The organism is Dyadobacter sp. CY327 (assembly GCF_021390415.1).
GTDB classification, from domain to species: Bacteria; Bacteroidota; Bacteroidia; order Cytophagales; family Spirosomataceae; genus Dyadobacter; species Dyadobacter chenhuakuii.
Genome location: NZ_JAJUXJ010000008.1, coordinates 115,344 through 505,019, shown reverse-complemented (window position 1 = coordinate 505,019; position 389,676 = coordinate 115,344). Strand labels below are relative to the sequence as shown.

336 protein-coding genes, 7 tRNA genes, 1 rRNA gene and 1 riboswitch are annotated in these 389,676 nt (G+C 45.1%); of the genes, 202 read left to right on the top strand and 142 right to left on the bottom strand.

The window, feature by feature from the left end; genetic code table 11:
* Positions 1-8: 8 nt before the first annotated feature.
* A 5S ribosomal RNA gene (gene rrf, locus LZG74_RS25105) occupies positions 9-120 on the top strand.
* A gap of 210 nt (positions 121-330) precedes the next feature.
* Here rrf and LZG74_RS25100 read toward each other — a convergent pair.
* From LZG74_RS25100 to hpt, 3 genes are all read right to left on the bottom strand, one after another.
* Positions 331-414, bottom strand: a tRNA-Leu gene (locus tag LZG74_RS25100).
* A 73-nt stretch (positions 415-487) separates the two neighbouring features.
* Positions 488-1,888, bottom strand: a complete 1,401-nt coding sequence (locus LZG74_RS25095; RefSeq protein WP_233799199.1) for an MBL fold metallo-hydrolase RNA specificity domain-containing protein — start codon at positions 1,886-1,888, stop codon at positions 488-490.
* A 14-nt stretch (positions 1,889-1,902) separates the two neighbouring features.
* Positions 1,903-2,430: a hypoxanthine phosphoribosyltransferase gene (gene hpt / locus LZG74_RS25090; RefSeq protein WP_233799198.1), complete on the bottom strand. Its 528-nt coding sequence runs from the start codon at positions 2,428-2,430 to the stop codon at positions 1,903-1,905.
* A 174-nt stretch (positions 2,431-2,604) separates the two neighbouring features.
* On the opposite strand from hpt, the gene LZG74_RS25085 reads away from it, so the two are divergent.
* Entirely contained in the window at positions 2,605-3,831 is a 1,227-nt protein-coding gene (locus LZG74_RS25085; RefSeq protein ID WP_233799197.1) for a lipopolysaccharide assembly protein LapB, read from the top strand.
* Between the two features lie 66 nt (positions 3,832-3,897).
* Here LZG74_RS25085 and LZG74_RS25080 read toward each other — a convergent pair whose 3' ends face one another.
* From LZG74_RS25080 to LZG74_RS25060, 5 genes are all read right to left on the bottom strand, one after another.
* Positions 3,898-5,268: a dipeptidase gene (locus LZG74_RS25080; RefSeq protein WP_233799196.1), complete on the bottom strand. Its 1,371-nt coding sequence runs from the start codon at positions 5,266-5,268 to the stop codon at positions 3,898-3,900.
* Between the two features lie 104 nt (positions 5,269-5,372).
* Positions 5,373-6,029: a glycerol-3-phosphate 1-O-acyltransferase PlsY gene (gene plsY / locus LZG74_RS25075; RefSeq protein ID WP_233799195.1), complete on the bottom strand. Its 657-nt coding sequence runs from the start codon at positions 6,027-6,029 to the stop codon at positions 5,373-5,375.
* Between the two features lie 153 nt (positions 6,030-6,182).
* Positions 6,183-10,865, bottom strand: coding sequence for a hypothetical protein (locus tag LZG74_RS25070; protein WP_233799194.1), 4,683 nt, complete (start codon positions 10,863-10,865; stop codon positions 6,183-6,185).
* 10 nt (positions 10,866-10,875) lie between these two features.
* The gene (gene prmA / locus LZG74_RS25065; RefSeq protein ID WP_233799193.1) at positions 10,876-11,706 is read right to left on the bottom strand and encodes a 50S ribosomal protein L11 methyltransferase; all 831 of its coding nucleotides are present in this window, start codon (positions 11,704-11,706) and stop codon (positions 10,876-10,878) included.
* Between the two features lie 98 nt (positions 11,707-11,804).
* Positions 11,805-13,619 (bottom strand): glycogen synthase, encoded by a 1,815-nt coding sequence (locus tag LZG74_RS25060; protein WP_233799192.1) that lies wholly within the window; start codon positions 13,617-13,619, stop codon positions 11,805-11,807.
* 380 nt (positions 13,620-13,999) lie between these two features.
* Between LZG74_RS25060 and LZG74_RS25055 the strand changes: the two genes are divergently transcribed.
* Together LZG74_RS25055 and LZG74_RS25050 are read left to right on the top strand one after the other, a co-directional pair.
* On the top strand, positions 14,000-15,517 hold the full coding sequence (locus tag LZG74_RS25055; protein ID WP_233799191.1) for a glycoside hydrolase family 10 protein: 1,518 nt from the start codon (positions 14,000-14,002) through the stop codon (positions 15,515-15,517).
* Positions 15,518-15,520: 3 nt separating this feature from the next.
* Complete coding sequence (locus LZG74_RS25050) at positions 15,521-16,738, top strand: NADH-quinone oxidoreductase subunit D (protein ID WP_233799190.1); 1,218 nt, start codon at positions 15,521-15,523, stop codon at positions 16,736-16,738.
* Positions 16,739-16,874: 136 nt separating this feature from the next.
* Here LZG74_RS25050 and LZG74_RS25045 read toward each other — a convergent pair whose 3' ends face one another.
* Positions 16,875-17,885 (bottom strand): aspartate-semialdehyde dehydrogenase, encoded by a 1,011-nt coding sequence (locus LZG74_RS25045; RefSeq protein ID WP_233799189.1) that lies wholly within the window; start codon positions 17,883-17,885, stop codon positions 16,875-16,877.
* Between the two features lie 146 nt (positions 17,886-18,031).
* Positions 18,032-18,616, bottom strand: a complete 585-nt coding sequence (locus LZG74_RS25040) for a 5-formyltetrahydrofolate cyclo-ligase (protein ID WP_233799188.1) — start codon at positions 18,614-18,616, stop codon at positions 18,032-18,034.
* Between the two features lie 156 nt (positions 18,617-18,772).
* Here LZG74_RS25040 and LZG74_RS25035 point away from each other — a divergent pair, with 156 nt between their 5' ends.
* A complete protein-coding gene (locus LZG74_RS25035) occupies positions 18,773-19,984 on the top strand; it encodes an NADP-dependent isocitrate dehydrogenase (protein WP_026631906.1) in 1,212 nt (403 codons plus the stop codon).
* Between the two features lie 114 nt (positions 19,985-20,098).
* A complete protein-coding gene (locus tag LZG74_RS25030; RefSeq protein WP_233799187.1) occupies positions 20,099-21,340 on the top strand; it encodes a hypothetical protein in 1,242 nt (413 codons plus the stop codon).
* Here the strand turns inward: LZG74_RS25030 and LZG74_RS25025 are convergent.
* Positions 21,337-21,801 (bottom strand): type II toxin-antitoxin system VapC family toxin, encoded by a 465-nt coding sequence (locus LZG74_RS25025; RefSeq protein WP_233799186.1) that lies wholly within the window; start codon positions 21,799-21,801, stop codon positions 21,337-21,339. The two genes, LZG74_RS25030 and LZG74_RS25025, sit on opposite strands and share 4 nt — an antisense overlap.
* On the bottom strand, positions 21,791-22,009 hold the full coding sequence (locus LZG74_RS25020) for a hypothetical protein (protein ID WP_233799185.1): 219 nt from the start codon (positions 22,007-22,009) through the stop codon (positions 21,791-21,793). Before LZG74_RS25020 ends, LZG74_RS25025 begins: the two co-directional genes overlap by 11 nt.
* Positions 22,010-22,207: 198 nt before the next feature.
* On the opposite strand from LZG74_RS25020, the gene LZG74_RS25015 reads away from it, so the two are divergent.
* The gene (locus LZG74_RS25015; RefSeq protein WP_233799184.1) at positions 22,208-23,437 is read left to right on the top strand and encodes a pyridoxal phosphate-dependent aminotransferase; all 1,230 of its coding nucleotides are present in this window, start codon (positions 22,208-22,210) and stop codon (positions 23,435-23,437) included.
* 96 nt (positions 23,438-23,533) lie between these two features.
* On the top strand, positions 23,534-24,601 hold the full coding sequence (locus LZG74_RS25010) for a ferredoxin--NADP reductase (RefSeq protein ID WP_233799183.1): 1,068 nt from the start codon (positions 23,534-23,536) through the stop codon (positions 24,599-24,601).
* A 66-nt stretch (positions 24,602-24,667) separates the two neighbouring features.
* Here LZG74_RS25010 and LZG74_RS25005 read toward each other — a convergent pair whose 3' ends face one another.
* From LZG74_RS25005 to LZG74_RS24980, 6 genes are all read right to left on the bottom strand, one after another.
* The gene (locus LZG74_RS25005; RefSeq protein ID WP_233799182.1) at positions 24,668-26,599 is read right to left on the bottom strand and encodes a M56 family metallopeptidase; all 1,932 of its coding nucleotides are present in this window, start codon (positions 26,597-26,599) and stop codon (positions 24,668-24,670) included.
* 2 nt (positions 26,600-26,601) lie between these two features.
* On the bottom strand, positions 26,602-26,976 hold the full coding sequence (locus LZG74_RS25000) for a BlaI/MecI/CopY family transcriptional regulator (protein WP_026631911.1): 375 nt from the start codon (positions 26,974-26,976) through the stop codon (positions 26,602-26,604).
* 253 nt (positions 26,977-27,229) lie between these two features.
* Entirely contained in the window at positions 27,230-28,354 is a 1,125-nt protein-coding gene (gene dnaN, locus LZG74_RS24995) for a DNA polymerase III subunit beta (RefSeq protein WP_233799181.1), read from the bottom strand.
* A 108-nt stretch (positions 28,355-28,462) separates the two neighbouring features.
* A complete protein-coding gene (gene gldG / locus LZG74_RS24990) occupies positions 28,463-30,115 on the bottom strand; it encodes a gliding motility-associated ABC transporter substrate-binding protein GldG (protein ID WP_233799180.1) in 1,653 nt (550 codons plus the stop codon).
* Between the two features lie 109 nt (positions 30,116-30,224).
* The gene (locus LZG74_RS24985) at positions 30,225-31,232 is read right to left on the bottom strand and encodes a phytanoyl-CoA dioxygenase family protein (RefSeq protein ID WP_233799179.1); all 1,008 of its coding nucleotides are present in this window, start codon (positions 31,230-31,232) and stop codon (positions 30,225-30,227) included.
* Between the two features lie 84 nt (positions 31,233-31,316).
* Complete coding sequence (locus LZG74_RS24980) at positions 31,317-32,210, bottom strand: DUF1080 domain-containing protein (RefSeq protein ID WP_233799178.1); 894 nt, start codon at positions 32,208-32,210, stop codon at positions 31,317-31,319.
* Between the two features lie 166 nt (positions 32,211-32,376).
* Here LZG74_RS24980 and LZG74_RS24975 point away from each other — a divergent pair, with 166 nt between their 5' ends.
* Positions 32,377-32,553: a hypothetical protein gene (locus tag LZG74_RS24975; protein ID WP_233799177.1), complete on the top strand. Its 177-nt coding sequence runs from the start codon at positions 32,377-32,379 to the stop codon at positions 32,551-32,553.
* A complete protein-coding gene (locus tag LZG74_RS24970) occupies positions 32,550-32,768 on the top strand; it encodes a hypothetical protein (RefSeq protein WP_233799176.1) in 219 nt (72 codons plus the stop codon). The genes LZG74_RS24975 and LZG74_RS24970 overlap by 4 nt, the downstream gene beginning before the upstream one ends.
* Here LZG74_RS24970 and rnr read toward each other — a convergent pair whose 3' ends face one another.
* Genes rnr through lipB form a run of 4 tightly spaced genes read right to left on the bottom strand, consistent with a single transcriptional unit; the run spans position 32,769 to position 37,106 of the window.
* Positions 32,769-35,150, bottom strand: coding sequence for a ribonuclease R (rnr, locus tag LZG74_RS24965; RefSeq protein WP_233799175.1), 2,382 nt, complete (start codon positions 35,148-35,150; stop codon positions 32,769-32,771). It lies immediately after the preceding gene.
* A gap of 56 nt (positions 35,151-35,206) precedes the next feature.
* A complete protein-coding gene (locus LZG74_RS24960) occupies positions 35,207-35,941 on the bottom strand; it encodes a 3'-5' exonuclease (RefSeq protein WP_233799174.1) in 735 nt (244 codons plus the stop codon).
* Positions 35,942-35,967: 26 nt separating this feature from the next.
* Complete coding sequence (locus LZG74_RS24955; RefSeq protein ID WP_233799173.1) at positions 35,968-36,381, bottom strand: hypothetical protein; 414 nt, start codon at positions 36,379-36,381, stop codon at positions 35,968-35,970.
* Positions 36,382-36,392: 11 nt separating this feature from the next.
* Positions 36,393-37,106, bottom strand: coding sequence for a lipoyl(octanoyl) transferase LipB (gene lipB, locus LZG74_RS24950; protein ID WP_233799172.1), 714 nt, complete (start codon positions 37,104-37,106; stop codon positions 36,393-36,395).
* A gap of 165 nt (positions 37,107-37,271) precedes the next feature.
* Between lipB and LZG74_RS24945 the strand changes: the two genes are divergently transcribed.
* Genes LZG74_RS24945 through LZG74_RS24935 form a run of 3 tightly spaced genes read left to right on the top strand, consistent with a single transcriptional unit; the run spans position 37,272 to position 38,170 of the window.
* The gene (locus LZG74_RS24945) at positions 37,272-37,478 is read left to right on the top strand and encodes a hypothetical protein (protein ID WP_233799171.1); all 207 of its coding nucleotides are present in this window, start codon (positions 37,272-37,274) and stop codon (positions 37,476-37,478) included.
* Positions 37,468-37,794, top strand: coding sequence for a type II toxin-antitoxin system RelE/ParE family toxin (locus tag LZG74_RS24940; RefSeq protein WP_233799170.1), 327 nt, complete (start codon positions 37,468-37,470; stop codon positions 37,792-37,794). Before LZG74_RS24945 ends, LZG74_RS24940 begins: the two co-directional genes overlap by 11 nt.
* 16 nt (positions 37,795-37,810) lie before the next feature.
* The gene (locus tag LZG74_RS24935) at positions 37,811-38,170 is read left to right on the top strand and encodes a YraN family protein (protein ID WP_233799169.1); all 360 of its coding nucleotides are present in this window, start codon (positions 37,811-37,813) and stop codon (positions 38,168-38,170) included.
* Between the two features lie 19 nt (positions 38,171-38,189).
* On the opposite strand, the gene LZG74_RS24930 is transcribed toward LZG74_RS24935, so the two are convergent.
* Positions 38,190-39,059: an AraC family transcriptional regulator gene (locus LZG74_RS24930; protein WP_051350289.1), complete on the bottom strand. Its 870-nt coding sequence runs from the start codon at positions 39,057-39,059 to the stop codon at positions 38,190-38,192.
* A 136-nt stretch (positions 39,060-39,195) separates the two neighbouring features.
* Here LZG74_RS24930 and LZG74_RS24925 point away from each other — a divergent pair, with 136 nt between their 5' ends.
* From LZG74_RS24925 to LZG74_RS24915, 3 genes are all read left to right on the top strand, one after another.
* Positions 39,196-40,014 carry a phytanoyl-CoA dioxygenase family protein gene (locus LZG74_RS24925; protein WP_233799168.1) on the top strand — a complete coding sequence of 273 codons (819 nt, stop codon included), beginning with the start codon at positions 39,196-39,198 and terminating at the stop codon, positions 40,012-40,014.
* Between the two features lie 78 nt (positions 40,015-40,092).
* On the top strand, positions 40,093-40,413 hold the full coding sequence (gene rhaM / locus LZG74_RS24920; protein WP_233799167.1) for an L-rhamnose mutarotase: 321 nt from the start codon (positions 40,093-40,095) through the stop codon (positions 40,411-40,413).
* 64 nt (positions 40,414-40,477) lie between these two features.
* On the top strand, positions 40,478-40,924 hold the full coding sequence (locus LZG74_RS24915) for a barstar family protein (RefSeq protein ID WP_233799166.1): 447 nt from the start codon (positions 40,478-40,480) through the stop codon (positions 40,922-40,924).
* Here LZG74_RS24915 and pnuC read toward each other — a convergent pair.
* A complete protein-coding gene (gene pnuC, locus LZG74_RS24910; protein ID WP_233799165.1) occupies positions 40,906-41,520 on the bottom strand; it encodes a nicotinamide riboside transporter PnuC in 615 nt (204 codons plus the stop codon). The two genes, LZG74_RS24915 and pnuC, sit on opposite strands and share 19 nt — an antisense overlap.
* A 281-nt stretch (positions 41,521-41,801) precedes the next feature.
* On the opposite strand from pnuC, the gene mfd reads away from it, so the two are divergent.
* Positions 41,802-45,155 (top strand): transcription-repair coupling factor, encoded by a 3,354-nt coding sequence (mfd, locus tag LZG74_RS24905; protein WP_233799164.1) that lies wholly within the window; start codon positions 41,802-41,804, stop codon positions 45,153-45,155.
* A 160-nt stretch (positions 45,156-45,315) separates the two neighbouring features.
* Complete coding sequence (locus LZG74_RS24900) at positions 45,316-46,587, top strand: SUMF1/EgtB/PvdO family nonheme iron enzyme (protein ID WP_026631927.1); 1,272 nt, start codon at positions 45,316-45,318, stop codon at positions 46,585-46,587.
* Between the two features lie 53 nt (positions 46,588-46,640).
* On the opposite strand, the gene LZG74_RS24895 is transcribed toward LZG74_RS24900, so the two are convergent.
* Complete coding sequence (locus LZG74_RS24895; protein ID WP_233799163.1) at positions 46,641-47,333, bottom strand: ComF family protein; 693 nt, start codon at positions 47,331-47,333, stop codon at positions 46,641-46,643.
* Between the two features lie 48 nt (positions 47,334-47,381).
* Between LZG74_RS24895 and LZG74_RS24890 the strand changes: the two genes are divergently transcribed.
* On the top strand, positions 47,382-48,743 hold the full coding sequence (locus tag LZG74_RS24890; protein WP_233799162.1) for a dihydroorotase: 1,362 nt from the start codon (positions 47,382-47,384) through the stop codon (positions 48,741-48,743).
* Here the strand turns inward: LZG74_RS24890 and LZG74_RS24885 are convergent.
* The 3 genes from LZG74_RS24885 to LZG74_RS24875 form a co-directional block, all read right to left on the bottom strand.
* On the bottom strand, positions 48,726-49,151 hold the full coding sequence (locus tag LZG74_RS24885) for a (deoxy)nucleoside triphosphate pyrophosphohydrolase (RefSeq protein WP_233799161.1): 426 nt from the start codon (positions 49,149-49,151) through the stop codon (positions 48,726-48,728). The two genes, LZG74_RS24890 and LZG74_RS24885, sit on opposite strands and share 18 nt — an antisense overlap.
* 83 nt (positions 49,152-49,234) lie before the next feature.
* On the bottom strand, positions 49,235-50,260 hold the full coding sequence (gene ruvB, locus LZG74_RS24880) for a Holliday junction branch migration DNA helicase RuvB (protein WP_233799160.1): 1,026 nt from the start codon (positions 50,258-50,260) through the stop codon (positions 49,235-49,237).
* 53 nt (positions 50,261-50,313) lie between these two features.
* Complete coding sequence (locus LZG74_RS24875) at positions 50,314-53,076, bottom strand: PKD domain-containing protein (RefSeq protein ID WP_233799159.1); 2,763 nt, start codon at positions 53,074-53,076, stop codon at positions 50,314-50,316.
* 335 nt (positions 53,077-53,411) lie between these two features.
* Here LZG74_RS24875 and LZG74_RS24870 point away from each other — a divergent pair, with 335 nt between their 5' ends.
* From LZG74_RS24870 to LZG74_RS24860, 3 genes are all read left to right on the top strand, one after another.
* Positions 53,412-54,443: a type IX secretion system membrane protein PorP/SprF gene (locus LZG74_RS24870; protein ID WP_026631933.1), complete on the top strand. Its 1,032-nt coding sequence runs from the start codon at positions 53,412-53,414 to the stop codon at positions 54,441-54,443.
* A 99-nt stretch (positions 54,444-54,542) separates the two neighbouring features.
* Complete coding sequence (locus tag LZG74_RS24865) at positions 54,543-55,334, top strand: NIPSNAP family protein (protein WP_409014526.1); 792 nt, start codon at positions 54,543-54,545, stop codon at positions 55,332-55,334.
* A 12-nt stretch (positions 55,335-55,346) separates the two neighbouring features.
* A complete protein-coding gene (locus tag LZG74_RS24860; RefSeq protein WP_233799157.1) occupies positions 55,347-56,357 on the top strand; it encodes an alcohol dehydrogenase catalytic domain-containing protein in 1,011 nt (336 codons plus the stop codon).
* Positions 56,358-56,359: 2 nt separating this feature from the next.
* Here the strand turns inward: LZG74_RS24860 and murQ are convergent, their stop codons facing one another.
* On the bottom strand, positions 56,360-57,163 hold the full coding sequence (gene murQ, locus LZG74_RS24855; protein WP_233799156.1) for an N-acetylmuramic acid 6-phosphate etherase: 804 nt from the start codon (positions 57,161-57,163) through the stop codon (positions 56,360-56,362).
* Positions 57,164-57,484: 321 nt separating this feature from the next.
* On the opposite strand from murQ, the gene ilvD reads away from it, so the two are divergent.
* From ilvD to LZG74_RS24780, 15 genes are all read left to right on the top strand, one after another.
* Complete coding sequence (gene ilvD, locus LZG74_RS24850) at positions 57,485-59,170, top strand: dihydroxy-acid dehydratase (protein ID WP_233799155.1); 1,686 nt, start codon at positions 57,485-57,487, stop codon at positions 59,168-59,170.
* A 69-nt stretch (positions 59,171-59,239) separates the two neighbouring features.
* Positions 59,240-60,970: a biosynthetic-type acetolactate synthase large subunit gene (ilvB, locus tag LZG74_RS24845; RefSeq protein ID WP_233799154.1), complete on the top strand. Its 1,731-nt coding sequence runs from the start codon at positions 59,240-59,242 to the stop codon at positions 60,968-60,970.
* An 18-nt stretch (positions 60,971-60,988) separates the two neighbouring features.
* Positions 60,989-61,522: an acetolactate synthase small subunit gene (ilvN, locus tag LZG74_RS24840; RefSeq protein WP_026631940.1), complete on the top strand. Its 534-nt coding sequence runs from the start codon at positions 60,989-60,991 to the stop codon at positions 61,520-61,522.
* Positions 61,523-61,583: 61 nt separating this feature from the next.
* Positions 61,584-62,630 carry a ketol-acid reductoisomerase gene (ilvC, locus tag LZG74_RS24835; protein WP_233799153.1) on the top strand — a complete coding sequence of 349 codons (1,047 nt, stop codon included), beginning with the start codon at positions 61,584-61,586 and terminating at the stop codon, positions 62,628-62,630.
* A gap of 99 nt (positions 62,631-62,729) precedes the next feature.
* Positions 62,730-63,986, top strand: a complete 1,257-nt coding sequence (gene ilvA / locus LZG74_RS24830; RefSeq protein ID WP_233799152.1) for a threonine ammonia-lyase — start codon at positions 62,730-62,732, stop codon at positions 63,984-63,986.
* A 1-nt stretch (position 63,987) separates the two neighbouring features.
* Positions 63,988-64,836 (top strand): helix-turn-helix domain-containing protein, encoded by an 849-nt coding sequence (locus tag LZG74_RS24825; RefSeq protein ID WP_233799151.1) that lies wholly within the window; start codon positions 63,988-63,990, stop codon positions 64,834-64,836.
* 51 nt (positions 64,837-64,887) lie between these two features.
* Complete coding sequence (locus LZG74_RS24820) at positions 64,888-65,175, top strand: nucleotidyltransferase family protein (RefSeq protein ID WP_233799150.1); 288 nt, start codon at positions 64,888-64,890, stop codon at positions 65,173-65,175.
* Positions 65,168-65,509, top strand: coding sequence for a DUF86 domain-containing protein (locus LZG74_RS24815; RefSeq protein WP_233799149.1), 342 nt, complete (start codon positions 65,168-65,170; stop codon positions 65,507-65,509). Before LZG74_RS24820 ends, LZG74_RS24815 begins: the two co-directional genes overlap by 8 nt.
* 202 nt (positions 65,510-65,711) lie before the next feature.
* Positions 65,712-67,115, top strand: coding sequence for a 3-isopropylmalate dehydratase large subunit (gene leuC / locus LZG74_RS24810; protein WP_233799148.1), 1,404 nt, complete (start codon positions 65,712-65,714; stop codon positions 67,113-67,115).
* Between the two features lie 18 nt (positions 67,116-67,133).
* Positions 67,134-67,730, top strand: a complete 597-nt coding sequence (gene leuD / locus LZG74_RS24805; RefSeq protein ID WP_233799147.1) for a 3-isopropylmalate dehydratase small subunit — start codon at positions 67,134-67,136, stop codon at positions 67,728-67,730.
* 17 nt (positions 67,731-67,747) lie between these two features.
* Entirely contained in the window at positions 67,748-69,319 is a 1,572-nt protein-coding gene (locus LZG74_RS24800) for an alpha-isopropylmalate synthase regulatory domain-containing protein (protein ID WP_233799146.1), read from the top strand.
* Between the two features lie 24 nt (positions 69,320-69,343).
* Positions 69,344-69,622, top strand: coding sequence for a nucleotidyltransferase family protein (locus LZG74_RS24795; RefSeq protein WP_233799145.1), 279 nt, complete (start codon positions 69,344-69,346; stop codon positions 69,620-69,622).
* A complete protein-coding gene (locus LZG74_RS24790) occupies positions 69,591-69,947 on the top strand; it encodes a DUF86 domain-containing protein (RefSeq protein WP_233799144.1) in 357 nt (118 codons plus the stop codon). Before LZG74_RS24795 ends, LZG74_RS24790 begins: the two co-directional genes overlap by 32 nt.
* A 23-nt stretch (positions 69,948-69,970) precedes the next feature.
* Positions 69,971-71,041, top strand: a complete 1,071-nt coding sequence (gene leuB, locus LZG74_RS24785; protein ID WP_233799143.1) for a 3-isopropylmalate dehydrogenase — start codon at positions 69,971-69,973, stop codon at positions 71,039-71,041.
* A gap of 263 nt (positions 71,042-71,304) precedes the next feature.
* The gene (locus LZG74_RS24780) at positions 71,305-72,462 is read left to right on the top strand and encodes a 2-isopropylmalate synthase (protein WP_233799142.1); all 1,158 of its coding nucleotides are present in this window, start codon (positions 71,305-71,307) and stop codon (positions 72,460-72,462) included.
* Positions 72,463-72,600: 138 nt separating this feature from the next.
* Here the strand turns inward: LZG74_RS24780 and purU are convergent, their stop codons facing one another.
* Positions 72,601-73,410 (bottom strand): formyltetrahydrofolate deformylase, encoded by an 810-nt coding sequence (purU, locus tag LZG74_RS24775; protein ID WP_233799212.1) that lies wholly within the window; start codon positions 73,408-73,410, stop codon positions 72,601-72,603.
* A gap of 140 nt (positions 73,411-73,550) precedes the next feature.
* On the opposite strand from purU, the gene LZG74_RS24770 reads away from it, so the two are divergent.
* Positions 73,551-74,036 (top strand): GAF domain-containing protein, encoded by a 486-nt coding sequence (locus LZG74_RS24770; protein WP_233799141.1) that lies wholly within the window; start codon positions 73,551-73,553, stop codon positions 74,034-74,036.
* A gap of 62 nt (positions 74,037-74,098) precedes the next feature.
* Here the strand turns inward: LZG74_RS24770 and LZG74_RS24765 are convergent, their stop codons facing one another.
* Positions 74,099-74,395, bottom strand: coding sequence for a muconolactone Delta-isomerase family protein (locus tag LZG74_RS24765; RefSeq protein ID WP_026631951.1), 297 nt, complete (start codon positions 74,393-74,395; stop codon positions 74,099-74,101).
* A gap of 283 nt (positions 74,396-74,678) precedes the next feature.
* Here LZG74_RS24765 and LZG74_RS24760 point away from each other — a divergent pair, with 283 nt between their 5' ends.
* From LZG74_RS24760 to LZG74_RS24740, 5 genes are all read left to right on the top strand, one after another.
* Entirely contained in the window at positions 74,679-75,248 is a 570-nt protein-coding gene (locus LZG74_RS24760) for an RNA polymerase sigma factor (RefSeq protein ID WP_026631952.1), read from the top strand.
* On the top strand, positions 75,217-76,776 hold the full coding sequence (locus LZG74_RS24755; RefSeq protein ID WP_233799140.1) for an outer membrane beta-barrel protein: 1,560 nt from the start codon (positions 75,217-75,219) through the stop codon (positions 76,774-76,776). The genes LZG74_RS24760 and LZG74_RS24755 overlap by 32 nt, the downstream gene beginning before the upstream one ends.
* Before the next feature lie 78 nt (positions 76,777-76,854).
* Positions 76,855-78,090, top strand: coding sequence for a serpin family protein (locus LZG74_RS24750; RefSeq protein ID WP_233799139.1), 1,236 nt, complete (start codon positions 76,855-76,857; stop codon positions 78,088-78,090).
* Positions 78,091-78,283: 193 nt separating this feature from the next.
* Positions 78,284-79,573: an LVIVD repeat-containing protein gene (locus LZG74_RS24745; protein ID WP_233799138.1), complete on the top strand. Its 1,290-nt coding sequence runs from the start codon at positions 78,284-78,286 to the stop codon at positions 79,571-79,573.
* Between the two features lie 24 nt (positions 79,574-79,597).
* Complete coding sequence (locus LZG74_RS24740) at positions 79,598-80,185, top strand: hypothetical protein (protein ID WP_233799137.1); 588 nt, start codon at positions 79,598-79,600, stop codon at positions 80,183-80,185.
* On the opposite strand, the gene LZG74_RS24735 is transcribed toward LZG74_RS24740, so the two are convergent.
* Positions 80,182-81,294 (bottom strand): glycosyltransferase family protein, encoded by a 1,113-nt coding sequence (locus LZG74_RS24735; protein WP_233799136.1) that lies wholly within the window; start codon positions 81,292-81,294, stop codon positions 80,182-80,184. The two genes, LZG74_RS24740 and LZG74_RS24735, sit on opposite strands and share 4 nt — an antisense overlap.
* Positions 81,291-82,163: a UDP-2,3-diacylglucosamine diphosphatase gene (locus tag LZG74_RS24730; RefSeq protein ID WP_233799135.1), complete on the bottom strand. Its 873-nt coding sequence runs from the start codon at positions 82,161-82,163 to the stop codon at positions 81,291-81,293. The genes LZG74_RS24735 and LZG74_RS24730 overlap by 4 nt, the downstream gene beginning before the upstream one ends.
* 177 nt (positions 82,164-82,340) lie before the next feature.
* Between LZG74_RS24730 and LZG74_RS24725 the strand changes: the two genes are divergently transcribed.
* The 5 genes from LZG74_RS24725 (at position 82,341) to LZG74_RS24705 (ending at position 87,973) form a co-directional block, all read left to right on the top strand.
* Positions 82,341-83,792, top strand: coding sequence for an energy transducer TonB (locus tag LZG74_RS24725; RefSeq protein WP_233799134.1), 1,452 nt, complete (start codon positions 82,341-82,343; stop codon positions 83,790-83,792).
* A 131-nt stretch (positions 83,793-83,923) separates the two neighbouring features.
* Entirely contained in the window at positions 83,924-84,787 is an 864-nt protein-coding gene (locus LZG74_RS24720) for an SPFH domain-containing protein (RefSeq protein ID WP_026631960.1), read from the top strand.
* Position 84,788: 1 nt separating this feature from the next.
* The gene (locus LZG74_RS24715) at positions 84,789-84,947 is read left to right on the top strand and encodes an Arc family DNA-binding protein (RefSeq protein ID WP_157486768.1); all 159 of its coding nucleotides are present in this window, start codon (positions 84,789-84,791) and stop codon (positions 84,945-84,947) included.
* Positions 84,948-85,024: 77 nt separating this feature from the next.
* Positions 85,025-87,205, top strand: coding sequence for a DPP IV N-terminal domain-containing protein (locus LZG74_RS24710; RefSeq protein ID WP_233799133.1), 2,181 nt, complete (start codon positions 85,025-85,027; stop codon positions 87,203-87,205).
* 30 nt (positions 87,206-87,235) lie between these two features.
* On the top strand, positions 87,236-87,973 hold the full coding sequence (locus tag LZG74_RS24705; RefSeq protein WP_233799132.1) for a hypothetical protein: 738 nt from the start codon (positions 87,236-87,238) through the stop codon (positions 87,971-87,973).
* 109 nt (positions 87,974-88,082) lie between these two features.
* On the opposite strand, the gene LZG74_RS24700 is transcribed toward LZG74_RS24705, so the two are convergent.
* The 5 genes from LZG74_RS24700 to LZG74_RS24680 form a co-directional block, all read right to left on the bottom strand.
* Entirely contained in the window at positions 88,083-89,612 is a 1,530-nt protein-coding gene (locus tag LZG74_RS24700; RefSeq protein WP_233799131.1) for a M28 family peptidase, read from the bottom strand.
* Positions 89,613-89,649: 37 nt separating this feature from the next.
* The gene (locus tag LZG74_RS24695; protein ID WP_233799130.1) at positions 89,650-90,057 is read right to left on the bottom strand and encodes a PIN domain-containing protein; all 408 of its coding nucleotides are present in this window, start codon (positions 90,055-90,057) and stop codon (positions 89,650-89,652) included.
* A gap of 3 nt (positions 90,058-90,060) precedes the next feature.
* Positions 90,061-90,297 carry a hypothetical protein gene (locus LZG74_RS24690; protein WP_233799129.1) on the bottom strand — a complete coding sequence of 79 codons (237 nt, stop codon included), beginning with the start codon at positions 90,295-90,297 and terminating at the stop codon, positions 90,061-90,063.
* Between the two features lie 57 nt (positions 90,298-90,354).
* Complete coding sequence (gene hemB, locus LZG74_RS24685; protein WP_233799128.1) at positions 90,355-91,338, bottom strand: porphobilinogen synthase; 984 nt, start codon at positions 91,336-91,338, stop codon at positions 90,355-90,357.
* 138 nt (positions 91,339-91,476) lie between these two features.
* Positions 91,477-92,163, bottom strand: coding sequence for a response regulator transcription factor (locus LZG74_RS24680; RefSeq protein ID WP_233799127.1), 687 nt, complete (start codon positions 92,161-92,163; stop codon positions 91,477-91,479).
* A 63-nt stretch (positions 92,164-92,226) separates the two neighbouring features.
* Here LZG74_RS24680 and LZG74_RS24675 point away from each other — a divergent pair, with 63 nt between their 5' ends.
* From LZG74_RS24675 to LZG74_RS24665, 3 genes are all read left to right on the top strand, one after another.
* Positions 92,227-93,246, top strand: a complete 1,020-nt coding sequence (locus LZG74_RS24675; RefSeq protein ID WP_233799126.1) for a carboxylesterase — start codon at positions 92,227-92,229, stop codon at positions 93,244-93,246.
* 114 nt (positions 93,247-93,360) lie between these two features.
* The gene (locus tag LZG74_RS24670; RefSeq protein ID WP_026631967.1) at positions 93,361-94,182 is read left to right on the top strand and encodes an enoyl-ACP reductase; all 822 of its coding nucleotides are present in this window, start codon (positions 93,361-93,363) and stop codon (positions 94,180-94,182) included.
* Positions 94,183-94,326: 144 nt separating this feature from the next.
* Entirely contained in the window at positions 94,327-95,142 is an 816-nt protein-coding gene (locus LZG74_RS24665) for a hypothetical protein (protein ID WP_409014524.1), read from the top strand.
* Here the strand turns inward: LZG74_RS24665 and LZG74_RS24660 are convergent.
* The 4 genes from LZG74_RS24660 to LZG74_RS24645 all read right to left on the bottom strand — a co-directional run bounded on the left by LZG74_RS24660 (position 95,106) and on the right by LZG74_RS24645 (position 99,427).
* A complete protein-coding gene (locus tag LZG74_RS24660) occupies positions 95,106-95,795 on the bottom strand; it encodes a Uma2 family endonuclease (protein WP_233799125.1) in 690 nt (229 codons plus the stop codon). The genes LZG74_RS24665 and LZG74_RS24660 overlap by 37 nt on opposite strands.
* A gap of 60 nt (positions 95,796-95,855) precedes the next feature.
* Positions 95,856-97,397: a YifB family Mg chelatase-like AAA ATPase gene (locus LZG74_RS24655; protein WP_233799124.1), complete on the bottom strand. Its 1,542-nt coding sequence runs from the start codon at positions 97,395-97,397 to the stop codon at positions 95,856-95,858.
* 93 nt (positions 97,398-97,490) lie between these two features.
* Positions 97,491-98,339, bottom strand: coding sequence for a TIGR01459 family HAD-type hydrolase (locus LZG74_RS24650; protein ID WP_233799123.1), 849 nt, complete (start codon positions 98,337-98,339; stop codon positions 97,491-97,493).
* Positions 98,340-98,386: 47 nt separating this feature from the next.
* Positions 98,387-99,427, bottom strand: coding sequence for a hypothetical protein (locus tag LZG74_RS24645; RefSeq protein ID WP_233799122.1), 1,041 nt, complete (start codon positions 99,425-99,427; stop codon positions 98,387-98,389).
* 122 nt (positions 99,428-99,549) lie between these two features.
* Here LZG74_RS24645 and LZG74_RS24640 point away from each other — a divergent pair, with 122 nt between their 5' ends.
* On the top strand, positions 99,550-100,551 hold the full coding sequence (locus LZG74_RS24640; RefSeq protein WP_233799121.1) for a 1-acyl-sn-glycerol-3-phosphate acyltransferase: 1,002 nt from the start codon (positions 99,550-99,552) through the stop codon (positions 100,549-100,551).
* Between the two features lie 42 nt (positions 100,552-100,593).
* Here LZG74_RS24640 and LZG74_RS24635 read toward each other — a convergent pair whose 3' ends face one another.
* Entirely contained in the window at positions 100,594-101,649 is a 1,056-nt protein-coding gene (locus LZG74_RS24635) for a VOC family protein (RefSeq protein WP_233799120.1), read from the bottom strand.
* Positions 101,650-101,944: 295 nt separating this feature from the next.
* Between LZG74_RS24635 and aroB the strand changes: the two genes are divergently transcribed.
* Both aroB and LZG74_RS24625 read left to right on the top strand, forming a co-directional pair.
* The gene (aroB, locus tag LZG74_RS24630; RefSeq protein ID WP_233799119.1) at positions 101,945-102,979 is read left to right on the top strand and encodes a 3-dehydroquinate synthase; all 1,035 of its coding nucleotides are present in this window, start codon (positions 101,945-101,947) and stop codon (positions 102,977-102,979) included.
* Between the two features lie 90 nt (positions 102,980-103,069).
* Positions 103,070-103,645 carry a DUF4136 domain-containing protein gene (locus tag LZG74_RS24625; protein ID WP_026631976.1) on the top strand — a complete coding sequence of 192 codons (576 nt, stop codon included), beginning with the start codon at positions 103,070-103,072 and terminating at the stop codon, positions 103,643-103,645.
* A gap of 154 nt (positions 103,646-103,799) precedes the next feature.
* Here LZG74_RS24625 and mraY read toward each other — a convergent pair whose 3' ends face one another.
* From mraY to rsmH, 5 genes are all read right to left on the bottom strand, one after another.
* Positions 103,800-105,014 (bottom strand): phospho-N-acetylmuramoyl-pentapeptide-transferase, encoded by a 1,215-nt coding sequence (mraY, locus tag LZG74_RS24620; protein ID WP_026631977.1) that lies wholly within the window; start codon positions 105,012-105,014, stop codon positions 103,800-103,802.
* An 84-nt stretch (positions 105,015-105,098) separates the two neighbouring features.
* Complete coding sequence (locus tag LZG74_RS24615) at positions 105,099-106,577, bottom strand: UDP-N-acetylmuramoyl-L-alanyl-D-glutamate--2,6-diaminopimelate ligase (RefSeq protein WP_233799118.1); 1,479 nt, start codon at positions 106,575-106,577, stop codon at positions 105,099-105,101.
* Positions 106,578-106,584: 7 nt separating this feature from the next.
* Complete coding sequence (locus tag LZG74_RS24610) at positions 106,585-108,729, bottom strand: penicillin-binding protein (protein WP_233799117.1); 2,145 nt, start codon at positions 108,727-108,729, stop codon at positions 106,585-106,587.
* Between the two features lie 60 nt (positions 108,730-108,789).
* Complete coding sequence (locus LZG74_RS24605) at positions 108,790-109,215, bottom strand: FtsL-like putative cell division protein (protein ID WP_026631980.1); 426 nt, start codon at positions 109,213-109,215, stop codon at positions 108,790-108,792.
* A 25-nt stretch (positions 109,216-109,240) separates the two neighbouring features.
* A complete protein-coding gene (rsmH, locus tag LZG74_RS24600; protein ID WP_233799116.1) occupies positions 109,241-110,158 on the bottom strand; it encodes a 16S rRNA (cytosine(1402)-N(4))-methyltransferase RsmH in 918 nt (305 codons plus the stop codon).
* Positions 110,159-110,297: 139 nt separating this feature from the next.
* Between rsmH and LZG74_RS24595 the strand changes: the two genes are divergently transcribed.
* The 4 genes from LZG74_RS24595 to LZG74_RS24580 all read left to right on the top strand — a co-directional run bounded on the left by LZG74_RS24595 (position 110,298) and on the right by LZG74_RS24580 (position 115,208).
* A complete protein-coding gene (locus LZG74_RS24595; protein WP_233799115.1) occupies positions 110,298-111,545 on the top strand; it encodes a peroxiredoxin in 1,248 nt (415 codons plus the stop codon).
* A 148-nt stretch (positions 111,546-111,693) separates the two neighbouring features.
* Positions 111,694-112,155 (top strand): MarR family winged helix-turn-helix transcriptional regulator, encoded by a 462-nt coding sequence (locus LZG74_RS24590; protein ID WP_233799114.1) that lies wholly within the window; start codon positions 111,694-111,696, stop codon positions 112,153-112,155.
* Between the two features lie 16 nt (positions 112,156-112,171).
* Positions 112,172-114,577 carry a 3-hydroxyacyl-CoA dehydrogenase/enoyl-CoA hydratase family protein gene (locus tag LZG74_RS24585; protein WP_233799113.1) on the top strand — a complete coding sequence of 802 codons (2,406 nt, stop codon included), beginning with the start codon at positions 112,172-112,174 and terminating at the stop codon, positions 114,575-114,577.
* A gap of 181 nt (positions 114,578-114,758) precedes the next feature.
* The gene (locus LZG74_RS24580; RefSeq protein ID WP_233799112.1) at positions 114,759-115,208 is read left to right on the top strand and encodes an Rrf2 family transcriptional regulator; all 450 of its coding nucleotides are present in this window, start codon (positions 114,759-114,761) and stop codon (positions 115,206-115,208) included.
* Here LZG74_RS24580 and LZG74_RS24575 read toward each other — a convergent pair.
* The 6 genes from LZG74_RS24575 to LZG74_RS24550 all read right to left on the bottom strand — a co-directional run bounded on the left by LZG74_RS24575 (position 115,203) and on the right by LZG74_RS24550 (position 122,514).
* Positions 115,203-116,810 carry a hypothetical protein gene (locus LZG74_RS24575; RefSeq protein ID WP_233799111.1) on the bottom strand — a complete coding sequence of 536 codons (1,608 nt, stop codon included), beginning with the start codon at positions 116,808-116,810 and terminating at the stop codon, positions 115,203-115,205. The two genes, LZG74_RS24580 and LZG74_RS24575, sit on opposite strands and share 6 nt — an antisense overlap.
* A gap of 5 nt (positions 116,811-116,815) precedes the next feature.
* Positions 116,816-117,763 (bottom strand): glycosyltransferase, encoded by a 948-nt coding sequence (locus tag LZG74_RS24570; RefSeq protein ID WP_233799110.1) that lies wholly within the window; start codon positions 117,761-117,763, stop codon positions 116,816-116,818.
* Between the two features lie 56 nt (positions 117,764-117,819).
* Positions 117,820-118,893: an NAD-dependent epimerase/dehydratase family protein gene (locus LZG74_RS24565; protein ID WP_026631988.1), complete on the bottom strand. Its 1,074-nt coding sequence runs from the start codon at positions 118,891-118,893 to the stop codon at positions 117,820-117,822.
* Between the two features lie 240 nt (positions 118,894-119,133).
* Entirely contained in the window at positions 119,134-119,385 is a 252-nt protein-coding gene (locus LZG74_RS24560) for a hypothetical protein (protein WP_233799109.1), read from the bottom strand.
* Positions 119,386-119,461: 76 nt separating this feature from the next.
* A complete protein-coding gene (locus tag LZG74_RS24555) occupies positions 119,462-121,192 on the bottom strand; it encodes a M3 family oligoendopeptidase (protein WP_233799108.1) in 1,731 nt (576 codons plus the stop codon).
* A 53-nt stretch (positions 121,193-121,245) separates the two neighbouring features.
* The gene (locus LZG74_RS24550; RefSeq protein ID WP_255699660.1) at positions 121,246-122,514 is read right to left on the bottom strand and encodes a cation:dicarboxylate symporter family transporter; all 1,269 of its coding nucleotides are present in this window, start codon (positions 122,512-122,514) and stop codon (positions 121,246-121,248) included.
* 526 nt (positions 122,515-123,040) lie between these two features.
* Here LZG74_RS24550 and LZG74_RS24545 point away from each other — a divergent pair.
* On the top strand, positions 123,041-125,590 hold the full coding sequence (locus LZG74_RS24545) for an adenosylcobalamin-dependent ribonucleoside-diphosphate reductase (protein ID WP_233799107.1): 2,550 nt from the start codon (positions 123,041-123,043) through the stop codon (positions 125,588-125,590).
* A gap of 230 nt (positions 125,591-125,820) precedes the next feature.
* Here LZG74_RS24545 and purB read toward each other — a convergent pair whose 3' ends face one another.
* Entirely contained in the window at positions 125,821-127,176 is a 1,356-nt protein-coding gene (purB, locus tag LZG74_RS24540; RefSeq protein WP_026631994.1) for an adenylosuccinate lyase, read from the bottom strand.
* A gap of 151 nt (positions 127,177-127,327) precedes the next feature.
* Here purB and LZG74_RS24535 point away from each other — a divergent pair, with 151 nt between their 5' ends.
* Positions 127,328-128,068, top strand: a complete 741-nt coding sequence (locus LZG74_RS24535) for an MIP/aquaporin family protein (RefSeq protein WP_233799106.1) — start codon at positions 127,328-127,330, stop codon at positions 128,066-128,068.
* Here LZG74_RS24535 and LZG74_RS24530 read toward each other — a convergent pair whose 3' ends face one another.
* Both LZG74_RS24530 and LZG74_RS24525 read right to left on the bottom strand, forming a co-directional pair.
* Positions 128,069-133,528: an alpha-2-macroglobulin gene (locus LZG74_RS24530; protein WP_233799105.1), complete on the bottom strand. Its 5,460-nt coding sequence runs from the start codon at positions 133,526-133,528 to the stop codon at positions 128,069-128,071.
* 150 nt (positions 133,529-133,678) lie between these two features.
* Positions 133,679-134,902 carry a 4-hydroxy-3-methylbut-2-enyl diphosphate reductase gene (locus LZG74_RS24525; protein WP_233799104.1) on the bottom strand — a complete coding sequence of 408 codons (1,224 nt, stop codon included), beginning with the start codon at positions 134,900-134,902 and terminating at the stop codon, positions 133,679-133,681.
* Positions 134,903-135,106: 204 nt separating this feature from the next.
* On the opposite strand from LZG74_RS24525, the gene LZG74_RS24520 reads away from it, so the two are divergent.
* The 3 genes from LZG74_RS24520 (at position 135,107) to LZG74_RS24510 (ending at position 137,390) form a co-directional block, all read left to right on the top strand.
* Positions 135,107-135,670, top strand: a complete 564-nt coding sequence (locus tag LZG74_RS24520; RefSeq protein ID WP_233799103.1) for an RNA polymerase sigma factor — start codon at positions 135,107-135,109, stop codon at positions 135,668-135,670.
* A 93-nt stretch (positions 135,671-135,763) separates the two neighbouring features.
* Positions 135,764-136,372: a hypothetical protein gene (locus tag LZG74_RS24515; RefSeq protein WP_233799102.1), complete on the top strand. Its 609-nt coding sequence runs from the start codon at positions 135,764-135,766 to the stop codon at positions 136,370-136,372.
* Complete coding sequence (locus tag LZG74_RS24510; protein ID WP_233799101.1) at positions 136,332-137,390, top strand: hypothetical protein; 1,059 nt, start codon at positions 136,332-136,334, stop codon at positions 137,388-137,390. Before LZG74_RS24515 ends, LZG74_RS24510 begins: the two co-directional genes overlap by 41 nt.
* Before the next feature lie 14 nt (positions 137,391-137,404).
* Here the strand turns inward: LZG74_RS24510 and bshC are convergent, their stop codons facing one another.
* From bshC to LZG74_RS24475, 7 genes are all read right to left on the bottom strand, one after another.
* The gene (bshC, locus tag LZG74_RS24505) at positions 137,405-138,958 is read right to left on the bottom strand and encodes a bacillithiol biosynthesis cysteine-adding enzyme BshC (protein ID WP_233799100.1); all 1,554 of its coding nucleotides are present in this window, start codon (positions 138,956-138,958) and stop codon (positions 137,405-137,407) included.
* Positions 138,959-139,220: 262 nt separating this feature from the next.
* Entirely contained in the window at positions 139,221-141,035 is a 1,815-nt protein-coding gene (locus LZG74_RS24500; RefSeq protein ID WP_233799099.1) for an acyl-CoA dehydrogenase family protein, read from the bottom strand.
* 144 nt (positions 141,036-141,179) lie between these two features.
* Positions 141,180-144,071: a putative Ig domain-containing protein gene (locus LZG74_RS24495; RefSeq protein ID WP_233799098.1), complete on the bottom strand. Its 2,892-nt coding sequence runs from the start codon at positions 144,069-144,071 to the stop codon at positions 141,180-141,182.
* A 1-nt stretch (position 144,072) separates the two neighbouring features.
* On the bottom strand, positions 144,073-145,188 hold the full coding sequence (locus LZG74_RS24490; protein ID WP_233799097.1) for a glycosyltransferase: 1,116 nt from the start codon (positions 145,186-145,188) through the stop codon (positions 144,073-144,075).
* Entirely contained in the window at positions 145,175-146,191 is a 1,017-nt protein-coding gene (locus LZG74_RS24485; RefSeq protein ID WP_233799096.1) for a glycosyltransferase family 2 protein, read from the bottom strand. Before LZG74_RS24485 ends, LZG74_RS24490 begins: the two co-directional genes overlap by 14 nt.
* 102 nt (positions 146,192-146,293) lie before the next feature.
* Complete coding sequence (locus LZG74_RS24480) at positions 146,294-147,472, bottom strand: acetyl-CoA C-acyltransferase (RefSeq protein ID WP_233799095.1); 1,179 nt, start codon at positions 147,470-147,472, stop codon at positions 146,294-146,296.
* A gap of 162 nt (positions 147,473-147,634) precedes the next feature.
* A complete protein-coding gene (locus LZG74_RS24475) occupies positions 147,635-147,868 on the bottom strand; it encodes a PspC domain-containing protein (RefSeq protein ID WP_233799094.1) in 234 nt (77 codons plus the stop codon).
* Positions 147,869-148,163: 295 nt separating this feature from the next.
* Here LZG74_RS24475 and secA point away from each other — a divergent pair, with 295 nt between their 5' ends.
* A complete protein-coding gene (gene secA, locus LZG74_RS24470) occupies positions 148,164-151,511 on the top strand; it encodes a preprotein translocase subunit SecA (RefSeq protein WP_233799093.1) in 3,348 nt (1,115 codons plus the stop codon).
* Positions 151,512-151,645: 134 nt separating this feature from the next.
* Complete coding sequence (locus LZG74_RS24465; RefSeq protein WP_233799092.1) at positions 151,646-152,305, top strand: phosphatidylserine decarboxylase family protein; 660 nt, start codon at positions 151,646-151,648, stop codon at positions 152,303-152,305.
* A 14-nt stretch (positions 152,306-152,319) separates the two neighbouring features.
* Here LZG74_RS24465 and LZG74_RS24460 read toward each other — a convergent pair whose 3' ends face one another.
* On the bottom strand, positions 152,320-152,940 hold the full coding sequence (locus LZG74_RS24460; RefSeq protein ID WP_026632010.1) for a rhomboid family intramembrane serine protease: 621 nt from the start codon (positions 152,938-152,940) through the stop codon (positions 152,320-152,322).
* Between the two features lie 27 nt (positions 152,941-152,967).
* Positions 152,968-153,939, bottom strand: coding sequence for a polyprenyl synthetase family protein (locus LZG74_RS24455; RefSeq protein ID WP_409014529.1), 972 nt, complete (start codon positions 153,937-153,939; stop codon positions 152,968-152,970).
* Between the two features lie 139 nt (positions 153,940-154,078).
* On the opposite strand from LZG74_RS24455, the gene LZG74_RS24450 reads away from it, so the two are divergent.
* A complete protein-coding gene (locus tag LZG74_RS24450) occupies positions 154,079-154,918 on the top strand; it encodes an aminotransferase class IV (RefSeq protein ID WP_233799090.1) in 840 nt (279 codons plus the stop codon).
* A 46-nt stretch (positions 154,919-154,964) separates the two neighbouring features.
* Here LZG74_RS24450 and LZG74_RS24445 read toward each other — a convergent pair whose 3' ends face one another.
* From LZG74_RS24445 to LZG74_RS24435, 3 genes are all read right to left on the bottom strand, one after another.
* Entirely contained in the window at positions 154,965-155,825 is an 861-nt protein-coding gene (locus tag LZG74_RS24445) for a hypothetical protein (protein WP_233799089.1), read from the bottom strand.
* Between the two features lie 127 nt (positions 155,826-155,952).
* Positions 155,953-156,972 (bottom strand): thiamine-phosphate kinase, encoded by a 1,020-nt coding sequence (thiL, locus tag LZG74_RS24440; RefSeq protein ID WP_233799088.1) that lies wholly within the window; start codon positions 156,970-156,972, stop codon positions 155,953-155,955.
* A 102-nt stretch (positions 156,973-157,074) separates the two neighbouring features.
* Complete coding sequence (locus tag LZG74_RS24435) at positions 157,075-157,530, bottom strand: hypothetical protein (RefSeq protein WP_026632015.1); 456 nt, start codon at positions 157,528-157,530, stop codon at positions 157,075-157,077.
* Between the two features lie 137 nt (positions 157,531-157,667).
* On the opposite strand from LZG74_RS24435, the gene LZG74_RS24430 reads away from it, so the two are divergent.
* The 12 genes from LZG74_RS24430 to LZG74_RS24375 all read left to right on the top strand — a co-directional run bounded on the left by LZG74_RS24430 (position 157,668) and on the right by LZG74_RS24375 (position 171,689).
* On the top strand, positions 157,668-157,898 hold the full coding sequence (locus LZG74_RS24430) for a cytochrome b5 domain-containing protein (RefSeq protein ID WP_233799087.1): 231 nt from the start codon (positions 157,668-157,670) through the stop codon (positions 157,896-157,898).
* 54 nt (positions 157,899-157,952) lie between these two features.
* Complete coding sequence (locus LZG74_RS24425; RefSeq protein ID WP_233799086.1) at positions 157,953-158,798, top strand: N-acetylglucosamine kinase; 846 nt, start codon at positions 157,953-157,955, stop codon at positions 158,796-158,798.
* A 41-nt stretch (positions 158,799-158,839) separates the two neighbouring features.
* Positions 158,840-160,084 (top strand): sensor histidine kinase KdpD, encoded by a 1,245-nt coding sequence (locus LZG74_RS24420; protein WP_026632018.1) that lies wholly within the window; start codon positions 158,840-158,842, stop codon positions 160,082-160,084.
* Positions 160,085-160,090: 6 nt separating this feature from the next.
* Positions 160,091-160,777: a response regulator transcription factor gene (locus LZG74_RS24415; RefSeq protein WP_233799085.1), complete on the top strand. Its 687-nt coding sequence runs from the start codon at positions 160,091-160,093 to the stop codon at positions 160,775-160,777.
* Positions 160,778-160,870: 93 nt separating this feature from the next.
* On the top strand, positions 160,871-161,110 hold the full coding sequence (rpmB, locus tag LZG74_RS24410; RefSeq protein ID WP_026632020.1) for a 50S ribosomal protein L28: 240 nt from the start codon (positions 160,871-160,873) through the stop codon (positions 161,108-161,110).
* A gap of 88 nt (positions 161,111-161,198) precedes the next feature.
* Positions 161,199-161,690, top strand: a complete 492-nt coding sequence (gene folK / locus LZG74_RS24405) for a 2-amino-4-hydroxy-6-hydroxymethyldihydropteridine diphosphokinase (RefSeq protein ID WP_233799084.1) — start codon at positions 161,199-161,201, stop codon at positions 161,688-161,690.
* A gap of 221 nt (positions 161,691-161,911) precedes the next feature.
* Positions 161,912-164,278, top strand: coding sequence for a TonB-dependent receptor (locus LZG74_RS24400; protein WP_233799083.1), 2,367 nt, complete (start codon positions 161,912-161,914; stop codon positions 164,276-164,278).
* A gap of 38 nt (positions 164,279-164,316) precedes the next feature.
* Complete coding sequence (locus LZG74_RS24395) at positions 164,317-165,255, top strand: DUF4249 domain-containing protein (RefSeq protein ID WP_233799082.1); 939 nt, start codon at positions 164,317-164,319, stop codon at positions 165,253-165,255.
* Positions 165,256-165,337: 82 nt separating this feature from the next.
* Positions 165,338-166,456, top strand: coding sequence for a P1 family peptidase (locus LZG74_RS24390; RefSeq protein ID WP_233799081.1), 1,119 nt, complete (start codon positions 165,338-165,340; stop codon positions 166,454-166,456).
* A gap of 102 nt (positions 166,457-166,558) precedes the next feature.
* Positions 166,559-166,948 (top strand): hypothetical protein, encoded by a 390-nt coding sequence (locus tag LZG74_RS24385; protein WP_233799080.1) that lies wholly within the window; start codon positions 166,559-166,561, stop codon positions 166,946-166,948.
* A gap of 178 nt (positions 166,949-167,126) precedes the next feature.
* On the top strand, positions 167,127-170,102 hold the full coding sequence (gene secDF, locus LZG74_RS24380) for a protein translocase subunit SecDF (protein WP_233799079.1): 2,976 nt from the start codon (positions 167,127-167,129) through the stop codon (positions 170,100-170,102).
* A gap of 126 nt (positions 170,103-170,228) precedes the next feature.
* On the top strand, positions 170,229-171,689 hold the full coding sequence (locus LZG74_RS24375; protein WP_233799078.1) for an amino acid permease: 1,461 nt from the start codon (positions 170,229-170,231) through the stop codon (positions 171,687-171,689).
* A gap of 78 nt (positions 171,690-171,767) precedes the next feature.
* Here the strand turns inward: LZG74_RS24375 and lhgO are convergent, their stop codons facing one another.
* The 5 genes from lhgO to recQ form a co-directional block, all read right to left on the bottom strand.
* A complete protein-coding gene (gene lhgO / locus LZG74_RS24370) occupies positions 171,768-172,967 on the bottom strand; it encodes an L-2-hydroxyglutarate oxidase (protein ID WP_233799077.1) in 1,200 nt (399 codons plus the stop codon).
* Positions 172,968-173,001: 34 nt separating this feature from the next.
* The gene (locus LZG74_RS24365; RefSeq protein WP_233799076.1) at positions 173,002-174,195 is read right to left on the bottom strand and encodes an anhydro-N-acetylmuramic acid kinase; all 1,194 of its coding nucleotides are present in this window, start codon (positions 174,193-174,195) and stop codon (positions 173,002-173,004) included.
* Positions 174,196-174,268: 73 nt separating this feature from the next.
* Positions 174,269-175,363, bottom strand: coding sequence for a regulatory iron-sulfur-containing complex subunit RicT (locus tag LZG74_RS24360; RefSeq protein ID WP_233799075.1), 1,095 nt, complete (start codon positions 175,361-175,363; stop codon positions 174,269-174,271).
* A 116-nt stretch (positions 175,364-175,479) separates the two neighbouring features.
* The gene (purD, locus tag LZG74_RS24355) at positions 175,480-176,769 is read right to left on the bottom strand and encodes a phosphoribosylamine--glycine ligase (protein WP_233799074.1); all 1,290 of its coding nucleotides are present in this window, start codon (positions 176,767-176,769) and stop codon (positions 175,480-175,482) included.
* A gap of 50 nt (positions 176,770-176,819) precedes the next feature.
* Entirely contained in the window at positions 176,820-179,033 is a 2,214-nt protein-coding gene (gene recQ / locus LZG74_RS24350; protein ID WP_233799073.1) for a DNA helicase RecQ, read from the bottom strand.
* Between the two features lie 92 nt (positions 179,034-179,125).
* On the opposite strand from recQ, the gene LZG74_RS24345 reads away from it, so the two are divergent.
* On the top strand, positions 179,126-180,100 hold the full coding sequence (locus tag LZG74_RS24345) for an SIS domain-containing protein (RefSeq protein WP_233799072.1): 975 nt from the start codon (positions 179,126-179,128) through the stop codon (positions 180,098-180,100).
* Between the two features lie 96 nt (positions 180,101-180,196).
* Here the strand turns inward: LZG74_RS24345 and LZG74_RS24340 are convergent, their stop codons facing one another.
* From LZG74_RS24340 to rpmG, 7 genes are all read right to left on the bottom strand, one after another.
* Positions 180,197-180,673 carry a DUF4293 domain-containing protein gene (locus tag LZG74_RS24340; protein ID WP_233799071.1) on the bottom strand — a complete coding sequence of 159 codons (477 nt, stop codon included), beginning with the start codon at positions 180,671-180,673 and terminating at the stop codon, positions 180,197-180,199.
* A gap of 70 nt (positions 180,674-180,743) precedes the next feature.
* A complete protein-coding gene (rimO, locus tag LZG74_RS24335) occupies positions 180,744-182,054 on the bottom strand; it encodes a 30S ribosomal protein S12 methylthiotransferase RimO (RefSeq protein WP_233799070.1) in 1,311 nt (436 codons plus the stop codon).
* A 47-nt stretch (positions 182,055-182,101) separates the two neighbouring features.
* Positions 182,102-182,443, bottom strand: coding sequence for a type II toxin-antitoxin system RelE/ParE family toxin (locus LZG74_RS24330; RefSeq protein WP_233799069.1), 342 nt, complete (start codon positions 182,441-182,443; stop codon positions 182,102-182,104).
* The gene (locus LZG74_RS24325; protein ID WP_233799068.1) at positions 182,419-182,583 is read right to left on the bottom strand and encodes a hypothetical protein; all 165 of its coding nucleotides are present in this window, start codon (positions 182,581-182,583) and stop codon (positions 182,419-182,421) included. The genes LZG74_RS24330 and LZG74_RS24325 overlap by 25 nt, the downstream gene beginning before the upstream one ends.
* A 26-nt stretch (positions 182,584-182,609) precedes the next feature.
* The gene (gene ftsY, locus LZG74_RS24320) at positions 182,610-183,572 is read right to left on the bottom strand and encodes a signal recognition particle-docking protein FtsY (RefSeq protein ID WP_233799067.1); all 963 of its coding nucleotides are present in this window, start codon (positions 183,570-183,572) and stop codon (positions 182,610-182,612) included.
* A gap of 153 nt (positions 183,573-183,725) precedes the next feature.
* Positions 183,726-183,878 (bottom strand): DUF4295 domain-containing protein, encoded by a 153-nt coding sequence (locus LZG74_RS24315; RefSeq protein ID WP_015813059.1) that lies wholly within the window; start codon positions 183,876-183,878, stop codon positions 183,726-183,728.
* Positions 183,879-183,906: 28 nt separating this feature from the next.
* The gene (gene rpmG / locus LZG74_RS24310) at positions 183,907-184,089 is read right to left on the bottom strand and encodes a 50S ribosomal protein L33 (protein ID WP_026632037.1); all 183 of its coding nucleotides are present in this window, start codon (positions 184,087-184,089) and stop codon (positions 183,907-183,909) included.
* 274 nt (positions 184,090-184,363) lie between these two features.
* Here rpmG and LZG74_RS24305 point away from each other — a divergent pair, with 274 nt between their 5' ends.
* The 3 genes from LZG74_RS24305 to LZG74_RS24295 all read left to right on the top strand — a co-directional run bounded on the left by LZG74_RS24305 (position 184,364) and on the right by LZG74_RS24295 (position 187,726).
* A complete protein-coding gene (locus LZG74_RS24305) occupies positions 184,364-184,957 on the top strand; it encodes a hypothetical protein (protein WP_233799066.1) in 594 nt (197 codons plus the stop codon).
* A gap of 87 nt (positions 184,958-185,044) precedes the next feature.
* Positions 185,045-186,538 (top strand): Asp-tRNA(Asn)/Glu-tRNA(Gln) amidotransferase subunit GatB, encoded by a 1,494-nt coding sequence (gene gatB, locus LZG74_RS24300; protein ID WP_233799065.1) that lies wholly within the window; start codon positions 185,045-185,047, stop codon positions 186,536-186,538.
* Positions 186,539-186,571: 33 nt separating this feature from the next.
* Positions 186,572-187,726, top strand: a complete 1,155-nt coding sequence (locus LZG74_RS24295; RefSeq protein WP_233799064.1) for a peroxiredoxin — start codon at positions 186,572-186,574, stop codon at positions 187,724-187,726.
* Between the two features lie 52 nt (positions 187,727-187,778).
* On the opposite strand, the gene LZG74_RS24290 is transcribed toward LZG74_RS24295, so the two are convergent.
* A complete protein-coding gene (locus LZG74_RS24290) occupies positions 187,779-188,657 on the bottom strand; it encodes an NAD-dependent dehydratase (RefSeq protein ID WP_233799063.1) in 879 nt (292 codons plus the stop codon).
* 14 nt (positions 188,658-188,671) lie between these two features.
* Between LZG74_RS24290 and LZG74_RS24285 the strand changes: the two genes are divergently transcribed.
* Both LZG74_RS24285 and LZG74_RS24280 read left to right on the top strand, forming a co-directional pair.
* Positions 188,672-189,682, top strand: coding sequence for a gliding motility protein (locus LZG74_RS24285; RefSeq protein ID WP_233799062.1), 1,011 nt, complete (start codon positions 188,672-188,674; stop codon positions 189,680-189,682).
* Between the two features lie 47 nt (positions 189,683-189,729).
* Entirely contained in the window at positions 189,730-190,815 is a 1,086-nt protein-coding gene (locus LZG74_RS24280) for a complex I subunit 1 family protein (protein ID WP_233799209.1), read from the top strand.
* Here LZG74_RS24280 and LZG74_RS24275 read toward each other — a convergent pair whose 3' ends face one another.
* The 3 genes from LZG74_RS24275 to LZG74_RS24265 are packed head-to-tail and all read right to left on the bottom strand — an operon-like array spanning position 190,816 to position 193,197.
* The gene (locus LZG74_RS24275; RefSeq protein WP_233799061.1) at positions 190,816-191,268 is read right to left on the bottom strand and encodes a DUF3299 domain-containing protein; all 453 of its coding nucleotides are present in this window, start codon (positions 191,266-191,268) and stop codon (positions 190,816-190,818) included.
* A 57-nt stretch (positions 191,269-191,325) separates the two neighbouring features.
* Positions 191,326-192,543 carry an FtsX-like permease family protein gene (locus LZG74_RS24270; RefSeq protein WP_233799060.1) on the bottom strand — a complete coding sequence of 406 codons (1,218 nt, stop codon included), beginning with the start codon at positions 192,541-192,543 and terminating at the stop codon, positions 191,326-191,328.
* Between the two features lie 27 nt (positions 192,544-192,570).
* Positions 192,571-193,197 (bottom strand): ABC transporter ATP-binding protein, encoded by a 627-nt coding sequence (locus LZG74_RS24265; RefSeq protein ID WP_233799059.1) that lies wholly within the window; start codon positions 193,195-193,197, stop codon positions 192,571-192,573.
* A 164-nt stretch (positions 193,198-193,361) separates the two neighbouring features.
* Between LZG74_RS24265 and LZG74_RS24260 the strand changes: the two genes are divergently transcribed.
* From LZG74_RS24260 to LZG74_RS24245, 4 genes are read left to right on the top strand one after another with little or no spacing between them, the layout of a single operon-like run.
* Positions 193,362-194,372 carry a hypothetical protein gene (locus tag LZG74_RS24260; RefSeq protein WP_233799058.1) on the top strand — a complete coding sequence of 337 codons (1,011 nt, stop codon included), beginning with the start codon at positions 193,362-193,364 and terminating at the stop codon, positions 194,370-194,372.
* A gap of 12 nt (positions 194,373-194,384) precedes the next feature.
* Positions 194,385-195,086, top strand: coding sequence for a DUF6089 family protein (locus tag LZG74_RS24255; RefSeq protein ID WP_233799057.1), 702 nt, complete (start codon positions 194,385-194,387; stop codon positions 195,084-195,086).
* 4 nt (positions 195,087-195,090) lie between these two features.
* A complete protein-coding gene (locus tag LZG74_RS24250) occupies positions 195,091-195,630 on the top strand; it encodes a DUF2911 domain-containing protein (protein ID WP_233799056.1) in 540 nt (179 codons plus the stop codon).
* A gap of 22 nt (positions 195,631-195,652) precedes the next feature.
* Positions 195,653-196,543 carry a trypsin-like peptidase domain-containing protein gene (locus LZG74_RS24245; protein ID WP_233799055.1) on the top strand — a complete coding sequence of 297 codons (891 nt, stop codon included), beginning with the start codon at positions 195,653-195,655 and terminating at the stop codon, positions 196,541-196,543.
* Here LZG74_RS24245 and LZG74_RS24240 read toward each other — a convergent pair.
* On the bottom strand, positions 196,540-197,235 hold the full coding sequence (locus tag LZG74_RS24240; protein ID WP_233799054.1) for a YjjG family noncanonical pyrimidine nucleotidase: 696 nt from the start codon (positions 197,233-197,235) through the stop codon (positions 196,540-196,542). The two genes, LZG74_RS24245 and LZG74_RS24240, sit on opposite strands and share 4 nt — an antisense overlap.
* Positions 197,236-197,616: 381 nt before the next feature.
* Between LZG74_RS24240 and LZG74_RS24235 the strand changes: the two genes are divergently transcribed.
* The 4 genes from LZG74_RS24235 (at position 197,617) to LZG74_RS24220 (ending at position 200,107) form a co-directional block, all read left to right on the top strand.
* Positions 197,617-198,216 carry an RNA polymerase sigma factor gene (locus LZG74_RS24235; protein ID WP_026632052.1) on the top strand — a complete coding sequence of 200 codons (600 nt, stop codon included), beginning with the start codon at positions 197,617-197,619 and terminating at the stop codon, positions 198,214-198,216.
* Positions 198,191-198,439, top strand: coding sequence for a hypothetical protein (locus LZG74_RS24230; protein WP_233799053.1), 249 nt, complete (start codon positions 198,191-198,193; stop codon positions 198,437-198,439). The genes LZG74_RS24235 and LZG74_RS24230 overlap by 26 nt, the downstream gene beginning before the upstream one ends.
* Before the next feature lie 61 nt (positions 198,440-198,500).
* Positions 198,501-199,163, top strand: a complete 663-nt coding sequence (gene nth, locus LZG74_RS24225; protein ID WP_233799052.1) for an endonuclease III — start codon at positions 198,501-198,503, stop codon at positions 199,161-199,163.
* A 77-nt stretch (positions 199,164-199,240) separates the two neighbouring features.
* A complete protein-coding gene (locus LZG74_RS24220) occupies positions 199,241-200,107 on the top strand; it encodes an FKBP-type peptidyl-prolyl cis-trans isomerase (RefSeq protein WP_233799051.1) in 867 nt (288 codons plus the stop codon).
* A 65-nt stretch (positions 200,108-200,172) separates the two neighbouring features.
* Here the strand turns inward: LZG74_RS24220 and LZG74_RS24215 are convergent, their stop codons facing one another.
* From LZG74_RS24215 to LZG74_RS24200, 4 genes are all read right to left on the bottom strand, one after another.
* On the bottom strand, positions 200,173-201,300 hold the full coding sequence (locus LZG74_RS24215) for a DegT/DnrJ/EryC1/StrS aminotransferase family protein (protein ID WP_233799050.1): 1,128 nt from the start codon (positions 201,298-201,300) through the stop codon (positions 200,173-200,175).
* Positions 201,227-201,895, bottom strand: coding sequence for an acetyltransferase (locus LZG74_RS24210; protein ID WP_233799049.1), 669 nt, complete (start codon positions 201,893-201,895; stop codon positions 201,227-201,229). Before LZG74_RS24210 ends, LZG74_RS24215 begins: the two co-directional genes overlap by 74 nt.
* A 98-nt stretch (positions 201,896-201,993) precedes the next feature.
* Positions 201,994-202,668 (bottom strand): sugar transferase, encoded by a 675-nt coding sequence (locus tag LZG74_RS24205; protein ID WP_255699651.1) that lies wholly within the window; start codon positions 202,666-202,668, stop codon positions 201,994-201,996.
* Positions 202,598-205,006, bottom strand: a complete 2,409-nt coding sequence (locus LZG74_RS24200; RefSeq protein WP_233799048.1) for a thiamine pyrophosphate-dependent enzyme — start codon at positions 205,004-205,006, stop codon at positions 202,598-202,600. The genes LZG74_RS24205 and LZG74_RS24200 overlap by 71 nt, the downstream gene beginning before the upstream one ends.
* Before the next feature lie 209 nt (positions 205,007-205,215).
* Between LZG74_RS24200 and LZG74_RS24195 the strand changes: the two genes are divergently transcribed.
* Positions 205,216-205,611, top strand: a complete 396-nt coding sequence (locus LZG74_RS24195) for a DUF1573 domain-containing protein (protein WP_026632059.1) — start codon at positions 205,216-205,218, stop codon at positions 205,609-205,611.
* Positions 205,612-205,718: 107 nt separating this feature from the next.
* On the opposite strand, the gene LZG74_RS24190 is transcribed toward LZG74_RS24195, so the two are convergent.
* Positions 205,719-208,577, bottom strand: coding sequence for a putative LPS assembly protein LptD (locus LZG74_RS24190; RefSeq protein WP_233799047.1), 2,859 nt, complete (start codon positions 208,575-208,577; stop codon positions 205,719-205,721).
* A gap of 117 nt (positions 208,578-208,694) precedes the next feature.
* Here LZG74_RS24190 and LZG74_RS24185 point away from each other — a divergent pair, with 117 nt between their 5' ends.
* The 4 genes from LZG74_RS24185 to LZG74_RS24170 all read left to right on the top strand — a co-directional run bounded on the left by LZG74_RS24185 (position 208,695) and on the right by LZG74_RS24170 (position 213,130).
* A complete protein-coding gene (locus LZG74_RS24185) occupies positions 208,695-209,489 on the top strand; it encodes an N-acetylmuramoyl-L-alanine amidase (protein ID WP_026632835.1) in 795 nt (264 codons plus the stop codon).
* 41 nt (positions 209,490-209,530) lie between these two features.
* Positions 209,531-210,496: an MlaD family protein gene (locus LZG74_RS24180; protein WP_233799046.1), complete on the top strand. Its 966-nt coding sequence runs from the start codon at positions 209,531-209,533 to the stop codon at positions 210,494-210,496.
* A gap of 122 nt (positions 210,497-210,618) precedes the next feature.
* Entirely contained in the window at positions 210,619-212,232 is a 1,614-nt protein-coding gene (locus LZG74_RS24175) for an acyl-CoA carboxylase subunit beta (protein WP_233799208.1), read from the top strand.
* A gap of 19 nt (positions 212,233-212,251) precedes the next feature.
* Positions 212,252-213,130 (top strand): NAD(P)-dependent oxidoreductase, encoded by an 879-nt coding sequence (locus tag LZG74_RS24170; RefSeq protein WP_233799045.1) that lies wholly within the window; start codon positions 212,252-212,254, stop codon positions 213,128-213,130.
* Between the two features lie 43 nt (positions 213,131-213,173).
* Here the strand turns inward: LZG74_RS24170 and LZG74_RS24165 are convergent, their stop codons facing one another.
* The gene (locus LZG74_RS24165; RefSeq protein ID WP_233799044.1) at positions 213,174-213,464 is read right to left on the bottom strand and encodes a hypothetical protein; all 291 of its coding nucleotides are present in this window, start codon (positions 213,462-213,464) and stop codon (positions 213,174-213,176) included.
* Positions 213,465-213,557: 93 nt separating this feature from the next.
* Between LZG74_RS24165 and LZG74_RS24160 the strand changes: the two genes are divergently transcribed.
* Genes LZG74_RS24160 through LZG74_RS24150 form a run of 3 tightly spaced genes read left to right on the top strand, consistent with a single transcriptional unit; the run spans position 213,558 to position 216,057 of the window.
* On the top strand, positions 213,558-215,498 hold the full coding sequence (locus LZG74_RS24160) for an SGNH/GDSL hydrolase family protein (RefSeq protein WP_233799043.1): 1,941 nt from the start codon (positions 213,558-213,560) through the stop codon (positions 215,496-215,498).
* Between the two features lie 51 nt (positions 215,499-215,549).
* Positions 215,550-215,789 (top strand): hypothetical protein, encoded by a 240-nt coding sequence (locus tag LZG74_RS24155; RefSeq protein ID WP_233799042.1) that lies wholly within the window; start codon positions 215,550-215,552, stop codon positions 215,787-215,789.
* Positions 215,773-216,057 carry a type II toxin-antitoxin system RelE/ParE family toxin gene (locus LZG74_RS24150; RefSeq protein WP_233799041.1) on the top strand — a complete coding sequence of 95 codons (285 nt, stop codon included), beginning with the start codon at positions 215,773-215,775 and terminating at the stop codon, positions 216,055-216,057. The genes LZG74_RS24155 and LZG74_RS24150 overlap by 17 nt, the downstream gene beginning before the upstream one ends.
* Position 216,058: 1 nt before the next feature.
* On the opposite strand, the gene LZG74_RS24145 is transcribed toward LZG74_RS24150, so the two are convergent.
* Both LZG74_RS24145 and proC read right to left on the bottom strand, forming a co-directional pair.
* Positions 216,059-216,967, bottom strand: a complete 909-nt coding sequence (locus LZG74_RS24145) for a DUF1338 domain-containing protein (protein ID WP_233799040.1) — start codon at positions 216,965-216,967, stop codon at positions 216,059-216,061.
* 69 nt (positions 216,968-217,036) lie between these two features.
* Entirely contained in the window at positions 217,037-217,840 is an 804-nt protein-coding gene (gene proC / locus LZG74_RS24140) for a pyrroline-5-carboxylate reductase (protein WP_026631723.1), read from the bottom strand.
* 312 nt (positions 217,841-218,152) lie between these two features.
* On the opposite strand from proC, the gene LZG74_RS24135 reads away from it, so the two are divergent.
* The 7 genes from LZG74_RS24135 (at position 218,153) to LZG74_RS24105 (ending at position 227,618) form a co-directional block, all read left to right on the top strand.
* Complete coding sequence (locus tag LZG74_RS24135; RefSeq protein ID WP_233799039.1) at positions 218,153-221,578, top strand: DUF2126 domain-containing protein; 3,426 nt, start codon at positions 218,153-218,155, stop codon at positions 221,576-221,578.
* 30 nt (positions 221,579-221,608) lie between these two features.
* Entirely contained in the window at positions 221,609-224,164 is a 2,556-nt protein-coding gene (locus LZG74_RS24130) for a circularly permuted type 2 ATP-grasp protein (protein WP_233799038.1), read from the top strand.
* A complete protein-coding gene (locus tag LZG74_RS24125; RefSeq protein WP_233799037.1) occupies positions 224,154-225,029 on the top strand; it encodes a transglutaminase family protein in 876 nt (291 codons plus the stop codon). The genes LZG74_RS24130 and LZG74_RS24125 overlap by 11 nt, the downstream gene beginning before the upstream one ends.
* Before the next feature lie 172 nt (positions 225,030-225,201).
* Positions 225,202-226,182, top strand: coding sequence for a pyruvate dehydrogenase complex E1 component subunit beta (locus tag LZG74_RS24120; protein WP_026631727.1), 981 nt, complete (start codon positions 225,202-225,204; stop codon positions 226,180-226,182).
* Between the two features lie 34 nt (positions 226,183-226,216).
* On the top strand, positions 226,217-226,600 hold the full coding sequence (locus tag LZG74_RS24115; protein WP_026631728.1) for a TraR/DksA C4-type zinc finger protein: 384 nt from the start codon (positions 226,217-226,219) through the stop codon (positions 226,598-226,600).
* 129 nt (positions 226,601-226,729) lie between these two features.
* Positions 226,730-226,990 carry a DUF6922 domain-containing protein gene (locus LZG74_RS24110; RefSeq protein WP_233799036.1) on the top strand — a complete coding sequence of 87 codons (261 nt, stop codon included), beginning with the start codon at positions 226,730-226,732 and terminating at the stop codon, positions 226,988-226,990.
* Positions 226,980-227,618, top strand: a complete 639-nt coding sequence (locus tag LZG74_RS24105) for a nucleotidyl transferase AbiEii/AbiGii toxin family protein (RefSeq protein WP_233799035.1) — start codon at positions 226,980-226,982, stop codon at positions 227,616-227,618. Before LZG74_RS24110 ends, LZG74_RS24105 begins: the two co-directional genes overlap by 11 nt.
* A gap of 1 nt (position 227,619) precedes the next feature.
* Here LZG74_RS24105 and LZG74_RS24100 read toward each other — a convergent pair whose 3' ends face one another.
* Positions 227,620-228,843, bottom strand: coding sequence for an exonuclease subunit SbcD (locus tag LZG74_RS24100; protein WP_233799034.1), 1,224 nt, complete (start codon positions 228,841-228,843; stop codon positions 227,620-227,622).
* A 117-nt stretch (positions 228,844-228,960) separates the two neighbouring features.
* On the opposite strand from LZG74_RS24100, the gene LZG74_RS24095 reads away from it, so the two are divergent.
* Positions 228,961-229,713 (top strand): polysaccharide deacetylase family protein, encoded by a 753-nt coding sequence (locus tag LZG74_RS24095; RefSeq protein WP_233799033.1) that lies wholly within the window; start codon positions 228,961-228,963, stop codon positions 229,711-229,713.
* A gap of 2 nt (positions 229,714-229,715) precedes the next feature.
* Here the strand turns inward: LZG74_RS24095 and LZG74_RS24090 are convergent, their stop codons facing one another.
* From LZG74_RS24090 to LZG74_RS24075, 4 genes are all read right to left on the bottom strand, one after another.
* Positions 229,716-230,831: an acyltransferase gene (locus LZG74_RS24090; RefSeq protein ID WP_233799032.1), complete on the bottom strand. Its 1,116-nt coding sequence runs from the start codon at positions 230,829-230,831 to the stop codon at positions 229,716-229,718.
* Positions 230,832-230,861: 30 nt separating this feature from the next.
* The gene (locus LZG74_RS24085; protein ID WP_233799031.1) at positions 230,862-231,383 is read right to left on the bottom strand and encodes an HAD family hydrolase; all 522 of its coding nucleotides are present in this window, start codon (positions 231,381-231,383) and stop codon (positions 230,862-230,864) included.
* Positions 231,384-231,448: 65 nt separating this feature from the next.
* Positions 231,449-232,252, bottom strand: coding sequence for a Rossmann-like and DUF2520 domain-containing protein (locus LZG74_RS24080; RefSeq protein ID WP_233799030.1), 804 nt, complete (start codon positions 232,250-232,252; stop codon positions 231,449-231,451).
* Between the two features lie 51 nt (positions 232,253-232,303).
* The gene (locus tag LZG74_RS24075) at positions 232,304-233,023 is read right to left on the bottom strand and encodes a DUF1080 domain-containing protein (RefSeq protein ID WP_233799029.1); all 720 of its coding nucleotides are present in this window, start codon (positions 233,021-233,023) and stop codon (positions 232,304-232,306) included.
* Between the two features lie 137 nt (positions 233,024-233,160).
* Between LZG74_RS24075 and LZG74_RS24070 the strand changes: the two genes are divergently transcribed.
* From LZG74_RS24070 to ftsZ, 14 genes are all read left to right on the top strand, one after another.
* Positions 233,161-233,865 carry a hypothetical protein gene (locus tag LZG74_RS24070; RefSeq protein WP_233799028.1) on the top strand — a complete coding sequence of 235 codons (705 nt, stop codon included), beginning with the start codon at positions 233,161-233,163 and terminating at the stop codon, positions 233,863-233,865.
* 165 nt (positions 233,866-234,030) lie between these two features.
* A complete protein-coding gene (gene rplM / locus LZG74_RS24065) occupies positions 234,031-234,474 on the top strand; it encodes a 50S ribosomal protein L13 (RefSeq protein WP_026631734.1) in 444 nt (147 codons plus the stop codon).
* Positions 234,475-234,477: 3 nt separating this feature from the next.
* On the top strand, positions 234,478-234,864 hold the full coding sequence (gene rpsI / locus LZG74_RS24060; protein ID WP_026631735.1) for a 30S ribosomal protein S9: 387 nt from the start codon (positions 234,478-234,480) through the stop codon (positions 234,862-234,864).
* An 88-nt stretch (positions 234,865-234,952) separates the two neighbouring features.
* Positions 234,953-235,786: a 30S ribosomal protein S2 gene (gene rpsB, locus LZG74_RS24055; RefSeq protein ID WP_233799027.1), complete on the top strand. Its 834-nt coding sequence runs from the start codon at positions 234,953-234,955 to the stop codon at positions 235,784-235,786.
* A gap of 184 nt (positions 235,787-235,970) precedes the next feature.
* A complete protein-coding gene (gene tsf, locus LZG74_RS24050) occupies positions 235,971-236,807 on the top strand; it encodes a translation elongation factor Ts (protein WP_233799026.1) in 837 nt (278 codons plus the stop codon).
* A 135-nt stretch (positions 236,808-236,942) separates the two neighbouring features.
* Positions 236,943-237,545, top strand: coding sequence for an RNA polymerase sigma factor (locus LZG74_RS24045; protein WP_233799025.1), 603 nt, complete (start codon positions 236,943-236,945; stop codon positions 237,543-237,545).
* A 189-nt stretch (positions 237,546-237,734) separates the two neighbouring features.
* Positions 237,735-238,067, top strand: coding sequence for a large-conductance mechanosensitive channel protein MscL (gene mscL / locus LZG74_RS24040; protein ID WP_233799024.1), 333 nt, complete (start codon positions 237,735-237,737; stop codon positions 238,065-238,067).
* A 117-nt stretch (positions 238,068-238,184) separates the two neighbouring features.
* Complete coding sequence (gene murD / locus LZG74_RS24035) at positions 238,185-239,537, top strand: UDP-N-acetylmuramoyl-L-alanine--D-glutamate ligase (RefSeq protein WP_233799023.1); 1,353 nt, start codon at positions 238,185-238,187, stop codon at positions 239,535-239,537.
* 21 nt (positions 239,538-239,558) lie between these two features.
* A complete protein-coding gene (locus tag LZG74_RS24030) occupies positions 239,559-240,713 on the top strand; it encodes an FtsW/RodA/SpoVE family cell cycle protein (protein WP_233799022.1) in 1,155 nt (384 codons plus the stop codon).
* A gap of 1 nt (position 240,714) precedes the next feature.
* Entirely contained in the window at positions 240,715-241,812 is a 1,098-nt protein-coding gene (gene murG, locus LZG74_RS24025; protein WP_233799021.1) for an undecaprenyldiphospho-muramoylpentapeptide beta-N-acetylglucosaminyltransferase, read from the top strand.
* Positions 241,813-241,845: 33 nt separating this feature from the next.
* Positions 241,846-243,237: a UDP-N-acetylmuramate--L-alanine ligase gene (gene murC / locus LZG74_RS24020; RefSeq protein ID WP_233799020.1), complete on the top strand. Its 1,392-nt coding sequence runs from the start codon at positions 241,846-241,848 to the stop codon at positions 243,235-243,237.
* A 103-nt stretch (positions 243,238-243,340) separates the two neighbouring features.
* Positions 243,341-244,039, top strand: a complete 699-nt coding sequence (locus LZG74_RS24015) for a cell division protein FtsQ/DivIB (protein WP_233799019.1) — start codon at positions 243,341-243,343, stop codon at positions 244,037-244,039.
* A 15-nt stretch (positions 244,040-244,054) separates the two neighbouring features.
* Positions 244,055-245,416 carry a cell division protein FtsA gene (ftsA, locus tag LZG74_RS24010; RefSeq protein ID WP_233799018.1) on the top strand — a complete coding sequence of 454 codons (1,362 nt, stop codon included), beginning with the start codon at positions 244,055-244,057 and terminating at the stop codon, positions 245,414-245,416.
* Positions 245,417-245,450: 34 nt separating this feature from the next.
* The gene (gene ftsZ / locus LZG74_RS24005; RefSeq protein ID WP_233799017.1) at positions 245,451-246,875 is read left to right on the top strand and encodes a cell division protein FtsZ; all 1,425 of its coding nucleotides are present in this window, start codon (positions 245,451-245,453) and stop codon (positions 246,873-246,875) included.
* A 38-nt stretch (positions 246,876-246,913) separates the two neighbouring features.
* Here the strand turns inward: ftsZ and LZG74_RS24000 are convergent, their stop codons facing one another.
* Positions 246,914-247,456 carry an NADPH-dependent FMN reductase gene (locus LZG74_RS24000; protein ID WP_255699640.1) on the bottom strand — a complete coding sequence of 181 codons (543 nt, stop codon included), beginning with the start codon at positions 247,454-247,456 and terminating at the stop codon, positions 246,914-246,916.
* A 238-nt stretch (positions 247,457-247,694) separates the two neighbouring features.
* Here LZG74_RS24000 and accD point away from each other — a divergent pair, with 238 nt between their 5' ends.
* Together accD and LZG74_RS23990 are read left to right on the top strand one after the other, a co-directional pair.
* Complete coding sequence (gene accD, locus LZG74_RS23995; protein WP_233799016.1) at positions 247,695-248,537, top strand: acetyl-CoA carboxylase, carboxyltransferase subunit beta; 843 nt, start codon at positions 247,695-247,697, stop codon at positions 248,535-248,537.
* Position 248,538: 1 nt separating this feature from the next.
* Entirely contained in the window at positions 248,539-249,516 is a 978-nt protein-coding gene (locus tag LZG74_RS23990; protein ID WP_233799015.1) for a radical SAM protein, read from the top strand.
* Positions 249,517-249,518: 2 nt separating this feature from the next.
* Here LZG74_RS23990 and LZG74_RS23985 read toward each other — a convergent pair whose 3' ends face one another.
* Positions 249,519-249,998 carry a nuclear transport factor 2 family protein gene (locus LZG74_RS23985; protein WP_233799014.1) on the bottom strand — a complete coding sequence of 160 codons (480 nt, stop codon included), beginning with the start codon at positions 249,996-249,998 and terminating at the stop codon, positions 249,519-249,521.
* Between the two features lie 60 nt (positions 249,999-250,058).
* Between LZG74_RS23985 and smpB the strand changes: the two genes are divergently transcribed.
* The 21 genes from smpB to LZG74_RS23880 all read left to right on the top strand — a co-directional run bounded on the left by smpB (position 250,059) and on the right by LZG74_RS23880 (position 272,924).
* Positions 250,059-250,517: an SsrA-binding protein SmpB gene (gene smpB / locus LZG74_RS23980; protein ID WP_026631750.1), complete on the top strand. Its 459-nt coding sequence runs from the start codon at positions 250,059-250,061 to the stop codon at positions 250,515-250,517.
* Between the two features lie 144 nt (positions 250,518-250,661).
* Positions 250,662-251,171, top strand: a complete 510-nt coding sequence (locus LZG74_RS23975) for an HNH endonuclease (protein ID WP_026631751.1) — start codon at positions 250,662-250,664, stop codon at positions 251,169-251,171.
* 198 nt (positions 251,172-251,369) lie between these two features.
* Entirely contained in the window at positions 251,370-253,196 is a 1,827-nt protein-coding gene (gene rpsA / locus LZG74_RS23970; protein ID WP_233799013.1) for a 30S ribosomal protein S1, read from the top strand.
* Between the two features lie 81 nt (positions 253,197-253,277).
* Positions 253,278-253,348, top strand: a tRNA-Cys gene (locus tag LZG74_RS23965).
* Between the two features lie 360 nt (positions 253,349-253,708).
* Complete coding sequence (locus tag LZG74_RS23960) at positions 253,709-254,929, top strand: c-type cytochrome (RefSeq protein WP_233799012.1); 1,221 nt, start codon at positions 253,709-253,711, stop codon at positions 254,927-254,929.
* Between the two features lie 46 nt (positions 254,930-254,975).
* Positions 254,976-258,068, top strand: a complete 3,093-nt coding sequence (locus LZG74_RS23955) for a TAT-variant-translocated molybdopterin oxidoreductase (protein ID WP_233799011.1) — start codon at positions 254,976-254,978, stop codon at positions 258,066-258,068.
* A 48-nt stretch (positions 258,069-258,116) separates the two neighbouring features.
* The gene (gene nrfD / locus LZG74_RS23950) at positions 258,117-259,550 is read left to right on the top strand and encodes an NrfD/PsrC family molybdoenzyme membrane anchor subunit (RefSeq protein ID WP_026631755.1); all 1,434 of its coding nucleotides are present in this window, start codon (positions 258,117-258,119) and stop codon (positions 259,548-259,550) included.
* Positions 259,551-259,584: 34 nt separating this feature from the next.
* Positions 259,585-260,115, top strand: a complete 531-nt coding sequence (locus LZG74_RS23945) for a DUF3341 domain-containing protein (protein ID WP_233799010.1) — start codon at positions 259,585-259,587, stop codon at positions 260,113-260,115.
* The gene (locus LZG74_RS23940; RefSeq protein WP_026631757.1) at positions 260,115-260,738 is read left to right on the top strand and encodes a cytochrome c; all 624 of its coding nucleotides are present in this window, start codon (positions 260,115-260,117) and stop codon (positions 260,736-260,738) included. Before LZG74_RS23945 ends, LZG74_RS23940 begins: the two co-directional genes overlap by 1 nt.
* Before the next feature lie 33 nt (positions 260,739-260,771).
* Positions 260,772-262,124 (top strand): quinol:cytochrome C oxidoreductase, encoded by a 1,353-nt coding sequence (locus tag LZG74_RS23935; protein WP_233799009.1) that lies wholly within the window; start codon positions 260,772-260,774, stop codon positions 262,122-262,124.
* A 22-nt stretch (positions 262,125-262,146) separates the two neighbouring features.
* Entirely contained in the window at positions 262,147-263,253 is a 1,107-nt protein-coding gene (locus tag LZG74_RS23930; RefSeq protein WP_233799008.1) for a cytochrome c oxidase subunit II, read from the top strand.
* Positions 263,254-263,281: 28 nt separating this feature from the next.
* Positions 263,282-265,162, top strand: a complete 1,881-nt coding sequence (locus LZG74_RS23925) for a cbb3-type cytochrome c oxidase subunit I (protein WP_233799007.1) — start codon at positions 263,282-263,284, stop codon at positions 265,160-265,162.
* Complete coding sequence (locus LZG74_RS23920) at positions 265,140-266,165, top strand: heme A synthase (RefSeq protein WP_233799006.1); 1,026 nt, start codon at positions 265,140-265,142, stop codon at positions 266,163-266,165. Before LZG74_RS23925 ends, LZG74_RS23920 begins: the two co-directional genes overlap by 23 nt.
* 18 nt (positions 266,166-266,183) lie before the next feature.
* Positions 266,184-267,077, top strand: coding sequence for a heme o synthase (gene cyoE / locus LZG74_RS23915; RefSeq protein ID WP_233799005.1), 894 nt, complete (start codon positions 266,184-266,186; stop codon positions 267,075-267,077).
* A gap of 19 nt (positions 267,078-267,096) precedes the next feature.
* Positions 267,097-267,684, top strand: a complete 588-nt coding sequence (locus tag LZG74_RS23910) for a cytochrome c oxidase subunit 3 (protein ID WP_233799004.1) — start codon at positions 267,097-267,099, stop codon at positions 267,682-267,684.
* Positions 267,685-267,694: 10 nt separating this feature from the next.
* Positions 267,695-268,465 (top strand): cytochrome c oxidase subunit 3, encoded by a 771-nt coding sequence (locus tag LZG74_RS23905; RefSeq protein ID WP_233799003.1) that lies wholly within the window; start codon positions 267,695-267,697, stop codon positions 268,463-268,465.
* 29 nt (positions 268,466-268,494) lie between these two features.
* A complete protein-coding gene (locus LZG74_RS23900; protein ID WP_026631765.1) occupies positions 268,495-268,824 on the top strand; it encodes a cytochrome C oxidase subunit IV family protein in 330 nt (109 codons plus the stop codon).
* 9 nt (positions 268,825-268,833) lie between these two features.
* Positions 268,834-269,457 carry a hypothetical protein gene (locus LZG74_RS23895; RefSeq protein WP_233799002.1) on the top strand — a complete coding sequence of 208 codons (624 nt, stop codon included), beginning with the start codon at positions 268,834-268,836 and terminating at the stop codon, positions 269,455-269,457.
* Between the two features lie 2 nt (positions 269,458-269,459).
* Positions 269,460-269,999, top strand: a complete 540-nt coding sequence (locus LZG74_RS23890; RefSeq protein WP_233799001.1) for a DUF420 domain-containing protein — start codon at positions 269,460-269,462, stop codon at positions 269,997-269,999.
* Positions 269,996-270,277, top strand: a complete 282-nt coding sequence (locus LZG74_RS23885; RefSeq protein ID WP_233799000.1) for a hypothetical protein — start codon at positions 269,996-269,998, stop codon at positions 270,275-270,277. Before LZG74_RS23890 ends, LZG74_RS23885 begins: the two co-directional genes overlap by 4 nt.
* A gap of 130 nt (positions 270,278-270,407) precedes the next feature.
* Positions 270,408-272,924 (top strand): glycosyl hydrolase, encoded by a 2,517-nt coding sequence (locus LZG74_RS23880; protein ID WP_233798999.1) that lies wholly within the window; start codon positions 270,408-270,410, stop codon positions 272,922-272,924.
* A 2-nt stretch (positions 272,925-272,926) separates the two neighbouring features.
* Here the strand turns inward: LZG74_RS23880 and murI are convergent, their stop codons facing one another.
* Positions 272,927-273,736 (bottom strand): glutamate racemase, encoded by an 810-nt coding sequence (gene murI, locus LZG74_RS23875; RefSeq protein ID WP_026631770.1) that lies wholly within the window; start codon positions 273,734-273,736, stop codon positions 272,927-272,929.
* A gap of 161 nt (positions 273,737-273,897) precedes the next feature.
* Here murI and LZG74_RS23870 point away from each other — a divergent pair, with 161 nt between their 5' ends.
* The 21 genes from LZG74_RS23870 (at position 273,898) to LZG74_RS23770 (ending at position 295,077) form a co-directional block, all read left to right on the top strand.
* Positions 273,898-274,488 carry an RNA polymerase sigma factor gene (locus LZG74_RS23870; protein ID WP_233798998.1) on the top strand — a complete coding sequence of 197 codons (591 nt, stop codon included), beginning with the start codon at positions 273,898-273,900 and terminating at the stop codon, positions 274,486-274,488.
* Positions 274,469-275,284, top strand: a complete 816-nt coding sequence (locus tag LZG74_RS23865) for a hypothetical protein (RefSeq protein ID WP_233798997.1) — start codon at positions 274,469-274,471, stop codon at positions 275,282-275,284. The genes LZG74_RS23870 and LZG74_RS23865 overlap by 20 nt, the downstream gene beginning before the upstream one ends.
* 10 nt (positions 275,285-275,294) lie before the next feature.
* Positions 275,295-276,398 (top strand): outer membrane beta-barrel protein, encoded by a 1,104-nt coding sequence (locus LZG74_RS23860; protein WP_233798996.1) that lies wholly within the window; start codon positions 275,295-275,297, stop codon positions 276,396-276,398.
* Between the two features lie 168 nt (positions 276,399-276,566).
* Positions 276,567-276,649: transfer RNA gene (locus tag LZG74_RS23855), tRNA-Tyr, on the top strand.
* Between the two features lie 59 nt (positions 276,650-276,708).
* A tRNA-Gly gene (locus LZG74_RS23850) sits at positions 276,709-276,781 on the top strand.
* 121 nt (positions 276,782-276,902) lie between these two features.
* Positions 276,903-276,974: transfer RNA gene (locus LZG74_RS23845), tRNA-Thr, on the top strand.
* Between the two features lie 164 nt (positions 276,975-277,138).
* Positions 277,139-278,326 (top strand): elongation factor Tu, encoded by a 1,188-nt coding sequence (gene tuf / locus LZG74_RS23840; protein WP_026631774.1) that lies wholly within the window; start codon positions 277,139-277,141, stop codon positions 278,324-278,326.
* Positions 278,327-278,429: 103 nt separating this feature from the next.
* Positions 278,430-278,500 (top strand) — tRNA-Trp (locus LZG74_RS23835).
* A gap of 16 nt (positions 278,501-278,516) precedes the next feature.
* Positions 278,517-278,708 carry a preprotein translocase subunit SecE gene (secE, locus tag LZG74_RS23830; RefSeq protein WP_026631775.1) on the top strand — a complete coding sequence of 64 codons (192 nt, stop codon included), beginning with the start codon at positions 278,517-278,519 and terminating at the stop codon, positions 278,706-278,708.
* Positions 278,709-278,744: 36 nt separating this feature from the next.
* Positions 278,745-279,299, top strand: a complete 555-nt coding sequence (gene nusG / locus LZG74_RS23825) for a transcription termination/antitermination protein NusG (RefSeq protein ID WP_026631776.1) — start codon at positions 278,745-278,747, stop codon at positions 279,297-279,299.
* A gap of 77 nt (positions 279,300-279,376) precedes the next feature.
* The gene (rplK, locus tag LZG74_RS23820; RefSeq protein WP_026631777.1) at positions 279,377-279,826 is read left to right on the top strand and encodes a 50S ribosomal protein L11; all 450 of its coding nucleotides are present in this window, start codon (positions 279,377-279,379) and stop codon (positions 279,824-279,826) included.
* 37 nt (positions 279,827-279,863) lie between these two features.
* Positions 279,864-280,562 (top strand): 50S ribosomal protein L1, encoded by a 699-nt coding sequence (rplA, locus tag LZG74_RS23815; RefSeq protein ID WP_233798995.1) that lies wholly within the window; start codon positions 279,864-279,866, stop codon positions 280,560-280,562.
* 1 nt (position 280,563) lies between these two features.
* A complete protein-coding gene (gene rplJ / locus LZG74_RS23810; protein ID WP_026631779.1) occupies positions 280,564-281,094 on the top strand; it encodes a 50S ribosomal protein L10 in 531 nt (176 codons plus the stop codon).
* 85 nt (positions 281,095-281,179) lie between these two features.
* Complete coding sequence (rplL, locus tag LZG74_RS23805; RefSeq protein ID WP_026631780.1) at positions 281,180-281,566, top strand: 50S ribosomal protein L7/L12; 387 nt, start codon at positions 281,180-281,182, stop codon at positions 281,564-281,566.
* Between the two features lie 322 nt (positions 281,567-281,888).
* Positions 281,889-285,755 (top strand): DNA-directed RNA polymerase subunit beta, encoded by a 3,867-nt coding sequence (gene rpoB / locus LZG74_RS23800; RefSeq protein ID WP_233798994.1) that lies wholly within the window; start codon positions 281,889-281,891, stop codon positions 285,753-285,755.
* An 80-nt stretch (positions 285,756-285,835) separates the two neighbouring features.
* A complete protein-coding gene (rpoC, locus tag LZG74_RS23795; RefSeq protein WP_233798993.1) occupies positions 285,836-290,158 on the top strand; it encodes a DNA-directed RNA polymerase subunit beta' in 4,323 nt (1,440 codons plus the stop codon).
* 136 nt (positions 290,159-290,294) lie between these two features.
* A complete protein-coding gene (locus tag LZG74_RS23790; protein WP_026631783.1) occupies positions 290,295-290,624 on the top strand; it encodes a DUF3467 domain-containing protein in 330 nt (109 codons plus the stop codon).
* A 139-nt stretch (positions 290,625-290,763) separates the two neighbouring features.
* Positions 290,764-291,225 (top strand): (2Fe-2S)-binding protein, encoded by a 462-nt coding sequence (locus LZG74_RS23785; RefSeq protein WP_233798992.1) that lies wholly within the window; start codon positions 290,764-290,766, stop codon positions 291,223-291,225.
* Positions 291,226-291,227: 2 nt separating this feature from the next.
* Positions 291,228-293,372, top strand: coding sequence for a xanthine dehydrogenase family protein molybdopterin-binding subunit (locus tag LZG74_RS23780; RefSeq protein WP_233798991.1), 2,145 nt, complete (start codon positions 291,228-291,230; stop codon positions 293,370-293,372).
* A gap of 8 nt (positions 293,373-293,380) precedes the next feature.
* Positions 293,381-294,346 (top strand): hypothetical protein, encoded by a 966-nt coding sequence (locus LZG74_RS23775; protein WP_233798990.1) that lies wholly within the window; start codon positions 293,381-293,383, stop codon positions 294,344-294,346.
* Between the two features lie 335 nt (positions 294,347-294,681).
* Positions 294,682-295,077 (top strand): hypothetical protein, encoded by a 396-nt coding sequence (locus LZG74_RS23770; protein WP_233798989.1) that lies wholly within the window; start codon positions 294,682-294,684, stop codon positions 295,075-295,077.
* 99 nt (positions 295,078-295,176) lie between these two features.
* Here LZG74_RS23770 and LZG74_RS23765 read toward each other — a convergent pair whose 3' ends face one another.
* Positions 295,177-295,428 (bottom strand): hypothetical protein, encoded by a 252-nt coding sequence (locus LZG74_RS23765; RefSeq protein WP_233798988.1) that lies wholly within the window; start codon positions 295,426-295,428, stop codon positions 295,177-295,179.
* A 255-nt stretch (positions 295,429-295,683) separates the two neighbouring features.
* Between LZG74_RS23765 and LZG74_RS23760 the strand changes: the two genes are divergently transcribed.
* Positions 295,684-295,992, top strand: a complete 309-nt coding sequence (locus LZG74_RS23760; RefSeq protein ID WP_233798987.1) for a hypothetical protein — start codon at positions 295,684-295,686, stop codon at positions 295,990-295,992.
* A gap of 101 nt (positions 295,993-296,093) precedes the next feature.
* On the opposite strand, the gene LZG74_RS23755 is transcribed toward LZG74_RS23760, so the two are convergent.
* Entirely contained in the window at positions 296,094-297,398 is a 1,305-nt protein-coding gene (locus LZG74_RS23755) for a YihY/virulence factor BrkB family protein (protein ID WP_233798986.1), read from the bottom strand.
* Between the two features lie 125 nt (positions 297,399-297,523).
* Here LZG74_RS23755 and LZG74_RS23750 point away from each other — a divergent pair, with 125 nt between their 5' ends.
* Positions 297,524-297,886 (top strand): hypothetical protein, encoded by a 363-nt coding sequence (locus tag LZG74_RS23750; protein ID WP_233798985.1) that lies wholly within the window; start codon positions 297,524-297,526, stop codon positions 297,884-297,886.
* 132 nt (positions 297,887-298,018) lie between these two features.
* Here LZG74_RS23750 and LZG74_RS23745 read toward each other — a convergent pair whose 3' ends face one another.
* Positions 298,019-299,035: a LacI family DNA-binding transcriptional regulator gene (locus tag LZG74_RS23745; protein WP_233798984.1), complete on the bottom strand. Its 1,017-nt coding sequence runs from the start codon at positions 299,033-299,035 to the stop codon at positions 298,019-298,021.
* A 128-nt stretch (positions 299,036-299,163) separates the two neighbouring features.
* On the opposite strand from LZG74_RS23745, the gene LZG74_RS23740 reads away from it, so the two are divergent.
* The 9 genes from LZG74_RS23740 to LZG74_RS23700 all read left to right on the top strand — a co-directional run bounded on the left by LZG74_RS23740 (position 299,164) and on the right by LZG74_RS23700 (position 313,170).
* Positions 299,164-300,579, top strand: a complete 1,416-nt coding sequence (locus LZG74_RS23740) for a Gfo/Idh/MocA family protein (RefSeq protein ID WP_233798983.1) — start codon at positions 299,164-299,166, stop codon at positions 300,577-300,579.
* A gap of 41 nt (positions 300,580-300,620) precedes the next feature.
* On the top strand, positions 300,621-301,370 hold the full coding sequence (locus LZG74_RS23735; RefSeq protein WP_233798982.1) for a glucosamine-6-phosphate deaminase: 750 nt from the start codon (positions 300,621-300,623) through the stop codon (positions 301,368-301,370).
* Between the two features lie 12 nt (positions 301,371-301,382).
* Positions 301,383-302,684 (top strand): alpha/beta hydrolase family protein, encoded by a 1,302-nt coding sequence (locus LZG74_RS23730; protein WP_233798981.1) that lies wholly within the window; start codon positions 301,383-301,385, stop codon positions 302,682-302,684.
* Between the two features lie 116 nt (positions 302,685-302,800).
* Positions 302,801-304,015: a Gfo/Idh/MocA family protein gene (locus tag LZG74_RS23725; protein ID WP_233798980.1), complete on the top strand. Its 1,215-nt coding sequence runs from the start codon at positions 302,801-302,803 to the stop codon at positions 304,013-304,015.
* A 3-nt stretch (positions 304,016-304,018) separates the two neighbouring features.
* A complete protein-coding gene (locus LZG74_RS23720; RefSeq protein WP_233798979.1) occupies positions 304,019-305,056 on the top strand; it encodes an FAD:protein FMN transferase in 1,038 nt (345 codons plus the stop codon).
* A gap of 239 nt (positions 305,057-305,295) precedes the next feature.
* Complete coding sequence (locus tag LZG74_RS23715) at positions 305,296-308,424, top strand: SusC/RagA family TonB-linked outer membrane protein (protein ID WP_233798978.1); 3,129 nt, start codon at positions 305,296-305,298, stop codon at positions 308,422-308,424.
* Positions 308,425-308,442: 18 nt separating this feature from the next.
* Positions 308,443-310,218 (top strand): RagB/SusD family nutrient uptake outer membrane protein, encoded by a 1,776-nt coding sequence (locus tag LZG74_RS23710; protein ID WP_233798977.1) that lies wholly within the window; start codon positions 308,443-308,445, stop codon positions 310,216-310,218.
* Positions 310,219-310,298: 80 nt separating this feature from the next.
* A complete protein-coding gene (locus LZG74_RS23705; RefSeq protein ID WP_233798976.1) occupies positions 310,299-311,477 on the top strand; it encodes a dienelactone hydrolase family protein in 1,179 nt (392 codons plus the stop codon).
* Positions 311,478-311,703: 226 nt separating this feature from the next.
* Positions 311,704-313,170 (top strand): Gfo/Idh/MocA family protein, encoded by a 1,467-nt coding sequence (locus LZG74_RS23700; protein WP_026631804.1) that lies wholly within the window; start codon positions 311,704-311,706, stop codon positions 313,168-313,170.
* A gap of 57 nt (positions 313,171-313,227) precedes the next feature.
* On the opposite strand, the gene LZG74_RS23695 is transcribed toward LZG74_RS23700, so the two are convergent.
* Positions 313,228-313,956, bottom strand: coding sequence for an NrtR DNA-binding winged helix domain-containing protein (locus tag LZG74_RS23695; RefSeq protein ID WP_255699631.1), 729 nt, complete (start codon positions 313,954-313,956; stop codon positions 313,228-313,230).
* Between the two features lie 148 nt (positions 313,957-314,104).
* On the opposite strand from LZG74_RS23695, the gene LZG74_RS23690 reads away from it, so the two are divergent.
* On the top strand, positions 314,105-317,530 hold the full coding sequence (locus LZG74_RS23690; protein WP_409014528.1) for a ThuA domain-containing protein: 3,426 nt from the start codon (positions 314,105-314,107) through the stop codon (positions 317,528-317,530).
* 42 nt (positions 317,531-317,572) lie between these two features.
* The gene (locus tag LZG74_RS23685) at positions 317,573-317,956 is read left to right on the top strand and encodes a hypothetical protein (RefSeq protein WP_233798974.1); all 384 of its coding nucleotides are present in this window, start codon (positions 317,573-317,575) and stop codon (positions 317,954-317,956) included.
* 81 nt (positions 317,957-318,037) lie between these two features.
* Here LZG74_RS23685 and LZG74_RS23680 read toward each other — a convergent pair whose 3' ends face one another.
* From LZG74_RS23680 to LZG74_RS23645, 8 genes are all read right to left on the bottom strand, one after another.
* Positions 318,038-321,391 (bottom strand): C25 family cysteine peptidase, encoded by a 3,354-nt coding sequence (locus tag LZG74_RS23680; protein WP_233798973.1) that lies wholly within the window; start codon positions 321,389-321,391, stop codon positions 318,038-318,040.
* A 193-nt stretch (positions 321,392-321,584) separates the two neighbouring features.
* Positions 321,585-323,033, bottom strand: a complete 1,449-nt coding sequence (locus tag LZG74_RS23675) for a hypothetical protein (protein WP_233798972.1) — start codon at positions 323,031-323,033, stop codon at positions 321,585-321,587.
* Positions 323,034-323,115: 82 nt separating this feature from the next.
* Entirely contained in the window at positions 323,116-323,316 is a 201-nt protein-coding gene (locus LZG74_RS23670) for a hypothetical protein (protein WP_233798971.1), read from the bottom strand.
* 158 nt (positions 323,317-323,474) lie between these two features.
* Positions 323,475-323,548, bottom strand: a tRNA-Pro gene (locus tag LZG74_RS23665).
* Between the two features lie 118 nt (positions 323,549-323,666).
* Entirely contained in the window at positions 323,667-327,098 is a 3,432-nt protein-coding gene (locus LZG74_RS23660; protein WP_233798970.1) for an efflux RND transporter permease subunit, read from the bottom strand.
* Positions 327,099-327,130: 32 nt separating this feature from the next.
* Complete coding sequence (locus LZG74_RS23655) at positions 327,131-328,267, bottom strand: efflux RND transporter periplasmic adaptor subunit (RefSeq protein WP_233798969.1); 1,137 nt, start codon at positions 328,265-328,267, stop codon at positions 327,131-327,133.
* A 50-nt stretch (positions 328,268-328,317) separates the two neighbouring features.
* Positions 328,318-329,679: a TolC family protein gene (locus tag LZG74_RS23650; RefSeq protein WP_233798968.1), complete on the bottom strand. Its 1,362-nt coding sequence runs from the start codon at positions 329,677-329,679 to the stop codon at positions 328,318-328,320.
* Positions 329,669-330,295 carry a TetR/AcrR family transcriptional regulator gene (locus LZG74_RS23645; RefSeq protein WP_233798967.1) on the bottom strand — a complete coding sequence of 209 codons (627 nt, stop codon included), beginning with the start codon at positions 330,293-330,295 and terminating at the stop codon, positions 329,669-329,671. The genes LZG74_RS23650 and LZG74_RS23645 overlap by 11 nt, the downstream gene beginning before the upstream one ends.
* A 344-nt stretch (positions 330,296-330,639) precedes the next feature.
* Between LZG74_RS23645 and LZG74_RS23640 the strand changes: the two genes are divergently transcribed.
* Both LZG74_RS23640 and LZG74_RS26315 read left to right on the top strand, forming a co-directional pair.
* The gene (locus tag LZG74_RS23640) at positions 330,640-332,121 is read left to right on the top strand and encodes a decarboxylase (protein WP_026631817.1); all 1,482 of its coding nucleotides are present in this window, start codon (positions 330,640-330,642) and stop codon (positions 332,119-332,121) included.
* A gap of 112 nt (positions 332,122-332,233) precedes the next feature.
* The gene (locus LZG74_RS26315; RefSeq protein ID WP_255699627.1) at positions 332,234-332,362 is read left to right on the top strand and encodes a hypothetical protein; all 129 of its coding nucleotides are present in this window, start codon (positions 332,234-332,236) and stop codon (positions 332,360-332,362) included.
* Here the strand turns inward: LZG74_RS26315 and LZG74_RS23635 are convergent.
* Genes LZG74_RS23635 through LZG74_RS23625 form a run of 3 tightly spaced genes read right to left on the bottom strand, consistent with a single transcriptional unit; the run spans position 332,359 to position 336,406 of the window.
* Positions 332,359-332,889, bottom strand: coding sequence for an HAD-IIIA family hydrolase (locus LZG74_RS23635; RefSeq protein WP_233798966.1), 531 nt, complete (start codon positions 332,887-332,889; stop codon positions 332,359-332,361). The two genes, LZG74_RS26315 and LZG74_RS23635, sit on opposite strands and share 4 nt — an antisense overlap.
* 12 nt (positions 332,890-332,901) lie before the next feature.
* Positions 332,902-333,927, bottom strand: a complete 1,026-nt coding sequence (gene hemE, locus LZG74_RS23630) for a uroporphyrinogen decarboxylase (protein WP_233798965.1) — start codon at positions 333,925-333,927, stop codon at positions 332,902-332,904.
* 28 nt (positions 333,928-333,955) lie between these two features.
* Positions 333,956-336,406 carry a TonB-dependent receptor gene (locus tag LZG74_RS23625; RefSeq protein WP_233798964.1) on the bottom strand — a complete coding sequence of 817 codons (2,451 nt, stop codon included), beginning with the start codon at positions 336,404-336,406 and terminating at the stop codon, positions 333,956-333,958.
* Between the two features lie 40 nt (positions 336,407-336,446).
* A riboswitch (TPP riboswitch) is annotated at positions 336,447-336,540 on the bottom strand.
* 82 nt (positions 336,541-336,622) lie between these two features.
* On the opposite strand from LZG74_RS23625, the gene rocD reads away from it, so the two are divergent.
* The 5 genes from rocD (at position 336,623) to LZG74_RS23600 (ending at position 344,341) form a co-directional block, all read left to right on the top strand.
* The gene (gene rocD / locus LZG74_RS23620) at positions 336,623-337,876 is read left to right on the top strand and encodes an ornithine--oxo-acid transaminase (RefSeq protein ID WP_304488690.1); all 1,254 of its coding nucleotides are present in this window, start codon (positions 336,623-336,625) and stop codon (positions 337,874-337,876) included.
* Positions 337,877-337,882: 6 nt separating this feature from the next.
* Complete coding sequence (locus LZG74_RS23615) at positions 337,883-339,274, top strand: S41 family peptidase (RefSeq protein WP_233798963.1); 1,392 nt, start codon at positions 337,883-337,885, stop codon at positions 339,272-339,274.
* A gap of 63 nt (positions 339,275-339,337) precedes the next feature.
* Positions 339,338-339,592, top strand: a complete 255-nt coding sequence (locus tag LZG74_RS23610) for a GlsB/YeaQ/YmgE family stress response membrane protein (protein WP_026631826.1) — start codon at positions 339,338-339,340, stop codon at positions 339,590-339,592.
* 132 nt (positions 339,593-339,724) lie between these two features.
* Positions 339,725-341,239 carry a GH3 auxin-responsive promoter family protein gene (locus tag LZG74_RS23605; RefSeq protein ID WP_233798962.1) on the top strand — a complete coding sequence of 505 codons (1,515 nt, stop codon included), beginning with the start codon at positions 339,725-339,727 and terminating at the stop codon, positions 341,237-341,239.
* A gap of 3 nt (positions 341,240-341,242) precedes the next feature.
* Entirely contained in the window at positions 341,243-344,341 is a 3,099-nt protein-coding gene (locus LZG74_RS23600; RefSeq protein ID WP_233798961.1) for an SMC family ATPase, read from the top strand.
* Between the two features lie 211 nt (positions 344,342-344,552).
* Here the strand turns inward: LZG74_RS23600 and LZG74_RS23595 are convergent, their stop codons facing one another.
* Both LZG74_RS23595 and LZG74_RS23590 read right to left on the bottom strand, forming a co-directional pair.
* Positions 344,553-345,662 carry a hypothetical protein gene (locus LZG74_RS23595; RefSeq protein ID WP_233798960.1) on the bottom strand — a complete coding sequence of 370 codons (1,110 nt, stop codon included), beginning with the start codon at positions 345,660-345,662 and terminating at the stop codon, positions 344,553-344,555.
* Between the two features lie 92 nt (positions 345,663-345,754).
* A complete protein-coding gene (locus LZG74_RS23590) occupies positions 345,755-346,300 on the bottom strand; it encodes a hypothetical protein (protein ID WP_233798959.1) in 546 nt (181 codons plus the stop codon).
* A gap of 149 nt (positions 346,301-346,449) precedes the next feature.
* On the opposite strand from LZG74_RS23590, the gene LZG74_RS23585 reads away from it, so the two are divergent.
* From LZG74_RS23585 to LZG74_RS23565, 5 genes are read left to right on the top strand one after another with little or no spacing between them, the layout of a single operon-like run.
* The gene (locus LZG74_RS23585; protein ID WP_233798958.1) at positions 346,450-347,649 is read left to right on the top strand and encodes a hypothetical protein; all 1,200 of its coding nucleotides are present in this window, start codon (positions 346,450-346,452) and stop codon (positions 347,647-347,649) included.
* Positions 347,650-347,683: 34 nt separating this feature from the next.
* Entirely contained in the window at positions 347,684-348,070 is a 387-nt protein-coding gene (locus LZG74_RS23580; RefSeq protein ID WP_233798957.1) for an FdtA/QdtA family cupin domain-containing protein, read from the top strand.
* Positions 348,067-349,164 (top strand): DegT/DnrJ/EryC1/StrS aminotransferase family protein, encoded by a 1,098-nt coding sequence (locus LZG74_RS23575; RefSeq protein ID WP_233798956.1) that lies wholly within the window; start codon positions 348,067-348,069, stop codon positions 349,162-349,164. Before LZG74_RS23580 ends, LZG74_RS23575 begins: the two co-directional genes overlap by 4 nt.
* On the top strand, positions 349,161-350,081 hold the full coding sequence (locus LZG74_RS23570; RefSeq protein WP_233798955.1) for a glycosyltransferase family 2 protein: 921 nt from the start codon (positions 349,161-349,163) through the stop codon (positions 350,079-350,081). The genes LZG74_RS23575 and LZG74_RS23570 overlap by 4 nt, the downstream gene beginning before the upstream one ends.
* On the top strand, positions 350,078-350,848 hold the full coding sequence (locus tag LZG74_RS23565) for a class I SAM-dependent methyltransferase (protein WP_233798954.1): 771 nt from the start codon (positions 350,078-350,080) through the stop codon (positions 350,846-350,848). Before LZG74_RS23570 ends, LZG74_RS23565 begins: the two co-directional genes overlap by 4 nt.
* 11 nt (positions 350,849-350,859) lie before the next feature.
* Here LZG74_RS23565 and LZG74_RS23560 read toward each other — a convergent pair whose 3' ends face one another.
* Positions 350,860-351,738: a PIG-L family deacetylase gene (locus LZG74_RS23560; RefSeq protein WP_233798953.1), complete on the bottom strand. Its 879-nt coding sequence runs from the start codon at positions 351,736-351,738 to the stop codon at positions 350,860-350,862.
* Positions 351,739-351,794: 56 nt separating this feature from the next.
* Between LZG74_RS23560 and LZG74_RS23555 the strand changes: the two genes are divergently transcribed.
* The 3 genes from LZG74_RS23555 (at position 351,795) to LZG74_RS23545 (ending at position 354,309) form a co-directional block, all read left to right on the top strand.
* Positions 351,795-352,589 carry an SDR family NAD(P)-dependent oxidoreductase gene (locus tag LZG74_RS23555; RefSeq protein WP_233798952.1) on the top strand — a complete coding sequence of 265 codons (795 nt, stop codon included), beginning with the start codon at positions 351,795-351,797 and terminating at the stop codon, positions 352,587-352,589.
* Between the two features lie 85 nt (positions 352,590-352,674).
* A complete protein-coding gene (locus LZG74_RS23550; protein WP_233798951.1) occupies positions 352,675-353,253 on the top strand; it encodes a TetR/AcrR family transcriptional regulator in 579 nt (192 codons plus the stop codon).
* Positions 353,254-353,307: 54 nt separating this feature from the next.
* Complete coding sequence (locus tag LZG74_RS23545; RefSeq protein WP_233798950.1) at positions 353,308-354,309, top strand: quinone oxidoreductase; 1,002 nt, start codon at positions 353,308-353,310, stop codon at positions 354,307-354,309.
* 3 nt (positions 354,310-354,312) lie between these two features.
* Here LZG74_RS23545 and LZG74_RS23540 read toward each other — a convergent pair whose 3' ends face one another.
* The 14 genes from LZG74_RS23540 to LZG74_RS23475 form a co-directional block, all read right to left on the bottom strand.
* The gene (locus LZG74_RS23540) at positions 354,313-355,698 is read right to left on the bottom strand and encodes a sodium:solute symporter family protein (protein WP_233798949.1); all 1,386 of its coding nucleotides are present in this window, start codon (positions 355,696-355,698) and stop codon (positions 354,313-354,315) included.
* 10 nt (positions 355,699-355,708) lie between these two features.
* A complete protein-coding gene (locus LZG74_RS23535; RefSeq protein ID WP_233798948.1) occupies positions 355,709-356,680 on the bottom strand; it encodes a hypothetical protein in 972 nt (323 codons plus the stop codon).
* Between the two features lie 32 nt (positions 356,681-356,712).
* Complete coding sequence (locus tag LZG74_RS23530) at positions 356,713-358,122, bottom strand: MBOAT family protein (RefSeq protein ID WP_233798947.1); 1,410 nt, start codon at positions 358,120-358,122, stop codon at positions 356,713-356,715.
* 7 nt (positions 358,123-358,129) lie between these two features.
* Positions 358,130-359,323, bottom strand: a complete 1,194-nt coding sequence (locus tag LZG74_RS23525; RefSeq protein ID WP_233798946.1) for a cytochrome P450 — start codon at positions 359,321-359,323, stop codon at positions 358,130-358,132.
* Between the two features lie 49 nt (positions 359,324-359,372).
* On the bottom strand, positions 359,373-359,621 hold the full coding sequence (locus tag LZG74_RS23520) for an acyl carrier protein (protein ID WP_233798945.1): 249 nt from the start codon (positions 359,619-359,621) through the stop codon (positions 359,373-359,375).
* A 111-nt stretch (positions 359,622-359,732) separates the two neighbouring features.
* Positions 359,733-361,373: a fatty acyl-AMP ligase gene (locus LZG74_RS23515; RefSeq protein ID WP_233798944.1), complete on the bottom strand. Its 1,641-nt coding sequence runs from the start codon at positions 361,371-361,373 to the stop codon at positions 359,733-359,735.
* Positions 361,374-361,451: 78 nt separating this feature from the next.
* Positions 361,452-361,766 (bottom strand): hypothetical protein, encoded by a 315-nt coding sequence (locus LZG74_RS23510; protein WP_233798943.1) that lies wholly within the window; start codon positions 361,764-361,766, stop codon positions 361,452-361,454.
* Positions 361,767-361,984: 218 nt separating this feature from the next.
* Positions 361,985-362,284, bottom strand: a complete 300-nt coding sequence (locus LZG74_RS23505) for a Dabb family protein (protein ID WP_026631846.1) — start codon at positions 362,282-362,284, stop codon at positions 361,985-361,987.
* Positions 362,285-362,312: 28 nt separating this feature from the next.
* Entirely contained in the window at positions 362,313-363,404 is a 1,092-nt protein-coding gene (locus LZG74_RS23500; protein WP_233798942.1) for a cell wall metabolism sensor histidine kinase WalK, read from the bottom strand.
* 201 nt (positions 363,405-363,605) lie between these two features.
* Positions 363,606-364,880 carry a Glu/Leu/Phe/Val dehydrogenase gene (locus tag LZG74_RS23495; protein WP_026631848.1) on the bottom strand — a complete coding sequence of 425 codons (1,275 nt, stop codon included), beginning with the start codon at positions 364,878-364,880 and terminating at the stop codon, positions 363,606-363,608.
* 293 nt (positions 364,881-365,173) lie between these two features.
* Positions 365,174-366,988, bottom strand: coding sequence for a translational GTPase TypA (gene typA / locus LZG74_RS23490; protein ID WP_026631849.1), 1,815 nt, complete (start codon positions 366,986-366,988; stop codon positions 365,174-365,176).
* A 270-nt stretch (positions 366,989-367,258) separates the two neighbouring features.
* Positions 367,259-367,642 (bottom strand): hypothetical protein, encoded by a 384-nt coding sequence (locus tag LZG74_RS23485; protein ID WP_233798941.1) that lies wholly within the window; start codon positions 367,640-367,642, stop codon positions 367,259-367,261.
* A gap of 125 nt (positions 367,643-367,767) precedes the next feature.
* Positions 367,768-368,868, bottom strand: a complete 1,101-nt coding sequence (locus LZG74_RS23480) for a T9SS type A sorting domain-containing protein (protein ID WP_233798940.1) — start codon at positions 368,866-368,868, stop codon at positions 367,768-367,770.
* A 10-nt stretch (positions 368,869-368,878) separates the two neighbouring features.
* Positions 368,879-370,999, bottom strand: coding sequence for a hypothetical protein (locus LZG74_RS23475; RefSeq protein WP_233798939.1), 2,121 nt, complete (start codon positions 370,997-370,999; stop codon positions 368,879-368,881).
* 580 nt (positions 371,000-371,579) lie between these two features.
* Between LZG74_RS23475 and LZG74_RS23470 the strand changes: the two genes are divergently transcribed.
* From LZG74_RS23470 to LZG74_RS23450, 5 genes are all read left to right on the top strand, one after another.
* Positions 371,580-375,143: a histidine kinase gene (locus LZG74_RS23470; protein WP_233798938.1), complete on the top strand. Its 3,564-nt coding sequence runs from the start codon at positions 371,580-371,582 to the stop codon at positions 375,141-375,143.
* A 678-nt stretch (positions 375,144-375,821) separates the two neighbouring features.
* Positions 375,822-376,064: a hypothetical protein gene (locus tag LZG74_RS23465; RefSeq protein ID WP_233798937.1), complete on the top strand. Its 243-nt coding sequence runs from the start codon at positions 375,822-375,824 to the stop codon at positions 376,062-376,064.
* A 43-nt stretch (positions 376,065-376,107) separates the two neighbouring features.
* Positions 376,108-376,329, top strand: a complete 222-nt coding sequence (locus LZG74_RS23460) for a DUF2158 domain-containing protein (RefSeq protein ID WP_233798936.1) — start codon at positions 376,108-376,110, stop codon at positions 376,327-376,329.
* Between the two features lie 218 nt (positions 376,330-376,547).
* Complete coding sequence (locus LZG74_RS23455; RefSeq protein ID WP_233798935.1) at positions 376,548-378,140, top strand: M28 family peptidase; 1,593 nt, start codon at positions 376,548-376,550, stop codon at positions 378,138-378,140.
* Between the two features lie 11 nt (positions 378,141-378,151).
* Positions 378,152-379,012 (top strand): TraB/GumN family protein, encoded by an 861-nt coding sequence (locus tag LZG74_RS23450; protein ID WP_233798934.1) that lies wholly within the window; start codon positions 378,152-378,154, stop codon positions 379,010-379,012.
* A gap of 2 nt (positions 379,013-379,014) precedes the next feature.
* Here the strand turns inward: LZG74_RS23450 and LZG74_RS23445 are convergent, their stop codons facing one another.
* Positions 379,015-380,196 (bottom strand): NADH-quinone oxidoreductase subunit N, encoded by a 1,182-nt coding sequence (locus LZG74_RS23445; RefSeq protein WP_233798933.1) that lies wholly within the window; start codon positions 380,194-380,196, stop codon positions 379,015-379,017.
* Between the two features lie 378 nt (positions 380,197-380,574).
* On the opposite strand from LZG74_RS23445, the gene LZG74_RS23440 reads away from it, so the two are divergent.
* Entirely contained in the window at positions 380,575-381,237 is a 663-nt protein-coding gene (locus LZG74_RS23440; protein ID WP_233798932.1) for a hypothetical protein, read from the top strand.
* An 83-nt stretch (positions 381,238-381,320) separates the two neighbouring features.
* On the opposite strand, the gene LZG74_RS23435 is transcribed toward LZG74_RS23440, so the two are convergent.
* The 5 genes from LZG74_RS23435 to LZG74_RS23415 all read right to left on the bottom strand — a co-directional run bounded on the left by LZG74_RS23435 (position 381,321) and on the right by LZG74_RS23415 (position 385,753).
* A complete protein-coding gene (locus LZG74_RS23435) occupies positions 381,321-381,821 on the bottom strand; it encodes a hypothetical protein (RefSeq protein ID WP_233798931.1) in 501 nt (166 codons plus the stop codon).
* A 38-nt stretch (positions 381,822-381,859) separates the two neighbouring features.
* Positions 381,860-383,182: a signal recognition particle protein gene (gene ffh, locus LZG74_RS23430; protein ID WP_026631861.1), complete on the bottom strand. Its 1,323-nt coding sequence runs from the start codon at positions 383,180-383,182 to the stop codon at positions 381,860-381,862.
* 132 nt (positions 383,183-383,314) lie between these two features.
* On the bottom strand, positions 383,315-383,644 hold the full coding sequence (locus LZG74_RS23425; protein WP_026631862.1) for a DUF6787 family protein: 330 nt from the start codon (positions 383,642-383,644) through the stop codon (positions 383,315-383,317).
* 129 nt (positions 383,645-383,773) lie between these two features.
* Positions 383,774-384,922 carry a cytochrome-c peroxidase gene (locus LZG74_RS23420; RefSeq protein WP_233798930.1) on the bottom strand — a complete coding sequence of 383 codons (1,149 nt, stop codon included), beginning with the start codon at positions 384,920-384,922 and terminating at the stop codon, positions 383,774-383,776.
* Positions 384,923-384,937: 15 nt separating this feature from the next.
* Complete coding sequence (locus LZG74_RS23415) at positions 384,938-385,753, bottom strand: MbnP family protein (RefSeq protein WP_233798929.1); 816 nt, start codon at positions 385,751-385,753, stop codon at positions 384,938-384,940.
* Between the two features lie 270 nt (positions 385,754-386,023).
* Between LZG74_RS23415 and LZG74_RS23410 the strand changes: the two genes are divergently transcribed.
* Positions 386,024-386,707: a MotA/TolQ/ExbB proton channel family protein gene (locus LZG74_RS23410; RefSeq protein WP_026631865.1), complete on the top strand. Its 684-nt coding sequence runs from the start codon at positions 386,024-386,026 to the stop codon at positions 386,705-386,707.
* A gap of 15 nt (positions 386,708-386,722) precedes the next feature.
* Positions 386,723-387,115 (top strand): biopolymer transporter ExbD, encoded by a 393-nt coding sequence (locus LZG74_RS23405; RefSeq protein WP_233798928.1) that lies wholly within the window; start codon positions 386,723-386,725, stop codon positions 387,113-387,115.
* Between the two features lie 4 nt (positions 387,116-387,119).
* On the opposite strand, the gene LZG74_RS23400 is transcribed toward LZG74_RS23405, so the two are convergent.
* Positions 387,120-388,145, bottom strand: a complete 1,026-nt coding sequence (locus tag LZG74_RS23400) for a Gfo/Idh/MocA family protein (RefSeq protein WP_233798927.1) — start codon at positions 388,143-388,145, stop codon at positions 387,120-387,122.
* Positions 388,146-388,267: 122 nt separating this feature from the next.
* A complete protein-coding gene (locus tag LZG74_RS23395; protein ID WP_233798926.1) occupies positions 388,268-389,632 on the bottom strand; it encodes a TonB-dependent receptor plug domain-containing protein in 1,365 nt (454 codons plus the stop codon).
* Positions 389,633-389,676 lie beyond the last annotated feature (44 nt).

Genomic DNA, 389,676 nt, shown 5'->3' with positions numbered 1-389,676 from the left:
AAGACCTTGTTGGTGGCTATTGGCCTGGTGTTCACCTCTTCCCATCCCGAACAGAGAAGTTAAGCCCAGAACCGCCGATGATACTTGGATCAAACCTGGTAAAGTAGGTAGCCGCCACAATACCATTCAAAGACCATCTCATAAGGATGGTCTTTTTTTGTGATTAGGTGACTCTGGAAATGTGACGAAGACTGTCTTAAAAGGATGTTCTTTTTTTGCTTTGAGGTCTAAGAAGTTGAATAGGACATGGCCAAACGGGCCATACGCTTTTTGTCAGACACAAAAAAACCTCAACTCGCTATCATCTAGCTCATTGAGGTCCTAATGTTGTGCCGAAGATGGGACTCGAACCCACACAGGGCAACCCCCACACGCCTCTGAAACGTGCGTGTCTACCAATTTCACCACTTCGGCATAAAAAACTGGTTGGCAAAAATAGTAATGTTTTCTTTTTAACCAGCTGGAAGCGGCTAAAAAATAGAAACTTTTATAGTTTGATGTTCTCGAACTGAGCTGGAATCAAAATGTCTTTAAATCCTGCCGCTTGCAGCTTCAACTTGAAAGCAACCTGTGTTTCATACTCCCCGTGAACCAGAAACACTTTCTTAACCCGCTCCGGTGTCTGGCAAGAAAGGAAGTCAAGCATTTCATTGTAATCGCCATGCCCTGAAAACGACTCCATGGATTTTACCTGGCATTTCACCTCAAATTGCTCGCCAAATATATTCACCTGCTTGTCGCCTCTTTTCAGAGCTCCTGCGAGTGTATTGCCAGATGCGTAGCCAACTAATAGAACGGTGGACCGGGCATCCCCGATGTTGTTTTTGATATGATGCTTAATCCGCCCTGCTTCGGCCATTCCGGATGCCGAAATGATGATGCACGGTTCGTCCTTATCGTTGAGCACAATGGACTCATTGACGTCAGAAATGTATTTCAGATAAGGGAAAGCAAATGCATCGCCGTCTTTCTCAATGTAAGCCAGAATTTCCGGATTGAAGCATTCGTCGTGCTCCTTCATAATCTTTGTGGCACGGATTGCCAGGGGACTGTCGATGTAGACCGGGATCTGCGGCAATTTTCCTGAGCTCGATAATTGGTCTAATGCATATATAAGCTCTTGCGTGCGGTCTATGGCGAATGCGGGAATGATCAGTTTGCCTTTCCTTACGACGCAAGTCTCATGAACGATCTCCAAAAGATGGCCCTGCATGTCTGTTTGCTTCTCGTGTAGGCGGTCGCCGTAGGTTGATTCGCATATAATAAAATCTGCTTGCGGGAAAACGTCCGGTTTACGGAGAATTCTGTCCTCGGGGCGTCCAATGTCACCGGTGAAAGTTACCTGCTTATATGTACCTGCGTCGGGAATGGTCATATGAACCGCGGCGCTGCCCAGCAAATGTGCGGCATCCGTTAATACAACTGCAACTTCTTTATCTTCTCCCAGATAGAATGTCTGACCATACTGCACACTTTTAAACAAGCTTAGTGCATGAACGGCATCTTCGGTGTTATAAAGCTCATCCAGCAACGGGCGGCCTTGTTTTTCCCTTCGCCGATTAATCCGCTCCAAATCTTTTTCCTGAATATGCGCGCTATCCAACAGCATAACCCTGCAAAGGTCTACCGTGGCAGCTGTACAATAAATAGGGCCGGAAAAACCTTGCTTAACCAGCCGCGGAATCAATCCGGAGTGATCAATGTGAGCGTGAGATAAAATCAGGTAATCCACCTCGGATGGCTTGAAGCCGAATTTCTCATTCAGCTCGTCGGTCTGGATGCCCTGAAACAGCCCGCAATCCAGTAATATTTTAGTCCCTTTTTCAGTAGTGATCAGGTGTTTGCTACCAGTTACGGTTCTTGCGGCTCCGAAAAATTGTATGTTCATAATGTAATCTTAAATCAGGCTAAAACGTAAATAGCATCCAGATTGCGGCCCATGCCGTCATAATCCAGCCCATAACCGACCACAAATTTATTATCTATGTTAAAACCCGTATAACGGATGTCGACAGATGTTTTCAGTGCTTCCGGTTTATGCAGTAATGTGGCAATGGCTACGGACGCAGGCGAAAGTTCATTGATCTGCCTTAGTAATTGCGCCATCGTTAGTCCCGTGTCTACAATGTCCTCAATAATGATAATGTCCCGGCCTTCAATACTGTCATTTAGACCTATAATTTCCCGCACAGAGCCGCTGGATTGCGTTTGCGAGTAAGAGGCCAGCCTAATAAATGTAATTTCGCAGGATAGGGGAATTCGTTTGACCAATTCACTTGCAAAAAGGAAAGCGCCATTCAGTACAACAATGAAAAGCGGACAGCGGCCTTCATAATCCGTAGAGATCTCTTTTGCAAGCGCAGTAATGCGTGTTTCAATAGCTTCCGTGGTAATAAGAGGGACGAATTTTTTATCAAGAACATTGATCATATTAAGAGGTGTCGATTTTACCAAAAACCCTTACAGGTGATGGATAACTTGAAAATGGTTTGTCAGAAACTGCGGAACGGTCTGAGGATCAATATTAACTCTTTTTTCAAAAACCCGGCCTGTGGCAAACGTAAAATAAAATTCCCGCGTTAATTAGGGAGATTTACCCCTGATATGAAAAGCCAACTCAAACATATAGCCACATACTGTTTCTTAACTGCATTTTCCATTCAATTTGCCTCTGCTCAATTGTATTCTTCGGCCGAACTGGACAAGAATTACGATATGATCCTGAAAAATCCCAGCGTTCAGATTGAGTCCACAGAGGCGATTAATATGCTTTATAATTACAAATTTGCGGAAGCGGACACTGAATTCCGCTGGCTGAAATATCGCTATCCAAAGCATCCTATGCCACACTTTCTGATGGGACTTGCCGAATGGTGGAAAATCGTGCCGAATACGGAAAATGAATCGCATGACAAGGCTTTTCTGGCACAAATGGATTCGACCATTAACCTGGCGGAAGTGCTTTATGATAAAGAGAAAAACAAAGTAGAGCCTGCATTCTTCCTGGCTGCGGCTTATGCATTCAAAGGACGGTTGTATGCCGAAAGAGAAAGCTGGACAAAAGCGGCTTTTGCCGGCAAGAAGTCTTTGAAATACTTCGAGCAATGCAAAGGAAATGGCGATCTGACGCCGGAATTGCTCTTTGGCGACGGTCTTTACAATTATTATGCGGAATGGGTCCCGAAAGAATATCCGATTTTAAAGCCCATCATGTCGCTTTTTCCAAAAGGCAACAAGAAGCTCGGTGAACAGCAATTGGAAAAAGTCGGAAACAATGCATTTTACACGCGTGTGGAAGCCCGTTACTTTCTCTTGCAGATTTACAGCATGGAGAATGAGTACAGCAAAGCATACGAAATGGCGAAATACATGTGGCAGACCTACCCCAACAATCCGTATTTCGAGCGTTATTTTTGCCGGACTGCATTTGTAACAGGCAAAATGGCCGAAGCCGAAAAGGCTGCGCAGAACATTATCGATAAAATAAGCAGCGGAATGCCGGGTTATGAAGGCGTAAGTGGCCGCAATGCTGCTTATGTGCTCGCTTATTACAACATGACGTATCATAAAAACTATGACGCGGCGTCCAAATTTTATCAGAAAGCAATTGACTATTCCACCCAAACCAACTCAATGAACGCCGGTTACTACGTTTCATCGTTAATTGGATTGGGCAAAATAGCAGAAATTAAAAAAGATTACGACGAAGCGCTGCGCTACTACAAGCTGGCGGCTGACAAAGCTGATAAGAAAACCAGCCAAGACAAAGAAGCCAAGGCGGCCATTGCTAACCTTAAAAAGATGAAGCGCGACCAGCGAAGGAAGCGCTAAGATCTTATCACTATGTCATTACAAAGACTACGATAAAACCTGGCAAGCTAAAAACTTGCCAGGTTTTTATGCCTTAGCAGCTTTTAGCTCTGCATAATGTTTAAAAAATAGCGGAATTGTTTCGATGCCTTTGTAATAATTGAATAGCCCATAGCTCTCGTTAGGAGAATGCAAAGCATCAATATCTAGTCCAAAACCCATGAGAATGCTTTTGCATCCCAGCTCCTGCTCAAATAATGCGACAATAGGAATGCTTCCACCACCGCGGGTTGGAATTGGTTTCTTGCCAAAAGATTCTTCCATTGCCATTTCTGCGGCTTTATATTCCACAGAATCGGTTGGCGTGACATAAGGCAGGCCGCCGTGATGTGGAGAGATCTTTACTTTTACAGATGCTGGCGCGATCGATTCGAAATGTTTGGTAAATAGTGCAAGGATTTCATCGTCCGTTTGGTTAGGCACCAGGCGCATGGAGATTTTTGCATTTGCCTTCGATGGAAGCACTGTTTTCGCACCTTCGCCGATATAGCCGCCCCAAATTCCATTCACATCCAATGTTGGCCGCACGGAAGTTCTTTCAATGGTCGAGTAACCAGCCTCGCCCATAATGTCGTCGATATGGAGATCTTTTTTGTATTCATCCAGATCAAATGGCGCTGCGTTTAATGCTGCCCGTTCTTCGGTGGTGAGCTCTTCTACATTGTCGTAAAAGCCCGGAATGGTAATGTGGCCGTTTTCATCTTTAAGCGACGCAATCATTTCGCAAAGCACATTGATGGGGTTAGCAACGCCGCCGCCGTAAACGCCCGAATGTAAGTCACGATTGGCCCCTACGACCTCCACTTCTACGTAAGTCAGTCCGCGCAGGCCGGTTTCAATGGAAGGCACATCGTTGGCGATAATGCTTGTGTCCGAAATCAGGATGGTGTCGCATTTCAGCATTTCCTTATGTGCGCTGACAAATGATCCAAGATTCGAGGAGCCAATTTCTTCTTCGCCTTCGATCATAATTTTTACATTGCAAGTAAGGTTATCCGTTGCCAGCATGGTTTCCAGTGCCTTAATGTGCATATAAAACTGGCCCTTATCATCGCAGGAACCTCTTGCATAAATGCGCTCATTTTTAATCACCGGCTCAAATGGTGGGGAATTCCAAAGCTCATACGGATCAGCTGGCTGGACGTCATAATGTCCGTAAATAAGCACCGTAGGAAGCGCTGGATCAATGATCTTTTCGCCGTAAACAACCGGATGGCCAGCCGTCTCGTAAATTTCAACACGATCCGCACCTGCTTCCGCAATCCGATCACGCACGAATTCGGCTGCTTTAAGCATGTCTGGCTTAAATTTGGAATCGGCGCTTACAGACGGGATCCTCAGCAGATCCAGAAGCTCATTTACAAATCGGTCGCGGTTTTTATCAATATAATCAAGCATCAGGTCAGAAGTTAGTGGTTCAATGTGCCGCTGAACGGCCGGGCAAGATAAAAAAATAGCCCCTAAGGTCGATCCTTAGAGGCTGTTTTTTGAAATTATATCTGTTAGCGACCGTTGTTCGCTTTTGATTTTGCAAAAAGACTTACCCTGTTTTCATTGCCATTCATAAGCCTTACAATGTTCTTTTTGTGTGTAAAGACAACCAGCACAAACATTGTAAACCCAAAAACGATCAGCAACGGCTCCGGATGGCCAAAAACGCCCAGCCAGGAAAGCACCGGAAACGCAAGCGTCGCCAGAATAGAGCTTAACGAAACATATTGAGAAGCCAGTAATGTCAGAATGAAAATCGCGATGCAAACAGAAGCAAGTTCCGGCTGAATAGCGAGCACCATACCAAGCAATGTAGCAATTCCCTTACCGCCTTTAAATTTGACAAAAACCGGGAAAATATGACCGATGATAGCGATGATCCCAAAAATGATTTTGTACATCAAAAGCTCCGTCTCGCCAATCGCATTCATATAAAACAGCATTGAAGCGAGGCATGTTGCTGTCCAACCTTTCAATACATCAATCAGCATCACAACAGTCCCTGCGCGTTTTCCCAAGATCCGGAAAGTGTTTGTTGCGCCGGCATTTCCGCTGCCATGTTTTCTTACATCAATTCCAAAATATCCTATTCCGTACCAAACTGAACTCGGGATTGATCCCAACAAATAGGCAGCGATAATCGTAGTTATTAATAAGGCAATAATCATATTGTACTATTCGCAGAAAATTTTAAACGTTGAAATGTTTTGTCCAAAAATACGATAGCGAGGGGATTTTACAAGCAAAAAGGATACAAAACTAACATTATACAAGCATTTTTTCAATTTGTAGCATTAACTATTGCCACTTCTACAAAGACATCAAAATCCTTCGGTAGGTTCCACCTTCTTCTTTTTAGCTTCTGCCGGAACCACTTTCTTCTTCGCCGTTTTAGCCGCTAACTTAGCTTTCTTGATCGCTGGCTGGTAAAAATCATCGAAGCGGTTTACAAATGCATCCTTCTCCTCAGAACCGATCGACACCAGCGACATATCCTTCGACTTCACATTTTTCGACTTCGCTGTAATCTGATCATTGAAGTCAACCTGCGACGAAACCACTCCCAACTCACCGAGTTTGTAGTCAAAATAATACCACACGTCCGGAGACGCCTGCAAATACAAACTAAATTCATCCCCATCGACAGACCGCCTGATTTCCAGGACCCCTTCCGTTTGCGCATTAATGTTGTTTCTACCCAAATTCGCCACACCAATCGGCCCCTGCGAATAATATGCCCCATGTGAGGCAGACCAGTTCAAGTTCACATTGGATAAAAGCATAGGCACATCCAGCGCCGGGGAGGCCTCAAAAAGCGGCTTGTAACCTGCCGCAGTGAGTTTGGCATAAGCATCCGTTGCTTTCGGGCCGATTAATGCGGAAAGCTTATTATTCAGTTGCTCAGCATCATCATCAGCGGCCGTGCTGTTTTGCTCTTCCAGGTTAACTTCCACGATTTTGGCTGCTAAGGGCTGCGATATCGGTTCCAGTGCCGGGAGTTTCATTAACAGCATTGTATTAAATGAGAACCGGGCGCTATCAACCTGTGCTTCACCCGTTCCTACGGCTTGCAGCCAGGTCGCGCCGGTCAGTTTCAAAGGGCCGGAGAATGTTGCCAGGCCGGTCTTATCATCAAAACGCAAAGCATTAGCTTCATCGATAAGCCCATCGGCACCCGGAGGCGGCATTACTTTGAATGCTTTTTCATCTTCATCATAATTCAATGCACCCTGAGCAGAATAAATGTCCTCATCACCGTCCGAATCCTTGGGCGAAAGGAACGACATATACATGCCTTTTGCTTCATTATAATGCAAGCCTACCGAAAGTGGAATGTCATGCTCGTTTTTCAGTTCTTTGTCAATTTTGATAGCCACAGTCTCGCCGGGAGCATCTTTGTAGACAATCCACGAGCTCTGAAAATCCTTTCTGAATTTAATAACAGGCTTTACAAACCCATCCAACTGCAAGGAAGGCTCATAGGCAATCAGGTTGATTCCACCTTTATATTGAATGCGGGGCGATAAAAGCAGGTTTTCCGTTTCCTTAATGTCTGCACGCGCAGTTGTGTAGTATTTGACAGCAGCAGGAGCCTGGTTATCAGCACGTTTTTTCTTTCCTTCTTCCGCCGCGCCGATTTCCCTCAATTCAAAATTCTGCATCTTGATATTGAATGTGTCTTTCCGGGCCGTAATGTACTGATATGTGGCGGATCCTTCGAAATGGTTGCGGGAATCTATTCGGATGTCCGCGTCGCGCATTCTGTGCGAGGTGTTTAATGTATCAATTTCAATGCGTGCTTTCTTCAAAGGAGCAATTTTCCCTTTGCTATCCACGCTTACCAACCCACCGTCCGGGATGATCTTCACATCCGCAGTTTGAATAAAAGGAACGCCCTTAATGTTCAATGTTACTTTTTCAACATCATAAATGGCCTCAGAACCATTGAATGTCAGCCCTTCCTGGTCCGGGTCCATCGATGTGTACGAAGAGGTTTCGCCAAATCCTTTCATCAGGATCGTCTTCTTAGCCATATCCCACTTCGCGCTGCCGATCAATGTTTTGTAAGAAGCAGTCGGGATTTCCATTCCCGAAGAGTCTGTGCCGAAGCCTGTTTCGTCTGTCAGGAAGTTGGCGATGCCGGTTTTGAAGTTGAAATCAATGTTCACATTTTTCCCGGTAAGGAGCTTCTTTGTTGATTTTTGATCAACACTATTAATGGCAAATTCGGAGCGATTGGCCAGATAACCATCTTTATTAAACTTAATGTCGGGAGAAGACAGCTCAGAATCAGCTCGTTTCAGCTTTCCGTTTCCATATAACCCCGTCGAGCGCAACAGCAGCCCGCCTTCCAGACTCGTAGTTCCATTATAAAATGAGAAGGATTTACCCTGGGTGTTAATAAACATGCTGTCTGCATTGGGATACCATTTCAATGCGTAATCCTTCAACTGAACGGCAGGGAAATAGCCTTTGCCAATGGTCGCTTCCTTAATGCTAGCCACTTCACCTGATGCCATTAATGAATCGGCGGTGAGCAGAACATTTTTGGCTGTCATCGAGGCCGACATGTATTTCAAAATTGCTTTGGAATGCAGACCCGTGTTGTCCATTGTCAGCGTGTCCGTAAACCTGGCCAGCGCTTTTCCGTCATACAATTTCATGTCCGTCACCGGCGGCTTGTATTCAAAGCCAAGCGAGTTGTCGGGCATGCTTTTCAGGACCGTTTGAATGTTCGGGATAATGCCGTTTGCATTGAATGTTCCTTCAAAAATCACGTCTCGCTCATCCAGACCGCCCATATCGATCTTTGGGATCTTGAAGTTGACTTCTCTCGGGTAAACGACAGTTCCCCGCTCAGGCTGATCGAAATAAACCATCATTCCATCCTCAACCACCAGTCGAGGCGACTTTTTGACGCCTTTTTGCAGCCCTGATTTGTTTTTTGGATCACTCAAATAGAATGTTCCACCCTTTTCATATTTCACGTGACCGCCTACTTCGCCTTTCTGGCCTTTCGCAAATTTGTCACGCGGCGTAAATGTAATGGAGTCCGAAGGCGCCACATTTACAAAAAACTGGTTGTAGTCAAACTTAATGTTCTGCCCTCTGAACTGGTAATTGGAGGCAACCATTTGACCATTTAATGTAAAATTCCTGTTTTTGCCAATGATCAGTTTCTTGTCCTGCGGAACAGCATAAATTTTTAAAGAATCACTCACAACAAAACGCGAAACGCCCATAACCGTTAACATGGTGTCGGGAAGGTAAATCGTCGCGTTCGCCGTTTCGTCATTGGCCGTAAATTGAGAAGTGACCTGGAAGTTGTCATAATCAGCCTTATCCAGGTTTGCCAGCACAAACAGAATTCCCTTTTTGCTTAATGCAAATTCGTCCGTTGCCTTATTATAAACGAAATATTCTTCAAGTGTCAAGCGCTGCAATGTGTTGCGCATGATTTCCGGCTTCTGCTTGAATTTCCTGGCCAGATCGTCTGATAGGAAAGCTTGTTTTTTCTCAGTTTGTGTGTAATTCGCCGCCATAATCAGCGGCTGGAAGCCATATTCCTTGCTAATGTCCTTGAAACGCTCCTTTTTGAAATAATCCAGGGATTCCAGCTTCACAGGCGCAACCTGCTTGCCATTAATTCGAAAGAATTCCACCTTATCATTCGGAAACCGCCACCGCATCGCCTGCGACCAGATATTCATTTTGTGATAAGTGTCTTTATAAGGAAGCGGCGCATAATCCGTCCGTTCCACGCGGCCCAGCTTTACCAACCCTTCGTCATCATTGTATTTGAATGTCACCCCCGGATGAAATAGCGAATCGCTCCCAAGCGGCATCGAATAAGTTGCAAATGAGGCTGCTATGACCGAATCTTTAAGCACGAACTTCTTGCTTTGCGCCGTGAAAGCGAGCTTATCCTTGTATTTTACCTTAATCGTCGAGGGAAGATCGCTGAGGGAGGAGCTGTACATTTCCGTCCCGATCAGCGCGAAACCGCCTTTGTAGTCAATGTTTTTACGCGTTTCCTTCAAGCGGGCGTCGATGCCGTTGGATACAAAACGCGGATAGGGAGCAGGCTGGCCTTTTATTTTCTTAACCCCACGATATTCTAATGTTCCTTTGATCGGCGCAGCTAATTGTGAATCACTGTGCAATGTTACATTTTCCGCGACCAGCTTGGGTTGGGTAATATTGAAGGAATAACTGTCCAGATCGGCGTAAATCGATGAGTCACCGCCTGCCTGCCAGTTGAACTTGCCATTTTTACCTACAAAAATCCCATCTTTCAAAGAAACGCTGCCATTTGCCGGACCGAAAACAACCGAATCGCCAGCAGTAACCATGGCGAATGTTGCATTCTGCAAATCGAGCAGTGCTCCCGAAATAACGGGCAGGGGATTGGATTTGGGTGTGATCACAAAGTTGGAGTCAACAGGCGTGTCCCAGCTGTCATTGGCAGCAGCCACATTGGCCTCGACGTTGGCCGCAACCGCATTCGTGGTGTCGAAACGATATTTATAACTTCCTTCTAAAAGGTAAAGCGAGTTGTAATTAGCAGCGTAGAGTTTCTTGGTTTCATTTACCGTCCTGACCGTTTCCAGCACTTTCTGCAATGTTTTACCATCATATTGCTGCCCCGAGCTGGTTGCCAGATCCAGAAACCCTTCCAGGTTTTCGGGCGATTGCTTCGCAAATGCGTGCGTATTCCGGATCAGCAGGAACATGACCGGCCCGGCTTTTTGCCCTTTGGAAATCTGTGTTTTGACAATGTTGATAAACTTTGTCTGCTGGGAAGTATTCAGCGCCGACATCCACACGCTGTCTAGCTGGGCGGCGGAGCGGATGTATTGCGGGTTGCGGCTGCCGTCCATGAGCTTGCGCAATTGCACCATAAACTGTCCCGGATCATCCGAAAGTTTCAGGTTTTGCGCAGACGCAGTTTGACCTGCTAATGCCAGAATGCAGAAAAGTAAAGCAGTACGAAGTATCCTCATTGGTTTTGTTTCAACTTTTAAATACAACACAGGCCCATTGATTGCGCGTGTTGGAATTGATTTTTGTCAAACCGTTTTCCGATGCACATTGCTCAATGTCAGCCTGATCCGTTTCATAAAATCCGCTGGTAACCAGCCAGCCGCCAGGCTGTAAATGTTTTACGTAAGCAGGGATTTCGCTTAATAGAATGTTCCGGTTAATGTTGGCCAATATCCCGCCAAACATTTGTCCTTCCGGCACTTCTGTGATTGTTCCCTGGAAAACCCCGGCCTCGGCAGCCAGATTATTCATTAAAAAATTCTCTTTTGTATTCTCAACAGCCCATTCGTCGATATCAAACCCCAACAACTGCTCTGCCCCTAGTTTTGAAGCCAGAATGGACAGAATCCCCGTTCCGCAACCCACATCCATAACCGATATTCCCTGATGGGGCAAACGCAGCTGCTCGTTCATGACGAGCCACGTCGTTTCGTGATGTCCGGTGCCAAAAGACATTTTCGGTTGGATCAGCAAATCGTATTTAAATGCAGGGTCCGGCTCGTGAAAGGTGGCCCTCACCCGGATCTGGTCACCAACTTCTATTGGCTCGTAGCTTTTTTCCCACTCCTCATTCCAATTTCTTCTTTCTAACGATTTCCATGTGGCCGCTATTGTCGTTAATTCCAGGTATTTGGCAGTAAGATCCTGCAAGTTTTGCGCATCAAAATCATTTTCCTGAATATAAGCCAAAAGCCCCTCCTCCGTCTCCACAAAAGACTCAAAGCCCACCTCCCCCAACTCCGCCATCAATATTTCAACAAAATCCGCGTCAATTTTAAGGTCAACTTCGATGTAGTTCATTCTATTCCGATTGTATATTGTTTCTAGGTAAACTTACTCACAAAAAAGCCCACTCAAATTTAACATTTGAAATGGGCTTTATTTAATTCTTTATCCTATCAAGGCTTTCTCCGCTTCGCTGCAAGATCATGCGCGGTGTCATAATAAGACCGCAGGTTCATCCAGTCGAATACATCTGAAATGTTTTCTACGCGGTTTCTTTGCATGATGCGGTCGCGGCGTTGCATTCTTACGAATTTGAAGAGAATGTCAGCGAGCTGGTCAGCGGCTTGGGTGAATGTTTGGGATTTTCGGTTGATGACGTAAATGCCGCGGTTTTCATAATCCCGCATGATTTGCATAATGTAATCCCCGAAACCGGAAAGATCGCTTGTTACGGTCGGAACACCTCTAACTACACATTCCAATGGTGTATAACCCCATGGTTCATAGTAACTTGGGAACACGCCTAAGTGACAACCACGAACAAATTGCCCGTAATCAAGTCCGAAAAGTGGGTTTGTTGAGGAAATGAAATCAGGGTGATAGACGATTTTAACCCTATCCCGCTCATTGTTGACAAGATTTGCTGTCTTGCAAAACTCAGTAATGCCATCTTCTTCTTTCAGATCGTGCGTTACAAAGGCAGGTAACTTATCCGTTTTCCAAGTTTGAATCGTTCTTCTGAGCCTTAATCTCCAATATTCATCTACGAAATTATTCAGATCCGGCATTTTATGGTCAGCACCCGAAGCTGCTGCCAGGAAAAGCTTCTCGCCCACTTCTTTCTCGATGGCTGTACAAGTTTCCTGCAACTCATTTAACACCGCCCTCGATTGCAGCACATCCGGATTCACAGAATAGTAAGGCTGTTTGGTCACAATAAACATGACAACCGTCATATCCATATTCGCCTGGACCATCTTCCAGTTCAGGCGGGCCAATGCTTCCAGCGTGAGGTCATAACCCTTGTTACTATATTCGTAACGGCCCGAAGTGAAGAAGTAAAGTGTTTTATCTAAATCAAATGAATAGCTCGGGAAGAAATGTCCCAGAACAAACTCGTGAATGCGTTCTTTATGCTTTAAATGCAGGTTTTGAAATTCATGAACTGCCTGGAAACGTTGCACATTCAGTCCATTAGGCGTCACCAGATCGGGCATGCGGCCCAGGAAAACTTCGCATTCACGGGCAGTAACATCACTTACCGTTGTTAATACATGGGCACTTAATGCTGCCTGCCGTTCAACCGAACATTGCGCCAGGATCCCGTAATTTTTCGCTTCCTGTTCCCAATCGAAAAAGGGCAGCTTGCTGTAAAATCCGCTGACATTCTGCGCAAGATAACGGCCCAGCATGGTGGCATGGGTCGTAAAAGTGGTTGCTATCTTAACATTATCCCTTTTGAGGTCAGGCAATCCGCTGCTGGCCATCCACTCATGGAACTGCGCAAAAATTTCCTCGCGTTTTGCATTCTCTTCGGCATATTCTTTCAGGAAAAGCCTTACGAACTCTCCAAAACACAGGGTTTGATTCACCAGGTGTTCCACATTAATGGTTGGAATCCTGCTGCGTTCCCAAAGGTTGAATTTGATGGTGTCCAGCTCATGCATGATGCTGTCCAGATCAAATAGAATGACGCGCGGCTTGCCCGTTACGAGCCAATAGCCATAAAATACATTGTAACCCATGTCGCGCATACGCTTCACAACGCGGCCTGCCGGAGAATCCTCCAGATCACTGATTATTTCAAATTCGGATGACGCTTTTTTCTCAAAATATGGGCCTAGCAAGAAGTAGTTGTCTTCCCACCTTTCTACCATTGCAGGGACTTTGGTCCGTATTACAGTATAAATTCCTCCAACTTGGTTACAAACCTCCCATGCAACTTCAAACAGGACGTTTTTCTTAGTGGTTTTGACAAATGGTTCCAATACGGGATGTAGGTTTAAACGTTACTAGCTGCATTTGCAAAGCTTGTTGTTTTCTTTATGTCACAAAAATCCTTGTAATTACACAATAAATATGCAGAAAAATTATTCACAATTACAACAATCTATGGTTTGTTTCTTTGTCCTTAAACAAAGTCGAATCTGCGCCTGGACGCCAGAAATATAACAAAGTCAAGAATACACCTTATAGCAATCTTACTTTGAATCAAGCCAAATGAAACCGTCATGACATGAATTTAAGACGGTTCTCGGCTAACTTTGTTCCAAATTACGTTACTTTGATTGGATTAACATTTTGCATTGGTTAGATAGTGAAAAAAATCAAAATAGTTGCGCTTTCCTTTACATTGCTTCTGTTTATAATGGAAAGTTGTATTGCCCAGACTACCGATACTGAAGAAATTTTACCTCCAAAAAGGGAATTCAGGGCAGTATGGATCGCTACTGTTGATAATATAGACTGGCCAAGCAGCAAAAATCTTATACCAGAGCAACAACAACAGGAGTTTTCCACTCTACTTGATTTTCATAAAGGAGTAGGAATGAATGCCGTTTTCGTGCAAGTGCGCGCGGCAGGTGATGCATTTTATGCCAAAAGTCCTGAACCCTGGTCGGAATGGCTTACCGGCCGGCAGGGGAGGCAGCCTTACCCGATGTGGGACCCGTTGGATTATATGGTTACAGAGGCGCATAAGCGCGGCCTTGAATTTCATGCCTGGCTAAATTTAAACCGCTTGGTGCATAAGTCTTCCACCAGCGTTTCGGCCGATAATGTCAGCAAAATACATCCCGAATGGATCCTGAGTTATGATGGATACAAGCTATTCAATTTCGGCATTCCGGAGGTAAGGCAGTTTATCACGGATATGACAGTGAATGTGGCCAAAAATTATGATGTCGATGGCATTCACTTTGATGATTATTTTTATCCCTATGCGGCTCCCGGTCAGGTTATCCAGGATGAGGCAACATTCCAAAAGTACGGCGCAGGATTTGCCACTAAAGCCGATTGGAGAAGACACAACATTGACTTATTGGTAAAACAAATTCATGACGGCCTGGCAACGGTTAAGCCGAAACTTAAATTCGGGATCAGTCCTTTCGGAGTTTGGAGAAATAAAGACCGTGATGCGGAAGGTTCCAAAACTTTTGGTGCATTGGCTTCCTATGACGACCTTTTTGCCGACAGCAGGCGCTGGATCAAGGAAGGCTGGATCGATTACATTGCACCGCAGGTTTATTTCTCGTCTGGATTTTCACGTGTTCCATACAAGAACCTAGTTGATTGGTGGACTGAAAATTCATACGAAAGACATTTATATATTGGAATGGGCGCTTACCGCGTAGGTTATCGGGATAGAGATAAACATTGGTCCAATCCATTGGAAATCCCTAATCAGGTCCGGTACTTGCGGGAAAGCGAGACGGATGGGGCGATTTTTTTCAGTTCCCGTTCGCTGAAAGGCAACAGTCTTGGCTTTGTTGATTCACTCCGCCAGGATTTTTTCCGTTATCCCTCGCTGGTTCCTACAATGCCCTGGAAAGACCGCATTGCCCCATTGTCTCCAAGAAGTCTAAAAGCAACATTGCTGTCCAAAGGACTCGAACTAACCTGGGAACGCCCTGAGCCCGCATCAGACGGGGATTTGGCTTGGTACTATGTCATTTACCGCTTTGGCCCCGAAGAAAAGGCCACGGCGCATGACCCGCGACGCATCATAGGCATGTGTTATGAGGGTGAAAAATATGTAGACATGACGGCCGAGGCGGGAAAAAGATACATATATTATGTTACGGCAGTAGACCGGTTGCATAACGAAGGACGCCCGATCGGGCCGTTAAAAGTGGAAGTCCATGATCAGAAGCTTGTGAGATTTTAGCATATGAGCAATACAATTCAATACGAGTATAAACCCGAGTATTTATCGGTTTCAGGCCCAACAAAATACAACTCCGAAACCCTTCGTAAAGAAGAAATGGTGTTGAATATGGGCCCGCAACATCCTAGTACTCACGGTGTTTTACGATTGGAAGTGGTTACGGACGGGGAAATAATCGTAGATGTGGTCCCACATTTGGGTTACCTGCACCGGTGTTTCGAAAAGCACGCAGAATCACTGCCATTTAACCAGGTTATTCCTTATGTGGATCGCTTGGATTATGTGGCGTCGATGAATTCTGAGCATGCTTATGTGATGGGTGTGGAAAGAATGCTCGGCATTGAAAATGATATTCCAAAACGCATTGAATACATCCGCGTAGTGGTTGCGGAGCTTAACCGGCTGGCTTCCCATTTCGTCGCGCTGGGCACTTATGCCATGGACATTGGCGCTTATACGCCTTTCTTGTGGATGATGCGTGACCGCGAGCAGATCCTCCGCTTGCTGGAATGGACCTGCGGCGCGAGAATGCTTTACAATTACATTTGGATCGGAGGCTTGTTTTACGATTTGCCTGTGGGTTTTGAAGAACGCTGCCTTGAATTTGTAAAATATCTGAAACCCAAGCTGACCGAATTGCAGCAGCTCGTGGTTGATAACAAGATTTTCATCCAGCGCACAGCGAATGTGGGCGTATTGCCCTTGCCGGTTGCCATTAATTACGGCTGCACGGGCCCAATGCTTCGCGGTTCCGGATTGCGTTACGATTTGAGAAAAGTGGACGGCTATTCCGTTTATCCCGAGCTGGATTTTGAAATACCCATCGGCACAGGCGCTATGGGCACAACCGGCGATTGCTGGGACCGGACGTGGGTGCGTGTGATAGAATGCTGGGAATCAGTGAAATTAATAGAGCAAAGCCTCGAACAACTTACGGGAGACTACAAGCGAACCCGCGATTTCGATCCGCAGGCTGTTGTTCCCAAGAAAATCCGCCCCAAGGCAATGGATTTCTACGTCCGTGGCGAAAGTCCGAAAGGCGAGCTAGGCTTCTTTTTCCGCTCCGACGGCCGTTCCGACATTCCGTTTCGTTGTAGGGCGCGTTCTTGCTGTTTTCACAACCTTTCTGTGATCGGAGAAATTACAAAAGGGTCGTTACTAGCGGATCTGGTGGCCGTGATCGGGTCTATTGACGTGGTAATGGGAGAAGTCGATCGATAACATGGTGCTTGGCCCGAAACCCCTGAAGGGGCTTTTGCTCATACCGGTAAACTGCAAAGTCCCCTTCTGGGGATTTAGGGGCAAAAAAGAAGCCGCCTTTCAGCAGCTCCTCATTTTCTCTTATTTTGTTTTAAACTTAAACAGCCTGTGCAACGCCTACCAAATCATGCTTGGCTAAAAACTCCGCAATCTGAACTGTGTTCGTGGCTGCTCCTTTGCGAAGGTTATCTGCTACAATCCACAGGTTCAATGTTTTAGGCTGAGATTCGTCGCGGCGGATGCGGCCTACGAATGTTTCGTCCTTGCCGTGTGCTGTTAATGGCATTGGATAAAGCGCGTTTTTAGGATCATCCTGCAAAATCACGCCTTCCGCCTCGCTCAGGATCTGACGCACTTCATCCAGATCAAATTCGTTCTCAAATTCAATGTTAACCGCCTCAGAGTGACCACCGATCGTTGGGATACGAACCGTTGTTGCAGTTACTGCAATGCTGTCGTCGCCCATGATTTTCTTCGTTTCGTTGGTCATTTTCATCTCTTCCTTTGTGTAGCCGTTATCCAAAAATACGTCGATATGCGGCAATACATTCAGGTCGATCTGGTGCGGATATACTTTTCCGCGGCTGTGATCGCCGGCGCGCTCTGAGAAAAGCTGATCAACGGCCGCCTTACCAGTTCCCGTTACAGATTGGTAAGTGGAAACCACCACGCGTTTGATCTTATATTTTTGGTGCAAAGGATTCAAAACCACCACCATTTGAATGGTTGAGCAGTTTGGGTTTGCAATAATTTTGTCTTCTTTGGTCAATTCGCCAGCATTGATTTCAGGAACCACCAGTTTTTTGGTCGGGTCCATTCTCCATGCCGAGGAATTATCGATAACTGTAATTCCCGCTTCTGCGAATCTTGGCGCAAGCTCTAATGACGTGCTGCCACCAGCCGAAAATATCGCTATTTCAGGTTTGGCTGCAATCGCGTCCTCAAATCCGATCACCTTTATCTGTTTACCCTTGAATGTAACTTCCTTACCAACAGATCTTTCTGATGCAACGGCTAATAATTCCGTCACCGGGAAATTACGCTCTTCGAGCACTTTGAGGATTTCGCCGCCTACCAAACCGGTAGCGCCTACTACTGCGATTTTCATTCTAGCATTAAGATAAAAAGTGGATAGAAATTTGATCCCTTTCGCGTGCCTGAGCAGTTGAAAAGTGCCGCAAATTTACGAGGAAATTTAGAATGAATGTGGATTTTTACATTTTATGCGCTGAATTTCAGCCAGGAAAACGAAAATCAGTTACAAGTCCAGATTTTTTCAGGCGTTATGCAGGCATTCATTGGAATGTCGTAAGGATCAATGTCATCGATTTTAGAAACCGGCTCAAAAAAGGAAAGACCTGTTTTAACAACGTCAGGACGACATTTAGCCAGAAAACGGTCATAATAACCACCGCCATAACCCACCCGGTAACCCCGCTCGTCGAAAGCCAGCAGCGGAATGTAAACGCGATCAATTTCCTCAACATTGAGGCGTATTGAAGTCGCAGGATCCGGCTCCGGAATGCCCCATGGATTGGTGATCAGCTTTGTGTTTTTATCCAAAAGATAATGTTCCATTTCTTTGGTGCCTGGAATGACGTAAGGCGCAACGATCCGGATTTGAGAAGATGAAGCTTGTAATTGATTGACTATCTGCCAGGTATCAATCTCATTTTTAACGATTTGGGGCAAAAAAAGATGAATCGTTTCCGGTCCTTGTAATGTAAGTGCTGCAAACAGATTCTGACAGATCAGATTATTTTTGACCAAAATGTCATCTTCCGTCAGCGACATTCTTTTGGATAGGAAATCTTTACGCAACGCGGCTTTGTCCATCATTTGTTGGTTTTTTTGCACCTGGCAATATCGAAATTTAGCGGAATGCATTCAAAGTTAACCGCCTAACAATGTTCTCCTTTTTTCGCCTTTTTACGCTATTGTTTGTACTTTCACGCTCGCATTTTAAATTCTTTAACCATAGTTTATAAACAAGACATGAGCAAAATTAAAGTTGCAAATCCCGTAGTGGAGCTTGACGGAGACGAAATGACCAGAATTATCTGGAAATTTATTAAGGAAAAACTTATTCTACCATATCTGGATCTGGATATCAAATATTACGATTTGGGCGTGGAATACCGCGACGAAACCAATGACCAGGTGACCATAGATGCAGCCAATGCGATTAAAGAATATGGTGTTGGTATCAAATGCGCAACGATTACACCTGACGAAGACCGCGTTAAGGAGTTCAATTTGAAGCAAATGTGGAAGTCGCCGAACGGAACAATCCGTAACATCCTGGATGGAACGGTTTTCCGCGAGCCGATCGTAATGAGCAATGTGCCTCGTTTGGTAACAAACTGGTCGGCGCCAATTATCGTAGGACGTCACGCGTTTGGAGATCAATATAAAGCAACGGATTTTGTTGTTCCTGGAAAAGGAAAGCTTACCATTAAGTTTGAAGGCGAAGATGGCAATGTGATCGAGCACGAAGTGTATCAGTTCAAAGGCCCGGGCGTTGCGATGGGAATGTACAACATCGACGAGTCGATCCGCGGATTTGCTTATGCTTGTTTCAATGTTGCATTGGACAAAGGATGGCCACTTTACCTTTCTACAAAAAATACAATCCTTAAAAAATATGACGGCCGCTTCAAGGATATTTTCCAGGAAGTTTACGAAAGCGATTATGCAGGAAAAGTGCATTATGAGCACCGTTTGATCGACGACATGGTGGCTTCTGCATTGAAATGGGAAGGTAACTTTGTTTGGGCTTGTAAAAACTACGATGGTGACGTTCAGTCAGATACAGTTGCACAAGGTTTTGGTTCACTTGGTTTGATGACTTCTGTGTTGGTAACACCGGATGGCAAAACAATGGAAGCAGAAGCAGCGCACGGAACGGTAACGCGTCACTATCGCGAGCACCAGAAAGGAAAGCCAACTTCGACAAATCCAATCGCATCGATTTTTGCCTGGACGCGTGGTTTGGCATTCCGTGGAAAGCTTGACGACAACCAGCCATTGATCGATTTCAGCCTTGCCCTTGAAAAAGTGTGTATCGAAACGGTTGAAAGCGGTAAAATGACGAAAGACCTTGCTGTGAACATTCACGGGAATGACGTGAAACACGGCGAGCATTATCTTTATACAGAAGAATTCCTTGATGCAATCGATGAAAATCTGAAAGCAGCATTGGCCTAATTCACTTATAGTTGTTTACAAAAAGCCACTGATTCCTTGCGAATCGGTGGCTTTTTGCTTGGGTATCATTTTGGTATGTATTGTTTTAATATAAATGTTACCCCCATAAATAAATTGAAACGCAATTCTCTACGCATATGGCTGCTATTGTTCTGCCTGTCGCTCACAGGTTTGGAAATGTATGGCCGGCCTATGCAAATTCCTGACGACCAGCCCGTCGCAAAGGCCGACTCTGTTGAAAAAATCGTTCTGCAAAAGGACATTATTGATGTGCTGAAAGGATTGCGGAAAAAGCATCGCCAGGACTCGGTCAAGGTGGATACGGTTTTAAAAACGGGAAAAGTTTTATTCTCGATCGTCCCTGCATTCGGCTACACATTAACTTCGGGCCTGATCGGTTCCATGAATGTCAATTCCGCGTTCTATTCCAGCGATCCGCATAAAACGCGCTTATCAAGTATTACTGCCAATTTTATATACACCCAATACAAGCAAATCACCATTCCGCTGCAAGCCAGCATCTGGACGCGGGACAACGACCTGAACATTCTCACCGATTGGCGTTATTTCAAATATCCGCAGGACACTTACGGACTCGGCCCAAACAGTGAAATAAAAGACGCCTCACAGATTGATTACAGGCACATCAGGCTGCATCAAACAGTTCTGAAAAAGGTCACAGAATCGTTTTATGCCGGTCTCGGATTTTTCTACGATTACCGCTGGAACATCCTGATGGAAGACACCAATGCCGACGTCACTAAATACGGCTTGACGCCAAAATCCATCTCATCAGGCCCGGTTGCCACCTTGGTCTACGATAACCGCACCAATTCCATCAACCCCGAAAAAGGCTTTTACACCAGTATTCAATATCGATCCAGCCTGGAAAAACTAAATAGCACCAGCAATTGGAATTCAGTGGTTGTAGATATCCGAAAATATTTCAACCTCCCGCAAGGCAGCAGAAACACACTGGCTTTCTGGAACTATAACTGGCTAGTAGTAAGCGGAAAAGCGCCCTACCTCGATCTCCCCAGCACCGGCTGGGACCCGGCCACAGCCATGGGGCGTGGCTACATCCAGGGCCGTTTCCGAAGTCCCAAGCTACTTTATTTCGAAACAGAATATCGCATGTCCCTCACCCGCAATGGCCTGCTGGGAGCCGTAGTCTTCGGCAACGCTCAAAGTGTCTCCAACTGGCCCGCCAACAATTTCACAAAAATCGCCCCCGGCGGCGGCGTAGGACTTAGAATCAAAGTCAACAAAAAATCAAGGGCTAACGTGGCGATTGACTATGGGTTCGGCATGAAAGGGTCGCGGGGGTTGTTTGTGAATTTGGGGGAAGTGTTTTAGAATCCTAAATCAGAAATTTCTTGGATCAACTGAATATTTTCTGAAATACAGGCGTCAGCAAAATCTGCATCGAATGTTGCTAATGCTCCAATGTTGTGTAGTTTACAGGATGCAAGAATTAATGCGTCATTTGGCAGGAGATTATAGTCGCGCATCATTTGCAGATAGATCGGGATGATCTCGTTTCCATTTGGCAGGACTTTGAAGATTGAAATAAAACTTTCGGGCTGATCCTTCTTTAGAATATTATCAATATCCCTGCTTTCTTTAACTGATCTTGGAGATTTATTACCTTCGATTGCAAGCAGATAGAAAGTGTATTCGCTCAACACGACCGAGTTTATGACTAATTCTAAATCCGGGATCGCCAATAGATGGAGCAGCAATTCTGTTTTTGATCGTTTTTTGAACTCAACAAGGAGGGAGCTGTCAATAAAAATCTGGGTAGTGTTACTGCTCATGCGGATCAAACATATCTGGATCAAAAGATGACTTTTTGGATTGATCAAGATATTGTTGAGCAGTATCTAGGCGGGAAGCCTGAGAATTGGATTCTTTTTTTTCCAAGGATAAAACGATTACTTCTACCATATCGTCGCCAAAATAGTCAGGAAGCGAAATTTTGATTTCCCTGTTTTGCGGTTTTTCGATAAGTCGTAGTACATTCATCGTAGCCCTGTTTTTTCAAATTTAACAAATCTTCCTTACTAATCCTTCCTACCGAATGCAGATAGTAGCTATTTGTGAACAACTTTCTCACAAATCTTTCTTTTCATTACACAAAACAACTTCTAAAAAACACGTACCTTTGCGGGCAATTTGTTCATACAGATCGCAGTACCTTCTTTAACTAAATTATTTGTTGCAATGTCCGCAGTAGCAGAGCAAACCCAGGTTGCACCCCGGTTATTGGCCGACCGGATCAACGCACTCGAAGAATCTTCGACGCTTGCGATGACGAAAATGGCACGTGAATTGGCCGCACAAGGTCACAAAGTAATCAGTCTGAGCGTTGGAGAGCCCGATTTTAAGACGCCCGCTCACATTTGCGAGGCTGCTAAGAAGGCCATTGATGATGGTTTTCATGGTTATTCTCCCGTTGCAGGTTATCCTGATCTGCGAAGGGCCATTGCTGATAAGTTAAAGCGCGACAATAATATAGATTGGAAACCTGAAAATATCGTGGTTTCAACGGGTGCCAAGCATTCTTTAGCTAATGTGATCCAGGTTTTGATCAACCCAGGCGATGAGGTTGTAATTTTTGCGCCTTATTGGGTAAGTTATTCGGAAATGGTGAAATTAGCTGAGGGCAAATCGGTGATTATCGATGGTGCTTTTGACAATGATTTCAAAGTAACGGCGGCACAATTGGAAGCTGCGATTACACCGCGCACAAGAATTGTAATGTATGCTTCGCCAAACAATCCAACCGGCGCAGTTTACTCAGAAAAAGAATTGAGAGAGATCGCAGCTGTGATTGAAAAACACGAAGACGTTTACGTTCTGGCTGACGAAATCTACGAATATATCAACTTCACGGACGAAGGACATTTCAGCATGGGATCAATTCCTGCTTTGAAAGAACGCGTGATTACGGTGAATGGTGTGGCAAAAGGTTACGCCATGACCGGATGGAGGATTGGCTTTACGGCTGCCGCCAAATGGATCGCGGATGGTGTTGAAAAATTGCAGGGCCAGGTTACTTCAGGAACCAATTCTATCGCTCAAAAAGCGGCAACAGCTGCTTTCAATGGTCCGATGGAGCCTTCAATTGAAATGACAAAAGCTTATGCACGTCGTCGCGACTTAGTTGTTGGCTTGCTGAGAGAAATTCCTGGATTTAAGGTAAATATGCCGCAGGGAGCGTTCTACGCATTCCCGGATGTGAGTTACTATTTCGGAAAATCGGACGGAACGACAACGATCAACAACTCGGACGATTTTTCTAACTGGCTGCTTAACAACTCTTACGTGTCGACCGTGGCAGGTTCGGGATTTGGCGCGCCGGATTGCATTCGTATCTCAACTGCGGCTGCTGACGAAGCGCTTGTAGAAGCGGTGCAACGCATTAAAGATGCCGTAGCGACTTTAAAATAACATAAATTGAAATCATAAAAGCCTCATGGGTGTTACCTGTGAGGCTTTTGTATTCCCGGACCAAGGGGATCGGCCGTTCATCGCAACATTTGAATAATGAGTAAGTATTATTTTTTGAAGGTTAAAGAAATAGAAAAGGAGACGGAAGAGGCTTCGACACTGCATTTCTGGCATCCGCTGAATGAAGTGGTAGCTTACAGACCGGGGCAGTTTTTGACATTGCTTTTGCCGGTTGATGATAAGAAAATTCGGCGTTCCTATTCCATGTCGAGCTCGCCTTATACGGATGTTTCCCTGGCAATCACGATCAAAAGGGTTCCCGGGGGGTATGCTTCTAATCTGCTTTTGGATACGATTAAAGTCGGCGATACATTGGAAGTAATGGAGCCGATGGGCGCATTTTTTCCCAAACAAAGTGACGACCAGACTCGGCAGGTTGTGTTTATAGGGGCCGGAAGCGGTGTGACACCATTATTTTCTATACTGAAATCTGTGTTGATGGTCGAGCCGGAAAGTGAAGTTTTCCTGATTTACGGCAGCCGGAATGAGGAAAGTATTATTTTTAAAGATAAGCTCGATGCATTACAGGCCAAATATGGCGAGCGCTTGAAAGTGGTGCATACATTAAGTCAGCCGTCGGAAAATTGGGAAGGGGAGAAGGGGCGTTTGAATAAAAGTCATTTGCTCAAAATCGTTGAAAAGCTGCCTTCATTGAATAAGGCCGAGGCCGAATTCTTTCTTTGCGGGCCAGAAGATATGATGGAGGAAGCGCATCGGGCATTGGCTATTTTGGCTGTGCCGGAAAACAAAATCCGGAAAGAAAGCTTCATGACCGCCACGGCCGCACAACCTGGGGAAGTGACTTTGGATGAAGAAGACGATACATTGAAAACGCGCGAAATCACATTATTCTATGAAGGCGCGGAATACAAGTTGCCTGTAAAGCCGCATGAAACAGTGCTCGAAGCGGCATTGAATATGGACATTGACCTGCCTTACTCGTGTCAGGCGGGCATGTGCACGGCTTGCTTGGGGAGGTGTACTTCCGGGAAAGTGCATTTGGACGAAGAGGATGCACTTTCCGATGCAGAATTGAATGAAGGATTTATTCTCACTTGCGTAAGTCATCCCATGAGTGATGACGTGATTATTGAAGTAGAGTAAAATTGATATATTCCAAAAAAAGCCGGCTACACATTGTTGTAACCGGCTTTTTTGCATTTTGTTTAATTATTTTTCCGCTGGTGCTGCTGGTGCCGCGGGCGGAGCAGGAGCTTTCGGTGCTTTTGCCTTTGCAGGCGCGGGCGGTGGAGGTGGCACTTGTCCGCTCCGGATAGAAGTGGCCTTTGCGGGTCGCGGAACACGTGCAACCTTTGCTCTTGGGATGGATCTGGCTTCGAAGCGCGCAAGACCAAGTGATTCAACGCCCATTTTCTCACCGATCGATTCCATCTTTTCACGAAGGCCTTCCATTTCTTTTTCAAGATTTCGGATCGGCTCTTCCGCTTTCAATGTTTCTTTTCTCGTAGAAGCGATTTGTGCATTCAGCTCGGAAATAGTTTGCTCTTGTGCTTTGATCTGTTGTTCGAAATCAGCCAGTTGCTTTTCCAGTTCCTGTTCGTTAATCTTGGCATCATTGGAACGGGATTTTTCCAGAAGCGAGGATCTTTTTTCCATCAGATCTTCGCGCAGCTCCATAGCGCCTTCTTTTTTCCAATCGAGCTTTTCCATATTCCTTTCCACACGCTCCACCTCGAACCGGTATTTTTCCATTTCGAGATTAAGCTCCTCAATACGCTGATTATATGGCTCCATTTCTGCCTGCAATGCTTGCAGCTTCCGATGGATCTCGTTCATCTTTTTCTGCGTCGAGTCGTTCATAAAAGGAACGTCTGCCATACCGGCAAAGTCAATCTCAGGGATTTCAAACTCGGGAATTTCAATTGAAGGGATGTCAAAATCTGGGATGCTTATTTCCGCAACATCATCTACGTGAATGTCAATCGGTTCGTTAGCAGCAATTTGGTATACATTACCCTCCTCAACTTTATAAGTGTGTTGATTGTGCTTTTTGGTGACCGGTTTTGTGATCTTTTTTGCCTCTTTTTGCTTGTCACTTTTTTGGGCGACAGCATAAACGGAAACACCAATGGCCAAACTTAATGCAAAAAATATGATAGGGAAATTACCAAGTGTCCTGGCAGGCTTCGGGCTTATGCCCAAAACGCGCTGAATCCGTTGTAAAAGCAATGGTTTTTTAGAAGCGAAGGCCATCGCGAAACCAGGGGTGTGCTGCCATTCGGCTACTTTTACCAATGCGTGCGCCAGCGACATTTTATCCCCGCAAACGCTCAGTGCAATGTCGTCACAGCAATGTTCACGTTCCGCCCGGATCCGGTCCGATAGCCACCATATGGCAGGATGGAAAAAGAAAACAACTTCAACAAAAGATTGCAGCATGTTGATCAAATAATCATTGCGACGGATATGTGCTAGTTCGTGTGCTAAAATCGCCTCCACTTGTGAAGTCGAAAACCCGGAAAGCAAACCGATCGGAATCAACACGACCGGGCTAAGGGCTCCAATGACCATAGGCGTTACAATTTTGGCTGACTCCCGGAATTCAACCGATTGCGTAATGTTCATTTTAGCAATCATCACGCCGAATCGGGCACGCCATTCTTTATCCATGACAATGTTGGCTTTTGTGCGCAATCTTTCTGTAAAGATCCATCCGCCTGCAAAACGCAAGAGCAGAAAAGCAGCGCCGATGAGCCAGCATACAACCAGTTCGTTTAAATGGGCCGATAGCCAAAACTGAATCTTAAACGAAAGTGGAAGTTGTGTATCCATCGCACGGTTCATTGTGGAACTGGCCAAATGGATCATTTCATTGGATTTAGCAGCAACGCCTGCGTCCACTATTGCCGCTGAGGTTGCTTTAAAATAATAATAAATGAATGTGAGTCCGGATACGAAAACCTGAGCGGCTAAAAATCCGACTCCAAAAACGTATTTCAGATTAGCAGATTTCCGGCGAAGCAAATAGAAGCCAGCAACGGCAATCACAGCGATTAATGTGCCTTGCCACAGTGAATGAATCAAAGTCCATCCAAAGGAAGTGACGGCTTGGTCAGAAAGAAGGTTTTGGATTATTTTCATGGCTAACGATTGTTTTCAAGATTGTTTAATAACGCACGTATTTCATCTAGTTCTTCTTTGGAGGTCGAATGGTTTCCCAGTGCCTGCATAACCATCTGCGCGGCTGAGCCCTGAAATGCAGTTTCCACCAATTTGCCCAGCAAGTTTTGCTGTGTCTCCTCTTTTCCAAGCAATGCAACATAAATGTGTGAACGCCCCTGTTCGGTGCGATACAAAAGTCCTTTGTCATGCATGATCTGCATAAGCTTTAATGTAGTTGTGTAACCCACATCTTTGGTCACAGACAAGGCATCGTGAACAGCACGCACGGTGCTGGGGCCTGCTTGCCAGAGGTAATTTAAAATTTCTAGTTCGGAATCTGTTGGCTTGATGTACATGGCAGAAATGTTATACGATAATCTTCGTATCAAATGTCTACGAAAAAAATCGTACATGCAAGCCCTAACTACGATTTTTTTCGTAGTTAATTGTTAAAATAAGTTAAAGAGTTGATTGGTAACGAGATAAAGCAAGAAAATCCAGCTGAGCGCAGCTGGATTTTCTTTAAGAGGGTAAAACCCTAAATCCCTAAAGGGACTTGTTTTACTTAAATAACATCTGTAAGCCCCTTTAAGGGGTTAGGGTAAATTGCTAAACGTAAGTGTTAAGCATTACTGGCATCACCAGCATTAAGATATCTTCATTTTCCTCCTGGTCCACTGGAATGATCAAACCAGCGCGATTTGGAGCAGATAATTCGAATGTAATTGTCTTGCTGGAAAGGTTACCTAAAACCTCGATGAGGAACTTAGCATTGAAGCCAATTTCCATGTCATCGCCATTATATTCGCACATTAAGCGCTCATTTGCTTCGTTGGAATAGTCAAGGTCCTCAGCTGAAATTACGAGGTCGTTCAATGACATTTTCAAGCGAACCTGATGCGTTGTTCTGTTGGAATAGATGGAAATACGTCTTAGCGAACTAAGGATTTCCATCCTGTTGATGGTAAGCGTATTTTGATTGTTCGTTGGAATCGCATTCTCATAATCCGGGAAACGCTCGTCAATCAGGCGGCAGATCATGCGGATATTTCCAAAGCTGAAAAAGGCATTGCTGGAAGTGAATTCAGCTTTAACCGGCAAATCTTCGGATGGCAAGCAAGACTTCAACAAATTCAATGCTTTCCGCTGAATGATCATCGATGTATCTACATCAGATTTGATATCCGTCCGGCGATATCTTACCAGGCGGTGACCGTCCGTTGCCACGAATGTTGCGTTTTCTGTCCCCATTTGAACGAAAACCCCGGTCATAGCAGGCCGAAGATCGTCTGTGCTGGTGGCGAACAATGTATTCGCTATGGCCGCACCTAATGCAGACGAAGAAAAGTCAACGGATTGGCCGCGATTAACAGCCGGTGTCTTAGGGAAATCGATTGGATTTTCGCCTGAGAGCTTGTAGCGACCATTGTCAGAGATGATCTCTGTTCCGAATGTTTCACTATTCACTTGCAATGTGATCGGCTGCTCAGGCAATCCGCGAAGCGTATCCAGCAACAATTTAGCAGGGATCGCAATGGCTCCTTTTTCAGAAGATTCAACCTCGATTTCAGTGATCATCACCGTTTGCAGGTCAGAAGCCGTCACGGTTAATGTATTGCCTTCCAGCGATAAAAGGAAGTTCTCAAGAATAGGCACAATTGGGTTCGTTGAAACGACACCGTTTATAGCAGATAGCTGTTTGAGTAGAACTGATGACGAAACGACAAACTTCATAATTCGTGACGTAAGTGTTTAGATGATAAATTTATAGAAAGACAGGTTTGAAAAAATCTGTCTTGTAGTGAACAAAAGTATAAAAAATTACCGATGAAGCAGCCCTTATCAGGTGAATTTTCGCACACGAAGATAGTAGCGCAACGCTCCAAAAATCCCGATTAGCGCAATAGGCAAGAGTAAATTGAGTGCCTGCCAGAATTTCTTATTTTCCTGGATCTGGATTTTGTCCAATGCCCGAATGTCGATCTGTTTGTTGCGTGCTTTGATCAATCCGTTTGCGTCCGTCATGTAATCAAGCGCATGCATCACGAAGTCCTTGTTTCCGAATGTTTGTTTCGTCACGCGGTCGTAACCGAGCGGAAGCGGAGCATTCCTTTTATAATCATAATCATTTACAATCAAATCACCGTCTGAGCAAATGATCACTTTCGCCGGATTTCCCTTTGATTTAAATTTTGCAGCGCGTGGGTCGCCGGGTAAAATTCTGTTGGCAAACAGAGATGTGAATGACCCTTCCAAAAGGACACCCGCCAGTTTTGTCCCATTATTATAAGTCGCCGGATCCGGATCCTTACGCGCTTCGTTGTAACCTACCAATGCGGGTGCATTTACGACCTGCGTGTAGCCGGAAGTCATTAGTAATGGTGTTTTATTGATTTCAGGAGCGCCGCCAACCGTGTCAATCGAGCTCAAAAATCTTGTGTAAACTGCATTGAGGTTCCTAGTGATCGTATGTGTGCCAAAGTTATTCAGCAAGGGAAAAAAACGCCAGGGCATAGGCCTGATTTCCGGCTTGTCGCCCATATTGCCGACATTCAGCAGAATTTCGGCACAATTTAAGTCCTTCACAAGATTGGTATTAACACGAGCGCCCCATTTGAAAAACAGGTCATTTAGATTCAAATCCTGTGGCTGCGCATAATTCCCATCCAGACTAATGCTGTCGACACGCGCCCCATCAACAAAGAAAAGCGCCTTCCCGCCTCCCATAATGTATTGGTCAAGCTTAAATTTTTCATTATCCGAAAATGCGCTGTCGGGTTTCAACACAAGCAATGCATCGAGTCCCTCATAGGATTCGGGATTGTTCATGTCCAGAAACACATCGTAGCTCTGCTGAATGGTCGCTATCAGGTCGCTCAATCGGGCAGGGGAGATTTTGGTATGACTTACCACCAGCCCGACTTTTTTATCTTCCTGGCTGCCTAAAAGCCGGATAGCAGATGCAATTTCAAATTCTACACCCTCATAGGACTGGTTAAGCTGTTCTTCCGGGGAGCTGGATCTGTTTCCTTTCAGGAGCTGCACCGGGACAGACATCGTATCCGCCTGAACGATTACTCCCGGAAAAATGATCTTTTCCGTTCGTTTGCCATCTTCGTTTGCAAAGACATTGGTTGGGGTTAATCCCCGGTCTACAAGATTCAAATATTGCTTTTGCCTTTGCTCTTCACTGGATGCCTCGGATGGATCCGAATAATTGATGATCAGATGGCCGTTTGCGTAGGTTTTAAATTCCTCTAATGTTTCCCGCGTCGCACTTTCCAGCCTTTCAAAACCGGCGGGCAGATCGCCATTTAGGTAAACATTGACAATAATATCCTTGTCCAGATCACTTAAAAGCTGTTTTGTAGCCTCCGAAATGCTATAACGCTTATCCTCCGTAAGATCCCATCGAAAGAAGAATTGTGAAGCCAACCAGTTTACCCCGGCGAGCAAACCTATAATCAAGACTAACCGGAGTGTTGTGTTTTTCATTCAGGGAGATTGGCAAATGATATAAAACAAAAAATGGACGATGCTGTGTCCAGTATAAACGTCCATTTTTTGCAAAAATATAAAAAACCAAAAATGAATTGGTTATTAATTATTTCAATACATCCTCGGATTGGGGGAAAACAGGGTTGTTATAGATGTAAACGCCATTGAACTCCTGCTTAACAGGCTCCTGGGTCACAAAATTTCTGTGGTAAGGCAATGCCTGTTCGGTTGAATAATGGCAAACGAACGATTTTCTGGTTTGTTCCGGATTGGTGATCATTGAACCTCCATGCGCGAGCGCTGCGTGCCAGATCAGCACATCACCTTTTTTAATGAGCAATGTTTCCTTCGGATACTGATGCTCTGCACAGGTTTTGTCGAGATACTGAGCAAATTCGAGCGGTGATTTGGTTGAATCTTTTTTGAATAAAATACCGCTTCCGAAGTCAAATTTTGGCATCTTATGTGAGCCAATGTAGTAATAAAGCGGGCCTGAATCGATTTTAATGTCTTCCAAGGCGATCCACGCGGCTGCCAGGTGGCTTGGGATTTTTGCTGTTACCCAGGGAAAATCCTGATGCGTGGGCTGCTGGCTTCCATACATAAAGACGAGGCTTTGCATGACCACCACTTTTTGATTAAAAATTGCTTCCAGGAATGAAACAATGGAAGGATGCGTCATCAGTTTTTTCCCCGCTACCGATGAGTTGTGGAAATCATTGATCTTCACATATTTACCCAGTAATGCTTCTTTTGGGAATTCCTTAATGTTCCGTTCCTGATTTGGTTTAAACTCATCCAGATCGATGCGGACTGAGAGGTCATATTTGTCAGGATTCTGCACCAGCTCCTGGAAATCGCCCCAGAATTTATCGATCATTTCTTCCGGGATGACATTCTCGAGAACGGCGTAACCTTTTTGTTCCCAGTTTTCGAGCTTTTCTGCCATGTTATAAGGCACTTTGTAACGAGGTGGATGTTTTGCCAGGAAGTCGGCAATGTTGGCACCAGGCTTGTCAATCCAGGGGAGCGTAGAAGAGTCAAATTCTTTTAAAGGAAAATAATGGTCTTTAAGAGATTCGGCCTTGCGAATGACGCGCTGAACAATGCTCATGTTGTAATGGGTTAAAGAAAATGATGTTACCAAATATAATCAAAACTACTTGGCGTGACGGAGCAAATGCGTCACCGCTGGCTACTACTTATTAAACGTGCAACTGCTATTGTCCGCGTACTGATAATAAGACTTATAGTTAGACGCTTTCGGATCCATACAACCCTTTAAATTGAGCAATTGAATGTTCCTGAAATCAATGGGATGGCTTTCGGCCTGAAGTGCGATGTAACCGCTTCCTAGCGGCGTATTGTCTTTGCGCACCCATTCCGCTTCGCTGCCTACTTTCCCATCTTTAAATGTATGATTTTTACCAACATAACCACCACCAATTTTTGGATTTGTAAACACCAGAACGGTGTCGCCTTCAATCATATGGTAAACGATCGAGTCGCCCAATACAATCGCCTCGGCAGTTACCCACTGGTCTCCATTGTAAGTTTTTGATCTGGAATTGATGCAATGTGCCTCATCCACTTTGCCGTTGATCTCCACAATGGTTCCGGGTGTACAAAGGTTGCCCGTTGTGCGTTCACCTGCATTTAACCCGCCCAAATATTGCATTTCCAGAGAAATAGGGAAGTCCTGATCGAGGCCTAAGCTCGCAGCAGACTGCGAATGAAGCATTATGCCGCTGTTTCTCACATTCCAGGAAGCCCCGCCGGGCACTTGATTGCCGGTAAAGCGATATTGTAGCCGGATTTTATAATGAGAAAAGGGCTTGTTGTAATACATATGCCCGTATTCGGTCGTAAACTTATCGTATTCCTTATAGTTCACCCGGATCATGTTGTCCTCAACAATGAAGGTGTTTTTGTAATTATCATTCACCTTATGCCCCGCAATCTTAATGTCCCAGCCCGTCAGGTCTTTGCCATTGAACAATGATTGCCATTCTTCCTTGTCAGCGGCTTTTTGGGCTTGCGAGGTCAGGGACAGGATCAGTAAGAAAGCTATGGATTTTAATGTTTTGAGCATGCCGGGGATTGTAGTTTGTATTAACCACAAAGTCTACAACCCAGTCAATCTAACATCCATCCGAAAAATTTAACGGCTCCGATTTTCCGGCAGATAATCCGTTTGCCATTCTTTAAAACGTTTGTATATATTGAACGAGAATTTAAACACGCACTAACAAAAGGAAATGTCGCCTTTCGAAAAGAAAAATCTCGAACAAGAGATCATTGATTTGAAAAAATTACTTGATTTTTATGTTGGATTGGGAAGTGAGTTGTCCAGTCTAAAAGGAGCAGAACTCGAAGCACATATTGATAGTATTCTTGATCGCCTACAGGAACTCAAATCTTTATTAGATATATGAAGAACAAAGACTTAATTCCCAAACTACTGCAAACCGCATTCAGCAAATTTGCAACACTTCAAACAGACGAAGAAAAAAACGAATTTTGGGAGGAAATGGCCCGGAACAAAGATCAGTTTGCTCCGGGAACATTAGATGTGGAAGTTAAAAAAGGCTTACTAGCGTTATCTGAACGAGTTGATGAACTTTTGAAAACAACCAAACAAACAGCCTGACTATCTTCCTCTTCTCTTACTTTTAGGCTTTGCCGACGAAGAGGATCGGGTCGATGATTTTGAAGAGCGATCGCTCCGGCCCGAAGATTTCGATTCGCGCGACTCTCTGGGCCGCCTGTCCCTATCACCCGAGCCATTGTTATTTCTAGCTGGCGATGGGATCGTCCCAGCCAGATACAGATCCATGCTTCTCCTGGCAAGGTTCGTGTCTTTGACTTTCACCTTCACCTTGTCGCCAAACGTATAGATCTTCTTGGTACGCTGACCCAGGAGCCGGTAATTTTCCTTGTCCAACTCGTAATAATCATCTCCAAGGTCTGTCATACGGATCAGGCCTTCGGAAGCGGTCTCTGTTATTTCGACGAAAATCCCGAATTCAGTTACGCCGGTAATGATCCCGTCAAACTCGCGGTCTTTGTCCATCATACTCATGTACTCAACCTGCTTGTATTTGATCGAAGCCCTTTCGGCCTCCGCAGCGAGCCTTTCTCTTTCAGACGAATGCTTAGACGCCTCTTCATAGCTTTCACTAGGCACAGAATTGCCACCATCCAGATAATGTTGCAACAGCCTGTGCGCCATCACGTCCGGGTAACGACGAATGGGCGACGTAAAATGGGAATAGCGTTGGAAAGCCAGTCCGAAATGGCCCAGATCATCAATACTATACCTTGCCTTTGCCATGGTTCGCACCGCCAGGGATTCGATCAGGTTTTGCTCCGGTTTGCCTTCTACTTTTGAAAGCATGCTGTTCATGGATTTGGCGATTTTATTTTCCTCCTCCACTTCGAGTTTATAGCCCAGTTTACCAACGAAATTGGCGAAAGTCTGCAAACGGTCGGTGTCCGGTGCTTCATGGACCCGGTACACCATTGTATTTTTATTCTCGCCTTTTGAAAGTGAAAACACATATTCCGCCACCCTTTTGTTGGCAAGAAGCATGAATTCTTCAATCAGCTTGTTGGAATCGTGGCGTTCTTTGGTATAAATGCCCAGGGGTTTTCCTTGCTCGTCCAGCTTGAAACGAACTTCCGTTGTCTCAAAATTAATGGCGCCGTTTTTGAACCGTTCTTTCCTCAGAATTTTGGCCAGCGTATTCAATGTGTTCAGCTCGCGCGGATAATCTCCCTCTCCCGAATCTAAAACAGCTTGCGCTTCTTCATAGGAGAATCGCCTGTCCGAATGTATGACTGTCCTGCCAAACCATTCTTTGAGCACTTTTCCTTTCGGACTTATTTCAAAAATCGCTGAGAACGATAACTTATCCTCGTTAGGGCGAAGTGAGCAAAGATTATTGGAAAGTTTTTCAGGAAGCATCGGAACAGTCCGGTCCACCAGATAAACCGATGTAGCACGGCGGTAAGCTTCTTTTTCCAACTCGGTTCCAGGCAGTACATAATGCGAAACGTCTGCAATGTGCACGCCGACTTCAACATTACCATCATCCAGATAACGCACAGAAAGTGCATCGTCAAAATCTTTCGCGTCAACCGGGTCGATTGTAAACGTCAGCACGTCACGGATATCTTTCCGTTTTGCAATGTCCTTTTTTGAAATCTTATCCGGAATTCGCTGGGCTTCCGCTTCAACTGTTTCAGGAAAATGATAGGGAAGTCCAAACTCAGCAAGAATGGCATGCATTTCGACATCATTGTTACCGGCTTTTCCAAGAACTTCAACGATCTCGCCCTCCGCCTGGCTTCTGCGCGTAGGCCATTGGGTAACTTTTACAATCACCTTATCACCATTCTCCGCGTCCTTAACCTCTTCCGGTTCAATGTAAATAGGGTCAAAAAGTTTTTTGTTATCCGGTTGGACGACAGCATAGCGGGACGTAATTTCTATCACCCCGACAATATCGGTGCCCGATCGTTCCACAATCTCCGCAACGCGGCCTTCCACCCGGGTTTTGCCCGAATCATTGCGGCCGGATCTTGAATTCCGACTGTTTTTTGTCAGTGGCTGAACCGTCACAATGTCGCCATCCCAGGCGCCGTTCAGCATTTCGGATTCAATGTAAATGTCGTCTTCACGGCCCTCAATGATCACAAATGCAAACGACTTGTTAACACGGTCTACGCGGCCGGTCAGCCCTTTTTTAACTTCTTTATTCGGCCCGGCTGTGTAACCGCCGTTTTGGTGCACAAGCCTTCCGGACTCTTCCAGTTCATGTATGATTTCGTTAATAAGCGCCCTGACCTTCTTATCCTGAACGCCAAAATGGTCGTGGATATCAAACGGCCGGAACGTCTGGTCACTGTTCAGATCGAAGAAAGCCGCAATATCAGCCTTCAAATTATCGATGTAGGAAACGATATGATGAGGCGCTTTGGCCTCTTTCTTATCATTGCCTTGTTTATCTTTTATCTTTTTATCTCTCATTTATTCTTAATGTAATGCCTTCACATATGTAAAAGCGGATTGCTGGCTTCGTCCACTCATTCTATCCGAATAATATTCTCCGGCCGGACGGCTTTGAAACAGTGTAATCTCAGATAAAGCTGTGCCAGTACGACAACATCTTCCCTGCAATATCGACAAATTTTGGCCAGATCTTTTTCTTCCCAATAAACCCGCGTTACCTGGTCGCCGCTCATTTCATTTTTACTGCCGGGAATATCGAAAACGGCTGCAAGCAAGTCCAGGGAAGTGTAACTTTTATAATCACCAAATTTCCAAAGGTCCATCGTGTCCTGATGCAGGATTTCCCATGGTTTTTTACCCGAAATCTGTAAAGCTTTTGGAATTTCGATGCAATGGATAAGCATTCGGCGGCACAGGAAGGGGAAGTCGAATTCCTTACCGTTATGTGCGCACAAAATGAGTTGCTCGGGTGGATATTTCTCTATTAACGCTTTGAACTGCAAAAGAATATCTGCCTCATTATCTCCGGAAAAGCTGCTGACTTTAAACGAAATCTCATCGTGATCATTCCAGTAAAATGCACCGAATGCAATGCATACAATCTTTCCGAATTCCGAGTAAATCGCGCCGCGATCATAGAAATATTCCGCATTGGAGAGCGTCTCGTCGCCTTTCCTGAAACTCAGGGTTTTTTTGTCCCAAAGCTTCTGCATCCGTTCGGGGAGCTGGTCATAGGATGCGAAGGCAGAGACCGTTTCAATGTCAAGTAACAAGAAGTTCTTGGCACGCTTTCTAAATTCATCAGTCATAATGTGTGTTTGGTATAAAATTCCCGCTACTCGTGCACTACTCCCTCCAGACCAAGCGGGCTGATCTGGATCAGGTTATCTTCAATAATGCTGTCGGGCACGAAGATAAACTTTTTATCGTATATCTGATTTCCAATGAAATAGCTCACCCAAAATTCGTTGTTAAGATGAAAAACATCGGGCATAATAGGCTCAACAACAGCATGTTCGCCTGCATTTATCAAGGGAAAGAAATGCCTGAGTGTGGAAGTGCGCTGGTCCGCATTTGTACCTGATTCACCGCTGCCGTAACCTTTTGACGTAACAAAAACGTTTGTGATCGGCTGCGCATTCCGGTTGATCACGATTACGTTCCATTCTTCTGCCTGCGCTTCATTGATACTCCTTACAATTGCAACCTGTATGCCCTGAACGGGATGAAATATGATGTCTTTTTTCATTTATTCTCTACTTACAGCTCCATCTGGAACAGTCCTGCTAAATGATTTTTTAATTTATCTGAAACTTCCTGCATATCCAAGTCCCTGCCCAATTCCGCTGCCATGGAAGTAACTGCCTTATCCTGAATGCCGCACGGCACAATGTTACCAAAATAAGAAAGATCCGTATTCACATTCAAAGCAAAACCATGCATCGTAACCCACCGGCTAGATTTTACCCCTAATGCACAGATTTTTCTCGGATTTTTCTGTTCTTCAAAATCAAACCAAACGCCCGTCAAACCATTAATCCGACCGGCAATTAGCCCATAATCAGCCAATGTTAGGATGATAGCCTCCTCCAATGTCCTCATATAGAGGTGGATGTCTGTAAAAAAGTTATCCAGATCAAAAATCGGGTAACCAACGATCTGGCCGGGACCATGATAAGTAATGTCGCCGCCGCGGTTGATTCTGTAATATTTTGCCTGTTTTTCCCCGAGCGCTTCCTCATTCAAAAGCAAATGATCCGCCTTCCCACTTTTCCCAAGCGTATATACGTGCGGATGCTGGCAAAAAAGCAAATAGTTGGGAGTTAAAAGCTGCTCGTCCGTACCGAGATTCCGGTTCGCCGTCTTCACAGAGATCGTCTCCGCAAAAATCTTCTCCTGATAATCCCAAGCCTCCTGATAATCAATCAGCCCCAGATCCTGGAAATGAACATGTTTGTTGATGAGGGTATTCATTTAAAAAATTTTCAAAAAAATTCAGAAGATTTCGTGACTTCGGAAACCATCTCACGTCTAAATGAGGAAAGGCGGTTAAAGCGCACGTTTTCTTCTTTATTATAATAACACTAATTTGCATTATAAATGTTCGAAACAAATCCATTACGGCTCAAATTCAGCAATATGAAAGTCCTGCTTGACATTAAGGATGAGAAAGCCACCTTTGTAATGAGTTTATTGCAAAGGCTTCCGTTTGTTAAAACCAGGCCGTTGTCTCCTTTTCAGAGCAATGTGATAGAAGACATGAAGGAAGCTGTGGAGCAACTGAATCTGGTAAAAGCCGGCAAGATGCCTGCCAGGGATGCAGAAGACCTTTTTAATGAGCTTTAAGGTAAAGACCATTCCCAAATTCGAATCGGAACTTAAAAGGCTTGCAAAGAAATATCCATCGTTAAAATCAGAGTTTTTCGAACTCATCCAATCGCTCAAGCTCAACCCTACTCAAGGAACCTCACTAGGCCGAAGCTGCTTTAAGATCCGATTATCCATTGCGTCCAAAGGAAAGGGAAAATCCGGTGGCGGCAGGGTCATTACTTATTATCAGGTTTCTGAAACCACGGTGTTTCTCATCGCTATTTTTGATAAAAGCGAGCGTGAAAGTATGCCCGACAAAGAGCTGAAAGAATTATTGAAAGAAATCCTTTAAACCACACATTATAGATATGGCAGCACATAATGACCTCGGAAACTGGGGTGAAGATCAGGCAGCGGCGTTTTTGGCGCAGAAGGGATTTGAGATAGTCGAGAAAAATCATCGCAACCGATATTCCGAAATCGACCTCATTGTTACAAAAGACAAGATGCTAATCTTCGTCGAAGTCAAAACGCGCAGCAACATAGGTTTTGGCATGCCCGAAGAATTTGTAAACGTCACCAAAGCCCGCCTGATCATGCGTGCAGCCGAACATTACATTTTCGACAAAGACTGGATGTTCGACATCCGCTTCGACATTGTTTCCATCCTGATTCAACCAGACGGGAAGTCTGACATTTATCACATTGAGGATGCTTTTTGCAAGTGAGGCCGTGTAAATAACCAATTTAAAGCCCCTTCTGAAAGCTTTTTCTATAATTAAGCGGGCTCATTTTCATGCGCCTTTTGAAGAGTTTATAAAAATGGGAGACGTCGCCAAAACCGCTGTCAAAGGAGATTTCCGAAACCGGCCGGTCTGTTGACAGCAACTGTTGCACGGCGAAATTGATGCGGTAATCGATTACTGTGTCCAGAAAAGTTTTGTTGGTAACCCTTTTGAAATATTTACAAAAAGCATTGGGCGACATATTAACAACCGCTGACACCTCATTCAGCACAATATCATTCCGGAAATTATCGATAATATAGCCCAGAGCCGCATTAATGCGATCCTTATTACTATTGATCTGAGTGGCGACAACACCGTCCTGGTCCAGCAGGACGAATTCTTTGGAATCGGCCAGATCTTCGAGAATGTCCAGTAACAGCAGCATTTTCTTCAAGGCATTTTCTTCCTGCGCCAAAACGCTCATTCTGGCGCCTATTTCCTTGGCAGTTTGTCCCGTGAAATGAATGCCGTGTGCGCTGATTTTTAGCAGGTTGCGAATGTTAGATAGTTCTGGCCTGTCAAAGAAGTCGGTTCCCAGGAAACTTTTGTCAAACTGCGCTACGATAGACTTGGCGTGAAAGCCAGGCGTTGAAATGCTTTCCGATTTCCAGGAATGCGGCAGATCCGAGCCCAGTAATACAAGATCTCCGGCGTCAAAATCGGCCATTTGCTTGCCTACATAGCGCTTCCCTTTCCCTTTCAGGATCAATGTAAGTTCAAATTCGGGATGAAAATGATAGGGGACGTTAAACTTTTCGAGATTGAATGAGTTAACCAGAAACGACGCATCCGATCCGGAATTAATCGTCTCAAATAGTGCCTTTATCATTGACTATCTTAATCGTAGTAGAATTGTTGAGGTAAAACTAGATAATATTAGCCACAAAATATCCATTATTAGCCTAGCCACCAACAACAAAAGAGCCGAAATTTGAAATTGATTATTCCTAAACTCTTAAAAAGTTATGACGACCAGAACTGCTCCCGATCTGGCTGATTTTAAGGCAATCTCTGAAACTGAAATCAATGCATTCAGAGAAAATGGTCATGTACTCATCCCTAGCGTGCTGAATGAAGTGGAAGTGTCTCATTACAGGGACGTTATCAACGCTGCTGCCACAAAGTTCAACACCGAAAAGCGAAAGCTGGAAGACAGGGACACGTATGGAAAAGCTTTTTTACAGATTACAAATTTGTGGGAAGTGGACGAAAACGTGAAGAATTATGCATTGGCCAAACGCTTTGGAAAAATTGCCGCGGAACTTTTGGGAGTAGAGAACGTCAGAATTTACCACGACCAGGCTCTTTATAAGGAGCCTGGCGGTGGCTTTACCCCCTGGCACCAGGACCAATATTACTGGCCTGTCGATACCAACAACACCATTACCATGTGGATGCCGCTGATTGATATAGACGTCGATATGGGCATGCTTACATTTGCTTCGGGGTCGCACCGGGCCGGTTTTGTTGAGAATGTGCCCATTTCCGATGAATCGGAGGCTATGCTTGAAAAATTTATTCAGGACAAGGGTTTCAAAATTGCGCGTGCACAAACCATGAAAGCGGGCGATGCGACCTGGCATTACGGCTGGACATTGCATTCCGCTCCGGGAAACAAATCGCCTGATACGATGCGTGAAGTAATGACCATTATTTTCATAGCCGACGGCGCAAAAGTGACGGAACCTAAAAATAAACACCAGGAAGCCGACCGGCAGCGCTGGATGTGCGGCCAGTCGGCTGGCGAAGCCCTTAATTCTCCATTGAATCCCTTGATCCTATAAAAAAATCCGTCAGCACGGCATTAGAAAAGTGTTGGCACCTGGCTTAAACACATTCAGGGTCTAACCAAAATCGCCTTAATGGAGCAGGACAAAATTTCAGCATTCCGGATGCAATTGAAGCCGGGTAATGAGGTAGAATATAAAAAACGTCACGATGAGATCTGGCCTGAGCTGGCGCAACTGCTTAAAGACGCGGGCATTAGGGAATATTACATCTTTCTGGACGAGGTTACATTAGCTCTTTTTGCATTCCAAAAATTGGGAAGCAATGATCAGACCGCAGGTTTGGCATCATTGCCGATCATGAAAAAGTGGTGGGATTACATGGCAGATTTAATGGAGGTTAATGCAGACAATTCGCCGCAAACAGTTTCCTGCCCGGAGGTTTTCCGACTTTGACAGCTGATTTACGATGTTGCAATTTTATTTTTTCTAACTTGCAGCTCTGTAATCCGCCGAAAATATGAAGAACACACACTTCCTGATCACCAGGGAGCAATCGGATGTCCGGACCTTGTTTCTGGGCGCATTCATCGCGAAAGTCGATGGCAGCAAAGCCACTTCACTCAAAGATTTTTACCAGGAAATTTCCACAGCCATGCACTTCCCCGAACATGACGGGAAAAATCTCGATGCGCTGGACGAAATGCTGAATGATCTGGAATGGATCAAAGAGCAAAAAGTGATCATTTACATTGAAAATTCGGCTGATTGGCTCGCCAGGGAAAAATCCGAGGAGAAACTGCTTTCGGTGATCGACATTCTGGATGCCACGGCGGAGGATTGGAAATGGATGGATGAGGAAGAAGAAGGAACGCCGAAAAAGGAATTGCAGATCGTTTTCCACGATTCGGAACGCATCCGCACATTGCTTGACGAGCAGGAAATTCCTTACTGGGTTTTGAGCTGAACCACGTCACGCTTCCATTGTACATAGCCGCCTACTGCCAGTGCAAGAAAAACAGCATATAATATGGCCGTCAAATGCAGGTCTTTGTAAAAATACATGACCACGTAACAGGCATCCGCAATAATCCACAAGATCCAGTTTTCCAGATATTTACGTGCCATCATCCATTGCCCGATCAGGCTGGCGACAGTCAATGCGGAATCGGCATAAGTAAGGCTGGCATCTGTAAATTTGCTTAATAAAAATCCCCACGAAGCGGTTATAGCGATGAAAATCAAGCCGAAAACAGGATACATCCGAACTGGCGTGCGGGTTACACTGATCCCGTCGTGATTTTTCCCTCCAAATTTCCACATCCACCAGCCGTAAATGCTCGTCAGGAAGTAATAACCCTGTAAACCTGTATCTGCATAGAGCCGGACCTGCCAGAAAACGATCGCATACAGCACTGCATTTACAATCCCGAAAAACCATCCCCAGACATTCTGTTGTGTATTTAAATAAACACAGATTGCGCCGGTAATAAAGCCCAGTATTTCAAGCCAGGTGGTGGCAATGCCCGCCAGAGAAATGGTTTGATTGAGCCAATCGGTCATATTTTCAGTGCTTTCAATGATTATTCGGCTAAATATATCAGCTCCGGGGCGATTAACAATTTTGTAATTTGCCGTGTTCTGTGTTTCCAGCTATTTTTGTGATAAGATAGCACGGCAGGCAAAGTGGCAGACATTTGAGATATGCTGTTTGTGGCAAACATTTTGTGGCAAACATTTTGTATAAAACCGTTGTTATTTAAAATGCCGGTCAGGGAAAATCCTGAAACGGCTTTTTGCATTTACATTCACTTAGCGAACACCGCTTTATTTACGATACATAATTGGAAGTTAAAGACTTACTAACACTCTACAAAGGAGACAGTTATCTCGATATCCTGAGTACGCAAATTGCCTCAAAAGATCCCGAAGCGGCACATGTACAGATCAAAGGATTGGTTGGGAGCCTGGATGCGGTTGTGGCCGCGTCTATCCAGGAAAAAAAGAAGAGCCCGGCCGTTTACATTTTGAGCGACAGGGAAGAGGCTGCTTATTTTCAGAATGACTTGCAGAATCTGATCGGCAAAACGGAAGTTTTGTTCTACCCGACCTCCTATAAACGCCCTTATCATTACGAGGAAGTGGATAATGCCAATGTCCTCATGCGCGGCGAAATCCTGAACAAGCTGAGCGGCAGCAAATCATTGCCCACCCAAATCGTCACTTATCCGGAAGCATTGTTTGAAAAAGTGATCAATAAACGGTCGCTGAAAGCCAATACATTTTCGGTGAAAGTGGGCGAGAAGCTTGATCCGTCATTTTTGACGGAGTTTCTGACCAGTTACGGCTTCGAGATTACGGATTTTGTGTTTGAAGCAGGTCAGTTTTCTGTGCGTGGAGGGATTTTGGATGTATTTTCATTTGCTAATGAGCATCCGTTCCGTATTGAATTGTTTGGCGATGAGGTGGAGAGCATCCGTTCTTTTGACCCGGATACACAGCTTTCGATCGAGAGTGCGAAGCAGATCAACATTGTTCCGGACATTCAGCAGAAATTGTCACAGGAAACGCGGGAATCGTTCCTTAATTTCTTTGCGCCGGAGACGGTTCTCTGGTTTAAGGATGCCGAGCTGACATTGGAAATCATTGAAAGTTGTTTTGAGAAAGCGGAAAAAGCCTTGCAGGAAGTGACCGGAGGCGGCATTCAGATCGTTTCCAATCCGCAGGACCTTTTCGAAACGCGCAGGGGATTTCTGAACCAGGTTAAGAAGTTCAAAACCGTTGAATTTGGTAAAAAAGGTTATTTCAAAACAGAAAACAAGCTTCCTTATTCTTCCAAACCGCAGCCTTCATTTAATAAGGATTTCAAAAGACTGCTCGACGATCTTTCCGAAAACCAATCGAAAGGTTATGTCAACATTATCGTTGCCGAGCAGCCCAAGCAGCTCGACCGGCTCGAAAGGATTTTTGAAGACCTGGATCCATTTGTAAAATTCCGACCAATGCACATTTCGCTGCGGGAAGGATTTGTGGATGATAACTTAAAGGTGGTTTGCTACACCGATCACCAGATTTTTGCTCGTTTTCATAAATACCGACTTAAAGAAAAATTCAGCAAATCAAAGGCGATCACGCTCAAAGAGCTTAAATCGCTGCATCCGGGCGACTTTGTAACCCATGTGGATTATGGAATCGGCCGCTTCGCAGGCATGGAGCGGAAGGACGTAAATGGCAAGGAACAGGAGGCGATCCGGCTGATTTACAGAGACAATGATTTGCTTTATGTGAGTGTGCATAACCTGCACAAAATCGCAAAATACACGGGTAAGGAGGGCACGCCGCCCGCCATGAGCAAATTGGGCTCGGGCGAGTGGGAAGCTAAAAAATCGAAGGTTAAGAAGCAGCTGAAAGACATTGCGCACGAGCTCATTGCGCTTTATGCCAAGCGTCGCCAGGCACCGGGATTTCCGTTCTCGCCCGACAATTATATGCAAGCCGAGCTGGAATCGTCCTTTTTATACGAAGATACGCCCGACCAGGCCACGGCGACAGCCAATGTAAAAGAGGATATGGAAAAAGCGCATCCGATGGACCGGCTGGTTTGCGGGGACGTGGGTTTTGGTAAAACCGAAATCGCGATCCGCGCGGCTTTTAAGGCCGTTTGCGACAGTAAGCAGGTTGCTGTACTGGTGCCGACGACCATTTTGGCGATGCAGCATTTCAAGACATTCAGTGAACGATTAGGCGATTTTCCTGCAAAAGTAGGTTATATCAACCGTTTCAAATCTCCCAAAGAAATCAAAGAAACGCTGAAACAAGCCGAAGAAGGCAAGATTGACATATTGATAGGCACGCACCGCATTCTGAATAAGGATGTGAAATTCAAGGATTTGGGGCTCTTAATTGTCGATGAGGAGCAGAAATTTGGGGTTAAGGCCAAAGACAGATTAAAGGAAATGCGGGTGAATGTGGACGTGCTGACATTAACGGCAACGCCGATCCCGAGAACATTGCATTTCTCGCTTATGGGCGCACGCGACCTTTCTGTTATCGCTACGCCACCACCTAACCGTCAGCCGGTTACGACGGAAGTGCATACATTCAGTGAAGAGTTCATTAGGGATGCGATCAGCTTTGAAGTGCAGCGCGGCGGACAGGTTTTCTTTGTTCACAACCGGGTTAACGACATTGAATCTATTGCCAACATTGTTTTACGCCTCGTTCCTGACGTGCGCATAGGGATCGCTCACGGGCAAATGGATGGGGATAAGCTCGAAAAAGTGATGGTTAATTTCATCGAAGGCGAATATGATGTTCTTGTTTCGACCAACATTATCGAGTCTGGAATTGATATTGCGAATGCGAACACCATTATTATTAATTCGGCGCACATGTTTGGTTTGTCCGACTTGCACCAGATGCGCGGGCGTGTAGGACGTTCCAATAGAAAAGCTTTCTGTTATTTGCTAACCCCTTCTGTTTCCACATTAGCGAGCGATTCGCGGAAACGTCTGCAGACACTGGAAGAGTTTTCTGAGTTGGGGGATGGTTTCAAGGTGGCTATGCGCGATTTGGACATTCGCGGCGCAGGGAACCTGCTGGGTGCGGAGCAGAGCGGTTTTGTGAATGATCTGGGCTATGAGCTATATCACAAAATGCTGGACGAAGCCGTTTCAGAATTGAAAAATAATGAGTTTAAGGATCTGTTCTCCAATGCCTTAGGCTTGCCTTCTAAGTTGGTTCCGGATTGCCAGATCGAAACTGATTTTGCGACACTGATTCCTGATGATTATGTCAAAAATATTTCAGAAAGATTGTCGTTATATACCCGCCTCGACAACATTTCGACGGAAGAGGAGCTTACCAAATTCGAGAAAGAGATCCTCGACCGGTTTGGCCCGGTTCCTGGCGAAGTGGAAGATCTGTTGAAAACCGTCCGTTTGCGCTGGGAAGCAGAGCTTTTGCACTTCGAAAAATTAACTTTGAAAAGCAATACATTGAAAGGCTACTTCGTTACTTCGCAGAACGACGAATTCTTTCAGTCTCCGAAGTTCGGGCAGGTGATTGATTACATTAAACAACACCCAAGAAAAATTGCTTTAAAAGACCAGAAAGGCAAGTTAATGCTCATTTGTGAAGACATTAAAAGCATTGAACAAGCTAGAAAGGTTCTGATGGAGATGACCGGGTCACGATGACAGGCTCTCATTGATCGGATCGCACTAACAGGTTTATTTGATTAATGCAATGTGACCAATAATTGATTTTTAAAAATAATTTCTTTTCATTTCTTACATTTGCGATTTCGCATACTATAAAAATACCAAACACTTAAGTCACTTTAAAGCAATGATTTGCATGCATAAGATGGGTATCCGGTCGATCGCGTTGATTCTGATTGTGTTATTAGCGGCTACTGCCTGTAGTAAAAAGAAACGACCAACCAGTCTTAAACCTGGTAAAACAAGCTCTAAAACGGGTTTGGCTTACAATGGCAAAGACGGGTTCGAGGTTAAACAGTACAAAGCATTGCCAGCAGGCCCCGACCTTGTTTATATCGAAGGCGGCCGGTTTACAATGGGTTCTTTGGAAGAGGAAGTGATGGGAAGACGGGACAATCCAAAGCGTACTGTCAGTATCCAATCCTTTTACATGGACCAGACAGAGGTGGCAAATGTCCATTATCTTGAATATCTAAACGCAGTTCAAAGAGATTCATCTGAGGAATTTTACAGTAAAGCATTACCTGATACCAACGTTTGGTACAATGAATTATCATTCAACGATTCATATGTGACCATGTATTTGCGTCACCCAGGCTTCCGCCTGTATCCGGTTGTGGGTGTGTCGTGGGTTCAAGCGAATGATTATTGCGCTTGGAGAACGGCGGCAGTAAGTCAGGCTAACAACACAGCCGGACAAGCAGCAGCGGGTCCTAAGAAGAAAAAAGGATTCTCTTTTGGCAAGAAGAAAAAAGATGCAGCAGCGGCAGACGCGGCAGTTGCAGCGACGGATGCACCGGCACCACAGCTTAGAATTGAAAGTGGTTACGTAATGCCTCCTTACCGTCTTCCAACAGAAGCAGAATTTGAATATGCTGCGATTGCGATGATTGGAACACAATATTCTGATGAAAATCAATCCAACCAGCGTATTTATCCATGGGACGGTTCCACAATGCGTCAGCCACGTGGCCGTAAGCAGGGAACAATGCTTGCCAACTTCAAACGTGGTCCTGGTGACTACGCGGGTATCGCAGGTAAATCCAACGACGGAGCGATCATTACACAGGAAATTCGCTCGTATCCTGCCAACGACAATGGTCTTTATGACATGGCTGGAAACGTAAGCGAATGGGTTTATGACGTTTATCGTCCGCTTTCAAACAGCGATGTAAATGATTTGAACTCTTTCCGTCGCGATGGATATCAGGATGAGGCTAAAAATTACGATAACAAAAACAGCAACTCCCTGGTAAACGATAATTTGAGAGTTTACAAAGGTGGTTCCTGGTCGGACGTTGCATACTGGTTATCACCAGGAACACGTCGCTACATGGATCAGGATTCAGCGACTGCAATGGTAGGTTTCCGTTGCGCAATGATCGCAACTGGAAGTCGTAAAGAATAGGATTAGATTTAAAAGGATATATGGAAGGCGTTGCTCATCGGGCAACGCCTTTTTTAATGCTCTGCCAATGCAATGGTGAGGATTGTGAATGATTCGCAACCTGCGAGTTTCAATGTCTGCACGCATTCTTCAAGCGTCGCGCCCGTAGTGAGCACATCGTCGATAATAATTACGTTTTTGTAATCAATGTGATCTTTCACGGCAAAAACCCCTTTTACATTCTCCCTTCGTTCTGTTTTGCTTTTGCCCGTTTGCGTGGCGGTGTGTTTTGTTCGTTCCAAAATCGTTGCTGACCACGGAATGCCGGTTGCGTTAGCAAAACCTTCTGCCAGCAAATCGCTTTGATTATAACCTCTTGATTTCTTTTTCTTAGCATGTAAAGGCACGCTAATGATCATTTCGGCTTCGGGAAGCATTCCTGCTGTCATCATTTCCTGCCCAAACATAAAGCCCAGCAGCAACCCCACATCCTGATTTCCTTTATATTTCAATGCATGCAGCAGGCGCTGCACTTTTCCTTTTTTGGTAAAAAGCAAAAAAGAATGCGTCAGAGCCACTTCGGGAACATTTACAAACTTGTAACGAATGACATCCTGATGCAGGCCGTGGAGATGAATCCTGGGCAGGGAAATCATGCAGGAAGTGCATATGGTGGCTTCGTTACCGACGAGCGGGCTGTCGCAGGCTTCGCAACATCTTGGGAAAATAAGGTCGGTGAAATCACTTAAAAATTTTTTCAGATTCATTTTTGGTTGTTTTAAATAACTTTGCATCACATCAAAATTCACCCCCGAATGACCACGCTGATCGTAAATGCCCAAGTTGTCAATGAGAATGAGATCCATGAGTTTGACGTAATTATTGAAAATGGTCACATTCAAAGGATCGGAAAAGATTTACAGCACATTGCGCCGGATCGGGTCATTGATGCAAAAGGCCAATATCTGATGCCGGGAGTAATCGACGACCAAGTGCATTTCCGCGAGCCTGGACTGACTTACAAGGCAAACATTTACACTGAATCCAAAGCAGCCGTAGCAGGCGGCGTGACGTCGTTCATGGAAATGCCGAATACGGTTCCTAACACGCTCACGCAGGCGCTTCTGGCAGATAAATACAAGATCGGTGCGGATACTTCACTAGCCAATTATTCCTTTTTCATGGGCGCTTCCAATGACAATTATGAGGAAGTGATGAAAACCAATCCGGCCGAAGTTTGCGGGATCAAGATTTTTATGGGCTCGTCAACGGGCAATATGCTTGTGGATGCGCCGGAGGTTTTGGAAAAAATATTTGCAAACGCGCCCTGCATCATCGCCACACATTGCGAAGACGAGCCAACCGTGCGGCAGCGAATGGAGCATTTCAAAGAAAAATACGGCGAGAATGTGCCTTACAACATTCACGCATTGATAAGAAACGAGGAAGCGTGCCTGAAATCATCCACATTCGCGAGCGGACTTGCGCATAAGCACGGCACGAAGCTGCACATCCTGCACATTTCGACGGGTGATGAAGTTGTGCTTTTCGAGCCGGGAATCAGGAAAAACGGGCAGATTTTGTTGAGCGACGGAACGCCTAAGCTAGTTACGGCTGAGGCTTGCGTCCATCATTTGTGGTTTGATGCCGAAGATTACCATACGCTTGGACACAACATTAAATGCAATCCGGCAATCAAAGCGCCGCACCATAAAGAGGCAATTCTGCAAGCCGTGCTGGACAACCGCATTGACGTGATCGCAACGGACCATGCGCCTCACACCATTGAAGAAAAAGCGCAGGGTTACTGGCAGGCGCCTTCGGGCTTGCCTTTGGTGCAGCACACATTGAATGTAATGTTGAAACTACACAAATCCGGCAAAATATCGATTGAAAGAATTGCTGAGAAAATGAGCCACGCTGTTGCCGACTTATTCCAGATCAGCAAACGCGGCTATATACGTGAAGGTTATTGGGCAGATCTGATCTTGGTGGATTTGAATGCGCAAACGACGGTGGAGCCGGGTAATATCTATTCAAAATGCGGCTGGTCGCCGTTTGAGGGAGTTAATTTCCAATCCAGTGTAACCCATACATTTGTGTCAGGAAACCTGGTTTTTGAGAACGGGAAATTCAATGAAAATCAGAAGGGGCAAAGGCTACTTTTTAGCCGCTAAATAGCCATAATAGTTTTCGATCACATTAAGGTCGGCTTCGGTCCAATCCAATGTGGGCAATTGCCCTGGCGTAAGCCACAGGATCTGTTCGTGCTCGGTTAATGTAATGTCGAGTGTTTTGAGTTTGCAAACGAAGGGAACGAGGATAATTTCGCGCCAGCCCTGATCTTTGGAAGTTTCGGGCAGCCGGTCAATTATTTCAATTTCTACATTAAGCTCTTCGATGATTTCGCGAGCGAGTGTCTCTTCGTCCGTTTCACCTTTCTCTTGCTTGCCGCCGGGGAATTCCCATTGTAAGGGGAAAGATAATGCAGCGCTACGTTGTCCAGCCAGTACTTTTCCATTATGTTCAATCACAGCACAGGGCACTCTCACAACCAATTTTTCGGAAACCAGTACTTCAATCATAGAGGCGGTTAGTAATTTACCGCAAAAATACAAATTTCAATGTTAATTCGCGATTAATTCTTAAAACTTCGCGGAGTATTTGATCAGAATAACTCTCCTGAACGATAGGTCGGCAGAATCCCTAAGTGCTTGTAAGCCTTCTCCGTAACCTCCCGTCCGCGCGAAGTCCGTTTCATATATCCCTCTTTGATCAGGAATGGCTCGTACACTTCTTCAATCGTTTCCGCTTCCTCGCCACAAGCCGTTGCAATGGTGGAAATTCCAACGGGGCCGCCTTTGAATTTATTAATAATGGTAGACAAAATGCGGTTATCCATCTCGTCAAGGCCATTCTGATCTACATCCAGCGCCAGCAATGCCATTTCAGCAATTTGAACGGTAACTTTTCCATTGCCCTTTACCTGTGCAAAATCACGTGTTCGTCGCAATAGATTGTTTGCAATACGAGGCGTCCCGCGGCTTCTACGAGCGATTTCGTAGGCGGCGTCTTCTTCCAGCGGCGTTCCTAAAATAGCTGCGGAACGCTTCAAAATCGTGGATAACAATTCCGCGTCGTAATATTCAAGACGCGCATTAATGCCAAATCTCGCCCTAAGCGGAGAAGTAAGCATCCCGGCGCGTGTTGTTGCACCTATTAATGTAAAAGGGTTTAATCCTATTTGAATGCTGCGTGCATTGGGCCCGCTATCGAGCATAATGTCGATTCTGTAATCTTCCATTGCCGAATACAGATATTCTTCGACGATGGGATTTAAGCGGTGGATTTCGTCGATGAATAATACGTCATGTTCCTGTAAATTCGTCAGCAAGCCGGCAAGATCACTTGGTTTGTCCAGAACGGGCCCGGAAGTGATCTTGATTCCAGCGCCAAGCTCATTTGCGACAATGTTAGATAATGTTGTTTTCCCAAGTCCCGGAGGCCCGTGAAGCAAAACGTGATCCAGCGCATCGCCACGCTGACGCGCAGCCTGAACGAAGATTTTAAGGTTTTCCAGAATTTTGTCCTGACCTGTAAAGTCATCAAAAGTAAGCGGACGCAATGCGCGCTCAACTTCTTTTTCAGTATTGGAAAGATTTTCTTTATCTCCGGATAAATAATCCTGACGCATAATAATCGGCTAAATAAACAAAAAAATACTCGTTTTAATCTGCAAAAAGAAGCTTACCGGATGATCATTACCGATCCTCGCTTCACATTAGGGGCGCGCTCGGGATAGTAAAGGGCCTCGTAGGAGATCACATAAGGATAGGCGCCTGGCTGCACTTTCTGGCCTTTATAGGTTCCATCCCAGCGATCTTCAATGTTCGTAGAAGCATAAATTACTTCACCCCAGCGGTTATAAATGCGAATGGAGAAATTGGTATAATAAGCCCCGAAAATTTCCAGAATCTCATTATGCCCTTCGCCATCGGGAGTAAATGCATCGGGAATGAAGAACCGTGGCTCGCAGCGATCAACAACTTCAGTTGTTTGCTGCGCTACGCAACCTTCTTTATTGACAGCGATCACCGTGTAAGTTCCTTCTGCACCCACAGTCACCGTCCGCGTGGTGTCGCCGGAATGCGGCCATTCATAGGATTGCACGCCTTGTCCGTTTGCATCCAGAATAACAGACTGTCCATCCGGAATGCATATCGCGTATTCAGGTAAGAGATTCAAAATCGGTGAAGGACGCTCGCCAACCTGAATGGTGTCTGAATTATAGCAATCATTGCGGTCTTTTACGATCACAAAATAAGAACCTGGCTGAGCCACTGTGATGTCTCTGGTGTCTTCGCCGGTGCTCCAGTTGAACTCAATCCATCTTTCGCTTGGCACGGTGAGAACAATTGAACTGTCGCGGCATAATGTTGTGTCTGGCCCGATGCTCACAGCTGGCGGGCGGCGCAAGGTGATTTCAATGGTGTCGGCAGAGAAACATTCGCCTTGCGGACCATTGAATGCAACGGCAATGTAACGGCCTGTCGCAGTTGCATTATAAGTTTTTCCACGTCCTACAACCCTTCCGCGGTTGATCCAGGCATAAACCTCAGCCTGAACGCCCATATCCAAAGGAACAAATGCACCGCAAGTATCTTTATCAGCACCCAGATTAATCGGTGGAGGCGTTTCGAAAATCACGACTTCCTGAACAATTGTTGTGTCTTTACATTTATTGGTCGCACGCATGCGGACCATGTATGTGCCTGGCTTTGTATAGGTGTAAGTTGCTTTTTGTTCTTTCGAAGGTGCTGTAAAGCTGCCGTCTCCAAGGAAATCCCACTGATAAGTGTCTTCGATCGGATCGCAGATCGGGCTTGCTTCGAATGTGGTGGGTTCATTTGTACAAAAACCATTTGCCTCAAAACCAGGACCTGATGATTCCTGCGTGAAATCCTGCACCATATTCGGCAAACCTAACTGACTTTTTTTGCCGCCTAAACTCACGCCATCGCGCTCATATTCCACCCCAGTAAGCGAATTCCCCTCCGGTTCACCAATAACCGCCAGATATTCACTGCCTTCAATCGCCATGTAAATCCTGCCATCGGGACCAAATTGCAATGCGCCAAATTTTCGGTTGGCAGAACTGTCAATGGTTATGGCAGTTTCCGTCAGCAAACTGTCGGGCAATGTGAGATCGTATTGCTTTAAATAAGAACTGGTGCCGTTTTCGCCCGAAAACGAAATGTACATTTTCTCCCCGCTGGGCGAAAATTCGATCCCATAAGCTGTGGGCGGCGCGGCTCCCAGATCCACCGTTTTATCATAGGTTAATGTGCCTGTTGAGTCATTGAAACTGAACAATTCAACGTAATTTTTTGGAGGACCCGGAATGATCACCGCCAGTCGGCGCTGTCCGGTGGCACTGTCAGGAGAAGAAAATTTCATATAACCTTCGGCCTTTCCGAGGCTATCATGCTTCATTCCTAACTCAGGCGCGCTGCTTTCTACCAATCCGCCGGTTGTGGCGTGGAAAATGCGGAACTTATTCGTGCCGTAATCGTGGGAAATAACCCAGTAAGTGCTGTCGCGGTCATTACGTGCAGACACTATACGTTCGGTCGTTGGCTCCTGCAATAATGTATTGGTTTCAATGATCGCGCCCAGGCCGTTGTTCCGACGCATATCCACAACGCTTTTCGTCAGCAGCTTTTCACCATTGATGTCGGAAGTTGTAAATACATTGAACAAATATTCACAACCCTTACAAGTAGGCTGAGGCACAATGAGGACGGATTGCGTGGAATTCGGGCTTCCTTTCAGCGGCGGACAATTGGGCTGTTCGAAACAGGGCATCGGGTCGCCATTCTTGTTCCAGACCGTTATACCATCGGAATAAAACAGCAATTGGCCTTTGGAATTGGCTATGGATGAGGTTCCTTCAGGCGTATTGAGCTTTCCATCGGTGATCGGCGTGGGTGGGTTGTTGGAAAAATCAAGGCCCGCATTTCCACCAAAAAACCATTTTGCGCCTTCCTGGTTGGCTGGCTCCATACAGATCTTGACATTGATCCGATCCTGAATTTTACAGCCATTAGGCAAGATAACTTCCACCGAGTAACAGCCTGAACTATCGACGTTTAAAGTTTGCGTCGTGTCGCCTTTGGGATACCAGACATATCGGGCGCCATCGGGTGCGCCATTGGGATAAGGATCCAGGATTAATGTGTCGCCGGGGCAAATCGTTGTGTCCGTTTTCCATTGCTGAAAAGCAGGCGGCAATTCACCGATCTGAACGACTTTTGAAACCGTTTGCTGCGCACCGCCTCTCAATGTTCTTAACAATGTAACTGTGTAAGAGCCAGGGGCTAAGTAGGAATGTTGCGCAATGCGACGGGTGTCTGTTGCGCCGCCTTCGCCAAAAGTCCATTGCCACGCAATGGCCGTGCGGAGCGTATCACTGAATGTAGTGGAGTCGGCTTCGCAATCGGGATTCTGCATGCATTGCCCTTGAACCACAAAATCCTGTGCGTTAGCACACATTGTGGTCAGCAGGAGCAGAAAGAATGTTAAATAAAATATTTGTTGGTACTTATTATAAAATCGCCCCATGTTTCGTTACTAGTTCAAACACCCCACGCCACCACAATTAATATTCGGATTACCTGACACTACTAACGAAAATAAAATGTTAAAATTTTGTGCGGTAATGTCGTAAAAACCACTCTAATTTGAATATTAATACGCAATTTGATGATATTTTGTGAATTTAATTTTGTATTTTTTTTGAGCCTGTTTTCCTCCCGCTTTTGAACTTGCGGCAATAAGAAATATTTATGACAAAGCGTTTACTTCTCCTTTTTGTACTGACACTGCTTTGCCTGAAAGGTTGGAGCCAGGACCCGCAGTTTTCTCAATTTTATGCCAATCCGTTATATCTGAACCCTGCTTTGGCGGGTGGTGCGCTCGCTCCACGAGCGACGATCAATTACAGGAATCAATGGCCGTCACTTTCAGCGAATTTCGTGACCACCTCCTTTGGTGCAGATGTTTTTCTGCCTAATTACAACAGCGGTTTGGGCGTTTTGGTAACGATGGACAGCCAGGGTTTAGGTAATTTAAAATCGACTGACATTGCGCTTCAATATTCTTATCAAATCCAATTGAATGATGTTACTTCGCTTCGTTTGGGAATTCAGGGCGGGTTTGTTTCCCGGAAACTGGATTATTTCGGACTGACATTTGGTGATCAATATGATAATGGCGGACTTACGGGCCGCCCTTCGGATGATCCCTTCGCATTAGGCGGTCCTAATGTAAATTACGCTGATTTCGGGTCTGGGTTAATGTTGTATTCAGACTGGTATTGGGCCGGGATTTCGGCGCACCATTTGAACCGTCCTAACCAGGCATTTTCATCACTGACCGAAGCCAGGTTACCGATGAAAACCAGTTTCCAGGCCGGATTAAGGATTCCATTTGCAGGTTATACATTCCTTGGGGATGAAATTGATAAGGAAAAAACGATTTCACCTGCCATTATGTACAAAAAGCAAGGCAAATATGATCAGTTCGATGCAGGCTTATATGCGACCATTGAGCCGTTGGTTTTGGGTGTCTGGTATCGCGGGATTCCTTTCAAAAAATACGAGCAGAACATTAATAACCACGAATCGCTGGTGTTTTTGGCGGGTTACAGACAGGACAAGTTTTCAATCGGTTATAGCTACGACTTAACCATTTCTACATTAGGTGCCAGCAGCGGTGGTGCGCATGAGATTTCGCTTTCCTATGTGTTTGATCCTATTGAGTCTAAACCCAGAAGGAGTAAGAGCAGCAAACGGCAGCTTTCTTGTCCGAAGTTCTAAAACATGTTGTTGGTAAATTATTTTCGTGGCGTATAGCGGTAGAAAGCATTTAAGTAGACTTTTTCCTACAATGATCCACCTATTACCTTTACCAAACCGATGATAAGTTACTTGAAGAGCGGTCTTTTTACCGCAGTATTTTTTTTGGCAGCCGTATTAAGCATTGCAGCTGCTCCTCCCAAAAGAGAATTTTACGAGATCAGAATTTATCAACTCAAAAACGCTGAACAAGGAACGCGTGTTGAAAATTATCTCAAAGACGCTTACATTCCTGCCATGCACCGCGCCGGCATCAAAAATGTAGGAGTTTTCAAGCCTGTTGCTTCTGATACAGCTGCCGCTGGGAAACTGATCTACGTTTTCACGCCATTGAAATCCCTGGAACAATTGCTTGAACTGCCTAAAACGCTTGCAAAAGATGCAGCCTACGCATCAGCCGGAAAGGATTACATTGATGCTGAGTACAAAAACGCACCTTACGCTCGTTACGAAACAATTGTGCTTCAAGCATTTACAGGAATGCCTATGCACAAAAAACCAGGCTTAACCGGCCCAAAAGCGGACCGTGTTTATGAACTGCGCAGCTACGAAGGTCACACAGAAAAAATTTATCAGAACAAAGTAAAAATGTTCAATGACGGCGGCGAAGTTCCTCTTTTTGAGCGACTTGGTTTTAATGCGGTTTTCTACGCAGAAGTAATTGCCGGAAGTCACCAGCCGAATTTGATGTACATGACCACATTCGACAACAAAGCTTCACGTGACGAACATTGGAAAGCATTTGGATCTGATGCGGAGTGGAATAAGCTAAAAGTAAATCCTGAGTATCAAAACAACGTTTCGAAGAACACAAGCTTCTTCCTGACGCCAACAGATTACTCTGACATTTAAAATCCCGAATGAATGAAAGCTGCTGTCATTAGAAATCTTCACGAACCATTGGTTATAGAAGAAGTTGAAAAACCACAAGCCGGTCCGGGCGAGGTGATAGTTCAATTAAAAGCAGCTTCATTAAATCACCGCGACGTCTGGATCCAAAAAGGACTTTATCCCAAAATCACGACGCCCATCATCCCCGGTTCCGATGGCGCTGGCATTGTAAGTGAAGTGGGCGAAGGGGTTGATCCGGCATGGATCGGTAAGGAAGTGCTTATTAATCCATCGCATAATTGGGGTGATAATCAGGCTTTTTACGGAGCGGATCATAAAATATTAGGCTTGCCGGATAACGGGACTTTTGCTGAATTTGTCAAAGTAGAAGCCCGTTATCTGGTCAAAAAGCCAGCTTATCTTTCTTTTGAGCAAGCCGCAACATTGCCGCTTGGCGCGTTGACGGCGTGGCGTGCGCTGCATACACGCGCGAATTTTCAGTCGGGTGATAAAGTTTTGGTTACGGGTGCAGGCGGAGGCGTTGCACTCTTTGTTATTCAGTTTGCCATTGAGGCAGGAGCGGAGGTTTGGGTTACTTCCGGTTCAGATCAAAAAATTCAAAAAGCGATTGAATTGGGTGCAAAAGGCGGGATGAATTATAAAAATCCAACCTGGTTCAGAGATCTGTTAGTCAAAGCAAGAGGTCCTAAGCTGGGCTATTTTAATGTTATTATTGACAGCGCAGGCGGTCCAGGATTTGCGAAATTAATTGACATTGCCGCTCCCGGCGCCAGAATCTGCTTCTATGGCGGCGGAACCGGCAACATTACCGACATTGTTCCAGCCAAAGTTTTTTTCAAACAACTCAATATCCTCGGGACCACCATGGGCACCGAAGCAGAGTTTCAGGAAATGATCCAGTTTGTGGAGGAAAAAGAAATTATACCAATCATCGACACCGTCTTTCCATTGGACGAGGCCGAAAAAGCATTGCGTCTGATGGATTCGGGCCAGCAGTTTGGGAAAATTGTTTTGACGATCTAGCTTTATTTCTGGACAGATTCAATTGCCCCGCGAACGCTTCCGTACTGATTCAATAATTTTTCAGCTTCTGCTGCATCCACATTCAGCTCGTCAATGATCATTTGCTGCGCACGATTCACCAGTTTTTCATTGGTAAGCTGCATATCGATCATTTTATTGCCCTTCACTTTTCCTAAACGGATCATTAGTGCCGTTGAAATCATATTTAGGACCAATTTCTGAGCCGTTCCTGATTTCATTCTTGTGCTTCCTGTTAAGAATTCAGGTCCTACAACCACTTCCACAGGAAATTCCGCCGCTTTGGCAACGGGTGAGCCATCATTGCAAACGACGCATCCGGTCAGCAAACCTGCTTTTTGCGCCTCATTTAAGCCACCAATCACATAAGGCGTTCGGCCTGAAGCAGCTATGCCTATTAATGTATCATTTTCATTCAACTGATAAGGCGCCAGATCCAGCCATGCCTGGTTCCAGTCATCTTCGGCATTTTCAACCGCTTTACGGATTGCCTTATCGCCTCCGGCAATAATTCCTACCACGAGATCAAACGGAACACCAAATGTAGGTGGGCATTCCGACGCATCTACAACGCCTAAACGGCCGCTCGTGCCTGCGCCGATGTAAAATAACCGTCCGCCCCGCTGCATGCGCGGCACAATTTGCGACACCAGCGCTTCAATTTGCGGGATGGCTTTTTCAACTGCATTCGGGACTGTTTTATCTTCCTTATTAATAGAAAACAAAATATCCTGAACGCTCATTTTTTCAAGATCCTGGTATTTGGAAGACGATTCGGTGGTTAGCATAGTTATGGATTTTGCGATGGTCAAAATTAAATATTTTCCTGAAACCATCCTTGACCAAACATTAATTTGGTATTTATCTCAGAATATCTTCAAAAAATCGTGCGAATGTTTGGAAAATAGAAAGATACCCTTCTAATTTGTATCACAAACGAAAAATCAGCGAAATTTCGCTAGACTTGATAGTTACGCTAATGAAATTCATTTTAATCGTCCCAGTTCTAATTCTAGTCACGCGTTAGCGTGAGTGAGGACGATTTGCATAAAACCTGGCACCTCACTCACCGCACTGAATGAGGTGTTTTTATTTACAACATATTCACCATGGCAACAGAACTTAACAGATTTTCTAAAACCCTTACACAAGAAGTAACCAACCCGGCGGCACAAGCCATGCTTTACGGCATTGGGTTAAAGGAAGAAGATTTCGCAAAACCGCAAATCGGGATTGCCAGCACGGGTTATGAAGGAAATCCTTGCAATATGCACTTAAACGGACTTTCCGTTTATGTGAAACAAGGCGTGACGGCCAATGAAATGGTCGGTTTAATCTTCAATACCATCGGTGTTTCGGACGGGATGACTAACGGAAACGACGGAATGCGTTACTCGTTGCCTAGCCGCGACATTATCGCAGATTCGATTGAAACAGTGGTTTCTGCGCAATGGTATGACGGCGTAATTGCGGTTGTGGGTTGTGATAAAAACATGCCGGGAGCCGTGATGGCGATGGCGCGTATTGATCGCCCTGCGATTATGGTTTATGGCGGAACAATCCGTTCAGGACATTATAAAGGACAAAAACTGGATATCGTTTCAGCATTTGAAGCGCTTGGAAAGAAGTTTGCCAACAACATTTCAGACGAAGATTTCAAAGGCGTTATACAAAATTCAATTCCTGGCCAGGGTGCTTGCGGTGGCATGTACACGGCGAACACGATGGCGGCTTCGATTGAGGCGATGGGAATGAGCTTGCCATTCAGCAGTTCTTACCCGGCAACGCACGAAGGCAAGCAGGAGGAATGCAAGAAAATCGGCGCAGCGATGAAAAAACTTTTGGAGCTGAACATTACACCAAAAGAAATCATCACCAAAAAGTCGCTTGAAAACGCCCTGACTGTGGTTATGGCATTGGGCGGTTCTACAAATGCAGCATTGCACTTCTTAGCAATCGCGCGTTCAGCAGGACTTTGGCTAACATTGGACGACATTCAGGCGATTTCAGACCGCACGCCATTTATCGCGGATTTGAAGCCTAGCGGTAAATATTATATGGAAGATATTCTGGAAATCGGCGGGGTGCCTGCTATTACCAAGTATTTATATTCCAAAGGTCTGATCCACGGAGATTGTATTACAGTAACCGGTAAAACAGTTGCTGAAAACCTTGCCGAGGCTCCTGATCTTAATTTTGACACACAGAAAATGGTTTTCCCTTTGGAGCAAGCCATTAAATCAAGCGGTCACATTCAGATTATGTATGGTAACCTGACGCCAACGGGCGCGGTTGCGAAAATTACGGGAAAGGAAGGGATGACTTTCGACGGCGAAGCAAAAGTTTGCGAGCACGAATCGGAGATCATTACCATGCTTTCAAAAGGAGAAATTAAAGAAGGACACGTGGTTGTCATCCGTAATGCTGGTCCAAAAGGAGGCCCTGGAATGTCGGAAATGCTAAAACCAACTTCCGCTGTAATGGGAGCAGGACTAGGAGACAAGATCGCATTGATCACAGACGGTCGTTTCTCAGGCGGAACACACGGATTCGTAGTAGGACACATTACACCCGAAGCATTCGACGGAGGCCCGATCGCCCTGGTCAAAGACGGCGACCGCATCTCCATCGACGCCAACACCCGTCAATTAACATTGCATATTTCGGACGAAGAAATGGCAGCCCGCAAAGCAGCCTGGGTACAGCCTGCTCCAAAGTTTACAAAAGGAATGTTAGGAAGATACATCAGAACCGTAAAATCAGCCGCCGAAGGCTGCGTAACGGACGAAGCGTAATAAGCATAAAATTCATCCGACTAAATAAATAGAGGAGTCATGGGATTTAATGAAAATCAAACACAAACAATGCAAGCAGTTGAGCCGGTGGCTTCGATTGCTAAGCCGGAGTTGATCAATGGTTCACACGCCGTAATCCAGTCGCTGATCGCGGAAGGGGTTGAGACCATTTTCGGTTATCCGGGTGGGGCGATCATGCCGGTGTATGACGCGATATATGATTATCAGGATCAGGTTAACCACATTCTGGTGCGTCATGAGCAAGGTGCAGCGCATGCGGCAGAAGGTTTTGCGCGCATCACGGGTGAAGTGGGCGTTTGCCTTGTAACATCCGGCCCGGGAGCAACAAACCTCGTAACTGGAATTGCTGATGCCATAATCGACTCAACGCCAATGGTTTGCATTGTTGGTCAGGTGGCTTCTCATTTATTGGGAACGGATGCATTCCAGGAAACGGATGTGATGGGCGTGACTATTCCAATCACAAAATGGAATTATCAAATCACAAATGCGGATGAAGTTCCTGAAATCATTGCAAAAGCATTTTATATAGCAAAATCCGGCCGTCCGGGACCTGTCCTGATCGACATTACAAAGGATGCGCAGCAAAAATTGATGACGCGGCCATTTGTTCACAAAAAATGTGAAAAACTGGTTAGCTATCACCCACGCTTGTCTCCGAAAGATGAGCAGGTTGCAGCAGCTGCAAAATTGATCAATCAGGCAAAACGTCCGTTCCTTTTCTTCGGGCATGGTGTTCAAATTGCCAATGCAGAAGCTGAATTGATTCAATTCATCGAAAAAACAGACATTCCTGCGGCTTCAACATTGCTCGGACTTTCTTCTGTTTCTTGTGACCATCCGAATTATGTGGGCTGGCTTGGAATGCATGGAAATTATGGGACTAATGTCCTTACCAACCAATGTGACGTCATTATAGCAGTCGGAATGCGTTTTGATGACCGCGTTACGGGCGATTTAAGCCGCTACGCCAAACAGGCGAAGGTCGTTCACATTGAAATTGACCCGGCGGAAATTGACAAGATCGTAAAAGCGGATGCGCCTGTTGTAGGTGACGCCAAAAGAGCGCTTGAAATGTTGCTTCCGTTGGTAAAGCAAAACAACCACGAAGCATGGCGTGAGGAATTCAAGAGATACGATGCGATCGAAGATCAGAAAATTACGCAGCCAGAACTTGCTCCGACGACGGAAAAGATCAAAATGGCTGAGGTGATCCGGACGCTTTCCGATAAAACAAAAGGCGAAGCGGTGATTGTAGCGGATGTGGGTCAGCACCAGATGATGACTGCGCGTTATTATCAGTTCAAAAAAGCGAATTCTTTCATCACTTCCGGTGGATTGGGAACAATGGGTTTTGCGTTGCCTGCATCTTTTGGAGCGAAAGTTGGAGCGCCTGATCGTGAGGTTGTTGCGATCATTGGTGACGGCTGTTTTCAGATGACGATCCAGGAATTGGGAACCATTGCACAGAGCGGTTTGCCGGTTAAGATCATTATTCTGAATAACAACTTCCTTGGAATGGTGCGCCAGTGGCAACAGCTTTTCCATCAGAAACGCTATTCATTTGTAGAGCTCCAAAACCCTGATTTCATCACCATAGCAAAAGGTTTTGGGATCGACGGCCACACTTGCGGTGCCAGGGAGAATTTGAATGATTCGCTGGATAAAATGCTGGCTTCCGATAAGCCTTACTTGTTGGAAGTTTTGGTAGAAAAAGAAGAAAATGTGTTCCCAATGGTTCCAACGGGAGCTTGCGTGGCAGATATCAGATTGGAATAAAATAGACATTAATTGATCATGACAACATACACCATTTGTGTTTTTACAGAAAATACGATTGGTATTCTGAACAAGATTACCACCATTCTGACACGCAGACGCATTAATATCGATAGTCTTACGGTTTCTGAAACAGAACGTAAGGGTATTTCAAGGTTTACCATCGTCATTCGCCATGAGTCGCGCGACGCAGTTGAAAAGCTCGTCCGCCAGATCCGTAAAGTGATTGAAGTGCTGGCTGTTTTTGGTTATCTTAATGACGATATCGCATATAATGAGATCGCATTGTTTAAAATCTCAACGCCAATCGGTGCAAAACCACTTGATATTGAGACCATTAACAAAACTTACAAAGCGTGGGTCGTTTACTGGCATTTGACTTATGTGATCATCCAGAAAACGGGCACGGAAGAAGAGATCTTTGAATTCTTTGACTATATCAAACCGCACGAAATCCTGGAATTTGTGAGATCAGGACGTGTTGCAGTGAGTAAATCGCCTCAGACGCTTGTGGATTACCTTCCTGAGGCTGAGTGGGAGTATTATCAGTAACCGGTCAACTTTACCTAATATTGTTTTTAAATCGAGTAATCAATAATCCAATCAATAATCAATGGCAAAATTAAATTTCGGCGGGGTCGAAGAAGAAGTAGTAACCCGTGAAGAATTTCCTCTTGAAAAGGCACGTGAAGTACTTTCTAATGAAACCATAGCTGTAATTGGTTACGGCGTACAAGGCCCAGGCCAAAGCTTGAACATGCGTGATAACGGATTCAATGTGATCGTTGGACAGCGCAAAGGAGGTAAGTCGTGGGACAAAGCCGTTGCTGACGGATGGGTTCCTGGCGAAACACTTTTCGAATTGGAAGAAGCATTGGCAAAAGGAACAATCATTTGTTACCTGCTTTCTGACGCCGCTCAAATTGAATTATGGCCAACTGTTAAGGCTAACCTTACTGCCGGAAAATCGTTGTATTTCTCACATGGTTTTGGTGTAACTTACAAAGATCAAACTGGAATTATCCCTCCTGCGGACGTAGACGTATATTTGGTTGCTCCAAAAGGATCAGGAACTTCACTTCGTCGCTTGTTCGTAGAAGGAAAAGGTTTGAATTCTTCTTTTGCAATATTTCAGGATGCAACGGGCAGAGCACGTGAGAAATGCATCGCAATGGGAATTGGTGTTGGTTCAGGTTATTTGTTCGAAACTGATTTTTACCGCGAAGTTACGTCTGACCTTACAGGCGAGCGCGGAACATTGATGGGTGCTATCCAGGGAATTTTCGCAGCACAATACGAAGTGCTTCGCTCAAACGGACATTCGCCATCAGAAGCATTCAACGAAACAGTTGAAGAATTGACGCAGTCATTGATGCCGCTTGTTGCTGAAAACGGCATGGACTGGATGTACGCAAACTGCTCTACAACAGCACAACGGGGTGCATTGGACTGGTGGAAACCATTCCGTGACGCTACTAAGCCTGTTTTCGAACAACTTTACAACTCTGTAAAAAGCGGCGAGCAAGCTAAAATCTCCATCACCCGTAACTCACAATCGGATTACCGCGTGAAGCTAGAAGAAGAATTAGCTGAGCTTCGCGAATCAGAAATGTGGCAATCAGGCAAAACTGTTCGCAGCCTGCGCCCAGAGAATAATTAATTAGATTTTTTTCTTTGCCGTTGGCTTAAGCCAACGGCAATTGAGAATATAGAGAAATTTGAAGCTTTGCAGCATGCAAGGCTTTTTTCATTAACAGCAATGGATACAGCTCACTCCGCTCCGACATTAGACAACATTTTCCTCGCCGCTGAAAGGCTTCGAGGCATCATTAACCATACACCGATTTTTTACAATGCGCATCTTTCTGAACAATATCAGGCCAATATTTATCTGAAAAGAGAAGATCTTCAAACCGTGCGTTCCTACAAAATTCGCGGTGCCTACAACAAAATGGCAAGCATGTCCGCCGAAGCACTTGCGGGCGGGGTCGTGTGTGCGAGCGCAGGCAACCATGCACAAGGTGTAGCATACGCATGCAGGAAAATGCAGGTTAAAGGAGCGATTTTCATGCCTACAACCACGCCAGCGCAGAAAGTAAAACAAGTTAGATTGTTTGGTCAGGAATGGATCGAGATCCACTTGGTAGGCGATACTTATGACGATGCCTACTATGCCTCCAAAGAATATCAAACCTTGAATAATGCCGTCTTTGTGCATCCATTTGACGATTTGCAAGTCATTGAAGGTCAGGGAACTGTGGGCTTGGAAATTTTCAAGGACGCTGATTTTAAGATTGACTATTTGCTGATGGCGATTGGCGGCGGAGGTTTAGCTTCGGGAATTTCTACTGTTTTCAAACAACTTTCGCCCAAAACAAAGCTAATAGGCGTCGAGCCGGAAGGTTCGCCGACCATGTATCAGGCCATGCAAGACGGGCGTGTGGTCACATTAGAGCACATTGACAAATTTGTTGACGGTGCTGCGGTTCGCAGGGCTGGCGAAATCACGTTTGAAATTTGCAGTAAAAGTCTTGATAAGGTGATTCTCGTTCCGGAAGGTAAAGTGTGCTCATCCATTTTACAGCTTTATAACGAAGAAGCCATCGTAGCCGAACCAGCCGGAGCGCTCACAGTTGCCGCATTGGATTTGATAAAAGATGAAATAAAAGGAAAAAATGTCGTCGCATTAATCAGCGGAGGAAATAATGACATTACCAGAACCGAAGAAATCAAAGAGCGCTCCTTGCTTTATGAAGGCTTAAAACATTACTTCATCATCCGCTTCCCCCAACGCTCCGGCGCATTCCGTGAATTTCTAAATGTCCTCGGCCCGAATGATGACATTGCCAGATTCGAATATGTTAAGAAAACCAACCGCGAGCAAGGCCCTGCATTAGTCGGCATTGAACTGAAAAATCGCGAAGATTTCGCACCATTAATTGAGCGAATGGACGCCAATCGGGTCGTTTACGAATATTTGAACGACCAGCCGGATTTGTTTCAATTTATGATTTGATATGCTCCGCGTCCCATCAGATATCAGCTCCCAAGAATTTGAATCTTTGAAGATTCAGGATATGACTTTTGTTGCCTATCGCAATGAGGTTTATCCTTCCAAATATGATGTATTCTTTGAAGAGCATGCGGTGATTGTGGTTTTAGAAGGGGAGAAGAAATTTACGAGTCCCACCCAAGAGGTGCATGTTGAGAAAGGCGACATTCTGTTTGTCCAACGTGGTTTCTATCTAATGTCGGAGTCAATCAATGAGTCTTATAAAAGCTTGGTTTTCTTTTTTGATGAAAAGCTATTAAAAGAATTCGTCAGCTTACATCCTGAGCTTTTCAATCCGGCTAAGGCGACGCCGGTTCTTGAAAATCCGATCCTGCTGTTGAAATCGGACGAGAATTTCGAGAAGTTCATCCAATCGGTTTTTCCTTATTTCAGGTCAAGAACTGAATTAAAGAATCATTTCCTTAGGCTTAAATTCCAGGAATTGCTGCTTCATTTGCTCGAACTGGATGATTCAAAACAGCTACGAGCGATTCTTTATAGTTTGTACAAAGGTGAAAAGGCTGATTTGTCGTTCTTGATGAATAGTTATTATTTGAAGCCATTAACATTAAATGAATTAGCGAGGTTATCCGGAAGAAGCCTTTCAGCATTTAAAAGAGATTTCCAAGACGAATTTAAAACTTCACCCGCGTTTTGGCTTAAAAATAAGAGACTTGATTACGCTGACTTTTTGTTGAGGAACAGTACAAAAAACGTCTCAGAAATCAGCACCGAGATTGGTTACGAAAGCGTTTCGCACTTTATAAAGACCTATAAAGAAAAGCATGGGAGGACGCCGAAGAAGCACAATTGATTTGGCATTCCGTGTTAAAAAGTCTAGATTGAATGATGATATTTCATTTCTATGGACACTAAAACTGTTTTAGATCGGCTTAATAAATCCAGAGGATATTTTTTCAGCAAATATCCTATAAAATCCATGGCACTTTTTGGCTCCTATGCCAGAAATGATGCCAATGACGGCAGCGATGTGGACATTCTTGTTGAGTTTTCGTCTCCTGTTGGCTTTGAATTTATTGATCTCGCCATAGAATTGGAAGATATGCTACAAACGAAAGTAGATCTTGTAAGTAAAAAGGGCTTGAAAGCTCCATTACTGCCTTTTATTGAGAAAAATTTAATTTATGTCTGAAAGAGTCCCGTCAATCTTGTTTTCGGATATGCTTGATTCAGTGGAAACTGTGCTGGATTATACTGCGGGGATAAATTTTGAAGGCTTTTTGGACGATAGAAAAACCCGCGACGCTGTAATCAGAAACATTCAAGTTTTGGGCGAAGCCGCAAATCGTGTCCCGAAAGATGTCCGCGAAAATTATCCTGACATTGAATGGATGCGAATCATCAGATCCAGGCACATTCTTGTACACGATTATGCTGGAATAGACTACGAAATAGTCTGGCGAATTATTGAAGTTCACCTGCCTCCGCTTAAAGAAGCGCTTATTAGAATGACAAGTGGTCAGTGATCAACAATGATAAGCAATAGCAATTTCCGCTCAAACTTCTGCAAAAAACCAAAATCACTATTTTTTGAACCTTTAACGTTATATTAATTACCTTGAATTTGTGGTAATTTGTAATCTCATTTCTCCTTTTGAGAAAACAGCGATTCATGTCGCAATTTCTTAGAAGTCAGTCTTGAAGAGGCGAAATTTTAATAATCATCAAATGAGTAATCAAGCGAATACCCTTTTCGACAAGGTGTGGGATGCACACGTTGTTCGCAAAATTGCAGATGGTCCGGATGTGTTCTTCATCGACCGTCATTTTATCCACGAAGTAACCAGCCCGGTTGCATTTCTGGGTCTTGAAAGCAGAAACATCGGCGTAATGTATCCTGAAAGAACATTCGCCACAGCCGACCACAATACACCAACAGTTAACCAACATCTTCCGGTTGAAGACCCGCTTTCTGCAAATCAATTGAAAGCGCTGGAAACCAACTCATTGAAATACGGAATTTCACACTGGGGCCTTGGCCACGCCAGAAACGGAATTGTGCACGTGGTGGGTCCTGAAAATGGGATCACTCTTCCTGGCATGACGATCGTTTGTGGGGATTCTCATACATCTACACATGGCGCTTTTGGTGCAATTGCCTTTGGTATAGGCACTTCTGAGGTTGAAATGGTGCTTTCTTCGCAATGCATTATGCAGCCGAAGCCTAAGAAAATGCGTGTGAATGTCAATGGAACATTAGGCAAAGGGGTTACGCCAAAAGACGTTACACTTTACATTATTTCAAAACTGACAACTGCCGGCGCAACGGGTTATTTTGTTGAATATGCGGGTGACGTTTTCAGAAATATGAGCATGGAGGGCCGTATGACGGTTTGTAACATGAGCATTGAAATGGGTGCACGCGGCGGCATGATCGCTCCGGACGAAACTACATTTGCGTACATTGATGGCCGCGACCAGGCTCCAAAAGGAGAGAAGTGGGACGAGGCGCTTGCTTACTGGAAAACACTGAAAACAGACGAAGGCGCTGTTTTTGACAAAGAATATACTTTCGATGCAGCGGACATTGAGCCCATGATCACTTACGGAACGAATCCGGGAATGGGTCAGGGAATATCCAGGAATATCCCAACTTCGGAACAAGTCGAAGGCGGAAAGTCTACATACGATAAGTCATTGGCTTACATGGGCTTTCATGAAAATGAATCCATGCTAGGAAAGAAAATCGACTACGTTTTCATCGGAAGCTGCACGAATGGTCGCATTGAAGATTTCCGTGCATTCGCTTCGATTGTAAAAGGTCGTAAAAAGGCTGATAATGTGACGGCTTGGGTGGTTCCAGGTTCACACATTGTTGAGGCTCAGATTAAAGAAGAGGGGATTTTGGACATTCTTACGGAAGCCGGTTTTGAGCTTCGTCAGCCTGGATGCTCAGCTTGTCTGGCGATGAATGATGACAAAATTCCAGCCGGAAAATATGCTGTCAGCACGTCAAACCGGAATTTCGAAGGTCGCCAAGGGCCGGGCGCGAGAACGCTTCTGGCTAGTCCATTGGTGGCTGCGGCTGCGGCAGTGACCGGCGTTGTTACAGACCCACGTGATCTTCTTTAATTCAAACCCGACATTAACATGGCTTACGATAAATTCACAGTTTTAAAAAGCACGGCAGTTCCTTTGCCGATAGAAAACGTTGATACAGACCAGATTATCCCTGCGCGTTTTCTGAAAGCAACCAAGCGCGAAGGATTTGGCGACAACCTTTTCCGTGACTGGCGCTACAACGGCGATGATACGCCGAAGACAGATTTTGTACTAAACAATCCGATTTACAAAGGAAAAATCCTGGTAGGCGGTCACAATTTCGGAAGCGGATCGAGCCGGGAGCATGCTGCCTGGGCGATCTATGATTACGGTTTCCGTTGCGTGGTTTCCAGCTTTTTTGCGGATATTTTTAAAGGTAACTCATTGAATATCGGCATTTTGCCGGTTCAGGTTAGTCCTGAATTTCTGGATAAAATATTCCAGGCCATTGAGGCTGATCCGAATGCGGAATTCGAGGTGAACCTTGATGCGCAGACGATCACGATCGTAGGCTCCGGCGAATCTGAATCTTTCGACATCAATGGTTATAAAAAACATAACATGATGAATGGCTTCGACGATATCGATTATCTGCAAGCTATGAAAGGCGAGATCAAGGAGTTTGAAGCAGAAAGAATCTATTAAAGCCGGCCGCCGCACTTATGAACAGCCGCTATATTGAAATAATGGACACGACACTCCGCGACGGTGAGCAGACCAGCGGCGTGTCGTTTTCCGCATCAGAAAAGTTGACCATTGCGCAAATCCTGTTGCAGGAAGTGAAGGTAGACCGCATTGAAATCGCTTCGGCCCGGGTTTCGGAAGGAGAATTTCAGGCTGTCCGGAAAATCACTGAATGGGCAAGGGCCAATGGTTTTCTGGATAAAATTGAAGTTTTAACTTTTGTAGACGGCGACGCTTCCATTAACTGGATGCTGGAATCGGGTGCGCGTGTGATGAATCTTTTGACCAAAGGTTCGCTGAATCATTTAAAACATCAGCTTAAAAAGTCACCTGCCGAACATTTTGAAGACATTCGTAAGGTGATTGAATTGGCTGAAAACCAAGGTATCGATTGCAATGTCTATCTCGAAGATTGGAGCAATGGCATGCGGGATTCACCCGAATATGTTTTCCAATCGCTTGATTTCCTGGTTACCCAGCCGGTAAAACGGATTTTGCTGCCTGATACGCTGGGCATTCTAACGCCTTCGGAATCCTATACTTTTGTCAAGTCGATCGTTGACCGTTATCCTGACAGCCATTTCGAGTTCCACGCGCATAACGACTATGACCTGAGCGTTGCGAATGTCATGGAAGCATTGCGTGCAGGTGCGCATGGGCTGCATTTGACGGTGAATGGCATGGGTGAAAGAACGGGTAATGCGCCGCTGGCGAGCACAATTGCAGTCATCAATGACCTCATGCCGGAGTTTAAAACGTCTGTCAACGAGCGCTCATTATACACGGTTAGCAAGCTGGTTGAGACATTTTCTGGTGTTCGTATCCCATCTAATAAGCCAATTGTTGGTGAAAGTGTCTTTACTCAAACAGCTGGCATTCACGCGGATGGCGATAAAAAGAACAATCTGTATTTCAGTAAGTTAATGCCAGAGCGTTTCGGTCGTCAGCGGCTTTATGCTTTGGGTAAAACTTCCGGAAAAGCTAATATTGAGAATAATCTTAGGGATCTGGGAATCTCCCTGTCTGACTCGGATCTTAAAAAAGTCACGCAGCGGATTATTGAACTCGGCGATCGCAAAGAAGCGGTGACGCCAGAGGATCTGCCCTATATCATTTCTGATATTCTGGCTAGTAATGCCATTGAGGAGAAGGTTGTTATCGTCAATTACGTGCTTACGCATTCTAAAAATTTAAAGCCTTCTGCCACACTGCAAATCAGGTTTGAAGACGAGATTTTCGAAGAAAATGCGCAGGGCGACGGTCAGTATGATGCCTTTATGAATGCGTTGAAGAAAATATATTGCCGTAAAGGAATCAGTCTGCCCATGCTAACGGATTATGCAGTGCGCATCCCGCCCGGTGGAAAAACCGATGCTCTTTGCGAAACGATCATTACCTGGGAAATCAACGGTAAGGACGTAAAAACCAGAGGCTTAGACTCCGACCAAACCGTCTCAGCCATCATGGCCACGCAAAAAATGCTAAACCTAATCGGCATTCCCGCAAGCCCGGAACTGATCGGCGAAATCCCGCTGGTTAGCGCGATTTGATTAATTTGACCAAAAAATAATAGAATGGACAAGTCACAATTATATCAAAACCTCAAAAACTATCTTTTGCAAAAGAAAGTGACAAAGGCGGCTGTCTTTGGTTCTTTTGCACGAAATGAGGAGAATGATGATAGTGATCTTGACCTTTTGATTGAAGCGAGCGGGCTTACTATGTTTGATATTTTGCGTATTGAGGATGAATTAGAATCGATCTTCAAGCGGAAAATTGATCTGGTTGAGTTTAAGGCCGTTAAATCTTCCATTCAAAAATATGTTTTTGAGAATACGGTCGAGCTTATATGATTCGGGACGATTTGGTTTACATTCAGGACATTATAGAGTCGATTGGGATTATAATGGACTAGTAGAAGGGAAATCGGAAACGGATTTTGAAGTAAGCCTGATGTTACAGGATGCGGTTTATCGCCGGTTTGAAATCATCGGTGAAGCAGCGACCAAAGTTTCAGATGCTTTCAAAGAAGCACATTCAGATATTGAATGGCGATTGATGAAACTAATGCGAAATAAGCTGATTCATGAATATTTTGGAATCTCATCCAACGCCGTTTTTGCAACCATAAGAGAAGATTTGCCACCGCTTTTGGCGAGAATGAAAATGATTAAATAATTGATTATCAATTCAAACAATTAATGAAGAAAAATATTCTAATCGTTCCGGGGGATGGAATCGGACAGGAAGTTACAGAAGTTGGGAAAAGTGTTTTGGTGAAAATTGCTGAGAAATTCGGTCACGAATTCAGCTATGACGAAGCATTAATGGGCCACGTTGCCATTGAAGCGACTGGTAACCCGCTTCCGGATGAGACGCTTGAAAAAATGCGTAACTCGGATGCAATCCTATTTGGCGCCGTAGGCCATCCGAAATATGACAATGACCCAACTGCCAAAGTTCGTCCGGAGCAAGGCTTGCTGAAAATGCGTAAGGAGCTTGGTTTGTATGCCAATTTGCGCCCTATCAAGTTGTTTGATGAGCTTTTGAGTGCGTCTTCGATTAAGCCCGAAATCCTGAAAGGTTCGGATATTCTTTTCTTCCGTGAGCTTACGGGGGATATTTATTTTGGTGAAAAAGGTCGTAAAAATGATAACAACACTGCTTACGACATTGCGGAATACAGCAGATACGAAGTGGAACGCATTGGTCGCAAGGCATTTGAAGCTGCTCGTACGCGTGGCAAAAGATTGATGTCAGTTGATAAAGCTAACGTTTTGGAAACAAGCCGTTTGTGGAGAGAAGTGATCCAGGCGCTTGCTCCTGAGTATCCGGATGTTACGGTAGAACACCAGTTTGTGGATTCAGCGGCAATGTTGCTGATCAAAGATCCAAGACGCTTCGACGTTGTGGTAACGGCTAATTTGTTCGGAGACATTCTGACGGATGAAGCAAGCCAGATTGCAGGCTCTATGGGCATGTTGGCGTCTGCTTCTGTGGGCGATAGCACGGGCGTCTACGAGCCGATCCACGGTTCAGCGCATGACATTACTGGAAAAGGCATTGCTAATCCGTTAGCTTCTGTTCTTTCTGCTGCATTGTTGCTGGACATTTCATTTGGCTTGAAAGAAGAATCGGACGCGATTATTGCAGCGGTTGATAAGCTTTTGAAAGATGGTTTCCGTACAAAAGACATTTCGGATGCTTCGACGCCTGCGCACTTGCTATTGAACACGCAATCAGCTGGTGCTGAGCTTTTGAAAAGAATCTGATTTAATAGAAGTTTTGCCAAATAATATTTGTTTGAAGGAAAACTTATGTTTTATTTGCAGAACAAAATGTTGTTAGCGAAATTTCGCAACCTGATATCATGAACGCACTCGAATTGAACCTTAATCTCCTGAATTTGCTGATACCGTAAATACGGGAAAGGTTATGTTTTGATTCGTTTGAAACCCTTTCTCTAATCCGGAAAGGGTTTTATATTGTTTGAAATTTATTAAATTCGTATCCATTAAAATTTTGATACCCACCAATGAGTAATCGAGTCCAGATCTTCGACACAACTTTGCGAGACGGCGAGCAGGTTCCAGGCAGCCAATTAACGACAGAAGAAAAGGTTGTTGTAGCCAAGCAGCTCGAAAAACTCGGTGTAGACATTATTGAGGCCGGCTTTCCGGTTTCAAGCCCTGGCGATTTTAATTCTGTTGTTGAAATATCCAAAGCAGTGCGCGAGCCTATCATTTGCGCGCTTTCGCGGGCGGTGCCGGGCGACATTGATGCGGCTGCCAATGCATTGCGATACGCACGTCGCGGACGCATTCACACGGGCATCGGTTCTTCGGACATTCACATTCAGCACAAATTCAATACAACACGCGAAAAGATTCTCGAAAGAGCGATTACAGCCACGAAATACGCAAAGAGCAAGGTTGAGGACGTGGAGTTTTATTGCGAAGATGCAGGACGTGCGGATCTGGTTTTCCTTGCGCAATTGGTTGAAGCAGTGATTGGTGCTGGCGCAACAGTGGTAAACATTCCGGACACAACCGGATATTGCCTTCCGGACGAGTATGGGTCCAAAATCAAATACATCTTCGAGAACGTTTCGAACATTCATAAAGCGGTTATTTCCATTCACTGCCACAATGATTTGGGATTGGCGACTGCGAATTCTATCGCGGGCATAAGCCAGGGAGCGCGCCAGGTTGAGGTTACGATCAATGGAATTGGTGAAAGAGCTGGAAATACGTCTTTGGAAGAAGTTGTGATGGCTTTGACAGTCCACAAAGAACTTGGTTTGGAAACGGGAGTTAACACGCAATTCATTTATCCAACGAGCCAGCTGGTTTCGAAAATGATGCGCATGCCGGTTCAGGCAAATAAGGCGATTGTGGGACGGAATGCATTTGCACATTCATCCGGAATTCACCAGGATGGTTTCTTAAAACACCAGTTGACTTACGAAATCATGAACCCGCAGGATGTGGGCGTGGATAAGTCGGACATTGTTTTGACGGCCCGTAGTGGTAGACATGCTTTGAAGCACCGCCTAGAATTACTTGGATTTAGCTTCGACAAGCCAGCATTGGACGAATTATATACAAGATTCCTCGAAGTAGCCGATTTGAAGAAGGAAGTGAACGACGCAGATCTGGTAGATTTGGCCAGAACAGCGATCCCAGTGGAATAATTAGAAAATCATTAAAAAGCATAACCCATTGAATCTGAATTTGATGTTTTAAAGAATTATTTGTAACATTACATATTCAATAACATCCATCAGATTGCAAAAAGCCCTCGGTGATTCTGACTAAGGGCTTTTTTCTTGTTACAGGATAATGGTTCGGTTGCCGTGAATAAACACGCGATCATTGAAAACCAGCTTCAACGCCTTCGACAAAACGCCCTTTTCCGTATCCCTTCCTAATGTAGCCATATCCGACGCAGTTTGCCGGTGATCCACTGACTTTACGTCTTGCGCAATGATAGGTCCTTCGTCCAGATCGTTGTTTACAAAGTGCGCCGTGGCACCGATAATTTTGACGCCGCGCTCGTAAGCCTGTCGGTAAGGATTCGCGCCGATGAACGCAGGAAGGAAGGAATGGTGAATGTTAATGATCTTGTCCGGGAATTGATTGACAAAATTTGGCGTGATGACGCGCATGTATTTGGCCAAAACCAGATATTCCGGACGGTAAATGTCCAGTGTTCTCAAAATAGCTTCTTCATGCTCTTCCCGCGTGCGGTTTTCGTGGGAAATGAAGTGAAAAGGAATGCCGAATTTGCTTACGAGCGGCTGTAATGTGTTGTAATTGCTGATCACGGCCAGAATTGTGGCATCCAGCTCGTCAAATGCGTATCTGATCAAAAGTTCGCCTAAGCAATGGTGCTCCTTAGTCACCATGAGCACAATGTCCTTTTTCTTTTTGGGGTTAATGCGAAGGTTCAGACCGGCTGGTAAATCAGATTTCAGAACGTCCATTAACTTATCAATGTCCGTCTCGCCCTCAAACTCTGTCCGCATAAAGAAATATTTGGATGGGCTTACATATTCATCGTTGCGGATAATGTTCTGATTATGAGCAAAAAGGATGCGGGTAACCTGGTAAATCAAACCCTTGTGATCGGGGCCGTCCATTAATAGGATATGTCTTTGGATCATTCGTTTTAAACTAAATGGACTTAAAATTAGTATTTAACCCGTTATCTTTTCCAAAGGTTGCGGTAACTAATCGACTTCCGGGCCTGTTTCAATAATTGACAAAGATATTTACCAATATGGCAGAAGAACTAATAGTACCCACAAGCACAGACAGAGCGACGGTTTACAAAGCCCTGTTTCCACAAATTGAAGCATTAGTAACAACAGAAAGTGACCTCATCGCCAATCTGGCCAATGTTGCCGCGGCATTGAAGGAAGCATTCGGCTTCTTTTGGGTTGGATTTTATATTGTAAAAGAGGGCCAATTGGTGCTTGGGCCATTTCAGGGGCCGATCGCCTGTACGCGCATTGCATTCGACAAAGGTGTTTGCGGAGCCAGTTACTCCCAGAAAAAAACATTGATAGTGCCCGATGTTGAAGAATTCCCGGGCCACATTGCCTGCAATTCCGCTTCAAAGTCAGAAATCGTTTTACCCGTTTTTCACCGGAATGGAACTGTGGCTATGGTGCTGGATGTGGATAGTGATGAATTAAATGATTTCAGTGAGGTCGATGCCGAAGAATTAGGCAAGATTATCAGACTTATCGAGCGAAAACTATAATTGATTTAAAGCAAAAAGCCCTGCTACGGTCTCGTAACAGGGCTTTTTGTATGGTCTTTGGCCTAGTTCAAAGAAAACATCGGCAACCTCAGTGCAACCACATTGTTGAACATGAGTTTGGAAATTTTTGGATCCATATAATCAATCAGCGGGAATTCAGACACAAGTGACATTACTTCAAACTCGCTGTCTGCTCTTACCACGCACCAAAGTCTGGAGTAATCTTCCGAAAGGGCATAGGACATCAGCCGTCCCTGCTCCATCATTTCATTAATCTTTTTTCTTTGAGCAGGTATTTTCGCTGTAAAATCTTCCGACATAACAGCCGGAAGTTGAATTTCAACCATGTATTGGCTCATAGGTGATAGAAGTTAGGTGTACAGAAATACCTTAGCGTTTACTTCACTTGTAATAAAAGGATATGTATCAATGATTAGTTCCTGCATGTAATGTAGCAAACATTATCAAAAAACCTTTTTTACTTTTTCCAACCATTTCAATGTGCATCGTGTCAAACCTAATACGAATTGCCCTGGTCAGAATTGTGCAATGCGTTAGCCATGAAGCAGTATTCATCTATCTTTGGGATAGCGGTGCTGATTTTTATAACAATAAACCGAACGAAGCACCCCTAAACTTCGGATGACCTTTAACGAACAGGAATTAGTGCAAGGCTGCAAGCAGCGCAACCGGTCTGCCCAAAGACAACTTTATGATGTCTTCGGGGGCAAGCTGTTTGCTATATGCCTGCGTTACACTAAAAACCGGACTGATGCTGAGGATGTTTTACAGGATGCTTTTATTAAAATTTATGAAAATATAGATTCATTCAGAAACGATAGTCCATTAGAGTATTGGCTCCGTTCTGTAGTAGTGAACACAGCATTGAACCATCTGAGGCAGCAGAAATATCTGAAAGACCTCGATGACATTGATTTATACCATAATGGCATTGCTGATAGGGAAGTAACATTGGGGGATTTTCAGTTGAAACAACTTTTGGAAGTCATAAAAGAGTTGCCAACCGGATGTCAGACCATATTTAACCTGTATGCCATTGAAGGTTATCAGCACAATGAAATAGCCCAAAAGCTGGGCATATCAGAAGGAACCTCAAAGTCGCAATATGCGCGGGCGAGAGGGCTTCTTCAACAGAAATTGAACAAAGAAAAAAGATTTAATGATGGATCCGTCCGAGATAAACAACTTTGAAGATCAGTGGCGAAAGGCTTTGAAAGAAGCCTCCGAGGCTCCTCCTCAATCAGTTTGGGAGGGCATAGAAGCACGTCTCGATCAACAGGATAAAGGAATGATACTGCCGCTTTGGTGGCAGTCATCTAAGATATGGTATGCAGCAGCCTCTATTGTAGCACTGTTGCTGGTAGGCGGTGGGATTTGGTATTCCAATTCAGAAATGAACGGAAGTAAGATCAATACTGAAATTGCTGTCAAACAAAATGCAAAAGAAGGTGTAACAACTGACAACCAGACGCCGGAAGCTGGAATAGGAGAGGCTGAAACAAGCGCAGATGCGAAGGCCAATCTACAAGCTGAGACAGATGCTCCAACTAAGAAAAGCCGACAAGCTGAAACAAGCGCAGATGCCGGTCAAGAGCAACTGGCTGTTGTGAAAAGCAAGAAGGGAAGCTCAACAGCTATTCGTAAGCCTTCCATCAGCAATGAAAATCAGACATTAGCATTAGAGAGATCGCCAGAAAGCGCCGCTTCGACGTCATCCGAAAAATCAGCTTTTACGGACACTAAAACCCCTGTGGCTTCGGTCATAGATAACAATGCAGGCCTTGCTAATGGTGTGGCAGATGTCGCTAATGCTCCGGCAAATGTTGCGAATGCTCCGGCCGAATCCACAATGGCGCTCGCATTATTGCCTATAACACCTTACAGCGACCTGGACATTCACATGCAGAAGCGCTATGTGTTTTTCCAGCCTGACGTTATCAAGGAAGAGCCTCTGACACCTGTAAAACACACCGAATATTACGCTGGACTAAGCCTGATGCCAGCGTCATTTAATCCTAATCTTACAGTGAAAGAAGCTCCCGTAGGCTTCTCAGGGCAATCATTATCCATGCGTAGAGCAGTTTCCGGAACCAGCGAGGCGGGAGCTTCCTATGCCGTACAAACGCAAGGCGGAATGCGGCTTTCCAAACATTGGTCGGTGGAGATGGGTGTGAGTTATCTAAAAGGCAACTCAACTTACGAGGGCGGAGGCTATGTTTTGAATGCATTCAGTAACAAATCTGCCAATGTTTTAGAGAATGCTTATGCAGGTCTTTCGCCGAGCTATGACGGAATGAACCAGGGGAAAACGCAGGATTTTGTCAACAACGGCGCGCTCTATATTGATGTAGCCAAAACAGTAAGCAACAATTATCAGTATTTGCAGCTGCCCGTTCAGGCAGGATTTACTATTTATCCCGAGAAAAAGTTTAATGCTTCTATTTTGGGCGGTATGATGGCCAATTTCTTCCTTAGCAATGAGCTGGAATCCGCATCGGGTGAAATTATCACCACTAAGGCCAGCGACGAGATTTATAGAAGCATGAACTGGGCAGCCACAACCGGCCTGCGATTTAATTACAGGCTTTCCCCGCGCTGGAATGCAAACCTGACAGGGTCATATCAGAAATCGGTAACATCAGGTTTCCGGTCTACTCAGAGCCTGGATTCACGGCCGTATCTGTACGGCGTTTCATGGGGAATGCGCTATTCTTTTTGAAATAAATCCAAATCAGTTCCAACCATTTTTTGATTTTGAGTTTCTAGGATAATGTAGATTAAAAACAATCTATTAGCCATGAACAAGATTCTTAAAACATTATTAATCCCAGGAATCATTGCCGGTACGATCATCAGTTGTACCAACGACAATCCGGGTCCGGATAATTTGCCGGACCCGATTTATCCGGTTCAGGTTCCATCCCGTATTTCAGCAGGGACAAATGAATTTTCATTTCAATTCCTTCACACCTTACAGCAGACAGAGGCTTCGGACAAAAATCTGTTCGTATCACCGCTGAGCCTGCATATGGCATTGGGCATGCTGCTCAATGGAGCCGAGAAGGAAACGGCCGACGAAATACTGAAAAGCCTGCAAATGGAAGGCGTTTCGCTCACAGATCTTAACAATGCTTACAAAACGCTGCTTAACGATCTGCCCATCGCAGATTCGAAAGTGTTCCTTGGCCTCGCAAATTCCCTTTGGTATAAAAGCGGTTTCAGTGTGCAGCCCGACTTTCAATCTGTTTTGAAAAATTCCTTCAATGCAGAGGCAACCGGTCTTTCGTTCGATGATGCAGCCAAAGACAAGATTAACCAATGGGCAAGTGATAAAACGAATGGTAAGATCAAAAAAGTAATAGATGAGATCAAGCCAGAGCACATCATGTTCCTGCTGAACGCATTGTATTTCAAAGGAGACTGGAAATATCAGTTTGACGCCAAGAATACCAGAGAAGAAACATTTAAGCTGGAAAACGGGAGCGGTAAGCCAGTTAAAATGATGTTTATCAAATCAAAATTTAAAACAACCAGCACCGAAACCTATTCGGCGGTCCAGCTTCCGTATGGAAACGGGCAGTACAATATGACATTGCTCGTTCCGAGAGGACAAAATACGGTGGATAAAATGCTCACAAGCGTCAGTGCAAGCGACTGGGACCGGATTCGCACCGGAATGCAGGAAGCAAACATTGAAGTAGGCTTACCCAGATTTACATTAGAATATTCGGCTCAGCTGAAAGAAACTCTGAGAGAAATGGGCATTCAAAAAGCATTTACTACCCAAGCCGAACTGGGCAAAATAAATCCGAAAGCGGACCTGTTTGTGGATTTCGTGAAGCAAGACGCCTACTTAGGCATTGATGAAAAAGGAACAGAAGCTGCGGCAGTGACTTCAATCGGCGTGGGCCTTACATCAGTTGGCCCGAACCAACAGGTGCTTTGTGATCGTCCGTTTGCACTGATCATCAGCGAAAATACATCCAATACGATCCTTTTCATGGGCAGGATCAAGAATCCGGAAAGCAAATAGGGTGAGCGGTTAGCTCATAAGATATTAAAGATAAAAAATGCCGGTAGTCCTGGCATTTTCGGGGTGCGTTATCGTCCGGAGGCCTTGCTTTCGGACGATTTTGTTTTGTATTACAACCATTTACAAAATCAACGTGTCATGCAATAAGTCAAGTTTAAATGTAATTATTGCTGGCCTCTATAATCTAACTGCTATGAAACCTAATCCTTTACTCTTGTTATTATTTCTTGCTGCAATGTGCTGGTCGTGCAATGACCAATGCAAGGAAACGCGTATTACCAGGCGCTTTACCAATGTTACACACTCTCTTCTGGAGCTGCGGACCATGGTTAAGAACGAATCACCCAGAGCGCTGGAACGGCCGGGTAAAATGTACATTAAGGGCGATTATCTTTTTGTAAATGAGATCAAATCAGGCATTCACATCATCAATAACAAAGACAAATCGCACCCCGAATTTATAACCTTCATCCGTATACCTGGAAACGGTGATATGGCTGTTCGTGACAACATTCTGTATGCCGACAGCTTTTCGGATCTCCTCGCGATTGACATCAGCGATCCTTCGAATCCAAAAGAAATGCAACGGATTAAGAATGTCTTCAAAAACGGCCTTTTCGATGGCGGCACCTGGACATTGAACGAAACAATGGGCGCTATTAACGATCAGAATGTAGATTTTGTAACTGAAACGGTGACTGTAAATTGCGAGGAAGGTGTAAATCCGGGCTGGTGGGGCGGATGGATGAATGACTCCTTTGCTCAGTCGTCGTTTTCCGGATCATCGTCATCGGCGCCCAGTTCCGGCGGAAGCAGTGGAAAAGCAGGCTCTATGGCGCGGTTTGCACTGCATCAGAACTTCCTTTATACAGTAACACAAAACAGCCTGCATCTTTTTGATGTTGCTATTCCCTCGAAACCAAAAGATTTTTCAACCATAAACTTCGGGTGGGGGATTGAGACCATTTTCCCGCACGACAACAAGCTTTTCATCGGCTCCAACACCGGAATGTTCATTTTTGACAACAGCAATCCGGCCGAGCCAAAACAACTCTCCACATTCCAGCACGGCCGCGCGTGCGATCCGGTGGTGGTGCAGGATAACATTGCCTATGTAACGATCAGGACCGGAACATTTTGCCAGGGATCGCAGAATCAGCTGGACCTCGTAGATGTAAGCAATCCTTCCTCGCCGCAGCTTATCAAAAGCTATCAAATGGAAAATCCGCACGGTTTAAGCATTGACTCGCCCACATTGTTCCTTTGCGAAGGCGAGCACGGGCTTAAAGTTTTTGATGTAAAAGATAAATTCAAAATCGACAAAAATCTGCTCGCCCACTTCAAGGATATGGACGCCTTTGATGTGATCTCATTGGGAAAAACATTACTGCTCATTGGAAAAGACGGATTTTACCAATACGATTCCAGCAATCCGAAGGATCTGCGGCTGCTTAGTAAAATTCCGGTCGGCAAAGCGATCTAGGCATTCCTCTTCAAAACGATCCCGATGAAAAAGTTAGCATTTCTAATAATGGCAAGCTCCTTGCTCATGGCGAGCAGTTTGCATGCGCAGAACCACATTCCGCTGAAATACACGAACCATACCGAATTCGGCGGCCTGTTTGGCAGGGTAAAATATGACTTTCAAGGCAACAACGGCCAGAGCCAGGTGGACAACAGGTTAAATCTGACGTTACAGACATTCAACGGAGTCATGCTGAGCAAGCGCCTGGCTGCCGGTGTGACTGTGGGGATAGATTGGTATAAAACAGCGCTGCTGAATCCTATCTCAGCAGGAGTCAGATATGATCTGACGAACAAAGGTGACGTAAAGCTATTCGTAACGGCTGATGCGGGTTACGGCTTTGCATGGTTTCAGGATGACTCCGATGGTTTCGGAACCACCGGCGGGCTCATGTTGAATCCCGGCCTGGGCCTTCGCATGGGCAAGCCGGGCGGCACGGCAGTTACATTCACAATGAGCTATAAACGGCAGGAAGCGCATATTACCAAAGTCCCTCAATGGAATCAGCTGGAACGCTGGGAAGACAGGGTTTACAACCGACTAGCGCTCAGGTTGGGAATCAGTTTCTAGACCTGTGCAGCAGTTGCTTTACTTTTTATGTCGAAAGACTCGATTTCTCTCAAGAACATCGCTTCACCACGGTGATACCAGGCGCGAAATTTCTGCGCCTGGTCCAGGTGTTTAGGTAAATAGTCGAGGATAACAGAGAGGTCAAACGATCGCGAAGTGACGCCGGCACCGGAAATGACGCCGTCCATAGCATTACATTCCTGCTCAAAATGATTGGGAACGGGCACCATCATTACTGGCTTGCCCAGATACATCGCCTCGCAAACCGATTCAAAACCCGCCGTCGTCACCAGCGCAGTGCAGCTTGCCAGCATTTGGAGGTATTTTTTGCTGTTAATGCGATGAAAAGTTAATGTTTCGTCATAAACAAATTCATCGGAAACCTCCGCATTATCCCAAAAGCAATGCAATCTCACCTCAGGATGCGACAGGTGCCATTGGATAATTTGCTTGCTAAGGCGGTGATGTGTCATGTAAACCAGGAAGAAATTCTCCCTAATTGTCTGCATCTGAACCACTTCCTTGCGTAATAATGGTGGCACAACCGTTATTTTCAGGTCATTCCTCGATTCAATCTCCCGGAACGACAACGCCAGGCGCTTAACCGCAAGCCAGGACGTAAGTTTTGAATTGAAATTGATAATCAGCTGATTAACCTTGCTGTTTTTCGGAAAAATGAATTTTGGATGCAATAAGAGATACTGATGCGCAACGCATACCATCGGAATTTTGGACCGATACAGCACATTATACAAGCCACTGAATGTCTCGTAAAAACTAATGATCAGATCGGGCTTAATGTCCTGAATTGTATTGTGGATCAGGCGCAGCCCGGCTAAATAGGCGCTGTGATTTTTAAGCAAGTTGTAAACAGTGGCCTTTAAATTAATCCCCTCAGCCTGGCTGTTATAAACAATGTTAGGTGCAGAGAAATGAAAAACCGGTGCAGCAACCTGTTCCTCAAAAAAAGCCGGAATAACGCGTCCGGGGGATACGCCTACCATGGCCGCTGCAACTTTATGCCCGGCATGCCGCAGGATTTGGCTCATTGAAATGGCTTGCGTCAAATGTCCGCGCCCTTCTCCCTGAACCAAGAAAAGGATTTTCATAGGAACCGCTGGTTTTTCCCTGGAAGCAAACTTGAAAATGCAACCTGCTTATCCATGCTTGCGGGGAAATTTTCAATGATCGTTTTGTTCGCCGATTTTTTGGAGGAACCCTTCTCCTGAACCGTATGCTGGTCGTAATAAAGCAGGCTCCAGTTTCCTTCAAAATCTTCAACCAGTGCGCTTAATGTTTCTACCCAGTCGCCGGAATTCATGTACATAATGCCGTCGATTTCGCGGATTGCAGGGTGATGGATGTGCCCGCAGATCACGCCATCGCAATTTCTGGAACGGGCCAGCTCGGTAAGCTTCTCTTCAAAATCTGTCATATAGTTCACCGCCATCTTTACAGACTGCTTGATGCGCTGTGAGAGTGAATAATACGATAACCCCCGCCATTCGCGATATCGGTTATAGAGCTTGTTTACCCATAAAAGAAATGTGTAACCCATATCGCCCAGGTAAGCGAGCCATTTCAGGTGTGTGGTAATAGAGTCAAAAACGTCGCCGTGTGTAATATAATATCGTTGAGAACCTGAGGTGAGAATGTAATCTTTCCGGATCTGGAAGTGCTTTCCAAGCCTCAGCGGGATGATCTGATCCAGGAAATCGTCATGATTTCCGCGGATGTAAATCACCTTGGTCTTGTTTTCCTCGATCATCTTCAAAACCCGCTTGAAAAACATGGTATGCTTCCGTTTCCAGACCCCATATTTTTTCAGTTGCCAGGCATCAATGATGTCGCCGTTCAGGATAAGCTTTTTGCAGGAATAGCTTTTCAAAAAATTAGTAACCTCTTCCGCCTTCGAACCACCTGCTCCGAGGTGTAAGTCAGAAATGATGATTGTTCTGAAGTGAGTTGTATCTCCCATATTACAAATATTCTCATTTAACATTACCTGGATGTTACTGGCAGGTTATCAGATGGTTAAGAATTTGCTTGCAAACTCTTAAAACCTGCTTGTAGAAGTATTTGGGGGTTATTTACGGTTACATATGAAATTCAAAAGAATACTTTTTTTATATTTGATTGAATATTTTTACAATCTATGAACCGACTTCTTCTCTTATTCTGCCTGTTCAGTGCATCTGTTTACGGGCAAAAAATCTACCTTCCCCACGAAGTTGAAAAGGGCGCGGAGCCAACCGGCGGCATTGCTTATTTAAGCCAATTTATTGCGTCCAATTTGCAGATTCCATTTTTAAGCGGGGTGAAGGGAATCAATGGCCGCGTTTATGTGAAAGGAATTGTTGAACCGGATGGAAGCATGTCGCAGCTCGAAATATCAAAAGGACTGGATTCCCTGACCAATAAAGAAGCCCTCCGCCTGATGAGCCTGTATAAAGCCTGGAAACCGGCAACTTTGAATGGTGAGAAAGTGCGGCAATCTATGATTTATCCCATTGCTTTTAAAACACCCCCAAATACCAGCTTCGACAGCACCAGATCTGCGCTCATCAATTATTTCGATGGCCGTTTCAGGGTTGCAAAAGATCCCAAAAAGTATGAATACAGGAGTGTAATGGCCGTTAATGATCAGGGTTATATCAACAATGACGTGATCTATGAGCAATTGAAGGGATCTAAATGGAAAGAGGTTGCCCGTGTCCCTTTTAAGAAGAAAGACATTTGGTATAATCTCGATTTTCGGCAAAGCGGTATCGACTCCGTGCAAGCTTACCAAATCATTGCCAGGGATGATAATGAGGCCAGTCACTCGTCAGAAGCCACATTTCAGATGAACGGGAAACTACTCGCTTACACCGAATACGGTCCTGGCAATAAAGCATCATTGATCAAAAAGTATGACCTGAATGGTATGGTAAGGGATATCACCATTGTTGGTGACAGCGCAAGCCTGCAATTGTCCTGGTACGACAATGGGCAGATCTGCACAGTTACGGAAGTCCCGGCGATGAAAGACAATGAATATCGTGAGCGCATGTTTGCCGATGCCTGGAACAGGGATGGGACTCAGATTGTAAAGGATGGTGAGGGTTATTGGAATTCAATTACCAGAATCAGCGCATCCAAAGTGCTCATTGAAGAAGGCCCGGTTACAAAGCGCCGGAAAAGTGGAAAATGGTCTGGCAAATGGACAGACGGAACGCTGCATTACGAGGAAACATATGATGATAAGGGAAATCTGCAACAGGGGATCGCTTACGAAGATGGAGAAAAACGGACTTACGATAACGCGATCGTGCAGCCGCAGTTCAAGGGCGGGCTTCCTAAAATGTACAGGTTTTTAGGCGAGAACATCCGTTATCCCATGGATGCATCGCAACGGGGCGTCACCGGCCGTGTATATCTGTCGTTTGTCGTTTGCGAAGACGGCAGCATGTGTGAGTATAAGGTCGAAAGCGGCGTAGGGTTCGGGCTCGACGATGAAGCGTTGCGTGTAGTAAAGAAAATGAGCGGAATGTGGGAGCCTGGCATGATGCGCGGGAAGGTTGTCAGGGTCAGATACAATTTGCCAATCAATTTTCAGATAAATTGAATCACCCAATCCGCCACTTATCCAATTCCAAAGCCGGTCAAAAGCTTTGGAATTTTTTTGTCCTAAAAAATAACAGAATCTGATCCTGATTTGATAATATTGTGATATCACTTTACTATCATATTATGACCATGAATGAGAAAGAATTACGATCGTCCTCAGGTTATGCGCTCTTTGGGCTGGGCCTGCTCTTAATGTTTGGTGGCGTCGGCCTTGTTGCGGCAGCCGGCACTGTGCTTGGTGGTGGCCTGGTTTTCGGAATAGGGTTTATAATTCTGATTGGCCTCACGGTCATTAACCCCAATGAAGCCGTTGTGACCACCTTTTTCGGAGACTATATGGGCACCATGAAGCAAAGTGGCTTGCGCTGGGTTAACCCACTGTTTCGGAGGAAAAAAATCAGCCTTCGGGCCAGAAACCTCAATGGTCAGAAATTAAAGGTAAACGACAAGCTTGGTAACCCCATCGAAATCGCCGCCGTGGTGGTATGGCGCGTGGGTGACACTGCAAAGGCATCTTTTGAGGTGGACGACTATGTAAAATATGTTGAAATCCAGTCGGAAGCAGCGGTAAGGCATCTCGCCGGAGTGTATGCGTATGACACGATGGAAGATGAAGACCTGCAAATCCAGGAAGTAACATTACGCGACGGAAGCGGAAAAATCAATGAAATGCTGGAAGCCGAACTCACCGAACGTTTGAGCCGTGCCGGCATTGATGTCCTGGAATCACGCATTAGTCACCTTGCTTACGCCCCGGAAATCGCGGGGGCCATGTTACAGCGCCAGCAAGCGTCGGCCGTTGTGGCAGCGCGCAGGCAGATTGTGAACGGAGCGGTAGGAATGGTGGATATGGCTTTGGCCATGCTTTCCGAAAAAGGGATTGTCCAGCTCGATGAAGAGCGGAAAGCGGCTATGGTAAGCAATTTGCTTGTTGTACTTTGCGGTGAAAAAGCGGCAACCCCGATCCTGAACGCGGGCACTTTGTATCCTTAATATGGCAGAAAAAAAAGCATTTGTTTTACGCGTAAATCCTGATATGCTCAAAGAACTCGAAGCTTGGGCACAGCAGGATTTTCGTAGTTTGAATGGTCAGATCGAATTTTTGCTGAGCGAGGCGTTGAAAAAACAGAAGCGCTCCAAGGCAAAAGAGTAAAAATCGGATCGTTCTGACCAAATATATTAAGTTTGTGTAACTTAGTTGTCCTACTATCTATTTACCAAAATTTTCAGATGAAGCACTTTGTCAGCACATTAATCTTAATACTGCTTACTTTTCAAATTCAAGCCCAAATTCCGGATACATTTCAATGGCTCCCCGACGGAACCGGCTATCGTGATGTTACCGAGCAGGGAATTGTAGAAACTACATTGCCGTCCCGACAAGAAAAAGTGATCGTAGCACAGGATGTACTTAAAAAAGCAGATGGGTCTCCAATGGAAATCAGGAGTTACACCATGAGCCAGTCGGGTGATAAAGTGTTGATATACACCAATTCAAAGCGCGTATGGCGTTATCAGACGCGTGGGGATTATTGGGTTTTTGATGTTGCTGGTAAAACATTGAAACAGCTCGGCAAAGGATTGCCGGCATCCTCCTTAATGTTCGCAAAATTCTCCCCGGATGGGAAAAAAGCAGGTTATGTAAGCAAGCACAATGTATATGCGGAAGACATTCAAAGTGGTGAAATAAAACAACTTACCACCGACGGCACCGACCGCGTCATTAACGGAACATTTGACTGGGCTTACGAAGAGGAATTCGATTGCCGCGATGGTTTCCGTTGGAGCGGCGACAGCAAATCCATCGCTTACTGGCAACTGGATGCGCGCAAGATCCGCAACTTCCTGATGATCAACACCACAGATTCTATCTACTCATTTAATGTTCCTGTGGAATATCCGAAAGTGGGTGAAACGCCTTCTCCTTATAAAATTGGCGTTGTAGACATTGCAAGCGCGCAAACCAAATGGATGAACATTCCAGGCGATCCGCAAAACACTTATGTGCCTAGAATGGAGTGGTCTGGCATGCCGAATGAGCTGGTGATCCAGCAATTAAACCGCAAACAAAACGAAAGCACACTGTTATACATTAATACAACCGACGGAAGTGCAAAACCATTTTACACAGAGAAAGACGCCGCCTGGATTGACATTAAAAGCCGTTGGGAAAATGACCCGATGGGCTGGGATTGGATTAACAATGGCAAGGAGTTCCTCTGGGTTAGTGAAAAAGATGGCTGGCGCCACACCTATCGCGTAAGCCGTGATGGGAAAAAAGAGACTTTGATCACCATCGGAAACTTCGATATGATCAATCCGGTGCGCATTGATGAGAAAAACAATGTCTACTACTTCACCGCATCGCCTGATAATGCTACACAGACGTATTTGTATAAAATTTCACTGGACGGAAAAGGGAAAGCGGAGCGCATAACGCCTGCCAATCAGTCGGGAACACATAGTTATGAGATTTCTCCGGGTGGAAAATTTGCCAGACATCAGTTTTCCAACGCCAAAACCGCCCCGTTACAGGAGTGGATATCTTTGCCAAAGCACGTTTCAATAGACCCGGCAAACTCCATTGCACAATCCACCGACAAGATCAATGCTGCGAAGTTAAACATTGAGTTTTTCAAGGTAAAAACTGCGGAAGGAGTTGAAATAGACGCCTGGATGGTGAAACCAACCAACTTTGACCCGGCTAAAAAATATCCGATCGTGTTTATGGTTTATGGTGAGCCAGCTGGAAGCACCGTGAAAGACGTTTATGGAACGGGCCGCAACCGCCTTTATTCAGGAAGCATGGCCGATGATGGTTACATTTATGCTTCTGTCGACAACCGCGGAACGCCGTCGCCAAAAGGAGCTGCCTGGCGGAAAGCGATTTATAAAAACATCGGAACGATCAACATTAAGGATATCGACGGCGCCGCAACGGCCATGTTCAAGCAATATGCGTTCATCGACACCAGTCGCGTTGCCGTACATGGATGGAGCGGTGGCGGCTCGTCCACATTGAATTTGTTGTTCCAATATCCGCAGCATTTCAAAACCGGCATTGCCGTAGCCGCTGTGGCCAATCAGCTGACTTACGACAACATTTATCAGGAGCGTTATATGGGCGTTCCGCAGGAGAACCGCGAAGATTTTGTGAAAGGCTCGCCGATTACGCATGCCAAAAATCTGAGAGGAAACCTGCTTTACATTCATGGAACAGGAGATGATAACGTGCATTATCAAAATGCTGAAATGCTTGTCAACGAGCTCATTAAACATGATAAAGTATTCCAATTCATGCCTTACCCTAACCGCTCGCATGGCATTTCAGAAGGCGAAGGGACATCAAAGCATTTGAGAAGCTTATTCACGGATTATCTTAAAAAGAATTGCCCTCCGGGAGCAAGATAATGTTGAACTGCAAGCCAAAAGTTTGACCAGATGAAATATTTTCTAAGCATACTAGCAGCGCTGACATGTTCCGTCGGCGCTGTAAAAGCACAACTGAGCGAAGGAACAAAAGTAGGCGTAGCAACCGGAAAAGGCCTTAATACGGACAGATCCGGTGTTTTTTGGTCATCCCCGACCGAATCCTCCGATGTGATCGGCGACTTCTACATTGATTCATTATGGCATGAAGGATCCGTTAAGCTCAATACACCTATGACCCAGTTCGGAGGCATGGAATCAGACAGTCTGGCGGGCATAACCATTCGCTATAATGTCCTGAACGATGAGTTGGAAGTGCTAGCCAAAAAGAATGACGTCCGGGTCATTAAATCCAGTTATATAAAGAGTTTTGAAACCAAAAATAGCGGGACGTCACAACGCTTCGTCAGCATCAAATCTCTAACTCCCGATACGGGTCTCAAAGGCGTTTGCGAAGTCCTCAGCTCCGGCAAACTAACCTTGATAAAACATTACAAACCCAAAATCACAAAACCCAACTACAACCCAGGCTTCGGAACCGGCCAGAAAAACACGATTGTGCGGCTGGATAGTGATTATTATGTGATTTCAAACAGCAAGCCAGAGAAGTTTAATGCTGGCAAGAAGGCTGTTTTGGCGCTGATGGCAGATAAAGAAAAGGAAGTTGAAGCTTACCTAAAAGAAAACAAGGCCACCCTAAAGAGCGACCTTGATTTGAAAAACGTGTTTGATTTTTATAATAAGATGTAGATCGTCCAATGCCCTGTCATGCTGAGCGGAGCCGAAGCACGCTACTCCTGGGGGTAACGTGCTTCGGCTACGCTCAGCATGACAGGCTAATAGGTTCACGGACAATGTGCTACTTACCATACAGCTTCTTAGCAGCCGCTTCATACTTATCGCCCGCACTCCATTGCGGAGCCACATTTCTATCTGCGATCAGCCGCGTTGCATAAGCATAAGCCTGGCTGAATTTCAGTAAATAGTTAAAATCAATCGTCTCGGGATTATCAGAAACCTGGTGATAGTTTTTCATGATATCACCATTAAATTCTTTAAAACCAGGCGTGAATGTCGGTGCAGGGATTCCTTCTTTTGCAAAGTTCACATTATCTGAACGGTCGAATAGACCTTGTTCTGGCGAAGGGTCTGCAAAAATGCCCAGGCCGAATGCTTTGCAAGCCGCCTCAATCTCCGCCCGCGCTCCGGTCCGGTCTAAGCCCATTACAGAAACAATGGTCGTGTCATTGTAACCTGCGCCGTCCGAGTTAATGTTAAAAATACATTTGTTCAAAGGCATTAGCGGATGAGAAGCGTAGTATTTGCTTCCCAGCAAGCCAATTTCTTCACCTGTCAATGCGACAATCAGCACTGAGCGCTTCGGCGGGTTTTTCGTAAGTGCCTCAGCAGCAGTGAGTAAAGCAACGGTTCCAAAAGCATTGTCCCGCGCTCCATTGAAAATGCTGTCCTCCGCTGTGTAAGGTTGTCCGCCTTGCTTTCCTATGCCAATGTGGTCGTAGTGAGCACTTAACAACACATATTCTTCTTTAAGTTTTGGATCGGTTCCGGCAATGTAACCTACGACATTGTAGCTATTAACAGTCTGTGATTTCCGACCGGAGGTTTTGAACTCAACCTCTTTCGCGGCCCGCAATGCCCGTGCATATTTGGCTTCTTTACCATTGATCCAAACGTGCGGAATAGATTTTTCAGCTCCTGTTCCCTCGATCAACGACAATTTCTCACCAGAAAAGTTTTTGGTTACCACATTCCAGGGGATAGGTGCATTGAACAATTCAATCATCGCAATGGCGCCTTTATCCATCGCCTTTTTACGCTTTTCATTGGAAGTATTGATAATTTCGCGCGGCGTCTGCGTCTCTGCCGTGCCGCTTTCCACCAGCACAATCTTACCTTTCACATCCAGATCTTTATAATCGTCCTGATTTTTAACGGCATTAACCAAACCAAAACTCGCATAAACGATGGGCGCCTTAACAGTCATCTCATCGCCATTCATCAGGATCCAGTCCACGCCACTTTTCATCACCTCCGCATCCGCAATGATCTCCCCACTTCCATTAGCGCCCATTTTCTCAAAAGGGACATTCTGGAAATAAGTCGAATTATTTGTCCCATTTCCCGGAACCGGCACCACGCCCAGCTTCCTGAACTGCTCCGCAATGTACCGCGCCGCCACAAGGTTCCCCTGTTCCCCAGTCCTGCGCCCCAACAATTCATCCGCCGCCAAAAACCGCATATGCGCTTCTGTGTCAGCCTTTTTTATCTGGAATTCGGGAAGGGAGTTGGTTTTCTTTTGAGCGTAGGCTGTTTGGTTTAATAAAGGCAGACAGCAAATAAACAGGAGGAAGTTTTTATTAAATTTCATGGAGAAATTAGGTGCTTTAACTTTGAAAATTTTTGAGTTACAATATGATAATGTCTAAGGGACTCATTTTCTGAATACGACGAAAATCTGACTTGTTATAAGTATAAAACACGTCGCAATTCAAGCTTTCCGCAACCGCTGCATGGAGACAATCATTAATGTGTTTGAAACCAATCGACTCAGACAGTTGCAAAGCTCTCGACAAATGCTGCTTATGAATGCTTGTTACATTCAGAGAAAGCAAATAATCAAGCTCATACTTAATTACATCGCTTTTCAAATCAAACCTTGCCAATCCATAACCAACTTCCTGAATGACAAGCGTAGAAATAACAAACTGATCCTCCGCAATTGCATTCAGTATCAGTTTGTTAGCTTGTTCGTGTTTTAGGGGATCTTGAATTACAGCATAATTAAAGATCACATCGGAGTCAAAATATTGCATTAACTATAAATTGATATCGCTGATCACTTCATTGAAATCCTTCTGATCCGAAATCACTTCGGAAGGACGATTTTTTCTGTGATCGAGAAATCTTTTTACCTCCGAATGCTTTGATTCAGAGTGACTTGTCTCAATGTCTTCAACAATTATTTTCACGTCCCGCTTACCAAAAATAGACTTAATAGATGTCAAAAACTTGGCATCGAGCTGAGATGTGTTGATTTGAATGGTGTGCTGCATAGCTGTATTTCTTGTTCTAACAAATATAGCTTTTTCCGCAATAAATAGAAATGGCTGCTAACGACCATTCAAAATCACCGCCGCTTCCTTCGCGAAGTATGTTAATATGCATTTTGCGCCGGCTCGGCGGATGCTGGTGAGGACTTCCATCATGGCGCGGTCGCCGTCGAGCCAGCCGTTTGCTGCGGCAGCTTTTATCATGGCGTATTCGCCTGAGACGTTGTAGGCGGCTATGGGGATGTCGAAGTTTTCGTCTAGTTGGCGGATGATGTCGAGATAGGATAATGCGGGCTTAACCATCAGCATATCAGCGCCTTCTTCGAAGTCCAGCTGCGCTTCGAGCAATGCTTCACGCTTGTTGGCCGGGTTCATTTGGTAGGTTTTTTTATCCCCGAATTTTGGTGCGGATTCCAATGCATCGCGGAAAGGTCCGTAGAATGCGCTGGCGTATTTGGCTGAGTAGGACATAATGCTTACGTCCGTAAAGCCATGATCGTCAAGATGTTTACGAATGTATCCGACGCGCCCGTCCATCATATCGCTCGGTCCCAGAATGTCGGCGCCTGCTTTGGCTTGCGCGAGTGACATGTTGCCCAGGATTTCCAATGTGGCGTCATTCAGGATCTTACCGTTTTCAACCAAACCGTCGTGACCATCAGAGCTGTATGGGTCCATGGCAACGTCCGTCATAATGACCAGTTCGGGGAATTTTTCCTTGACAGCGGTGATCGCTTTGAGATAAAATGTGTGCTCCTGATGACTTTCAGAGGCAAAACGGTCTTTTTTGCTTTCAGGATAATTAGGGAAAAGGTCAATGGCGCGGATGCCCAGGTCTGTCACTTCTTTCAGTTCTTCCAGCAAATTATCCAGCGAATAACGGTGGATGCCGGGCATGGATTTCACCTCAATTTTAAGGTTTGTGCCTTCCTGAACGAACATTGGATAAATGAAATCAGAAACCTGAAGCGTCGTTTCCTGAACCAGATCCCTGATGGCAGAAGATTTTCTATTGCGTCGCGGACGACGGGATATATTGATCATGATTGATTGGCTTGCGGCGATCAGCGGTCGGCTGTCGGCATTTTTACTATGTGACTAGGTAAAGAACCATCCGGAAAATGTTAGAGTTTCCGGCAAAAACGTTTTTTGAAATTCTTTACCCAAAATTAGAGGCCTGAATTAGCCCACCATCAACTTGAAACCCTCGCCGTGCAGGTTCATGATTTGGATAGAAGTGTCCTCACGGAGATATTTTCGCAATTTGGTAATGTAAACATCCATGCTCCGTGCATTGAAATAGGAATCATCACCCCAGATCGTTTTCAAAGCAAAACTGCGGCTGATCGGCTGATTGAGATTTTGGCAAAACAATTTTAACAATTCAGACTCCTTACTAGTCAACCGCACCGATTTATCATTTGCAGAAAGCTGCTGATGGTCATAATCAAATGTGTATTGACCTACCTGAAATGTCTTCGCTTCTTCCGGAGCGTCGGGCTGTTTTTTATAGCGGCGCAAAATGGCTTCTATGCGTAACAACAACTCTTCCCTATCAAACGGTTTTGTTACATAATCATCTGCGCCCACCCGAAAACCCTGCATGGTGTCCTCTTTCATGGACTTTGCTGTCAGAAAGATAATGGGCACGTCACGACCGGTCATTCTCACTTCCTTAGCAAGAGAAAACCCATCTTTTTTAGGCATCATCACATCGAAAATGCAGAGGTCGTAGGATTTGTCTACAAATGATTGCCAGCCTTTTTGCCCATCAGTAGCTAAATCGGTAGGAAAGCCTTTATCTATCAAATATTCCTGAAGCAAAGATCCCAGGTTGGCATCGTCCTCGACGAGTAAAAGATTCGGCATGGGGAAGGATAATTAAATTATGTTTGCAAGATAATATTGATAAACCTTCTTAACTCATAAAAAATGTTAAAATTCCTACTTTGGATTGTTGGAATCATCGCGGTCCTGGGCATCGTTTACCTCGTCGGACCGAAAGTCCCGGAGGCTGAACTCACGCCCGTTTTGCCTGCGGTAACCAGTAATTTGACCGCATTGGAACAAGAAATCAACCAAACCGAAAAGGCCACACCCAACATTAAACCCGACAATGAAGCCCGCATTATCTGGGCCGATTCGTCCAAAAAGCAGAAAACACCTTATAGCGTTGTCTACATTCACGGCTTTGGCGCCAGCTGGGCGGAGGGTGATCCTATTCATAAGGATTTAGCCAAAAAATATGGCGCGAACCTATACGTGGCGCGTATGCACGACGCCGGCATTGCGGATACGAACGCCTTGAAGGATCTTACGCCTGAAAATTTCCTGGAAGGGGCAAAACGCGCTTTGGCGATCGGTAAAGTGCTGGGAGACAGTGTGATCATGATCGGGACATCTGCGGGAGGCTTGCTAACCACTTATCTCGCGGCCACCCATCCTGAAATCAAAGGCGTTGTGCTTTACTCGCCTTGTATTGAGGTCAAAAACTCAACATTAAAGCTCATTACGCGTCCCTGGGGCAAGCAGATTTTGCATAAAGCCATTGGTGAATACAGCAAGTCGCGGGACAGCATTCCGGAGCGTGCGCAATTTTGGTTGCAGGGCTATCATACCAATGGCCTCATTACATTACAGCAAATGATGGACGCTATTTCCCGGCCGGAGGTTTTTGAGAAAATCAAGATGCCGATTTTTGTGGGTTATTATTACAAAAACGAAGAGGAGCAGGATCAGGTGGTTTCGGTAAAAGCTATTGAAAAAATGTTCCCGGAGCTGGGCACGCCCGATAATCAGAAAGTTTTGAAAGCATTTCCCGAGAGCGGCGACCACGTGATTGCATCCCGGTTGCGCTCGAAGGATCTGAAAAGCGTGTATGACGCCACAGACCAGTTTTTTCAGCAAAAGCTGCACCTTAAACCAGTAGAAAATAGCGTTTTACAGCCTTGATTTAATAGCTTTCGAAAACCGGATCGGGCAAAGGATCTGGTTTTCGAAACCAAAAATGCTTTACTTTGCCGCCTTAAACGGACTATCCTAATTAATCAATTATAAAAGGAAAACATGGCTTACGGTTTATTAAAAGGAAAAAGAGGAATTATCTCAGGTGCATTGGATGAAAATTCCATCGCCTGGAAAGTCGCACTGAAAGCGAAAGAGGAAGGAGCCACATTCACATTGACCAACGCGCCGATTGCCATGCGAATGGGCGCAATCAATGATCTGGCCAAACAATGCGACGCACAGATTATTCCCGCCGATGCCACTTCTGTTGAGGATATCGAAAATCTTTATACACAATCCATGGAAATTCTGGGCGGAAAAATCGATTTCGTCCTGCATTCGATAGGAATGTCTGTCAATGTTCGTAAAGGAAAATCCTATGGAGACCTGAACTACGAATGGATGCAAAAAGGCATTGATATTTCTGCAATTTCCCTGCATAAATTTTTACAGGTTGGCGAAAAGCTGGACGCGATCAATGAGTGGGGATCGGTTGTAGCGTTATCCTACATTGCAGCACAGCGCACGTATTCTTTTTATAGTGATATGGCGGAGGCCAAAGCGATGTTGGAAAGCATTGCACGCAGCTACGGTTACCGTTACGGAAAAGCGAAGAATGTTCGTGTAAACACCATTTCCCAGTCTCCTACCAAAACCAAAGCTGGTTCAGGAATCGAAGGTTTTGATGCATTTTATGACTTTGCTGAGAAAATGAGCCCATTAGGAAACGCAACGGCTGACGATTGCGCGAATTATGCGATCACACTGTTCTCCGATCTGACGAAATTTGTAACAATGCAAAATCTCTATCACGACGGTGGTTATTCGTCAACCGGGATCTCAGAAGAGCTGGTTACAATGATCCAGAATCAGCACAAATAACATTTTATAAAATACATTGCAGAAACCCTTCAAGGCACACGTTTTGAGGGGTTTCTGTTTTTATATAAAATAATGCAGCCGATCGTCCGTTTCGCGTTGTGTAATATTTGTGAACCAGTTAGTTTCGCTCAACAATTTAACCCTATGGATTTAAAGGTGACTATGCCTGTTTTGAAGACTTTCAATGCACAGTGGAAGCTGCTGTTGCTATCGGTAATAATGCTTTCGCTGGGCTCCTGCGGAGGTGATAAAGAACAAGAAAAACCAGCCGCTCCGGATGCGCCGATGTACACATTGGTCTTTTTAGACAAAACGCAAAGCGTACATGTGGACAAGGCCTATGTTAATAATAAATATCGCCAGACGCTGACCGATATCATTGAAAATAACATGAAGAATAAGGGTGATAAGCTGGAAGTCTATTTTATACACGAAAACACATCCAAAGCCCGCGCATTATCGCTTACTGTAAGAAGTGAAAAAGATAATGTAGAAGGCGTTAATGCCACAGACCGCGAAGGCATTGAAACCGCATTTCAGCTTTCGTTGCAAAAAGAAAAGGGAATTTATCTGAGACAATTGCTGGCCAAGCTTAATCAGCAAAATACAGGTGCTTCCAACCAATCGACCGACATTTGGGCGAGTTTGCCCGTCATTGCCAAAGCGGGCGAAAGCGGTTCGGAAGTAAAAGTCTACTATTTCAGCGACATGGTAGAAAGCGTAAAGGGCGCCGACCGCCGCGATTTCCACATCAAACCCCCAAAATCCGACTCCGAAGCCGAGCAGGACGCGCAAGAGGACGTAAAACAATTGGAGAAATACACCATCGGCTCACCGCAGGTAACCATCGTCTCACCCTTTGAAGCCACCGCATCAAGCAAAGAAAACAACCCGCACGTCACCCATTACTGGCAAACGTTATTTCAGGAACTGGGCGGGGTAAGTGTAGAGGAACTTTGAGAACCTAATATGTTTTGAAGTACTGTCAAATATTCTTTATTGTCAAAAATGGCTCTGATAGGAATTTGAAAGCCTTCAATTGCGAAGCTTCTCACATCACCTTGTGCAGATTTTAGAATTAGCTGATATTCCTTTCCTAATAACTGATACTGCTCTAATGTTTCATGTTCTGGATCAATTATCCAGTATTCCCCAATTCCGTGCGCTTGATAGTCCTGAAACTTCAAGCCGCGATCAATGGCTTCTGTGGAGTCGGAAAGTACTTTTATGACAAGGTCAGGCTCTGGGAAATACAGTTGATCATCGGTGAATTGAGCCGACTTTTTTTGGCGAAAAAAGCAAATGCCCGGCAGATAGTCATTGCGCGTTAACGAGATCATTAACCTTTGAGATCCGACAAAACCGAGTTCCGACTTATCTACATATATATTGAGAAGACAGAGTAGCAATCCCGTCACTTGATTGTGTCGCATTGTTACATTTGACTGAACAACAATTTCGCCATTGATAAATTCAACGTTGTCGTTTTCGGCGATGGCGTCATAAAATTTTAGCCGGTTTTCTTTCTCTCGGTCTAATGCAGATTTTATTTCTTCGATAATAAGGTAAGCATCAGGCCGGTCTAAGATTTCAGAAATAATAGTGCTTCTCATATCCTTTCTTATTAGTGTGTTTTCAAATCCAAAAATGTATATAAAAGTCGTTTTTAGCTCTTACCCAGCCCAATTCTCCCGATCCAGACTCCTATACTGAATCGCCTCAGCAAGATGCTGCACTTGAATGTCAGCGCTGCCAGCGAGGTCGGCAATGGTGCGAGAGACTTTTAGGATGCGGTCGTAGGCGCGGGCGGAGAGGCCTAGGCGTTCCATGGCGGTGCGTAGGAGGGCTTTTCCGGGGTCGGAGATAATGCAGATTTCCTTGACCATTTCGGGCGACATCATGGCATTGGAATAAATTTCCTTATTATTCCTGAACCGCTCCGTCTGCATTTCGCGGGCTTTGATCACGCGGGCGCGGATCTGCTCGCTGCTCTCGGATTTGCGCGTGGAGGCAATCTGGTCGAAGGAAACGGGGGTAACCTCTACATGTAGATCAATGCGGTCCAGGAGCGGGCCGCTGATTTTGTTGAGATATTTCTGAACAACGCCCGTTCCGCAAACACATTGCTTCTCAGGGTGATTGTAGTAGCCGCAGGGGCAAGGGTTCATGCTGGCGATAAGCATGAAATTGGCTGGAAACTCAACCGTCATTTTGGCTCTCGAAATAGTTACTTTCCGTTCTTCCAATGGTTGTCGCATCACTTCCAGCACCGAGCGTTTGAACTCGGGCAGCTCATCCAGGAATAGTACGCCATTATGAGAAAGAGATATTTCTCCTGGTTGCGGAAAGCTCCCGCCGCCAACCAGCGCCACGTCGCTGATAGAATGGTGCGGTGCCCGGAAAGGCCGCCTGGAAACCAGCGTAGCGCTTTTTCCAAGCTTACCGGCAACGGAGTGGATTTTTGTTGTTTCCAAAGCTTCGGGCAAGCTCAGTGGCGGCAGAATGCTCGGGATACGCTTCGCTAACATTGTTTTCCCGGCTCCCGGCGGGCCGATCATAATTGCATTGTGGCCGCCAGCAGCGGTAATTTCAAGCGCCCGCTTAATGTTCTCTTGTCCTTGAACGTGCTCAAAATCAGCATCGTACTCATTCTGCGATGTGAAAAATAAATCACGCGTGTCCACAACGATGGGCTGAACATCGGATTTGCCTTCAAAAAAAGCAATGGCGTCCGCGAGGGTTTCCACAGGAATGATGTCAACATTGTTTACAATTGCAGCCTCATGCGCATTTTCGGCCGGTAGGATAAACCCTTTATAACCTTGCTTGCGTGCTTCGATGGCAATCGGCAAGACACCTTTGATGGGTCTTAAAATGCCATCCAGTGAAAGTTCTCCAAGAATAATGTAGTCTTCGAGATTGTGCCGGCAATTTAGCTGTTCCGAGGACTGGAGAATGCAGAGCGCAATGGGCAGGTCATAGGCAGAGCCTTCTTTGCGGATGTCGGCCGGGGCGAGATTAACCACCAATTTTTGCCGCGGCATCTTGTAGCCATAATATTTGAGCGAGGCTTCAACGCGCTGCTGGCTTTCTTTTACAGAACTATCGGCCAGCCCGACCATATAAAAGCCCATCCCCTGGGCCACATTTACTTCGATCGTAGTGATCGTCGCATCCACGCCGTAAACGGCACTTCCGTAAGTTTTGGCAAGCATGTGTGTGTAGTTTAGTTTTTGGCAAAAATAGCAGGAAATCGGAAAAAGAAATCATTAATCCAATAATGCTTGCCAAAAACTGCTAACCACTTGTTACTCAACGACAGCCGAAACGCAAATGTATGTTGGGATAATTCCGGTGGCCCTTATACGGACCTCGGCGTCTTCCGCTTGCGTATTGCCAGTGAGCACCAGGGCAGTGTCTAAACCAAATTTATTACCACCCAAAATATCCGTATGCAATGTATCGCCCACCATCAGAATGTTCTGCTTATTGACATTAGGATAGTTTTTAATGTGCTGGTAAGCAAAAATAAACATCTGTGGATCAGGCTTTCCGAAGCGGATGAATTGCCGGCCAATGGTGTCCTCAATCATTTTCGCCAACGCGCCAACAGCAATAGATAAGCGGCTTTTTGAAGCAGGGTAAGTCTTGTCCGTGTTGGCTACAATCACAGGAATGTTGCGTTTTCGAAGCAAATTTAATGTTTTGGTCAAATCCGTATTCCAGTCGAAACCTTCATCGTCCAGAAAAACCAATGCATTAACATCATGAACTGCATTAAGATCCAGCTCTCTGATTGACAGCGTTTTAAGATCAGTGGAGCCAATGTAGTGTGCAGAGTTATCCGTTCCCAGATAGGCAACCACGCCTTTTCTCACCTTTAATTCAAGATATTCTCTCGCCAACATTCCCGAAGAAATGATACGGTCGGGCGTAACGTCGTCGATGCCCAGCTTAACATAGGATTCTGCCAGCTGTTCAGGGCTCCGCGATGCATCGTTGGTAACTACATAAAAGTCCTTACCCGTTTCGCGAAGATAGGCAAATGTGTTCTCAATGCCCGGGATAAGGCCATTATAGGTTTTAAGAACACCAAAAGCATCAAAGAAAATTACTTCATATTTTGAGATTACAGACTTAAAATTGTCAAGGATCATTATGGGTGGTGTCTTAGGAGTGAATAAAATGCGAGCGGAAAATCGGGTTATAAATTAAGCGCTCTCAGGATCTTGTCTTCGTCAAAACCTTCGATGGAAGGGAAATAAAGTTCGTATGCTTCCTTTTGTAATTTCGTGCAATAGGACCTGTGAAAGAAATATTTACCATATTTAATCACATAATTCAGAATGAAAAACCGGTAGGCTTCTTTCATAAACCGTACTTCATTCACCGTCAGTGGGTAAACCTGATGGTATTCTTTCAAAAAAATCATAAAACGGTCCTCCATCAATGGCCCCAGCAGATAGCTAAAAACCGTCCGGTCGCCTACATTGGAACAGACCCTCGCGAAAAAGTAAAAGTCCATGATTCTGGACGAAACGCGGAACCAGTCGTAATCCCATCTCGAATAGAGCTTCAAATCATCGGTTACCGAAAAATTGCCAATGTTCCAATCGACAAAAACGGGCATTTTATCAAACGAGCTGACATTCAGGCGTTGGATATTTTTCATGAAAATATCGCATTGCTTTCGTAACAGCTGAATATAGCCGCGATGCTCATACTGCCCGGTGTCTGTGTCCAGAATTTCCAGCAAATGCTGAATGTCCGTGCGCAGGTTCTTGGAAGATTTTGGAATGGATTTTCCCGCCCGCAGGCAAGCAAGATGAAATTTTGCTGTCTCGTTTCCTAACTTCTTGATTTGTTCATCATTAAGTCGTTTCGGCAGCCGGTTCATCGCCCGGATCGGATTATAAAAAACGACCCATGTATCTACAAAATCTTCCTGATAGCGATAAGTATAAACCTGGTTGTTTTTTACCAGCGACCTGGCAAGCACATTCTCAAAAGGGTAGAGCAAATTATTGGCAAGCGCCTGAATGATCCTGTGGTCTTCTTTGAAATGCTCATATTTGCCAAAATAGGACAGTTTGGCAACAACAATATCGTCGTTATCAAGCGTCACACGAAAGACGTGATTCGTTGACACTTTGGCACTTATATCTTCAACAAACTTAACTCCAATCGAATTATCAAACCCTGCCCAGGCCTTCCGGATAATTTCAGGATAATCTTTTAAACGCATTTATTCTATTATTTGGGCATTGCAAAATGTTGATGCTATGCTCTTTAAGAGCTCAATTCAATGTCAAAGTTAGCAACTTCGGGGGAGCGGACACGAGGCATATATCGAAACTTTGAATAATTTTGCAGGTCAATTTTACCATATACATTTTGTTCTTCTACTTCTCCCGTTTCCTGGTTCGACTAGCGTTGCCGATTTATTTAAAAAAGCTCTGTGTAAAAGGCTTCGAGAAGCTGCACAAAGGACCAGTGCTGCTAGCTTCCAATCATTCAGGCTCGTTTTTTGACGCTGTCGTAATTGGCTCAATCATGACACAGCCTATTTTCACGCTTACCCGTGGCGATGTTTTCAAGAAAAAAGCGGCAGCGTTCTGGCTCCGGCAAATCAAGCTTATCCCGGTTTTCAGAGGGTCGGAAGGTCGTCAATATGTCAAGAATCATGATATTACCGTCAAGGAAGGCTATGATGCCATGAAAGGCGGCGGAGCAGTGATTATTTTTTCGGAGGGCGTTTGTGTGAACGAATGGAATTTGCGTCCGTTGGGAAAAGGCACAGCGAGAATGGCTTATCAGACTTGGTATGGCGATGCTCCCCTTAAAAATATGGGTGTTGTGCCAACAGGCGTTAACTACGAACACTTTCGTGGGCCTGGAAAACGTGTTTCACTGCACTTTGGAGAGGCTATTTTGATTCATGATATCAAAACGGACCCGCAGGAATACGAAAGATGGTTACGCGAATTCAATGAGATTTTAGAGCGGAAAATGAGTGCCGAAGTATGGAGTATCCCTGCTGACATTTCAAAAGCGGAACGTACACAGCGTTTAAATGCACTATTTGGCGATTGTCCGCTTCCACCTGGTGGTAATGCGATTCAGAAAGTTATCGGCTGGTTCGGGCGTGCAATTCATCGCCCTTTGTATCATTTTTTTGAAAGAAAAACTGCCAAGCTAACCGCCAGGTCTGTGTTTTATGACTCGGTCCTGTTTGGCTTGCTAATGTATTTATATCCCACGATCGTTGTTTTACTGTCGCTGATCGCCGGGTTGATTTTTGGCTGGGCTGTGGGGCTGGCATTGTTCTTCATACTGCCTTTACTAGCCTGGTTTGCAGCCAGATACTAGACTTTCCAAGTTTATAAACCTGGAAAGTCTATGGCTTGTGGGTCAATCTTTCACCCGGCTCAAACCCATCAATTTCAGCATCCAATCGGGTAAAGGCTTTTGATGTTTTCTCTTCTGAATGTCCAGGAACCAGCCTATTTTCTTCAAAATGGGCAATTTATGCGTTTCCACCAGCTCGATCAATGTGCCGTCCGGATCTTCCAGGTAGGCGAAGCGACCCGCAGCCGATTCCATACCGAATGATCTTTCGCTGTCAATAGTGAATGGATAACCTTGTGATTGCAGTTTGGATTTTAATGTATCCATGTCAATTGTATCAAAGCACAAATGGATAAATCCGCAGTCACCCCAGAACCGGTTTTCGAAGATTTTCTTAGGCGTACGGTCCAGCGCCTGCACAAGTTCGATCTGAACGTTACCCAGCAAACGGCTGAATGCACCATGCGGCGTAAACTTTTTTCTTAATAACACCCTTCTGAAACGCTGTCCTTTAACCGATGCTGGAATGTCTTCAAAAACACCCGTTTCATCATAAACGACTTCCAGCGGTTGTAGTAAATTTTTATAAAAAACAAGCGATTGATCCATGTCAGAAACGCCCACAACAACGCCTGATACGCCGCCAACCGGTTTTTCGGTTTTTTGAAACCACGTTTCGTCGCTTGTAATCTGAAATGTATTTCCATAAGGGTCATTGGCCCAGAATCCCTGTCCTTCCGGCAGCGAAACCAATGGGGCCACAGTCTCTTTGGATTGGCTTTTTAACCATTCGTGTGCTTTTTTAACATCGGGCGCCTTAAAACGAATGGCATTGATGCCGAGATCTCCGATTTCAATCTTGAAATTCGCAGGCTGCGACTTTCTGCTCGTAAATGACCAGATTTCCAGTCCGCCTCCACCAGCCAGGTTAATAGCCAAAACGGCATGTCTTTGATGCACTTCTCCGCCCGTATAAGGCGTCATCAGCGGCGCCTCGGCCTTTTCATCAAACACGGGCACATCAAAACCAAGCATCTTACGATACCATTTCCATGCGTCTGGCACATTCTGAACACCAATTCCTACCTGTTGAATCCCTGAAATCAGCGGAGTACTCATTCGTTAAAAATTATAATTAGTTAAAGGCTTAATATTTCAATTCCGGGGTTAAGCGGACGACAATTTTACAAAATAAAACGCAAACCAGGCAGCTGTAAGCGCAATTGAGGTGAAAATGTGGAGTGTGGAAAAATTTTCTTGGGATACAGAACCTCATTGCATATTTGATAAACATAATAATTCATATCTTTAAATGAGATTTCCAGAATATTATTTCTAAAAACCTGGATATCAACGCATCCATTATGGTGCATTCGTCGTATGTGTTACGAGCGCTGTCTCACAAAATAGTAGAATGAACGATTCCGTAGTCATTGCCCCAATTAGTGAAAGTTTAAGTGAATTTTTGAGTTCGTCTGAGTATTCCAAGGTTTTTGTAATTGCGGATAACAATACAAAAAAGCATTGTTACCCATATTTTAAGGCGGTTTTACCAGCGCATAGCATTGTAAGTGTGCCCAGCGGAGAATCGAATAAATTGTTGTCGACCTGTGAAAAAATATGGGATGCGATGACAAAAGAAGCTTTGGACAGGCATGCTTTGGTGATCAATGTGGGCGGCGGAGTGATTGGGGATATGGGCGGTTTTTGTGCGGCAGTTTACAAGCGTGGAATAGATTTTATACAGGTGCCGACGACTTTGCTTTCGCAGGTCGATGCAAGTGTTGGAGGTAAATTAGGTGTTGATTTTCAAGGTTTTAAAAATCACTTAGGTGTTTTTACGCTGCCTCGAAAAGTATTGATAGACCCTGTTTTTTTGAAAACCTTACCGGAACGGGAAATCAGGTCCGGGTTTGCAGAAATTATCAAGCATTGCCTGATTGCAGATGCAGCGAAATGGGAAGAGATCAGGTCAAAGGATTTTGAAGAACAAAACTGGACAGATCTGATCGCACATTCTGTAAAGATCAAGCAATCGGTTGTAGATCAGGATCCTACGGAGAAGGGTTTGCGCAAAATATTGAATTTCGGACACACGCTCGGGCATGCCGTAGAGACTTATTTTCTAAATAAACCTGCGAACCAGAGGTTGTATCACGGGGAAGCGATTGCAGTAGGAATGATCATGGAAAGTTATCTTTCCTTTTCCCGAAAAATGATTGACCAGCAGACGCTTACAAATATTGAAGAGTTCCTTTTTGCTACTTATGGCAAGGTGGACATTAAGCGGGAGGATATCGAAGAGATCATAAACCTGACCCGTCAGGACAAGAAAAATAAAGGAAAAGAAGTACGGTTTTCATTGCTAAAAGGAGCAGGGCAATGTGCGTTTAATATAGTGGTTTCTGCTTCTGAAATGCGTAAATCAATAGCTTATTATTTGGGATAGTTATTAAAAATATCTGGCATAAGCTGTTGGTTTTGATGGATTTGTATAAATACATGCTTGATACATATTTTCATAAACCTGACAAATTAAATGCTTATGCTAAGGTCAATTTTTACTTATGCCGCTTTACTCCTAGTCATCATTATAGCGGGCTGTTCCAGTGGTCGGAAAGTTTTTGTGGAGCATGATTACAGCTACGAGACCAACTTCAAGGATTATTCTTCCTATACTTTCCTGGAATGTGAACGCGACACCAACAATCTCTGCACAGAGATCTACGAAGCCATCCGTCGCCAGATGCAGGTGCGCGGCTACAAGCTAACGGCTGAAAAACCAACCTTACTTGTTAACTACGGAATTTTCTACGACAACCTGCGTTACCAGGGCTATATGCAACCGGTCATCAAAAACTGGGTCGACACAGAAAATGACGGCTTCCGTTATGAGCCGATTAAATACGCATTGGATAAAGGAACACTTATCGTTTCCCTGATCGACGCCGAGAGTGACCAGGTTGTATGGAGAGGCTACGCATCCGGAATTTTCAAAGGCGTAGAAACTTCCAATAACCATTACAGGAGCGTTGTAAGAAGGATCTTCGACCAATATCCGCTCTTTGCAAAGGGCTATGATCCGAGACGTTATAGCGAGGCAGTAGGACGTTAACTGACCTTGTCAGCCTGAGCGGAGCCGAAGGCGCGTTACCCAGGAGTAGCGCGCCTTCGGCTCCGCTCAGGCTGACAGAATAAGCAAATTACTCCGTCGTGAGCGCGCCTTCGACCGCCCGGCGGTCCGCTCAGGCTGACAGGGGATCAACAGCTTACCGCAACTTCAAAGTCGCCAGCGTCAAAATCGCCAGAATAATCCCAACTATCCAGAACCGGGTTACAATTTTCGATTCGTGGATGCCTTTTTTCTGGTAATGGTGGTGCAAGGGAGACATTAATAGCACCCTTCGGCCTTCGCCGTATTTTCGTTTGGTCCACTTGAAATAGCTGACTTGGACGATTACGGACAAGTTTTCGGCTATGAAAATTCCGCACATGAAAGGGATAAGCCATTCTTTGCGGATGGCTAATGCGATAACAGCAATCACTCCTCCCAACATTAAACTTCCGGTGTCGCCCATGAAAACTTGGGCAGGATAAGCATTATACCAGAGAAACCCGACGCAGGCACCTATAAATGCGGCGCAAAAAATCACCAGCTCCCCCGAATTCGGAATGTACATGATGTTCAGATATTGCGAAAATTTCGTATTTCCGGACAAATAGGCCAGAACGCCGAGCGTAAGCGCAATGATCCCCGAAACACCTGCGGCTAAACCGTCGATTCCGTCGGTAATGTTGGCTCCGTTGGAAACGGCCGTGATGATGAAAATCGCGATGATTGTGTAAATAACCCAGGTGTATTCTTCTGGTAACCAGCCGAATAGTAGGGCTTTATAGTCAAATTCGTTGTTCTTGATAAATGGGATTGTCGTTACTGTCGGGTGAATAATGTCGCGGTAACGCTGGATTTCGCCCAAATTGGAGCTCAGCAATGGTTGTTCGTAAATCCTGATCCTTACATTATCATTAAAAGAGAGCGTAAGGCCTACAATGACGCCTAATCCAACCTGCCCCACAATCTTGAACCGCCCATGCAAGCCGTCTTTGTTGTTTTTGAATTTTTTCAAATAATCGTCCACAAACCCGATCATTCCGGTCCATAGCGCAGTAATAATGAGTAGGACAATGTAGACGTTAGTCAGTTTTGCGAACAGCAGCACGGGAATGAGCAGTGAAGCCAAAATAATGAACCCGCCCATGGTTGGCGTTCCTGCTTTTTCCATCTGCCCGGCTAATCCCAAATCCCGGATCGTCTCGCCCATTTGCTTCTTTCTCAGGAAGTTAATAATGGTCTTTCCGTAAGTGGCAGCGATGAAAAGGGATAGAACCGTGGCTCCCAGCGCCCTGAATGAAATATATTGAAAAACACCCGCTCCCGGGATATTGAAGTGCTTGTCGAGATAATCGAATAAGTAATAGAGCATGAATAATGTATTGGGGATGACTTTGCAAAGTTGGTTCTTTTCAAAGACTACGCAAAAAGGCAATTGTGATTTTTGGTGCCAATATCAGGAATAACGTTTGGCAAAAGCTTCCAGCAAAACTTCCTTATCATCGAAATGATGCTTAACACCCTTGATTTCCTGATAATTTTCATGGCCTTTCCCGGCAATTAAAATAATGTCTTCCGGATTCGCCTCTTCAAAAGCCCTGTTAATTGCCTCGTAACGATCCTCAATTACCGATGTTTTTTTATAGTCCAATGGCGGAACGCCCTTTCTCATCTGTTCCAGAATATCCATAGGCTCTTCGTAGCGCGGATTATCCGACGTTAAGATAACCCGGTTGCTCAGTTTACAAGCAATAGCAGCCATTTTAGGCCTTTTTTCTGCATCCCGGTTCCCGCCACAGCCTACAACCGTGATCACTTTCTCATTGCCGCTCCGCAAATGATTGATGGTTTCCAGCACATTTTCCAAAGCATCCGGCGTATGCGCATAATCGACGATCCCCACAATGTTATCCGCAGAATGGAATTGCTCAAAACGTCCGGGAGGGCTTTTCAGGTTGGAAAGTTCGGTCAGCACCGACTCTGGTTTTTCACCCAAAAGAACCGCTGCTCCATAAACGGAAAGCAAGTTATAAGCATTAAACCGGCCAATAACCCGGAACCAAACTTCCTGATTATTAACCTCCATATGCATGCCCGCCAGCGTATCAGAAATAATTTTCCCTTTAAAACTGGCAAGCGTCTGTAAAGAATATGTTTCGACCTTGGCTTTTGTGTTCTGGACCATAACCGCGCCGCGGCGATCGTCGACATTCACGAGCGCAAACGCAGTTTTAGGCAGCTGGTCGAAGAATCCTTTTTTTGCTTTGATATAATTATCGAATGTCTTGTGGAAGTCGAGGTGATCGTGGGTAATGTTGGTGAAAATACCTCCTGCGAAGTGCAAACCGGTAATTCTGTGTTGTGCAACAGCATGAGAGCTTACCTCCATAAAAACGTGGCTGCATTTGTTTCTCTGCATTTGAGCAAGCAAATGGTTCAGCGCAACAGCATCGGGGGTCGTGTGTGTAGATGGGATAACTTCATCCTCTATCTGGTTCTGGACCGTCGAAATCAGGCCGCAGCGATAGCCGAGTGCACGGAAAAGCTGGAAGAGAAATGTAGCGACAGATGTTTTACCATTTGTGCCGGTTACGCCTACTAATGTGATCTTTTGAGAAGGATGGTCATAAAATGCAGCGGCAATAAGCCCCATCGCTTCCGCCGAATCCGGAACCTGAATGTAAGTAACATTGTCACTGATTTTTTCAGGAAGTTCTTCACAAAGAATAGCAGTCGCTCCAAGCTCCGTTGCCGTGCCAATGTACTGATGCCCATCCGTTTGTGTTCCCCTGAGCGCTACGAACAGGCTTCCCGGCATAACCCTTCGGGAATCCAGAATGATGCTTTTAATTATTACTATATCAGAGCCGGTAACATGAGCGCCGGCCACTCCAATCAGGATATCGCTTAAAATTTTTTCTGGGGTGCTCTCCATGAAGGAATTACTGTAATGTTAATAGGATCGTTTTGTTGCCGGCAGCGCTGGTTCCGGGTGGCAGGGATTGCTCCACCACTTTGCCCGAACCTTTAAATGTGACATTGAATCCTTTATTTTCCAAAATATACAACGCATCACGCATGGCCATGCCCTGTAAATCAGGCACGTCCCTTGAACTCATATTGCGTGACTGCCAGTTGGTTTTTCCCTTTTTCAGAAGCGATGCAGCGGCATATTCGCTGCCTTCCGGAACGGGTGTCAGTTTAAGTTCTTTGCTGATAATGTTCAGATCAGCTGATCTTCCTGCCCATTTCACGTCTTTCGAAGTTTCAGGCAATGTGTCTTTGATCGGTTTTTGAATGCTAACATCGTAGGCGTAAATCCGGTCGGCAACTTCTTTGAAAACCGGCGCAGCAACGCTTCCTGCGTACAATGTATAATTGGCTCCCGAGCCCTGAGGCGTATCAATGATCACAATAGCGCTGTATTTGGGCTTATCGGCAGGGAAATAGCCTGCAAATGACGTGTAATATTTTCCGGGAGTATAAATGCCGTTGATCAGCTTCTGTGCCGTTCCGGTTTTTCCGGCGATCTGGTAAAGTTCCGAACTGATATTCTTGGCAGAGCCTGCTTTTACAACGCCTTCCAGCATTGTCTTTACTTTTTTGATCGTTTCAGGCGAAGCGATCGGCTTGTCTTCTACATACGGTGGAATTTTATCTTCCACACCTTCCGCATTCCTGATCTCACGCACGATCATTGGCCTGACCCAGTAACCATCATTCGCAACAGCATTATAAAGCGCCAGCGTTTGCAAAGGAGTCATGGACATTTCGTAGCCGTAAGACATGAATGTCAGGGAATAAGCGCTCCACTGCTTGGATGTGCGGTCTTTGATGTAAGGCGGCTTCTCACCCTTCATATGTATTCCCGTCGGCGTTGTCAGGTGGAATTTCTTTAAATAGGACAGGTAAGTATCCGGTTTTGAAAAAAAATAGCGCTGCATAAGCATATGCACGCCAATGTTGGACGACTTTTCGAAAACCTGCGTTGCCGTTAAAACACCGTGACCGCCCCTTTTCGAATCGTTGATAGAAGTCCCGCGGAAGCGAACCGAGCCTGCGCCTGTATTCACCGTAATTTGGTCGGGGTTCATTTTTGTTTCTTCCAAAAGCGCCATCATCGTCGGCAGCTTGAATGTTGAGCCAGGGTCTGCGCCACCCGCAACGGCATAATTGAAAACCTCTTCGTATTTGCCTTCGCCGCGTTTTGTGAGATTGGCCATTGCTCGGATCTCGCCTGTTGCCACCTCCATAATGATCACGCAGCCATAATTGGCTTTACTTTCAATGAGTTTTCTGCGCAAAGCAATTTCTGCCCGGTCCTGAAAATTCATATCCAGCGTGGTATAAATGTCTCTTCCAGCTTCCGGCTGCACATTTAATGCATCGCCTACAGGAATTTTCATGCCGCCTTCCACCATTTCAACCCATCCTATACCCGCTTTTCCTTCCAGGTTTTTGTCAAAACTGGCTTCGAGGCCAATGTATCCACGTCCGCTTTTGGGATCGATCCCGCCAATGGTCCGGTCAGCCATGGGGCTGAAAGGCTTATAGCGTCTGTAAATCGTTTCAAACTTGCCTCCGCCGCCTTTTCTGTTTTTTACAAAGAATGGCCATTTCTTGATTTTCTCCCGATCCAAATGGCTGATCTGACGAGATTTAAGCCTTAAATAGCGCTTGCTTTTACTCACGCGGTAACGCATGATCTTGTTTTTATAACCAGCCGCAGTATGTTCTCCAAAACTTTTGGCGAGTAAAGACGACAGCTCATCAATATTATTTCTGAAATAAGCCGAATCAGCCACTTTCGTATCCAAACCCACATAGTAGTAAGGCAGCGATGTGGCCAGCAGGCGGTCGTCCACAGAATAAATGTTTCCGCGCATGGCCGGAATGGTGTCGATCTTCAGGTCGTTTTTTGCCGAATATTCTGCCCAGGTCTTGCCTTTGAATTCGTCATAATACTGCACGCGGATCAGTTTACCAAAAACCGCTATGGCCAGTAAAAACAAAAGCCACCCCACAGTTCTGGCACGGGCAATCAGCGCTTTCTTATTATTCTGACCGCTTTCAACGTCGTTCTTCATTACTTTTCAGAAGAAAATTAAGCTTATAAAGATTGAGTATTTTTTATTTGTCAGCATCGACTAATCGTCTTCTTCCGACTTGATAATGATTTTTTTGGGAGGGGTAAGGTTTTCTTCGAGACCTTCGGATTTTACTTTTTCAATGATCACAGACTGCAATCCGCTCTTCATGTATTCGGCATGAATGGACGTGTACTCAGCGCGGAGATCATCCACTTCTTTTTTAAGCTTAATGCTATTCCGCACATATTGTTCCGATTGAAAACCAATGCGTTCGTAAGCCACGAGCAGGATGACGATCCAGCCGAAATAGTAGAAGTATTTAACCGGAAGCCGCTCTTCCTTACCTGGCGCTTTTTCACCGAAAACTTTGTCCAGCGGTAAAAACTTGTTCAGCCAGTTGAATAAATGATATTCCCGCTTGCGCTTCGCTGGTTTTGGAGGCTTAGGCGGAATGGGCTTAGGTCTTCTTTTATTTTCCGACATCTCTCAAGTGGGGATTTTAAACAAATTATATTTTTTCTGCGATCCTGAGCTTTGCGCTCCTTGCCCGCGGATTTCCCGCAACTTCCTCGGGAGTTGCTTCTACCGGCTTTCTGGTAACGCTGCTGAGGGGCCTAATCGCATTTCCGTAGAAGTCCTTTTCTAATTCTCCGTCAAATTTTCCTTTTAAAATGAAATTTTTGACCAAACGATCTTCCAGCGAATGGTAAGACATGACGACCAGTCGTCCGCCAGGGTTAAGCACTTCCGGAACCTGCGTCAGAAACTCTTCCAAAACCGCCAGCTCATCGTTGACTTCGATCCTTAATGCCTGGAACACCTGAGCGAAATACTTGTTTTCACGATGCTTAGGGGCATATTTGAGTAAAATCCCTTTCAATTCCGCAATCGTGTCAATTGGCGTGCTGTGTCTTGATGTAAATATCGCTTCGGCGGCTGTACGGGCATTGGTAACCTCTCCATACATGCCCAGAATCCGCTGCAATTCCGCGCTGGACCTGGAATTGATAACTTCCCGCGCTGTTTTTTCAATGTTAGGGTTCATACGCATATCCAGGTCGGCATCAAACCTCGTGGAAAAACCGCGTTCAGGCGTATTGATCTGGTGTGAAGAAACGCCCAGATCGGCCAGGATTCCGTCCACTTTTTCGGCCTTATGCAGTTTCAGGTAACGCTTCAAATGCCTGAAATTCGCCGCTATGAATGTAAATCGCTTGTCGTCCTTAAATTCGGCAGCATTGGCAGCAGCATCAGGATCCTGATCGAAAACGAGCAGCCTGCCCGTTGTTAATTTTTCCAGAATGGCGCGGGAATGGCCGCCGCCGCCAAAAGTCACATCCACGTAAACACCTTCCGGTTGAATGTTAAGCCCTTCCAGGCATTCGGACAACATGACAGGCTCGTGATATGTACTTTGTAAATCCATTTGTTAAAAGCAACGTAATAGGAACTTATTCTTGCCAGGAGGCAGTTACAAACTTAGCAATTTTCAAGCGTACGAATCGCTGTCGGCAAAGGATTTAATTTCGGCAGCTTTTGGTTAATTTAATAACAATCCCCTGTATATGAGACTATTCAATCAGATTGCTACTGTCCTGATTTTATTTGCATTGATAAGTTGCAACTCTTCGGCTCAAACGGACCTGAAAACAGGCACCTGGCGCGCAACGCTGAGCCGGGAGGCAAACCGGATCCCGTTTATTATGAATGTATCTAAAAACCCGGATGGGAAAACTTATTCCGTTGTTGTAATCAATGACACGGAAAGGCTAAAAATGGACACCGCGTTCTTCCAGAACGATTCGCTGGTGATCCCGATGGAGCTTTTTGACATGAAAATCATCGCAAAAGCGGAAGGAGAAAAGCTGAAAGGGACTTACTACCGGTATGCAAAAGGCAAAGTGGTCGGCTCGATCCCTTTTGAAGCAGAGTTTGGTAAAGATTATAAGTTTTTCAAACCCGGCGAAGCAAAAAGTACCAAAACCGTTGCCGGGAAGTGGGACGCAACATTCATTACGGAAGCTACGGGTGACACAACGCAGTCGGTAGGGACTTTTTCACAAAGTGGAACGGATGTAAAAGGCTCTATATTGACCACAACGGGCGATTATCGCTTTCTTACGGGCAATGTGCACGGCGATAGTTTGTTTTTATCCACATTTGATGGCTCCAATGCCAAACTTTTTAAAGCGGCTATTCAAAGCGACGGCTCGCTGAAAGGTTCGATGTGGTCGGGTGTGAAGAGCTTGCGGAGCTTTACTGCCAAGCCTAATGATAAAGCGAAACTGCCCGATGCGGCAAGTCTTACTTACTTAAAGCCGGGTTTCGAAACGGTTGATTTTACATTCCCTGATTCAGACGGCAAGCCGGTTTCTCTAAAAGATCCGAGATTTAAAGACAAGGTTGTGATCATTCAGATCATGGGCTCGTGGTGCCCGAATTGTATGGACGAAACCAATTTCATAGCGCCCTGGTACCAAAAGAATAAAGAACGCGGTGTGGAAGTGATCGGCTTGTCATTCGAAAGATCGGACGATCCGAAAGTTTCGAATCCAAAGATCAAACGCATGATCGAGCGCATGGGAATCGATTACCCGATCCTCTTGGCCGGAACCAACACCGACGAAGCGACTGCAAAAGCATTGCCCATGTTGAATAAGGTAATGTCTTACCCCACCACCATTTTCATAGACCGCAAAGGGAAGGTTCGGGAGATCCATACAGGTTTTTCAGGCCAGGGAACAGGCGCTTATTTCGATGAATTTGTAACCGATTTCAATGGCTTAATGGATAAGCTGATTGCTGAAAAATAGATTTTAACAGGGTTTTGAAGAACGCATTGTCCGGCTCCGGGCGATGCGTTTTTTATTTAAACTAAAATTAGTATGCTTGCATAATAGTGGGCTGATTTCTTACATTTGTGAGAAGGGGCACTCCTGACACTACTCAGAATTTTTAAGGATGCGTAAGGAAAAAACAATTGATTTCCAGATAAAATGGGCATGGCATTCGATTTCCAGAATGTACAATGCTTATGCCGCACGTTTTGATACAACTATGGCCGTAGGCTATGTTTTGCTCAACATTGACATTGAAAACGGAACGCCGGCAACCAAAATAGCCCCGTTGCTGGGCATGGAACCCAGAAGCCTCGTGCGGATGCTCAAAAACCTGGAAGAACGCGGACTCATCAAGCGCGAGGTCAGCGAGCAGGACAAGCGGTTTGTGCGGATTGTGCTGACTGATTTAGGAAAAGAAAAACGGGAACTGGCGCGGGAAGGCGTTATTTCATTCAATACAATGATCAGGGACAAGATTCCGCTGGATAAGCTGGTCGTTTTTTTCGATGTAATTAAAGATATCAACAAACTGGTAGAAGAGGAGAATCAAAAACTCAAAGCCGGCGAAATAGAAGAGCTTTAAACCAAACCTTTAAATAATGAATCGTTCAATTCGTAAAGTAGCCGTTTTGGGCTCGGGCATTATGGGATCGCGCATTGCTTGCCACTTTGCCAATATTGGTGTGGAAGTGTTGTTGCTTGACATCGTCCCTAAGGAGCTTAATGACGCTGAAAAGGCCAAAGGAATGACCAGCGAACACCCGGCATTCCGTAACCGGATCGTAAATGATGCCTTGCAGCAGGCCATAAAATCGTCCCCGGCGCCTCTTTACAGCCCGGCTTTTGCTTCACGCGTTAAAACAGGAAACTTTGAGGATAACCTGGCTGACATAAAAAATTACGATTGGGTGATGGAAGTCGTTGTGGAACGGCTCGATATTAAGAAAAGCATTTTCGAAAAAGTGGATGCCCTGCGCAAGCCGGGGACGCTTGTAACTTCCAACACCTCCGGAATCCCGATCCATCTGATGGCCGAAGGCCGCAGCGAAGATTTCCGCAAGCATTTCTGCGGAACGCACTTTTTTAATCCACCCAGATATTTACGATTACTGGAAATAATCCCAACCTCAGAAACCGATCAGGAAATTGTGGATTTCCTGATGCATTACGGAGATCTTTTTCTGGGCAAAACCACTGTTTTAGCAAAAGATACGCCTGGTTTCATTGCTAACAGGCTGGGAATTTATGCATTAATCCAAACCATTCGCGTCGCTGCTGAAATGGGGCTGAGCGTGGATGAAGTCGACAAGCTTACAGGACCGGTTGTAGGACGGCCCAAGTCAGGGACATATCGGCTTTCGGACGTTGTAGGATTGGATACCACCGTTCATGTCGCGAACAATTTGTATGCTTCCGGAGAGGGGAAAGATGAATCGAGGGACGCATTTGTGGTGCCTGAGGTCATGCAGAAATTGTATGATAATAAATGGTTAGGCGATAAAACCGGACAGGGTTTTTATAAAAAAATAAAGGATGAGAAAGGCAAATCTGTCATTCTTGCACTGGATTTCAGCACATTAGAATATAAGCCTTCTGAAAAAGTTAAGTTTGAAACATTAGAAGGAACCAAAGCCATTAGCGACGTTTCCAAACGTTTTGGCGTGCTGGTTGGCGGCAGGGACAAGGCTGGTGAATTTTACAGAAAGACCTTCGCTGACATTTTCCGATACGCATCCTTGCGGATTCCAGAGATCTCGGATGAAATTTTCCGGATTGATCAGGCCATTGCCGCAGGATTTGGCTGGCAATATGGGCCATTTGAAACCTGGGATGCCATTGGTGTGAAAAACATGCTTTCGATCATGGAAAGCCTGGATATGAAACCTGCGGAATGGGTTTATGAAATGATCGCAGCCGGAAACGAATCTTTTTATAAGGTTGAAAATGGTAAGCGCTCTTACTATGATATTGTTTCAAAAATCTATAAAAAAATCCCTGGACAGGAGAGCTTTATTCTTCTGAGCAATCTTTCAAACAACATTGTCTGGAAAAACGCCGGGGCGAATCTGTATGACATTGGCGACGGAATCCTGAATCTGGAATTCAAGTCAAAAATGAACACGATGGGTTCTGAGGTGATCGAAGGGATTAATAAAGGAATCAGTTTGGCGGAAAAGGACTTTCGTGGATTGGTGATCGGCAACGAATCATCCGAGGCGTTTTCCGCCGGTGCGAACCTGGCTATGCTGTTTATGTTTGCCATCGAGCAGGAATTCGATGAGATCAATATGGTGATTGCACAGTTCCAGCAGACCATGATGCGGGCACGTTATTCTGCGATTCCAGTGGTAACCGCACCACATTCGCTGGCATTAGGCGGTGGCTGTGAGCTGAATTTACATGCCGACAAAGTTGTGGCACATGCGGAAACTTACATCGGACTAGTAGAGTTTGGCGTCGGGATCATTCCCGCAGGTGGCGGAACGAAGGAAATGGCGCTTCGGTGCTCGGATATGTATCATGCAGGCGATACGGAATTGAACATTCTGCAAACTGCATTCATGAACATTGCGCAAGCGAAAGTGTCGACCTCGGCACAGGAAGCGCGTGAGATGAATTATTTACAGGATAAAGATCAGATCGTGCTCAATCGTTCAAGACTTATTGTGGAGGCGAAACAAGCAGCGATGGATCTGGCGGATAACGGTTATACGCAGTCGAAGCAGCGAAATGACATTAAAGTCCAGGGTAAAACCGGAATTGCGCTCTTTATGGCGGGCATTGCGCAGATGCGACTGGCCAATTATATTTCAGATCACGACGCTAAAATTGCCAACAAACTGGCTTATGTGATCAACGGCGGAGATTTGAGTTATGCTCAGAATGTTACCGAACAATATTTACTCGATTTGGAAAGAGAAGCATTCCTTTCTCTTTGCGGAGAAAAGAAGACGCTTGAAAGAATGCAAGGCTTGCTGAACGGCGGGAAACCGCCTAGAAACTAGCACTTAGACACTGCAATTTCTTCGTGAATTTTCAAGGGAATTATTGTTTAACCAATTAATGTTCTGCATTTAGCAGGATATTTGGTGAAATGTTCGATATTTAGAACTGATCATCTGTTAATCCGGGATGAAAAAGATTCGCCCTGTATGCTAAATTGACTAAAAGTACATTTGAGCAAAAATGATTTCTAAAAAAGCAAAATACGCGCTTAAAGCCTTAAAAGTTTTAGCAGAACAATACGGGAAAGGGCCGGTCTTGATTTCCTACATTGCTGAAAAAGAGAAGATTCCAAAGAAATTTTTGGAGGCGATACTACTTGACTTGCGTAACAACGGAGTTTTACAAAGTCAAAAGGGAAAAGGAGGCGGCTATTTGCTGCGCATTCCGCCTGGTGAGGTCAATTTTTCAAAAGTATTGCGGATCATCGACGGTCCGATTGCGCCGGCACTTTGTGTTTCGATGTTCTTTTATGGCCGTTGCGACGATTGTAAGGATGAAGAAACATGCAGCCTGCGCTCCGTGCTGGAAAGATGGCGCGACGCTAACCTCGCCGTATTGGACCAAACTACATTAAACGACTTGCTTCAAGCCGAAAACGCACAGCCAACAGACGTTTTGACACAATTATAGGCGGTCGTTGCGCACATATAAGCGCGTGTCGTCAAAGTCACCGATCAGTTTGTAATTAGCTTTAACATATTCTAAAAGCGCAGGGTAACTCTCAATTCCCTGCGCTTTTTTGTTTTGCACCCACATGCTGTTTTTCCCCACCGCATCCAGGACAATGGCGGGTTTAGTACGTTCCATGTCAGCCATATAGCGGCTCTTGTATTTATCCTGCATCGGATGAAGGAAAATAGAACGCTCGGAATGGTTTTCTGCGGTGGCCTGTAATAATTGGGCTTCTACATAATAAGCACATTGCCAACCCCATACGGCCATGTAATCGTCGGGTTTGCTATATTTTTTTAAAGCAATTACAACAGGACTTTGCGCCAATGTTCTTGCATCCACAGAGTTAAAAGCGTTCAACCGGCGCTCTTTAACATAGTGATACGCGTCATTGGAAGCAAACCAGAGCAAAACGATAACAGGGAAGGCAACCGACCATTTTTCAATTTTAGATAAACCATAACCCGCCAGCAATGTGCAGGGGATAATGCAGAAATTGAGATAATGTATAAAATCATTACCTGACTTGGTAACCGCGTAAATGCTTGAAAACAAGAGCAATAGAATGGATACAGGAATAATGGGCTTCATCTTGCCAATACTTGGTTTACGAAATATCTGGTAAAATGCAATGCATATCGGCAAGATCAATGCTAATGTAAATATTTGGAAATCAGCGCTTAATCTGAAAATTGTAATGAACTGGCTTGGGATGTCGAGAAATCCTTTTCCGCCTGCGTAAATCACATTTCCTAAAATATAGAAGAAAATCAGGTCAGAAAAGACATTGAAAATCAATGTACAAATGAGTGTCAGGATAGGAAATGTAAGACCTCCTAGCAAGAGAAACAGAATCGGCTTAAACTCCTTTTTTGTTTTAAAACATTGGTAACCAACCCATAAACCAGCCGCAGCAAGAACCAGTGCCTGTGGAACGGCTTGCAGCTTGGCAAAAGGGACGGCACCTGCGGCTAGTCCAAGGAAATATAAGTTAGTCTTGTCATTTCCAAGGCCTTGCGTCGCTCTTGAAAGTAACCAGACACAAACAGAAAGCAAGAGAACGGGAAGCTGTTCGCTGGAATAATGGACGAAGTCAATCTCCTGTGTAAAAGCCAGAAACAGCAGCGGAACCAGGGAGATTTTACGGGCAACAGACGCTCCAAACCAGTTTTTAAGAGCATAGAACAGCATTACCAGCGCACCCGCCGCACAAATGAGGCCCATCACCCGGCCGGATGTGTAGTTGATCTCGAAGCTCAATAACCTTGGGATAACCAGCAAATAATTGTCAAGCGGACCGATTGTGGTGCCGTCCACCGATCGCCAGTAAATGGGATCTTTGAATAAAGTAATCGCGTGGCTCAGCATCTGGCTTTCATCAGGATTGAGCTCCCGGTTGAAAACGATAACTGGTAAACGCATGAAAATCAGCAGAATAATAGCTGATATGAGGTAAATTTTGGTTGAAATGGATTTATAAAAACCCGAAAAGACCACAAACGCCGCCAGCACGTATCCGATGAACCAATATACAGGCGGGGAATTGTCAAAAGTGAGCATGCGGTCTAGCTGAAAGTGTCCACTTTCTCAACGAAATCGCGGTAATGAACCGCTGGAATAAAATGTTGTTGAGAACGGTATTGCAATACCATAAAGACCAAAAATAGCGAAATTAGGAAGGATTGCAACATCAGGATCATAAGCGTGCTCCCTAATGTGGATGCCCAGCCAGGTGTTGCATTGCCAATGAGTTTCAGAAAAATGATGAAGATGATAAAAGCAATCGCGATGCCCGACATGAAAATCGAGAATATCAGAATGCGGACTGCTGTGGTGTCGACCAGTACAGAAATGGCGCTTAAACCATGTAAAACCAGCGAAACGAAGTTCATTTTACTTTCTCCTGCCAGCCTTTTAGCACGGTTGGTCAACACGGAATCGTAAGGGATTCTTGACCGGATAACGCCGCCCGGATAATTATTCCAGATCTCCGAAACCCGAACGAGATTTTGCAACCTGTTTTGTGGCACAAGGCTGAAATTGCCAAATGTGATTACTTTTCCGGTCAGCAACTTGAAAAGCATTTTATAGATCACATAGAAAGATCTGAATAGAAAATTCTCTGTGCGCTTGTTACGTTCCGCAAAAATGATCTTGCCAGGCTCTTGTAATGATCTTTCAGCCAGCAAGTTGATGTCGCTTGGGGCATCTTCGCCATCCGCGTCCATTACGATAACCTTATCCGCGGCAATGTGTTCCGCCACGTAAGAAAGGCCAATGGCGATCGCTTTCTGGTGTCCAAGATTGCGGTATAAGCGCAGGACTTTGATCTCTTTACCTCCAAAATGCACAAATGGCTGTGTTCTTTCTTTGGAGGAGCAGTCGTCAACGATAAATAGCGTGGTGTTTCTTAGGATCGACGCGTTCAAATCCGCGTTAATCTTTTGTATAAGCAGGTTCAGCGCCTCCCAGTCGTTGAATTGAGGAATGATAATGACAAAATTTTCTGGCATGGGGGAGGAATTTGAAAGCCTCCGAAAGGTTAAGTTCGGAGGCTTCGGAAAGAGTTTTAAACGGTTTTTGCTAGTCTTGAAGAAATACCGTCGTGAATTTGGGTAAGTGTCTCAGTCAGGCCATATTCCCAGTTCCAGCCTGGATAATGCGACTTGAATTTAGAAAGATCACTTACATACCAGATATGGTCACCGATCCTGTTTGTGTCTGAGTATGAATAGGATAGCTTGTTTCCGGTAATTTGCTCGCACAATGCAATGGCTTCCAGCATAGAGCAATTTGCAAAACGACCGCCACCTGCATTATACACTTCGCCCGGACGTGGGTTCTGATAAAAATGCCAGAACATGTTCACAAGGTCATGGCTGTGAATATTGTCGCGAACCTGCTTTCCTTTGTAACCAAAGATCGTGTAATGGTTGCCGGTAATAGCACATTTCATCAGGTAAGCGAGGAACCCGTGCAACTGAGCGCCGGAGTGGTTTGGGCCGGTAAGACAACCGCCACGGAAAACCGCCGTTTTCATACCAAAATAACGGCCATATTCCTGAACCATAATGTCGGCAGCTACTTTCGAAGCACCAAAGACTGAATGTTTTGTATGGTCGATGCTGTGTTGTTCGTCAATCCCGTTCTCGAAATAAGGATGGTTTTGATCGATTTCCCAACGTGTTTCCAGCTCGATCAATGGCAGATAATTGGGGTTATCGCCATAAACTTTATTAGTAGAAGTAAAAATAAACACAGCTTCTGGTGTATGCAAGCGTGTCATTTCCAGCATATTAAGCGTTCCGACCGCATTTACACCAAAATCTGTAAACGGCTCTTTTGCTGCCCAGTCGTGACTTGGCTGTGCGGCCGCGTGAATGATCAGCTTAATGTCGTTTCCGTATTCCTTAAATATGGGTTCCAGCTGGCTAACTTCACGAATATCAGCAGCGTAATGCTTGTAGTTATTAAACTGGTCCTGGATCCTGTTGCGGTTCCATTCTGTATTTCCGTCTGCGCCGAAAAAGTATTCTCTTAAATTATTATCAACACCGATTACCAGATCAAATTTATCCGCTAAAAACGCAACCGATTCACTTCCAATCAGACCGGCTGAGCCGGTTACCAATGCTATATTCATGTTTTTTTGTATTTTTAATTGCCTGTCCTTTTGTAATTAATACAAGTATTTTTCTGCCACGAATACGTAAAGTAAATTAAAAATGTTCAATTGTCACAACTCAGTTATTCAATGGAACGGTTTCAGGAGGATTATATGCGGCAACCTATATTGAAATTGTTCAATATGTTATAAACAGGATTTCAAAAAAAAGATATCCCCAGTTGTATGAGGATATCTTCTTATATAGGTAGAAATATACTATTGTTTAACCAATGCACTCGTTGTGCCGCTGTACAATTTAGCACGGATATCGTTTACACGCGTTTCCAGTTCTGGCTTAGCCTCATATTTCAACGACATTTGACGTGGCAATGAGTCCGGGCTTACGCCGTAAACCAATTCGTTACCAGTATTCAGGTCTTTTTGCTCAATGTGATTGTATTTCTGATAGTCACATGATGAAAGCAACGCAAGACAAGCAACAAATGCAACAATTTTATAGAATTTCATTTCTTTGATCGTTCATAGTAATATGGGCAAAAATAACCGTCATTTTCATAACCACCAAATCAGCCCGGACGAAATGTTACTTTTTTAGTTCGGCCAGTTCGTTGCGGACAAATTGCATCAGATCAGTGATATGCTGCTCCGAGAAGTCGAATGGAATGCCGGCAGCTTCATATATCTCACCGATTGTTGCCGTATAACCCAACTTCAACGCATCCAGATAACCTTGGAGGCCTTTTGCAGCATCCTGCCGGTAATTTTTCCAAACGCCGATCGCTCCCAACTGCGCAATGCCATATTCGATATAATAGAAAGGCACCTCGTAAATGTGTAGCTGACGCTGCCAAAGGTATTTTTTATAAATCTCAAGACCGCTCCAATCCATCACGTGATCCGTAAATTCTTCATAAATGCGAACCCAGGCATCTGTACGTTCAGCAGCCGAATGTTGCGGATTTTCGTACATCCAATGCTGGAATTTATCCACCGTCGCCACCCACGGGAGTGTTTCCAGAATGGATTCCAAATGCTGGATTTTCGCTCGTTTCAAATCGTTTTCATTTTCGAAAAACTCATCCCAGTAATCCATCGTGATCAGCTCCATCGACATAGAAGCCAGCTCAGCCACTTCGGAAGGCGTATGTTTGAATGAATTGAGCTTTAAATTCCGCGTCACCAGCGAATGCACCGCATGGCCGCCTTCGTGCAGCAATGTTACCATATCACGCAAATTGGAAGTCGCATTCATGAAAATAAACGGAACGCCAATCTCGTCCAGCGGATAATTGTAGCCGCCCGGCGCTTTTCCTTTCCTGGATTCCAGATCAAGATGCTTCATGTTCTTCATCGTGGTCAGGCAATTGCCCAGGAACGGGTCCAGCCTGGAAAAGCAGCGGATCGTTTTATTCAGCAATTCCTCACCTGTTGCGAACGGTTTCAATGGCGCCAGTCCCTGCGGATCCACTTTTGTATCCCACGGACGAAGCGCATCTACTTTCAGGGCTTCTTTTCTATTCGCGGCCATTTCATCGAGCATAGGAACGACTGCTTTTTTCACCGAGCCGTGGAAATTGAAGCAATCCTCCGGCGTATAATCAAACCGGCCCATGGCAGCGAACATATAATCGCGGTAATTAGCAAAACCCGCATTTTTACCAACCTGATCACGCAATGTTACCAGCTTACCCAGTAGCTCGTCCATCTGTTCGTGGTCGTCATAGCGTCTGCCGCTGATGGCGCGCCAGGCTTCTTCGCGAATGTTCCGGTCTGTGGATTGAAGACGGTCGGCGGCCTTTTGCAAAGTCATTTCTTCACCGTCCAGGGTCACCGTCATAGCGCCGGCAATAGCTCCGTAACGGCGCTCTTCGGTCTGCATCTCGGTGATCAGCGGAATGTTCTCGTCGCGGAAAATTTCGATGGCCTTTTTCATGCCACGAACTGTAATTTCAAATCCAGGCTCTGTTAATTCTCCCAGATAAGGGCTGTCGACCACTTTTTTGTCCAAAGCATTTCCATACTCTGCCAGTTTGGGTTGGATTTCGGTGATGAAAAACTGCAATGCGTTAATCAGGCTTGTGTTAGCCGTGTCGCAGGTCTGCCTGATGTAGCGCCATGCAAAGTTTTCCGATAAATAGGATTCTATTTCACTGCGGTCCAGAAACCATTGCTGCAAATCCTCCGCAGAATTGATCTCCCTGTTTTTCAGATTCTCGAAAAAAGGCTCGACATCCTCCCATTTTTTCAAATCAAATTCTTCTCCTATAAAACCCCTTTGTCCCCGGGTCAGTATCTCAATATTATCCGTTGTCATTTTGTAAAAAGCTTGTTACTGAATTTTCAAAGTTAAATCTGAATTGCAATTTTCTAAACCGAATCCTTCCGTTGCGTTGTATCGGTCAAATTATCGGTAATAACGTTTTCTGTTTCGTTAACATTCGCGAAGGCGTATTCCATTTTGCTGCGGTCGAATTCTTTTTCGTTGTTGGCGAGCCAGATTGTGGCGACGCCGTTTCCGATGAAATTCGTGATGGCGCGGGCTTCGGACATGAAGCGGTCGACACCCAGGAGCAGCGCCAGGCCTTCGACAGGAATCACTTTAATGGCGGTTAATGTGGACGCTAGTACCACAAAGCCGCTTCCCGTAACGCCCGCAGCGCCTTTGGAGGTGACCATCAGGATGCCGATCAATGACAAGATCTGCCCAAATGTGAGATGCACATCGAAAACCTGCGCGAGGAAGATCGTCGCCATGGAAAGATAAATCGTTGTTCCGTCGAGATTGAAGGAATAACCCGCCGGGACGACCAGCCCTACAACTGGTTTGGAACAGCCCATTCTTTCTAATTTGACCATTAAGGAGGGCAAACCGGCTTCCGAGGAAGACGTGCCGAGCACAATCAGCAATTCTTCCCGAATGTATTTCAAATAAGACCAGAGACTGATCTTGTAAGTTCGCATCACCAGCCCCAGAACGCCAAAAATAAAGACGGCCATCGTGGCATAAACCGTCCCCATGAGCTTGGCAAGCGGCAATAATGTATCAATCCCATATTTTCCGATCGTATAAGCCATTCCGCCGAAAGCGCCGATGGGGGCGAAGATCATCACCAGGTGCAAGGCGCGGAAAACGTATTTGGACAAAAAAGTAAGCCATTCCGTGACTTTTTCTTTACCCGAATATTTACTTAAAACAGTTCCCAAAACCAATGAGAACAGCAGGACTTGAAGCGTAACATTATCCAGAAAAAATTGCAACCAACTGAAATCCTGCACTTTACTGGTATAAGCAGACGCGTCGCCTTTCTGCAAACTGCTGGTTACGACGCCATCTCCGGGCCGGATCACATTGGCCACCACAACACCCACGATCAGCGCAAGCGTCGTTACCACTTCGAAGTAAATCAGCGCCTTAGCACCTACTTTCCCAACTTTTTTCAAATCACCCATTCCAATGATCCCCAATGTAATGGTCAGGAAAATGATGGGGTTGATAAATACTTTGACAATGGAAATAAATCCCTTTCCGAGAATCTCCATTTGCACGGCCTGCTCCGGAAAATAATGTCCCATTAAGGCACCGGTCGTTATGGCGGTGAGAACCCAGAAGGTAAGATTAGTGACTAACTTTTTCAATAGGATAGGGGTCTAGGATCGGGACGGTTTGTGCAAGTTTTCAAGATACAATAATAAAAGTCCGAGGAATTGTTTCAAGAATGGAAAAGTAATTTTTCTTAATTATTTATATTTGGTCTAAATTATAATTCTATATTTGCTTCATATAATTGAGTACTAAAAGACGGAAACGCCTCCGCTTTGAACTCACCACAAAGAACTAAGTTGAAAGATCTGTTAGCCGACTTTAAGCAGTAGTGAAGAGTTAAGACAAAATTTCGCCATGGTAATTCAAAATTTCCGGCTTCAATTGAAGCCGGTTTTTTTATGTAAATATTTTTTGTAAAAAAAGATGTTAAATAAAAGTTGCAAACTTTTTCTTAACGAGGATTGTTCATATTGCTAATTTTCAGAATGTTACAAAAAAAGTTTGTAAACATTTGTTTAACATTAAGTTAATAAAGTGAACAAATTTTGAAGATGCAAGCGAGAAAAGAGTTACTTTTAATACTTGATTTTTATTCAATGTTCTTGATATATAAGCGATATGGAATCTACCAAAACCACACAAACACAACAGACCTATACGACAGATGAGGCGTATCAGGCTTCGCTTCAATACTTTAAAGGAGACGATCTGGCGGCGCGCGTTTGGGTTAATAAGTATGCGCTCAAAGATTCATACGGCGCCATATACGAAGCCACGCCCGACGACATGCACCGACGCATTGCGAAGGAAATTGCAAGGATAGAGGCCATTTACCCGAATCCATTAAGTGAAGACGAGGTTTTTGATCTGATCAAAGATTTCAAATACATTATTCCGCAGGGAAGTCCGATGACGGGCATTGGCAATCCTTATCAGATTGCATCCTTGTCAAACTGTTTTGTGATTGGTAACAATGGTGCGTCGGATTCTTACGGCGGCATTATGAAGATTGATCAGGAGCAGGTTCAGTTGATGAAAAGGCGCGGCGGTGTTGGCCATGACTTGTCGCACATTCGTCCGAAAGGATCGCCTGTTAAAAATTCTGCGCTTACCTCCACGGGCATTGTGCCCTTTATGGAACGCTTCTCGAATTCGACGAGAGAAGTGGCTCAGGACGGTCGCAGAGGGGCATTAATGCTGTCGGTGGCAATCAGGCATCCGGATTCTGAGGATTTCATTAATGCAAAATTGGAGCAGGGCAAAGTAACCGGCGCCAATGTTTCGGTCCGCATTGACGATGAATTTATGCGCGCTGTCGAATCCGGCGAAACTTACAAGCAACAATATCCGATCAAAAGCACAACGCCAACGCACATTAAGGACATTGATGCGACGGCTTTGTGGAAAAAAATTGTGCATAATGCCTGGCAATCGGCCGAGCCCGGGATTTTGTTCTGGGATACGATCATTCGCGAATCTGTGCCCGATTGCTATGCTGATTTGGGTTATGAAACGGTTTCTACCAATCCTTGCGGCGAAATTCCATTATGTCCTTACGATTCCTGCCGCCTGCTGGCGATAAATTTGTTCTCTTATGTGGACAAACCTTTTACGACCGAGGCATCATTCAATTGGGATTTGTTCAAAAAACATGTTGCAGCCGCGCAGCGCATGATGGACGACATTATCGACCTCGAACTGGAAAAGGTGGATGCAATTCTTCACAAAATCGATGAGGATCCGGAGGACGAAGAGGTTAAAAGAGTGGAGCGCAACCTTTGGCTGAACATTCAAACCAAAGCAAGAGAAGGCAGAAGAACAGGAATCGGCATTACCGCAGAAGGCGATATGCTGGCCGCGCTGGGCCTGCGTTACGGAAGTGACGAAGGAACCGAATTTGCAGTCGAAATACATAAAACCGTTGCACTTGAAGCCTACCGTGGGTCTGTAAAGACGGCCAAAGAAAGAGGCGCATTTTCCATTTTTGATTCAGAAAGAGAAAAGAATAATCCATTCATTCTGAGGCTGAAAGAAGCTGATGCGCAGCTTTATTACGAAATGCTTGAGTATGGCCGTCGTAACATTGCTATGCTTACCATTGCGCCAACGGGAACAACGAGTTTGATGTCTCAGACGACGTCGGGCATCGAGCCGGTTTTCCTGCCCGTTTATAAGAGAAGAAGAAAAGTTAATCCGGGCGATAAGGACGTTCGTGTGGACTTTGTGGATGAAGTTGGCGATTCTTGGGAAGAATATGTCGTTTTCCACCATCGTTTCAAGGAATGGATGGAGATCAATGGCCATGATATCAGCAAAAATTATGCGCAGAAAGAGCTGGATGATCTTGTTAAAAAATCGCCTTACTACAAAGCCACGTCCAATGATGTGGATTATTTGAAAAAGGTAAAAATGCAGGGCGCTATCCAGAAATGGGTGGACCATTCTATCAGCGTAACCATTAACATGCCTAATGACGTGACCGAAGAGCTGGTAGGCGAATGTTATATGGAAGCCTGGAAGGCTGGCTGCAAAGGAGTTACAGTTTACCGCGACGGTTCAAGATCCGGCGTTTTGATTGCCAATACAGAGAAAAAGGAGGAAACTGTTGCCGGTAATGTGCCTTTCCCAACGACCAGACCACAAATTCTGGAAGCTGATGTTGTTCGTTTCCAAAACAAAAAAGACAAATGGATTGCATTTGTAGGCTTGATCGATAACCAGCCTTATGAAATTTTCACCGGTCTTGCCGATGATGAAGATGGGATCCTTTTGCCAAGATGGGTGAATGAAGGCGTAATTATTAAGAATCGAGAAGCAGACGGCAGTTCGCGTTACGATTTTCAATATAAAAATACGCGTGGCTATAAAACCACTATTGAAGGGCTCTCGTATAAATTCAATCCCGAATACTGGAATTATGCGAAATTGATTTCCAGCACATTACGTCACGGAATGCAGATCGAAAAAGTCGTAGACCTGATCAGCAGCCTGCAACTGGACGAATCCATCAACACCTGGAAAAACGGCGTTGCACGTGCATTGAAACAATACATTCCGGACGGAACGGAAGCAAAAAAGCAGAAATGCCAGAATTGTAATTCAACGAATTTGCTGTATCAGGAAGGCTGCTTGACTTGCAAGGATTGCGGGTCTTCGAAGTGTGGCTAGTCCAGCAGGTGATAACAAAGTCCCAGCGGGACATAACATCGGTAGCAGGAAATCATATTTGAAAATAAATAATCCCGGAGGGATGTAACAACTAACTGGCTGTTACATCCCTCCGGGATTATTTTGTTTGTGCAACGATTATTTCTACCAATATTACATCGCTCCGCGATTTTGTTACAGGCCGACAAACATTATACCGTAAGGCCTGAATATTATTCGCTGCGCGATTTTTAATGCGTGTCCTCTACAACACCCAGATAATTAAACGGCGATAACGCCCTTAACTCTTCCCTGATCTTCTCCGAAACATCCAATGTCTCGATGAAGCGGGAAATGGAGTCATGGGTGATTTTTTCGTTTGTTCTGGTTAGCTCTTTCAATGCCTCGTAAGGTTTTGGATAGCTTTCGCGGCGCAGGATGGTTTGGATCGCTTCCGAAACTACTGCCCAGTTGTCTTCCAGTTCGGCTTTCAGGATTTCTCCGTTCAGCTCAACTTTGCCCAAGCCTTTCATCAACGAGTTCAATGCGATGGCCAAATGCGCCAACGGCACGCCAATATTTCTCAAGACAGTTGAATCCGTAAGATCGCGTTGCAGGCGGGAAACGGGCAATTTTGCAGCGAAATGCTCAAATAATGCGGTTGCTAATCCCAGGTTTCCTTCTGAATTTTCGAAATCGATCGGGTTAACTTTATGTGGCATGGCAGAGGAACCTACTTCGCCTGCTTTGATTTTCTGTTTGAAATAACCCATTGAAATGTACGTCCACATATCCCGGTTCAAGTCGGTCAGGATTGTGTTCAGTCTTTTCAGGCAGTCGAATGTGGCGGCGAGGTTATCGTAATGTTCGATTTGGGTGGTGTGGCGGCTTCTTTTTAATCCCAAACCTTCTACAAAGTGGTTGGCAAAAGCCATCCAATCCTGTTTCGGATAAGCCACGTGATGTGCGTTGAAGTTTCCAGTGGCTCCGCCGAATTTGGCCGAATGCGGAATTTTGTCCAGCATTTCCAGCTGACGTTCCAGCCTTTCCACAAAAACCAGAAACTCCTTTCCTACGCGTGTAGGGGAGGCCGGTTGCCCGTGCGTGAATGCCAGCATCGGCACATTTTTCCACTCGATCGACATTCTTTTCAATACAAAAAGAACCTGACGGAACAGTGGCTTGATCTGACGTTCGAGCGCGTCTTTAAGGGAAAGCGGGATGGCTGTGTTGTTGATATCCTGCGATGTAAGCCCGAAGTGGATAAATTCCTGGCATGACTCGATGCCGAGTTTCTCGAATTGTTCCTTTATAAAATATTCAACGGCCTTAACGTCGTGGTTGGTAACTTTTTCTATGTCTTTGATATGCAGCGCATCATCCTCACTAAAATCCTCATAAATCTTGCGCAGGGAAGCATAATGTTTCTTGTCAAACTCCGCTAACTGTGGCAATGGAATTTCACAAAGAGCGATAAAGTATTCGATCTCCACATAAACTCTGTAATAAATTAGGGCATATTCGGAGAAATAAGCAGATAGCTCGGATACTTGCTTGTAATAACGGCCGTCGACGGGAGAGATAGCCGTAAGTTGGTTTAATGACATGATTTTCAATACAAAAATTGATTATCAGGCAAAGTTAGTAGAAAACGGCGTCGAAAATTGGTAAAAAATGCAGGAAATATTCTTTTTGGTATTGATGTCAGAAATTATGAAACAATTCGCATATTCGCCGATCCAACCTTATTTGTAACTCATGCAGCCTTCACCCTTTCTTGGAGAACTAATCGGAACAATGGTCCTTATTTTATTAGGTAACGGGGTCGTCGCCAATGTCGTTCTCAAACAAACCAAGGGAGAAAATGCGGGTTGGATTGTGATTACCGCAGGCTGGGGATTTGCAGTAATGATCGGGGTTTTTACGGCCAATGCTTTTGGCAGCGCGGCAGCACATTTGAATCCCGCCGTGACCATTGGATTTGCGTTCCTGCGTCAGGATTACAGCTTGCTTGCAAGTTACATACCGGCACAATTGATCGGCGCGTTTTTGGGTGCGGTGCTGGTTTGGCTTCAATATTTGCCACACTGGAAAGCAACTGAGGATCAGGGTTCTAAACTGGCCTGTTTTGCCACGGGTCCGGCTATCCGGTCGTGTGGTGCTAACTTTCTAAGTGAATTTATTGCGACTGTCATTCTAATCGTGGGCATTGTGGCCATTGGTTATGCCGGCACTTCGGATCCTGAAAAAGGTGGAATCCCTTCGGGTTTTGCGCCTTATTTAGTGGGAATGCTGGTTTGGAGCATTGGTTTGTCGCTAGGCGGCACCACAGGTTATGCCATTAATCCGGTAAGGGATCTGGGACCAAGGATTGCGCATGCCATTCTGCCCATTCCTAATAAAGGCAGTTCCGATTGGTCTTATGGCTGGGTTCCGGTGGCCGGCCCCGTTTTTGGAGCCATCGCCGGTGGTTTGATTCTTCGTTTCTTTTATTTTTAATTACTCAACCTTAATTTTTCCACCACCCGAATAGCTGCGATATTCGCCCTGATACATCGCGTCAGCGGCAGCTGGTCCTACGGTAAATGTGCCTTTGGAAACAATGCGAACCTGGTAATAGAATGTCTTGGCCGTATTGTTGGCAGTGGTGAAAAAGTGAATGCGGTCGTCGCGAATGTCCAGATATTCAGGGCTTGAAGCATTTTTGATCCATGGCATATCCCGCGGTTCCGTAATTCTTGGGTTTTCGATTTCAAAGCCGGATGGTAACATATCAGTTATTACAATGTTATCAATCGGCAGCCCGTTTGTGCTGGTTAATGTTAGCTTTACGATGACCAAATCATTCTGTTTGAATGTATTAGCAGGTGCGCCGTCACGGGTAAGGAACTGCTTGCGAATGCTTAATCCCTGATCTTCCTCCGTGTATGTGCCTGTAGCGGACATGCCCTCAGATTGCGAAAACCAATACAAATCGCCTGAGCCCTGCGTTTGGATCGAAACCTTCTGGTTGTCAATTCCTTTTGCGATTTTAAGCTCTTTGCCCGTAAATGTACCCACATTCTTTCCATTGGCTGAAACGGTCGCAGTAACCGTTGATCCTGCGGTCTTTTTAGCCAGTTTTCCTAATGCCAGAACGGAGAATGCTGCTTCCTGTGTATTCAGATATGCGGCCGATTGAACTGTTTTGGATAGCTGGCGGGCCAAAACAGGGATTTGCATATTATCTGGATCAGACTCTATAAGTGTGTTCAAAACCAATGACATGTTCCGCAATGGCGAAGAATAGCTGTTATCAAAGCCTTGTGTGCCGTTTTCAGGTACATACTTTTTGGGCAATAGCGCATTAAAACTTCTTGTATCACCTGCTAGCTGAAACGCGGCTGCAAGCAAATATTTGGAATCCAAAGTCAGCAAATGTGGGTTTTGCTTGTAATAATTCATGGAAGCCCGGTTAGGCTGACTGTTCAGCGCCAGGATATAAAGCGAATAAATGGCTTCTCTACGCACCAACGTTTTCCTGGATTGAGATCCGGACGATGGCTCACTTCCATAATTCAAGCTATTTCCGGTGCTTGCGGTTATGACTTCTTTGTTTGCCGTGTTTCCTGTTTGCGTTTTGAGGTAATCTAATGCACGGCTGAGGGTTTTCGTATTGATTTCAAAGCCTGCACGCCGCGCTTCTTCGAGGAAATGGGCTGCATATGCGGTTGCCCACCAGTCTTCCTGCGTCGAACCCGGCCACATTGTCATTCCGCCATTAAATAGTTGCAGCGACTCCACTTTGCGGATCGCCTGTTGCACATTGGTCATGGGATTGAAATCGCTCGCGCCACTTTTCACGGTGTAGACCGGCGCGGCCATTGCTTTGGTGAGATCAGCAAAATAAATCTGAGGAAATGCTTTGGAAACGGTCTGTTCCAGGCAGCCATAAGGATAACCGAGCAATGTTGAAAGCGCTTTTCCGCCGCCCTGCACCAATGGCGACCGGCTCAAAACGATCTGACTTCTGCTGGTAGAAGGAATGAAGGTGGAGGCAAGATTGATCAATCCTGATTTCCCGGCTGCAATCTGCCCTGAGTTACTCGATTTCAGAAGCGGCGACGCGGGCCGGACTGTAATGTTGGTTTGATTGGTAAAAGTCTCGCCAAATGCGGCAACCTTTACCGTAATGTTCGCCAATCCGATTGATTGAAGCGCTTTCACCGAGAAGATAGCACGTGCTTCTTTTCCAGGCAGGATCGTCATTTTTTGAGTCAAAGGAACTGCTCCTGATGTCAGCGGGCCATTTAGTTGAACGGAAACGGTGGCATTTGCCGCTTTGCTTTCAGTGTTACTAATGTTGACAGGCAAGGTTAATTCATCGCCGGGACTTAAAAATCTGGGTAAACCTGCGCTGATCACCACAGGATCGGCGACTTTCATGTTTTTCGTTGCCGAACCAAAGGCGTTGTCTTTATAAGCCACGGCCATAATCCTAAGATCGCCGCTGAATTGTGGCAGATCGACGTCGAAATTGACTTCGCCGCTGCTATTTGCGGTTAATATGCCGCTCCAAAATGAAACCAGTTCTGTCCGGCCATTGCTCAAAGGATTAATCCTTCTTTCCAGATCATAACCATCACCACCAAAGCTCGAAGAGCCGCTTATAGTCGGTTCCGGAAATAGCTGCGCATATAAATCGTGCGTGGTCACTTCCAGAGCACATTTCTGGTAAAAATGGCCGTGAATGTCGGGCGTTTTGGAGTTTTTGATCTGCAAAATGCCTTCATCTACAACGGACAGCGTTACCTGCGCATTCGGTGCGGTTTTGATCGTGATTTGTTGTTTTGTCTTGGATCTCGATTTTTCAATGGCCGTTATAGCAACAGGCAGTTTTCGGTCCGGGTCTTCGACCAAGATAGGAGTGAATCCGTGCGCTACGGTGAGGGGCATGTCCGTGGTGTCGAACGGGCGGATTAATGTGGCGGTGATAAAAACATTGGGTAAATGCTCTTCTTTCAGCTTGAATGTCAATTCCGCAGCCTTTTTCTCCGTTTTCAAAATATGCTGTTCAAGTACATTATTGCGTTCGACTGTAACCAGCAGCGTTCCGTCAAAAGGTGTTTTGAACAAAACCTTAGCCGACTCTCCAACCTTATAATTTTGCTTATCAGTTTCCATCAGCACGCGGCCTTCATTACTTACTTCAAATGAAGAATATTGCGTGTAACCGTAGCCGTATGCGTAGAAATGAGCCAGTGTATAATGTTCTGCGCCTGGGCGACGCACCCGAACCTCATATTCTCCCGAGATCGTGGGAACATATTGAATGCTTCCTTTTCCGTTTTTGAGTTCTAATGTTGTAGCATACACCGTCTTTTCACTTTTCCGGGAAGTGTATTGCAGCACATCATATCTTTTTTCAACAACGGTTTGATATTCAAGGCGAACAATCTCGATCTTGGCAGCGCTTTTTTTCAAAACACCTTTATTATTTACACCGACTATTTCAACAGGAACCGGCGCATTGGTCCCTACATAGGCGTCCGGAAGGCGGATTCCGTAGAATGTTGGCTGCGTGAAAACATCAAACCGCTGTAAACGATTGACCGGGCGACCATTTTCGTCAAAAACGGTCACGAATATTTTTCCTTCCAGCACGCCAATGTCTTTCAGGCCGGCGGCTATCGGGAAACTTTCGGTGGCTTGTCCCTGCTCGTTGGTAACACCCTGGCGGCTCTGTTTTTCAAACGCTGTTTCGCCTGGAATGTCAAACACAAATTCGGGGAAAGCAGCCGCGGAAAAGCCTTTTCTTTTGAACTGCGCGTCCATCTGGTACGTGCGGTTGCTGGCTGGTGGCCCAAATAAGTTGGTTGCAGTTGCGGTCAATGATACATTGCTACCCGACACATATTCCTTCGCTGCGCCGCTCAAATCCACTTTGATCCGGTCCGGCATGAACTCTTCCACGCTAACAGCATGCGAGGCAAGCAGAATGTCGTTACCATTGTAAACTTCCAGCACATATGTTCCGGTAAGCCCGGCCGCATCAACAGGCACTTCAATTGCTACGGCGCCCTGAGCATTTGTATTTTTACGCCAGGTGCGATATTCACGCCCATTAGGCGTCACCATGCGTAGTTTGAGGGGAATTTCTTTGGCGCTATCCCATTTTTTTGTTCGGATAACCGTGTTGAAATGCATGGTTTCACCCGGGCGATAAATGTCTCTTTGTCCGTAAATAAAAGCTTGTAAACCAGAGGCATTATCCCGCAAACCTTCCACTTCAAATCGCGAGGTTTCCACTTGCGTATCCTTTAAGATCAGATAGTTAAAATCCTCCTTGAAAGTCGCAGTTAACATGGCGATTTTGAATCCCGGCGCTTTTTCGCTGAGTTTTTCAATGTGCAAAATGCCGTCGCCGTCGGTGTTTGCGGTGTGGACAGTCTGATTATTTGAACTGATGAGCGTGATTTCTATATCGCCGAGCGGCTCATTTGTTTTAATGGAATTGGCAAAAATCCACATTTCGTCTTTGCCCTGTTTCGCGATCAAGCCAATGTCGGAAATGGAAACAAGCTTTGTTGCACCCAGATAGGCTTCATCTTTTGAATTGACCGAAACCAGATATACGCCTTTGCGCTGATTATCTTCGGGCAGGGCCACATTCAATGCTGAAATTCCTTTGCTTTTCGGCAGATTTTCGGTTTCAACGGTTTTGTCAACAATGATGTCACTCAGCTCATTATCCCGGTCGTCGCTGTAATTAAAGGCGCCGGTTTCCACCCATTCGTCGCCCGAATAGCCGTATTCGTTCCAGCGGTTGTTACGGACGTAACTCAGGATGTTATTGGCGTATAATTTGGAAACTTTCACCTGCACTTTGGGAATGTTCACGATCTGAACGCCCAGGTTTTTGGAGCCCTTAGGCGTCATATAAAGTGCTTTTTTGTTCGCAAAAGCAATGGACGCAGGCATTTTCCCGAAAAACAGATCCTTGGATGTTTCATCGCCCAGAAATGCGCCCAAAACACCTTTCAGTGTCTTATTAATCAGTAAATTATAAGTTTCTGTCTCGTTAAATTCACCACGTATGATGAAGCCGTTTTCTGTCGGTTCCGTTTGAACCTGAATTTCCGGGCTTAGCTTGAAGCCATTTGCAATGCTTTCCTTATCCAGTTCCTGGGTCGTAATAATGCGGGCGTATCCGGAATTGTTTTCAAAACCGGTTTTAATGTTCACAATTTCGAGATGAAGCGGCGAAGGCAGGCTTGCGCTTTTGCTGATTGTTTCCTGGCTTATATAAGAAGTATTCTGGACTTTCAGGCCCTTTTCAATGGCGATGTTAACAGGAATGGGGTTGTTGTCTGTCTTACCAGCGTCGCTGATGGCGAGCGTAACCGAATGTTCGTTCGTTACCGGCAATATTCTGTAATCCAAAGACTTATCTGCGAGCGATACTTTCAGTTTTTCAGCGACATTCTGGCTGCTTACCGGATAGTTGAAAATCAACCTTAATCTGGCTTCCTGCTTGCCGCTTTCCTGCGAAAGTGCCCACCAGCTTTCTGTTTCAACCAATTGAAGATAAGGCGTATGGAAGTCGAGCGGCTCTTTTGAAACGGATAATTTTTTGTCTTTATCAACCTTCTCCGTCAGCTGATCGGTGAGTTTGGCGGTGTATTTTGTAGCGGCTCCAAATCCAGCAACAGGCGAGAAAACGAGCTCATTAGGCGCAGACCATTTGAATTTGCCGCGCACCGCCGGTTCGAATTGTACATATTGTGTGGAATCCCAATCATTGAGCTCGCTTTCGGCGACAATGTCTTTGTTGAATGTAAAAATCAGATTTTGGGATTGGCTGATCTCATCTGTAAAGTTGGTCCCGGCAACGCGAATTTCATTAAGAGAAGAGCAACTGTTAAAAAGGATTGGAATAAAAAGGGATAAAAAGATCGCAAAAGCAGAAGTCTTTTTCATAATCACGAAGGGAGTAAACGTAAGTGAGAACACACGTAAGAAACGAAAAAAGGACGGCCGTTTTGAGCCATCCTACGAATATAATTTCAGCATAACCGGTTAGCCCACTTAATTGAGCGAACGGTGAGTTAAATGTTTTTCCGGTTCAATTTAAAATTGCTGCATCACTTCATTAATGTCTTTCGAGCCCTCGAAAAATGAAAGTAAGCGCATCAAAATACCTTCTACGACTGCATCCGGGCAGGAAGCACCGCACGTAAGCATAATGCGGGCAGGCGTATGTTGCGGGAGATAGTTTTCTGTCACCATTTCTTCTTTGGAATGCAGGTTGAAATGGCGGATCAGCTGTTTATCCAAAATTTTATTAACTGACTCAATAAAATAAGTCGGGAATTTCTGCTCGCAGAGCTCGACCAAATGCGTCGTGTTGGAGCTGTTATAACCACCGGCAACGATCACCAGATCAGCCTCATGCGTGAGCAAGGCGTAAGTCGCGTCCTGGTTGTCATTCGTAGCATAGCATAATGTGTCGCGCGTGTTGGCAAAACGATCCTCGACCTGTTCGGGACGAAGGCTGTAATGTTTGATCATTACATTTTTCAAAAAGTCGGCAATGCCTTGTGTATCAGATGCCAGCATTGTAGTCTGGTTCACGACGCCGATGCGCTGCAAATCTTTTTCCGGATCAAAGCCATTGGAATACTGACCTTTAAAATCCTGAAAAAACTGCTCTGCAGGCAATGTGCCTTTCATGTATTCGGCAAGACGTTCGGCCTGCGCCATGTTTTCAACCACAACGGTCGGCGCGTTTTCCTTGCTATGCGAGAATGTGGCGCGGGTTTCTTCGTGATTTGGCTTGCCGTGGACAATGATCGTGTAATTTTTCTCTCCGATCTGCGCGGCGCGGTTCCAGACTTTCTCTACAAACGGGCAGGTTGTATCATAAACGTAGGCGTTAATGCCCAGTTCGGTCAGTTTTTGCTGGTTTTCGACGGTTGTGCCGAAAGCAGGGACGATCACAATGTCATCTGCATTCAGTTCCTCCCACGGAATGAGCGGATTGCCTTTGGTATCCATGATAAAACGCACGCCCCGGTCCACCAGATCGCGGTTTACGTCCGGGTTATGGATCATTTCACTGAGCAGGAAAATGCGTTTATCCGGGTTTTCAGCAATGGCCTTATAAGCAATGTCAATGGCGTTTTCAACCCCGTAGCAAAATCCAAAATGGCGCGCAATCAGAAATTGGACCGGGCCAAAATCCAGCAATGTAGGTGCATAGTCACGTTTCAGCTTGTCATTTTTACGGCGGAATTCCTTAATCGGCGTAATGATCCTGCTCCGGTAAAAATCAGGAATGTTGAACGTTTTCATTGACTAAATTTGGTAGATTGCAGTAAACAAATTAGGGTATATTATGACCAAAAATCAAACATATACGATCCTTTTTTAAGAACAACGGTTCATCAAACATTGTTCGAACGACGTTTACGGAAAATTTTTTTCCCGTTGATGCAACATGCAGGCGCATCTGCTGTCCTTGATACAGAACGTTCAAATATATATTAGCCATTCTGCTTGAAAACACATTTTTACCCTGACCGGCACGTCGAACTGGTGGAACGTTGTAAACTCGGTGAGCGCAAAGCGCAATACGAGCTTTATAAGTTGTATTCGAAAGCCATGTTCAACATCTGCATGCGGATATTGAATCATTTGGGGGAGGCAGAGGACGCTTTACAGGAAGCATTCGTGGATGCATTTACCAACCTGCACCAGTTTCGGCAGCAGTCGACATTCGGTGCCTGGTTGAAGCAGATCGTTGTCAATAAGGCGATTAATCACATGCGGAGCCGGAAAGTGAAGTGGGTGGAAATTGAGGAATGGCAGGAGACGGCGGAGAATATCGACCGGAATGAAAGTTATTTCGGGATGGATGAGCATGAGACGAACCTGGAAGTGGAGCGGGTGCGCAACACAGTGCAGAAGCTGCCGGATGGTTACAGAGTGGTTTTGAGCCTTTACCTATTTGAAGGATATGATCACGAGGAAATAGGAGAGGTGCTGGGGATCAGCGAAACGACGTCCAGGACGCAATATATGAGAGCTAAAAGAAAACTCACAGAAATGCTTTCGAAATAGTTGCAGCAATAATTTTAAACTTAATCGTTTGAGTTCCATCTAAACTAATAAGGATTTGAGAACATTATTTACACATGACAAGTTGATTAACCTATGAAAAATTCTTCTGATAAAAAAGATCGATTGGAGCGGTTTGTGCGAGATAACAGGGATGGATTTGATACTTTCTTACCGCAAGATTCTTTATGGAGCCAGATCGATAGCAAATTACATAACGAGATTCCGATTCTGCCGGAGCAATCCAAAAAAAAAATTAGGCGACTGAACAGCCCTTATTTTGACTGGCGCATAGCGGCCGGTGTGTTCCTGGCGCTTGGAATTGGTTTTTTAGTTTACCTCAATAATGAATACGGCATAACCCGCGACCCGAAAGTGGCGCTCAAAGTCCCTACCTATGCCAAAGAATTCAATGCTTACAATGTTGCAATAGACCAGAAAAGAGAGGAGATCATCAAACTCGCGCGGAATAATCCGGAGGTGTATAAAGATTTCTCTGCGGATCTGGAAAGTCTGGAAGTGAGTTATAAAAATCTGCGCTCCAACTTATCGAATGCTCCCAACCAGGAAGCATTACTGGAAGCGATGGTCCAGAACTTACAATGGCAGGTTGACCTGCTCAACCAACAATTAGAAATTTTGCAACGCATTAATAAAGTAAAAAATGGAGACGATAAAGAAGTCGACAGCGCGCCTGTTATTTAGCATGTTTTTCATGCTGCCGCAGCTGTTGCTGGCAGTAAGCCCGGATCCGGAACAGAACGGGCTCATTGAAAAACGAAGGAATATTGTAAAGGTTTTTGATGTTAAAAATAATGACCAGCTTGTCGTTGATAATCAGTTTGGGCAGGTCAAAATCAATCTTTGGAATAAGGAAGAGATTAAGGTTGAGATCATTGTAACGGCGAATGCGCCTACGGACGGCCGCGCTTCGGAATATCTGGGCGCTGTTAGAATCGACGAAAAACGGATCAAGAACCAGATCAACTTGACGACACATATTGACAGGAGCCAGTTTGGAAACAATGGCTGGAACAATAAAAAAGGCGACAAGAACTTCATTCAGATCGATTACACGGTGTATATGCCAAAGGAAAATGCGCTGATCGTGCGCAACAAGTTTGGTGACACAGACATTCCTTCCTTTCACGCGCCGCTGACGGTGGATTCACGCTATGGGCATTTCGTAGCCAACATTCTGGATAATGCTGAAAACGTGATCGATGTGCGTTATGGCAGCGCTAAAATTGGGAAAATGGACGGCGGAAAGCTGGAATTCCAATACTCAAACCTGAAACTGGATATGGCTAAAAAAGTGTTCATTACCAACAAGTTCGGCGAGCTGAACATTGGTGATGTGACAAATCTGGACGCCGACATTGATTATTCGGGCGCGAAAATCGGAACTATGCGCGGTTCAGGAAAAATTAAGCTGAACTACTCAGGTAATTTCAAGATTGATCAGCTCACCAATTCAGCGGAAAACATTGACATTCAGGCATCTTACTCGTCGATTATCTTGCCGGCAGATGCAAACCAGTTCAATGTGACAGTTACTTATGGGAATTTCAGTTATCCGTCTTCTAATGTGAATTTTTCCATGCAGCCGGCGAAGGATGATAAAGCTTATAAACAAAAGCAATATCAAGGAAAAGTAGGAACCGGATCAGGAACGCGGATAACAGTCGTATCACGATTTGGTGATGTGAAATTGAAAGATTAATGTCTGTAAGCCAGTTATTTATCTTCGACTAACACATTGTATCTGAAATCCAGCGGATCGAAAAGATCGAACAGCTTTTCGATAAATTGCGGATCATTAATGTAGAAATTCAGCAGATTATCATATCGTTCCTGGGCGATTCCGTTCGGGAACAGCTTGTTTTTGAGGCTGATCAATTGCGTAATCTCGGACTCGTGGTTGCGCTCTTCGGCTTTAATAATGCGCTTTTCCAGATGTTTCAGCGAATTCAGTAACCGCGTTTGCTCGGCTTTAACAGCTCCGTGCATGGTTTGGTCCACTGCGGTTGCTTTATTTAAAATCGCCTCAAAAATCTCATTAAACGCATTTTTCTGATCTTCCAGACTTAAAATATGCTCAGTATTCCGCTCAACAAATGTCTTCCTTAACGCAACTTCATCCAGAAAAAGATCCTTGTAATTGATCTTCAATTTTTCGACCTTTTTGCCTTGCAAATGATTGATATACAATGCAAAATTACGCGGCATTAACATGGGAAAGGGCACATTGAAATGCTCAAAAACTCCTTTCAACTGCATCCAGTAAGGCACTTCGGACGGCCCGCCTATATACGCAAGATTTGGTAAGATTACCTCTTCGTATAATGGTCTCAGAACCACATTCGGACTGAAAAATTCGGGATTTTTAGAAGCCAGATCGAGGATTTCCGACTTGGTGAATGTAAGGTCTGTATTCAAAACCTGGAAATTGTCGCCGTCACGCGTAATGCGCTCGCGAAGTCCGTCGGCCAGGTAAAAAAGATTGATTTCTCGTGCGTGAAGCGGCGTGTGATAACCCAGTGCATTGAGTTTGCCGGTGGTTTCTGTGACCAGTTTTTCGGAAACTGAGTCGGTGAGTTCTTCCTTAATAATGGGCAGGAAGTGCCGTTTTAAATCTGCGTGATCTGCGTCAAGCGTGATCAGGCCCTGTTTTCCAAACAATTCGTGCATATAACATCGCACTGCATCGGCCAGCGTAGTGTTTTCGAGATAAGCTTTTGCAAACAACATGGGCTTATCCGGCAATTGTTTTAAAATGCTTTCCAGCTCCTTCGGATTCAGGCGGCCGACCGCTCCCTTGTGCTCGCCGGTCCATTTATGCGTTTGTCCAAACAGATGAAAAGTCGCAATTTCTTCAAAATCATGATCTTCCGTGGCCATCCAGTAAATGGGCACGAAATTGTATTCGGGATAAGCCTCTTTTAATGCTCTCGTGAGCTTCACCGTCGTTACAATTTTATAAATAATGTAAAGCGGGCCGGTGAAAATATTAAGCTGGTGACCTGTTGTGACAGTGAATGTATTTTCCTTTAAAAGGATCGAAAAATCGGGCAGATAAGGAAGTCCTGTGTATTGTTTTTCTAAAACATCAACCAGCGTTTTACGCTTTTCAATATCAAAATTCTGCTTGCTAATGATGGCCTCTTTTGCATTCTCCAAAGTCGGATAAATACTGTAAAACGATTCCAATGCAGGTTTTTGATCGAGATAATCAAGGAGTAATGCAGGAAATTGGCCCGTTGTACGAAGATCCAGGGAATGCAGGGTCATGAAAGGTGGTTTTTCAGTAACTAATAGAGAATCCAACGTAAATTATTTAGCGATATTTTATTCAAACAACCATTAACCTAACGTGAAAACAAAGGATATTGGTTTCCCAAATTTGCGCATTTTGGGGTAGAATAAAAAACCTTTCATCACAACAAAAAAGCCAGACCTTACAAAGGTCCGGCTTTCCATGATTCATTTGGTTTTTAGTTGTGCAGGCATTGTAATCGAGCTTTAAACCCGGCTCTCCGCCCGAAATATTGTTTCAAAAAACATAATCATTCCTGGCAATCAGTTCATCAGCAACGTTGCGGCGCGCATCTTTGAGGTTAACCGGTTCAATTTTCGTAAACCGTTTCAATCCCATCAGCATCACCCGCAGCTCATCGCTTTCTGCAAAGCTTGTGATGGCAGCTCTTCCGGCATTGTTTACCTTCTCAACAGCGCGGTGTAAGTAAATGGTAGCCATATCCTGGTGCAGCTTATTGGCATCGGCTCCAAGCAACTCAATCCGTTTTTCCACGCGTAGCAGCACCGATTCAGCAGCATAAATTTCAATTACCATGTCGGCCAGGTTCATGATAATTTCCTGCTCTTCGGAAAGTTTCATCATGAATTTCTGAACGGCCGCACCCGCCACCATTAAGGCTGCTTTTTTAAGATTTTGAATGACCTTTTTCTCAGCTGCAAAGAGCGTTTCGTCTTCGCTCATGCTGAAATCAGGAATGGACATAATTTCTTTTCCAACCGCCATCGCGGGCCCCATCAGATCGATCTGGCCTTTCATGGCGCGTTTCAGGAGCATATCCACAACGAGGAGCCTGTTGATCTCATTCGTTCCCTCAAAAATCCGGTTAATACGGCTGTCGCGGTAAGCCCGGTCCATAGGCGCATCTGCGGAAAAGCCCATGCCGCCGTAGATTTGAACGCCTTCATCCACCACAAAATCAAGCACTTCTGAGCCATGCACTTTCATAATGGCACATTCAATGGCTAATTCTTCCAATGCTTTCAGTTTAGATTCCGCGTCTGACATTCCTTTTTCCTGAAAGGTGGAAATCAGGTCATCAATGTTTTGGCCAACGCGGTAAGAAGCTGATTCGGAGGCAAACATTTGCGTAGCCATCTCGGCCAGCTTATGCTTAATCGCGCCGAATTGGGAGATAGCCGTGCCGAATTGTTTTCTTTCATTGGCATATGCAATGGCCTGTTGCGCTACTCTTTTGGCACCGCCTAATGCTGCCGCAGCCAATTTGATCCGCCCGATATTAAGAATGTTAACTGCGATCTTAAAGCCGTTTCCGCGTTCTGAAAGCATGTTTTCGACGGGAACCAGGCAATCATTAAAGAAGATCTGCCGCGTATCCGAGCCCTTAATCCCCATTTTATGTTCCGGTGCATTCATTGTAATGCCGCCGGATGACTTTTCAATGATGAAGGCACTCAGGTTTTTATCAGTTTGTCCGTTTTCTTCAATTTTGGCAAAAACAATAAACACATCTGCAAAACCGCCGTTGGTAATCCACATTTTCTGGCCGGTAATGGCATAATGTTGACCGTCGGAGGTGAGTATTGCTTTGGTTTTACCAGAGTTGGCATCCGAGCCCGAATCCGGCTCTGTTAAACAGTATGCAGCTTTCCATTCACCCGTCGCGAGCTTGGGAAGATATTTGCTTTTTTGTGCTTCATTTCCGTAGTAAAGGATCGGCAATGTGCCGATGCCCGTGTGCGCCGAAAGTGCGACGGAGAATGAATTCCCTGCGCCGGTGGCCTCCGCAACGAGCATGGAAGTGTTGAAGTTCATGCCAAAACCGCCATATTCCTCCGGAACGGCCGTTCCCAGCAAGCCCAGCTCACCCGCTTTGTCCATCAATCCAGAAATCAGCTCGGGACTTTTTGCATGATCAATTTCGTCCAGGATGGGCCATATTTCCTTGCCGAGAAACTCCCTGCAAGTGTCTGCAATCATACGCTGCTCTTCCGTAAACTCCTCAGGAATAAAAATTTGGGACGATAAGGTTTCTTTAATCAAAAATTCACCTCCCTTAATAGACGTCTTATTCGCTTCTGCAACGGCCATATTCTTTAACTTTTATTGATGGTTAAGGCTTGAATTAAGGTATGCTTGCATACTACTTCTTGTATTGCAAATATAAATCATTCGCAGTATTATGCAAGCATACCTTTCGCAAAAACCAAAGGAGAAAAATGGTGATTTGAAGCCTTACTTTTTGAAGATTTTAAACTGTTTTAAGACCGTGCCGTTGCTGTGCAGACGGACAACATAAATGCCCGAAGAAATGTATAATCTGGAAAGATCAATGTTGGCCAGGTCATCGGAAACAGTGACAAATTCCTTTGGGAAATCAATCTTTTTCCCTGAAACTGTAATCAGCTCGTAGGAAATGTCATTAGCGTCCAAACCGGCCGGGAGCTTCACATTAAAAACGCTTTCCACCGGATTCGGGAAAAAACGCCAGTCTTCCAGGTCTTTTGTAATGTTGATAGAATCGCCGTAGGAAATGCTGAACTGGATCGAGTTTGTGACAATCGCCGAATCCTCTTTCGTTGCAGTGACGGTGAGGGTGTACCGGCCGATATAAGGTGCAAATCCGCTGGCATTCTCGTAAAGCGCAAATGGGAAAGTTTTCGTTTGTGATTTCCTGTTATACGGACCTGTTAAACTGAAATCAACTTTGTCGTAGTCAAAATTTCCGTGTGCGTAAATATTCAGGGAGGATGGTAAATCGCTGTGCGCGAGGACGTCATCGCCCGTGAGTTTCCTGATGACACGCTGATCCACTTTGCTTCCGCCTTGCACCAGTTCGAAACGGAACTTGGGAATTTCAACGATCAGTATAAACGGCACTTCCACATATGCTCCTGCATTATCGTAAGCCCTGATAATGAGCCTGTATTCTCCCTCCTCTGTTGGCGTTCCGGAAAATGTATTGAGTGCGAAGTTGAGCCAGGATGGGCGGTTTTGTAATGTTATGGAAGAAATATACCCATCGGGATCACCAAAGATTTCTGTTGGTAAAATGTAGTTAAACGGCATGTTTAACTGGCCATACTTGACTGGTAATGAACCAGCTGCATAAGGCGGTGCATTAAGGAACTGCTTTTCGACGACTTTAATCGTGAAATACGTTTCCACAAAGGCATTCAGATCGTCATATGCTTTCAAACTAATGCGAAATTCACCCAAGCTAGGCGGCGTTCCGGTCAGGACACCATTTGTAAATTTAAGCCAGCTTGGAAGCTCGCTTGCTTCGATTTTGGTCACTTCACCATCTGCATCCTCAAATGCGCCATCGTTGATAGGCAGTGAAAATGGCTCTTTTACAGCAATAGTCTGATTTGAAAAACTGGCATCTACCGTTGGTGGCTTGTTGGCATTTTCACGCGTGTCCACACGAACAGTCAGGAATGCTTCCGTGACACCGCCTTCATCATCAATTCCTTTTACCTGAATGCGGTAATCCCCAAGTGTTGCGGGCCGTCCTCTCAGCTGGCCGTTTTCAAATTTCAGCCAGGATGGCAAAGTGCCGACCTCCATTCTCACAACCGTTCCGTCCACATCGGAAAAAGTATCAATAGGCAGCTTGTAAGCGAAATCTTTGTTAACCGCAATGATCTGCATCGGCACCGGCTTGAACACATACGGTGGGTAATTAGATGCATCGTCCCAATATTCAGGAGCAAGAATGTCTTCATTCAAGCCAATATAAACCGGTTTTGGGTTATTCGGATCGGCGTAAGCACGTTTTCTCCATTCGTCGTAAACAACATTCATCGGCCCGCTTTTTTCCACAGCTGCCGAAAGCCTATAACTCACGGAATCGGTATAAACAATGGGTTTCATTGGCTGGTTAAGCCAGGTCTGAGCGGCCTGCCGTAGAAAAGGCTCGGCCCTTGACATTGTGCTCTGAACGGATGCGACAACGGCAACCACATTTGCGCCGTGAGCGAAATTCTCGTTGATCTGCCTTAAATGAGCATTGTTATCAAATACGGTGTTGATAAACAGCTCATTAGCAATTATAAAGTTGGCAGGAGCTGTACTTTTAATAATATCGACGGACCATCTGTGATCGTGCGTGGCAAGGTCATCATTGATTTTGATACCATTAGATTTTTCATTTAAACTCCTGAAACCCAGCGTTCCACGTACACTGGAAATTCTGTCAAAAACAGAGCCATAGTCAGATACAAATTTGACGTTCGGATCAACAGACTTGACAGCCGTGATCATTTGCTCTGTAAAACGCTTCAATACAAGGTGACGGTAAATGTACCAGTCCTTACCAGCACGCTGACGGAAGGATTCCGACGGTTCCCAGGGCGTTGCAGGCGGTAACACCTCTTCGAAATTCTTGTGATTGATCCCCCATAAATAATTGAGGCGCTGGAGTTTTTTATAATGTGATATCAAAAACTCCCTGAACCCGGTTATCATGGACCTGGAATAATCGTACACCGCAGGGCTTTCCTTGCCATTTTCGATCAGACTGCCCGGATATTCGCCTTCCTGCGTTCCGGTGGTGGTTATGGAAACGAATAACAGCTGTTTGTTGGTCTGAAGATATTTATATCGCGTAACCGTTTCCTTAACGAATGCTTGTGCTTTTGCCGAGATCGCATCATTATCAAATCCAAATGAAGTATCCTGATATCCACTGATCACCGGCTTGCCCGTGGAGCTCATGTGGCTGTCCGAAGGTTCCCAAAAGCCCTTGATCCGCGTGCTATGCCTGCCCAGGTGAATGCGCAACGCCACTTTCATTCCCAAATCCGTGGCTGTTTTGATTTGCTGGTCGAATTTGTCCCAAAGCGGCTTGTCTGTCGGTGAGGTATAATAGATCTTATCCCAGGGAATGGTAAGATAAACCGCATTCAATCCGTACGCATGTGCCGATCTGATCAGATCCAGCTCAGGGCCCTTTTCGTCTTTATCCAACACATTGAGTAGCATCAGTGCCAGATAGCGCTGGTTGTCCGCCTCGGTCGTTCCGGGACTGGTCTGGGCATGGAGCGTTTGAAAAGAGATAGTCCAAGCCAAAACCACAAAGAATAGCTTCGTGAGCAATTTAGACCCGTACGTAGAATGGTGCATGCTAATAATTTTTATCTATTAATTCGATCCAGTTTCTATAACCATTGTCCACGTTGAACTGACTGGCTACTTCAATGCTTTTTTCACTGCTGGTTGCCGTTTCCCCACTCATTACCGAGCGGATTCCTTTTACCATTTGTTTGATACTAATATCCTGAGTAACAATGCCCATGCCCTCTTTTACAAATTCCGAAACACCACCAGAAGGGAATGAAACAATAGGCTTACCGAGCAGCGCAGCTTCAATCATCACCAAAGGAAACGGGTCCTGCCGGGACGTGAGTAAAAACCCATTTCCCATGTTAAGGTAATTATAATAATCTTCTTTCTGCTTTCCGACAAGGTGAATTTTCGTCGCCGATTTCGAATTCCTGCAACGTTGTTCTGTGTAATAAACGAGCCCGTCATCAATGCTTGCTCCCACCCATATCAGGTGAACGCGCGGATCGTTAAGTTCTTGTGCAAGATCGGGTAACATATCAAAACCTTTTCTTTCCGAGGTCATTCCTGACAGGATCCATACAAAATCATCGGCCGGAATGCCTAATGCACGTTTCAACTCGGCGGTGCGCTTTTCGTCTTTTTTTACGAGCATGTGATCGATAAAGGAATAAAGCAGCTCCACATTTTTTCCACCGGCATCTTTGATCGGCTCACAGGTTGTTTGCGAGCAGCCAATAAGCAGGCTCGAATAATCGATAATGCTTTTGAAATCCGGTGAACTTAAATAGGTGTATGTCAACGGCATTTCGTGAAAATGTGTGACCACCGGAATGGAAAATTCCTTGGCAACCACAATCGTTTCGGGCATCATCGTTGTATTTACGTACCAAAAATCAGCCTTGAAATCCTTTGCCAGTTTTCTGAGATATTTTAATGTAGGATGAATCCCGAGGTGAAAAGAGATCTTTTCCACCATATTGAAAGTTTTAGGCGCTATAAAAACGGGAATGTCCGAGGGGAACTCTTTCAATAATTCACCATTTGCAAAACTGACAATGCCGATATCAAAGCGGCTTCGGTCAATTTTGTTCACGATATAAAGCAGCATCATTTCTGACCCTGTCCGCGTAGCATAAGGAGTAAAGAAGAGGATCTTTTTCTTAACGTTGTTCATGTACAGCTGTTAGCAGATCAATATTTTCTTCGGGCTTTATCTTGTAGAGCCCTTTTTTCAATAGGAGTGTTCGCCAGAAATATTTCAGGATTACCCGCGTCTTGCGCACATATATATGCTGCGTGCGCAGTTCTGTGAATGGGTTTCCGTCTTTTTTTAGGTTAAAAGCCATTTTCCAGCCGTAAATAACGGGGATCATGAAAATGTAATGCGCAATGAGCAGCAAATACTGGAACATTCCGTATTGTTTTCTCACCCAAAGGAAGTTGGAAATCTGCATTTGCGTGCTGAAACGGTTGATCCAGGAAATATTCGTCCGTCGGAAAGGATTATTGTTTTCCAGGTGAATAAACTTGCAGTCTTTGAAATAGCAAAGTTTCCCCAGCTTTCCGAGCCGCCCCGACCATTCCACATCTTCGCCATACATAAAGAAATCATCACTGAACCCGCCGGTTTTCTCAAATCCTTCCCTGCGAAGACAAATGAAAGCGCCCACAAGCCAGTCATACTGGTCAGGATCGGCATGTTGGGGATCGGGATAAAGCTTTTTCACAACCCTATCTACGGTATTACTGATCGGAAGGATGAAAAATGTGCGGCGGAAGTCGTTAAAACTTTGGTAAAAAGGCATTGGCGTGCCATCGGCGTAATATTGTAGTGCGCCGCATGCGATAATGTCGGTTCGCACATTCAGGCGTTCGAAGCAGCGGTGAATGACATTATCGGTAATTAATGTATCCGCATTCAGCAGCAGGAAATATTTTCCTTTTGCTACGGCCATTCCCCTGTTATTAGCAATCCCAAAACCGTCGTTAGAAGGCGCGTTAATCCATGTAATCTCCGGATATGCCCTTTTTACTAATTCGCCACCACCATTTTCCGGATCATTATCAACAACAATAATCTCAAAAGAAATGCCTGAAGTAAACTTATGAATAGAGTCTAAACAATTGATTATGAGCTGAGGCGTCCGATAATTGATAATGATAATGGATACATCCATGCAGAGGTGTGTATGTTTTGGGGCAAAAATAAAGAATCTCCGCCGAAGATGGTTCATTCTTCAACGGAGACCGTAAAATAAGTTATGCAATTACCGAACGGTTTAATTTAACCTTTCAAAAATTCCAGCAACGCCCTGCCCGCCACCAACACAGGCTGTCACCATGCCGTATTTTTGATTTCTGCGTTCCATTTCATTGAATAACTGAACAGAAAGCCGCGCACCGGTTGATCCCAATGCGTGTCCCAAAGCGATAGCACCACCATTGGGATTCACAATTTCCGGATTAATGTCCAGTTCCTGGATCACTGCCAGCGATTGTGCTGCAAATGCCTCATTCAGTTCTATTTGTTCAATGTCATTCAATTTTAATCCCGCTTGTTTCAATGCAATAGGGATAGCAGCCACTGGTCCGATGCCCATTATGCGGGGGTCCACGCCGGCAGTTGCATAGGAAAGCATTTTAGCAATGGGCTTCAAATTCAGCTCCTCCACCATTTTCTCCGACATGACCATGACAAATGCTGCTCCGTCGGAAGTTTGGGATGAATTTCCTGCGGTTACGGTTCCTCCGGCTGCAAAAACGGGTTTGAGTTTATTGAGTGCTTCTAATGTTGTATCCGCTCGTGGTCCTTCATCTTGTTTTACAACAATTTCTTTCGTTTTCTTTTTGCCGGAAGCCGCGTCAAAATAGGTTTCTGTAACAGTTACAGGCACAATTCCATCCGCAAACCAGCCCTCTTTCTGCGCTCTCAATGCTTTCTGGTGTGAGCTGAAAGCGAATTCATCCTGCTTCTCGCGGCTAATATTGTAATCTTTTGCAACCTGTTCGGCGGTCAGGCCCATGCTTAAATAATAGTCTGGATTTGTATGCGCAATTTCATAGTTCAATGCTGTTTTCCATCCCATTGTAGGAACGAGTGACATGGATTCTGTTCCGCCGGCAATGATGCAATCCGCCATTCCGGCATGAATTTTCGCTGACGCCATGGCAATGGCTTCCACGCCGCTGCCGCAATAACGGTTGATCGTAATGCCCGAAACGTTTTTTGGTAATGCGAGCAAAGCCACATAACGACCCATTTGCATGCCCTGCTCAGCTTCTGGCACCGCATTGCCAACAATCACGTCGTCTACGCGGGCAGGATCGAGGTTAGGGATTTTTTCAAGCAGATATTTAATGACAGTTGCTCCCAGGTCGTCGGGACGGGTAAAACGGAAGCCTCCCCGGGAAGCTTTTCCGACGGCGCTACGGTAACCGGCAACTATGTATGCATTCATATATGTCTGATTTTTAGTTTGGAGCGTAACACAGGCACTGGAGAATAGTATGCCTGCATACCATTGGTAAAAATAGCAATTAATCATAAAACAACAAACCACCGGAATTTGTTTTCCGGTGGTTTGCAATTACCAAGTCTTACTGATGGAACCTTTGATATTTTAAGAATAAATCCGATGTTCTTCGTGCGTTTTGGGCCTTTTAGCGCTGTCCGGCATCACGATCCAAAGGATAATGTAAAACAGGATGATAGGAAATGTTACCGGAATGAAAACGCCCAAAACGAAAAGTACACGCACGATCGTTACATCTATATCCAGATAATCCGCTATTCCGGATGCTACACCACCTATAATTTTGCTGCTTGTATTGCGAAATAATCTGTTGTTGTTCATGGCTGTCGTTGTTTATTTTTTCTTTGATGATTCAAAGGTACTGTGTATTACATAGTAGTTGAAAATAATTGGTACAAACGGTTCTCTTGCCTGAGTATGGGTGCCTTATTGGTTTGAGCAAACGGTAAAAAAACATTAGAGTTACATTAGGATTCTTCTGATTCATATACAATACTATTTGCAATGAATTACCTTTGAGTTTGAAAATGATAGCTTTGCTGACAATCTGGCACGATTAACGGGCAGGCTCAATTATTTTTCTGTAAATGATCGGTTAAAAACATATACTAAAATCATGTTTAAAATATTTTCAAAGCTGTTCGGCACAAAATCAGAACGGGATTTAAAAGAATTGACTCCCTACGTTGATAAAGTCAATGCCGAATACGCACTCCTGGCTTCTTTAACCAATGATGACCTGCGGGCAAAATCCGAAGGTCTGAAACAACATATTGCCGACAACCTGAAATCCATTGATGATCAGATTGCTGCTTTAAGACAACAAGCTGCTGATGAGCCTAATGTCGATAGCAAAGAAGCGATTTTTAAGAAAATTGATGCGCTTGATCTGGATCGTAATAAAGAGCTGGAAAAGATTCTTCTGGATATTTTGCCAAAAGCCTTTGCCATTGTAAAGGAAACGGCGCGCCGCTTCAAGGAAAATGAAAAGCTGGAAGTGACGGCTTCTTTCTTCGACAGGGAAGTGGCAACCAAAAAGTCACACGTTACCATTGAAGGTGACAAAGCTTACTGGAATACAACCTGGGATGTAATTGGCCAGCCTATTAAATGGAACATGCTGCATTATGATGTGCAGCTGATCGGGGGTGTGGTTTTGCACCAGGGGAAAATCTCTGAAATGGCGACAGGGGAAGGTAAAACGCTTGTTGCAACGCTTCCCGCATTCCTTAATGCATTGGCAGGAAACGGCGTTCACATTGTAACCGTGAACGATTACCTGGCAAAACGTGATGCGGAATGGAATGCACCTCTTTTCGAATTCCACGGCATGAGCGTCGATTGCATAGACCGCCACCAGCCCAACACCATTGCCCGCAGAAATGCATATAAAGCGTCATTGACTTACGGAACAAATAACGAGTTCGGTTTTGACTATCTGCGTGACAACATGTCACGTACGCCCGAAGAGCTCGTTCAGCGCAAGCACCATTTCGCGATGGTCGATGAGGTTGACTCCGTTTTGATCGATGATGCGCGTACGCCATTGATCATCAGCGGCCCGGTCCCAAGAGGTGATGAGCAGGAATATCTGGAATTGAAACCACGCGTTTCGCGGATCGTTGAAGCACAGAAAAAGCTGGCGATGGATTTCCTTACCGACGCCAGAAAGAAAATTGCAGCCGGCGATAAAAAAGAAGGAGCATTATCCTTGTTCCGCGCACATCGCGGAATGCCGAAATACAAGCCTTTGATCAAATACCTGAGTGAATCGGGTATTAAGGCGCTCATGCAGGAATCGGAATCGATTTATCTTGCTGAAAATCAAAAGCTGATGCCACAAGCGGATGAACCGCTTTATTTCACAATTGACGAGCGTCATAACAGCATCGAACTAACAGAAAAAGGAATTGACTTCCTGACAGGTGAGTCGGAAGAGACTAACTTCTTTATTCTGCCCGACATTGCGGTGGATCTTGATGCAATTGAAAAAGACGCATCATTGAATGAGCAGGAACGCATTATCAGGAAAGAAGCATTAATCCGCGATTATTCTGTAAAAACAGCACGTATCCACACAGTTAACCAGCTCTTGAAAGCGTTTACGCTTTTCGAAAAAGACGTGGAATACGTGATCATGGACGGAAAGGTTAAGATCGTCGATGAGCAGACTGGCCGTATCATGGATGGCCGCCGTTATTCCGACGGTTTGCACCAGGCGATTGAAGCAAAAGAGAATGTGCGCGTTGAAGATGCGACTCAGACTTACGCGACAGTTACCCTTCAAAATTACTTCCGGATGTATCACAAGCTGGCCGGTATGACCGGAACGGCGGAGACGGAAGCAGGTGAATTCTGGGAAATCTACAAACTGGATGTGGTGTCGATTCCTACCAATGTTAATGCGGTTCGGAAAGACCATGAAGATAAAGTGTATCGTTCGGTTCGTGAAAAATACAATGCGGTAACGGATGAAATTGTAGAGCTTGTGGAAGCCGGGCGGCCAGTCTTAGTAGGTACAACTTCGGTTGAAAACTCTGAGATCATCAGCCGGATGCTTACATTGAGAAAAATTCAGCACCAGGTTTTGAATGCCAAGCAACACCAGCGTGAAGCAGAAGTGGTGACAGAAGCCGGTAAGCCGGGAACTGTAACGATTGCAACCAACATGGCTGGTCGTGGAACGGACATTAAGCTTACGCCGGAATCGAAAAAAGCGGGCGGACTTGCGATCATTGGTACAGAACGTCACGAAAGCCGTCGTGTAGACAGGCAGTTGCGTGGTCGTTCCGGTCGCCAGGGTGACCCGGGATCTTCTCAATTCTTTGTCTCGCTTGAAGATAACCTCATGCGTCTCTTCGGTTCCGACCGGATGGCGAAGGTGATGGACCGGATGGGATTGGAAGAAGGCGAAGTGATCCAGAGCGGAATGATTACCAAATCCATCGAACGCGCGCAGAAAAAGGTTGAGGAAAACAACTTTGGTATGCGGAAGCGTCTTTTGGAATATGATGACGTAATGAACTATCAGCGTGACGCCATTTATACACGTCGCCGCAATGCATTGTTTGGAGAACGTCTGGCTGTTGACATTGCGAATACATTATATGATGTATGTGACGAGTTGGTTGGCTCTGCAACTTCTTATGCAGAACTTGAACTGGCTGTGATCACAACATTAGGAATGGAACTTCCTTACAGCGAGTCGGAATATGGTTCAATGAGGCCAGCGGACCGTTCACAAAAGCTTTATGAAGCAGCTGAGAAGCAATATCAAGAAAAGAATGCCTCGATAGCAGCGAAAGCGTTACCAGTTTTGAGCTCTATTTACGCAGAACGCGGTGCGACTATCTCTGAAATCATGATCCCGTTCAGCGACGGAATTCGTCAGACGGGCGTTGTAGTGGGCTTGAAAAAGGCTATCGAAAACGAGGGAAGGGAAATCACGACTGAAATGGAGAAAGCCATTGTGCTATCACTGATCGACCAGGAGTGGAAAGAGCATTTGCGTGAGATGGATGATTTGAAACAATCCGTTCAGAATGCGGTGTTTGAGCAAAAGGATCCTTTATTGATTTATAAATTTGAGTCGGTTGAGCTTTTCAAGCGCTTCCTGAGCAAGGTTAACTTTGATATGATCTCCTTCCTGATGAAGGCGGATATTCCTCAGGAAGAGGCGGTTCCGGCTACTGCAGTGCAGCAAACCGTGCGTCGCCCTGCGCCAGCGCCTGAGTTGCATACCAACCGTGAGGAGGATTTTGACCTGGACATGGACGGCGGCCCAAACGAGTATGCCCGTAATATGGAGTCAACCACAAAGGCACAGCCTGTTCGCACCATTAAAATCGCCGATAGGAACCAGAAAGTATCAGTCCAGTATCGCGATGGCCGGATTTTGCGTGATGTGAAATTCAAAAAAGTGGAGCAGGAAGTGAAGAACGGAGATTGCGTAGTGATCGAATAATCATTCATAAAGCATTAATAAATTGTAAAGCCCTGCCTTTCTGAATGGATTGGCAGGGCTTTTGATGGAAAGGAAATCAGTATTTATACGATATTTGTATTTTACAGCAAGTCATTAACGAAACATAACCCTGCATGAGACTGCACAAAGAAGGTTACACCATCATGGCCATTACAGCCATTATATTGATACTGATAAACTTAGGCATATATTATCTGCTGCCTGACGGTTATTGGATTCCAAGATTGGTGTTGATTGGCAGTGTGATCGTATTCTTTCTCGTAGTTCAGTTTTTCCGCGTTCCAAAGCGTGTGGTGTATAAAAGTGACAGACAGATCGTCGCGCCCTGCGATGGAAAAATTGTGGTAATTGAAGAAGTTGTTGAAAGTGAGTATTTTAAAGGGCCAAGGAGACAAATCAGCATTTTCATGTCTCCACTTAATGTGCATATCAACTGGAACCCGATCAGCGGGGTCATCCAGTATTTTAAATATCATCCGGGATTATATCTTGTTGCGTGGCACCCTAAATCCAGCACAGATAACGAGCGCACAACCGTTGTTATCAAGACCATTGAAGGCATCGAAATCCTTTTCCGTCAGATTGCAGGTGCAGCAGCGCGTCGTATACGCTGGTATGTGAAGGAAGGCGACCAGGTGGAGCAGAGCACGGAAATGGGCTTTATCAAGTTTGGCTCACGCGTGGACATTTACCTGCCGCTGGATGCGGAAGTAAAGGTTAATCTGCAAGATAAAACTGTGGGAAGCGTAACCGTGCTGGCGGAATTAAAATAAACGCCAGCTCGGAATTAAAATAATCGCCAGCTTAAAATCTGCTGTAAAAATCCAGGAACTGCGCTGGGATAAACTACGGCCATAAACACAAATCCGAAAATCGCGCCGACCATGTGCGCGCTGTGGTTCACATAACTCGTTCCTCTCTTGGATTCGTAAAATGAATATCCCAAAAAGAGCAATCCAAAAATAAATCCGGGCATACAGATAAAGAAATACAAACAAACCTGCATCAAAGGCGAATAAAGGATTGCGGCAAAAAGCACGGCTGAAACACCACCGGACGCACCCAGCGAATTGTATTTGGAATTATTCCGGTGTTTCAGGAATGTCGGAATGTCTGAAACAATGATGCCGACAATGTAAAGGAACAGGAAATAAATGGTGCCGCTCGGCCCAAAAAGCATAGCAAAAAGCCTTTCAATTCCTTCTCCTACAAACCACAAACTGAGCATATTAAAGATCAAATGCCCAAAATCCGCATGAACAAAACCGGATGTTACGAAACGGTAATATTCGTTGCGCTGCGTGACTTTATAGGGGTTAAGGATCAGTTTGTCCATTAAACTGTAATTGTTTAATGCATAATAACTGATTCCGGATGTAATAATGACGAGTATGAGGGTTATGGACATGTTCGGTGTTGAATGTTTGAATGACTGTTACTTTTCGCGCTCAACCAGTTGCTCGGCAAATTGCAGCAATGGTTGCTTTCTTGCTTCATCAATTTTAAGTGCGTGCAGGCTGGAAAGCCCTTTGGTAAAATATTCCTGGATTTTTTGTTCGGTGAATGCACGGATGCCCAGCTTTTCGTAAATGGCTGTAACGCCCGCCACTTTTTCCTGCTTATCGAAATCGGCCAGACCGATCCATTTATCAAGTTCGGCTTTTGATTCCTGATCTGCTTTGGACAATGCTTCAATAAGCAGGAATGTCTTTTTGTTTGAAATAATATCACCGCCTACCTGCTTTCCAAATTTATCAGGATCGCCATAAACATCCAGGAGATCGTCTTTTAATTGAAAACCAATCCCCATATTTTCCCCTGCCGAATAAAGCAACTGAATGGATTCTTCATCAGCACCGCCGATAATCCCGCCCAGTTCCAATGCAAAACCCAGCAAAACCGAAGTTTTCAGACGGATCATGCCCAGATATTCTTCTTCGGTAACGTCCCAGCGGGTTTCAAAATTCATATCCAGCTGTTGCCCTTCACAAACTTCGGCAGCCGTTTTATTGAATCTTTCCAAAACACGGCGCAGCTTTTCGGCAGGAATGTCCAGCAGCAGATCATAGGCCTTTATTAACATCACATCCCCGGACAAAATCGCCGTGTTCGCATTCCATTTTTCGTGAACCGTTGGCTTTCCCCTTCGCAGCGGCGCCTGGTCCATAATATCGTCGTGCATCAATGTGAAATTGTGAAAAACCTCCACGGCCATAGCCGGTTTCACAGCATTATCCCATTGATCAGAATATATTGAAGCGGCAAGTAATGTCAGCAAAGGGCGGAAACGCTTGCCGCCGAGCGACATAATGTAGCGGATCGGCTCATAAAGCTCAGCGGGATGAGCGCCGTAGGATTGTTTTTCAAACTCAATTTGCAGCGTCTGCAGTAATTGTTCGGGTTTAATCATTCGCAGAGTAAAAAAAGTCCGTTCAGATAAATCTGACGGGTAAAATAGTAACGTCGTGATTTGATCAGATATGTATGCAAAGTAGGGAAAATTAATAACTTTGAGATTCCGCCCATCATATATTAATTCACCCCGCATGCCTTTTCACCAATATTTCAACGGAGAAATCCTTCCTATTGACAGCCCGGTTTTCAAGACCAATGACCTTGGCTTACTCCGCGGTTTTGGCCTTTTTGACTATTTCAGGACTTATAATGGCGTGCCGTTCCGCTGGGATGATTACTGGCAGCGGTTTGAAAATTCGGCGCGTTTGTTAAAGCTAACATTGCCCGTTTCGCAGCAGGAAACGGAGAAAGTCCTAGCCGATTTACACGCAATGTCGGGCGAGCAGGAAGTGGCTTTTCGCTTTGTTTTGACGGGTGGTTATGCATCTGACAGCGTAAATGTTGTGCAGCCCAATTTTTTGATCAGGACGGAATCATTGCCGCAGGACAATCCCGCCGGACGTTTGAAAGGCATTAAGGTCCTGCCTTACGACTATGTACGCGACTTGCCGGAAGTCAAAACAACGAATTACGTGCACATGGTTTTAATGGCCGATGAACTGCGTCGCCAGCAAGCTGCGGATTTACTTTTTCACAAAGAAGGGGAAGTAAGCGAGCTGACCAGAAGCAATATTTTCATTTTTCAAGGCGATAAACTCATTACTTCGGACCGCAACATTCTCAAAGGCATTACCAGAAAAGTCGTAATGGAGCTTGCTAAGCCACACTTTGACGTGGAAATTAGGCCGGTAATGTATAAAGAAGTGATTATGGCTGACGAGGTTTTCACAACCAGCACAACAAAGTGGGTTATGCCGGTTGTACAAATCGGCGACTTGCCGGTCGGAAGCGGAGAAGCCGGAAAACGGACGCTTTTCTTGCAGCAATTATTTGAAAAACTGGTTACCGATTGGGGCAAATATAAAAAGTGACGAGCTAGATGGCCGCCACTTTCTAATTCTCGTAATAAGCTAAAATTTATTTAGGTGCATTTGGTGAATCCTTGTTTACGATCGGCCATACGCCAGGTCTTGGAACGCTTACGCCCTTGGTCATGCCTCTTTTCATCTCATCCGGCCCGAAATAGTATAGCGGCCAGCCTTTATAGGTAAGTTGTTTTTTGCCAAAAACATCAATGGTCGCGAACGTTGTTTTGTCGAGATTGGAAGGAAGTCCTTTCACTTCGCTCACTTCGTATATTGGCCATGTCCCGTCTTTTTGCGGATCATTGGTTGTCCAATTGTTAATGCCAGACGAATCGCGCGCGAATGCATACAATGTTCTGCCCATGCCGTCTACAAAAAACTGCGTTTCTCCCGTTCCTTCCGTCAAATCAGGTTTGTAGGATTTCCCGTCATTGCCCACAAGCTGCGCATTGGCCAGCATAATCGTGTAATCCGTCTTGGCGACAAACCAGATTCCACCTACATTCTCACCTTTCGTTTCACCCGCAGCTGCATCATTTGCGAAATAATACAGCGGCCATCCTTTATAAGTGGTTTGAGGTTTGCCGTCAGCACGGGTAATGTTGGCAAAATCACCGACCGCAAGGTCGCCGTCGATTTTAAGCTTGGAAAGATCGCTTACAGCGAAAACAGGCCAGTTCGACTCGCAGTTGCCTGAGCAGTTGGAGTTTCCGTTGGCGTCTTTAGAAAAGAAATAGAGCGTTTTGCCGTCCTTATCGGTCAAAATCCTTCCTAATGTGGCGTTGTCTTTGAGCTGAATGTCATTGGCGACAGGCGTAGGATCTGTTTCCGGGTCGTCATCCGAGCAGGATATGGCGACGGACATGATCAGGCCCAGGATAAAGAGCATGCGGGTGAATTGAAATAATTTCATGGGTTCAATTTTTTATTGTTAGAGATGAATTGGATTGTCGTGAATACGAGCAAAGCCATCCGAAGGTTGCGCAACAAAAAAAGCATAACCAATGGCTATGCTTTTCTAAGTGAATGCGAATCGTTTTTCAGCTCCAACCCTGCGCTGTGATCGGCACCCAGCTATCTCCTTTGGTATGGAGCACTATTTCTTCCTTATCTCCCGTCATGTAGCCTATAAAGCTGATTTTAGGATTGTTTTTAATCAAATCATAAGATGCCTGTGAAACCGTGAAAAGCAGTTCATAATCCTCACCGCCGTTCATGGCCGCCGTGATCGGGCCAATGTTCAGTTCTGAGGCAGCCAGGTAAGTTTGCTCGTCAATTGGAATTCTTTCTTCAAAAACCACCGCGCCTACGCCCGATTGGGCACACAAATGCAACAGATCGGAAGCCAATCCATCCGACACATCGATCATGGAAGTGGGCAGCACGCCTGCTTCTGCAAGTTCGTATATGACGTCCATACGTGCCTCCGGCCGAAGCTGGCGCTGGATTACGTAATCTTTTCCTTCCAGTTCCGGCTGCATATCAGGATTGGCAAGGAAAACCTGTTTTTCCCTTTCAAGCAGCTGTAAACCCAGGTAAGCGCCGCCCAGATCGCCCGTAACACACAGTAGATCATTGGCTTTTGCCGTGTTTCTGTAAGTAATTTTATCCTTTTTAACCTTCCCAAAAACGCTTACGGAAATCAAAAGCCCCGATCTTGAAGACGAAGTGTCGCCGCCAACCAGGTCCACATTAAAATCCACACAAGCCGCTTTCATGCCGGCATACAATTCATCAATCGCTTCCAATGAAAACCGGTTGCTTAATGCCAGATTCACAGTGACTTGCCTCGGAATGCCGTTCATCGCCGCAATGTCCGACACATTTACCGAGATGGCTTTGTAACCCAAATGTTTCAAAGGGAAAAAGGTAAGGTCGAAATGCACGCCTTCCAGCAGCATATCCGTTGATAGCAAGCCGAATTCTTCTCCCGTATCGATCACCGCCGCATCGTCGCCAATTCCCCTTATCGTATCCGGTAATGTTGTTTTTATTCCGCTGTTTATTCTTTTTATAAGCCCGAATTCCCCCAGGCTGCTTATTTCAGTTCTTGTTTCCATGGTGCAAAATTAGCTAAAAAAAGCGAAGCCACTTCCTGTGGGAAATGGCTTCGTAATATTATAGACTATCTCAAAAGCATTGTAATATGCTAATGGAGAGGATTATGGATTGCTTAAAGTGTATTCGTTGATCGTTCCACCTGTTTTTGGGCTCGATTTCAATCTTGTCAGGATCAATCTGGCGTCGTCCAGGGATGTAATTGTGAATTCAACGGTTCCGCCGCTTCCAGTTGGCTGAGGCGTTAACTCTCTAAGGATCAGCTTGGAATCACCATCCAGTTCCCAGGTTCCGCTGAATGTGCTGCCGTCGAACTCCGTATAGGAAACCGTTTTTGTGCCGGATGCATCATTTAATGTCAGTCTGAAAGCCGAATAAGCCGGGACCGCATTGGTTGAGCCTCCTCTGGTATAGACAACCGTCGGCCCATGCTTCACAGATTCAGCCGTCCATGCTTTCGCAATACGCTCTGATACGGGTTTCACTTTTTTCTTACATCCGGTTGCAATCAGGGTCAGTGCCAGTATTGTACACCAAATTAAAGAGTAACTTTTTTTCATATTTCGTTTTCTTGAATTTCCTAAACAGAACGCCAAGTTCTTACATTTTAGTCTTATTATCAAAATATTCATCCAAGATCATTTTTAATTTCGAACCGAAAATCCGTAATCACTAAATTGCGGGCTAAACGGCAGTAATGAAAGAATATACAAAAGCGCAGCTTGCGCTCAGAAACGGGCAGGATAAGGAGGAAATCTGGTGCGCATACAAAGGCATAATCTATGATGTAACCGCATCGCGACTCTGGCGAAACGGGCATCATTATGAGCATTGGGCAGGCCAGGATCTTACCAAGGAACTGGGCGACGCGCCACATTCGGAAAAGGTTTTTAAGCGCTTCAATGCCATCGGAAAATTGCAATCCTGAAAAGCCAGCCCATCCAGAAAACATTATCATTACAGCTGAACGCCAGACACATTCATGCAGCAAACCTATTTAATAGCGGATAGCGGATCTACGAAAACCGACTGGGTCATAAAAGGTCCGGAAGGCGAACATTCGTTTCAGTCCGCAGGCATCAATCCATTTTATCAGACTGCGGAGGAAATTATTCCGGTTCTTGAAAGGGAAGTCGTTCCTAATCTGATAGGGACGATTGACAAAATCTACTTTTTCGGAGCCGGTTGTGCCGATCAAAAGACAAGTAAGCCCGTTTTTGAAGCATTAAGCAAATGTGTTTCATCTGCTGACATCATTGAAGTTGCGTCGGATATGCTGGGCGCGGCGCGTGGCTTGTGTGGGCATGAGCCGGGTTTGGCGTGTATTTTAGGGACGGGTGCAAACAATGCATATTATGATGGCACCAACATTATCCGTTCCATTGGTTCGCTGGGTTTCTGGCTCGGCGATGAGGGAAGTGGTTCCTTTCTGGGAAAAACATTGGTTGTTCATTTCCTGCAAAATGAGCTGCCGGATGATTTACATACGCATTTTACAACTCAATTTCCGGACCTGAACCGACTCTCGGTTTTAGATAATGCTTGCAAAAAACCCTATCCTAACCGCTATTTTGCATCTTTCTCGACATTCATTGCAGCGCATAGGGAGCATTTATTCTTGCAGAATATGATCGAAAACGCGTTCACGCTTTTTGCTGAAAAATACATTTGCAAGCATAGCGAAGCAACAATGGTCCCGGTCCATTTCACCGGTTCTATTGCCTTTTACTATCAGGATATTTTGAAAAATGTTTTGGAAAAAAAAGGACTAGAACCCGGACGCATTCTGCGCTCGCCGCTGGAAGGACTTTTGCAGTATTATTCCTGATCTGCTACAATAAAAAAAGCATCGAACGTTAATCCTGCGCCATGTCACGACGAACCATTCAGTCACTCACCGTTTTTTCTGCCCTGCTCATCATTGGTGTGGTGATTACGCAGATATATTGGGTGAAGCAGGCACTGGATCTCAGGCACAGGGAATTTAACCAAAATGCGCACGTCGCATTGCAGGACGTGGCGACCAAGCTTGCGAAGGTGAATGGTGTTATGCAAAGCGTCAACCCCGTGGAGCAGCTGTCGCCGCAATATTTTCTCGTAAACACCAACGCGACCACGCAGCCGGAACTCCTCGAAAATTTTATCAAAGACAGTTTTCAAAAAAATAACCTGATCACCGATTTTGAAGTCGGGATTTATGATTGTACGACCAACCGGATGCGCTATGGCATGTCACTGAGCACCAAAAACAATGATAAAATCCCCACGCCGACTTCGAATTGGATCAAAACAGATAAATATCCCTATTATTTCGGCGTTCGTTTTCCTGAGCAGGACAGTTATTTTGCCGGCACCATTAATGGCGCAATCTGGTCTTCTGTGCTGGTTTTGGTGGCGGTCTCGTTTTTTGCTTATGCGCTTTTTGTGATTTTGAGACAAAAACAATTGTCGGAAGTGCAGCGGGATTTTGTCAATAATATGACGCATGAGCTGCAAACGCCAATTTCGACGATTCGCATTGCGGCGGATGTTCTAAACTCGGATAACATTGTAAACCAGCCGAAACGACATCAGAGATACGTTCAGATTGTGCAGGACGAGATTTTGCGATTGCAGGGACAGGTTGAAATGGTGCTTTCAATGGCCAAAGCCGAGCGGAATGCTTTGACATTACAAAAGGAAGTAATGCGCGCGGAAGACATTATCGAATCAGTTTTGCTGCCTTTTGAAAACAAAATAACCTTTCTAAACAAGGCTGAGAACACATTGATCGAAGCGGACCCATTCCATTTCAGATGTATGATCAACAACCTGATTGACAATGCATTAAAATATTCCAATGACACTCCGGACGTAAGGATTGAAACCTATAATAAGGGCAAATGTCTGTTTATAGCTGTTCAGGACCATGGCATCGGGATTGCACCGGAATATCGCAAGAAAATTTTCAACCAGTTTTTCCGCGTTCCTTATGGCGATGTGCATAATGCGAAAGGGTTTGGCATCGGCCTCAGTTACGTAAAACAGATCGTCCGGTCGCATAACTGGAAATTGGACCTGGAAAGCGAACTGGGAAAGGGAAGCACATTTAAAATATCAATTCCTCAGAAATAAGCCTAAATGAAAAAGCGAATTTTATACGTAGAAGACGATCCGAACCTGGCATTTGCGACGAAGGATAATCTGGAAGAGTATGATTATGAAGTCGTTCATGCGCCGGACGGTGTGAAAGCATTGGAATACTTCGGGAAAGACCATTTCGATATCTGCGTGCTCGACATTATGCTGCCGAAAATGGACGGCTTCACATTGGCCGAGAAAATCAGGAATTCGGACAGCCAGGTGCCCATTCTGTTCCTGACAGCACGGGCTTTGCAGGAAGACAAGATCAAAGGCCTCAAACTCGGCGCGGATGATTATATCACCAAGCCATTCAGCATTGAAGAGCTCAAATTGCGCATTGACGTTTTCCTCAGACGCAGCAAATCGGAGCAGCCCCTGGCAACCAAAGCAGATTCAAGCAAGGTCGGTAAATACACATTTGACTTTCAAAAACTGACATTGGCTATCAACGGAAGCAGCCAGAACCTGACCTTCCGGGAAGCAGAAGTGCTGAAATATCTCGCCGAAAGACCCGATCAGGTCATTCGCAGGGATGAGCTGCTGAAAGCAATTTGGGGTGATGACGATTATTTTATGGGCCGGAGCCTGGATGTGTTTATTTCAAGGCTAAGGAAATATTTATCGGCGGATCCCGACATTAAAATCGATAATATTCATGGCGTAGGGTTCAGGATGAGGTGGTAATGCGGTATTTTTTGAAAATTTCTTTTATCAGAGTTTGTTCACGAAAAAATAATTGCGCATCTTTGCACCCTCATTTGGAAAAAAAGTAAGGTTATGGCTAAGGTTTGTCAAATTACAGGTAAAAGAACTCGCGTTGGAAATAACGTTTCTCACGCTAACAATAAAACAAAGCGTAAATTCTTCCCGAATTTGCAAAAGAAACGTTTCTTCCTTCCTTCGACAGGAGAATGGGTTACGTTGAAAGTAGCAACATCTGCACTTCGTACTATCAACAAGAATGGTATCGAAGCAACGATTCAAAAAGCATACGATAAAGGAACGCTTACGTTCTAAAAATATTTACGAGTTTTAAAAAGGACTTCTCCTATCCGGGAAGTCCTTTTTTCATGCATCGTGCACACCCCTGATAACGATCGCAGGCATGGCTTCCGCTAACAGCATTTTTCTTTCGCTAGGCTCAAATCTGGGCGACAGGCAGGCGGTGCTTGCATTGGCGAGGGAACAAATCGCAAACCGGGTCGGCATAATATCCAGCGAGTCTTCGGTTTATGAAACAGAACCCTGGGGCCTGGCCGATCAGCCCGCTTTCCTGAACCAGGTGATCCGCGTGGAAACCGCCTTGGCTCCCGAGGAAGTTTTGAGGATCATCCTCGACATTGAGCACGAGCTTGGCCGCGTTCGTTACGAGCGCTGGGGAGCCCGTGTGATTGACATTGACCTGCTGTATTACAATGCATTGCTGCTCAACAGCGCCCGCCTCACATTACCCCATCCCCGCCTTCAAGACCGCCTCTTCAACCTGATCCCACTGGTCGAAATTGCACCTGACTATATAAACCCGCTTCTGAAAAAAACGTCACTCGAATTATTGCAAATGTGTACAGACAACGGGGTTGTATCAAAAATTTCGTGAAAAAATACTATTTCTTGTTAGGTCTCTGATTTTCAGGTTTTGGCCATTTATTCCCTTTTTAGACGAGTTCATCACTTTTTTCTATCATATTAAGTTGATTAACACGTGCTTTGTAGGCTCCTGGAATTAGGTTCAGAAAAACTTTTAAAAAATTTAAAGAGGGTATACGTCTTTAAGGTTGTCATCAGAATAGGAAAAGTTCAATAATGAAATTAAAGCCCATGAAAAACAAATTACTCGTTCCATTCATTTTCTCGCTCTTTTTTTGTGTCAGCGCGTTTGCGCAGAACCGGCACACGGTTAGCGGTTATGTTAAAGACCAGTCAAATGGTGAAGGCCTTATCGGAGTTTCTGTCTACGTTCGGGAAGCCGAAACTGGCGTGGTGACCAATCCATACGGGTTTTATTCGCTGACATTGCCCGAGGGAAATTACACGCTTGTGTTCACCTATATAGGTTACCAGAAATCGGAAAAGCAGGTCACTTTGGATGCAGACAAGACGGTCAGCATTGAAATGTCTGACGAAAGCACCGATTTGCAAGAAGTCACAATCTCGACACAAAAGGAAGACGAGAATGTGAAGAGCATTGAAATGTCTGTCAATAAGGTGGAAATGAAAACGATCCGCAAAATGCCTGCATTATTAGGCGAGGTGGATCTGATCCGCAGCATTCAGTTATTGCCTGGGGTAACTTCTGTAGGCGAAGGCGCTTCCGGGTTTAATGTCCGGGGCGGAGATATTTCCCAGAACCTCGTGCTGCTGGACGAGGCGCCGGTTTATAACTCATCCCATTTGTTCGGCTTCTTTTCGGTTTTCAATCCCGATGCGGTTAAGGACGTAAAGTTGATCAAAGGCGGAATTCCTTCGCTTTATGGCGGCCGTATTTCTTCCATTCTGGATGTGAGAATGAAGGAGGGTAATGCTAAAAAACGGGAAATCAATGGCGGGATCGGGACTATTTTTTCCAGATTGACTTACGAACAGCCTTTTGCAAAAGGGAAAGGCTCATTCATTGTAGCCGGTCGCCGTTCTTACATTGATGTTTTGGCAAAACCATTTTTGAATTCAGACCTGAAAGATTCCAAGTTCTATTTCTACGATCTGACGGCCAAAGTGAATTATCAAATAGGTGACAAGGACACATTCTTTGCGTCGGGTTATTTCGGGAAAGATGTTTTCGGTGGAGGTGATTTTGGTTTCGGATGGGGCAATGCAACAGCTACGGCTCGCTGGAACCACATTTTTTCCAACAAATTGTTCATGAACCTGACTGGTTATTACAGCAACTACGATTACAACCTGGGCCAGAACCAGAACAAGCCGGACGCGAAAGACAAGTTTGACTGGAAATCGAAGATCATCAGCACAAGCATTAAGCCGGATTTTACATTCTATATCACGCCCAACAACCAGCTGACATTCGGCGGACAGTATATTTACTATGATACACGCCCGGGGAAAGCCATTGCCGTTTCGGAAGGTGAAAACACAGACATTAGCTTAGATCCGCGTTATGCCGACGAATCTGCATTATATATAGGTAACGAGCAGAAGTTAGGGGATAAGATTTCACTTCAATATGGCGTGCGTTATTCTTATTTCAGAAGCTTAGGACCGGGCACGGAGTATGATTATCTGGAAGTGGATAAAGGACAGCGCAAGTTTCCCATGTTTCCCGGCAAAACCTATAAAAAGGGAGACGTGATCAAAAGTTACGGAAACTGGGAGCCACGGGCATCTCTGAACATTGGGTTGACGTCCAATGCTTCCCTCAAAGCCAGCTATAACCGCACTGCGCAATATCTGCATTTGCTGTCGAACACAGCCGCAAGTTCCCCGCTGGATGTCTGGACGCTGAGCTCCGTCAACATTGCGCCGGAAAAAGCGGATCAGGTTGCATTAGGCTGGTTCCAGAATTTCAATAACAATATGTATGAAGCATCGGTTGAAGTGTATTACAAAAAACTTTATAACCAGATCGATTACGTTCCTGGCTCAGAGTTGCTGCTGAATGAGTTCGTAGCAGGCGACCTGCTTTTCGGAAAAGGCCGTGCATATGGTGCCGAATTTTACTTAAAAAAGAACAAAGGCAAGCTTACAGGCTGGATCAGCTACACCTTATCCCGGACAGAAAGAATGGTGGAGACGATCAACAATAACGACTGGTTCCCTGCACGATTTGACAAACCGCATAACTTCACTTCCGTTGCAATTTATGAAATGAGCAAAAGGCTGTCGCTTTCGGCCAACTTTACCATTACATCGGGCACACCTGCAACATTCCCTACAAATCGTTACGAATGGGGAGGCTGGCCGATTGGCAATAATTATGATGGTGCAAGAAACAACAACCGCATTCCGGCTTACCACCGCCTGGATCTCGCAGCTACATTAAAGACAAAAAGGAAATTATTTAAAACAGGTCAAGGCGAATTTGTCTTCTCCGTATATAATGTGTACAACCGTCGCAATCCGTTCTCGGTTTACACCCGCGCCAATGAAGATACGCCGCTTAAAACGGAAGCGGTCCGCTATTCGGTTATTGGCAATTTCATTCCTGCTATCACTTATAATTTCAAGTTTTAAAAGAGATCAAATCCATCACATTGATGAAAATCATAGCCATGAGACAATTCAATAAAATTTCAAATATCAGGCACTACGGGCTGCTGTCATTGTTTTTTGCCATGTTCTTGGTGCTCACGGGCTGCGAGGATGTAATAGACCTTGACACAAAGACGGGACCGGAACAGCTCGTTGTGGACGGCTGGATCACCAATGAGGCCGGCCCGCAGACAATCAAACTTTCCTGGTCGGCCAGCTATTTCAATAATGGTCCGGCAAAGCCTGTTTTAGGTGCGGCAGTGACGGTTACCGATGATAAGGGAAAGATCTATCAGTTTGAAGATGTGGCTGGAAATGGTCAGTATGTTTGGGGAAAGACCAATGCAGACACACTTGGGCATGTAGGAAGAACTTACAATTTGAAGATCGTCAATGAGGCTGCCACTTACACGGCATCCAGCGAACTGAAACGCGTTCCACAAGTCGATTCCATCGTTTATCGTAAAGAAAAATTACCATTCGAGCCTGATAAGGGGCCAAAAGAAGGATATGTTGCTCAGTTTTACGCGCGTGACTTCGTAGGCGAAGGAGACACTTACTGGATAAAGCCGCTCATCAATGGAAAGCCGAAAGTTGAGAAAGCAGTGACCATTTCCATTGCCTATGATGCTGCGTTCGGATCGGGTGCTCCTTCTGACGGGCTGATTTTCATCCTTCCCATCCGCGAATCCATTACAACAGACTCTCTTTACTCGGCCGGGGCATCCGTTGGTGTCGAATTGCACAGCATCACAAACGAAACCTTTGAATACCTAAAACAAATCCGCGAGCAGGCTGCAAACGGAGGACTTTTCGCTGTCCCGATCTCGAACATTAAATCCAATGTTGTGAATGCCGATCCAAAAGGGCCCAGGGCGCTTGGTTTGTTCGGCGCTTCCGCAGTAAGCCGGAAAGAAACAATTATTGATCCCGAAAAGGCGCGTCCTGACGAGGATTAATTTCTTTAAAACACTGCTGATCCACTGGTAAACACGTTTTGCCAGTGGATTTTTGTTATATTTCATTTTTATAAACAATAGTATGAAACGGAATATCCTGATCCTCCTCCTTCTTTTTTCAATGCCAATCCTTGCCCAGAAAAGAGCCAGGGAACTGGGCATCCGGATCGGCGTATTGCCAACCGGTGCGCTCAATGCAATTACAGATGTTGCGGGTGTAAAAGTGGGGCAGGTGACATTGCGGGAGGGCGCAGATGTGCGTACGGGTGTAACGGCGATCATCCCACATGATGGGAATATCTTTCAGGCAAAAGTGCCGGCAGCAATCTATATCGGCAACGGCTTCGGCAAGCTGACAGGTTATTCACAAGTAGAGGAACTGGGCACCATTGAAACGCCGATTTTGCTTACTAATACATTAAGTGTTCCCACAGTCTCCGACGCCATCATTGACTGGACGTTGGGACAGCCTGGAAATGAGAATGTTAGGTCCTTGAATCCGGTTGTAGGAGAAACCAATGATGGTTTTCTAAACGACATTCGGGGGCGTCACGTGCGCAAGGAGCATGTACTCAATGCATTGGCGCAAGCGCAGAATGGTCCGGTTGCCGAAGGAAATGTGGGGGCCGGGACAGGGACGGTTTGTTTTAATTTCAAAGGTGGAATCGGAACGGCATCCCGGAAGCTTCCTGCTAATCTTGGCGGTTACACGGTTGGTGTTTTGGTTCAAACGAATTTCGGCGGTGTCCTGAAAGTTAATGGTGTCCCGGTGGGAGAAGAGCTTGGAAAATTTGCCTTTAAAGAACAGCTCGATAAAACCTCCGACGGCTCTTGTATGATCGTGGTGGCCACAGACGCGCCGCTGGACGCTAGGAATTTGAAAAGGCTTGCCAAAAGAGCAATTATGGGCCTGGCACAAACGGGCGGGATCGCTTCTAATGGCAGCGGTGATTATGTGATCGCATTTTCAACCGCCAATCGCATGCTACATGAAATGCCCGAACGCACTTATGGCGCAACTTATCTTCATAATGATGCCATCAGCCCACTCTTCCTGGCTGTAATTGAATCTACTGAAGAAGCCATTATCAATTCGCTCGTAATGGCGCAGACCATGGAAGGAACCCAGGGACACAAAGTTGAAGAACTTCCCAAAGAGCAGCTTCTCGAAATCATGAAGAAATATGGCAGAGTGAAATAATGAGGCGCCGGTCGGTCGGGAGCGGGTTGTTTGGAAAAAATAGTTTGCGTTTGTAATTTTTTAGATTAAAATTTGCGGTTTAATAAGAGAACCGAATTCTAATTGAAAGCGCAAAGAGTTATTAATCAGACAATGAGCTTTATGCTGGCCATCATGCTGTTGATGGTTGCAGGAATGCGTTCATGGTCTGATCAATCGGATTCGGTTCAGAAGCACGTTGCGCACGCCAAAGAGATTGGTAAGGATCTTGCAAAACAATCTTCCCAATCGCCGGAGCAAAACCAGGCAAAAATTAGTGCATTATCCCTGGATGCGGTTATTACGCCTGCATTATCATTTGATTTTTCCCATTACTTCTACTTTTTACCGCAACCTATCTGGCATTTTGTAGCCAGCGAATCGGTTGTTCCCGTTGTTCTTAAGGAATCCGTATTTCTATTTTCCTATTTCCACCGGATCTTCGGTCGGTTTATAGTCACCAACGCTCCCTGACGCTGCATTCAGGGCAGACATTCGTGGCTAGCTTATCTGTTTTTTTACATTGATTTAAAACACTTTACGGGCTTAACGGTCGTTTAAATGTGTTTTATCAGCTCACTGAGATGAACATTACAGTTCTATCTTCTTCACATTTCAGGAATATCATTTCAATTTTTTCCAATACATAATAATGACTAATAAGAACGGAATTATCGGGCTCACCATCGTGATCGCCCTGATTAGCGTCTATTATCTCTCATTTACATTCGTGTCACGCAACATTAAGGCCAAATCTGTGGCTTACGCGACTGATGCGAAAGGTGAGGTGGACCTGTCAAAAAAACAACGCTACATTGATTCGCTATGGCGCGAGGATGTGTATATCGGACATACTTTGCAGGAAGTAATGGAGCGTGAACTGAACCTTGGGCTTGACCTTCAAGGTGGTATGCACGTGGTGATGGAAGTGGCTCCTGCCGACATTTTGAAAGGAATGGCTGGTGGAAACGCACGTGGCGCTGCATTTCAGACGGCTTTGAAAAAAGCAGCCGAAGACAAATCAGCCAGCAATAGCCAATTCATTAACCGTTTTGCAGCCGCGTACAAAGAAGCAGCGCCGAATTCAAGTCTGGCTGCCCTTTTCTCAACCAGCTCAAACAGAGGCAAGATCAGCAGTAGCTCATCGGATGGCGATGTGATCAAAATGCTGAATACTGAGGTCAATAATTCCATCGACCGTGCCTTCCAGATCACACAGGCCCGTATTGACAAGTTCGGGGTAACAAACCCGAACATTCAGCGTTTGCCAGGCCAGAACCGTATTTTGGTTGAACTTCCAGGCGTTGATAACCCTGAACGTGTGCGTCGCTTGCTTTCAGGCGCTGCCAAACTTGAATTCTCTGAGGTTTACCTGACCAACGAACTGGCTTCCGGCCTGGACGGTTTGGGAAAATATCTGGCTAAGCAGGAAGAAATTAAAAAAGCATCAGGCAAATCTGCCACTGCTGCATCTGCTGCAACAGACACCACGAAGAAAACAGACGGCGGTCTTGCTGCACAGTTGGCTCAGAAATCAGCTGATTCTACTGCAACCGATTCCTCTGCAATGGCTGCACAAAGTGCTGCATTGACTAACTTGTTCGTTCCAATGCCGCAAGGACTAGGTGTTTTCCTGAAAGACACAGCCCGTGCAAATGAGATTTTGAACCGTCCGGAAGTGAAATCATTGTTCCCGGCCGACCTCGTATTTATGTGGGATCGTAAAGGAACCGACGGCGTTAACAACCAGCTGATCCTGCCATTGTATTTTATCAAAAAAGCAAATGGCCAGGCTGCTATGGAAGGTGACGTGATCGTAGATGCAACGCACGACTACGATGAGCGTGGCCGCCCGGAAGTAACCATGCGTATGAATGGCGAAGGCGCACGTAAATGGAGAACATTAACCGCGCGCAGCGTAGGCCGCCCGGTTGCTATCATCATTGATAACCTGGTTTACACAGCTCCGACTGTTCAAGGCGAGATTCCTAATGGTAACTCAAGCATTACGGGAAGCTTTACAGTGGAAGAGACAAAAGATATGTCTAACGTCTTGAAAGCGGGTAAATTACCAGCTCCGACACACATTGTAGAAGAAGCCGTTGTGGGTTCTTCACTGGGTGCTGAGGCGATCAATGACGGACTTATTTCTTCTGCGGTTGGTTTGCTTATCGTTTTGGTGTTCATGGTGGCTTATTACAGCCGCGCCGGCTGGATCGCTGATATTGCATTGCTGATCAACTTGTTCTTCCTATTGGGCGTTATGGCTTCTCTGGGAGCAGTTCTTACACTTTCCGGTATTGCTGGTATCGTGCTCTCCATTGGTATGGCCGTGGATGCAAACGTGCTTATTTATGAAGGGATCAAGGTTGAGCTGGAAGCAGGAAAACCTTTCGCACAGGCCGTTCGGGATGGTTTTAAACATTCACTTACCGCCATCATTGACTCCAACGTAACAACCCTCCTTACCGGGATTATCCTTTATACATTTGGAACCGGGCTTGTTCTTGGTTTTGCGACCACATTGGTTCTCGGTTTGCTTACTTCACTGTTCTGCGCCATATTTATTACACGGTTGTTCCTGGAACAGCAGATCAAAAACGGCAAAACTTTCCATTTCTATTCCGGCTTGACAAAAAACTGGTTCAAAGACAACGATTTCGATTTTGTTTCCCAGCGTCGCCGCTTCTACATTATCTCAACCATTATCATGGCGATTGGTGTAGGGTCATTTATTTTCAAAGGATTTGGTTTGGGTATTGATTTCAAAGGCGGACGTTCTTATGTTGTTCGTTTCCAGGAATCTGTTGATGCGGACAAGCTGAGAAGCATTATGGATGAAGACCTGGGCTCAACTACGGAAGTGAAAACATTCGGTGGACAGGATCAGGTGAAAATCACAACAGCTTATCTGATCGAAGAAACGTCAACGGACGCAGATCAAAAGGCGGAGGCAAAAATTCTGGCCGGTGTTAAGAAAATCCCGAACAATCCAGCTAAGATCGTAAGCTCCAACAAAGTAGGGCCTACAATGGCCAATGATACGCTCTGGTCGGCTGTGTATGCAATATTGCTTGCACTTGCTGCCAACTTTGTATACATATTTATCCGTTTCAAAAGGGTTGCGTTTAGTTATGGCGCTGTTGTGTCTCTTGCGCATGACGTGATCATTATCCTGGCAATTTTCTCGCTGTTTAACGGCTGGTTACCATGGTCGCTTGACATTGACCAGGCGTTCATTGGTGCAATCCTGACCATGATTGGTTATTCTATGAATGACACGGTTGTAATTTATGACCGTATACGGGATTACCTGAAAGACGACAAAGCTCGTAACCAAAGCCTGCCTACGGTTATCAACAATGCATTGAACAGTACATTGAGCCGTACGGCCGTAACGGGTATTTCGGTAATCCTTGTGCTTATTGTGTTGATGATCTTCGGAGGAGCAGTAATTCGTGGATTTACATTCTGTATGCTTCTTGGTGTAATCGTCGGAACATATTCTTCTCTGTTCGTAGCGGCGCCTATCGTAGTTGACTTGCTGCAACGCGAAAAAAGAAAAGAACCAGCGTTAACGGTTGCAGAGCCGGTTGCGCCTGCGGGAGGCAAAAAGATTAAAGCATAAGGATTTTTTAGAATAAAAAGGGGTTAAGTTCATTACTTTCCCCTTTTTATTTTGTCTATATACTCATATGGAAAATTTTCTTTTTAGTTTTAACAGATGTTAATATAACTACAACAAACGCATTATATGGCAAATCAGCTCTGGGCAAAAAAGCCTATTGAAAAATTGTTACAAGAATCAACCGGAGAAGCGAACCAGTTAAAGCGATCACTTAGTTCAACCAGTTTGGTAGCCCTTGGCATTGGTGCCATTATCGGTGCCGGGCTCTTTTCATTAACAGGAATTGCCGCTGCCGAACATTCAGGACCGGCAGTTACCATTTCTTTCATACTTGCAGCCGTGGGTTGCGGATTTGCCGGACTTTGCTACGCAGAGTTTGCATCGATGATACCCATTGCCGGAAGTGCTTATACCTATTCCTATGCTACTATGGGCGAATTTGTTGCCTGGATCATCGGCTGGGACCTTGTTTTAGAATACGCATTGGGAGCGGCCACCGTTTCGGTCAGCTGGTCACGTTACCTGCTCGAATTTCTAAGCAAATTTGACATTCACCTTCCTACACAGCTCGTTTGCTCTCCTTTTGAAGTCGTTAAATTGAGCGACGGCACCATCATAGACAACGGAATCGTAAATTTGCCGGCCATATTCATTGTCTGCATGCTTTCGTTGCTTTTGATCAGAGGAACAGAAGGTTCTGCGTTTTTGAACAATATGCTTGTTGTATTAAAAGTGGCAGTTGTGCTTATTTTCATCGCATTGGGATGGAGCCACATTGACCCACAAAATTATGTGCCTTACATTCCTGAGAACACAGGAAACTATGAAAACTTCGGCTGGACAGGGATTGCCACCGGTGCTGCGGTCGTTTTCTTCGCATTTATTGGTTTTGACGCCGTTTCAACAGCAGCGCAGGAAGCAAAGAATCCGCAAAAAGGAATGCCGATCGGGATTCTTGGATCGCTTGTTGTTTGTACGATCCTTTATGTGCTTTTTGCGCACGTTATGACGGGTTTGGTAAAGTATACGGAGTTCGCAAATGATGCAAAACCAGCCGCCACAGCCTTTGCCAAAACAGGTTACGATTCGCTACAAACGGCTTTGATCATTGCTATTCTGGCTGGTTACACATCTGTAATGCTGGTTATGTTATTGGGGCAAAGCCGCGTGTTCTATTCAATGAGTAAAGACGGACTTTTGCCAAGATTTTTCAGTGACGTACATTCAAAATTCGCTACGCCCTGGAAAACAAACCTTTTCTTTATGGGCTTTGTAAGCATTTTCGCAGGTCTGGTGCCGGTTAGTGACCTGGGCCACATGGTGAGTATCGGAACATTGTTTGCATTCTGCCTCGTATGTGTGGGTGTGTGGATGCTGCGTGTGAAGAGACCTGATCTGAAACGTTCATTCAAGACTCCATTGGTTCCTTTTGTGCCGATTATGGGTATTGTCGTATGCCTTTACCTAATGTATTCGCTTCCGGTTGAAAGCTGGTATCGTCTTGCGGTCTGGCTGGCACTGGGTCTTGCGGTATATTTCGGTTATGGAAAGAAAAACAGTAAAATAGGTAGAGAAGGTAACATTTAAGTGTAATCTGATTTTTTTATATAAAAAAGACCCTGCTTTCACGTTGGAAGCAGGGTCTTTTTGTACCGTTTAAAGACGTTAAATTCTTGCCAGTACGCGTTCAGAAACTGTTTGCCCGATGGATAGGGAGGATGTTGCAGCCGGAGAAGGTGCATTGCAGACATTAATCGCGTTCTTGTTTTCAATGATGGAGAAATCATCCAGCAGCCCGCCGTCATAGTCACAAGCCTGCGCGCGAACCCCTGCACCGCCAGGAATAAGGTCATTGCTCTGGATCTCCGGAATAAGCCCTTGCAATGCTTTGGTAAATGCAGCTTTGGAAAAAGAACGGTAATACTCACCCATGCCTGTTTTCCAATATTTCATCGCCACTTTCCTGAAACCCGGCCAGGCCAGAGATTCCATTAATTCCGGAACATTGACATCGAGCTTATTATAACCTTCACGACGAAACGCGAAAACCGCATTAGGCCCCGCTTCAACGCCACCTTCGATCATGCGCGTGAAATGGACGCCCAGAAATGGGAAGTTAGGATCTGGGACAGGATAGATCAGGTTTTTGACCAAATGCTGCTTCTCTGGTTTTATTTTATAATATTCACCCCGGAAAGGGATGATCCGCACCTTAATGTCCTCAGGTTGTGTTAATTGAGCAACTTTATCAGAATAAAGCCCGGCGCAGTTGACGATCAGTTTTGTTTGAAAAACTTTGCCCGTTGCAGAAACGACCTCAGAATGGGTGTTCCGGTCTTTAATATCAATTGCTTTTTCCCCAAAACGGATCTCACCGCCTATTTTTTGGAAACATTCTGCATACTTTTCCGAAACTGCTTTGTAATCGATAATGCCCGTATATGGAACCCAAATGCCTTCTAATCCAACCACATGCGGCTCGATTTCCCGGATTTCTCCTTGCGAGATCATCCTGTTTTCAGTCAAGCCATTCTGATTTCCCCTTTCAAACAAATTCCTTAGCAACGGCCTTTGGTCTTCGCTCGTTGCAACCACAATTTTGCCGCATAAGTCATAATGTACGCCTTCCCGGTCGCAAAAATCAATCAGCATTTGATAACCCCGGATGCAGTTGGTGGCTTTGAGGCTGCCTGGTTTGTAATATAACCCGGAGTGGATTACGCCGCTGTTGTGCCCGGTTTGGTGCTTGGCAACTTCGTTTTCTTTTTCGAGAAGAAGAATTTTAAGCGACGGCCGCTGCTCTTTCAGTCGTAATGCTGTGGCGAGCCCTACAATGCCTCCGCCTATGATGGTAATGTCGTACATGGGTTGTTTAATTACTAAAATAAAAAGCGGCTGATCAGCCTGGAAACGAAATTTTCCCCATGGACACGCCAGGCACCCCTTCTTTTTCCCCAAAATGCATTTGTTGGCCGGCTACCGCTTCATTTGCCAAAACAGCGAACAAAACCGCCTCCTTAGCATCGCCAGAAATGCCCAGCTTATCAATTTTCAACACAGGACGGTTCAATGCGTGTGAAATCCCCGACATTAAAACCGGGTTATGCGCGCCGCCGCCACTTGCGTAAATGGTGTAAGTCTCATCCTCCTCCATTACGCTTCGGATTGCGTCAGAAATAGTTTCTGCGCTAAGCTGCGTCAATGTTGCGATAATGTCCTGTCGGGACACAGAGATCAGTTTGGATTGCTGAATGGCGGATTCTACGTAATCGAAATTGAAAACTTCGGGGCCGGTTGTTTTGGGGAAAGGCGCTTTGAAAAATGGATAGGACTTTAATGCTGCCAGCAATGTTTCATTTACTTTGCCGCTCGCTGCAATGGTGCCGTTTTCATCGTATGGTTTGTGGTAAAATCGCTTGGTATAGGCGTCCAGAAGTGTGTTTCCGGGACCCGTATCGGTCGTGAATATTTTGGTTGTGTCTAATGAACCCGGCAGGAATGTAAAGTTGGCAATGCCGCCCATATTGAGCAGAATGCGGTTTTCACCTTCTTTGGAAAAAAGAAAATGATCCCCATATACAGCCAGAGGCGCTCCTTCGCCGCCTGCGGCAATGTGTTTTTGGCGAAAATCACTTAATGTAATCACGCCCGTCTTCGCTGCAATGTGGTCACCGTCGCCGATCTGCAATGTGGCATTCGGGAAACCGGGAAGCTTATGCTGTTTTTTGGGAGCGTGAAAAACCGTCTGGCCGTGACTGGCGATCAGGTCAATGTGCTCAATGTCAAGGTCCCAGCTATTAAGGCAATCCAGGATCATCTTGGCGTGCATCGTGCCTATGAACGGGTTCAGGAGACAAAGCTGCTGAAAATCGATCTGTCTTTTTGCGAAAATTTGCAGGATTTCATTGCGAAATTCCTCGGTGTAAGGTACGGTTGTGAAAAATTCCAGTTCCAGTTCCGTTTCTGTTCCGCTTCCTTCAATGTTACAAACAGCCACATCCAGCCCATCCAGTGAAGTTCCGGACATTAACCCAATGATCCTGCGGGACTTTTTGCCCGAGATCTCGTAGAGTTTCTCAATATGTGCTCGCATAGGCCGTTTTGTAAAAAAAGGAAGTCAAACTCTTACAAGTCCTGACTTCCTTTCAGTTATTAATCTGCCGGATTTAATCGGTTTTCTGTGGAGAAGAAGCCTGCGGTTTGTTGGCATTGTTCTTATTCTTGCCCGACCGACTTTTTTTCTTTTTCTTCTTCTTTTGCTCCTCGCTGTACTTTTTATCCAGGTTTTCAAGATCACTGTTAATCTTTCCAGGCGCCCGGTCCACCGCAGTTCTTTCAACCTGTGGCGTCAGGATTTCCAGTGATTCCGGAATGATATCCTTTTTGTTCAGCTCCATGATTTCCAGCACTTTACTGATCGCCACCGGATACCAGTTTGTGTCTTTATCGAAGCCAAACCACATGATCTTCTTGAAAATATCGGTCTTTTGCAAGACAGCAACTCCTTTTTTGGTCTTTAAAGGCACATCCACTGTCGGAATGTCCCGCAAAGCATCAATGTAGGTTTCCAGCTCGTAATTCAGGCAGCATTTCAAGCGGCCGCATTGTCCTGATAATTTTGCAGGATTCAATGACAGATTTTGATAACGCGCTGCGGCTGTTGATATATTTTTAAAATCCGTAAGCCAGGTCGAGCAGCACAATTCGCGCCCGCAAGAGCCCAAACCGCCCAAACGGCTCGCTTCCTGGCGCAGACTGATCTGCCGCATTTCAATTCTTACCTTGAATTCCGAAGCCAAAGATTTGATCAGCTCACGGAAATCGACACGTTCTTCGGAAGAATAATAGAATGTAGTCTTGGTGTTATCCGATTGAAATTCTACATCCGAGAGCTTCATATTAAGCTTCATCTCGCGGATGATTTCGCGCGTCCGATACAGCGTAGGCATTTCACGAGCCATGGCCTGTGTATGCTTATCGAGGTCTTTTTCAGTGGCAACGCGGTAAATAACGTGCATATCATCATTGATGACCACGTTTTTGCGCTTCATTTGAAGCCTCACCAGCTCGCCCTGCAAAGAAACCGTCCCGATATGCTGTCCGGAAGCCATTTCACAGACCACATAGTCGCCCGTGATGAATTCCAGCTGATTTATATTTCTGAAATACTCTTTTCTTCCTCCTTTGAATTTAACTTCTACAACATCAAAACGCTGGCTGACAGGCACATCCATGTGACGAAGCCAGTCAAAAACGTTCATTTTATTGCAACCACCTGTTCCACAGGTTCCATTACTTCCACATCCTGAGACTGCCGATCCATTAGAACCGCATCCGCCGGATGAACATGATCCACATCCCATAGTTACTCATATCATCAATCGTTATAACGTATTAAATCCACACCGATGTCATGACGGAAATATTTGCCCTCAAACTGCACAGCCTGGGCCGCACGCTGCGATTTGTGAACCGCATTTTCGAGAGAATTGGCAAGGCCCGTAAGCGCCATCACCCTTCCTCCATTTGTCACAACTTCGGTGTTTCCATTGAAAGTAGTGCCCGCGTGGTATAAAATCACATCTTCTACTTTTTGGCTGCCGGAAATCACCTTTCCTTTTTCATAATCTCCTGGATAACCTCCTGACACAACCACGGTCGTCACGGCCACCTGCGGGGAGATTTGTAATTCAAAATCGTTCAAAGTCCCTTTCGCCGTTGAGGCCATGAGCATAGCAAAATCCGACTGGATCCGTGGGATCACAACCTCCGTTTCCGGATCACCCATTCTCACATTGTATTCGATCACAAAAGGCTCCCCTTTTATGTTCATTAAGCCGATAAAAATGAAGCCAACGTATTTAATGCCTTCACTTTTCAAACCATGCAATGTAGGTTTAACGACTTTTTCATCTACTTTTTTCAAAAAATTCGCATCTGCAAAAGCAACTGGCGATACAGCGCCCATTCCGCCTGTATTAAGACCTGTATCGTTTTCGCCGATGCGTTTGTAATCCTTCGCTTCCGGCAATATTTTATAATGCTCTCCATCTGAAAGGACAAATACGGATAATTCTATCCCTTTCAAAAATTGTTCTATCACAACCTTGTTACCCGCATCGCCGAATTTACGGTCCAGAAGCATTTCCCTGAATGCCGTTTCCGCTTCTGAATGCTTTTCTGCGATGATAACGCCTTTGCCGGCAGCAAGTCCGTCGGCTTTCAAAACAATCGGAAGTGGATGGGCTTCGAGATATTCCAGGCCTTGTTCCAATGTATCAACGGTGAATGTTGCGGAAGAAGCCGTTGGAATGCCGTATTTCTGCATGAATTGTTTGGAGAAATCCTTGCTTCCCTCCAACTGCGCACCCGCTTTATTCGGGCCTATAATTTTTATTTTTGAAAGATCTGCCCTGGATTCAAAATAATCGACAATGCCGTTGACCAATGGTTCTTCCGGACCTACGATCACCAGTTCAACATTGTTTTCCAACACCGCATTGGCGATGGCATCAAAATCATTATAAGATATAGAGAGGTTGGTTGCAACACCCGCAGTTCCCGCGTTGCCGGGTGCTACATATAAACTGTCACAAAGAGGGCTTTGGGCTATTTTCCAGGCAAAGGCATGTTCTCTTCCGCCTGATCCCAATATTAGTATATTCATAAATGGTTAATTGTTTCACTAAAACACTGACAACAAGTTCTTCCAGCCCGTTAATTCGCCAGTTCTGACAAAAACTTGATTCGCATAAGCCGTAATTCCTCTTCGCTGATCTCGTCATTGGCAAATTCGCCCAATGCCGCGGCTATATTGTCCGTTTCAGCAGTCATGAAATAGTCATATATATCCTGCTGTCTTTCCCGGTCAATCACCTGATTGATATAGTAATCAAGATTCAGCTTTGTTCCGGAGTAGCAGATATGTTCAACTTCTTCGATAACATCTGCGAGGGCCAGGTCTTTAACTTCTGCGATTTCATCCAGGCTTACCTTGCGGTCGACTTGCTGGATGATGAATATTTTGATTTTAGATTTATTGACAGTCGACTTAATAACGACATCTTTCGCAGTCTCAATCTCATTTTCTTCAACATACCGGGTGATCAGGTCCAGGAACTGACGGCCGAATTTTTGCACCTTACCCATCCCGACGCCATTGATCTGCGCCATTTCCTGCTGGGTAGTCGGATAAGTCGTTGCCATTTCTTCCAGCGACGGATCCTGGAAAATAACGTAAGGAGGCAGATTTTTCTCCTTAGCAACCTTTTTCCGGAGCGCTTTCAGCATTCCCAGAAGTGCTTCATCATAGGCATGCGCACTTCCGCCTCCGGCAGCCGCATCCTTGTCATCATCCTCCGGTTTTATTTCCTCTTCATCGAAATTATGGTCTTTATGAAGCGTAACCGGATAGGGATCGTTCAGGTAATTTGCACCTTTTTCACCCAGTTTGATCACCCCGTAATTTTCAACGTCTTTTTCGAGATAATTAAAAATTACAAGCTGACGAATGGTCGAGATCCAGTATTCTCTCGATTCGCTGATTTCTAACCCTTTGCCATACACATCAAGCTGATCGTGCTCGTAGCTTTTAACATATTGGTTTTCAGTAGCCGTCAGGACGTCCGCAATGTGCTCGCAGTCGAACCGCTGCTCAGTCAGCTGAACGGCTCTCAGAACGAGAATTACACCGTCCTGAACCTTTGTCTTCTCCGTTGACTTGATGCAGTTATCACAGAATCCGCAATCTTTTTCAAGATATTCACCAAAATAGCTCAGAAGCTGCCTTCTGCGGCAAACGCCCAAGGTGGAATATGCCACCATTTCGTTCAGCAAATGGCGTGCATTATCCCTTTCTGTGACGGTTTTATCCTTATTGAATTTTTCAAGCTTTTGAATGTCTTCATAGCTGTAAAACATCAGGCAATTTCCTTCCAGGCCATCGCGTCCTGCGCGGCCGGTTTCCTGGTAATAACCTTCCAGTGACTTGGGAACGTCATAATGTATCACAAAACGAACATCCGGCTTGTCAATTCCCATTCCGAATGCGATGGTTGCCACGATCACGTCCGCCTCTTCATTCAGAAACGCATCCTGGTTGGCCATGCGCGTGTTGCTGTCCAATCCGGCATGATACGGTAATGCACGAACGTCGTTAACGCGAAGCAGTTCAGCCACTTCCTCCACCGTCTTTCTGCTCAGGCAATACACGATTCCTGATTTGCCTTTATTGTTGCGGACGTAGCGGATCAGCTGTTTTTTAACATCCTTTTTCGGACGGATTTCGTAGTAAAGATTTTTCCGGTTAAATGAAGATTTGAATGTTTCCGCCTCCTCCATTTGGAGATTTTTACGAATGTCCTGCTGCACTTTTGGAGTTGCAGTGGCCGTAAGCGCAATAATGGGAAGGTTGCCAATGTTTTCAATAATCCCGTAAATGCGGCGGTATTCAGGCCGGAAATCGTGTCCCCATTCCGAAATACAATGTGCCTCATCGATGGCAACAAATGATATCTTTACTTTTTTAAGGAAATCCAGGTTATCTTCTTTCGTAAGTGACTCAGGAGCAATGTATAGCAGTTTAAGGCTTCCATCCAATGCATCACTTTTTACCCGCGTAATTTCAGATTTGGTAAGCGTAGAGTTGAGAAACTGTGCATTAACGCCAAAAGCAGTCAACTGGTCGACCTGGTTCTTCATTAGTGCAATAAGCGGCGATATAACGATGGTAAGACCATCGCTGACAAGAGCAGGCAATTGATAGCAAAGCGATTTTCCAGCTCCGGTTGGCATGATTACAAAAGTATTCTTACCAAGCAGGATGTTTTGAATGATAACTTCTTGCTCACCCCGGAATTGACTGTACCCAAAAATTTCTTTTAGTCTTTCTTTTAACGTGTCTAAAACGACGGCATCAACATTATTTACCATACTCTGTTAACAAAATGGTTATCCCAAACTTCTATATCTTTGCTTTTGAAATTAAAAATCCCATTGGTTCCCAATAAAACTGTGTTTCAGATTTGAAATTAATAAAAAATATTCAGTCAATAGCAAAAGAAGTATTACGGCAAGAGGCGGAAGCATTGCATAATCTGATCGGATTGATTGATGAAAAATTTGAAAACTGCGTATATGCCATTATCAACTGCGGAGGTCGCGTGGTTGTGTCAGGAGTAGGCAAAAGCGCCATTGTGGGGCAAAAAATAGTTGCTACTTTAAACTCCACCGGAACGCCCGCACTCTTCATGCACGCGGCGGACGCCATTCATGGTGACCTGGGAATGATCCAGGACAATGATGTGGTCATCGTCATCTCCCGGAGTGGCGACACTGCTGAAATCAAGGTGCTTATCCCCCTTTTAAAACGCACCGGCGTAACCATGATCGCCATGGTAAGCAACAAGGATTCCTACCTGGCCAAAAACGCGGATCACATCCTGCACGCCTACGCCCCCGAAGAGGCTGATCCCCTGAATCTTGCGCCTACAACCAGCACTTCGGTTACAATGGCTTTGGGCGATGCATTAGCGATTTGCTTACTGGAAGCCAGGGGTTTTACACACGATGACTTCGCCAAATTTCATCCGGGCGGTGCATTGGGTAAAAGGCTGTACCTGAAAATCTGTGACATCTATCCGCATAACGCACTGCCAATGGTTTCGGAAAATGCTGGCTTGCAGGAAATTATACTGGAAATGACTTCCAAAAGACTTGGGGCAACGGCTGTCAACAACGCAGATGGCAAAATGGCCGGGATTATCACAGATGGAGATCTGCGCCGAATGTTGGAGCAACATGACGGCGGTAACATTTTACACCTGAAAGCGCGGGATATCATGAGCAAGTCGCCCATTTCAGTTTCTCCTGATGAATACGCAGTGAAGGCGCTGGAACTCATGCAAACCCGCAGCATCACGCAGGTCGTGGTTGTGGAGGACGACGCAATTTTAGGCTTCGTGCATCTGCATGATCTGTTGCGGGAGGGGTTGGTGTAGGCTCGCTAAATGCCCTGTCAGCCTGAGCGGAGACGAAGGCGCGCTATTGGCTTGGTAACGCGCCTTCGTCTCCGCTCAGGCTGACAGGGGGGTACATTACCTAAACCGCTTCGACTGCTGCACTTCCCGCTCGTCCTTTCTAATAAAACGATTCGCGAAAACATTCGCCAGCATGGATCCTACCAGCCCATAAAACCCTATTTCGTAGTTTCCAGGAAGGGTTGGATCGAAGAGCTTTGCGGTTTTGTAAAAGGTGAAATAGATTATCAACCCCATGATGACGGTCATCAAAATGGAGTTTACTGCGCAAAGGGCGGATTGTAAAACCCTGTTTTTATATTGCAGTATGGCATAAGCTGCGACTCCGGCAACTAGAATAGCCAGAATGATGAGGTAATAAACGGGCGTAATGTTAGACTGCACGGCGCTGATTTGGTGTGTCAGTTTGATCGCAGTCAAATCCGCTCTTTCCTCACCAGCTATCGAAACTTTTGACCAGATTGGAAACGCAAGAAATATACCCATTCCGATTACGGTAAGGGTTAGAAAAACGGTCTGAATTCTTTGTAACATATTTTTTTAAATTGAGCTTTTCTCGAATAAGCCGCAAATGTAATAAAGACAAATGAGTGGGAAAGCGTTATTAGGAAATAACCGTCCCGTAAAGATCAAATTCCTCCGCGGATGTAATATTAACATTGGCAAAATCCCCTAACCGAACATACTGACTGGCTGGCACAAGTACTTCATTGTCAACCTCAGGCGAGTCGAATTCCGTGCGGCCAATAAAATGCCCGCCTTCTTTGCGATCGAAAAGGACTTTGTAAGTATTGCCGATTTTTTTCTGGTTCAGTTCATACGAAATGCCCTGTTGCAGCTCCATAATGGCATCCGCGCGTTCCTGTTTGATTTCGGCAGGAATGTCGTCGGGCAGCGTGTAAGAATGTGTATTGTCTTCGTGGGAATATTGAAATGCTCCCAAACGGTCAAAACGCATTTTTTCAACAAAATCGTAGGTTTCGTCAAACAGCGCTTCCGTTTCGCCCGGATGGCCTACGATCAATGTGGTCCTTAATGTAATGTCAGGCACCTTTGCACGGATCGTTTCGATCAATGCTTCCGTTTTTTCTCTGGTTATCCCGCGACGCATGGATTTCAGAATCTCTGTCGAGCCTGTTTGGAGCGGCATATCAAGATATTTACAAATGTTGCTGCGCTCATTCATGATATCCAGAATGTCCATCGGAAATCCGGCCGGGTAAGCATATTGCAACCTGATCCACTCAATGCCTTCCACATCGGAAAGTTGGGCCAGCAGGTCGGAAAGGTTTCTTTTTTTATAAATATCAAGACCGTAGTAAGTCAGGTCCTGGGCAATGAGGATCAGTTCTTTGGTGCCACGTTTAGCCAGTGATCTTGCTTCCTTAACAAGTTCTTCAATAGAGCGGGAAACGTGACCGCCGCGCATAATGGGAATTGCACAAAAACTGCAAGGGCGATCGCAACCCTCGGCGATTTTCAGGTAAGCGTAGTGGGTAGGCGTAGTCAATAGACGCTCGCCGACCAGTTCATGCTTGTAATCGGCTTTCAGCGTTTTGAGCAACCGTGGCAGCTCATTCGTCCCGAACCAGGCGTCTACGGTTGGAATTTCCACGGAAAGCTCATCTTTGTATCTGTGTGATAAACAGCCCGTAACATAAACTTTATCCACCATTCCGGCTGCTTTTGCATCAGCATAGCGCAGGATTGTGTTGATGGATTCCTCCTTAGCATTATCGATAAATCCACAGGTGTTAATCACAACAATCTGGGAATCATCCTTTTTCGACTCATGATCAACGGCGAATCCGTTTCCTTTGAGCTGCGTATAAAGCACCTCTGAATCCACCAGGTTTTTAGAACAACCCAGCGTTACAATATTGACTTTATTCTTAACTATTCCTTTGGTTTTCATTAGAGTTAGCTATCAGCGCCAGGCTTTTAGCTTTAAGTGAATTATGACTATGTAGATTGTATTTTAATCTTACGAACCGATTTGATTTTGGAAATGCTGCGGCTGGCATGAATGATGTTGAGTACTTCTATCCGCAATGGTGTAACCTTATAAATGATTAAATAGCTCCCGCAGCGGATATTTCTGTATTTTTTTGATTTGGTAACCAGCTGTCTGCATTCGGGATGATGCAGATATTTTGCGGAAAGGCTTTCTATACGCGCATAAATTTCATCGACAAATACGGAAGCGGAACCGTAGGAAAATGTCTCGATTCCATATGCAAATATTGCTTCTAAACTCAGTAACGCTTCCTGACTGACGACTACTTCGCGTACTTCGACTTCCACTTGGCAATGATTTGGGTTGTTTCCTGCATGCTGAAAAACGGGCCTTTTTCTGCGTCCCTAATCATATCTTTGAACGCTTCGTCGCTCAATGGAGCACCGGAGATGACAAGATTCTTTTTGGATGTTTTGATTTTGCCCATAACCAAAGATACAGAATATCAAATTTTTAGCCAATCTTCTTAAACAAAGAATCCACAAACTCTGCCCGGTCGAAAACTTGCAGGTCGTCCATTTTCTCTCCTACTCCTATGTATTTGACGGGGATTTTGAATTCGTCGGAAATGCCGATTACGACGCCGCCTTTGGCTGTTCCGTCCAGTTTTGTGATGGCTAAGGCGGTGATTTCTGTGACCTTGGTGAATTCCCTGGCTTGGATTACAGCATTCTGGCCTGTGCTGCCGTCAAGAACGAGCAGGACTTCGTGAGGTGAATCCGGGATGATCTTTTGCATGACGCGCTTGATCTTTGAAAGCTCGTTCATGAGGTTCACTTTTGTATGTAAACGTCCGGCCGTGTCGATAATGATCACGTCGGCGCCTGTTTCCATTCCTTTTTTCAATGCGTCATATGCCACTGCGGAAGGATCGGTGTTCATGCCGTGGTCAATAACCGGAACGTCAACGCGTTTTCCCCAGAGTTTGAGCTGTTCTACGGCCGCAGCGCGAAATGTATCGGCGGCACCAAGTACAACCTTATGACCATGTTGGTGAAACTGATGGGCAAGCTTTCCGATCGTTGTCGTTTTTCCCACACCATTCACACCAACAACCATAATGACATAGGGCTTGGGCAAATGCTTTGTTTCGAAGCTGTCGTGAAAGTCTACGGATTTATTTTCTGTCAATAATGCTGCGATTTCTTCACGCAGAATGCCATCCAGTTCGGCCGTGGTGGCATATTTGTCTCTTGCAACCCGCTCCTCAACCCGCTTAATGACTTTTACAGTGGTCTCAACGCCTACATCCGAACTTACCAGGATGTCTTCCAGCTCGTCCAGAACATCTTCGTCAATTGTGGTTTTACCAACAATGGCGCGGGATAGTTTACCAAAGAAACTGTCTTTGGTTTTTTCCAGGCCTTTGTCCAATGTTTCTTTTTTCTCTTTTGAAAAAAAACCAAATAAGCTCATATGGTGTGATTGGGGTAAGTTCTGTATTTGTGTAAGTGTGCTCAAAAATAAAACAAAAAAAGTCCCAAAAGGGACTTTTTGTAAACTTGATATCGCACATCGACCGCCCGACGGCTCGGTTCGCTAAGTGGGACGATTGCAATCAATGTCAGTCTAGTTCTTTAGGGCGCCTTGAACACCGTCCAAAGGAACGATTTCTTCTTTAAAGGTATAAGCTCCTGTTTTTGGAGATTTTACAGCCTTAATAACCTTGGCGAATGCTTTACCGCCTTCTTTTTTCAGGGTAGCAACTACTTTCTTTGCCATGTCTGTATATCTTTTAAAGTTAAAAAACTTATTTAATTTCTTTGTGGACTGTATAGCGTCTCAGGAATGAATTGAATTTTTTCAATTCCATACGGCCAGGCGTATTTTTCCGATTTTTTGTAGTCACATAACGTGACATTCCAGGAACACCACTATCTTTTTGTTCTGTGCATTCCAATATAACCTGTACTCTATTACCTTTCTTAGCCATTGCTTTACATCGTTTTTACAAATAGGACTGCAAAAGTAAGAACATTTACTTTTATTCACAATGCTCTCTAATAAATTTAGTATATTTTTTGAAAAATTTTATTCCGCCCGCGTCCCATTAAGGTCTTGGTGTACAAATAAATAAGTTGTGCTTATAATCCGCCTAGTTTCAATTTCTGCATTAAATTTGAAGGAAATCTAATGCAAACTTACTTTCTTCGTGTGCAGTTAGTTTGCAAATCCTTATTCTGGCGGAAATTCTTAATTTAAAAACAATGACTCTTAAAAAAAGTACCCCATTAGCGCTTATAGCTCTGGCGGTTTCATTCTTCATTGGTTGCTCTTCACAGGAAGACAAAGATAAATATGATCATTATTACGGATCTGGCAGCAAATCCAGAGAGGAGACGGCGCTTGTAGCTTTGCAGAATGAAAGAAGAAATCAGCCTGCCCCAGCGCCTGCGGCGGCAGCTTCCGGACAAGGAGCAGCGGCACCGGCAGCCGGTGATTCAGCAAATGCTGGTTCTGGCGACGCGGCAATTGGTCAGGGAGGTGCGGCAGCGGCTGCTACTAATCCGGATGCAGCGGCAGCTCCCACGGCGGCACCTGCGAAACGCAAGCCTGTTCCGGCAGACGTTTCGGCATTGCTTAACAAACATGCTTGTCTTGCCTGCCACCAGCCATATGACAAAGTGATCGGGCCGGCTTATGCGGATGTTGCCAAGAAAAAATATACATCTGATCAAATTGTAGAACTGGTTCACAGTCCAAAACCGGAACACTGGCCTGGTTACCCGCCTATGGCGCCTATGGCACACGTTCCAAAAGGTGATATTGTTGTGATTGCCAACTGGATCAACTCTTTGTAAAATAGGGTTATCAATATTAGAAAATACGGGCCGTTCATGCTATGGACGGCCCGTATTCGTATCTTTGCGAACGCATTTTATTATAATATGACTCAAAACGCACTGCAACCGGCTGACATCACGGATGAACTTCTGGCCCGGTATGAAACTGTAATCGGACTCGAAGTGCATTGTCAGCTCCTGACGGAATCCAAACTTTTTGCGCAGGACAGAAACCTTTTCGGGGCTGATCCTAATACAAACATTGGCCCGCTTACGCTTGCATTACCAGGGACATTGCCCAAAATCAATAAGAAAGCAGTTGAATATGCGGTCCGTTTAGGATTGGCTTGTGGCTGTTCTATCAGTAAAAGGACGATTTTTGACCGCAAAAATTACTTTTATCCTGATCTGCCGAAAGGTTACCAGATCTCTCAGGACAAGAAGCCGATCTGCGAAAATGGCGGTGTGACGATTTCCACGAAAAACGCGGAAGGAAAAATGACCGAAAAAGTGATCCGCTTCCATCACATACATTTGGAAGAGGACGCCGGAAAATCGGTGCATGATGGCAGTGTTACCGAAACATTGCTGGATTACAACCGCGCCGGGACGCCTTTGGTTGAAATGGTTTCCGAGCCCGATCTGCGGTCTGCAGAAGAGACAGGAGCATTTGTTACGGAAATTCGCCGGCTTGTGCGCTATCTGCACATTAGCGATGGCAATATGGAAGAAGGTTCGCTGCGCTGCGATGTCAATGTTTCCCTCAGGAAAAAGGGAGCTGAAAAACTCGGCACGAAAGTGGAGATCAAGAACATGAACTCGATCCGTAACATGATGCGGGCCATTAGTTTTGAAGAAAAGAGACAAGTTGCTATGCTCGAAAATGAGCAGGCGATCCAGCAGGAAACGCGGATGTTTGATGTGGAAAGCGGGCAGACTTACGGCATGCGCGTGAAGGAAACGATGAACGATTATCGCTATTTCCCCGATCCTGACCTCAGTCCGGTTGTTGTTTCTGACGAATGGCTTGAAAGCATAAAAGCCGATATGCCCGCATTGCCGCACGAGCTGCGTGAGAAATTTACGCATCAATATGGAATTCCGGCTTACGATGCGGCTGTACTTACGGATACGCGTGAAATTGCTGCTTACTTCGAAGCAGTTTGTGCCAAAACAAACGCCTATAAAGCTGCTTCGAACTGGTTGATGGGACCTGTGAAATCGTATTTGAATGATCACGAAGGCAACATCGACCGTTTCCCGATCAGTCCCGAAAGTCTGGCTGCATTGATCGACCTGAGTGAGGCGGATGTGGTGAGTAATTCGGTGGCGACGCAAAAGATATTTCCGGTGCTTCTGGCTGAGCCGCAGCGTGATCCGAAAGAGATCGCGTCGTCAAATAACTGGATTCAGAACAGCAATACAAACGAGCTTGAAACGTTGGTAAATGAGGTTATTGACGCAATGCCGGATAAGGTTGCAGCTTATCGAAAAGGAAAAAAGGGGTTACTGGGTCTTTTTGTGGGAGAAGTCATGAAAAAATCAAATAACACCGCTGATCCTAAGCTGGTAAGCCAGTTGCTCAACGCAAAACTCTGATAGCCAAGCCTAACAAAAACAATACAGAAGGTTATGAAAGGAATAGTCAAGCAAAGTATTTTCATATTTAGTCTAGCTTTTTTGAGCCTTCAATCTCAGGCACAGCAACTTGCACCCAAGGATTTCTCGGTTAACGGTAAAGTGAAGAATGGCGCGAAAGGAGAGAAAGTAACATTGCTGCGAACCACGGCGGGCGGATCATCAATCAAGCTGGATTCTACACAGCTTGCGGCCGACGGGACATTTGCTATTAAAGGAGTTGAGAATGATCGCGGAAGTTTCTTTTCGTTGAACATTGCGGATCGTCAGAAGGTGATTTTGCTGGTGGAAGGTGGTGAGACATTCAATGTTGTTGCCGACGGAACTGCGAGGGACGAAAAGGGAAATGGTGGCAACGCAGATATTTCCGGATCAAAAAACATGGAATACTATGGTCAGATAGACAAGCTTATGCGGTCTTTCGCGGCCAAAGTGACGGGCTGGAACGAAGAATATGCGAAGGCTGAGGAGAAAAAAGACGCTAAAAAAATTCAGGAAGTGCAACAGGCATTTGCTGGCGCGGACAAAGAAAGGCTGGATGTAATTAAGAAATTGCTTCCTGAAATGGGCACATCATTAGTCGCCCTTTTTACGGCCAACAATTTTTTAAGTCCGGACAATGATCTTGAAATGCTTAAAAAACTGGCCGACGATTACGAAAAAGTAACGCCAACACCGACATTAGCAAAAGGATTTATTGGTCAGATAAAAAGAATTGCGGGCGTTTCAGTCGGACAGCAAGCGCCTGATTTTACACTGAATAGCCCTGACGGAAAGCCGGTTGCATTGTCCTCACTGCGCGGAAAGTTTGTCTTGATCGACTTCTGGGCATCCTGGTGCGGACCTTGCCGGATGGAAAATCCGAATGTTGTTCGCATGTATGATAAGTTCAAGGACAAAGGGTTTGATATTTATGGCGTTTCACTGGATGATAACGAAAAAGCCTGGAAAACGGCCATTGAGCGCGATAAGCTGAAATGGCTGCATGGATCGGAATTAAAAAAATGGAATTCCGGCGTTGCGCAAACTTATGGCGTGAATGCCATTCCAGCCACATTCCTGATTGATAAAGACGGGAAAATCATTGCCAAGAACTTACGCGGGCCAGCATTGGAAAGCAAGCTTACTGAATTGCTGGGCGCTCAATAATAATAGATTAGATGTAGTTAAAAATCCGCAAGATCTGTCTTGCGGATTTTTTTTATGCACCAACATCTTCCAGACTATAATAAAACTGTAACGGATCGGGAAATTTGAAGTCGTATTTATAATGCTTATCCAATTTTTCACCTGATATAACTTTGAAGTCGGGCTTTTCGATTGGCTCGATAAATGTGGGTGCTTCCCAGCCGAATTGTGCGCAGGACGTTTCATAAACTTCAAGGCGCGTTGTGTGGATCGGCGATACAATGTTGAATGTTTCGTTCACGATGCCGTTTTCAAAAATGGTCGTTATAATTCCCACAGCATCATCCCTATGTATGTAATTAACAGGAATTGAGCCGGTTGTCATATCTTTTTTACCCTGCACATATTTCCCTGGAATGCGGTTATAGCCTAGTAAGCCTCCCAGCCTGAGAATGGTAACATTATGGTCGGGACGTAATGCAGTTAACAGATTTTCCGCCGCAACCATTTCCGGAGATTCCGATTCCTCAGGTGTTTTTACATCATTTTCAACTACAATCCGGTTCAGCTCGGGATAAATGCCCGTTGAACTAATGAAAATAATGTCGCGGATTCTCGACTGATTAATCTCCTGAATGACTGCTTTGATCTGTTTTACATAAAATCCAGGTTCATTCTTCGTCAGGCGCGGTGGTAACGAGATCAGAAGCGTATCAACGTCGAAAAATGTATCCAGACCTTCTTTGGATATGAAGTCAGGATTCATCGGAATCAAATGGGCCGAGATTCCTTTTTGCACGAATGCGTTCATTTTTGGCATTGTAGTGGTGCTGCCACTGATTTCCCACGTACTATGCAGGCTTAGTAAGCGTTGAGCTAATGGAAAACCTAACCAGCCGCATCCCAGAATGCTTATTTGTTTTTTTTCTAATTTTGAATCGTTATCCGTCATTTGATATTAAGGCTATGTTCCTATCGAGATTTGCTCTCTTTTGCTTCCTGATTTCTGTTTCTTTTATTTCCTGTAACAAAGATAAGCGCCTCGAATCCGACACGAGTGAGGCCGTTGTCAATGTTCAGTCCGAAAACCTTGATCAGGCACTTTTTGCCTGCAAATCGGTTAAAGATGTGGAAAATTTTCTCGACGCGCGTCCATATCTGGCAAAGGAATATTTTGCGAGTTCACAAATGGATCCCCGACAGCTGGCAACGCATTTATTCAGTATTTTACAAAATCCTGATTTTCAAGCGTTTCGCAGTCAGCTCGATAGCCTCATAGGCGACCGTAAACAGAACATTCTTGACCCGCTGGCGGAAGCATTTAAGCAAATAAAATATCATTATCCAGCCTTCGAAGCACCCAAAGTGCAGTTTTTGGTAACAGGCTTCACAGGGACAGACCTATATATTACCGATTCACTGATCATTATCGGGTTGGATTATTTCGGCGGGCCAAGCGCCATGTATCGTCCGGATGTATTTGATTATCAGCTGCGCAGATACCAGAAAGAATACATTGTTCCTTCTATCGTCTTTTTCGAATCCAACCGTTTCAACAAAATTGATCCTACCGACAAGACATTGCTCGCGGATATGATCGGTTATGGCAAGGGTTATGCATTTGTAAAGCAAATCATGCCGACTGCCGCGGATAGCCTGGTCATTGGATATTCGGCCGACAATTTGCGCAGAACGGATGCGAGCCAGCAGCAGATATGGGCCTATTTTATTGCTGGAAAATTGCTGTATGAGTCTGCGGAGATGAAAAAAAAGAAGTTTATTGAAGAACGACCATTCACAACCGAAATCGGGCAAAAGGTGCCGGGCGCCATTGCGCGTTGGGTGGGCTGGCGGATCGTAAACCGTTTCAGGGCCGAAAATCCGGGCGTAACCCTTTCCGAATTGATGGGAATGGAAAACGCTGCACAGATTTTGCAGGAATCGGGATATAACGGCGAACCAGACGAAGTAGAGTAAGTTTTTTGTTTACTTTTGGCAGTCACTAAGATTCCGAAACACCGTTGATACCGTTTACACTCATCATTTTTCTTCTTCTTGTGCCTGGTTTTGTGGTCATCGGCGTCTATCTGGAGCGCAAGGTTTCTGCATTTATTCAGGATAGGATGGGTCCGATGGAAGTAGGTAAATGGGGCTTGCTTCAACTTTTCGCCGATTTGCTCAAACTCCTTCAAAAGGAGGATATCGTTCCAAAAGCCGCGGACAGGCGTCTTTTTCTTCTCGCCCCGTTTGTCATTTTTGTTTCCGTTTTTGCTGGTTTTGCAGTTGTTCCGCTGGCGCCTGACCTGGCCGGTTCAGGGGCATCGGTCGGCGTGTTTTTCTTGCTGACCATTGTTTCCGTGGACGTTATAGGGCTTTTAATGGCCGGATGGGGTTCTAATAACAAGTTTGCGCTGTTCGGTGCCATGCGTGCTGTGGCGCAGATCATTTCCTATGAAATTCCACTGGGATTATCCATTTTGTGCGTGGTAATGCTTTCGCAGACCTTGGATTTACAGATTATCAGTTTTCAGCAAGGCATTTATTCCAATGAGCCTGTTTATTTATTTGGCATAAAAGACCTGGGCATTGATGTGACGAATGTAGGTGGATTTTTGTCCTGGAACATTGTCCGGAACCCCTTTTTACTATTGGCATACATTGTCTTCTTTATAGCCTCATTGGCAGAATGTAACCGCGCACCTTTTGACTTGCCGGAAGGTGAATCGGAGCTGGTTGCCGGATTTCACACCGAATACTCAGGCATGCGCTGGGCACTTTTCATGCTTTCGGAGTATGGAATGATGCTGCTGGTGTGCCTCTTAGGCGCTATTTTGTTCTTGGGAAGCTGGAATACGCCTTTCCCTAACATTGGCCCGTTGAAGCTGGCCGACTGGACCAGTGGAGAACCCGGAACCTGGTTTGGTTACATTACGGGCATATTTTGGCTGCTGGGCAAAGCGATTTTTGGAATTTTAATTCAAATGTGGGCACGCTGGACGCTCCCGCGACTGCGTGTAGATCAGCTTATGTATCTGGGATGGAAAGTCTTAACGCCGGTTGGACTCGTGCTTTTCTTCATTTCCGGCGTCTGGCGGCTGATCGGAATCTGATTACTCAGCGATTTCAGCGCCGTCCAGGATGTAATTCATCTGATAAATATCGTCTGCATTCAGCTTTAATGTTCCTACGAAGGTCAGACGTTCATCCGTTTTGAACTTGCGGCCATCTTTTTTCTTGAAATTCAAAGTCATAACCGTCTCAGGACCAGCACCTCCGCAGAAGAAACACGCGCTGAAAGGAAAGGCTGAAAGCACATATAAATTAGCATCCAGATCTACAGGCAGAATGTATCCCGTAATGGTAACCTGCTGATTTTTCAACTTCTGAACACTCGGCCCGAACGTAGGATGAAGCATATAAATGGATTCTTCGGCATACCACTTCTTTTTAAAAGTCACATCACGCAACGTTTCCCACGTCACCTTAACTGGATTAACAGCCGGCGTAAATGCGAATAAAGAGGTAAAGCAAAAAAGCAATATGATGATTCTTACAGATTTCATTGCGCCTTATTTTGTCTTGGTTAGGATTTAACTAAGTAAACAAATTTACGCAGAATATCATTCCTCTGCCAATGTGCGGGAGATATTCAACCGGTAAATGCCCAGCGAGGGAAGCACCGAGGCCAGGAAGCCGATCAGCAAGGCTGCAAAAAACAGGTAAATTTCTTCGGGCAGAATCGTGAATTTCCGCAACGAATAATGAAAATCCTGCTCTGCGGCTCTCGAAAACAGCCAAAGCCCAACGCGGCTCAGAATAATCCCTGAAAAATAGCCGATTACGGCCAGCATTAAGCCTTCCAGCAATAGCATCAGGAATAGCCTTGTACGCGTTGCGCCCATAGAAAGCATGAGCGCCATCTCGTATTTTCGTTCTTTCAGTGAATTGTAAAGCGAAATAAAAACGCTGATCCCCGCAATGCTGATAATGATAAGTGCTAATGCGCGGAGTGTTTCAATGCCCACGCCCAGCAGCGAGAAAAGCCGGTTTATTTCAATGCTGGGTAATGCAGCCTGCATGGATGTGTTTTCGTTGATCTGCCGCGGAAGGGTCATTAAGCCCATTGGATTCCGGAATTGGATCAGTGCGCTGGTAACTTGCCTGCCTGCTTCGGCTTCGTCGTGCTCTTCATGCTCCTCATGTTTGGCAGCGCCTTCTTCTCCATGCGCATGAACGTCCCAAACGCTTGATAATCTGGTCAGTATAAGCTGGTCGACAACGGAGCCAGTGGTTTCGAAAATGCCTGTAACCTTGTATTTCTTGTCATTATGCGCCTCGCCCGCACCGTCGAGCCCATGCGAGCTGGCGAATGTATCGCCGATTTTCAGCTGTGACATTGCCGCCACCTTACTGCCGATTGCAACCTCCATCGAAGCATTATAAATCTGCCCCTTGGCCAGTTTTGCCTGAAAATGCTCGATATACTTTGGCGTCGTGCCCACGATCCTGAACCCCTGATAACTGTCGCCCATGGAAAGCGGAATTACGGTTTTAACAAAAGGGTTTTTACGCAATGCATCCACTTCGGCCAGCGGCACATTGCCCGTAGGCGCGTCGATCTGGTAAATGCTGGACAGGATCAGTTGCAGCGGGCTGCCTTTGGCTCCCACCACCATATCAATGCCGCGAATGTTCCGGCGAAACTGCTCGTCCAGTTGTTTGTTGAGCAGCAAAAGCAGCGATATCATACCAATTCCCAGCGTAAGCAAAAGCGCACTTAAAAAACTGTTCAGCTTTTTCTCTTTCAGGTTGGCCAGACTTATTTTGACAACATTCATCTGTTCAGGATTAGGATAATGGCACTATTAAAGGTGGACCTGGTTGGAAAACGCATCTTTCAACCGCTGGTCGTGCGTGACCACAACCAGGCTTGCGCCTATGGAGGCGGATTGTTCCTTTAATAATGTGATTACTTTTTGGGTATTGTTATCGTCTAGGCTGGACGTAGGTTCGTCGGCAAGAATGACATTTGGCTCGTTCATGAGTGCGCGGGCAATGCTAACCCGCTGCTGCTCGCCCTGGCTGAGTTGATTGGTTTTTTTGTTCAAATGTTCCGCAAACCCCAGTTTTTCCGCCAGCATACGGGCTTTTTGTGTGTTTTCCTTTTGATCTGCCAGATAGTTGGAAAGCAGTATATTTTCCAGAACCGAAAGCGAGCTGACAAAATGGGGTTTCTGATAAATGATCCCGATATTTTTCGCTCTTATCTTCGTTACTTCCTCCGGGGAAAGGGCTGTTACCGGTTTTTCTGCGATTAGGATTTGTCCCGATTCAGGTTTCAGCAGCAGCGCCAGCAAGTGCAGCAATGTCGTTTTTCCCTTACCCGACTGGCCCAATATCAGCAGTGTTTCCTTGTCCTTGCAGTGAATGTCAGGGAAGCTGAACTTCTTTTGGGCGGAGTAAGAAAAGTGAAGATTGGTGCTTGAAATCATTGCAAAGGCTGTTTTTCCATTTGCAATGATAATGAAGTTTTATTTTTGGCAACATTAAAAAATTTTAGTGTTACAAATAAATCATTCGGAAATACGTTGAAATGGTGATATACCCTGAATAAAACCAACAACTGTTCTATTTTTGCAAAAAATTGATCTCACAAATGCGTAGAAAATCTGAATTAAAGAAAGTGTCCGGGGCATTGGTGTTTATCTTGACTTGTGGGCTTTTGTTTATGAATCAGGATGTCCAGGCGCAGAGCAGGGGCATTTTTGTTCCGTATTCAACAGCCGGATTTGGGCTCGGGACTTCTAGCTATTTTGGAGATTTCGCACCTTACAGAAGGCCACTTGCTTCCACATTTAAAATGATGCGTTGGAGCATTGGCGGGAATTACACACGCCATTTTACGCCCCGTCTGGGTGCAAGAGCAAGCTTTATTTATGCGCGTATCGCGGGTGACGATTACATTATGAATCGTAGCGAGAAACAGGAATCCAACATTTTTTACGCCCGAAACCTGCATTTCAGAAATGATCTGAAAGAATTTTCTGTGCAGGGTATTTTCAAACTGACACCTGATAACAGAAGCTACGACAGAAGGCCGCAGTTTGGAGCGTACCTGTTCGCTGGGATAGCGCTTACGGCCCACAACCCGAAAGCACTTGATTCGCTGGATGGCGATTGGGTTAAATTACAGCCATTGGGAACTGAGGGTCAGGGGAATGAAGGTTATGATAAGCCTTATTCGCTGGTTCAATTTGCTATTCCTTTAGGAATTGGTGTTCGCTATAAGATCAACTCTAAGTTTGATATTTCAGCAGAACTGGGTTTCCGTAAGACATTTACAGATTACTTAGATGATGCGCACGGAAAATATGCGGATCCGGCATTGTTTGCGGACAATCCGACTGCACTTGCACTAAGTAACAGGACAACAGAGCGTTATGCTGCAAGAAAAGGAGCTGACCGCACGGAGGCTTTGAAAAAATTCCTTGTGGTTAACTACATGCTGGATACCAATGATCCCTTGGCAGCATTGCCAACCACAGGCTTTGGAGCGCCGGGCACAGACCGGGGAAACAGCCCTACTTACACGGACAACTATCTTTTTGGTATGATCCATATCAACTATATGTTGCCATCGCAGATCAAATGTCCTCCATTAAAATAACTAAGGCATCCATTGAAGTCTTCTTTAAAATTTATAAATGCAAAATACTTGCTGCTTAATCTGGCGGCAGGTATTTATTTTTTTGTGGCCTCCGGGAATGCGGTTATGGCGCAAAAAATCGAGATAGGAGCGGGGTTAGGCGCATTGAATTACAAGGGAGACATTGCACCTTCAGTTAGGCTTCGTTTTTTCAAACCCGCCGGAAGCGTTTTTTTTCGGTATAATCCTTCCCAGGCATTGTCTCTGCGGGCGGAACTGATGGGCGGCATTATCGGTGCGGAGGACAAGCATAGCAAGGATCCTTTTCAGCAAGCGCGTAATTTTTCATTCACATCGCGCATTTTTGAAGGAAGCGCCGTTGCGGAATATAACTTTCTTAATTTTCAGGAACGGCGTTTTGCTGTGAACTGGAGTCCATATGTTTTTGGAGGAATCGGGTATACCAAATTCAATCCTGATCCGCAGGGTGTGGGTTACAAAACCAGCTCGTTTGTGCTTCCTTATGGGGTCGGGATCAAATATCAGATCCGGCGTCCCTGGAACATTGGCATCGAATACGGAGCCAGAAAAACTTATTCGGATTATCTTGATAACTTGGGAGGGGATCCGATAGGGACTGATAAATTTCAGCAAGGCGATCCGTCCTTAAAAGATAATTACTACTATTTACGACTTTCAGTTACGTACACTTTTTATAAAATCGTTTGCCCTTGATCCTATGAAAAAAATTCTCCTTATCGTTGCCGGCGTGCTCGTTGTTGTTTTAGCTGGATTTTTTGGAATGAGAAAATATACCAAATCTTTCAGCCCGGAAGCAGTTGCAGAAACGACGAACAATGGTGTAAGTGTAAAAGTCACTTATAGTAAGCCAGGCAAGAAAGGAAGACTGCTTTTTGGCAGGGAACAGGACAAGGCACTTGCGCCTTACGGAAAAGTCTGGCGCACCGGCGCTAATGAAGCCACACTCATTGAACTCGGCGAGGGCCTGTCTATCGGCGGCAAGCCGGTGAAAGCGGGCACTTATTCGCTTTACTCGGTCCCTGGGCAGAGCACCTGGAAAATTATCCTTAACTCGGAGAGCGGCCAGTGGGGCACGGAATATAATGATGGCAAAGATGTGATGCGCGTGGAAGTGCCTATCAGGATCAGGCCGACAGTTCAGGAATTGTTCAATATTTACTTCGAAGATATACCGGGCGGCGTCAACATGATTTTAAGCTGGGACCAGACAGAAGCATTGGTTCCTATCACCAAGTAAACCGCTCGTCTGCACGCTCCTTATGTTTGTTGAAGCTATTGAAAAAGTAGATCAGTACACCCGTCCCATTCATTTTATATTGCGTTATTACACCGGCAGTGACATTGTGCCGGGCACTGCTACATTGTTTTTTGTGAATGAAAATGGCTTTGCGATTACCTGTAGGCACGTAGCGCAGCAGATCTTGTATGCCAGCTCCATTTATGAGAATTACCTCAAATTTAAGGGTGAGCTCAGAAAATTTGAGAAAGATCCCGGGCTGGAAACACAGCGCGCTTTTCTGGAAACCAAATACAGGATCAGCAACGATAATCCGATCCGGATACTTTTTAATTTTATCAACTGCGTTACGGCTTACAAAGGCCTGGCCATTCACCTGCACCCGACTCAGGATCTGGCGATCATTCAGTTCCGGGATTATGACAGCAAGCAATATCAGGGTTATGCGCGCTTTTTAAAAGATTCCAGACTTGTAAAGCAAGGACGATATCTCTGCCGCTTAGGCTATCCGTTTCCCGAATTTACCAATTATCAATACAACAAAAACACAGGTGACATTGAGTGGCTCAAAGCAGGCCGCATCAACACGCCGAGTTTCCCGATCGACGGCATTATTACGCGCCATATTGGTGAAAGCAATGGTGTTGTGGGCATTGAAATGAGCACCCCAGGATTGAGAGGACAGAGTGGCGGGCCGCTTTTTGACACAAATGGGATCATTTACGGTATGCAAAGCTCCACGCGCCACCTGCATTTGGGATTTGACCAGGTGAACAGGGAAGTGACGACGGAAGGACAAAGGAAAAGGGTTTCTAATTATCCTTTCCTGAATGTGGGCCAATGCGTGCATGTGGACGTGATCAAGCAATTTCTGCGCGAGAAAAACGTCACATTCTATGAAGAGGAAGTTTAAAGGATCAGCATTAATTCTTCCAGGCGCCTGATATCGTATGTAGGGCTCTCGTCAAATTGGAGTCCGGCGGGATTATAATAAACCGTGTCCATTCCAAATTGCTTCGCACCCATAATGTCGGCCACCCAGTTATCCCCGATCATAATGCTCTCCGATGGCACCGCCCGGGCCGTTTCCAAGGCGTAAGCGAAAATTTTAGGATCCGGCTTTTTGGCGTTTGCCGTGTCGAACGTAATGATGTTCTCAAAAAAGTGGCCTATTTCCGAGCTCGCGATCTTCCTCGCCTGGATTTCGTTAAAACCATTCGTAATGATGTGCATGGAATAGCCAGCCGAGTTCGCATAGTTGAGCAGATCGAGCGCGCCTTCCAGCAAATGCTTCTTATCCGGCAATGTTCGAAGATAGGCCTCGCCGATTTCTGTGTGATTAGGAGGCAAGTTGGCGCCGAGTTCTTCAAACACCATCTTGAACCTGTTTTCACGTATATAGGTATGGTGCACAGTTCCGCGGTCAAATGCATCCCACAGTGCGGTATTTATTTTCAAAAAAGACTGGATAAACGAGTCCAAAGACGATACGCCGTACTGAATCAGGGTCAATGTGTGAAAAATTTCTTCCAGCGATTCGGAAGAATTTCTTTCAAAATCCCAAAGTGTATGGTCCAGATCGAAGAAAAGATGCCGGTATTTCATATCTGGTAAAAATTCAAATTTTATTAGAAAAGTGAAATTTAATTTTTATTCGCCAAAATTCATAAATAAAAAATAAGAAGTGATCCAAACGGCATAACCGGGTCGTATGTCATTTGATAAGTTCTATTAATTATTGCAATAGGAACACAGCGTACAGCCAGTACACGTATATTCTTCAAAAGAGGGGTTTGTTGTTAACAGTTGTTAATGAAATTTATTTTACAAAAAAAAGAAACCTAAAGATTTGCAAATTCTTTTTCAAATCCATTTCTTTGATATGTATAATTCAAAATACAGAAAAGACAGTTCAATATTTCACTAAACAGAAAGGAGAAACAATATCGACGAACCGCTCTACGTTAACTAAATCGAATAGTAAAAATGGAGAAAGTCCAAGTTAGCGACAGTGAGTTGGTAACATTGTATATCCGCGGTAATGAAAAGGCATTTGAAAAGCTCGTTCAGCGCCATAAATCAAGAATATACACCACTATTTATCTGATTGTCAAGGACCAGTATGTAGCCGAGGATTTATTACAGGATACATTTATCAAGGCCGTTGACACGATAAAAGGTGGTAGATATAATGATGAAGGCAAGTTCCTGCCATGGATTATACGTATCGCACACAACCTCGCCATTGATTATTTCAGACGCGATAAACGCTACCCCAATGTAGTATTTGAAGATGGAAGCAGTGTTTTCAATACGCTGGATTTTTCGGAGGATTCCGTAGAGTCAATCCAGATTCGTCAGGAAACACATGAGCAACTGCGGGAGATGATCCAGCGGTTACCTGATGTTCAGAAGCAAGTCTTGATCATGCGCCACTATGAGGACATGAGTTTTCAGGAAATTGCCGATGCAACAGGAGTGAGTATTAATACGGCATTGGGCAGGATGCGTTACGCGTTGATAAACTTGCGTAAGCAATTCAACCAACGTGCCCCACAGTATGACAAAAACTTTTACCTACGATGACGTTGTAAGGTATTTATATGCCGAAACAACAGAGACTGAAAACGACCTGATTGTTGAGGCCCTAGCGCTTGACAATGATTTGATGAGCTTTTATCTGGACTCGCTCGACATTCAGAGCCAGATGGATAAAATCGTTCGGACCCCTTCGGATTCGTCGGTTGCGAAAGTTTTCAAATACTCCCAACAATTTTTACCAAAAAGACCCACCGCTCTTTCTTTTTAAGAGGTGGGTCTTTTTATTTAATTTGTAACCGCCTGTATTAATTTGCAGGCAGGATTTTCCTATGCTTAGAAAAGACCGATTCAAGTTCTTCCTTGATTATTTTACCAATAACTTCCCAGAACCTGAGACAGAGCTGCATTACGGAAGTCCTTATGAGTTGCTGGTTGCCGTAGCCCTTTCCGCGCAATGCACGGATAAGCGTGTGAACATGGTTACGCCTGCGCTTTTCGAGCGGTTCCCCGATCCGGTTGCACTGGCGGCCTCTAATGTGGAGGAGGTTTTTACATACATCCGCTCCATTTCTTATCCCAATAACAAAGCCAAACATTTAGTGGGCATGGGGAGAATGCTCGTCGAGCAATTCAATTCCGAGGTGCCCGCTTCCATAGATGACTTGCAGAAGCTGCCCGGCGTCGGACGGAAAACTGCAAATGTGATTGCATCCGTTATCTTCAATCAGCCTGCTATGGCTGTCGACACCCATGTTTTTCGCGTTTCACGACGCATTGGACTGGTTCCGCTTACGGCTACCACGCCACTTGCGGTTGAAAAAGAACTTTTAAAATATATTCCCAAAGATCTCGTTCATAAGGCGCATCACTGGCTCATTCTGCACGGGCGCTATATTTGCCTCGCCAGAACCCCAAAATGCATGGAGTGCCCCTTGAGGCCGTGTTGTAAATTTTACGAAAAGAATGTAAAAGTTTCCCTTTTTCAATCCTGATTACAACCATTTCAAGGTTACTAGCATCTGTGTTAATAGTATCAGTCCCCATTAATTTTAAAGAAGAAGGAAAAGAAATGAAGCGAATTAATTTATCATTGGTCATCGTATTTGCGCTGCTTATCGGTTTGTCGGGTTGTATGGATTCGGATGGTCCGGATGACACGGCAAAAGTGAAGGAAAACGAGACCGCGATCGAGAACTATCTCAAAACAGACAGTCTGGGATCAAAAGCAATCAGAGACAGCTCCGGCCTTTATTACATCACCCGCGTTGCGAACCCTAACGGCCAGCTTGCGAAAAGAGGAGATGCTGCAACCATCAAATACACAGGTTATCTGCTCGACGGGACCAAAGTGGTGTCGTCAACTGTGGACAGCAAGACAACTTTTACCTTCCCGGTTGAAGGTTACCTTTTCTGGGGTGGCATTGAGAGAGGGATATTTTTGATGAAGACGGGCGAAAAAGCAACATTCTTCTTGCCTTTTTATCTGGCTTCCGGAAATGTGGATAAAGTGAACATTCCGGCTTATTCGCCGATCCGTCTGGAAGTTGAATTTATTCAAACACGCTCAGAAGTGCAGCAGATTGATGAATTCATTGCCAAAAAGAATTACAAAAATTTTGAGCGGACATCTGATAACCTGATTATTATCAGATCAAACCAAGTAACCGGCGATACGATTAAAGCCGGAGAAGCGGTCAAAGTTAAATATGTAGGTAAGCTTCTGGACGACGTCAAGTTTGATGAAGGCACCAGCTCATTTACAACTTCATCAGGAGGCACTATTGCAGGGTTCGACCGTGCGTTGCGTAAACTACGAAAAAAAGAAAAAGCAATCATTATTTTCCCATCGGCACTAGGATATGGGAAAACCGGTAGGGGCGACAAAATTTTGCCTTACGCACCGTTGCAATTCGAAATAGAAGTTTTAGCAGATTAGAATTCGTAAGCATTTCAATATCAGTGTAAAATGTAATGTCCGCGGCATCGTTCGCGGACATTTTTTTATGCAAAAAGGTTGGTAATAACTTGGATAACGCGATGCAAATCATCCTCCGCCAGGCTGGAACCGGAGGGTAGGCAAATGCCGGATCGAAATAAGTCACCGGCAATGGTGCCCCCGAAATAAGGCGCGTCCTTAAACAAAGGCTGCAAATGCATCGGTTTCCATAAATGCCGGGATTCAATGTTCTTGTATTCCAGTGCTGCTATTAGTGTTTGGGGAGCGATTCCTGTTTGTTGGAAATCCAACGTTAGTGCGGTTAACCAGCGATTGGAAAAGCATTCAGGAGGTTCATTCTGAAATTGTAGTCCCGGTAATGTGCTCAATGTTCGTTGATAAAATGCGTAATTCGTGCGTCTTTGGGCAATTCGATCTTCCAGAACCTGCATTTGTCCTCTCCCTATTCCTGCGCAAATGTTGCTCAAACTGAAATTGTAACCGGTTACCGAATGCGCATAATGCGGTGCAGGATCTCTGGCTTGCGTTGCCAAAAACTTAGCTTTTTGAATAGCCGTCTGATCGGCCGACCACAGTGCCCCGCCACCCGATGTCGTAAGGATCTTGTTTCCGTTGAAAGAGAAAACACCAAACCTGCATAATGAGCCAGCCTTTTGCCCTTTGTATGCAGAGCCAAGTGCTTCCGCAGCGTCTTCGATCAATGGAATGTCGTAGTGATGGCATAATGTTAAAATCTCATCCATACGCGCGGGCATGCCATATAAATGCACGATAATGATGGCTTTGGGTTTTTTGCCTTTTCTGACACAATGCTTGATAGCGCTTTCCAAGGCATCCGGACAAATATTCCAGGTAAGTGGTTCACTGTCAACAAAAATAGGGGTTGCGCCCTGGTAGATAATCGGATTAGCACTGGCTGCGAATGTGAAGGACTGACATATCACGAAATCCCCTCTCGTGACGCCAAGCAAAACTAACGCAAGATGCAACGCCGCGGTCCCCGAGGACAGTGCTGCCACATGTCCGTAACCCATAAACTCCTCAATCTGCTTCTCAAAAGCATCCACATTCGCTCCGACCGGTGCGATCCAGTTTGTGTCAAATGCCTGTTGAATGTAACTCATTTCCGTCCCGCCCATATGTGGCGGGGACAGCCAGATTCTCTTTTCCATAGTGTGTTTGTTTAATGATTCGGGCAGGATTTCCGCGGGCAATGGCTCCATCGGGAATGTTTCTCGTAACAACGCTTCCCGCGCCGATTACGCAGTTTTTTCCAATAATAACATTGGGAACCACCACGCTTCCGGCGCCAATTAAGGTGCATTCGCCAATTGTAACATTACCACAAAGCACGGCCCCGGGCCCAATGTGAACGAAGTCCGAAATCCGGCATTCATGTTCGATCAATGCGCCGGTGTTGACAATGCAATGATTCCTGATATTTGTATCTGTTTGAATTACAGCCCGATGCAGTACTGCATTGCCGTAACCAAACTGAACATCAGGCGCAATGAGGGATGAAGGATGAAATGCATTGGCAAAACCGTGACTTACCTCAGCGGCCAGTTTCTTTCGGATCATATTATTGCCAATCGCAAGAATTAAAGGCTGAGCAGATTGCAACCCAGGATCATAATTTGAAACAGAAAATCCTGCACAAGTTTTCCCGACCGGATCATCGTCGAAGATCGCATGGATCTCAAATCCTGCATCCCGCAACAGGCTGATGATAATTTTGGCGTGGCCGCCGGCGCCGTAGATGAGCATAGTTGTTAGAAGTGAATGAGTGAATGAGTGAATGGGTGAATGAGTGAATGAGTGAATGGGTGAATGAGTGAATGAGTGAATGTTTGAATGTTGAAATTTTAGCCTTTGAATGTTTTAAATGGTGCTGATGAGTGTTCTGTTTGATTTTTGAAAATTGTTGAGCAGGTCAAATACAAAATCTTCATATCCAGCAAGAAGGAACGGTTCTCAACATACCAGACATCGAGTTCAAATTTCTTTTCCCAACTGATCGCAGTGCGCCCGTTCACCTGCGCCCAGCCGGTTAAGCCGGGCAAAACGTCGTGACGCCTGCATTGCTCAGCGTTGTAGATTTCAAGATATTCCGGGAGTAATGGTCTCGGGCCTACCAGGCTCATATCCCCTTTTAAAACATTCCAGAGTTGGGGGATTTCGTCTAATGAAGATCTGCGAAGAAATTTGCCGAATCGTGAGATAGACGGCGGAGCATTTGGCTGATATAAAGTGCTTTGAACGTCGGTTAATGTCCGGAATTTGTATATAGTGAAAATCTTCCCATACAATCCAGGCCTCAACTGACAAAAGAGAACATTGCCTTTGGTTTCCAACCAAAGGAAAAGAGAGATTATAAAAAAAAGCGGCGACAGGATGATTAGTCCGGTCGCCGCTAAAAATATATCTGAAAGTCTTTTTCCTATTTTGAGGTAGGCAGCATTAAACGCGTTAGAAAAGCTCCGGGTAATGTTCCGGGTTGGCTTCCTGCATGATCCGATAAGCTGCTTCAAAGATGTCATCTGCATTTGGTTTAGAGAAATAATCCCCATCCGATCCATATGGAGGACGGTGATCTTTCGCCGAAACGGTTATGGGTGCAGAATCCAGCCAGCGATAAACATTTTGCTTCTCAACCACTTGCTGCATCATATAAGCAGAAGCGCTCCCCGGCAAATCTTCGTCAGCGAAAATAACCCTGTTGGTTTTTTTGACCGATTCTCCAATGCGGCTGTGAATGTCAAAAGGCAACAAAGTCTGCACATCAATAACCTCTGCTTCAATGCCTGATTTTTGCAATTGAGCAGCGGCTTCCATTACTATACGGCACATTGAGCCATAGGTCACAATGGTAATGTCATTTCCTTCACGAATTATTTCAGGTTCGCCCAATGGGACGCAGATTTCGCCTATATTATCTGGAAGAATTTCTTTTTGGCGGTAAGAATTCAGTGGTTCAACGATCAGCGCCGGGTCGTCGCCTTTGATTAATGTATTATAAAATCCAGCCGCTTGCACAAAATTTCTTGGCACAATAACATGAATTCCGCGGAGGCTGCTCAGCATGGTGCCCATCGGCGAGCCCGAGTGCCAGATCCCTTCGAGCCTGTGCCCGCGCGTACGAACGATCAACGGTGCTTTTTGACCGCCAGCTGTTCGGTAACGCAACGTTGCCAGATCGTCTGTGAGCGTTGCTAGCGCGTAATAGATGTAGTCAAAGTATTGAATTTCGACAATCGGCCTCAATCCGCGCATGGCGATGCCAATTCCCTGGCCTACGATCGTTGTTTCCCGGATTCCCGTGTCGGTAATCCTTAATTCACCGAATTTTTCCTGCAAGCCGGCTAACCCCTGGTTTACATCTCCAATGAAACCGACGTCTTCACCCAATGTCACCACGCGCGGATCTCTTTCGAAAAGCGCATTGAAATAAGAACGAATGACCTCACGGCCATCAACGGTCGGGCTTTCTTCCGAGAATTCGGGTTTTACCGGGGGGACATTTAACGGCGAGTCGGCAGAATCGCTGTAAAGATGGGTGCTGAAACGCTGTGCATTGTCTTTCAGGCTATTTTGAAGGGAGGCTTTGAGCGCATCTTTCGACGGATTATCTTCTCTGCCGAGCAACCGCAATGCTTTTCGAATGCTGGAAACCATATCCCGTCTTACTGGTAAATATGTTTTGGAGAGTTCCAGGACTATATTACTCAGCTCATTGGCATGTGCGCTTGAACGCATGGCATCCTGCAGGAGCTGGATCGTTTCGAGATATTCTTTATCCAGTTCCTTGCGGTAAGCCTGCCAGGCTTGGTTACGGGCGCTATGAGCAGTTTCCTTGGCCTCAATTTCTATCTGTTCCAGTTCCTCGTCCGTTGCATAACCATTTTGCAGGATCCAGTTCCTGAATATCACATTGCAATCCTGGTCATTTTCCCATTTCAGGCGCTGCTTGGATTTGTATCTCTCGTGAGAGCCCGAAGTGGAATGTCCCTGTGGTTGGGTGAGCTCGGTAACATGGACTAAAACAGGAACCTGCTCTGCCCTGCAAAGCGCTGCGGCCCGCTGGTATGTCTCGATAATGGCCGGATAATCCCAGCCTTTTACAGTAAATATTTCCAATCCCGGCTCTTCCTCATTGCGCTGCAAACCTGCCAGCGCTTTGGAAATGCTGGACTTTGTAGTTTGATATTCAACAGGAACTGAGATGCCATAACCATCATCCCAAACCGAAGTCAGCAATGGAATTTGCAAAACACCGGCCGCATTCATTGCTTCCAGGAACATGCCCTGAGAAGTTGAAGCGTCACCGATCGTTGCGAAAACAATTTCATTTCCCTGACGTGTAAAGTTGGTCAGATCGTGCAGGTCTTTATTGTTCCTGAATAATTTTGAAGCGTATGCAAGCCCCACAGCGCGTGGAATCTGGCCTGCCGTTGAAGAAATATCGCAAACTGAATTATAGAGTTTTGTCTGGTCCAGCCACTGGCCTTCTTCGTCCAGCCACCGCGTAGAAAAATGGCCGTTCATGGACCTCCCGCCGGTGCTAGGCTCGTGTTCGAGATCGGCGTGGGCGTACATTTGTGCGAAAAACTGTTGCCATGTAATGTTGCCAAGCGCCGCCTCAATGGTCTGGTCGCGGTAGTATCCCGAGCGAAAGTCACCCAGCTGAAAGGCCCTCGATAATGCGATCTGAGCTACTTCCTTACCATCTCCAAAAATGCCAAATTTCGAACGTCCACCCATTGTGTCCTTCCTTCCCAGCAAACTCACCTGACGACTTTCGCACGCAAGGCGATAGTCTTTGGTGATACTTTCCTTACTCAACACACTGGAACCGGTCAAACTATCATTTTGAAGCATAAGCAAAATTTACTTGGAATTAATCCGTAGTTAAATTACGTTTTTTTGAATGCAAGCCAAAATTATGCAGGAAAATAATAAAGACCGCAGCAGCGCGTATAACTTTCGGCCGCATTGTTAATATTGGTTAATGATTATTAAATTTAAGTTTTATAACTTAATCTTGTTTGCTAGTTACTTTTTTCACCACTAAATGTATAGTTAGTATCATGAAAGTATTTTTTTCCGCGCTGGTTTTATTGGTAGGCTTGTCCACCGTTAGTTTTGCGCAAAAAGGTGTGTTGAAATTCAAAGAAGAAACGCACAAATTTGGTAAAGTGCCACAAGGAACGCCTGTAACACACGAGTTTGTATTTACTAACACAGGTTCCGATCCGGTTGTACTTTCTAACGTAACCGTATCTTGCGGATGTACAACGCCGGTTTGGTCAAAAGACCCCGTGCTTCCAGGTAAAACAGGTTCTGTAAAAGCTACATTCAACGCAGCCGCAGCAGGTCCGTTTAATAAGCCTGTAACTGTTTTCAGCAACACCGAAGGAGGTTCGATTACATTATACCTGAATGGTGAAGTTGTTCCGAAAGCAGCAGCAAAATCTTCAAAATAACCGTTAACGGTTATTTAATTAAAATGGCAGTCCGGGGAGGGCTGCCATTTTTTTTGCTTTAAATGAATGTTGTGTTAGTGGCCTGAGCTCAATGTGAACCCCTCATGCTAGTAAGCAGACCTGTCGTAGAACGAACGGCGGCGGGTCACTTTCAAATCCTGCAGAATGCTGGATTTTACTTTCAATGTGAAGTTGTAATTGCTTACACGTGAAGCACTTCCCGCAAACGGCGTCCAGCTGAAACTCATATCCCAGCAATGCAGGTCGCGGTAAAGGGTTAAGGACGTGATTGTAGGCTCAAATGCAGTGAAGTCGAAGCCCGTATTTACACTGACTTTGAAGTTTTTAGACAAACTGAGGTCCCCCGTAACCTGAACGGCCTGAATGAGTTGCGCTCTGGAAAGTCCGGGCTTGGTGAGGCCGAAGTTATAGTTCAGCGACACATTCCAGGGAATATTGAAATCTACATAGAGTTCCGGGTTTTGGGCGATAAACTCACGCTGCTCCTCAGTAACGGTCGGGTTTCCGTTCGCTGGTGGCACCACAGGTTTTGTTTTGTCAGAGCTTTTCGGTGCAAAACTGGTCCCCAATGTAAAGCCCAGGTTTTGCAGGTTCGCCAATCCCTGACCTTGCGTAACGGCATATTTATTCACCCTCGTTCCCACCTGATTGCTCAACACCCGTGGATTCGCCTCATATGCGTAAGGATCCAGGTTCATATTGAAGTTCAAGTTCAGGTTTTTACCAATTCTTGCATTGGCGTTCACCGTAATGTTGGACAGGTTCAGCGAATCGGCCAGCAGGTTGTAATTTCCCCCCAAACTCAGGTTATCCAGCAACGACACTTTTTCAAACTGTTGCGCAGCCGTGTCGCTTTTTGTTTTGAGTTTCATTTCAAATGAGTTGTTCAAACTAAAAGAAACGACACTCGAAGCCTGCCCGTTGCTCACGCCTGTTCCCACACCCCTGAACCTGGATAATGAGTATTCCCGGTCCAGGCCGCGGTTTTTAATGTTTACTTTTTGATAAAAACCAAAAGCATCACCCGTGAAATCCGGCGTGTAAGTGAATGATAATGAAGGGATAACCGTGTGGCGGATTGCTTCCAGACGCTTGCCTTTAACGAAGAATGTTCCGTAAAAACGCGTATTGACACCCGCACCGAAGTTGTAAGAATATTCCGTTCCGGCCTGCCTTAATGTATCAATGCGGACCTGGTTTTTCTCAACCGAGTAAGCGTATTGTTTGGTAAAAACTTCACCTTGCAGGGAAAGGCTCGGCGTAACATTCACGAATCGCAAAACTTTAAAGTTAGGAAGCGAAATCGGCAGGCTGTAACGGCCCGTGAACTGCGCATCCTTCAACATTTGGGGAAGGTTATTAAGATTAAATTCAACTACTTTGGTTTTGTTAGCGCGTGTCGGATCAACGTTGTTAATGATCGAGAAGCCCAAGCTTGATGAAGAAGTATCTATCGCAGTCAGCGAGTTGGTCAATGCGTAGTTACCACTGAAATCGAGTCCCAGACGGAAGCTTTCATACCAGCGTCCCCGCCCGCCTTTTAATGCGAAAGGCGCAATCTGGTTTACGCCAAAGCTGAAATCGGTCGAAACGTTGGTCTTACCATTTTTCTTTCTTCCGTCAGCAGGATCAATTTGCCCGAAATTCTGGTTTACACGCAAACTCGCCGCAGCGCGCATGAACTGCCCGAAAGTACGGTTATACTGAACAGACGAACTTGCGACATTGGAAATGTATTTATTGGTTTCAAATTCCTGTAACTGGTTGTAGCTGTTGCTGCTCACATTCACATTTGCAGAAAACTGCGAATTCCCGCGCGGCCTCGGCGCATGCGACCATATAATGCTGAAATCATTGGTTTGTCCGCGGCCAAGATCCCTGTCCACCTCGTCACTCGACTTATTTTTATTGAACCGCAATGCGAAATTACCATTGTACTGGTAACGCCTGGAATACGTGGAAGCCACGCCCAAACCCCAGCTTCCGGTTGAGTAAATCTGCCCAGTTACGGATGCATTGATGTATTCACTGATTGCAAAGTAATAACCACCTTCCCGCAGGTAAAACCCGCGTCCGTTAGGCTCCTCACCATACGTAGGGAAAAGGATCCCGGAAGTTCCGTTTTCTTTCTTTTTTGGAAAAGGGAAAAACCCGAAAGGAAGCGCAATAGGCAACGGAACATCGCTGATTACCAGGTTGAATGGCCCGGAAATAACCTGTTTTTTATTCACCATTTTTATCTTCGGCGCATTGATGTAGTAATGCGGATGTGTCAGATTACAGGTCGTATACATGGAATGGCGAATGTAAAAATTGCCTTCCGCATCCTTTTTTACCTTTTCACCACGAATGTTCCCATCCCCTTCCTGCGTTACAATGCCCTGAATCAAGGCCTTTTTTGTTTTGAAATTATACCGGATCTCTTTGGTATTATAAGTCTCCGGCCCATCCTGAAATATGGGATCGCCGATCGTTTTCTTTGAAGTAGAGTCGGCAGGATCGGGGGTTCCAACGGCGTAAACTTCATTGGTGATCCAGTTGAGCCGTATATAACTGGCTTTCAGGTTAATGGTCCCGTAAGTTACTTCTGCATTTCCATATAAATGGACCTGCTTTAAAACCGCATCCGTGATCGTTGAATCCTCTGACGTATATTTAACAGTGTTTTGAAGATCGTCCGGATTTGATAAAGAGTCTACGGCAGTGGAATCTGTTAATCCTTTGTTAGTGAGGGAAGTATCGCCCCGTGCAATTGCACCATTAACGGACGCAGCATTCTTCCCGGCAACGGTTGTGTCGATGCCAGCTTGTTTTTTTACAGCAAGGAGAGAGTCCGCTGTCTGTTTGGCAGAAGTTGTGACGTTCGGCTTACCCTGATTTTTCCCGGTTCTCTTAGTGCGTTGCTGTACACAGGCGACTGTGCTGAATATAAGAAACGCTGCCACTACTGACGATATAATAATCGCCTTTCTTTTCAGTTCTAACAAATAGCGTATTTTTGCATAACGAATTTCAAAATTAGCAGAGAAACCTCTAACGAGTAACGCCCTAATTAAAAAATAATGTTAAAAGTTCTTAAATTAGTAATTGTAGTAAGTGTCCTTTTTGTAAGCCTCGCTTTTGTAATTCAAGATGATGCCGCACCGGCCAGATCCAGCAAAGTAAAAACGGTGGTCATCGACGCAGGCCATGGCGGTAAAGATCCCGGGACGCGCGGACGTGTTACCAAAGAAAAAGACGTAGCACTGGCAGTTGCACTTGAACTCGGGCGAAAGATCAAAGAAGAAACTCCGGAAGTAAAAGTACTATATACCAGATCAACTGACGTTTTTATTGAATTAGGTGAGCGCTCTGCTTTTGCAAACCGCAACAATGCCGACCTTTTTATTTCGGTCCATTGCAATGCAACACCGAGCTCCCGGTCCGTGAGAGGAACGGAAACATTCGTGATGGGTTTGCACAAAACACAAGGAAACCTGGACGTTGCGAAGCGTGAAAACTCGGTTATCTTGCAGGAAACGAACTATAAGCAAAAATACAAGGGCTTCGATCCAAACTCACCATTGGCGCACATCATGCTCGCCAACTACCAGAGTGCATTTATTTCCAGCAGCCTTCGCCTCGCAGATCTGATTGAAAAGAAATTTCAATCTGTGTCCGATCGCGACAGCCGCGGTGTAAAACAAGCCGGGTTTTTAGTGTTATGGAGATGCGCTATGCCCAGTGTTTTAATCGAAACAGGCTTTTTATCCACGCCGGATGAAGAGGAATATCTGGGTTCAGAAGAAGGCCAGAAAGAAGTGGCTGAATCCATTCATCAGGCGTTTATGGCATACAAGAAAGATATGGACCGGTAAATACGGCGATATCTTATATTTCGAGTTCAATACATTAGCCCATGAAAATATCAAGAGAAGCAAAAGTTGGGATAATGGCCGTTTTCGCCATTGTCATGTTATATTTCGGCTTTCACATCCTAAAAGGCTCCGACGTTTTTTCCAGAACACATCAGTACTACGTGGTTTACGACAACATTGACGGTCTGACAGCCTCCAATCCGGTGCTGCTGAATGGTTTGAATGTGGGCCGTGTGCAGGAAATCAGGTTATTGCAAAATCAAAAGAACCGGTTGCTGGTAAGCATCGATGTGCAGAAAAGTATTGTTATTCCTGCTGGAACGGCTGCAATCCTCGCCGATGGCGGTTTACTGGGCGGAAAAGTCGTTAATCTCGCCATGGGGACCGGCCCGGCTTTGCAGGATGGTGATACGTTGGTTTCGCGAAAGGAAGCGGGCATTTCCGCCGTTTTGCAGCAGCAGGCATTACCGCTCGTAAATCACGCCGATTCGCTCATTAAGAACCTGGATGTAGTGGTAATGGGGTTTAAAGAAACCGGTTTGATCTTGAACCAGGTTTTGAAGAACTACAACCAGACTGGGACGAATTTGCAGGGGTTACTGAATGAAAACCGCGCTAATCTGGTCGCCCTGACCTCCAATCTGAACAAACTTTCCACTTCCCTCGTCGAAACAGAAAAGGAATTGAAGCCTCTTTTGGCCAAAACAGGCACATTAGCAGACTCGCTTAATGCTTTGCGGCTGGGCGAAACGGTGCAGAACGCAAATAAGACCATTGGCGAACTGCATACCTTGCTGGCAAGCGTGGAATCGGGCAAAGGCACTGCCGGAAAGCTCATTAAGGACGGAACGCTTTACAATAACATTGACCGCACGATGGTAAGCCTCAACAAGCTGTTGACCAACCTCCGCGAACATCCGAAGCGTTACATTAACATTTCCGTTTTTGGTAAAAAAGACAAAGGCCCGTCCGAATCCCCGCTCGACACGACCACGGTCATCAAATAGACATTTCAGTTTCAGGCATTTTCAAATAAAATTAAAGTCGTTTGCTTACGGGTAAACGACTTTTTATTTTTGAAAATAAACCTGACCTTCCGGCCAGCGGCGCATTACATTACTTCATCAATATGACCAGTCAAGAAAGTCTTCCCCATTTGATCCAGGTTCTTCAAGAAAAATTCGAGCAGGTAAAACTCGGCGGCGGTCAGAAGAAAATCGAGGCCCAGCATAAAAAAGGCAAGCTCACAGCGCGCGAACGCATTGCTTACCTGGTCGATACGGATTCTTATTTTCTGGAAATCGGTGCATTCACTGCGGATGGCATGTATGCGGATGAAGGCGGTTGCCCGTCCGGTGGCGTGGTTGCTGGAATTGGTTATGTTTCGGGAAAACAATGTATGATCGTGGCTAATGATGCCACGGTAAAAGCAGGCGCATGGTTTCCTATTGCGGCCAAAAAGAATCTTCGTGCGCAGGAAATTGCGATGGAAAACCGCCTGCCGGTCATTTATCTCGTGGATAGCGCGGGCGTTTATCTGCCTATGCAAGCCGAGGTTTTTGCTGATAAGGAGCATTTTGGAAGGATTTTCAGGAATAATGCGCAAATGTCAGCGATGGGAATCGTTCAGATTTCGGCTATTATGGGCAGTTGCGTGGCTGGCGGGGCTTATCTACCGATCATGTCCGACGAAGCATTCATTGTCGAAGGCACAGGTTCGGTTTATCTGGCGGGTCCTTATCTGGTCAAATCCTCCATAGGCGAAGATGTGGATTCCGAATCATTGGGTGGCGCATCCATGCATTGCGAAATTTCCGGCGTCACCGACAACAAGTTTCCCGATGATAAATCCTGTCTGGACGCTATTAAGCGCCACATTGACAAAATAGGAAGGCCCGCTTCCGCAGGTTTTGACAAAAAACCAACGATGCAACCCAAACGCAATCCCGAAGAAATTTACACATTGCTTCCCACCGACCGGCTCAAACCCTACGACATGCGCCACATTTTGGAATGCATTGTGGACGACTCGGAACTCGACGAACACAAGCCCGATTACGGCAAAACATTGATTTGTGCTTATGCCCGCGTGGATGGCTGGGCTGTGGGAATCGTGGCGAATCAGCGCAAAATGGTGAAATCAGGCAAAGGCGAAATGCAGATGGGCGGCGTGATTTATGGTGAATCTGCTGATAAGGCAGCGCGGTTTATCATGAATTGCAACCAGAAAAAAATCCCGCTCATCTTCTTCCACGACGTAACTGGCTTCATGGTAGGAAGCCGTGCCGAGCAGGGTGGGATCATTAAGGACGGCGCTAAAATGGTGAATGCAGTCGCCAATTCTGTGGTGCCTAAATTCACATTCATCGTAGGGAATTCTTATGGCGCAGGCAATTATGCCATGTGCGGAAAGGCCTATGATCCGCGGTTGATCTTCGCATGGCCCACGGCTCAAATGGCGGTGATGAGCGGCGCAACCGCAGCCAAAACGCTGCTGCAAGTGCAAACAGCAACATTAAAAGCAAAAGGCGAAACCATTACGCCCGAAGCCGAAAAAGCATTGCTCGACGAAATCACAGATCGCTACAACCAGGAATTATCTCCTTATTACGCCGCGGCACGGTTATGGGTCGACGGCATCATTGATCCGGTGGAAACCCGGAAAATTATCTCCATAGGCATTGCAGCCGCAGATCAGGCTCCCATCGAGAAACCTTTTAATGTGGGTGTGATGCAGGTTTAATTAAAAAACGTCCATTATTATGTCTCAGAAAATAGCATTTATAGGTTTGGGTAACCTGGGAACACCCATCGCAGAAAGTCTCATTAAGGCCGGCTACGAGCTAACCGTTTGGAACAGAACTGCTTCAAAAGCAGATCCGTTGGTCACAATAGGGGCGAAAGTCGCTGAAAATGCGATCGACGCCATTGAAACGGGCGGGATCGTGATTTCGGTGCTTGCAGATGATTCAGTCGTCGAGGAAATTTTCAACATGGAATTGGTCGAAAAGTTGGGAAAAGGCGGTATTCACATTTCCATGAGCACCATTTCGCCCGAAACTTCCCGCCAAATGAGCCAGATACACGACTGGTACGAAGCAACTTATATTGCCGCGCCCATTTTTGCCAGACCGGAAGCAGTGATTGCCGGAGTAGGCAACATTGCCATTTCCGGAAAAGCCGCAGCGAAGGAGATCGCGAAGCCTATTTTGCAGGGATTTGTCAAAGGCATTTATGATTTTGGAGAAGATCCCGGCGCTGCGAATGTGGTCAAACTGGCCGGAAATTTCATGATCGCAGCGAGTTTGGAAATGATGGGCGAAGCATTTACGATGGCTGAGAAAAACGGAATTTCCCGTCAAAGCATTTACGAAATGCTAACCCAAACATTGTTTGCCGCGCCGATTTTCCAGAATTACGGGAAATTTGTGGCCAACAATGTTTACGAACCGGTTGCATTCAAGCTGGCTTTGGGCCTGAAAGACATTAACCTGACATTACAAACCGCTTCGGACGTGCATGTCCCTATGCCGATGGCGGATCTGATCCGTAACCGTTTTATTTCTGCATTAGCCAAAAAGCGGGATAATCTGGATTGGAGCGCGCTGGCGCAAGGTGCGTCCGATGACGCCGGGGCATAAAAAAAGGCTGCATTTGCAGCCTTTTTCATTGATTAGCAACGAATTAATTATTCTCGCTAAATTCAAGTAACATCTCATCACTTATATTATTCTTCTCTTTGAAGTCAGAAACCGTTTCTGTGAAAGAAGTATGAAGACCTTCTACGAGTTCAAGGTTTTTATAAATACCGTCGTAGATTTCATTTAGTGTTTTATCCAAACCCTGAACATTCAAATTCATGTTCTCCGTCTCGATCTGACCTATTTTTTTGATCACTGCAGTCTCACTGTTTTTCAAATCCTCGATTTCACGAAGGACTTTCTCCATAGTCTTATATTTCTCGATCTTATCCATAAGTCTTGTTTATAGTTTGCTGTAACACTTAAAATATCATACCAATACGGAAAATTCACCGGTAAATCCGGTCTTCATTTTCCTTTGTTTGCCATGATTAGGAGAAAATTAGCGTTTATAACTCTCGTGCTTTTTGTGATGTCTGGGCCGGTTATTCAAGCTCAGTCCAATGAAAAGACATCATTCTGGAAGGGATTTGTGAAGGTGGAATTCACCTTTGAGAATAGGAATGCTTGGTATGTGAAACCGCAGAAGGCCGCGGCCGGCAACCCCTGGGTGTGGCGCGCACATTTCCCCACCTGGCACACGGAGATGGATAGTATACTGCTGTCTCGTGGCTTTCACATTGCTTATATCAACACCAACGACATGTTTGCCCATCCCAAGGCCATGCAGGTTTGGGATGCTTTTTATGATTATTTGGTAAACGAAAAACAGTTTGCACCCAAAGTCGCACTCGAAGGCGTAAGCCGGGGAGGCTTGTATGTGTACGGCTGGGCCAAGCGAAATCCTGATAAAGTAAGCTGCATTTATGCCGAAGCGCCCGTTTGCGATCCTAAAAGCTGGCCGGGAGGAAAGGGGAAAGGGCCGGGATCGGAAAAGGATTGGGCTGCATGGCTGAAACTGTTTAACCTTTCGGAAGAGGAAGCTACGAAGTTTACAGACATTCCTTTAAATGATCTGGCGGGTTTGGCGGCTTTCAAAGTGCCTATAATTCATGTTATCGGATTAAAGGACAAGCATGTGCCGGCGGAGGAAAACAGTGATTTATTGGTCAAAAGCTATATGCAGCTCGGTGGCCCGATCAGCGTTTACCCGATGACACGCGGCGAGCAAGAAATGGAAGGGCATCATTTTCCCATCGAGCATCCCGAGTTTTTTGCCAATTTCATTGAGCAGCACAGCGTTCCCGTGCAAAAGTCATTGTCACATCTGGCTTATATTCAGGTTAATAAGGGTTTGGGAAATGCGTTTGAAAAATTCAGAAAAGAGAAAAAGGGAACGGTTGCATTTCTGGGCGGTTCCATCACGCATAACCCTGGCTGGCGCGATAAAACTGCTCAATATCTTCAAGAACATTTTCCGGACACCGACTTTACTTTCATAGCGGCAGGCATCCCGTCGCTCGGGAGCACGCCGCACGCGTTCCGCTTCGAGCGCGACGTGCTGGCAAAAGGCACGCCCGATTTGCTTTTCCTGGAATCGGCCGTGAATGACCGGGGCAATGGTTTCAGCGAAAAAGCGCAGGTAAGAGGCTTGGAAGGGATTTTAAGGCATTTATATGCTGTAAATCCGAATGCTAATGTTGTATTAATGGCCTTCGCTGAGCCCACAAAGAATGCGGAATATGAAAAAGGGAAGGAGCCCATAGAAGTGGCTGTTCATGAGCGCATTGCTAAACATTACGGCACAGCTTACATTAATCTCGCCAGGGAAGTCTATGATCGGATCACCGCAGGGGAATTTTCGTGGAAATACGATTTCAAAGACCTCCATCCTTCGCCCTATGGCCAGGAAGTGTATTTCCAAACCATCAAAGAACTAATCAAAACCGACAGCAGCGCCGCGACAAACGCCGTCAAACTGCCCGCGCCTCTCGACAAATTTTCCTACGAAAAAGGAAGTTACCACGAAGTCGCAGAAGCCAAAAACCTGAAAGGATTCACGCTCGTCTCCGACTGGAAACCCGCAGACAAAACGCCCACCCGCCCCGGCTTCGTCAATGTCCCGATGCTCGTAGGCGAACAACCCAACGCCTCTCTCGACTTTGAATTCCAAGGCCGCGGCATAGGCATAGCCATCATATCCGGCCCCGACGCCGGAAAAGTCACCTACACCATCGACAACAACCCGCCCAAAACCCTCGAAACCTTCACCCCATGGAGCAACCAACTCCACCTGCCCTGGTATCTCATGCTAAACGACGAACTAAAAAGCGGCAAACACAAAGTCCACCTCGCCATCGCTGGGGATAAGAATGAAAAAAGCACAGGAAATGCTTGCCGGATTGTTTATTTTTTAGTGAATGAATGATGGTTTTAAATAGAGGATATTCCGTAAATTGGTAAGATAAAACCACAAACTATGAGCAAGAATGATCTTAAAACCAGCCTGCATGCGCTGATTGATAGCATTGAGGATTCTACTGTTTTGCAGGCTTATCTGATTTTGCTTTCTCGGGAGGCGCAATCACAGGAGGATTTTTGGCATAATGTTGATGATAAGACTAAATCTGCAATCAATGAGGGAATAGCCGACTTTTCTGCTGGTCGCGATGCTAATTTCTTTGAGTATATGAAGTCTTCGCATGGCATTGAACGTTAGGTTATCTGATCGGGCGAGGGCGGATATAGAAGATATTTCAACTTATCTAGCCGAAAACTTCTCGGAAAAGGCAAAAATTGATTTCCTGATCAGGCTGACCGATCAGCTTAAATTGATCAGTGAAATGCCACTCATGTTCAGAGCTTCCACCACAAAAGCCGGGGTACGGGAATGCGTTTTGAACAAACATACAATCATCTACTATCAGGTTACGGATGAGCTTGTTAAGGTGCTAACTATCCGTAATACAAAGAGGGACAACGCTTAGCTCACTTCCCAGTCTGCGTGGTGTATGTACTTTCAAAGATCTTATCGGCGTTGGCGGCTTCGAAGCCGTCTCGGCGGTGTTTTCTGGTGATTTCGGCTGGGGGGATGTTTTGGAATTGAGGGAGGATTTTTCTTTCGGCGAATTCTACGTAGGAGCCGGAAATTTCCAGGTGTTCGTTGTTGGCGAATTTCGCGTTGATCATTTCGGCAATGGTTGCACTTTGTAGCAGGCCGCCGTCTGGACTGATCTTTATTTTTCCTCCTGAAGTGTTTAAGCGAATGCCATTCTTTTCCAGAAACTCATTGAATGCTGCCACGGTGTTGTAACCTTCCGGCAGGTTATGCACGCTGATCGTGAAGTGGTTGAGATAATATCGGTTGTAGATCACCCACGCAGCATATTCGCTTTCCAGCAAAAGGGATTTGTAATCTGCCACCGTCGGCGTGCGCCACAAAGGCTGATGCAGAAATGCGTCGACTTCTGCGCCATTGTCCAGATCCAATGCGTCAACAGGATCACTGGTAACTTCATCGGTATAACTTCTTAAAATGCGCTGGCTTTCGTCGGACAGGTCATTCACCCGCAGTTCACTCACAAAAATACGTGGATCAGTTTCTCTGGGCGGGCTGTACCACCATGCATCGAGCTTTTTCCCTTCGAAAAAATAATGATCGCGCTTTTCGTAACCACAATGCAGGAAGATCTTTTCAAATGATTGCACCCCGAGGTTGGCGACGCCCATCGTGCGGAATGCAATGTGGTCATTTTCAATGTTGTCTGCGCTGGGGACAACGCCATTAGCCATCATTGCATTCAGGATTACACCCACGTCAGGAACGCGCTCTTTGTAGCGGCGCATCAGGCCGTTTAGTACGATGTCCAATGTTTCAAGTCTGTGTGTTGCGCTCATAGTGTTATGTTTTAATGTTGTGTTAACGTGCAGACTATGACGTAATTAGCAAGAAAATGCGCTTTGTAATCAGCCTTTCGACAGTTCGGTTGACCTTACTTGTGCTGCTATGATGCCATTCTTCAAGGTCTCGTCCAGTTTTCCGGCTTCGAATTGCCTTAATGCTGCTTCTGTGGTGCCGCCTTTGGAGGCGACGGCTTTAATCAGCTCGTCCAGCGATTTGTCGGCGGTGTTGATCAGGTGAAACGATCCCAGCATGGTTTGTTTTACCAATAATGCAGCCACAGACTCCTCAAAGCCCATTTGCTTGCCTGCTTCGATCATGGCTTTTACCACGTAAAAGAAATAAGCTGGTCCGCTGCCGCTTAATGCTGTAACCGCATTCAATTGGTCTTCATCTTCCAAAAACACCGAACGCCCCGTCGCATTGATCAGGTTTTCGATTTTCCTTAGTTGATTAATGTCTACTTCCGGCGACGCAGAATAGGCTGTAATGCCCATTCCAAGCATGGCAGGCGTGTTGGGCATAGCGCGGATTACTGCTTTATGGTCGAGCGCATTTTGTATAATTTCAATGGTTACACCGGCCATAATAGAAAGCACAACCTGATTGGGCTTTACCACATCGCGCAGGGACGCGGAAACGGAAGTGAAATCCTGCGGTTTAACAGATAAAATAATAAGATCATATTCACCGATCTGCGGACCAATAATGCCGGTAATGACGCCCGGCTGGAAGCTGTTGAGGCTTTCCATGCGGTCTTCACTTTTCTCTACCAGGAGAAAATCTTCCTTTTTTACCAGATCAAATTTCAGGAACGCGCGGGCGAAGGCCATTCCCATATTGCCGCAGCCGATGATTGCAATTTTCATTGAAGGATAATGTATTTGTATTAAAAGGTTTTGAGCGAATTACGTAACTTTTATACAATTATCGGCTTTGGAAAAACAAATAGCGAAAATTTCCGGCGGAATGAATCCCGCGTGAGGCATGTTAGAAAACATATGCCGTTATTGCAGGGCTTAAATCAGGAATTTTGAAATACAGAGTGGTGGAAATATAATATTCTGCATATGTATTTTTATCCTGCTTAATATTTTGAAAAATTGATATAATACATTTTTTTACAAGCACATACATTCTCGCGAGCCGAATTAACCTAACACTATTGCAATACTTCAATTATGGCTATAAAAGTTGCTATTTCTCATAAAACCAAATACCAGTTTGACCGGAGCGTTTCCCTTTCACCGCACATTTTCCGACTTCGCCCTGCCCCGCATTCCCGGACAGCCATAGAAGGTTATTCATTAAAAATTACCCCCGAAAATCATTTTATAAACTGGCAGCAGGATCCCTTCGGCAATTATCAGGCGCGGGTTGTTTTTCCTGAAAAAACGACTGAATTAAGCGTAGAAGTGGAGGTGATCGCCAAAATGCAGGTGATCAATCCGTTCGATTTTTTTGTGGAAGAATACGCGGAAAAGTATCCGTTTGCCTATGAGCCGACATTAAAAAAGGAACTTGGTCCTTATCTCGAACCGAGAGAGGCGAGTCCGGCGCTGATGGAATGGGTTGAGAAGGCGAAAGTGAACCGTGATATCAAGATCGTGGATTTTTTGGTGCATCTTAATCAGCAGATTTACAACGCAATACATTATAACATTCGCATGGAAGTGGGCGTCCAGACATGCGAAGAAACATTGAACATTCAAAGCGGCTCCTGCCGGGATTCGGCGTGGTTACTGGTCCAGATTCTGAGACATTTGGGCATTGCGTCTCGTTTTGTTTCGGGTTATCTGGTGCAGCTGACTTCGGACATTAAGTCATTGGACGGTCCGAGTGGCCCGGAAGAGGATTTTACGGATCTGCACGCGTGGACGGAGGCTTATGTGCCTGGTGCTGGCTGGATTGGCCTCGACCCGACTTCCGGACTTTTTGCGAGCGAAGGCCACATTCCGCTTTGCTGCACGCCCGATTATGCGAGTGCTGCGCCGGTTTCGGGTGCGACGGACATTTGCGAAGTGACTTTTGAATTTGACAACAAAGTTTTCCGGATCCACGAAGATCCGCGTGTTACCAAGCCTTATACAGAGGAACAATGGGCAGCGGTGATGCAAGTGGGGCATGATGTAGAAAAGGATTTGCAGGAAGGTGACGTGCGCCTGACGATGGGTGGCGAGCCAACATTCATTTCGATCGACGATTTCGAATCTCCGGAATGGAACACGGCTGCGGACGGACCATTGAAAAGACAACTGGCCTATGACCTTTCATTAAGGCTTAAAAAGCGCTTCGCGCATGGCGGATTGCTGCATTTTGGTCAAGGCAAATGGTATCCCGGCGAGCCGTTTCCGAGATGGCAATATGCACTTTACTGGCGCAATGACGGCGTTCCGATGTGGCGTAATGATGATCTGGTAACCAAAGAAGGCCAGACCAAATACACATTCCGTGAAGCTGAAATCTTCACAACCGAACTCACAAAATATCTTGGTTTAGACACCAACAACATTACGCCAGCTTACGAGGACCCGATTTACTGGGCGATGGAAGAGGGGAAATTGCCGGTGAATGTGGACCCTTTGAAAGTGAACCTCAAAGATTCGATTGAAAGAAGGACATTGGCAAAATTGCTTGAAAAAGGCCTTAACAACCCAGCTGGCTTTGTTTTACCTATCAAATGGAATGAGAAAGGACAGCATTGGTCGAGCTCAGCCTGGCAGTTTAAGCGCAACCATTGTTTCCTTGTGCCCGGAAATTCGGCGATCGGTTTCCGTTTGCCGCTGAAATCCTTGCCAGAAGTTGCCAAAGCGCATCGCGAGCAGCCGGTGGAACGCAGTCCGTTTGAAGATTTGCCGCCGCTGATCGATTTCAAGTCGGTTGTAGAGTCGCGTTATGGGTCGGTGGCGCCTCCTTATGAGCTGCCGGTGAATGCTATTTTTGAAGAGGAGGAGGATGATAAGCGACCATTAACCGAAAAAGAGGCGGAAGACAAACTTCTTTTTGAGCTTCCGATTATCAAAACGGCGCTTTGTGTTGAGGAACGGGAGGGAATCATTTATGTATATCTGCCTCCGACGGATTATCTCGAACATTATCTGGACCTGATGGCGTCCATAGAAGCCACGGCGGAAAAGCTGAAAATGCCGGTCCGGATCGAAGGTTATGCTGCGCCAACGGATGCAAGGGTTCAAAAACTGATTGTTACGCCTGACCCCGGGGTGATAGAAGTGAACATTCACCCGGCCAAAAACTGGCAGGAACTCGTTGATAATGTGAGTGCGCTGTATGAAGAGGCCTTCTTTTCAAGATTAGGCACAGATAAATTTATGGTTGACGGACGCCACACCGGAACCGGCGGCGGTAACCACGTGACCATTGGCGGTGCAAAACCTGCCGACAGCCCCATTCTGCGCCGGCCCGATCTGCTGAGGAGCTTGCTGACTTACTGGCAGCATCACCCTGCATTAAGTTACCTTTTTGCAGGACCATTCATTGGCCCTACAAGCCAGGCGCCGCGCATTGACGAAGGCCGGGACGAGAAGCTTTATGAAGTTGAAATTGCATTTGAACAAATTCCCGAAGGAGAAGAAGTGCCATTCTGGATGGTTGACCGCATTTTCAGGAACTTGCTGGTGGACATTACGGGCAATACGCACCGTTCGGAATTCTGCATGGATAAGCTTTATTCACCTGATTCCGCAACGGGACAACTCGGGATTCTGGAATTCCGCGCATTCGATATGCCGCCGCACAAGCATATGAATCTTGTCCAAACATTGCTTGTAAGAGCATTGATTGCGAAGTTTTGGAAAAACCCATATAAGCACAAGCTCATCCGTTGGGGAACGGAACTTCACGACCGTTTCCTGCTGCCGCATTTTGCTTACCTGGATATGGTGGATGTGGTAAAGGATTTGAAAGATGCGGGCTATAACTTTGATATTTCCTGGTTTGACCCATTCTTTGAGTTCCGTTTTCCGCATTACGGCGGCATTACGGTGGACAACATTCAGCTCGATCTGCGACTGGGCATCGAGCCCTGGCACGTTTTGGGAGAAGAATTGTCCAACAGCGGCACTGCCCGTTTTGTGGACTCTTCGCTGGAACGCTTGCAGGTGAAAGTGAGCGGATTTGTAGAAGGAAGGCACATTCTGGTTTGCAATGGCTGCCGCGTTCCGCTGCGCAGTTCGGGGATTAAGGGTGAGTTTGTTTCGGGAATTCGATATAAAGCCTGGAACCCGCCATCGGCATTGCACCCGACGATCGGGGCCGATGCGCCGCTCGTTTTTGACATTGTGGATACCTGGAATAACCGTATATTGGGCGGTTGCACTTACTTTGTTTCACATCCGGGAGGCCGTGCTTTTGACACTTATCCGGTGAACAGTTTTGAAGCAGAATCGCGCAAAATAAGCTTGTTCCAAGGTTTTGGGCATACGCCATCTGCCAAGCAGGAAGTGCCTATTCTGGAAAAATCGACGGGTGCGGTGTCACGTTTTATTGCTGAGACGAAGAAAGAAATGAAAAGCGATACGCCGATCGAATTAATTAATCCGGAGTATCCGAATACGCTGGATTTACGTAAATACTGGAAATCAAAATAGATTTTTAGTACAAACCCTACTTACTACATTATGCTTACCGAGGCTCCTGTGGATCTTTTACAATCCTATCAAAACGGACTCACTTCTTATGACGAAGTGCTGGATTTGAACGGGAAGGTAAAGCCGTACTGGAAAGCGCTATTTTCTCAGCTGGAAAGGCTGGGCATGGATGAACTGAAAATCCGGAACCAGGAAATCATCAGCAAGCTCCGGGAAAACGGGGTGACTTATAATGTGTACGGCACGCCCGACGGCCTTAACCGTCCCTGGCAGCTGGACCCTATCCCTTTTTTAATTGAACAAAAAGAATGGAACGGCATTGCAAAAGGCTTGCAGCAGCGCGCAATCCTGATGGATCTGATCCTGAAAGACCTTTACGGACCCAGAAACCTGGTGAAAGACGGCATTATCCCGGCAGAACTCGTTTTTGACAACACCGGCTTTTTCCGCCCGTGCATTGACATAAAAGTGCCGGGCAATAATCAGCTAACCATGTACGCGGCCGATATGTCGCGCGGGCCCGATGGGCAGATGTGGATTGTGGACAACCGCACGCAGGCTCCGTCCGGGTCGGGTTATACATTGGAAAACCGTGTGGTAATGAGCAAGCTGCTTCCCGAACTGGCTGAGGGAATGTATGTTAGCAAGCTGTCGCCTTTTTTTAATAGTCTACAAAACACAGTTTTAAAATTATCGGATAAAAGAAAAGACGCGCCGAACATTGTTTATCTCACGCCGGGGCCAAATAACGAAGCCTATTTCGAGCACGCTTATCTGGCTTCCTACCTGGGTTATACACTCGCGCAGGGCGACGATCTGCTCGTGCGGAATGGCTGCGTTTGGTTGAAATCCATTGATGGTTTGCAAAAAGTGGACGTGATCATCCGCCGTATCGACGACGACTGGTGTGATCCGCTCGAGTTACGCGAAGATTCCCGTTTGGGCGTTCCCGGATTATTGCAGGCCATCAGGCTTGGTAATGTGCAGGTTTTGAACCCGCCGGGAACGAGTGTTCTGGAAAATCATGCGTTTCATGCCTTTATGGGCAATATTTCCAATTATTTTTTAGGTGAAAAACTGATTATGCCCTCCGTGGCCACCTGGTGGTGCGGGCATGTGAAAGAGCTCAATTACGTGCTGGAACACATGGATGAGCTGATCATTAAGAAAGCAAATCGCAAAACGAAATTCAGGTCGATTTACGGGAGGCTGCTGACTTTTGCTGAAAAGGACGAGCTGAAAAAAATGATCATTCAGCGGCCGCACGAGTTTATCGCGCAGCAGGAAGTGAGCTTATCCACAACGCCGTCCCTCATCAATGGCAACATTGAGCCGCGTTATGCTGCATTAAGGGCATTTATGGTAGCAGATGAAAGTGGTTACCACGTGATGCAAGGCGGACTGACGCGGAGCTCACCGGTTAAGGACCGTTTTGTGATTTCAAACCAGTATGGCGGGTTGTCGAAGGACACCTGGATTGTGTCGGATAAAACGGAAGACATTCAGGAAAAGATCGTTCTGACCTCACCGATCTCGGTTAACAAGCACGTCTCGCTCCCCAGCCGCAGCGCGGAAAATCTGTTCTGGATCGGGCGTTATTGCGAGCGGACGATGGCGGTGATCAAGTTTATGAACATTACAATCAATGTGCTTAACCTGGACAGGAATTTCGGCGGCTCGGCCAAGCAGGAGCACATTAAGATCCTGCTGCAATCACTCACACATTTGTCTTCCACTTATCCGGGTTTTCTGGAAGAGGAGGATTTAATGTCAGATCCTTATACTGAGATCATTGACCTGATTTCCAATACCAGCCGTCCAGGCACCATTGCAGCCAATATCGGTGCATTTCTGAATGCTGTTGGAGCGGTGCGGAACCAGTGGGACCAGGAGATCTGGCGGATCGTGGATTTGATTGATAATGGTTATCATGAGATCCGCAATGCGTCGTCGATGCATAACAATAACATTCAGAAAACTCTGGATGGATTGTTCAATAATATGTTCACGTTTTTGGGCGTGATAGCAGAAAGTATGCCGCGCGACAACAGCTTTTTGCTCCTCGAAACAGGCAAGCTGATCGAGCGCATCCTGTCGCGGATCAGTGTTATCCAATCTAATTTTGGTGTAAAAAACACACCTGGTGTTGAAAATGAGCTGATCGAGGCGACATTGATCAACCATCATTTGCTGGTAAATTACCGGCAGATCTATAAGTCGCATTTGAGCGTGGAAGCGATGCTGGATATGGTTTTGTTGGAAAAAACATTGCCTTACTCGCTGGTTTATATGCTCGATGAGCTGAAAAACAACATTAGCAAGCTGCCCGTTACGACCCGTAGCGAGAGGCTTAATGAAGCGCAGAAATTTGTTTTGAAGGCGGCCACATTGGTCAAGCTGGCGGATGTGAGCGATTTGAGCAAATGCAATGTGGGATTGGAAAGACGGGAATTGTTCAACCTCCTTTCGGAAGTATCCAAGCTCATCAGCTCCGTTTCGGTGAGCCTTACAAACATGTATTTCAGCCACACTTTCATGCATCATTCATTTTACGATCCGATGGATTACGATACGGATGAAATATAAGCTGATCCACAAAACGGAATATAAATACGCGGAGGCGGTCAATAATTACCATAGTCTGGTGTGCCTCGCGCCGCGCTCGCTGCCGAATCAGCTGTGCCAGAATTTCGACATTCAAATTTCCCCCGAACCTTCGCAGATCATCGACCGGAAGGATTTTTACGGAAATACAACCCATTATTTCTCCCTGCATTCCCCGCACAAAACGCTTACCGTACTCACAACAGCCATGGTGGAGCGGCTTACCGAGGAAACCGGGTCTTTGTTTTTGCCCTCCGAAATCTCCTGCGAAGCTGCGCGGCAGCAACTCCTGGGCGACCGGGCGCTGAAAATTTCGCTGCTCGAATACATGCTGCCGAGCCCGATGATCAAATGGGATCAGGAGGTGCGGAATTTTGCAAAAGATTGTTTTCAGGAAGGAATGCCGCTATATGCTTGTGTGGAAGCGCTTTGCGCCAAGATTTTCCATGAATTCGATTTTGTTCCGGATTTTACGACTGTACACACGCCTATTAAGGATGTTATTGCAGCTAAAAAGGGTGTTTGCCAGGATTTTTCGCATCTGGCCATTGCCTGCATCCGGGGTTTCGGCTTTGCTGCACGCTATGTGAGCGGCTATCTGGAAACGCTGCCGCCGCCCGGAAAGCAGAAATTACAAGGCTCGGATGCGTCGCATGCCTGGATCTCGGTGTACATTCCCGACTTCGGCTGGTGCGATTTTGACCCGACGAATAACATTGTTCCCGGTGAACGTCACATTGTCACCGCCTGGGGCCGCGATTACAGCGACGTGCCACCATTGAAGGGCATCATTTTCAGTTATGGAAAACACACGCTGAAAGTGGAAGTGGATGTAATTCCCGTGTGAAGAATAGTTAATATAAAGAATTTGAGAATTGGCCTCATTTCTCTAATTTTACACATCATTTTGAAATAAGTATACAAAACGTCTTTTAATGTAACCAAGCAGTTTAAAATCCTGCACATCGCATGGATTGGCAATGGTTTCTTCTAAGAATTAAATAATTATAAAATTACGAATGAAAGAATTAGCATTCAGAGATGCCATTCGCGACGCCATGTCGGAAGAGATGCGCCTTGACAAGAGTATTTTTTTAATGGGAGAGGAAGTTGCAGAATACAACGGTGCCTATAAAGCAAGTCAGGGAATGTTGGACGAATTCGGTCCCGAGCGCGTGATCGATACGCCTATTGCTGAGCTTGGCTTTGCCGGGATCGCAGTAGGAGCTGCCGGAAACGGACTTCGCCCGATCGTTGAATTTATGACTTTCAACTTCTCTCTTGTTGCGATCGACCAGATCATCAACAGCGCAGCGAAAATTCTTTCCATGTCTGCCGGCCAGTATGGCTGCCCGATCGTTTTCCGTGGACCAACCGGTAACGCGGGACAATTGGGGGCGCAGCACTCGCAGAACTTTGAAAACTGGTTTGCTAACACGCCCGGTCTGAAAGTGGTGGTTCCTTCGAACCCATATGATGCGAAAGGACTTTTGAAATCGTCTATCCGCGACAACAACCCGGTGATCTTCATGGAATCGGAAGTAATGTACGGTGATAAAATGCAGGTTCCGGAGGAAGAATACCTGATCCCGCTGGGTAAAGCAGATGTGAAACGTCAGGGCAAGGATGTTACCATTGTTTCTTTTGGTAAAATGATCCCCCGCGTTGTGATGCCAGCCGTTTTGCAATTGGAAAAAGAGGGCATTGACGTGGAAGTGGTTGATTTGAGAACCGTTCGTCCTATCGATTATCCTGCGGTTATTGAATCTGTTAAGAAAACAAACCGCTGTGTGGTTGTGGAAGAGGCCTGGCCGCTTGCATCTATCTCAACAGAAATCACTTATCACATTCAGCGTCATGCATTTGATTACATGGATGCACCGGTGATCCGCGTAACCAACCGCGATGTGCCGCTTCCATACGCACCAACATTGATCGAAGAAATCCTGCCTAGCGTTAAGCGTGTGGTGGAAGCAGTAAAGTCGGTGCTTTACAAATAAGAAGTTAAAGAAAAAGACAAAGCCATTTCTCGTTATGCAAGAAGAACGCACAAGATATTCGGAGGAAGAGTTGAGGGAATTTGAAGAACTCATTCGCGGAAAACTCGAAGCGACAATGAGTGAGCTTAATTATATCAAGGGAGGTTTAAGTAAGAAGAACGACAGTGGTACGGAAATCACTGCTGGTTCGGCCAAGCTTGTAGAAGACGGCGCCGACGCCAGCGAACGTGAGAACCTGAGCCAGTTGGCTGCCAGATTGCAGAAATACTCGATCCAGCTTGAAAATGCCCTGGTCCGCATCAAAAACGGCACATACGGCATCTGCATCGACACCGGCAAGCTGATTCCTAAGGAAAGATTAAGAATCGTTCCTCATACCCAGCAAACCATCGAAGCAAAGCTGAGAAGAGCGAGCTAATTCAGGCTTCTGAAATTTATCGTGAGCGACAAGTGATCTGCGGATGACTTGTCGCTTTTTTTGTTTGTGAAGCGGGAGAATTGCCAGTTATTTGAATTAATGTAAATTTACTTATTGCCTTCAAACAATATGCAGAACACTAACAAACCAAATATTCCATCAAGGCTCCTTTGGGAATTTGATCACGATAGTTTCGATTTTAAAAAATCGTATAAAATTGTAATTGAGCGGGTTTTAGAACGGGGGAATCTGGACAACTGGCGGGAAATGATCAGGTTCTATTCCAAAAGTCAAATTTTGGAGACGATTGAATGGTCATCTCAAATAGATGAAAAGGACAAGCGCTTTTCCAGATTATTCATTAACTCTGACTTTGTGAATGTTGTATAAAGACCCTTTCGTAATTCATCCGGATACGTTTAAGCTGATTCAGCGAATCCAGGCTATTCCTGAGTTGAAAAATTTTTATCTGGTTGGAGGCACTTCCCTCGCATTACAAATCGGACACCGAAATTCCATCGATATCGACCTGTTTACGAATGTAACATTTGAAACAAGTGAATTAATCGAGTTGCTACGCGAATCCTTCAAAGTAGAAGTTGCCTATCAAAAGAGTACAAATAACCTCTTCACCTTTATCGATAACATCAAGACCGATTTCATTCGCCATGATTATACATTGATAAAACAGCCCCAAATAGAAGAAGGAATTACTTTGTTAGGTTTGGAAGATATCGCAGCTATGAAAGTGAATGCCATTATAAATTCCGGCAAGCGACTGAAAGACTTTGTGGACATTTACTTTCTGCTCGAACACTTTTCGCTGAATGAAATTATTTCATTTTTTGAAACAAAGTATCCACACATGAACCCGTTAATTGCATTGAAATCGTTATCCTATTTCTATGATATAGATCCCGAAATGGATCCACCGAAATTGAAGGTTAAGCTGCCAATTTCGAAGATTCAGCAACGCATAGAGCAGGCTATTATCTCAGGAAACAAGCTTTTCCCATAAATCAGTTTTCCTCCTCAGTCCCTAAAACCTCCCTGAAAACCGCCATTAAGCCATCCGAGGGTTCCTGGCCTTTGTTTTTGGTTTTGAAGTATTCCTGGAAGAGCTTTTCCATGCTTAGGGAAAGGTCGATTTCGGAAGTAGTGGTTGCGAGTTCGCTTTTTTTGATTTGGGGGATGATCTGGATGATGCCGGGATGGGCTTCGTTCAGGCGTTTTTTGTCGGTGGCTTCCAGGTAATTGTCGGAAACGATGGTAAGTTCAATGAGGTCTTCACTGTGCTCGCCGAGCCATTCGATGGCTTTGTCAATGTCGTTAAAGCTTCTTCTGCGTAGTTTTTTGCCTTTGGTGAGCTCGATCGGGCGGTAGGAAACGAGCTTTCCGGCTTCTGCTTCTATCAGGACCACATATTTGGTTTGGTTCGCTTCCGAAAAGCTGTATGCGAGCGGGCTGCTGGAATAGATGGCGGGCGCTGGTGTTTTATCAATAACCTGGTAACGGTGCAAATGTCCGAGGGCAATGTAATGTATTTTGTCTGGGAAATTTTCGGTGTAAATGGCTTGTGCGTCACCAATGTGCAGAATAGGGCGCTCCTCCTCAGGCTCCTCGGGCACCGGTTCGCCTTTTTTCATGACGAACAAATGGGTTATGAGTAAATTGAACCCGGCATCATCCAGATACTTGTCTGCCAGTTCCTGCCAATGTTGTTGCAAATGGACGCGAAGCGCTTCTTCTGAATCTTCTACACCCAAAAAAGTCTTCAAACGCTGCTCGTTCGCATAAGGCGTGTGCAGAATTCTTAACGGGAAACGGGCATTAGGAAGCTCAATTTCAACAAATCCTTTCGCAGTCCGAAGAATGTCAACCTTCGCCTGCGTGCAGAATTGCGAGATTTCGGTGTTTGGAAAACCAACAAAAATGATCCCGCAAACTTTCGCCAATGCGTCCGGGACTTGGATGCGTTCCGGGGAATCGTGGTTGCCTGCAATGGCGATCACAGCACGGCTCCCGTTGGCGGAGAGACGGTGTAATGTGCTGTATAATAGCTCTGTGGCTTCCGAAGAAGGATTGAAATTATCAAACAAATCTCCTGCTACGACAACCGCATCGACCTGCTCGGCTTCGGCGATCTCACAAATTTCTGCCAGCACGAGCCGTTGTTCTTCGAGCCTGGAATAATTGTCGAGCTTTTTACCAATGTGCCAGTCGGCGGTGTGGAGGATTTTCATTTTGTGTGATTAATTTAGCGAAAATAACATTTCATCCGGTAAGATTTGAAATATTCAACTGCAACATTCCTGCGTCATTGCCTCCTAAAATGCATTTTTCTTTGTGTCGGAATCAGCATGACGGATTGTCGGCGAGACGCTGAAACGCATGAAAAGGCGGGGGTCGCAATCTCTTTTGACGATCATTTTATCAACGAGTGGTTTGCATTGCGGCCGATGTTCCGGAAATACAATGCGAAAGTCACCTTTTTCATAACCTGTCCCGACAGCCTGACAACCGATGAAATTGCTAAACTAAAAACGTTGCAGGCCGACGGTCATGAGATCGGTTTTCACGGCACAATTCATGGTAAATCAACAGAATTGATTGCGACAGGCCCGGTTAATTATAAAAATATAGAACTGGCACCCGGCCTTGCACATATGGCCGAAGCAGGCTTTAAACCCACTTCCTATGCACATCCCGGCGGGAACCATAACGCCCGGGTTGACTCTGTGTTGCTAGCCAGCGGCTTTAAGATCCTACGCGACGTGGCCATATCCAGAAGAAAAATTATGGGTTTTCAAATGTATGCCCTGGCGCCACGACTGATGCCCTGGATTTACTATAATTTTGATAATGAACGCATTGTGGATGCGCTGCTAATCGACGAAGACTCTGGATTAACCGACCCGGAAATGCAAGAAGCGCTGGAAAAAGCGAAAAATGATAACACGGCTTTAATGTTATTCGGACACGAGCCTTTATATGGAAAGCCGCAAAATGGCGAATACGGCTTTCATGTCCCATTTCTCGAAAAAATATTAAAGGAAGCAGCCAGACAAAATTTGAAATTCTACACCATGTCGGAATTGCCTGATAGGAATTGAGATTATCTCCCGAAGCGCTTGTCTTTGTAGGCTAACAACGGTTTTTCGAAGTAAGAGTAAGAAAGCGACGCCACTGCAACCGATCCTACGAAAGTCAACACATACAGGCCAATGTGGTAAGATGTGCCGTTCCAATCGGGTAGATATTTGTTCAAAACATTGATAATGAACACAATCACAGCTACGTGATATAAGTAAAGTCCATAAGAGATTTTACCCAAATGATTCATCACACCATTGTTCAGACTGACTATCGTGTTTGGATTACAGGAAACATTCAGAATAAAAAAGGCAAAGAAAAGGGCGTAAACTTCAAGAAAGCCGTAAAAATGGATTCCGGAAAGGAACAGGGCGATCAGCAGTGTATAGACGATAATTTGAAGATCTTTTCTGAAAACCACTTGCAGGACGTTCATTTTTTGCTTGTAAACCAGCCAGGCGCACAACCCACCCAAAGCCATCGTCTGGATCCGGAATTGGCCCAGAAAAGTTGAAATCATCGTGCTTTTCGTTTCCTCATCAACATTCACATAATGCAAGCCTATGAACAGGATTGCTGCCGTAATGCCCAGGAAAAGGAAGATGATCGGAATACGCTTTTTAGGATATTTGATCAGCCAGGGCCACAGATAGTAAAACTGCTCCTCTACACCGATGGACCAAGTTTGAGCGCACCAGTAAGGCAAGTCATACAGCACGAAAGCGAAATTGGGTAAAACCAAAAGCAGCAATGTTAACCGCTCGGCGGCGTGAATCGTGATTTTCTCGTCGGTCCCGGGAAAGCTTAGCAACTCAATGTGCGGGAAAACGAAAAAAGAGAGGCCTATAATGAGGAAGTAAATGGGCCAGATCCGGAAGACCCGTCGCAAGTAGAACTTTTTAGTATCCACATCACCAAAACGCCCGCGCTCTTCCAATAATAAATAAGTGATCAAAAAGCCGCTAAGCACGAAGAAAAGGCCAACGCCAAGCCTGCCAGCATGCTGAATAATGGGAAGCTCGTAAATATTGGCAATTCCCAAAGCATGTTTGGCCTGCTCCAAATGGTGAAAAACCACCAGCATGGCCGCAATGCACCGGATTCCGTTGAGATTTGGGAAGTAACGCTTTTTTTCCACTTAGTTAAGCCTGATTTCTGCTGTTAAAGATTATTGAAACCAAGCCATCCATTTGCCCTGAGCCTTCATTACTTGTTCGATCAGGTCGCGTACTGCGCCGTGACCGCCGTTTTTAGGAGATATATAGTCGGATAATGCGAGGATTTCATCCACCGAATCTGCCGGGCAGGCGCTTAGCACATTGGTCCGCATCACTTCATAATCGGGCAGATCGTCGCCCATGAACACAATCTCGTCTTCTGTGAGATTGGTTTCTGCAAGATATTTTTTAAAAATCGGCAACTTCCCATCCGGTGAAGTTCCGATGAAAATGTCCGATACGCCCAGATATTCAAGCCGTTTGCGGACACCCATTTGATTTTGTGCAGAAATAATAGCCACCCGGTAACCCATCTTAATCGCGCGATTGATGCCGTAACCGTCCTTTACATTAAAACTCCGAGGCTGTTCTCCGCTTTCCAGCGCAATCACGCTGCCGTCTGTCATGACGCCGTCGATGTCGAAAATAAAGGTCGTAATGCGTTTAAAGCGGTCTATTAGTGCTGCATTCATGAAAAATCCGAATAATGAATCCCGCAAATATAGCCTAACTTTTCAGGAGACAGCACGGGTCCCTATTATTTTGAAATGTAGAAGTTCCTGATTTTATCCGTCAGCAGCCTGTAAATCTCCGTCCAATCCTCATTGGTTTCCTGCAAATATTCCAAATGCCGGTTGGTCGTTTTCCAGTCGCCACGCCTTGCCGGCCCGGTCTGGCCCAGTGAAGGATCATTGGAAAGCAGTGCTTTGTGAATGGTGGTCTGGATAAGGGGTTTTAGTAAATCAAAATTCAACTGTTCCCTTTCGAGCATATTTTGGGAAACGGTGAGGAGATAATTGGTGAAATTGCTGGCAAATACGGCTGCAACATGCAGGATAAAGCGCTCATCGGAATCCATGCGGCTCACATTGTCACTCACGCTCTGCGCCAATTGAATGAGCTTATTCTCAATCAGTTCGTTTTTTGATTCAATACAAAATGGAAGTTCTTTGTAGTCCATTTCCAATCCTTTTGTGAAGGTTTGAAGCGGGTAAAAGACACCGGTATGCACATATACGTCGCTGTAAATCTCGACCAGGTTCTGGAATTCTGCTAATGATCTGGTTCCTGAGGTGTGGACCAGCATTACGCCTTCGGGGAGCACGATGCGTTCGATCACACTTTCCAGAGCATCATCGGAAACGGCTATCACGATGAGGTCAGCTTCACTTTCAGCAAAATTAAGGTCCGGCTGAATGTTGGTATCATACAGGTAGGAAGCCAGTTGACGGGCTTTTTGGGTGTCGCGGCTATATACTTCACAAATCCAGTGACCGGCATCTTCAAAGGCCTGGGCAAGGTGCCAGGCCACGTTTCCGGAACCAACGAAAGAGATTTTCATTCACAAAACGTTATATCCGCCTAAGATATGGCATAAAGTTAATTTCACAAATCAGTTGACTAGCGGGGCGGTTTGTGCTGCGCTGGTAATGCCGTCGGGCAATTCCATGATGCGCATGTTACGGAAATGGATTTCAGCGCCCTCGGCTTCGAGGCAAATGTAGCCGCGTTTTCTTTCAGAGTTCCGCAAACCATTGACAAACTTGCCATTAACAGAAAGCTTCACAGTCCCGTCTACACACACCACCACATATTTATTCCACTCGCCTTTGCCTTTACAGCGCTTTTCGAGGGATTTGCTTCTGATGCCGCGGGGGTTATCCGGAATGGCTGTCATACCCATGGTCGGGAACAGCTCGCCGTGCACGTAATCTTCTGTCGCATTGTGCTGGGGCGCGTAATCCAGTTCCAGCATTTGGACCTCAATCGCTTTGGTCAGCGGGTCATTTTCCTGCGGCGTGCCTTCGCTCCATACGAAAATGCCCGAATTGCCGCCTGCTTCCATATGTTTCCACTCCACTTCCAGGATAAAATTTTCATACTGCTTGTCGGACCGCATCACGCCTATGGGCTTACCGGAACAGATCAATGTTCCGTTTTTTACTTTCCAGGTTTCCTTCGACGTGTTTACATCAATCCAACCGTCGAGGTTTTTGCCATTGAAGAGCGGCCGGAATGAAAGGTTCTCAGGAGCCTGCGCAAAGCTGATTTGCAGCGAGAGGGCGAAAGCCAGCAAGGCCGTCGCATAATGTTTTGAAAAAGTACTTTTCATCTGAATGATTACTTATGAGGTTTAGGATTGGGAAAGGCGCAATATCGCAATTCTTCAAATGCAGTAAACTATATTTGGATCCAGGTAAATTTGATTAAAATAAGTTTCTCACACTAAAATTTTTTAAAATGTTCAGAATGAAGCTTTTCTGCTTTTTCGCAGCGATTTCAGCAGCCCTCGGCACCGTTCAGGTTTATGGCCAAGGCCAATCACAGATCAGTGCGGTTATCGACGTTGGCACCGGTTTCAGCGATGATAAATCCTGGGCACCCTCTGTATTATATTATGAGCAGATAGGGCTGAACCGCGTTCCGTGGTTCCGGCTTGGGCTGGGGATAAGAGCATGGGGTTATTATGCCAACCGGACCAATTTATATACAAAAACCGGCTCTCCGCAGGATTACCTGGAATACAGAAAAGTATCTGCCAATGGGTTAAGCTTTGTGGTTGGGGCAAACCTGCGATTCTGGAAAATCGATCTCGGCGTTAATACAGACCTTATAGGAGCATCTTTTGGATCAAAAAGAAAGGCTTTTTATGAAAAAACCACGACAACGCCGGGTGTTGGCGCACCTAATTACAATCAATGGTTATCAACCTCGCCGGTTATTTTCAATGCTGCGCCTTTATTTTTAGATAACTATAACGGGCAGTCTGAGGCATACGCACGCATCTATCTGACCAGGGGAATCGGGCTTAAAATCGGATACTTATACGGGCATATTGCGTATCACACGCATAAGGCAGATGACCGCAAGGTGTTCCTCGACAACAAGCAACGCCGTGTTTCACAAAACTATGGCATGCCGTATGCTGCGCTGAGTTTTCCGCTGCAACATTAAGAGATGTATTAGCATCAAAGCGGCCTTGAATCCTCATGGCCGGTGAAATTTCACAAACATACTTGTTATTCAATTTGTTAAACTCTATATTTGCACTCCCATTTTGCGATGGGACTGTCTTGTTACAGTGTAATTTATTGAAAATCAATTAAATTTTTGTTAATCGTGGATACGTTAAGCTACAAAACCATCTCGGCGAACAAAAACACAGTGAACAAGGAGTGGGTTGTTGTGGATGCTCAGGATGCAATTTTAGGCCGTTTGGCAAGTGAAGTTGCGAAAATTATCAGAGGCAAGCACAAGGCAAATTACACTCCTCATGTGGACTGTGGTGATAATGTTATCATTATCAACGCCGATAAAATCAAGTTGACAGGTAAGAAAATGACCGACAAAATTTATGTTCGTCATACGGGTTACCCAGGAGGTCAGCGTTTTCAAACTCCTCGTGAGTTGCTCGAAAAACACCCAGGTCGTGTAATCGAGAAAGCCGTAAGAGGCATGCTTCCAAAGAACCGTTTGGGACGTCGTTTATTCACAAATCTGTTTGTTTATGCTGATGCAACACACCCGCACAGCGCTCAGCAACCAAAAGAAATCCAGTTGTAATTCATGGAAGTTATCAACACAATAGGTAGAAGAAAAACAGCCGTGGCCCGTATTTATATGACGCCCGGTAAAGGAGATATCAAAGTAAACGGTCGCGATTACAAAGAATACTTTCCATTTGAAGTTCACCAGATCGTTCTTCAGCAACCTTTTGCTGTGATCAGCGGAGGCAATGGTTATGATCTTAAAGTAAATGTAAGAGGCGGTGGAATTTCAGGACAGGCGGAAGCAATCCGTATGGCTGTTTCCCGCGCACTTTGCGAATACAACGGAGAATTCCGTGGCGCGTTGAAAAAAGAAGGATTCCTTACCCGTGACCCTCGTATGGTTGAACGTAAGAAATACGGTCGCGCTAAGGCTCGTAAGCGTTTCCAGTTCTCGAAACGTTAATATTCAAATGTCCAGACAGTACTTATCGTGCCCGATGTGCTGTGCTGCGTAATTTTATTAAGACATTTTTTCAAAACATTAATCTGTAATGGCACAAATAGAATATAAAGAACTATTGGATGCAGGTGTACACTTTGGTCACCTTACCCGCAAGTGGGATCCACGTATGGCTCCATACATCTTCATGGAGAAGAACGGGATCCACATCATTGACCTGAACAAAACATTGAGCTGCATTAACGACGCTGAGGCTGCGTTGAAGCAAATCGTTCGTTCAGGACGTAAGATCATGTTTGTTGCTACTAAAAAACAAGCACAGGAAATCGTAACGGAAGAGGCGAAACGCCTTAAAATGCCTTACGTAACTGATCGCTGGTTAGGTGGTATGCTTACAAACTTCGGCACAATTCGCAAGTCTTTGAAAAAAATGCAGACTCTTGAGAAGATGCTAAAAGACGAAACCACGGTTAGCAATATCGCGAAGAGAGAACGCCTGATGCTTACACGTGAAAAGGATAAATTGGAAAGAGTGTTAGGTGGTGTAGCTGACTTAACACGTCTTCCTGCTGCCCTTTTCATCGTTGATGTAAAACGCGAGCACATTGCCGTTTCAGAAGCAAAAAGATTGAACATCCCCATTTTTGCAATCTGCGACACCAACTCAAATCCTGAACTGGTTGATTTCCCAATCCCAAGCAATGACGATGCTTACAAAGCTATCTCATTGATCACATTGGCGATCGGAAAAGCAATCGAAGAAGGCTTGATGGAACGCAAACAAGATAAAGACGATCAGCGCATGGTAGAGGAGGAAGAAGCGAAACGTCAGGTTGACAAAGGCAATGAAGAAACAGCTGCGGCTGCTCCTCGTGCTGAAGCGCCTGCTGAGACAAGCGTTGCTGCTGAAAGTGATGAAGAGTAATCAGGGCGATACGGAATAGGTTTCTGACCTTTCCTGTCTGAACAGATAAAGTAGCCCATAGCCTATTGCTATGGGCTACAGTTTTTTAAAATTCTACCGGATGCGGATTTGTTAATCGTTTTCTAACACAGCATTAACAGCCGTTTCCTTTCAAATCAGTAATAACCAATATTAAAAATAGATCATGGCAATTACCGCACAAGATGTAAACAAACTCCGCCAAATGACCGGCGCGGGCATGATGGATTGTAAAAAAGCACTTCAGGAAGCTGATGGCGATTTTGACAAAGCCGTTGATATTCTTCGTAAGCAAGGACAAAAAGTAGCAGCAAAACGTGCTGACAACGCAGTTTCAGAAGGAACAGTGGTTGTACAGATCAGCGCTGACGGAACAAATGGTAAATTGATCGCATTTGCTTGCGAAACTGAGCCGGTTTCTAATGTTGAAGATTTCAAAAATCTTGCACAAAGCATTTTGGACAAAGCCGTAGCAGATAACATTGCTGACAAAGATGCTTTGCTTTCCGCTACATTGCCTGACGGCCGTCCGGTTAGCGAGCACATCGTGGATCTGGTAGGTAAATTGGGAGAGAAACTTGAAATCACTGCTTACGAAAATGTAACAGCTGACAAAGTTGTTCCTTATATCCACTCCAACGGCAAATTGGGCGTTCTGGTAGCGTTTGAAGGCGTAAATGGAACAGATGTAAGCGAACTTGGAAAAGACGTTGCTATGCAGATCGCTGCGATGAAGCCTATCGCTTTGGATAAAGACGAAGTGGATTCTGCAACTGTTGAGCGTGAAATCGAAGTAGGTAAAGAACAAGCAAGAGCAGAAGGCAAGCCAGAAGCAATGCTTGAGAAAATTGCACAAGGAAAATTGCAGAAGTTCTACAAAGACAACACTTTGTTGAATCAGGAATTCGTAAAGGATTCTTCGCTAACAATCCGTCAGTTATTAGAAAAAACTGCTAAGGGCTTAACGGTAAAATCTTTCAAAAGAGTGTCAATCGGCGCTTAGAAAGCACTTCTTATAAAATAATGTTGACAACGCCTGGTATCTATTTGTATACCAGGCGTTGTTTTTTAATATTTACAAAAAATTAATTAATCCATTAATTTTTTGGACACGCGCTATACAGTGATTTAAATTAAGATGGTTGACAAATTCGCAAATTATGCACCGCATAATGTAACAGACGAGGAATTGGTTAAGCTTTTTCTGGAATCCGGGGAAAACCGATATTTTGAAAAACTTTACGACCGATATGTGCTGAAAGTATTCAAAAAATGCCTTTCACTTACGCGCGACGCCTCCAAGGCAGAAGACATTACTCACGACGTATTTCTTAAATTGGTATTTAAAATGAATACTTTTAAGAAAGGAGCAAAATTCTCCACCTGGCTTTACACTGTTACGTATAACCACTGCATGGATCTCATGCGATCCAACAGAAAGAAAGTGATCATTGTGCATGCAGAAGATGCGGATTGCATTGAGCACGTCGATCTGGACAGCGCTTTTACCACGGAGGAGGTCGATACCAAGATACTAAAACAAGCGCTCGACAAATTACCTGCGGAGGAAAAAGCCTTACTCTATATGAAGTATATGGATGACCGGAGTATCCGGCATATTGCAACAATGTCCCAAATAACAGAAAGCGCGGTCAAAATGAGGCTCTTACGCTCCCGCGAAAAGCTGAGAATTATATACCTGGAAATATCATACGCCGTGAATTTCGGGCAAGAGTTATGAATTTTGGTAATCTATTGATTACTTACCGTTGCAGTTTCTCTTCCTACTAGCCAGAGTTGAGACTCTGCATCTGAGCTTGTTTTTCAGTGCGCTTAATGAAAAGACTAAAGGCGCAAAGTGCAGTTTGCTCAGGCTTGAAAAATCGGATTTTTATACTCATTTTAATCTTCTAACTAACCTCAACTTGTTATGCTCCAGGAGTTCAAAATTTTTATTGCAAAAGGAAATGTCCTCGATCTGGCCGTCGGTGTGGTCATTGGTGCTTCTTTTGGAAAGATCACAACCTCCCTGGTTGAAGACATTATCAACCCGATTTTGGGTCTGATCATTGGCGGAGTGGATTTCACTCAGTTGAAAATTGTGTTAAAAGAAGCTGTGGGCGATACGCCCGAGGTGGCCGTTAAATACGGTAATTTCATCCAGGTTCTGATCCAGTTTATCATCATTGCATGGGTGATTTTCATGATCGTAAAACTCGCTAACAGGCTCAGGATTTCGGAGTCACTGGTCAAAAAAGAGTAGACAGTTTTATATAAAAAATGAGAAAACGAGGCGCATTTAATGTGTCTCGTTTTTTATTTCTGGAAAAGATTTACCTTCGTGTTCAATGGTGTTTGTTCAACGTTTAAAAGAAGTCTTGTGCAAAAAAAGGTCGTTATTTTGGGTGGGGGAGAAAGTGGCACCGGCGCTGCAATCCTTGCCAAATCAAAAGGTTTTGACGTGTTTTTATCAGATCGTGGCCAATTGAACCAAAAATACATTGACGTCCTTGACCGCGAGCAGATTCCGTTTGAACAGGGAATGCATTCAGAATCAAGGGTTCTCGAAAGTGACCTCGTTATCAAAAGTCCCGGCATTCCCGATACGGTCGCGTTGATCGTTGCATTGAAGGAAAAAGGGACTCCTGTTATCTCGGAAATCGAGTTTGCTTCCCGCTATACCACTGCAAAGATAATCGCCATCACCGGCAGCAACGGTAAAACCACCACCACGCTGCTTACCTATCACCTTCTGAAAAATGCGGGACTCAATGTTGGCCTTGCGGGGAACATTGGAGACAGTTTCGCGTGGCAGGTTGCCGAAAAGGAATTCGATTATTATGTGCTGGAAATCAGTAGTTTTCAGTTAGATAATATTGAAAAGTTTCATCCGCAGATCGCCGTTCTTCTAAACATTACGCCCGATCACCTGGATCGGTATGGCTATGATTTTCAGAATTATATCAATTCAAAATTCAACATTGTTCAAAATCAGACTGCGGAAGATCATCTGATCTTTTTTGAAGATAGTGAGGTGATCGCGGCCGAGCTTTCCAAACGCAACATTCAATCTCATCAGATAAAGGTATCGCTTGCCCATAAACCCGCGGAAGGCGCTTTCCTGCATGAAGGAAAATTGATTTCAAATGTTGCCAACGTCTCATTTGAACAGGTTTTTGATGAATTACCCATTAAAGGCCCGCATAATGCAATCAATGCAATGTCCGCAATTGCCGTTGCGCAGCTTGTCGGCATAAGTCCCGAGAAGATTTCAGAGGGCTTGAAATCCTTTACCAATGCGCCGCACAGGCTTGAACTAGTGGAAGTTATCAATGGCGTGACTTACATTAATGATTCAAAAGCAACCAATGTTGATTCTGTATTTTACGCATTGGGCAGTTTTGAAAAACCGATCATTTTAATCGCTGGCGGAGTGGACAAAGGCAATGATTATAGCCAGATAGAAGCGCTTGTACGTAATAAAGTGAAGGGTTTAGTAGTTCTTAGTAAAGATTCCGAAAAGTTGGAAAGATACTTTTCCGGAATTACTCCTCAAATATACATAACCCAGGACGTCCAGGATGCGGTAAATAAAGCGCGGCAGTGGAGTGTTTCAGGGGATATCGTACTTCTTTCTCCCGCCTGCGCAAGTTTTGATTTATTCAAAAATTACGAGGACCGGGGTGAAAAATTTAAAACTGCTGTAAGAAATCTTACCATTCATAATAACTAATAAGCATTACCGGTTACCATTATGGATTTCTTGCTCAAATCAAGAGAAGACACGCAAGCATGGTTCAGCAAAAATCTGAAAGGTGATCCCTGGATCTGGGGGATCTGCATTGTAATGCTGATGTGGAGCATTGTGGTGGTGTATAGCGCAAGTGTTAAGGACGCGTACAGCCAGATGGACGGAAACACCGAATACTATCTTTACAAACACGTCCTGTTGTGCTTTCTGTCGCTGATGGTCATGTATTTCGTCCATCGCATTCCCTATATCAAATTCGTTTACGTTACCCGGCTCGCGGTTTGGAGTTCGATATTGCTATTGATTTTCACAATGTTCTTTGGGACGTCGGTGAATGATGCAGCCCGCTGGATAGAAATTCCGGTCATAGGCCAGCGTTTTCAACCTTCCGAGTGGGCGAAAGTGGCTTTGATTGCGCATTTATCATTGATCCTGGCCAGGCACATTAAAGGCGGCTGGAACACCAGAGAGCTTTTTACAGAGCCGCTGGCATTGGTAGGGATCGTTTGCGGGCTGATTTTTACTAGCAATGTTTCTACGGCAGTAATGCTGGCGGGCATTTGCTTTCTTTTAATGTTTGTAGGCAAAGTCCCGCTGCATTATCTGTTTTTCACGGCATTAGGCCTCGTTTTCTTCGCAACCATCGCCATTTTACTTAATTCAACACAACGGTCCGGAACAGCCCAAAACCGGATCTCTGCGTTTTTTGACAAAGACATTGTTGTATATCAATCCCAGCAATCCTACATGGCCATGGCCCGCGGCGGATTGTATGGAGAAGGCGTCGCAAAAAGCCGCCAGCGCCGCTTCCTGCCAGAGCCTCAGAAAGATTTCATTTTTGCTGTTGCCGTGGAAGAATACGGCACATTAGGCGGCACCATTCTGATCATTCTTTATCTCATTCTTTTATACCGGGGCTTAAAAGCCATTGAAGCGACCAAACGGCCGTTCGGTGGGTTGCTTTCCGCAGGGTTAACATTCATTGTCGTCAGCCAGGCATTCTCGGCTATGGCCGTAACAGTCGGACTGGTGCCGGTTACGGGGCAAACATTACCATTTTTTAGTCAGGGCGGAACGTCTTTGCTCTTCACCGGCATCGCAATGGGCATGATCCTGAGCGTAAGCCGCGGGGAAACAGTAGAAGAGAAAAAGATTTAAAATGTCAAAAAAGGTCATTATCAGCGGCGGCGGCACGGGCGGACACATTTATCCGGCCATTGCAATAGCCAATGCGTTACAAAAGAAAGATCCGGATCTCGAAGTGCTTTTTGTGGGAGCTTTGGGAAAAATGGAAATGGAAAAAGTGCCGCGTGCGGGTTACGAAATCGTTGGTTTGCCCATTGCAGGTCTGAAGAGATCCTTGTCTCTGCATAATCTCCTGGTTCCGTTCAAACTTTTAAACAGCCTGTCCAAAGCAAAGCGCATTATTCAGGATTTTAAACCCGATGTTGCGGTAGGAGTAGGCGGTTTTGCGAGTGGGCCTCTGCTCATGATGGCGTCTCTGGCGGGCATCCCGACATTGATCCAGGAGCAGAATTCTTATGCAGGCATTACTAATAAGTTTTTGAGTAAAAAAGCGAAGAAAATCTGTGTGGCATATCCCGGAATGGAGGCATTTTTCCCTGCTGAGAAAATAGCGCTGCTAGGCAATCCGGTAAGGAGTGATATTGTGGATGTTTCTGCCAGAAATAAGGAGGCGCTGGTCGAATTTGGTCTGGATGGTGCGCATAAGACCTTGTTTGTCATGGGCGGAAGCCTTGGCGCCAGATCTATTAATGAAAGTATCAATGCAGGCCTGCCGCAGTTGCTCGAAGCCGGTTATCAGGTTTTGTGGCAAACGGGAAGAAGTTACATTGATACGGCCAAGCAAACCATTGCAGGCCTTGGAACAGACAAAATAAAAGCTTTCGATTTCATATATACAATGGACCTGGCCTATGCGGTTGCCGATGTCGTGATTTCCAGAGCAGGCGCATTGTCTGTTTCTGAGCTATGTCTGGCTGCTAAACCTGCTATTCTGGTTCCATTTCCGGCGGCGGCTGAGGACCATCAGACGAAGAATGCATTGACATTGGTGGAGCAGGATGCGGCACTAATGATCAAAGATTCAGAAACAATGGAAAAGCTTGTCTCTCAGGCACTTCAATTGTTAAAGGATATTGCAAAACAGGACGAGTTGAAGCTAAACATCAGGAAGCTGGCCCGGCCCAATGCTGCTGACGACATTGCAGCGGAAGTTTTTAAATTAATTAAGTAAATAACCTCAGGAATTGATCTTATGTCGTCATCTATGACAAATTGGAAATACATATATTTTGTTGGAATCGGCGGAATTGGCATGAGCGCATTGGCAAGATGGTTTAAGGCCAATGGTTTCAATGTGGCAGGTTATGACAAGACATTGACAACATTAGTCCAAAAGCTCCAAGATGAGGACATTACCGTAACGCTTGAAGACGAAATTGGCACTATTCCAGCTGAATTCGCTGCAAATCCTGATGAAACGCTTGTGATCTACACGCCGGCAGTTCCGGTTCAGCATAAGCAAATGATCTATTTCCGGGATAATAACTTCCTGATTTTAAAGCGTTCGCAGGTTTTAGGGTTGTTAACCAAAAATCTGAGAACAATTGGCGTTGCCGGAACGCACGGAAAAACAACAACTTCTTCGCTGGTAGCACACATATTGCGTCATGCGAAGGTAAACAGCACCGCGTTTCTTGGGGGGATCACTCAAAATTATGGGACAAATCTCCTCCTCAATGAGCCGACGGACAACCTGGAAGAAGTTTTTTGTGTAGTTGAAGCCGACGAATTCGACAGGTCATTTCTGACATTATTTCCTGAAATCGCCATTGTTACTTCCACTGACGCGGATCATCTGGACATTTATGGAAAGCATGAAAATGTGCTTGAATCGTTCCGGGATTATGTTAGCCAGATTGACGACAATGGCGTGCTTTTTATGCGTGAAGGATTGGAACTGGCCTCCTCGACAAAAGCGAAAGTGCTTACTTATTCGCTCAATTCAGGAGATTATCATTCGGCAAACATTCACATCGAAAATGCGCGTTTTGTTTTTGACCTGATCCATCCTGATGGCACAATCGAAGGGATTGCGATGAAGATCCCGGGTTACCATAACATTGAAAATTCAGTTGCAGCCAGCGCGGTAGCTTTGCATTTGGGTGTGGATCCGGAAAAGATCAAAGAAGCACTCGAAAATTATGGCGGCGTAAAACGGCGCTTTGAATATCAGCTAGAAGAGGATGGACACATTTACATTGACGATTATGCCCATCATCCGACAGAAATCGAAGCATTTCTTTCATCTGTAAAGGGCCTGTATCCGGGAAGACATGTAACGGCGATTTTCCAGCCGCACCTGTTCACCCGCACACGCGATTTTGCGGACGGATTTGCCGAGAGCCTCTCGCTGGCGGATCGGCTTCTCCTGCTGGAAATTTACCCGGCGAGGGAACAGCCTATAGAAGGAGTGAATTCGGGAATGCTGATGGAAAAGATCACTGCAAAGGAGAAACAACTTATCACTAAAGATAAAGTTTTGAACGTTTTAGCTGATTTAAATACGGATATTGTGGTGACAATAGGGGCCGGAGACATTGATACATTGGTTGAACCGATCAGGAACTTGCTGAAAAATTCAATTGTGAATAATTAGTCAAAGCATTTTTAATATTACTAAGATGTTACGTAAATTTGACTATCCATGGTTTTTGTTAAAACGTAGTTTATGGCTCATTTTGCCAATAGCCGGGATAGGCATGGCAGAAAATAAGCTTGGTAATCAGCGTTGTACAAATCTTGTGATATCCATTGAAGGAGATTCGGGAGCAAGGTTCCTTAATCAGATGGATGTACGCATGCTTGTAACTGAAAACGGAGCAGATCCGCTGTTAGGCAGCAGGTTAAGTGACGTTGCACTCAATGATTTAGAGCATCGGGTGCGCAGGAACAAACTGATCAGGAAGTGTCAGGTTTATCGTGACTTGAAAGGGAATGTGGTGGTAGAAGTGGAGCAGGAACGGCCGCTGGCAAGATGGATCAACACTTCTGAAAATGGCGAAATGCGCAATTCATCTGGTTACTATATCAGTGATGAGGGCGTTTTTTTTCCGTTATCGGATAGTTATTCGGCCAGGACATTGCTGGTTTCCGGTTCATTTTTCAATGATCCTGAAAAATTAAAGACAACCAAAGGGGCTTCATTGATGGAGCTTTTGCGCTTTTTAAATGCGGATCCCTTTTGGAAAGCACAGGTAGCACAGCTGGACGCTGACAAAGATGGTGAAATTCATATGATGACGGTCCTGGGTGACCAGCGCATTGAGTTTGGATCGGCAGAAAATTATGAATCCAAATTCGATAAGCTCAAAATGTTCTATAACAAGATATTGAGCCAGGACTGGAGCAGGTATAAAAAAATTAGTATTAAGTTTCAGAATCAAATAGTTTGTGAATAATAATTCACCATCAGCATGGCACACGAAAAAATTGTAGTAGGCGTAGATATTGGGAGCACGAAAATTACCGTGGTTGCTGCACAGGGAGCCGCGTCGGGCTCTCGTCAAAACAATATTGAAATTTTAGGTTTTAGCGAAGTCCCTGTTCCCAAAGGTGCAGTTGTAAACGGAGCCGTTGAAAATATAAAACAAGTAGGGACCGCAGTTCGTGAAGCACTGGCGGAAGCATCTTCCCGCTCGGACCTGGACATTGCGGTGGTGAATGTTAGTTTTGGCGGCACGCAGGTAAAGGTAAGTCAGCATAATGATGGCGTGATCCGGCCTTCGGCGTCTTCTGGCGAAGAGGTAACGCAAAGAGATGTGGATCAGCTTGTTGACGATATGTACAGGGCTAAAATTGAGCCTAATTACGATGTTTTGCATGTTTTACCCATGGAATTTGTCGTAGACAATTCTATGAATGTGCGGGAACCTGTGGGCAGGACGGGTATTAAACTGGGCGGTAACTTCCTGATTATCTCGGCAAACAGTCAGTCTGTTCTGCGTACGAAAAAGAGTCTGGCAGATGCAGACCATAATTTGAAATGCGACAAGATGGTTTTTGCGCCCCTAGCTACCAGTCTTGCAGTTTTAACAGACAATGAAACAAAAGCGGGCATTGCGCTGGTGGATATCGGGGACCATACAACGGACCTGGTTATATATCACGATAGCATTGTACGCCACATTGCTACTTTCCCGATTGGCGGCAGGCATATTACGAATGACCTCGCAACAGGTTGCGGCATTCAGGTTGAGAATGCAGAACGATTGAAGCAGGAATACGGCGTAGCTATTGCTGCCGACGTTCCGCTAAACATTGAAATCCTAGTTAACTTCCTGGCCGGACGTGCTCCAAAGCAGGTTTTAAAGAAAAATGTAGCATTGATCATTGAAGAGCGATTGAAGGAGATCGCAGCGATGGTTTATGCAGAAATTATCAAATCAGGATATCTGGATAAGCTTATCGGTGGAATCGTGCTCACCGGCGGGTCTGCGAATATTGATGAGATTGAAAAACTCTTTGAGAAAGTAACAAACATGTCAGTCCGGGTGGGTTATCCCGAAAACCTGGAAAGAACCGCCAAAGCAGATGCGGTCAGCAATTCTTCATACAGCACAGCGATCGGTCTGGCCTGGGCCGGACTTCGTAATATAGATCCCCGGGTAAAATCGGTTTGCAAGCCTACGACTTCATTTAACACAGGCACTGTTGTGCAGCGTGAAAAAGTAAAGGAAATTCCGCCTAAGGAAGAACCGGGTAAGAAAGTCGGGACTTTTTGGGATAGCTTTAACAGCATTATCCGCAAAAAAGATGATGGTCTGAGTGACTATTGAAAACAAAGCATAAACGCATTCAATCTCCGAAAATATGAATAAAAGCTTGTTGCAATCTTTAGACCAGGACTACATTGTGAACGAAATAATTAAAGACCAGCCTACCGGCGAACACCAGGCAGAGCCAGCCATTATCAAGGTGATCGGTGTTGGAGGTGGAGGAAGCAATGCGGTCAACTACATGTTTGAGAGAAAGATCAAGGATGTAGAATTTGCAGTGTGTAATACCGACCGCCAGGCGCTTGCTAACAGCCCTGTGCCCGTAAAAATCCAGCTTGGTGCAACATTAACGCAAGGCTTGGGAGCCGGAACGGATGCTACCAAAGGCAAGGAAGCTGCGTTGGAAACGATTGAAGAAATTAAAAGCCTGCTCGGCGGATCGACCCAAATGGTGTTTATCACGGCGGGTATGGGTGGTGGAACAGGAACAGGCGCCGCACCGGTGATTGCACAGCTTGCAAAGGAAATGGGCAAGCTTACAGTGGCGGTAGTAACTGCGCCTTACACCTGGGAAGGACTTGATAAAAAGGAACAGGCACTCGAAGGGATTGAGCAATTAAAGGAGTTCAGTGACACGGTGCTGGTGGTTTTGAATGACAAGCTGGAAGAGCTTTATGAGGATATGACCCTGACACAGGCATTCGCCGAGGCAGACGGCATTCTTCTTAATGCTGTAAAAAGTATTTCTGAGATCATCACGACAAACGGAAATATCAACACGGATTTTAAAGATGTTGAGAAAGTTCTTAAGAATGCAGGCCAATCGGTAATGGGAACCTCTGAGGCGACCGGAGCTGATCGTGCATCTATGGCCATTAAGGAAGCGCTGGATTCGCCGCTTTTGAATGACAGGGATATCCGCGGAGCAAAACGCATCCTGGTAACGCTTGCTACAAGCAAGAAAAAGGAAGCGACCATGAAGGAGCAGCGCGAAATCTGGCGTTATGTGCTTTCACAAGTGGGTGGAGAAGCACGGATGTTCAAGCTGGGAACCATTACAGATGATTCTTTGGGCGATAAATTACGCGTGACGATTGTTGCAGCAGGATTTGATAGCATAGAGTCACCTATCCCGGGAATTGAGCTTAGAAACGGCATTAAATCCAAAACACCAGATGCTAAGCCTGTTATAGAAGAAATTAAAGCGCCCGAATACGAAACAGAATTGGTCGTAACGAGCGAGCTGGAAGAAAGCACGCCAACTGGCCCGATCGATCTGATCATTGACCGTGAAATTGTACCAAGCGGATTTGCTCAGTTGCCCATAACAGATGTTGAAGGCAATAGTGACTGGGACAATGAAGAAATTGGAAAACTGGATGTAATGATCGCTTCGTTCAAAGACGGCCTGGTTAAATTCGGGGATCTCGAAGGCCCCGCGTTCCGCCGGAGCCGCGTAGAGCTCTGGAAGCGACCGACAGTTCCAGCGACCGAAATGGAGCAGCACTGGTTGAAATAATTAAAGACAAAAAAGGGAGCAAACGCTCCCTTTTTTGCTTAGAAAAGGATCATTTGCCCGGCTTGGAGTTCCAGCAGTTCTTTGTACAACGCATTGGATATTACATTGTCATGATAATATGAGCGGATCTGCCCTAATTTCACCCGTAATGCCAATGTGTTCATGCCCAGATAACTGAATACATCATTCAGATGGCTCAATGCTAATGCAGCCCCTTGCATATTGGAAGATAAGCCCACCAGCGCGGCCTTCTTATTGGTAAAGCTGTTGGGATAAGGCAGTCCGTCGATAAATGCTTTGAGAACGCCGGGATAGGAACCATTGTACTCGGGAACGATAAAGATAAATTTGTCGGTTTGTTCCAGCAGGGATTTGAGATTATTAAAATCTGAGTTTTTTCCTGAATTTTCGTACATCGCCGACACGGTGAAATCATGCGGCAGGTTTATCAGATCAAGGATTGTACTGGGAACATTGAGCTTATTGAATATTTCCTGATAATAGTCGGCTATTTTTCGTGACATGGAGTTGGGCCTGTTAGTGCCTACAATGATCACGATAGGAGAAGAAGTTGTTGTCATGAATGTAAAGTAAAGAGGCGGATGTCGCCTGTATGTTGCCCCTTAATGGGCTGATTTAGTAACAAATTAAGGACAAAATTGTTCAAGATAGTGCCGTAAACAGCTTATCAATGTAATGTTGCGGCATAGTTCGTTTTACTATGCATGACATTTATTGCTATCTTTGAGGCCAACATTCATCATGAAAAGCAGTTAAAAATCTGATATTCAGATTTTTAGAATTAACTCACGTAATAGTATGTCCTGGTTTATTCGTAAAGAGAAAGGTATTAATACACCCACCGAAATGAAGCGTGAAGCTCCTGACGGTTTATGGTACCAGTGTTCTAATTGTAAAAAAATTACGCCTACCAGAGAGCATAAGCAGAATGCGTTCACTTGTCCGCATTGCAATTATCACGAAAAGGTGGGTTCTGATGTTTATTTCAACCTGTTATTCGATGATAATGAGTTTATAGAGCTCGACGAAAATCTCATGTCGGGCGACCCGCTTCATTTTGTTGATACAAAAGCTTACCCCGACCGCATTAAGTCAACAATGCAGAAAACGGGTTTAAAAGATGCGGTCAGGACAGGTCACGGCAAGATGAATGAGCTGGACATTGTGATCGCTTGTATGGATTTCAATTTCATCGGCGGATCCATGGGTTCGGTTGTGGGGGAGAAGATCGCGCGTGCGATTACATATGCGTTGGAGCACAAGCACCCGTTCCTGATGATCTCAAAATCGGGTGGAGCGCGGATGATGGAGGCTGGATTTTCACTGATGCAAATGGCTAAAACTTCGGCGCGTTTGGCACAACTATCGGAAGCAAAAATTCCATATATATCACTTTTGACGGATCCTACAACGGGCGGTGTTACTGCATCCTACGCCATGTTAGGAGACTTTAATATTTCTGAACCGGAGGCTTTGATTGGTTTTGCCGGCCCGCGCGTGATTCGTGAAACCATTGGTAAAGATTTGCCAAAAGGATTTCAAAGCGCTGAATTTGTTCTGGAACACGGCTTCCTGGATTTCATTGTGGACCGCAAAGACCTGAAAGATAAATTAACCAGCCTGCTTACTATGCTTCGTTGATATGCGTTTGATTTCCCATCCGGTCCTTTGCAATTACTACGTGACTTATCGCTGCAATGCATCATGTAGTTTCTGCGACATTTGGGAAAAGCCTTCGCCCTACATTACGGTTGAGAATTTAAGAGAAAATTTAAGGGATCTGAAAAAGCTGGGCGTGAAGGTCATCGACTTTACCGGCGGCGAACCATTGCTTCACCGGCAGCTGGATGTGCTCTTAAAAGAAGCCAAAGACCACGGCATGATCACTACGGTGACCAGCAACGGCCTGCTTTATCCAAAACAAGCGGAGAAGCTCCGTGGCCTCATTGATATGCTCCACTTCTCGCTCGATTCCCCGGACCGCGATGAGCATGATAAATCGAGAAATGTGAAGTGCTTTGATAAGGTGATGGAATCCATCGCAATCGCCAAATCACTAGGCGAACGCCCGGACATTATCTTTACGGTTTTCGAAAATAATGTTAATCAAATCCGGCAGCTTTGGGAAGAAGTTTGTTTACCCAATGATCTAATCCTGATCCTGAATCCGGTTTTTGAATATAATAATGTCGGTTCCAACCTTTCCAAAGAAACATTGAACGAGCTGACATGGTGGGGAAAACAGAAGAACATTTACCTTAACGAAGCATTCATACAATTGCGGCTCGATGGCGGAAACCACGTCGAAGATCCGGTGTGCAAAGCGGCCAGCACGACTATTGTCATCTCTCCCGAAAACAAGCTCGTTTTGCCCTGCTATCATTTGGGCCTGAAAGATTTTCCTATCGAAGGAAATCTCTTCGATCTCTATCATTCCGACGAAGTCCAAAAGCTCGTAGCATTGGAAGGCAAATTGCCGGCATGCGAAAGCTGCGCGATCAATTGCTATATGCAGCCCTCATTTGCCGTGGAAATGAATAAATACTGGTGGAAAGCGCTTCCCAGCACCATTAAGTATAATCGCATTAAAGGCACCTGGAAGCAGATGGTGCGGTTTTGAGTTTATAAGCAGCCTTCTTTTCTTCGCGTGTCTGTTATGGAGGTTATTTTCCAGGTATTAGCGATTTTTATCAATGTGAAAACATTCACGCCGCAATGTGAGAATTTCTCCCCCAGGAAGAATTTATAAGGAGCCCACACAATCGCCATTGGCCCATCTACTGAAATGTTCACTTTATAAATCTGCTCATCCCACTTTTCTGAATGTGGTTTACCCACGGCTTTTACAAATCCGTCGATTGAGCTTTTCTTAATCGCAATGGAATCCTTTGGATTTTCCGGCACCGACATCATTGTGCTGCCTAGCGCAAAAGCATTTCGTACTTTCGTTGAGTCTCCTTCACGCATTCCGTCAAACAATGCATTTACAGTGCTCATAATGCGAGGATCATATTCCTGGCTGAATGCGCTGTTTGCAACGAAAAACATTGAGATCATCATCCGAAAGAATCTCAGACGGTTCATGCGTGCATGCTTTTTCATTAATTGGTATAGTTTTAACAAAAGCTTAATTTTGAGCCCCTTTTGAATTTGAGAATTAATATGTCTGAAAAAATAGTTAAAAAAGTAGATATAAAAAACCGCAAGGCCTCCTTCGAATATTTCTTCCTGGAAGAGTTTACGACCGGAATGGTGCTGACGGGAACTGAGATAAAGTCGATCCGGCAGGGCAAAGTGAATTTTCAGGATGCATACTGTCTGTTTATGGACGGGGAGCTTTATATAAGGAGCCTGCACATCTCCCCTTATACGGAAGGGACACATTACAATCACGATCCAATGCGTGACCGTAAATTACTCATTACCAAGAGAGAACGCCGGAAGTTGAATGAGAATCTGAAAGATCAGGGCTTAACGATCATTCCGGTGAGGCTTTTTACCAGCGAACGCGGGCTGGCGAAGTTGCACATTGCTTTGGCCAAAGGTAAAAAGTTGTATGACAAGCGGGATTCCATCAAAGAAAAGGACATGAAGCGCGAAACGGATCGCATGAATCTTTAGGTAACTATTTTTGACTCTAAAAACAGCTAAACGGGTGATACAGGGCATCTTCTGCAAATTATTTTTTCACAATAATTGAATTTGCGGGCGCGTTTTGTAAGGTAAAAATTCCTATATTGTCGGAATTAAATACCTCTAGGGCTCATGGGTAAAGTACTGGTTCTTAATCAAGATTATAGTGCGTTAAGTGTTTGCACCGTTCCAAAGGCGTTTTTATTAGTCTACATGAACAAGGCCGAAATGCTGGCCGAATCGCCGAGACATTATCTCCGAACGGTCAACGATCAGTTTCCCATGCCCGTTGTCATCCGCCTCAACCGCTACATTCATATTCCATACAGAGGTGTTGTCATGACGAGGCAAAACCTTTTTAAGCGGGACAGTAACCGGTGCCAATATTGCGGAACACACGATAATCTCACACTAGACCACGTTATTCCCAAATCCAGAGGTGGCAAAACCACCTGGGATAACCTCGCCACTGCCTGCAAGCGCTGCAATTCAAGAAAAGGAGACCATACACCGGAAGAAGTAGGCATGCCACTTCGCCAGCGCCCTTTCCGTCCTTCGTTTTTAATGTTTATCAGGGATTTTTCCGGTTTAGCTGATGCAGAATGGCTTCCGTATCTGGGGGTTAAGGAAAGATCATATTAATTTATAGCCTGAATTTTCCCTTCCGAAAGCTCCAATTCTTCCCGTCTATTACTGATTTCAAAAAAATCTACTCTTACTAGGGATTTTATTTTGAATAATGCGTACTTTTGCGCTCTATTTTTTCAAAAAATACTTGTTTAACTAATTTTCAGCTATTTAGCTCGGAAGCTGATGTACACAGAGCAATAATTCCTATTTATGTCTAAGGAAAATCAACATCAACCTCTTCCTGATTTCGATTGGGATAAAGCAGCAGACAAAGGTTTCGGTACGGGTTATTCAACTGCTGACCGCGATCGTTTCGAACAAATGTATGAGACTACTATTTCTCCTGTTCAGGAAAAAGAAGTAGTAAAAGGTATTGTAGTAGGTATTACAGACCGCGAAGTGATCCTTAACATCGGTTTCAAATCTGATGGTATCGTATCTTCAAATGAATTCCGCGATTTGCCAGGAATGAAAATTGGCGACGAAGTGGAAGTTTACGTAGAAAACCAGGAAGACGCTCAAGGTCAGCTTGTTCTTTCACGCAAAAAAGCGAAAGTAATCACTGCATGGGATAACATTCAGAAATCGTTTGACGAGGATGTGGTTATTGATGCGAACGTGAAAAGAAGAACTAAGGGTGGTCTTATTGTTGATATATTCGGCATCGAGGCTTTCTTGCCAGGTTCACAAATCGATGTTAAGCCTATCCGCGATTTCGACATTTTTGTTGGAAAGCGTATGGAGGTTAAAGTTGTTAAGATTAACTACGCAAATGATAACGTAGTTGTATCTCACAAAATATTGATCGAAAAAGATCTTGAAGCACAACGTCAGCAAATCCTGAACAACCTTGAAAAAGGTCAGGTTCTGGAAGGCGTTATCAAGAACATGACAAACTTCGGTGTGTTCATTGATCTTGGTGGTGTAGATGGTCTTCTTCACATTACTGATATTTCATGGGGCCGTATCAACCACCCATCTGACCTGCTTGCGCTGGATCAGAAATTGAACGTGGTTGTGTTGGATTTCGACGAAGAGAAAAAACGTATTTCTCTTGGCTTGAAACAACTTCAGTCTCACCCATGGGATTCTCTTGCAGAAGAAATGCAGGTTGGATCAAAAGTTACAGGACGTATTGTTAATGTTGCTGATTACGGCGCATTCCTTGAAATCAAACCAGGTGTTGAAGGTTTGATCCACGTTTCTGAAATGTCATGGTCTCAGCACCTGCGCAATCCTCAGGAGTTCATGAATGTTAATGACGAAATCAGTGCAGTAGTATTGACACTGGATCGTAACGAGCGTAAAATGTCTCTTGGTATTAAGCAATTGACTGAGGATCCTTGGACACAAGCTTCGTTGAAAGACAAGTATGCAATCGGAACACGTCACAAAGGAGTAGTTCGTAACCTTACTAACTTTGGCTTGTTCATCGAGCTTGAAGAAGGTATCGACGGTCTTGTTCACGTTTCTGACCTTTCATGGACTAAGAAAATCAAACATCCTTCTGATTTCGTGAAAGTAAATGACGAGCTTGAAGTTGTTGTTCTTGAACTGGATGCGGACAACCGTCGTCTGGCTCTTGGCCACAAACAACTTGAAGAAAACCCATGGGATACTTTCGAAAGCATCTTTGAAGTGGGTTCTGTTCATAAATCTACAATCGTTGCAAAAGGTGATAAATTCGCAACCCTTGAACTTCCTTACGGAATCGAAGGCGTTTCGGCTATCAAAAACCTGACGAAAGAAGACGGCACAGTGGCAGAAGTAGGTGAAAGCCTTGACTTCACTGTTCTTGAATTCCTGAAAGACGAAAAGAAAATCGTTCTTACGCATTCCAAAGTAACGAAAGCAGCGCCTGCTCCTGAGGAGAAAAAAGAAGACCGTCCTGCAAAGGCACAATCTTCTGCTCCTGCGAAAAGCGCTCCTTCGTCAGACTCAACCAAAGAAGGTGAGAAATCAACTTTCGGAGACCTGAGCGTTCTTTCAGCATTGAAAGAACAAATGGAAGAAAGCGAAAAGAAAGGAAAAAAGTAAACAATAGTGCGGAGTAGCGAATTTTTTTGATACTTTTGCACCCGGATTAGCTGCCAGCGAGAGCAGCAGCTAATCCAAATTGGTTCCGTGGCCGAGTGGCTAGGCAGAGGTCTGCAAAACCTCGTACAGCGGTTCGAATCCGCTCGGAACCTCCCGTGCCTCGATGAAATTGGCACACAAATTTATAGTAGAAAAATGCCATTTGTTTGAAACCTTGAAGCTGGTTTCCAAATGGCATTTTTTGTTGCTAAGTGTCTGAAAATCAATAAAAAATTCCATCACTCAGTGATCTAAAATATGTGCACAAATTAGACAAATTATAAATAAGATAGGTGCCCAAAATATCCCTTAAATACTTTTGTGGATAAAAAATCGTGAACTAGTTTTGTCTGTTGAAGAATAATGAATAGTTGATTATGAATATACCATTCCGAAAGGACGCTAAGTTTTGTTCCTTCTTTAGTTACTCAAAAACATTTATAGCTGCCATCGCCGTGGCTATATTATTAAGTGTGCCAAGCTTAATATATGCTCAGGACAGCACTGCTGCTGCGGGAGCTGCACCGGCTGCCGGTGCGCCAGCTGGCGGCGGAGATGCTGCCAAAGGCGAGACACTTTTCAAAAATAACTGCGCGCAATGCCACGCTGTTACGGATGAGCGTGTAGTTGGTCCGGGTCTTAAAGGAGTGAGCGGACGTCATGACTTTGCATGGCTTTCAAAATGGGTTCGCAATTCCCAGGCTGTCATCGCTTCCGGAGATCCTTATGCCGTTAAGATCTACAACGAATATTCGAAAGCGCAAATGACAAGCTTTCCTAACTTATCAGACGATGATATAAAAGGAATCTTCGCTTATATTGATCAAGCTGGAACCGCTGATCCTGCTGCTGCCGGAGCTCCTGCTGCTGGTGGCGCTGCTGCCGGTGGTGCTTCTGCACAAGGCGATGGTCCTTCTGATTTGTTTGTGATCGTGCTTGCGGCACTTGTAGTGGTAATGCTTCTGGTGCTTGGTGTTCTTTTAGTAATTGTATCATTGCTTTCCAAAGCAGTGAGCGGTGAGCCGGGAACAACGGTTGAAAAAGGGGATTTTATGAGTCGCCTGGGCAACTCGCTGAAAAGAATCGCTTCTGATCCTGCCATTCGTTCTGCTACTATCTGGATCTTTGTTCTGCTTGTTTTAAAAGCAACATTGGACGGTGCGTATAGTGTAGGTGTGCAGCAAGGTTACGCACCAAAACAACCGATTTCATTCTCGCACAAATTGCATGCAGGTGAATACAAGATTGACTGTAACTATTGCCATACCGGCGTAAACCGCGGTAAATCAGCACATATTCCTTCTGCTAACATTTGTATGAACTGCCACGGCGTCATCAAAAAGGAATCACCTGAAATTCAGAAAATTTATACTTCTATTGAAAACAACCAGCCTATCGAATGGGTAAGGGTGCATAACCTTCCTGATCTGGCCTATTTCAATCACGCTCAGCACGTTAACGTCGGCGGACTTGAATGCCAGAACTGTCACGGAGAGGTTGAGAAAATGGAAGTGATCCAGCAACGCTCATCCTTGACAATGGGATGGTGTATCGACTGTCACCGTAAAACGGAGGTTAATACAAAAGACAACAAGTACTACGATAAGTTGGTGCAGCTGCACGCTGGTGAAAGCAAAGAAGCATTGAAAGTTGCTGATATAGGTGGGTTGGAATGTTCTAAATGCCACTATTAATCAAAACAATATTACCTGATACAACTCATTTGTATTGAATAGTTTTATGGAAAATACTAATAAAAGATACTGGCGGGGACTAGAAGAGCTGCGGAACGACGAGAAATTTGTAAAAGAAGCGCGTTCTGAGTTTTCCGACGGTCCGACCGAAAACCAATACGAAAGTTTGGTAGATGGAGCCGGAACCCACCGCCGAGATTTTTTGAAAGTGCTGGGTTTTGGAATGGCTGCAGTATCATTGGCAGCTTGCGAAGCACCTGTAAAGAAAGCAATACCGTACGTTAATAAGCCTGAGGGCGAATTCCCAACCATAGCCAACTGGTACGCATCGACATATGCAGAAGGTGGCGATTACGCAAGTATTCTCGTTAAGACACGCGAAGGGCGCCCTGTTAAAATTGAAAGCAATTCACTTTCCAAAACATCTTTTGGTGTCAGCGCCCGTGCTCACGCTTCGCTTTTGGGATTATATGATAACGAAAAGTTAAAAGGCCCTAAAAAGGGTTCAGACACAAAAATTAGCTGGGATGCAGTTGATAAAGAGATCTTAGATCAACTTACTAAAATTTCAGCACAAGGCGGAGCGATCAGAATTCTTTCTTCTACGATTCTGAGCCCTTCTACAAAGTCGGTTATTGCCGATTTCACTACGAAATATCCTACGACTACGCATGTCATGTACGACGCTAACTCGTCGTCAGCGATTTTGAAAGGAAATGAGCTTTCATTTGGCAAAGCAGTTTTCCCATCTTACGATTTCAGCAAAGCAAAGGTTATCGTTGGCATTGACGCTGATTTCCTTGGAACCTGGGTTTCACCTGATACATTCTCGGCTCAGTTTGCAGAAACACGTAGACTAGGCAGCGACAAGGAAGGCAAAAAAGAAATGTCCCGTCATTATCAGTTTGAAGCGATTCTTTCTGTAACGGGTTCAAACTCAGATTATCGTACAGCAGTTAAGCCATCACAACTTGGTTTGGTTGCAGCTGCTCTTTATAATAAAGTAGCTGCCAAATTAGGTGGATCGCCCATTTCAACGGCTGCAATCGATGTCCCTAATCTTGATAAAGCAGCAGCTGATTTAGTAGCTTCAAAAGGACAGGCATTGGTTGTAAGCGGTATCAATGATGCATCTGTTCAAGTAGTTATAAATGCTTTGAACGGCTTGCTTGGAAGCTACGGAACAACCATTAACTTGGATAAGCCTGCTAATTATCGTCAAGGAAATGACGTGGCGATGAACAGTCTTGTTGACGAAGTGAAAGGCGGAAAAGTTGCGGCATTGATTTTATTTGGTGCTAATCCGGTTTATGATCACCCTCGCGGTGCAGAATTGGCAGCAGCTTTACCACAAGTTTCACTGAGCGTTTCATTTAATGACCGCGCGGACGAAACATCTTCATTGTTAAAATACATTTGCCCAGCTCCACATTACCTGGAATCCTGGAATGATGCAGAGCCGGTTGCAGGCTCTTACAGCCTTGGTCAGCCTGCTATCAGCATGATTTTCAGCACACGTCAGGCGCAAGTTAGCTTACTGAAATGGGCTGGACTGCCAACTGACTATCACGAATATGTTAAGGCATATTGGAAAAAGAATGTTTACACGCAAGGTGGAACGGGAGATTTCGAAAAATTCTGGATTAAGTCCCTTCATGACGGTGTGTATGACGTGCCTGCAACTACGGCAGCTACGGGAGCAACATTCTCAGGAGATTTGAGTGCAGCAGCAGCAGGAATTGCTAAAAAATATAAAGCTTCTACTTCCGGAATTGAACTTGCCTTGTTCGAAAATGTCGGTCTTGGTAACGGATTTGCAGCAAATAACCCATGGCTTCAGGAGTTACCTGAGCCGGTTACCAAAGCATGCTGGGATAACCACGCATGTGTTTCCCAGAAGACAGCGGCAGATCTTAGCCTTGCACAGGGAGATGTGGTAAAAGTGGATATTAAAGGTAAAGCGGTTGAAGTACCGGTTATCATCCAACCCGGTCTGGCCAACGGCACAGTTGCTATTGCAATTGGATTTGGTCGCGAAAAAGCAGGGAAATCTGCAAATGGAGTTGGAAAGAATGTTTATCCGCTTGCAGCATTCGCTGATGGTTATCTGACATTCGCTCCTGGTGAAGTAACTGTTTCTAAAACAGGTGATACAAGAGAAATAGCACAGACTCAGACACACAATACGGTGATGAACCGTAAGTCGGTTCTTCAAGAGACTGTTTTGGCTCATTTCCAGAAAGATCCAATGGCGGGCCGGTTTGTTCCGAAAATCCCGACATCAGATGGCGTAGTAGATGCGACCGATCTGTCTCTTTGGAATGGACATAAATATAAAAACCATTCATGGGGAATGGTCATTGACCTGAACACATGCTTTGGCTGCGGCTCATGCGTGGTTAGCTGCCAGGCTGAAAACAACATTCCGGTTGTAGGACGTCAGGAAGTAATCAATGCGCGTGAAATGCACTGGCTGCGTATCGACCGCTATTACAGCAGTGATGCAGATGTTGAAGATTTGAGAGGATTGGAAATCGCTTCTGAAAATCCGGAAGTTACATTCCAGCCGATGCTTTGCCAGCACTGTAACAATGCGCCTTGCGAAACGGTTTGTCCTGTTTTGGCTACTACGCACAGTTCAGAAGGGCTTAACCAAATGACTTACAACCGTTGCGTTGGTACGAGATATTGTGCGAATAACTGCCCATATAAAGTACGTCGTTTCAACTGGTTCAAATATTTTGATAACGAGAACTTTGATTACCACTTCAACAATGATCTTGGTAAAATGGTGATCAACCCTGATGTTACTGTACGTTCGAGGGGAGTTATTGAAAAATGCTCAATGTGTGTTCACAGAATCCAGGAAGCGAAACTGACTGCGAAGAAAGAGAGAAGACGCATCGTAGATGGAGAGGTAAATGTGGCTTGTGCTTCGTCATGCCCGACCAACGCGATCACTTTCGGAGACATGAACGATCCAGAGAGCAGAATTTCGAAATTGCTTGAAGTTGAGAAGGAAGGCCGCGCGTTCCACATGCTGGAAGAGATCAATGTTCGTCCTCAAATCTCTTATTTAACCAAGGTTCGTAACAAAGACGCTGCTGCGAAGGCTCCTGAAAAGAAGGAACACGCTTAATTTGAAAATAGAGTTTTAGAAGATTAAATCATTATAAATTATAGTAGTATGCATGTTACTTCACCTGTAAGAGAACCGCTGATTCAAGGTGGGAAAACGTACGCAGACGTAACGGAAGACATATGTCGGCATGTTGAAGGAGCTCCAACCAAGGAATGGAAAATTGCATTTGGGCTTTCTCTGATTGTTTTGGCTTATGGATCGGTTTGTCTTGCATGGACTTGGTGGGAAGGGCTTGGCGTATGGGGTCTTAACAAGACAGTTGGCTGGGCATGGGATATCACTAACTTCGTTTGGTGGGTTGGTATCGGTCACGCCGGAACGCTGATCTCCGCGATCTTGCTTTTGTTCCGTCAGAAATGGAGAACATCTATCAACCGTGCGGCAGAAGCGATGACGATTTTCGCGGTTATCTGCGCAGCATCATTTATCCTGATGCACATGGGCCGTCCCTGGATGGCATACTGGGCGCTTCCGCTTCCAAACGCATTCGGATCTCTTTGGGTTAACTTCAACTCGCCGCTTGTTTGGGACGTATTTGCGATCAGTACATATTTCTCAGTTTCATTAGTGTTCTGGTACATTGGTCTTATTCCTGACCTTGCTACAATCCGTGACCGTGCAACAAGTAAAGTGTCTCGTTTAATGTACGGAACATTCGCAATGGGATGGGACGGATCGGCAAAAACATGGGCACGTTATGAATACATCAGCTTAATTCTTGCGGGTCTTTCTACACCTCTTGTACTTTCAGTTCACACAATTGTAAGTATGGACTTTGCAACGTCGGTTATTCCGGGATGGCATACAACAATTTTTCCTCCATACTTCGTTGCGGGTGCGATTTTCTCAGGGTTCGCAATGGTGCAAAACCTGATGCTGATCACAAGGGTTGTTTACAAGCTTGAAGATTATATCACGCTTGAGCACATTGAAACGATGAACAAGGTAATCACGTTGACCGGTTCTGTGGTTGGTGTGGCTTACATTACCGAGTTCTTTATTGCTTGGTACTCGGGTGTTGAATATGAATATTATGCATTCTTCAACCGTATGACCGGTCCTTACTGGTGGGCATACTGGGCGATGATGACCTGTAACGTAATTTCTCCACAACTTTTCTGGTCGAGAAAACTACGTAGAAGCATCACCTTTACATTCTTCATTTCAGTAGTTGTAAACATTGGTATGTGGTTCGAGCGTTTTGTAATTATTGTTACGTCGCTGCACCGTGACTACATTCCTTCTAGCTGGGCAATGTTCTCGCCTACACGCTATGACATCGGTGACTACATTTTCTCATTCGGTTTGTTCTTTACCCTATTCCTATTGTTCTCCAAATATTTGCCGGTGATCAATATGGCGGAAGTTAAGGCAGTGATTCGTTCTACATCTGCTAATCTGCCTACTAAAATTGCTGGTGTGGCGAAGGTTAGACAGCGTGGTACAGCTGAACCGGCTTTTGATAAGGATAAAGAATAATTAGACTGACAGGTATTTTAATATAAGTATTGATATGGCAGAATTATCTGGTAAATATTTGGTCGGAGTTTACGACGATGACGATACTGTTCTTCATGCAGTGCCAAAGCTCAGAAAAGCAGGAGTAAAAATAAAAGAAGTGTATTCTCCATTTCCGATTCACGGATTGGACGAAGCATTGGGGCACCCAAGAACAAGGATCGGGATTGCCGCATTCATGTTTGGTGTAACAGGGTGCTGCGTTGCATTGACGCTAATGATCTGGACGATGGGAATTGATTGGCCGATGATTGTCGGTGGTAAGGATCCTATTTCAATTCCTAACTACATTCCGATCACATTTGAGCTTACTGTTTTATTCACAGCTTTTGGAATGGTTACAACATTCTTTATTTCAAATGGCCTGGGACCCGGTACGCATTTTCATCCAAGATTTGATTTGCGCTCAACAGATAACAAGTTTGTAATGGCGATTGATCTGGGAAGAAATTCAATGTCAGAGGATGAAATTTCAAGAGCATTGAGAGACAGCGGAGCAGAAGAAGTCAACATTAAGCAATTTTAATGGAGTTTGAGAAAATGAAATTTAAAAATTTATATAAATATCTGTTAGTTGCTGCTGTAATCCTTACTGCTGCGGCTGGTTGCACAAGGGATCCTAATGATCCTGGTAAAGAGTATGCACCAAACATGTATCTGCCTGTTGGTTATGAACCTTACAAACAGGAAAAGGCCAATCCGATCAACCCTATGGGCTTGACAATGAGATTGCCTGTTGCAGGAACAGTGGCAAGACGTAATTATCAGACCTCCTTCGGTGAAGCGGATTCTGTAAGTACAGATTTGATGGTTTACAACATTCCTGCTGACAGCATTTCCATTTCGGAGCGTGTGTTGAAAAACCCTATTCCATTAAACGAAAATACTTTGGCAGAAGGCAAAGTACTTTACGACAGATATTGCCAGCATTGCCATGGCGCAACAGGAGCCGGAGACGGAAAAGTTGCAGCGATGTATAAAGGGGTTCCCAACTATGCAAGCGACGCCTACAAAAATCTAAATGAAGGTCACATTTTCCACGTCATTACACATGGAAAAGCACGTATGTGGCCACATGGATCTCAGATCAATCCTGAGGAGCGTTGGAAGATTGTACATTATGTACAAAAATTGCAGAAGGGAGCTTAATTAGTTTTTGATAACAGAGAAATAAAATAAATAATGGCATCAGCACATTCGATTCCTTCTATTGAAGAACGGTTTGAATTTACTTCGGGGGCTAAAAGAAATTTAATTATTGGCGGTGGCATCGGCATTGCGCTAGTTGCATTAGGTGCTTTCCTGGCAGCTAATGGTGGCGGACACGAGGCTGCAGCACATGGTGCAGAGGCAGCTGCCGCAGTTGGACATGGGGCAGCAGAACATGGTGCTGCCGGAAACGAAGCTGCTGCTGCGACAGGACATCACGAGGCTGGCTTGATGACTCGCATCTGGGCTAACCTCTGGGTTAATGGTGTTTACTTCACTGGTATGGCCGTTGTGGGAATGTTCTTCATTTCTTACAATTATCTGGCGCAAGCGGGATGGTCTGCAGTATTCAAAAGAGTTCCTGAGGCGTTGCCAGCGTTTTTGCCATTTACGGGGATTGTAATGTTGTTAACGTTTATCTTCGGAGGTCACGATTTGTTTCACTGGACTCATGAAGGGCTTTACGAAGTAGGCGGCCCTGAATATGACCCGATTATCGCCGGGAAAAGAGGCTTTTTGAATACACCATTCTTTGTTTTCAGACTTGTATTTTATTTCGCAGTATGGTATTGGTTGTGGCGTGTGATCCGTAATTTATCTTTGAAAGAAGATGAAATAGGCGGAACTGAATTTTATGAAAAATCGATCCGTTTCGGAACTGCGTTTCTTGTCGTGTTTGGTGTTACTTCTTCAACTTCTGCATGGGACTTTGTTATGTCGATTGACACGCACTGGTTCAGCACAATGTTTGGATGGTATACGCTTGCTAGCTGGCACGTAGCTGGCCTTGCAGTAATCACTTTGGTTATTGTAATGCTGAGAGAGCGTGGATATTTGAGAGCAGTAAATTCAAGTCACCTTAGGGATTTAGGGAAGTTTGTATTTGCATTCAGTATCTTCTGGACGTATGTGTGGTTTGCTCAATTCCTTTTGATATACTACGCCAACTTACCGGAAGAAACGATTTACTTTTTGGAGCGTTTCAGAGGTCACGGTGGGTTTTTCAAGGCGCCATTCTTTATCACATTGTTCCTGAATTTCTTCTTCCCATTCCTTGTTTTAATGACGCGTGATGCGAAGTATACACATTCAATTCTCAAAGTGGCTTGCTGGAGTGTGATTATTGGTCATTATATGGATTTTTATACCAATATAATGCCGGGTACGCTTGGAGCAAGTGCAGGTTTCGGTCCGTTGGAATGGGGTTTCTTCCTTATTTTTATATGTGCGTTTGGTTATTCAATTGCAAGTCAGTTAGAAAAGGCGAATTTGATACCAAGGAATCATCCAATGTTGGAGGAATCATTGCATCACGATATAGCCTAATTGCAAAACCCAGTTTATTATCATGAATATTATTATCGCATTAGTTGCTCTTGTTTTTCTGGTTCTCACAGGTGTTGTGATATCCAGGCTTCAGAATGTTCTTCAGAATGTAAATAAAACCGATTCGCCTGATGCGGAGCCGTCGGGTAATAAATGGAATGGTGCCATGTTTATCGTAATCCTTATTGTAGGAGCGATTGCGATCACTTGGTCTTATCTTCACGCCCGTGAGTTCTTTTTGCCTGAGGCATCCTCGATTCACGGAAGAAGAACCGACGACCTCTTTTGGTTTTCAATGGGTATTTTGACGATTCCTTTCATCATCGTTAACTTCCTGATCTTCTTTTTTGCATGGAAATATCAGCATAAGAAAAACCACCGTGCATCATTTTATCCTGATAACCACAGGCTTGAACTTATCTGGACGATCGTTCCGGCTATTGTAATGGCGCTTTTGGTATTTACAGGTTGGAAAGCATGGTCGGATATAACATCTGACGCACCGAGAGATGCGGAAGTGATTGAGATCACAGGCAAGCAATTCAACTGGATTGCGCGCTATGCAGGGATGAGCGATAATAAATTGGGAGACTATAACTATAAATTGATCGATTCTCAAAATGAGGTTGGTATAGATCTTTCCGATGAAAATTCTTTTGACGATTTTACTAATCCAAGTGAAATGCACATTCCTGTAAATCGTCCAGTGTTGCTTAAAATACGCGCCAGGGATGTTTTGCACAGTGTATTTATCCCTCACATGCGTGTGAAAATGGATGCTGTTCCAGGTATGCCGACTAAATTCTGGTTCGTGGCGGACAAAACAACAGCCGATATGCGCGCTGAGACAGGTAATGCTAATTTTGATTACGAAATTGCATGTACTGAGGTTTGCGGTCAAGGACACTTTTCAATGAAAATGCGATTGATAGTTGAAGACGAAGCGTCTTATAAGAAATGGTGTGCTGAGCAAGCTACTTTCCTTCAAACTTACCCTGAATATCTTGCGAAAGTGCCAGAGAATTTGAAAGCGAAGGCGATGAAATATGTGCCAGCCGAAGCGGCAACTCCTGCTGATAGTTCAGCAACTTCCACAGGAGGAGCAGGAACAAGTACAAGTCTACGCTAATTTGTTAATTTAAATACATTAAAAGTATATGTCAGCTATTGAAGGATTGGAAACAGCTCATCACCACGAAACTGAGCATGAACACCACCATGAAGCACAAAACTTTTGGCAGAAATATATATTTTGTGAAGACCACAAAGTTATAGCGAAGCAATATTTGATCACCGGGATTTTGTGGGCGGTGATAGGGATTTCCATGTCAGTGGTTTTCCGTATTCAATTGGGTTTGCCGGACTCTAATCTTTCTTGGCTAAAACCTGTCTTGGGCGGATGGATCAGTGATGCTGGTAAATTGGATCCTAATTTCTACCTCGCCTTAGTCACAATGCACGGAACCATCATGGTATTCTTTGTATTGACTGCCGGTCTGAGCGGAACATTCAGTAACTTCTTGATTCCTTTGCAGATCGGCGCACGCGATATGGCGTCTGGTTTCATGAACATGTTGTCTTACTGGTTTTTCTTCCTGGCCAGCGTTATCATGTTTGCGTCACTGTTCTTGCAAGCAGGACCAGCAGCAGGTGGTTGGGTAATTTATCCACCATTGAGCGCACTGCCTCAGGCACACCCAGGCTCAGGAATGGGTATGACGCTTTGGTTAGCTAGTATGGCATTTTTTATTGTATCTCAGCTTTTGGGCGGGATCAACTACATTACTACAGTTATCAACTTGCGTACAAGAGGAATGTCGTTCGACCGTCTTCCGCTAACGATCTGGTCCTTCCTTATCACAGCGGTTTTGGGTCTGATTTCTTTCCCTGTTCTTTTGTCATCTGTATTGCTTTTGATCTTCGACCGTCACTTCGGTACAAGCTTTTATCTTTCAGATATCTATATCAATGGTGAAGCGCTTCCTAATGTAGGTGGTAGCCCGATCTTGTTCCAGCATTTGTTCTGGTTCCTGGGCCACCCCGAGGTTTACATTGTACTATTGCCAGGACTTGGTATCACCTCCGAAGTTATTGCAACCAACGCACGTAAGCCTATCTTCGGTTACCGTGCTATGATTGCATCCATGTTGGGTATTGCATTCCTTGCATTTATCGTATGGGCTCACCATATGTTTGTAACAGGTATGAATCCATTCCTTGGATCCGTATTTATGTTCCTTACATTGATCATTGCGGTTCCATCTGCTGTGAAAGGCTTTAACTACATTACCACACTGTGGAAAGGAAACATTGTTTTCACACCTGGAATGTTGTTCTCGATCGGTCTTGTTTCGTTGTTCGTATCTGGTGGTTTGACGGGGATTATCCTTGGAAACAGTGCGCTTGACATTCAACTTCATGATACTTACTTTGTTGTAGCCCACTTCCACCTTGTAATGGGAGCTGCATCTGCCTTCGGACTTTTCGCAGGGGTTTATCACTGGTTCCCTAAAATGTTTGGCAGAATGATGAATACGACTTTGGGTCAGATTCACTTCTGGTTGACATTCATTGGTATTTATCTTGTATTTATTCCAATGCACTATGTGGGTATCGCAGGTTTCCCACGCAGATACTACCAGTTCACCAGCTACGACTTTACGCATAAGTTTATGGACATGAATATGTTCATATCTATCGCGGCGATCTTGTCATTCCTTGCGCAGTTCATTTTCCTTTGGAACTTCTTTTACAGCATTTTCAAAGGTAAGAGAGCCCCACAGAATCCATGGAGATCCAACACATTGGAATGGACTACACCAATTAATCCTGGTCACGGAAACTGGGTTGGAGAGATCCCAGCAGTTTACCGCTGGTCTTACGATTACAGCAAGCCGGGCGCTAAGGAAGATTTCATTCCGCAAAACGTACCATATTCTCAAACACTGGAATCCAACTTCCCGCATGAGAATGAACTGATAGCCACAGAAAAGGCGATTGAGTCACAAAATTATAATGATCAGTTCAACGCACATTGATATCAAGGCCAACCGACGATTCCGTCGGTTGGCCTTGAATACTGTCATTGTACTCTATTTTCTTATTATAGCGGGTGGGGTAGTGAGGAGCACGGGCGCTGGAATGGGTTGTCCGGATTGGCCGCGTTGCTTCGGACGATGGGTTCCGCCGACTGAAATTTCGCAATTGCCGGCCAACTACAAGGAAATTTACGGCGCTAAGCTAAAAGGAGAGATTGAATTTAATCCGGTTAAGACTTGGATTGAATACGTAAACAGACTTCTGGGCGCTTTCACAGGGGTAATGATCTTCCTGACATTATTAGCCTCCATACCTTTCCTTAAATCTGGAAACAAGCGAATCTTCTATTACAGTTTGTCAGCGTTCATTCTGGTAGGATTTCAGGGGTGGCTGGGTGCCAAAGTTGTGTCCTTTGAATTGTTGCCGGTGGTTGTAACGCTACATATGCTGTTAGCCATTGTGATCGTTTTTCTGCTTTTGTTTCTCTACACCTGGTCGGCTTATGCTGGGAACATTTTACAGTTGAAAGAGTCAAGCAAGAAGGCAATCGGTGGGATTGGCGTAGTAGTGATCACATTGTCGTTGATTCAGATTTTGCTTGGAACTCAGGTTAGGGAGGCAATTGACGAGGTGGTTCACAGGTTAGGTTATCAGGCGAGAAGTCAATGGATTGATGAGTTGGGGTTGAATTTTTATATACACCGGTCCTTTTCAATTATTCTTTTTGTTGTAAACCTTTATTGGATCAATAAAATTTTTAAGGCAGAAGGCAGGTATTCGATAGCAGGGAGGATTGCAATTGCTTGCTTTTGTATATTGATGGTCGAAATTGCCACAGGGATTTTGATGGCTTATTTCGGAGTACCAGCATTTGCCCAGCCATTGCACCTTACATTTGCAATACTATTGATCGGCCTTCAATTTGTGATTTGGCTTGTCGTAAATGGAAATAAGTATTTAAAGTATTCGTCAGATATCCGTCTGGATAAGAGTACGATTTAGAAACAAATAGTTGTAGTAATGATATCAGCTGAGGGAAGCTTAGGAGGCGTAGGGAAGTTAAGAGAGCGGATAGGCGTTTTATTTGAGTTGCTAAAATTCAGGCTGGCTTCGCTGATTGCATTTTCTGGTGCTATGGGTTACTGCCTGGGTGCGAAGGAAGTTGAAACAGGAAAGTTGGTGCTTTTCATCATGGCATCAATCGGAATCACCGGAGCAGCAAACATTATCAATCAGATTCTTGAAAAGGACTTTGATAAATTAATGAAACGGACTGCCAACCGACCGTTGCCTAGTGGGCGCATTACGGTAGATCAGGCAATCATCTGGGCGGTTTTTCTGGGAGTTGCTTCCCTGGCGATTTTCGTGCTGGTGTTTAATCTTAGCACAGGTTTGATTTCGCTTTTGTCGCTGGTGCTGTATGGTTTTGTTTACACACCACTAAAAAGGGTTGGTCCGATAGCAGTTTTTGTCGGAGCTTTTCCAGGGGCATTTCCTCCGATGATCGGCTGGGTAGCAGCGACAAATCATTTCGGCTTAGAACCAGGAATTTTGTTCGCGATTCAGTTCTTCTGGCAATTTCCGCACTTTTGGGCGATTGCCTGGGTGCTTGATGAGGACTATAAAAGAGCAGGGTTCAAATTGCTTCCTGCCAACGGACTGAAGGACGTCAATACGACATTGCAAATAATGATTTACACGGTGTTCCTGTTGCCGATTGGGTGGCTGCCTTACGAATTGGGTATGACCGGGATCAATTCGGCTTTTGTTGCAACCGTGTTCGGCGTTTTGTTCCTGGCTCAGACGTTCCATTTGATGCGCACTTGCACGGATAAAACGGCAAGGCAATTGATGTTCGGATCGTTTATATATTTGCCAATTGTGCAAATCGCGTTTTTGTTGGATAAATTGTGAAAATGAAAAATCAGTGAAAATGGAAAGTGTTCAGCAGTATAAAGTAGATAGAGAACCGCAGGAAACATTGGCAATGGACCCAATGAAATTCATTCTGTGGCTGTTTTTGGTTAGTATTATCATGTTATTTGCTTCTCAATCAAGTGCTTATTTGGTGAGAAGAGCCGAGGGGAACTGGTTGGAATTCTCAATGCCAACAATTTTCTGGTATAGCACAGGCGTTCTTTTAATGAGCAGCGCAGCTATGCAATGGGCGTTTTATTCGGCAAAAAAAGATCAGTTCAAACAATTGAAAATAGCAATTTCTATTACTTTTGTACTCGGTCTGGCGTTCCTTTGGATGCAATTTGAAGGATGGAAACAGCTGGTTGCCATGAATGTTTATTTCGTTGGAAACCCGTCTGGTTCGTTTTTTTATGTGTTCACAGGATTACACGGTTTTCACATCATCAGCGGATTAATCGTGTTGCTTTATTCTTTGACGGCGGCGTTCAAGTTGAAAGTGCACGCTAAGAATTTGAGACGCATTCAGATCTGTGCCAGTTACTGGCATTTTCTAGATTTACTTTGGTTATACCTTTTTGTTTTTTTATTGACTTTTAATTAATACTTTTTCAATGGCTGCAAATGTAACAACACCTGGCGCGGTAGAACCCAAAATGTGGATGGGGGGAATTGAGCCTATGAGAGCTAGTTATGGTAAACTGATGATGTGGTTTTTCCTTATCTCGGATACCTTTACTTTCTCAGCCCTGCTCGTTGCCTACGGTACAGCAAGGTTCGCCTTTCCGGCATTTTCCGGAAACGTGGATGACTTTACATTTTCAAACATGTATTGGCCGATTCCAGAAAAGGTGTACGAGGCGGTGCCTTTCCTTCACGGAATTTCTCTTCCCCTGGTCTTTGTGGGGATCATGACATTCATCCTGATCGCGAGTAGCGTGACGATGGTTCTTGCAGTAGAAGCAGGTCACCGTATGGACCGTGCCAATGTTGAAAAATATATGCTTTGGACAATCCTTGGCGGATTTACTTTCCTGGGCTGCCAGGCTTGGGAATGGGCTCACTTTATCCATGGAACGGATACAGGAAGTGTAATGAAAGTTATTGAAAACGGAGTTTGGGTCGATAAGACAATTTTTGGGGCAAACCTTACGGAAAACCAGTATGGTCCTCCTGCATTTGCTGACTTCTTTTTCTTTATCACGGGTTTCCACGGAACGCACGTATTTAGTGGTGTGATCCTGAACATTCTGATCTTCTTCCGTACTGCCACAGGTTTTTATGATAAGAGAGGAAGTTACGAAATGGTCGAGAAAGTTGGACTTTACTGGCACTTTGTAGACTTAGTGTGGGTATTCGTATTTACATTCTTTTATCTGGTTTAAATCATCCAATAATACTAATTCCTAATCAAATGTCGGAAGTACACCATATTCATAACCAGGATCCAAACGCAGGTGCTGAGCAACGTAAAGCAATCTGGAAAACCTTTTGGATTCTCCTTATCCTGACTGCCGTAGAATTCCTTATCGCATTCACGGTTCCTCACGGAATATTAAAGGTCACCATTTTCATTGTGATGACGATTGTTAAAGCGTTCTATATCGTGGGTGAATTCATGCACTTAAAGCATGAAACGAAGTCACTGATCTGGTCGATTCTGGTTCCCGTTATCTTCGTAGCCTGGTTAATTTTGGCGCTTATGTTGGAAGGTAATGCGATTTTTGAAGCCATATTCGATTAAATAATACGCATGAAGAATTTTCCCAAGGCCGGATTACTGATCGTAACATTAGTAATACCGGCTTTGATTTTTGTACTACTCAGACTTTTCGCAACCAATCATTACGATCTTCCCTATTTCAATCCGGAGATTGGTAACGATGGAAAGGTGTTGATAGCAAATGGAGATACTGTTTTTCGCAAGCAGTCAGTGGTGCAACTGTCATCGGGGAGTTATGATATTGCAAATCAAATTACGGTAATCAGTTTTTTACCAAAAAATTGCGCGGATAGTTGCAAGCTTGGGCTGTCAAACCTGAAAAGGATCTTTGATATGCGCAGCGAGACCAATAACCTCACTATTAAGACGCTTACCGAAGATAGTTTAGCCACTTCCTCAACCTATCCGATTGAGTTGGGTAAGGAGGGATGGGAAACTTGGAAAGCTTCAGTAATGGACGCCGAACGTTTGTTGGCGTTGCCATCTTCGCAAGATACCTCTGAACTTTATCCGATCGAAAGCAGGTTAATGTTGATAGATAGCAGAGGCTACACCAGAGGTTACTACAATGGGATGGATCCCGAGGAGATTGATCGCCTGATGGCGGAAATAAAGATTTTAAATTACGAGAATAAAGCAAGTGCTGATAAATAGTTATGGCTTCATTGGTATTAGAAAAGAAATCCAAATACGAACGCATTATCAACATTCTCGCCATTGTGATCCCGATTGCGGTTGCGGCGTTGTTAGGCATTCGGCAGAAAGTTGAGTTAGGAGCGTGGACGAAGGTTCTGCCTCATGTTATCGGGGTAATCAACACGCTGACGGCGGTGTTTTTGATTGCAGGGTTTTATTTTGTCAAAAACAATAACATTAGTGCGCACCGCAAGGCGATGACAGGTGCATTTTTGTTGGGAGCTGTATTTTTGGTTTGTTATATTTTATATCACATTTCGAATCAATCCACGCCTTTTGGTGGCGAAGGCGTTGTGCGGCCGATCTATTACTTTTTATTGATTTCACACATTACATTGTCTATTGTAGTCGTTTGGTTTGTGTTGCGTGCGGTGTATTTTGGTTATACTAATCAAATTATTGAACACAGAAAGGCTGTGAAATGGGCTTTTCCTATCTGGCTTTACGTGAGTATCAGTGGCGTTGTGGTTTACCTGATGATTAGTCCTTATTATGTATGAAAAAGTTTAAGATCATATTCGGTTTTGTAATGCTGTTTGTGCTCTCAGGCGTCGATACCTGGGCGCAATGTGCGATGTGCCGCGGTTCTGTGGAAAGTTCTATGGGAAATGGCAGGAACAATGTAGGTGTCGGGCTTAACACCGGCATTATGTTTCTATTCGTGATGCCTTACTTATTGGTTGGGGTAATTGGCTACCTATGGTATCGGAATAGCAAAAAGAATTTACAGGAACGCCAGTTCATCGCTTCCCGTGTGAAGCAGGCTTATCAAGGCTAGGATTTAGGACAATGATATGACAAGCGAGGCAAACTGCTTCGCTTTTTTTATGTCCAATCTGAATGCATAAAAAATGTTATCAAAGGGCGTAGAAAAGCGTTTCAGTGTCTTTAATGAGAAAACTGGGATTATGCGACTGTTAATTTTACTCATATTGCTTCTGAATAGTGCCTTAGCAAATGCACAAACAATTTCAACTTCAAAACCCTGGACTTTCTGGTGGTGGATGGGCAGTGCGGTGAATGAGAAGGACATTACGGCTCAATTGGAGTACTTTCAAAAATCAGGAGTTGGTGGCGTACACATTATCCCGATTTATCAGGTTAAGGGTTACGAATCACAATCCGTTCCGTTTTTGACGCCCAAATGGTTGGATCTGATGCAGTATACAGTGCGCGAAGGCAAGCGGCTGGGACTAGGTGTCGATATGACGACAGGAACCGGCTGGCCATTTGGCGGTCCCAATGTTTCGCCAGAGCTTGGGGCGAAGCAAATGCTGGTTAAAAATGGAGCTATCGCCATTGAACCCACAAAACAAAAAGTAAAACGTGCGGCGCCAGGTGGAGAAGGATTGGTCCTCGATCCGTTTCATGCCACCGCAATGCTACGCTATCTTACGAGGTTCGATTCTGCGTTTACTAATAGAAAAGATTTGCCGCGTTCCATGTACAATGATTCCTATGAGGCATATGGAGCTAACTGGACTGACGATTTTTTGCAGGAATTTAAAAAAAGACGCGGTTATGAACTGGGTGAAAATCTGGCCTTACTGACTGATTCAACTGGAAAGGCAGGCTCAGATCTTGTCCGGATCGATTACCATCAAACATTATCGGAGTTATTGAGAGAGCGCTATGCCAAGCCCTGGACCGATTGGAGCACAAACCACGGTTTTCTGACCAGATATCAGGCGCACGGTTCGCCCGGAAACCTGCTCGACTTGTACGACACGGCCGACATTCCGGAAACTGAATCTTTTGGAACCAGCCGTTTTTCAATTCCCGGATTACGCATTGATCCTGACTATTCCATCGACCAGTTTGGGACACCTGATCCATTGGCAATGAAATTTGCCTCATCGGCAGCACATTTTTCTGGCAAGAAGCTTGTCAGTTCCGAAACCGGAACATGGCTTGCCAATCATTTCAAAGTTTCGCTGTCGCAGGTCAAGCCGCAAATTGATGAGCTTTTTGCCGCCGGCATTAATCACATCTTTTATCATGGGAGCACTTATTCACCTGCTCAGGAGCCATTTCCAGGCTGGTTATTTTACGCTTCCACGAACTTTGGATCGACCTCACATTTCGCTGAACACTTTTCCCTGCTAAATAAATACGTACAGCGCTGCCAGGAGCTGCTTCAAAACACTAAATCGGACAACGATGTGCTGGCCTATTTTCCGATACATGACCTTTGGGCAACCAAAGCGAAGTCGTCCGGCAATGTGCATTTACTGGAAGTGCATCACGTGGATCGATGGCTGCTGGACCTGCCTTTTGGTAAGCTTGCACAGCAACTTTGGAAAAAGGGTTTTGGATTTGACTACGTTTCGGATTTGCAATTGAGCCGTTTAAAGCTGGATAGTAATGGTAATCTCACCAGCGGAAACGCAGTTTATAAATCCATAATAATACCCTCAAGCACCTATATGCCCGGGGAAACATTAAAAGAATTACAACGACTCGCCGGGAACGGAGCAAAGATTATATTCCAAAACCACATGCCGGAAAAAGCAACCGGTTACGCTGTCGAGACTGAAAGGCAAAACAGCTTTGAGAATGAGTTAGTAATGCTGAAAAAAGAAAAGAATGTCCGCATTTCGAATGATATTGAAAAAGAATTAGTGGCAAGCGGAGCACTTCGGGAATCGTTCGCAGATAATGGGTTGACATTTATCCGTAAAAAAACACAAGACAACAAACGACTTTACTTTGTCAGTAACTTGGCTGATCAGTTTAAGGAAGGTTGGATTAAGGTTAGCAATGTCGGCGGGCTTGAAAAATTTGATGCACTGGATGAAAATGCTACCTGGAAGCCAGTTCCGCGAAATGGAGATGCTATTTATTTAAAGCTTTTGCCAGGACAATCATGTTTTTTACGAGAAACAACAAAAAATACAGGCACAGAGAAAGCGAACATTGCCGATAAGCAATTTGAAATAAAAGGTAATTGGAATCTGAAATTTCTAAAAGGCCGGCCTTCAATTCCAGTCACCGCCAATCTGAACGAACTCAAAACCTGGACAGGCCTGCCTGATTCCGCAGTTTTCTTCTCAGGGACAGCGAGATACGAAATTCACTTCGATTGCCCTGACAATCTGATGAAGACTGACCCTAAAATCCTGGACCTTGGTGATGTGCGAGAAGTGGCCACGGTAAAACTGAACGGTAAGCCCATAGGAACAGCTTGGAGCATTCCTTTCCAATTGGGTTTTACAGATAAGCTTAAATCAAAGGATAACGTCCTTGAAATTGAGGTTACCAATCTTTCAGGCAACTATATGTGCCTGAGGGACACGCAAAAGCCCGATTGGAAAAAATTTCATGACATTAACATTGTCGATATCACTTATAAAAAGTTTGACGCGACAAAATGGGAGCCAATGCCATCAGGTTTGCTGGGACCAGTGAAAATCCTTTTCCACTAATACTACTCCCAAAGCGGGTAATGTTCAAGCTGGATTTGCCTGCCAAAGAATATATTTGTCGATTGTTCAAAGGACAGCGTGTAGTCGGACACGTAAAATGCGCGCTTGCCTTCTCCCTTTTCATTGACCAGATAATGTTGTTCGAGCCAGGATTTTAATGAAAAAGCCACGATCTCGGATGTGTCGAGGATTTCTACATTGCTTTTATAAAATTCGCCGATCTGGTTTTTGATCAGCGGATAATGCGTGCAGCCAAGAATCAATGCTTCAATATCTGTCAGCGAAGGATCAGACAAATAGCTGGTTATAATACTTTCACTAATGTTGTTGTCAAAAAAACCTTCTTCAATCATGGGCGCCAGCAAAGGAGTGGCCAGTGATTTTAACTGAATATTTTTACCTAAAGCATCCACTTTCTTTTTGTACACATTCGAAAGGACCGTTTGCTTCGTTCCGATAAGGCCGATCGTCTTGCCGTCATAATGTTCCTTAATGTAATCCACCACCGGATCAATTACATTTAAAACCTTCGCCTTACTACCCACGTATTCCCGCACCAGCTCATAAGCCGCCGCAGAAGCCGAGTTACAGGCAATGAGGATAAGCTTGCAATTTTGCTGCAGAAGCATGTTGCAAATTTTGATAGAATAAGCTTGAATTGCCGCCTGAGACTTATCGCCGTAGGGAAGGTGCGCCGTGTCGCCAAAATAAATTGTATTCTCTTGCGGCAGAAGCCTGGTAACTGCACTGGCAACGGTCATCCCGCCAATGCCACTATCAAAAATCCCAATTGGCGCCGAAGAATCAAACATAATGGATGGGGGTAAATCTTTTAGTTAAGCGATATTTGATCCAAAACTAAAGGAACGGTTCGAATAACTTTTTAAAAATTAAATCAATTCGTAAATTTTTTAAAATCTGATGCAACCTACCGTTCAGGAAAGAGCATCTTGCTGTTGAAACCACCAAATGAATGGGTCGAATTTTATCACTTGTCAGTAACGAGGCACAACTCATCAAAGCGCTTAGGAAGGAAGATCCGAAGGCTCAGCGACAGTTGTACGATAAATACAGCGCTCGCATGCTGGCTTTATGTTTTCGTTATATCTGTGATGACATGGCGGCTGAGGATGTGATGGTTGAAGGTTTTGTAAGAGTGTTTGCCAAAATAGAGCAGTTCAGCGAAGAAGGCAGTTTTGAAGGCTGGATCCGTCGCATTATGGTAAATGAGGCGCTGGGTTATTTAAGAAAACAAAAACGTATCCTCGAAGACACGCTGTCAGACGAGGCCAATAACATTCCGGATTATGCACACGCTGATCAAAATCTGGAAACACAGGAGTTGTTGCAATTGATTGAGTCGCTTCCAACAGGATATAGGACGGTTTTCAATTTATATGCCATTGAAGGTTATCCGCACATTGAAATTGCGCAAATGCTTGGCATAACGGAAAGCACATCCAAGTCGCAGTTGCACCGGGCAAGGGCAATGCTGCAAAAAATGGTGGCGGATTGGGAAAATGATTTTAAAAAAAAAGTAGAATATGAAAAAGCATCCGGTTGATGATCTTTTCAAGCGCAGGCTTTTGGAGTTGGAAAAAAAGCCATCTGCCGCTGCCTGGGAAAAAATTCAGATAAGCACTAAAAAAGAGCGCAGGCTTGCGGGTTGGGTCTGGTATGCCGCAGCGAGCGTTGTCATCACGCTTGTAGCAGGTTATATCGTTTGGAATAGTGAGCGCTCCAATATTGAAACGATTGGTAAGGAGAAGAAAATCGCAGTTATTTCTAAACAAACGGAAATAGCAAAGGAAAGGGAAATCGTTCAGGAACATCAAGTTGAAAAGATTCCGGTTCCTGCTAAGGAGATTCAAGTTTCTTCTGAGGACATTGCGTTAAATGAAGAAAAAAAGCAATTGCAGAATCCGGATAATGCAAAGCCGAATGCGAAGGAACCGATTTCTGTTGATAAGCCCATTCAGAACATTGAACCTCAAAACCTGGCAGTAAATGATGTTGAATTAGAGAAAGAGCCTGTTGCTAAGTTGCCAGCGATCGAGAAAAGTGCCCCGATAGCAGAAGATGTTTTGGCGGCCAAGATCACGCCGACGCCTGTTGAACAGACCAGGATTGTTGTAGTCGCCGTGCAGACCAGTGATCAGGATGAGGATAGACCCAAGTCTTCTAAATTTTCAAAAGTATTTCGTCAGCTAAAAAATGCGAGAGCGGGCGAGCGTGTGGATTGGGAAGAAATAGGTTTTAATCCAAAAAACCTCGTTGCGAAAGTAGACGACCGTTTGCGCAACGGAGAAGAGAAAGTGTCGGAAAAGTATCATAACCTCAAAGACAAAACAAAACTTTAAAATCACAGCCATGAAACTGAAATTATATATTGCCGGCCTATTCCTTGTTTTTGGAATGAATGTGCATGCAGGTGGTCTGAAACCTGCACAACAAAATACCCCACAGGAGAAAGATTCAATTATCGTGACCTTTGGCGACAGGACAAGACTCATTATCTATGGAGAAGACCGCAAGGAACTCGAAAAGATCATGAAGTATGATCTGAACACATTGTTGAAGGACTTGAAAATCAGGCTTGACAGCACCGATGCAGACACCACTTATTTGCGGGAGGAGATTAATGGCAGCAAATACTTGAAAGATAAATCGAATGACGAGGATTATGTAAGAATTGGCCTGCGGGGAATCCACATTAAAAACGGGGATACAGAAGTTAAAATTAATGCAAAGGGAGTCGAGGTGGAGGACGAGGATGATGACAACGGTAAATCAGATTCAAATTACAGGCGCACGGGCAAGCGTTTCTATCGATCGGGCGGTGGTTCCAGTCCACGAAAAGGGTTTAATATCGCATTAGGCCTCAATACTTACGGCACAAATGAAACGACGCCAGGCTTCTCCAAGGACGACTACGACCTTAAACCATTTGGGTCCCGATATATCAGCTTAGGCTACATTGCGAGTACAACCATTGCAAAAGGTAAAAATGCGCGCCTTCACCTTGATTTTGGGGTTGATTTCTCCTGGTACAATTTGATGTTTGATGGGAATAATACGGTTGCGAAAGATTCGCTTCAAATTAGTTTCCCGCTCGTTACCAATGAAAACGGCGAAGAGATTGAGATGAAAAAGAGCAAGCTCACTGTTCCTTACGTAAACATTTCATTCATGCCGACACTTAGTTTTTCCCGATCATTCATCTCATACATTAGTGCAGGCGTTTATGGAGGCTACCGACTGGGCAGCTATACCAAGTTAAGACGTGAGGGAAGCAAGGATGTAGACCATGTCAGAAAAAACTTTTACATTGAAGATCTGAGATATGGCCTGTCCGCAGAGCTAGGAATCAGAAATTTCCCCGATTTCTTTGTCAACTATGATTTCAATAATCTATATCAGGATGGCAAAGGGCCGTCTGTAAGGATGCTTAGTTTTGGGGTAAGGTTATTTTAAAAGAGTTCAAATGTGCGTAATAGCGGTTTAAAACAATGTATTTTGTTTGAGCCGCTATTTTTCTTTATTTTTTTTTCAAAAGAATTTGAGAATTTAAGAAAAGGGCTTAATTTTGCGACTCCAAAAAGTGAGACAAGCGGTTTTCACGGTTGTGTTGAAATGTTGATTGGGGGTGTACCAGAGCGGCCAAATGGGGCAGACTGTAAATCTGCTGGTGTATGCCTACGGTGGTTCGAATCCATCCGCCCCCACAGTTAATGCCAAAATAAGCTTTTGAAATCACCAGTTTCAGGAGAAGGCAAAAACAAATGCGGAAGTAGCTCAGCTGGTAGAGCGATAGCCTTCCAAGCTATAGGTCGCGAGTTCGAACCTCGTCTTCCGCTCATTTAAAACACCATCGAAGCGATTAGCGAAAACATTCATTAGATACTTTTTCGCTAATCGCTTTTTGGTTGTAATAGCCCAGAATTGCTTAACGTAGCATTTCAAATGTATTGAAATTTTGCTTTTGTAGCTCAGGGGTAGAGCACTTCCTTGGTAAGGAAGAGGTCAGGGGTTCAAATCCCCTCAAAAGCTCGGAAGATGAGAAGTTGAGAGAGATCCCCTCAAAAGCTCGGAAAAGATTTTGATCCTTGTATTTAGTTAAATTGATTTTGGGGTGCTTGGCTAGTGTAAGCTAAACAGGATCAATCATTAGTGTTTAATAAATTGTAACTTTTAATTTTAAGCGTACTTAAGTCATGGCAAAAGAGACGTTTGACCGCTCGAAACCCCACGTAAATATTGGTACTATCGGGCACGTTGACCACGGTAAAACTACCCTTACTGCTGCTATCACAACTGTGTTGGCGAAAAAGGGTTTAGCAGTACTTCGCGATTTCTCATCAATTGATAATGCTCCTGAAGAGAAAGAGCGTGGTATCACGATTAACACATCCCACGTTGAGTATTCGACAGCAAACCGTCACTATGCTCACGTTGACTGTCCAGGTCACGCGGATTATGTAAAGAACATGGTAACTGGTGCTGCACAGATGGACGGCGCTATCATCGTAGTTGCTGCTACTGATGGACCAATGCCACAAACTCGTGAGCACATTCTTTTGGCTCGCCAGGTTGGTGTTCCTCAGCTTGTTGTGTTCATGAACAAAGTGGATATGGTTGATGATCCAGAACTTCTTGAACTTGTTGAAATGGAAATCCGTGAGCTTTTGAGCTTCTACGATTACGATGGAGACAACATTCCTGTAATCCAAGGTTCTGCTTTGGGTGGTTTGAATGGCGAGGAAAAATGGGTTAAAACGATCGAAGAATTGATGGACGCTGTTGACAGCTACATTCCAATTCCTCCACGTATGACTGATCTTCCTTTCCTTATGCCTGTTGAAGACGTATTCTCGATCACTGGTCGTGGTACTGTTGCAACTGGTCGTATCGAAAGAGGAGTAATTAACTCTGGTGAAGCAGTTGATATCCTTGGTATGGGTGCAGAAGGTCTTAAATCAGTAGTAACTGGTGTTGAGATGTTCCGTAAGATCCTTGACCGCGGAGAAGCTGGTGATAACGTAGGTCTTTTGCTTCGTGGTATCAACAAAGAAGATATCCGTCGCGGAATGGTAATCTGCAAGCCAGGTTCAGTTAAGCCTCACGCTGCATTCAAAGGCGAGGTTTATGTACTTTCGAAAGAAGAAGGTGGACGTCACACTCCATTCTTTAACAAATACCGTCCTCAGTTTTACTTCCGTACCACGGACGTAACAGGTGAAATTTCTCTGCCAGCTGGTGTAGAAATGGTTATGCCTGGTGATAACATCACAATTGATGTGAAATTGATCAACAAGATCGCTATGGAAAAAGGTCTTCGTTTCGCGATTCGCGAAGGTGGACGTACCGTAGGTGCTGGTCAGGTAACTGAAATTCTTGACTAATCAAGATTAGCATATTAAAACAAGTGCATTTCTTATGAGATGCACTTGTTTTTTATAATTAAATCGTATCTTTGCAGCCCGAAAGTACCGGGTCGTTAGATAAACGGGTGTAGTTCAAGGGTAGAATAGCGGTCTCCAAAACCGTTGATGGGAGTTCGAATCTCTCCACCCGTGCATATTAAAAGGAAAAATGGAAAAATTTACTTCTTTTTTAAAAGCTTCCTGGGAAGAAATCACCCAGCACGTAACATGGCCTCCTTTTAACGAGCTTCAGGCTAATACGACACTAGTGCTTGTCGGTTCCCTCATTTTTGCCTTCGTTGTAGGCATTATGGACTTTGTCTTTGAGAACGCACTGAATCTGTTTTATCAGTCTTTCTAAGGCTATTTTTATTATAGTGGCAACCCCCGGAATGGTATGAGTAGTCTAAATTGGTTTGTATTGAGAGCGGTGTCTGGACAAGAGAAAAAAATTAAGTCCTACATTGAAAATGAAATCGCTCGGCAGAAACTGGATGAATTCGTTCCGCAGATCCTGATACCTTCTGAGAAGATATATGAAATGCGTAACGGTAAGAAACGGGTTAGAGAAAAAAACTTCTTTCCTGGTTACATTATCATTTCAGCGGATTTGTCAAAAGGAGAGGTTTTGCACATTATAACCAGTATTCCTGGTGTCATAGGCTTTCTTGGAAGTGCAGAAGGTAACTCAAAAGTTCCGGTGCCGCTTCGTCAATCTGAGATCAACAGGATTTTAGGTAAAGTAGACGAAGCTGAGCAGCACGAAGAAGCACCAAGCATGTCATTTATCAGAGGGGAAACTGTCAAAGTTGTAGACGGTCCTTTCAGCGGATTCATCGGCGTGGTTGAAGAAGTATTCGACGAGAAGAAAAAACTCAATGTAGTTGTAAAAATATTCGGGCGTAATACACCCGTGGAACTCAGTTACGCACAAGTAGAAAAGGATAGTTGAAAGAGTAACGGGCAGGGTAAGCTTCCACTTGCATGTTAAGCCGTTAAACAATCAATGAACCGACAAATTACAAAACAATGGCAAAAGAAATAGGTGGATACGTCAAACTACAGGTAAAAGGTGGCCAAGCCAACCCTTCACCTCCAATCGGTCCTGCACTAGGATCGAAAGGTTTGAATATCATGGAGTTTTGCAAGCAATTCAATGGCCGTACCCAGGATAAAATGGGTGTGGTATTGCCGGTAGTTATTACATACTATAAGGATAAGTCTTTTGACTTCGTCATTAAGACCCCCCCGGCCGCGATTCTGCTTCTGGAAGCATCAAAAGTAAAGACAGGTTCGGCTCAGCCAAACCGTTTGAAAGTAGGTTCGGTATCATGGGATCAGGTTCGTACGATCGCTGAAACTAAAATGCCAGACTTAAATTGCTTTACAATTGATTCTGCTATGAAAATGATTGCGGGAACGGCTCGTAGTATGGGTATTACTGTAGCAGGCAAGGCCCCGTGGGAAGAAAACAACTGAGCGTAAAAATATTTATACGCTGAAAGAAACAAAGAACATGGGAAAATTAACCAAAAAGCAAAAAGAAGCTCTTTCGAAATTCGACGCGAATCAAGTTTACTCTCTTGAGCAAGCAGCGGACGTCCTTAAGACGATTTCTTATACCAAATTTGATTCTTCCGTGGATATCGACGTTCGTTTGGGCGTAGATCCTCGTAAAGCTGATCAAATGGTACGTGGCGTGGTAACATTGCCACACGGAACCGGAAAGGAAGTTCGTGTATTGGTTTTGTGTACTCCAGATAAGGAGGCAGAAGCGAAAGAAGCAGGAGCAGATTTTGTTGGTCTTGATGAATATATCCAAAAGATAGAACAAGGCTGGACAGACATCGACGTAATTATCACAATGCCGAGTGTAATGGCAAAAGTGGGACGGTTAGGTAAGGTTTTAGGTCCTCGCGGATTGATGCCAAACCCTAAATCAGGAACGGTAACACCGGACGTAGCGAAAGCTGTGAAGGAAGTAAAAGCAGGTAAGATTGATTTCAAAGTTGACAAAACAGGAATCATTCACGCAAGTGTTGGCAAAGTTTCTTTTGGAAACGAGCAGCTTGTACAAAATGCTACAGAAGTTATCAATACTCTGGTTCGCCTTAAACCATCTTCGGCAAAAGGAACTTACGTAAAAAGCATTCACTTGTCAAGTACGATGAGCCCGGGTGTTACTATTGATAAAAACACGATTCCAGGATTATAATATGACACGGGAAGAGAAAGCAGTAATTATAGACGAGTTAAGTCAAAAATTCGCTAGCACCCCATACTTCTATATCACTAGCGCAAACGGAATGTCTGTCGGTGAAACAAACCAGCTAAGAGGCCTTTGCTTCGAACGCGGTGTGGAGTATCGTGTTGTTAAGAATACATTGATTAAGAAAGCACTAGAAACATTAGATACGGATTATTCCTCTTTTGACGAAGTTTTGAAAGGATTTTCCGGAGTTATGTTTCACCCGGAGTCAGGTAAGGTTCCTGCACAATTGATTAAAGAATTCAAGAAGAAATCAGGTACTGACAAGCTTAAATTCAAAGGAGCTTCTGTTGATTCATCTGTTTTCGTTGGTGAAAGCCAGCTTGACGTTCTGATCGCTCTGAAATCAAAACAAGAAATGATTGGAGAGATTATCGGATTGTTGCAATCGCCTGCTAAGAATGTTATCGGCGCCCTACAAAGCGGCGGAAACAAATTGGCTGGTATTTTGAAGACCTTGTCTGAGAAAGAAGACTAATATTAATAGCCAGGCTGAGCTCTCCGGGAAAAAAAATGGAGCTTTTAAAATCATCTTATTGTATAATCAAAAAATCTAAATAAAAATGGCAGATTTGAAAGCTTTCGCAGAACAGCTTGTTAACCTTACGGTTAAAGAAGTGAACGAATTGGCTACAATTCTTAAAGACGAGTACGGTATTGAGCCTGCAGCGGCTGGTGCGGTAATGGTAGCAGGTCCTGCTGCTGGTGGTGGTTCTGATGCTCCTGCAGCAGAAGAGAAAACATCTTTTGATGTAATCTTGAAAGCAGCTGGCGCAAGCAAACTTGCTGTTGTGAAATTGGTTAAAGACCTTACTGGTCTTGGCTTGAAAGAAGCAAAAGAACTAGTTGACGGTGCTCCTAAGCCTGTTAAAGAAGGAGTTGCAAAAGACGAAGCAGAAGCTTTGAAAAAACAACTTGAAGAAGCAGGTGCAGAAGTTGAAGTGAAGTAATTTGCTTTATACCAAAAGCCTATAATTCTAAGGAATGAGGCCTGATTAACGTCAGGTCTTTTTCCTATTTATGTATATACCAAACGAAAAACTGGTTTTTTACGTTTGTACTTAGATAGCCCATCATTTATTCCGGGTTTTATCATTCTTCTTTTCAAATAATTTGCGCGAAACACTTCTTTACTCGTAGGAAAGGAGAATAGGGGCAGTTATTTATCTCTACGAGGCAATAGATTAGGTTTAAAACTAATTATTACGATTGCGGCGCGTAAAGGTTACTCCGGCGCATTAGTTTTTCTACTAACCAAAATCAAACATAGCCTTGGCTACAATTAAAGCAACAACACCTAGAAAAAACTTTTCAAGGATCAATCAGATTATCGATTATCCGGATTTGCTAGGAATCCAGGTTCAGTCGTTCCGCGATTTCTTCAGTCTTGATACATCGGTTGAAGATCGTTCGGGAGAAGGATTGTACAAAGTTTTCGCTGAAAACTTTCCTATTGCTGATTCACGCGACAATTTCGTGCTGGAGTTCATTGATTATCTTCTTGAACCACCAAAATATTCTGTTGATGAATCCATTGATCGCGGACTGACTTATGCAGTGCCGTTGAAAGCAAAATTACGTTTGATATGTAATGATGCTGATCATGAAGAATTTGAAACCATTGAGCAGGAAGTTTTCTTAGGAAACATTCCTTACATGACCGAGAGAGGTTCTTTCGTAATCAATGGTGCTGAGCGTGTTATCGTTTCACAACTTCACCGCTCACCTGGTGTGTTCTTCTCCATGAGCAAGCACACCAACGGTTCTAAATTGTACTCTGCGCGGATTATTCCTTTCAAGGGATCTTGGATTGAATTCTCGACAGATGTTAACAATGTGATGTACGCGTACATCGACCGTAAGAAAAAATTCCCGGTTACAACATTGCTTCGCGCCATCGGTTTCGGATCTGATAAAGATATCCTTGACCTGTTTGGATTGTCAGAAGAAATTAGTGCAACACCAACAAACTTGAAAAAAGCTGTTGGCCGTCGCTTGGCTGCAAGGGTTTTGAGAACCTGGACAGAAGATTTCGTTGATGAAGATACTGGCGAGGTTGTTTCCATTCAACGTAACGAAGTGTTACTTGAACGCGATTCGACTATTTCTGCTGAGGACATCGAAGTAATCGTGGAATCAGGGCAGAAATCTGTCATCCTGCACAAAGAAGATATGAATGTTGCGGATTATAACATTATCTATAATACGCTTCAAAAAGATAGCTCGAACTCTGACAAAGAGGCAGTTGAGCAAATTTACCGCCAATTGCGTAATGCAGAAGCACCGGACGAACAAACTGCTCGCGATGTAATCCAGAGCTTGTTCTTCAGTGACAAACGTTACGACCTTGGTGATGTTGGCCGTTACAGGATCAACAAAAAATTAGGTTCTGACACAAGTTTGGACGTTCGCGTTCTTACAACAGGCGATATCGTTTCCATCGTGAAGTATCTGATCGGTTTGATCAATGCAAAAGCGGTTGTCGATGATATTGACCACTTGTCAAATCGTCGAGTGCGTACAGTAGGCGAGCAGCTTTATGCTCAGTTTGGTGTAGGTCTTGCTCGTATGGCGCGTACCATTAAGGAGCGTATGAACGTGCGTGATAATGAAGATTTTAAGCCTGTTGATTTGATCAATGCACGGACTTTGTCTTCTGTTATCAACTCTTTCTTTGGTACAAACCAGTTGTCACAGTTCATGGATCAAACCAATCCATTGGCTGAGATTACGCACAAGCGTAGAATGTCGGCACTTGGACCTGGTGGTCTTTCTCGCGAAAGAGCCGGTTTCGAGGTTCGTGACGTTCACTACACGCACTACGGTCGTCTTTGTACAATTGAAACTCCGGAAGGACCAAACATTGGTTTGATTTCATCCCTTTGCGTATTTGCAAAAGTGAATGGAATGGGCTTTATCGAAACACCATATCGTGTAATCGATGGTGCTGGTAAGCTAACCGATGAGCTTATATATATGACTGCCGAGGAAGAAGATTCCAAATACATTGCACAAGCAAATGCTTCCGTGGATGATAAAGGAAACTTTACGGTAGAAAAAATCAAAACGCGTTTCGAAGGTGATTTCCCGATGGTTGATCCTTCACAAGCATCGTTCATGGACGTTGCTGCGAACCAGATTGTTTCGGTTGCCGCTTCTCTTATTCCTTTCTTGGAACATGATGATGCTAACCGTGCCTTGATGGGATCTAACATGCAGCGCCAGGGTGTTCCATTGTTGCGCCCGCAAGCGCCAATCGTTGGAACTGGCCTTGAAAAGCGTGTTGCGATGGATTCAAGAGCATTGGTTGTTGCAGAAGGTGACGGTGTGATTGAATTTGTTGATGCGAAGAAAATCGTTGTTAAATACGACAGAACAGATGACGAACGCCTTGTAAGCTTTATTGAAGACAGCGTTTCTTACGATCTTGTTAAATTCCGTCGTACCAACCAGGACACTTGCCTTAACCTTCAACCAATGGTTCTTAAGGGCCAAAAGGTGAAAAAAGGTGAAGCACTTTGCCAGGGATATGGTACAGAGGGTGGTGAACTTGCATTGGGCCGTAACCTTTTGGTTGCGTTCATGCCTTGGCAAGGATACAACTTTGAGGATGCGATTGTAATCTCTGAGAAAGTGGTTCGTGAAGATATCTTCACTTCTATTCACATTGAAGAATTTGAATTGGAAGTGCGTGATACAAAACGTGGAGAAGAAGAGCTTACCGCTGAAATTCCAAACGTAAGTGAGGAAACAGTTAAAAATCTTGACGAAAATGGTATCGTTCAGGTTGGTACGGAAGTAAAAGAAGGAGACATTTTAATTGGCAAGATTACTCCAAAAGGAGAATCAGATCCAACTCCGGAAGAAAAACTGCTTCGTGCGATCTTTGGTGATAAAGCCGGTGATGTGAAGGATGCTTCGAAAAAAGCGCCACCATCAATGAAAGGTGTGGTTATTGACACGAAACTTTTCTCTCGCCCAACCAAAGAAGAGCGTGCGAAACACAAAGATGAACTTCGCTTATTGATGAAAAAATACGGACGTGAGCTTACGGCGCTTCGTGGACGTATCATTGAGAAACTCGTTGCATTGGTTGACGGTAAAACTAGCCAGGGTGTTAAACACAAGTTTGGTGATGAATTGGTAAGCAAAGGAATGAAGTTCAATGTGAGAAATATCTCTGAAAACTTGTTCCCAGCAAATAACCCTTACCGCGATGAATCTCAATATGCAGTTGCCGAAGAAGTTAACTTGATCGGTGATGTATTGACGGATTCCTGGACTGAGGATTCTGAAACCAACTTGCAAGTTTCATTGGTTTTGAAAAATTACCTGAACGCCCGCAGTGAATTGATGGGCCGTTTCAAACGCGATCGTTTCGCTCTTGAAGTAGGTGATGAGCTTCCAGCTGGAATCGTGAAATTGGCGAAAGTATACATTGCCAAGAAACGTAAGTTGAAAGTTGGGGATAAAATGGCAGGCCGCCACGGTAACAAAGGGGTTGTTGCCCGTATCGTTCGTGATGAAGATATGCCATTCCTTGAAGATGGAACTCCAATGGATATCGTGCTGAACCCACTTGGGGTGCCTTCACGTATGAATATTGGTCAGATATATGAAACCATTCTTGCATGGGCAGGTCTGAAACTGGGTCGTCGCTATGCTACTCCGATCTTCGATGGAGCTACGGAAGCGGAAGTTGCGGCTGAGTTGAAAGAAGCTGGTTTGCCAGACTGGGGACGTACATTCCTGTACAATGGTTTGAGCGGAGAGCGTTTTGATCAGCAGATTACAGTTGGTTTAATGTACATGATGAAACTGGGTCACTTGGTTGACGATAAGATGCATGCGCGTTCTATCGGGCCATACTCGCTCATAACACAGCAACCATTGGGTGGTAAAGCACAATTCGGAGGTCAGCGTTTTGGAGAAATGGAAGTTTGGGCGCTTGAAGCGTTTGGAGCATCTCACATTCTTCAAGAAATCCTGACTGTTAAATCCGATGACGTGGTTGGCCGCGCCAAAGCATACGAAGCAATCGTGAAAGGTGAAAACCTTCCGAAACCAAATATTCCGGAGTCATTCAACGTACTTGTTCACGAGCTTCGTGGATTAGCATTGGAGATTACGCTGGACTAATATTTAGTCGTTGGCGCGGGAAACCGCGCCATTAATGAAATCAATTGAGTTTCGACTAACAGACAAACGACTTTTTAATTATGTCTTTCAAAAAGAACAAAAAACTTAATAGTGATTTTTCCAGAATGACGATCAGTCTGGCTTCACCTGAGTCTATCCTTGAGAGCTCATTCGGTGAAGTAACCCAGCCTGAAACCATCAACTACCGGACTTACAAGCCGGAGATGGGCGGATTATTCTGCGAAAGAATCTTCGGACCTGTGAAGGACTGGGAATGTCATTGTGGTAAATACAAACGTATCCGTTACAAAGGAATCATCTGCGACCGTTGCGGTGTAGAGGTTACTGAGAAAAAGGTGCGTCGCGAGCGCATGGGCCACATTGAACTCGTTGTTCCTGTTGCACATATCTGGTATTTCCGCAGCTTGCCGAACAAAATCGGTTACCTGTTGGGATTATCGACCAAGAAATTGGATCAAATTATTTATTACGAGCGATATGCAGTAGTTCAGGCTGGTATCAAGGAAGAAGACGGCGTAGGCTATCTTGATTTCTTGACCGAAGATGAATATCTGGATATCATCGACAAGTTGCCACGCGAAAACCAAATGCTTCCGGACACGGATCCAAATAAGTTTATCGCGAGAATGGGTGCGGATGCGCTTGAAATGCTTTTGAACAGAATTAAACTGGATGAGCTTTCATACGAACTTCGTCACCAGGCAGCAACGGACACTTCGCAGCAACGTAAAGCAGAAGCATTAAAGCGTCTGAAAGTTGTAGAAGCATTCCGTGATGCAAACACACGCATTGAAAACCGTCCTGAGTGGATGGTGATCAAGATGGTTCCGGTTATTCCACCAGAACTTCGTCCGCTTGTGCCTTTGGATGGTGGTCGTTTCGCGACTTCCGATTTGAATGACCTTTATCGTCGTGTGATCATTCGGAACAACCGTTTGAAACGTCTGATCGAGATCAAAGCACCTGAGGTGATCTTGCGTAACGAAAAAAGGATGTTGCAGGAAGCTGTTGATTCGCTTTTCGATAACAGCCGTAAAGTAAACGCGGTGCGTTCAGAAGGTAACCGTGCATTGAAATCACTTTCTGACATGCTGAAAGGTAAGCAAGGACGTTTCCGTCAAAACTTGCTTGGTAAGCGTGTCGATTATTCAGGTCGTTCGGTAATTGTCGTTGGACCTGAATTGAAATTGCACGAATGTGGTTTGCCAAAAGATATGGCGGCAGAATTATTCAAGCCGTTCATTATCCGTAAGCTGATCGAGCGTGGAATTGTTAAAACTGTAAAATCAGCGAAGAAGATCGTAGATCGTAAGGATCCTGTGATCTGGGATATTTTGGAAAACGTTTTGAAAGGACACCCTGTTCTGCTTAACCGTGCTCCAACATTGCACCGTTTGGGTATCCAAGCATTCCAGCCTAAGCTGATCGAAGGAAAAGCGATTCAGTTGCACCCATTGGTTTGTACTGCATTCAACGCTGACTTTGACGGTGACCAGATGGCCGTTCACGTGCCATTGGGTCAGGAAGCCGTTTTGGAAGCTTCAATGTTGATGCTTTCGTCACATAACATTCTTAACCCTGCCAATGGTGCACCAATTACGGTTCCATCACAGGACATGGTTTTGGGTCTGTATTATGTTACAAAAGGCCGCGTAAGCACCGATCACTATCCGATTATCGGAGAAGGAATGATCTTCTACGGTCCGGACGAAGTGATCATTGCCATCAACGAAGGCAAATTGTCAAAACATGCGAATATCAAATGCCGCCTGCGCGTTCGTAACGACGACGGAACATTTGAAACGAAAATGGTTGACACCGTTGCCGGACGTATCCTTTTCAATCAGGCAGTTCCTGAGGAAGTAGGTTACATCAATGAATTGCTGACTAAGAAAAAATTGCAGCAAATCATCGGTTTGGTGTTCAAATTGGCTGGTGTTGCCCGTACAGCTCAGTTCCTGGATGAAATCAAAGAACTTGGTTTCCAAATGGCCTTCAAAGGCGGTTTGTCAATGGGATTGAATGACGTAATGGTGCCAGACGAAAAAGTGAAACTGATCGAGCAAGCGAAACTGGACGTTGAAAACGTTTGGAGCAACTACTTGATGGGTCTTATCACTGAAAACGAGCGTTACAATCAGGTTATTGATATCTGGACTCGTGTTAACTCACGCATTACAGAGACGTTGATGAAGCAATTGGAAACAGACCAAGGCGGATTCAACTCCATTTATATGATGATGCACTCAGGTGCACGTGGTTCGCGCGAGCAGATCCGTCAGCTGGGTGGAATGAGGGGTCTTATGGCCAAGCCTCAGAAAAACATCGCGGGTGGTGCAGGTGAAATCATCGAGAACCCGATCCTTTCTAACTTTAAAGAAGGTTTGGACGTTCTTGAATACTTTATCTCAACACACGGTGCACGTAAAGGTCTTGCCGATACAGCCTTGAAAACGGCTGATGCGGGTTACCTGACTCGTCGTCTTCATGACGTTGCACAAGATGTTGTTGTTATCGAAAATGACTGTGGATCACTTCGTGGAATTGCAATCTCTGCATTGAAAGACAATGAAGATATCGTGGAACCGCTTTCTGAGCGTATCCTTGGACGTGTAAGTGTTCACGATGTATTTGACCCGCTTTCTAATGAAATGATCTTGGCTTCTGGTCAGGAAATCACAGAAGAAATCGCTTCTTACATTGATGAAACGAGCATTGAAACTGTGGAAATTCGTTCAGTATTGACTTGCGAAACACGTAATGGTGTTTGTGCTAAATGCTACGGACGCTCACTGGCTTCTGCTTATATGGTTAACATTGGTGAAGCTGTGGGTGTAATTGCCTCGCAGTCAATCGGTGAGCCGGGAACGCAGTTGACACTTCGTACATTCCACGTCGGTGGTACAGCTTCCAATATTTCTGTTGAAGCAAACATCAAGGCGAAATTCGACGGTGTGATTGGTTTTGAAGATCTTCGTCTTGTTCAGTCTGTGAATTCAGAAGGAGATGAAGTAACCGTAGTAATGGGTCGTTCAGGCGAGGTGAAAATTACAAATCCTGAAACAGGCCAGTTGCTGATCTCAAACAATGTTCCTTACGGAGCACATCTTTTGGTAAAAGATGGAGAGAAGGTTCAAAAAGGACAAGAACTTTGTACTTGGGATCCATATCACGCAGTAATCCTTTCCGAATTCACCGGAGTAGTATCTTTCGATGCAATTGAAGAAGGCATTACATATCGTGAAGAATTTGATGAGCAAACTGGCTTCCAGGAATCTGTGATCATTGAAACACGTGATAAAACCAAAAACCCGGCTATCGTGGTAAAAGGTAAGTCAACGTTGTTGAAAGATCAGACAGAAAAAGGTTATAACCTTCCTGTTGGAGCACGTTTGGTGGTGAAAGCTGGAACGAACATTAAGGCAGGTCAGCCATTGGCGAAAATCCCACGTGTTGTTGGTAAAACACGCGACATTACGGGAGGTTTGCCACGTGTAACTGAACTTTTCGAGGCTCGTAACCCGTCTAACCCAGCAACTGTTTCTGAAATCGATGGTGTAGTTTCTTATGGAGGCGTGAAACGCGGTAACCGTGAAATTCATATCGAATCAAGAGACGGAACACAACGTCGTTACATGGTTGCCCTTTCGAAACACATTCTGGTTCAGGATGGTGACTTCGTAAGAGCAGGAGATCCATTGTCCGACGGAGCGATCACACCAGCTGATATCCTATCTATCAAAGGACCAACAGCGGTTCAGGAATATCTTGTAAATGAAATTCAGGAAGTATACCGTCTGCAAGGTGTAAAGATCAACGATAAGCATATCGAGTGTATCGTACGCCAGATGATGCAGAAAGTAGAGATCCTGGATGCAGGTGACACCAACTTCCTCGAAATGCAACCGGTTGACCGCGTTGTATTCCGTGAAGAAAATGATAAGATCCTGGATTTGAAAGTGATTGAAGACGCTGGTAGCTCTGAGACTCTGAAGCCGGGTATGATCGTTTCAGTTCGTCGTTTGCGTGATGAAAATTCAAGCTTGAAACGTCGTGACTTGAAACTGGTTACTGCGCGTGATGCGCAGGCAGCTGTTGCGAAACCTACTTTGATGGGTATCACACAAGCTTCATTGGGTACTGAAAGTTTCGTTTCTGCGGCCTCGTTCCAGGAAACAACCAAAGTATTGAGCGAAGCAGCTGTTCGTGGAAAACGCGACGAACTGAAAGGCTTGAAAGAAAACGTGATCGTCGGTCACTTGATCCCAGCTGGAACAGGAATGCGTCAATACGAAAGCCTGATCGTTGGATCAAAAGAAGAGTTCGATGCTTTGACTGAATCTCGTGAGAAGCTTTCTCGCAAGAAAAAGGAATTAGTATAGGCCAATTCAAGTAAAATAAAAAGAGCCGGTTCTGCGATGTGGAACCGGCTCTTTGCTGTTTTAATACTAAATTTTAGTAATTTCCGCAGAGATAATCATTTGCTGCCAAGCACTGTAATGCCAATAAAACCAACCGATGGAAGATAACACAAAAGAAAACGAACAGCAGATCAATGTAGAATTGTCAGAGGAAATGGCCGAAGGAGTTTATTCCAACTTGGCGATGATCGCACATTCAAACAGCGAGTTTATCCTTGATTTTATTCGCTTAATGCCTGGCGTTCCCCGCGCAAAAGTAAAGGCACGGATCATTATCACGCCGGAACACGCAAAACGCCTCATCGCAGCATTACAGGACAATATTCAAAAATACGAAGACCAATACGGCCAGATCCAAAGCTCACAGGATAACGAGCCATCATTTAATTTTCCAATCAGTTTCGGAGGGCCAGGCGGCGAAGCATAAGCATTTGATTGCAGCATTTATTGACTTATTCTGATAAGCGATTTAACTTTAAGTTGCTTACAGTCACCATCCTTTTGACATTTTTTGTAACTTCGGTATCTGCATAAGAACAATCATTTCCGAACCCAATCAATTCACCATGGCGTTATTCAAACTTTCAATTAACAACCGTGCCTACGACGCGGATGTGGAGCGGGACACTCCGCTCTTATGGGTCCTTCGCGATAATCTCGGACTTGTAGGCACTAAATATGGCTGCGGGATTGCACAATGTGGTGCATGCACCGTTCACATAGATGGTAAAGCGGTGCGCTCTTGCGTGCTGCCCGTTTCAGCTGTTGGAAAAGCAAAAGTGACCACCATTGAAGGACTTTCAGAAAAAGGCGATCATCCGGTTCAGCAGGCCTGGGACGAGGTGGACGTGGCACAATGCGGTTACTGCCAGGCTGGCCAGATCATGACGGCGGCTGCATTGCTCAAAGAAAAACCAAAGCCTACCGAAGAAGAAATCGTCTCCACCATGAGCGGCAACATTTGCCGTTGCGGCACTTACCACCGCATTCGTGAAGCAGTGAAAGTAGCAGCATCCAAAACCAACTGACCATGCAGAAATTAGAACAAACTTCAAGGCGCAATTTTATGAAAATTGCAGCCGCGGCAGGTGGTGGACTGTTTTTGGGTTTCAATTGGACCAATTCCACTGCGCTTCCTGTGGTTGTCGATGCGAAAAGCATTGCCGCCGGCTCTATAAATTTTAACAGTTATTTGTCAATTGGCACAGATAACATCATTACGATTGTTTCTCCAAACCCGGAAATCGGACAAGGCATTAAGACAGCATTTCCAATGGTCGTTGCCGAAGAACTGGATGCGGATTGGAAGCAAGTGAAAACCGTTCAGGGAAATCTGGATACAGGAATTTTTGAAAGACAAGTTACCGGTGGAAGTGGCGCAGTTCCTCATTCGTGGGAACGCTTGCGCAAAGCAGGAGCAACCGCTCGCTATCTTTTAGTTGAGGCAGCCGCAACGAAATGGAATGTTCCTGCTGCTGAGCTAACCACTGAAAATGGTAAGGTCCTGCATAAAACCTCAGGCAAATCTGCCACATATGGCGAACTGGCAGAAGCAGCTTCGAAGCTGACGGCACCAACGGAGATTAAATTAAAGAATGAAAAAGATTTCAAGCTGATCGGACAATCGGTTCGTAATGTTGATAACCATAATATAGCCACGGGCAAGCCACTTTTCGGACTTGATTTTTACAAGGAGGGAATGCTGTTCGCCTTGATCCAGCGGCCAAAAGCATTTGGATTAAAATTGAAATCGGTCGATTCCGCAGCAGCCAAGGCTATGCCCGGCATTGTGGATGTAGTAACATTTGAAAACAGTGTTGCCGTCGTTGGGAAGTCTACCTGGCAGGTGAAAAAGGCCAAAGACGCTTTGAAAATCGAATATGAGAAAGCAGCAGAACTCGAAAGCACTGCCGATCATAATCGCATTTTTTCTCAGTTGATGGACAATGGCGAAGCAACCGTAAGGCGCAAAGACGGCGACGTGGATGCAGCATTCAAAAACGCTGCAAAAGTCATCAAAGCCGAATATCAATGCCCATTCCTGCCGCACAGCCCATTGGAACCCATGAACTTCTTTGCGCACGTGCGTGAGGACGGCGTAGAACTCGTGGGCCCGACGCAAACGCCCGAGCGCGCGCGTACGGAAGTAGCGAAAATCACCGGCATAGCACCCGAAAAAATAACGGTCGAAATCACCCGTCAGGGCGGTGGATTTGGTCGGAGGCTTTCAGCAGACTTTGTAATCGAAGCCGCGCATGTTTCCAAACTCGTGAAAGCGCCGGTAAAAGTGGTTTGGACGCGGGAAGATGATATGACAGGCGGCACTTACCGCCCCGCAGTGCGTTACCGCTTCGAAGCCGCATTGGACAAAGACGGAACCATGATCGGATATAAGCTGCGTGGTGTCGGCATGAACTCCGGAAATTCAACAAGGGAAGACAATTTTCCGTCCGGATCCGTAGACAACCTGCTGATCGACTCTGTCGAGCACAAATCCCCGATCACAACGGGCCCATGGCGTGCGCCGATCACCAATTTCCTGGCTTATGCGGAGCAATCCTTCCTGGACGAAGTTGCTGAGGCAGCAGGCAAGGATCCGGTTGCATTCCGACTGGAATTGCTTGAAAAAGCGAAAAAGTCACCTGTTAATGCAGTAAAATATGATGTGGACAGAATGATCGCTGTGGTGAAAATGGCGGCGGAGAAAAGTAACTGGGGCAAAAAGAAAGGCGTTTATCAAGGATTCAGCGTTTATTTTTCTCACAGATCTTACGTAGCGCAGGTAGGTGAGATCGTAATGCAGAAAGGCAAGCCGGTTCTTAAAAACGTGATTGCAGCAGTCGATTGCGGCATTGTAATCAACCAAAGCGGATCTTTGCAGCAGGTTAGAGGCGGTGTTGTAGATGGCTTGGGCCACGCAATGTATGGCAACATGACATTCAAGGACGGTGCGCCGGATCAGACCAACTTCAATGGTTTCCGCCTGATCAGGATGAACGAAATCCCGGAAGTGGATGTGCATTTTGTCAACAACGGCATATCTCCCACAGGTTTGGGCGAACCGGCGTTGCCGCCTGCTGGCGCTGCTATGGCCAATGCATTTTATAAAGCAACAAAACAGCGCTTGCGCAACCAGCCTTTTGTAAACGAGGAAGCTTTCAAAGGCATTTCTTAACCATTATCATGAAGAAAACCCTATTGCTCATTGCCTCCATATGCCTGTTCATTACTGCATTCCGATTCGCCGATTTCCCGGAGGCAGTCATTTCAAACGGCATCATTAATGCGAAGTTAATGATGCCGGATGCTAGCTCAGGCTATTATCGTGGCGTGCGTTTCGACTGGGCAGGACAGGTTGCCAGCCTTGATTACAAGGGACACTCTTATTTTGGGCAATGGAACAGCACCTATGATCCCAAATTGCATGACGCCATTATGGGGCCGGTTGAGGAGTTCGTCGCATTGGATTTTGATGCGGTAAAGCCAGGTGAAACATTCGTGAAAATCGGCGTTGGAGTGCTGGTTAAGCCTGATGATAAAAAATATTCGTTCGCAACGAATTATGAGGTGAAAGATGCTGGTAAATGGACCGTTGACAAGAAAAAGGATCACGTAACATTCACGCATACATTGAAAGACGCAACAGGCTACGGTTATGTATATACAAAGACATTAAAACTGGTTAAAGGAAGGCCTCAACTCGTTTTAGAACACAGCCTTAAAAATACCGGCTCGAAAGAAATTTCAACCAGCACTTACAATCACAACTTTTTCATGATCGATAAAGAGCCAACGAACGAGCATATACGGATCGTTTTTCCCTTCGAAGTAAGTGGGGAAGGAGCAGGTTTTGGGACCATTATCAATGCAAAAGGCAAAACCCTCAACTATGCTAGGCCGGTTGTAAATGGCGATCAGATATTCTCCAGTGGCCTGAAAGGCTTCAGGTCAAGCGCAAAAGATTATAATATACGCATTGAAAATACAAAAACATCGGCTGGCGTAAGAATTACGGGTGATAGGCCTTTGGAGAAATTGGTATACTGGGCTAATCCCACCACCTCATGCCCTGAGCCCTACATTCATATCAGCGCAAAACCGGGTCAGGAAACAAAGTGGAACATCAACTACGAGTTCTACACTTTTTGACCCGCTAAATCTTAGCGTTATATTCTATTCTTGATCCGTGCAAAAGCGAACCCTTCTCAATAGAATTACTTCGTAGATGAAAAATTTATTTAATGCTGTTCCAACGATCTTAACGCAGGCAGTTTGGGTAAACCAATGCGCAATTTGTGGATAAGATACTTATTGTTAATAAGATAACTATTTTGATATCTAATACCATCGGTCAAAAAATGCCTCTGATTAATTTTAAACAAACAATATTGAAATAATATTTGATAGCACGAAAATGTCACTCTTAGGAATAGTTTTGGATGTCACTGCGAGTATCAGACCATCAACAACTAAACTGAACTAAGATGAAAACTTTAAAAGCATTTATCCTGATCGCAGCGCTGGGAGTTTCTGCCGCAAGCTATGCGCAGACTGTTCCAACAACGCCAACATCCCCGTCGCAGCCACAGAGTGTGCCTACGCAGGATCCAACTACCACAACGCCTTCATCGTCTAATCCTACGACTGAGAAAAAGGCAGAGTTCAACTCTCCTCAATCGCCCGTAAGGCCTTCAAATACACCGTCGGAAGATACATTGATTAAATCCCAGGGCGCGTCCGGCGCAGTAATGAAGGATTCGCTTATGCCAGCAAGTGATAAAAAGATGGATAGGAAAAATCGTAAGAAAAATAGAAAAGACGCCAACGCAACCGATACAAATTCATCTGGCTCAGCAACCGAAGCCGACAGAAAACCATAATCATCAACAAACAAAAATTAAAATGCCCGAAATTCAATTTCGGGCATTTTAATTCAATGCAATTGCTTGAATGGTCGGGAGACGAAAGTTCTTGTGAAATCAGTAATTAGCAACTTGCTGCGGTACAGCCGGTTCAAGATCTGATTCTAAAAAAGGCTGGGTAACCACAGCTTTATTCTCATTTACCCAGGTACACCAAACTTTTCCGTTATAACTTCTTTTCGTTACAGGCGTTGAGTTACCATTTACATAGGTTACAATGTCTACAATTTGATATTCATCAACTTGCATAATACGGGTTCCGTTCTTCTCCTTCACCCAGTCATCCTTCATATAGTTCAATGTGACCATCGGTTTATGTGTTTTCGTCCGATGGTGTTTTAAAATTTTATGCCACTTTTTAAAAGCCCCAAAACATAAATATAAAATTTAAAAATGTCATGTAAAAACATAGAACTACTTGTATTCAACTTGTGGCAAGAGTTTTATATAACATAGAAAATCCGTTGTATACCCGGGTTACAACCCATATGCGGCGTATAAAAGGTAAATCCATTCATTGTTATATTATTTGAGTATTTTTTAGGACAATTAAATTAGCATATCATGAAACATGACACTAGAAAAACGATATTGTCTTTGAGCAACGAAAGTTTTAAACACTATCTTTTGCTTCGTTATGTAGATGATTCCAGCGATCCGAAATGGAAGAAGCTAAGCTTTGTTTCCGTAGAATTGATTGCGCCGGAAGTTTGGATACAGCTTCATAATTATGCACGTGCAGATGTGGAAAGTCAGGGAGGGCGATTGATTGGCTATGAGGTGATTGATGAGAAGCTCGTAAGGCACGATAGCATTCGCTCCAATTCATGGCCGGCAGATTGGATGTGGGTTATTCAAAAGAGGGATAATTGAACGAGCAGATTAACGCAAGCCGTTTATAAATAAGTACGGAATGGTTAACAAAAAAAAGGGGACATCTGTCCCCTTTTTTTGTTAACCATTTTAATAGAAAATCACGGTTCGTTCCCAGACTGCACCTTTTTGGCAACTGCCTTTTTGATGCCTCCCAGCAAGCCTTCCCTGAAAATAAAACATAGTGAGAACAGGACTAATGTAAAGCCCAGCAACACAACAAAACCCAGATAATCGCTGTTAAACGCATTGTTCAGGAAATGGCCCAGCAAAACGACTACCATGATCACAATCATAAATACAATGATCGCAACAAATGCGTAGTAGGAAAAAGGTGCAGTAATCTGGGCAATTTTCGCCTTGATCTCAGCCCTGATCGCATTCAGCTTATCATCGATGAACTGGGTGACCGTGTCCATCATTTTATGCGTCACTTCCTTTGGATTTACGGAGGTTGTGGCGTGCTGTGCATCCGCAATAGCCTGTTCGGGCTTATCCTGTTCCATTTCCCTCCTTACCATGAGCACCGCATGCTCATTAGGCGAGATTCCCACACCGTCTGTTTTTGCATAAACTTTGGTAAACTCCGCCCCGAAATACAGGATAATAGAGGAATAATAAACCCAGGTCAAAAGGATCACGATCGAAGCGGAAGCGCCATAGGTTGCACCAAGATCCTGTTTTCCAAGATAAAAGCTGATGCCAAATTTACCAATTGCGAAAAGTATAGCCGTAAATGCCGCGCCGACAATGCACTCTTTCCAACGCACATGGCCATCGGGCAATATTTTAAATATGACAGAGAAAAGTGCCGTAATGATCGCCATTACCACAACGACATTCAATACAGAGAAAAAGATCACGGACACTTCCGAGAAATAGCGCTCCAAACGCGCACTCATCAAATCAACCAGAGTATTCACACCCAGGGAAACGATGAGCAAAAAGCCTAAGGTGATAATGATGGAGAAAGATAGCAGCCGGTTTTTAAGATATTGCAGCCATCCTTTTTTGGGTTTGGATTTGATAGACCATATGTAATTGATCGAATCTTGTATCTCGGCAAAAACCCCGGTCGCACCAATGAGCAGCGTCACAATCCCGATTGTGGCGGCAAGTCCTGATTTATTGGAAAGCTCTGCATTTTTAATCAACTCCTGCAACTGCAAGGCAGCCTCCTTGCCGACCAGACCACTTATTTGCCCAAACAGCTCACCTTGAAATGCTTCCTTCCCAAATACAATGCTTACGATCGAGATGATCACCAGCAACATCGGAGCGAGGGAAAAAATAGTGTAATAGGATAGCGCAGCGCTTAATTTAAGGCAATTGTCTTCCATAAACTCTGAAAAACTGTCCTTAAAAAGCGATAAGAAAAACTTAGGTTTTGATGTAGTAGCGTCCATGGTGAAGCATGCTTTCGTGTAAACGCCAACCACTGGTAAATATCCATGCCAGTTTGGGCCGCATTGTTGCGGGTATGATTTTTAAAGAAGCAGGCATCAACATTCAACAACTAACAATTCCAATCATGAAAAAGGTAATCGCAAGTTTGATATTTACTTTCGCCGTTTCTGCTTCGGTATATGCACAATCTACTACGCAGTCGACCAATCCGAAACAACAAGGAACTGCCACTGCGGACAGCAGCAAAACCGGTGGAAAGAATGAAGGAACAGATACGCAGGGAACTACGCAAGGGGCCAATCACGAGGTAGGGAACTCAAATGCCACCCAGCCTGGCAAAGCCGGACAAGTGAATGGTTCTAACAAAACCAGCGGAACAGGTAAGGAAGGTAACGGCGCGAATGGCAAATCCAATGTGAATAAAATGAACAAAGGAGACGCTACATTGAACAAAGGGAACAAATCAACTCCGAAGAAAGAGAACTGATCGAAAGGAAAAAACTGATTAAAATATATTGGTAAGAATAGTCTGTATATATTGGTAAGAATAGTCTGTCCCGTCATTGGGGCGGACTTTTCTTTTGAGAGTCAAGCTTGAAAATTGGTCAGTGGTAATGTATTAAATCCTTGAAGTGGATTCGCGTACGATAAGCTCTCCCGAAAGCACAACTTCTTCGCCTGCAAAACCTGCTTTTTTAATGTGGATCAACAACAATTCACAGCTCTTGCGACCGATTTCGTAAGCAGGCTCAGCTACGGTGGACAATGTCGGTGATATAATTTCACAGATAGGATCATTCGTAAACCCAATAACACCGACTTCTCCCCCAATCCGAATGTTTTTACGCTTCAAAGCCACCATCGCCCCAATGGCTTTACGATCATTAACTGCAAAAATGGCGTCAGGCTTTTCAGTATTTTCTGTAAACAACCGGGCAACATCCGATTCTCCGTCTTTTTGAGAAAATCCCGAATAAACCACCCAATCATTGTCAAACTCCAGGTCATGCTCCCGGAGTGCGTGTTGATAGCCGCGAAGTCTGTTTTCAGTCAGCAACACCCCTTTTGGGCCGGTAATATGCGCTATTTTTCTATAACCCCTTTCAATAAGATGATTTACAGCCTGACAGGCGCCGTTATAGTCGTCCTGCATGACCTTTGAAATACTGATCTCCTCGGGAACACGATCAAAAAACACTACTGGAAGTCCGTCGTCAATGAGTTCCTGGAAATGCCTGCAAGCGTCGGAAGGTGAAGAAACGCAAGCCAGTAAACCGTCCAGGCTGCTTAGTGAAAGATCATGAACGATCTTTTTTTCCAGCTCCGGCGAATCGTTTGTAATGTATAAAATAATGCTATATCCCTTATGCTGAGCTACTTCCTGAATGCCGGTAATGACCGTTGAAAAATAATAATTGGTTATAGCGGGGATGATCACGCCAATCTTATGCGTGCTGCTTTTGACCAAACCCGTTGCATTAAAATTAGGCTTATAATGCATTTCCTCTGCTTTTTCCAGCACCAGCGCCCGCGTCTGCGGGCTCACGTCATAGGCATCCCGCAACGCCCTGGAAACCGTCGCGACGGAGATGCCGAGTGCTTTTGCAATGTCCTTGATGGTGGCTGGTCTTCGCATGGGTTTAGGGTTTGAAAGCTTTAAAAAACGTCAGTCGTTTTCGATAACGTTCTCGTTAATAATTAACTGCAATGTCAGCGATAGCTAATCGAATCGTTGTAAAATTGTAAGTATATCAAACTAAACCCATGAAAAAAAGAGATTTCCTCAAACTTACCGGGCTGAGCAGCATCGGGTTGCTAAATGCCGGTTATGCAGGTGCCAGCCCGCTCGATTTGCCTGCCAGGATCGTTCCTGCGGCTCCGAAGTTCAACATGAGTGGTTATGCCGCGCCCAAAATCGAAACCGTTCGCATTGGATACATTGGGCTTGGTAACAGAGGCGGCGGTGCCATTCAAAGGATCAAAAAGTTGGAAAATGTGCAGGTTACCGCACTTTGTGATATCCGGCCAGAAAAAGCCGAGGGTGCAAGAAAGGCTTTTGAAGGAACAGGCCATAATCCCAAAGTGTATTCCGGAACAGCCGATGCCTGGAAAAAAATGTGCGAGCAGGAAGATCTCGATCTCATTTACATTTGCACGCCATGGAGCCTGCATGCACCAATGGCCGTTTTTGCAATGGAACATGGCAAGCACGCGGCCGTAGAAATCCCCGCCGCCGTAACAGTGGACGAATGCTGGCAGCTGGTTGAAACCTCAGAAAAAACAAAGAAGCATTGTATGATGCTCGAAAACTGCTGCTATGATTTTTTTGAATTACTAACCCTAAATATGGCCAGACAAGGCTATTTTGGCGACATTATTCATGCAGAGGGAGCTTATATACACGACATTTATGATTCCTTTTTTGATAAATCCAAACGTTTCGACCTCTGGCGTCTGAAAGAAAACCAGCGTAACGGTAACCTCTATCCGACGCACGGGCTGGGGCCTGTTGCGCAAATCATGGACATTAACCGGGGCGATAAGATGGATTATCTGGTAAGCATGGCAAGCAACGATTTTATGCTGCAAGCCCGCGCTGAAAAGTTGGCGGCCGAAGATCCCGAGTTCAAACAATTCAAAGGGAAGAAGTTTCGTGGGAACATGAACACGACAACCATCCGGACTGCAAAAGGCAGGACGATCATGTTGCAGCACGACGTGACTTCGCCGCGCGTTTATTCCAGGTTGCATGTGATCAGCGGCACCAAAGGCTCCGCGCAAAAGTATCCTTTGCCCGAAGGCCCGGCAGGAACTCCCGAAGGACGCATTGCCAAGGGGCATGAATGGTTGAAAGACGCGGAATTCAAAGCATTGGAACAAAAGTACCAGCCCGAAATCGTGAAAAGAATCGGCGAGCTGGCGAAGAAAGTAGGCGGTCACGGCGGCATGGATTTCCTGATGGACTGGCGCCTTATCGACTGCCTCAGAAACGGCCTCCCCCTGGATCAGGACGTTTATGACGCCGCTTCATGGAGCGTGATCTCCCCACTGAGCGAATGGTCCGTAGCGCATCGCTCCAATTCCATCGACATCCCCGATTTCACTGCCGGGGCCTGGAAATCCAACAAGCCGGTGGACATTGCCCTTTCGCAAGGCGGCAATACGGGTGTGAAATCGTAATTTCTGAGTCAAAATAAAATCTTAATCAAGAACAGATTGTAATGAAAGTTGTCATTTCGGAGACTAAGGAGGAGTTAGGAACACAAGCGGCAACGCTTGCAGCACAGCTGATCCGCAAAACCATCGCAGAAAAGGGTTTTGCGAACATTATCCTGGCCACAGGAACCAGTCAGTTTCAAACTTTGGAACAATTAATAAAAGAGGAAAATATAGACTGGGGCAAGGTTACCATGTTCCATCTTGATGAATTCATCGCCTTGCCGTTGGCCCATGCAGCCAGTTTCAGGAAATATTTAAAGGAACGTTTTCTGGACAAAGTGCCTTCGTTAAAAGCCGTTCACCTGATCAATGGCGAGGGCGACATTACGGCGGAGATTGAGAATCTGAACAGCATTATCAGCCACCACCCGATCGATGTAGCATTGGTGGGCATTGGTGAGAACGGGCATCTGGCATTCAATGATCCGCCCGCAGATTTTGAAAATGAAAACCCATATCACGTCGTGAACCTGGACGAACCTTGCCGCATGCAGCAAATGGGCGAGGGCTGGTTTGGTTCGCTGGACGAGGTGCCCTTGCAGGCCATTAGCATGACAGTGAAGCAGATCATGAAGTCGGAACACATTGTCTGCTCGGTGCCGGATGAGCGTAAGGCGCTGGCTGTGAGGAATAGTCTGATGGAGGAAGTAAGCAACATTTATCCGGCGAGCATCTTGCAAAATCATGCACATTGCACATTTTTCCTGGATAAAAGCTCCGCGTCCCTGCTGCCCGAAAGTGTGATTGCATAACCCAACTACGATATGAAACCTGAAAATCCGGAGGGAAACAATGAGCGGCGGGAATTTTTGAAAGCGTCATTGACTGCCATGGCAATTCCACTTAGCTTTGACATTCATGCAATTTCAAATTTTATCCCGGCGCAAAACATGGTTTCTGAAAACGCATCTTTACCTGGCAAAAGCATAATCGGCGACTATGGAAGCTGGGCTGCCTCACTATTGAAACCCGTTCCGCCGCTTTCGTTCAGGGATCCCAAATGGAAAGATCTCAATACCTGGAAAAAAGAAGCCTACGCCAAAGCGCAGGAACTGATCGCCAGCCCGCCGAAGTCAGCTTTGCCAAAAGTTACGGTCGATAAAAAATACATTTACGATGGTCTGGAAATCGAGGAGATTTCCTGGCAGTTGCCGTACGGCCGCAAAACCCAGGCCATTGTATTGAAGCCGCAAGGCACCACCAAGCCGCTTCCTGCTATCCTGGGTTTGCATGACCATGGTGGTAAAAAGTATTTTGGATATCGGAAAATTGTCAAAACCGCAGATGAACAGCACCCGCTGCTGGTGGAGCACCGCGCAACCGATTACAGCGGAATAGCCTGGGCCAATGAAGTCGCCAAGCGTGGCTATGTGGTGCTGGTCCATGACACATTCACATTCGGGAGCCGTCGCGTCATGTATGAAGATGTGGAAGGTTTAACCTGGGGCGACGTGGACACGACGGGAAAATCGGACCAGGATCCTGAAAAAAGTGAGCACATTGAAACCTATAATCAATGGTCCGGCGCGCACGAGCATGTCATGTCCAAGTCGCTTTTCAGTGCCGGGACAACCTGGCCGGGTGTTTTCCTGGCCGAAGATCAGGTCGCGCTCGATATTTTGGAACAGCGTAAGGACGTGGATCCGCAACGTATAGGGTGTGGCGGTTTGTCTGGCGGCGGTTTGCGGACTGTTTACCTCGGTGGAATGGATCCGCGCATTAAATGCGCAGTATGCGTTGGTTTCATGACCACCTGGACAGATTTGATCTTAACAAAATCCGTAACCCACACCTGGATGACTTACACGCCGCTTTTGCCCAAGTATATGGATTTTCCCGAAATCCTGGGGCTGCGAGTGCCCTTGCCAACATTGGTTCAGAACAACAATCAGGACGAGCTTTACACGCTTCCTGAGATGAAAAAGGCAGATAAAGTTTTAGGAGATGTGTACAAAAAAGCGGGTGCACAGGATAAGTATCTGGCCAAATTCTACGACGGAGAACACAAGTTCGATGCTGCAATGCAGAAAGACGCATTCGACTGGTTTGATAAATGGCTTAAATAATGTTGATGGTCAGAGTCATAGGCAATAATTAAAGTAGTAATCAGGGGACTCATCATTATGGATGAATCACAAAATTGTTTACATTTACGGGCACGTGCCCGTAACTCATATCAATCATGGCAGCTCAATCCACTTCCCGCAGACATTTCATTACAACTGGCTTAACCGCGGCCGCAGGGTTGTCGGTGATCGCCAATCCGCTTTTTGCAGCGCGGTCAGGAGCCGCTGACAGGATTCGTTTGGGCATCATCGGCACGGGTTCCCGGGGAGCCGGCCTCTGCACATTAATCAAGGAAATGCCGGAAATTGCGCTGGTTGCATGCTGCGATACCATTCCTGAAAATCTGCAAAAGGGATTAAGCCTGGCCGAAAAAGGAGCAAAAGGTTATTCGGATTATCGCAAGTTACTTGAAGATAAAAGCCTGGATGCGGTCATTATAGCCACACCGCTTTACCTGCATTATCCCATGGCTGTTGCCGCTATACAGGCTGGAAAGCACATTTATCTTGAGAAATCAATGACTTACGACATTCCGCAGGCCATTGATCTGGTCAAAAAAGTGCGTGATTCGAAACTCATTTTTCAAATCGGCTATCAGTATCGTTACTATGGCCTTTATCATCGCGTTAAGGAAATAATCAAGGAAAACTGGCTGGGCAAAATCACCCATTTTGAATGTCAGTATAACCGAAATTCCAACTGGCGTTTTCCTGTCAAAGACCCGAAAATGGAGCGCCAGATCAATTGGAGAATGTATCGCGAATATTGTGGCGGTCCGCTTTCTGAGCTTTGCGCGCACGAGATTGATGTCGTAAATTATCTCGTCGACAGCCATCCCACGAAGGTGGTCGGGCTGGGAGGCATTAATTATTGGAAAGATGGCCGCGATACTTACGACAACATCCGGACGGTTTACGATTATCCGGGCGGCGTGAAAGCCAGCGTAACTTCGGTGTTATCAAATGCTTATAATGGATACAGCATCAGGATCTTAGGAGATAAAGCGACCGTGGAAATCCTGCGCGATAAAGCATACATTTACGCAGAAACAACCAACAATGCCAAAGGAACCGTAGACGGTGTTACGGGCGCAACATTGGCTGTAACCACGCAAGGTAAAGGCATGGAAGTAGCTTACGGAAAACCCGGGGAAGAAAGTCTGGAACCCACCGTTTATGCTTTGCAGGACTTTATAAAATGCATTAAGGATAAAAAACAGCCGATTTCCAATGTCGAAACTGGCCGCGACGGCTCTATTGCGATCCATATGGGCAATGCGGCTGCGGACACGGAAGCTGTGCAGATCTGGAAACCCGAATACTCCGTTTAAGCCATGCGGCTTTCAAACTATAAACAATTTTTGCTCGCAGGCATAGCCACTCTGGTCTTGCCTGCTTTTTGCATTCTGAATATTCCGGAAACTAAATCGTTCAAGCGTTTTCAAATCAATGGTTTAGCACAGGGAACTAGCTATGCGATCACTTACTATGCCGAATCTGAATCGGTAAAAAAATCGGAGATCGACAGCATTTTCGGCCAGCTGGATCGTTCACTTTCCATTTATAATCCCAACTCAATCATCAGCCGGTTCAATGTATCTGATTCCGGTGTGGACATTGATGACCATTTTTACAATGTGGTCAGGAAATCGCAGGAAATTTTTAAGGAAACGGACGGCGCATTTGACGTAACCGTTTATCCGCTCGTTCGGGCGTGGGGATTTGGGAATGAACGGGTTAGTGCCATTCCGGACTCTGCTGAAATTCAATCGTTAATGCCTTGCATTGGCGCGGAAAAGCTGCATTTAAGCCATAGCCGGCTTACTAAGGATCTGCCTTGCATTAAAATTGACGTTAATGGCATTGCACAGGGTTATAGCGTAGATGTAATGGCTAATTTTCTGGAATCCAATGGTATATCAAATTATTTGGTCGAAATAGGAGGAGAAATAAGGGTTAAGGGTAAAAAGTATCCCGAAAATACGGCCATGTCCATCGGCATTGAAAAACCTGCTGAAAATGAATTCCAGGCCGCAGGCATCCGGCAGGTTATTCAGGTTCCGGATGGCGCGGTAACAACCTCGGGAAGTTACCGCAACTTCCGCAAGCTCGGTTCGCGGCGGATTTCCCACATTATAAATCCGAAAACGGGTTATCCCGCATCGACAGAAATAATCAGCGCAACCGTGATCGCCAACGATGCGATAACCGCCGACGGATATGATAATGCATTGCTTCTCATGGGTTTAGATCATGCAATGGAATTTTTGAAAAAGCGTAAAAACCTGCACGCCTATTTCATTTTCCAAAAGCCGGACAGCACCATTGCCGACACAACCACCGCCGGATTCAGTAAGTTTTTAAAGCCCTGATAGCAGCGTTTTTATTCCCAAACCTTCCTCAAAACCGCTTCTGCAATTTTCGAGAACGTTAACGGTAACGTTCTCGCTACTATTTTCAGCAAATGTCATTGAACCAGAATGAATTCATTGTAACATTGTTCTGCCTCCAAATTAAATTCTGACTAACGGCGAAATGCAGGTTTTAAATTTTCACAATCTCCTATTGTGAAGCAGAATTGCTATGCGAAAAAAATGATAACCAAACTCTTATGAAACTAAAATTACGACAGAACAAATCCAAGAAAATCTGCATGACGCTCGCATTGCTGACCAGCTTGTTGTGGATCGGGCCCATGTGGCTTGGGCAGAAGCTTCATGCGCAAGATTTGAAAAACATTTCGGGCAGTGTCCTGGATAGCGTGACCACGGTTGGCCTGCCTGGCGTTTCGGTGATCGTGAAGGGCACCCAGCGTGGAACCACCACCGATGCCGAGGGTCGTTTTTCGATTCAGGCGGCCGGTTCGGAGGTGCTGACTTTTAGTTTTGTCGGATATAATCTGAAAGAAATTCCCGTAGGAACGAAATCGGTGATAGAAACCACGTTGCAACCGAGTGTGAATGCATTGGATGAGCTGGTTGTGGTCGGTTATGGCACAATGAAAAAGAGTGATTTAACAGGGGCGGTGATCCGGATTGATGCCAAAACATTTAAAAATCAGCCCATGACCCAGCTTACCGACATGCTGACCGGAACCGTTGCCGGCTTCAATGCCAACCAGGGCGCGACGGCTGCGGGCGGAAGTTCACTGCAAGTACGCGGTCCCAAATCACTGAATGCGTCCACAAATCCCATGGTCGTGATGGACGGAGTGATCTTCAACGGCAGCATTGCAGACATTAACCCGGCCGACATTGAAACGATGGACATTCTGAAAGATGCCAGCTCAGCGGCCGTATTTGGCGCAAGAGCAGCAGGTGGCGTCATTTTGATTACAACCAAAAAAGGCGCAACCGGAAAGCCAATCATTAATTTCTCTGCAAATGTGGGGATTACCGAGCCCACCAATGACTTCAAGCCTTTCGATAAGGACGGTTATCTCACATTCAGGAGGGATCTGCTCAAAGCCACGAACCCGAATAATCCCACGTTCTACTATGATAACCCGACCCAACTGCCTGCTGGCGTGACCATTGACCAATGGCGGAATGCAAGTAACAATCCCCAGCAGGACAACACCCAGGAATGGCTGGGACGCCTGCGTTTTTTTCCTATTGAAACTGAAAATTTCCTCGAAGGTAAGTCTGTGGACTGGTATAATGAGGTCATACGGAGAGGTAAGCGACAAAATTACGATGTCAGCATCGGTGGCGGATCGGATAAAGTAACCTATTACTGGTCACTGGGTTATCAAAATAACGAAGGCGTTTTACGCGGGGACAAATTTTCAACCATCCGGTCACGATTGAATGTGGATTTCAAGGTTACCGACTTCCTGAATGTGGGTGTGAATACGCAGTTTGCAGACCGGGACGAGAGCGCTGTGACGGCAAATCTGGGCCAAATGTTCATTATGAGCCCTTACGGGTCCATGTTTGAAGACAATGGCGATGTTTCCTGGTATCCCAACAGCTTCGCAACAGCCAATCCGCTGATCAATTATTTTGGGCAGGAAAAAATGAGAAAGATCAACACATTGTTTGCGTCCATGTATGCAAAGATCAAGCTGCCTTTTGGTTTCGACTACAAAATTTCTTTCCAGCCGCGCTATGAAACGCTGAAAGATTATAGTTTCTGGTCGTCCAAAACGCTTGATGGCGGTTCCACACGAAGCAATGGTTATGGAACACGCGATGATTCTTCCACTTACGAATGGATTCTGGATAACCTGCTGCATTGGAATAAGGAATTTGGCGCGCACCGTTTTGATCTCACATTGCTTTACAGCTCCGAGCGAAACCGCGGCTGGGCTTCCACGATCAGCAATCAGACTTTTGTACCCAATCAAAATCTCGGATACCACGGCCTGCAATACGGCACAAACCCGGCATTACTGACCAACGACACGCAGATCACGGGCGACGCCGCAATGGCGAGATTGAACTACACATTATTGGATAAATATCTGATCACGGCCTCGCTCCGGAGAGATGGCTTTTCCGCATTTGGAACAAAACAACCAAGGGCAACCTTCCCGGCAGCGGCGGTTGCATGGAAAATTTCGGAAGAAAAATTCTTTAACCTCGATTTTGTAAGTCAAATGAAGCTCCGTGCTTCCTGGGGAGTGAATGGTAACCGTGATATCGGCGCATATTCGGCCCTTGCGCAACTTCTTTCAACCCAATATTATGATGGTTCCAATGTGCAGGTCGGTGTTTACAACAACTCGCTGGCTAATCCCGATCTGGTTTGGGAAAAAACGCGCTCTATTAACTTCGGGATGGATTTGAGTTTGTTGAAAAACCGCGTGGATTTGAGTGTGGAATATTATGATATGACCACTACGGATCTGTTAATGAACCGCTTACTCCCTGAAATCACAGGCTTTAAGAACATTACATCCAACCTGGGTGAATTGGGAAACAAAGGTTTTGAAATGACAATCAACACCATTAACACCGAAAAACGCAATTTCAGCTGGCGGTCGAGTTTGGTTTTTTCCTTTAACAGAAACAAGATCAAGCGTCTTTTTGGGGATTATGAAGAAAAAACCGTGGATGGAAAGACCGTTACCACCGAGCTGCCGGATTATTCCAATGAATGGTTTCCAGGACAAGCATTGGACCGCGTCTGGAATTACGACGTGACGGGAATCTGGCAGTTGAATGAAAAGGAAGCGGCAGAAGTCTATAAGTTGCAACCGGGCGATTTCAAGGCAACAGATGCAGACGGAAATGGCAAATATGAGGCATTAGCAGACAAAATGTTCATCGGTTACCGCCAGCCCCGGTTCAGGGTTGGGCTCCGGAATGAATTTACATTCCTCAGATACTTCTCGGCATCCGTGTTTTTGCGGGGTGAATTTGGTCACGTCGCACCTTTTCAGGAAGGTTTAAGATCAGGCGGATCAGACACTTACGATCGCCGCAACACGAATGATTTCCCTTACTGGACGCCGGAAAACGGCAACAACGAATATGCGCGGCTTAACACCAACACAAACGTTTTTGGCGGCGGAATCCAGATTTACAGACCCCTTTCTTTTGTACGGATCCAGGATGTGAACCTTTCCTATGCATTGCCCGGGGCAATATCTGAGCGGTTAAAACTGAGCAGCTTACGGATATTTGCATCTGGACGCAATTTATACAGTTTTGATAAATGGCCCGGCTGGGACCCCGAGTCGGTTAATGTGGCCATGCCCCGGAATTTTACGCTCGGTTTGAACTTGTCATTGTAATCAGAAGAAATTAAAATCATGAAACGTCTCATTCACATATCCCTGGCAATGGTTGTGCTGCTATTGACACAATCGTCCTGCGACAAAGACTGGCTGAAACCGGAACCATTGTCTTTTTTCAGTCCTGAAAATGTATTTACAGACAAAGCCGGTTTCGAATCTTTGCTCATCACCATGCGCAAGGATCTCAAAACAGAGAACACGGGCACAGCGTCCACATCCACGATCATGCCGAACCTGACCATGGAATTTGCAGCATCGGATCTGGCCTCGCCCTGGTCGCAGCTGGATTTTTATAATCTCACCCCGAACACCGACATGTATTACCGCTATCTGTCGATGTTTACCGTCATTTATTCATCTGTTAAAAATGCGAATGTGCTCATATCCAGGATCGACGACATTGAATGGAAGTCCGAGCAGGAGCGGAATGCGATATTGGCCGAGGCTTACTGGCACCGCGCTTACTGGTATTATCGTTTGGTGAATTCCTATGGAGATGTTCCTTTTATTAATGAGGAAATTCAGGGAGCCAAGCTCGATTTTCGCACGCATAGCCGCTGGGCGATCCTGTCCAAAATCCAGTCGGATACGGAATATGCGGCGGAATGGCTGCCCGTTGCTGCCAAGCCAGGTGTTATTACCAAAGGCGCTGCCCATCATTTACTGGCAAAAATTTATCTTGCCAACCTGGAATTTGATAAGGCCATTGAAGCTGCTACGAAAGTCATTAATGGCCCCTATGCCTTAATGAGCCAGCGTTTTGGCCTGGATGCGGACAAAGCTTACCGCAATCTGATCTGGGACTTGCACCGCTCCAAGAATTTCAGCATTGCACAGAATACGGAAACCATCCTCGCATCCATTGATCGCTATGAAGCGCCTCCGGGAGCCCGCTCGGAAGGACTTTACACGATGCGGATGTATAACTGCCAGTATTTTCAGCCACAGGTTCTGGACAGTCAGGGGAAGCCCGGCATGGTCAGGAGCGGGCCTATGCTGGATTCGCTGGGCATTGGCAACGCAAATGTGAGGCTCACGGGTTATTATCAATATGATATCTGGGCTTACAAAGGGCAAACCTGGAAAAACACTACGGATTTACGCAGAAGCGACATCAACTGGGTGGATAAACACGAGCTGCGCTACAACAATCCCGCTTCCGTCGATTATGGAAAAGTGATTAACACCGCATTCCTCGCTAATCCGATCGATACATTCAAGCACGTGTACGCGATGCCGCATTACATTATGTACAATCCCATGGACGATCCGCTCGCCCGCACTGTGGGCGGCAATGGGGACTGGTATATTTTCAGGTTAGCGGAAACTTATTTGCTGAGAGCCGAGGCATATTACTGGAAAAATCAGCATGCATTGGCAGCAGCAGACATTAACAAAGTCCGTGAAAGGGCCAAAGCATTGCCCGTTTCCGCTGGCGAAGTAACGATCGACTTCATCATGAACGAGCGCGCCCGCGAGCTGTTCGCCGAAGAGCCGCGCCATTCAGAACTGGTAAGAGTTTCCTATATTATGGCTAAATCCAACCTGGGAGGCTACAATCTGGCCGGTTTCAGCGAGAAAAACTTTTTCTACGACCGCGTCATGCGTTACAATAACACGTACGAGAAAAAGGTGCAATTGCTGGGTAACACCGCTAATATGGCCCCATTCCATGTCCTATGGCCCATTCCTTCCCTGGTTATTACAGCCAATACCAAGGGAGTGATCAATCAGAACGCAGGCTATGACGGAGCCGAGCGAAATGTGGAACCGCTGATGACGATTGAGTAGGGTGGCATAGTGCTTGCGCTGAGCGGAGCCGAAGCGCAAGCACGATGATCCCAACCAAGCACCTGTATCAAACATGAACCATGAAGCACGACCATCCAACCCAGCCACCGGAAAAAAGCCTTATTGGTGCATACGGAAACTACTTCGCCAATCTTGCAAAGAAGCCAGGAACATTATCCTTCCGGAATGCCGGTTGGGAAAACCTATCTGACTGGCAGACAAAAGCCAGGGCGAAAGCGGCTGAGTTGCTTTCTGCGCCGGGAACGGGGAAAATGCCGGTGGTGAAGTTGGAGAAAAAGTATGTTTACGATGGATTGGATATTGAGGAACTGTCCTGGCAATTGCCTTATGGGAAGCGTAGCAAGGCGGTTTTTTTGAAACCTCAGGGAAGCTCAAAGCCTTTGCCAGCCATTCTTGCGCTGCATGATCATGCGGGGAAAAAGTATTTTGGCTATCCGAAGTTGGTAAAGACTTCCGGCAAGCAACATCCGCTGATCGTAAAACACCAGGCTGCAGTTTACAGCGGTAACGCCTGGGCCAACGACATTGCCAGGCGCGGTTATGCTGTGCTGGTGCACGACACATTTGCTTTTGGGAGTCGGCGTGTATTTTATGGTGATATTGCTGGCTTGGACTACGGGCCGTTGAAAACGCAGGATAAATCGGACCAGAATCCGGATGAGGAAACGCACATTTTGACCTATAATGAATGGTCGAAAGAACATGAGCATGTAATGTCCAAATCCCTCTTTTGTGCAGGAACAACCTGGCCGGGCGTTTGTCTGGCTGAGGACCAGGCAGCATTGTCTATGTTAAGCGCCCGGAAAGATGTTGATAACGAGCGTATTGGATGTGCGGGACTGTCCGGGGGTGGTGTCCGGACTGTTTATCTGGCTGGTTTGGACGACCGTATCAAGTGTGCGGTTTGCGTTGGTTTTATGACCACATTCAATGACCTTGTGCTGAACCGGTCCTACAATCATACCTGGATGACCTTTGCGCCATTGCTTGCCAACTATATGGATTTTCCCGAAATACTAGGTCTGCGCGTTCCGTTGCCCACTTTGGTCCAGAACAATAACCAGGATGCCTTGTTTACATTGTCAGAAATGAAGCAGGCAGATGATATTTTAAAACAGATTTTCAAAAAGGCAGGCGCTGCGGAAAAGTATAAGGCAGGTTTTTACGATGGCCCGCACAAGTTCGATGCACAAATGCAGGCTGACGCATTTGACTGGTTCGATAAATGGTTGGCATAAAAACGATAAACGGTCGCAACACGAAATGCAAACGGTTGGAGGAAAACGCTGGACAGGTTAAATAGTCTTTTCACACGGTTTTGAAGTAGCATTAGGGAGGCAGGAAGTCAGTGAATTATTTTCGAGTAAATTATGAAAATAACCTGCTTAACAAAATAATAAACCTGTCCAAACTGTTGGATAAAGGCTGAATTGTTGCTGGCAAAGCACTAAACCAAAACCCGTGATGGAAAAAAAGAGTACAACAAGTGAAAAGTCAACCTCTTCCAGGAGAGACTTTGTTAAAGCTGCAGGTGTGACCGCGGCAGGTTTTATGATTGTCCCAAGGCACGTGCTGGGTGGAAAAGGCTTCACTGCACCCAGCGACAGGCTCACGGTTGCGGGTGTAGGAGTTGGCGGAAAAGGAACATCAGATCTTGCGAGCTTTGCAAAAAGCGGGAAGGCCGACATTGCTTATTTATGCGATGTAGACGACCGCCGTGCTGCTACAAGCATTGCCAATTATCCCAAAGCCAAGTATTACAAGGACTTCCGGGAAATGTTTGAAAAAGAATCCAAGAACTTTGACGCAGTTTCGGTTTCCACGCCCGACCATACGCACGCAGTTGTAGCCATGGCGGCCATGCAGCTGGGTAAGCACGTTTATGTGCAAAAACCGATGACACATGATATTTACGAGGCAAGAAAACTAACCGAAGCTGCTGCAAAATATAAAGTGGTGACCCAGATGGGAAACCAGGGCTCATCCGGCGACGGCGTAAGAACATTGCATGAATGGTACGACGCAGGCATCATTGGCGACGTCGACACGGTTTATATCTGGACCAACAGGCCGATATGGCCACAAGGCATTCCCTGGCCGTCCGAAAAACCACCGGTTCCCAAGGAACTTGATTGGGATCTCTGGCTGGGCACGGCACCAAAAAAAGACTATGTAGAAAACCTGATCCCCGGAAGCTGGAGAGGATGGTGGGATTACGGAACAGGCGCATTGGGCGACCTGGGCTGCCACTTGATGGAAGCTCCGTTCCGCGTGCTGGGATTGAAATATGCAACGGATATGCAGGCAAGTGTCGGCAGCGTTTTCACTGCTTTTGGCAAGAGAGGCATTTTCCCTGACAGTTGCCCGCCATCAAGCCACGCAACATTAACTTTCCCAAAAACAGCCAAAACAAAAGGCCCGGTAACCATGCACTGGATGGACGGCGGCATCAAGCCGGAGCGTCCGGAGGAACTTGGCCCGAATGAATTGTTCGGAGATGGCAACAGCGGTATTTTGTTTGTTGGCTCAAAAGGCAAAATGATGGCCAGCGAATATGCTGCTAACCCTCGTTTGCTGCCATTAACCAAAATGCAGGAAGTGAAAGTAAAACAAAAATTTGCCCGCGTACCAGGAAGCGCAGACGGTCACTACGCACAATGGGTGGAAGGCTGTATCGCCGGTTACGGTAAGATGGAGCTAAGCTCACCATTCGAACTGGCAGGTCCGCTAACCGAAGCAATCCTGGGTGCCAACCTCGCCATCCGCGGCGCAGATATGCCAAAGGCAAGAGAAGACGGAAAAGGTTTCACATATCCGGGAAGCAACATGAAAATGCTCTGGGACGCTCAAAACATGAAGGTTACCAACTTCGACGAAGTAAACCAGTTCGTCCGCCGGAATTACCGGGAAGGTTGGAGCTTGGGGGTTTAAGAATCTCATTAACTTTTAGCAAAAAAGCCGTGGCTAAGATCACGGCTTTTTTGTGCCCTAACTCTTCCTGCGATACAGATAGGGCGCCTTGTTAGCGGCGCCGGTGAATTTCTTTTCCAGGCGTTCCAACACATTCAGATCCAGGATCTTCTTTTGGAAATTGTTTCTGGCGAAAGGTTTGTCGTAAATGGTTTCGTAAAGTTCCTGCACATCTTTCATCGTAAATGTTTCGGGGAGCAGGTTGAATGCGATCAACTTTTCGTCCAGATGGAAGCGAAGCGTTTCAAGCGCTTTGGTGACGATTTCGTTGTGGTCGATGATCATTTCTGGCAGTTCTTTAATGTTATACCAATCAATCGACGAGTCAAGATCCGTTTTTTCAGGGACCACCTGGTTCAGGTCCACAAGCGCGTAGTAGCCGATTGAAACGAATCTTTTTGTAAACCAATTGAACTCCTTCCCATACTGCCCGTTTTCGCTCAGGAGTTGCGGATTAAGTTCAATAAGCTTAGTCATGAATTTCAAGCTGTTCCTGGCAGCTTTACCAAAAATGTGAAACTGGTCGAGGTAAATTTCCTTAATGCCGGTCCGCTGCTGAAGAATGCGGTTTGCTGCTGTATCAATGTCCTCGTCTTGCGAAACAAAACCACCTGGCAGGGCCCAGAAATCACCATTGAAATTGAGCTTAGGCACTAAAACTTTGAGTTGCTTATTGTGGTAACCGAATATCACACAGTCGATAGACAGCTGTTCAATATAATTTTGTTCACTTGGATTACGTATCATGTAGGTTTAGGGATGTAGTACAATACAAATGTAAAATAGAAAAATATTTATTGTCTAAATTTAAGACAATAAATAAATTAATCATAGCTTTGCTTCCACTCAATCAAATCTAAGATAACGGATGAAAGTAAAGTCTCTACTACTAAGCATGCTCGCTTTGAGTTTTTGCTTAACGTTTCAATCTGCTGACGCGCAAACCCCAAAGGTGAATGTGTTGGTTTTCAGTAAGACCGCTTCTTTCAGGCACGAGTCCATTGCTGCTGGAAAAACAGCATTGACCAAAATGGCTAAAGAGAAGGGTTTCGGTGTCAGCTTCACGGAAGATGCCAGCCAGTTTAATGAACCTAACCTGAAAAAATACAATACTGTCGTTTTTCTAAACACAACAGGCGATGTGCTGACCAATGAGCAGCAAGTTGCGTTTGAGCGATACATTCAGGCGGGCGGAGGTTACACGGGCATACATGCGGCCACTGATACGGAATATGACTGGCCTTGGTATGGACAACTTGCAGGTGCCTATTTCCTGGATCATCCCATGATACCCAGCAATGTGCAAAAAGGGAAATTCATCGTGACCGAAAAAAATCATTGGGCAACGCAAGGGATGCCGGATGAATTTGAAAGAACGGATGAGTTTTACAGCTTCAAAGACATTTCACCCAATATCAAAATTGTACTTAAAATTGATGAAAAGAGCTATACAGGCGGCAAAAACCCTGATTTTCACCCGATGGGATGGTATCAGGAGTTCGACGGCGGCCGCTCGTTTTACACGGCGATGGGACATACGGACGAGACATTCTCTGACCCTCTTTTCCTGAACCATCTGTATGCCGGGATTAAATATACAGCTGGCGGTGATTCACCGAAAACAGTGGATTTTTCCAAATCCCGACCTGAGGAGAACCGCTTTACAAAGGTAATCCTGGAAGAAAAGCTGGATGAACCGATGGAGCTGAGCGTGCTGGACAAAGACAGAATCCTGTTCATTCAGCGTAAAGGAGAAGTGCGGCTTTATAATGCCAAAACGAAAGAATTGAAGAACATTGCCAACATTCCGGTCAGTACGAAGTACAAAAATAAGGAAGGAAAGGAATCGACAGGCGAGGATGGGCTTCTGGGTTTGAACAAAGACCCGAACTTTGCTCAGAATCATTGGATTTACCTATATTATTCCATACCGGAAGCGCCTAAGAATGTGCTGGCAAGGTTTGAAATGAAGGGCGACCAGCTGGATCTTGCAACCAAAAAGGTGCTGCTGGAAGTGGAAACGCAACGTGAAGAATGCTGCCATACGGGTGGTTCAATTGCCTGGGACAAAGCAGGTAACCTGTATTTATCGACAGGGGATAACACTAACCCACACGGCTCGAATGGTTACAGCCCGAGTGATGAGCGCGAGGGAAGGTCAGCCTGGGATGCGCAGAAATCTTCTGCCAACACAAATGATCTTCGTGGCAAAATCATACGCATTAAGCCACAGCCGGACGGAACTTACACCATTCCGGAAGGCAATCTTTTTGCAAAAGGAACCCCGCAGACGCGTCCGGAAATTTTCACAATGGGTCACAGAAACCCATTCAGGATATCCGTGGACCAGAAAACGGGTTACGTATATTGGGGTGAGGTTGGCCCGGACGCAGCCAAGCCGGATTCCAGCAGAGGACCTGCCGGGCACGATGAAGTAGGACAGGCCCGTAAGGCGGGAAATTTTGGCTGGCCGCATTTTGTAGGAGACAATAAGGCATATAATAAGTTTGATTTTACGGCAAGCAAGTCTTTGGAAAAGTGGGACGTTGCTGCGCCTACCAATAATTCGCCGAGCAATACCGGCTTAAAAGTGCTTCCACCGGCTCAAAAGGCATTTATCTGGTATCCATATGGCGCCTCGAAGGAGTTTCCTTTAACGGGTAGCGGTGGCAGAAATGCAATGGCTGGGCCGGTTTTCTATTCGGATGGGTTCAAAAATGCAACTAATGCATTTCCGGCTTACTATAACGGCAAACTGCTTACTTACGACTGGATGCGCGGCTGGATTATGTCTGTGACGATGGATCAGGAAGGTAATTACGCTGCTATGGAGCGGTTTATGCCCAGCTACAAGTTCTCCAATCCGATGGATATGGAATTTGCGGAAAACGGCGATTTGTATATGTTGGAATACGGAACAGGCTGGTTTTCAGCGAATGATGATGCGCGCTTGATCCGCATTGAGTATAACGGTGGCAATCGCAAACCGCAGATCCAGATGGCTGCTAACAAAATGGGCGGCTCTGCACCGCTTGCTTTGAAACTGGATGCAAAAGGAACGGTTGATGCAGACAACGATATGCTGAATTATGCATGGAAAATCACTTCGAAAAATGGTTTCTCAAAGCAGATCAATACTCCGGAAGCAAATCTGACACTTACCAAGCTGGGTGTTTACAAAGCTACTTTGACCGTTAATGATGGTAAAGGCGGCGTCAACACGCAGTCGATGGAAATTACGGTTGGCAACGAGCCGCCGGTATTGAGCCTCGATATGCCCATGGGTAACAAGTCGTTTTATGCTGCCAACAAACCTTTCAATTATGATGTAAAAGTTTCTGACAAAGAAGACGGGACATTGGAAAAAGGCATTGAAGTAGACCGCCTTGCAGTGAACATTGATTACCTGGCCGAAGGTTTTGATAAGATCGCCATTGCGCAGGGACACCGTTCGGCAGATGCCAGCGCTGCATTTGCTCCTGGAAAAAAACTGATCGAAGCCAGTGATTGCAAAGCTTGCCACAGTGTGGATAAAAAATCGATTGGTCCTGCTTACCGCGAGGTTTCAGCCAAATACAAGGGCGACAATTCGGCCGTTGAGAAGCTGACTAAGAAAGTGATCGCCGGTGGGGGAGGTGTTTGGGGTGAAACGGCCATGGCTGCGCATCCCCAGCTTTCAGCAGCGGACGCTTCTGAAATGGTGAAATACATTCTGAATGTGACCAATGAAAAGCCGAAGGAGAAATCAATGCCGGCGAAAGGCAGCTATGTGGCCAAGGTTCCGGCGGGCGATAAAGGCAAGGGCGTATTCATTGTAAGGGCTGCCTATGAGGATAGTGGCGCAAGCGGCTTGCCATCATTGAAGTCGGAGAAGACGCTTGTGCTGAAAAATGCAAAAATGGATATGCACAATTTCGATGTGTATGAAGACATGATGAAGATATCAAATGGTGGTATGAACCTGGCTATAGCTTCGAAATCAGGATCTTATGTTGTGCTTAAACAAACAGATCTCAGCGGAATTTCGGAGGTGCAGTTGCAAGCCATCGCACCAAAGCCGCAGGTTAATGCTGCCGGTGGAAAAGTAGAGCTGCGGCTCGACAGCCCTACCGGCCCGGTAGTAGGAACGTCTGAATTCCTCGAACCGACCGAAAAAATGGATTTCAAACCAAACATCCTAAGTATTCCGATCAAACTGGCAGGGCAACCGGATGGCAAACTGCACGATGTTTACCTTGTATTTATCAATCCCAAAGCCGATGGACATTCGCTGATGGTTGTGCTTGGAGCGGAGTTTAAGCTTGCGGAAATAAGTAATTAAAGAAAATAACAGTCAGTCTATCAATTTTAATTAATCAGAACAATGAAAAGAACCTGTATCGCCTTCGTATTTTTATTTTTAGGATTTGCTATTAACGGATTTTCCCAAACCGCAGCAACGAACGACTTTTTCCTGGGTAAGTGGGAAGTTTTGGTTGTAGGCACTCCCGACGGAGATTCTAAACTGGTGACCGAATTAACCCGGAAAGACGGCAAACTGACCGGTGAACTGAAAGATCCTACAGGAAAAAATCCAAATGCTTTGCCAATCTCAAACATTATGGAAGAAGGAAACAAAATGACCATTTTCTTCGAAGCGCAAGGAACGGAAGTGTCTTTGGACCTGGCAAAAGTAGATGATGACCATTTGAAAGGCTCGGTAATGAACGGAATGTTTGATGCTACGGCGGTCCGGATTAAGGAGTAGGTTTGAGTTGATGGCTGAGTAAGTTAGTTTAGCCCGAAATGAGGTTTCATTCAAAATGTTTGAAACCTCATTTTGGGCTTTTTATTTTCCATGGATGATTGCTTTGCCTGGCAATGTTGCGAAGGGTTCATTCCGTTCATTGATCAAGAAAACCTTATATACGTAAAGTCCGGGCACAGGATTGGCGGGCAGCCAATACCATTCATTTGTAAGTGTTCCCGGTAAAACTGTGATGAGCTTATCTTCCACAACAATGCCCTGCTGATTGTAAATGACAGTCCGGATGGCCCGTAGATCCGCATTTTTTGCCACTTTAAGCTCGAAACGCAAATACACGGATGTTGGGTTAGGGCTTACTACGAGTTCGGTAGGCGGATTTTCATTATCAACCACTTCAAAAAGCATTCTATAAGGCTGTGCGGTTGCATTGCCGGCGCGGTCTTTGGCATTGACCAGGATTTCGTAAGTGCCTGCTTTAAGATCCGTTGCATAACTTAGCCGTAGTGATTTGGTGTCTTTGATCGTGATTTCAATGTCGTTTTCTCCATATGTGACTTTTTCAAAATCACAGTTATCATCCCCACAACGCTTTAAGAATATTTCAACCAGCGAAGTATCCGGCAAAAGCAGTCTGTCATCCGACAATAGCACCGTCACATTCGGATCCGCTGAAATAGTTTCCTTGTGTTGTAATAATCCGTCATTAAACTCCACTGTGAGCAGAGGCGGCACAATGTCCCTTGTATTCCCGGAGGAAAATGTGGTTTTTGTCTTGATAATATCCCAATCAATATCCAGTTCTGTAATGTTGTTACTTGTGTTTAGTTCCTCAATCAAATGATCAGGATCTACATGGACCTGGATTTTTTGGATATCTTTTGAATTAAGAAAAGTGACTTGTAATGTGTCTTGAGCAGGAAAAGATTTCAGCATTTGTGTTTTGACAACATTACCCTGCTTCCCAAAATACGTCACCTTAACCCGCACGTCTTGTCCGGCAACGAACCTGCCGTTATTATGCATTTCGACTTTAACTTTCAAAGAATCAGACGATTCAAGCGACTGGCTCACCGATTTTGAGTGTAATGAAATGCTTTCCTCCTGATCAACTGAATAATCAGGCCTGTCTACCGTGACGAGCCGCAATGCGGGATCACCCTGCAACAAAGACTGATGCACATTGGCAATGCTGTATTCATCCTTATCCTTGGTGACAATGTCACGGGCAACTGCCATCTGGATTTTTCCGATCGGCAAATGCACAGTGGCCGGGTCTGTGAACATATAGTGATACAACCTGCGCAGATATTTCGCAGAGGGGCCTACGTAGCTTTGAAAGGAATTAGCAATGATTGCGATAGCGCCGCGGTCAGCGGCCAGCAACCAGTCCAGTGAAAGGGTAATCCTGTCATCTGACTTAGGCGTTTTCGGGTTCTGGTTGGACCTTCCGGTAAATATATTTCCTACTCCGCAGCCATTGAAATACATCATCGGATACTTGCGCAGGTTATTGTAGTTGCGAGGCGCATCCGTAATGTAGCCGAAGTCCAAATCAGTGATGTAAGTCGACCCATGACCAAAAAAAGTGATCAGTCCCGCTCCCGCATTGACGTCTGCCGCTATGTTGACGGGTTCTGGCTCGGCCATTGCCTGTTGTTTTACATATTGTTTCACTTTACCACCCAGCTGTCCGTTTTGAACATCGGGTTCCAGGATACTTAGCAGTCCTTTTAATTGTGTGATCTCGCCGACGGTTTTGCCGCCATTCAGATGCAGGACATTCTTCCGCCAGGCGTAATCCGTGCTCTTACTTTCATACTGCTTTACCTTTTCCAGATAGTCGGTAACATGCCGGGGAATAAAAGCAGACAGCCTGCCGACCGGCATAGCAGGGACATCCTTGGCCGCTCCGGCAAGGCCTTCCACGAGCAGCACGTCAGAACCGGGATACCCGATCGTGGGCACTTCTCCCGGCAGCTCGCGCTTCATTTTCTCATTGTGCGTGATCGATTTCCCGATCAGGAACAAATATTTGTCCTTCCCACCCTTGGTAAGCATATAAGACATCATCTTCCTGATGGCAACCGGGCTGGGTTCGCCGTAATTGAACTGATTGTACACTTCCTGGATTTCCATAACCAAAGGTTTAAAGCTCCCTCCGGCCTGAGAAGCGCGGTAATCAGCGTATTGGTTTGCGCTTTCCAGTAAAGTGTCGGTGGTGATGATGATAAAGTTCGCTTCCTTAGGAGATAATGGTTTTAATTTAACAGCCTTTATTTTGGCCGCATCAACGTTAATAATCTCTTTTGAAGCAAGCAGAACCTGAGTTTTGCCTGCTTGCCGGGGCACCATTATGCCCTCTTTTTTGCCTGATATAATCACAGGTTTGTCCGGGTCTGAAATTTCCAGGAACATGAAATCTTGTGAAGCGCCTTTAATATTAACCCTGCTCCATGGATCCGGGGTAGGGACCAGCGTAAATTCCTTACTTGCCTGCTTATCGATTTGAAGTGACTGTTGGAAATTTAATGAGAAATAAGTGAGTGAAAACCGGTTCAATATATCCGCTTTGGTCGTTTTGAGCGAAATGATCCCTTTGCCTTCGGCATCGGTATCTCCGGGTTTTAAGTCGAACGAATACGCAGCCGGACTAAATCTTGAAATCGGCAGCACATTTACCAGTCGCAATGACTTTGGATTTTTACCAACATAAATTTCGATATGATGCTCCATGTTGCTTCTGCCGTGAATCAGCAGCTTGATATTAGGAAGTTGCGCATGGCTGGCCAGGTTCTTCAACTCAAAATTTCCCGTTATAGAACCAGCCCCGTCTCTATCCTGGATGCGACTGGTCTTGCTGGCGCCGTTCACAAAAAAACTATTCAGAAAGGGTGGTGTGCTCTCATATTTAAGCGTGCTCAATGTATAATCTTCCCGGTAAACCGTAGTTACCTTTTCCTGATGGAATGTGAGTTCAGGCAAACGCTGATCCACAGGCTGTTCGACCGATTTTGCTCTGTCACCCTGCGCATCTCCGACCGTTAAAAAATAGGCACCCTCGTCAGAATACAGGCTGAAATAGGGATTAACCCGGGAGTTCATGGGCCGGTATAACAGCGAATCGCTCGCTCCGTCATTGGGAAGCGCGTAAAACAGAACCTCCTTGTTATTGGCGCTTAAAATGGAAATTTGCTTTCCCCGTCTCCATAATTGCAATTTGTCAGGAGATCCGGTTGGAAAATCTTTCGGCAGGGAGGCTAGCGATATCCTGTGGATGCCTTTTTTTGCTATCCCGATTTTCACATACGGCTTTTGATAATGTATCCAACCATTTGCATACGGCGGCCCCCATTGCGCGCTGGCTGCGTGCTGCATAAGCAAAGCAACAATGGCTAGTGTCATTGTTTTGGCCAGGATTGAAATAGAATCTAGCATATGTGGTTTGGGAATGTGCAGGCCTGTTACCCTGCATTGCGCAAGAAAAAGCACTCGGTTCACTACGCAACTTTACATTGAGTAACCGTGCGGAATCAGTTATTCTGCGGCAAATAACAAAACGGCCCGCCGAGCATCAACTCGACGGGCCACTTCATATGTTAACTTCACAAGTGTTCAGCTCTCTATAATTCTAATATCTGAACACCGCCGCAACAGGCGATTCGGCGGGCATTTTATCCTCGTCCAGCACATACACTTCGCCACCGTTCTGAATCGTCTTAATCAAAGCTTCGTCCAGCAAGTCTTCCGAGTCGGCACTTTCTGAATCACCAAGTGTGAGCTCGTTCGAATTTTCATCAAATGTGCCCCAAATGTGATTTGCCTTTTTTACGAAAATGTGGGATATCCTGCCGTAATAAGCTGCGGGAATGATTTCGTTGGGAGACGATGAAGTGAGTTCCGTAGCCGACTGATTGGCGAAGATCGTCAGCGCTTTGTCCAATGGTTGCTCGAAATAAGGCAACATAATTTCCTTGGCCAATTTGTACAGTTCATTCTTATCGTCGTGCTCATGGCTGCCCGTTATGGATTCGCTGCATACATTATGGTAGTCACAAACGGATTTATAGATCGGGATCAGATATTCCACCCCGGCCAGGAGAAGCGGCACATTCTCGGTATGCAATATTTGTTTGTACAAAATATCATCTACATGCTCGAAATAGGTCGCAATGTTGGCTTTCTCGTCGGGATTGCCTCCGCCCATTCCGTGAAAATTGGCGCCACCTCCCGAGCTGTTTGCTACACGAACGGTGCTCGCATCTTTTTCGGAAATCCGTTTCACTTCCATCATTTCCTCTGGCAGGTCGGGCACATCGATATATTCCATTCCAAACGCATCCGCCCTGAACAACTTGCATTTCTGCTTGCTGATAACAAGCAGGAAGAAATGCTCTTTGCTGGCCATGATCGGGATTAACGGGGAGACGTAGAAGCTTTTTTCGCACATCAGCTCGTTTTCGGGAGCAACCGGCATTTTAATATACCTGAAATAACCCTCCGAAATGAAGACTGCGAGCCCTTCGTTCATGCCAGCCCAAAATGTGTCGTTTTGCAGCAGCTCATAACCTGGCGTCAGCATTTGTTCGATTACCGCCTGAGGAATTTCCCTATCAGCCAACCGTTTTGAAACATCCTGAAGAGCATTTTTGAAATTAATCAAATCCTTTTTCTCGTTCACTTCCACACCCGACTTATGGGTAGGAATGTACATGGTAACGCAGCAGGGCGCCTGGTAACTGGCTAGCTCAACAAACAACTCTTTATCAAGCACCTGCGGAAGCTCTTCGGGTTCGGTTTTATTCTCGTCATCTATCGAAAGCTCGGCTGTTTTATCACTTTCAGGCTTATTTTCCTTACCCTTAAAAGAATTTTCGCCTTTTGAGGTGTTCCTGTTCGGGTGCCGGATCGGCAGCGACGGATCCAGGGTCAGGTCGTCTTCGACATATTTATTATCCAATTCCAAAAATTCATCCAACTTCTCAGCTGGCGCATTGGAAATTCCTAATCCCTCCACTTTGTTAATGGTTGAAGGTTTTCCTTTGGGCGGATGAAATCCACCTGATTGATCTTTTCCCATAATTCAAACTGATTTTGATACTTACTGTTAGGCTGGCGATGCATTAAAAATTATGCCAACATCGACTCAGGCAAATGGTCGTTTAAATGTTGCCGCCCGGCTCTGTCAGGATTTTATCCTCCTGATTTTTGATTTTCGCCTTATCGCTTTTTGTTTTGTTCAGGGGCCGGTTGTAGGAAGTCCCGTCGCGCTTTCTAAACAGTCCGGGTGTGAATAAATCGTCCAATTTGACACTGCCATGCTCATCAGGGCTGGGCTTATTGTCAGCTGTGTGATCGTTCATGATTTCGCAATGTGGATGGGTGGTTGAAAAAATCCCGCGCTAGTAAATTTTCGTGCCAAGCTGGACGATGCCGATATGCGTTCCGTCCGCTCGCGATTCCTATCACCCTTGCAGTACGCCATAAAACCAAAAAAGCCCGGTTGTTAGACCAGGCTTTGTCGGGATGACAAGATTCGAACTTGCGACCCCTAGCACCCCATGCTAGTGCGCTACCGGGCTGCGCTACATCCCGAAATGAGACTGAGCTGACTCAGATCCCGAACTCTTTGGGGTTGCAAATCTAGGAATTTTTGGAATACTGCCTATTCCAATTTGAAAAAAATTGAAACAGGCAGTAAATCTTTTATTTGCTAAATGGTTTCGTTCTGCCAATTCGGGTTCACGACCTCTTGCTTCCCTTTTCTGAACCACTTATCCCGCACACGCTCGTTTACATAATACATGCACGGAACCATGATCAATGTAAGTATCGTCGAGAATGTTAGTCCGAAGATGATGGTCCAGGCGAGAATGTTCCAGAAAATGGAGCTCGGGCCGCCGATGATGAGGTGCGGTTCGAGGTTTCTGAACAGACCTACGAAATCGACTGTGATACCCAATGCAAGCGGAACAAGTCCAAGTACGGCGGCCGAGGCGGTCAGCAATACTGGTGTTAAACGGATCGCCCCGCCTTCGATAATGGCTTCGCGCATCGGGTAACCCCGCCCGCGGAGCTCTTCGATAAACTCAATGAGCAGGATCCCGTTTTTCACCACAATCCCGGCCAGTGCAATGATCCCCACACCGGACATGATCACAGAAAAATCCTTTTTGAAGATGATAAAGCCGAGCAATACACCGATCAGTGATAACAGGATAGTGAAGAAGATAATGAATGGCTTCACAACCGAGTTGAACTGCGTGGCGAGGATCAGGTAAATCAGCAGGATCGCGGCACCAAATGCGGTTCCGAGGAACGCCATGGATTCGTTTTGCTCTTCCTGTTCACCACCCATTTTGATAATATAACCATTCGGAACTTCCATATCCTCAATCAATGCCTGAATTTGTCCCACGATTTCGTTGGCATTGTAACCCGGCAAAACGTCCGAGCCTAATGTTACGATCCGGCTTTGGTCCTGGCGGTTGATCTGGCTGAATGTTGTGGAATAATGAATGTTAGCCACCGACGTGATTGGAACCTGGCGCAATGCACCGCCCATATTCATGTCGCGGTAAACCACGTTCAGACTCAAAAGCTTCTCAATTTGCTCGCGATCGTCTTTTTCAAGCCTTACCATGATCGGATATTCGTCCTTATCGTCGCGGAATTTGGAAACTTCCAGACCGAAAAGTGCGGTGCGGACGGCTAGGGCGATTTGCTGCGAACTAATGCCTTCGCGCTGAGCTTTTTCACGGTCAATGTCGATGACGATCTCTGGCTTGTTCGTTACCAAATCCGAACGCAGCTGGTCAATCCCTTCAATGCCCGATTGCTGTACTTTTTGCAAAACACTTTTTTCAAGTTTTTGAAGCACTTCAAAATCATCACCCGAAATCTCAATTGAAATAGGCTTACCCGTCGGTGGCCCAACAGCTTCGCGTTCTACTGAAATTTCCGCTCCCGGGATGCCTTTCACTGCTTCGCGAATCTTGCGTAAAATGGCTTCTGATGAACGTCCCCCGCGTTCTGTTCCATAAACAAATGCTACGGTAACTTTCGATTTGTGCGGGGTTGCGGCGCGGTCTGGGTTGTAAGGGTCACCGGCGTTTTTACCCACGTTGGCAATTACCGAGTTCACCATATCCATGGCTTTTTCTTTTTCCAAAACATCAAAAACCTTCTTTTCAATGATCTTGGTCACAGAATCCGTCACACGCGCATCAGTGCCTATTGGCATTTTATTGTACACATACACATAATCCGGGTCACCGCTTGGGAAGAAAAGTACTTTGGGCTGCACAATGCCGGTCAGGACAAATGTGAAGATCAAAAGTCCGAATACAACTGCAATCGCGACAACCGGTCTCCATCCGCGCAACAGCCAGTCGATCAGCTTACGATAGTTGTTTTTCAAAGCTGGTAATAAGCGGTCCTGGAATGGAACAAGGATTCTTGGTGTCAGAATATAATGATTGAAAATCCAAAGGATCAGGATAAATACGAAGAAGTTACCCACACCGCGGTCGATCAGATAACCGATTATCGCTGCCACTGCGAGGATAATTAATGGCCGACGGATTCCCTTGAAGCTGGTGTCGTGCGCTTCCTTCTCATCATCATGGCGGCCCATAAACGAAACGGCGAAAACGGGGTTCATTACATAAGCCACAAAAAGTGATGCTCCCAACGTGATAATGAGCGTCAGCGGCATGAATTTCATAAATTCCCCGACTATGCCCGTCCAGAAAAGCAGCGGGAAGAATGGCGCGATGGTCGTTAATGTTCCGGAAAGTACGGGAATAAACACTTCACCCGCCGCCGCTTTTACAGCCTGCTGGATTGTCCAGTCTTTATGGTTGTTGAACAAGCGGTGTGTGTTTTCAATAACCACGATCGCATCATCCACCACAAGCCCGATCCCTAGCAGGAAGGCGAAAAGAACGATGGTGTTCAATGTAAATTCTGTTCCTACCAGCGGCCCGATGATCGGCATCATTACGAATGCAACGAGCGCGGAAAGCGGTACGGAAAGTCCTACGAAAATTGCGTCACGGACACCCATGAAGAACATAAGCACCATTACCACGAAGATAAATCCAAGCACAACCGTGTTGATAAGGTCATGCAGATCAGCGCGCGTCTGGATGGATTGATCGGCTGTGATTTTTACATCTAAGCCCGGAGGAAAGCGGTTTTCTTTAAAGTCCGCAATTACATTCTCAATTTTGTCGGCAGCGTCCACGAGGTTTTCACCGGAACGTTTGATGACGTTCAATGTGATTACCGTTTTATTGGCCAAACGTGCAAAATCCTGCTGTTCTTCAAAGTTGTCGGAAACCTCAGCTACGTCGCCCAAGCGAACGGTTGCGCCGGTTGCGGTGCGGATGCGAATGTTCGCCATATCGGCAACATTGGTATACTCACCCTTTACACGAAGCGTCCTGCGCACACCTTGTACATTCAGTTCACCGCCCGAAACGTTGATATTTTCACTCTGAATGGCACTTTGCACGTCGAAGAATGTCAGACCGGATGATTTCATGCGGTCCAGGTTTACATTGATCTGAATTTCACGGTTCAATGCACCCAGAATATCCACACGCGTAATTTCCGGCAATGCTTCAATTCCGTCCTGCAAATCTTCTGCGTATTGCTTCAACTGTTTCAACGAGAAGTTACCCGCAATGTTCACGTTCATGATCGGGAACTCCGAGAAGTTCACATCCTGGGCCGTGGGGCCCGAATCCAGGTTTTGCGGCAAATCGGTTTTAGCCTTGTCAATCGCATCCCTGACTCGCTGCAATGCGACCTCCACGGCCACATCCGGCGTAAATTCTACCAGGATTACAGACACATCCTGCAATGCATTTGACTTGATCTTTTTAACACCATTCAGCGATTTCAGCTGCTTTTCGATGGGTTTGTTGATCGTGTTTTCAATATCCGCTGGCGCCGTTCCGAAGTAAATCGTGTTGATATAGATCTGCGGGATCTTGATATCCGGAAACTGCTCTTTGGGCAGGTTATTATAGACCATAAACCCGGCAAGCGTAATGATAAACGTAAAGATGTAAATCGTCGTCCGATTCTCTACGCACCAGTTGGTAAAGCCTAAGGTTTTATATTCTTCGAATTTCATAAATAGCTAATGTTGAATGAGATAAATAGCCCTTAATAGCTTATCGGCTGACCGTCGGAGACTTCCTGGTAACCCAATGTGATCAGCTGGTCGCCCGCGGTGAGGCCCGAAAGAATTTCAACTTTTCCGTTGTAGCTCAATCCCGTTTTCACCTCTTTTGCCTTGGCTACTTTCTTATTGCCCTCGGTTACAGCCACATATACAACATTTCCTTTTTCAGTGCTCTGAACATAATTCTGATCGATCGCCAGCGCGTTTTTGCTGATCGCATCATTGATCTGAACTTGTGCCATCATATTAGGCTTAATGTCCTTGCTCGTTGGCAGATTGGCTTCAATCGTGAATGTGCGCGACAATGGGTCCACAGCCGTGCTTACGAAAGTGATCCTGGCTTTATATTCCTTTTTCAAATCCGGAAATTTCACGATCACTTCATCGCCTTTTTTCACGCTGGCGGCGTAAGTGTCAGACACTTTTGCAATTACTTTCAGATTGCTCAGATTCACAATCCTAACCACACCTACGCCCGGAGAAGCCATTTCTCCCACTTTCACATTGACCATATCTACAACACCGGCCATTGGCGACACAATGTTGGTCTGCGATAATTGCGCATTCAAAGTGCTCATCTTTCTTTCCAGAGCCTCTTTGTTGTTTTTGGCTTGCAGATATTGAATCTCCGTTCCGATCTTCTGGTCCCAGAGGTTTTTTTGCTTTTCATAGATCGTGTTGGCAAGCGACATTTGCGTTTTCAGCTCCTCGATAGATTCCGTCAGAATGCTGTTGTCGATTTTACCAATAATGCCTCCGGCCTTCACGTAATCGCCTTCTTTTACATACATGGCCACCACAGCGCCGCCCGATTTTGGCGTAACCAACACATTGTTTTTAGCGTCCACAGTTCCCTGCAATTCTACGTAGTGACGGAATGTTTCAGCATTTAATGTGTCAATGCTAACGGGTTTTACTTTCGCTTCGGCGGCTTTGTTTGGATCCATTTTTGTGATCTCAATTTCAAGCGCTTTAATCTTTTTCTCGGTCTCTGCACGCTCCGCTTTCAGCTTGGCAAGCTCTTCTTTCTTGCCTGCCACGCCTTCTTTCTTTTCTCCTCCGCCGCATGCTGAAAGCAGGACGGTCATGGCTGTAATAATTAAAATATGTCGTTTCATGATGTAGGTAAATAGCAGTTTCAAGTTTTGTTTTCGTGTTAATGTGATGCTTATTTTTCAGTATAAAGTTCGCCTTTGGCTCTGCTCAGGTCCACTTTTGCGATCATCAGATCATACAATGCGGTGAAGTAATTGGTCTGCGCTTCTTTCAGGGAAGATTCCGCATTGATCACCTCAATGTTTGACCCAACGCCTTCTTTGTATTTGATTTTTGAAACCCTTACAATTTCCTCGGCCAGCGTCAGGTTGCGTTTCTGCGTTTCCAGGGTTGCAAATGCATTTTTAATGTTAATGCTCGCCTGGTTATTTTCCAGATCGATTGACTGTTTCAGCAGTGTCTGGCTGTTTTTGACCTTATCAATGGCGATCTTTTTCTGGTTGATCTGGTATCTTTTAGAAAAACCATCAAAAATCGGAATGTTCAGGTTCACGGTCAGCACCATGTTGTTGTACCAATTGTCGGTAAAAAGCTGCGAGAATTTATCATAACCGGCATTATATCCATATCCCACCGAAGCCGACAGGCTAGGCAGATATCCGCTCCTGACATTGCGAAGGTCCAGTCCGGCCAGTTTTTCCTGCGTGTTCAGCAATGAATATTCGATGCGGTTTTCATAATTAAGATCCGGGTTGCCAAGTTCTGCTCTCAGCGAATCCACATTAACCGCATTAATGTCGTCCGTCAGCTTAATCGGCTCATTAGCAGGCATTCCCATTTGGTATTTCAATAAAGCATAGCTAAGCTCGATCAGGTTCTGCACTTTCTGGCGCTCGGTTTGCAGGTTATTGATCTGCACTTCCAAACGGTTAACATCCAGAAGCTCCACAAATCCGCTGGCATTCATCGCTTTGGTCTCACGCATCAGTGAATCCACGCGCGAAATGTTCAGATCCAGGAGCTTGGCACGTTCCTCCGCAACTTGTGCGGAATAATAGGCCTTGGTAACCGACTCAGCCACTTGCACTTTCGAAGAAGTAGTCGATTTCTGCGCCAGCTCACGATAGGTTGCCGCGGCTTTTAGACCAATAAAATAAGAACCGTTGAAAATAAGCTGGTTCAGATTGGCAGAAGCCGAACCTTGCCACGGAATCCCGAACTCAACCGCAGCGGGAGGCGCGTCGGCAGGAGCTGTGGGATCAAACGCATTGGCAGGCAGGAAAAACCGGGGGATAATAATGTTGTTGGTCACCGAAACGGCCGCACTCAACTGAGGCAATCCCGCCGCCCTGATTTCACCAATTCTTGCTTCCGCAGAAAGGGCATCCAACTGTGCATTTTTAATGTTCAAATTATGCTTAACCGCATAATCGACGGCTTGTTCCAGGGAGAAATCCTGCGCGCGGAGCGGACCGAAGGCGAGTAAAATCGCCAGCAGCATCAGGCTGCGGCGTATTATTTGTTCATTTTTCATGGGTATTGATTTCAATTGCTGATCTGTCTTTTATGGTGTTGTAATATTCAAATCCTTTTTCTGATAAAATTCCTCTCAAAAAGTGGAGCAGGAACTGCATTTGGGTATGCATCATACTGAATTTTTTTTGTGGAAAAACGGTCGGGTCGAAAGCCAGCACAATCTGTTCTATGCGGAGCAACGCGAGAATATCCACGTCGATATCAGGGCGGTAAAGGCCCTGCTCAATGCCACTTACCAGGTTTTCGCGGATGTTTTTAAGCAGGAACTCATGCTTATACGTTTCAAACTGCTCCCAAGCCTTCGGGTAATATTTTTTCAGATCATATAATAAGGCCGGGTTCATTTCAGAAAGTGTGTTCTGCATTTGCGTCGATGAATGCATGATCTGCTCGATTGGATTGGCTGCTTTTTCTTCCAGTTTCTCAATCTCACACTTCTGATCCATGATTTCTTTCTGGATCACCAATGCCAGAATGGCCTCTTTGTCGGAATAATGCTGGTAAATGGTCCGTTTTGAAATCCCCAGATCTTTGGCAATATCATCCATGGTAACGCTCTTGATTCCATAGCGCCAGAACAGACTTAGGGCTGATTTTATAATTCGCTCTTTCACGAAAGCAAATTTGAAATATTAGCTCGAAATAAACTAAGAAAACTTTGAAAATGCTGAAAGTTTTCTGGTGTTCCCTATGTGCTTGCATTCAGACGGTTATAATAGCATACCAGCACTGAGAAGCTCAAAAGTAGGTCCGTATTGTCCGTTTGACCAATCAAAAACTTATTAAGCGGAAAATTTCAGGTATGAACTTGGCAAATACCCAGATAAAATGCGCCGGTGAGGGAATGATTTACATCTTGCTGATGTTTGGAAATGACACATATTCTGACCAATTTTCGGGTCTTTTGTCTTAGTTATTAACTTCCAATTCACTAATTGCTATCGCGACAAACAAATCAATGAAAAGCTACATTGACCTGATTCAGCAGACATTCGAGTTTCCTACAATGGAGTTCAATGTTGATAATAATGAGTTGCTGTTCAACAATGTACCACTGATGGATATCATCAAAGAACATGGTACGCCGTTAAAAATCAATTATTTGCCGAAAATAGGGGAGCATATCGAGAACGCAAACATGTTTTTTCGGAATGCTTTCAAAAGACATAATTACAAAGGAAGCTACACTTATTGTTATTGCACCAAATCTTCGCATTTCAGCTTCGTGCTGGAAGAGGCTTTGAAGCATAATATACATCTCGAAACTTCTTCGTCTTTTGATGTTCCCATTATCCGCGAATTGTATCGCCGGGGTAAGGTAACCAAAAACACTTACGTGCTTGCCAATGGTTACAAGCTGCCACGTTACACGCAGTATCTCAGCGAGTTGATCAACGAAGGGTTCAATGTTATCCCCATTTTGGATAACCTCAAAGAAATTGAATCATACGAACAGCAGGTTACAGCCGATACGGTCAATTTTGGGATGCGTATTGCAACGGATGAGGAGCCGAATTTTGCTTTTTATACGTCGCGTCTGGGGATCCGTTATAATGACGTGCAACAGCTTTATAAGGAGAAAATTGAACCGAATCCTCGGTTTAAGCTCAAAATGCTGCATTTCTTTATTAATACGGGGATTAAGGACAGTGCTTATTACTGGAGTGAATTAACCCGGTTTATGTTCAAATACTGCGAAATGCAGAAAATTTGTCCTGAACTGGATTCCATCGACATTGGTGGCGGCTTGCCAATTCAGACTTCTTTGCAGGCTGGCTACGATTATCAGCAGATGATCGACGAGATCATTGAGAACATTCAGTGGATCTGTAACAAGAACAATGTGCCTGTTCCACATATTTTTACGGAATTCGGCAGTTATACTGTGGGTGAAAGCGGCGCGGTGATTTATGAAATCATTGACAAGAAACTGCAAAATGATAAGGAGCTCTGGTATATGATCAACGGCTCGTTCATTACGCAGCTTCCCGATTCGTGGGGCATGAACCAGAAATACATCATGCTGCCGATCAATAACTGGGATAGTCCTTATCAAAAGGTCAATCTCGGTGGATTAACGTGTGATTCGCAGGATTTCTACAACAGCGAAATGCACAGCGCTGACTTGTATATGCCGATTTTTGAAGAAGATTCGGAAAAACAATACATCGGATTCTTCCATACCGGCGCTTACCAGGAATCTCTGGGAGGTTATGGCGGCATTCAGCATTGCCTGATCCCGGCCCCTAAACACGTTTTGGTGGATAAGGACGAAGATGGCAAGATTGTAACGCGCGTTTTTGCAGAAGAGCAGAACAGCGATTCGATGCTTAAAATTTTAGGCTTTAAAGAAGAATCGTTTGTGGTTCCTGAAAAGAATGTCGGAACGGAAATGCAGCCGATTGACGAAGAGGAAGAATTGGTCGAAACAAAAATCTGACCTTTGATATAAAGTTCTTTGAATGAGTTCGTTATTAGTCCAACTAAAACGCTCATTCAAAGAATTATTTTTTATATTTTTGCGGTGACAAAATTTTTACACGAACAGGAAAATGAAAAAGTTATTACTTCTCCTTACTATTTGCGGTTCGCTTGCATTTGCATCTTGCACCAAACATGCTTGCCCGGCTTACGGTTCTACGCAGAAAATTACGCAGTCGGTCGCAGCTGAAAGAGTCTAAATTTTACCTTCCAGGATTATTTTAGCTGCCTCAAATAAACTTACAGCAGCAAAATCGCCAGTTGAAGCTTCATTTTCGGGAACAATCTGAATTGTTCTCACACCCGCATTTTTCCCAGCCTCCATATCCCTGTCACGGTCCCCGATCATCCAGGACTGTGTTACGTCTATATTATATTTTGCAATCGCCTTTTCCAGCATAAGCGAGCCTGGTTTGCGGGAAAGCGAAACGCCTGAAACGCTCGGGTGATAAGGCGAGAAATAAAGGTCGTCCAATGCATTATCGGAGACTTTTTGCATCGCTTCGTGGATCGCATGAACATTAGTTGCCGTGTAAAGCCCTTTCGCAATCCCCGCCTGATTCGTCACCACAATGAGCAGAAATCCTGCTTTATTAAATGCTTTAAGCGCCTCCGGAACGCCTTCGGGAATCACCAGTTTTTCCAGTTCGTATAAATAATCCGGGCAATCCTCATTCAGCACTCCGTCGCGGTCGAGGAAGATGCATTTTGTTTTGGGTAAAGACATAAAAAGGAGTGACTAGGAAGAAAATTCTTTAACCGATTCGATGAAACAACGCACCTTATCAGGATCAGTGTCCGGATAAACCCCGTGGCCCAGGTTAGCGATATAGCGCTGTGTGCCAAATTGTTGCACCATATTTTTAACCTCTTTCCGGATCTGGTCATATGAAGCATACAGCACGCAGGGATCCAGATTTCCCTGCAACGTTTTATTAGGAATCAGCTCGCGCGACTCGGCAATGTCCATGTTCCAATCCAGGCCAACCACTGCGCAATTCAGCTCGCTAATCGCCTTCCGCGCGAAGAATGCGCCTTTGGCAAAAACTGTAACGGGCACTTCATCAATGGCGTCACAGATCTGCTTGATATAGGGCAAAGAAAATGTGTTGTATTGCTCAGGAGATAGGATTCCGGCCCATGAATCGAAGATCTGGACCAGGTTAGCGCCTGCTACAACCTGCGCTTTGAGGTAAGCAATGGTGCTATCCGTTATTTTTTGAAGTAATAAATGCGAGAATTCAGGATCCGCGTAAAGGTGTTTTTTAGCAACGGAGAATGTTTTGGAGCCTTTGCCTTCTGTCATGTAACAGAAAATCGTGAATGGCGCGCCCGCGAAACCGATCAGTGGAACACGTCCGTATAAGCCTTCTTTTGTAAGCTTAATCGCATCCAGCACATATTTCAAATCCGTTTCCGGCTCCGCAATGTGCAGTCTGTCAAGATCTTGAATCGTATGAACCGTTGCCGGGAAAATCGGCCCGCTTTTTTCTACCATTTCATAAGGCAGTCCCATCGCTTCGGGAATCACCAGAATGTCAGAAAAGATAATGGCTGCATCAACACCCAGCAAATCAACAGGTTGTAATGTAACCTCAGCCGCCATTTCCGGCGTTGTTGCCAACTTTATAAAACTTCCGGCCTTCTCGCGAACGGCCCTGTATTCAGCCAAAATCCGACCCGCCTGCCGCATCATCCAAACAGGCGTGCGTTCCGTTTTCTCCCCACGCGCCGCCCGAAGCAAAAGATCATTTTTCAATTCCATGCGGCAAAGTTAGGCAGAAAGCGGCATATCAAAACCTAAAATTCACCCCAACCAGAAAATTCCTGCCTGCTTGCGGGAAGTAAAAATTCTCCTGCGTTAATGCGCCGCCTGCGAAATATCCGTACGTATATCCGTTGGATTCGTATTTTTCTTCCAGCACATTATTGACCAGCAAATTGAAGGAAATCTCTCTCGCCCAGGTTGGTCGGATCGTCCAGGAAAGGCGGACGTCATTGGTAAAGTAAGCGTCCAGCTTGCGGGTTTCAGATGATGTGTTGTCCAGATATTGCTTGCTTACATATTTGCTTAGCAATGCCAGTTCCAGGTCTTTTCTGATAATGTAAGTCAGCTGGCTTCCGGCGATGGCGTTGGGCGAGAAAGAAATGTCGGATTTTCCGTGGTTGATCATGTTGTAATCGCCGGTGTCGTAATTGATGACATACTCGGTGAAATTATTGATCTTATTTTGGCTGAATGTTGCGTTTACATTCCATTTCAAGGTTTTGCTTAATGCAATGGCACCTTCCAGCTCGATGCCCATGCGGTAACTTTTTGGCACATTTACTCGGATAGCGTTGCCCACGTCATTGATCTGGCCGGTCAATACGAGTTGATTTTTATAAGCCATCAAATAATAGTTCGCCGAGAAAGCCCAGATGCCGCGCTGCGTTTTGAAACCTGCTTCCACATTCTGCAGTCGTTCGCTTTTTGGAAATAAACCAGCCGTTGATGAAGTAAAATCATCCCGGTTAGGCTCGCGGTTTCCTACGCTATAAGAGGCATAAACTGAACTTTGATCCGCCAACTGATAGGTTAAGCCAGCTTTTGGATTAAAAAATGAATAGGCTTCATCCGTTGCCAGGGCGATCTGATCATTGTCCGTTCCCTTAATGTTGTGACTTACACTTCTGAACTGCAAATCGGCGAACGCATTGAGTTTGGGCGTCAGCTGATAGTAAACCTTTCCGTAAATGTTAAAATCCTTCTTAATGCCTTTGCTGTAATAATATTGATGGTCGTTTTCAATGTTCCCGGCATTGCGCGCCCACACAATTCGGCCATAATGGTCGCCGTCATATTTGTTATAACCGCCGCCAAAGCTTGCAGTCAGCTTTTTAAAACTGTTGTATTCCAATGAAAATGTAGAGCCGTAAAAGTAATTATCCAGCCAGCGGCGACGGATCAGATCCGTGCTCGTAAGCGTATCCTGGCCGATAACCACATTGGGCAAATTGTAATTGCTGTAATCGTCGCCCATTCTGGATTGCTCATAATAACCCAAGCCGCGAACCAGAAATGCATTGAGGTTAAAGATCCATTTATCGCTCAGATTATGCGATGAAACGATCTGGTAATGATCCTGGCGGTAATTATCCACCTCGTTTTTATAAGTGTAGGAATTGTAAGTCCGGTTATCCGAATCGAGCAGGTTCTGCGCATCTTTTTCGCCCAGACCATTGCGATCAATATAGCTCAAAACGCCTTCCCGATCGCCGCGCAACTTGGCTTCCGGCACGCCATTCCAGGATTGGTAAGTCCGCTCGTTGCCCGAAAACACATTTACCCGCACAAAACTCTTTTTACCAAAAAAGCCTCCCGACAAATAATAAGAATGCAATTCCGAAGAAGCCCGGTCCACATAACCATCCGAAGACACCCGCGATAGTCTCGCATCAAAGGTGAATTTATCCTTAATCAGCCCGGAACCGACTTTCAATGTGTTTTTGAATGTATTGAATGAGCCATAAGAATTGTTCAGCTCCGCATAAGCTTCTTCGCGGAATGCATTTGTATTAATGTTCACCGAAGCACCGAAAGCCCCTGCGCCATTGGTAGAAGTGCCCACGCCACGCTGGATTTGAATGCTGCTAACCGACGAAGCAAAATCCGGCATATTAACCCAAAAAACACCCTGGCTTTCGGCATCATTGTAAGGAATCCCGTTTACCGTCACATTAATGCGCGTCGCATCCGAGCCGCGGATGCGGATGCCCGAGTAACCGATGCCCGCACCCGCATCACTCGTGCTCACGAGCGAAGGCGTGAAGTTGAGCAGAACGGGTAAATCCTGTCCAAGATTTTGTTTATCAATAGCTTCGGCAGAAACCGTGCTGTATGCCATGGCCGATTTGTCGTTGGCGCGGGTGGCGTTAATGATCACTTCATCCGCCTGGAAAGTGCTTTTGGAAAGCTTTATTTCCAATTGGTTTTCGGAAGAAAGGGGTAATTTTTGAGTTTGGTAACCGATGTAGGAAACTTCGAGGATGGCGATGTTCTCTGCAATGTTCTTTAAGCTGAAATTCCCTGAACCATCGGTCTGCGTGCCGCGGATTTCACCTGCCTTGATGGTTGCGCCGGGCAGTGGTTTTCCATCTTCCGCATCGGTAACGCGGCCGGAAATGGAGCGTTGCGCGAACGCAGAACGGAATGATAATGTGGTGATTATGAATATAAACAGATAGGTAGTAACGTTTCGCATTGCGATTTTTGGGTTACAACAGGCAGGGGCCACCTATCAAATGGTTGCTTTTTCTCTCCCTACGCCGGCATTACCCGGATCAGGTTCATGGGTTTGATCTCAGCCCGTTCGGTAGGGCACCCCTTGAGATTATCCTGCAAAGCTACGCCGGAACAGCGGATGATTCAAGCTTTTCCTTATTTTTACATAACATATAAAACCAACCTAACTTCAGGAATGACGAACTATACAGACACAATTGAATTGAATGCTTCGCGGGCTGCGATGGAACTGGAATATCGCTATGGGGCGCATAATTATAAGCCGATGCCTGTCGTGCTGGAACGTGGGCTGGGTGTGCATGTGTGGGATGTGGAAGGGAAACAATATCTGGATTTTCTGTCTGCTTATAGTGCTGTTAGTCAGGGACATTGTCATCCGAAAATCGTAGAGGCGATGGTTGCGCAGGCGCAGAAGCTGACGCTTACTTCGCGGGCTTTTTATAATGATAAGCTGGGTGAATGTGAGAAATTTCTTTGTGAGTATTTTGGCTTTGATAAAGCATTAATGATGAATTCCGGCGTGGAAGGCGGGGAAACGGCATTGAAGCTGACGAGAAAATGGGCTTATAAAGTAAAAGGAATTGAGCCCAATAAGGCCAAAACGATTTACGCTTCGGGCAATTTCTGGGGAAGAACATTGGCTGCGATTTCTGCTTCCACCGACCCTTCGAGCACGAATGATTACGGGCCGTTTTTGCCAGGTTTTGAGATAATCCCTTTTGATGATCTCGAAGCATTAGAAAATGCATTTAAATCCGATCCGAACATTGCAGGTTTTATGGTCGAGCCGATCCAGGGCGAGGCTGGCGTCGTAGTTCCTCAGGAGGGTTATCTCAAAGGCGTCCGGGACCTTTGTACCAAATACAATGTGCTTTTCATCGCCGACGAAGTGCAAACTGGCATCGGGCGAACAGGGAAACGTCTTGCCTGCGATTGGGAAGGCGTTAAGCCGGACATTCTGGTGCTTGGAAAAGCACTTTCAGGAGGTGTAATGCCTGTTTCTGCAGCATTGGCGGATGATGAAGTGATGCTGACGATCGCGCCGGGCGAGCACGGTTCGACATATGGCGGAAACCCTCTGGCTTGTGCCGTCACGGTGGCCGCTTTGCAGGTTGTTATTGACGAAAATCTCGCGGATAATGCGGAGAAAATGGGCCAGCTTTTCAGAAACAGAACAATGGATTTGCAAAAGCAATGTTCTCTGATTGAAGTCGTTAGAGGAAAGGGTCTTTTGAATGCGATCGTGATCAATGATACGGAAGACAGCCACACGGCCATGGATCTTTGTTACAAAATGATGGAAAAAGGGTTGTTATGTAAGCCGACGCATGGTAACAAAATCCGCTTTGCGCCGCCTTTGGTCATCAACGAAGAACAAATGAATGAGGCTTGTGACATTATAGAGCAGGTATTTTTAGAAAATGCATAGCCGTTTATGAAAATAAAACTATTTCTGGCCATCCTGCTGACAAGTGCGGCGGTGATTTCTTGCAAAGAAAAAAACGTGGATCCCGCGACTGAAACGGAGACGAATCAGTGGATTTATGAGAACATGAAATATTGGTATTACTGGAATGATGACATGACCACCAAGCCAGATTATACCAAAGATCCCGCCTCGTTTTTTGAATCATTGCTTTATAAATACGACGCCACATTGCGGCCCGACGGCGACCGGTTTTCCTGGATACAGGAAAGCGCCGAGGAGCTGGAAGCATCCCTGGGAGGCCAGTCGAAGGCGTCCGGGATGGAATATAAGCTGACTTATTTCCCAACAGGCACCCAGAATGTGATCGGCGTGGTGCTTTACGTGCTGCCCGATTCCCCTGCGGCCAAAGCGGGCTTCAAAAGGGGCGATATTTTTAACAGCATTAACGATCAGAAACTTACCGGCAGCAATTACAGCAAACTACTGAATTCGCAGGAGAAGCTCACTTATACATTGGCAACGCTCTCCGCCGATGGTGTTTTGACGGACGGGACAACCAAGCGTGAAGTTACGCCGGTGGTGTTGCAGGAAGATCCTGTTTTCTTTGACACGCTTTACAACATTGGCGCAAACCGGATCGGCTATGTGGTTTACCATCAGTTTATTCCAGAGCCTTACCAAGCCGACAACAAGCAATATGACAAGAAGCTGGATGCTATTTTTACCAAATTCAAAGATGCGAATGTCAATGCGTTGATCGTGGACTTGCGCTATAATCCGGGTGGTTATGTGAGTTCAGCGACCAACTTTGCGAGTCTTATCGCCAAAGCGACGGCCAGTGATATTTTTTATTACAAAGAATACAACACGGAGGTTACGGAGACAAACATGAAGAAATTCGGTGAAACTTATTTCTATGACAAGTTTGCCAGCAAAAGCCAGAACATTGGTAATCAGCTGAATGACGTGGTTTTCCTGGTGTCTTCACGCTCGGCTTCCGCGAGTGAGTTGCTGATCAACGGTTTGAAACCTTATATGAATGTGACGCTCGTTGGCGGGAAAACGGTTGGCAAGAATGTAGGTTCGGTGACGTTGACAGATTCCAAAAAGAAAGTAAAATGGGGCTTGCAGCCTATTGTTTCAAAATCTTTGAACAAGGATAAAAAGTCGGATTACAGCATCGGTTTTACGCCGGACATTGCGGCGAGCGAGGGCAACCTGCTTTATCCTTACGGGAATCCCAAAGATCCTTTGCTGGGTGAGGCGCTTTTCAAGATCACCGGAAACCGCATTGTCAGACAAAAAAATGCCCGGACAGTGCAGGAGGAAGAGGATCAGGAGATTATATCGACAATAAGCCGGAAAGCAGGCGGCAGCAATATGTTCTATGATAAATAGATTTCCGAGGGCACAGTTTTTGTAATTAATGCTGCAAACAAACATTAAACTAAACTGAGCTTTATGGGAATCATAACATGGATCATCGTCGGCCTCATTGCGGGCGCAATTGCAAAAGCCATTCACCCAGGAAAAGATCCGGGCGGCTTTATCGTCACCATTTTGATTGGTATCGCGGGTGCAGTCATAGGTGGCTGGATTTCTTCCATGCTGGGCTACGGAACAGTGGATGGTTTCAATATCGGAAGTCTTTTTATAGCGATTTTGGGGGCGGTAATTCTGCTCTTTATTTATAGAAAGTTCAGCACGAGGTCTTAACCGGCTTATCCTGAAATGAATGGTGGAGGAACATGTTCAAACTGTTCTCCCACCATTTTTTATTGCTATTTTTACAAATTGCAATGCGAATGCAATGCCGATGCAATGCCAAAGTTCCTAACTGATTGACTCATGAAGCTGGTTAACGATATGACTGTCTGGTTTTTGAAGCGACGCTTCGAAAGGATCGAGCAGTTTATGAAAAACCCGATTGAAACCCAGGAGCGCGTTTTTTCTGAATTAATTGAAACCGCGCGTTATACGGAATGGGGGAGTAAATACAATTATGGCCAGATCCGGAATGTCAAAGAGTTCCAGGACCAGGTGCCCGTTTCAACTTACGAAGAAATTTATCCCTATATTGAACGCGTCCTGCGGGGTGAGCCGAATGTGATGTGGCCGTCGCAGATCGACTGGTTCTCAAAGTCTTCCGGGACTACCAATGCAAGAAGCAAGTTCCTGCCCGTTTCGCCCGAGGCGCTGGAAGAATGCCATTACGAAGGCGGTAAGGATATGATGACATTGCTTATCAATAACCGGCCTGATACGCGGGTTTTTGATGGTAAAGGTTTGTCGATAGGGGGCACATTGCATGCCAATCCATTTGATGATTACACCCAAATCGGCGACGTTTCGGCGGTTATTATGCAAAATCTGCCTTCCTGGGCCGAGTTTATGCGAACGCCGCCGCTGGATGTTGCCTTAATGGATCATTGGGAAAGCAAATTGGAAAAAATGGCGTCCATATGCTCTCAGGAGGATGTAACAAGCATTCTCGGCGTTCCAACGTGGACCATTGTGCTGCTGGATCAGATTCTCGAACTGACGGGCAAGAAAAATATGCTTGAAGTTTGGCCTAATTTCGAGGTTTTCGTCCACGGCGCGGTTTCTTTTGAGCCATACAGGGATCTCTTTATGACCAAATATTTCCCTTCCGACCAGGTTTTATATCTCGAAACTTACAGTGCTTCCGAAGGGTTTTTTGCCATCCAGGACGACGTAAATCGCGTTGGGGAAATGCTGTTAATGCTGGATTATGGCATTTTTTACGAGTTTGTGCCCGTTGAAGAAGTCGGTAAGCCGCATCCGAAGGCGTTGCTTTTGGATGAGGTTGAGATCGGTAAAAATTACGCGCTGGTTATTTCTACAAATGCTGGCTTATGGCGCTATCTGATTGGGGACACGGTGAAATTTACTTCAACTTATCCATTCAGGTTGAAAGTAAGCGGCCGGACGAAGCATTTTATCAATGCATTTGGTGAGGAGGTAATTGTGGAGAATGCGGATTATGCAGTTAAAATAGCAACTCAAAAAACCGATTCGCTGGTGGCCAATTACACAGCCGGGCCCGTTTACATGGGCGACGGCTCGCGCGGAAGGCACGAGTGGATCATTGAATTTACCAAAGAGCCCGACGACCGCGAACATTTCATCGCCTTGCTCGACGAAGCGTTGCGCGAAGTTAATTCAGATTACGACGCCAAACGATACAAAGATATGGCGCTGCTGATGCCCAAAGTCCATTTTGTTCCATCGGGCACATTCTATGCCTGGATGGGAAAACTCCACAAGCTGGGCGGACAAAACAAGGTTCCAAGACTAAGCAACAGCCGGGAATATCTGGATGATCTGCTGGCAAGTTTATAGCACATGATCCCTATTTATCTCAAAATCAAAGGTCTGTATTCCTACCAGACCGAGCAGGAAATCCATTTTAATGCATTAACGGACGCATCATTGTTCGGGATTTTTGGCGCGGTAGGAAGCGGAAAATCATCCATACTTGAAGCAATCACATTCGCCTTGTACGGCGACACCGAGCGGCTCAATAGCAAGGGCGACGACCGCACGTACAACATGATGAACCTCCGTTCGGATGAGTTAGCCATTGATTTTGAGTGCATTGCAGGGAAAAATGGAGATCGTTACCGTTTCACCGTTCGGGGAAAACGGAATAGTAAAAATTTCAAAGACGTAAAAACCTTCGACCGTCGCGGCTATGTGTGGCAGGACGAAAACTGGGTGCCGCTTCCGGAAAATGAGAATGCAGAAACGATCATTGACCTGAGCTATGACAATTTTCGGCGCACGATCATTATCCCTCAGGGCCGTTTCCAGGAATTCATCGAGCTGCGCGACGCCGACCGGACGCGGATGATGAAAGAGCTTTTTCAGCTCGAAAAATATGATTTGAGCCGGAATGTTGGCTCCTTAACCAAGCAAAATGACCTCGCCATGTCCAATGTGGACGGCCAGCTGACAGGCGTAGGCGAAGTGACAGGCGAAATGGTGGCAGCGGAAGAAAAGCGGCGGGAAGAAGTCAGGCTTGAAATCGAGAAAGTAAGCGAAGAGCTGCGCATCCAAACCGAACTGGAAACGGCATTTCAAAAATTGAAATTGACCGCTTTAAAAGTCAGGTTGCTGCAAACGCAGCTGCAAACATTAGAAGCCGAGCGTCCGGTTATGCTGGAACGGGAGGCGATGTTGAAGATCTTCGAAACGTGCTCTATTCATTTCAAATCCATTTTAGATCAAAAAAATACATTGAATGCCGGCATCGCCCGGGATCAGAAAATAGTTGATAACAACAAAATACGCCTGGACGAGCTCACAAGGCTGGCCGAAAAACAACAGGAGTTACTAACCCGCCTGCAACCGCAATACGAAAAGCGTGAAGAACTGCTTGATACGGCGGATGAGCTGGAAAAGATCATTCTAATCCTTGATAACAGGGTTTTTGCGGAAAAAAGGAAAGATGCGTTAACGCGTGGAAATGAGCAACTGAAAGAAAAAGAAGCATCCATAGCCCGCTTAACCAAACAGAAACAGGAAAAAGAATCTGAAAATGAGCAGCGTAAAAATGCCCTTTCGGACATTCAGGAAATTAGTGAGATCAAGGCCTGGTTCACGACTTGCGATGCATTAATTGAAAAGCGGCAATCCGTAAAAACCGAAGCGGAAACATTACAGGCGGACATTACTGCCCAGCAACAAATGTTAATTGCGAAAATCGACGACATTAATTCCAAATTCCAGCTTAATCTTGCTGAAAATGCTACACTAGAAGCTTTTCAGCAGTCTATCCAAACATTTTTAACTCATTCAGAAGCAGAAACGAGGGATAAAAACCGGGAACTGCTTTCGCTTCATACCAAACTCGCATTGTATCAATATGCAGGCGCGATTGTGGACGGCGAACCTTGTCCACTGTGCGGATCGGAGCATCATCCGGCTGTTTTGCATGCGGACCATGCTGTTAGCGAGCACATTAGAGTTGCGGCAGGCGTGCTTGCAACATTAGCCGCGCAGGAAAAAGCCATCCGCACATCCCAGGCGCCGGTTGAAAGAATTTACAATCAAATCGACAATCTCGAAAAGCTGAAAGCGACCATTAAGCAGCGCTGGACGGACGCAAAAATGCAGATTGAAGCACATGAGAAGCTTTTTGTTTGGAATAAATTTGATAAAAATGATCGTGCGGGTTTTGAAAAGCATTTTACAGAGATTACTAAAAATCAGTCTGAAATAAAGGAGGCGGACGCGGCGATTAAGGCTTTGTCTTTGAAAATCGAAACAGAGAATCTTGAAAAAACGGAGAAGATTGAGAAGCCGTTGCAAAGTTTGAAAGATGAAATCCTGCGCTTTGAAAACACAGTTCTAACATTGGCAGGCCAACTTCAAAAGGTCAATCTGCGCGAATTTGAAGATCAACCGAAAGCAGCAATTTTAGAAAAAATTACAGCCTTTAAAAGCAGTTATAAAGAAATCACCAGCCTGTTTGAAAAATCAGAAAAGGATCTTGATGGAGTGCAGAAAGAAAAAGATGTGCTCTCCGGTGCCCAGCAGACATTAAAAACAACATTGGATTCCAGTCGGCGCGACCTCGCTGAATTGCAAATCACTGTGGAGGCGCAGTTAAGGGCATTCAATTTCGAATCCGAAGATCAGGTTAAATCCATTTTGCAAAAGCCTATTCAGATTGAGTCCGAAAGAAAAGCAATTGAGACGTTTAAATATGCTCTGGATACGACTTCACGGGATCTGGACAATCTTTTGAAGGAAAATACGGAGCAGCAATACGATCCTGAGCAGCACGAAACGGTCATTAAGGCCAGGGAAACATTAACCGAAAACCTCAATGCATTCCGTAAAGAAGAAGGCGGATTGGACCGGTTACTGAAAAAAATGGCCGAAGATCTGGCTAAAAAAGCAGCATTACTAACCGAAAAAGCCCGTTTGCAATTACGAAAAGAACATCTGGACGATCTTACCAAGCTGTTCCGTTCCAGCGGTTTTGTGGATTATGCATCCAGCATTTACCTCCAAAATCTCATCCAGGCCGCCAACCATCGCTTCCATCAAATGACGCATCAGCAGCTGCATCTGGAATTGGGCGAAGGCAACAGTTTCTGGGTCCGCGATTTGCTCAACGGCGGACATTTGCGCTTGCTGAAAACATTATCAGGCGGCCAGAAATTTCAGGCCGCGCTGTCATTAGCATTAGCCCTTGCCGATCACATTCACGTCAGGAACGGTTCGAAGCATAATTTCTTCTTCCTGGATGAAGGCTTTGGCTCGTTGGATAAAAATGCATTGCAAACTGTTTTTGAAACCCTGAAATCGTTGCGGAAGGAGAATCGGATAGTTGGCATCATCAGCCATGTGGAAGACCTGCAACAGGAGATTCAAACGTATCTGAGCATTGAGGAAACAGAAGAAGGAAGCCGGATTGTGCCTAGTTGGAAGTGATAAATCCCGGAGGGATGCAACATCGGTAGAAATGCAAAATGATGATAAACGTCAAATCCCGGAGGGATGAAACGTTGTGCACAATGTTTCATCCCTCCGGGATTTGACGTTTATCACGCGCCCTTTTGTTGCTACCAATATTGTATCCCTCCGGGATTTGACGTTTATCACGTGCCCTTTTTTGCTACCGATGTTGTATCCCTCCGGGATTTTAAAACCAGCGACTTACACTAAAAGATATCAGATAATCTGCAAATGCAGCGTCGCCATGCGATTTTCCAGTAACATCCTGCTTGTCAGCATAGCTTTTCGTTCTGTTGCGGTAGAGGGCGATGGGGACGGAGAGGGATGCTGAAAATTTGTTTTTGATGTAGGCAACGCCTGGTTCGCCGGAAATTACGTATCCCGGACGGCGGTAACCCTTGCTGCTGCCGATCAAATCGTCAGAAGGAACGCCTTCGGCGCGACCGCCTAGCAATACGGAAAATCCACCACCTAATGACTGGCTTACACCAAGGCGCGCTGCAAATTGGTCTACGGCAGCGAAATAGCCTACGACGGGGTCGATAGTCGCCGATTGCGGGTTCCGGTTGACGCCGTTATGCTCTTTTGGATTGGACAAATAGAAACCGTTGAAATATAGCGCCGTCCGGGGCGTAAAGGAAAGGTATCCCTGCGTTTCCAGAAAGAATCCGACAGCGCCGTCGCCAAGCTGGATCGACTGATCCACCGGTTTTACGATCGTGTAATCATTGCCTTCCTTGTCCAGTTTGTGAAATTCACCTTCCACCGCCTTATCGCCAGTTGGAAGTTTAATGCCACCGCCGATGGCAACATTGAATTTCGGCATTTTCATGGGATCCCGTAGCCAGTAACTTGTAGAAATTCTCAAATCACCAATTCCTTTGGAGCTTGTATGAAAGCGTTTTTGCTCCGGATTCGCAGTAATAGCATTTCCATAATGTTCGTATAGCGACGAGCGGTCATTGTGCTGAACAGGCAATGTTACCGAAATAGACCAACGCATATTAGGCTGATAAGTAAGTCCTAAGTCCAGTGCATGCGCCACATTAATCACCTCCGTTCCCTGTTCCACGCGCTCCTTCTCTTCATGGTCGCCGCGGAAATGTTTGTATGACCTGAAAAAGCGATATCCGGCATTCACCTGGAATTTGCCGTTTTGTTGTTTAAAGAAATCCGCAGAAGTCGCGCCGGCATGGCTCATGCCGCGAATAGCCACACAGCCTTGGGCGAAAATATCATTTGTAGATTGCGTGATCAAAAGGCACACCGTAAACAGGAGTGTAAATATATTTTTCATTGTCTTAGAATTTTAGAAGATAAAATGGAACATAGCAGCAGCAATTCCCAAACAGGAAGCTGAGCCACAGTTATTTATAAAGTCCTTAAAAACTAAGACAATTCAGGCGGAGGCGATTCGGCCAGACGGGGGGAAGATGGTAATAAAGCGAAATAGTCGGGGAAAGAAACGGAATTGGTCAGCTGATAGCATTCAAAGGCCAGCTGTGAGCGCGTTTCAATGGGCAAATAACTTTTGACCAGGTCATTAAGTAGTTTCAGCGCTCGCTTAGATGGTGATTTTTTAGCCAGATCACTTTCCGGCAAATCATTCATACTGCCCGCTAGCTCAAAGAACCGTTCACGCGCCGAGGCGTTGGACTGGAGTGTAACGAACAGGGTATCGTTCTCGATTTTTTGATGAACAACATTGTAAAATTCACCATCTTTTTTGATCAGACCGGCCGTTCCATCTTCGTTTTCCCAGGAAGTCGTATAAGGAAGAGACGGCGCAGGAATGGCCAAAACTTCGTGTTTTAAAGCAATTTCGGACTTTTCGGCAGTTTCAAATTCCCTATCAAAACATAGCACGGCAACAGCTAGTCCAAACGTGTTGTACAAGAGTAAACCCAGAAGCGCTATGGATAGAAGTCTTTTCAAAAAATCTAAATTTTTCCAAAAATAGTATAGTATTTACGATTTATCTATATACGCTGATATTAAAAAATGGTTTGTGGGTGTAAACGCAGCCTGTCATTGTATGTAACATTAAAATGTATATTTGGGTACAATTTGCCCTACACGAGTTTATGCTTTTAGAGAATTTCTACGAGTCTTTTAGTTCCTGGTTTGCAGCGAAATTATCGGACAAAAACTGGTTGTTGAAACTGGCGCTTTTGTCTGTCCTGATTTCTCTTTTTCTCGCATTTCCGCCTTATTCGCTGCTTGTCTCACATCTGAAAACCAATGGTGCAAAACTCGATGCATGGGTTTTTATCCAAAATCAGGCACAAGATCTTTTTCATCCGAAAGACATGGACTACGATGTCCGCCGTGAAAATATGATCCTGAGATGGACATTGCCGTTCCTGTCATTCATTACCAATCATAATGTAGTCCTGATCCTGATGGCGCAGGCGTTATGCGGTGTATTATTTCTTCATAATATTGGCAAGTATATTTTTAAGGTTTCGGGGGACAAAGTGATCACCGGTTTTTTTGTCCTTGCCATTGCAAATATCTTCGTCAGTGTCTGGACATTCGCAGACATTCACGGCTACGGTGATGGTTTTGCCTACTTTTTCCTGCTGACAGCATTGCTTAGCCGTAACCCTTTCGTCATTTTTATTTCATTACAAATTGCCTTTTTTACGGACGAGCGGGCGGTTGTCGCGGGCGGTTATCTGCTGCTTTGGTGGATTGTTGTAAAAGCTTACGAAAAGAACGATTTCAGCCCTTCAGGGATGATTAAGGCCGGATTGCTGGGCGAGAGTGCTGTTGTATGGATCGCCTGGATCTGTTATTTCGGAGTCCGGAATTATGTTCTGGCTACCTACTTTCCCAATCACAGCTATTCAACCATCGGAACGCCCGTTTTGTTTGCCAGCGCACACCGGAACGGGCTTGGCAGCAGCATCTGGTCGGCTTTTGAAGGGACCTGGCTGTTAATGGGAAGTGCTTTGCTGGCGTTATTCCTCACCAGGCGTTACTGGCTGATCGGCGCATTGTTTATTGGCTTTTCAATCCTCGTAGCAACAGGCATTTACGTACATGATATCGACCGGGCGCTTTCCTATGGTTTCCCTTTTATACTTGCCGCATTTTTCATTTTGTATAAAACGGCGTCCCTATCGTCATTGAAGCTTATACTTTTTTTTACAATGCTCATTTGTGTCGGGCATCCGCAGGTTTTTTATATGGGTTATAACAAGATTTTATGGCTGGAACCACTTCCTATGAAGTTATTCATGCTGTTGGATCAAACGATGTCCTGGAATCTATTTCGCTGAAAATTATAAAACGCTCTTACCCGTAAATCTATTTATGCCACAATTAGTTGAGTTAAACACTTTCAATACCGGTGCAGGCAATCTGACGGTCTTTGAAAAGATCATCCCGGGCACAATCAAACGTGTATTTTACATTTATGGAGCCGGGGAAACCCAGCGTGGCGGGCACAGGCATCACAAAACATGGAATGCGCTGATCTGCATTCACGGAAGCTGTCGGGTGTATTCCAATGATGGAGAAAAAGAGGAGTATTTCGATCTCGATAACCCTGCATCCTGCCTCATTCTGGAACCCAAAGACTGGCACATTATGGACTCATTTACGCAAGACGCCATCCTGCTGGTGCTTTCCAACGAGTACTACGACGTTGCCGACTACATTGACGAACCATATTTGCAGAAACACACCGTATCGCAATGATCCCTTTCCTGGATTTGAACGAGGTTAATGCACCTTACCTTGATGCCATTGAAGAAGCCTCGCTGCGCGTAATCCGGTCGGGCTGGTATATTCTGGGAAATGAGCTGAAAGCTTTTGAGAGATCATTTGCAAGTTATTGTGGCGTAGCACATTGCGTGGGCGTGGCCAATGGCCTTGATGCCATTGGTTTGATTCTCATGGCTTACGAATTTCCCGGGGAGAGCGAGATAATTGTTCCTGCAAACACCTATATCGCATCGGTTTTGCCGGTTGCTTATTTAGGGTTCAAACCCATTTTTGTGGAGCCGGATCCGGTTACTATGCTTCTGGATCCTGATAAAATTGCTGAAAAGATTACCTCAAAAACCAGGGCGATCATTGCAGTAGATCTTTACGGGCGCATTTGCGAAATGGAACCGATCATGGCGCTTGCCCGAATGCATGGCCTGAAAGTAATTACCGACGCCGCCCAGGCGCACGGTGCGATCTATCAAAATAAAAAAGCCGGCAGCATGGCCGACGCAACAGCATTCAGTTTTTATCCTACCAAAAATCTGGGTGCGCTTGGTGACGCGGGTGCTGTTACAACGGCAGACGAAGCGCTGGCTGAAAAGATCCGATATCTGCGTAATTACGGGTCGCAGGTTCGGTATAAAAGTGATTATCAGGGTGTTAATAGTCGGTTGGATGAAATTCAAGCTGCGATATTAAACGTCAAACTTCCCTTTCTCGACGCGGAAAATGATCGGAGAAGAGAAATTGCAGCGCGTTATTTAAGTGAAATCAAAGTAACGGATTTGATTTTACCGCCAGCTGACCGCATTCAGGATGATGCGTGGCATTTGTTTGTGATCAGGCATCCGGATCGCTCCAGATTGATCGCATATCTGGATGCTAATGGCATTCAAACCAATGTGCATTATCCTTTGCCCATCCACAAGCAGCAGGCTTTTTCGGAATATAACGATTTGATATTGCCGATAACGGAAAGAATTCACAACGAAGTGATTAGTTTGCCATTAAATGCGGTGCTAACGAACGAGGAGGTTACTTATATCATTCAAACCGTTAACCAATTCGATTATCAGCAATGAAATTATCCGTTGTCATTCCGGTATATAACAGCGAAAAAACGATCGGGCCGCTCGTGGAAACTTTGCAGACCGCATTGGCGGAGGTCAGTTTTGAAATAGTGATGGTAAATGACGGCAGCAGGGATGGCTCGGAAAAAGTCTGCAAGCAACTGGCCGAGCATTATGCCAATGTCCGTTTCATCTCGCTGCGCCGGAATTACGGCGAATTCAATGCGGTCATTTGCGGCCTGAACTGGGCATACGGCGATTATTGCGTCATGATCGACGATGATTTTCAGAACCCGCCGGAAGAGATTTTGAAACTGATAAAGGTGGCCGAAAACGATGGTAATGATGTGGTTTACACTTATTATTCCAAAAAAGAACATTCAGTAGGGCGTAATCTGGGAAGCAAGCTGGTCAACTGGCTCACGAGTTATCTGCTGAACAAACCAAAGGACCTTTACTTGTCGAGTTTCAAGCTGATCCGTCAGGAGGTTGTGCAGGAAATTACGAAATACAAAGGCCCTTACCCATACATTGACGGGCTCATTTTCAGGATCACGCGCAACATCGGAACCGTTCAGGTTACCCACTTAAAGCGGGAAGAGGGAGCCTCCAATTATACCTGGCAGAAGCTTATTTCCTTGTTTCTCAATATCTTATTTTGCTATTCTTCTCTCCCTATCCGCATATTTTTGCCCATCGGTCTGGGTTTGTCCCTGTTCGGATTTCTGCTGCTTTGCTATCTTACCGTACAATGGGTGATGGGGCCTGATCCAAAAGGCTGGCAAGTCGTCACCGCGACATTAATCTCCATCGGCGGCATTCAATGCACATTACTGAGTGTTTTAGGAGAGTATATCGGTAAAAGTTTTATGGCGCAGAGCGGTCAGCCTCAATATGTTATAAAATACAATAGCGCGGAGGCCATATGATCGATAACAGACTCGAGTACCAGCGCATGTATGAGGTGGAGCGGATGCTATGGTGGTATCAGGTGCTGCACGAAAAGGTTTTAAATGCGATTAAAGCGCATTTCGGCATTGGTAAGCATAACCTTAAAATACTCGATGCTGCGTGCGGAACAGGCGGTTTATTGTCATTTTTGACAGACGCCGGATATGCTGATCTCGCCGGATTTGACTACTCGCAGCACGCCATTGATTTTTCCCGGGAGCGAAATCTGAATGTTGGTTTCGGCGATTTAAAGAACGTCAATGCGTTTCAACCGGGCGAGACGTTTGACCTGATTTCCTGCAACGATGCGCTTTATTTCCTAACCGATGAAGAAATCATTCAGGCGTTAGCAGGATTCAAAAGAAAGCTTAACAAAAATGGTCTGATCATTATTAACATTCATGCGTTTGAAGCCTTTTCCGGCACACATGACTTGGCCGTTGGGAGTTTCAGGAGGTTTAAGCTGGAACAATTTATACATTATGCAAAAGCCTCGGGATTAGTCATCAAGCACAACACTTACTGGCCCTTCGCATTGTCGCTGCCCATTTTAGCTGTCCGGCAATGGCAAAATTACCAGATCCGCAAGCAGAAGATTAATACGGAACATTTGGATTCGGACGTGAAATTTCCTGGTAAACTGGTCAATTCCATTTTAAAAGGCATCACCAAAACCGAGCAGTTACTGATCCCGAGAGCGCCATTTGGCAGCTCTTTGTTTATGACATTGGTTTGCAAAGATTAGCATCGCACTGGCTATTTTTTGGAGAAACCTGCATTATTGATCTTTTCAAACAGATCTTTCACTTCACCGATCCGCGTAGCGCCGTTCATTTCGAAATAGAGAAAGGTTTCCAGATCGCCGCGATGCATCGCCTGGTTCATATCGCCGCTTTGTGACTTATGCGCTGCCTTAACCCAGTCCGCTACGATCATATAACTGTGTTTTTTATCTTCCCCAAAACCGTAAGTCCGGTCAAATTCGAAAATCGGGGCTGTTAAGCTGATCGCTGTTTCGGGATAACCATCCAGCCGGGTGAATTTAGAAATAGTGCCTTTGTTTTGCGTTTGCCCGCCCAATACAATGGGTTTTTTATCACCTTTAAAGCGCTGAACAGCCCTTATAGCGCTGATTGAGGCCGTTTTATGATGGGCGTGCTGGCCCTCATTTGGAACCAGGCAAAAGACATAGTCATAATTTCCTTTCGCCAGAATTTCATCAAGGCGACTTTCTACATATTTAATGTTCCAGTTTTTCCCTTCCAGATAGGGCTTTTCGTTGCGGTTGTAATAATCATCAAGCTGGTCCAGGAAGAAAAAGTTGCCAATGCCCAGCACTTCGCCGGCAGCCAGGATTTCCTTTTTTCGGATCAAAGGCAGATGTTTCCTGCCAACGACAGAATCCACCAGGCTCATGCCATAATAGGACGATGCCACGAGCCCGTTATAACCGCCTGATGCATCCGTAATTAAGGCAAGGTCGGCCGACCCTTTCAGTTCGTGCGTAATTTTGAAAATGGTCACTGGGAATGTTGTCTCGTCATCAGGATGTGCCGTAACAAGCAATACGCGAGGACTTTGTGCGTGTGCGGCAATGGTAATGATGAAGAAAATGAAAAGATAAATGTTTTTCATGCGGACGATTTCTTAAAGTGAAGTGTTATCAGGATAATTTACAAAATTTACATGACATGGATTTACAACTGAAAGGGAAAACGGCATTTATCAGCGGTTCTACCCAGGGAATAGGCTTTGCAATTGCTCAAAATTTATTGAAAGAAGGGGCTAATGTCGTGATCAACGGCAGAACACAATCGAAAGTAGCGGAGGCTGTTCAGCGCCTGCAAGAAAATAATCCATCCGGCGCTGTTTCTGGTTTGGCAGCCGATTTTTCCAAAGTAGAAGAAGTGAATGCGTTGCTGGAAAACCTTCCTGAAATTGATATACTGATCAACAATGCCGGAATATTTGAGCCTCAGGCATTTACAGACATTACGGACGCGGATTGGTTCAAGTTTTTTGAAGTGAATGTGCTCAGCGGTGTGCGCTTATCCCGTCACTATTTTCCAAAAATGATCGCGAAGGATTGGGGCCGTATCATCTTCATTTCCAGCGAATCGGCAGTGAACATCCCCGAAGAAATGATTCATTACGGCATGACCAAAACGGCTCAGCTGGCTGCAAGCAGGGGATTGGCCGAATTGACAAAGGGCACAAATGTTACGGTTAATTCCGTGCTGCCGGGGCCAACCAAATCGGAAGGCGTGGCGGAATTTGTCAAACAACTTGGTGCTGCAAATAACGTCTCAACAGAACAAGCAGAAACGGATTTCTTTAAGGATGCGCGCCCTACTTCGTTGCTGCAACGCTTTACATCGGTTGAAGAAATAGCGAACCTGGTTACTTATGTGGCTAGTCCGCTGTCTTCCGGCACCAATGGCTCGGCGTTGAAAGTGGATGGTGGCGTTGCCAAATTTATTATCTAGTGAATTGACTATCATGGTGTTGCATGTATTTGACTAAAAATGGTTTATTTTGGAACAATCGTTCTGTAATAATTGTCTGTTAATTATGGCACGTACCAAAGCATTTGAACCCGTAGAGAAGCTGGAAAGAGCGAAGGATATTTTTTGGCAAAAAGGATATCAGGCAACCTCCATGCAGGATCTTGTAGACACCATGGGCCTGAACCGAGGCAGCATTTATGACACTTATGGAGACAAGCACAGCTTGTTTTTAATGTGTCTGAAAAGCTATTCGGACGGCATGCTGAATGATTACTTGCAGGCAACCGACGCTGCAAAGTCTCCTGTTAAAGCGATTGAAAAGATCATTAAAAGAGCTGCCGCCAGGACCATCGAGGAAGGAAAAACTTGCATGGGCGTGAAATCGGCCTTTGAGCTTGCTTCGGATGACGAAGAAGTGCATGCGATATTAAAAGAAAATACAGGCAGCGTTGTGAACGTGCTCAAAGACCTGATCAGAAAGGCTCAAAAAGCAGATGAGATTAATGCAAAAAGAGATCCTGCCGTGCTGGCCAATTTTATCGTTTCCAATTTTACGGGATTCTGGCAACTGTTTCTCGTATATGGGGATCCGGAAATGTTGAAACAGCAGGCCGACTTTCTGATCAGGTCGATAAAAAAGTAAGATGAATGCCGATTATGGAACAGCCGTTCCGTAATTATTTTTGAACAGATAGCCATGTTAGATACTATTAAAGAGACAACTTATAAATCGAGCTCTATAAAAATCAGCAAGCAGGGAAGCCCTTCCGTGCTTACATACAGCAAGGATATACTGGACCAACCCGGCCCGGGCGAAGTGCTGCTCAGGCAGGCCGCTATCGGATTGAACTTCGTGGATACGTATTTCAGAAGCGGCATGTTTCCTGTTAAATCGTTCCCTTATGTGCCTGGAGTTGAGGCTGCCGGGGTTATAGAAGCAATCGGGCCGTGGGTTACTGATTTCAAAGTCGGCGATCGTGTGGCTTATCATTTTATTCCGGGCGCTTATGCCGAAATGCGCATGATAGGAACGCACCAGCTTGTGCATGTTCCCGATGATGTTAGCCTGGAAGAAGCTGCTGCCATTATGGTGAAGGGATTTACAGCCAGAATGTTGGTGAAAGAATCCTTCAAAGTCAAACGCGGCGATGTAGTGCTTGTACACGCTGCTGCGGGCGGCGTAGGGTCACTCGTTGCTGGCTGGGCCAAAGCGCTGGGTGCGACGGTGATCGGAACGGTGGGTTCGGAAGGAAAAAAGCAGACGGCGCTTGACAATGGTGCAGATCATGTTCTTCTGGTGGGCTGTGAGGGTTTTGCGAAATCGGTTTTGGCAATTACAGATGGAAAGGGAGTGGATGTGGTGTATGACGGTGTTGGTAAGGACACATTTTCTGAATCTGTTGGAATTGTGAAAAAAGGCGGAAAGATCGTGTTGTATGGGTCCTCATCAGGTCAGCCCGAACACATTGATCATGCAGCTTTACGCGCAAAGTCGATTGCTATGCTTACACCGGTGCTGAATGCTTACATTTCGGATTACGATAGTTTGCATTTGTTTGCCAGCGATACATTCTCAGCATTGCAAGCGGGGATATTTGGCAAAATAAACATTACAAAATATCCGCTTTCGGAAGCAGCACAGGCACATAGCGACATTGAATCGCGCAAAACGAAAGGGTCCGTGATAATGATCCCGTAGGCACTAGGAAGCCGTTTTTATTGCTGAGACCTTTTCCCAGACTATGCCCGTGAGCATGCCAACAATACTGGCGAGCAGGCCGAAGATCAGCGGCGGATATGCTGTTTCCATGTATGCGCAAACCAGCCATGCGACCAGGCCTGCGAGCATTGACAAAATGCAACCCAACTGATTCGTGGCTTTCCAGTAAAGGCCGGCTGCGAGTGGAACAAACAGGGATACCAGGCTGAAAGCGGAGGATTCTGCAACCAGTTCAAAAATGCTGTCGCCCCGAACGGCCATCACAATACATATGCCCGTAATCACCACAATACCACAGCGAATGATGCGGAGCAATTGCTGGTCGGTTAATGTTGGGTTGAAAAATTTGAAAATATTCTCTCCCAAAACGGCTGCCGGGGCCATAATCGCGCTGCTCGTCGTGCTGAGGATCGCAGAAACCAATGCACCGAAAAACACGATTTGCAAAGGCAGTCCCATATGCTTTAAGATCATATTAGGAATGATCAGCTGCCCATCATTGTCCGATTCTGGGTAAAGATGATGGCCGCATAAGCCTATGAACAGGGGAAGCAATGCCACTGTCAGGTACATGAGCGATGACAATAATGTTGCTTTTACCGAAACGTTAGCGGATTTGGCAGACATAACCCTTTGAAAAACATCCTGTTGTGGAATTGATCCCAGTCCGATCGTGATCCAGGCAGCGAAATATTCTACGGACGCCTTGAATGTAAAATCCGGGTAAAACTTAAAAAAACCTGGCGGTGCAGCTTCAATCAGCGGCGTAAAACCACCGACTTTATTGTAAAGAACGGTTGCCACAATGGCGAGGCCGACGATGATCATAATCGTTTGCACAAAGTCCGTAATGGAGATCGACCACATTCCGCCCCAGATCGTGTAAAGGATCACGACCACGGAACTGCCTAAAATACAAGTCATTAAGGACCAGCCCAGCACGACTTTCAAGACAATGCCCATCGCAAGCAACTGCGCGGCAATCCAGCTGAAATAAGAAGGAATGATTAAAAGAGCCGACAGCAGCTCGGCGTTGCGACCATACCGGATCCTGAAAAAGTCGCAGAAGGTGATAATGTTCATTTTATAGAATCGCCTGGCAAAAAATAATCCCACCAGCAACAGGCACAACGAAGCGCCAAACGGGTCTTCAATGACGCCTAATACACCATGCTCAACGAATTCCGTGGGTGCGCCCATAATGGTTTCTGAGCCGAACCACGTAGCGAAAGTTGCGGAAGCGGCCAATATGAGCGGTAGCCGCCGGCCTGCCAGAACAAAATCCTGTGTTGTCGAAATTCTGCGGGACGCCCAAAGGCCAATGCCCAGGTTAGCCAGCAGATATGCGAGAATGGAAACAGCAAGCATTGAAAATCAATTAGAAATTGGCGGGTTTTTTAGAGAATTGCTCATACAAATAGCGCGTGTAAATGCCTGATCCTTTTGCATTGAGATGGTGTGAATCAAACAAATTCCCGGGTTTGAAGATAGCTTCCAAAGTTGGATCTTTTGGTAAGGAAATGAAATTTGCCTGCGGAATGTAGGGCGTAACCTGCGCCAGCAGCTCATATTCGCCCTTTGTAACATTATTGGGCATGTAAAAAATGACCCGTTTGCGATAGGCTTTGCCTAGTGTTATCACTTCATTTATTGCGGTGAGAAAATATACATTCGGAGCGGGGTGATCAGATGAAGCTGTGAGTTTTCTCGTATAAAAACGATTGTTAATGACCATTGTATTCAAACCCGGAATTGTCAGATTTACATCCTGAAAGCCGTTTATTTCCAGATTTGGCGGTCCTTCAATGGGGTCATTTACCGGGTTGATCCATTTTTTGAATGTTGCAATTTGCGGCGCAATGGAGAATGTCTGGAAAAGGGTTGTATTAAAGTCGCTCAGGAAATCGCTCCATTTACCGTGATCATCAGGATTAACAGTTGCTTCGTCTGCACGCATTCTGAAATAGACATCGTTAAAAACCAGATCCGGCGTCATGTGTATGGTGCTGTAATCGAGTGCGCTTAATTCTATAAAGACGATCTGGGTTTTAGGGTCATTTTCAATGATATGACGTGCAATGTTAAGCGAATTGGCTATGGAAAGGCTGAATAATCCCATGTTATAACTGCGTGTTTGTCCAGCATTCAGCGAATCAAAAATCAAAGGATTGATTCCGTAAAGCGTGCGGCTGGTTCCGATAAAAACAGCGTTAGGAGCGAATGCCTGCCGATGCTTTTCCCGTGTTGCAATGTCACGGCGCGGGTCTGCCGGCAGCAGACCAACAATCAGGACGACGGCTATTTTAAAGCCAAGAAACAGCGCGATCCAGAGCAGTATTTTTTTAACCATTGTGTGTTCGGGAGTACATAAATGGTTGGTTTTCAGAATTGAATGTAGTAAAAATTAGCAACGGTGATCTGCCCGAAAATGAGGACGAGCTGGACTAAAACCAGGAAGGAAAGGTTTCGCTGCACGGGATTTCTTTTTAACAAAAAGGAAGCAATGTCCTCTTTTTCACCCATTTGATAATTTATAAAATCCAAAATTAAAAACAAGGCAAGCGTCAAGCCGAAGCCGGAAGTGAAAATAGAAAGTGCGCCCGACTGAAACCCGAACATTGCACTGTACAACCGCAAACCACTGTCCAGCTCCGCCGCCCGAAACCAGCCCATAATGAGCGTTCCTGTAAGCAGACGGACGATAATGCGTAAAACAGTATGTGGATTTGACCCAATCCGGAGACCGAGACCGCTATAAAACCGCTCCCAAAAGCGTTTTGTCCTGATCTCAAAATTAATGTAGGCCCATTGCAAAAAACCCCAGATCACAAAAGACCAGCTCGGCCCATGCCATAATCCCGTGACCACAAAGGTGAGCAGGCGGTTGATTTCGAGCATTGTTTTGTTGGTAACGCCTTTGCTAATGTTGAAAAACACATAATCGCGGAACCAGGATGTGACCGTAATGTTCCAGGAGTTCCAGGATTCGGTGCGGGAAGGGGTGAAATAGTAGCGGTTCGCAAAGTTTTTGCTTAGCCGGATACCAAGTAACCTGGCCGACCCGGTGGCAATGTCGCAATAGCCTGAAAAGTCGCAATAGAGCTGGATTGAGAAGAGGAGAACGGCTAATGTCACAGAAACTGCGGTGTATTTTTCTGGCTGGTCGAACACGGGATTGACGTGATCTGCGAACCTGGCAGCCAAAACCATTTTTTTGAACAAACCCCAGACAATAAAGAAAATCCCAGCCTTAATGTTCTCAGGATCGTAGCTAACAGGATTTTTTAATTGCGGGATCAGCTGCCTGGCACGTTCCAGCGGACCGGCCAGCATAGTCGGGAAAAATCCCAGATAGAGTGCGAGATAGCCAAAATGCGGCTCGGGTTTGATGTATTTCCGTTGCACGTCGGTAAGATAGCCTATGATCAGAAATGTATAATAGGATATCCCGATGGGCGCTAACCAGTTCAAAACCACCGGCGAAAAGGAATTGTTGATGGGAATCAGATATTTGAAGAACAGCAGCGGCAACAGGCAGATGACGATTAATAAGGTCAGCAGCGTTTTGCGCTTCTTTTTTGAATGTGCCGGATTTCCCAAATACTGACCTCCGAGAAAACAGATCGCCGTCAGCCCAAGCCAAACAAACACATAATAGCCGCTCCAGCTCATATTAAAAAGCACGCTCAGGATCAGCAGAAAGATCCATTTCTTGGTCTGGGGCGTGTTATAGTAAGCTGCAACAATCAGGAAAAGGAGCAGGAAATATGTAAAATCGGTGAATTTGATCATTAAGCCTTTATTTTAGAAGCACAGGCAAATGCTTATGACCTCTGAAAAACACTTTCGAATCCCATTCACCAGGCTTGTCGGGATGCAGGCGGATGTTTGGGAACGCTGCCATGAACCGGGGCAGGAATTTCTGCATTTCGAACCGGGAGAGACGGGCGCCCATGCAATGATGGATTCCAAATCCAAACCCAATGTGCGGATTGGGTTTACGTGTAGGTATAAACGTTTCGGGATTTTGAAAAATGTCAGGATCACGGTTGGCGGAGGCGATGCCTAGCAGCACGGTTTTTCCCTTTTTGAGCTGTAAACCTGCAAATTCCATATCCTCTTTCACTTGTCGCGGAATCCAGTTTACAGGGCTAACATAGCGGATCAGCTCTTCAACTGCGATTGCGCAGCCGTCGTGCGCATTCCAATCTATGGCGATGTCCTTATGCTCAATCAATGTAGCAATGCTTCTCGTAAGCAGCAATGTGGTGGTTTCCGTAGCAGCATTGACCAGAAATTCCCATGTTCCGATCAGTTCATTCACCCGGGTGCTGCCCATAATTTCCTGCATTTCCAGTAACAGGCTGTTAGTCAGCTCTTTTTCCTGCCTGGAAAGCGTCTCGCCAAGGTAACTACGGAATTGCCTCGACATATGCGCGCATTCCAGCAAGTCTTTTACATTTAGTGTTTTTTCAAAAATCAGGGTAATGACGTATGAGAACTTTTGGATAAAATCGTAATCCTCACTTCTTAAACCAATGATCTTGCTGATAATGAGGAAGCTGAATTTCCTTGTGATCTCTACCAGATCCGCTTCTTCCTGATCCTGATATGCACCTATCACTTCCTGGGTCGCTTCCAGAGTAATGTGCTCGTAATTAGCCTCATAGAACTTTTTGTTAACCATTTTCCGATGTTCGGCATGTGCTTCACCATTCATGAACAGCAGCCAGTGGCGCAAGCTTTCGCCAAATTCCAGAAGTGCAGGATTATTGTTTGCAATGGCAGAAACGACTTTAAAACGTTCCTTAAAATCGAAGTTTTGAAAGTTTTCGGAGTCGGCAAAGATCTTCTTAACGTTTTTGTAATCCATCACAACCAAGTCCCCAAACACATTCAAATGCACGGGATTGGTTTTTCGCACATCATCGATCAGGTCAGCGTAATTTTGACTGATTTTGTTTTGAGATGACCAGATAGCCGCTACGGACATATGCAAGACGTTAAATGAAAGGTTGAATTGAGGCAGTAGGGGCGATAAATCAGGCTTCCTGATTTTCCAGGATCCATTCGGTTGTGGCTGCAATGGTGCCCATTTCCCAAAAAATAGAGGGGCTAAGTTCCATTCCCAGCCATTCTTCGAGCTCAGAAGTGATGTTGACCATTAAAAGGGAATCAAGGCGGAAGTTGACAATGTCTGTGTCCGGGGTAACCTTTTCAGGATTGAGCTCTGCATGATGCGCTATACGCTCAATGATCCAGCCGGAGATTTCGGTATAAGTCTTATCCATGGTGCGGTTTAAGGGAGCGTTAGTAAGATTTTAATGCGGTGAAAATAGGGATTTTATCCGTTTTTAGTGGAAAAAAGCGGCTTAAATGATTAAGTGGTGATAAAAGAAAGCCTAATTTATATTAAAAACTTCCCGTGCTTTCAACCGTTGAATTTTCCCGCTGGACGTTTTTGGCAATTTCCCAACCGCTGCGAGCACAATTTTATGGGGCACCAAACCAAACGCCAGACCTACGCTATTGGCAATATTTATTTTAATTTCATCCGTATCATCTTCATTTTGAGCATTGTTTCTAACCTCGCTCACGATCATCAGTTCTTCACCTTGTTCGGTTTCAATAGAAAATGCCGCGGTTCCATGCGGCTGAATGTGCTCATGGCAGGCACCCACCACTTCTTCAATGTCCTGCGGATAATAGTTTGTCCCGCGAATAATGATCAGTTCCTTCTTTCTGCCTGTGATAAAAAGCTGTCCGTCAGACAAAAAGCCTAAGTCGCCGGTTCGCAGAAACGGACCTTTTCCACACGCCGTAAATGCTTTAAAAGTCATATTGGTGGTAGCAGGATTTTCCCAGTAACCCAGCGCAACGCCTTCATTACGCACCCAAATTTCTCCTATCTCTCCGTCTTTCTGAATTGAATTCAGCTCTGGTTCGACAATAGTAACGTTGGTGGACTCAACGGGCGGGCCGCAAGCCACAACCATTTTCGCGTTCGTCTCCGATATGGGCCGGAACATCATTGGCGTGCCATGCAAGTGCAAGCTTACAGCCAGCGTTGCCTCTGCTAACCCATAGGCTGGAACCAGGCTTTCTCTCTTGAAACCAGTTACTTGCATCGTTTCAGCAAACTTTTCCAGGCTGGCAATGCGTACGGGTTCTGCACCCACATATAGTACACGCAAGGAACTGAGATCCAATGTTTCCAGCTGTTCGGGCTTTATCCGGGCCACACAGTGATCGAGTCCAAACCCGGGTCCGCCACAAACCGCTGCCTGATGACGGAAAATTGTTTCGAGCAGCAATAACGGTTTGGTAATGAATAAAATGGGAGAGATGATCAGCCCGGTGCCGCCTGTGAAAACAGGGGAAAGCAGTCCGTCCACCAGGCCCATGTCGTGATAATGCGGGAGCCAGGTTACGGAAGTGTCCGCAGCCGTTCGGCCAAAACAATTGTTGATCGCATTTAGGTTGGTAGTAAGATTGGCATGGCTAACCATAACGCCTTTGGGATGACCTGTTGAACCCGACGTATATTGGAGATAGGCAGTTTCATCGGGAGCAGAAACTTGCTTCGCTGTTTGTTTAGAAACATCATTACTAAGCTCATCTGTAAAAAACCACTGAATGTCCAATGCTCTTAATGTCCTGGAAGCCTCCGTTTGCCTTTGAGAAAGCATTTTAAGGGACTTTTGATTGGTAATGATGAGCGAGGCTTCGCAGTCTTTTATAATGTTTAAAATCCTTTGAATAGCCGGTTCGGAATAACCAATGGGGCATGGCACTGCAATGAGGCCGGCGTGCAATGAACCGAGGAACACTTTAATAAATGCCGCTTCGGCAGGCAACAGGATGATAACCCGGGCGCGCGGCTGGCAAATGTCAGCCAGCTGGCCGGAAGCCGCCCTCACCGCTTCCAGTAATGTTGCATAGCTAAGCGTTTCAGACAAGCCACCCTCTTTCTCCACAAATCCATAAGCAAGCTTGTCCGGAAACTGCCGGGCATAGACTTCCAGTCTGTTAAATAGATCCATGAAACCAAAGGTATAAAAAAAGCAGTACGACTAAGAAATGATCTTAATCGTACTGCTTTTCAATGCTTTATTTCAAAATTATCTCGGCCCGCGCGTTCTGTTTCGCTGCCCGTAATGATTGCCATTATTGTATTGGCGTTTGTAAGCCTTGTTGCTATAACGGCTGGAATTATAACGATCGGCGCGAATTACTTTCCGGTGCTGAGGATGCGGTTTCACAACCACAACTCTTGGTGGCGGAGGTGGCACTCTGTGATAACGGTAACCATAGCTGGGTCCGTATCCGTAGTCATAACCATAACCTGGCCCGTGTGACCTGTATGTACAGGAAGATATGCTTATTGCTGCAATGATCGTCACGATAACAGACAGCACCATTCTATTTGATCTCATGGCTTTAAGTCGTTTTGTACTATTATAAAACGATTTTCACCATTTATTAGTGCCTGCAAGTGACCTCGCAGAGAAGTAAGGGGAAGCTTTGAAACAGTTATCCACACGATATGGATAACCTAAATGGCAGGTAAGGCACTGTAAATGCAGAATTTATAAGTTTGTTAACAAGTTATCCACAGGGTCGGTGTGGATAACTTGTTAACAAACATTTGCAATTATGCTTCCACGTCATAGATCAATACACGCTCCCAGAGATGCGCGCATTCGTCTACGAATTTCTTATGCAAAGGATGAACCTGATATACGTCATGCGCTGCCTCATCAGCAAAAACCAGGATTTCAGCGAAGTCGTAAGTCGCGTCAATCACCGGGCGGCGCGTAGCGGCAGGAGGGCCAATGAATACAGAGTCGATAGATTCAATGGCTTCCAGGGATTTAATGCCGGCAAGAAGTGCCTGCCTCGCTTCCTCGTTATCTTTTTCTTTCAGCCAAAAAAATACGTTGTGAACAAACATGGGTAATCGTTTATAAGTTAAAAATATATTAAGGATTCGCTTGTGTAGCAGCCGCTTCCGGAATGCTTTCAGAGGCGGGACTAATGTATGCCTTTTCGAGCTTAAATGAAAAAGTGGTTCCTTTCTCAGGTTTGGACATGACTGCAATTTTGGTGTCATGCGCATTCAGGATGTGCTTTACAATTGCCAAACCTAGCCCTGTTCCGCCGATTTCTTTGCTGCGACTCTTGTCAATTCTATAAAAGCGCTCAAAAATGCGGTTCAAATGCTCGTGCGGAATTCCGGGGCCGTTATCCCGGACGGCAATCTCTACAAATTTTTTCCCCTCACTGAAATGCACGATAACTTTTCCGCCTTCATTGCCATATTTCACAGCATTCTCGATCAGGTTCAGCATCACCTGCTCCATGCGGTCCGCATCCGCCAGCACCCATACTTCGGCCAGCTCATCGGGCTTTACCTTGAATGTCACATCTTTATCTTTCGCGATATTTTCGAGCCTGCTGAAAATGTTCAGCGCCAGCAACCGAATGTCGATAGGCGCAATGTTCATCTTAATATCGCCCGTTTCCATTTGTGAAAGCACCAGCAGATCTTTCACAAGCACATCCAGGCTGTCCAGGTTTTTTGCAGCTTTGATCAGAAACCGCTCTCTCACATTCTCATCATCCATCGCGCCGTCGAGCAATGTGTGGATAAAGCCCTGTGCAGCGAAAATCGGTGTTTTGAACTCATGGGAAACATCTGCGAGAAATTCCCGGCGAAACAATTCCAGCTTTTTCAGCTCATCGATCTCCTTTTGTTTTTTGGTTACATAAACAAAAATCTCATCGTTTATGGTTTTGAGCGGATTGGATTCCGTGATGAGTTTCTTCCTTGGAGCGAGGTTGAAATCCTTCATTTTAAGCTTGTGAATTGTCCTGTACATTTTGTTCACTTCCCGGAAAACCAGAATGTCAACGGCATACAAAACCAGAAAAAACGAGGAAATAAAGGCCGATATAGCCGAAACGAACATCATTCCCCTCGAAACTCCTTCCACAAAAGCCAGAAAAGAAGTGGTAATCAGGGAAATCAGGAATGCCAGTATAAAAGCAATAAAGCGGGGACTTAGAGACATGATCTTGGTGTAAAAAGCGTTGGCATTCAGCCGTTCGCCGTCTTAGTTTCGACCTTAAAGTTAACATTCTGTTTGCAAGAAAACTCTATTGCATAAGTGGGCTTGTGGTTTAATAATATTTCCTTAATGTTACCAAGCGGATTAAAATGCAAAAAGGCAGTTCTCTGTGAAGAAAACTGCCTTTTGTCAGATGGACTAAAATTAAAATCCTCCGCGGAATTTATAAGTGCTGCTCACTTTGTCAATGGCAACAATGTAGGCAGCGATCCGCAGCGACACTTTGTATTTCAATGACGTTTCGTACACCTTATCGAACGAATCCTGCATGATCCGGTCTGTCCGGCGGTTAATGCGTTCCAGCGTCCATTTATAACCGATCCGGTTCTGCACCCATTCGAAATAGGAAACCGTTACGCCGCCAGCATTGGCCAGAATGTCCGGCACAACCATGATTCCTTTTTCATTTATAATGTCGTCTGCTTTGAACGAAGTAGGGCCATTTGCACCCTCTACGATCATTTTCGCCTGAATTCCGGCGACATTTTTTCTTGTTATAACATCCTCTTTTGCAGCAGGCACGAGCACGTCAACGGGCAATGTCAGCAAATCGTCGCCGGGAATAGGCTCTGCTCCCGAAAAACCTTCCAGTGAGCCTTTATTTGCATCCCGATACGCCACTGCTGCCGCGATGTCGATACCTTTATCATTATAATAAGCACCGGAAATATCGCTGATCGCGTGGATGGCAACACCTCTTTCGCGTAAAAGTAAAGCGGCATGTGAACCCACATTACCAAAGCCCTGAACCACAGCTGTTGCGCGATACGGGTTAATGCGCAGTTTCTCCATCCCGGCCAATGCCGAAACCATTACGCCGCGTCCTGTCGCCTCTGTACGGCCCAGAGAGCCGCCCAGTACCAAAGGTTTGCCCGTAACTACGGCCGGGATCGTCATGCCTTTTGATTTGGAATATTCGTCCATAAGCCATGCCATTTCTCTTGGGCCCGTTCCCATATCCGGCGCAGGAATATCCTGATCCGGCCCCAAAACGTCCAAAAGCGCAGTTGTATAAGCACGCATCAAACGTTCGATTTCTCCCGCCGACATTTCGCGCGGGTTACACGCAACGCCTCCTTTGGCGCCACCATAAGGAATATCCACCACCGCACATTTCCAGGTCATCCACGCAGCCAGCGCACGCACTTCATCCAGGTTTACATCCGGATCAAAGCGGATGCCGCCTTTGCTGGGACCAAGGATTGTCGAATGTATAACGCGGTAACCTTCAAAGGTTTTAATTTGCCCTGAATCCATCATAACAGGCAGTCCTACAATGACTTGCTTGCGAGGCACTTTCAAAATATGGTACATCTCCTCTGAGATTCCCAAAAGATCAACGGCCTTATCAAACCGCTGCATCATTGATTCCAATGGATTTTCTTTGTCCTTAATTGGAGCCGGTTCTATATATGACATTTTTAATTATTTAAAGTATTGATATTAAGTATGTTAATGAAAATTTTGTCTTGGTCAATACAAACATAATTGATTATATTTTATAAAAATAAAAAACCAATTAATCTTGAAATAGTATAAAAAATGCAAATAAGTAGAATGTTTTATGCGCAATGCGATCCTTGAAATTATGGCCTTGGTTTCTCCGATTATCCCAAATTTCCTGCAAGGGTTTCTCCGAAATCTGAATTCGTAAAAAATAAAAAAGGAGGCATAAAATTTATGCCTCCTTTCAGTATAATGCTAAATCGCTGTTACGCCATTTCCATTTTTCCGGAATTACGTTTACGATCGTTTTCTTCCAGATATATTTTACGCATACGCATGCTTTGCGGTGTAACTTCCAGATATTCATCTTTCTGGATATATTCCATCGATTCTTCAAGAGAGAAGTTGATTTTTGGAGCGATCCTCAAACCATCATCTGTTCCGGAAGCACGCATGTTGGTCAATTTCTTCGCTTCTTGCAAGTTTACAACAATGTCGTTCGGACGATTGTGCTCTCCAATAACCTGACCACCGTAGATTTCATCACCTGGCTCCACGAAGAAACGTCCGCGATCCTGCAATTTATCAATCGTATACCCTGTCGCAGGTCCTGTATTTTTCGAAATAATCGAACCGCTGATACGTCCTGGAATCGGTCCACGGAATGTTCCGAATTCTTTAAAACGGTGCGTCATTACAGCTTCACCTTGTGTTGCAGTCAATACATTTGAACGCAATCCGATCAAACCTCTTGAAGGAATCTCGAATTCAAGGTGTTGCAAATCTCCTTTTGGTTCCATGATCAACAACTCACCTTTACGCTGTGTTGCCAATTCGATCACTTTTCCAGCAGTTGCTTCCGGCACGTCCACAACCAATGTTTCGATTGGTTCAAGGCGTTCGCCCTTTTCGTCTTCTTTAAAAAGAACCTGAGGCTGACCTAGTTGCAATTCATAACCTTCACGACGCATTGTTTCGATCAACACAGACAAGTGAAGGATACCACGTCCGAAAACAAGGAATTTATCTTCTGTATCTGTTGCTTCAACGCGCAATGCAAGGTTCTTTTCAGTTTCTTTCATCAAACGGTCACGAAGGTGACGTGATGTTACAAACTTGCCTTCTTTACCGAAGAATGGAGAATTATTGATTGTGAAGAGCATGTTCATCGTGGGCTCATCCACAGCGATACGTGGAAGTGGTTCTGGATTTTCAGCGTCAGCAAGTGTATCGCCAATTTCAAAATCTTCGATTCCAGTCACTGCGCAGATATCACCAGCCGTAACTTCGGAAACCTTCACACGACCCAGTCCTTCAAATATTTGCAATTCTTTAATTTTCACTTTCTTGAAAACGCCGTCAGCTTTGCAAAGCATCATGTTAGCGCCTTCTTTCAGCACACCACGTTTCACACGACCGATCGCGATACGGCCTACGAATGCGTTGTAGTCAAGAGAAGTGATTTGCATTTGTGCATTTCCTTCGTCAATAACCGGTGCAGGGATTGATTCGATAATGGTATCCAGCAGGAATGTAATGTTATCCGTTGGTGTTTTCCAATCCGGGCCCATCCATCCTTGTTTCGACGAACCGTAAACGGTAACGAAATCAAGCTGATCTTCGGTAGCGCCAAGGTTGAACATCAGGTCGAATACATTTTCCTGAACTTCTTCCGGGCGGCAGTTTTCTTTATCTACTTTATTTACAACCACGATTGGTTTCAAGCCAAGGCCGATTGCCTTGCCTAGTACGAAACGTGTTTGTGGCATAGGGCCTTCGAATGCATCAACAAGCAACAAAACGCCATCAGACATTTTAAGTACGCGTTCCACTTCACCACCAAAGTCTGCGTGACCTGGTGTATCAATTACATTGATTTTTACGTCTTTGTAACGCACCGATACGTTCTTAGAAGTGATGGTGATACCACGCTCCCTTTCAAGATCATTATTATCAAGGATTAGGTCATCAAACTCCTGGTTATCGCGAAATAACTTTGAAGCGTGAATGATTTTGTCAACCAATGTAGTTTTACCGTGGTCAACGTGCGCAATGATTGCGATGTTACGAATGGCTTGCATTGTTTTATAGATCAATTGTTTACGGTTGTTCTTTCGGCGGCTTAAAACCGGCAGTAAACCGTTTTGCTTTTAGTTTGACTGATTTTTTGTCAAATAGGGTGCAAATGTACAGACTTTTTCTGCTGAATAACAGTATTTTACAATTAATTTATTGTTACCAGCCGAAAAATGCGGTTTGCAATGAGAGAAGTGCAATAAAACAAGAAAAGAGACGCCGATATCAGCGCCTCCTTTTACTTCAACACACCTAATGAAACACCTGCATTAGTCTTATTTCCGTTTCAGAAATATCTTGTCAATCCCTTCAACATCCAGCACAATGGAGTCGCAGGTGTTGGTCAATGCTGAAAAAGCATAGACAGCGGAAGTGTTATTTTTAAACTTACCAGAGATTACGAGAGAATCTTTTTCAGCTATCCAAGTCATAACAGGTTCATTTTGCTTGCCAAATAAGATTCCTCCCGTTTCCTTAAATTTTCCATCTTCCAAAAATGTCACTTCATCCGATTCTTTTGGGCTGGACTCTAATGACCCTGTCCAATTCCCAATAATGTTCTTTGCAAAAGCCGGAGGAACACAAGGCTTATCTTTGTCCTTATCGCAGGATGAAACGATAAAGATTGCCATGCAAAAAATCAGGATTCGCTTTATCATGTTAATCCAGTTTACAAATGTAGATATCTCATCTAATCTCTGTTTGTAAGAGATTTTTAAAAGGCCAAACTCGACTTATTATAAAGCTATCGAGTCTGGCCAATGTAAACAACAGCCGTTGACTACTAGTTGTTTACCACGATCTTATGAGTGGTCTCTGAACCATTTGTATTAGTCAAACGCACCAGATAAACACCATTAAGCAAATTCTTCACCTTAACATTTGGCGATGGCTTTCCGGAAGAATGATAAACGACTTTACCATTTGAGCCAACGATCTCCACTTTTGTAATCTTGCTCCAATCGGCTGCTTTGATTGTAAGTTCTTCAGATACAGGATTTGGATACATATAAGTAACACCTCCTTCAAACTTCACAGTGCGAATCCGGCTGTAAGCGCTGGTTCCATCCTTGTCGATCATATGCAGGCGATAAAAGTTATTTCCGTTAATGGGATCATTGTCCACTGCTACATACTCAACTTGCTGCTTACTCTCACCTTTTGCAGTAATAGTGGTTATCGTATTCCATTCCTTACCATTGGAGCTACGCTGCACATCAAAGCGATCGCTGTTAGTTTCCTCCGTTGTTGCCCAGTTTAGGTTGATCACTGCGCCTTCTTTTGTCGCGTCAAACGAAAGCAATTTGATAGGCAATGCAAAGTTTTCGGCCATGGAGAACGGACGTCTTAATCCTAATTGATTTCCAGAAGCAGGATCGTTAGCTGCGTTAGTCCAAGAACTTCCGGAAGCAATAGCATTCGGACGAGGTGTTGCAGGATTACCTTGATCAACCGGGCCGGAGAAATTAATGGTATATGTAGCCAGTTTTACAAAGGTAAATGTGTTAAGGTCTGTCTGATTTCCACGAGACAGAGTTAAACCTAGCTCTTTTTGGCCGAATGGAGGATCGCCAAATACTGTCGTTTGAACACCCAAGGAGCCAGTCGTATAGTTGGGATCAGCTACCCCGGTTCCACCAAGAATATCTACACCATCAGGAAGATCCAAGTCTAATCTAATATTGTAAGCCTTCCAATTATTGTTGTTTGGTCCGGCGTATCCAACGTCTCCTTTTGCTTCCAAGTCAAACGTCCAACTTAAGCCGTCCGCGCTAACCTTTCTGTTTGTGAAATCAAGGATAATGTTGACATTCTGCGACTTTGCAATTTGAGACATTGATATTAGCAAAAGGGCAGAAAAGAAATATTTTAGATGTTTTTTCATTTTTTTGAATTTAATAATTAATTAATGTTGAAAAGAAGCCTGAGTTAAAACTGAAGTCGAAGAATGAATAATCCACGTTGTCCACTAATCCGTCAAGATTTAAATCCTGGTTAGAATATGTACCAAAGTCACCGTTATTAAATGAGTTGTCGAAAATCGCGTAGTCAACATTGTCAACTGCATAATCTTGCTGAACATCGCCCATAGGCATGCACCAAACTCCGCTTGTCAAAACCATCTGAGCAGGCGCACCTACATTATAAGCCTTAGATAAGCTCGTGGAAAAGTCATAATTAACAGTCCCAGCACTGAACGACACTATACCAAGTCCAAGGACAGCAAGGTGATTCCTATGCTTAACCGCTATGCGAACACCTCCAAACTGCGGATTGAACTTCGGAGCAAAGCCATCTTTATCCACCACACTTCCATCCGATCTAAGCAGAAGACTCTTCGATTCAAGAATTGCTGACGGATTTTGCATGCTACGAATCTCCACTCTCACCCAGTCGACAATTTTGTCTTCGAAAAGAGTGCTATTAATATCTGCAAACACTTCCCCTCCGCCATAAGGATCTTGGGTAGGAAGCAACCCGTAAGTTGAAACGCTAGTTGGAAATTTCTGCAAATCATTCCGCATCGTCGCCACGCCGTTTTCTTGTGTTGTTGCGCCTTGAAGAAAGACTTTCAAGTTGAGATTGACTTTGGTCTCGCATGCATTGATCGATACCGTTAATTTTGAGGTCGAAAGATCCGTGTTGAAGCAACCTGTTACATTATCCTTGTAGAAAGCATAATAACTACCGGCACCCGCTTTCGTGGGGTCAGCCACTGCAACTGTATGCGAAGCGTCTTTAAACCAGACAAGTGATGCGCCTTGAGGTTGATTGTTAACGGTTGAATTGTTCAAGTTGACCGTTGTCGCAGGGCAACTATTGAAAGCTGTAGATGTCATCAAAGCAACCTGAGCAGTTCCCGCAGCGCAGCAGGCTTTAATTGTTACGGTTACTTTTGCCGTGGAAAGGTCAGTTGAGTAGCAGTTTTCGACAAAATTATAATAGAAAGCAAAGTAGTCACCGGATGAAGTGGCTTGATTTGCATCCACTGGCACACCTTGATGATTGTTATTTTTAAACCATCGAATTTGCTCCTTATACGGATCTACAACACTAAGTTGGGTAGCCAAGGGCACCAAGTCAACAAAGCTTTCTGGGCAAGTATTAGATATAGAAGACTGAGTTAAAGGGACTTGAGTTTCAACTTTGGTAACCATCAGTGAAGCAGTAGAGGTCTGCGTGTTATAACACTTCATATCTGCTGCGTAAAAGAAAGCGTAATATGGATTAACACTCGCTTTTCCAGTGGTTAAGTTAGCGCCACCAGTACTAGGAGTTGACGACTTCTGCCAAACTGGCTCAGCCTTAGGCGGCGTTATGCTAGCAATAATTGTATTTAACGGAACGGATTCGCAGGCGTATCGAGTTGTTATAACATTTCTTTTTAGCACAACCTGATCTGTTGGCAGAATGCAATTGAAGGCATATTTATCAATATCAAAGCCGACATAGCCGCTATTCCCATTCGCTGTTGCACTGCTGAATGTAAATACTAGTGTTGTTGAGACAGCTGTGAAATACACTGTTTCATAAACCCAGTCCTTATTTACTAAACCATTTAAACTTGTGGTTTTTGATCCAAAAACTGATCCGCCAGTTGAAGACACTGTAACCGTTGCAGACGCTCCGTAAGCGGAAAGAAGTGTCCTTAAAGGCAGCATCGCATAATTGAATCCATACTTTTGCCCTTGAACAAATCCAGTGACGATTACTTGTACCTTATCATTACTAGCATTCCCATTTTTGAGACACATGAAACTCTTCTGTTGAACAGGAGGCAAGCTCATGTTTGTTTGAGAAGTTGGCGGATTCGGAATTGCATCGTACCAGGGGTTCTGTGCGTTCCCTCCCACTCCAGTTGGATTAGATATTGTAGGAGCTCCGGATACTATCTCATATGAAGCAGGCACACAGTTCGTACATGGAGTACCATATGTAGGGAAGAAGGTTTGCGCATGCACGCCCGCTATGCACGCAATCAAAAATATTAGTGTGTAAAAAATTATTCTTTTCATAATTATCCTTTTTAGTGTGTCAGGTTTGTAGCCTGGAAAAATTTTTTGTTATCATGTTGTCAATAAATTGGGAGGTAGATGTTTAGGCGTTGTGATTTGTTTGACGCGGTGCCGTTCTTTTGGGGCGAGCGTCGGGAGTTGGATTGTTTTCATATGCGTATTGTCATATATGGAGTGATGGTTAAAGTGATAAAAATGTTAAGTCTGAATCCTGTGATTCGAATCGAGGCTTAAAATTGTGGGATGGAGTTGGAGAATCTGAAATGCGTTGATTGTTGGGCGGGAATGGGTGAATTAACGGTAATTTTTACGCTTTTTGCTTCTTGGTTGGGCGTTAGGGGTTGATATTGTTTGAGTTATCTTGTAGGATTATATTTAAGTCGGTAGCAGCAATTACAAAGACGGTCAATTAGAATTATTCAATGTTTGGAATTTTGGTGAAGTGGCAATTCGCGCTGGAAAAGGCGATTTGCGGTGAGAACATGTCCTTTAAAGAACTTATCCTAACCGTTTAATAAACGGAAAATAGTTTTCCCGAGAAAAAAATGAACTTAGGTTTTATTCTGATCGGGGAATCGAAATGCTATATAAGATTTGTCTGTTTTTATGTCTTTTACCGGGACTGGTCAGCGGCCAGTTCATCTTCCAGAACTTGCGTACAAATGATGGGCTGAGCAGCAAGGTGATAAGGAGCCTATATAAGGATAAGGAGGGCTTTCTATGGATTGGAACAGCTAAGGGACTGAGTCGATATGATGGGGCAGTGATAAAGCAGTATAACAGTGAAGTGGGATTTAAAGACATTTTTATAAACGCCATTCAACCTTTTGAAAAAGAAGATATAATTATCGGAACGAGTACCGGTGTCCTGATTTTTGAAAAACTAACAGGGTCATTCAGACGAGATTCACGATTTGCCAAAGTGGATGGAGAGGAAATTGTTACTATTAAGCTAGATGGTCACGCGCGCCTATGGATTATGACCACGTCTGAGGTTTACATATATGCAAACAATCATCTCTTTTCAGTGGAAGAGGAGATCCCGGGAGCCGGAATCTTACACCATGGAGAGTATAAAATGTCCATCTTAATTTGGGATTTTAAACGGAAGGGGTTTTGGATGGGGGGATTAAAGACCTATTTTATAGACTGCAGCAACAAAGCCATTTACCATAAACTCAACAATCCTTTTAACTTACCCATTCTAAAAGAATCCAAAGTATTTGCCATTGCGATTGATAGGAACGCTAATTTGTGGTATGGGTGTAACACGAACAAATCGTTAAATTTCTGGGATCGGCATACTGGTTCGTTAAAAACATATTTTGAACTAGAGGCACATAAGCCTTTTGACGGTGCTAATTATTTGTTTGTTGATTCGAAGGATCGGCTATGGATTTCGACCTGGGCGTTTGCAGCATATCTAAAGGAACCAGAGAAAAGGATAAAGAAGATACCGTATAGCCAAGACCGTAGGTATTCTGTGGGATATGGGTTTTTCAATGATATAATTGAAGATAATGAGGGTAATGTGTGGTTAGGGACTATAAATGGTATTAGCAAAGCGCAGGCTAATGAACCTGTGCAAGCCATATATCAACTACCAAGTTTTGAATATTTCCTGCAGACCGGTTTTGCGCATTCTAACACGATAGTTATTAATGATAACAAAATAATGGCTTCGAAAGAAGATGGGATCATAGCTTACGATATGGATAGATTAACGTATAACCGATATAGCCTTACAAACAAGACCTATGATCTTGGTAAGAATAGATTTACAATGTCGCAAAAGTTTGGTGAAGACTGGTGGTGCGCTGGTATTGACGGGATATTCATATTGAGAAAGGGAAGCAAAAAACTCGAAGCGTTCACTGGTATTAAATATAGAGGAAATAAGAAGTATGCTAATTTCATCTTTGCGGACGCGGAGGGTAAAATATGGTTTCATATTTGGGACGATGCAATGTATCGCTACGACCCGGTATCAAAGAAAATGAATCGTTTTGATGGAACAGATCAGCTTTTTGGGGAATTTAAATATGCTAATTGCCAAACATTTTTAACAAAACGTAACGGGAATATTCTGTTCTCAATTAATGATACCGGGTTTTTAGAGTTTGATGCTACTCTGCAAAGATTTATCACAATACCGGAAAAAAAGCCTGAGAACTTTAAAGCATACAGATTAGTTGAGGATAACCTTCGAAATGTTTGGGCTGTTGTTTGGGGACGAGGAGTTCTTAAACTTGATAATCATAATAAGCTTGTAGACAGCCTGAACACGAGCAATGGCTTTCCTTATGACCATCTGAGCAGCATTGCCTTTGACCATTTAGGTAATATCTGGGTTGGCGGAAGTGAAGGCCTGCTGTTCTTTAATCCCATTTCTAAAGATATCACACAGGTATATGTAGATCTCGGGCAAAACCTGCAGGATTATTGGAATGACTTGTACGTAGCAAACAACAAAATTTATGCTGCAATGCTCGATCACGTCGTGGTTCTTGACCCGTCCAAGTTTGCCGCCTTGAAAGTGAGAGAACCGCCGCATATTACGTCGGTGAAAATTTTTGGCAAGGAAAAAGAGGATTTTCGGAAAAATCCACAACTGGATTTAGCACATGACGAAGATTATCTCACATTTCAATTTGCGTCGCTGGTGCACCGGGACGTCCCAACATTGCGATACAGTTATATGCTCGAGGGTTTTGATCAGACGTGGATCAATTCAGGCCGCTCCTTAGTAGCATCTTATAAAAATCTTCCCTGGGGAAAGTACAAGTTTAAGGTAAGGAGCACTGATGAACGGGGAAATTGGATGAGTGTTGAAAAGACATTAATCATTAACATTCGACCTCCGTGGTGGCGTGAATCATGGTTCCTCGGCGCTATAACAATCTTATTTTTCGCGCTGCTAATTAATTTATACTACGTGTATCTTAAAAGAAAGCGGAAACGCATAATGGATGCGAGCATTGACTACTTCGCCAATGCTGTTTACCCTGAAAATTCTGTAAAAGAAATTTGCTGGGACATTGCCTACAATTGCGTACTGCATTTACATCTCCAAGACTGCGTGGTGTACCTGATGGATCATAAAAGGAATGTGCTTGTGCAGAAAGCCGCTTATACTTACAATAGCCCGAAAACGTATGAACAGGACAGCCCAACAGAAATCCCGGTTGGCAAAGGCATCATTGGGACGGTTGCGAAGACAGGCAAGCACTTAGTCATACGGAATACTTCCAGGGATCCAAGATATGTAGTGATCGAGCAAAGACGGTTTTCTGAGCTATCCGTTCCTATTCTGCATGATGGAAAAGTGATAGGTGTGGTGGATTCGGAGCATTATAAGAAGAATTATTTCAAAAGTGAGCATCTGAAAGCAATGTCAATTATTGCATCTATATGTTCGGGCAAAATTGCGGAGGCAATTGCTCAGGCCGCAGCCAAAGAAAAGGAAATAGAGCTGCTTGAAATCAGTAAGGCACTTGCTGAAAGCCAGCTAATGGCTTTGCGCGCACAAATGAACCCGCATTTTGTTTTCAATTGCCTGAATAGTATTCAGGAATGCATAGTTTCTGAGAAATTTAAAGAGGCCAGCAAGTATCTGAACCTATTCGCCAAGCTATTTCGCAATCTGTTAAATAACTCCGGCAGAAGCTTGATAACGATTGACGAGGAGCGGGATATTCTGGAATTTTATCTCCAACTGGAAGAAATGCGGTTTTCAAACAGCTTTTCGTATGAAATCCGTTTCGATGAGGAGCTTGAAGATGAAGGGATTATGATTCCTTCCCTGCTGGTCCAGCCGTATGTGGAAAATGCCCTTTGGCATGGGCTAATGCACTCCGAACTGGAACGAAAACTGCTGGTGGAATTTAAAAAGATCAATGAGGATATCTTTGAATGCAGAATCGATGATAATGGAATTGGTAGGAAAAAATCCTTTGAATTAAGGGCCATCAACGAAAAAAACAGATATCATGAGTCCAAAGGGCTTGGTATTTCCAGCGACCGTCTGTCTGTGCTTAACAGGCAGGGACATCATGCGGAGGTCGAGTTTGTTGATAAGGTGCACGATAATGGCGACGCGGCAGGAACATTGGTGATCGTGAGGCTGTCCACTTACTTGAGATAGAGAAAGGCGTACGGATTCTTAATTTATTCATTTAATACACGCACAGTGATGGGGTTTGGGATTTACTTTTTTACTTTTTCAGCACTTCTGTATGTCTATTCAAATTTTTATGCAAGATGTAAACGGAACAGGGGAAGGCATATAAAACGCTTTGGGATAGAGACAGAAGCAACGATACTTTTTATTGACATACCCGAAAAACCTCAATCAAGACAAGCTGCGAAAGTCCAGGTTCAGATAGAGCCGGTCCAAGGTAGAAATTTTGTAGCAACATTGACTGATGTTCCCCGCACGCTAGTAAATTCATTTAAAGTTGGGGATAAAGTACGGGTCAAATATCTTGCTAAAAACCAAAAGGAAGTGGCTTTCGTGAAGTTGACGAATCTGAATTGAGGCCGCATATCACCGATAAATAATTCAACCATTGCCGTTAGTTCAATGGGGCGATAAGGAGTGATGGAACATTTGGTGCGCTGATATATTATTGCGGTTGAAACATGATTCAACATCAAAACATCAGTTTATGAAACGCATTTCTCTTCAACTCTCAACGCTGCTCGCAGCACTTTTTCTTTTCGCCTTTTCCTGTCAGGATCACTACGTGCCAGAGGAGCCTGATGTGGTATAGCGACTATGCAATCACATAATGTATTCGGTTCCAATCCGTCTCCCATTATCATGGAAATACTGACCATTGGTAATGTCCCTATTGAAGAATTTGAAATTGTTTATTCGTTTAGAAAGGATCGACTCACCAAGCCAATAAATAGTAACCCAACAATCTTAGACTCAAAAATTATTTCTAACGAACCTAAATCAGTGGGTGAGCACTTAGTTGTGCAAGACTTCCAGTCATCTAACTATGCAGATGTCTATTCTCGCGCTTATCTGAAACACTCCAATGGTGCGATAGTTTATTGAGAGGTTAAATATTATGTAAAATAGAATTTATTAGGTCATTTCTATGCAACAAGAAGAAATTCAAATAGGAGATGTGGTCTGGTTGAAATCAGGGAGTCCGGCTATGGTGGTGGATGGGTTTCACCAGACTTCGAAAAATTTTTATCGATGCTTTTGGTTTAACGAGGAGGCTAATGCAGTTTCTGAATATTTTAATCAGTTGAGCTTAACCACGACAAAGACTGAGCTGCAATTAGTCATTAAGGATAAGCCCAAAGAGCAATAATAAGTAGCGTGATTCTGTGAGAAGAAGTCCCGGACTACCTGACTTTACAAAGAAAGTAAGTCGGAGAGAGTTCGGGGCTTTTTTGTGCTTGAATGTTTTGGAGGATATGCTAATGTGTTCTGGCGTCGCAGTAATCTGCGATGTGTAGGGTTTGATGAAATTTTGCATTGGCCGGGGCGTTTAGTTTCTTTGTGAGAATTGACTTTTTAACGCTTTATATGAATAAGAATTTGCTGGCAGGAATGCTCCTGTCCATATCAACCCTCACTTTTGCGCAGGATGATGCTGCGAAATATGCAGAGAGCATTACGCCCGATGACTTGAAAAAACATTTGGTAATCATTGCCTCAGACAGTCTTGAAGGACGGGATACGGGTTCGCCAGGCCAAAAAAAGGCCGCAGAATATGTTTCAAGCTACTACAAACAGTATGGTTTGACGCCGGCTGCCACAGCTGCGGACGGCTCGAAAAGTTATTTGCAAAAATATAATCTCCATAAAAGAAGCTGGGGTGAGGTTTATGTGAAAGCGGGCAGTAAAAAATATGCGTTTAATAAAGAATTCTATCTCAATGGAATTCTGAATGTTCCGCAGGAGACAAGCTCTGAGGTAATCTTAGTGGGCTATGGCATTGATGATCCGGCTTACACCGACTATAATAACCTGGATATCAAAGGTAAGGCTGTCGTTGTTTTTGAAGGTGAGCCGAAAAGTGCAGATGGGAAATACCTGGTTAGCGGCACGGGTGAGAAAACGAAGTGGAGCGGACCTGTTTCCTGGCAGGCCAAGGCAAGGGTTGCGTTGGACAGAGGGGCAACCTATGTGTTCATCGTTACTGATAAAACGGGCGACGATCTGGACAAGGAAATCCGTCAGCGGGCGGTTATGGCGAGGCGTTTCAGCGCTCCTACATTAAAACCTGTGGTAGAAGCGCCAAACAGCCTGGCTGCCTTTGCGGTTCCGGCAAGCATTGCTGCGCAGATTCTAAACACGTCTACCAGCAAACTTCTGAAAGAAAAAGCTTCGATCGATAAATCTGGTAAGCCGCTTTCAAAACAAATGTCGGGCAATGTAGCAGTGAAAGCCGAGCGCGTGAGCGAGACGATTGAAACCGAGAATGTTGCTGCCTTTATGGAGGGATCTGACAAAAAAGACGAAGTCTTGGTCATTAGCGCACATTTGGATCATATCGGGATCTCTGATAATGGGGAGATTAACAATGGAGCAGATGATGACGGGTCGGGAACAGTTTCGTTGCTCGAACTTGCGGAGGCATTCAGCAAAGCGAAAGCGGAAGGCAAAGGGCCGCGCAGGAGCATATTGTTCCTGAATGTTACAGGTGAGGAAAAAGGGCTTTTCGGTTCGGAATATTATTCTGAAAATCCGCTATTCCCGCTTAAAAATACGATTGCTGATTTGAACATTGACATGATCGGTCGCGTGGATAAGGCACATGAGAATGATCATAAATACGTTTACCTGATCGGTTCTGACAAGCTTTCTTCCAAGTTGCACGCGATCAGTGAAGAAGCGAATAAGAAGTACATCAATTACAATCTGGATTACACATTCAATGATCCGAAAGATCCAAACCGGTTCTATTACCGCTCAGACCATTACAATTTCGCTAAAATGGGCGTTCCGGTTATTTTTTATTTTACCGGGGTTCATGAAGATTATCACAAGCCAGGCGATGATGTTGAAAAAATCCTTTTCGACAAACAAGCACCCATCGTGAAATTGGTTTTCCATACGGCATGGGAGTTGGTTAACAGGGAAGAACGCATTGAGGTTGATAGCAATAAGGAATAATTAGCCAAGCCATGAAAAGATCGCTTTTGAGTATTTTTCTGTTCGCCACCAGCTTGTTTGCCAGCGCACAGGCGCCGACAGAAAATTCCCTTCTTTGGGAAATCACATCGCCCGGACAGGCAAAGCCTTCCTATTTGTTTGGAACGATCCATTTGATCTGTCCGGCCGATTTCTCATTAAGTGACTCATTAAAAGCAACATTAGCCAGAACACAACAGGTTGCCCTGGAAATTGATATGGACGATCCCGGCATGATGGCAGGCATGATGAAATCGATGAACATGACCGATGGTAACGAGTTGAAAAAACTGGTTACCGAGCAGGAATATGCAAGACTGGCGAAGTTTTACAAGGATTCAGTTGGTGTGGGGATTGCAATGTTTGAGAAAGCTAAACCATTTATATTGATGGGGCCGCTTTTCAATGCAGTCCTCGCATGCCAGCCTCAGTCCTACGAAATGTCATTGGTGGAGTTGGCAGCTAATCAGAAATCCGAGGTCATCGGGATTGAGACGCTGGATGAACAAATGGCAATTTTTGATACAATCCCTTACAAAGAACAGGTGAAGACGATCATCAGCATGATAGACAGTCTTCCGCAGGCGCGTAAAGAGTTCAGTAATTTGGTAGCATTATACAAGTCTCAGAAAATCAACGACCTGTATAATCTAATGATGGCCAGTAATTATGGGATGGATGGGAATGAAGAAGTAATGCTGTTTTCGAGAAACCTGAAATGGGTGCCTAGAATCCGTAAAATCGCAACGGAAAAGCCAACTTTCTTTGCAGTAGGCGCCGGTCACCTGGGTGGTGATCGCGGCATTATTTCGTTATTACGGAAGGACGGATTTACAGTCCGGGCGATAAATTGACCCTAAAAAGCAGATATCCATCTGGTAAGCAGGCCGGGATTGAAAAATAGCAGGAGGATCGTAACGACAAGAAGTCCTGCAATAAATTTGCCGGTTATACTTTGGTTTGCAGGAGCTTTTTTCTGCGCCAATGCTTTAAAGAACAATAAATACGGGATTCGCAGATAGTAAGCGAGGGATATCGCTGCATTAAGGATTCCTCCGATCAGCAACCACAGCATCCAGGGGAAATGTTGCTGATGATAACTTTCCCAAAGCGCGGAAAATACAAGCAACTTCGAAGTAAATCCGGCAGTTGGCGGTAATCCTGCCAAGGCAATCATGGCAGTCGTCAGAATGCTGGAAATCCACATATTTCTGCGTCCTAAGCCTTCAAAGCACGTAAGATTCGTGTTTGACACGGGTTGCAAAAGATCAATTAAAAAGAAAACAGCAAGATTGATAATCAGGTAAGCGGCCGTATAAAAAACGGCTGACTCAAACCCAAACCTGCTGTAAGCGGCTATTCCAACCAGTAAGTAACCTGCCTGCGCAATAGAGGAATAGGCTAGTAATCGTCTTGCATTGGTTTGCAGCAACGCTGCTACATTACCAATGGTCATGCTTATCAATGCGATCCCGCCCAAAACCGGGAAATATTGAGCCGGTAATATTCCGGCAAGACGCATAAGCACAAGCACCACAGCAGCCTTCGGTGCAACAGACAAAAATGAAACAAGCGGAGTAGGGGCCGCTTCGTAAACATCAGGTGTCCAAACATGAAACGGCACCAATGAAAGCTTAAAAAGGAGCCCGGCGAGGGTCAGTACAATGGTTACCGTTATCACCAGGGGAGAATTATTCATCAATCCCGCGGTCATAGCTTCGCTGGTAATATCCATGGTTCCGGTGATGCCATAAATGAGTGAAATCCCGTAAAGCATTACTGCTGAGCTGGCTGCGCCGAAAAGCAAGTATTTAATCCCTCCTTCGGCCGCTTTTTTGTACGGCGACATGGCAACCAGCAGATAGGAGCTAACGGAAATCAGCTCCAATGAAAGGTATATAGTCAGCAAATGTGTCGACATTGTCAGCAGATTCATGCCGGCAACGGCTGCAATGAGCAATGCATTAAACTCTGGCGGGAAGTCGTATTTTAATACACGGACGTGGATTAGGGTGAAAATCCAGGCAAGCGTAATCATGATTTTGAAAAAAACAGCCTGTCGGTCGAGGAATAATAGGGGTTGAAAACGAAAGGAAGGTTCGGTATTCCACTGGCCCAAAATCAGTAAAAGTGTAATAATACTGCCTGCGAGGGCTATATTTTGCAGGTAAGAAGCAATTTTCTCTTTTTTAAGCCAACGCAAAAACACAAGTTCCGCAAACAGGAAAAAGCAAAAGAGCAGTGCCAGAAAAATCTCAGGAGTGATTCCTGCTAGGCTTCGGCGTATATGTATAAGCTGTTCGTTAATATCCAATTTGAGCGGGTACAATTTTTTTGGCAAAAGTACAGAAAGATGCCAGCAATCTAAATTCTGGCATGTTCAGACTTCGAACTTATCAAATTAACCAACTTTATCATGAAATATGTACTAAGATTTTTTTTGCTCTCCTCTTTTCTTTGGACGAATGCTGCCGTAGCACAGGATTCCACAGGATTATCGGGAACACCTTATCAGGAAACCGCTGCTGATGGAGAGAATTCACCATATCTGTTTAAAGAATGGTACTCCGGAACGGTCCGCACGAGCGACGACCGGGTGCATGATGGGGTAAAAATCCGGTATGATCTCAAAAAAGATGAAGTAGAATATAAGGCTGATTCGGGGTTATTCCGGGTGTCGTCCGGCGTAAAGGAATTCACAATCCCGACAGGCACTGATCTTTACATTTTCAAGAATGGCTATCCTGCCGTTGGAGAACAGACAGACAAAAGCTTTTACAGGGTTCTTTATGATGGCAATACGAAGCTGTTAAAAAAATATGTTAAGCCTATTAAAGTGGAGAAAGCAAGCGCGACGCGAACATTGGAACCGAATGCTAAGCTGTATATCCTGAAAAATGACAAGCTTAATCCTGTGCAGCTCAGCAACAGAAACAGCTTTTTGAAACTGCTTAGCGAAGAAAAAAACAAAATGAACTACATCATCCGGGAGTCACAGCTGGACTTTGCGGCAGAGGATGACTTAATGACTTTGCTTGAAGAGTTTGACTCTTACAAAGCAGGGCGCGGCGGGAACTAGTGCCGCGTTAAAACATTAAAAAAAGCCGGAATTGATATTTTTAGGTATCATTTCCGGCTTTTTTATTAGTATACAAGTAATTTTTATGGGACTAAAGGCGCTTCGGGAGCCACTTCTTCTTTTTTTCGTTTACCAAAAACATAAACCAGTCCGAAATGACTTTTTAAAACACCGCTGTCAAATTTATCTTTAACATAAGGATTTAACTCCAATGCAACCTGGAACCGCCTGTTCTGCTTCAACGGCGAAATGCGAACACCTACATTTAAAGAGTAACCGTCAATTGTGATCAGATCTGCGTCGGCATCAGCAATGCGGTAAAGTGGGTTTAATCTTAATCCTCCACCCAGATACCATTGCACCACTTCGCCTCTTTTCAGATTGATCATTGGCAGCAAATCCACACTCAGACTGCTGAACAGCGAGTTGGTTTGAAATCTTGTATCCAGCCAGATTGCCTTTTTTGAATTGGTGCTGATGGTTAGCAAGCTGCTCCATGGATAATAACCCACCGAAGCCTGCGCCCGAAGTTTTTGCTGATTAAGAAATAAAATCAACGTGAGTACAAAAATAATGCGTTTCATGAACGAAGGATGAGTAAGTGGCACTTGCAATGTTGAGACTAGCGTCGCAGTGCCTTGCCCAGCTTGCCAGCCGCTTGCATGGTGTTCATTTTCTTCATCATCTTGCGCATTTCATCAAATTGCTTGATCAGGTTGTTAACCTGCAAAATGGATGTTCCGCTTCCGGCTGCAATGCGTTTTTTGCGGCTGCCGTCGATCATATCGGGATTTTCACGCTCCTTTTTGGTCATCGACTGAATGATTGCTTCAATAGGCTTAAAGGACTCATTATCAATGTCCATGTCTTTCATCGCATTGCCCATTCCGGGAATCATGCCAATCAGATCTTTAACATTACCCATCTTTTTGATCTGCTGCAACTGACCCAAAAAGTCGTCAAAATCGAATTTGTTCTGACGCATTTTGGCATTGATGCGTTTGGCTTCGTCTTCGTCAAAAGCCTGCTGCGCACGCTCCACGAGGGAAATAACGTCACCCATGCCCAGGATCCTGCTCGCCATACGATCGGGGTAAAAGGAGTCAAGTGCCTCCATTTTTTCACCCGTACTGATATATTTGATAGGCTTGTCAACGATCTGACGAATCGAAAGGGCCGCTCCACCACGCGCGTCACCGTCTAATTTGGTCAGCACGACACCGTCAAAATTCAGGCGTTCGTTAAAGGTTTTGGCCGTGTTGACCGCGTCTTGTCCTGTCATGGAATCCACAACAAACAGGATTTCAGAAGGCTTAACCGCTGATTTAATGTCCTCAACCTCCTGCATCATGACCTCATCCACAGCCAGACGCCCGGCTGTATCGACAATCACGATTTTCTTTCCTATTTTTCTTGCATGCGCCACTGCATTACGCGCAATGTCAACTGCATTTTTATTGTCAGGCTCCGAATAAACTTCCACACCAACCTGCTCTCCAAGCACTTTCAACTGCTCAATCGCAGCCGGACGATACACGTCGCAGGCTGTAAGCAGAACCTGACGACCTTGCTTTTTAAGCAATGTGGCCAGTTTTCCGGAGAAAGTCGTCTTACCCGAACCTTGCAAACCGGCAATCAGAATAACCGCGGGATCGCCCTTAATATTGATTCCTTCTGCCTGGCCGCCCATGAGCTCGGTAAGCTCTTCCTGAACGATTTTGACAAACATTTGGCCCGGTTCAACAGAGATTAATATCTTTCTGTCGAGTGCTTTTTCACGGATCCGATCTGTAATTTCCTTGGCAACTTTAAAGTTAACGTCGGCATCGACCAATGCTTTGCGGACTTCCTTTGTGGTTGCGGCAACATTTATATCTGATATCCTGTCCTTTCCTTTTAGTGTGCGAAAGGCGTTATTTAGCTTGTCCTGTAAGTTTTCAAACATGGAATGATATGTATGATTCTAAACTTGAATTGAAATAAAACACAAAGGTATAAATAAAATAAGGAGTACAGGAAGGTTAATTCCGGCACTCCTCGAATATTTGGTGCGAAGCCTAAGCTGCTGAAATGACTGTTATTTGCTGAATTTTGCTTTGATCCAACGGAACATTTTCTTTTCTTTTTCCCAAAAAAACGAAAACTGGCCCAACAGGAAGCCGTACATCAGTAAAAGCGTCTGGTAAGTCGGAAAAATAAAAAGAATGTAAGTAATCGTTTTAAGCCACATCGGGGTCAGCTCGTCGTAACCCAGCAGGAAGAAAAGCCCTTTTCTAAGCCAAACTACGGAAGAGCCTGCTAAGCTAAAAACTGCTAAAACCAAAAGAACTTGTCTGGTTGTCTCCAATCCCCACTTTTCCTGCATTTTTCCCAACCAGGGTTGTGCGCTTTTTTCTCCGCCTTGCATATTTATTGAATTAAAATTTTTACAAAGTAACAACCCATCGGGCAATTTTCCTCTATTTTAATGGATGTTTAATCCTGGTTAAAGACATGATCAGGATCATTTTTACTGTTGAAAAAAATGCAATCATAATCACAGAGACGTTCCTATGCCCGGGTCGGAAAAGCGCTTGTCGTTGATAAATTGCTCATCATTTAATGTCTTCAAAAAAGCAATGATCGCTTGCTTATCCGTGGCAGAAAGCTTAATTCCCCGTTTTTGTCCCGCAACCTGCAACAACGGATCGAGCGAAGGCGAGACGAAAATGCTGTCCTTACTGCCGCTCTGATCATCGGCATAATGATCTAAAACCGCTTCCAGACTCGTGAAACGCCCGTCATGCATGTAAGGCGCGGTCAGGCCCACATTGCGCAGGCTCGGAACCTTGAATTTTAACCTGTCGGCTTCGTTTAATGTGATGGCATATCTTCCCTGATCATTGATTTTAGCAGGAATCAAACCATTATTTCTGAAACTGTGGTCTGTAAAAAGCTCACTGCTGTGGCAGGAAGCGCAATTTTGTTTGAAAAGGGTCATTCCCTGTTTTTCCAATGCCGTTAAAGCGGACGCATCGCCTTGTAAAAAATAATCGTAACGGGAAGTGGCAGAAACGAGGGTCATCATAAACTGCGATAATGCCTTCATCATCCGGTCCCCATTGATTTCATTGGTTCCAAATGCTGCTTCGAACATTTTGGGATAATTAACCTGCTTCTTAGCTCCTGCCACCGGCGTTTTGCGGAGCTTTTCAATGACATTTCCCACGCGCTCACCCATTTCTACTTTATTCTGGATTGGGACGGGCGGAACCAGATCCATATCGTGCACGCCTCCATCCCAGAAGAATGTCGGGCTAAAAGCCATATTCTGAATGGAAGGCGAGTTGCGGGTGCCCAATAGATCATCGACGCCGTGGCTCAGATCGTGTCCGTGATGGGTGAATGCGGCTTGTTGCTGATGACAGGTTCCGCAGCCAATGTTATCCGTCCGCGACAGAATGCCGTCGTAAAAAAGGAAGCGTCCCAATTCAACACCTTCGGGGGTTAATGGGTTTTTGGACAGATCATAAACGGGGTCAGGAAAATAAGCAGGTTTTTTCCATTCCAAAGGAAGCGGATCAGTGGGTGGTGGATCAGTAATGACAGGAGGCTTTGGATCAGGCGTTTCTGACGCTTTATCACAGGAAATCATTCCCTGAAATAAGAGTAAAAGCACACCAAAAAGCAAAACCGCTTTTTTCATATTAACCCAACTTCCTTATTTGTTAGTGATCTGGTCGAGACTGAACATAGTCGCGTAATTATCTGCAATATTTTTTGAAAAAGGAATGAACATTACGCTCCCGTTTTCCTTAATGCGCACTTTGGTGGGGCCGTTGAAGACTTTGAGTATATCTGCTTTCAGGTTAATCTGCGTCGCTGCACTTTCCGAAACAGCCGCCCGCTGATCGCCAAAATCTATTTTCGCCACCCGAATGTTGTTCAATGTCTTGGTGGTAAGCCCGCCGAACCCGCCAATATGATAGTAAAATTTGCTGTTCGACGATGTTGCAGAGTCCGAACTGCCTTCCAGTTTCAGGAAAATATAACCCGGATTCCAATCCCAATACATTGCTTCCTGGTTGGTAGGGCCCGAATCTTTGTCCAGAATCCCTTTGCGTTTTGAAATATCGGATACACTTCTCAGGCTGTCAATCCCTATGACGAATTCGATGCCCGTATAGTTGCGTGCCGGAACATTATTAATAGTAATTACCTGAGAATCAACATTGCCCTCGCGAATCAGGAAGTAACTGGAATCCTGAGGAACGGTGTAATTGTTGCCGCCCGCGGCGATAAACTTAATGTTGGATATGTAATAATTGAGCGCGCTAACCGTAAATTCCTCCCCGGCAGCATTAACATAAGTCTCTGAATTGAATTTCAAATCTTTGGAGCCAACCACATTATCGAATTTCACGCTGATACTGCCCTTCGGAAGCGGAACGGGGTCGTCGGTACAGGAAGAAATAAGGGAAGCACTGAAAATAATTGCCGTAACAGACAGCAACAGATATGAAAATGTCCTTTTCATGCCGTTCAGGTTAGAGAGAATGAGAGTCTATATCATCTACTAAACAGAAAAACAGTCGGATTTATGCGAAATCAGCTCATCGGACGGTGAAAAATATTCTTTATTGACAGAATCCTGCCGGGATTGGTTTTCCGTGGAATCGCGAAGAGTAATTTTCCTATATTTGCCCTTTAAACAATAAGGGGGCACTAAGGCCGTTTATGTTCAAAGCTGTTTTTTGACCGGATTGACCTCTTTTTCATTAGCTTAACATTCACTTTTATAACCAATATGATGCTTCTACAAGCACTTGCTGATTCTACTTTGGCCGCACCCGTTGCCACAGAGGGGCTTTCTATTATTGATCTTCTTGCAAAAGGAGGCTGGGTCATGTTACCACTCGGACTACTTTTCCTGGCTACGCTTTTTCTTATTATAGAGCGTTTTCTTGGCATTGGAGCCAATGGAAAGATTGATCCGGGCGTGATCGACAACGTAAAAGACTTTATTCAGCAAGGAAACCTGAAATCAGCCGAATCGCTTTGCCGCAACCAGCGCAATGCTTCCGGGCGGATTCTGGAAAGAGCCATCGGCCGCATTGGTTACCCTATTAAGGACATTGAAACGACGATTGAAAATGCAAGCCAGATCGAGATCCAGAGAATGGAGGGAAATCTTCCTTATCTGGGGGTTATCGCGGGTATCGCACCTATGCTTGGTTTCGTCGGAACGATTTCAGGGATTATCCGGATTTTCTACGATATTTCTATTTCTAACGACTTCAATATCAGCACCATTGCCGGTGGTATGTATGAAAAAATGATTACTTCCGGTTCCGGTCTGATCATTGGTTTGATTGCCTATGCAGGTTATCACTTGCTGAATATGAAAATTGACCGTTTTGCTTTGCGTTTGCAAATGGCCGCTTCCGATTTCCTTGACGTTTTGCAGAAGCCTGTTGCTGCAAAGAACTAATATCATTTCCAAAATATGAAAATACGTCGTAAGAGTCGTTTTGCGCCAGAAGTGTTCACGCACTCACTGAACGATATTATGTTTTTCCTTTTGCTGTTCTTTTTGATCATCTCCACGATGTCTAATCCGAACGTGATCAAGCTGATGCTGCCCAAAGCATCTGCTACGCAGCAAATGTATAAGAAGCAGATTACGCTTTCTATTGATGAAAATAAAGGTTATTTTATTGATAAAGAGCCTATTCCGTTCGATCGCTTAGAGACTGAACTGCAAAATATTTTCGCTAATGTGGAAGACAAGACCATTGTTTTGAGAGTTGATAAAAATCTTGCTGTTCAGGACCTGGTGGATGTGCTGGAACTTGGCGCGAAAAATGAGATTAAAATGGTGATGGCTACTGCAAAGTAAGCCGTCACCTTTCTGCACTTTTATAAATTGCTTCCACTATTCTTTGTAAAACAGCACCCTGTGCCGCATTACAAATGTTACTAGGCTTTCCATCACAAGCATCCAGGAACGCGATCGTATTTTTAAGCTGAATGTCGGTTTCTTCCAAATGCGGAAATTCCATATCAACCAGCTCTCCTTCCACTTCGCTGTATAAAGAAAACGGGTTCAGCATTGCGCCGGCCTTTGTTCCAAAAACTTCCAGATTTACGTTTTTCGGTATTTTTGTATTCAATGCAAATGATGTAGATAACGTAATGCTTCCATTATCGGGAAACGATAAGTGAGCAAAACAAGCATCCTCAACCTCAAACTTTTCTGCGTCCCAACCTCCCATGAGGCCTTTTCCACCTGCTTTTCCAATGTAATCATACGTGTTTGCAATGATGCGGTCGGGCTCGCTGTAACCGAGAAGTCCTAACGCAAGGTCCAGCACATGAACACCCAGGTCCATCAACGCACCGCCACCTTGAATGGATTTATTTGTGAAATTTCCCCAACCCGGAATGCCGCGTCGACGCAGAAAATTAGCCTTAATGTGGTAAACTTCACCCAGACGCCCATTGTCCAGAGCGCGTTTCAGTAAACTGTATTCCGGCGTTTGCCTGAGTTGAAAATTATAGGCAAGCACTTTTCCATTTTTCTGTGCCAAATCCGCCATTTCACCAGCCTGAGCCGCATGGATCGCCGGTGGCTTTTCACAAAGCACGTGGCAATTGTTTTCCAGAGCCTGCATGGTAAATGGATGATGCAGATGATTGGCCGTGCAGTTAATGATCAGATCGGGTCTGTTGTCGCTTTTAAACATTTCAGCGGCATTGTCATAAGCCAGCGGAATATCATGCTTATCCGCCAATGCGCGTGCCTTGTGAATGTCACGACTGCAAATAGCAACAAGCTCAACACGCTCATGAAGTGCCTTCAGTGCTGGAATGTGGTTCTGATCGGCAATATGGCCGCCGCCAATGATGGCTGCTTTAAGGATTGGCATAAATAAGGGTTCGGAATGAATGCTAGGAAGGCAAAAGTATCAAATCGTTCCGAAATGTCTAACAAAAATGCCCGGAACGGGCCGGGCATTGGTATTACGTATAAGCTAAATGTCAGCCTTGCTTACTTTTTTGTATTGATAATGATAACGCCATCTTTCCCTTCGTTTCCATAAATATCGATCGCACTTTGATTTTTAAGCACATTGATAGACTCGATCTGTTCGGGCTTAATGTGATGATGCCCCATCGACCCACGCTGCTCCTGCTTAACGCCGTCAACAATGATCAATGCATTACTTCCCGGACCATTGTAACCTCTGATGCTTATCGTCCCACCGACTTTTGGAAACGAGTCCATTTTTGCGATAGGCCCAATGTTGGCTGCGTAACGATAATTCGAGAATGTTGCTGCTTTTGCAGGTGATTGCGGGAGCGTATCCTCGATTTGAGATGTATAAAAAGTTGTGGAAAAGTTTACATTGGCCTTTTTCGAAACCTTACTTTTTTTCGATTTTGGTGCTGCTATTTCAGCTACGGGCTGTTCCATTGGCGTGTCAACTGCTTTGAGGTCATCCAGTTTGGCATGCTCAACAATCATTTGACCAATAACAGCTGGTGTCATTTTCTCAATGGATGTTACAACTCTTTCCCGTGCTGCCGTTGTTACCAGCACGATGCAGATCAGCGGCACCACGATGAGATATTTACTTCGCAGCCATTCTCCATTCCGATTTTTATAGATCATCTTAATCCGGCTTTTTAACAACGGACCATTGAAAAAATGATTAGTTAAAGCCGCAGCAGGTGCATTGAAAGCGTAAGCAACCAGAAACCGCGCATATCCATCCCGGTCCGGGGCATGCTCATCGGCCAGATATTCATGGACTTCCTGCAAAGAGCGCTTGTAAAACCAGAGCACGGGATTAAACCAAAATACAATTTTCAAAAGCTCAATAAAAACAATGTCCAAACTATGCATCTGATGAATGTGGACAGATTCGTGTCTCAGGATCGGTTCAAAGTTCTCTTCATAATCTTTCCGGTTCATAACCAGCCATTTGAAAAATGAAAATGAACCAACTTCATTATGCGAAAGCAACACCAGTTTCACATCATTTAAATCCATTACATCATCCTGCCTGATCATCACAAAAACGTCCCGGACTGACCTGACAAAGCCGGAAAGCAGATACAATGAACCCGCCGCACACAAAGCGAACAAGATAGGGCTCCATGTAGCAAGCCAGGAAACCGGCTCGGGCGACTCCATGTAAGGAAGGCTTGCAGCCGCATATATCGCAGGTTTTGACGTAACAACTGCCTCAGGAAAGCTTACCAGCGGCAACAGAAATGCGATGAGCAGCGAGCCAACCAGGTAAATCCGGTTCCAGATAAAGAAGGTATGGTTGCGCAATAACAGTCTGTAAGTGAGGTAAAAAAGCACCCAAAACAAATTGACCTTTGCGAGGTACAGCAGTGTTTCCATTTTTGTACTTGAATGTTAATGTGAACTCAGCGTTGGTATTTTTA

Bases quoted from the DNA above. Each gene is read 5' to 3' on its own strand.
- LZG74_RS25095 (WP_233799199.1), bottom strand. From the start codon at position 1,888: ATGAACATACAATTTTTCGGAGCCGCAAGAACCGTAACTGGTAGCAAA.
- hpt (WP_233799198.1), bottom strand. From the start codon at position 2,430: ATGATCAATGTTCTTGATAAAAAATTCGTCCCTCTTATTACCACGGAA.
- LZG74_RS25085 (WP_233799197.1), top strand. From the start codon at position 2,605: ATGAAAAGCCAACTCAAACATATAGCCACATACTGTTTCTTAACTGCA.
- LZG74_RS25080 (WP_233799196.1), bottom strand. From the start codon at position 5,268: ATGCTTGATTATATTGATAAAAACCGCGACCGATTTGTAAATGAGCTT.
- plsY (WP_233799195.1), bottom strand. From the start codon at position 6,029: ATGATTATTGCCTTATTAATAACTACGATTATCGCTGCCTATTTGTTG.
- LZG74_RS25070 (WP_233799194.1), bottom strand. From the start codon at position 10,865: ATGAGGATACTTCGTACTGCTTTACTTTTCTGCATTCTGGCATTAGCA.
- prmA (WP_233799193.1), bottom strand. From the start codon at position 11,706: ATGAACTACATCGAAGTTGACCTTAAAATTGACGCGGATTTTGTTGAA.
- LZG74_RS25055 (WP_233799191.1), top strand. From the start codon at position 14,000: ATGGAAAGTTGTATTGCCCAGACTACCGATACTGAAGAAATTTTACCT.
- LZG74_RS25050 (WP_233799190.1), top strand. From the start codon at position 15,521: ATGAGCAATACAATTCAATACGAGTATAAACCCGAGTATTTATCGGTT.
- LZG74_RS25045 (WP_233799189.1), bottom strand. From the start codon at position 17,885: ATGAAAATCGCAGTAGTAGGCGCTACCGGTTTGGTAGGCGGCGAAATC.
- LZG74_RS25040 (WP_233799188.1), bottom strand. From the start codon at position 18,616: ATGATGGACAAAGCCGCGTTGCGTAAAGATTTCCTATCCAAAAGAATG.
- LZG74_RS25035 (WP_026631906.1), top strand. From the start codon at position 18,773: ATGAGCAAAATTAAAGTTGCAAATCCCGTAGTGGAGCTTGACGGAGAC.
- LZG74_RS25025 (WP_233799186.1), bottom strand. From the start codon at position 21,801: ATGAGCAGTAACACTACCCAGATTTTTATTGACAGCTCCCTCCTTGTT.
- LZG74_RS25020 (WP_233799185.1), bottom strand. From the start codon at position 22,009: ATGAATGTACTACGACTTATCGAAAAACCGCAAAACAGGGAAATCAAA.
- LZG74_RS25015 (WP_233799184.1), top strand. From the start codon at position 22,208: ATGTCCGCAGTAGCAGAGCAAACCCAGGTTGCACCCCGGTTATTGGCC.
- LZG74_RS25010 (WP_233799183.1), top strand. From the start codon at position 23,534: ATGAGTAAGTATTATTTTTTGAAGGTTAAAGAAATAGAAAAGGAGACG.
- LZG74_RS25005 (WP_233799182.1), bottom strand. From the start codon at position 26,599: ATGAAAATAATCCAAAACCTTCTTTCTGACCAAGCCGTCACTTCCTTT.
- LZG74_RS25000 (WP_026631911.1), bottom strand. From the start codon at position 26,976: ATGTACATCAAGCCAACAGATTCCGAACTAGAAATTTTAAATTACCTC.
- dnaN (WP_233799181.1), bottom strand. From the start codon at position 28,354: ATGAAGTTTGTCGTTTCGTCATCAGTTCTACTCAAACAGCTATCTGCT.
- gldG (WP_233799180.1), bottom strand. From the start codon at position 30,115: ATGAAAAACACAACACTCCGGTTAGTCTTGATTATAGGTTTGCTCGCC.
- LZG74_RS24985 (WP_233799179.1), bottom strand. From the start codon at position 31,232: ATGAGCATTGTTCAGCGCGTCATTCGCAAGGCCGAATCTCTTAAAGAC.
- LZG74_RS24980 (WP_233799178.1), bottom strand. From the start codon at position 32,210: ATGCTCAAAACATTAAAATCCATAGCTTTCTTACTGATCCTGTCCCTG.
- LZG74_RS24975 (WP_233799177.1), top strand. From the start codon at position 32,377: ATGTCGCCTTTCGAAAAGAAAAATCTCGAACAAGAGATCATTGATTTG.
- LZG74_RS24970 (WP_233799176.1), top strand. From the start codon at position 32,550: ATGAAGAACAAAGACTTAATTCCCAAACTACTGCAAACCGCATTCAGC.
- rnr (WP_233799175.1), bottom strand. From the start codon at position 35,150: ATGAGAGATAAAAAGATAAAAGATAAACAAGGCAATGATAAGAAAGAG.
- LZG74_RS24960 (WP_233799174.1), bottom strand. From the start codon at position 35,941: ATGACTGATGAATTTAGAAAGCGTGCCAAGAACTTCTTGTTACTTGAC.
- LZG74_RS24955 (WP_233799173.1), bottom strand. From the start codon at position 36,381: ATGAAAAAAGACATCATATTTCATCCCGTTCAGGGCATACAGGTTGCA.
- lipB (WP_233799172.1), bottom strand. From the start codon at position 37,106: ATGAATACCCTCATCAACAAACATGTTCATTTCCAGGATCTGGGGCTG.
- LZG74_RS24945 (WP_233799171.1), top strand. From the start codon at position 37,272: ATGAAAGTCCTGCTTGACATTAAGGATGAGAAAGCCACCTTTGTAATG.
- LZG74_RS24940 (WP_233799170.1), top strand. From the start codon at position 37,468: ATGAGCTTTAAGGTAAAGACCATTCCCAAATTCGAATCGGAACTTAAA.
- LZG74_RS24935 (WP_233799169.1), top strand. From the start codon at position 37,811: ATGGCAGCACATAATGACCTCGGAAACTGGGGTGAAGATCAGGCAGCG.
- LZG74_RS24930 (WP_051350289.1), bottom strand. From the start codon at position 39,059: ATGATAAAGGCACTATTTGAGACGATTAATTCCGGATCGGATGCGTCG.
- LZG74_RS24925 (WP_233799168.1), top strand. From the start codon at position 39,196: ATGACGACCAGAACTGCTCCCGATCTGGCTGATTTTAAGGCAATCTCT.
- rhaM (WP_233799167.1), top strand. From the start codon at position 40,093: ATGGAGCAGGACAAAATTTCAGCATTCCGGATGCAATTGAAGCCGGGT.
- LZG74_RS24915 (WP_233799166.1), top strand. From the start codon at position 40,478: ATGAAGAACACACACTTCCTGATCACCAGGGAGCAATCGGATGTCCGG.
- pnuC (WP_233799165.1), bottom strand. From the start codon at position 41,520: ATGACCGATTGGCTCAATCAAACCATTTCTCTGGCGGGCATTGCCACC.
- LZG74_RS24900 (WP_026631927.1), top strand. From the start codon at position 45,316: ATGCATAAGATGGGTATCCGGTCGATCGCGTTGATTCTGATTGTGTTA.
- LZG74_RS24895 (WP_233799163.1), bottom strand. From the start codon at position 47,333: ATGAATCTGAAAAAATTTTTAAGTGATTTCACCGACCTTATTTTCCCA.
- LZG74_RS24890 (WP_233799162.1), top strand. From the start codon at position 47,382: ATGACCACGCTGATCGTAAATGCCCAAGTTGTCAATGAGAATGAGATC.
- LZG74_RS24885 (WP_233799161.1), bottom strand. From the start codon at position 49,151: ATGATTGAAGTACTGGTTTCCGAAAAATTGGTTGTGAGAGTGCCCTGT.
- ruvB (WP_233799160.1), bottom strand. From the start codon at position 50,260: ATGCGTCAGGATTATTTATCCGGAGATAAAGAAAATCTTTCCAATACT.
- LZG74_RS24875 (WP_233799159.1), bottom strand. From the start codon at position 53,076: ATGCAGAATCCCGATTGCGAAGCCGACTCCACTACATTCAGTGATACG.
- LZG74_RS24870 (WP_026631933.1), top strand. From the start codon at position 53,412: ATGACAAAGCGTTTACTTCTCCTTTTTGTACTGACACTGCTTTGCCTG.
- LZG74_RS24865 (WP_409014526.1), top strand. From the start codon at position 54,543: ATGATAAGTTACTTGAAGAGCGGTCTTTTTACCGCAGTATTTTTTTTG.
- LZG74_RS24860 (WP_233799157.1), top strand. From the start codon at position 55,347: ATGAAAGCTGCTGTCATTAGAAATCTTCACGAACCATTGGTTATAGAA.
- murQ (WP_233799156.1), bottom strand. From the start codon at position 57,163: ATGCTAACCACCGAATCGTCTTCCAAATACCAGGATCTTGAAAAAATG.
- ilvD (WP_233799155.1), top strand. From the start codon at position 57,485: ATGGCAACAGAACTTAACAGATTTTCTAAAACCCTTACACAAGAAGTA.
- ilvB (WP_233799154.1), top strand. From the start codon at position 59,240: ATGCAAGCAGTTGAGCCGGTGGCTTCGATTGCTAAGCCGGAGTTGATC.
- ilvN (WP_026631940.1), top strand. From the start codon at position 60,989: ATGACAACATACACCATTTGTGTTTTTACAGAAAATACGATTGGTATT.
- ilvC (WP_233799153.1), top strand. From the start codon at position 61,584: ATGGCAAAATTAAATTTCGGCGGGGTCGAAGAAGAAGTAGTAACCCGT.
- ilvA (WP_233799152.1), top strand. From the start codon at position 62,730: ATGGATACAGCTCACTCCGCTCCGACATTAGACAACATTTTCCTCGCC.
- LZG74_RS24825 (WP_233799151.1), top strand. From the start codon at position 63,988: ATGCTCCGCGTCCCATCAGATATCAGCTCCCAAGAATTTGAATCTTTG.
- LZG74_RS24820 (WP_233799150.1), top strand. From the start codon at position 64,888: ATGGACACTAAAACTGTTTTAGATCGGCTTAATAAATCCAGAGGATAT.
- LZG74_RS24815 (WP_233799149.1), top strand. From the start codon at position 65,168: ATGTCTGAAAGAGTCCCGTCAATCTTGTTTTCGGATATGCTTGATTCA.
- leuC (WP_233799148.1), top strand. From the start codon at position 65,712: ATGAGTAATCAAGCGAATACCCTTTTCGACAAGGTGTGGGATGCACAC.
- leuD (WP_233799147.1), top strand. From the start codon at position 67,134: ATGGCTTACGATAAATTCACAGTTTTAAAAAGCACGGCAGTTCCTTTG.
- LZG74_RS24800 (WP_233799146.1), top strand. From the start codon at position 67,748: ATGAACAGCCGCTATATTGAAATAATGGACACGACACTCCGCGACGGT.
- LZG74_RS24795 (WP_233799145.1), top strand. From the start codon at position 69,344: ATGGACAAGTCACAATTATATCAAAACCTCAAAAACTATCTTTTGCAA.
- LZG74_RS24790 (WP_233799144.1), top strand. From the start codon at position 69,591: ATGTTTTTGAGAATACGGTCGAGCTTATATGATTCGGGACGATTTGGT.
- leuB (WP_233799143.1), top strand. From the start codon at position 69,971: ATGAAGAAAAATATTCTAATCGTTCCGGGGGATGGAATCGGACAGGAA.
- LZG74_RS24780 (WP_233799142.1), top strand. From the start codon at position 71,305: ATGAGTAATCGAGTCCAGATCTTCGACACAACTTTGCGAGACGGCGAG.
- purU (WP_233799212.1), bottom strand. From the start codon at position 73,410: ATGGACGGCCCCGATCACAAGGGTTTGATTTACCAGGTTACCCGCATC.
- LZG74_RS24770 (WP_233799141.1), top strand. From the start codon at position 73,551: ATGGCAGAAGAACTAATAGTACCCACAAGCACAGACAGAGCGACGGTT.
- LZG74_RS24765 (WP_026631951.1), bottom strand. From the start codon at position 74,395: ATGAGCCAATACATGGTTGAAATTCAACTTCCGGCTGTTATGTCGGAA.
- LZG74_RS24760 (WP_026631952.1), top strand. From the start codon at position 74,679: ATGACCTTTAACGAACAGGAATTAGTGCAAGGCTGCAAGCAGCGCAAC.
- LZG74_RS24755 (WP_233799140.1), top strand. From the start codon at position 75,217: ATGATGGATCCGTCCGAGATAAACAACTTTGAAGATCAGTGGCGAAAG.
- LZG74_RS24750 (WP_233799139.1), top strand. From the start codon at position 76,855: ATGAACAAGATTCTTAAAACATTATTAATCCCAGGAATCATTGCCGGT.
- LZG74_RS24745 (WP_233799138.1), top strand. From the start codon at position 78,284: ATGAAACCTAATCCTTTACTCTTGTTATTATTTCTTGCTGCAATGTGC.
- LZG74_RS24740 (WP_233799137.1), top strand. From the start codon at position 79,598: ATGAAAAAGTTAGCATTTCTAATAATGGCAAGCTCCTTGCTCATGGCG.
- LZG74_RS24735 (WP_233799136.1), bottom strand. From the start codon at position 81,294: ATGAAAATCCTTTTCTTGGTTCAGGGAGAAGGGCGCGGACATTTGACG.
- LZG74_RS24730 (WP_233799135.1), bottom strand. From the start codon at position 82,163: ATGGGAGATACAACTCACTTCAGAACAATCATCATTTCTGACTTACAC.
- LZG74_RS24725 (WP_233799134.1), top strand. From the start codon at position 82,341: ATGAACCGACTTCTTCTCTTATTCTGCCTGTTCAGTGCATCTGTTTAC.
- LZG74_RS24720 (WP_026631960.1), top strand. From the start codon at position 83,924: ATGAATGAGAAAGAATTACGATCGTCCTCAGGTTATGCGCTCTTTGGG.
- LZG74_RS24715 (WP_157486768.1), top strand. From the start codon at position 84,789: ATGGCAGAAAAAAAAGCATTTGTTTTACGCGTAAATCCTGATATGCTC.
- LZG74_RS24710 (WP_233799133.1), top strand. From the start codon at position 85,025: ATGAAGCACTTTGTCAGCACATTAATCTTAATACTGCTTACTTTTCAA.
- LZG74_RS24705 (WP_233799132.1), top strand. From the start codon at position 87,236: ATGAAATATTTTCTAAGCATACTAGCAGCGCTGACATGTTCCGTCGGC.
- LZG74_RS24700 (WP_233799131.1), bottom strand. From the start codon at position 89,612: ATGAAATTTAATAAAAACTTCCTCCTGTTTATTTGCTGTCTGCCTTTA.
- LZG74_RS24695 (WP_233799130.1), bottom strand. From the start codon at position 90,057: ATGCAATATTTTGACTCCGATGTGATCTTTAATTATGCTGTAATTCAA.
- LZG74_RS24690 (WP_233799129.1), bottom strand. From the start codon at position 90,297: ATGCAGCACACCATTCAAATCAACACATCTCAGCTCGATGCCAAGTTT.
- hemB (WP_233799128.1), bottom strand. From the start codon at position 91,338: ATGATCAATATATCCCGTCGTCCGCGACGCAATAGAAAATCTTCTGCC.
- LZG74_RS24680 (WP_233799127.1), bottom strand. From the start codon at position 92,163: ATGCCGAATCTTTTACTCGTCGAGGACGATGCCAACCTGGGATCTTTG.
- LZG74_RS24675 (WP_233799126.1), top strand. From the start codon at position 92,227: ATGTTAAAATTCCTACTTTGGATTGTTGGAATCATCGCGGTCCTGGGC.
- LZG74_RS24670 (WP_026631967.1), top strand. From the start codon at position 93,361: ATGGCTTACGGTTTATTAAAAGGAAAAAGAGGAATTATCTCAGGTGCA.
- LZG74_RS24665 (WP_409014524.1), top strand. From the start codon at position 94,327: ATGGATTTAAAGGTGACTATGCCTGTTTTGAAGACTTTCAATGCACAG.
- LZG74_RS24660 (WP_233799125.1), bottom strand. From the start codon at position 95,795: ATGAGAAGCACTATTATTTCTGAAATCTTAGACCGGCCTGATGCTTAC.
- LZG74_RS24655 (WP_233799124.1), bottom strand. From the start codon at position 97,397: ATGCTTGCCAAAACTTACGGAAGTGCCGTTTACGGCGTGGATGCGACG.
- LZG74_RS24650 (WP_233799123.1), bottom strand. From the start codon at position 98,339: ATGATCCTTGACAATTTTAAGTCTGTAATCTCAAAATATGAAGTAATT.
- LZG74_RS24645 (WP_233799122.1), bottom strand. From the start codon at position 99,427: ATGCGTTTAAAAGATTATCCTGAAATTATCCGGAAGGCCTGGGCAGGG.
- LZG74_RS24635 (WP_233799120.1), bottom strand. From the start codon at position 101,649: ATGAGTACTCCGCTGATTTCAGGGATTCAACAGGTAGGAATTGGTGTT.
- aroB (WP_233799119.1), top strand. From the start codon at position 101,945: ATGAACGATTCCGTAGTCATTGCCCCAATTAGTGAAAGTTTAAGTGAA.
- LZG74_RS24625 (WP_026631976.1), top strand. From the start codon at position 103,070: ATGCTTATGCTAAGGTCAATTTTTACTTATGCCGCTTTACTCCTAGTC.
- mraY (WP_026631977.1), bottom strand. From the start codon at position 105,014: ATGCTCTATTACTTATTCGATTATCTCGACAAGCACTTCAATATCCCG.
- LZG74_RS24615 (WP_233799118.1), bottom strand. From the start codon at position 106,577: ATGGAGAGCACCCCAGAAAAAATTTTAAGCGATATCCTGATTGGAGTG.
- LZG74_RS24610 (WP_233799117.1), bottom strand. From the start codon at position 108,729: ATGAAGAACGACGTTGAAAGCGGTCAGAATAATAAGAAAGCGCTGATT.
- LZG74_RS24605 (WP_026631980.1), bottom strand. From the start codon at position 109,215: ATGTCGGAAAATAAAAGAAGACCTAAGCCCATTCCGCCTAAGCCTCCA.
- rsmH (WP_233799116.1), bottom strand. From the start codon at position 110,158: ATGGATTTACAAAGTACATATCACGAGCCTGTCATGTTGTCCGAATGC.
- LZG74_RS24595 (WP_233799115.1), top strand. From the start codon at position 110,298: ATGAGACTATTCAATCAGATTGCTACTGTCCTGATTTTATTTGCATTG.
- LZG74_RS24590 (WP_233799114.1), top strand. From the start codon at position 111,694: ATGCGTAAGGAAAAAACAATTGATTTCCAGATAAAATGGGCATGGCAT.
- LZG74_RS24585 (WP_233799113.1), top strand. From the start codon at position 112,172: ATGAATCGTTCAATTCGTAAAGTAGCCGTTTTGGGCTCGGGCATTATG.
- LZG74_RS24580 (WP_233799112.1), top strand. From the start codon at position 114,759: ATGATTTCTAAAAAAGCAAAATACGCGCTTAAAGCCTTAAAAGTTTTA.
- LZG74_RS24575 (WP_233799111.1), bottom strand. From the start codon at position 116,810: ATGCTCACTTTTGACAATTCCCCGCCTGTATATTGGTTCATCGGATAC.
- LZG74_RS24570 (WP_233799110.1), bottom strand. From the start codon at position 117,763: ATGCCAGAAAATTTTGTCATTATCATTCCTCAATTCAACGACTGGGAG.
- LZG74_RS24565 (WP_026631988.1), bottom strand. From the start codon at position 118,893: ATGAATATAGCATTGGTAACCGGCTCAGCCGGTCTGATTGGAAGTGAA.
- LZG74_RS24560 (WP_233799109.1), bottom strand. From the start codon at position 119,385: ATGAAATTCTATAAAATTGTTGCATTTGTTGCTTGTCTTGCGTTGCTT.
- LZG74_RS24555 (WP_233799108.1), bottom strand. From the start codon at position 121,192: ATGACAACGGATAATATTGAGATACTGACCCGGGGACAAAGGGGTTTT.
- LZG74_RS24545 (WP_233799107.1), top strand. From the start codon at position 123,041: ATGGAATCTACCAAAACCACACAAACACAACAGACCTATACGACAGAT.
- purB (WP_026631994.1), bottom strand. From the start codon at position 127,176: ATGTCATTAAACCAACTTACGGCTATCTCTCCCGTCGACGGCCGTTAT.
- LZG74_RS24535 (WP_233799106.1), top strand. From the start codon at position 127,328: ATGCAGCCTTCACCCTTTCTTGGAGAACTAATCGGAACAATGGTCCTT.
- LZG74_RS24530 (WP_233799105.1), bottom strand. From the start codon at position 133,528: ATGAAAAAGACTTCTGCTTTTGCGATCTTTTTATCCCTTTTTATTCCA.
- LZG74_RS24525 (WP_233799104.1), bottom strand. From the start codon at position 134,902: ATGAAAACGTTCAACATTCCTGATTTTTACCGGAGCAGGATCATTACG.
- LZG74_RS24515 (WP_233799102.1), top strand. From the start codon at position 135,764: ATGAAAAATTCTTCTGATAAAAAAGATCGATTGGAGCGGTTTGTGCGA.
- LZG74_RS24510 (WP_233799101.1), top strand. From the start codon at position 136,332: ATGGAGACGATAAAGAAGTCGACAGCGCGCCTGTTATTTAGCATGTTT.
- bshC (WP_233799100.1), bottom strand. From the start codon at position 138,958: ATGACCCTGCATTCCCTGGATCTTCGTACAACGGGCCAATTTCCTGCA.
- LZG74_RS24500 (WP_233799099.1), bottom strand. From the start codon at position 141,035: ATGGCCGTTGCAGAAGCGAATAAGACGTCTATTAAGGGAGGTGAATTT.
- LZG74_RS24495 (WP_233799098.1), bottom strand. From the start codon at position 144,071: ATGCACCATTCTACGTACGGGTCTAAATTGCTCACGAAGCTATTCTTT.
- LZG74_RS24490 (WP_233799097.1), bottom strand. From the start codon at position 145,188: ATGAACAACGTTAAGAAAAAGATCCTCTTCTTTACTCCTTATGCTACG.
- LZG74_RS24485 (WP_233799096.1), bottom strand. From the start codon at position 146,191: ATGGATGTATCCATTATCATTATCAATTATCGGACGCCTCAGCTCATA.
- LZG74_RS24480 (WP_233799095.1), bottom strand. From the start codon at position 147,472: ATGAATGCATACATAGTTGCCGGTTACCGTAGCGCCGTCGGAAAAGCT.
- LZG74_RS24475 (WP_233799094.1), bottom strand. From the start codon at position 147,868: ATGAACAACAACAGATTATTTCGCAATACAAGCAGCAAAATTATAGGT.
- secA (WP_233799093.1), top strand. From the start codon at position 148,164: ATGTTTAAAATATTTTCAAAGCTGTTCGGCACAAAATCAGAACGGGAT.
- LZG74_RS24465 (WP_233799092.1), top strand. From the start codon at position 151,646: ATGAGACTGCACAAAGAAGGTTACACCATCATGGCCATTACAGCCATT.
- LZG74_RS24460 (WP_026632010.1), bottom strand. From the start codon at position 152,940: ATGTCCATAACCCTCATACTCGTCATTATTACATCCGGAATCAGTTAT.
- LZG74_RS24450 (WP_233799090.1), top strand. From the start codon at position 154,079: ATGCCTTTTCACCAATATTTCAACGGAGAAATCCTTCCTATTGACAGC.
- LZG74_RS24445 (WP_233799089.1), bottom strand. From the start codon at position 155,825: ATGAAATTATTTCAATTCACCCGCATGCTCTTTATCCTGGGCCTGATC.
- thiL (WP_233799088.1), bottom strand. From the start codon at position 156,972: ATGGAAACAAGAACTGAAATAAGCAGCCTGGGGGAATTCGGGCTTATA.
- LZG74_RS24435 (WP_026632015.1), bottom strand. From the start codon at position 157,530: ATGAAAAAAAGTTACTCTTTAATTTGGTGTACAATACTGGCACTGACC.
- LZG74_RS24430 (WP_233799087.1), top strand. From the start codon at position 157,668: ATGAAAGAATATACAAAAGCGCAGCTTGCGCTCAGAAACGGGCAGGAT.
- LZG74_RS24425 (WP_233799086.1), top strand. From the start codon at position 157,953: ATGCAGCAAACCTATTTAATAGCGGATAGCGGATCTACGAAAACCGAC.
- LZG74_RS24420 (WP_026632018.1), top strand. From the start codon at position 158,840: ATGTCACGACGAACCATTCAGTCACTCACCGTTTTTTCTGCCCTGCTC.
- LZG74_RS24415 (WP_233799085.1), top strand. From the start codon at position 160,091: ATGAAAAAGCGAATTTTATACGTAGAAGACGATCCGAACCTGGCATTT.
- rpmB (WP_026632020.1), top strand. From the start codon at position 160,871: ATGGCTAAGGTTTGTCAAATTACAGGTAAAAGAACTCGCGTTGGAAAT.
- folK (WP_233799084.1), top strand. From the start codon at position 161,199: ATGGCTTCCGCTAACAGCATTTTTCTTTCGCTAGGCTCAAATCTGGGC.
- LZG74_RS24400 (WP_233799083.1), top strand. From the start codon at position 161,912: ATGAAAAACAAATTACTCGTTCCATTCATTTTCTCGCTCTTTTTTTGT.
- LZG74_RS24395 (WP_233799082.1), top strand. From the start codon at position 164,317: ATGAGACAATTCAATAAAATTTCAAATATCAGGCACTACGGGCTGCTG.
- LZG74_RS24390 (WP_233799081.1), top strand. From the start codon at position 165,338: ATGAAACGGAATATCCTGATCCTCCTCCTTCTTTTTTCAATGCCAATC.
- secDF (WP_233799079.1), top strand. From the start codon at position 167,127: ATGACTAATAAGAACGGAATTATCGGGCTCACCATCGTGATCGCCCTG.
- LZG74_RS24375 (WP_233799078.1), top strand. From the start codon at position 170,229: ATGGCAAATCAGCTCTGGGCAAAAAAGCCTATTGAAAAATTGTTACAA.
- lhgO (WP_233799077.1), bottom strand. From the start codon at position 172,967: ATGTACGACATTACCATCATAGGCGGAGGCATTGTAGGGCTCGCCACA.
- LZG74_RS24365 (WP_233799076.1), bottom strand. From the start codon at position 174,195: ATGCGAGCACATATTGAGAAACTCTACGAGATCTCGGGCAAAAAGTCC.
- LZG74_RS24360 (WP_233799075.1), bottom strand. From the start codon at position 175,363: ATGAACGTTTTTGACTGGCTTCGTCACATGGATGTGCCTGTCAGCCAG.
- purD (WP_233799074.1), bottom strand. From the start codon at position 176,769: ATGAATATACTAATATTGGGATCAGGCGGAAGAGAACATGCCTTTGCC.
- recQ (WP_233799073.1), bottom strand. From the start codon at position 179,033: ATGGTAAATAATGTTGATGCCGTCGTTTTAGACACGTTAAAAGAAAGA.
- LZG74_RS24340 (WP_233799071.1), bottom strand. From the start codon at position 180,673: ATGTTACAAAGAATTCAGACCGTTTTTCTAACCCTTACCGTAATCGGA.
- rimO (WP_233799070.1), bottom strand. From the start codon at position 182,054: ATGAAAACCAAAGGAATAGTTAAGAATAAAGTCAATATTGTAACGCTG.
- LZG74_RS24325 (WP_233799068.1), bottom strand. From the start codon at position 182,583: ATGGGCAAAATCAAAACATCCAAAAAGAATCTTGTCATCTCCGGTGCT.
- ftsY (WP_233799067.1), bottom strand. From the start codon at position 183,572: ATGAGCTTATTTGGTTTTTTTTCAAAAGAGAAAAAAGAAACATTGGAC.
- LZG74_RS24315 (WP_015813059.1), bottom strand. From the start codon at position 183,878: ATGGCAAAGAAAGTAGTTGCTACCCTGAAAAAAGAAGGCGGTAAAGCA.
- rpmG (WP_026632037.1), bottom strand. From the start codon at position 184,089: ATGGCTAAGAAAGGTAATAGAGTACAGGTTATATTGGAATGCACAGAA.
- LZG74_RS24305 (WP_233799066.1), top strand. From the start codon at position 184,364: ATGACTCTTAAAAAAAGTACCCCATTAGCGCTTATAGCTCTGGCGGTT.
- gatB (WP_233799065.1), top strand. From the start codon at position 185,045: ATGACTCAAAACGCACTGCAACCGGCTGACATCACGGATGAACTTCTG.
- LZG74_RS24295 (WP_233799064.1), top strand. From the start codon at position 186,572: ATGAAAGGAATAGTCAAGCAAAGTATTTTCATATTTAGTCTAGCTTTT.
- LZG74_RS24290 (WP_233799063.1), bottom strand. From the start codon at position 188,657: ATGACGGATAACGATTCAAAATTAGAAAAAAAACAAATAAGCATTCTG.
- LZG74_RS24285 (WP_233799062.1), top strand. From the start codon at position 188,672: ATGTTCCTATCGAGATTTGCTCTCTTTTGCTTCCTGATTTCTGTTTCT.
- LZG74_RS24275 (WP_233799061.1), bottom strand. From the start codon at position 191,268: ATGAAATCTGTAAGAATCATCATATTGCTTTTTTGCTTTACCTCTTTA.
- LZG74_RS24270 (WP_233799060.1), bottom strand. From the start codon at position 192,543: ATGAATGTTGTCAAAATAAGTCTGGCCAACCTGAAAGAGAAAAAGCTG.
- LZG74_RS24265 (WP_233799059.1), bottom strand. From the start codon at position 193,197: ATGATTTCAAGCACCAATCTTCACTTTTCTTACTCCGCCCAAAAGAAG.
- LZG74_RS24260 (WP_233799058.1), top strand. From the start codon at position 193,362: ATGCGTAGAAAATCTGAATTAAAGAAAGTGTCCGGGGCATTGGTGTTT.
- LZG74_RS24250 (WP_233799056.1), top strand. From the start codon at position 195,091: ATGAAAAAAATTCTCCTTATCGTTGCCGGCGTGCTCGTTGTTGTTTTA.
- LZG74_RS24245 (WP_233799055.1), top strand. From the start codon at position 195,653: ATGTTTGTTGAAGCTATTGAAAAAGTAGATCAGTACACCCGTCCCATT.
- LZG74_RS24240 (WP_233799054.1), bottom strand. From the start codon at position 197,235: ATGAAATACCGGCATCTTTTCTTCGATCTGGACCATACACTTTGGGAT.
- LZG74_RS24235 (WP_026632052.1), top strand. From the start codon at position 197,617: ATGGAGAAAGTCCAAGTTAGCGACAGTGAGTTGGTAACATTGTATATC.
- LZG74_RS24230 (WP_233799053.1), top strand. From the start codon at position 198,191: ATGACAAAAACTTTTACCTACGATGACGTTGTAAGGTATTTATATGCC.
- nth (WP_233799052.1), top strand. From the start codon at position 198,501: ATGCTTAGAAAAGACCGATTCAAGTTCTTCCTTGATTATTTTACCAAT.
- LZG74_RS24220 (WP_233799051.1), top strand. From the start codon at position 199,241: ATGAAGCGAATTAATTTATCATTGGTCATCGTATTTGCGCTGCTTATC.
- LZG74_RS24215 (WP_233799050.1), bottom strand. From the start codon at position 201,300: ATGGAAAAGAGAATCTGGCTGTCCCCGCCACATATGGGCGGGACGGAA.
- LZG74_RS24210 (WP_233799049.1), bottom strand. From the start codon at position 201,895: ATGCTCATCTACGGCGCCGGCGGCCACGCCAAAATTATCATCAGCCTG.
- LZG74_RS24205 (WP_255699651.1), bottom strand. From the start codon at position 202,668: ATGACATCTTTGAAGCAGCTTATCGGATCATGCAGGAAGCCAACCCGG.
- LZG74_RS24200 (WP_233799048.1), bottom strand. From the start codon at position 205,006: ATGCTTCAAAATGATAGTTTGACCGGTTCCAGTGTGTTGAGTAAGGAA.
- LZG74_RS24195 (WP_026632059.1), top strand. From the start codon at position 205,216: ATGAAAGTATTTTTTTCCGCGCTGGTTTTATTGGTAGGCTTGTCCACC.
- LZG74_RS24185 (WP_026632835.1), top strand. From the start codon at position 208,695: ATGTTAAAAGTTCTTAAATTAGTAATTGTAGTAAGTGTCCTTTTTGTA.
- LZG74_RS24180 (WP_233799046.1), top strand. From the start codon at position 209,531: ATGAAAATATCAAGAGAAGCAAAAGTTGGGATAATGGCCGTTTTCGCC.
- LZG74_RS24175 (WP_233799208.1), top strand. From the start codon at position 210,619: ATGACCAGTCAAGAAAGTCTTCCCCATTTGATCCAGGTTCTTCAAGAA.
- LZG74_RS24170 (WP_233799045.1), top strand. From the start codon at position 212,252: ATGTCTCAGAAAATAGCATTTATAGGTTTGGGTAACCTGGGAACACCC.
- LZG74_RS24165 (WP_233799044.1), bottom strand. From the start codon at position 213,464: ATGGATAAGATCGAGAAATATAAGACTATGGAGAAAGTCCTTCGTGAA.
- LZG74_RS24160 (WP_233799043.1), top strand. From the start codon at position 213,558: ATGATTAGGAGAAAATTAGCGTTTATAACTCTCGTGCTTTTTGTGATG.
- LZG74_RS24155 (WP_233799042.1), top strand. From the start codon at position 215,550: ATGAGCAAGAATGATCTTAAAACCAGCCTGCATGCGCTGATTGATAGC.
- LZG74_RS24150 (WP_233799041.1), top strand. From the start codon at position 215,773: ATGGCATTGAACGTTAGGTTATCTGATCGGGCGAGGGCGGATATAGAA.
- LZG74_RS24145 (WP_233799040.1), bottom strand. From the start codon at position 216,967: ATGAGCGCAACACACAGACTTGAAACATTGGACATCGTACTAAACGGC.
- proC (WP_026631723.1), bottom strand. From the start codon at position 217,840: ATGAAAATTGCAATCATCGGCTGCGGCAATATGGGAATGGCCTTCGCC.
- LZG74_RS24135 (WP_233799039.1), top strand. From the start codon at position 218,153: ATGGCTATAAAAGTTGCTATTTCTCATAAAACCAAATACCAGTTTGAC.
- LZG74_RS24130 (WP_233799038.1), top strand. From the start codon at position 221,609: ATGCTTACCGAGGCTCCTGTGGATCTTTTACAATCCTATCAAAACGGA.
- LZG74_RS24125 (WP_233799037.1), top strand. From the start codon at position 224,154: ATGAAATATAAGCTGATCCACAAAACGGAATATAAATACGCGGAGGCG.
- LZG74_RS24120 (WP_026631727.1), top strand. From the start codon at position 225,202: ATGAAAGAATTAGCATTCAGAGATGCCATTCGCGACGCCATGTCGGAA.
- LZG74_RS24115 (WP_026631728.1), top strand. From the start codon at position 226,217: ATGCAAGAAGAACGCACAAGATATTCGGAGGAAGAGTTGAGGGAATTT.
- LZG74_RS24110 (WP_233799036.1), top strand. From the start codon at position 226,730: ATGCAGAACACTAACAAACCAAATATTCCATCAAGGCTCCTTTGGGAA.
- LZG74_RS24105 (WP_233799035.1), top strand. From the start codon at position 226,980: ATGTTGTATAAAGACCCTTTCGTAATTCATCCGGATACGTTTAAGCTG.
- LZG74_RS24100 (WP_233799034.1), bottom strand. From the start codon at position 228,843: ATGAAAATCCTCCACACCGCCGACTGGCACATTGGTAAAAAGCTCGAC.
- LZG74_RS24095 (WP_233799033.1), top strand. From the start codon at position 228,961: ATGACGGATTGTCGGCGAGACGCTGAAACGCATGAAAAGGCGGGGGTC.
- LZG74_RS24085 (WP_233799031.1), bottom strand. From the start codon at position 231,383: ATGAATGCAGCACTAATAGACCGCTTTAAACGCATTACGACCTTTATT.
- LZG74_RS24080 (WP_233799030.1), bottom strand. From the start codon at position 232,252: ATGAAAATCTCTTTCGTTGGTTCCGGAAACGTGGCCTGGCACCTTGCC.
- LZG74_RS24075 (WP_233799029.1), bottom strand. From the start codon at position 233,023: ATGAAAAGTACTTTTTCAAAACATTATGCGACGGCCTTGCTGGCTTTC.
- LZG74_RS24070 (WP_233799028.1), top strand. From the start codon at position 233,161: ATGAAGCTTTTCTGCTTTTTCGCAGCGATTTCAGCAGCCCTCGGCACC.
- rpsI (WP_026631735.1), top strand. From the start codon at position 234,478: ATGGAAGTTATCAACACAATAGGTAGAAGAAAAACAGCCGTGGCCCGT.
- rpsB (WP_233799027.1), top strand. From the start codon at position 234,953: ATGGCACAAATAGAATATAAAGAACTATTGGATGCAGGTGTACACTTT.
- tsf (WP_233799026.1), top strand. From the start codon at position 235,971: ATGGCAATTACCGCACAAGATGTAAACAAACTCCGCCAAATGACCGGC.
- LZG74_RS24045 (WP_233799025.1), top strand. From the start codon at position 236,943: ATGGTTGACAAATTCGCAAATTATGCACCGCATAATGTAACAGACGAG.
- mscL (WP_233799024.1), top strand. From the start codon at position 237,735: ATGCTCCAGGAGTTCAAAATTTTTATTGCAAAAGGAAATGTCCTCGAT.
- LZG74_RS24030 (WP_233799022.1), top strand. From the start codon at position 239,559: ATGGATTTCTTGCTCAAATCAAGAGAAGACACGCAAGCATGGTTCAGC.
- murG (WP_233799021.1), top strand. From the start codon at position 240,715: ATGTCAAAAAAGGTCATTATCAGCGGCGGCGGCACGGGCGGACACATT.
- murC (WP_233799020.1), top strand. From the start codon at position 241,846: ATGACAAATTGGAAATACATATATTTTGTTGGAATCGGCGGAATTGGC.
- LZG74_RS24015 (WP_233799019.1), top strand. From the start codon at position 243,341: ATGGCAGAAAATAAGCTTGGTAATCAGCGTTGTACAAATCTTGTGATA.
- ftsA (WP_233799018.1), top strand. From the start codon at position 244,055: ATGGCACACGAAAAAATTGTAGTAGGCGTAGATATTGGGAGCACGAAA.
- ftsZ (WP_233799017.1), top strand. From the start codon at position 245,451: ATGAATAAAAGCTTGTTGCAATCTTTAGACCAGGACTACATTGTGAAC.
- LZG74_RS24000 (WP_255699640.1), bottom strand. From the start codon at position 247,456: ATGACAACAACTTCTTCTCCTATCGTGATCATTGTAGGCACTAACAGG.
- accD (WP_233799016.1), top strand. From the start codon at position 247,695: ATGTCCTGGTTTATTCGTAAAGAGAAAGGTATTAATACACCCACCGAA.
- LZG74_RS23990 (WP_233799015.1), top strand. From the start codon at position 248,539: ATGCGTTTGATTTCCCATCCGGTCCTTTGCAATTACTACGTGACTTAT.
- LZG74_RS23985 (WP_233799014.1), bottom strand. From the start codon at position 249,998: ATGAAAAAGCATGCACGCATGAACCGTCTGAGATTCTTTCGGATGATG.
- smpB (WP_026631750.1), top strand. From the start codon at position 250,059: ATGTCTGAAAAAATAGTTAAAAAAGTAGATATAAAAAACCGCAAGGCC.
- LZG74_RS23975 (WP_026631751.1), top strand. From the start codon at position 250,662: ATGGGTAAAGTACTGGTTCTTAATCAAGATTATAGTGCGTTAAGTGTT.
- rpsA (WP_233799013.1), top strand. From the start codon at position 251,370: ATGTCTAAGGAAAATCAACATCAACCTCTTCCTGATTTCGATTGGGAT.
- LZG74_RS23955 (WP_233799011.1), top strand. From the start codon at position 254,976: ATGGAAAATACTAATAAAAGATACTGGCGGGGACTAGAAGAGCTGCGG.
- nrfD (WP_026631755.1), top strand. From the start codon at position 258,117: ATGCATGTTACTTCACCTGTAAGAGAACCGCTGATTCAAGGTGGGAAA.
- LZG74_RS23945 (WP_233799010.1), top strand. From the start codon at position 259,585: ATGGCAGAATTATCTGGTAAATATTTGGTCGGAGTTTACGACGATGAC.
- LZG74_RS23940 (WP_026631757.1), top strand. From the start codon at position 260,115: ATGGAGTTTGAGAAAATGAAATTTAAAAATTTATATAAATATCTGTTA.
- LZG74_RS23935 (WP_233799009.1), top strand. From the start codon at position 260,772: ATGGCATCAGCACATTCGATTCCTTCTATTGAAGAACGGTTTGAATTT.
- LZG74_RS23930 (WP_233799008.1), top strand. From the start codon at position 262,147: ATGAATATTATTATCGCATTAGTTGCTCTTGTTTTTCTGGTTCTCACA.
- LZG74_RS23925 (WP_233799007.1), top strand. From the start codon at position 263,282: ATGTCAGCTATTGAAGGATTGGAAACAGCTCATCACCACGAAACTGAG.
- LZG74_RS23920 (WP_233799006.1), top strand. From the start codon at position 265,140: ATGATCAGTTCAACGCACATTGATATCAAGGCCAACCGACGATTCCGT.
- cyoE (WP_233799005.1), top strand. From the start codon at position 266,184: ATGATATCAGCTGAGGGAAGCTTAGGAGGCGTAGGGAAGTTAAGAGAG.
- LZG74_RS23910 (WP_233799004.1), top strand. From the start codon at position 267,097: ATGGAAAGTGTTCAGCAGTATAAAGTAGATAGAGAACCGCAGGAAACA.
- LZG74_RS23905 (WP_233799003.1), top strand. From the start codon at position 267,695: ATGGCTGCAAATGTAACAACACCTGGCGCGGTAGAACCCAAAATGTGG.
- LZG74_RS23900 (WP_026631765.1), top strand. From the start codon at position 268,495: ATGTCGGAAGTACACCATATTCATAACCAGGATCCAAACGCAGGTGCT.
- LZG74_RS23895 (WP_233799002.1), top strand. From the start codon at position 268,834: ATGAAGAATTTTCCCAAGGCCGGATTACTGATCGTAACATTAGTAATA.
- LZG74_RS23890 (WP_233799001.1), top strand. From the start codon at position 269,460: ATGGCTTCATTGGTATTAGAAAAGAAATCCAAATACGAACGCATTATC.
- LZG74_RS23885 (WP_233799000.1), top strand. From the start codon at position 269,996: ATGAAAAAGTTTAAGATCATATTCGGTTTTGTAATGCTGTTTGTGCTC.
- LZG74_RS23880 (WP_233798999.1), top strand. From the start codon at position 270,408: ATGCGACTGTTAATTTTACTCATATTGCTTCTGAATAGTGCCTTAGCA.
- murI (WP_026631770.1), bottom strand. From the start codon at position 273,736: ATGTTTGATTCTTCGGCGCCAATTGGGATTTTTGATAGTGGCATTGGC.
- LZG74_RS23870 (WP_233798998.1), top strand. From the start codon at position 273,898: ATGGGTCGAATTTTATCACTTGTCAGTAACGAGGCACAACTCATCAAA.
- LZG74_RS23865 (WP_233798997.1), top strand. From the start codon at position 274,469: ATGAAAAAGCATCCGGTTGATGATCTTTTCAAGCGCAGGCTTTTGGAG.
- LZG74_RS23860 (WP_233798996.1), top strand. From the start codon at position 275,295: ATGAAACTGAAATTATATATTGCCGGCCTATTCCTTGTTTTTGGAATG.
- tuf (WP_026631774.1), top strand. From the start codon at position 277,139: ATGGCAAAAGAGACGTTTGACCGCTCGAAACCCCACGTAAATATTGGT.
- secE (WP_026631775.1), top strand. From the start codon at position 278,517: ATGGAAAAATTTACTTCTTTTTTAAAAGCTTCCTGGGAAGAAATCACC.
- nusG (WP_026631776.1), top strand. From the start codon at position 278,745: ATGAGTAGTCTAAATTGGTTTGTATTGAGAGCGGTGTCTGGACAAGAG.
- rplK (WP_026631777.1), top strand. From the start codon at position 279,377: ATGGCAAAAGAAATAGGTGGATACGTCAAACTACAGGTAAAAGGTGGC.
- rplA (WP_233798995.1), top strand. From the start codon at position 279,864: ATGGGAAAATTAACCAAAAAGCAAAAAGAAGCTCTTTCGAAATTCGAC.
- rplJ (WP_026631779.1), top strand. From the start codon at position 280,564: ATGACACGGGAAGAGAAAGCAGTAATTATAGACGAGTTAAGTCAAAAA.
- rplL (WP_026631780.1), top strand. From the start codon at position 281,180: ATGGCAGATTTGAAAGCTTTCGCAGAACAGCTTGTTAACCTTACGGTT.
- rpoC (WP_233798993.1), top strand. From the start codon at position 285,836: ATGTCTTTCAAAAAGAACAAAAAACTTAATAGTGATTTTTCCAGAATG.
- LZG74_RS23790 (WP_026631783.1), top strand. From the start codon at position 290,295: ATGGAAGATAACACAAAAGAAAACGAACAGCAGATCAATGTAGAATTG.
- LZG74_RS23785 (WP_233798992.1), top strand. From the start codon at position 290,764: ATGGCGTTATTCAAACTTTCAATTAACAACCGTGCCTACGACGCGGAT.
- LZG74_RS23780 (WP_233798991.1), top strand. From the start codon at position 291,228: ATGCAGAAATTAGAACAAACTTCAAGGCGCAATTTTATGAAAATTGCA.
- LZG74_RS23775 (WP_233798990.1), top strand. From the start codon at position 293,381: ATGAAGAAAACCCTATTGCTCATTGCCTCCATATGCCTGTTCATTACT.
- LZG74_RS23770 (WP_233798989.1), top strand. From the start codon at position 294,682: ATGAAAACTTTAAAAGCATTTATCCTGATCGCAGCGCTGGGAGTTTCT.
- LZG74_RS23765 (WP_233798988.1), bottom strand. From the start codon at position 295,428: ATGGTCACATTGAACTATATGAAGGATGACTGGGTGAAGGAGAAGAAC.
- LZG74_RS23760 (WP_233798987.1), top strand. From the start codon at position 295,684: ATGAAACATGACACTAGAAAAACGATATTGTCTTTGAGCAACGAAAGT.
- LZG74_RS23755 (WP_233798986.1), bottom strand. From the start codon at position 297,398: ATGGACGCTACTACATCAAAACCTAAGTTTTTCTTATCGCTTTTTAAG.
- LZG74_RS23750 (WP_233798985.1), top strand. From the start codon at position 297,524: ATGAAAAAGGTAATCGCAAGTTTGATATTTACTTTCGCCGTTTCTGCT.
- LZG74_RS23745 (WP_233798984.1), bottom strand. From the start codon at position 299,035: ATGCGAAGACCAGCCACCATCAAGGACATTGCAAAAGCACTCGGCATC.
- LZG74_RS23740 (WP_233798983.1), top strand. From the start codon at position 299,164: ATGAAAAAAAGAGATTTCCTCAAACTTACCGGGCTGAGCAGCATCGGG.
- LZG74_RS23735 (WP_233798982.1), top strand. From the start codon at position 300,621: ATGAAAGTTGTCATTTCGGAGACTAAGGAGGAGTTAGGAACACAAGCG.
- LZG74_RS23730 (WP_233798981.1), top strand. From the start codon at position 301,383: ATGAAACCTGAAAATCCGGAGGGAAACAATGAGCGGCGGGAATTTTTG.
- LZG74_RS23725 (WP_233798980.1), top strand. From the start codon at position 302,801: ATGGCAGCTCAATCCACTTCCCGCAGACATTTCATTACAACTGGCTTA.
- LZG74_RS23720 (WP_233798979.1), top strand. From the start codon at position 304,019: ATGCGGCTTTCAAACTATAAACAATTTTTGCTCGCAGGCATAGCCACT.
- LZG74_RS23715 (WP_233798978.1), top strand. From the start codon at position 305,296: ATGAAACTAAAATTACGACAGAACAAATCCAAGAAAATCTGCATGACG.
- LZG74_RS23710 (WP_233798977.1), top strand. From the start codon at position 308,443: ATGAAACGTCTCATTCACATATCCCTGGCAATGGTTGTGCTGCTATTG.
- LZG74_RS23705 (WP_233798976.1), top strand. From the start codon at position 310,299: ATGAAGCACGACCATCCAACCCAGCCACCGGAAAAAAGCCTTATTGGT.
- LZG74_RS23700 (WP_026631804.1), top strand. From the start codon at position 311,704: ATGGAAAAAAAGAGTACAACAAGTGAAAAGTCAACCTCTTCCAGGAGA.
- LZG74_RS23695 (WP_255699631.1), bottom strand. From the start codon at position 313,956: ATGATACGTAATCCAAGTGAACAAAATTATATTGAACAGCTGTCTATC.
- LZG74_RS23690 (WP_409014528.1), top strand. From the start codon at position 314,105: ATGCTCGCTTTGAGTTTTTGCTTAACGTTTCAATCTGCTGACGCGCAA.
- LZG74_RS23685 (WP_233798974.1), top strand. From the start codon at position 317,573: ATGAAAAGAACCTGTATCGCCTTCGTATTTTTATTTTTAGGATTTGCT.
- LZG74_RS23680 (WP_233798973.1), bottom strand. From the start codon at position 321,391: ATGCTAGATTCTATTTCAATCCTGGCCAAAACAATGACACTAGCCATT.
- LZG74_RS23675 (WP_233798972.1), bottom strand. From the start codon at position 323,033: ATGGGAAAAGATCAATCAGGTGGATTTCATCCGCCCAAAGGAAAACCT.
- LZG74_RS23670 (WP_233798971.1), bottom strand. From the start codon at position 323,316: ATGAACGATCACACAGCTGACAATAAGCCCAGCCCTGATGAGCATGGC.
- LZG74_RS23660 (WP_233798970.1), bottom strand. From the start codon at position 327,098: ATGAAATTCGAAGAATATAAAACCTTAGGCTTTACCAACTGGTGCGTA.
- LZG74_RS23655 (WP_233798969.1), bottom strand. From the start codon at position 328,267: ATGAAACGACATATTTTAATTATTACAGCCATGACCGTCCTGCTTTCA.
- LZG74_RS23650 (WP_233798968.1), bottom strand. From the start codon at position 329,679: ATGAAAAATGAACAAATAATACGCCGCAGCCTGATGCTGCTGGCGATT.
- LZG74_RS23640 (WP_026631817.1), top strand. From the start codon at position 330,640: ATGAAAAGCTACATTGACCTGATTCAGCAGACATTCGAGTTTCCTACA.
- LZG74_RS26315 (WP_255699627.1), top strand. From the start codon at position 332,234: ATGAAAAAGTTATTACTTCTCCTTACTATTTGCGGTTCGCTTGCATTT.
- LZG74_RS23635 (WP_233798966.1), bottom strand. From the start codon at position 332,889: ATGTCTTTACCCAAAACAAAATGCATCTTCCTCGACCGCGACGGAGTG.
- hemE (WP_233798965.1), bottom strand. From the start codon at position 333,927: ATGGAATTGAAAAATGATCTTTTGCTTCGGGCGGCGCGTGGGGAGAAA.
- LZG74_RS23625 (WP_233798964.1), bottom strand. From the start codon at position 336,406: ATGCGAAACGTTACTACCTATCTGTTTATATTCATAATCACCACATTA.
- rocD (WP_304488690.1), top strand. From the start codon at position 336,623: ATGACGAACTATACAGACACAATTGAATTGAATGCTTCGCGGGCTGCG.
- LZG74_RS23615 (WP_233798963.1), top strand. From the start codon at position 337,883: ATGAAAATAAAACTATTTCTGGCCATCCTGCTGACAAGTGCGGCGGTG.
- LZG74_RS23610 (WP_026631826.1), top strand. From the start codon at position 339,338: ATGGGAATCATAACATGGATCATCGTCGGCCTCATTGCGGGCGCAATT.
- LZG74_RS23605 (WP_233798962.1), top strand. From the start codon at position 339,725: ATGAAGCTGGTTAACGATATGACTGTCTGGTTTTTGAAGCGACGCTTC.
- LZG74_RS23600 (WP_233798961.1), top strand. From the start codon at position 341,243: ATGATCCCTATTTATCTCAAAATCAAAGGTCTGTATTCCTACCAGACC.
- LZG74_RS23595 (WP_233798960.1), bottom strand. From the start codon at position 345,662: ATGAAAAATATATTTACACTCCTGTTTACGGTGTGCCTTTTGATCACG.
- LZG74_RS23585 (WP_233798958.1), top strand. From the start codon at position 346,450: ATGCTTTTAGAGAATTTCTACGAGTCTTTTAGTTCCTGGTTTGCAGCG.
- LZG74_RS23580 (WP_233798957.1), top strand. From the start codon at position 347,684: ATGCCACAATTAGTTGAGTTAAACACTTTCAATACCGGTGCAGGCAAT.
- LZG74_RS23575 (WP_233798956.1), top strand. From the start codon at position 348,067: ATGATCCCTTTCCTGGATTTGAACGAGGTTAATGCACCTTACCTTGAT.
- LZG74_RS23570 (WP_233798955.1), top strand. From the start codon at position 349,161: ATGAAATTATCCGTTGTCATTCCGGTATATAACAGCGAAAAAACGATC.
- LZG74_RS23565 (WP_233798954.1), top strand. From the start codon at position 350,078: ATGATCGATAACAGACTCGAGTACCAGCGCATGTATGAGGTGGAGCGG.
- LZG74_RS23560 (WP_233798953.1), bottom strand. From the start codon at position 351,738: ATGAAAAACATTTATCTTTTCATTTTCTTCATCATTACCATTGCCGCA.
- LZG74_RS23555 (WP_233798952.1), top strand. From the start codon at position 351,795: ATGGATTTACAACTGAAAGGGAAAACGGCATTTATCAGCGGTTCTACC.
- LZG74_RS23550 (WP_233798951.1), top strand. From the start codon at position 352,675: ATGGCACGTACCAAAGCATTTGAACCCGTAGAGAAGCTGGAAAGAGCG.
- LZG74_RS23545 (WP_233798950.1), top strand. From the start codon at position 353,308: ATGTTAGATACTATTAAAGAGACAACTTATAAATCGAGCTCTATAAAA.
- LZG74_RS23540 (WP_233798949.1), bottom strand. From the start codon at position 355,698: ATGCTTGCTGTTTCCATTCTCGCATATCTGCTGGCTAACCTGGGCATT.
- LZG74_RS23535 (WP_233798948.1), bottom strand. From the start codon at position 356,680: ATGGTTAAAAAAATACTGCTCTGGATCGCGCTGTTTCTTGGCTTTAAA.
- LZG74_RS23530 (WP_233798947.1), bottom strand. From the start codon at position 358,122: ATGATCAAATTCACCGATTTTACATATTTCCTGCTCCTTTTCCTGATT.
- LZG74_RS23525 (WP_233798946.1), bottom strand. From the start codon at position 359,323: ATGTCCGTAGCGGCTATCTGGTCATCTCAAAACAAAATCAGTCAAAAT.
- LZG74_RS23520 (WP_233798945.1), bottom strand. From the start codon at position 359,621: ATGGATAAGACTTATACCGAAATCTCCGGCTGGATCATTGAGCGTATA.
- LZG74_RS23515 (WP_233798944.1), bottom strand. From the start codon at position 361,373: ATGGATCTATTTAACAGACTGGAAGTCTATGCCCGGCAGTTTCCGGAC.
- LZG74_RS23510 (WP_233798943.1), bottom strand. From the start codon at position 361,766: ATGAGATCAAATAGAATGGTGCTGTCTGTTATCGTGACGATCATTGCA.
- LZG74_RS23505 (WP_026631846.1), bottom strand. From the start codon at position 362,284: ATGTTTGTTCACAACGTATTTTTTTGGCTGAAAGAAAAAGATAACGAG.
- LZG74_RS23500 (WP_233798942.1), bottom strand. From the start codon at position 363,404: ATGTCTCTAAGTCCCCGCTTTATTGCTTTTATACTGGCATTCCTGATT.
- LZG74_RS23495 (WP_026631848.1), bottom strand. From the start codon at position 364,880: ATGTCATATATAGAACCGGCTCCAATTAAGGACAAAGAAAATCCATTG.
- typA (WP_026631849.1), bottom strand. From the start codon at position 366,988: ATGCAAGCCATTCGTAACATCGCAATCATTGCGCACGTTGACCACGGT.
- LZG74_RS23485 (WP_233798941.1), bottom strand. From the start codon at position 367,642: ATGATAAAGCGAATCCTGATTTTTTGCATGGCAATCTTTATCGTTTCA.
- LZG74_RS23480 (WP_233798940.1), bottom strand. From the start codon at position 368,868: ATGAAAAAACATCTAAAATATTTCTTTTCTGCCCTTTTGCTAATATCA.
- LZG74_RS23475 (WP_233798939.1), bottom strand. From the start codon at position 370,999: ATGAAAAGAATAATTTTTTACACACTAATATTTTTGATTGCGTGCATA.
- LZG74_RS23470 (WP_233798938.1), top strand. From the start codon at position 371,580: ATGCTATATAAGATTTGTCTGTTTTTATGTCTTTTACCGGGACTGGTC.
- LZG74_RS23465 (WP_233798937.1), top strand. From the start codon at position 375,822: ATGGAAATACTGACCATTGGTAATGTCCCTATTGAAGAATTTGAAATT.
- LZG74_RS23460 (WP_233798936.1), top strand. From the start codon at position 376,108: ATGCAACAAGAAGAAATTCAAATAGGAGATGTGGTCTGGTTGAAATCA.
- LZG74_RS23455 (WP_233798935.1), top strand. From the start codon at position 376,548: ATGAATAAGAATTTGCTGGCAGGAATGCTCCTGTCCATATCAACCCTC.
- LZG74_RS23450 (WP_233798934.1), top strand. From the start codon at position 378,152: ATGAAAAGATCGCTTTTGAGTATTTTTCTGTTCGCCACCAGCTTGTTT.
- LZG74_RS23445 (WP_233798933.1), bottom strand. From the start codon at position 380,196: ATGATTACGCTTGCCTGGATTTTCACCCTAATCCACGTCCGTGTATTA.
- LZG74_RS23440 (WP_233798932.1), top strand. From the start codon at position 380,575: ATGAAATATGTACTAAGATTTTTTTTGCTCTCCTCTTTTCTTTGGACG.
- LZG74_RS23435 (WP_233798931.1), bottom strand. From the start codon at position 381,821: ATGAAACGCATTATTTTTGTACTCACGTTGATTTTATTTCTTAATCAG.
- ffh (WP_026631861.1), bottom strand. From the start codon at position 383,182: ATGTTTGAAAACTTACAGGACAAGCTAAATAACGCCTTTCGCACACTA.
- LZG74_RS23425 (WP_026631862.1), bottom strand. From the start codon at position 383,644: ATGCAAGGCGGAGAAAAAAGCGCACAACCCTGGTTGGGAAAAATGCAG.
- LZG74_RS23420 (WP_233798930.1), bottom strand. From the start codon at position 384,922: ATGAAAAAAGCGGTTTTGCTTTTTGGTGTGCTTTTACTCTTATTTCAG.
- LZG74_RS23415 (WP_233798929.1), bottom strand. From the start codon at position 385,753: ATGAAAAGGACATTTTCATATCTGTTGCTGTCTGTTACGGCAATTATT.
- LZG74_RS23410 (WP_026631865.1), top strand. From the start codon at position 386,024: ATGATGCTTCTACAAGCACTTGCTGATTCTACTTTGGCCGCACCCGTT.
- LZG74_RS23405 (WP_233798928.1), top strand. From the start codon at position 386,723: ATGAAAATACGTCGTAAGAGTCGTTTTGCGCCAGAAGTGTTCACGCAC.
- LZG74_RS23400 (WP_233798927.1), bottom strand. From the start codon at position 388,145: ATGCCAATCCTTAAAGCAGCCATCATTGGCGGCGGCCATATTGCCGAT.
- LZG74_RS23395 (WP_233798926.1), bottom strand. From the start codon at position 389,632: ATGGAAACACTGCTGTACCTCGCAAAGGTCAATTTGTTTTGGGTGCTT.